Annotated in this window: 381 protein-coding genes, 1 tRNA gene, 4 pseudogenes, 2 riboswitches and 1 other annotated feature (2 of these 389 running past the window's edge); of the genes and pseudogenes, 87 read left to right on the top strand and 299 right to left on the bottom strand. The window is 44.4% G+C overall.

Annotated features, from left to right (window positions below; genetic code table 11):
* The 5 genes in view from NSQ66_RS07740 to NSQ66_RS07720 are tightly spaced (at most 51 nt apart) and all read right to left on the bottom strand, a layout consistent with a single transcriptional unit that may run on beyond the window.
* On the bottom strand, positions 1-2,333 hold the 5' portion of the coding sequence (locus NSQ66_RS07740; protein WP_339279646.1) for a hypothetical protein. It extends 295 nt beyond the left edge of the window; the window shows 2,333 of its 2,628 coding nt (coding positions 1-2,333); it begins with the start codon at positions 2,331-2,333; its stop codon lies off the left edge, out of view.
* A gap of 37 nt (positions 2,334-2,370) precedes the next feature.
* Positions 2,371-4,785: a helix-turn-helix domain-containing protein gene (locus NSQ66_RS07735; RefSeq protein WP_081389379.1), complete on the bottom strand. Its 2,415-nt coding sequence runs from the start codon at positions 4,783-4,785 to the stop codon at positions 2,371-2,373.
* Positions 4,786-4,836: 51 nt separating this feature from the next.
* Entirely contained in the window at positions 4,837-6,423 is a 1,587-nt protein-coding gene (locus NSQ66_RS07730; protein ID WP_339211656.1) for an extracellular solute-binding protein, read from the bottom strand.
* Between the two features lie 34 nt (positions 6,424-6,457).
* The gene (locus tag NSQ66_RS07725; protein WP_036675671.1) at positions 6,458-7,342 is read right to left on the bottom strand and encodes a carbohydrate ABC transporter permease; all 885 of its coding nucleotides are present in this window, start codon (positions 7,340-7,342) and stop codon (positions 6,458-6,460) included.
* Positions 7,343-7,359: 17 nt separating this feature from the next.
* Positions 7,360-8,331: a sugar ABC transporter permease gene (locus NSQ66_RS07720; protein ID WP_036675672.1), complete on the bottom strand. Its 972-nt coding sequence runs from the start codon at positions 8,329-8,331 to the stop codon at positions 7,360-7,362.
* 264 nt (positions 8,332-8,595) lie between these two features.
* Here NSQ66_RS07720 and NSQ66_RS07715 point away from each other — a divergent pair, with 264 nt between their 5' ends.
* The gene (locus NSQ66_RS07715; protein ID WP_339211653.1) at positions 8,596-10,587 is read left to right on the top strand and encodes a beta-galactosidase; all 1,992 of its coding nucleotides are present in this window, start codon (positions 8,596-8,598) and stop codon (positions 10,585-10,587) included.
* A 75-nt stretch (positions 10,588-10,662) separates the two neighbouring features.
* On the opposite strand, the gene fucU is transcribed toward NSQ66_RS07715, so the two are convergent.
* Genes fucU through NSQ66_RS07695 form a run of 4 tightly spaced genes read right to left on the bottom strand, consistent with a single transcriptional unit; the run spans position 10,663 to position 15,015 of the window.
* Complete coding sequence (fucU, locus tag NSQ66_RS07710; RefSeq protein WP_036675675.1) at positions 10,663-11,091, bottom strand: L-fucose mutarotase; 429 nt, start codon at positions 11,089-11,091, stop codon at positions 10,663-10,665.
* Positions 11,092-11,102: 11 nt separating this feature from the next.
* A complete protein-coding gene (locus NSQ66_RS07705) occupies positions 11,103-11,753 on the bottom strand; it encodes a class II aldolase/adducin family protein (RefSeq protein WP_038569477.1) in 651 nt (216 codons plus the stop codon).
* A gap of 20 nt (positions 11,754-11,773) precedes the next feature.
* Entirely contained in the window at positions 11,774-13,219 is a 1,446-nt protein-coding gene (locus tag NSQ66_RS07700) for a rhamnulokinase family protein (protein WP_036675679.1), read from the bottom strand.
* Positions 13,220-13,248: 29 nt separating this feature from the next.
* Positions 13,249-15,015, bottom strand: a complete 1,767-nt coding sequence (locus tag NSQ66_RS07695) for an L-fucose isomerase (protein WP_076215876.1) — start codon at positions 15,013-15,015, stop codon at positions 13,249-13,251.
* Between the two features lie 241 nt (positions 15,016-15,256).
* Here NSQ66_RS07695 and NSQ66_RS07690 point away from each other — a divergent pair, with 241 nt between their 5' ends.
* The gene (locus tag NSQ66_RS07690) at positions 15,257-16,027 is read left to right on the top strand and encodes a DeoR/GlpR family DNA-binding transcription regulator (protein WP_036675683.1); all 771 of its coding nucleotides are present in this window, start codon (positions 15,257-15,259) and stop codon (positions 16,025-16,027) included.
* 41 nt (positions 16,028-16,068) lie between these two features.
* On the opposite strand, the gene NSQ66_RS07685 is transcribed toward NSQ66_RS07690, so the two are convergent.
* The gene (locus NSQ66_RS07685) at positions 16,069-16,776 is read right to left on the bottom strand and encodes an SGNH/GDSL hydrolase family protein (RefSeq protein ID WP_051490864.1); all 708 of its coding nucleotides are present in this window, start codon (positions 16,774-16,776) and stop codon (positions 16,069-16,071) included.
* 66 nt (positions 16,777-16,842) lie between these two features.
* Between NSQ66_RS07685 and NSQ66_RS07680 the strand changes: the two genes are divergently transcribed.
* On the top strand, positions 16,843-17,817 hold the full coding sequence (locus NSQ66_RS07680; protein ID WP_339211650.1) for an aldo/keto reductase family protein: 975 nt from the start codon (positions 16,843-16,845) through the stop codon (positions 17,815-17,817).
* Positions 17,818-17,899: 82 nt separating this feature from the next.
* Here NSQ66_RS07680 and NSQ66_RS07675 read toward each other — a convergent pair whose 3' ends face one another.
* Positions 17,900-20,575 carry a YhgE/Pip domain-containing protein gene (locus tag NSQ66_RS07675; protein ID WP_339211648.1) on the bottom strand — a complete coding sequence of 892 codons (2,676 nt, stop codon included), beginning with the start codon at positions 20,573-20,575 and terminating at the stop codon, positions 17,900-17,902.
* 236 nt (positions 20,576-20,811) lie between these two features.
* On the opposite strand from NSQ66_RS07675, the gene NSQ66_RS07670 reads away from it, so the two are divergent.
* Positions 20,812-21,339: a hypothetical protein gene (locus NSQ66_RS07670; RefSeq protein WP_036675687.1), complete on the top strand. Its 528-nt coding sequence runs from the start codon at positions 20,812-20,814 to the stop codon at positions 21,337-21,339.
* An 80-nt stretch (positions 21,340-21,419) separates the two neighbouring features.
* On the opposite strand, the gene NSQ66_RS07665 is transcribed toward NSQ66_RS07670, so the two are convergent.
* The 5 genes from NSQ66_RS07665 to NSQ66_RS07645 are packed head-to-tail and all read right to left on the bottom strand — an operon-like array spanning position 21,420 to position 26,826.
* A complete protein-coding gene (locus tag NSQ66_RS07665) occupies positions 21,420-22,385 on the bottom strand; it encodes a family 43 glycosylhydrolase (RefSeq protein WP_036675689.1) in 966 nt (321 codons plus the stop codon).
* A gap of 12 nt (positions 22,386-22,397) precedes the next feature.
* Positions 22,398-23,675 carry a glycoside hydrolase family 27 protein gene (locus tag NSQ66_RS07660; RefSeq protein WP_076101288.1) on the bottom strand — a complete coding sequence of 426 codons (1,278 nt, stop codon included), beginning with the start codon at positions 23,673-23,675 and terminating at the stop codon, positions 22,398-22,400.
* Positions 23,676-23,706: 31 nt separating this feature from the next.
* A complete protein-coding gene (locus NSQ66_RS07655) occupies positions 23,707-23,979 on the bottom strand; it encodes a DUF6171 family protein (protein WP_076101283.1) in 273 nt (90 codons plus the stop codon).
* A gap of 4 nt (positions 23,980-23,983) precedes the next feature.
* Positions 23,984-25,459, bottom strand: a complete 1,476-nt coding sequence (locus tag NSQ66_RS07650) for an alpha-N-arabinofuranosidase (protein ID WP_076101285.1) — start codon at positions 25,457-25,459, stop codon at positions 23,984-23,986.
* Positions 25,456-26,826 (bottom strand): arabinan endo-1,5-alpha-L-arabinosidase, encoded by a 1,371-nt coding sequence (locus NSQ66_RS07645; protein ID WP_076215851.1) that lies wholly within the window; start codon positions 26,824-26,826, stop codon positions 25,456-25,458. Before NSQ66_RS07645 ends, NSQ66_RS07650 begins: the two co-directional genes overlap by 4 nt.
* Positions 26,827-27,202: 376 nt before the next feature.
* Between NSQ66_RS07645 and NSQ66_RS07640 the strand changes: the two genes are divergently transcribed.
* Entirely contained in the window at positions 27,203-28,159 is a 957-nt protein-coding gene (locus NSQ66_RS07640) for a winged helix-turn-helix transcriptional regulator (protein WP_036675692.1), read from the top strand.
* A 133-nt stretch (positions 28,160-28,292) separates the two neighbouring features.
* Complete coding sequence (locus NSQ66_RS07635; protein WP_036675694.1) at positions 28,293-28,451, top strand: hypothetical protein; 159 nt, start codon at positions 28,293-28,295, stop codon at positions 28,449-28,451.
* A 737-nt stretch (positions 28,452-29,188) separates the two neighbouring features.
* Here NSQ66_RS07635 and NSQ66_RS07630 read toward each other — a convergent pair.
* The 16 genes from NSQ66_RS07630 to NSQ66_RS07555 all read right to left on the bottom strand — a co-directional run bounded on the left by NSQ66_RS07630 (position 29,189) and on the right by NSQ66_RS07555 (position 42,259).
* Complete coding sequence (locus NSQ66_RS07630) at positions 29,189-29,959, bottom strand: class I SAM-dependent methyltransferase (RefSeq protein WP_038569469.1); 771 nt, start codon at positions 29,957-29,959, stop codon at positions 29,189-29,191.
* 56 nt (positions 29,960-30,015) lie between these two features.
* Positions 30,016-30,939, bottom strand: a complete 924-nt coding sequence (locus tag NSQ66_RS07625; protein WP_036675697.1) for a S1-like domain-containing RNA-binding protein — start codon at positions 30,937-30,939, stop codon at positions 30,016-30,018.
* Positions 30,936-31,283: a ribosome silencing factor gene (gene rsfS / locus NSQ66_RS07620; protein ID WP_076213395.1), complete on the bottom strand. Its 348-nt coding sequence runs from the start codon at positions 31,281-31,283 to the stop codon at positions 30,936-30,938. The genes NSQ66_RS07625 and rsfS overlap by 4 nt, the downstream gene beginning before the upstream one ends.
* Positions 31,280-31,858 (bottom strand): bis(5'-nucleosyl)-tetraphosphatase (symmetrical) YqeK, encoded by a 579-nt coding sequence (yqeK, locus tag NSQ66_RS07615; protein WP_076144513.1) that lies wholly within the window; start codon positions 31,856-31,858, stop codon positions 31,280-31,282. Before yqeK ends, rsfS begins: the two co-directional genes overlap by 4 nt.
* Entirely contained in the window at positions 31,830-32,432 is a 603-nt protein-coding gene (locus NSQ66_RS07610) for a nicotinate-nucleotide adenylyltransferase (protein ID WP_036675702.1), read from the bottom strand. Before NSQ66_RS07610 ends, yqeK begins: the two co-directional genes overlap by 29 nt.
* A gap of 36 nt (positions 32,433-32,468) precedes the next feature.
* Entirely contained in the window at positions 32,469-32,762 is a 294-nt protein-coding gene (yhbY, locus tag NSQ66_RS07605) for a ribosome assembly RNA-binding protein YhbY (RefSeq protein ID WP_036675703.1), read from the bottom strand.
* 67 nt (positions 32,763-32,829) lie between these two features.
* A complete protein-coding gene (gene aroE, locus NSQ66_RS07600) occupies positions 32,830-33,702 on the bottom strand; it encodes a shikimate dehydrogenase (RefSeq protein ID WP_339279645.1) in 873 nt (290 codons plus the stop codon).
* 17 nt (positions 33,703-33,719) lie between these two features.
* Entirely contained in the window at positions 33,720-34,847 is a 1,128-nt protein-coding gene (gene yqeH, locus NSQ66_RS07595) for a ribosome biogenesis GTPase YqeH (RefSeq protein WP_326047456.1), read from the bottom strand.
* A 2-nt stretch (positions 34,848-34,849) separates the two neighbouring features.
* Complete coding sequence (locus tag NSQ66_RS07590; protein ID WP_076213420.1) at positions 34,850-35,371, bottom strand: YqeG family HAD IIIA-type phosphatase; 522 nt, start codon at positions 35,369-35,371, stop codon at positions 34,850-34,852.
* A gap of 87 nt (positions 35,372-35,458) precedes the next feature.
* A complete protein-coding gene (locus NSQ66_RS07585; protein WP_076141202.1) occupies positions 35,459-37,699 on the bottom strand; it encodes a transglutaminase domain-containing protein in 2,241 nt (746 codons plus the stop codon).
* Between the two features lies 1 nt (position 37,700).
* On the bottom strand, positions 37,701-38,945 hold the full coding sequence (locus tag NSQ66_RS07580) for a DUF58 domain-containing protein (protein WP_076141201.1): 1,245 nt from the start codon (positions 38,943-38,945) through the stop codon (positions 37,701-37,703).
* Between the two features lies 1 nt (position 38,946).
* Positions 38,947-39,903, bottom strand: coding sequence for a MoxR family ATPase (locus NSQ66_RS07575; RefSeq protein ID WP_036675712.1), 957 nt, complete (start codon positions 39,901-39,903; stop codon positions 38,947-38,949).
* Between the two features lie 155 nt (positions 39,904-40,058).
* Positions 40,059-40,409 carry a stage V sporulation protein AE gene (spoVAE, locus tag NSQ66_RS07570; RefSeq protein WP_036675923.1) on the bottom strand — a complete coding sequence of 117 codons (351 nt, stop codon included), beginning with the start codon at positions 40,407-40,409 and terminating at the stop codon, positions 40,059-40,061.
* A gap of 2 nt (positions 40,410-40,411) precedes the next feature.
* Positions 40,412-41,443, bottom strand: a complete 1,032-nt coding sequence (gene spoVAD, locus NSQ66_RS07565; protein ID WP_036675714.1) for a stage V sporulation protein AD — start codon at positions 41,441-41,443, stop codon at positions 40,412-40,414.
* Positions 41,440-41,943 (bottom strand): stage V sporulation protein AC, encoded by a 504-nt coding sequence (gene spoVAC, locus NSQ66_RS07560; protein WP_036675716.1) that lies wholly within the window; start codon positions 41,941-41,943, stop codon positions 41,440-41,442. The genes spoVAD and spoVAC overlap by 4 nt, the downstream gene beginning before the upstream one ends.
* Positions 41,944-42,082: 139 nt before the next feature.
* Positions 42,083-42,259 carry a hypothetical protein gene (locus tag NSQ66_RS07555; protein WP_155288103.1) on the bottom strand — a complete coding sequence of 59 codons (177 nt, stop codon included), beginning with the start codon at positions 42,257-42,259 and terminating at the stop codon, positions 42,083-42,085.
* Positions 42,260-42,506: 247 nt separating this feature from the next.
* On the opposite strand from NSQ66_RS07555, the gene NSQ66_RS07550 reads away from it, so the two are divergent.
* A complete protein-coding gene (locus tag NSQ66_RS07550; protein WP_076141200.1) occupies positions 42,507-43,580 on the top strand; it encodes a M42 family metallopeptidase in 1,074 nt (357 codons plus the stop codon).
* Between the two features lie 684 nt (positions 43,581-44,264).
* On the opposite strand, the gene NSQ66_RS07545 is transcribed toward NSQ66_RS07550, so the two are convergent.
* The 3 genes from NSQ66_RS07545 to NSQ66_RS07535 form a co-directional block, all read right to left on the bottom strand.
* Positions 44,265-45,164, bottom strand: a complete 900-nt coding sequence (locus NSQ66_RS07545; protein WP_076098851.1) for an aldo/keto reductase — start codon at positions 45,162-45,164, stop codon at positions 44,265-44,267.
* A gap of 135 nt (positions 45,165-45,299) precedes the next feature.
* On the bottom strand, positions 45,300-45,614 hold the full coding sequence (locus tag NSQ66_RS07540) for a multidrug efflux SMR transporter (protein WP_076125196.1): 315 nt from the start codon (positions 45,612-45,614) through the stop codon (positions 45,300-45,302).
* Positions 45,615-45,977, bottom strand: a complete 363-nt coding sequence (locus NSQ66_RS07535) for a multidrug efflux SMR transporter (protein WP_076141199.1) — start codon at positions 45,975-45,977, stop codon at positions 45,615-45,617.
* Positions 45,978-46,061: 84 nt separating this feature from the next.
* Positions 46,062-46,169: riboswitch (guanidine-I (ykkC/yxkD leader) on the bottom strand.
* 148 nt (positions 46,170-46,317) lie between these two features.
* On the opposite strand from NSQ66_RS07535, the gene NSQ66_RS07530 reads away from it, so the two are divergent.
* Positions 46,318-47,256, top strand: a complete 939-nt coding sequence (locus NSQ66_RS07530) for an MBL fold metallo-hydrolase (RefSeq protein ID WP_076141198.1) — start codon at positions 46,318-46,320, stop codon at positions 47,254-47,256.
* 28 nt (positions 47,257-47,284) lie between these two features.
* The gene (locus NSQ66_RS07525; RefSeq protein WP_076141197.1) at positions 47,285-47,623 is read left to right on the top strand and encodes a hypothetical protein; all 339 of its coding nucleotides are present in this window, start codon (positions 47,285-47,287) and stop codon (positions 47,621-47,623) included.
* 130 nt (positions 47,624-47,753) lie between these two features.
* Here NSQ66_RS07525 and NSQ66_RS07520 read toward each other — a convergent pair whose 3' ends face one another.
* Positions 47,754-50,585, bottom strand: a complete 2,832-nt coding sequence (locus NSQ66_RS07520) for a glycoside hydrolase family 3 protein (RefSeq protein WP_076141196.1) — start codon at positions 50,583-50,585, stop codon at positions 47,754-47,756.
* Positions 50,586-50,772: 187 nt separating this feature from the next.
* Between NSQ66_RS07520 and NSQ66_RS07515 the strand changes: the two genes are divergently transcribed.
* On the top strand, positions 50,773-51,513 hold the full coding sequence (locus NSQ66_RS07515; protein WP_339192786.1) for a hypothetical protein: 741 nt from the start codon (positions 50,773-50,775) through the stop codon (positions 51,511-51,513).
* Here the strand turns inward: NSQ66_RS07515 and NSQ66_RS07510 are convergent.
* The 3 genes from NSQ66_RS07510 to NSQ66_RS07500 form a co-directional block, all read right to left on the bottom strand.
* The gene (locus NSQ66_RS07510; protein ID WP_036675732.1) at positions 51,487-52,164 is read right to left on the bottom strand and encodes a winged helix-turn-helix domain-containing protein; all 678 of its coding nucleotides are present in this window, start codon (positions 52,162-52,164) and stop codon (positions 51,487-51,489) included. The two genes, NSQ66_RS07515 and NSQ66_RS07510, sit on opposite strands and share 27 nt — an antisense overlap.
* A 1,209-nt stretch (positions 52,165-53,373) precedes the next feature.
* Positions 53,374-53,793, bottom strand: coding sequence for a rhodanese-like domain-containing protein (locus NSQ66_RS07505; RefSeq protein WP_076141195.1), 420 nt, complete (start codon positions 53,791-53,793; stop codon positions 53,374-53,376).
* Positions 53,794-53,797: 4 nt separating this feature from the next.
* Entirely contained in the window at positions 53,798-54,118 is a 321-nt protein-coding gene (locus NSQ66_RS07500) for a rhodanese-like domain-containing protein (RefSeq protein ID WP_076141194.1), read from the bottom strand.
* Between the two features lie 101 nt (positions 54,119-54,219).
* Here NSQ66_RS07500 and NSQ66_RS07495 point away from each other — a divergent pair, with 101 nt between their 5' ends.
* The 6 genes from NSQ66_RS07495 (at position 54,220) to NSQ66_RS07470 (ending at position 60,705) form a co-directional block, all read left to right on the top strand.
* Positions 54,220-54,504 carry a metalloregulator ArsR/SmtB family transcription factor gene (locus NSQ66_RS07495; RefSeq protein WP_036675735.1) on the top strand — a complete coding sequence of 95 codons (285 nt, stop codon included), beginning with the start codon at positions 54,220-54,222 and terminating at the stop codon, positions 54,502-54,504.
* A 6-nt stretch (positions 54,505-54,510) separates the two neighbouring features.
* Positions 54,511-57,096, top strand: a complete 2,586-nt coding sequence (locus NSQ66_RS07490; protein WP_076141193.1) for an FAD-dependent oxidoreductase — start codon at positions 54,511-54,513, stop codon at positions 57,094-57,096.
* 209 nt (positions 57,097-57,305) lie between these two features.
* Positions 57,306-57,998, top strand: a complete 693-nt coding sequence (locus NSQ66_RS07485; protein ID WP_076141192.1) for a response regulator transcription factor — start codon at positions 57,306-57,308, stop codon at positions 57,996-57,998.
* 82 nt (positions 57,999-58,080) lie between these two features.
* Positions 58,081-59,004, top strand: coding sequence for an ABC transporter ATP-binding protein (locus tag NSQ66_RS07480; protein ID WP_076141191.1), 924 nt, complete (start codon positions 58,081-58,083; stop codon positions 59,002-59,004).
* Positions 58,997-59,758 carry an ABC transporter permease gene (locus NSQ66_RS07475; RefSeq protein ID WP_076141190.1) on the top strand — a complete coding sequence of 254 codons (762 nt, stop codon included), beginning with the start codon at positions 58,997-58,999 and terminating at the stop codon, positions 59,756-59,758. The genes NSQ66_RS07480 and NSQ66_RS07475 overlap by 8 nt, the downstream gene beginning before the upstream one ends.
* 20 nt (positions 59,759-59,778) lie before the next feature.
* Positions 59,779-60,705: a HAMP domain-containing sensor histidine kinase gene (locus tag NSQ66_RS07470; protein ID WP_249267682.1), complete on the top strand. Its 927-nt coding sequence runs from the start codon at positions 59,779-59,781 to the stop codon at positions 60,703-60,705.
* A 6-nt stretch (positions 60,706-60,711) separates the two neighbouring features.
* On the opposite strand, the gene NSQ66_RS07465 is transcribed toward NSQ66_RS07470, so the two are convergent.
* The 4 genes from NSQ66_RS07465 to NSQ66_RS07450 form a co-directional block, all read right to left on the bottom strand.
* Complete coding sequence (locus NSQ66_RS07465) at positions 60,712-61,512, bottom strand: histidinol-phosphatase HisJ family protein (protein ID WP_036675745.1); 801 nt, start codon at positions 61,510-61,512, stop codon at positions 60,712-60,714.
* Positions 61,513-61,550: 38 nt separating this feature from the next.
* Positions 61,551-62,405: a carbohydrate ABC transporter permease gene (locus tag NSQ66_RS07460; protein ID WP_036675746.1), complete on the bottom strand. Its 855-nt coding sequence runs from the start codon at positions 62,403-62,405 to the stop codon at positions 61,551-61,553.
* A 14-nt stretch (positions 62,406-62,419) separates the two neighbouring features.
* Positions 62,420-63,322, bottom strand: coding sequence for a sugar ABC transporter permease (locus tag NSQ66_RS07455; protein ID WP_036675748.1), 903 nt, complete (start codon positions 63,320-63,322; stop codon positions 62,420-62,422).
* Positions 63,323-63,386: 64 nt separating this feature from the next.
* The gene (locus NSQ66_RS07450; protein ID WP_036675749.1) at positions 63,387-64,766 is read right to left on the bottom strand and encodes a sugar ABC transporter substrate-binding protein; all 1,380 of its coding nucleotides are present in this window, start codon (positions 64,764-64,766) and stop codon (positions 63,387-63,389) included.
* Positions 64,767-65,035: 269 nt separating this feature from the next.
* Between NSQ66_RS07450 and NSQ66_RS07445 the strand changes: the two genes are divergently transcribed.
* Positions 65,036-65,884: an AraC family transcriptional regulator gene (locus NSQ66_RS07445; RefSeq protein ID WP_036675751.1), complete on the top strand. Its 849-nt coding sequence runs from the start codon at positions 65,036-65,038 to the stop codon at positions 65,882-65,884.
* 123 nt (positions 65,885-66,007) lie between these two features.
* Here NSQ66_RS07445 and NSQ66_RS07440 read toward each other — a convergent pair whose 3' ends face one another.
* Entirely contained in the window at positions 66,008-66,466 is a 459-nt protein-coding gene (locus NSQ66_RS07440; RefSeq protein WP_036675753.1) for an Lrp/AsnC family transcriptional regulator, read from the bottom strand.
* 172 nt (positions 66,467-66,638) lie between these two features.
* Here NSQ66_RS07440 and NSQ66_RS07435 point away from each other — a divergent pair, with 172 nt between their 5' ends.
* Entirely contained in the window at positions 66,639-67,814 is a 1,176-nt protein-coding gene (locus NSQ66_RS07435) for a serine hydrolase domain-containing protein (protein WP_339279643.1), read from the top strand.
* A 118-nt stretch (positions 67,815-67,932) separates the two neighbouring features.
* Entirely contained in the window at positions 67,933-69,141 is a 1,209-nt protein-coding gene (locus NSQ66_RS07430) for an MFS transporter (RefSeq protein WP_076104732.1), read from the top strand.
* 182 nt (positions 69,142-69,323) lie between these two features.
* Here the strand turns inward: NSQ66_RS07430 and NSQ66_RS07425 are convergent, their stop codons facing one another.
* The 4 genes from NSQ66_RS07425 to NSQ66_RS07410 form a co-directional block, all read right to left on the bottom strand.
* On the bottom strand, positions 69,324-70,484 hold the full coding sequence (locus tag NSQ66_RS07425; RefSeq protein WP_076098874.1) for a serine hydrolase domain-containing protein: 1,161 nt from the start codon (positions 70,482-70,484) through the stop codon (positions 69,324-69,326).
* A gap of 150 nt (positions 70,485-70,634) precedes the next feature.
* Positions 70,635-71,468, bottom strand: a complete 834-nt coding sequence (locus NSQ66_RS07420; RefSeq protein ID WP_076098875.1) for a metallophosphoesterase — start codon at positions 71,466-71,468, stop codon at positions 70,635-70,637.
* 304 nt (positions 71,469-71,772) lie between these two features.
* Entirely contained in the window at positions 71,773-72,471 is a 699-nt protein-coding gene (locus NSQ66_RS07415) for an SDR family oxidoreductase (protein ID WP_036675756.1), read from the bottom strand.
* A complete protein-coding gene (locus NSQ66_RS07410; RefSeq protein WP_076144491.1) occupies positions 72,471-72,941 on the bottom strand; it encodes a VOC family protein in 471 nt (156 codons plus the stop codon). The genes NSQ66_RS07415 and NSQ66_RS07410 overlap by 1 nt, the downstream gene beginning before the upstream one ends.
* A gap of 263 nt (positions 72,942-73,204) precedes the next feature.
* On the opposite strand from NSQ66_RS07410, the gene NSQ66_RS07405 reads away from it, so the two are divergent.
* The 3 genes from NSQ66_RS07405 to NSQ66_RS07395 are packed head-to-tail and all read left to right on the top strand — an operon-like array spanning position 73,205 to position 76,229.
* Positions 73,205-74,086 carry a sugar ABC transporter permease gene (locus NSQ66_RS07405; RefSeq protein WP_076125253.1) on the top strand — a complete coding sequence of 294 codons (882 nt, stop codon included), beginning with the start codon at positions 73,205-73,207 and terminating at the stop codon, positions 74,084-74,086.
* A complete protein-coding gene (locus NSQ66_RS07400) occupies positions 74,086-74,925 on the top strand; it encodes a carbohydrate ABC transporter permease (RefSeq protein ID WP_076141188.1) in 840 nt (279 codons plus the stop codon). The genes NSQ66_RS07405 and NSQ66_RS07400 overlap by 1 nt, the downstream gene beginning before the upstream one ends.
* 38 nt (positions 74,926-74,963) lie before the next feature.
* Complete coding sequence (locus NSQ66_RS07395) at positions 74,964-76,229, top strand: ABC transporter substrate-binding protein (protein ID WP_076141187.1); 1,266 nt, start codon at positions 74,964-74,966, stop codon at positions 76,227-76,229.
* 98 nt (positions 76,230-76,327) lie between these two features.
* On the opposite strand, the gene NSQ66_RS07390 is transcribed toward NSQ66_RS07395, so the two are convergent.
* Positions 76,328-76,909: a TetR/AcrR family transcriptional regulator gene (locus NSQ66_RS07390; RefSeq protein ID WP_036675766.1), complete on the bottom strand. Its 582-nt coding sequence runs from the start codon at positions 76,907-76,909 to the stop codon at positions 76,328-76,330.
* Positions 76,910-77,203: 294 nt separating this feature from the next.
* Here NSQ66_RS07390 and NSQ66_RS07385 point away from each other — a divergent pair, with 294 nt between their 5' ends.
* Positions 77,204-78,646 carry a DHA2 family efflux MFS transporter permease subunit gene (locus NSQ66_RS07385; RefSeq protein ID WP_249267685.1) on the top strand — a complete coding sequence of 481 codons (1,443 nt, stop codon included), beginning with the start codon at positions 77,204-77,206 and terminating at the stop codon, positions 78,644-78,646.
* 130 nt (positions 78,647-78,776) lie between these two features.
* On the opposite strand, the gene NSQ66_RS07380 is transcribed toward NSQ66_RS07385, so the two are convergent.
* The 7 genes from NSQ66_RS07380 to NSQ66_RS07350 all read right to left on the bottom strand — a co-directional run bounded on the left by NSQ66_RS07380 (position 78,777) and on the right by NSQ66_RS07350 (position 88,327).
* On the bottom strand, positions 78,777-79,790 hold the full coding sequence (locus NSQ66_RS07380) for a stalk domain-containing protein (protein WP_051490872.1): 1,014 nt from the start codon (positions 79,788-79,790) through the stop codon (positions 78,777-78,779).
* Positions 79,791-80,049: 259 nt separating this feature from the next.
* Positions 80,050-80,922, bottom strand: coding sequence for a hypothetical protein (locus tag NSQ66_RS07375; RefSeq protein WP_036675769.1), 873 nt, complete (start codon positions 80,920-80,922; stop codon positions 80,050-80,052).
* Positions 80,923-81,003: 81 nt separating this feature from the next.
* Positions 81,004-82,137, bottom strand: coding sequence for a hypothetical protein (locus tag NSQ66_RS07370; RefSeq protein ID WP_076141185.1), 1,134 nt, complete (start codon positions 82,135-82,137; stop codon positions 81,004-81,006).
* The gene (locus NSQ66_RS07365; protein ID WP_036675772.1) at positions 82,119-82,676 is read right to left on the bottom strand and encodes an RNA polymerase sigma factor; all 558 of its coding nucleotides are present in this window, start codon (positions 82,674-82,676) and stop codon (positions 82,119-82,121) included. The genes NSQ66_RS07370 and NSQ66_RS07365 overlap by 19 nt, the downstream gene beginning before the upstream one ends.
* A gap of 243 nt (positions 82,677-82,919) precedes the next feature.
* Positions 82,920-83,627: an S-layer homology domain-containing protein gene (locus tag NSQ66_RS07360; protein ID WP_339279640.1), complete on the bottom strand. Its 708-nt coding sequence runs from the start codon at positions 83,625-83,627 to the stop codon at positions 82,920-82,922.
* Between the two features lie 17 nt (positions 83,628-83,644).
* Positions 83,645-87,034: an endo-1,4-beta-xylanase gene (locus NSQ66_RS07355; RefSeq protein WP_339279638.1), complete on the bottom strand. Its 3,390-nt coding sequence runs from the start codon at positions 87,032-87,034 to the stop codon at positions 83,645-83,647.
* A 405-nt stretch (positions 87,035-87,439) separates the two neighbouring features.
* On the bottom strand, positions 87,440-88,327 hold the full coding sequence (locus NSQ66_RS07350; RefSeq protein ID WP_076141183.1) for a LysR family transcriptional regulator: 888 nt from the start codon (positions 88,325-88,327) through the stop codon (positions 87,440-87,442).
* A gap of 111 nt (positions 88,328-88,438) precedes the next feature.
* On the opposite strand from NSQ66_RS07350, the gene NSQ66_RS07345 reads away from it, so the two are divergent.
* Positions 88,439-89,845, top strand: coding sequence for an MFS transporter (locus NSQ66_RS07345; RefSeq protein ID WP_036675777.1), 1,407 nt, complete (start codon positions 88,439-88,441; stop codon positions 89,843-89,845).
* Between the two features lie 60 nt (positions 89,846-89,905).
* Here the strand turns inward: NSQ66_RS07345 and NSQ66_RS07340 are convergent, their stop codons facing one another.
* From NSQ66_RS07340 to NSQ66_RS07330, 3 genes are all read right to left on the bottom strand, one after another.
* A complete protein-coding gene (locus NSQ66_RS07340; protein WP_036675779.1) occupies positions 89,906-90,424 on the bottom strand; it encodes a DUF6622 family protein in 519 nt (172 codons plus the stop codon).
* A 231-nt stretch (positions 90,425-90,655) separates the two neighbouring features.
* Positions 90,656-91,324, bottom strand: a complete 669-nt coding sequence (locus tag NSQ66_RS07335) for a response regulator transcription factor (RefSeq protein ID WP_076098888.1) — start codon at positions 91,322-91,324, stop codon at positions 90,656-90,658.
* A gap of 5 nt (positions 91,325-91,329) precedes the next feature.
* Positions 91,330-92,511, bottom strand: a complete 1,182-nt coding sequence (locus NSQ66_RS07330; RefSeq protein ID WP_076141182.1) for a sensor histidine kinase — start codon at positions 92,509-92,511, stop codon at positions 91,330-91,332.
* 223 nt (positions 92,512-92,734) lie between these two features.
* Between NSQ66_RS07330 and NSQ66_RS07325 the strand changes: the two genes are divergently transcribed.
* Positions 92,735-95,407 carry a cation-translocating P-type ATPase gene (locus NSQ66_RS07325; protein ID WP_038569401.1) on the top strand — a complete coding sequence of 891 codons (2,673 nt, stop codon included), beginning with the start codon at positions 92,735-92,737 and terminating at the stop codon, positions 95,405-95,407.
* Between the two features lie 102 nt (positions 95,408-95,509).
* Here the strand turns inward: NSQ66_RS07325 and NSQ66_RS07320 are convergent, their stop codons facing one another.
* The 8 genes from NSQ66_RS07320 to NSQ66_RS07285 form a co-directional block, all read right to left on the bottom strand.
* The gene (locus NSQ66_RS07320; RefSeq protein WP_036675786.1) at positions 95,510-95,719 is read right to left on the bottom strand and encodes a helix-turn-helix transcriptional regulator; all 210 of its coding nucleotides are present in this window, start codon (positions 95,717-95,719) and stop codon (positions 95,510-95,512) included.
* Position 95,720: 1 nt separating this feature from the next.
* Positions 95,721-96,047 (bottom strand): DUF6442 family protein, encoded by a 327-nt coding sequence (locus NSQ66_RS07315; protein ID WP_036675787.1) that lies wholly within the window; start codon positions 96,045-96,047, stop codon positions 95,721-95,723.
* A gap of 129 nt (positions 96,048-96,176) precedes the next feature.
* The gene (locus NSQ66_RS07310) at positions 96,177-97,265 is read right to left on the bottom strand and encodes a nucleotidyltransferase domain-containing protein (protein ID WP_249267681.1); all 1,089 of its coding nucleotides are present in this window, start codon (positions 97,263-97,265) and stop codon (positions 96,177-96,179) included.
* A gap of 168 nt (positions 97,266-97,433) precedes the next feature.
* The gene (locus tag NSQ66_RS07305; protein WP_036675789.1) at positions 97,434-98,306 is read right to left on the bottom strand and encodes a YitT family protein; all 873 of its coding nucleotides are present in this window, start codon (positions 98,304-98,306) and stop codon (positions 97,434-97,436) included.
* 28 nt (positions 98,307-98,334) lie between these two features.
* Positions 98,335-99,639, bottom strand: coding sequence for an ectonucleotide pyrophosphatase/phosphodiesterase (locus NSQ66_RS07300; RefSeq protein ID WP_076141181.1), 1,305 nt, complete (start codon positions 99,637-99,639; stop codon positions 98,335-98,337).
* Positions 99,636-100,895, bottom strand: a complete 1,260-nt coding sequence (locus NSQ66_RS07295) for an MFS transporter (RefSeq protein WP_076141180.1) — start codon at positions 100,893-100,895, stop codon at positions 99,636-99,638. The genes NSQ66_RS07300 and NSQ66_RS07295 overlap by 4 nt, the downstream gene beginning before the upstream one ends.
* A 149-nt stretch (positions 100,896-101,044) precedes the next feature.
* Positions 101,045-101,491, bottom strand: a complete 447-nt coding sequence (locus NSQ66_RS07290; protein WP_036675792.1) for a V4R domain-containing protein — start codon at positions 101,489-101,491, stop codon at positions 101,045-101,047.
* A 183-nt stretch (positions 101,492-101,674) separates the two neighbouring features.
* A complete protein-coding gene (locus tag NSQ66_RS07285) occupies positions 101,675-102,856 on the bottom strand; it encodes an ATP-binding protein (RefSeq protein WP_076098893.1) in 1,182 nt (393 codons plus the stop codon).
* A gap of 284 nt (positions 102,857-103,140) precedes the next feature.
* On the opposite strand from NSQ66_RS07285, the gene NSQ66_RS07280 reads away from it, so the two are divergent.
* Entirely contained in the window at positions 103,141-105,072 is a 1,932-nt protein-coding gene (locus NSQ66_RS07280; RefSeq protein ID WP_249267680.1) for an ATP-dependent DNA helicase, read from the top strand.
* 66 nt (positions 105,073-105,138) lie between these two features.
* Here the strand turns inward: NSQ66_RS07280 and NSQ66_RS07275 are convergent, their stop codons facing one another.
* The 18 genes from NSQ66_RS07275 to NSQ66_RS07190 form a co-directional block, all read right to left on the bottom strand.
* Positions 105,139-105,909 (bottom strand): ABC transporter permease, encoded by a 771-nt coding sequence (locus NSQ66_RS07275; RefSeq protein ID WP_076141178.1) that lies wholly within the window; start codon positions 105,907-105,909, stop codon positions 105,139-105,141.
* On the bottom strand, positions 105,910-106,668 hold the full coding sequence (locus NSQ66_RS07270; protein WP_036675796.1) for an ATP-binding cassette domain-containing protein: 759 nt from the start codon (positions 106,666-106,668) through the stop codon (positions 105,910-105,912).
* Positions 106,669-106,744: 76 nt separating this feature from the next.
* A complete protein-coding gene (locus tag NSQ66_RS07265) occupies positions 106,745-107,611 on the bottom strand; it encodes a pentapeptide repeat-containing protein (protein WP_038569394.1) in 867 nt (288 codons plus the stop codon).
* A 14-nt stretch (positions 107,612-107,625) separates the two neighbouring features.
* Entirely contained in the window at positions 107,626-107,955 is a 330-nt protein-coding gene (locus tag NSQ66_RS07260) for a PadR family transcriptional regulator (RefSeq protein ID WP_036675798.1), read from the bottom strand.
* A gap of 166 nt (positions 107,956-108,121) precedes the next feature.
* A complete protein-coding gene (locus NSQ66_RS07255) occupies positions 108,122-109,405 on the bottom strand; it encodes a DUF1963 domain-containing protein (protein ID WP_076141177.1) in 1,284 nt (427 codons plus the stop codon).
* Between the two features lie 265 nt (positions 109,406-109,670).
* Positions 109,671-111,404, bottom strand: coding sequence for a family 10 glycosylhydrolase (locus NSQ66_RS07250; protein ID WP_076141176.1), 1,734 nt, complete (start codon positions 111,402-111,404; stop codon positions 109,671-109,673).
* Between the two features lie 38 nt (positions 111,405-111,442).
* Entirely contained in the window at positions 111,443-113,089 is a 1,647-nt protein-coding gene (locus tag NSQ66_RS07245; RefSeq protein ID WP_076141175.1) for an extracellular solute-binding protein, read from the bottom strand.
* 33 nt (positions 113,090-113,122) lie between these two features.
* Positions 113,123-114,013 carry a carbohydrate ABC transporter permease gene (locus tag NSQ66_RS07240; RefSeq protein WP_036675805.1) on the bottom strand — a complete coding sequence of 297 codons (891 nt, stop codon included), beginning with the start codon at positions 114,011-114,013 and terminating at the stop codon, positions 113,123-113,125.
* A 59-nt stretch (positions 114,014-114,072) separates the two neighbouring features.
* Entirely contained in the window at positions 114,073-114,999 is a 927-nt protein-coding gene (locus tag NSQ66_RS07235; protein ID WP_036675807.1) for an ABC transporter permease subunit, read from the bottom strand.
* Between the two features lie 24 nt (positions 115,000-115,023).
* Complete coding sequence (locus tag NSQ66_RS07230) at positions 115,024-116,322, bottom strand: 6-phospho-beta-glucosidase (RefSeq protein ID WP_036675809.1); 1,299 nt, start codon at positions 116,320-116,322, stop codon at positions 115,024-115,026.
* A 43-nt stretch (positions 116,323-116,365) separates the two neighbouring features.
* Positions 116,366-117,346 (bottom strand): BadF/BadG/BcrA/BcrD ATPase family protein, encoded by a 981-nt coding sequence (locus tag NSQ66_RS07225; protein ID WP_076141174.1) that lies wholly within the window; start codon positions 117,344-117,346, stop codon positions 116,366-116,368.
* Between the two features lie 21 nt (positions 117,347-117,367).
* Positions 117,368-118,357, bottom strand: a complete 990-nt coding sequence (locus tag NSQ66_RS07220) for a LacI family DNA-binding transcriptional regulator (RefSeq protein WP_244886434.1) — start codon at positions 118,355-118,357, stop codon at positions 117,368-117,370.
* A 309-nt stretch (positions 118,358-118,666) separates the two neighbouring features.
* Positions 118,667-122,470: a GH32 C-terminal domain-containing protein gene (locus tag NSQ66_RS07215; RefSeq protein ID WP_076141210.1), complete on the bottom strand. Its 3,804-nt coding sequence runs from the start codon at positions 122,468-122,470 to the stop codon at positions 118,667-118,669.
* An 86-nt stretch (positions 122,471-122,556) separates the two neighbouring features.
* Positions 122,557-123,450, bottom strand: coding sequence for an ROK family protein (locus tag NSQ66_RS07210; RefSeq protein WP_076141173.1), 894 nt, complete (start codon positions 123,448-123,450; stop codon positions 122,557-122,559).
* Between the two features lie 21 nt (positions 123,451-123,471).
* Positions 123,472-124,953 carry a glycoside hydrolase family 32 protein gene (locus NSQ66_RS07205; RefSeq protein WP_076141172.1) on the bottom strand — a complete coding sequence of 494 codons (1,482 nt, stop codon included), beginning with the start codon at positions 124,951-124,953 and terminating at the stop codon, positions 123,472-123,474.
* A gap of 57 nt (positions 124,954-125,010) precedes the next feature.
* Positions 125,011-126,624 carry an ABC transporter substrate-binding protein gene (locus NSQ66_RS07200; protein ID WP_051490876.1) on the bottom strand — a complete coding sequence of 538 codons (1,614 nt, stop codon included), beginning with the start codon at positions 126,622-126,624 and terminating at the stop codon, positions 125,011-125,013.
* Positions 126,625-126,688: 64 nt separating this feature from the next.
* Positions 126,689-127,570 (bottom strand): carbohydrate ABC transporter permease, encoded by an 882-nt coding sequence (locus NSQ66_RS07195; protein ID WP_036675818.1) that lies wholly within the window; start codon positions 127,568-127,570, stop codon positions 126,689-126,691.
* Positions 127,571-127,587: 17 nt separating this feature from the next.
* Positions 127,588-128,508 carry an ABC transporter permease subunit gene (locus NSQ66_RS07190; protein WP_051490892.1) on the bottom strand — a complete coding sequence of 307 codons (921 nt, stop codon included), beginning with the start codon at positions 128,506-128,508 and terminating at the stop codon, positions 127,588-127,590.
* Between the two features lie 465 nt (positions 128,509-128,973).
* Here NSQ66_RS07190 and NSQ66_RS07185 point away from each other — a divergent pair, with 465 nt between their 5' ends.
* The gene (locus NSQ66_RS07185; RefSeq protein ID WP_036675820.1) at positions 128,974-130,011 is read left to right on the top strand and encodes a LacI family DNA-binding transcriptional regulator; all 1,038 of its coding nucleotides are present in this window, start codon (positions 128,974-128,976) and stop codon (positions 130,009-130,011) included.
* Positions 130,012-130,115: 104 nt separating this feature from the next.
* On the opposite strand, the gene NSQ66_RS07180 is transcribed toward NSQ66_RS07185, so the two are convergent.
* The 6 genes from NSQ66_RS07180 to NSQ66_RS07155 form a co-directional block, all read right to left on the bottom strand.
* A complete protein-coding gene (locus tag NSQ66_RS07180) occupies positions 130,116-130,922 on the bottom strand; it encodes an ATP-binding protein (RefSeq protein ID WP_170914189.1) in 807 nt (268 codons plus the stop codon).
* A gap of 322 nt (positions 130,923-131,244) precedes the next feature.
* The gene (locus NSQ66_RS07175; RefSeq protein ID WP_038569377.1) at positions 131,245-132,642 is read right to left on the bottom strand and encodes an MATE family efflux transporter; all 1,398 of its coding nucleotides are present in this window, start codon (positions 132,640-132,642) and stop codon (positions 131,245-131,247) included.
* A 281-nt stretch (positions 132,643-132,923) separates the two neighbouring features.
* Positions 132,924-133,793 (bottom strand): carbohydrate ABC transporter permease, encoded by an 870-nt coding sequence (locus tag NSQ66_RS07170; protein WP_036675824.1) that lies wholly within the window; start codon positions 133,791-133,793, stop codon positions 132,924-132,926.
* A complete protein-coding gene (locus NSQ66_RS07165; protein ID WP_036675826.1) occupies positions 133,790-134,713 on the bottom strand; it encodes a sugar ABC transporter permease in 924 nt (307 codons plus the stop codon). The genes NSQ66_RS07170 and NSQ66_RS07165 overlap by 4 nt, the downstream gene beginning before the upstream one ends.
* A gap of 78 nt (positions 134,714-134,791) precedes the next feature.
* The gene (locus tag NSQ66_RS07160) at positions 134,792-136,192 is read right to left on the bottom strand and encodes a sugar ABC transporter substrate-binding protein (RefSeq protein WP_076098906.1); all 1,401 of its coding nucleotides are present in this window, start codon (positions 136,190-136,192) and stop codon (positions 134,792-134,794) included.
* A gap of 567 nt (positions 136,193-136,759) precedes the next feature.
* Positions 136,760-137,809, bottom strand: coding sequence for an NAD(P)-dependent alcohol dehydrogenase (locus tag NSQ66_RS07155; RefSeq protein WP_076141170.1), 1,050 nt, complete (start codon positions 137,807-137,809; stop codon positions 136,760-136,762).
* Between the two features lie 120 nt (positions 137,810-137,929).
* Here NSQ66_RS07155 and NSQ66_RS07150 point away from each other — a divergent pair, with 120 nt between their 5' ends.
* On the top strand, positions 137,930-138,346 hold the full coding sequence (locus NSQ66_RS07150) for a MerR family transcriptional regulator (protein WP_036675831.1): 417 nt from the start codon (positions 137,930-137,932) through the stop codon (positions 138,344-138,346).
* Positions 138,347-138,401: 55 nt separating this feature from the next.
* On the opposite strand, the gene NSQ66_RS07145 is transcribed toward NSQ66_RS07150, so the two are convergent.
* The 12 genes and pseudogenes from NSQ66_RS07145 to NSQ66_RS07090 form a co-directional block, all read right to left on the bottom strand.
* On the bottom strand, positions 138,402-139,061 hold the full coding sequence (locus tag NSQ66_RS07145) for a hypothetical protein (protein WP_249267679.1): 660 nt from the start codon (positions 139,059-139,061) through the stop codon (positions 138,402-138,404).
* A 278-nt stretch (positions 139,062-139,339) separates the two neighbouring features.
* Positions 139,340-139,816, bottom strand: a complete 477-nt coding sequence (locus tag NSQ66_RS07140; protein WP_076141168.1) for a hypothetical protein — start codon at positions 139,814-139,816, stop codon at positions 139,340-139,342.
* A gap of 439 nt (positions 139,817-140,255) precedes the next feature.
* Positions 140,256-140,906: an ABC transporter ATP-binding protein gene (locus NSQ66_RS07135; protein WP_076141167.1), complete on the bottom strand. Its 651-nt coding sequence runs from the start codon at positions 140,904-140,906 to the stop codon at positions 140,256-140,258.
* Positions 140,907-140,918: 12 nt separating this feature from the next.
* Positions 140,919-141,896, bottom strand: coding sequence for a hypothetical protein (locus tag NSQ66_RS07130; protein WP_076141166.1), 978 nt, complete (start codon positions 141,894-141,896; stop codon positions 140,919-140,921).
* Positions 141,871-142,464 (bottom strand): RNA polymerase sigma factor, encoded by a 594-nt coding sequence (locus NSQ66_RS07125; protein WP_076125358.1) that lies wholly within the window; start codon positions 142,462-142,464, stop codon positions 141,871-141,873. Before NSQ66_RS07125 ends, NSQ66_RS07130 begins: the two co-directional genes overlap by 26 nt.
* Positions 142,465-142,490: 26 nt before the next feature.
* On the bottom strand, positions 142,491-143,183 hold the full coding sequence (locus NSQ66_RS07120; RefSeq protein ID WP_076141165.1) for a hypothetical protein: 693 nt from the start codon (positions 143,181-143,183) through the stop codon (positions 142,491-142,493).
* The gene (locus tag NSQ66_RS07115) at positions 143,180-145,639 is read right to left on the bottom strand and encodes a hypothetical protein (RefSeq protein ID WP_076141164.1); all 2,460 of its coding nucleotides are present in this window, start codon (positions 145,637-145,639) and stop codon (positions 143,180-143,182) included. The genes NSQ66_RS07120 and NSQ66_RS07115 overlap by 4 nt, the downstream gene beginning before the upstream one ends.
* Complete coding sequence (locus NSQ66_RS07110) at positions 145,636-146,514, bottom strand: ABC transporter ATP-binding protein (protein WP_249267678.1); 879 nt, start codon at positions 146,512-146,514, stop codon at positions 145,636-145,638. Before NSQ66_RS07110 ends, NSQ66_RS07115 begins: the two co-directional genes overlap by 4 nt.
* A gap of 224 nt (positions 146,515-146,738) precedes the next feature.
* Complete coding sequence (locus tag NSQ66_RS07105) at positions 146,739-147,371, bottom strand: carbohydrate-binding family 9-like protein (RefSeq protein WP_076098916.1); 633 nt, start codon at positions 147,369-147,371, stop codon at positions 146,739-146,741.
* A gap of 501 nt (positions 147,372-147,872) precedes the next feature.
* A complete protein-coding gene (locus NSQ66_RS07100; protein WP_249267684.1) occupies positions 147,873-148,487 on the bottom strand; it encodes a Gfo/Idh/MocA family oxidoreductase in 615 nt (204 codons plus the stop codon).
* Between the two features lie 256 nt (positions 148,488-148,743).
* Complete coding sequence (locus tag NSQ66_RS07095; protein WP_248547758.1) at positions 148,744-148,902, bottom strand: hypothetical protein; 159 nt, start codon at positions 148,900-148,902, stop codon at positions 148,744-148,746.
* Between the two features lie 504 nt (positions 148,903-149,406).
* Positions 149,407-149,666, bottom strand: a pseudogene (locus NSQ66_RS07090) (sigma factor); the annotation flags it as partial.
* A 303-nt stretch (positions 149,667-149,969) separates the two neighbouring features.
* Here NSQ66_RS07090 and NSQ66_RS07085 point away from each other — a divergent pair.
* Positions 149,970-150,935 (top strand): nitronate monooxygenase, encoded by a 966-nt coding sequence (locus NSQ66_RS07085; RefSeq protein WP_076098918.1) that lies wholly within the window; start codon positions 149,970-149,972, stop codon positions 150,933-150,935.
* A gap of 392 nt (positions 150,936-151,327) precedes the next feature.
* On the opposite strand, the pseudogene NSQ66_RS07080 reads toward NSQ66_RS07085, so the two are convergent.
* From NSQ66_RS07080 to NSQ66_RS06960, 25 genes and pseudogenes are all read right to left on the bottom strand, one after another.
* Positions 151,328-151,711, bottom strand: a pseudogene (locus NSQ66_RS07080) (sigma-70 family RNA polymerase sigma factor); the annotation flags it as partial.
* Between the two features lie 27 nt (positions 151,712-151,738).
* Positions 151,739-153,244: a recombinase family protein gene (locus NSQ66_RS07075; RefSeq protein ID WP_081388048.1), complete on the bottom strand. Its 1,506-nt coding sequence runs from the start codon at positions 153,242-153,244 to the stop codon at positions 151,739-151,741.
* Positions 153,245-153,663: 419 nt separating this feature from the next.
* Positions 153,664-156,852, bottom strand: a complete 3,189-nt coding sequence (locus NSQ66_RS07070) for an ATP-binding protein (protein ID WP_076141163.1) — start codon at positions 156,850-156,852, stop codon at positions 153,664-153,666.
* 1 nt (position 156,853) lies between these two features.
* The gene (locus NSQ66_RS07065) at positions 156,854-159,037 is read right to left on the bottom strand and encodes a DEAD/DEAH box helicase (protein ID WP_076141162.1); all 2,184 of its coding nucleotides are present in this window, start codon (positions 159,035-159,037) and stop codon (positions 156,854-156,856) included.
* A gap of 81 nt (positions 159,038-159,118) precedes the next feature.
* On the bottom strand, positions 159,119-160,495 hold the full coding sequence (locus tag NSQ66_RS07060) for a hypothetical protein (RefSeq protein WP_076141161.1): 1,377 nt from the start codon (positions 160,493-160,495) through the stop codon (positions 159,119-159,121).
* The gene (locus tag NSQ66_RS07055; protein ID WP_076141160.1) at positions 160,492-162,285 is read right to left on the bottom strand and encodes an AAA family ATPase; all 1,794 of its coding nucleotides are present in this window, start codon (positions 162,283-162,285) and stop codon (positions 160,492-160,494) included. The genes NSQ66_RS07060 and NSQ66_RS07055 overlap by 4 nt, the downstream gene beginning before the upstream one ends.
* A gap of 93 nt (positions 162,286-162,378) precedes the next feature.
* On the bottom strand, positions 162,379-165,138 hold the full coding sequence (locus tag NSQ66_RS07050; protein ID WP_076141159.1) for a DEAD/DEAH box helicase: 2,760 nt from the start codon (positions 165,136-165,138) through the stop codon (positions 162,379-162,381).
* Between the two features lie 3 nt (positions 165,139-165,141).
* Positions 165,142-167,694 carry a DEAD/DEAH box helicase gene (locus NSQ66_RS07045; protein ID WP_339279636.1) on the bottom strand — a complete coding sequence of 851 codons (2,553 nt, stop codon included), beginning with the start codon at positions 167,692-167,694 and terminating at the stop codon, positions 165,142-165,144.
* Between the two features lie 358 nt (positions 167,695-168,052).
* Entirely contained in the window at positions 168,053-170,539 is a 2,487-nt protein-coding gene (locus tag NSQ66_RS07040) for a DUF3962 domain-containing protein (RefSeq protein WP_076141157.1), read from the bottom strand.
* Positions 170,536-173,619, bottom strand: coding sequence for a hypothetical protein (locus NSQ66_RS07035; RefSeq protein ID WP_081388051.1), 3,084 nt, complete (start codon positions 173,617-173,619; stop codon positions 170,536-170,538). Before NSQ66_RS07035 ends, NSQ66_RS07040 begins: the two co-directional genes overlap by 4 nt.
* Entirely contained in the window at positions 173,616-174,677 is a 1,062-nt protein-coding gene (locus NSQ66_RS07030; RefSeq protein WP_076141155.1) for a hypothetical protein, read from the bottom strand. The genes NSQ66_RS07035 and NSQ66_RS07030 overlap by 4 nt, the downstream gene beginning before the upstream one ends.
* A gap of 117 nt (positions 174,678-174,794) precedes the next feature.
* Entirely contained in the window at positions 174,795-175,175 is a 381-nt protein-coding gene (locus NSQ66_RS07025; protein WP_141118467.1) for a hypothetical protein, read from the bottom strand.
* A gap of 108 nt (positions 175,176-175,283) precedes the next feature.
* Positions 175,284-176,756, bottom strand: a complete 1,473-nt coding sequence (locus NSQ66_RS07020) for a DUF2357 domain-containing protein (protein ID WP_076141153.1) — start codon at positions 176,754-176,756, stop codon at positions 175,284-175,286.
* Positions 176,731-178,980 (bottom strand): hypothetical protein, encoded by a 2,250-nt coding sequence (locus NSQ66_RS07015; RefSeq protein WP_076141152.1) that lies wholly within the window; start codon positions 178,978-178,980, stop codon positions 176,731-176,733. Before NSQ66_RS07015 ends, NSQ66_RS07020 begins: the two co-directional genes overlap by 26 nt.
* 48 nt (positions 178,981-179,028) lie before the next feature.
* Positions 179,029-179,409 carry a hypothetical protein gene (locus tag NSQ66_RS07010; RefSeq protein WP_076141151.1) on the bottom strand — a complete coding sequence of 127 codons (381 nt, stop codon included), beginning with the start codon at positions 179,407-179,409 and terminating at the stop codon, positions 179,029-179,031.
* Positions 179,410-179,617: 208 nt separating this feature from the next.
* The gene (locus NSQ66_RS07005) at positions 179,618-184,663 is read right to left on the bottom strand and encodes an AAA domain-containing protein (RefSeq protein WP_076141150.1); all 5,046 of its coding nucleotides are present in this window, start codon (positions 184,661-184,663) and stop codon (positions 179,618-179,620) included.
* Positions 184,664-185,027: 364 nt separating this feature from the next.
* The gene (locus NSQ66_RS07000; RefSeq protein WP_076141149.1) at positions 185,028-188,120 is read right to left on the bottom strand and encodes an SMC family ATPase; all 3,093 of its coding nucleotides are present in this window, start codon (positions 188,118-188,120) and stop codon (positions 185,028-185,030) included.
* The gene (locus NSQ66_RS06995; protein ID WP_076141148.1) at positions 188,077-189,273 is read right to left on the bottom strand and encodes an exonuclease SbcCD subunit D; all 1,197 of its coding nucleotides are present in this window, start codon (positions 189,271-189,273) and stop codon (positions 188,077-188,079) included. The genes NSQ66_RS07000 and NSQ66_RS06995 overlap by 44 nt, the downstream gene beginning before the upstream one ends.
* A gap of 109 nt (positions 189,274-189,382) precedes the next feature.
* The gene (locus tag NSQ66_RS06990; protein WP_076141147.1) at positions 189,383-192,532 is read right to left on the bottom strand and encodes a type I restriction endonuclease subunit R; all 3,150 of its coding nucleotides are present in this window, start codon (positions 192,530-192,532) and stop codon (positions 189,383-189,385) included.
* Complete coding sequence (locus NSQ66_RS06985; protein ID WP_076141146.1) at positions 192,529-193,785, bottom strand: restriction endonuclease subunit S; 1,257 nt, start codon at positions 193,783-193,785, stop codon at positions 192,529-192,531. The genes NSQ66_RS06990 and NSQ66_RS06985 overlap by 4 nt, the downstream gene beginning before the upstream one ends.
* Positions 193,769-195,340, bottom strand: coding sequence for a class I SAM-dependent DNA methyltransferase (locus NSQ66_RS06980; RefSeq protein ID WP_076141145.1), 1,572 nt, complete (start codon positions 195,338-195,340; stop codon positions 193,769-193,771). Before NSQ66_RS06980 ends, NSQ66_RS06985 begins: the two co-directional genes overlap by 17 nt.
* 149 nt (positions 195,341-195,489) lie before the next feature.
* Positions 195,490-196,005, bottom strand: a complete 516-nt coding sequence (locus tag NSQ66_RS06975) for a hypothetical protein (RefSeq protein WP_076141144.1) — start codon at positions 196,003-196,005, stop codon at positions 195,490-195,492.
* Between the two features lie 72 nt (positions 196,006-196,077).
* Positions 196,078-199,320: a UvrD-helicase domain-containing protein gene (locus tag NSQ66_RS06970; protein ID WP_076141143.1), complete on the bottom strand. Its 3,243-nt coding sequence runs from the start codon at positions 199,318-199,320 to the stop codon at positions 196,078-196,080.
* Entirely contained in the window at positions 199,313-202,222 is a 2,910-nt protein-coding gene (locus tag NSQ66_RS06965; protein ID WP_076141142.1) for a PD-(D/E)XK nuclease family protein, read from the bottom strand. Before NSQ66_RS06965 ends, NSQ66_RS06970 begins: the two co-directional genes overlap by 8 nt.
* 60 nt (positions 202,223-202,282) lie before the next feature.
* Entirely contained in the window at positions 202,283-203,233 is a 951-nt protein-coding gene (locus NSQ66_RS06960) for a WYL domain-containing transcriptional regulator (protein WP_076141141.1), read from the bottom strand.
* Between the two features lie 226 nt (positions 203,234-203,459).
* Between NSQ66_RS06960 and NSQ66_RS06955 the strand changes: the two genes are divergently transcribed.
* A complete protein-coding gene (locus NSQ66_RS06955; RefSeq protein WP_076141140.1) occupies positions 203,460-204,089 on the top strand; it encodes a hypothetical protein in 630 nt (209 codons plus the stop codon).
* A gap of 103 nt (positions 204,090-204,192) precedes the next feature.
* Here NSQ66_RS06955 and NSQ66_RS06950 read toward each other — a convergent pair whose 3' ends face one another.
* From NSQ66_RS06950 to NSQ66_RS06940, 3 genes are all read right to left on the bottom strand, one after another.
* Positions 204,193-204,450, bottom strand: a complete 258-nt coding sequence (locus tag NSQ66_RS06950; RefSeq protein WP_076141139.1) for a hypothetical protein — start codon at positions 204,448-204,450, stop codon at positions 204,193-204,195.
* Between the two features lie 251 nt (positions 204,451-204,701).
* Positions 204,702-204,839: a hypothetical protein gene (locus NSQ66_RS06945; protein WP_170914186.1), complete on the bottom strand. Its 138-nt coding sequence runs from the start codon at positions 204,837-204,839 to the stop codon at positions 204,702-204,704.
* A gap of 120 nt (positions 204,840-204,959) precedes the next feature.
* A complete protein-coding gene (locus NSQ66_RS06940) occupies positions 204,960-205,817 on the bottom strand; it encodes a hypothetical protein (RefSeq protein ID WP_141118466.1) in 858 nt (285 codons plus the stop codon).
* A 269-nt stretch (positions 205,818-206,086) separates the two neighbouring features.
* Here NSQ66_RS06940 and NSQ66_RS06935 point away from each other — a divergent pair, with 269 nt between their 5' ends.
* The 3 genes from NSQ66_RS06935 to NSQ66_RS06925 all read left to right on the top strand — a co-directional run bounded on the left by NSQ66_RS06935 (position 206,087) and on the right by NSQ66_RS06925 (position 209,876).
* Entirely contained in the window at positions 206,087-207,613 is a 1,527-nt protein-coding gene (locus tag NSQ66_RS06935; protein ID WP_076141137.1) for a site-specific integrase, read from the top strand.
* A 249-nt stretch (positions 207,614-207,862) separates the two neighbouring features.
* Positions 207,863-208,984 (top strand): tyrosine-type recombinase/integrase, encoded by a 1,122-nt coding sequence (locus NSQ66_RS06930; protein WP_076141136.1) that lies wholly within the window; start codon positions 207,863-207,865, stop codon positions 208,982-208,984.
* Positions 208,968-209,876 (top strand): site-specific integrase, encoded by a 909-nt coding sequence (locus NSQ66_RS06925; RefSeq protein WP_076141135.1) that lies wholly within the window; start codon positions 208,968-208,970, stop codon positions 209,874-209,876. Before NSQ66_RS06930 ends, NSQ66_RS06925 begins: the two co-directional genes overlap by 17 nt.
* Positions 209,877-210,294: 418 nt before the next feature.
* Here NSQ66_RS06925 and NSQ66_RS06920 read toward each other — a convergent pair whose 3' ends face one another.
* From NSQ66_RS06920 to NSQ66_RS06885, 8 genes and pseudogenes are all read right to left on the bottom strand, one after another.
* Positions 210,295-210,630: a hypothetical protein gene (locus NSQ66_RS06920; protein ID WP_141118465.1), complete on the bottom strand. Its 336-nt coding sequence runs from the start codon at positions 210,628-210,630 to the stop codon at positions 210,295-210,297.
* Entirely contained in the window at positions 210,614-211,084 is a 471-nt protein-coding gene (locus NSQ66_RS06915) for a hypothetical protein (RefSeq protein ID WP_076141133.1), read from the bottom strand. The genes NSQ66_RS06920 and NSQ66_RS06915 overlap by 17 nt, the downstream gene beginning before the upstream one ends.
* Positions 211,077-212,903, bottom strand: coding sequence for a dynamin family protein (locus NSQ66_RS06910; protein WP_081388053.1), 1,827 nt, complete (start codon positions 212,901-212,903; stop codon positions 211,077-211,079). Before NSQ66_RS06910 ends, NSQ66_RS06915 begins: the two co-directional genes overlap by 8 nt.
* A complete protein-coding gene (locus tag NSQ66_RS06905) occupies positions 212,900-214,750 on the bottom strand; it encodes a dynamin family protein (protein ID WP_076141131.1) in 1,851 nt (616 codons plus the stop codon). Before NSQ66_RS06905 ends, NSQ66_RS06910 begins: the two co-directional genes overlap by 4 nt.
* Positions 214,751-214,753: 3 nt before the next feature.
* Positions 214,754-215,218 carry a hypothetical protein gene (locus NSQ66_RS06900; protein ID WP_076141130.1) on the bottom strand — a complete coding sequence of 155 codons (465 nt, stop codon included), beginning with the start codon at positions 215,216-215,218 and terminating at the stop codon, positions 214,754-214,756.
* 12 nt (positions 215,219-215,230) lie between these two features.
* On the bottom strand, positions 215,231-217,792 hold the full coding sequence (locus tag NSQ66_RS06895; RefSeq protein ID WP_076141129.1) for a dynamin family protein: 2,562 nt from the start codon (positions 217,790-217,792) through the stop codon (positions 215,231-215,233).
* A 571-nt stretch (positions 217,793-218,363) separates the two neighbouring features.
* Positions 218,364-218,510: pseudogene (locus NSQ66_RS06890) on the bottom strand (sigma factor); the annotation flags it as partial.
* Positions 218,511-218,553: 43 nt separating this feature from the next.
* A complete protein-coding gene (locus NSQ66_RS06885; protein WP_076287131.1) occupies positions 218,554-218,811 on the bottom strand; it encodes a hypothetical protein in 258 nt (85 codons plus the stop codon).
* Positions 218,812-219,413: 602 nt separating this feature from the next.
* Here NSQ66_RS06885 and NSQ66_RS06880 point away from each other — a divergent pair.
* Positions 219,414-222,572, top strand: coding sequence for an amidase family protein (locus NSQ66_RS06880; RefSeq protein ID WP_081388055.1), 3,159 nt, complete (start codon positions 219,414-219,416; stop codon positions 222,570-222,572).
* 218 nt (positions 222,573-222,790) lie between these two features.
* On the opposite strand, the gene sigK is transcribed toward NSQ66_RS06880, so the two are convergent.
* From sigK to NSQ66_RS06855, 5 genes are all read right to left on the bottom strand, one after another.
* Positions 222,791-223,492, bottom strand: coding sequence for an RNA polymerase sporulation sigma factor SigK (gene sigK, locus NSQ66_RS06875; RefSeq protein ID WP_036675850.1), 702 nt, complete (start codon positions 223,490-223,492; stop codon positions 222,791-222,793).
* Between the two features lie 206 nt (positions 223,493-223,698).
* On the bottom strand, positions 223,699-225,558 hold the full coding sequence (locus NSQ66_RS06870; RefSeq protein WP_076141128.1) for a DUF2264 domain-containing protein: 1,860 nt from the start codon (positions 225,556-225,558) through the stop codon (positions 223,699-223,701).
* Between the two features lie 10 nt (positions 225,559-225,568).
* On the bottom strand, positions 225,569-226,705 hold the full coding sequence (locus NSQ66_RS06865) for a glycoside hydrolase family 88 protein (RefSeq protein ID WP_076141127.1): 1,137 nt from the start codon (positions 226,703-226,705) through the stop codon (positions 225,569-225,571).
* A gap of 72 nt (positions 226,706-226,777) precedes the next feature.
* Positions 226,778-228,589 carry a heparinase II/III family protein gene (locus NSQ66_RS06860; protein WP_076141126.1) on the bottom strand — a complete coding sequence of 604 codons (1,812 nt, stop codon included), beginning with the start codon at positions 228,587-228,589 and terminating at the stop codon, positions 226,778-226,780.
* 73 nt (positions 228,590-228,662) lie between these two features.
* Positions 228,663-229,805, bottom strand: a complete 1,143-nt coding sequence (locus NSQ66_RS06855) for a DUF2264 domain-containing protein (protein ID WP_076141125.1) — start codon at positions 229,803-229,805, stop codon at positions 228,663-228,665.
* A gap of 180 nt (positions 229,806-229,985) precedes the next feature.
* Between NSQ66_RS06855 and NSQ66_RS06850 the strand changes: the two genes are divergently transcribed.
* A complete protein-coding gene (locus NSQ66_RS06850) occupies positions 229,986-230,828 on the top strand; it encodes an AraC family transcriptional regulator (protein ID WP_038569280.1) in 843 nt (280 codons plus the stop codon).
* Positions 230,829-230,988: 160 nt separating this feature from the next.
* Here the strand turns inward: NSQ66_RS06850 and NSQ66_RS06845 are convergent, their stop codons facing one another.
* The 4 genes from NSQ66_RS06845 to NSQ66_RS06830 form a co-directional block, all read right to left on the bottom strand.
* Positions 230,989-237,681 carry an S-layer homology domain-containing protein gene (locus NSQ66_RS06845; RefSeq protein WP_141118461.1) on the bottom strand — a complete coding sequence of 2,231 codons (6,693 nt, stop codon included), beginning with the start codon at positions 237,679-237,681 and terminating at the stop codon, positions 230,989-230,991.
* Positions 237,682-237,831: 150 nt separating this feature from the next.
* On the bottom strand, positions 237,832-238,671 hold the full coding sequence (locus tag NSQ66_RS06840; RefSeq protein WP_080742424.1) for a carbohydrate ABC transporter permease: 840 nt from the start codon (positions 238,669-238,671) through the stop codon (positions 237,832-237,834).
* Between the two features lie 15 nt (positions 238,672-238,686).
* Positions 238,687-239,625, bottom strand: coding sequence for a sugar ABC transporter permease (locus NSQ66_RS06835; RefSeq protein ID WP_036675858.1), 939 nt, complete (start codon positions 239,623-239,625; stop codon positions 238,687-238,689).
* A 98-nt stretch (positions 239,626-239,723) separates the two neighbouring features.
* Positions 239,724-241,067, bottom strand: coding sequence for a sugar ABC transporter substrate-binding protein (locus NSQ66_RS06830; RefSeq protein ID WP_038569278.1), 1,344 nt, complete (start codon positions 241,065-241,067; stop codon positions 239,724-239,726).
* Positions 241,068-241,390: 323 nt separating this feature from the next.
* Here NSQ66_RS06830 and NSQ66_RS06825 point away from each other — a divergent pair, with 323 nt between their 5' ends.
* The 5 genes from NSQ66_RS06825 to nrdF all read left to right on the top strand — a co-directional run bounded on the left by NSQ66_RS06825 (position 241,391) and on the right by nrdF (position 248,632).
* Positions 241,391-243,118, top strand: a complete 1,728-nt coding sequence (locus NSQ66_RS06825) for a sensor histidine kinase (RefSeq protein ID WP_244886431.1) — start codon at positions 241,391-241,393, stop codon at positions 243,116-243,118.
* Positions 243,119-243,148: 30 nt separating this feature from the next.
* Entirely contained in the window at positions 243,149-244,798 is a 1,650-nt protein-coding gene (locus tag NSQ66_RS06820) for a helix-turn-helix domain-containing protein (RefSeq protein ID WP_076141124.1), read from the top strand.
* 404 nt (positions 244,799-245,202) lie between these two features.
* Positions 245,203-245,562: a class Ib ribonucleoside-diphosphate reductase assembly flavoprotein NrdI gene (nrdI, locus tag NSQ66_RS06815; protein WP_036675861.1), complete on the top strand. Its 360-nt coding sequence runs from the start codon at positions 245,203-245,205 to the stop codon at positions 245,560-245,562.
* Positions 245,549-247,633, top strand: a complete 2,085-nt coding sequence (gene nrdE, locus NSQ66_RS06810) for a class 1b ribonucleoside-diphosphate reductase subunit alpha (protein ID WP_076099523.1) — start codon at positions 245,549-245,551, stop codon at positions 247,631-247,633. The genes nrdI and nrdE overlap by 14 nt, the downstream gene beginning before the upstream one ends.
* Before the next feature lie 39 nt (positions 247,634-247,672).
* Positions 247,673-248,632 (top strand): class 1b ribonucleoside-diphosphate reductase subunit beta, encoded by a 960-nt coding sequence (nrdF, locus tag NSQ66_RS06805; RefSeq protein ID WP_036675865.1) that lies wholly within the window; start codon positions 247,673-247,675, stop codon positions 248,630-248,632.
* Positions 248,633-248,756: 124 nt separating this feature from the next.
* Here nrdF and NSQ66_RS06800 read toward each other — a convergent pair whose 3' ends face one another.
* The 18 genes from NSQ66_RS06800 to NSQ66_RS06715 all read right to left on the bottom strand — a co-directional run bounded on the left by NSQ66_RS06800 (position 248,757) and on the right by NSQ66_RS06715 (position 269,169).
* Positions 248,757-249,353, bottom strand: a complete 597-nt coding sequence (locus NSQ66_RS06800; protein ID WP_076141123.1) for a zeta toxin family protein — start codon at positions 249,351-249,353, stop codon at positions 248,757-248,759.
* Entirely contained in the window at positions 249,346-249,522 is a 177-nt protein-coding gene (locus tag NSQ66_RS06795; RefSeq protein ID WP_170914185.1) for a hypothetical protein, read from the bottom strand. The genes NSQ66_RS06800 and NSQ66_RS06795 overlap by 8 nt, the downstream gene beginning before the upstream one ends.
* A gap of 218 nt (positions 249,523-249,740) precedes the next feature.
* Complete coding sequence (locus NSQ66_RS06790; protein ID WP_036675871.1) at positions 249,741-250,100, bottom strand: hypothetical protein; 360 nt, start codon at positions 250,098-250,100, stop codon at positions 249,741-249,743.
* A gap of 499 nt (positions 250,101-250,599) precedes the next feature.
* Positions 250,600-251,373 carry an SDR family NAD(P)-dependent oxidoreductase gene (locus NSQ66_RS06785; protein ID WP_036675873.1) on the bottom strand — a complete coding sequence of 258 codons (774 nt, stop codon included), beginning with the start codon at positions 251,371-251,373 and terminating at the stop codon, positions 250,600-250,602.
* 289 nt (positions 251,374-251,662) lie between these two features.
* Complete coding sequence (locus NSQ66_RS06780; RefSeq protein ID WP_339279633.1) at positions 251,663-252,913, bottom strand: HAMP domain-containing sensor histidine kinase; 1,251 nt, start codon at positions 252,911-252,913, stop codon at positions 251,663-251,665.
* A 113-nt stretch (positions 252,914-253,026) separates the two neighbouring features.
* Positions 253,027-253,686: a response regulator transcription factor gene (locus NSQ66_RS06775; RefSeq protein WP_036675961.1), complete on the bottom strand. Its 660-nt coding sequence runs from the start codon at positions 253,684-253,686 to the stop codon at positions 253,027-253,029.
* 15 nt (positions 253,687-253,701) lie between these two features.
* Positions 253,702-254,463, bottom strand: a complete 762-nt coding sequence (locus tag NSQ66_RS06770; RefSeq protein ID WP_036675876.1) for a lantibiotic immunity ABC transporter MutG family permease subunit — start codon at positions 254,461-254,463, stop codon at positions 253,702-253,704.
* A 2-nt stretch (positions 254,464-254,465) separates the two neighbouring features.
* A complete protein-coding gene (locus tag NSQ66_RS06765) occupies positions 254,466-255,212 on the bottom strand; it encodes a lantibiotic immunity ABC transporter MutE/EpiE family permease subunit (RefSeq protein ID WP_036675878.1) in 747 nt (248 codons plus the stop codon).
* Entirely contained in the window at positions 255,209-255,919 is a 711-nt protein-coding gene (locus NSQ66_RS06760) for a lantibiotic protection ABC transporter ATP-binding protein (protein WP_076141121.1), read from the bottom strand. The genes NSQ66_RS06765 and NSQ66_RS06760 overlap by 4 nt, the downstream gene beginning before the upstream one ends.
* 187 nt (positions 255,920-256,106) lie before the next feature.
* On the bottom strand, positions 256,107-259,178 hold the full coding sequence (locus tag NSQ66_RS06755) for a glycoside hydrolase family 2 TIM barrel-domain containing protein (protein WP_076141120.1): 3,072 nt from the start codon (positions 259,176-259,178) through the stop codon (positions 256,107-256,109).
* 37 nt (positions 259,179-259,215) lie between these two features.
* Entirely contained in the window at positions 259,216-260,037 is an 822-nt protein-coding gene (locus NSQ66_RS06750; protein WP_076141119.1) for a carbohydrate ABC transporter permease, read from the bottom strand.
* Positions 260,037-260,849: a sugar ABC transporter permease gene (locus NSQ66_RS06745; RefSeq protein WP_235219373.1), complete on the bottom strand. Its 813-nt coding sequence runs from the start codon at positions 260,847-260,849 to the stop codon at positions 260,037-260,039. Before NSQ66_RS06745 ends, NSQ66_RS06750 begins: the two co-directional genes overlap by 1 nt.
* A gap of 228 nt (positions 260,850-261,077) precedes the next feature.
* Positions 261,078-262,379: an extracellular solute-binding protein gene (locus tag NSQ66_RS06740; RefSeq protein ID WP_036675885.1), complete on the bottom strand. Its 1,302-nt coding sequence runs from the start codon at positions 262,377-262,379 to the stop codon at positions 261,078-261,080.
* 184 nt (positions 262,380-262,563) lie between these two features.
* A complete protein-coding gene (locus NSQ66_RS06735) occupies positions 262,564-264,354 on the bottom strand; it encodes a sensor histidine kinase (protein WP_076141118.1) in 1,791 nt (596 codons plus the stop codon).
* Positions 264,351-265,910, bottom strand: a complete 1,560-nt coding sequence (locus NSQ66_RS06730; RefSeq protein ID WP_076141117.1) for a response regulator — start codon at positions 265,908-265,910, stop codon at positions 264,351-264,353. The genes NSQ66_RS06735 and NSQ66_RS06730 overlap by 4 nt, the downstream gene beginning before the upstream one ends.
* A 287-nt stretch (positions 265,911-266,197) precedes the next feature.
* Positions 266,198-266,428 carry a hypothetical protein gene (locus NSQ66_RS06725; RefSeq protein ID WP_036675888.1) on the bottom strand — a complete coding sequence of 77 codons (231 nt, stop codon included), beginning with the start codon at positions 266,426-266,428 and terminating at the stop codon, positions 266,198-266,200.
* 6 nt (positions 266,429-266,434) lie between these two features.
* Positions 266,435-267,658, bottom strand: coding sequence for a Ger(x)C family spore germination protein (locus NSQ66_RS06720; RefSeq protein WP_038569271.1), 1,224 nt, complete (start codon positions 267,656-267,658; stop codon positions 266,435-266,437).
* Complete coding sequence (locus tag NSQ66_RS06715) at positions 267,655-269,169, bottom strand: spore germination protein (protein WP_076141116.1); 1,515 nt, start codon at positions 269,167-269,169, stop codon at positions 267,655-267,657. Before NSQ66_RS06715 ends, NSQ66_RS06720 begins: the two co-directional genes overlap by 4 nt.
* A 145-nt stretch (positions 269,170-269,314) precedes the next feature.
* Here NSQ66_RS06715 and NSQ66_RS06710 point away from each other — a divergent pair, with 145 nt between their 5' ends.
* The gene (locus tag NSQ66_RS06710) at positions 269,315-270,418 is read left to right on the top strand and encodes an endospore germination permease (RefSeq protein ID WP_038569268.1); all 1,104 of its coding nucleotides are present in this window, start codon (positions 269,315-269,317) and stop codon (positions 270,416-270,418) included.
* Positions 270,419-270,975: 557 nt separating this feature from the next.
* On the opposite strand, the gene NSQ66_RS06705 is transcribed toward NSQ66_RS06710, so the two are convergent.
* Positions 270,976-271,389 carry a zinc ribbon domain-containing protein gene (locus NSQ66_RS06705; protein ID WP_036679993.1) on the bottom strand — a complete coding sequence of 138 codons (414 nt, stop codon included), beginning with the start codon at positions 271,387-271,389 and terminating at the stop codon, positions 270,976-270,978.
* Between the two features lie 286 nt (positions 271,390-271,675).
* Between NSQ66_RS06705 and NSQ66_RS06700 the strand changes: the two genes are divergently transcribed.
* Together NSQ66_RS06700 and NSQ66_RS06695 are read left to right on the top strand one after the other, a co-directional pair.
* Entirely contained in the window at positions 271,676-271,894 is a 219-nt protein-coding gene (locus tag NSQ66_RS06700) for a PspC domain-containing protein (protein WP_038569266.1), read from the top strand.
* Positions 271,895-271,953: 59 nt separating this feature from the next.
* Complete coding sequence (locus NSQ66_RS06695) at positions 271,954-272,646, top strand: PspA/IM30 family protein (RefSeq protein ID WP_076099515.1); 693 nt, start codon at positions 271,954-271,956, stop codon at positions 272,644-272,646.
* A 28-nt stretch (positions 272,647-272,674) separates the two neighbouring features.
* On the opposite strand, the gene NSQ66_RS06690 is transcribed toward NSQ66_RS06695, so the two are convergent.
* The 4 genes and pseudogenes from NSQ66_RS06690 to NSQ66_RS06675 form a co-directional block, all read right to left on the bottom strand.
* The gene (locus NSQ66_RS06690; protein ID WP_036679998.1) at positions 272,675-273,385 is read right to left on the bottom strand and encodes a DNA alkylation repair protein; all 711 of its coding nucleotides are present in this window, start codon (positions 273,383-273,385) and stop codon (positions 272,675-272,677) included.
* A 22-nt stretch (positions 273,386-273,407) separates the two neighbouring features.
* Positions 273,408-274,025, bottom strand: coding sequence for a DNA-3-methyladenine glycosylase (locus tag NSQ66_RS06685; RefSeq protein ID WP_038569263.1), 618 nt, complete (start codon positions 274,023-274,025; stop codon positions 273,408-273,410).
* A gap of 183 nt (positions 274,026-274,208) precedes the next feature.
* The gene (locus NSQ66_RS06680; RefSeq protein WP_036680121.1) at positions 274,209-274,880 is read right to left on the bottom strand and encodes a VWA domain-containing protein; all 672 of its coding nucleotides are present in this window, start codon (positions 274,878-274,880) and stop codon (positions 274,209-274,211) included.
* 111 nt (positions 274,881-274,991) lie between these two features.
* Positions 274,992-275,507: pseudogene (locus NSQ66_RS06675) on the bottom strand (TerD family protein); the annotation flags it as partial.
* A gap of 111 nt (positions 275,508-275,618) precedes the next feature.
* Between NSQ66_RS06675 and NSQ66_RS06670 the strand changes: the two are divergent.
* The gene (locus tag NSQ66_RS06670) at positions 275,619-276,275 is read left to right on the top strand and encodes a 3'-5' exonuclease (RefSeq protein ID WP_036680002.1); all 657 of its coding nucleotides are present in this window, start codon (positions 275,619-275,621) and stop codon (positions 276,273-276,275) included.
* A gap of 70 nt (positions 276,276-276,345) precedes the next feature.
* Here NSQ66_RS06670 and NSQ66_RS06665 read toward each other — a convergent pair whose 3' ends face one another.
* Both NSQ66_RS06665 and NSQ66_RS06660 read right to left on the bottom strand, forming a co-directional pair.
* Positions 276,346-277,302, bottom strand: a complete 957-nt coding sequence (locus NSQ66_RS06665; protein WP_036680004.1) for an HD domain-containing protein — start codon at positions 277,300-277,302, stop codon at positions 276,346-276,348.
* A gap of 197 nt (positions 277,303-277,499) precedes the next feature.
* Complete coding sequence (locus tag NSQ66_RS06660) at positions 277,500-279,725, bottom strand: FMN-binding protein (RefSeq protein WP_339279631.1); 2,226 nt, start codon at positions 279,723-279,725, stop codon at positions 277,500-277,502.
* Positions 279,726-280,178: 453 nt separating this feature from the next.
* On the opposite strand from NSQ66_RS06660, the gene hemH reads away from it, so the two are divergent.
* Positions 280,179-281,192, top strand: a complete 1,014-nt coding sequence (hemH, locus tag NSQ66_RS06655; protein ID WP_170914182.1) for a ferrochelatase — start codon at positions 280,179-280,181, stop codon at positions 281,190-281,192.
* 91 nt (positions 281,193-281,283) lie between these two features.
* On the opposite strand, the gene NSQ66_RS06650 is transcribed toward hemH, so the two are convergent.
* The 22 genes from NSQ66_RS06650 to NSQ66_RS06545 form a co-directional block, all read right to left on the bottom strand.
* The gene (locus tag NSQ66_RS06650) at positions 281,284-281,736 is read right to left on the bottom strand and encodes an IDEAL domain-containing protein (RefSeq protein WP_036680123.1); all 453 of its coding nucleotides are present in this window, start codon (positions 281,734-281,736) and stop codon (positions 281,284-281,286) included.
* Positions 281,737-282,094: 358 nt separating this feature from the next.
* Positions 282,095-283,912, bottom strand: coding sequence for an adenine deaminase C-terminal domain-containing protein (locus NSQ66_RS06645; protein ID WP_038574201.1), 1,818 nt, complete (start codon positions 283,910-283,912; stop codon positions 282,095-282,097).
* A 234-nt stretch (positions 283,913-284,146) separates the two neighbouring features.
* Entirely contained in the window at positions 284,147-285,379 is a 1,233-nt protein-coding gene (locus tag NSQ66_RS06640) for an alanine--glyoxylate aminotransferase family protein (RefSeq protein WP_036680013.1), read from the bottom strand.
* 34 nt (positions 285,380-285,413) lie between these two features.
* Positions 285,414-286,670: a Zn-dependent hydrolase gene (locus tag NSQ66_RS06635; protein WP_036680016.1), complete on the bottom strand. Its 1,257-nt coding sequence runs from the start codon at positions 286,668-286,670 to the stop codon at positions 285,414-285,416.
* Positions 286,667-288,061, bottom strand: coding sequence for an allantoinase (locus tag NSQ66_RS06630; protein WP_036680019.1), 1,395 nt, complete (start codon positions 288,059-288,061; stop codon positions 286,667-286,669). The genes NSQ66_RS06635 and NSQ66_RS06630 overlap by 4 nt, the downstream gene beginning before the upstream one ends.
* A 33-nt stretch (positions 288,062-288,094) precedes the next feature.
* The gene (gene uraH / locus NSQ66_RS06625) at positions 288,095-288,499 is read right to left on the bottom strand and encodes a hydroxyisourate hydrolase (RefSeq protein ID WP_036680022.1); all 405 of its coding nucleotides are present in this window, start codon (positions 288,497-288,499) and stop codon (positions 288,095-288,097) included.
* On the bottom strand, positions 288,499-289,449 hold the full coding sequence (gene pucL / locus NSQ66_RS06620; RefSeq protein WP_036680024.1) for a factor-independent urate hydroxylase: 951 nt from the start codon (positions 289,447-289,449) through the stop codon (positions 288,499-288,501). The genes uraH and pucL overlap by 1 nt, the downstream gene beginning before the upstream one ends.
* Before the next feature lie 39 nt (positions 289,450-289,488).
* Positions 289,489-290,001, bottom strand: a complete 513-nt coding sequence (uraD, locus tag NSQ66_RS06615) for a 2-oxo-4-hydroxy-4-carboxy-5-ureidoimidazoline decarboxylase (RefSeq protein ID WP_036680026.1) — start codon at positions 289,999-290,001, stop codon at positions 289,489-289,491.
* A 4-nt stretch (positions 290,002-290,005) separates the two neighbouring features.
* The gene (locus NSQ66_RS06610; protein ID WP_081382493.1) at positions 290,006-290,542 is read right to left on the bottom strand and encodes a (2Fe-2S)-binding protein; all 537 of its coding nucleotides are present in this window, start codon (positions 290,540-290,542) and stop codon (positions 290,006-290,008) included.
* Complete coding sequence (gene pucD, locus NSQ66_RS06605; RefSeq protein WP_036680028.1) at positions 290,529-292,823, bottom strand: xanthine dehydrogenase subunit D; 2,295 nt, start codon at positions 292,821-292,823, stop codon at positions 290,529-290,531. Before pucD ends, NSQ66_RS06610 begins: the two co-directional genes overlap by 14 nt.
* On the bottom strand, positions 292,810-293,757 hold the full coding sequence (locus NSQ66_RS06600; RefSeq protein WP_076144444.1) for an FAD binding domain-containing protein: 948 nt from the start codon (positions 293,755-293,757) through the stop codon (positions 292,810-292,812). The genes pucD and NSQ66_RS06600 overlap by 14 nt, the downstream gene beginning before the upstream one ends.
* Before the next feature lie 58 nt (positions 293,758-293,815).
* On the bottom strand, positions 293,816-294,745 hold the full coding sequence (locus NSQ66_RS06595) for an ABC transporter permease (protein WP_076144442.1): 930 nt from the start codon (positions 294,743-294,745) through the stop codon (positions 293,816-293,818).
* 3 nt (positions 294,746-294,748) lie between these two features.
* A complete protein-coding gene (locus NSQ66_RS06590) occupies positions 294,749-295,891 on the bottom strand; it encodes an ABC transporter permease (protein ID WP_076179195.1) in 1,143 nt (380 codons plus the stop codon).
* Positions 295,888-297,420 carry an ABC transporter ATP-binding protein gene (locus NSQ66_RS06585; protein ID WP_076215016.1) on the bottom strand — a complete coding sequence of 511 codons (1,533 nt, stop codon included), beginning with the start codon at positions 297,418-297,420 and terminating at the stop codon, positions 295,888-295,890. The genes NSQ66_RS06590 and NSQ66_RS06585 overlap by 4 nt, the downstream gene beginning before the upstream one ends.
* 109 nt (positions 297,421-297,529) lie before the next feature.
* Positions 297,530-298,690 carry a BMP family ABC transporter substrate-binding protein gene (locus tag NSQ66_RS06580; RefSeq protein WP_036680038.1) on the bottom strand — a complete coding sequence of 387 codons (1,161 nt, stop codon included), beginning with the start codon at positions 298,688-298,690 and terminating at the stop codon, positions 297,530-297,532.
* A gap of 242 nt (positions 298,691-298,932) precedes the next feature.
* On the bottom strand, positions 298,933-299,505 hold the full coding sequence (locus NSQ66_RS06575) for an NTP transferase domain-containing protein (protein ID WP_162164265.1): 573 nt from the start codon (positions 299,503-299,505) through the stop codon (positions 298,933-298,935).
* Complete coding sequence (locus tag NSQ66_RS06570) at positions 299,447-300,571, bottom strand: XdhC family protein (protein ID WP_051491103.1); 1,125 nt, start codon at positions 300,569-300,571, stop codon at positions 299,447-299,449. Before NSQ66_RS06570 ends, NSQ66_RS06575 begins: the two co-directional genes overlap by 59 nt.
* Before the next feature lie 102 nt (positions 300,572-300,673).
* Positions 300,674-302,248: a PucR family transcriptional regulator gene (locus NSQ66_RS06565; RefSeq protein ID WP_036680042.1), complete on the bottom strand. Its 1,575-nt coding sequence runs from the start codon at positions 302,246-302,248 to the stop codon at positions 300,674-300,676.
* A gap of 945 nt (positions 302,249-303,193) precedes the next feature.
* Positions 303,194-303,466 carry a hypothetical protein gene (locus tag NSQ66_RS06560; RefSeq protein WP_076141109.1) on the bottom strand — a complete coding sequence of 91 codons (273 nt, stop codon included), beginning with the start codon at positions 303,464-303,466 and terminating at the stop codon, positions 303,194-303,196.
* A 714-nt stretch (positions 303,467-304,180) separates the two neighbouring features.
* Complete coding sequence (locus NSQ66_RS06555; RefSeq protein WP_256721506.1) at positions 304,181-305,617, bottom strand: amidase family protein; 1,437 nt, start codon at positions 305,615-305,617, stop codon at positions 304,181-304,183.
* 318 nt (positions 305,618-305,935) lie between these two features.
* Complete coding sequence (ggt, locus tag NSQ66_RS06550) at positions 305,936-307,513, bottom strand: gamma-glutamyltransferase (protein ID WP_076141108.1); 1,578 nt, start codon at positions 307,511-307,513, stop codon at positions 305,936-305,938.
* 631 nt (positions 307,514-308,144) lie between these two features.
* Positions 308,145-308,522 carry a PH domain-containing protein gene (locus tag NSQ66_RS06545; RefSeq protein ID WP_036680049.1) on the bottom strand — a complete coding sequence of 126 codons (378 nt, stop codon included), beginning with the start codon at positions 308,520-308,522 and terminating at the stop codon, positions 308,145-308,147.
* Positions 308,523-308,700: 178 nt separating this feature from the next.
* Between NSQ66_RS06545 and NSQ66_RS06540 the strand changes: the two genes are divergently transcribed.
* The 3 genes from NSQ66_RS06540 to NSQ66_RS06530 all read left to right on the top strand — a co-directional run bounded on the left by NSQ66_RS06540 (position 308,701) and on the right by NSQ66_RS06530 (position 311,447).
* The gene (locus tag NSQ66_RS06540) at positions 308,701-308,868 is read left to right on the top strand and encodes a hypothetical protein (protein WP_162636617.1); all 168 of its coding nucleotides are present in this window, start codon (positions 308,701-308,703) and stop codon (positions 308,866-308,868) included.
* Positions 308,869-308,988: 120 nt separating this feature from the next.
* A complete protein-coding gene (locus tag NSQ66_RS06535; protein WP_339279629.1) occupies positions 308,989-310,950 on the top strand; it encodes an ABC-F family ATP-binding cassette domain-containing protein in 1,962 nt (653 codons plus the stop codon).
* Positions 310,951-310,979: 29 nt separating this feature from the next.
* Positions 310,980-311,447 carry an ASCH domain-containing protein gene (locus NSQ66_RS06530; protein ID WP_038569238.1) on the top strand — a complete coding sequence of 156 codons (468 nt, stop codon included), beginning with the start codon at positions 310,980-310,982 and terminating at the stop codon, positions 311,445-311,447.
* A 101-nt stretch (positions 311,448-311,548) separates the two neighbouring features.
* Here NSQ66_RS06530 and NSQ66_RS06525 read toward each other — a convergent pair whose 3' ends face one another.
* The 4 genes from NSQ66_RS06525 to NSQ66_RS06510 form a co-directional block, all read right to left on the bottom strand.
* A complete protein-coding gene (locus tag NSQ66_RS06525; protein ID WP_155288093.1) occupies positions 311,549-311,701 on the bottom strand; it encodes a hypothetical protein in 153 nt (50 codons plus the stop codon).
* Between the two features lie 202 nt (positions 311,702-311,903).
* Positions 311,904-312,521, bottom strand: a complete 618-nt coding sequence (locus tag NSQ66_RS06520; RefSeq protein ID WP_036680055.1) for an NUDIX hydrolase — start codon at positions 312,519-312,521, stop codon at positions 311,904-311,906.
* 33 nt (positions 312,522-312,554) lie between these two features.
* Entirely contained in the window at positions 312,555-313,433 is an 879-nt protein-coding gene (locus NSQ66_RS06515) for an RNA methyltransferase (RefSeq protein WP_081382596.1), read from the bottom strand.
* Between the two features lie 117 nt (positions 313,434-313,550).
* Positions 313,551-313,946, bottom strand: a complete 396-nt coding sequence (locus NSQ66_RS06510; RefSeq protein WP_244886429.1) for a helix-turn-helix domain-containing protein — start codon at positions 313,944-313,946, stop codon at positions 313,551-313,553.
* Between the two features lie 115 nt (positions 313,947-314,061).
* On the opposite strand from NSQ66_RS06510, the gene NSQ66_RS06505 reads away from it, so the two are divergent.
* A complete protein-coding gene (locus tag NSQ66_RS06505) occupies positions 314,062-314,745 on the top strand; it encodes an SDR family NAD(P)-dependent oxidoreductase (RefSeq protein ID WP_076215025.1) in 684 nt (227 codons plus the stop codon).
* Between the two features lie 158 nt (positions 314,746-314,903).
* Complete coding sequence (locus NSQ66_RS06500; protein ID WP_339279628.1) at positions 314,904-316,259, top strand: dipeptidase; 1,356 nt, start codon at positions 314,904-314,906, stop codon at positions 316,257-316,259.
* 302 nt (positions 316,260-316,561) lie between these two features.
* On the opposite strand, the gene NSQ66_RS06495 is transcribed toward NSQ66_RS06500, so the two are convergent.
* The 4 genes from NSQ66_RS06495 to NSQ66_RS06480 all read right to left on the bottom strand — a co-directional run bounded on the left by NSQ66_RS06495 (position 316,562) and on the right by NSQ66_RS06480 (position 321,069).
* Complete coding sequence (locus tag NSQ66_RS06495; protein ID WP_339279729.1) at positions 316,562-317,452, bottom strand: cation diffusion facilitator family transporter; 891 nt, start codon at positions 317,450-317,452, stop codon at positions 316,562-316,564.
* Between the two features lie 148 nt (positions 317,453-317,600).
* A tRNA-Gly gene (locus NSQ66_RS06490) sits at positions 317,601-317,674 on the bottom strand.
* A 64-nt stretch (positions 317,675-317,738) separates the two neighbouring features.
* A complete protein-coding gene (locus tag NSQ66_RS06485; RefSeq protein WP_339279626.1) occupies positions 317,739-319,865 on the bottom strand; it encodes an EAL domain-containing protein in 2,127 nt (708 codons plus the stop codon).
* A gap of 244 nt (positions 319,866-320,109) precedes the next feature.
* The gene (locus NSQ66_RS06480; RefSeq protein ID WP_170914180.1) at positions 320,110-321,069 is read right to left on the bottom strand and encodes an aldolase catalytic domain-containing protein; all 960 of its coding nucleotides are present in this window, start codon (positions 321,067-321,069) and stop codon (positions 320,110-320,112) included.
* Between the two features lie 238 nt (positions 321,070-321,307).
* On the opposite strand from NSQ66_RS06480, the gene NSQ66_RS06475 reads away from it, so the two are divergent.
* The 4 genes from NSQ66_RS06475 to NSQ66_RS06460 all read left to right on the top strand — a co-directional run bounded on the left by NSQ66_RS06475 (position 321,308) and on the right by NSQ66_RS06460 (position 324,033).
* The gene (locus tag NSQ66_RS06475; RefSeq protein ID WP_036680093.1) at positions 321,308-321,550 is read left to right on the top strand and encodes a FeoA family protein; all 243 of its coding nucleotides are present in this window, start codon (positions 321,308-321,310) and stop codon (positions 321,548-321,550) included.
* On the top strand, positions 321,547-323,559 hold the full coding sequence (feoB, locus tag NSQ66_RS06470) for a ferrous iron transport protein B (protein ID WP_036680095.1): 2,013 nt from the start codon (positions 321,547-321,549) through the stop codon (positions 323,557-323,559). The genes NSQ66_RS06475 and feoB overlap by 4 nt, the downstream gene beginning before the upstream one ends.
* A gap of 44 nt (positions 323,560-323,603) precedes the next feature.
* Positions 323,604-323,783, top strand: a complete 180-nt coding sequence (locus tag NSQ66_RS06465) for a FeoB-associated Cys-rich membrane protein (RefSeq protein ID WP_038569228.1) — start codon at positions 323,604-323,606, stop codon at positions 323,781-323,783.
* Positions 323,784-323,886: 103 nt separating this feature from the next.
* The gene (locus NSQ66_RS06460; protein WP_172628785.1) at positions 323,887-324,033 is read left to right on the top strand and encodes a hypothetical protein; all 147 of its coding nucleotides are present in this window, start codon (positions 323,887-323,889) and stop codon (positions 324,031-324,033) included.
* Between the two features lie 98 nt (positions 324,034-324,131).
* Here NSQ66_RS06460 and NSQ66_RS06455 read toward each other — a convergent pair whose 3' ends face one another.
* From NSQ66_RS06455 to leuB, 5 genes are all read right to left on the bottom strand, one after another.
* Positions 324,132-325,637 (bottom strand): leucyl aminopeptidase, encoded by a 1,506-nt coding sequence (locus NSQ66_RS06455; protein WP_339211567.1) that lies wholly within the window; start codon positions 325,635-325,637, stop codon positions 324,132-324,134.
* A gap of 106 nt (positions 325,638-325,743) precedes the next feature.
* Positions 325,744-326,847: an ATP-binding protein gene (locus tag NSQ66_RS06450; protein ID WP_036680098.1), complete on the bottom strand. Its 1,104-nt coding sequence runs from the start codon at positions 326,845-326,847 to the stop codon at positions 325,744-325,746.
* Positions 326,848-327,236: 389 nt separating this feature from the next.
* On the bottom strand, positions 327,237-327,644 hold the full coding sequence (locus NSQ66_RS06445; protein ID WP_036680100.1) for a hypothetical protein: 408 nt from the start codon (positions 327,642-327,644) through the stop codon (positions 327,237-327,239).
* 225 nt (positions 327,645-327,869) lie between these two features.
* The gene (locus NSQ66_RS06440; RefSeq protein WP_036680102.1) at positions 327,870-328,409 is read right to left on the bottom strand and encodes a peroxiredoxin; all 540 of its coding nucleotides are present in this window, start codon (positions 328,407-328,409) and stop codon (positions 327,870-327,872) included.
* Between the two features lie 171 nt (positions 328,410-328,580).
* Positions 328,581-329,663, bottom strand: a complete 1,083-nt coding sequence (gene leuB, locus NSQ66_RS06435) for a 3-isopropylmalate dehydrogenase (protein ID WP_036680106.1) — start codon at positions 329,661-329,663, stop codon at positions 328,581-328,583.
* A 226-nt stretch (positions 329,664-329,889) separates the two neighbouring features.
* Between leuB and NSQ66_RS06430 the strand changes: the two genes are divergently transcribed.
* Positions 329,890-330,870 (top strand): aldo/keto reductase, encoded by a 981-nt coding sequence (locus NSQ66_RS06430; RefSeq protein WP_036680109.1) that lies wholly within the window; start codon positions 329,890-329,892, stop codon positions 330,868-330,870.
* A gap of 74 nt (positions 330,871-330,944) precedes the next feature.
* On the opposite strand, the gene NSQ66_RS06425 is transcribed toward NSQ66_RS06430, so the two are convergent.
* From NSQ66_RS06425 to NSQ66_RS06410, 4 genes are all read right to left on the bottom strand, one after another.
* Positions 330,945-332,036, bottom strand: coding sequence for a DUF5668 domain-containing protein (locus tag NSQ66_RS06425; protein WP_339279624.1), 1,092 nt, complete (start codon positions 332,034-332,036; stop codon positions 330,945-330,947).
* 17 nt (positions 332,037-332,053) lie between these two features.
* Positions 332,054-332,551, bottom strand: coding sequence for a hypothetical protein (locus NSQ66_RS06420; RefSeq protein WP_036680114.1), 498 nt, complete (start codon positions 332,549-332,551; stop codon positions 332,054-332,056).
* A 75-nt stretch (positions 332,552-332,626) separates the two neighbouring features.
* Entirely contained in the window at positions 332,627-333,079 is a 453-nt protein-coding gene (locus NSQ66_RS06415; protein ID WP_038569222.1) for a zf-HC2 domain-containing protein, read from the bottom strand.
* On the bottom strand, positions 333,076-333,636 hold the full coding sequence (locus NSQ66_RS06410) for an RNA polymerase sigma factor (protein WP_170914178.1): 561 nt from the start codon (positions 333,634-333,636) through the stop codon (positions 333,076-333,078). Before NSQ66_RS06410 ends, NSQ66_RS06415 begins: the two co-directional genes overlap by 4 nt.
* Before the next feature lie 124 nt (positions 333,637-333,760).
* Between NSQ66_RS06410 and NSQ66_RS06405 the strand changes: the two genes are divergently transcribed.
* Positions 333,761-336,865: an ATP-binding protein gene (locus NSQ66_RS06405; protein WP_076141103.1), complete on the top strand. Its 3,105-nt coding sequence runs from the start codon at positions 333,761-333,763 to the stop codon at positions 336,863-336,865.
* An 84-nt stretch (positions 336,866-336,949) separates the two neighbouring features.
* Entirely contained in the window at positions 336,950-338,095 is a 1,146-nt protein-coding gene (locus NSQ66_RS06400; protein WP_051491105.1) for a response regulator, read from the top strand.
* A gap of 67 nt (positions 338,096-338,162) precedes the next feature.
* Here NSQ66_RS06400 and NSQ66_RS06395 read toward each other — a convergent pair whose 3' ends face one another.
* The 5 genes from NSQ66_RS06395 to ilvB all read right to left on the bottom strand — a co-directional run bounded on the left by NSQ66_RS06395 (position 338,163) and on the right by ilvB (position 347,345).
* Positions 338,163-342,017: a collagen binding domain-containing protein gene (locus NSQ66_RS06395; protein WP_076141102.1), complete on the bottom strand. Its 3,855-nt coding sequence runs from the start codon at positions 342,015-342,017 to the stop codon at positions 338,163-338,165.
* Between the two features lie 286 nt (positions 342,018-342,303).
* On the bottom strand, positions 342,304-343,845 hold the full coding sequence (locus tag NSQ66_RS06390; protein WP_036679482.1) for a 2-isopropylmalate synthase: 1,542 nt from the start codon (positions 343,843-343,845) through the stop codon (positions 342,304-342,306).
* 102 nt (positions 343,846-343,947) lie between these two features.
* The gene (gene ilvC / locus NSQ66_RS06385; RefSeq protein WP_036679485.1) at positions 343,948-344,940 is read right to left on the bottom strand and encodes a ketol-acid reductoisomerase; all 993 of its coding nucleotides are present in this window, start codon (positions 344,938-344,940) and stop codon (positions 343,948-343,950) included.
* 177 nt (positions 344,941-345,117) lie between these two features.
* A complete protein-coding gene (ilvN, locus tag NSQ66_RS06380; protein WP_170914191.1) occupies positions 345,118-345,606 on the bottom strand; it encodes an acetolactate synthase small subunit in 489 nt (162 codons plus the stop codon).
* Positions 345,603-347,345 carry a biosynthetic-type acetolactate synthase large subunit gene (gene ilvB / locus NSQ66_RS06375; RefSeq protein ID WP_036679490.1) on the bottom strand — a complete coding sequence of 581 codons (1,743 nt, stop codon included), beginning with the start codon at positions 347,343-347,345 and terminating at the stop codon, positions 345,603-345,605. The genes ilvN and ilvB overlap by 4 nt, the downstream gene beginning before the upstream one ends.
* Positions 347,346-347,936: 591 nt before the next feature.
* Here ilvB and NSQ66_RS06370 point away from each other — a divergent pair.
* Positions 347,937-348,383, top strand: a complete 447-nt coding sequence (locus NSQ66_RS06370; protein WP_036679492.1) for a GNAT family N-acetyltransferase — start codon at positions 347,937-347,939, stop codon at positions 348,381-348,383.
* 21 nt (positions 348,384-348,404) lie between these two features.
* On the opposite strand, the gene NSQ66_RS06365 is transcribed toward NSQ66_RS06370, so the two are convergent.
* The 5 genes from NSQ66_RS06365 to NSQ66_RS06345 form a co-directional block, all read right to left on the bottom strand.
* Positions 348,405-348,734: a hypothetical protein gene (locus NSQ66_RS06365; protein WP_036679494.1), complete on the bottom strand. Its 330-nt coding sequence runs from the start codon at positions 348,732-348,734 to the stop codon at positions 348,405-348,407.
* Positions 348,735-348,918: 184 nt separating this feature from the next.
* Positions 348,919-349,875 carry an ABC transporter permease gene (locus NSQ66_RS06360; RefSeq protein WP_036679496.1) on the bottom strand — a complete coding sequence of 319 codons (957 nt, stop codon included), beginning with the start codon at positions 349,873-349,875 and terminating at the stop codon, positions 348,919-348,921.
* Entirely contained in the window at positions 349,876-350,949 is a 1,074-nt protein-coding gene (locus NSQ66_RS06355) for an ABC transporter permease (RefSeq protein WP_036679498.1), read from the bottom strand.
* Entirely contained in the window at positions 350,942-352,480 is a 1,539-nt protein-coding gene (locus NSQ66_RS06350; protein ID WP_036679500.1) for an ABC transporter ATP-binding protein, read from the bottom strand. The genes NSQ66_RS06355 and NSQ66_RS06350 overlap by 8 nt, the downstream gene beginning before the upstream one ends.
* A gap of 179 nt (positions 352,481-352,659) precedes the next feature.
* Complete coding sequence (locus NSQ66_RS06345; RefSeq protein ID WP_036679503.1) at positions 352,660-353,709, bottom strand: BMP family ABC transporter substrate-binding protein; 1,050 nt, start codon at positions 353,707-353,709, stop codon at positions 352,660-352,662.
* A 309-nt stretch (positions 353,710-354,018) separates the two neighbouring features.
* Between NSQ66_RS06345 and NSQ66_RS06340 the strand changes: the two genes are divergently transcribed.
* Positions 354,019-354,561: an acyl-CoA thioesterase gene (locus tag NSQ66_RS06340; RefSeq protein ID WP_051491073.1), complete on the top strand. Its 543-nt coding sequence runs from the start codon at positions 354,019-354,021 to the stop codon at positions 354,559-354,561.
* Between the two features lie 129 nt (positions 354,562-354,690).
* Here NSQ66_RS06340 and rplT read toward each other — a convergent pair whose 3' ends face one another.
* The 4 genes from rplT to NSQ66_RS06320 form a co-directional block, all read right to left on the bottom strand.
* Positions 354,691-355,050, bottom strand: coding sequence for a 50S ribosomal protein L20 (gene rplT, locus NSQ66_RS06335; RefSeq protein ID WP_036679505.1), 360 nt, complete (start codon positions 355,048-355,050; stop codon positions 354,691-354,693).
* Positions 355,051-355,081: 31 nt separating this feature from the next.
* Complete coding sequence (gene rpmI / locus NSQ66_RS06330; protein ID WP_036679507.1) at positions 355,082-355,282, bottom strand: 50S ribosomal protein L35; 201 nt, start codon at positions 355,280-355,282, stop codon at positions 355,082-355,084.
* 60 nt (positions 355,283-355,342) lie between these two features.
* Positions 355,343-355,840 carry a translation initiation factor IF-3 gene (gene infC, locus NSQ66_RS06325; protein ID WP_036679510.1) on the bottom strand — a complete coding sequence of 166 codons (498 nt, stop codon included), beginning with the start codon at positions 355,838-355,840 and terminating at the stop codon, positions 355,343-355,345.
* A gap of 57 nt (positions 355,841-355,897) precedes the next feature.
* Positions 355,898-356,042, bottom strand: a sequence feature (ribosomal protein L20 leader region).
* Between the two features lie 78 nt (positions 356,043-356,120).
* Complete coding sequence (locus tag NSQ66_RS06320; RefSeq protein WP_036679513.1) at positions 356,121-357,359, bottom strand: glycosyltransferase family 2 protein; 1,239 nt, start codon at positions 357,357-357,359, stop codon at positions 356,121-356,123.
* A gap of 405 nt (positions 357,360-357,764) precedes the next feature.
* Here NSQ66_RS06320 and NSQ66_RS06315 point away from each other — a divergent pair, with 405 nt between their 5' ends.
* Positions 357,765-358,292 carry a phosphatase PAP2 family protein gene (locus NSQ66_RS06315; RefSeq protein ID WP_076141101.1) on the top strand — a complete coding sequence of 176 codons (528 nt, stop codon included), beginning with the start codon at positions 357,765-357,767 and terminating at the stop codon, positions 358,290-358,292.
* 51 nt (positions 358,293-358,343) lie between these two features.
* Positions 358,344-359,459, top strand: a complete 1,116-nt coding sequence (locus tag NSQ66_RS06310) for a UDP-N-acetylglucosamine--LPS N-acetylglucosamine transferase (RefSeq protein ID WP_036679519.1) — start codon at positions 358,344-358,346, stop codon at positions 359,457-359,459.
* An 86-nt stretch (positions 359,460-359,545) separates the two neighbouring features.
* Here NSQ66_RS06310 and trmB read toward each other — a convergent pair whose 3' ends face one another.
* Both trmB and NSQ66_RS06300 read right to left on the bottom strand, forming a co-directional pair.
* On the bottom strand, positions 359,546-360,262 hold the full coding sequence (gene trmB / locus NSQ66_RS06305; RefSeq protein WP_036679523.1) for a tRNA (guanosine(46)-N7)-methyltransferase TrmB: 717 nt from the start codon (positions 360,260-360,262) through the stop codon (positions 359,546-359,548).
* A 196-nt stretch (positions 360,263-360,458) separates the two neighbouring features.
* The gene (locus tag NSQ66_RS06300) at positions 360,459-360,638 is read right to left on the bottom strand and encodes a hypothetical protein (RefSeq protein ID WP_036679526.1); all 180 of its coding nucleotides are present in this window, start codon (positions 360,636-360,638) and stop codon (positions 360,459-360,461) included.
* Positions 360,639-360,962: 324 nt separating this feature from the next.
* Between NSQ66_RS06300 and NSQ66_RS06295 the strand changes: the two genes are divergently transcribed.
* Genes NSQ66_RS06295 through NSQ66_RS06280 form a run of 4 tightly spaced genes read left to right on the top strand, consistent with a single transcriptional unit; the run spans position 360,963 to position 364,516 of the window.
* Positions 360,963-361,919 (top strand): TIGR01212 family radical SAM protein, encoded by a 957-nt coding sequence (locus NSQ66_RS06295; RefSeq protein WP_036679529.1) that lies wholly within the window; start codon positions 360,963-360,965, stop codon positions 361,917-361,919.
* Positions 361,919-362,521 carry a class I SAM-dependent methyltransferase gene (locus tag NSQ66_RS06290; RefSeq protein WP_036679532.1) on the top strand — a complete coding sequence of 201 codons (603 nt, stop codon included), beginning with the start codon at positions 361,919-361,921 and terminating at the stop codon, positions 362,519-362,521. The genes NSQ66_RS06295 and NSQ66_RS06290 overlap by 1 nt, the downstream gene beginning before the upstream one ends.
* Positions 362,522-362,569: 48 nt before the next feature.
* A complete protein-coding gene (locus tag NSQ66_RS06285) occupies positions 362,570-363,538 on the top strand; it encodes a type I phosphomannose isomerase catalytic subunit (protein ID WP_038569207.1) in 969 nt (322 codons plus the stop codon).
* Positions 363,539-363,565: 27 nt separating this feature from the next.
* A complete protein-coding gene (locus tag NSQ66_RS06280) occupies positions 363,566-364,516 on the top strand; it encodes an alpha/beta hydrolase (protein ID WP_036679539.1) in 951 nt (316 codons plus the stop codon).
* Between the two features lie 1,438 nt (positions 364,517-365,954).
* Here the strand turns inward: NSQ66_RS06280 and NSQ66_RS06275 are convergent.
* Positions 365,955-367,862 carry a B12-binding domain-containing radical SAM protein gene (locus tag NSQ66_RS06275; protein ID WP_076142564.1) on the bottom strand — a complete coding sequence of 636 codons (1,908 nt, stop codon included), beginning with the start codon at positions 367,860-367,862 and terminating at the stop codon, positions 365,955-365,957.
* A 15-nt stretch (positions 367,863-367,877) separates the two neighbouring features.
* Positions 367,878-369,713 carry a DNA helicase RecQ gene (gene recQ / locus NSQ66_RS06270; protein ID WP_036681455.1) on the bottom strand — a complete coding sequence of 612 codons (1,836 nt, stop codon included), beginning with the start codon at positions 369,711-369,713 and terminating at the stop codon, positions 367,878-367,880.
* A gap of 169 nt (positions 369,714-369,882) precedes the next feature.
* Between recQ and NSQ66_RS06265 the strand changes: the two genes are divergently transcribed.
* The 9 genes from NSQ66_RS06265 (at position 369,883) to NSQ66_RS06225 (ending at position 378,536) form a co-directional block, all read left to right on the top strand.
* Positions 369,883-371,541 (top strand): spore germination protein, encoded by a 1,659-nt coding sequence (locus NSQ66_RS06265; RefSeq protein WP_076099009.1) that lies wholly within the window; start codon positions 369,883-369,885, stop codon positions 371,539-371,541.
* On the top strand, positions 371,489-372,592 hold the full coding sequence (locus tag NSQ66_RS06260) for an endospore germination permease (RefSeq protein ID WP_036681452.1): 1,104 nt from the start codon (positions 371,489-371,491) through the stop codon (positions 372,590-372,592). Before NSQ66_RS06265 ends, NSQ66_RS06260 begins: the two co-directional genes overlap by 53 nt.
* Complete coding sequence (locus NSQ66_RS06255; RefSeq protein ID WP_038569201.1) at positions 372,585-373,808, top strand: Ger(x)C family spore germination protein; 1,224 nt, start codon at positions 372,585-372,587, stop codon at positions 373,806-373,808. Before NSQ66_RS06260 ends, NSQ66_RS06255 begins: the two co-directional genes overlap by 8 nt.
* 18 nt (positions 373,809-373,826) lie before the next feature.
* Positions 373,827-374,015, top strand: a complete 189-nt coding sequence (locus tag NSQ66_RS06250; RefSeq protein WP_038569199.1) for a CLC_0170 family protein — start codon at positions 373,827-373,829, stop codon at positions 374,013-374,015.
* A gap of 95 nt (positions 374,016-374,110) precedes the next feature.
* The gene (locus tag NSQ66_RS06245) at positions 374,111-375,091 is read left to right on the top strand and encodes an RluA family pseudouridine synthase (protein ID WP_076099010.1); all 981 of its coding nucleotides are present in this window, start codon (positions 374,111-374,113) and stop codon (positions 375,089-375,091) included.
* A 153-nt stretch (positions 375,092-375,244) separates the two neighbouring features.
* On the top strand, positions 375,245-375,766 hold the full coding sequence (locus NSQ66_RS06240) for a hypothetical protein (protein ID WP_036681441.1): 522 nt from the start codon (positions 375,245-375,247) through the stop codon (positions 375,764-375,766).
* Between the two features lie 47 nt (positions 375,767-375,813).
* Complete coding sequence (locus tag NSQ66_RS06235) at positions 375,814-376,209, top strand: hypothetical protein (RefSeq protein WP_076099011.1); 396 nt, start codon at positions 375,814-375,816, stop codon at positions 376,207-376,209.
* A 19-nt stretch (positions 376,210-376,228) separates the two neighbouring features.
* On the top strand, positions 376,229-376,798 hold the full coding sequence (locus NSQ66_RS06230) for a TetR/AcrR family transcriptional regulator (RefSeq protein WP_036681438.1): 570 nt from the start codon (positions 376,229-376,231) through the stop codon (positions 376,796-376,798).
* A 157-nt stretch (positions 376,799-376,955) separates the two neighbouring features.
* The gene (locus NSQ66_RS06225; RefSeq protein ID WP_076142566.1) at positions 376,956-378,536 is read left to right on the top strand and encodes an oleate hydratase; all 1,581 of its coding nucleotides are present in this window, start codon (positions 376,956-376,958) and stop codon (positions 378,534-378,536) included.
* A 155-nt stretch (positions 378,537-378,691) separates the two neighbouring features.
* Here NSQ66_RS06225 and ltrA read toward each other — a convergent pair whose 3' ends face one another.
* Positions 378,692-379,954: a group II intron reverse transcriptase/maturase gene (gene ltrA / locus NSQ66_RS06220; protein WP_076317345.1), complete on the bottom strand. Its 1,263-nt coding sequence runs from the start codon at positions 379,952-379,954 to the stop codon at positions 378,692-378,694.
* A 364-nt stretch (positions 379,955-380,318) separates the two neighbouring features.
* On the opposite strand from ltrA, the gene NSQ66_RS06215 reads away from it, so the two are divergent.
* The gene (locus NSQ66_RS06215; RefSeq protein ID WP_256720279.1) at positions 380,319-380,453 is read left to right on the top strand and encodes a hypothetical protein; all 135 of its coding nucleotides are present in this window, start codon (positions 380,319-380,321) and stop codon (positions 380,451-380,453) included.
* A gap of 118 nt (positions 380,454-380,571) precedes the next feature.
* On the opposite strand, the gene NSQ66_RS06210 is transcribed toward NSQ66_RS06215, so the two are convergent.
* Entirely contained in the window at positions 380,572-381,294 is a 723-nt protein-coding gene (locus NSQ66_RS06210; protein WP_076142179.1) for a DsbA family oxidoreductase, read from the bottom strand.
* Positions 381,295-381,530: 236 nt separating this feature from the next.
* Here NSQ66_RS06210 and NSQ66_RS06205 point away from each other — a divergent pair, with 236 nt between their 5' ends.
* Both NSQ66_RS06205 and NSQ66_RS06200 read left to right on the top strand, forming a co-directional pair.
* A complete protein-coding gene (locus tag NSQ66_RS06205) occupies positions 381,531-382,463 on the top strand; it encodes a glycosyltransferase family 2 protein (protein WP_036681860.1) in 933 nt (310 codons plus the stop codon).
* Positions 382,464-382,636: 173 nt separating this feature from the next.
* Positions 382,637-383,743 (top strand): FAD:protein FMN transferase, encoded by a 1,107-nt coding sequence (locus NSQ66_RS06200; protein ID WP_076142177.1) that lies wholly within the window; start codon positions 382,637-382,639, stop codon positions 383,741-383,743.
* A gap of 271 nt (positions 383,744-384,014) precedes the next feature.
* On the opposite strand, the gene NSQ66_RS06195 is transcribed toward NSQ66_RS06200, so the two are convergent.
* From NSQ66_RS06195 to NSQ66_RS06150, 10 genes are all read right to left on the bottom strand, one after another.
* Positions 384,015-384,737, bottom strand: a complete 723-nt coding sequence (locus NSQ66_RS06195) for an HAD family hydrolase (protein ID WP_076142176.1) — start codon at positions 384,735-384,737, stop codon at positions 384,015-384,017.
* A 33-nt stretch (positions 384,738-384,770) separates the two neighbouring features.
* Positions 384,771-385,232, bottom strand: coding sequence for a GNAT family N-acetyltransferase (locus NSQ66_RS06190; protein WP_076142175.1), 462 nt, complete (start codon positions 385,230-385,232; stop codon positions 384,771-384,773).
* 102 nt (positions 385,233-385,334) lie between these two features.
* A complete protein-coding gene (locus NSQ66_RS06185) occupies positions 385,335-385,841 on the bottom strand; it encodes a metallophosphoesterase (protein ID WP_076142174.1) in 507 nt (168 codons plus the stop codon).
* Positions 385,842-386,043: 202 nt separating this feature from the next.
* Positions 386,044-387,237 carry an anti-sigma factor gene (locus NSQ66_RS06180; RefSeq protein ID WP_076142173.1) on the bottom strand — a complete coding sequence of 398 codons (1,194 nt, stop codon included), beginning with the start codon at positions 387,235-387,237 and terminating at the stop codon, positions 386,044-386,046.
* On the bottom strand, positions 387,230-387,733 hold the full coding sequence (locus NSQ66_RS06175) for a sigma-70 family RNA polymerase sigma factor (protein WP_036681849.1): 504 nt from the start codon (positions 387,731-387,733) through the stop codon (positions 387,230-387,232). The genes NSQ66_RS06180 and NSQ66_RS06175 overlap by 8 nt, the downstream gene beginning before the upstream one ends.
* Positions 387,734-387,900: 167 nt before the next feature.
* Positions 387,901-388,905, bottom strand: a complete 1,005-nt coding sequence (locus NSQ66_RS06170) for a siderophore ABC transporter substrate-binding protein (protein ID WP_282579687.1) — start codon at positions 388,903-388,905, stop codon at positions 387,901-387,903.
* Between the two features lie 122 nt (positions 388,906-389,027).
* Entirely contained in the window at positions 389,028-389,783 is a 756-nt protein-coding gene (locus tag NSQ66_RS06165) for an ABC transporter ATP-binding protein (RefSeq protein WP_036681845.1), read from the bottom strand.
* The gene (locus NSQ66_RS06160; RefSeq protein ID WP_076142172.1) at positions 389,777-390,721 is read right to left on the bottom strand and encodes an iron chelate uptake ABC transporter family permease subunit; all 945 of its coding nucleotides are present in this window, start codon (positions 390,719-390,721) and stop codon (positions 389,777-389,779) included. Before NSQ66_RS06160 ends, NSQ66_RS06165 begins: the two co-directional genes overlap by 7 nt.
* A 2-nt stretch (positions 390,722-390,723) precedes the next feature.
* Positions 390,724-391,671: an ABC transporter permease gene (locus NSQ66_RS06155; protein ID WP_076142171.1), complete on the bottom strand. Its 948-nt coding sequence runs from the start codon at positions 391,669-391,671 to the stop codon at positions 390,724-390,726.
* A gap of 228 nt (positions 391,672-391,899) precedes the next feature.
* Entirely contained in the window at positions 391,900-392,160 is a 261-nt protein-coding gene (locus tag NSQ66_RS06150; RefSeq protein ID WP_076142170.1) for a YqkE family protein, read from the bottom strand.
* Between the two features lie 91 nt (positions 392,161-392,251).
* Here NSQ66_RS06150 and NSQ66_RS06145 point away from each other — a divergent pair, with 91 nt between their 5' ends.
* On the top strand, positions 392,252-392,596 hold the full coding sequence (locus NSQ66_RS06145; RefSeq protein ID WP_076128100.1) for a helix-turn-helix domain-containing protein: 345 nt from the start codon (positions 392,252-392,254) through the stop codon (positions 392,594-392,596).
* 17 nt (positions 392,597-392,613) lie between these two features.
* On the opposite strand, the gene NSQ66_RS06140 is transcribed toward NSQ66_RS06145, so the two are convergent.
* Together NSQ66_RS06140 and NSQ66_RS06135 are read right to left on the bottom strand one after the other, a co-directional pair.
* Positions 392,614-393,117 carry a GNAT family N-acetyltransferase gene (locus tag NSQ66_RS06140; protein ID WP_076142169.1) on the bottom strand — a complete coding sequence of 168 codons (504 nt, stop codon included), beginning with the start codon at positions 393,115-393,117 and terminating at the stop codon, positions 392,614-392,616.
* A 25-nt stretch (positions 393,118-393,142) separates the two neighbouring features.
* Positions 393,143-393,985, bottom strand: a complete 843-nt coding sequence (locus NSQ66_RS06135) for an SDR family oxidoreductase (RefSeq protein ID WP_076142168.1) — start codon at positions 393,983-393,985, stop codon at positions 393,143-393,145.
* A gap of 225 nt (positions 393,986-394,210) precedes the next feature.
* On the opposite strand from NSQ66_RS06135, the gene NSQ66_RS06130 reads away from it, so the two are divergent.
* Positions 394,211-395,305, top strand: a complete 1,095-nt coding sequence (locus NSQ66_RS06130) for a Xaa-Pro peptidase family protein (protein WP_076128106.1) — start codon at positions 394,211-394,213, stop codon at positions 395,303-395,305.
* Between the two features lie 84 nt (positions 395,306-395,389).
* Here the strand turns inward: NSQ66_RS06130 and NSQ66_RS06125 are convergent, their stop codons facing one another.
* The 10 genes from NSQ66_RS06125 to NSQ66_RS06080 form a co-directional block, all read right to left on the bottom strand.
* A complete protein-coding gene (locus NSQ66_RS06125; protein WP_076142180.1) occupies positions 395,390-396,355 on the bottom strand; it encodes a nitronate monooxygenase family protein in 966 nt (321 codons plus the stop codon).
* A 6-nt stretch (positions 396,356-396,361) separates the two neighbouring features.
* Complete coding sequence (locus tag NSQ66_RS06120) at positions 396,362-397,165, bottom strand: energy-coupling factor transporter transmembrane component T (RefSeq protein ID WP_076142167.1); 804 nt, start codon at positions 397,163-397,165, stop codon at positions 396,362-396,364.
* Positions 397,158-398,015 carry an ATP-binding cassette domain-containing protein gene (locus NSQ66_RS06115; protein WP_076142166.1) on the bottom strand — a complete coding sequence of 286 codons (858 nt, stop codon included), beginning with the start codon at positions 398,013-398,015 and terminating at the stop codon, positions 397,158-397,160. Before NSQ66_RS06115 ends, NSQ66_RS06120 begins: the two co-directional genes overlap by 8 nt.
* Positions 398,000-398,800: an energy-coupling factor transporter ATPase gene (locus NSQ66_RS06110; RefSeq protein ID WP_076142165.1), complete on the bottom strand. Its 801-nt coding sequence runs from the start codon at positions 398,798-398,800 to the stop codon at positions 398,000-398,002. The genes NSQ66_RS06115 and NSQ66_RS06110 overlap by 16 nt, the downstream gene beginning before the upstream one ends.
* The gene (locus NSQ66_RS06105; RefSeq protein ID WP_076142164.1) at positions 398,801-399,622 is read right to left on the bottom strand and encodes an SDR family NAD(P)-dependent oxidoreductase; all 822 of its coding nucleotides are present in this window, start codon (positions 399,620-399,622) and stop codon (positions 398,801-398,803) included.
* A gap of 2 nt (positions 399,623-399,624) precedes the next feature.
* The gene (locus tag NSQ66_RS06100) at positions 399,625-399,966 is read right to left on the bottom strand and encodes a MaoC family dehydratase (protein WP_076142163.1); all 342 of its coding nucleotides are present in this window, start codon (positions 399,964-399,966) and stop codon (positions 399,625-399,627) included.
* The gene (locus tag NSQ66_RS06095; RefSeq protein ID WP_076128119.1) at positions 399,941-400,342 is read right to left on the bottom strand and encodes a MaoC family dehydratase N-terminal domain-containing protein; all 402 of its coding nucleotides are present in this window, start codon (positions 400,340-400,342) and stop codon (positions 399,941-399,943) included. Before NSQ66_RS06095 ends, NSQ66_RS06100 begins: the two co-directional genes overlap by 26 nt.
* Complete coding sequence (locus NSQ66_RS06090; protein ID WP_076142162.1) at positions 400,339-401,490, bottom strand: thiolase family protein; 1,152 nt, start codon at positions 401,488-401,490, stop codon at positions 400,339-400,341. Before NSQ66_RS06090 ends, NSQ66_RS06095 begins: the two co-directional genes overlap by 4 nt.
* Positions 401,487-402,968, bottom strand: a complete 1,482-nt coding sequence (locus tag NSQ66_RS06085; protein ID WP_076142161.1) for an AMP-binding protein — start codon at positions 402,966-402,968, stop codon at positions 401,487-401,489. Before NSQ66_RS06085 ends, NSQ66_RS06090 begins: the two co-directional genes overlap by 4 nt.
* Positions 402,969-403,245: 277 nt before the next feature.
* Positions 403,246-403,959 (bottom strand): queuosine precursor transporter, encoded by a 714-nt coding sequence (locus NSQ66_RS06080; RefSeq protein WP_076128125.1) that lies wholly within the window; start codon positions 403,957-403,959, stop codon positions 403,246-403,248.
* A gap of 10 nt (positions 403,960-403,969) precedes the next feature.
* Positions 403,970-404,015, bottom strand: a riboswitch (PreQ1 riboswitch).
* 365 nt (positions 404,016-404,380) lie between these two features.
* Here NSQ66_RS06080 and NSQ66_RS06075 point away from each other — a divergent pair.
* A complete protein-coding gene (locus NSQ66_RS06075) occupies positions 404,381-406,069 on the top strand; it encodes a methyl-accepting chemotaxis protein (RefSeq protein ID WP_076128127.1) in 1,689 nt (562 codons plus the stop codon).
* An 867-nt stretch (positions 406,070-406,936) separates the two neighbouring features.
* Here NSQ66_RS06075 and NSQ66_RS06070 read toward each other — a convergent pair.
* From NSQ66_RS06070 to NSQ66_RS06035, 8 genes are all read right to left on the bottom strand, one after another.
* Positions 406,937-407,263 carry a YnfA family protein gene (locus NSQ66_RS06070; protein WP_036681801.1) on the bottom strand — a complete coding sequence of 109 codons (327 nt, stop codon included), beginning with the start codon at positions 407,261-407,263 and terminating at the stop codon, positions 406,937-406,939.
* Between the two features lie 294 nt (positions 407,264-407,557).
* Positions 407,558-408,373, bottom strand: coding sequence for an adenosylcobinamide-GDP ribazoletransferase (gene cobS / locus NSQ66_RS06065; protein WP_076099025.1), 816 nt, complete (start codon positions 408,371-408,373; stop codon positions 407,558-407,560).
* Positions 408,370-408,918: a bifunctional adenosylcobinamide kinase/adenosylcobinamide-phosphate guanylyltransferase gene (gene cobU, locus NSQ66_RS06060; RefSeq protein WP_036681798.1), complete on the bottom strand. Its 549-nt coding sequence runs from the start codon at positions 408,916-408,918 to the stop codon at positions 408,370-408,372. The genes cobS and cobU overlap by 4 nt, the downstream gene beginning before the upstream one ends.
* Entirely contained in the window at positions 408,915-409,976 is a 1,062-nt protein-coding gene (gene cobT / locus NSQ66_RS06055) for a nicotinate-nucleotide--dimethylbenzimidazole phosphoribosyltransferase (RefSeq protein ID WP_036681796.1), read from the bottom strand. The genes cobU and cobT overlap by 4 nt, the downstream gene beginning before the upstream one ends.
* 95 nt (positions 409,977-410,071) lie before the next feature.
* Entirely contained in the window at positions 410,072-411,235 is a 1,164-nt protein-coding gene (locus tag NSQ66_RS06050; protein ID WP_038569166.1) for an aminotransferase class I/II-fold pyridoxal phosphate-dependent enzyme, read from the bottom strand.
* Positions 411,228-412,160, bottom strand: coding sequence for a D-alanine--D-alanine ligase (locus NSQ66_RS06045; protein ID WP_036681791.1), 933 nt, complete (start codon positions 412,158-412,160; stop codon positions 411,228-411,230). The genes NSQ66_RS06050 and NSQ66_RS06045 overlap by 8 nt, the downstream gene beginning before the upstream one ends.
* A 13-nt stretch (positions 412,161-412,173) precedes the next feature.
* Complete coding sequence (locus NSQ66_RS06040; protein WP_038569164.1) at positions 412,174-413,625, bottom strand: PLP-dependent aminotransferase family protein; 1,452 nt, start codon at positions 413,623-413,625, stop codon at positions 412,174-412,176.
* A 124-nt stretch (positions 413,626-413,749) separates the two neighbouring features.
* Positions 413,750-414,286, bottom strand: coding sequence for an ATP-binding protein (locus NSQ66_RS06035; protein WP_036681786.1), 537 nt, complete (start codon positions 414,284-414,286; stop codon positions 413,750-413,752).
* Positions 414,287-414,428: 142 nt separating this feature from the next.
* On the opposite strand from NSQ66_RS06035, the gene catA reads away from it, so the two are divergent.
* Positions 414,429-415,088: a type A chloramphenicol O-acetyltransferase gene (gene catA, locus NSQ66_RS06030; protein ID WP_038569162.1), complete on the top strand. Its 660-nt coding sequence runs from the start codon at positions 414,429-414,431 to the stop codon at positions 415,086-415,088.
* Between the two features lie 99 nt (positions 415,089-415,187).
* On the opposite strand, the gene NSQ66_RS06025 is transcribed toward catA, so the two are convergent.
* Genes NSQ66_RS06025 through NSQ66_RS06005 form a run of 5 tightly spaced genes read right to left on the bottom strand, consistent with a single transcriptional unit; the run spans position 415,188 to position 418,836 of the window.
* Positions 415,188-415,868, bottom strand: coding sequence for a histidine phosphatase family protein (locus NSQ66_RS06025; protein ID WP_052096836.1), 681 nt, complete (start codon positions 415,866-415,868; stop codon positions 415,188-415,190).
* An 8-nt stretch (positions 415,869-415,876) separates the two neighbouring features.
* The gene (gene cbiB / locus NSQ66_RS06020) at positions 415,877-416,836 is read right to left on the bottom strand and encodes an adenosylcobinamide-phosphate synthase CbiB (RefSeq protein ID WP_038569160.1); all 960 of its coding nucleotides are present in this window, start codon (positions 416,834-416,836) and stop codon (positions 415,877-415,879) included.
* A gap of 49 nt (positions 416,837-416,885) precedes the next feature.
* The gene (locus NSQ66_RS06015; protein WP_038569158.1) at positions 416,886-417,623 is read right to left on the bottom strand and encodes an adenosylcobinamide amidohydrolase; all 738 of its coding nucleotides are present in this window, start codon (positions 417,621-417,623) and stop codon (positions 416,886-416,888) included.
* The gene (locus NSQ66_RS06010) at positions 417,598-417,744 is read right to left on the bottom strand and encodes a hypothetical protein (protein ID WP_170914296.1); all 147 of its coding nucleotides are present in this window, start codon (positions 417,742-417,744) and stop codon (positions 417,598-417,600) included. The genes NSQ66_RS06015 and NSQ66_RS06010 overlap by 26 nt, the downstream gene beginning before the upstream one ends.
* A 3-nt stretch (positions 417,745-417,747) precedes the next feature.
* On the bottom strand, positions 417,748-418,836 hold the full coding sequence (locus NSQ66_RS06005) for a threonine-phosphate decarboxylase (RefSeq protein WP_038569156.1): 1,089 nt from the start codon (positions 418,834-418,836) through the stop codon (positions 417,748-417,750).
* A 227-nt stretch (positions 418,837-419,063) separates the two neighbouring features.
* Here NSQ66_RS06005 and NSQ66_RS06000 point away from each other — a divergent pair, with 227 nt between their 5' ends.
* Complete coding sequence (locus tag NSQ66_RS06000; protein ID WP_036681778.1) at positions 419,064-420,065, top strand: lipoate--protein ligase; 1,002 nt, start codon at positions 419,064-419,066, stop codon at positions 420,063-420,065.
* Positions 420,066-420,155: 90 nt separating this feature from the next.
* Here the strand turns inward: NSQ66_RS06000 and NSQ66_RS05995 are convergent, their stop codons facing one another.
* The 6 genes from NSQ66_RS05995 to NSQ66_RS05970 all read right to left on the bottom strand — a co-directional run bounded on the left by NSQ66_RS05995 (position 420,156) and on the right by NSQ66_RS05970 (position 427,294).
* Positions 420,156-420,983, bottom strand: coding sequence for a carbohydrate ABC transporter permease (locus NSQ66_RS05995; protein WP_036681776.1), 828 nt, complete (start codon positions 420,981-420,983; stop codon positions 420,156-420,158).
* Positions 420,984-421,013: 30 nt separating this feature from the next.
* The gene (locus NSQ66_RS05990) at positions 421,014-421,889 is read right to left on the bottom strand and encodes a sugar ABC transporter permease (RefSeq protein WP_076099026.1); all 876 of its coding nucleotides are present in this window, start codon (positions 421,887-421,889) and stop codon (positions 421,014-421,016) included.
* Between the two features lie 107 nt (positions 421,890-421,996).
* Positions 421,997-423,328, bottom strand: coding sequence for an extracellular solute-binding protein (locus NSQ66_RS05985; protein WP_076142159.1), 1,332 nt, complete (start codon positions 423,326-423,328; stop codon positions 421,997-421,999).
* A 189-nt stretch (positions 423,329-423,517) separates the two neighbouring features.
* A complete protein-coding gene (locus NSQ66_RS05980) occupies positions 423,518-424,717 on the bottom strand; it encodes a response regulator (protein WP_051491207.1) in 1,200 nt (399 codons plus the stop codon).
* Complete coding sequence (locus NSQ66_RS05975; protein WP_076104832.1) at positions 424,710-426,521, bottom strand: sensor histidine kinase; 1,812 nt, start codon at positions 426,519-426,521, stop codon at positions 424,710-424,712. The genes NSQ66_RS05980 and NSQ66_RS05975 overlap by 8 nt, the downstream gene beginning before the upstream one ends.
* A gap of 59 nt (positions 426,522-426,580) precedes the next feature.
* On the bottom strand, positions 426,581-427,294 hold the full coding sequence (locus NSQ66_RS05970) for a metal-dependent hydrolase (protein WP_038569151.1): 714 nt from the start codon (positions 427,292-427,294) through the stop codon (positions 426,581-426,583).
* A 228-nt stretch (positions 427,295-427,522) separates the two neighbouring features.
* On the opposite strand from NSQ66_RS05970, the gene NSQ66_RS05965 reads away from it, so the two are divergent.
* Both NSQ66_RS05965 and NSQ66_RS05960 read left to right on the top strand, forming a co-directional pair.
* On the top strand, positions 427,523-428,470 hold the full coding sequence (locus tag NSQ66_RS05965) for a DMT family transporter (protein ID WP_076142158.1): 948 nt from the start codon (positions 427,523-427,525) through the stop codon (positions 428,468-428,470).
* A gap of 12 nt (positions 428,471-428,482) precedes the next feature.
* Positions 428,483-429,286 (top strand): Cof-type HAD-IIB family hydrolase, encoded by an 804-nt coding sequence (locus NSQ66_RS05960; protein WP_038569149.1) that lies wholly within the window; start codon positions 428,483-428,485, stop codon positions 429,284-429,286.
* A 71-nt stretch (positions 429,287-429,357) separates the two neighbouring features.
* On the opposite strand, the gene NSQ66_RS05955 is transcribed toward NSQ66_RS05960, so the two are convergent.
* The 7 genes from NSQ66_RS05955 to cysT form a co-directional block, all read right to left on the bottom strand.
* The gene (locus tag NSQ66_RS05955) at positions 429,358-431,142 is read right to left on the bottom strand and encodes an ABC transporter ATP-binding protein (RefSeq protein ID WP_076142157.1); all 1,785 of its coding nucleotides are present in this window, start codon (positions 431,140-431,142) and stop codon (positions 429,358-429,360) included.
* Between the two features lie 17 nt (positions 431,143-431,159).
* The gene (locus NSQ66_RS05950; protein ID WP_076142156.1) at positions 431,160-431,741 is read right to left on the bottom strand and encodes a GNAT family N-acetyltransferase; all 582 of its coding nucleotides are present in this window, start codon (positions 431,739-431,741) and stop codon (positions 431,160-431,162) included.
* Between the two features lie 309 nt (positions 431,742-432,050).
* Positions 432,051-432,836 (bottom strand): MBL fold metallo-hydrolase, encoded by a 786-nt coding sequence (locus NSQ66_RS05945; protein WP_036681762.1) that lies wholly within the window; start codon positions 432,834-432,836, stop codon positions 432,051-432,053.
* Between the two features lie 139 nt (positions 432,837-432,975).
* Positions 432,976-434,043, bottom strand: coding sequence for a sulfate ABC transporter substrate-binding protein (locus tag NSQ66_RS05940; protein WP_051491203.1), 1,068 nt, complete (start codon positions 434,041-434,043; stop codon positions 432,976-432,978).
* Between the two features lie 317 nt (positions 434,044-434,360).
* Positions 434,361-435,425 (bottom strand): sulfate ABC transporter ATP-binding protein, encoded by a 1,065-nt coding sequence (gene cysA / locus NSQ66_RS05935; protein WP_036681748.1) that lies wholly within the window; start codon positions 435,423-435,425, stop codon positions 434,361-434,363.
* 1 nt (position 435,426) lies between these two features.
* Entirely contained in the window at positions 435,427-436,224 is a 798-nt protein-coding gene (locus NSQ66_RS05930; RefSeq protein ID WP_036681745.1) for a sulfate ABC transporter permease subunit, read from the bottom strand.
* Positions 436,221-437,036 carry a sulfate ABC transporter permease subunit CysT gene (cysT, locus tag NSQ66_RS05925; protein WP_076142155.1) on the bottom strand — a complete coding sequence of 272 codons (816 nt, stop codon included), beginning with the start codon at positions 437,034-437,036 and terminating at the stop codon, positions 436,221-436,223. The genes NSQ66_RS05930 and cysT overlap by 4 nt, the downstream gene beginning before the upstream one ends.
* 208 nt (positions 437,037-437,244) lie before the next feature.
* Here cysT and NSQ66_RS05920 point away from each other — a divergent pair, with 208 nt between their 5' ends.
* Positions 437,245-437,646, top strand: a complete 402-nt coding sequence (locus NSQ66_RS05920) for a secondary thiamine-phosphate synthase enzyme YjbQ (protein ID WP_038569138.1) — start codon at positions 437,245-437,247, stop codon at positions 437,644-437,646.
* A 146-nt stretch (positions 437,647-437,792) separates the two neighbouring features.
* On the opposite strand, the gene NSQ66_RS05915 is transcribed toward NSQ66_RS05920, so the two are convergent.
* The 3 genes from NSQ66_RS05915 to NSQ66_RS05905 all read right to left on the bottom strand — a co-directional run bounded on the left by NSQ66_RS05915 (position 437,793) and on the right by NSQ66_RS05905 (position 440,512).
* Entirely contained in the window at positions 437,793-438,374 is a 582-nt protein-coding gene (locus tag NSQ66_RS05915) for a TetR/AcrR family transcriptional regulator (protein ID WP_036681739.1), read from the bottom strand.
* Between the two features lie 3 nt (positions 438,375-438,377).
* Positions 438,378-439,010, bottom strand: a complete 633-nt coding sequence (locus NSQ66_RS05910) for a YigZ family protein (protein ID WP_076104841.1) — start codon at positions 439,008-439,010, stop codon at positions 438,378-438,380.
* Between the two features lie 146 nt (positions 439,011-439,156).
* Positions 439,157-440,512 carry a glucose-6-phosphate isomerase gene (locus NSQ66_RS05905; RefSeq protein ID WP_036681734.1) on the bottom strand — a complete coding sequence of 452 codons (1,356 nt, stop codon included), beginning with the start codon at positions 440,510-440,512 and terminating at the stop codon, positions 439,157-439,159.
* A gap of 235 nt (positions 440,513-440,747) precedes the next feature.
* On the opposite strand from NSQ66_RS05905, the gene NSQ66_RS05900 reads away from it, so the two are divergent.
* On the top strand, positions 440,748-441,650 hold the full coding sequence (locus NSQ66_RS05900) for an NAD(P)-dependent oxidoreductase (RefSeq protein WP_036681731.1): 903 nt from the start codon (positions 440,748-440,750) through the stop codon (positions 441,648-441,650).
* Between the two features lie 1,775 nt (positions 441,651-443,425).
* Here the strand turns inward: NSQ66_RS05900 and NSQ66_RS05895 are convergent.
* Together NSQ66_RS05895 and tkt are read right to left on the bottom strand one after the other, a co-directional pair.
* Positions 443,426-443,743: a pyrimidine/purine nucleoside phosphorylase gene (locus NSQ66_RS05895; protein WP_036681729.1), complete on the bottom strand. Its 318-nt coding sequence runs from the start codon at positions 443,741-443,743 to the stop codon at positions 443,426-443,428.
* Positions 443,744-443,776: 33 nt separating this feature from the next.
* Positions 443,777-445,819, bottom strand: coding sequence for a transketolase (gene tkt, locus NSQ66_RS05890; protein WP_036681727.1), 2,043 nt, complete (start codon positions 445,817-445,819; stop codon positions 443,777-443,779).
* A gap of 303 nt (positions 445,820-446,122) precedes the next feature.
* Between tkt and NSQ66_RS05885 the strand changes: the two genes are divergently transcribed.
* Positions 446,123-446,755, top strand: coding sequence for a hypothetical protein (locus tag NSQ66_RS05885; protein ID WP_036681725.1), 633 nt, complete (start codon positions 446,123-446,125; stop codon positions 446,753-446,755).
* Between the two features lie 87 nt (positions 446,756-446,842).
* Here NSQ66_RS05885 and NSQ66_RS05880 read toward each other — a convergent pair whose 3' ends face one another.
* The 14 genes from NSQ66_RS05880 to NSQ66_RS05815 form a co-directional block, all read right to left on the bottom strand.
* Complete coding sequence (locus NSQ66_RS05880) at positions 446,843-450,637, bottom strand: hypothetical protein (protein ID WP_036681723.1); 3,795 nt, start codon at positions 450,635-450,637, stop codon at positions 446,843-446,845.
* A gap of 12 nt (positions 450,638-450,649) precedes the next feature.
* A complete protein-coding gene (locus NSQ66_RS05875; RefSeq protein ID WP_076142346.1) occupies positions 450,650-452,908 on the bottom strand; it encodes a PKD domain-containing protein in 2,259 nt (752 codons plus the stop codon).
* 6 nt (positions 452,909-452,914) lie between these two features.
* A complete protein-coding gene (locus tag NSQ66_RS05870) occupies positions 452,915-453,571 on the bottom strand; it encodes a hypothetical protein (RefSeq protein WP_076142345.1) in 657 nt (218 codons plus the stop codon).
* A gap of 36 nt (positions 453,572-453,607) precedes the next feature.
* On the bottom strand, positions 453,608-454,105 hold the full coding sequence (locus NSQ66_RS05865; protein WP_076142344.1) for a hypothetical protein: 498 nt from the start codon (positions 454,103-454,105) through the stop codon (positions 453,608-453,610).
* A gap of 20 nt (positions 454,106-454,125) precedes the next feature.
* Positions 454,126-454,506: a hypothetical protein gene (locus NSQ66_RS05860; RefSeq protein WP_076142343.1), complete on the bottom strand. Its 381-nt coding sequence runs from the start codon at positions 454,504-454,506 to the stop codon at positions 454,126-454,128.
* A gap of 15 nt (positions 454,507-454,521) precedes the next feature.
* Positions 454,522-454,665 carry a hypothetical protein gene (locus NSQ66_RS05855; RefSeq protein WP_162636675.1) on the bottom strand — a complete coding sequence of 48 codons (144 nt, stop codon included), beginning with the start codon at positions 454,663-454,665 and terminating at the stop codon, positions 454,522-454,524.
* Between the two features lie 5 nt (positions 454,666-454,670).
* On the bottom strand, positions 454,671-454,880 hold the full coding sequence (locus NSQ66_RS05850; protein WP_076137569.1) for a hypothetical protein: 210 nt from the start codon (positions 454,878-454,880) through the stop codon (positions 454,671-454,673).
* Between the two features lie 57 nt (positions 454,881-454,937).
* Positions 454,938-455,807, bottom strand: a complete 870-nt coding sequence (locus NSQ66_RS05845; protein ID WP_036681711.1) for a hypothetical protein — start codon at positions 455,805-455,807, stop codon at positions 454,938-454,940.
* A gap of 11 nt (positions 455,808-455,818) precedes the next feature.
* Complete coding sequence (locus NSQ66_RS05840) at positions 455,819-456,868, bottom strand: hypothetical protein (RefSeq protein WP_076142342.1); 1,050 nt, start codon at positions 456,866-456,868, stop codon at positions 455,819-455,821.
* A gap of 12 nt (positions 456,869-456,880) precedes the next feature.
* Entirely contained in the window at positions 456,881-458,326 is a 1,446-nt protein-coding gene (locus NSQ66_RS05835; RefSeq protein ID WP_076142341.1) for an ATPase, T2SS/T4P/T4SS family, read from the bottom strand.
* A complete protein-coding gene (locus tag NSQ66_RS05830) occupies positions 458,323-459,387 on the bottom strand; it encodes a hypothetical protein (protein WP_076142340.1) in 1,065 nt (354 codons plus the stop codon). The genes NSQ66_RS05835 and NSQ66_RS05830 overlap by 4 nt, the downstream gene beginning before the upstream one ends.
* A 12-nt stretch (positions 459,388-459,399) precedes the next feature.
* On the bottom strand, positions 459,400-460,149 hold the full coding sequence (locus NSQ66_RS05825) for an SAF domain-containing protein (RefSeq protein WP_036681705.1): 750 nt from the start codon (positions 460,147-460,149) through the stop codon (positions 459,400-459,402).
* 175 nt (positions 460,150-460,324) lie between these two features.
* A complete protein-coding gene (gene purU / locus NSQ66_RS05820; protein ID WP_036681703.1) occupies positions 460,325-461,224 on the bottom strand; it encodes a formyltetrahydrofolate deformylase in 900 nt (299 codons plus the stop codon).
* 63 nt (positions 461,225-461,287) lie between these two features.
* A protein-coding gene (locus NSQ66_RS05815) for a deoxyribonuclease IV (RefSeq protein WP_036681702.1) crosses the window boundary here: on the bottom strand, positions 461,288-461,373 show its 3' portion. 1,024 nt of this gene lie beyond the right edge of the window; only the last 86 of its 1,110 coding nucleotides appear in the window; the start codon falls outside the window, past its right edge — the gene reads right to left on this strand; the stop codon is at positions 461,288-461,290.

Here is a 461,373-nt window from a genome sequence, read left to right as displayed (position 1 = left end):
GTAAATGCGTCCTTCTCTTCTTGTGGCAAATTATAAAATACGCCGAACTCAGCCAGCATATCATCCCAGTCCGAGTCCTCCAGCATTGCCGCCAGCTCGAACCACACCTGCGGACCTCCCATACTAATCGCTAGATGACGCCCCCAGTTATCGTCGCCCATTCCCGACAATAGGCCAGTTGCCGGATCATACCCATATGTGGGACCAGATAAAAGCCGTAAATTTGCCCTTTTGATGCAATTCATGCCTGTTATAATCTTGTCACGATAAGCGGTATCCTCGAACCGCTCCCAGCGGGTCATCCAATTAGAGCTAAAGGCCGCCCAGTCCGGACCCACCCTAACATGAGTGGGGAATTCATCCTTCGGAAAATACGCCCGCATCGGGTCCAGAGTAACTGTTGAATAATCAGCATCCTTTACACTGTCCATAATATCGCCGACCCGCTCGTCTCCGGTCAGATAATAATAGTAGCGATGCAGACCCGCCATAGCGATACGAGCCTCTTTGCAGCCGCAGCCCCAGTGGATGACATTATGCCGCGAGCCTAGTCCGGCGTATTCGCCAAAATGATATACATCTACCTCACTCGTATGCCTGGTCATAGCTTCGGCCATTCGGAACACATCCGCTCTCCCGGACCGGAGAAACGTTACCCACAACCACATATTTGGCACCAGCTCGGAATTCTGCCAGGCACAGCCACCGAGATCATAGTTCCATACATGTCTGACCGGATCGTAGCTGTGCATGAAATCTCCGTAGTCCCAAAAACCGTACCATTTGCGCTGCTCGATCTCTTCCTTGTAAAAGGAGATGATCCCGTCCAGCCGCTCTTCCAGATACACCTTGGCTGGCGTGCTCCGATCAGGCAAACTCCAGAAACCAAAAGCACCCGCTTCATGATAATAAGTTGGTTCACAAACCAGCAATGAAGGTTCTTCAGCTTCTGCCTGCATCCGCTGCAACAATTCAGGCCCGGGAGTCTGCGCCGTACACCAGAATGTTAGCTCGCTAGTATTAGCGATACCAAATGGAGTGGCCCGTAATTCTTCTGCACCTTCATACGAGGATTCCACATGTGTTTTTGTATCATAATGCCGCAAGTCCATAGCTGCCGCATCAGGTGACCAGAACCAGACAGTAAGAGCTGCCGCATCTGTGGCAGTGGAACCAATCTCCATTCCTGCCGGATGCTTACGCCAGAAATTCTTCATCCCGACGGCTAGCCCTCCACCCTCTGCTCCAATATAACCAAGCCCACCTGCCCGGCGGCCTTCTGCTGCCTTGATCCAAGCGCACCCATCCTCTGTCCGCTTCCAGATCCCATAATGCTCGGAAGAATCTTGAACCAGCCGAAAGCTGCCCCAAGTCGCGGAGTCATCCAATAAACTAAGGAAATAGGCATCCTCTTCTGGATCAAATTTCACAGTACATCCTGCTACCTGATCGACGAATAAATCACGGTACTTACCTTTGGTTCGCCGTGTATGCAACGTCTTAGGAGACTCGCTAAACAAGCCGCTATCTCCGGCAAAACGAACATGGCGGTTGTAAAGCGGTCCACGCAGCGGCACTGTGAATTCTATTCCTAATCCTTTAATAAAATCCTGCTGTGGATTACCGTCATAATGAAACGTATGAACTAATCGAATAGACTCCAGCCCAGCATAAAAATATAAACGTAACGTATAGGGAAGCCACTCACGAGCATTGTGTGAAGCTTGGTGAAGTCCCTCTAGCTTCACCACTGCGCGAACAGGTCCGTCCTGTTCAAGGATGGCACTTAACGTTCGTCCTGTGAATCGCTCCTCACGTATGCTCAGGGTGCCAGCACCCTCATCTCTCTGTTCACGTATACATACAAGCTCTCCATTACTGCATACTTCGGTTCCTTCCGTGTCCGCCGGATTTCTGCGCACAATACTGCGGATAAGACCCTTCCCCTGCTTGTTAACCGTGCAAATAATAACACCTGTATCTATAATGAAAGCTTCCTCTGTTTCCTGCACAGTTAGTCGCTCAGTCATTTCCGTAGCTGGAGCCGCTTGATTTATTGTCATTGTCGCTAAGGAATCCTGCTGAATATCCGAATTTTTGTTTACTGCCGAGTGCGTGGACCATTTGATGCTCCCGTCAGGCCAAAAAGCTGCCGGCCAGCTTTGCAGCGGCACAAGCTTTTCGTTCTTCGGCATACTTAAGCAGAGATTCTTTAACGATTCCCTGTCGAGCGCTCCTTTTTTCCAAGGAACCCCCCAGGTAACACCCACATCAATAGCGGGCTTTTTTAGCCAATGCAGGCTAATCGGCAGAGCCGTAGGCACAACAACCATCTCCTTTATACCTTCTTCGCCGCACGTCCTCTTACTTTTAAAGAGCTTCATTATTATGGCTTAGCTCTCTATAGCGGCTTGGAGTTATTCCCTCTTGTTTCTTAAAAATCCGGTTAAAATAGCTATGCTGATAACCCACCTGTTCAGCTACATCGTTAATTCGCAGCGAGGTATCACGCAGCAACTCCTTGGCTTTATCAAGCCGCAATTCGGTCAGATAATCAATGAAATTTTTCCCGGTGACCCGTTTGAATGATTTACTCAGTAAAAATGGGCTGATCCCTGTATAATCCGCACATCCATCCAGCGAAATATTATCCATATAATGCTCATTGATATACATCATGGCATGCTCAATCGTCCGTTTGATTCCGGCATCAGAACGCTCGCTCAGCTCCGTCAGATACGGTGCGACTACCTTTTCCTGAAACCAGGCAAGGATAAGCTTCGGCTCATGAATTTGCGACAGTGCCGCGTACAGATTAGCCCCTTTGAACAGTTGGTTTGGATGAATGCCTGAGACCATAATGGCGTGCTGAATACTGCCTAACAAATGAAGCATGCCCTGCTGCACATCAATCACTTTTGCCCCATTGGCACACAGTGCCTCCAGAAATTCCTCCAACAGCCGGTAAGCCTCTTCCGCTTCTCCTGTGCGCAGGGCCTGAATCATTCCGCGCTCCAAAGTGAACGAATATTGCGGTTCTGGCGTACTTTGCCCCTCACGATCCAGTAGCTCCATATTAATAATCTGGTTCTCACCACCAAACTGGCGATAACTAGCGGCTTGCTTCGCAGCCTCGAACGCTAGCGGAATACCGGATATCCTTCCAACCGGTGCACTAAACGCCACTGTTACCCTCATTTTTAACATGCGATTAATCGTTCCTGTCAGTTCTTCGCTAAAGGCTTGCACCGCTTCCAGCGATGGATTCGCAACGGGTTCGATAAGAAGTAATCCTGCCGTGAGATCATGGAAATTGATAATATCAGCCTGCTTAAAGTGCTCGGCAGACAATTCTCCGATAATATTGACGGCGGCGAATGATACAAGACTTTCATCACCGTTGCGGAACTTCCCCTCCTGGCTGGAGATGCCTGTAAGCTGAATATAAAGAATAATATAATGACAATCCTCTACTTCCCACTTAAAACGCCGCATCCGGCTTTGCAGATCCTGCTCAGAATAAGAATATAAATACCCCTGAAACAGCTGATGCAGGAAGCTTTCCTTCACATGTGGAAGCTGCTCGGAAAGAGTGTACTTCAGGGCATGGCTCTCCCCGTGCAAGTTCTGCCAATGCCGTTCAATCAGAATGAACTCATCCTCCCTACTCGCAGCCGCCGCTTGGTCAGGCAACAAAGTCTGCAGCAACCGTCCTATCGGTGAATAGATTTTACGGGAAGCAAACCAAGACAGAATCGCCGCCAGCAGCAAAGCACTAAAGCTAACTAAAAATATCAGTCTCGAAATGAAGACGACAGGTGAAGTTATGCTGGTTATCGGTGAAGCGGACACATAGAGCCAATCTGCGGAGAGTCGGGAAAACTCACCATAAGTCACTGCATATGTAGCCTTACCCCAGTCGAAGAGAAAAGAGGACTCAAGATTTGACTCATGGTTCGCGCTCCGTTTCACAATCTCATTATGCAATGCGGTAAGTAAGGGAGAATCCTCGGCACTGTCTCCAGCAGATACGTACAAATCCCCCGTCGTCTGCAGCAAAAATGTCTCGCCGCTATTATAAGGTGTCATAGTTCGTAGCATCGCAGCTACTTTCTCCGTATCCATGCGGAGCAAAAGAGCCCCGAAGGGCTTCAAGCTTCCGCCCGGAATATGATGGACAAGCGTTAATTCTTTGACATTTGGTTTATTGGGATCGAATGCCCACTGCGTCCAATAGGTGCTTTGTTCAGTATCAATCAATTTGTCATATTGACCCGATACCGCGCTGGAGTCAATCGTGCCATATTCGGGATTAAATAGTAATGGATGATCTCCTGATAGATAGAGTTCAACGTTACTCGTCATCGTGTTCGAGCCCTGCATCACTACGAGTGTCTTCGTAATATCCCAAGCCCGCTCATGATCCTGAATAAAATCAAGGCCATTCAAGCTGTAATCAAACTTGGGATCAAAGGCCCAATGTGCCAGCATCAGCTCCAGATTGGACAGTTGATCATCAATATTAGCCGCCCGCTGTTCAATCTGCCTGTTATGCATCTGCAGCAGCTCGCTCTCCAGGCGTCCCCCTGCCATCCAGTAGACAAGCGCACCAATAATAAACCCCGGAATGGATGACACCACCAGCATAATGATCAGATTTTTACGATAATATCGGCCCTTACAGCCTGACCAGCCTTTTGTATAACGCTTCCATTTCGCCACATTTCTCATCACTATGCTCTCACCAGCCGAATCAGATAAATTTGAAGTGCAATCGAACCACATTCGTTTTGCTCCTCAGATCCTTTCCAGCCGGATAAAAGCACTAGGAAGGATCTAGCGGTCAGCCTTAGCGTATAACTCGTTCATTTCCTTAACTAAATCATCTCCACCTGTTTTTCTCCATACATCAAATGCTGATTTCAATTCAGCTTCATCAATTTGTCCTACAATATATTTTATGCGTGCATCATTAATTACATTGTCGAGTTGAGCACCCTTTTGGGAATATACTGTGGAAATAAAGGCCTCTGCCGGATTAACCACGATCGAAGCTTCATTTGCTTTCTGAACTTCGATTTGTTTAAGCCGCAGCGGTGTCTGAGCTACAGTCTTGGATTTGTCCTCAGGTATAAAGGCCAGAATTTGGTTTAACCCTTCCACTTCTGACTCCAGAAGGACAGTGTCTTTGGAGCGTTCAATAAAACCATCCACCATAGTGTAGTGAGTACCTTCCAGACCAAAACCTAACATCGTTTGTAATTCCGGATTATTGATTTGATCTAGAAAAGCCAGTACCCGTTTCAGTTCTGCTTCGCTCTTCACAGATGATTTTGGAATAGCCAGCATGCCCGAGAAACCAGAGGTCGGCAATGTATGTAGCTTGCCATCCGTACCTGTTACGCCCCCGCTTACATCTACATAATGTTTATCCGGTTCGTCTTTGCCTTCTTTTTCTAGCGCAGCGTGAATTTTATCATCCACCCGGGCGCCTGTATCGACCACATCGACGATTACTCCTGCCTTATTGTTCACGATCGGATCTGTCCATTTGGCACTGTCCATCACAGCGAAGTCGGAGTTGATCAATTTCTCATCATACAGCTTCTTCATGAACTTAAGCGCTTCCAAATATTCTGGATATTCATGCTCAGGCAGTAGCTTGCCATCTTGCACGCCCCATTTATTCGGTGTTCCAAACCATAACTTAATGGTATCAAAACCGCTGGCCCACTGGCCGCTCCATTTGACCAGCACCATGCCATAAGTATCCTCTTTACCATTGCCGTCTGGATCTTTTTCCTTGAACGCTTTCAGCATATTGTAGAAATCATCTACCGTCTGCGGTGTTTGCAGCCCCACCTTCTCCAGCCAATCCTTACGGAAAACCATACCGTTACGGCCGAGTACACGCCCCCGATAGATTCCGTAATTCTTCCCATCAATAGCCGAGTTTTTCAGAATAACCGGGTTCGCTTGGCTTAAATTCGGATAATCCTTAAGATAAGGCCCTACTTCCCAGAATGCGCCCGATTTGGCAGCGTTCACAAAACTAGAAGCCTTAACATCCCCCACGTAGATAATAGTCGGCAGTTTCCCAGAAGCTAGCGTAATATTAAATTTATCTGCATAAGATGCGTTCGGGACCCACTCAAAGTGGATTTTTGTGTGGGTCTGTTTCTCCAGTTCAGCAGCAACCGGACTGCCATCCTTCGGATAATTTGTTTTGAATATCGGCAGCATGAGGGTCAGATCCAGCGGGGACTCGCTTTTCTCTTCTCCAGTATTACTACTCCCCTCACTTTTGCTGTTAGAACCTGCAGATTCATTACCTGAGCAACCTGCAACAACAGTGGTAACCATCATAGCCACAAGTAAAAGTAACAACCAGCGCTTCTTTTTTACCGAACGATTAGCTTCCATTATTATACCTCCAAATTGGAATAAGTTAAGTTTGCTATCCTTTAACAGAACCCAGCATCACCCCTTTAGCGAAATGTTTTTGCAGAAATGGGTACACACATAAAATTGGTAGAGTACCTACTACAATGACCGCCATTTTAATCGACTGCTCCGGTGGCTGCACAAAGCTCGGATCCATAGAACTCATATCGCCAGCCGCAGATTGGGACAACATTACGATCTGTCGCAGCATCACCTGCAAAGGCCATTTTGTCGGATCCGTAATGTAGAGCAGTGCCGAGAAGAAATTGTTCCAATGTCCCACAGCATAGAACAACGTAAATGTAGCAAGAACCGGTTTGGATAAAGGAAGGACTATCTTCCACAACAAGCCCAGCTCAGAACAACCATCAATACGCGCCGCTTCTTCCATTTCTATAGGCAGCTCCTGAAAAAAGTTTTTGACAATAATCAGGTTAAAGGCGCTAATTGCTCCCGGTAAAATAAGAGAATTGAGCGTATCCAGCAGATGCAGTTCCCGAATGACGAGATAGGTTGGAATCATTCCTCCACCGAACAGCATCGTAAAAATAACAAGGTTGAGTACCAAATTACGGCCCATCAGATATCGTTTTGCCATCGGATAAGCCATTGTTACCGTGAAGAATAAATTAACGACAGTTCCGATTACCGTAACATAAATAGAAACCCCTATACTGCGCATAATCGTATCTGTTGAAAAGATAAATCGGTAGGCGTCAAATGAAATCGTGGTCGGGATCAGGAATACGGCACGTTTAGTAATTTCCGCATCTGTAGCGAAGGAGCCCGAAACCACAAAGAGGAAAGGGAGAATCGCTACGATTCCGATAATCCCTAAAAATATATAATTGAATACATCAAATGCAGTTCCACCCGTACTCTTGTATTGTTTGGCCACAGCAAGCTACTCCCTTCTCAATAAAGTCCGGATTCACCAAATTTTTTGGCGATCCAATTCGTCCCGAGCACAAGCGTCACACCGATTATTGATTTGAATAATCCAACAGCTGTACTGTAGCTAAAAGCTCCCTGGGTGATTCCCAGTGCGTATACATAGGTATCGAACACCTCACCTACTTCACGATTAAGAGCATTCATCATTAAATAAATTTGTTCAAAACCGTTATCCAAAATCGTTCCCATCCGAAGAATAAGTAAAATAACGATTGTACTGCGAATAGCAGGCAACGTAATATGCCAAATCTGCCGCCACCTGTTCGCACCGTCTACTACCGCAGCCTCATATTGCTCCACATCTACACCGGCCAGCGCTGCCAGGAATATAATTGTCCCCCAACCGCACTCCTTCCAGATCGTCTGGAGAATAATCAATGGACGGAACCAGTCGGGATTAGCTAGAAAGTCTATTTTCCTGCCTGTAAACGTATACAAAAACTCATTTACAGTCCCGCCTTCCGTAGTTAGAAATACATAGCTCATACTGGCCACAATGACCATGGATATAAAGTGCGGAACATAAATCATCGTTTGTATCGTCTTTTTATAGAAGGAAAGCCGTATTTCGTTTAGAAGCAGTGCCAGAATAATCGGCGCCGGAAAAAAGAAAATCAAATTATAAAAAGATAACAATAACGTATTGCGCAGCAGCATAAAGAAATCGGGATTCTGGAAAAAAACACGAAAATGCTCAAAACCTACCCATTCACTTTTCTGAAAACCAAGAAACGGCTGGTAATTCTTAAAAGCCAACAGCACGCCCCACATCGGAACATATTTGAAAACAAGAAAATAAAGGACTCCAGGGAGCAGCAGAATATATAACCATTTATCACGTTTAAAACGTTTCCATCTTCTTACCCGGATATTTCGATAGGTCTGCGGTTTTGGCTGTTGTTCTGCAGTTCCCGGAACTGTTACGTGCTTCATCCTGTTCACCTCCATTTGTCATGTACAGCTCGCGATTACTGTAGCCATGGATTACTGCAATCACCCTTACTGCGACTCCTATTATGCTGCGAGTGATTTTTTCCAGCAATCGGACTTTTTTGAACGCTCTATATAAGCTAAAAATCCCATTTTATCTAAAAAGTCCAAACCGCGCAAAAGTTTACTATTGCCCGCAAGACCCTAACAACCTATGATTCCAAGTGATGATTTCCAGCAAATGTTTGCCTTAAAGGGGGAGCTGAATTGAAGAACAAGTTATACTATGGTGCTGCTTGGTATCCCGAGCTATGGAGTGAAGAGGTGCTTGAGCAGGACATCCTTCTAATGAAAGAAACGGGGATTAATATCGTACGAATCGGAGAATTCATTTGGTCTGCCTTGGAGCCAGAAGAAGATAAGCTTGATATCCGTCCCGTCGTGAAATATATCGAAAGGTTACATAGAAACGGAATTGACACAGTAATGTGTACGCCGACACCTACACCCCCCATTTGGCTTACCCATGGACATCCTGAGCGCTGTTATGTGGATGAGAGCGGAACGGTAATGGGACATGGAGCACGGCAGCATATCTGTACGAACAATCCTTATTTTCGTGAGCGGGCTGCCATCATTACGGAGCATATTGCCAAGGAGACCGGAGCACTTCCGGGGTTAACCGCCTGGCAGCTCGATAACGAATTCAAAGCGCATGTGGCGGAGTGCATGTGTGAAACCTGTAATGGCTTATGGCATATCTGGTTGCAGCAGCGCTACAGCTCCATTGAAAAGTTGAATGAGGCATGGGGAACAGCCGTCTGGAGCCAAACTTATCAACGTTTTGATCAGGTGCCACAGCCAGGACCCGCACCTTTCCTCCACAATTCATCTCTGCGGACGATGTACCGCTTATTTTCAATGGAAAAAATCGCTGAATTCGCCGATGAGCAGGCTGATATTATCCGCCGCCACTCCTCTGCACCAATTACCCACAACAGCAGTGTCGCTTTTCATCTAGATAATGAGCGGCTATTTCAGAATCTCGACTTTGCCGCCTACGACACTTATGCCTCACAGGAAAATATGCATGCTTATCTGCTTAACTGTGATCTATGGCGAAATTTCAAGCCGGGAAAAGATTTCTGGATAATGGAGACAGGACCCTCGTTTGCCGCATCTCTAGTAAGTTTTGGTGTGCCACATCCGAACGGATATCTGAAGGCAGAAGCGGTTGCCGCCTATGCGCTGGGTGCAGGTGCATTTTGCTATTGGCTCTGGCGCCAGCATACTTCCGGAAGTGAACAAACACATAGCTCGATCCTTAGTGCCTGGGGAGAACCCGCTCTAGGGTACGATAATGTGCTGGAGGCCAATCAAGCACGGCAAGAAATTGAACAAATTATGCTCTCCACCCGGCCCCTTCGGGCAGATGTTGCGATTACCTATTCGGACAGAACCAAAGCTTATCTCGCAACTGAACCTCATCGGAAGCTAAATTATCGTAGTCTGCTGGGCGATTTCTACAAAAGAATTCTACATATGGGTATTCACCGGGATCTGCTGCCCGAAGGCGGTGACTTAACCGGATACAAGCTGTTATTCACTCCATTCGTACATTATTTGTCCCCCGAGTATGTGGAAAGTGCGCTGGCCTTCACAGCAGCTGGCGGGATTTGGATTGTCGGTCCTCTTACCGGAGGACGAACGAAGGAGCATACCCTTCATACGAATGCCGGACTTGGGGAATTGGAGCGATTAGCAGGAGTCAAAACTAAGTTTATCTATCCGCTGGAATCAACAGGCACGATTGGACACGCTTTTGGGGTATCTGCTCCCTTGTCCATGTGGAGTTCTGTTTTTGAACCCGTTTCAGAGTCCGCTTCCAGTCTCGGAATGATTACGGAGGGGGTGACGCCGGGTTTGTCCTTTCTGACGGAGCAGCCTTACGGACAAGGTACTATTGTTATGCTGGGTTCAATGCCTGCCGGTGAAGAAGGTGACCTAATGTTATGTAAACTTATTGATCATTATGCAGAACGTACTGGTGTTACCGTACGCAGTGATGTCACTAAGGGAACCCTTGTCTGCCCTAGAAGCAATGACCAAGGTACCGAAGTGTGGACCATTGTAAATATGGATGGACACGGGGGAAGTCTCACACTCCCGCGGGACGGACATGATGTTCTCTCAGGCAAATCCGTGGCCTGCGGCCCCCTCTCCCTTGGTGCATATGAGTACAGAGTAATCCGGTTATAAATACTTATCCTTACAGCATAAAAAGCCGCTAACTCCTTGGTCACCCAAGCGGTTAGCGGCTTCATTTCCGTTATTTTAACTTTTAATAACGCCTTTTTTAAGAATAACATTCCCATACAATGCTTCTTCACCAGTAACTATAACCGCATAACTTTGCTTAGAACGGTTATAGAAATCAAAACGTTCCTCATGTTTAATCGTCGCTTCAGCATCATGCTTGGCAATGATAGTCTCGTATGTGGACCAGATGACCGGCACAGTTGGATCTCCAGCCACCACTGCCATAAAAGCCACCTGTTGCTCTGCATAATGATCCAGAGGTAACAACTCTAAGATGGCATCCAGCAGGTCAGGAATACCGATGCCATCATATCTCAGTACCCTCGGATTCAACGAATGTCCGGGATAATTAGCATCAGCCAATACAAGCTCATCCCCATGACCCATTTCCATCAGAATGCGCACCAGCTCCGGAGAGAGCAGCTTAGGAATTCCTTTTAACATAAGGCACCTCTTTACTTCCCATAAAATGATCGCAACGCTACCAGCTCATCAATCCGATGCTGCGGCAATTCTCTCTCCCCGCCAATCATCCGGGTAATGAAGGTGAGCTTGGCCGTATACTCAAGCCGTTCCATATTCAGATATGCTTCCATAACATCTTCTCCCCAAGTAAGGGCTCCGTGATTCTCGAGCAGGACCGCAGTTTTTTTGCCCAGGAAAGGCATCAGTGAATCTGGAATTTCTTCCGTCGATGGTGTTCCATATTCCGCCAACGGAATATCTCCGATCATAATCACCGACTCTGGCATCATCATCTTGTCGAGCGCCTCACCTTTTATGGCAAATGCAGTAGCATACGGGGGATGTGCATGGACCACACCCTTCATCTCTGGCAGCTCATTATAAATTCTTAGATGCATTTTCGCTTCCGTTGAGGGTCTGTAGCCTTCAGCTGCTTCAAGGACTTCACCTTGCAGATTCACTTTCACAAGCATATGAGGCTCTAAATATCCCTTACTCACCGCTCTGGGGGTAGTCAGAATTACATTCTCTGATAAGCGAGCAGAAATATTCCCATCATTAGCCGCGATAAAATCTTTATTAAACAGGTTTCTCCCGATATCACAAATCTGCAAACGTAATTTTTGTTCCAATGTATCCATAGGGTTTCTCTCCTCGCATCCTATTTTTCACAAACCTTCATCAAAGAAGGCTGATATGTCTTAAAGGCAAAAGATCTTTCCACTACCTGCTTGCCCTCGGAGATTTCCAATTCCCCTAGGGCAGCCAGTTGAATAATTATATTGCCAATTGCACTAGCTTCCACAGGCCCTGCTACAACTTTTCTCCCCGTAATATTAGCGGTAAGCTGACAGAGCAGTTCATTCTGAATCCCACCACCGACCATATGAATGATATTGATTTTTTTGCCGGTGATCTCTTCCATTTCGTTAATCGTATGGCGATAGGACTCTGCTAAGCTCTCAAGTATGACGCGAATAATCTCAGCTTTCGTGTAGGGGGCTTGCTGGCCTGTTCGTTCGCAATATTCTCTAATCCGTTGGGTCATCACACCGGGTGTACTAAACAGTTCATCATTCGGATCAATAATTGCTGGGGCATGATTTATGGTTTCAGCTAGCTCAACCATTTGGCCTTGGCTGACGTATTTTCCCGCTTCTGCCCAATTCCTTTGCAGCTCCTGCAAAATCCATAGTCCCGTTATATTTTTGAGCAAACGATTAGATTGGCCGTAACACTGCTCATTTGTGAATCCGTATTCATAGCTTTTCTCTGTAATGACAGCTTCAGGCGTCTCCATGCCCACTATCGACCATGTTCCACAGCTTATAAATGCTGCATTATCCTTAAGAGAATACGGAATGGAAGCTACTGCTGAAGCCGTATCATGAGAAGCACCCGCAATTACCTCCATTGGACCAACGCTAAGCTCCTCTTGAATTACCGGAAGGATAGGACCAATGACCGTCCCCGATTGAACCTGTTGTGGCACTAGGCTAACCGGGATACTAAGCCTGCTAAATACTTCAGTAGAGACTTCACCAGATACAGCGTCCATTAAGCCACTTGTACTCCAAATCGTGCTTTCTGCTGCCGCGATACCAGAGAACAAATAGTGGAACAGGTCTGGCATCATTAAAATAGTATCTGCGACCTCTAGCAGAGAATCATTATCCTGAAAATCAGCAAACAGCTGATAAACCGTATTAATCAAGCTCGGTTGAATACCAGTAACGCTAAATTGCTCCCTTGGCGGAAGCAGTACTTCCAACCCTTGACGATGACTTCCCATTCTCTTATCCCTATAATGATGGGGGGAATAGAGCAACATCCCTCTTTTATCAATAAAACCGTAATCGACTCCCCACGTATCCACGCTTAGAGACCTCAATTTTCCACGCGCCCTATAAGCTCTCTGGATTCCTTTTTTCATTTCGTGAAAGAGCTTCAAAACATCCCAATACAAATGCCCGCCAATATACACCGGGGTATTAGCAAACCGATGAATTTCTTCCATGCGAAGGGTGTTACCGTCATACAATCCCAACATCACTCTTCCGGAACTGGCGCCAAGATCCATAGCCAGAAGCTTAATCGTATCACCCATTTCAAGCACACCTGCTCCACAAGAAGATTTTAATATAGCGGTCCGAAATTCTGACAGGCTCTGTAATCTGCTCCTTCCAGATTCTCCGTCCCAAATAACGACCACACCCGTGGCCTGAAAATACGTGATTCCTCAACGTTATGCATACTTACTGGAATACGCAAAATCGACGCCAGCGTAATCAGATCCGCCCCGATATGGCCATAACTGATCGCCCCATGATTCGCGCCCCAATTATTCATGACATCATATACCGATTGGAATGAACCACTGTTAGTTAGCTTAGGAGCGAACCAGGTCGTCGGCCAGGTCGGATCTGTTCTTTGATCCAAAGTATGATGAACCTCTTCAGGCAGCTCTACGGTGTGACCTTCAACAAGCTGAAGAACAGGTCCAAGCCCCTTCACCAGGTTCAAGCGAGCCATAGTAACCGGCATTCCGCCTTGGGTTAAATAATCGGTAGAGAAGCCGCCTCCCCGGAAATATTCTTGAGAAGCTGGCCGGAATTGTGTATTGCTTAGACAAGCCTTAGCCTCTTCGTCTGTAATCTCCCAAAAAGGTTTGATTGCAGGCTTACCCTCTATCCTTTGCTCACCTGTGCCATCAAGCGCAGCCGAACCAGAGTTGATCAGATGCAGTATTCCGTGAGCTGCTTCTCCCTCCAATTGATGACCCGTCACTCGCTTCACAGCATCAGGACTCCAGAAGGTCCGGACATCAGCAAAGATTTGTGCTGTATTCGTAAGCAAATAATTGAACAGCATCGTTACCCCATTCAGGCTGTCATTCTCTGTCGCTACGAGATAAGGAGCACGTTTGCCGTTCCAGTCAAAAGAAGAATTCAACATCGTCTCCATGAAATCGCCGTTAGGGAAATGGTCCGTCCATTGTCTCTGGCCTTGGAAACCGCCAACAATCGCATTGTGGCCGTTAGCTTCCTCCGCAAAACCAAGCTCAGCGAGAACCGGATTGCCGATCATCAGGTCGCGGGCGATCAATGTCATTTTCACACAGGTCTCCCACTGCTTCTCTTTCTCTTCTGCACTGATTTGCAGATGCTGCGGATTATTATCGGCGCCAACTTGGCAGTTTTCTTTAGTCCACGCAAGCGCCCGCTTAAATTCCTCTTTATCATAAATCTCTTCTTCAAAGCGCCGGACATATTCAGACATATCTATATATTCATTGCGCATGCCCAGATACTCTTGGAAAAATTGTTCATTCACAATGGAACCCGCAATCCCCATCGAAACAGAACCCATAGATAAATATGATTTTCCCTTCATTTGAGCAACTGCTAAGCCTGCTCTAGCAAACTGTAGCAATTTAGACTGCACATCCGCTGGAATCTCTTCACTGCTAGACTCTTGAACCTCTTCACCATAGATACCAAACGCAGGAATTCCCTTTTGAGCATACGCAGAGAGAACAGCAGCTAGATACACAGCACCCGGCCGTTCCGTTCCGTTAAATCCCCACACGGCATGCGGAATGGATGAATCCATATCCATTGTCTCTGAGCCATAACACCAGCAAGGCGTCACGGTGATCGACACCCCTACGTTAGCCCCGGAGAATTTCTGAGCCGCAGCAGCAGCTTCTTTAACACCACCGATCGTAGAATCGGCGATGATGCACTCTACAGGACTTCCATTCGGATACCTTAAATTCGCTTCAATAAACTTAGCCACCCGCTGAGCCATGCCCATCGTTTGCTCTTCCAGTGATTCACGAACGCCTCTTCTTCTGCCATCAATGGTTGGGCGGATACCAATTTTCGGATAGTTTTCTATCAATGCCGTTCCTCCTCAAGATCATCTTAGAGTCATCGTTAATAGATCTATTTCTCCTTCATCATAAAATCTGCAAGCGCTTTAGTCAACACAAAACAACATATTACCTAAACAAAAGTGTGGTTTTATGTGATATAATTATTATATATTGTGGTTTTATGTGAATATGTAATTATTTTTAGATTTAAACAACAATGTAGTACACTAGAAAGCAGACGATTTATATATAAAGGTGAGTGAACGAATGAAAGCATTTGAACGACGGGATCTAATTATTAAAGAGCTTTACAGACAGAAGAAGGTCCATGTCGCAGAGCTAGCGCAAAAATTCAACGTCTCGGAAGAGACCATTCGGCGGGATCTAGATAAACTGGACAAAGAAGGTCTTGCCAAAAAAAATTATGGTGGGGCCATTCTCAATGCCCATACCAATGAAGATCCTTCCTATACCAGCAGGCATCAGGTCAATATTGAAGCGAAGCGAATCATAGCCGATAATGTACTGCAATTAATCAATGATGGAGACAGCTTGGTGACGGATACGAGCTCAACGGTGTTTGAAGCCTTGCGTAGAATTATTGAGGAGAAAAACAATCTGACAATTATTACGAACTCTCTGGTGGTATTATCTGAATTTCAACACTCCGGTCAAAAGCTGATTTCCACAGGTGGAATTTTAGGCCCCGAGACCAGCTCCTTTGTTGGAAATACCGCTTCACAGACAATTCGAAAATATAATGTGGATGTAGCCATATTCAGCTGTAAAGCATTGTCCATGACAGGCGGTCTAAGTGATTCAAATGAAGAAGAAAGCGAACTGAAGGTGCTTATGCAGCAGCAGGCGAATAAAGTGGTTCTGCTCGTAGATCACTCCAAATTTGACCGGACCGCGTTCATTAAGTTGTTCAGCTTTGATAGAGTGGATTATATCGTTACAGATCAGAAGCCTTCTGAGGAATGGATCGATTTCTTAAATAATTACCATGTATCTCTTATCTATGCGCCCGCTGAGTGATCAGTAGGTGCATAGATAAAGAGAGATAATGACTTTATAACTTAATTGTTTAAAAGACCACTTTCCAAAACGACCTTCAGCCATTCCCCAGCAATCAGATCATGCCCGGCAGTCGTCGGGTGAACGCCGTCCCACAGCCAATAGGCTGCCTCTGCTCTCTCTGCAGCTGCGTTGAAAGCATCCTGTAGAGGTACATAAACCGTATCAAATTGCTCAGACAGCTGCTTAACCACTCCCTGATAATGTGTAATCTTCGCTTCCCATTCTGTCCACTGTTCAGCTGGAGCTCCGGTATTTAAAATAAAAGGCTCACATAAAACCAGCTTCGTATGTGGCAGAACTTCACGTGTTTCTTCAAGTACGTGACGGTAAGCGCGTTCAAAACGGTCCGTAACTCCACTTGGTTCCCCTTTCATCATTCTCCAAATATCGTTTACCCCAATCAATATACTAATGATGTCAGGCTGCAAGCTAATTGCATCTTCATTCCAGCGTGCATATAAATCGGAGATTCGATCTCCACTCACTCCGCGGTTATAGAATACCAGATTTTCTTCTGCCCGCTCATTCCCTAGCTTGCCTCCGATGATATACGCATAGCTATGTCCAAGAATATGATTCGGGTCTTCATCACGACCTCGATTCCCATCCGTAATGGAGTCACCCTGAAATAAGATCACTTTTGATTTTTTAGTAGCTGGATTAGTCATTGAATCTTTCATCTCCTTGATTACTAGTATATTAATCATTCAACTTGAATGTCTCCTATAATACAAGTAAAGTTATCATATAGAATACAAGGAGGAAAGAGAAAAATGAAATATAGAAGACTAGGCAATTCAGGGCTCAAAATCAGTGAGATCGGACTAGGCAGTTGGCTTACATATGGAACCGCAGCAGAGCAAAAGGCAGCTGATGCTTGTATAAGCAAAGCTTTTGAATGCGGTATCAATTTCTTTGATACGGCTAATGCATATAACCGTGGCGAAGGCGAAAAAGCGATAGGTGCTGCTCTACGTTCCTATGAAAGATCATCTTATGTGCTAAGTACAAAGGTCTTTTTTCCCATGGGAGACGATGTTAATAACCGTGGCTTGTCCCGCAAGCATATTATGGAGCAATGTGAAGCCAGCCTCCGCCGCTTAGGCACCGATTATATTGATGTATATTTTTGTCATCGCTTTGATACAGAGACCCCTGTAGAGGAGACTCTACGCGCGCTGGATGATCTGACGGCTCAAGGTAAGATTCTCTACTCCGCTGTTAGCGAATGGAGCGCAGCCCAAATCTCCAATGCTGCTGGTATCAGCCGCAGACTGAATCTGCGTCCACTGATCTCCAATCAACCCATCTATAATATGTTCGAACGTTATATTGAAGACGAGGTCCTTGAAGTATCCCAGCGTGAGGGGCTGGGCCAAGTGGTCTTCTCTCCACTGGCGCAAGGAATTCTGACTGGCAAATATAAACCGGGACAACAACCTCCAGCAGGATCCCGTGCTGCGGATAATTCAGTTAATGGTGTAATCTCCAGCTACCTCCGTGATGATGTGTTGTCTGTGGTTGGACAGCTGGTTGAACTCGCTCACAGTTTAGACCTGAAGCTGTCGCAATTGGCATTGGCTTGGATCCTGCGCCAGCCTGGTGTAAGTTCAGCATTAATTGGTGCCAGTAAGCCAGAACAAGTTGCAGAAAACGCCAAAGCTGTAGATGCGGTACTCTCCGCTGATACTTTACAGCAGATCGAGGAGATTCTTAAGCCAGTAGCTGATTTTGCTCCTGCAAGATAACCTATTGCACACTTGCCATATAGTACACAAAAGAGGTTGTGCCAAAAGCCATCACCATGGCTTAGGCACATTCTCTTTTTCTTTAAGAAATCAATTTAGACTCTTCGGCTTGTTCAGAAGCCTTATGGATAAAAGGCTCCAGTGGTTTCTTGAGGAGTAATGCCAGCAAGAGTGCCAGCACACCGAAGATAATCAGATAGATCACATCACGAATCGCCACTTCTGGCAGAATTCCCCCAACCGCCTCCCGCATCAGACTAATTGCATAGGTAAACGGCATATACGGATTTAATATTTGAAAAAAACGCCCTGTCGTACTAATCGGAAATGTACCGCCGGAGCTAGAGAATTGAAGCACCATGAACACGATCGCTATTCCTTTTCCCAGGTTGCCAAATACAGCGACAAGCGTAAATACAATGGTTACGAACACGATGCTGATTAACACTCCAAAAAGTACAAACCACACCTTATTCACCACATAACAGTGCAGAATAAAAATGTTGCCAAGGACAGCCACCAGCCCCTGAAGAATTCCCACCGTAAGGAAGGTCAGCAGGCGGCCAAAATACAATTGATATCTTTTGTACGTTAGCCCACCCGTATCCACACCTGTGCGGAGAAGGGAGACAAGCAGTGTGCCTCCGACCCATAAGGAAAGTACGACATAAAAAGGAGTCATTGCCGAGCCATAATTCGGAATGGGATATAACTTATTCTCTTTTAACACTACCGGATTGGCCAAAAAATCACTTTTGCTCTTAATATCTCCTCCGAGCAGTTGTGCAATCTCCCCCAGATCAATCTCCTCTTTAATTTGGCGGATCGTGGAAGCGGCTTTTCGAATCGAGTCTTCCAGTACTGGAAGATCATTTCTCACCAAATCTGCGGCAAGCGCCACTCCTTTATCCGCACGGGGGAGTCCTGTACGAATCAACTCCGAGACCTGATGAACCCGCTCTTCTACAGTAGGCAGATCCTGACGCACGAAGTTCGCAGCTTGCTGTATCTTTTCCCCTGCAGTAGGCAAGCTACTCTCCAATAGCGGAAGTGTATCTCGGATGAAGGCACCAAAGCCCTGGGTCTGATCGGCAACCCCACTGGCTGCTGTGTGGATCGCTTCGCGTATAGCTGGCAAATCCTGCTGCAGACTAGCTAAGCTTGTCTGCCCAAACTCAATCGCCGACATTGTCTCTTCCAGCAGGGTACCCAGCGCGGGTAAGCGATCTGGCACCTGCTGCAATGCGGTGGCTGTGACATCTGCCGCCGAAGTTATTTGCTCCAGTGTATTTTTTATGGCAGGGATTGTCGACGAATCATACCCTGAGATAAGCTTCGCAATCGCCAGCTTCCCAAGACCTGACTTTAGGAACAATTCGTTAATTGCACTGGAATCAGCGTCTTCCTTATTCTGAAGGTCAGTAATCATAGCATTTACCAAAGACTTCTGACTGTTCAAAACACTGTCCACACCTTTTAATGCCGCAATCTCAGCAATAGACACTGTTTCAGGCGAAAATGTGTTCAATGCATTTAATATAGAAAGTGTGTGTTCAATCACGCTGCTTCCTGCAGCCAACTGTGCTGAGAGTACCTCCAGCTGCTCACGTACAGCTTGCGGCTCGTTATCCTCTCCCTTTAACTGTTCAGCAAGCTTGAACACTGAGTTCTCCGTTTGCTGTAGGAGATTAAGATTCTGTTTGATAGCTGCTGGAACAGCTTCAAATGCAGCACTGCTCTTCTCCAAAAATTGTTGGAGCTCCAGAACAAAATCATTTCCGGCAGTGGCAATCTTTTCTGCCTCAGGCAGTGCTGTTAAGGCAGCATTAACGATTTTATGCGCTTCCGTAAGACCTTGCGAGGCCTGAGCCATGATCTGTTCAACTTCACCATAATGGTTATCAAGTTGAACGATTAGCTGTGCCGCTTCTTCAATCTTGGGCAGCTTGTCCTGTAGCCCTCCTAAATGATCTAAGGCACTCGCGATTTGCGGCCAATGCTCAGCAATTTTCTCTAAAGCCTCACCCGCTTTTTCCACCTCTGGCAGCTTATTCTCCAATGTGGAAATACGCTCTGCTGAAGCATGAATCTGCGGCCAATTTTCCTGAATTTTCAATACACGTTTACCTGCGGTTTCAATTTCTGGCAGGCTCGCCTCTAATTTAAACAATCCTTTTTCTACCTTGCGTATAATGGGCAATTCAGATTGAAATTCCTTATCGATTTGACTTAAAACAGTAAATACCGTCTCACTAATCGTTTCCGTGAAATTCTCACTGATCTGTGTGGTGATTGAAGTGGCGCCCTTATCCGTGATTTTAGGAGCAATCGCATTTATTTTCTCATTGACGGTATATTCGATCTCTGGTTTCACAATCGTTCCTTCAAGAATTCCAGTCATTCGTTTGGAGAAATTAGCAGGGATAACAATACTGGCATAGTAGTCTCCGCGTTTGACACCATTATGTGCAGTCTCTGCATCTACAAAGGTCCAGCCCAGGTTTTTATTGCTCCGAAGACTTTCCATGACCTCATTGCCGATATTAAAATCCTTCTCCTGCACCTTAGTACCTTCATCTAAGCTGGTAACAGCAATTTTAATGCCAGAAGTATTGCTATAAGGATCCCATACTGACGCAACGTTCACCCAATCATACACGGAGGGCAATACCACCAAAGCGGCAACCAGCAATACGGCCACAGGAACTCTGAATAAGTTACGCCAATCGTTCCTATAAATCCGTAGTATTCCGCCCATTCGCTGCTCCCCCTAATCTGCATGTTTTGATATTTTAATATGCCCGAGGAGATAAGCTTTTACTATTCATTTTAGGGAACTCGTGACTTCTCATTGCTTTTTAAAAAAACTTTTAAAAAAATGCAACAAAAACTGCTCATTTCACGTAAAGAGTAATATATAACCCGTTTAAGAAAAAACGGAGCGGGTAATAAGTTTTATACAACGTCTTACATATCTCAAGGGGGAGATTAATAATGTTTAAGAAAAAGTCAGCGTATGTGTTACCGGTTGTTGTTCTGTTGTTTCTTTCCCTCATTACTTCTGCAAGTACCGTTGGAACACGGGTAGATGCGCAAGATAGTGACAAGACCCAGCATCAAACAGTTTACTTTCATACTATTGAATCCGACCATGGCAAGCTCTCCGGTACGACCGATGAAATAAACTGGTATCAGGGTGCTGATGCCGATCGAATCTTTGCTGAAAGAGATCCAGAAGCTGCAGCAGAAATCGGCGGAGCTCCAGACAGTTATTATATTGTAAATGATGTTGATACTCTAACAACTTATCCGATAGCGGATAACGCCACAGTGACGTTGCAAATTTTTGATCACACTGGCAACATGGAAGACTTGGATATCAACTGGAATGAGTCCATCACCTTACAGCAATTTATGGATCAATTTAATAATACGGATGTCATCGACTTGAGCCAGTTCCCGTATCACATCACTATTCAGGACGGCGTAATTACTTCGATCGTTCAACAATATATACCTTAAGGTGCAACATAAGAAAGAGGGTTACTCAGCAGCCATCTACATGGCTTATGAGTAACCCTCTTTTTTATATACTCAACGAATTATTGTTTAGCAGCATCCTTAACGGGAACCCCAAAATTCGGCGTACCATCTTCATTCCAATGGAAGACTTGAGCACGAGTATGACGGTTCGGATCATACAACGGATCGCCAGTAATTTCTTTATAATTGCGGCAGTGGTAGATGAGTACATCTTCCCCATTTTCATTTACAGTAAAACTGTTATGACCCGGACCATATTGTCCATTCTCTTCGTGGGTCTGGAATACCGGTTCCGGCAGTTTGGTCCATGAAGCGGCGTCCAGCAGATCGCTGTCTTCATCCGCAACCAAAAGTCCCATGCAGTAATTGAAATCCGTAGCGCTAGCCGAGAAGCTGATAAAGATACGGCCGTTACGTTTAAGCACTGCAGCTCCTTCGTTTACCTTGTACCCAATAATTTCCCAGTCATATTCAGGAGTAGCAATCATCGTCTGAGGACCCGTTAGCGTCCATGGATTACTCATTTCAGAAATATACAGATTAGAATTCCCCTCAATATTCAGGTCCTTCTGTGCCCATACATAATACAATTTTCCTTTGTGCTGGAAGGTGGTTGCATCCAAAGCGAAGGATTCCCAAGCGGTTTTCACCTGGCCTTTTTCTACCCATGTTCCTTCTAAAGGATTGGCAGATTCATTCTCAAGAGCAAACATACGGTGATCGAATAATCCATCCTTCGTCTCCGTAGTACGCGCCGCTGCGAAATAAATGTACCATTTCCCGTCAATATAATGGAGCTCTGGTGCCCAAATGTTTGCACTAAGCGGACCCGTCTCATATTTACGCCAAGCTACAGCCGGTTCTGCAGCAGCCAATCCCTCGATTGTTGTTGCTCTCCGCACTTCGATCCGGTCGTATTCTGGAACAGAAGCAATAAAGTAGTAATAACCATCTGTATGTTTATATACCCATGGATCAGCACGTTGCTCCACCAATGGATTTTTATATTCTACACTCGTATTCATAATCTCTCTCCTCTATTTAAACTTTAACAATACAGAACCATGCTGTGGAAGAGTTTGAGAAATACCTTCGTTAACTACTTCCAAATCGCGGCTCTGCCATAGATCACGTATAGTATTAGGAATTGAAACATTAAGCTGCTCGAATGATACCTTAAGCGTTAATGTTTCATCGCTAAGATTAAACAAAGCTACATAATGGTTTCCTTGTTCATCCTCAGATGTCCAGATCGCATGCTCCTCATTTAGCGCTACCTGTCTGCCGCCTTTACCATAACGATGCAGATGAAGCACTTCCTTATTGGTCAATAAAGATAATGTCCAATCATCATTGTCCCGAAGTTCTCCTCCAAACATTAACGGGGAGCGGAAAATACTCCAAAGTGTCATCATGGTGACCTGCTCGTCATGAGTAAACCGCGTGAACCGGTCTCCCCCGCCATCTACAGAACGAATGCCCAGATGACCTAACGGCAGCATGTCACAATCCGGCCAATGGCCCGGCTGCACATAAGGAGCCCATTTCTCACAGCGCTCAAACATCCCGCGCAGCAAATGCCAATGATCCCAGTAATCATCGGTCATTCTCCAAAGGTTAGCGTGTCCGGCTAAGTGTTCAGCCTCTTCCACTGGAGCAGGTCCAGGCGAAAGACTGAGCACCATCTCGCGACCACTGCGGTCAATAGCCTTACGGATCATAGCAACTTCTTCTTTGTGGTATCCATAAATGCGAGAAGCGGCAATATCATCCACTTTCACATAATCCACACCCCAACTGGCATACAACTGGAACAGCGAGTCATAATACGCCTGACTGCCTTCTTTTGAAGCATCTACTCCATACATGTCCGTATTCCATGGACAAATAGAATTTGGGTGAGCCACATCGCGTGCGGTTTGCTCAGATCCTAGTATGGCACTGGCCGCATGAGCAGCCTGACGCGGAATTCCGCGCATAATGTGTATGCCGAATTTCAAACCCAATCCATGCACATATTCAGCGAGTGGCGCAAACCCTTTGCCTCCCGCTGCGGAAGGAAACCGGTTCTCAGCAGGTTGAAGTCTGGAGTACTCATCCATAACCAGCGGTACAAAGTTGCGATACTGCGAAGAATTCGCTCCAGGCTCATACCACTGAATATCCACAACTACATATTCCCAACCAAAGTCCTTCAAATGGGTAGCCATATATTCTGCGTTGCCTCTTACTTCTTCTTCATTTACACTGGCTCCGTAACAGTCCCAACTATTCCAGCCCATCGGGGGCGTAGCAGCTAACAAATTTTGTTTGATGATTTTCACGTCCTTTTCAAAAACTTAGTATTCAATCCCAGCGAGGTGCCGAGGGATAAGGGCAAGTAGAGTCCTGTAATCTTGTTCTCACCTCTACGAGGCAGCCACAATAACGGCAAGTGCTACCAAATTGCAGGCCAGAGCAATCTCGGCAATGTTCAATACGCTGCAAATATTGCTCCTCCGGCGCTAAGGGTCTTTCTCTAGTGGCTATTTCTATTAAACGCTCCAGTTTTTCTGGGCTTATTCTCATGTTCTCATCACAGCTTTTGCAGCGACGGTTTTTTTCTTGATTCTCTGACATGATATTATTCCAGAGTCAAGACTACTACAGAAGCAGGTGGAAGCTCGCAGCTCAGCTTTTCACCCGATAAAGATGCACCCTCAAAAGCTACTGGAGTAACTGTATCCGGTGCCTCAAACGTATTGTGCGCACCCAGCACGGAATGCGTTAAGATCTGACCTGTCACTTTGCTAAAGGTAACCTCTTCAATACCAATACTTAGCGATGCGCTGTCATTATGGCTCAAGTTACAGAGAGAAACATATACATTGCCATTCGTATCGCGAGAAGCAGAAACGCTAATCTGTGGAATTGTTAGCTCCCCAAACGTATAATCAGGGCTCTCAACAGTTACTTCAAGCAGTTCATTATCCTGATGCTCTTTGTACATTTCAAATACATGATAGGTAGGCGTTAGAATCATCTTGTCGCCCTCCGTCAGGATAAGAGCCTGCAGTACATTGACCACTTGAGCCAAATTCGCCATTTGCACACGACTGCTATGCTTTTGGAAAATATTCAGCGTTACCCCTGCTACCAATGCATCTCTGAGTGTATTCTGCTGATACAGGAACCCCGGATTCGTACCAGGTTCATTTAAGAACCAGGTTCCCCACTCATCTATAATCATTCCAACCCGCTTATCCGGATCATATTTATCCATTACCGCTGAATGTTTGGTAATCAGTTCATCCATATGCAAGGTTTTTTGCATAGTCTCAAACCATTCGGCTTCGTCAAAACCTAAAGCGTAACGTTTCTCTTCCCAGCTTCCAGGAATCGTATACGAATGAAGACTGAGACCATCCATAAACCGTCCAGCTTCGCGCATTAGCACTTCTGTCCAATTATAATCATCAACGTTGGCGCCACCAGCGATTCTATAGATCTGATTTTCACCATAATTACGCACATATGTCTGGTAACGTCTGTACAAATCCGCATAATATTCTGGACGCATATTGCCGCCGCAGCCCCAGTTCTCATTACCTACACCAAAATACTTCAACTTCCACGGCTCTTCACGCCCATTTTCACGACGCCAATCCGCCATCGGTGATTCGCCTTCAAAGGTCATATATTCAACCCACTCCGACATCTCCTGAACAGTGCCACTGCCAACATTCCCGCAGATATATGGTTCACAATCCAGCAACTCACATAATTCAAAAAATTCATGAGTCCCAAAATGATTATTCTCGACGACACCGCCCCAGTGCGTATTCACCATCCGCTTACGGGTTTCTTTTGGACCGACGCCATCCTTCCAATGATACTCATCGGCAAAACAGCCCCCCGGCCAACGAAGGACAGGAATATTAACTTTTTTGAGTGCTGCTAGGATGTCGTTGCGAAAGCCCTTGGTGTTCGGAATCGGCGAATCTTCCCCCACATAGATCCCATCATAGATACATCTGCCCAAATGCTCGGCAAAATGACCATATAGATACTTGCTAATCTTATTAATTCCTTTACCTGCATGTAGCTTGATAGTAGTCATCTATTCTCTTCTCCATTCTTTTGCTTACCCCAGATGGAAATTCCATTTTCATTTAATCCAGTAAATACAAGGGTCTGAGTTTCTTTCTCCCAATCCCATGACGGAAGCAAATGCACCTTCTCTATCCGGCCTTTACCCTCGATAACGTCATTCCAGACCAAGGTCAGGACTCTGCGTCCATCAAAAGACCAGCTTCCTTTTCCATTCGCACCTTCCAGCTTAAAGTCAGAGGATAGACTTATGAGGGCAGACTGAATCTGGCCATCCACTGAGGGGTCCATTACAATCCATTCCCACTGTCCTGCGATTAGCTGTTCTGGAATATCCTGTTCCACTTCACCCGCATACCGTTCTGGAGATACAACAGGCCAGCCATCCTCTGTCCACAGAATTCGACGAATCTGTAGATAGGACCAATGTTTATCGATTTCACCACGTGCATGATGAACTATATAATAGCTGCCATCCTCATGAAGAACTGAGTTATGGCCGGGAGCAATCCAACCTGGATCTTGTCCAAAGCGATAGCCACCCAGTATTTTATTGCCGACCTCATATCGTGGTTGATGCGCACTATCACTCATATCTCGTCCGTTATAATCCACATATGGGCCGGTAATAGTATCTGCACGAGCGACACGAACGTTATAATCCTCAAACAGGGAGTCATAGGAGACGAACAAATAGTATTTTTTGAATTGCTCGTTATACACTATGTACGGTCCTTCAACTGCTCCATCTTTAATGGTGTTATCCCGTTTAGCGATCAGCGTACCAAAACCTTCTTGCTTCGGTTTGCCCGTTTCCGCATTCAGCTCAATGATATGAATTCCACCAAAAAAAGAACCATACACCATCCACATCCGTCCATCTGCATCCGTAAGCACATTTGCATCAATCGCATTCAGTGAATCTTCAGCACGCGTCTGAATCACCACACCTTCATCGGTCCAAGGTCCCTCAATAGAAGATGAAGTTTGAAGTCCGATTAGCGATTGTCTACTTCCAAAAGATGAGGCCGAGTAATACATTCGATACTGATCACCGTATTTCACCACATCTGGTGCCCATAAATTAGTAGCCCCTGCCCATTCCTTCGCAACTCGGGGAATTCCCGGCAGCGCATAATGAACCCATTCCCAATGGATAAGATCCTGTGATTTTCGAACCATTACGCCTGGTCGTAATTCTCCTCCGACTCTTATGTCGGTAGAAAAAACATAGTAACCCTCATCTGTTTTAATAATGCCTGGATCATGTGTGTTGTGAAGCGTCCATAAAGACTCAATATCAATCACTGATAGATCATACATTGGCATGTTCCCTGGGGAACTTGGAAAGACAAGATCTGTTGTTTTTTTTACCATTAAATTATCACCTCAGAAATAGCAACAGATTGAGCAGCAATAAATATTAAATTTAAAATGAAAAAATATGTATTCGCTTACAATATAAAATAACATATATAAAAAGCCTTGTAAATATATTTCTATAAACCTTTTCATATTTATATGAAATTAAACTCGAAATAAATGAATTATGGCGAAATAATCGTCTTTTTCTTTAGTTTAATCCTTTGTTTGTTTAAATTTTACTAAATTAAAAGAAAATCATGCCAAAAATCCCTCTTATATTTGACCATTCTACAAAATAAGGAAGTATACTTTATTTATATGCCTTATTAGTTTATAATTTTATAAAATAGTATAATTTATGACGTAATCGGAAGAAGGTATTGATAAAATGATCTATATTAAAGATTTAATGAGTGGATTAGAAATTTTCAAGGCACTAAGCTCAGAAATCAGAATCCTCATTTTAGAGCTCCTTGCCACCAATCAAGCCTTGAACCTGAATGAAATTGCCAAAAAACTGAACCTCAGCAACGGCGCCATTACCATGCATATTAAAAAGTTAGAAGAAAGCGGTCTCATTGAGATAAACACATCAGTGGGCAAACACGGTATTCAAAAGGTCTGCTATTTAAATAAGGACAAGCTTATTGTTGACCTTCGCAGCAAGGATGTTGATAATCTTTACGAAGTAGAAATTCAAGTAGGTCATTACAGCAACTATCAGGCTGTTCCAACTTGTGGACTGGCTACCAAAGATAGCATCATCGGGGATTTCGACGAGCCGCGTTATTTTGCAGATCCGCAGCGAATTGAATCCGAAATTATTTGGATGGCTGAAGGGTTCCTCGAATATAGAATTCCAAACTACCTTAAAGCCAACCAAACGTTCCGCGAAATTCAGTTCTCGATGGAGATCGGCTCTGAAGCTCCTGGGTCTAACGATAACTATCCGTCCGACCTTTATTTCTATTTAAATGGAATTGAAATCGGATTCTGGACTAGCCCTGGCGATTTCGGAGATACCCGGGGAACGTTTAACCCCGATTGGTGGCCTCCGCACCTAAACCAATACGGCATGCTGAAGCTGATCCGTATCAATAATGAAGGCAGCTTCATTGATGGCTGTCGGATTTCTGATGTGACCCTTGATGATATTCAATTGGATTACAAAAGTGAACTCACATTCCGTATCGCAGTAACCGACAAGCCTACAAACAAACGTGGACTCACGATTTACGGAAAACATTTCGGCAATTATAGCCAGGACCTACTGGCACGTGTGTTGTATGATGTACATGAAGTTGGAGAGGGCCTCCCTCGTAACGCTGTTATAATAGCAGAGTAACCAACCCTAATCTAAATAAAAAGACCCTAAATTCAGCTAACGCTGATTTAGGGTCTTTTTGAGCTTCGTATATTTTTTCGATATTGAACCATAATAACTTTGTCTCCCAAACCACCGAGAAGGAGTGTTTCGAATGCGTGAAGGTCTAATTCCCGCTGTTCTTGGAACCGTCGTAACCGCTTCTAGCGCCGCTTTTCTTGGAAGCAAGTATAAGATGGCAGCAACAGGCGTACTTGGATTTGGTCTGGCTCATGTCGTATTGGGTGCCATTGATCTGTTTGAGCATCGGTAAGGATTGGAAGATGCCGGGTGGTATGAACACTGCCCGGTTTATTTTGTATTTATTATGTTGGCGCAATTACAAGCTGCTCCAACGAATGAAGTCATAAAAACAGCGATTCTCCTGATATCGGAGAATCGCTGTTTATGTTTGGGTCGCTGGCTGGTTACTCCAACCTTGTCTCCATCATCTCACATGTATCTCACGTGGCTCACGGACCCAAATGACGTTATTTGCATATTTTTAGCCCTTGGAGCATGTTTTCGGACTCCAGTGACGCTATCCCTTGGAAAATGACCAATATTGGACGTTTTTCAAGCCAATAGCTGCAATGGAGTCCGATAGCACCCAAAATATTAGCAAATGCTGCGTATAAGGTCCGCTGTGTCCGATAGCTACTACTAATACGTATATCTGATGGTAGTTGTGCATGTATGTGTGTTGGATAGTGAAAACCTACACGCATCCGAAAAGGGCGATGCATGAGCATTCGAGAGCGAGAACTTACACGCTTCCGCAAAGCGGCAATATATGAGCTTTCGAGAGCGAGAACCCACACGCTCACGTCAGCGGTAATGCATGAGCATTCGATAGCGGAAACACACTTGTTTCCGGCAGCGTCAACCTAGGTGCTTCCAACAGCAGTATTCCACTCGCTTCCGCCAGCAATCAGCTAAGGTCAAAAAAGGGGCTGTCCCAGCAGCTATTTTCATAGCTTATGGGACAGCCCCTCTTAGCATTTTGAATATTTATTTTATAGCTACATAAAATAATCGTTCAGCATCATCTTCTGCCTCTACCCACTCGAAATCGGCATAGATCTTCACATCACTAAACCCAGCCTTAAGCAGCTCTTCCTTCATCCAGTTAGGATCGTAGGCACGCTGAATATGGGTCTCTTCGAATCGGCGATAGCGATCGCTGTGTCCGTCTTCACGGGCAAAAATGGACAGATGATGTTCAATTTCGCGGCGTGGAACATCCATCTCACAAGTCCAAATATAAGACACAGATGGCTCGTCCAGAATAAAGGGCTGTTCTTCTTCATAACGAATTAGTGTGTTTGGATGATGCACATCGAACAGAAAGGTTCCGCCTTGCTTTAACCCTGCATAGGTACTGGCAAAAACAGCGCTGATGTCATCCTCTTCCAACACATAATTCAGACAATCACAAAAGGAAATCACAGAATCCACCAGCTCCGGAAGCTCCCATTCCTTCATGTTTTGTCTAATCCAACGAACACTGCCTTCACGCAAAAAGCGCCGTCCCTGGGGATGCTCCTCCATTTTGCGCTGTGCCACTGAGAGCATGTCAGAAGATAAATCGATTCCGGTCATATGATATCCTGAACCCGCCAAAGGAATTGTAATACTCCCTGTACCACAGCCAAGCTCGGCTACAGTTAACGGCTTGCCGTATTTACTCCATGCGGCTTCAGCAAAGGATATCCAATCTGGATACGGCATATCTGCCATAAGCTCATCGTATACATAAGCAAATTTCCCATAGGAAGACACAATTACACCGCTTTCTATAACAACATTTTATAAATTACGTCTATTGAATCGTAAGCTTAATCCGTCGTTTCTTCTTGCCCTTCGGTTGTTCCTTCTTCATTATCCTTAGCAACAAGATAAGTCCAATTCTCTTTTTGAGTAATATGGCCTTCCTTCATCAGCTTCCCAAGTGCACGCTTGAAGGCGGATTTACTGATTCCGAACCGTTGTTTGATAATATCTGGCGGCGTAGCATCCGAATAAGGCATCGCTCCACCTGGACGAGCATTTAAGAACTCCAAAAGTGCGGCAGAATCTACATCCATCCCCACTTCTTTACGGAGACCCATAGAAAGGTTAACACGTCCATCCTCACGGATATGAGAGACACGTGCTTCAAACTGCTCACCAAGACGCAGCAGACGGCTCCGCTCAGATGAATGGACCATACCGATAATCCCAAAGCCTAGAACACCCGCATCCACAAGTACAAAAGTACCCATTTGCAGCGGCTTATACACTCGGGCTGTTACAGTCTGTCCCATCCAAGATTCAGGTGCAGGCAGAGCTAGTGGAGCAAGCTCCTGTTCTCCGGCCAGCTTGGCACGCAGACGCCCCTGTTTATCATGCTCCATGATCGCAAACACATAGTCTCCAACCTGCGGACGCAGCTCTGGAAGTTCTGGAAGCTCACGAATAGGCAGCAGCAGCTGGCGTCCAAGGCCCATTTCCAAAAAGCAGCCCAGACGCGGATGAATATCAGCCACTTCCAATAACGCCATCTCGCCCAGCGTCAGAAATGGTTTTTTCATCGTTGCCGCAAGACGGTCCTCGGTATCAAAGAAAATGAAAACTTCAACTTTATCACCGGCTTTTACCTTCTCTGTCAGCTCCGTATAATGCAGCATAACATCTTGGTCTCCAGCATTTAAAAAGAATCCGTATGGGGAAACTTCCCGCTCTACATGAAGTGTAACCGTAGTTCCTGCAATCAGGCTCATACAGTCTCCACAACCTTGGCATCGGACCACAGACGCTCGATATTGTAATATTCACGCTCATCGCGGTGGAATATATGAACGATAACATCGCCAAGATCCATCAGCACCCAGCGTGCTGAATCCATGCCTTCAATCCCTTTGATGATTCCGCCTGCTTCATGAACTACTTTACGGACTTCGGTAGCGATCGCCTGTACCTGAATATCCGAGTTACCGTGACATACGATAAAGTAATCACTGATTGGTGAAACATTACGTAGATCTAGTGCCACGACGTTCATTGCTTTTTTATCTTCAACAGCCTTAAGGGCCAGTTCTAACAGCTTGCTTGGTTGTACACTCATATTTTATCCTCCAATATTCTAACTAAATCATTACGCGCCAGTACCGTTAAGGGGAAAATCACCCGGCGTTTCTCCAGTAACAAACTAATCGTAGAATCGAACCCAGCGACTAATCCTTCTTCCAAACTTACTTGTGCCTTCTCGCGTATCTTATCAACCCCGGGAAAATCACGCCCAGGCTCGATGTAGTCAGCTAGGCAGACGATTTTTTCAAGTAAACTCATGTCTTCACGGCCTGAGGTATGGAAACGAATCGCATTGATAATATCAGGATCCGTAATCCCATAGTCTTTCTCAGCTACAAAGGCGCCTACTTCCGAATGCCACATCTGCTTGTCATACACCAGAAGATCCAAATTCAAATGATTTTGTTCAATGATCTCCTTCATTCGCTCAACCGGCCAATACTTGGCCACATCATGCAGAATCGCTGCTGTCTCTGCACGTTCAGGGTCAGCACCATATTGCTTCGCCAGTTGAATAGATGTCTCCATCACGCCGAGTGTATGCTTCCAGCGCTTATCAGGCATCTGTGTGGAGACCGCCTCAATCAGCGCTTCGCGGCCGTATGCCATACAATCCACTCCTTTGAACATAATCGAACACTGCCTCTGGAACCATATAACGAATAGATTTACCTGCTGCCGCCCGTTCTCTTAACATCGTTGACGAAATATCAACCAGTGGCATATCTGCAAGCAATACCTTTTTTGCTATAAAGTCTGGCAATGCATCTAGATCAAGAGGTGTTCCCGGACGACCCACACCAATAAATGTAAGCCGCTGCACCAGTTCTTCAATCTCGTTCCATTTCGGCAAATACTGGACCATATCCGCTCCAATGATGAAATAAAGATCGAAATGCGGATACTCCTCTTGCAGACGTCTTATGGTCTCATAGGTATAGGAGACGCCACCTCTGACAACTTCCCAATCTAATGTGCAAAAAGCTTCGTGATTCTTCACCGCTTCCTGCACCATTGCTAGCCGGTCTTCTCCAGATACACCTGCCTCATGTTTATGAGGCGGGATATGTGAAGGCATAAACCATACCTCTTGCAGACCATAAGTATCTCTTGCGGCTTCCGCTGCCATCATATGACCGATATGAAGAGGATCAAAGGTACCTCCCATAATTCCAACTTTCAAGAGGACGACCTCCTCGGTAAGGTATACTTACAGCTATTAACGCGGCAGCTCAATGGTTTTGTTATCACGTGATTCTTTGTATAGAACGACAGTCTTACCGATCACTTGCACAAGCTCAGAACCCGATTGTTCAGCCAGAGCAGCACCGATTTCCTTGGGATTCTCAATATTATTGCTCAGTATACTAATCTTCATAAGCTCGCGCTTCTCAATAGCTTCTTCAATATGGCGTACGAGGTGATCGTTTACTCCACCTTTGCCCACTTGAAAAATAGGATCGAGATGGTGCGCCAATGAACGAAGATACCGTGTTTGTTTACCAGTTAACATAAATGAATAACTCCTTAATTAACATATATTATTACCTATTATTACCCTAACTTAATGAATCCATTTCTTACTCATTTCCACCCAAACAATCCAGAATGGTCTGCCGCATGATTTCTGTAGGAGCAGGCTGCCCTGTCCAATACTCCAGAGCATAAGCTCCCTGATAGACAAACATACCAAGGCCTCCATGAATCGTGCAGCCCCGTTCGAGTCCTTCCAACAATAGCCGCGTGCGCAGCGGATTATAAATCAGATCGCTTACGACCATTCCTTCACGAAGCAGTTCAGGATCTATCGGTGTCTCATCCATATGAGGATACATACCTACGGAGGTAGTATTGATCAGCACGTCTACACTACTTAGCATTTCTGCTACTTCGTTCATGCTAATCCCGATGACATTCCCTTTGCTCCGGCACTGTGTCGCCAAGTCCTCTGCCTTCTCAGCGCTGCGATTAGCAATAATGATTGAAGAAGGTTTCTCTTGAAGTAGTGCGGCAACAATTCCTCTTGCTGCTCCACCGGCCCCGATAACCATAATCTTCGCACCAGACAAATCAGAAATAGCTTCCGCTTTGAGCGAACGCACATAACCGATTCCATCCGTATTATATCCGGTGAGCACTCCGTTATCATTAACAATCGTATTGACTGCACCAACGGCTACTGCACTCTCATCTAATACATCCAAATACTCCATCACCGCAACCTTATGCGGAATCGTCACATTCACTCCACGGAAACCAAGCGTACGGATCGCTTGCACCGCATCGCCCAGCTTCTCCGGGAGGATATGAAGCGGTACATAAGCACCCGGAATTCCCAGCGCTTGCAGCGCTGCTTCATGCATAATTGGAGATTTGGATTGTATAATAGGATCTCCCATTACACCGAGTAGAATATTACCGCTATTGTAGCCTTCGACTGCTGTTGTAGACAATAGATTATCCTCCCTCGTTAAATCATCGAAGGGCGGGTAAGCACCTTCACCCCACGCGGAACGTGAATGGCCACAACTGCACCTTCAGTTCCATTAACCTTAATCCAGCCCAGACCCGAAATGTATAGATCGGTTCGGCTGCCCCGATTAATCCGGAACTCATGCCGCTGCCAAGGTGGCAGCTTGTCCATCCGGTCACTTCCCGGTGGAGACAGCATTTCACCGCGATGATCCTGATAGAGGGAATCTGCGCGTTCCAGCTTCGTGCGATGGATTTTTAAAGTACCACTAATAAAGCAAGTGAAGGATTGATGCGGCCCTTGTACGAAATCAAAACGTCCCAGTCCACCGAAGAAAAGAGTCTGTCCTTCGTTCAACTGATAGACTGTTGGCTTCAAAGGATTGGCAGGCATAACTGCATCCAGATCCTGACGCTCTACTAATTCACTATAACGCCAAGGATACACAATCCCTGGAGTATCTATAATGTAGTGGCCATCATCCAATGGAATTTTGACCGTATCGAGTGTTGTGCCAGGGTAACGTGAAGTCGTTAACTCCTGCTCCAAATCGCTATAGTCCGAAATCAGACGATTAATAAGTGTGGATTTGCCCACATTGGTAGCACCCACGACATATACGTCACGTTGGCCGCGCAACTCCGTTACGGCTTCCAGCAAACGGTCAAAACCTTGATTGCGTTTCGCACTGCAAAGTACGATTTCAGCCGTCCGCAAGCCTTCCTCTTTACAGCGCTGCTGCATCCAGTTACGCAACTTGTTCCAGTTTGTAACTTTCGGCAGCAAGTCACATTTATTCACTGCAAGAATAACAGGGTTATTGCCAACAAAGCGCTGCAGGCCGGAAATCAGACTGCCTTCAAAATCGAAGATATCGACAATATGAATAACAAGCGCATTCTTCTCTCCTACTCCACTCAGCAGGCGAAGAAATTCATCCTGATTCACCGAAACAGATGAAGCCTCATTATAATTTTTAATCCGGAAACAGCGTTGGCAAATCACCGGGTCCCGTTCAAGTGCAACCTCCGGAAGGTATCCTGGTTGATCCTTATGCTCCGTCTGAAGCTTGATGCCGCAACCGCTGCACTTCTCAGGACGCCGTGTTTCGCTTTGTTCGTTCATTACTATTTTTCCTCCTCGTGCCACAATCCTTTTTTGCGAAGCCGTGTCAGAGCAACCCGCTCTACCCGGCGATTAAACCTTGTGCCGAACCCCTCATCCTTGACGGAGATTGGCAGTACCAAAACAGTATACAGGCCAAGGCGATTGCCGCCGTATACATCTGTAAGCATTTGATCTCCCACCACAATCGTTTGTTCAGGTGGCAGCTCCATCTGCTTCATCGCTTTGAGAAAAGGAGCATTACTCGGTTTACGAGCCTGGTGCACAAATTCAATATTAAGCGGTGTTGCAAAGCGTGACACCCGTTCCATGTTATTGTTAGATACGATGATGAGCTTAAAGCCCAGTTCCTTCACCTTTTCGAACCATAACAACAGCTCCGGAGTAGCCACAGGCGCTTTGGCACCGACCAGTGTGTTATCCAGATCCGTGATGATTCCGCGATATCCCTGTCTATACAGCTCGTCCAGAGCAATATCGAATACCGTATTCACCCGGAGTTTGGGAACTAACATTTCAAACAATACGTTCACCTCGATTTCATACAAAAAACTATAACATACTCCTTGCGCATCGCAAATAAATCTGTAGCTATACTTTCACGCAAAGTGTTATTTCTTGGATCTCATTTTTCTCCGCACCCACAAAGCTTCAGTATACACGCTCTGCCAGTCTTTGTCTTCAATAACCTCAGGGCTATATTTCGCCTTTTCGAACATTGCTAGTAGTGAGGATAGATGATCAGCCACTGCCGGACGTTCTCCACTCCAGCGATCTACGGCTTCACGCAAAGTTTCGTGCTCTTCTTTTAGCATTCCCTTGCGGTGCAAATACCTTACCCAACGCTCAGTTTCCGCCACTACTTTCTGATCTGGCGTTAAAGGCCGGCCATTGCGCAGCTGCTGCATGAAGAAGCGAAGCTTAAAGCGTCTATGCCAAACTATAAAAATCGTCCAGGACAGCAACACCGCTACAGCTGCCACAACAACCCAAAGACCTACATGAAACCCTTGATCTTCTTGTGCGTTATTCACAGGCGCTGGTGTAGGTTCTGCCTGTTCTTCTTGATCTTCTGACTCGACTTCAGGGGTTTGCTCATTCTGAGTTAAAAGCGGAATATTAAATCCAGGTGTAGCTTCAACTGGAATCCAACCATAATCACCAAAGTAAACCTCAGCCCAAGAGTGGGAATCCGCATTGGTAATTGTATAATTATTATTCACTGTGCCTGATTGCTGTTGTGCCGGATTCATTGGGATTTCTGGCTGTTCCCCAGGTGCGTACCCCTTAACCCATCGTGCAGGGATGTTCAGAGAGCGCGCCATAGTAACCAGTGCCGTAGAATAATAATCACAGTAACCTTCCTTTAACTCAAACAAAAACCCTTCTACAAAATCGTTGCTTGTGACACGTGATATATCTGGATTATTGGTATATGGAAAGGTTTGTTGTAAGTATTGTTGCAAAAGCGCTGTTTTTTCATACGGCGTTTTTCCTTCAGCCGTGATTTCCTCAGCCAGCTCCCTGACTCTTTTAGGAAAATCGTTAGGCAGTTGAAGAAACATTTTCTCCAAATCGTTCCCTTTATATAGCTCCTCATACGTCTTTGTTGTCAATTCTTGAACAGGAATTACAGGAACCTCAGACGTCACCTCAAAGGTAGACGGATAAGCGAGTTTCTTCCCATCCACATCCCAGATCAGCTCGCTGTCCCGGCTTCTCCAGGAGAGTCCATTTCCAGCTTTTTCCCCATTTAAAGAATCCACCGAAGATACTGAATAAGTGCCAAACAGCACAGGAAATTCATTATTATTAAGCACGGTTACTGTTTGTTTCAGTGTTCGTGTATTCACTTTAGAACCCACACTGCTCTCTAAAGATTCACCTACATCCACCGCTTCTAGAGGTCCCCGATTTAACCGATCTCTATCGACCCAGCCTCTTCCGGAATATAATCTGCGCGTTTCTCCCCGCATATAAATACGCAAATCAGAAACCACTGTCATCACCGGTGTATAATCGAAGGTAAAGCCGCCGCCTAGTTGATCATCATTCAGACTGTAACCTGACGAAGTATTGTTAGTAGGGGAGACAGAACCCATCTCAGATTTCGTGGTCCCAACTGTGCCCTTCCCAGAAGACTTCCCAATCCCATTCCATTCTTGCCAAGCGGTATAAGGATCGGTTAGGGTAGGCCTTACCCCAGGCATATTCACTCCAATTAGGATGACCAAAGAGAAGACGATGGCAATATTAATGACAATTTTCGTGGGATATTTCAGCAGATGCACCCAACCACGCGGATAATGTAGCTGGAAGCTTCTCAGATGATGGCTGACCAGCCAGCCCATCCCCGCAAATACCGTCCAGGCTACTTCCTGCCACAAAACGATAGATGTAAAGGAATCCAAGGCAGCAAAAGCCACTATGTTCATTCCTATAAACCATAAAATACGTCTTTTTGAGGATGCCCACCAAGACGACAACAGCAGCAGGGCTGAGGCCCCGAGAGCAAACCAGATATAGGGCACCATATGAACTGCAATATCCTGCAGTCTGTCCGGGAGGGTTGTTGCCCAAGGATCAGCGACGTATATACCATAATTGATAAGTATACGATAAACGATATAAATAATAGCTGCCGCTTCAATAAAGAGCCTTATTTGAACTTTAACAGGAATTATGATTTCCATAACAGTGATCGTTATTAATGCAGCCCACACAACAGCAGTTGTCTGTCTTAACCAGATAGGCTCCGTATAAGAGACCCACTGGTGGGCTATAATCAAAAGCCACAATAGACCTAAAGAACGATGCCATGAGAATTTCATCTGATTCCACCAGTTTTTCATATCAGACTTCCCCTCCTAATACTATGGGAAGCTCTTGCAGTGAATTAATGCTGTAGCCTGTAATCCCCCGAGATCTTAGAACGTCTGTCCAATCTGTGCTGCTGTTCGTTTCTGATAAATTCCCTATATGAATGTGAGACGGAGTCATCCCTCTGCTGTCAGCCCAACGTAATGCATCCAGTACAGGTTGGCCACTTTGAGGACTAATTAGCACGAAGTATGAGCCTTTAGGGAACATACGATATCCTTTTTCCAAACGGGAAATGAGTGGACCATGCCCTTCGGCGTTAAGATCGATCAAATATTGAATCATTTTCTGACGTTCAGCAGCACCTTCAACTGGTGCAAATACCTTCGTGGTCTTATCCAAGCAGCAAAGACCGATCCCTATCCGCTCTCGAATACCGAATCCAAGAAGTGAAGTTGCTACAGAGACTGCGAGTTCAAATTGATTCGAATTCATATAAGCAGAAGCAGAGCCGTCCAGAACTAGAATGGTTTTGGGAATCGACTCATGCTCGAACTCTTTGGACTTCCACGAGCCTGTCTTTGCCGTTGCATTCCAATGTATGCGTGTTAGGCGGTCGCCGTATACGTAGTCGCGTACACCGTTAATTTGGGTGGTCTCACGACGTGATTGAACAACAGAGGTCTGTGGTCCAGAAAGACGGGATTTTCTTTCATATAACTGCCAGCGCGGAACATAGATTGCACGAGGCAACACCTGAAACTGTCCTTCAGCCAGAAAAGTACCTTTATGCTCGACAAGGCCAAAAATATCTTGGCTGATGATATCCGTATCTGAAAATGTATAAGTGCCCCGTTCCAGAACCGGTGTCTGAAACCGCAGTTCCCCATGCCCTCTGAGGCTGGGAATCAGGCTTTCCTCAAATACCCATGATTCGCCATTATGCCGTTTCAGAACTTCCCTTACAACCACATAAGGTAAAGGCAAAATTCCCGGGATTGTGACCTTCAGACCTACACGAAGATACCCACCGGCAGAGAGCAAATCTCCCTTATCCTGTTCGGCATAAAAACTGCGAACACCCTTAGCCCGCCGAACGCCTCCTAAACCTCCAGCAATCAGATATGCAATAAGTACAGAGACCATAATAAACAACATAAATGCAGTTTTACCGCCCTGAAATAGTACATATAAGAGCGTAATACTCCAAATTACAAGGATGCTGGCGAATTTGGTAGGCTGAATGTGAGCTGCCACCGTAGACAAATAACGTCTCATATTATTGCCTCATCGTAACAGGCACATGAATGCTCTGCAGAAGCTTTTGAAGCAGCGAATCTACGCTAATATTATCTAGCCGCGACTCTGGACGCAGCAATATACGATGACCCAAGGCAAATGGAGTAAGCACCTTTACGTCATCCGGAAGAACATAATCCCTTCCCTGTAGGAAAGCATAAGCTTTACAAGCCAGCATAAACGATAACGAAGCACGTGGACTTGCACCTAGCAATACAAGCGGATGCTCTCTTGTCTGGCGTACAATATCTAACAAGTAATTCAGTACAGGATCACTCATATAAATCTCACGAATCTCCTCTTGAATACTAGCGATCTGCTCCATACTAGTGACAGCTGTAAGCCTGTCCACTGGTTGACCTTCTTGATGGCTCAACAATAGATTTTTTTCGGTTGCTGCATCAGGATAACCAAGACTAATTCTTAGCATAAAACGATCCAACTGAGCTTCCGGCAGCGTGTAGGTTCCCTCAAAATCTATCGGATTCTGGGTGGCGCACAACATAAATGGATGCGGAAGCGGATAGGTCTCCCCATCTACGGTTACATTACGTTCCTCCATCACTTCCAGAAGGGCGGATTGTGTCTTTGTCGTGGCTCGGTTAATTTCATCAGCCAGCAGGATATTCGTCATCACCGGACCTGGGCGGAAATGAAACATCTCGTCCCTCGGATGATACACAGATACACCGGTAATATCACTCGGAAGAATATCCGGATTACATTGTATCCGGCGATACTCCCCGGACATTGATCTGGAAAGTGCGCGAATAAGCTGGGTCTTTCCTGTTCCCGGTACATCCTCGATCAGAACATGACCACCGGCAAGCAGCGCTGTTAGCAGCAATTGTATTTCAAATGATTTTCCAAGTATGCAGGATTCTAGATTATTACGGACAGCATTCATGATGTGCATTGATTCTTGACGAACGGGCATATATGATCCTCCTAGGTCAGAATAAGCAGTAATATTTATATTTTACATGATTAGGGGACCCAAAGTACATTGTTGAAGCTTACGAAGTGTAAACAAACCAAAAACCCGCAGGACACAATGTCCCGCAGGTTCTAATCTAAAGCGCTAGAATCCCATTATCCTTTAGGCCGGACAACCAATGCAGCCAGGAAAGAGAACACAATCGCTGACGAAATCCCTGCGCTCGTGATATCAAAAATCCCTGTAACTACACCGATCCAGCCATCCCGTTCCAGCTCTGTCAATGCCCCATGGACCAAAGAGTTACCGAAGCTTGTGATTGGAATGGTTGCGCCTGCACCCGCAAATTTCACAAGTGGATCGTAGATGCCAAAAGCATCAGCAATCGCTCCGGCTACAACTAATGTACTCATCGTATGTGCAGGTGTCAGCTTCAATACATCAAACATCAGCTGGCCTATAACGCAAATGGCTCCTCCGATCAGAAAAGCCCATAAGTAAATCATCATTAAACTCCACCTCCACTTTCTATAGCAACAGCATGAGCCACACACGGAATGCTCTCTCCCTGCTGGTATGACAATGGGGATAATAAGGCTCCAGTTGCCACAATCAGCACCCGTTTAAGCTCACCTTTTTTAATACGCTTGAGTATATGACCATAAGTCACTACCGCGGAACATCCACAACCACTTCCTCCGGCGATCACATACTTCTGTTTCTCCAAATCGTAGATAAGCAAACCGCAATCATCAAAGGTTGTTTGCTCCATTGGAATCCCTTCTTTAGCTAATAAGGTTTTCGCAATGGGCAAGCCTACAGATGCAAGATCGCCTGTTACAATTAAGTCATAATGCCCGGGGGATAGTCCGGTATCCCGAAAATGCGCAGTAATCGTATCCGCTGCCGCCGGTGCCATCGCTGTTCCCATATTAAAAGGATCTGTCAAACCGAGATCCATTATTCGTCCAAGGGTAGCCGAGACCACTACCGGATTGTTGCCAGTCCCATCATTCTGACCTACTACAGCACAGCCCGAGCCTGTGACCGTATATTGCGCTGTTGGCGGCTTCTGTGAACCGTATTCGGTAGGATAACGGAATTGCTTTTCCACCGTACAGTTATGGCTGGATGTTCCCGCGAGCACGTATTTGCTCCCTCCGGAATCAACGATCATAGAGGCAATCGCCAGGCTCTCCATGGAAGTGGAGCAAGCACCAAAGACTCCAAGATAAGGCACACCTAATTTTCTTGCCGCGAAGGAGCTGCTGATAATCTGGTTCATCAAATCTCCGCCAACAAAAAACTCCAGCTTCTCCTTATCGAGGTTTGCATTAATCAGTGCCAGTAGGGAAGCTTTTTCGAAAAGAGCCCGCTCGGCCTTTTCCCATGTTTTTTCTCCCATTTCCAGGGAGTCAAATATAAAATCAAAATCTGACGTTAATGGACCCTCTCCCTCTTCAGGCCCCACTACAGCGGAAGAGCCTAAAATAACGGGACGGCTCGTGAACTCCCAAGTCTGACTGCCAAGCTGTTTCATGTATGTGCACCTCCACCTACGCCTAAAAAGAGATAGACGATACCAATTATGAAAGCAGCGACAGCACCAAATACGATGACTGAACCCGCCAGCTTGAACATATTGCCACCCACACCGAGCACAAGTCCTTCCGCACGGTGTTCCAGAGCTGCTGAACACATACTGTTCGCAAAACCAGTAACCGGAACCGCAGTTCCTGCACCGGCCCATTGGGCCATTTTGTCATAAACGCCAAAGCTGGTCAGAATTACAGAGAGTAGAATCATCGTCGCTACAGTTGGACTTGCAGCTTCTTTGGAGGTCATATCGAATATGGCCATATAAGCCTCCTGAATCCCTTGTCCAATTACACAGATTAGGCCGCCAGCAAGAAATGCTCGCACACAGTTTTTGAATACGGGCCTAGCGGGTACAAAGGGCTTGGACAATTTCTCGTAATCTTGCGGGGTCAGGGTATCAAGCTTCAGCTTGACACCCGATTTTTTCGTTTTCGCCGGCATTGAGAGCACCTCCTGAAAGTTAGGCGAAGGGGGCTGACAAGCATCATAGTAGTACTCACTTTGAGCCCCTCAAGTTGTTTCTTCGCTTAGAAGTTTTCCTTATTGTTTGCCATACCCCGCTTCGTTATGTCCCTCCAATTCAGGAAAAATACAGTAACACAACTATCAGCAGCAGGAACAGCACAAGAATAAGCACCGCTTCCTTTTCCAGAGAGTTGTGGCGCCAGTAACGTCTGCGCGCTCCGCTAACCTTTAGGTTTCTTTTGGAGTATCCTCCCTGCACCCTTCTTTTGGGTACACTACCTGCTACCCTCATTTCCTTCGCATCCTTTCTAAAGCTCCTGCCACCAGAGCCCCTATTGCATTGTATTCGCGGAGCGTTCACCGGGTGTTCATTTGTCTCTTTAGCATGGACAAGTGAGCTCACAATGTTCATACTAAGTGGCAGGAAGAAATAACGTTGTCGTCCATTTTGGATGGCAACCGTTTCTCGTAGAACTATAAGGATGATGTATAACGCAAAGCTTATACGTCCTTATATTTTAATAAAGGAGTGATTTCAAATGAATCAAGAAACATTGAATCTATTCAAAACACTTACCGAATTCCCTGCAGCCCCGGGCTTTGAGCGCGAACTCCGCGCTTACGTCAAGGATTCTATGACACCTTATACCGAAGAGTTCGTGCAGGATCGTCTCGGAAGTCTGTTCGGCGTATTGCGCGGTGAGGAAAACGGGCCAAAAATTATGGTCGCTGGACATTTTGACGAAGTGGGCTTTATGGTCACCGGAATTACTAACACCGGGATGATTCGTTTTCAACCGCTAGGCGGCTGGCTTGCTTCTGCTGTTGCTTCCCAGCGTCTCCAAATCATTACACCAAAAGGGACATTGACTGGTGTTGTTGGCAGCACCCCTATCCATCTACTAAGCGCTGAAGAACGCGGCAAGACGGGCGAAATCAGCAAAATGTATATTGATATCGGTGCAGACAGCCGTGAAGAGGCAGAAAGCTTTGGCGTCAGACCAGGTCAACAAGTACTGCCAATCTGTCCGTTCACCCCGCTTGCCAACCCTAAAAAAATCATGGCTAAAGCGTGGGATAACCGTTACGGCGTAGGTCTCGCCATTGAGCTGGTTAAATCATTACACGGCAAAAAGCTGCCTAATACTGTTTATGCTGGAGCTACCGTACAAGAGGAAGTTGGACTTCGTGGAGCACGTACAGCCGCTAATCTTCTGTCCCCAGACATCTTCTTTGGCTTGGATGCGAGCGCTGCTGCTGATATGACCGGTGATAGCCAAGCCTTTGGCCATTTGGGTAAAGGCGCTCTCCTGCGCATTTTTGATCCAACGATGGTTACACATCGCGGCCTGATCGAATATGTACAAGACACAGCGGATACTCACAAGATCAAATACCAGTATTTTGTCTCCCAAGGTGGAACAGATGCAGGTCAGGTTCATGTAAGTGGAATCGGCGTTCCTTCCGCAGTCATCGGAATATGCTCCCGCTACATTCATACCGCTTCATCAGTTATTCATAGCGATGACTACGAAGCTGCTAAAGAGCTGTTAGTTAAACTCGTAGAAGGCCTCGACCGCACTACACTGCAAACGATTATCGAGAACAGTTAGGTTCTTATTTTTAAAAGAGCAGCAATCCTTTTTGAAGGATTGCTGCTTTTTTTTGGGGGTCGTGGCTTACGGACCTGTGTCACTTGCGCCCCAGTGGTGTTTACAAACCCCGATATTACTTTTAAAAACCAATTGTGCTTATGCTTATCAATCCCATTGCTCGCTGATCCCGCTATAGGTACTACGACGGACCCATGATGCTTACGAACCCACGTTGTTTATTGTTTACGCTCCCAAGTTGCTTGCTTACGGCGACACGTTGTTTATTGTTTACGCTCCCCAAGTTGCTTGCTTACGGCGACACGTGGTTTATTGCTTACGCTCTCAAGTTGCTTGCTTACGGCGACACATTGTTTATTGCTTACGCTCTCAAGTTGCTTGCTTACGGCGACACGTTGTTTATTATTTACGCCCCCCATATTGCTTCGGACTCAGATGACGCTATTTGCTAATTTAGAGCCTTTTGAGTAAAGTTGCGGACCTCAGAGACACTATTCCAGAGAAATGGGCTCATAATCGGTGTCATTTATGCTAATAGCGACTATGGTGTCCGATATTCCTCCAAAAGTGGCATAATTCTGCGTTTAAGATCATCTGTGTCCTATAGAGACTCCCCCTATCTCTTTTCATATAAAAAAAGCCCGCCTCAACGGCGAGCTCTTTGACAATTCTCAGACAGCTATATCAACTCATATCCAGCGGCACTTTCCACGAAGGTATCGGGAAAGCCTCATCCAGCTTCCATCTTTCTTCTTCACTCAGCGTAATTAAACCTGCAGCAGCATTCTCAATTACATGCTCACGTGAAGAAGCTTTTGGAATCGTAATGATGTCCTCCTCGCGGATCGTCCAAGCTAACATAATTTGTAGTGGGGTTGCGTTATGAACACGGGCAATTTCCTGAACCGCCTCACTTTCGATAACCCCTTTGCGGAGCGCGCCTGCTTGTGCAAGCGGAGAGTACGCCATTACGGGCATGCGGTGACTTTTCTGCCATGGCAGCAATTCAGCTTCGATGCCTCTCGACCCTAAATGATACAGCACCTGATTCATAGCACAGTGAGTTCCCCCAGCTATACTAAGCAGCTCTTTCATATCGTCAACATCGAGGTTCGATACACCCCATCTTGCTATTTTACCTTGAGAGACCAGTTTCTCCATGCCTTCCACAGTCACTTCAAGCGGAATATCTCCCCGCCAGTGCAGTAAATAGAGATCCAGATGATCCGTATTCAGTCGTTGCAAGCTTTCTTCACAGCTGCGAATAAGATTCTCGTTGCCGGCATTATGTGGGTATACTTTGGATACCAGGAAAACGTCATCCCGAATACCTTTAATAGCATCACCTACTAAAAGCTCTGAGTTTCCTTCCCCATACATCTCCGCCGTATCTATCAAATCCATGCCTAATTCCACGCCTAATCTAAGAGCAGCAATTTCTTCCTCTCTACGGGAAGCATCATCACCCATATTCCAAGTTCCCTGTCCTATTCTAGGCACAGAGGTACCGTCTGGAAGCAGCATGCGGTTAGCTCGGTTCACTTTCACAATTTCAGCCAAATGCTCGATTGAATCCTTAGTCATTGTAAAAATCTCCTTACCGATAAATTGTATACTTACTTTATACGACCTTTATGACCCTTTCGAAACATCTGAATCGTGTCTAATTTATAACTTATCTTTCCTTTAGGAGAGAAAAAGCAACAAATTGGTTGCTAACTACGCTATCAACTTCAGCCCCACTGCGGCTCCCAGTATCATAAAAATACAGATAACCCGCCGCCAGTCTTTGGCCTCCCCATATAAAAGCATCCCCAAAATTGCTCCACCGGATGCACCGATCCCCGTCCATACCGCATAAGCTGTGCCCATAGGCAAACTTTTCATTGCAAATGATAGAAAAAGAAAACTTCCTCCAAAACCAAGGAAGAGCAGCAAAAACGACTGCAGATTCCGGTATTTATTCAACCTGTTGATCATAGCCACTCCGAACATTTCAAACAATCCAGCAACAACCAAAAATGCCCATGCCATTTAAGACTCCCCCTTTATTTCAGTTTCTTTGATACCTTTAGTTTCGTTAGTTACCATTTTCAGACCTATAACTCCTGCCAGCAAAATAACCACCAGTACCAGCTTCATTAGCTTGAAGGGTTCACCGAATAAAACCATGTCCGCAATGACTGTTCCTGCCGTCCCCAGCCCAACAAATACAGAATATACGGTACCCACCGGTAATTTACTGCTTGCTGAAATAATGACATAGAAACTTATGATTATGGCTACAACTGTGATCAGCCACTCCCACACGCTTGAAGCATGCTTTAAACCTATGACCCACATGACTTCGAAAATCGCAGCGCCAACCACCTTCAGCCACTCTGAATTCTTTTTCATTTCAAGCCCTCCTTCAATTCTCCATAACTTATGATTGCCCACGGACAAACAAATAAGCCCGGAAGGTCATCGCCAAATGGCGATACCTCCCGGGCTTTTATCCCTCCGTGTAGACACAAACTTAATGTTCGTGCGTTTTCCCTCGGACCAGACCAGCTGTGCACCCGCTGCGGAACCCTAGAAAACAAATAAATGATTAAGTTACATCGTATGGTAGCAAATCGGGCGTATAAAAGCAACCTTTTCTATTCCGAGCGTAATTAAATCATAGTATAAAATTCCATAAAATTATAAAATAGATATAAATTTCATTCGATTATCTAGGAAAAGAGGGTAATTCATGTTTCTTTCCAGACATTTTAACTGCGTCCCTCTAGTGGAAGGCATTTATTGCCTTGAAGCGAAGGAGCAAGGCGGAGCCATGAGTAATGCCGGTTTGATAGATATGGGTGATTACACATTAATCTTTGATACATTCAACACTCCACAAGCTGGCAAAGATCTTAGGGATGCCGCTCTGTATTATTTTAATAAACCTATCAAATACATCGTCAACAGCCATTGGCATGGAGACCACGTTAGAGGGAACCAATTCTTCTCGGATGAAGTAATCATATCCTCCAGTAGAACTAGAGAGCTCATGATAAAAACTCAACCAGACTGGCTTGCCCGAATGAAGAAACTGCTTCCTAATCTTGAAGAAGATCTTACGAAGCTTAATACATCTCTCGAGCTCGAACTGAACGATTCCAAACAACGAGAGCTCCTTTCGCAAATAGGTTATTTACAAGAAATCAAAGAGTCTATACTAACGCTTGAAGTAACCCTTCCCCAACTAACTTATGACCGCAAAATGACTATACATGGCTCGGCAAGGACCGTTGAACTCCTATCGGTGGGTACTGCCCATACGGAATGCGATTCTATTCTATTTTCTCCATCCGATTCTTTAGCTTTTGTTGGAGATATTGTCGCAGTTGATAATCATCCATTAGTAGTAGACGGTAATCCCTTATCCTGGTTGGAGGCACTTACTTATGTCGAGCGCTTAGATGTGAACATAATTGTTCCCGGTCATGGGCCCGTTACTCAAAAACATTATCTACAGCAAATAAAACGGTATATAAATGATATAATCCATATTAGCGAATCATTGATACGCGAAGACATGAATGTGAATGTGAACCATATAGAAATTCCCGAGCCTTATCTGGGCTGGAATTATGGGAGTATTTTTTACAGAAATCTTGAGTTTTTGACGAAAGCAGCTAGTAACTAATTTTTGGAGTTGAAAGGAGCGGTTCGTTATGGTTTTTGGGATACTATTTGTAGGTTTTGCTGTATTTATTATTATACAAGCCGTAATACGTAATGGCTCGAGCTCAAACAAAAGTACCTTTGATAGAAATAGGCAAAATGATGCCGCCAACATGTCTTTTATGGCTGCCAGTCATCCGGATCTGCTGGATCCAAACCACTCTAACCACTCTAATCATTCTAACCACCACCATAATCACCACGGAGATCACTCGCATCACCATTCTGGACCTGACAGCGGGGGGCATAGCTGGGGTGGAGACGGCGGACATAGTGGCGGTGGAGACTTCGGTGGGGGTGGAGATGCTGGCGGGGGCGGTTGTGATTAATTGAAAAGAAACGAAAAGGACATCCCTGATCCTTCAGGAATGCCCTTTTTTTAATGCTCATTTATGATACTGAGAATTTTAGCTTGAGTTTGGCTTAATAACTTTTCGGCACGGAGCGCTCTAGCTTATCTTATTGATTAAATTGAAAACGGCTAAGCAGTACCTCACCATTAAAGATGAGATAAACATCGGTAGTTTCAGATTCCACGGACACTTCACCAGTAAGTGTGTTCCACTGCTGCAACACGCCACCCGACGGTACAGTCACAGATCCAACCAGCTTCCCTGCTGGGCTGCCCGTTCTGATCTCAAGGGTGCCTCCTTTTGCAGAGGATACCAAGGCTTCAAAAGCACCTGCCCCTTGCTCGAACAATACATCTTTAAAAGCAATCCAAGCGCCATCTTTTACCGGATGTATGGATGCATCGCCTGCTTTGCACTCGTCCAGATATACGCCTTCGTAGTCATCGTAATTCTCTGCTTTGGTATTGATATACAGATTACGCGACGGAATAACGTCCCCTTGAACTGATAGTTGAGCGGATAATTGGATATCAGCAGATGAACGGCCGATCAGAACCATGTACTCTCCATTTTCCACGCAATATTGCTCACGGGTAACATCCCAGAATGCCAGCTCGGCAACCGGCAACGTAAACTCTATGGTTTGCGATTGACCTGCGGTTAGGTTTACTTTTTCAAAACCCTTCAACTGTTTAATCGGACGTTTCACCCGGGAATTCAGAGCTTGCACATATAGCTGCACCACTTCGTCCCCATCAACAACGCCTGTATTCTCTACTTGAATGGAAATTTTAAACGTGTCATCCGCTTGCAGCTCCTTAGCACTTAGGCTTAGGTTGCTGTAGGAAACTTGGGCATAACTTAAGCCGTGTCCAAACGCATACAGTGGCTCTCCGTCAAAGTACATATATGTTCTTTTGCCTTTGATAATATCATAATCCATCAGCTCAGGCAGCTGTTCTACAGAACGGAACCAAGTCATGTTCAGCTTACCGGAAGGACTGTAATCGCCGAAAAGAACTTCTGCCACCGCATTGCCCAGCTCTTGTCCACTGTGGGAGGTATACAATACAGCCGGGATGTTCTCGTCAATCCAAGTGGAAGTTATCGGGTAACTGCCGACAATGACTACAACTGTATTCGGGTTCGCTTCATAGACAGCCTTGACCAGTCGCTCTTGCTCCTCTGGAAGCACAATATCCGGTCTGTCGATTTCTTCTTTTCCGTTAAGGAGTGGATGGTTGCCCACAAAAACCACAGCGATTTCCGCAGCCTTGGCAGCTTCTACTGCAGCCTCTATGCCGTTAGTTACGATGTTCTTTTTGAAAAGACGTGCTTCCGCATTAGCATCCTGATCTGCCATCTGTAGCGTTCCATCTTCCGGATTCACCGAGATCATTTTATCATTCCAGGTCCGCAAAGATACCGTATCTTCGCTTTCCGGAACGATGTTAATCGATTCTTTTACAAACCAGCCGTAAATTTCATCAGCAGATGCTGTGAGAGTCTCTGCTTCGCTTAAAGTTACATACTGACCGCGACTTGTCGCCTTCAGAGTATTGCTAGTCCAGCCCCAAGCTGTATGTTGGAACAATTCTCCGTGCTCTGCTATGTCATGCTGTACAGCCAGTCTTCCGTCCTCACCTGTGATTCCGATAGCTTGGCCGTTTGCAGCTGAAGTAAGAATGATCTGATCTGCGCCACTCTCAAAAGTAACGTGTTTACCAGGCAGCTTTTTGCTAACACCCTGCAAAGGAGTCACTCCATAAGGTAATGTGCCAGAATACCAATCTCTAAAGGCTTCATCACCAAGCGGACCAATAATCGCCAATTTGCTCAGACTGCTTTTGTTCAATGGCAATGTGCCTTGTTCATTCTTCAACAATACTATAGATTGTTTCGCAGCTTCCAAGGAGAGTGCGGTATGTTTTTTGCTAAGAATAACGGAATCGTCGATTGCATCGTATGGGTTCCCCTCAGCCGGATCGAACTCTCCCAGACGGAAACGAACTCTGAAAGTGTTGGCAAGCGCACGATCCAAATCTTCCTCTGCTAAGAGGCCTTGGTCTAGCGCTTCGTGAAGAACCTTGATTGTCTCTGCGGTTTCTTCTGTTACGCTGTCAATTCCATTTTTGATAGATTCAGCCATCGATTGTGCAAAAGATTCATAATACTTGTGGTCCTTCACGATCCCAAAAAGATCGCCGGCATCGCTTACAATAAAGCCATCCATTTCCCATTCGCCTTTAACCACATCCATTACTGCCGGATGAAGAATAACAGGCACGCCATTCACCGAGTTATAAGCGGTCATCATGGACTGTGCGCCACCTTCTTGAAAAGCAGGCTTAAACGCTTCCAGATAATACTCCCGCATATTTCTCGGATCGATGCTCGCGGAGCAGTTCCCGCGTTCAATCTCATTATTGTTGCCGAGGAAATGCTTCAGCGTTGCTACCGCTTTCAAATAGACCGGGTGATCACCTTGGATTCCCTGCACTAGTGATGTGCTGAGTCGGCCGGTCAACTCTGGATCTTCACCGTAAGCTTCCTCAGTTCTTCCCCAACGTGGATCACGTTCCATATCCACCGTTGGCGCCCATAACGTCAGACCGTTCACCGTTGGATTCTTTTTATAAAAGGCTCTAGCTTCATCTCCGATGGCCGAACCAATTTCCTTCAGCAGCTCTGGATTCCAAGTACAAGCCAGTCCGCTCGGCTGAGGAAAAGAAGTCGCTTTTCCAAGCCAAGAAATCCCGTGCGCCGCTTCCGTACCATGCTTGTAGGCCCCAACACCCAAACGCTCTATGGCAGCTTGATACTGAGGCATCAGGCTTACTTTTTCATCAAGTGTTAGTCTGGAGATCAGATCCTGCACTCGCTCATTTAAAGGTAAATCAATCTGTTGAAATGGATATTTAGCTATATCTGTTCCCATCAAAATCGCTCCTTCGTCTCTTGTTGATAGCGGTTTCATTCATTCCCGAGGACAATCCTTCAAAAAAACTCCTATACGTCCTATCCATCTAATCATAGAAGATTCCCCTCCTCCGCAACACCTTAACAATCTAAATAGAAATCAGGTCATAATTAGAGATTTAGGGGGATGATGTGAGTACGTAGGTTTGCTCGTTATTCGCTCCATCTCCACAATCTACGGGATTTATACCGTTTATTTGCTCACTTCCCACTCCACGCCCACAATCTACGGGATTTATACCGTTCATTTGCTCACTTCTCGCTCCACGCCCACAATCTACGGGATTTATACCGTTCATTTGCCCACTTCCCGCTGTACGCCCACAATCTACGGGATTTATACCGTTTATTTGCCCTATTCTCGCTGCACGCCCACAATCTACGGGATTTATACCGTTTATTTGCCCTATTCTCGCGCCACGCCTCCAATCTGCGGGATTTCTACCGTACATTTGCCCTATTCTCGCTGCACGCACACAATCTACGGGATTTATACCGTTCATTTGCTCGATTTCCGCTGCACAGCTACAATCTACGGGATTTATACCGTTCATTTGCTCACTTCTCGCTCCACGCCCACAATCTACGGGATTTATACCGTTCATTTGCCCAATTCCCGCTCCATCTCCGCAATCTACGGGATTTATACCGTTCATTTGCCCAATTCCCGCTCCACGCCCACAATCTACGGGATTTATACCGTTTATTTGCTCACTTCTCGCTCCACGCCCACAATCTACGGGATTTATACCGTTTATTTGCTCACTTCTCGCTCCATCTCCGCAATCTACGGGATTTATACCGTTCATTTGCTCACTTCTCGCTCCACGCCCACAATCTACGGGATTTATACCGTTTATTCACCACAGCTGAATATCGTTAAGTGAATGTACATATTCATAGCGACAAACCCTCCCACTCACCTGGGAAACTATCGGCTTAAACTTACCTTTCTCACAAAGCGACCTCATACATTTCCTAACTGTACGCAGATCAATGCCAAGCTCCCTCACCAAATCAACAGGCCGAATGTCCCCGTTCGAACGCACCGCAATTTGCAAAATATCACGCTCCAGTCGACTAAACGCCTCCTTCTCTTCTGTCCTCAAAGCGAGGTACGGCATCAGCAATGATCTCAACAAAAAAATAGTATTCTCAGGATTGGCTTCCAGATCATCATATGGTATCGCCACTACCCGATAACCCGCGATTTGTAGATAAGTCTCTCGATTCAATTCCTGCCGATAACGCGTCCGATCTGTGTTTTGCACATGTGGGCCGTAACCTTTTACCTCAAAAGCAAACTTAACCTGCCCAGGCTTCCACGCAAAATCAACAAAATAAGGCCATCCCCGCCAATCCAACACTTCATATTCAGGATGGAGATCATCAAAATGACCCATCATCGGCCACCAAACCTTCTCCGCAAACATTCGCTCACCATGCCCATGTCCCCGCTCCAATCTCCCCCGTCTTTCTCCCGTTCTTCGACTAATATGATCTTCCACCCACTTACGATGTTCTTCCGTAAATCCCATAACGTTCCCCTCCTCCTTGGCATAAAAAAATCCCGCACCCAATTATGGATGCGGGACGTGCTTCGTCCTATTACTCAAAAGTATAGTATTCGCCTTCTTATGCTGTCAATGACACTCTACATTCAACGTTAGCATCGAGCTAAATATACTTGCCTATTAAAAAATCACATTGGTTAGAGTATGTTGCATTAAAGTAATTTCAGCTACAGTTAGATCACTACAGTGAGTTCAGCTAGAATTGGATCACTACAGTGAGTTCAGCTAAATTTAGCTACAGTTAGATCACTACAGTTCAGTTAGTATTAGCTCAGCAAGAGCAATCTCGGTTAAGTAAACTACTTTTGAGTTAGACGACTAGACTTAGCTCAATATAGTATGTTTTGTATAGTAGGTTCAGTTAAAGTAATCTCGGTTTGACTAAGTTCCCCTAGAATAATATTATTCGACCTACCTTTTTGAAATTGTCTAAAATCGTCTCCCATTCTCTACTATTCACTGGCTATCGACCTGTGATTTTTCTATTTAATTGTATTTCATGCAACTATTTAACCCTTATCCCCCTAAAAGTCCATTTAGTTGTACTTTCTACAACTAAAAAAGGAGATATAAGGTAGTTACGCGTAAATGATCAAATTTAGATGTACAAAGTGCAGTTAATTGTTACTTTTCCTAAAACTACTGAAGTTTAGCTGCACAAAATGCAATTAAAACTGAGTTCGAGTGAGGCTGGCTGGATTGCGTCTTAGTTACATCACTTAGCGCCCTAGCTACAACATCGACTTAACTACATTGATTTAGCGACCTAGCTACAACATCGACTTGGCTACATTGATTTAGCGATCTAGCCACAACATCGCGACTTAGCAACATTGACTTAGCGGCCTAGCCACAACATCGCGACTTAGCAACATTAATGTAGCAACCTACCTACAACATTGCGACTTAGCAACATTAATATTGCGACCTACCACAACATCGCGGCTTAGCATCATTAATATAGCGACCTAGCCACAACATCACAACTTAGCACCATTAATATAGCGGCTCAACTAGAGTGACATATTGCTCCTCTTCGCTGCTCTCCCTCACCTAGCAAATGTGCATGCCGAGCGCCTCACCCATAGGCATCATAAGAGATCATTCCAACGACACCCTGACTTCGACACCCTAGCTTCAATCCGAGACGGGAAATCAATGATCATAAATCCATTATCCTTCACAACAACCTTTCACAGAAATGTCGGAGAGCGTTCTTTTGTTCCCTAACAAATCACCGTTTACCGCATATAACTTACGAAATCCCTGCTTATAAAGAATTCGCGCAGCTTTATTTCTTTTGTAGTAACTTCCTGCAAGAATTAATATTGAATCGCCTGGAGATAGACAGTGCTGCCAGACATAGGGTAACCGCCCCAGCGATATATTTATCGAACCACGGATACTGTCCTTCTGGTAATCAACGGCATCCCTGACATCGAGCATTTTCATAGCCAATGATTGATCCGCTAATTCGCGAACCTCACGGACTTCTATATAAGTAAGTGAACGAACAGGCCATGCATAACGTAAAAACCTCAAAATACTAAAGACTATTACGATACTCAGTAGGATCCGTACCATCATGCTCATGCCATTACTCCCGTACCAAAAAATCATCCGTCCAAGCGCCTAATCCACCCGTCATGTTCACAACGTTATACCCCTTTTCACTCAGCAGCTCACAAGCCAGTCCACTACGGCCACCACTTAAGCACATCACAATTATCTCTCCATGAGGATCCAGTTCATCTATGCGCATCAATAGCTGTCCAAGCGGAATATGCTTAGCACCCATTACATGTCCCTCCACCCATTCGGCTGGTTCGCGTATATCCAACATGGTAGGAGTCTCGCCATTCTTCAAGCGTTCCGCAACTTGCTGTGGGGTAATTTCCTTTGAAATTTTAAAAGACATCGAGCATCTCTCCTTCACCTTTATAAAAATAACTTGATTTCCATATCACTATATCATAATATTACGATATAAGGATATTGTAAAGCGAGGTGTTCGTTACCATGGACAAAAATTTTAAAGCTTATAACCAAACCGCCGAAACCTTAAAGGCTATAGCTCATCCCGTGCGCTTATGCATCATCAAAGGACTTCTGGAAAAGGGCAGCTGCAACGTGAGCTTCATGCAGGACTGTCTCGACCTTCCCCAATCTACGGTGTCCCAGCATTTACAGAAGCTTAGATCACTAGGCATCGTTGAAACCGAACGTAATGGGCTAGAAATTAACTATTCTGTTAAAGACGAAAAAATCAAACATCTGATTCAGTTATTTTTAGGGGAGGAATAAGTCATCATGAGTAAAAAAGTATTGATTGTTGGTGGAGTTGCAGGAGGCGCATCAGCAGCAGCCCGACTTCGGAGATTAGATGAAGATGTGCATATTGTAATGTTTGAGCGTGATCCGTACATTTCTTTTGCCAATTGCGGACTTCCTTATTATATCGGGGGTTCCATTCAGGACCGCTCCAAGCTGCTAGTGCAGACACCGGAGGCGATGCATAAACGTTTTAACATCGATGTTCGAATTCAAAGTGAAGTAGTGTCTATCGACCCCGTGAACAAAAAAGTGCGAGTAGAAAGTATAGAAAAAGGCTCCTATGAAGAGAGTTATGATGCGCTTATTTTATCGCCAGGTGCTAAACCGATTCGTCCGAATTTGCCTGGTATCGAGAGTTCCAAAATACACATGTTGCGTAACATTCCCGACACTGACAAAGTCAAAGCTAAAGTCGCTGCGGAAGGCACACGTTCGGCCGTGGTGATCGGTGGTGGATTTATCGGTGTGGAAATGGCTGAGAACCTTAGAGAAGCTGGTCTGGAAGTTTCCTTAATTGAAGCAGGACCACAAATATTAGCTCCATTCGATACTGAAATGTCTTCTATTTTGGCAAAAGAACTTGACGAGCATGGTGTTAATCTTATTTTTTCCGATATGGTCCAAGGGTTTGCTGAGGTGGGAGAACAAATACAGGTGCAATTAGCAAGTGGCACTGTACTGCAAAGTGATATGGTTCTGCTGGCTATCGGCGTTTCTCCGGATACCTCTTTCCTGAAGGACAGTGGCTTAGAATTCGGTCCCCGTGGCCATATTGTAGTCAATGAGCGGATGGAGACAAATCTGGATCAAGTGTACGCTGTAGGTGACGCGGTTGAGGTGGTTGATTTCGTAAACGGAACAAAAACTGCCATTCCACTAGCTGGTCCTGCCAATAAGCAAGGGCGCATTGCTGCGGACAACGTCAGTGGTCTCGGCACAACTTACAAAGGATCACAAGGGACTTCTATTATTAAGGTTTTTGGAGTCACAGGTGCTTCTACTGGAAATAACGAAAAAACACTACAACGTTTGGGTCTGCCGTATCACGTGATTTATATACATCCAAGCTCACACGCAACCTATTATCCGGGGGCAACTCCGATATCTATGAAGCTGATTTTTGATCCAAAAGGTACGGTGCTAGGAGCACAAGCTGTGGGTTACAGCGGTGTAGATAAACGTATCGACGATATCGCTACAGTTATTCGTTTTAGAGGTACGGTCACTGATTTGACGGAGTTGGAGCTATCTTATGCCCCTCCTTATTCTTCCGCAAAAGATCCGGTGAACATGGCCGGCTTTGCCGCTGAAAATATTTTGCAAGGTTTGACTACGGTATTCGTCCCTAAGGATTTAGAGGGTCGTGACAAAAACAACACCATTTTAGTTGACGTACGTTCGGAAATCGAACATGCCAACGGTCATATTGAAGGGTCCATTAATATCCCTGTGGATGATCTGCGTGGTCGGCTAAACGAGCTTGACCCTAGTAAAGAAATTTGGGTGTATTGCCAAGTTGGACTCAGAGGCTACACCGCTTCCCGGATTTTGCAGCAAAAAGGTTACCGTGTGAAGAATCTGACCGGCGGTTATAAAACCTATCAGATGAGCCAATTTACGCCTAAAAAAAAAGATAACTTGACGCCAAACGTTGATACAGCCGTAGCCATTAAAGAAATCGCAGCAACGGGAGCAATGACGGAGCCTGAGACTGGGACTGGCACAGTTACACCAACCGTCAATGCTACAGCTTTCACTGCTAACTCCAGCACAATAGGTGCCCCTTCATCCAAAATAGAAACGGAACTAGCACCTGATTCCGTGCTTGATGCCTGCGGACTGTGCTGCCCAGGGCCGCTGATCCAAGTTAAAATGAGCATGGACCCGCTCTTGGACGGCCAAGTCCTGAAGGTAACTGCTTCCGATCCCGGATTTTATGAGGATATCAAGGCTTGGGCTCGTATGTCCAACCATACGCTTTTGCAGCTAACAAAGCTGCCTACTGGTATGATCGAAGCTTATCTGCGCAAAGGAGTTATCGAGGCTTCAGCATCAGCACCAACCGGAGCAGGCGAACAAGTAATTCAAACTAGCAACGCAAGCACAATGGTTGTTTTTAGCGGGGATTTGGATAAAGCGATCGCTTCCTTCATCATTGCCAACGGAGCAGCATCCAGCGGCAAAAAAGTCACGATGTTCTTTACCTTCTGGGGCCTCAATATTATCCGCAAGGATGAGAAGGTGCATGTGAACAAGAACTTCATCGGTAAAATGTTCGGTGCCATGATGCCACGCGGCAGCCGGAAGCTGACGCTTTCAAATATGAACATGATGGGCATGGGTTCGAAGATGATCCGCTCTCTAATGAAGAGCAAAAATATCTCTTCCTTGGAAGAATTGATTCAGATGGCTATCGACCAAGGTGTGGAAATCGTCGCCTGCCAAATGTCCATGGATCTTATGGGCATCACTCGTGAAGAACTGATTGACGGTGTCGGAATCGGCGGCGTTGGTTATTACCTCGGCCAAGCCGATCAGTCGGGTCATAATCTATTTATCTAAATACCTTAACATCGCAAAGGGACTCCTCTATTTAAATAGAAGAGTCTCTTTCTTATATAAAAATGAACTCACGAGAATCGGTGATATAGATTTGAATAACCAAAATGCAGAAATTGGCTGGATCTGGATACAGAATCTAAAACCTGCTATCCTATTTAATAGGCATTCATCCGAACAACGACCTATTTTAGGTGGAAAAAGGAGATTAAATGAATAACCCGATACATATTCTTGTTGCTGAGGACGACAGCGACATCAACCGATTGCTGTGCAGCATTATTAAGAAAAGCGGCTACATTCCCCAACCCGCTTACTCGGGAACGGAGGCACTTCTCTATCTGGAGCAACGTCAATGGAGCATGCTGCTACTGGATCTGATGCTGCCTGGCATGTCGGGAGAGGAACTACTTGAGAGGATTGCCGGGCGGGACGATATGTCGGTAATTATCATTTCCGCCAAGGGTGAGCCCCAGACCAAGGTGTCTGCCCTACGGGCGGGGGCGGATGATTTCATTACAAAACCCTTCGATGTTGAAGAAGTCTCTGCACGGATCGATTCTCATCTACGTTTGTATTCGCGGATTGCGCAATCGGCTTTGCCTAACGTGCTCCAGCATCAGGGCCTTGTACTTCATCGAGATGCGATGTCGGTTACGGCAAATGGTGTGGAACTGACGCTCACAGCTCTAGAGTTTGAAATTCTCTCGTTACTTTTGTCAGCCCCCAAAAAGGTGTTTACGAAAGCGAATTTGTATGAAAGAGTCTGGCACGAGCCATATTTCGGGGACGACAATACGGTCAATGTCCATATGAGCAATTTGCGCAGCAAGCTAACCAAGGCCGCACCAGGAAGCGAATTTATCGAGACGGTATGGGGCATAGGTTATCGGCTCAAGCCTTAAGACATTCTTAAGATTTGGCTTTAGCTCTTCTTATGTTTTCAATTCTATACTTGGTCTATCACGAAAAGGAGGCCAAGACGAGATGTACGAGTATGTATTAAAAACAAATCAGCTATCCAAAAAGTTCAAGGGCCATACAGCGCTGGACAAAGTCAATTTGTCAATCCGTAAAGGCTCTATTTATGGTTTTATTGGACAAAATGGAGCCGGAAAATCAACATTAATCCGGATTGTGACCGGACTTGCTTTTCCGACTCAGGGGACGATCGAGCTGTTCGGAGCCAGTGAAGAGCAAGCCCTGATCCAGGCTCGTAAGCGAATCGGCTCGATTATCGAGAGTCCCGCTTTATTCCCCCATATGACTGCGAGTGAAAATTTAGAAGCAAACCGGATTCTACGTGGTATTCCCGGCAAAGATTGTGTTCCTAGAATGCTAGAGCAAGTTGGACTGCAGGGCGCCGGAAAGAAGAAAGCCAAAAATTTCTCACTTGGAATGAAGCAGCGGTTAGGTCTTGCCATCGCCTTACTGGGAGATCCCGAATTTCTGATTCTGGACGAGCCAACTAATGGGTTGGATCCGATGGGTGTCGTCGAAATGCGCGAACTGCTCAAGCGACTAAACCGTGAGCTAGGCATTACGATAATGATCTCAAGTCATATTCTAAGTGAGCTGCATTTAATGGCAAGTCATTATGGCATTATTCATCACGGTCAGTTGCTTGAACAACTCACTGCGGAGGAATTAAACGAGAAATGTCAGCAGTATTTATTTATCAAAGTGGATGATCCGGGCAAGGCAACAGCCGTCATTCAGAACGAGCTGGGTACGGCCGATTTCGAAGTGATGCAGGATGGAACCATCAAGTTGTATAGCCGTATTGAGCAGCCAGGCAAAGTATCAACAGCTTTATTCAATGCCGGCCTCGAGATCGAGAAGTTTATGCCTATGGGTGAAGACTTGGAAAGTTATTTTACAAAGCGGATTGGGGGGAACCTAAATGTATAATCTGATCAGAGTGGAGTTTTTCAAGCTCCGTAAGAATAGATCATTTTGGACTTTTCTATTGGCACTTTCCGTTCTCTCGCTTGCTTACCCATTGCTATATTATTTTGATCATCGGTCCAATGGGGAACCTCAGATCACCGGCGCTGAATTTCTGACTACCTTTATTTCAAGCAATGCCTACATTATTAAATTCGGCGTAGCCATTCTGGCTGGATTCTTTATCTCTAACGAATATTCCACAGGAGTCATGAAGACGATCGCATCTTCGGGCAACACCAGAGGGCGGCTGTTCGCAGCAAAACTAATCGTATTCGCAGTTGGAGCCATGGCGATTTCGCTCGTCTTTCCTATTGTCAGCACAGTCGAAGTCACGCTGCTTTCGGGCTTCGGTCATCTGCCGGAAGGAAGCACTACACTTTTCATACCGCGAGCTCTCGGGCTAACGTTATTGTACACGGCTGGTTACGCAGCCATCGGGGCGCTGTTCACCGTAATCCTAACCGACAGCGGCAAAACTATCGGCTTCTCAATGATTTTCTTCCTTATGATCGATACGGTTTTGGCTAGTATAGGTTCGAAGATCTCTTTCTTTAGTAATTTGTACGATTATTCCATCTTCAAACGGGTGAGCGATATCGGTAAGCCCAGTATCGACAGCGGAGATTGGCCAGCGCTTCTACTCGTGCCGTTGTTGACAATAGCCGTTTCCGGGGTACTCGGTATTCTCGTATTCCACCGAAAAGAGATCAAATAACAAATGGGGGGTGCAGGAGAGTGTTGCTTATTCTGACAATCATATTGTTTGCGGCAGGAGCTCTCCTGCTTTTCCGTTTCTTAATGTTAAGGCGAGAACTAGGGCGGATAACAGAGCAATTGCATACCTACAACGAGCGAGCATCCGGTAAAAAAATTGATGTGGCTCTATTCGACCAGAAGCTTGAGGCGCTTGCGGGACAAATCAATCGTCAATCTGATTTAATCGTCGAAGCGGAAGCCCAGCGAAAACGTGTCGAACAAGAATTCCGTCAGGCTGTGGCGAATATTTCACATGATATCCGTACACCCCTCACCTCCATCTTCGGTTATATTCAACTGTTGGAGGATGAGTCAATTACCCCTGATGAAAAGCTTGAATATGTTGCCATCGTTAAAAATCGGACGAAACGGCTGCAGGCGCTGCTGAATGATTTTTTTGAGCTTTCCTTGATCGAATCGCTAGATTATCCTCTACATACGGAAAAGCTTGGGATGAGGGCTCTACTCTCGGAAATACTGGTCGGATTTTACGATTCTTTCAACGAACGCAATATTACACCGGATATACGGCTACCTGAGGAAAATGTATCCGTATACGCCGATGAATCCGCTGTGCGGAGAGTTGTCGAAAATTTACTTGTCAATACGGTCAAACATGCGACTGGGTATGTAGAAATCCATTTCGAACGACAGCAGGAAACAGCTGACTTAACAATAGTAAACGATGCGAAGGAACTAGTCGGAAGCGATATTAACCTCTTATTTGACCGATTCTATACCGCAGACCGTACCCGATCTTCTCAAGCTTCCGGGCTGGGTCTCTCCATCGCCAAAAGTCTAATGAATAAAATGGGTGGCACGCTGACAGCCGAACTGGAGGATGATCAGCTGATAATGACCTGCCGTTGGAAACTAGGTGATGCCGGCATTAGCTTGGCTACTTAATTCATTTTATATTTGGTCTAGACTAACCATTGTTCTAACCCGTTTATGGAATGTAGCCCATTCCCGATAGCCAATGGCCTGCAGGTTTTTCCGGACTTCTTCGAACTGATCTCCCACCCGTTCGGGTTCATGTGCATCTGATCCAATCGTGACCTTCACACCATGAAACAGAGCTCTTTCTAGAAAAGCCGTATCTGGGACACAGTTATCGTCAGAAGTATTAATTTCGAGAACTACGTCACTTGCTGCAACGGTTTGCAGGGTGAAATCCAGCGCTTCTGTCCACAAGCCGGAATAACCGGGAAAATACCGCTTTAAAGCATCCACATGGCCTAGTATGTCGTATAAGCCACTTTTAGCCGATTGAGAGACATAATCATAATACAGATTTTTGGTCGCAAGTTTCCCCGCCTGATCCAATCCGTCCCAGTATTCTCCATCGTAAATGCTGATTCCGCCGAAATTATGAATCGAACCAATCACATAATCAAAGGGATAACTGGCGATGACACTACGATATATATCCAGGGAATCAGGCAAAAAGTCCGCTTCAATCCCCAGCATTACATCAATCTGTCCCGCAAATTCTTTTTTTAAAGCTAGAACCTCATCCACGTATGCAGGAAATTCACTCTTCGCCATAGCTCCTCCGGGCCAGGGCAGGTCTTCCTCCAGCGCAAATGCAGGAGTATGATCTGAGATTCCAATAACCTGTAATCCCTTTTCAATGGCTGCAATTACATAATCTCTTACTGTTCCTGTTGCGTGCCCGCAACGATTATGATGTGTATGATAATCAAACTTCATAAGTTCCCTCCAGGTAATAAACTTTTTTATGATTCGCGTTAACCTTTCGATCCAGAAATAACAATTCCTTGAATAAATACTTTTTGAGCAAAAAAGAACAATAACAGCAACGGAAAGACGGTTACCACAGATGCTGCCATCAACAGATTCCATGGTGTTTGTCCATATGCGGCTGTGAAATTTGCTAATCCTAGTGAAAGAGGATATTGACTGCTTTCACTTAAATAAATAAGTGGACCAAATAAATCATTCCAACGGGACATGATTTCTAGAACAGCCGATGTAGCGAGCGCCGGTGCCGACAAGGGCAGGAGAATTCTCCAATACATGACCAGATGTCCTCCACCATCTATCTTAACTGCCTCATCCATTTCCCTAGAGATCCCAAGATAGAATTGGCGTAGCAAAAAGATAACAAATGCACTGCCTGTAAATGCCGGAACGATAAGCGGCAAATAAGAATTTGTCCAATGAATTTGATTAAATAACAAATATTGAGGAATCAAAGTCACTTGTGACGGGATCATCATTGTGCTGAGTACAAGCACAAACAGAAGCATATTTCCACGGGCACGAAGACGAGCGAACGCAAACGCAGCCATAGAGGAGGCAAGCACAGTCCCAAATACTGAGATACATGTGTAGCCTACCGAATTCAATAAATATCGCCCCATTGGAGCATCTATGAAAATTTGCTTATAATTACTCCATTGAATAGAGGATGGCAGCCATATCATCGGGACTTTATGAATGTCGCCCATGGTTTTTAGCGAGGTGACCAACATCCAGAATAACGGGAATGCGAAAAGAATAACGCCGCCATAAAGGATTAGATATAACAGTATCTTCTGAATGGGCTTCAGCTTGCCGTGTAAAAAACTTCGCTGTCTCATGATGTGAATCCCTCCTATCTTTTAGAGTCATATTCATAGTGGACAAACCGCTTCGAACTCCACATGAATACAAGAGTCAGTGTAAAAAGGATGATAAATAGAATCCAGGCCTGAGCAGAGGCATAACCCATCCGAAATTGTTTAAAGGCTGTATCAAACAAGTAGTATACATAGAAATATGAACTCCAGTCCGGTCCGCCTTTCGTAATGACGTAGGATTCAGTAAATACTTGCAGGGAAGCGATCATTGCAATAATCGTATTGAACAAAACCACCGGCGAAATGAGCGGAAGTGTAATTTTGTAGAACTTTTTCCACACACCTGCTCCTTCAATTGACGCCGCTTCATATAGATCACTCGGAAGAGATTGCAAGGAAGCTAGGAATATCACCATGGTTGAACCTGACGCCGTTAACTGCATCAGAACCATAGATGGGACGACCGTCCCCGGGCTCGTGAACCAGCCTGGACCTTCCACACCAAACCAGTCATAGAGTAAGGAATTGACTACCCCGAAGGTCGGGTTAAGCAGCCAAGACCACAGGAAAGACACCGCCACCCCGGAAATAACACTTGGCGCATAATACAGCGTACGAAGTAATGACTGTCCTCGAACCTTCTGATTCAGCAGCAGGGCAATCACCAACGAAGATACAATGGTAAAGGGTACGGACAATAAGGAATAATAGATGGTGACAGATAACGATTTGTAGAACAGCCTATCCTGAAATAACAGCCTGAAATTATCAAACCCTATAAATTCAGGAGACGAAATTACATTGTATTCGGAGAAACTTAACATCAGCGACACGATGATCGGTCCGCCAGTAAACAATATGAAACCGATAAACCACGGCATAATAAACATCCAGAAGGCGCGTTCCTCCCGCTTACTCTCAGTTGCCATTCGCTTCATGAATCATCCTCCTTACGCGGCCGGCTAGTCTGCGATTAGCGGCCGCTTATCCTTCCAGTTCTAGTTAATCCAGTTTGAGTGAACGGAGGTTCTGATCCACTTCCTTCAGTCCATCTTTCAAATCTTTACTTCCATTCCATACAGAAGACATGGTCTGGTTCATGGTTTCTAGAATCGTATTGAACTTTACGATCAGATGATTTTCAGCTTCACGTCCATACTTAATAGCACCCTCATGGACTTGTTTGAATTCCGCTTTATCCATCCCAATCTGCGAGGATATTTTTTCGTACCACAGTTCAAACAAGCTGCTGTCCGCTGGCGTTCTACCGACATCATTCATATAGCGATAGGCGCCTCCATCGGTTTTGGGATCGGCCAGATATCTGACAAATTCCCAGGCTTCATCCGGATGTTTACTTGAGTTTGAGATGCTCCATGGGTCCACAAAAAGTGTCACTTTGCGGCCATCATGGTAGGGAACAGCTGCGACACCCCAGCGAAAGTCCGCTTTTTCATAAGAACCCAATCCCCAACCTCCATTAATGTACATGGCAACTTTCCCCGTCATGAACACATCTCCAAGCTGAGCCGCGGCAGACACAGTCTGTTGGTCCGGTGCAACCTTATACTTGTTAATTAAATCGAGGTTAAATTGTAACGCTTCAATATTTTTGTCATTAAGTAGATCCGGCTCCCCCATAACCCCTGAGGTATACGCTTCTGGCTTAAAAAAATCACCGCCAAATGACCAAGCCATAGCATTCGGACTAAGGCCGCTTGCAAATCCGAATACCTGCTTGCGTACATTACCTACATCATGAGAAAGCTTTTGAGCAATTTCTAACATTTTATCGTAGTTCCATGAAGTGTCATCCCAGTCCGTTGTTGGATAAGGAATACCCTGCTGATCGAATAAATCCTTATTGTAAAACAGATACGTCGCATTGCTGACAAGCGGAATTCCGAAAAATTTATCATCAATTTTATATACATCCAGCAAATCCTTATCCATCGTATCCAGCTCTGGAGCCCCTTTTTCAATGTAAGGCGTTAAGTCCTTCAGGGCACCCATCTTCATATAAGTAGCAAAACCGCTGTCCGCCTGGTTCGGATTCCACACATCAGGAGCGTTGCCGCTTGAGATCATAGTGGTCAACTTCTGATCGAACTGATCATACGGAATATTCTCAAGATGAACTTTAATATTAGGATGAGTGGCTTCGAACGAAGCGATCGTCTCGTCTTGCCAAGCTTTTTTATCCGGATCTGCAGCCATCACCCAATTAATCTCTACTGTCTCTCCCTTATTACTCTGCACACCTGAAGGGTCGATAGTAGATTCCTTATCACCAGATCCGGCACATGCCGACAATGACATTCCGAGAACTGCAACGGGTAGAAATGTAGAAAGAAGGTTCTTTTTTAAGAATTGAGATTTCATTTTATGTCCCACCTTTTTTCATTTTTCGTTTAAAATCGTTCAAAGCATCTCTAATTTCAGCATAAGTTTACATATAGATTACACAATTCGATAATTTAGATAACATTCTAATTTTCTCTTCACACCCCCTTTGCTAAACCATTCGGAACAACTTCATCATAGCGTCTAAAAATATGATTTTCAGCACATATATTCACTAAATATATTGTTTTTCTGCATATATTCTTGTTAATATAGTTGACATATAACTGAATTGGGAGGGATAGCAAATGGAAACCAATTTTTATGAAGTACAAAAATTCGACATCAGTCGAGAGAAAAAAAGTCAATCCAGCATGCCTACACGACATTACCATAACGGTTATGAGGTTTTTTACATGGTTTCGGGGGATATTTGCTATTTCATAGAGGATAAGGCTTATCAGGTTGTCGGGGGTTCTCTATTGCTGATTGACATCAATAAAATTCATAAGCTTGTCAATTCGAGTGGGGAGACCTTTGAACGAATAACACTTGTATTTAAACGCGAGTTCCTCGAAGATCTGTTTCCGAACAATAAGACGCTTGATTTGCTGTCCACTTTTACACGAGATTGTCATCTGCTGCGATTTAATGGTTCTGAACAAAACTTTATCGAGAAATTATTCAATAAAATGGTCTCTGAATTTACGAAGCAACCTCCCGGCTATGAATTCTATCTAAAAACACTAATGTTTGAGCTGCTTATTTATATTTATCGCCACCAGGAAGCGATGCCTCCTGCAATCACTGAAGAAATCAGTGTAGTGAACAAAAAAATATTTGAAATTGTTGACTATCTCAACCGTTATTACGACCAACGTCATTCCATACGCGATATTGCCAACAGATTCTATATCAGTCCTTCCTACTTCTGCAAAACTTTTCGTGATAGTACAGGCTTCACCTTTACAGAATATTTGAATAATGTGCGGATAAAGGAAGCTCGTGCCTTGTTAATTAATACTGCCTTTAAAGTAGCCAAGATAGCTGAAAATGTTGGATTTGATAATATGACTCACTTTGGTCGGGTATTTAAGGAAATCACCGGGCTTTCTCCATTAAAATACCGCCAGACTTATAAAATAGAGAGTCCATGATGTATCTACGAAAAAGGAGCAGCTGCAATCATTTTTATTACAATATCCACACCAAAAAGACTCCTCTATTTATATAGAAGAGTCTTTTTTTGTTGCGACAGGCTAACGGATTATGTTTAAAATCTAACTCAGTAAGTTTAGGCTTGCTTCTTCAAGCGATGGTATAAGAAATTTATGATCGATTGGCGATGACATCACGATTAGAATCGTGTAGGTACCGTATTTATCACATTGATTTCCGAACTCCTCTAGGGCTCGTGTAGAGTCGGTTACTACTTTCAATAAGTAGTTGTGTTCCCCACTTATACGGTAACATTCGACGACATCAGGACTTGAGCGGCAGAAATCAAGGAATGCATTACAATCCCTAGAATGAAATAACATGTAGGCAGCAGCATGTTTCCCAATCTTTTCAGGAGAAATTATGGTGCGATATTCGCTGATGATGCCTTTTTCCTCCATACGCCTAACTCTCTCCGTAACCGCAGGTTGCGATAAACCGACACATTTCCCCAGCTCTGTCATAGAAATTCTTGCTTGATTTTGAAGATGGAAAAGAATTTGCTTATCAACATGGTCCATCAAAATCGCCTCCTTTAAATTTAAGGTGTTCTATATTAACTAGCTTGTAATTAACCGTTATAAGGCTAATTTAACTTAGTTGCCTTATGTAATCAAGATAACTCGTTATATATAATAACCCTACAATAGTAAAGTGTTCCTGGCTTTAACTATTCCGAAGGGATGAAGACAGATGAGTATATTGGATTCAAACAAAATAAATACAGAATGTTTATCAGGTCGCATCGATAGAGTAATCGATCGAACCCTCGCTGACAAGCGTTTGGTCGGTGCTGTCATTAAAGTGATGATAGATGGGGAACTGGTTTATAGCCGTGCTGCCGGTTTTGCCGACCGCGAGATAGGCCGACTTATGCGAGAAGATGCCTTATTCCGGCTAGCTTCAGTTACTAAACCTATCGTTTCAACGGCAGCCCTAGTATTAGTTGCGCAAGGTCGTCTACAGCTGGACGACCGCGTTGATCGTTGGCTTCCAGAGTTTCAGCCGCGTTTGCAGAATGGCGAGTTCGCGACCTTGACGATTCGTCATTTGATGACGCACACCGCAGGCCTGTCTTACCGATTTTTTCAAGAAGAGAAGGGTTCCTATCAGTCAGCAGGGGTATCAGATGGTATGGATCAGCCCGGCATCACGTTGGAAGAGAACCTGCGTCGTCTTGCCTCTGTCCCCCTCCTTTATACGCCAGGTACCGAGTGGAAATATTCCATCGCGACAGATGTGCTGGGAGCAGTAATTGCAAAGGTCACAGAAACACCGCTCAGTGAAGCTGTACATTCACTCGTGACAAAGCCGCTTGGCATGAGCGACACGGGTTTTATTGCAGTTGACCGAGAACGGCTGGCCACTTCCTATGCCAATGATACTCCAGAGCCACGGCCCTTACTTGAGCCCGACAGTATTGCCTTTGTGGAGGGAACGGCTGGGTTCCTGCTTGCCCCTAGCCGAGCATTTGACACTACTGCCTATCCTTCTGGAGGATCTGGCATGGTCGGCAGCGCCGGAGACTTTTTGCAACTGCTGGAAACATTACGTAAGGGCGGAGCGCCGCTGCTACCGGAGTCACTGGTTCACGATATGACGACCAACCAGATCGGTGATCTGCCAATGGCCTTCTGGCCAGGACGAGGCTTTGGCCTAGGCATTACGGTACTAAAGGATCCTGTCGCCGCAGACACTCCGGAATCCCCGGGTACTTGGCGCATGGGTGGCACTTATGGTCATTCGTGGTTCGTCGATCCGAAGCAACGCCTCAGTGCCGTGGCTTTCACTAATACTGCACTGGAAGGCATGTCGGGTCAGTTTACTGTTGACCTTTGTGATGCCATTTATGATAGACGTAATAAATAGAGCAAGAACACAAGGTGCCTGGGTCCGGAATGAACCGGCCTAGGCTCTCTGTCTAGTAGACCTATTCGTCGTGTGTATCATTGAGTTTGCTAAAATTATATAAGAGAGGGGCTTCTCTATGAGCCAAAACACATCTTCTGCCACACAAAGTGCCTCCAGCACTCCCTCTTCTGAACGTCTGCCATGGGCTGGATTACTCGCCCTAGCCATGACGGGGTTTATCTGTATTCTTACCGAAACGATTCCGGCCGGCTTGTTGCTCCAAATAGGTGAGGGGCTTGGAGTCTCCGAGGCCCTTGCAGGTCAACTTGTCACTTTGTACGCCCTGGGTTCACTGTTGGCGGCGATTCCCTTAACTACCGTGACGCGTGGATGGCGGCGGCGACCACTGCTACTAATGTGCATCCTTGGTTTTCTCATATTCAACACCGTCACCACTTTTTCTTCCAATTATATACTTACGCTGACAGCTCGGTTCTTCGCAGGCGTATCCGCTGGAGTCTTATGGGGGATGATAGCAGGTTACGCCCGGCGCATGGTTCCGGAGTCACTCAAGGGACGAGCAATGGCCGTAGCCATGGTTGGCACGCCTCTCGCTCTGGCACTCGGTGTCCCTGCGGGAACACTTCTTGGCACCCTTGTAGGCTGGCGCTCTATCTTCGGGATCATGTCGCTATTGGCTCTGATGCTAATCGCTTGGGTGTTTTGGAAGCTACCGGACTATCCAGGAGAGGCCCCTGATAAGCGACTCCCTCTCTACAAGGTTTTTGTTATTCCGGGGGTACGGCCGGTACTGTTTGTTGTTCTGGCATGGGTACTGGCACACAACATCTTGTATACCTACATTGCCCCTTATCTTACTCAGGCCGGGCTAACCCAGCGCGTTGACTTGGTACTGCTTATTTTTGGCATTACAGCGCTTGTTGGCATCTGGGTCATCGGTATTTTGATCGACCGCAAGCTGCGTCCATTGGTTCTGATCAGCCTCGCTGCTTTCGCCTTATCATCCATTGTACTAAGCATTAGTAGCAGCCAGCCCGTAGTGATCTATTTAGTGGTTGGTGTATGGGGGTTGACGTTTGGAGGAGCGGCTACTTTGCTACAGACAGCCGTTGCCGAAACCGCTGGCGAAAGTGCAGATGTGGCCCAATCGATGTTGGTGACGGCATGGAACCTAGCTATTGGCGGTGGCGGCGTGATGGGAGGGATTCTTATTGAAACACTTGGTGTCCGCTCCTTCCCGTGGGTAATGTTTATACTATTGATTCTTGCGCTGCTAGTAGCGTGGCGTGCTAAAGATTACGGATTTCCTTCAAGGAAGCGTTAAGCACACACATAAGAAATCCTGCCACAATCATCGAGTTTACAGATAACAGTAGCTGAACAAGAGATTTTTTAAAAAATAAGCCAGTGGTGCATATTAGATAGGACTAATATATGCCACTGGCTTTCTTATATTAGATTTTATAAAATCAACCCTTGATAAATTCTTGCAGATCCTTGGCCGAATTACAGATCTGTGATCGCTGCCAGAACGGTATTATTGAAATAATCAACATACATATTTTTAAATGGCTTCTGGTGATCCAGCTCTACGGATAAATGAACCGTCACCGTCTGATAAATCGGATCCACACAGAGGAATGGACCTGCCGCCCCCCAGTGTGAATAGGCATCAGGAGAGAGCAGATCTCCGCCGTCACGCTTCGTGCCATTAATCGCCCATCCGTATCCCCAGTACGCTTCAGGAAAAACTTCATCTCTATATTGTGAGGATACGCCCGGAATTTGATTGCGGGTCATTTCTTTTACTGTTACCGGACTAAGGAATCGTACTCCGTTATAAATTCCACCGTTAAGGAACATCTGGCCAAAAACAGCCAAATCCATAGCCGTTGAGTAAGCGCCGCCCCCCGCAGATACAGAATTCAAATTGTATTCGCTGTCTACCCATTCCGCGCATGCTGCCTCAGGAGCACGTCTAACTACTCTGTTCCGCACTTCCATTGGCACATGATAATATGTATTTTCCATTCCCAGCGGTTTAAAAATGGTTTCCTTTACGAATACATCATAAGCTTGTCCACTAACACGCCGTATGATTTCACCCAACAGCTCATAACCATATCCACAGTAAGACATCACAGTACCTGGCTCATGGCTAAGTGGTGCATCATAACCGCCATATAAGTAACTATGCAGTTCTGGATCTTGATTAGGTTCGTGTGGAGGATATTCCTCTTGCGCCTGTTTGGCAATTCCATTAGAACGAATCACATCAACCTCAATTCCAGAGGTATGTGTCAACAAATGATGTACGCATACCTTTGTTTTGTTTTCCCCTGTAAATTCGGGGATGTAATCAGAAACCGGCCTATTTAGACCCACTTTCCCTTGTTCCACTAACATCATAATAGCGGTTGCAGTAAATAGTTTTGTTATGGAACAGAGTGGAAATATAGCATCCGCGGTTAATTCCGCTGCGTCTGCTTCAGGGCCTGTTTTTCCATTCGCTTGATGGACCAGCAGCGTCCCCTTTCTCGCAGCAACAATAACTTGCGCAGGTGTGATATTGTCTTCAACCATTTGCGCGGCGGCTGTACGAATGCGCTCCACACCAAAGGCCGAGACACCCGCCTGTTCTAAAGAATTAAATACTAACCCTCTCATCGGTAGCCCTCCAATATGATTCATTTAATACATATATAAACTATTATACAAATATATTAAATAATCCTGCTAGCTTACTATTATCCTGTGCCTGAATTGTTGCTAAAGCTGACCCCGGCTTCTCCCGAAAATCAGCTTAGCTTTGTTTTACTAATTGACCGCTACCTTAAAAGCATCCACATTAAATGTTGTCCCGTTGATGGATAATGTGGCATTGTAATAACCCCGATCGCCATTTGTTTTGCATTTATATTCCCCGGAACATCCGCATACAAAAAATTTAGTTTTGTTGTAACCGGGATATATATTACTAAGTTTTTGGTAAAACAGATGTCCATGATGCGTAAAAATAGCTAGCACCTTATCTCTCACTTTTGTAGGAATGGATGAAAAAAACTTATTCGTCTCCGATGCGCTTAATACATGGGTTGGGTCCACCGTAATCCCGCTCACTTTGAGGGGCCAATGAAAATCTATAATATAATAAAAACTATCATCTAAATTTTTCAACAAATTTATACTACCCGGAGTGAACCGTCCAAGCGCACAATTAAGCCATACATACTTGACCTTCCCCTGAGTACCCGGGAAATTCATTTGCCCTTCATCAGCACCTAAATATTGTCTGAATAAGGACTGTGTACTTGCCTCCCAATTTCCTATAGATGCTTTATAAGGAATACTCCCGAGCGTGCTTGTTACCGTATCCTTGAAGTCCTTGTAGTAAGCATTCGCATTATTTCCATGATTAGCTCCCGCTTGCGTATTATCTCCTCCAAAAATAACAAATCTCTTATTCCCGCTATTCACAGCTTTAGGCAAAAGATTCCTAAAAATGCTTGCGCTGTTTCCATACCCCACATGACTATCACCAATAACCGCAAAGTTAATGATTTGTGCTTTTGCCTTAAGAATTAAACTACGTTTAGGCTGCAGTCTGGAGGCAGGTCTTCTTCTCCTACTAGGTTTCACCTGTCTTTTCATCTTAGATTCACCTCTTTTAAAATGGATGAAGGATCATAGTAGTATTTATATTCGCTTTACCTTAGGGACTCTTGGACCAATGGATTCATCTAGGAGATTAGTTCCTCTTATACTTTGTGGTCATTTATGCGGCTTGTCCCAAACTGGAGATTATAATTAGTCCCATAGAAATGAATAATATAATACCATTCATAGACTTATTTATTGATTAAGAAATAAATAAGCATATAGAAAAATCAAAAAGAGGTAACTCAGAAGCCACGAATGGCTATTGAGTTACCTCTTTTAGTTAGAACACTCTTACTTAAATCTTCATGTCCTTACCCGTATAATCTACAAACATGAAATGACCTTCCGGTGTTGTCCGCTTCTCGATCAAGTCCATGATGCCCTCAGCACTTTGGGTCGGATTCGTTGGCGCCTCTGCCCCGCCCATCTCCGTATGCATCCAGCCAGGATGTACGCCGAGTACTTGTACCCCGCGTTCTTTTAAATACACATGCAGCTGCTGTGAGAACATATTAAGTGCCGTTTTGGAGATGGAATATGGATAGTCTCCCGAATAAGCATTAGTAATGCTGCCTGCTTCCGACGATATATTGATAATCGAAAGTTTGGGTTCAGTGAGCAGCGGCAAGAAATGCTTAACCACCCGCATCGGTCCGTAAAGATTAATATCCATCGTGGTAAGCATATCTTGGAAATCCAGCTCTTCAATCTGTGTGTCCCTGGCGGTCAGCACCGCCGCATTATTAATAATGGCACCAAGTGTCCGGCCTTGTCCTTGCAGATTCGCAGCAAGCGCCGCGATTCCTTCTTCATCCGTCACGTCCAGCGCGGCCACAGTCAGCTTCTCGCCATAGGTCGCAGCAAGCTGGGATAGTGCTGTTTGTTCCTGATCAGGACGGCGAACCCCGGCAATGACTCCATGCCCCCGCTTCAATGCCTCAGCCGCCAGCTCATAACCCAATCCACGTCCGGCACCAGTAATTAGTATATTCACTATAAATCCTCTCCTTTATCCTTATCGTTCTCCAGCAGTTCCACAATCATCTTTAACTCCTTGAACGTGTCCAGATAAGCATAACGCCCCCCGGTATACTCACCCTTTTGCTGGAGTGGGAACCCTTTGCCTTCGAGCAGCGTAATCTTCTCCTTCATTCCTTCAACCACAAAAGCAATATGATGAGGTCCCTCACCATGCTCATTCAAATAATCACGCCACGTACTGGGCTGCTGATCTGGCTCAATCAGCTCAAGCTGCAGGGAGCCCATATCAAAAAAAGCCAGCTTAGCCCGCGCCACCGTCGCCTCGCCATTATACCGAGTCTGCGCCTTATCTTCTGTATCTGTAACGATAATTTCCGGCTTCTCCATTCCAAAAAATTCCGCATAAGCCGTGCTTACCTTTTCAACATCATTCACCAAAATTCCAATCTGCGTAACAAAATGATTCCCCAGCCATCCTGACATGTACTCTACCTCCCATTTGTCTGACAAGTCCACCATACCGATTCTTTGAAAAGGCTGTCAAGCCTGAAAATAAATCGCTCCGAGCCAGTGAAAATTATCCAGAGAAAGTCCAGCCGACTTCGGCGCTATCATAGGCATTTATACCTCTCCAGATGCCGCAACTGGTTAAGAATATTTGGTGCGTGATGTTACTTTTTGTTTCGGTTAATGACCAATTCGGTTATAGAATGAAAAGTTTAAATTAACAAAAGGGGTGAGGAACGATGGACCATAGAAAAAGATCACGCCTGATGCAGCAGTTTATTTTTGTCGGGCCAACTTCCTTGTTTTTCTTTATTATTGTGCTGATTCCTTTCTTTTTGGGACTCTATTATTCATTTACCAGCTGGAACGGAATCTCGCGGCATGTCGAGTGGACCGGACTGCGGAACTATCTACATATTTTCACCAAGGATCCTTCCTTTCTTAATTCATTCTGGTTCACGGCGAAGTTCACTTTCTTCGGTCTAGTGCTGACCAATCTGCTTGGCTTCGCACTCGCTTATGTGCTGACGCGTAAACTGTTCACACGTAATGTCCTGAGAACGGTATTTTTTGTACCGCATGTCATTGGCGGACTTTTGCTCGGGTTTATTTGGCAGTTTATTTTTGTCAGAGGATTCTCCTCTATCGGGCAGGCCACCGGCTGGTCCTTCTTTAATCTTCCCTGGCTAGGCACCGGAGGGACAGCATTCTGGGCGATTGTTATCGTATTTGTCTGGCAAAATGCGGGATATCTGATGGTGATCTACATCTCTGCTATCAACAATGTTCCCCAAAGCCTAATTGAAGCGTCCAAAGTGGATGGAGCCGGACGTTTTCAGGCCTTGCGCCATGTCACTCTTCCACTGGTCATGCCCGCTGTAACTGTTTGTCTATTTCTATCTATCTCCTGGTCCTTTAAGCTGTTTGACCTCAACCTGTCGCTGACCAAGGGTGGACCCTTTAAAGCTACCGAATCTGTAGCCTTGAATATTTACAATGAAGCCTATACCATCAGCCGGTTCGGAATGGGCTCGGCTAAAGCGATGGTTTTCTTCGTCATCGTGGCCGTGATCTCCCTACTACAGGTTAGAGCAACCAAGAAAAGAGAGGTGGAGCTGTAATGGAGACTACCGCCAAGAAATTTAATGTCCCCCTGCTTCTCATCGAAGTGATTGTAATCCTGCTGGGACTTCTATTTTTAGTGCCCTTTTACTTTTTACTGGCTAACTCAGTGAAAAGCTATAGTGAAATACTTTCTGACTCTGCTGCGCTGCCTTCAGCACTCCAGTGGAGCAACTACGCGGAAGCTTGGAAAGCTACCAATTTCCCTCGCGCCTTCCTGAACTCTTTTATCATCACGGTGATTAGTAATGTTCTGCTAGCATTCCTCTGCTCTATGTGCGCTTACAAAATGGTCCGCAACAACAGCTTGTATAACCGTGTGCTCTATATTGCATTAGTAGCCGCCATGGTTATTCCATTTCAATCTATTATGATTCCGCTGGTACAGGTCGTCAGCGGTTTGGGCGTCATGGATTCAACCGCCGGTTTGATTTTAGCATATCTTGGGTTTGGCGCCCCGATGACTGTTTTTCTATTCCACGGCTTCGTCAAATCGGTACCTCTCGATATCGAGGAGGCCTCAAGAGTAGATGGCAGCAGTCCTTATGGTACCTTTTTCCGGATTGTTCTTCCGCTTATGCAGCCGATTATCGTCACCGTCATCATACTGAACACCCTGTGGATCTGGAATGATTACTTGATGCCATCGCTTATTCTGCAGGATCCGGTGCTTCGCACCATTCCTATTGCCACTTATAGCTTTTTCGGACAATATACGAAGCAGTGGGATTTGGCGCTTCCAGGACTTGTACTGGGGATTACACCGGTGGTCATCTTTTTCCTAGTGATGCAAAAATATATTATTGAAGGCATTGCCCAAGGTTCCGTGAAGGGCTAACCATACACGTGACTTTCAGCCAGAGAGGATGAATGAATATGAGAACAAAACGTGGAATTCTCCTCGCATGCTCCCTGCTGCTGGCTGCCCTGACAGCCGGTTGCGGACGCAGCAGCGACAATGCAGATGGAGTCAAAACCGTACACATCTACCAGTTCAAGGTTGAAATATCTGAAGCGCTGGCTTCGCTCAAGACCGAATTCGAGAAAGAACATCCCGATATTAAGCTTGAGGTACAAAGCGTGGGAGGCGGGACCGATTATGGCGCCTCGCTGCGTGCCAAATTCTCTTCCGGAGATGAGCCGGATATCTTCACCATCGGCGGCAACAATGAACGTGATATGTGGCTGGAATATCTGGAGGACCTGAGCGGCGAAGCTTGGGCCAAGGATGTAAAGCCACTCGCAGCAGAACAAATGACCATCGATGGCAAACTCTATGGGATGCCGATGAATCTGGAAGGATACGGCTTCATTTATAATAAGGATCTATTTAAGAAAGCCGGAATCACCGAGAAGCCATTGACGCTAACCGCTCTGCGCGAAGCCTCCGAGAAGTTAAAAGCGGCAGACATCACACCTTTTGCGAATGGTTACCAAGAATGGTTCGTGCTTGGCAATCATAATGTAAACGTACCTTTCGCCCAGCAGCCTGATCCGGAGGCATTCATCGCCGGACTTACAGACGGTTCCAAAACCTTCGCCGGAGACCCTATTTTCTCCAAGTGGATCGATCTACTTGACCTTACTGTAGAGTACGGCAATAAGAACCCGCTCTCGACCGACTATAATACTCAAGTCACTATGCTAGCGAGCGGTGAAGCTGCGATGATGCAGCAGGGTAACTGGACTCAAGGACAGATCGACGGCATCGATCCCAATCTTAATCTGGGCCTCCTGCCCATGCCCATTGACGACACTCCCGAAGACAACGACAAGCTTTATGTAGGCGTACCCAGCAATTGGGTTATCAATAAAAACTCTCCCGTTAAGGAGGAGGCCAAGGTCTTCCTGAATTGGCTCGTCACCTCCGAGACCGGAAAAAAATATATCACCAAGGAATTCCAATTCATCCCTGCGCTCGACAACATTAAGGGAACCGAAGAAGATCTTGGAGCACTAGGTGCTGAGGTGCTGGCCTATACCGATAAAGATCAAGCGCTGACCTGGAACTGGACCCGTCTGCCGAACGGGATGCCACAGGAATTATCCAGCAGCATACAAGGGTATCTCGGCGGCAAGCTGACCAAAGAAGGGATGTTGAAGGAATTCCAAGTCAACTGGGATAATCTCAGTGTGCAGTGATTTACCTGCTCTAAATACGACAAACAGCCGCGCAACGATGCGTGGCTGTTTGTTCGTGTTCATTTAATTCCTCTCCGTTCATTAGTCGGAACCCGTTGCTAGTTCGCACGCAGCATACTAATTTGTCTGGCAAGATACACAGGCGTATAGGGCATGTCATCTCGGAGCCAAGAAATAACCGTGCCGATTAGAGCTGCTGAACCGTACCAAACGGCAATGTCCTTTTGTATCGGCGTCTTTGAATGATCAGCAGTCCCCTCCTTTTTCTCCTGGTGCGCAGAAATGATTTCCGCCATCAAATTAAACAGGCGATCTGTAAAAATCGGGCTTCGTTTGGATGTGAGTATGACTTTGTAGAATTTTGCATTTTCCGCAATATGCTTAAGCAGACTTTCTAATATCCTCAAATTCTCTTCATCAACCGACTGGTGATGGTTGTCATCGTTGTTCACCACTTGTAGAATGTCCTCCACCATCTCATCCGCCATCTTTTCCAGCATATCCGGGAGATCCCGATAGTGCAGATAAAAAGTAACCCGATTGATTTTAGCCCGCTCTGCAATACGATTTACTGATATTTTCTCAATATCCATTTCCTCAAGCAATTCAATCACAGCATCTCTAAGCAATTGACGTGTTCGAAGTACCCGGGGATCTGTACGTTGCGTTGTGTTATTCATCTTGTACTCTCCAATCTTTTACTTTCATATTGTAAGCTACATATTTTAGATAATTGTTGTTTTTTAAAAAGAAAAAACTACATTTTCAGAACGAATGTAAACTACTTTACATTTTTTCGCAAATTGTTGCTTGATTACATGAAAATTTCATTTATAATCTAATTCATGCATTGTAAACTATACAACACACTGTAAATTTAGTCCATGATCGACGAGTTGAAAGGATGGAGTGGAGTGAGTACAAAGACAGAAGTAACAAGCAGTTCCGTGAAAAAGGGCCCCATCTTATTCATTATGATTTTGGGCGCCTTTCTTGCGACACTGAATCAAACGGTAATGAGCGTTGCCGTTCCGGAGTTAATGCATGATTTTAATATCTCGGCGGCTACAGCTCAGTGGCTGACAACGGGGTATATGCTGGTTAATGGTGTTCTAATTCCAATTACAGCTTATCTAATGCAACGATTTACGACGCGAGAGCTTTTTCAAGCTTCTATGTTTATATTTTTGGCTGGAACGATCGTATCGGCCCTCGCGACAAACTTCCCTGTTCTGTTGACCGGGCGTATGATTCAGGCAGCTGGTGCCGGGATTATCATGCCACTGCTCACGAATGTCATCTTGACCCTGTTCCCTCCTGAAAAGAGAGGGGCTGCCATGGGGATGGTAGGGCTAGCCATTATTTTCGCACCTGCGATTGGACCTACTCTGGCTGGATATATTTTGGAACATTATTCTTGGGAGACTATGTTTTATGGCATGATTCCTTTGACCGTCATTGTAATCATATGCGGATTTATTTATTTAAAAAATGTATCAGAACGCATCTTTCCCAAGTTGGACATTGTTAGCGTAACTCTTTCTACCATTGGTTTTGGAACCTTGCTGTATGGCTTCAGCCTCGCTGCCAGTGCAGGCTGGTCGAGCGCAGAAGTGTTATTGTCTTTAGCAGCAGGTGTGCTTTCCCTTGGCTTATTTACTTGGAGACAGCTGGCTTCCCAAAATCCACTGCTTGATCTCCGGGCCTTTAAATACAATATGTTTTCCTTAACGACTGTCATCAGTATCGCAGTTACAATCGTGATGTATGCGGATATGATGCTGCTGCCTCTGTACCTGCAGAATGCCCGCGGTTTTACAGCGATGGAGTCCGGTTTGCTGCTGCTTCCCGGTGCACTCGTAATGGGATTGTTGATGCCGGTAACCGGAAAGCTGTTCGACCGGTTCGGAGCGAAATGGCTCGCCATCATCGGATTGTTAATTACAATTGCAACGACTCTAAGCTTTGTGAACTTAACCGACTCAACCAGTTACATGTATCTGGTATACATGTCAACAGGCCGCCGGATCGGGATGGCTCTCCTTCTCATGCCTATACAAACCTTGGGTCTAAATCAACTACCCGCCAAGCTTAGTGCGCATGGTACAGCGATTTCAAATACCATTCGACAAGTAGCTGGCGCCGTCGGGACTTCCCTGCTCGTCACCGTAATGACGAGCCGTACTACAACGCATATGAAGGATATGCTGGCCTCTGGCAGCACACAGAACGGAACACAGGAACATATGATTATGGAAGCATCCATTCAAGGGATCAATGATTCCTATCTAGTGATTGTGGGAATTGGCATCCTCGGTCTGCTGCTATCTTTCTTTATTAAACGTGTTGGGCAAGCGCCTGATCCTGAGCAAGAACCCAAATTGAAGCTAAAAAAAGTCATTGCCAAAGAAGCTTGATATATAGAAGTTATCAGCACTGTTTAAGAATCATAAAAAAGAGATCAACGATGAATGACATCGTTGATCTCTTTTTAGTTTGATCTTTATTACAACAATTAGCGACCAAACCATCTGCTAACTTGCATAACTATTTCAGTTTAAAATAGATGGACCTTTTGTCGGACTCAAGCTTGCTATCGTTTCTATAAAGAACAAGGTTGTTCTCCTTGCCTTTGATTATTGGCAGAATAACTTTACCCGAAGCTTCAAAAGAACCTGGTTTACTTGGGGTGACTTCAGGAAAATCAGCTAACAACTTTTCGATATTTTCTCCGAGAGATCCCTCAAAATAATCACTAGAGCCACCAATATAGTATTGTCCACTGGATGTTTCTACCCCCCAAATGGTAGGTGTAAAACTTGAAAGGAACTTCCGCCCTTGGTCCTGACTACCTTTTACAAGAGTGGCGTTCTTCACCTTAAGCGTTACATCAAGCAGGACATAATCTACAGCTACATCGGGATCAGTGACATGTTCCTCAAACCCAAGAGCATGTAATTGTCCGAGAGTAGTAGACGTAACCTTATTGATAGTGAAAGTATATTGAACAGATGTTGAATCACCTTTAGGGCTATAATTGTTATCAAGGTCCGTATAAGTAAAAGAAGTACCTAACTTCACTGCATCTGCAAACGAAGCGCCGCTGTTACTGGAAGTCGTAGCGGAAGATGAGGCAGCAGGCTTTGGTGTTGCCTGCGGTGTGGACTCGGTTGCAGGCGGAGTAGATACGGTTGCTGGCTTCGCAGTAGCTTGTGCAACGGTATTGTCCTTATCCGGGACAACGGATGTAGATGTTCCGCCGTTCGCCGATGTGATCACAACAGCTTGACGACTGTTATCCCATTTCACGGTTGCCCCCAGTGCTTCAGATACAGCCTTGGCGGATACATAGCTATGTCCCTCATAGATAATTGGGTACATTGTTCCTTCACTACTTGACAGGTTCACTTTCTGATTATCCACTTCAATGCTGATGGCCGCATTCTGATATGCAGAAATCTTCTTCAATGTCGTGTCTGCGTAAGCGACTGCACCCACAGCCAACAGCATTGAGCTAACTGTAATAATTGACATGACTTTTTTACTTGTTACCTTTAGCATCTTACACTCTTCTTTCATGTTTATGTATATGAATCTCGAAAATTATATCACTTTATATCGAATATTGTAAATATTGGAATGATAGGATATTCGTTCTTTATTTGTGAATACTTAAAAAAGACACATTTCCATTGCCAACGCCACATTTCGCTTTTAATCTCCTAAATAGCGTGAATACTATAGATCTTTATACTCAAACCAAAAAGCAGCCCTGGGGGCTGCCTTAATCAAATTAATTAGTAAGTGTCTTAGAATCATTCTACGCCGAAGCTTCAATGATCTGTCCTGCCAAAGCAATCAAATCCTCCTTGGTCAGGTGTCCACCGGTTTCCCGAATAATATAATTGACACGGGTCTTTGGATTCATCCATGCAACTGACTTGTACTCCATCTTATCAATAGGTGTGTATACCACCTCTTGGCCACTCACTTTTAGCTTCTGCGACTGTGCATTTGCTGGTTCGGATTCAACAGTCGTATCCTTAGGTCCTGCAGGTTCGGCAGCGATGGCAAGAACTCCTCTTTTACCATTTTTCTCTGTGGTCATATTATAGATGATGTTGATAGCTGTACGCTTCTCCTGCAATTTCTTTACATATATTTTCTTATCGGACGCCTTACCCTCGGCGATCACTTGATAGTATATCTTATCCTGTTCTTTTTTCGTCATATATGGAGAAACAATTGCCCTGAAAAAATTGTAGCCTTCCGGAGGCTCTTGCAATTGCAGTGGCATGGAGGTATTGCCGGCAGCATACTTTTCCACATATTCATTATACGTATTAAACGAAAGGGAATAATATGCACCCGCAGTGGGTGATCCCTTAGCATAGGCTTGATATTCCTTGTCATTAATATACACATATCTGATTTCTCCAGGTTTAAGCTCTTCACTTAATGCTTTCTGCTGCAGATCTTTGAGATTTTTGAATTTTTTTTGTTCCTGATCTGTTTTCGCTTTGGCAGCTTCATCGATGCCCTGAGCTATATATTTGACTTCCGCCTTAATGGCGGTTTCTTCCACAGACTGAGCAACAGTCTTCTCGGCGTAAGCTTCTCCTTTGAAGCCATAACCTAAACCGAACATTAGGGTCATACTGGTCATGGCAATGAGTGTTTTTCTATTATTCATTAAAATACCTCACCTTCCTGTATATGTAGTACTCTTACATAACACTTACGTTACCGGATTTGTGACATCAAATTTCTATACTTATTTCATCATGTCGGCAGCAATTCGGATAACCTCCTCTTTGGTTAAAGAAGAAGACTCCGGTGCAGCAGTCATATCGTATACTACATTTTGTTCTGGATCCGTCCAGACAAGTCTGTATCTATACCCCAACTTTATTTCATTGTTTGTAGTTTCCGTATAGATCAGTTGGGTTCCGTTAACAAGAATATTCTGTACGATTGTGGTGTTCGTCCTTAGTAAGCTTTCCACCGTTCCGGACTTTGCCTTGATGTGTTTGGCATTAATTCTTACCATACTCTCCCCTTTTTTGTATCTCATCGACGAATAGTCATAATTAATACTGGCCGTAGCTTCTTTTTTCCACATAACCCGGTAACCGCCTTCCAGCTTTATACCATCAGTCAGGGCAAGCAGTTCATTCTCGTTGACCTCAAAATCAGGTTGTATCCATGCTTGATCAAAAACATACCCTTCTGGCAGATACTCCGGACGTGGCAAATATGGCACCTTATACTCTTCTGCTTTGGCTAAATAACTGGAATAATCATTAAATAGCATCGCAGGAATAACTCTGCCAAGCTGAGGACGTTCATCTCCAGCACCTTCCTTTTTTAACACGTAAGAAGCGCCCTCTCCCGGTAGTAATAATTTCTCTACAACTCTATATGCCTCTAAATTTTTTTCACTCAGCAGCTCTTCTTCTTTGGTCGCCACTCTCTGAGGAATTTTTACCTTTGAAGGAACTAACGGATTCTTAGATACTTCAATCGTCCCCCCTTCCTTCGTTGCAAGAAGCGGCTCGTATGGCAGCACCTCATATTGAAATTTGGCAGCTTGCCAGGGACTCTCCTTAAACAAGGAATAGCTGCCTCCTATCAAGACAACCAGGATCAGCACCGCTGCCCATCTCCTTACAGGCCTGCTCCACATGCGCTTACGGTATCGTTTGGCATAGGTTTCTGGCTCCACTCTATGCATAATATCTGGGATGTCCCCCTCCTGCTGGTGAGGTACAGGCTTAACAGCAAGGTGACCATTACCTAGCCCGATGGCTTGCATTACAGAATCATGAACATCAACCAGCGGAAGTTTGGCAGAATTATCCCCCTCCTTCAGAAACAACTCTTCGGAAGTCAATTCGTCCTTGCGCATAGTTGTTTCTCCTTTCTTTCAATGACTTCTCTGAGCTTGCACCTTGTCCGCTCGTACCGTTTCCTAACTGTGACCGTACTTTTACCCAGAATTTCACTAATTTCTGCAAATGATTTATCTTCAAAAATGCGCAAAATCAACAGATTGCGTTCCTCCACGCTAAGCTTTTCCAGGGCAGAGGCCACGGATTCACTGAACAACTGATTTTCTACCATTTGTTCAGCGCTTTTAGTGGTTACATCCTGTCTGAGTAACTTTCGCAGCTGATTTTGAAATTTCTTCCGGCGCAGTTGATTCAGGCAATGATTATAGGAAACCCTGTAGAGCCATGAGTTAAAACTCACCTGAGACTCAAAATGGCCGATGTTCTGATAAGCCTTAATAAATATGTCCTGAACCGCATCCTCGGCTTCTTCCTTATTGTTCAACAAGCGAAAGCAGTAGAGGTAGATCCGTTGTTGGTAGAGTCTGATAATATCTGAAAAAAGGTAGACTTCCCCCGCTTGTACCCGCTTTATCTTTTCTTCAATAGAGTCCACGACTGTCTCCTTTCTACTATCAGTACAGTTATAACACTTGAGCGGTCTGTTTCGTGACATTTTTTTCCGTTTTAGCTCCGATTTAACGGAACATACACAAAAAAATCGCTGCTCCTCTCCGCAGGGAGGTGAGCAGCGATGCTTAAAACAGAAGAACGCAAGGGATGGTTATACACGTATTTCCGCTCTTCAGATTAAAAATGAACATGAGCTAATTCAGAGTTTTTTTCTCTGCTGCCGGGACTACAGCTTCCAGATACGGTACAGGATGACTGCCGCTTCAGCACGGGTAAGCGTATCGTTCGGCGCAATTCTATTATTCTTTCCGTTTACGACTCCGGATTTGATCAACAATGATGCGCTGTCTTTTGCGTAGCTGGATATACTTGCTTCATCTAGATAAGCAGCTACAGTACCGCTCGCCTTAACTTGCTTGCCGGCTGCCGCCAGCGCGCGTGCTGTCAGCACCATCATATCTTGTCTGGAGATATTGCTATTGGGTCTGAACGTATCATCTTTAAAACCTGTAGCAATTCCCAGTTCCTTCGCGATGACCAGTTCATCATAATAATAGTCCGTCTTTTGGACATCGTTGAACATTATTGCACTTTTGCCCGTTCCCTTCAGTTCAAGCGCTCTTACGAGGAGAGCAATGAAATCCGCTCGTTTGATTGAATCTGCAGGTGAAAAGTTGTTCACCGACGTTCCTTTGATGATATCGCGAGCCGCCATAACGCCTATAGCTTGTTTAGCCCATGACAGATTCTGCAGATCTCCGAAGTCTTTCTTTACGAAGGTTACTGCATAAGTGCTGAAGTGGGTTGTTTGAAAGACAACCGTTTGGGTTGCAGCATCATATCGACCGTTCGGAACCGGCATTACGTTGCCTTTGCCATCGATGTACCAAACGACGATAAGCTCTGGATGGTTAAGCTCCTCCGCTGTCGGCACGTAAGGAATGGCTATCGTTACAGGTGCGTTAGGGTTATTCCAAGGAATAACCCTAACGCACCTGCTACTAAGCTTAGACCGATAATTGGATGGTTGCCAATCATATTGCGGGTAGCTGCTTCCAAGCTGTCCGTGGTGACTTTATTTATTCGTATGGATACTTGTTCAGCACTGTCTGTTACATTGGACAACATATTGCTTGGAATTTGAATTGTGGTTTTTTCCGTCTTAAGCAATAGTTCATAGTTTTCTTTCCCCATTAGACTTTGGGTCGGTAATTGTATATCATACCCTTTCGTGTCCGTTTGCTTTGGCACTTCAATGATAATTTGTTTCTTGCCGTTTGCCGCTACACTAGCCAGTTCAAGCGCTTTTTTCATGTTGTCGCTGGAGATCGTACCTATGACATACCCATTATCGGACTTTACCTCCAGTTTAATCGTAACAATACCATCTTTGTTTGTAATGGCTCCAGGTTGTGGAGTTGATACAACATTACCGGTGCTGCTACCCGTTGGTGCATTTGTTGGCGCTGGCGTCGCTGTTTGAACAGGTGTCGGGGTTGCCGATGGTTCCGTTGGGTTTGTTGGATCCGTTGGATCTGTTGGGTCAGTTGGGTCTGTTGGATCGGTTGGGCTCGTTGGTGTCGGTGTCGGTGCTGTTGTCGGCGTTGGGGTTGGTTCCGGACCGGCAGATTTCCCCTTTAAAGTAAGCACACCATAAACGGATGTGTCCATATACCCAGTTCCACTCGTATCGTTCCAAGCCGCGACACTTTGACGTGAGCCCTCTTTAGCATCGTTGATCTGTACATCGAAACCAAGCTTTTTATCGTTGTCCGGAGTGATCCCTTGAAGTGGAATCTTCACTTCAACCGTATAGTTTGTTCCGGAAATCTGGGTTGCCGATTCGAAGCCGGCTGCGATACTTGAAGGATTAAATGAAGTCTCGTTGTCAAAATTGACTCTGTACTGGCCATCATCATCTTGATAAAACGTCGTTTTCCCATTATTTTGGTCCACGAAGATTTCAACCGAATCCTGTTCATGTGCATTCACGCTGCTCTTATCAAGCTGCGTATCACTCACCTGGACTAGGACATATAAATATTGATCATCCCAGAGTGCTTTTGCTACTCCACTCGCTCCTTGCCAAGCGGTTTGATACCGATTGACCGGAATCTCAGCGGTTTGGCTCCAGATCTCGTCAACTGTTCCGTCTATAACAGGTGCAGCGAATTTGGCAGTAGATTGATTGGCTTCTACTGATTCAGGCTCATGCTCTTCAATGAAGGTATCAGGATCGATAACGCCATAGTAAGCCGGCTTAGCTTGCAGATTTTTATCGAATAACAACGGATTGGATGAAGCTCTCCAGCTTGTGTTATCATCCATTCCCCAGAAGGTAACACGTTTGATAGAATCAGCGTGATCCCTGAAGATATTTAACAACTGTGCATACAGATAACCCTGCGCATTAGCAAGCTTTTCAGAAAGCTGATAGTTGCTTCCGGCCTGAATGTCCAGCTCAGTTATGCTTACTTCGACACCCAAGGAAATGAACTTTTCCAAGGATAGCTTCACATTCTCTGGGTTCGTATTGATGCTGTAGTGCCCCTGCATGCCAACCCCGTCGATAAGCAATTTGCCAGGGTGAGTCAGCGCGTACCTATCATTGATTTCTTTGACCATACTGTAGATGGCCTGCGCTTTATTCTGATTGTCTTCGTTATAATCGTTGTAATAGAGCTTAATATCCCAATCTGGATGCGTGTCCAGCACTTCTCTTGCCGCCAGGAAGGCTTGCTCTACGTAATCTGCTCCAATAGCACTTTTCCATGGGGCGGAACGCAGCGCAGTTTTCCAATCTGTTGGGTTGGATGGGTTATCGCTCATCGCCTCATTTACAACATCCCAGGAGATCACCTTGTCACCAAAATGCTCCATAACGGTTTGGATATGGGTCTGCAAATTCATAAGAGCTTCATCCCGTCCCAAGGGGATCGTGTTGTTAGCTGCGTCTGTTGTTGTATTCAGCCATGCAGGCGATTGTTGATGCCATACCAACACATGTCCATGCATCTGCATGCCCTCAGCCAGTACTTTATCTACAATTGTATCTGCCGCGGTAAACGTGAAGTTGCCCTTCGTAGGCTGCAACGCGTCCGGCTTCATGGCATTACCTGCCGTAGCAACATTGTGATGCATTTTCAGAAGCTCAAGTCTGACACCTTCCAGATCCTCAGCGGTTATCGCATTTCCGATCAGAAAATCACTCTGGTAAGCATCCTTAATCGGCACAAGATCTTTTTCGATATCAACCGGGCCAGAGCCTACCTTTTCAAAATTAATATCATCGATATAAAATGAGGCCGCGCTATTACTGGAGCTTTCCACATAAATGGTCAAATACTCACTGCTTACATTGTTATAACGGTAAGTTCCCTCGAACTGAATCCAGCCATCGCTTGCGCTGATGGTTTTAGGTGCGAGCTGCACATAATTGGCGCTGCTTCCATCGCCAACCTGCGTGGACAGCTGAAGCTGCGAGCTTGCTGGCTGGATCAGCTTGACCCATAACGAAATTTTATATTCGTAGCCTTTGTCCACAAACTTCTCCACACGTAATGTCGGCCCATGCCATGTACTGGTTCTGCCCTCAACCTTCAAAGCGTATGAACCACCATCTGTATGATTCGCTTCATTAGTAACCGTAAGCGTTTCAGTACCTGCTCTGCCTTCAAAACCACCTGCCGTTTGATCCTCAAAAGTAACAGTGGTAAAAGGTAAAGCTGGGTCTCTAGGTGTTTCTGGTGTTGGAGTTGGCTCTACTGTAGCCACCTTTTCTGTGACCAATACATCCCCAATGTAGAACGGAACCGTTTTCCCGTCATCGTTGGATTGAACACGCAGCGTTGTATCTTTGTCCGTATCCACGGTAAATTCTTTCGTCAAGGTGACCGCTTGGCCTGCTTCATAATTCACATTTGCCAAAAGAGCGTAGCTGCCTATCGCTTGAAGATAAGCTTGGGCACCGCTAGGTACAATCACATCAGCGTCTACATACACGGATGCAGTTACCGTGTAGGTTTTGCCGTTTTCTAGGCCCATATCGCTGAATTTAAAATCAGCCGCGTCCCAGTTATTCGCTCGGTTGCTTACATATAAAGCTGCACCGTCAGCATTGCCCGCAAAAACTTTATCGGTCACAGGTGTAAGGCTAGCACTGCCTGCTTGAGCTGCAATACCCTTGCCACTCGCAAAAGTTTCGTGATATACCGTTACCGTATCTGATGATACTGTCGTATCCTGCACCGCAGCTTCAGTAACCGGAGCGATCCAGCTTGTCGGAATAAGCAAGGCAGCTGCGAGTAAAATCGAGATTACTTGTTTAAGCATTCTACTCATTTAATGCATTCCTCCTCTAGTGATTTTCATAAAAATCAGTTAATGACCTACCTTATTAGCACCAGCCCTATATTCCCACGCTAATTTCTTTACCTGCTAAATCCTCAATTTCAACAGTGGCACAATCATTCCGAAGAGCAGTAGAACATCATCACAAATGAATCTTTTTACTTACAGACCCCCTCCTTATATGTAAACGCTTTCATGTGTACTCACACTATTTTACAGCCTCGCTGCTACGCACTACTACGCTAATATTAAAGGTGTTACCCCCCATAATTATAGGAAAACGTATGTATGATTAAAGATTCTACGTATTTAACCCAAAAGAAAACCCCACTTACGGACCGTTGAACGTAACGGAAGGTAACGGGGACTTGGTTTGTTATTTGTTCTGCGGCGTAATTAAATTGTCTGTTTGGATAACGCTCCAAAATATTCTACAACTACCTCCCGAAATTCCAAAGCAGCCTGCGAAATGTACCGGCTCCTGTGCCACAATAAAGCTATCTCCCTTTCCAATTCGTGATTCTCTACTTGGAGGTATTGGATATCTTCCCGTGAATTCCGTGCCGTGCTTGGTATGAAAGCTAAGCCAATTTCAGCTTCCACAAGAGTGCTAAGCCTTGCAGGTTCATCCCCCTCATACACATATTTAGGCACAAATCCAACCGATTTGCATACAGAGTCTATTAAATCGCGAGTACCATAACCACTCTTTACACCAACAAACCATTCATCCCTTAGCTCTGTCAAAGATACGCTGCCTCGATTAGCCAGCCGATGCCCCTTTGGAACAGCCACAAGAATCGGATCGATAAAGACGATTTGACATTCGATGTCATCCCCTTTTATTGGAGGTGAGGATAAGCAATAATCAACCTCTCCTCTATTAAGAAGTGTAACCATTTCCTGCGTGGTCAACATTTGCACATGGTATTGAATATCAGGCCGCTTTTTCCGAAACTCTCGCAGGATATTGGGTAATGTGCTTGCGGTCGTCACCGCTAATTCGAGTGTGCCATGTTCAGGACTGGATAAATCGCTAAGCTCCTGTTTTCCCTGCTCCAATTCAAATAATGCCCTTTCAGCTCGGCGAAGGAACCGGCTTCCGGACTCATTCAGTCGCAGCTTTCTTCCTACCCGATCGAATAAAGGTACCCCCAGATCCTCCTCCAAACGCTGAATCGTTTTGCTTAGTGAAGATTGAGTAACGTGTAGATTTCGTGCAGCTTCAGTCATATGTTCCAACCGAGCTACCGCGAGAAAATATTGCAGTTGCAGAAGTTCCATTTCGCACCTCCATTCATTCCCTCAAGTCAATGAGATCATAACATAAAATGCGTTGGAATGAATAATCGATTTCAAGTACGATGACATTAATAAGCTTTAGGGGGATTTAAAATGAGTGTTCGCAACAGGTGGTTAATGATTTCAGTAGGTCTGGGGATTTTATTGAACCCTTTAAATTCTTCGATGGTGTCTGTGGCTATTCCAAGGCTGCAAAATGTATTCCAGCTTGACTATACAGGTGTTTCCTGGATTATTTTTTCTTTTTACATTGCAAGCAGCATCGCTCAACCTGTCATGGGAAAGGCCAGCGATTTATTCGGCCGGAGGAAAATATTTCTTACCGGGCTTGTCGTATCCTTCATTGCAGGTTTATTAGCTCCTCTCTCCCCAAACTTTGGCTGTCTCATCGTGTTCCGTATTGTGCAAGCCATTGGAACTAGCATGATGGTTGCCGTTGGAATGGCCATTGTGCGGATTCATATTACGGAGAAACAAGCGACCGCACTGTCTGTTTTATCCATCTTCCTATCCGGCGCGGCAGCAATTGGACCCTTTATTGGCGGGGTTATTATTCACTGGTGGGACTGGCCAGCTATCTTTTTCGTCAATATTCCATTCGTGGTGGCGAGCTTTCTATTATCTTGGAGGCATATCCCCAAGGACGAACCGTCAACAACCATTACCCGGGGAATGTCCCTGCGCAAATGGTTTGATTTGATTGATGCGTCAGGAATCCTGCTCTTCACTGTGGGGCTGGTTGGCGTGCTCCTTGGATTGCTTTCAGCAAAATCATCCGGACATATCTCATTAATACATGTCATTACCTTGCTAACAGGACTCATTCTGCTGGGGGCATTCGTCCGGCATGAGCTAAAAGCGGCGTCACCCTTTATTCCTTTACGTACATTTGCCAAATATCCGGCAATGACTTGGGTTAATGTTGAATTCATGCTCGTTAATGTACTTTTTTACTCACTCTTTTTCGGGATTCCATCCTACTTGCAAATGGTACGTCATGTCAGTGAATTCCAAACTGGGATTCTCATGCTAACGCTGGGATTATGCTCGCTGGTTACTGCTCCAATAGCAGGACGCTGGATCGATAGATCAGGACCCCGGCCAGCATTGCTGGTGTCCGGGGTCCTGATGACATTGGGATCAGTGTGGCTTGTGACCTTAAATCAGACTTCACCGGTGATCAGTGTATGTGTGGCTTTAGCTGCATTTGGTATCAGCAACGGATTGAACAATGTCGGCCTGCAAGCAGCCTTGTTCCAAAGTTCTCCAAAAGAAATCATCGGTGTAGCCTCCGGATTATTTAATACATCGAGATACCTGGGAACCATTCTCTCTTCATTGTTAATAGGTATCATAATGGGAGGTAAGTTTAGCTTCGCGGGATTTCAAGTCCTTGGGGTTATCCTCACGATAATTGCATTGTCTTTGGTATTCATGAGTCGGAAGCACCGTGAATCAGGGCAATTGCAGGAGTCGGCTAATTCGGGCGCTAACAAATAGGAAAGTACAGACAAATAAGACCTGTCATCAGACAGGTCTTATTTTGTTCTTTTAACGAGATCAATTGATCCCCCTTCTGCCACTTATAGAGTTTTTAAGCTTACATTGCATATAAAAGGTATATACGATACTTCCAAAAAACAATCCAACAGTTAGCCCATTTGCTGAAGAATAAATGATATGAAATACGCTGCTATGGTAAAAAATCAACATCACATTCAGAATATATTTAACAATAAAATTCAGTAGGACAATAAATAATGGAAGATAACTTTTCTTTTTGAACACTACTGATTCTTTTCTAACAAAGGATTGGTACCTCTTATTTAAAAGATAGCCAATCAGGAAACCTGGAATGATAAAGATCATATAACTCGTCAACGTTAGACCTAATTGAGGAAAAGTAGTTGTTATTGTCCGTAATCCCCATGCCATAAAAATAAGCGGGGCAATAAACATCCGTGAAAAAATAACAGGCCGTTCCTGAGAATTTTTAATCCCCATTATGAACAAAAGAATGAATAATATCCACACCCATGATGGTGTGCTTGAAATTACTTGTGTGACTGTAATGTGCATTATATTTCCTCCTTGTATAGAGCGTTGCAGTTCCACTGTGTTGCCTTACTAATAATAAAAAATCATAGGGACTAACACATCTACACAGCGATTGATTTATAAGCAACGATACCTCTATCTAGAGATATACAATGTTTGAGCAGACCCCACAAACAAAACAAAAAAAGACCGGTTGTGGCCGGTCTTTCTAACTACATGGCTATTTTTTTTATAGAACAACTTCTCCCTCTGTTACTCTACCATCCCTGTCCGTATAGCCAATACAACAGCTTGTGTACGATCTTCGACCTCAAGCTTTTGGAGAATACGATGAATATGAGTCTTAACCGTGCCCTGTGAAATATTCAGAATTTCCGCAATTTCAGAGTTCCTGCGCCCGTATGCCATTTGTTGGAGTACATCAAGTTCACGTTCGGTCAGAGATTCAGAAAAATCATCTGATGCTTGCTCTGTTTTGTTTAGTTTAGCATCACTCGAAATGGCTGCTATAAGCGCCTTACTTGCAGTAGGTGTCCTGTAAATTGCATTACCTTGATTCGCCCAGCGTATTCCCGCAAGAACTTCTTGCATATCCGTATCCTTCAACAAGTACCCTACTGCGCCTGCACGTATCCCTTCAATAACATAGGCTTGAACATCAAAAGTGGTTAGAAGTACAATCTTAATTTCTGGACTTACACGGAGAACTTTGCGAGTTGCTTCAAGCCCCGAGGAATTAGGCATTTGAATATCCATTAACACAATATCGGGTTTAGTTTCAAGTGAAACAAGGTAAGCTTCCTCCCCATCACAGGCTTCTCCTACGCATTCCATATCAGGTTGTGAATCTATAATGTACCTTAATCCTTGCCGGACGAAAGGCTGATCGTCAGCAAGTACAATCCTAATTATTTTATCCAAGTGAACTACTCCTTCTCTTCCACAATAGGTCTACATGCAACGGGAACGACTGCCTGCAGGCGAAAGCCATGAGGTTCTATAGACGAAAAAAAACAGTAGCCCCCCGATGCTTTACACCGCTTTGTTACGCCATTTAGACCATACCCTAAATTTAAAGGTTCTTCTTTAGCAGTTACTCCATTGTCTGTGACCGTAAGGTAAATCGTATCGTTTACTTCTTCAATATCAATGCTGGCAATAGTCGCATTTGAATGACGAAGCACATTGGTTAATGACTCCTGCAGAACTCGATATAACACGATACTTGTTTCAATAGGCCACTCTGTGACTTCCGATTTTTGATTAAGTTTGAACTGTATAGAAGATCTGCTTTGAGTTTGGGCTACGAGGCCTTTTAAAGCAACTAGCCCTAAACCCATTTCGTCATTTGACCATTCCTTTACCGCAACTCGAACTTCCGCCATAGCTTGACGAGCAATAGTAATTAACTGGCTGGTGGACTCAGCTGCTCTTTTAGGATCATTTACTTGCATAATCTGAAGGGCTTGCAATTGTACTATCAGTGAAGTCAATTGATGACCCAGTCCATCATGAATTTCGCTGGCAAGCCGGGTTCTTTCTTCTAAAGCTGCATAACGTACCGAATGAACCATAGCTTCTTGAAGTTCGTTATGCGTAGTCTCCAGCTCTTTATGAGTTTTATTTAACTCTTCAAGGTGGAGCGTTGTTAAGTAGTGAGCATCTCTTCTGATTTTTATACTTCGCGCTACGAGGATTACACAAAGCAGCCCTAAAAAACTGCCTAAGGACAATGAATAAATCAGAAAAACAGCAGTAAGTGTAGTGATTCCAACAATAAAAGAAACACGGGGATAAACTCGATTCATAAATAGGATAATAAAATAAAGCGGCCATAGTAAACTTGTATTCGGTGAGCCAAAAACATAATGAAGCACTAATATAATCAAAATCATTATAAAAGTAACAGCATAATATTTCACTTCAGTCCACCAAGCGTTTTTTGCCCAAATCAACACCATATATAGCAACAACACGATCAGACCACCTAGAAGGTTAATGAATCCTTGACCGCTATAATCTTTGTAATAGGAAATTGCTAAGAGCAATGACCCAACGAAACGAACCAGATTTACATATATTTTTTCTTCCTTGAATGTAAACTTCACGAGGTTCCTCCAAATTTCTATCTAGTTCAGAACTCAATTTATTACAAGGTTCGACAGTATTAATACTATACGTCAAGCTCAATGCTCAGTCCAATTTCAAGCTCAAAAGACACATTTATAATGTAAAAACAGTTTATGCAGCTCGATATTTTGAAACTTGTCCCGGCTTGAACCGTAATTTTTAAGAACAAAGACACAGCACAGCAGAGAGGAGCTATCATTAGTGGAATATTACCGCAACAATGTAGCCGACAGTTTACAGGATGTTCAGAGTTCAGCTAACGGGCTTACTTCGGCAGAAGTCGACAATCGTCTAAAAGATTATGGTTTTAACGAATTAAAAGGAAAGAAAAAAGATCCTGTTTGGAAGCTTTTTCTTGAAAACTTCAAAGACCCTATGGTAGTCGTACTGCTTATAGCCGCCATTGTCCAGATTGTTATGGGACAAGTTATGGAGTCGCTTATTATTTTCCTCGTGTTGATTCTCAATGCAGTTATAAGTGTCATCCAGACCCGTAAAGCGGAGAGTTCACTTGATGCCTTGCAGCAGATGTCAGCACCCGAGGCCAAAGTGCTGCGTGATGGAGAATTAAAAACCGTCCCGGCAAGGGAACTTGTACGCGGTGATATCGTCTGGCTGGAAGCCGGCGATTTTGTACCCGCCGATGGCCGGATTATAGAATCGGAAAGCTTAAAAATAAATGAGGGTATGCTAACCGGAGAATCCGAAGCTGTGGAAAAGCATACAAATATCATCGCGAAAGAATCTCCGCTTGGAGACCGGCGTAATATGGCGTTCAGCGGTTCACTAGTTGTATATGGCCGCGGAACGCTAGTAGTAACGGGAACTGCACTCACTACCGAAATCGGAAAAATTGCTGAACTCATTGAAAGCGCCGAAGCCAAGCAAACACCGCTGCAGCGCAAGCTCGAAACATTCAGCAAGCAGCTGGGGGTAGCAATTATACTCCTGTCCATTGTAATCTTTGCCATCCAGGCCGGACGTGTTTGGTTATCGAATGAGACTGTGGATACAACAGAAGCTATCCTGAATGCGTTAATGTTTGCAGTCGCTGTGGCGGTTGCTGCGATTCCCGAAGCTCTTTCCTCAATAGTAACTATTGTCCTATCCGTAGGTACTAATAAGATGGCTAAGCAACATGCGATTATTCGTAAGCTACCCGCTGTCGAAGCCCTTGGGTCAACCAGTGTCATCTGTACAGATAAAACCGGTACCCTCACCCAGAATAAAATGACTGTTGTAGATTACTTTCTACCAGAAGGTGACCGTGATCAATTCAATCAAGCGCCTGAAGAATGGTCTGAAGAAGCCCGGCGGCTCCTGCATATTGCCGTGCTCTGCAACGACTCTAACATTAATGAGGATGGTAAAGAGCTGGGTGATCCTACAGAGGTAGCACTTATTGCCTTCAGCAACAGCAAGAATAAAGATTATAAGGAAATACGCGATAATTTCCCTCGCGAAGCCGAACTACCTTTTGACTCGGATCGCAAGCTGATGACGACCTTGCATACTTTTAACGGACAAAAAGCAATGATTACTAAAGGTGGACCCGATGTGCTCTTTGGTCTATGCTCGCATGTACTGTTAAGTGGAAAAGAAGTGCCGATGACACCAGAAGTTCTTGAACGCTTCTTCGAAGCCAATGAGGAGTTCTCCAGCAGAGCACTCCGTGTACTTGCCTATGCCTACAAAACCGTACCAAATACAGTTACTGAAGTCGGATTGGAGGATGAACAAAATCTAGTGCTCGTAGGTTTGACAGCTATGATTGATCCACCTCGGGAAGCTGTCTACGGCGCGATCGCAGAGTCTCAGAAGGCTGGAATCCGAACCATCATGATTACCGGTGATCATAAGACAACCGCACAAGCGATCGGCCGCGATATCGGTCTGATGACTGAGAATGAAATTGCCGTAACCGGCCAAGAACTCGATGCCATGTCTGACGAGGAACTTGATCAAAAACTTGAACAGATCGGTGTCTACGCCCGTGTCTCTCCGGAGAACAAGATCAGAATTGTCCGCGCGTGGCAGCGGAAAGGCAAAATAACAGCCATGACCGGTGATGGTGTAAATGACGCGCCTGCTTTGAAACAAGCAGATATCGGAGTTGCCATGGGCAGTGGAACCGATGTTGCCAAAGATGCGGCTGCCATGATTTTGACCGATGATAATTTTGTATCCATTGTCAATGCTGTATCTGTGGGCAGAACGGTATTTGACAATATTAAAAAAGCGATCGCCTATTTGTTCTCAGGTAACCTGGGTGCAATTATCGCCATCCTCTTTGCCCTTATTTTCAACTGGATTAATCCTTTCACAGCGATTCAGCTTCTATTCATCAATCTGGCGAATGATTCTCTGCCCGCCATAGCTCTTGGGATGGAAAAACCTGAACCTAATGTGATGAACAGAAAACCAAGAGAGCTCAAAGAAGGAATATTCGCAGGAGGAATGATGCAGGCCATTGTCACTCGTGGTCTACTCATAGGTATAGCTGTTATCATATCCCTGTATATCGGACTTCAGGATTCGCCTGATATGGGCGTAGCTATGGCATTCACAACCCTGATCTTGTCTCGTACATTGCAGACCTTTGCCGCCCGTTCGAACAGTCAAACTGCTATTGAAGCTGGCCTTTTCAGCAACAAATACGTCATCGGAGCCGTTCTGGTCTGCTTTGCCTTTTACGGCATTGCGGTTCTGCCAGGAGTTAGAGAAATCTTCTCGATTCCGGCTTCATTTGGAATGTCAGAGTGGCTGATTGCAGCAGGCTTAGCCCTCGGCTCCCTCATCCTAATGGAATTAACGAAGGTTGTTCGAAGAGCTTTTACACCCAAATCTGTTGAACAGAACCCTGTAAATTCCTGAGTAAGCTATAATCGACTGAAAAAAAAAACAGCGATCTCCAATGATGGAGTATCGCTGTTTTTCTGACATCTAGAGTTAAACCCAGAAAAGCTTCTGTTGATTTTAATCAAAATAAAATAATTCTTCGAATTTTTTATCCAACGCAATACATAAAATCAAAGCTAATTTTGCAGTAGGGTTAAACTGTCCGGTTTCAATCGAGCTTATAGTATTTCTTGAGACACCCACCATTTCTGCCAATTGTGCTTGCGATAATTTTTGTTCCGTTCTTGCTTCGCGCAGTTTATTTTTTAAAACCAAAGGTTCACTCATACTAATCACTCATCCCATAAAAGTAAATAAACAAAAACGAAACACTTATAATTAATCCTAAAATGAAATTGAGTAAATGCATCTTTTTCTTAGTTACAGAATACATCCCAAGACCTTCACAGCTCAAATATCCAAAAAACATGGCTATCAAGGCTTTTAATGCAAGATTTGTTTCCTGACTATGATTATATAAACTGAAGACACTCAGAATGCAAAATACAATCAACATTCCAATGAATCCGCTTTTTCTGCCTTTAGCAAATACAAATTCTTTTCCTTCGTCTCCTTTTTCATTTCTGCTTTTTTCTAATATTTCTTCCTTTTTCATAAAAATTTCTCCTTTCAAATTGAAAAGATGATGACAAGTTTTCTTGTCATCATTATTATAATACGCCAAGTTTTCTTGTCAAATAAAAAATAGCCCACTTCAATCCAAAGATTGGTAGTGGGCTATTTTCTATACCTTCATATATTGGTTATATAATTGCTCGAAAGTATTGTATCGTTCGACTTTCCTGCCTACCTTGTTGTATTCCTCCAGATATTCATCCATGACCTTCAGAAACTCATTTTTAAAGACTTGAAGATGGTCAGAATCAAAATACTGCATGATATCAAACTTTTTAGTTCCCTTCCATTCTGTCATTTCATCAAGAAAACCTTGTATGCCCATTGCTGCAAGATACGCATACGATCTATCACCCGATTCTACACTTGCTATAATCTTATTGCGGTAGTTGCACCATAATTCCTCATAAGTTCCGCCAAGATTATCATAACTTGGGACAGGCTGCACTACAAAATCCTTATACATTTTATTATATAAATCATTGATGTTTTTAAGGGCCTTATATGCTGCACTTCTGATTTCATCGATAGTCTTCGCCTCTATCACAGCCATATATGTCTTTTCAAAATCATCAGGAACATAACGGTACGTAGCTATTTCCTCTAAATATCTCTTAATTCCCCGTTTGAAATAAGTATTGTTCAAATGAGTTAGCGCATTTAACAAATTGTATAAAACTTCGCTTGAAGCATACCTTACTGCTCCTATATGTTCAGAAAGTAACGTATTCGCATATTCCTGTTTTGCTATGTCTATACACTTTTTCGCTCTACTGATACATTCTCTCCCTATAGGCATTGCCAGAGCATCGAGTGCTCTCTGTTTATATAAATTTAGCTTTTCCAAATATTCGGGTTTTGCACAGTATAACACCTGTAAATCCACCAGACATGAAATCATTGGACTCTCGAGATTGGCTTGATCTTCTATCCTTGTTTCCCATGGCGTACAATATAGATCGTATCCAATATCATCCAAGATAAAACACGAAGATATTCCCCAGCCTTGCTCTGTGTTATTAATTATGATTAGATCAAGATCGCTTTTTTCATGAAAATCCCCAGTACTAAAAGAACCTGTAAGCCCTATAATTGCAATATCATCAGAAAAATCTCTCTTAGCCCGTTCAATGACCATGCTAATAAGCTTTTCATTTTTGATTAAGATCTTTTCTTTATGAACAGCATCCATATCCATGTCCCCTCTCCAACCTTATTAATTCTATTGTATAAGCATATTGTTAGAGTAGGTATTCCAACTTTAATTATATTAAATCTATACCAAGCCTTTCCTCTCCTTCAAAGAAAACAAAAAAACGCGCTGGCAAGAGCATAATTAGCTTCTCTCCAACGCGATTTATAGTCATTAGTGAATATTTTTCTTTTTAAAACTGCCGCCCTTAACTTCTGCAACATCGTAGACTACTACAAAAGCATTCGGGTCAATTTCACGAATAATATCTTTTATTTTACTTTCTTCCAGACGGTTAATGACACAAGTGATTTCTTTGAATTGTTCATTTGAGTAGCCGCCATAAGCATCTGTATAAGTTGCTCCACGACCCAATCGGTCACGAATAGTCTCGACCATGATTTCCGGTTGAATAGTGATGATTTTAAACGTTTTAGAGCCACTCAAACCTTCTTCAATAATATGAATGACCTTAGAAGCAATAAAATAAGCAAGTGCTGATAGAATAGCCCCTTGTAGGCCAAATACTGTTGAAACAACAATAAAGACAAACATGTTTAGAAATAAGATTAAATCACTGGTCCCAAAAGGTAATTTTCGTGAAAGTAAGACAGCTAACATATCTATCCCATCTAATGCTCCACCATTACGTAAGGCTAACCCCATACCAAAACCGATAATAATCCCGCCAACAACGGTAATTAATAAGGTATCACCTTCTATAATCGTCGGTACATGATGCATAAGACTAGTGCCAATAGCCAGTGAAGCAATACCGATAACGGAATAAAGAGCAAAGCTTTTACCAATTTGCTTATATCCTAGCCACACAAAAGGGATATTAATTATGCCAATTAGCAGCCCTAGCGGTAAGCCAAACAGTTCAGAGCCAACGATGCTTAGACCTGTGACACCTCCATCTGAGACGTTGTTGGGTATCAATACGGATTCTAGACCATAGGCAGCTATTAGCGCCCCAATAATAATCATGAATACTTTTGAGAATATCTTGAGTTTATTTGATTTCTGTTTACGCGTTTCAATCATTGAATTTCTCCGTTTCACATTGCTTAATTTAGTCCATAAAAATTTCCTCTAAAGGTCTTCCGTCACCTGGATTAAAATCAATCCCTAAAATTTTTGCCATCGTGGGGGCTATATCTACCATTTCGATGTCCCCTATAGGATACCCATTTCTAATCTTTTCCCCGGAGACAACCAAGTTGCATCTATAGCCGTCTTTATCAGGAGAATAGCCATGCGTGGCAAATTTAACGCCTTGTTTGTCCAAATCAACAATCGTTGGTTCATCCATACTTTCGTCGAAACAATAACCTCTCTTAGCCTCAAGCATATACTTTGTGGTTTGGCCCACATGAACATAATCCAGTTCATCTCTAGCATACAATTTCTCTATACCTGAAGATTCATCTCTCATATTATCTCCAATAACAGCTAATGCTATTTGCTCAGCTTCTTCATCGCCCTGCCGGATATGCAAGTAAGCCGCTCCACCCCCACACTGAAAGTAAGCTCTCCACTTCATTTCGCCGTTCTCTTCATAGATCAGGCCCTTTTCCTGCAAAAGGTTGTTCAAATGCACTCTGTACCTAACATTAAACTGGCCATGGTCCCCCAAAATTAAAAAAATCGTATCATCCTTCATCCCCGCTTCATCCACTGCCTGCATAATATCGCCTAACCTTTTATCCATACGTGTGATTACCTGCTTCACTTCGTCACTGTCAGTTCCATAAGCATGTTTGGCATCATCCAGATCGATCAGATGCATCATTAGAAGATTAGGTTTTTTGCGCTTAATCGTGTCTATAGCACATTTGGTCGTGAAGTCATCCAGATAGGGCTGCTCAATCCCTTTGCGGATCCGGCCATATTTCAGCTCCATATCCACGCAGTATAAGGGGCTTCCGCTTTTTAATATCTTCAGTGCCTGATTTTCGTTTTTGATGGCTCTGATTTCAGGTATATTGTATTGGATGGAGGATTTACCCGATACTGGCCATAGGATTCCGGCTGTGCTCATCTTATGCTCGCGCGCAACATCGTAAATCGTTGGCACCTTGATCGCATTTCTAAACCAGAACCAATTCTGCTCCTCTTCCTTAATAAAAGGCTGAAACGGATTGTTGTGATGGATGCCATGCTTATCCGGATATACACCGGTTGCTATGGTCGTGTGCACTACATATGTGAGTGTCGGATACACACTTTTCAATTTATGGCTATGAGCTCCGTTTTTAATTAATTTACTTAAGTTTGGAAGCCGGCTGGCCAATGCCCAGTGGTCTTCTGAAAAGGCATCGTAAGAGATGACGATCAAATGCTTGGCCATAGCCGTTTGTGCTTTAATTGACTTCATAGAATAAGCCCCTTAGGTTCGTCATGTTCAGGCTGCTCTTTAGGTAAAGTTATAAATACGAATAATCCAATAATAAAAAGTGGGATAATCGCTAAAATACTAAATTTAGCATTACCTGTTAAGGTTGTTGTTAAAGACATTACAGCAGGACCAACAATGGCCGCGAACTTGCCAAAAATATTGTAAAAACCAAAGAATTCATTGGAATTCTCCTTTGGAATGATCTTCGCATAATAAGACCTGCTGAGCGCCTGAATGCCTCCCTGAGCGGAACCAATTAGCGCACCTAAAATAAATATATGCCACACTGAAGTGATAAAAAAAGCCGCGATGCAGGAAATGATATATGTAACAATCCCCACGATTATCAAAGTCCTGGCGGAGTATTTTTTGGCGAGATTACCATACAGGATTGCACAAGGAAAAGCGATGATCTGGATAACTAATAATATCCCCAGTAAGGTAAAGGTGTCAAAAGCATCCGCACCCAGAACCGATGTGGCATAGGGCACCACCATTTTAATAATCGTATCTACCCCATCAATATAAAGAAAGTACGCAATTAAGAAAACAAATACAACTTTATGCTGTCTAACATTCCTAAAGGTGTCTCCCAGTCTTTTAAAACTGTTGATTACAGGTCTTGGTTCAGGCTCAATATAATATCTCTGCTTCACATCTCTGATCATGGGTATGGTCAACAGCCCCCACCAAAGGGCAGTAATGATAAACCCAATCTGATAACCGATCGACTTATCCATCCCCATAAACAGAATCAATAGCAGGCTGATGCCAAATGGAATGACGCTGGCGATATATCCATAAGCAAAACCTTTTGTGGATACCTTATCCATCCTTTCATCAGTGGTTATATCCACAAGAAAAGAGTCATAAAAAATATTGGCTCCGGCAAAACCTATAACAGACAGGATATAAAACACAATCAATAACTGCCACTGCCCGCTCGCAGGTGCAACGAATGCCAACGAAGCCGTAGCCATCACACCTATCAAAGAGAAAAATAAGAAAAAGCGCTTTTTCTTATCCTTGTAATCTGCGATCGTGCCTAAAATCGGACTAAGGATAGCCACTAGAATACTCGCAATGGAATTAAAGTACCCTAAATCCATGCTGCTGTTAACATTTGAAAACATGCCAAATACAATAGGCAATAAAGCAGTTGTAACCGCCATCGAATAGGCCGAATTCCCACAGTCATATAAAATCCATGATTTTTCCTCTTTGCTAAGTTTCATCTAACAGCCACCTTTTCACCTATTTGTAACTGTTATATCATTTCAGCATAAGAGGCATGTTAAATGAATGTTAATTCCATCACAACTTCTTCATAAAAAAAACGACCTTTTAAAATCGAAAGGTCGCTTACTCGCATTTATATATGAATTTAATATTTGACGAGATATTCGCAATATTCATCCCCATTAACATTACATTTTATTTCCCGGACGGAAACCCGCTTTCCACGAATTTTAGTAAGTGCTCCTTCAATAATGGCCCCCTCCAGGTCACAAACCATTTTTCCTTCCATAATAGGTAACCCTTCGCAGAAACAATCGTGTACTGCAATCGTCATCCCCTTGTCATCTTCATGGGTTATTATAGGAATCCCTATCTTCAATTCTTCGAATAACTCGAATAGTTCATTAACCGAGGTAACACCAAATTCTTCCCCAATTTTTCTTCCTATAGTCAACGTTGTACCCTTACCATTCATGGGTAACGCTTGATATAAACCAATCAGTCTAATCGTTCTGAAAAGCTCTAAAGGTACGACATTACCTAAATTTTTTCTCTTTATTTTTTTCATATCTGTAAAAGTAAATTGATCCATGCCAGTAGCCTCCAATTGCTTATGTAATTTATATTTCAAATTTAATTGATATATTGAGTATAAACGTATCCAATAATTGCTTTGTGATCTTACGCACATCCTGATTTTTTGTAGAACTATAACAAAAAAAAGCAACTTCCCTATTGGCAAGTCGCTCCTTCATTCCTTAGATACAGCAGCATCTCAAATATGATAATCATAAACCCAAGGCAAAATAACCCTCACGCTAGTTCCAACCTGAACCTCTGAATCTACCTTAATATGCCCCCCATACATTTCGATTAGTTGTTTACAAATCGATAATCCAATCCCTGTCCCTTTTTGCTTGGTAGTAAAGAAAGGGTCAAATATCCGTTTTAATTTATCCTGTGGAATTCCTTCTCCATTGTCTTTAAAGAGTAGAATAATTTCGTTTGTCTCAGCAGCTGTGGTAACAGAAATATCTATTCTGCCTCTAAAAGCTGTGAAGGAATCGATACTATTTTTCAAAATATTAAGAATTACCTGCTCTAGCTGAGAGGCGCTTCCAAACGTTAGTACTTTTTCTAAAGAGCACTCTACTGAAAGTATAATATCATCACTAAGTATGAGTTGATTCACAATGTTATTAACTCTATGTATAACCTCCATAACGTTAAATACTACGCCGTTATTTTTTGTACTGTCACCTTTTCGAGCCAGTATTAGAAAGTCCGTTACTAATCCATTCAGAGCATCAATCTCTTTGATGGTGATATCCAGATATGCACGCAATTCATCCGCTTTGATCTCCGGCTCATTTAGCCTGATATTTACAAGCTGAGCAAAACCTTTAATCGAAGCTAGCGGATTTCTTATTTCATGCGCCATTCCTGCTGCCATTTGTCCCATAACAGCAATTTTTTGTTCATGTAAATTGTCAATCTGTTGATTTTTATTAGACAAATAACCTTGTGCAAAGCCAGTAAAACGGGTCCAGTTGCATTCCATTAAACGATTATAAAAAAACAATCGGATCGCGGAATCATCTACAAACTCTTCAATGATCTTAAACATAATATTCTGAGCGGTTAAATTTAAATCCTTGCTCATATCAAGTAAGATATCAAAATGATCACCGAATATTTCTGCAGTATAAACCCCTTGCTCAGCCCCCTCTTTTTCTAGCAGGTTTAAGTATTGATCGTAACCAAAAGAATCAAAAAACAAGGCTTCTACCATACTCATTAATATCGTACTGAATGATGAATCTAACAATTCCTTATGCGCCTCTACAAACCAGGAGAATTCGATGTTTTTCATAGTCATAGAATGATAATGCCTGTTTAAAATGATTGGAACTGCTAAGGTTAATGACGAACGCAATTCATTTTCTTTGTATGACATTTTCATCCTCCTTCTTTGTAGTTTGTATTCAAGATATGTGTATATTTTCCTGCTTCAAAAACACAGTAATTCACTTTGTTTTAATCACTATATTATATTCTGACACTTGACTGTTAGAGTAGCATCGAAGATAATTACAACCTCACCAAAAAAACTATAATTAGGAAGATCATTGATTTTGAAAAGGGGCGGTCGTCATTAGCTGGTTAAGTGATCTCTATAAATTACAGAAGCAGGAGCTAAAGAAGGACATCGAGCCCTCTTTAGTCAATGCTATCTTTCGAATGTATGATAAATTCCCCAGGATTGGACTTAAAGAGCGGATCGGCCAGCAGGATATGTCTCTAGATATCGCTGATGCCTATATAAATGGTCGTAACGCGATGATTGAAGCTGGAGTCGGTATCGGCAAGTCCTTTGCCTACCTCATTCCCAGCCTGCTTATTAACCAAATCTCAAGGCAACCGGTTATTATTGCGACATCCTCCATACAACTTTCAGAACAAATACATAAAGATCTGAGATTCATCGGAAGTCGTCTCGGATTTACAAGGGTACGTTCGGTAGTTGGAAAAGGCATGGGGCAGTATGCTTGCCGGTATAGGGCAGCAGATCTGTTCCAAGCGGATGATTCAAACACTCCTCTGTCTGCGCTTTCTCAACAGATTGTGAATTATGAAATTGATGAGCGGGCAGATATTAAGGGCGGGGTTAGTGATGCTGTATGGTCTAACGTTTGTGTGAATGATTGCAAATTTGAACGTTGCCATTATAAAAGTACATGTACGTTTTATGAGATGAGAGCTAAAATTAATGCCAACGCGAGCGACATGGATTTTATTATCGTAAACCAGGATCTGCTCATCCGTGATTTAATCAAGAAAAAGGAAGGAACGAAGGGGTTAATCACCGAACGGCCGGCTCTGATCGTAATTGATGAAGCGCATAATCTGGAAGCAAAGGTTAGAGATGCAAGAACGCTCGAATTTACTTACCGGGGAACCTGCCGTATTCTGGATGACGCCTTACAGATTCTCTTCAAGCAATCTGCCGATACGGAGCTTATGCCGCAATTTAAATTTATAAAAAGATGCGTTGGCCATATTTTTAAACAAGTAGAGGCAGACTTACTGCAAACAGCCAAGCAGGACAATGACCGTATAAAAATATCGCAGATCACAGGAATCCCCTTAAGACGAGCGGCACAGGTTTTAAAAGATTTTAATCTCAGCCTTTCCGTCTTAACTTCACGGCATGAACGGGAGATTGACAATATTTTTGAAGCCATGAACGGACTTATCGACCTCTTTGATGTACTCGCCGGAGTAGAGGATAACTATCTGATCTGGGCAAGTAATACCCAGCGGGAGAGTACCCTTAGTATCTGCCCTAAAGGGATAAGCCAGTTTCTGAAATATACCTTATTTAACGGGAAAACCTCAGTTATTTTAACGTCAGCAACCATGTGTCAAAGCGGAGAAACGCTGGAGGAACAATACGCTTATCTCACTGAGTCCCTCGGTTACAGGGGAGATTATATGGAGCGCCAAGCTTCACCGTTTGATTATGACAACCACACCATGCTGTATATTGCCAAGGACATCCCCTACTATAACCATCAGCGGCGGGAAGATTATCTTGAAGCGGCATACAAGGAAATGATGAGGCTCTGTAATTTAACAGACGGGCGGACATTGGTTCTTTTTTCAGCTAAAGAGGATATGAAGTATATTCATAAGAAATTAAACTCTGAGAAGCTTGCATGGGCATTACATGTTCAAAGGGAAGGTTCGTCCCAGGACGGGGTGATCGCTGACTTTCGGGGCAGTAAAGGCGTTCTACTTAGTACCGGTGTATTCTGGGAAGGTGTGAATATCGAAGGTTCCGATTTGTCACAGTTAATCATTTTCCGTCTGCCTTTCCCTGTTCCTGCCGATCCTGTCTATGAATATAAGACTTCGATGGCAAAGAATCCCTTGAAGGAGGTTTTTGTACCGGACATGCTGCTTCGGTTAAGACAAGGAACCGGGCGCCTGATCCGCAGTGAAACTGACCTTGGTGTACTCAGCATACTCGATTCCCGCCTGTCCATTGCCGCCAAAAAGGATTACCGGGATCAGGTACTGGAAGCCTTACCTTTTAAAAAGGTTACTGAGGATTTCAAGGTTCTGGAGAAGTTTGTGAAAGAAAAAGGGATACTGCTTAGTGATACGTAGAGAAATGAAAAAAAGCAACCCATCCGCAGACAAGTCGCTTCTAAATCCTGTAACGTTATCTGGCAATTAAACAACTTTATGTTTGTATACCCGCATCGCTAATAAATACGCAACTACTAGAATGGCTATGCACCATATGATGGCTCCCCAAATATCATTGCCGACAGGCTGCCCCATCAGGAGGGAGCGAACCGCCTCTACTATAGATGTAACGGGCTGGTTTTCAGCAAAGGCGCGAACGACTGGCGGCATCGATTCGGTAGGCACAAAGGCCGAGCTGATGAAAGGAAGGAAAATAATCGGATAGGAAAAAGCAGTCGCGCCGTCCACCGATTTTGCGGATAGTCCAGCAATTGCCGCGCCCCAAGTTAGAGCCAGCGTAAACAATATGAGGATGCCGGCAACCGCCAGCCATGAGAGCACTCCTGCCGATGAACGAAACCCCATAATCAATGCAACAAGAATGATGACGCTAACTGAAATCGCATTGGATATCAGGGAGGTCAGCACATGTCCCCACAGCATGGTAGAACGTGCAATCGGCATAGAATGGAATCTCTGAAAAATCCCTTTTTGCACATCGTTAAACAGGCGGTAAGCCGTATAAGTTACACCACTTGCAATAGCGATCAGTATGATCCCGGGCAACAAATAATTCACATAGTTATCCGTACCCGCCTGGATGGCCCCACCGAACACGTAAACAAACAACAGCATAAATGCAATTGGCATGATAGTTACCGTGATGATGGTATCCATACTGCGGAGAATATGGCGCATAGAGCGTCCAAGCATTACACTCATGTCACTGAAAAAGTGCTTCTTAATCATTTCCATTTACTTCCCCTCCTTTTTGCCGATGATTGCGAGGAATATTTCCTCCAGCGTCGGCTGCTTTTCAATGTACTCAACTTTTGCGGGCGGGAAACGCTTTTTTAGTTCTTCGAGTGTACCGCTCGCAATAATTTTACCTTCATGTAGAATGGCGATTTGATCAGCAAGCTGCTCTGCTTCTTCCAAATACTGCGTCGTCAAAAAGACAGTCGTACCGCCGTCGGCAAGCTCCTTAACCATCTTCCATACATCAATCCTTGCCTCAGGATCAAGTCCAGTGGTTGGTTCGTCGAGGAAAATAATCTGCGGTTTTCCAACAAGGCTCATCGCGAGATCTAATCTCCGGCGCATCCCGCCTGAATAAGTGGATACCTTGCGATCCGCGGCATCGGTCAAAGTGAAGCGTTCCAGCAGATCGTCCGCAACTTGACGCGGATGCTTCTCATGGCGGAGCCTCGCAATCATGATCAGATTTTCCCGGCCGGTCAGAATCTCATCCACGGCGGCAAATTGACCCGTCAGGCTGATGGACTGGCGTACATAATCAGGCTTTGTGGCGACATCGAATCCGTTCACTGCAGCAGTCCCACCATCTTGATTTAGCAAAGTGGTGAGGATTTTGACAATGGTGGTCTTGCCTGCGCCATTGGAGCCAAGCAGGGCAAAAACGCTGCCCTGCTCCACTTCAAAATCCACCCCCTTTAAAACTTGAAGCTGTCTGTAGGACTTTTCCAACCCAACCACTTTAATGGACTTGTTCATTGCATTCCCTCCCTAAGGTTTTGTTAGCATATCTTCATGGAATTTTCCCCGCAAAACTCACTTCGGAAGCTCAGGCTTATAGGACTGTAACCTTTGTCAAATCAGCTTCCATGCCTTTGAGCGCAGCGAAGGTCAACTTATCCATCATTGCACCGTCAAAGTTGATCGTTTTAATTGCACGATAAAACTTCTTGGATAACGAAAACCCGGAGAGGAATGACACATTTTTTAACGTCGCACCTCTAAACGAAATATCGTTCAGCGCCGACTTTTCAAACTTGACCCCGATAAAGGTCTGGCCGTCAAAACATAATCCCCGCAGATCTGAGGTTTTAAATTCCACACCGTCAAAGATACAGCTCTCAAAGATTGTTTTCGTAAGATCAGTCGTACACAGCTTGACGTCGGTCAGTCTTGCACTGATAAATTTCGCCCCTGTAAGTCCTGATGAGCTAAAGTTGGTGCGAACAAGAATAGATTTGTGAAAGCTCGCATTTGCCAGTTCAATGCCGGACAGATTGCAGTCGGTCAGATTAGCGCTGTCGAACTTGGCCTCGCCTACGTCACTGCCCGCGAAAGAACTGCCAGTCAAGTCAGCGCCTGTAAAATCCGAACCCCGCAACGCGCTCACTTTAAAATCCCCTTTATGGGCGGTAACGCCTGCAAAATCGCTCTTCGATAAGTTGCTCGCCCTAAAGCTCGTCACCACCTGCCGCTCAAGTGAACGGGAGAGATTGGCAACCTCCTGCACCGTCTGTTCAATGTCGCCGATGCTGTCTATCGTCATCTTAAACGCCGTTTCATCATCCTTGCCTTCAGCCTTGAGTTCACTGAACCGCTCCTGCAAATCGGAAAGGAGGTCACTCTTTAATTCAGCAACGCTTTTTATCCCGTCATAGGGTGCGAATACGCCATTTAAATACATGTTTAATTTCTCATTCATATTATCAAGTCTCCTTATAATAAGTTTTCAAGCACACGCTTTGCGTACTCCCAATTAGTCTTGTTATTGGCGTAAACAGCTTTCCCCTTCTCGGTAATCCGAAAATACTTCCGTCGTCCCCCCTGAGACTCATCCCCCCAATACCATTCAATGTCACCGTCTGCCTCAAGCCGCCGGACGCTGGAGTACATCGTAGCTTCTTTTAATTCATATTCGCCTCCGGAACGCTCAGCAATTAATTTGACGATTTCATATCCATAACGATCGGCTTCGGACAAGAGCCGTAATACCATCGTATCGGTATGTCCTCGCAGCAGATCGGATGTGATTTTGTTCTCACTCATTTCATCACCTCATAATCTCATTGTATATCATACTACTGTGACAGTCAAGGTACTTTGATCATCATGTTTATACAAAAATAAAAAAATGCCGTCCTTAGTTGTCTAAGGCAGCATTTTTCTCTTTTAAGTCTGAAGTTCCAATCTACGCTAACAGAAATAAGTTGATTTACGTCTGCTGGTAATTCACAGCTACCTGCAGGCAACCCTCACACAAAAATGCATAATAAATCCCCTCGCTGTCCTCGGCCTGTTCCATGTCCATTTGGGCAATAAACTTCATCGTCGTCGAACAGCAAGGGCACACAGGATATTCCGCATCCTGAATCCAAGCCGGATGTCCTCCAATCTGCGACGCAGGCGCCTCAAGCATCCAATATGAATTTTCATAGGTTCCCATCTTTCGTTCCGATAGCTGCATGACATGCCATGCTATTTCTTCCCTGTCTTCATTTGCAGGCAAAAAATCAGGAACGGTATTATATTCACTCCACGAATATTGGCCATCCAGCTCCGCTTTCATAAACACGGTGCCATAACAATTACAATGCATGCAAGCTGCAATCCTTAACCGCTGGCCGGAAAGCTTCATAAATTGAACCAGTGGATTCTGCAAATCGTAATCAAACAGCACTGTCAACTTACCGCCACACCAAGGGCAGGAATGCTCACCCGCCTGTAGCGCCGCTACCGCCGTATGATCCCGATCCATCCCATTTTTTCCGTCCCTGTTTACTTCAAAATGATAACTCTCGGGGTAAAAAAGCAGCCTTTTCCCACCATCGGGATCTAATTCCCATCCTGCTTCGTGAGCATAGGTTTCCGGAGGCACATTTAACTCCGATGTCCATCGAGGCGGATGCTGCCGCCATGTCTCGAACTGCCGAACAACCTCTTCATCGCCAATCCAGGCCAATGCAAGCAGCAAATGATTACGGTTTTCCGAGTCATGCTCCAACTGATGAATGATCTTATCACGGATCTCCTGACCCGCTTCTTTATAGAGAATACCGGGATAATACTTCCCGTTAAGAAAAAAAGCCTCCAGCCCCCGTTCAATGGAAGCACTTGAAAAACATATAAGCGACAGTAAAATAGTCTCAGCCTGGTCAAAATCATCTTCTTCCATCAATTTAATGGCGTAGGTTTCCAATCGCTCTCTTTCGCTTTCAGTCAGTTGACGATATAACTCTTGCGCGGTTTTGTGATAGGGAATTACGTGTTCAAGCGGGCTCAACCTCCGCGGTTTGTGCATGATTTTAAGAATTTCAACCGGATCATTCACACCTGCGTACAAATCAATGTCTTTTCGATTTTGTTCAATATAAGCCTTTTGCTCCAGCGTAAGCTTCCTTTGATGACAGGGCATGCAGATTCCACCTGTCTTTAAAGCAGTTGCAGGAAGTATGCTTCCCTTGCAGTCTGAGGTTTGGCAGGGTATACGCTCGCTCATCGTATCTCTCCTATTCTGTATAAGTTATTCTCAAAGACTATTATTAATAAGCTAAACTGCATTATAGAATTAGCTATATTATAAAATTAGCTGCATTAAATATACCACCGGATTTAGCAGCTTTATATTCATTTCAGATTTCAATTGGATTTATCCCCCACCATCACCTTATACCGAAATAAAAAAGGTTAACCAGATATTTCTGGTTAACCTGATAAACGAAAACTCCCCCGGATAAAGAAGAACCGGTGCCCTTGTATTAAGCTTAATCCGTAATCTTCACATTTCCAAACACAGCCTTATTCCTCGAGTCATCCCCGGGATTGCTAAGTGCTATGCCAATATACACCTTGCGGTTCATCGGAATCTGAACAGTTCCGACCGTTTGCCAGTTATTCCCGTTACTCGAAATAGCCCCTTTGAAGGTATTTCCACTTCGGGTCAGCTTTAGCCATCTTGGAGCCGAGGCAGCCGCAGTCTGATCAACCATATTGCCGGCAGTCTCTGCACGATACTGGAAGGTTGCCCCATTTTCGGGGGTAAGCATCATATCTGCATGCTTCGAATTATGACCCAGCGACTCCCGAATCATAATGCCGGCCTTGGCCCAGCCGTCCAATCGGCTAGTGGACTGCACTTTAACAATAATCTCCGCATTGCCTCGCACGGATTGGTATATATAATTCAGTTGATCTCCATTTCCCCAAATATCCGTAGAGCTGCTGCTGAGTGTAAATTGCTTATTGGAAGAATTGTAGGTAACGTTCCCCGGCATGGAACCGATATTCCGCGCCTTCCATCCTGTTGGTAATTGAGCCGGATAGTCTTGTTCTACCGGAGGCGTCCAGCCTGGCGTAGGCCAGGTTTCACGTTCTTTGATATTGGCCAGCTCATCTTCTGGCCAGGCCCCGTAAGCAAAGAACGACAGACGCTTCACACCTGGATAATTCTCGCGGATTCCCTTGTAAATCTCCTGATATTGATCATCTGTCCAGTCATTATCCAGCGTCGCAACAATTTCCACGTCACTGCCGTTAATCCGGTCGCTCGTATCCTTCAGGATGCCGTAGGAAGTGCTGTATACCCAATCACTGTTGAACTCCCAGTCATCAAAGTACGCCATTGGTGCAACAAAGTCGATATCATCCTTGAATTTCGCTACATTCTGCCCAACTTCAATGAATTCTGGCGGCAAAATATACACACCGAGCTGCACATCCGGCTTCGAGGACTGGGTGATATCCTGACGGATATCGCCCACATACTGTCCGATTTGATCGGTCCTCCATTCATTCCACTGCTCTCTCTGAGGCGAATCCGTCTCGAAGTCAATGCTGAGCGGTGAATACCCGAACTGCGCCTGATACTTCGTAACCGTGTAATCACTGACGTCCATGTTGTAATTATCGAAGCGGATCCAATCCAGCACAACGCCATCCACATCATAATTCTCGATCACTTCCTGAATGATGGAACGCTCATACTGCTGCACTTCATGGTGAATTGGATTGACGAAGTATTCGTTGCCGTTAGAACCTGTAAACGGAGTCTGAACCCCGTCAACCAGCGCCTGCATCTGCCATTCATCGTGCTCCAGGAAGGCCTGCTGATCATGGAACTGTGGAATCCAGGCATGAACCTTGATTCCTGCAGCATGGGCTGCCGTAATGACAGCCTGCAGGGCGTCGAAATTCTGGTAGCCTTGTGCAATTGGTGCGATATCACTCTGATAAAATACACTTCCAGACGGAACCTCATCATCTTCATCCTGCTTCACGTTCATGCTAATAACATCGACGCCATAGCTTGTAGACAGCGCGATGAAATTCTGGACATCCGTCATGTTCTTAAACTGGTTTACGGTCCGTACAATAACTTCCGTTTCGAAAGGGGGGTTACTCTCCTCCTCGGCCATAACAGGAACGGAACCACCGGCTATCGAAGAAACCAACACGATGCTTAACAGTGCTATAAACCTCGATCTCAACGCAAATGCCATAATCTCGCCTCCACTAGTATAAGATTTTATAAATAGTCTTATTTCGTCGCGTTGATTTTCTTAACATTTTCCTGCCATTTTTCGGTTCTGAATTCAAGCAGCTTAGCCAGCCCCGCTTTTTCGGTGTTCTTTTTAGCTGTCTCCAGCGCCGACAGCACCGCTTCATCCGACTTCGCCTGAACCATCTGGGCGTAAGCAAGGGTATAAATATCCCCGATATTCTGTGCGATGATGCCGATTTCCGTATCCGGAATCGGATCGGTATTTACAAACTCCGTGATATCCAACGCGGTTTTCCAGGTCACCGTGGACTGCGCCACGGTCTCCCAGGATTTCTGGTTCGCGGAAAGCAGCGCCTCGAGGCTCATTTTCGCCGTATCAATAAAGGTTGTATTTCCCGCCCAGTTAAAGTCCTCGAATTTCCGCATCGTTTCCGTGCGCTCGTTAGCAGGAGTCGTCTTGTATTTCTCGTTCGGGATTGGCGCTCCGTCCGCATCCTCTTCATCCCAGTACAAGCCTTTAGGACCGAAGAAAAGCACCTTCTGTCCCTCCGGACCCGTAATCCAGTCAAAATAAGCGAAGATGGCCTCTGGATCCTTGGCCTTTTTCGTAATGACATTAACGTTCCAACCCAGCGTCTCAAAGCCGCTTACAAACACTTGTGTTTTGTCTAGACCGCCTTTATGAATCGGCCATATAATCTCATAACCGCTGTCCGGATTATTCGCTGTCAGTGCCCGGTGTCCCTCGGCTCCATACGTAGTGATATTGGATTCGACCATGACTGCTACCCGGTTGGTATTGACCTTTTCTTTGACCGCATCCTGGGTTTGCTGCAGAGCATCCTGCGTAATCAGCCGTTCACGATACAGCTTATTAATATACAGCACCATCTCCTCGTAAGCGGGATCGTCCAAGATAGATGACAGCTTGTCGCCATCCGGATATCCCATGAGTGAAATGAACTTACTGGTGGAGTTCTCCTTAAAACCACCATACATAATTTCCAGACCTGCCCCCTTCTCCCCAACCTCCAGAGGTACTACATCCGGATACTTTTCTTGCACCTTAAGCAAATATTGATACAAATCATCAAAGGTCTCCAGCAACGGTCTGCCGAGTTCGTTATAAATATCTTTATTCACCATCCATCCGCCGTTGCCGAATTGCCCGGATGTATACCAGTTCGGAATTTGATAGATTTTCCCGTCTTCTGAACGGAGCAAATTCAGGGTGGATTCCTTCACATATTTCTTGAAGTTCGGATACTTCTCATAGTAATCATCCAGCGCAACGAGTTGTCCTGCCTGCACCAGCCGTTCCACTGAGGATCCCCGGTCAGTAAAAATAACATCCGGTAAATCACCGCCGACGATCATCGTGTTGAGCTTTTCTCCGGCCGCTCCTCCGGATTGTATCGGTTCAACAGTAACCTTACGGTTCTCCTGAATCCATTTTGTCGCCTCATTATCCCCCCATGGTGATGTCGTAAGCCAGTCATAGTTTCCATAGAAGCTGAAGGTGACGGGCTTGATCCCGCTGCCGTCATCTGTGGCGGCCTCAGTATTCAGATTTTTCTCGCTTGTGTTTGGTGAAGTGTTAGAATTTCCTCCTCCGCTACAGGCAGCGAGAAGAAGCACCAGTGAAGTCAGCAAAAGAGATACCCATTTCATACGATTGCGCATCTTTTCCCTTCTTTCTACATAATATGGAGACTGCTATTCTTTCATCGAACCGATCATTACGCCCTTAACAAAGTACTTTTGGAGAAAAGGATACGTCAGGATAATTGGAATGGTAGCGATCATCATCGTAGCCATAGTCAGTGACTTCGTGGTAATCGTCCGATTTCGGTTCATATGATCCAGCGCGATAGCATTCGATGAGCCTATTTGGGTCATGATGTTGGAGTTCATAATCTGGCGCAGCAGGGTCTGTATAGGAAGCAAGTGATCCTTTGTAATATAGATCGCTCCCGTAAACCAGTCATTCCAGTAACCTACTGCGGTGAATAAGGCAATCGTGGCCAGCACCGGGCCGGAGACGGGAATGACGATTCGGAAAAAAATGCCGTAGTTGCTGCTGCCGTCGATTTTGGCCGATTCCTCTAACCCCTCCGGCAGAGCGTGGAAGAAGGTGCGGATGACAATCATGTTCCAGACACTGATGATGCCGGGGATAATCAGCACCCAAAAGGTGTCCAGCATACCCAAAGAGCGAACTAGTAAATAACTAGGGATGAGCCCTCCACTGAAGAACATCGTAATCATGAAGAACACCATATATTGTTTTCGAAATAGCAATGTCTTCTTGGACATTCCGTAGGCTAACAGTGCCGTGAAAAAGACAGACAATGCCGTGCCGCATAACGTTCTAAGAATGGTGATCAGAAAAGAATTCAGCAGGCGTTGATCCTGAAACACAATATAATAATTTTCCAGAGTAAAAGCTCTCGGTAACAAGGTTACACCACCGAGCGCCGTATCGCTCCCTAGATTAAAGGAAATGACCAGCGCATTCCAAAACGGGTATAGCATGAGTAACGCCAGCAGCGTCAAAAGGATATACATACTCCGCTGCATGATTTTGTCGCCTAGGCTTAGTCTCATTGTTCACCCCTCCTAAAAGGTTTATGGAGCATCGGAAGCATTCGCTATGAGTAGTAGTACTACCAGAGACTAACATCTGCCCGGCGAGCGATTTTGTTGGCCGTCACTAGCAGAATGACACTGATCACCGCCTTGAATAGCCCTACCGCTGTCGCATAAGAGAATCTGGCATTTAAAATCCCAACACGGTACACATAGGTGTCGATAACATCGGAGTAGGGTCGCAGAATTGGATTGGTTGCCAGCAGCAAAATGTCCTCGAAGCCCGCACTGAGCAGACTGCCGATGGCAAGAATCATAAAGATGATGATAATGGGGGTAATGCTGGGGAGTGTAATCAAGTGAATTTGCTTAAACCGGCTTGCTCCATCTATAGAAGCGGCCTCATATAGGGTTGGATCAATGCCTGCAATCGCGGCCAGGTAGACAATGCTCCCGAATCCGACCTCTTTCCACACATTTACGCTTACTAGAATCGACCAGAAGTATTTGGGTAACGCCAGGAAGTTAACTGGTTCCCCTACCAGATTGAATCGCTCCAGCACATAGTTCACCGTCCCGTTGTCAACGGATAACAGCGAAAATACAAAACCGGATACTATAACCCAGGACAGGAAATAAGGTAAATAACTGACGGTCTGGATAATACGTTTAAAGCCCATATTCCCGATTTCATTCAGCATCAGCGCAAGAAGAATCGGGGCAGGAAAAGAGATAATCAATTTAAGCAAGCTGATCACAAGGGTATTTCGCATCACATTCCAGAACTCCGGCGCCTCGAAGAACATTCTGAAATGCATAAATCCAACCCAGGGGCTCTTCATAATGCCGCCAAAAATATCGTATTGCTGGAATGCCATAACCACGCCATACATCGGAATGTAGCTAAAAATGAATACAAAGATAATTCCCGGCCAAACCATGGACTGCAAATCCAATTGACTGATAAATTTCTTCCATCTACGCGGTTTCTCGGCCGTGTTCATCCGCTTTTCCTCCTCTGGACGATTCTAGTGAAACAACGGCAACAACGATTTGTTCTTCTCCAGCATTTCATCCAGCAGTTGTTCAGCTACGGTGACCGAAGGCACGAGCGGATGATGAACCATAGCCTGCAGGGCTATATCCCGGTCTCCGTGCACAGCCGCTTCGATGGTGAGGCTCTCGTATTGTTTGACTGCAGCCAGCAAGCCTTTTACGGGCTGAGGAATTATGCGCAGCGGAATCGGCAGCGGACCTTGCTTGGTGACCATACAATTCACCTCAATGGAGGCATCGTCCGGCAAGAAGTCAATAATTCCGTTATTCCTTACATTCAACGTCTGGATATCGCGGGAATCATTATAAATGGAGCGCATCAGCAGCACTGCCGCCTCCGAGTAGTAGGCTCCGCCGCGCTGTTCCAACTGCTTGGGCTTTTCCTTCAGCTCTACGTTCCGGTACAGTTCAAACAGCTCTTCCTCCACCTTCTTCACTACCTCAGCGCGCGATCCAGTCGTTGCTGCTGCTTCCTTCTGTTCCGCAAGCATCGCGTCCGTCATATAGTAATAGCTCAGGTAATAAGAGGGAATCGCTTTCAAAGCATTCAGAAACCGGTAGTCCCAGGAATCAAACGGCACATTGCTCGCCTTGTAGCTCTGCGGGTAATCAATGAGCTCCTGCAGCTTGCTTTTACCGTCAATCACGATATCGGATACCCAGTGCAGATGGTTGATGCCGACAAACTCCGCGTAGATCTTCTCCATAGGAAGTCCGAAGAACTCGGAGAGCCACTTTTGAAAACCGATCGGTGAGTTGCACAATCCTACGCTTTTTACCGATGAGTATTTGTGAACAGCTTCAGTCACCATACCGGCCGGATTCGTAAAATTCAGCAACCAGGCATCCGGAGCCAGCTCCTCAATGTCTTTGCAAATATCCAGAATGACCGGGATGGTCCGTAGGCCTTTCATCATCCCTCCGGGACCTGTCGTCTCCTGGCCGATGACATTGTATTGAAGCGGAATTAATTCGTCCCATTTGCGCGCTTCCAGCATGCCTACCCGGATTTGCGTGCATACAAAGTCCGCTCCGGCAATGGCTTCCCTGCGTTCAAACGTCTGGACCACGGTAATCGGCAGTCCGGACTCAGCGATCATGCGTTTGCTCAGTTCTGCAATCGTATGCAGCTTCTCCCTTCCCTCCTCAATATCCACCAGCCATACTTCGCGGATGGGAAGCTCTTGGTGATGCAGGATGATGCCTTCAATAAGCTCAGGCGTATACGATGATCCCGCTCCGATGACAACCAGCTTCAATGTTTCCTCCATGATAGACCCTTCCTTCATCTTTTTCATTTTGGTCTTATAAAAACTAGCCTATTGTGTTCGGTACTTTCCCCTGTGATAGATTATCTAGAACCTTCTGATCTACACGCATACCGCTGCTTTCCATAGCCAGAACGACCGATCCTACAACCGGCTCCCGGGTCAAAATCCTTAAAGTGCCATTCGGAGCCGACAACTTCACTCTTCTCTCAATGGCCCGCCGGATGATGCCTGAGCGGTCTCCCTTTGTCAGCAGGCTGCCTGCAAGTACGATGTCGAAGAAGTCCTCCTCCATGCCCAAGCGACGGATGGCCGATACCGCGGCCAAACCCAGCTCATCCCCTTGCTTGACCAGCAGCTTGGTGGCAACCTGGTCCCCTTCCTCTGCCGCTTGAAATAATAGTTCAGCAATATGGGGAGGCAGGTCTCTGAAATGATCCAGGTAATCCTCTCTTAATTCCGACACATTGGAATAGCCCAACAATTGCGTTAAGCGTTCGGTTAGGACCGTCTCCTTCTCTCTTCCCTCATCCGCCCGAAGGACGCTACGGAATACCTCAATACTTAAATCATAGCCACCGCCATAATCCCCGAACCGGTAGCCGAAACCACCACATTGGTATGTAGCACCCAACGGATTTTTACCACTACAGTTCACGCCCGATCCGCAAATCAGTACGATCCCATAGTTCTTCTCTGTACCTGACCGCAAGGCAATCCAGGTATCGCAGGAAATCTCAGTTTGGGGAAGATCAAAGCTGCTGATGACCGGTCGCAAAATCCGGAAATCAGCCTCTCTGTCCGCTCCCGCTAAGCCGAACCAGGAGTAATCCAGCTGATCCTTGGTCAGCCCTGACGCCATAATTGCTTCCGATAGGGCCTGCTGCAAACTGTTCACCGCCTGCTCACGGTTTATTTGATGATTTCCGATCCCACCCTTGCCAACTCCGATGACCTTCCCTTGTTCATCTGCAATCATTGCGTGGGTTTTACTGCCTCCTGCATCAACTCCCAAAAAATACTTCACGGATGATTTCACTCCTAAAATTCAAGGTAATCTAACAGATGCGGTGGATTCACGAATGAGTAGCTGCGGAGCGAGCTTCGTTACAGCGGGCGGCATCACCTCCCCATTGATCATTTTTAGTAGTAAATCAACGCCTATATTGCCCATTTGTGCCTCAGGTTGTCTGACCGTCGTCAACCGCGGGTAAAATTCACCTACGAACTGCTGATCATCAAATCCAACAATTGAGATATCGTGGGGTACTCGAATTCCCTCTTCCCGGAGAGCCTGAACCATTCCAAGAGCAATAAAATCGTCCCCCGAAAAAAAAGCTGTCGGCAGCTTATCTTCGCGGATCCATCTCTTGGCCACCTCATAGCCGCCGCTTACTGTAAAGCTGCAGTATTCCGTTCCGAATGGCGTTAACCCGGCATCCTCGAGCGCTTGGACATAACCTCGCTTTCGCTCCGCTACACTTAGAAATACCGAAGGGCCGCCAATATAGGCAATTTGAGTGTGCCCAAGATCGATCAAGTGCTTTGTAGCCTCATACCCGCCTTGATAGTTATCGACCACGACGCTAGGCACATCCTCATGCTGAAACTGGTTATCCAGCAATACAAACGGAATGTTTTTTCTTTTCAGTTCCTCTACATATGCCTTTTCTTCAAGTGGGGACAACAGGATAATTCCGTCAACGCGATCCTTCTGAAACAGGAAATTGTCGCCCTCATCCTCATTCTCGGCGATCGATAGGGCTAAAAAATACCCTTGCGCTGCCAGCTTCCGGTTCACCACGCGAATAACCCGGTCATAGAAAGAGTCGTTAAAGTTGGTAATCGACATCCCGATGACTCCCGTTTTGCCCCTCACAAGACTCCGCGCTGCTGAATTGGGCTGATAATTCAATTCCTCCATAGCTTTCAGCACTTTCTGTCTATTAGCTTCCCGTACAGAGGGTAAATTGTTAAGCACCCTGGATACGGTCACTACAGAGAGTCCCGACTTTTTGGCTACATCATGTATATTCATCTTAGCTTCCATACCTCCGTCACCCGAAAGTTTAAACGATTAAACTTTTTAGGTAAATAAAAAACCTTACCTTTCGTGATATTTCTATGTTCTGATTGAAAATTGCACACTGAATGTCAGCTTTGCCTTTATCAAGAACACCAAAATTCTTTACAAAAGTTTTAAGGTTTTAACTAATTTACATTCTACTTACATTTCCAATATCCGTCAATACATAAAATGCAGCCAAAACAAAAAGCAACTCATCCGCAGACAAGTTGCTTTTTAGACACGCTATTCCCCCCTTCCCTTGCTTCTATCTTCCTCAGGTTAATTGGTAATTACCCATTTTTGTCGATCAAGAGTAGGATCAAGCTCGCTTAGAGACAGTGTCGTCCCATCCGCCGATACTTCCAGCGCTTTCTTATGATGAGCAGAAATAATACTTACGGTACCATCATCATTCTTGTGAAAAATCCAACGCTGATTGTTATATCCAAGATAAGGGTATAACTGGATTTTATTTTGCCCTGTGTCGAGATCAAGCGCCTGACCGGCTGTTGTACGAATAGAATAAGAACCTGCATCGTCCCCCGTCGGCACGAATACCCACTTCTGATCCGTAGAATCATTTGCATCCTTCAGTGTAACAGCTTCACCATTTGCGAGATTTGCTGTATAAAGGGATTTCTGTAGTTCTGCATTTACTAGACTGGAAGTGGTTAAATTGGCAGGTGTTTCTCCGCTCACGTTAACGTTTTGATATGAAGCATTTCCGCCAAATACATGTAGTCCAAAGCGGCCTTCGGCAAATGTGCCGTCCTGGAGGTCGATGACTTTCTGCCCATCCACATAAACCACGATATGCGGGCCCTTCGCTTCGATTTTCACTTTATAGGTTTGACCCGGCTGAATGAACGTCGGAACTTTTGCTAGAATCTGACGCTCTTCAATACGGCCGTCGATTTTATAAAACAGACGGATGGACTTCATATTCGGATCCAGATTTAAGTAGTATCCGCTGCGTCCATCTTCGCTGGCACGGAACAACATAGAGCCTGCTCCTCCGGATTTCCCTAACATCATATCTGCTTCATAAGTAAAATCTCCTGCCTGCTTCTCTGCGATATAATTCGCGTCACTCAAGTAATTTCCACGAATCCCATTTTCACCAATGACCCAGGAGGCTGCAGATAGATCTTTAGTCCACCCACTTAAGTTCGTATGAAATTCACCCCCAGATACCTTAACTAATAAGCTAGCTGATGTCTTCCCATTTGGAGTAGAGACGGTAATGATAGACTCGCCTTCTTTTTTAGCTACAAGGGTTGCCTGGGATTTATCCACCACGTTTAGTTCAACTACATCCTTGTTACTGGAATTCCATTTAAGCGGCTGTGCCCCATTACTGGTACCATTCTCTACCATCGCCAAAAGTATGTCGCTTTGCCCCTTGCTCAGTTCGCGATCACTTGTATCCATCATTATCTTGGTAGCTGAGCCCGTCTCCTGATTCCATACAGAGCCTAACTGATTCACCTTCAGAGATACGACTTTTACGTTGCCTCCTTTGGTGTAAAAACTCAAAGCTCTGCTGGCTGGATCCGGAAAAATGACGTCAGAGAAAACAACTTTACCGTTGTTGCCAAAAACCTCAACAGAAGACTCATCTACAAGGATACGCAGCTTAACTCGCTTGTTCTCCGTTTGCATTGCCGCTTCATGTCTTTTACTAAATAGATTCGAAAAATCCGTCAAACCAGATGCAGACCGATCCACGAAAATCCGACCCTCACTAGGTTTATATCCAACAACCGTTTGCTGACTTCCCCCTACACGAACGTTAAAGCCAAATTCACTAACCTGACTACCTGCTGGAATTTCTACTTCAGCTTCAATTTCGTATGCACCAGAGGTAACCCCTTTCAATAGATTCTGAGAAGAAGGACTCACCTCTTTGTTAGCAGTAGAATACAGCTGATTACGCAGCGATTCCAACTCCTTGATCGGACTTTGAGCGAGCTGAATCCCATCTTTTGTCGTTACTAATGAGACTTCTCTTGGGATTGACAGTACGCCTTTCCAATGGGTTGTTGGAAAAGCAAACGGATAGTCCCAGTTTGTCATCCACGCCATCATTACGCTGCGATGATCTGGCATGTTCGAAAAAGACATTGAAGCGTAGAATTCTTTTCCAAAATCTGTTCGCAAAACTTTCCCTGCCGGATTAACATTAACGAATTTACCTTCCGCTGTTAAATGACCCACAAAATATTCAGCATCTGATCCGCCTGTTTTTGAATTCGCTCCTGTACTAATCATCAAAACCCATTTTTTCTGTGATGTTCCGTCTACCGAAAGCTGAAGCAAATCCGGACATTCCCATACACCGCCGCGAACATATTCCCCGTATCCCCAGCTATCTGTTAGGGTCCAATCAAGTAGATTTGTTGAAGTAAAGAAACGAATATGATCTCCACCGGATACAACCATTACCCATCTGTTATTGTCGTTATCACGAATCACTTTCGGATCACGGAAATCCCAGCCTCCGGGCTCCCCTCCATTATCGCCTGGATTTCCGATAACCATAGGACGCGTCTTGGAATATTCCCAAGTACGACCTTGGTCCTTGCTGTATGCAAGACCGATACGCTGATTCCCATTCGGGCCATCGGGATTATAGGAAGTGTAGTAGGCAATCAGCCCCTTGCCTCCTGAATCCCCGAACAAACCTGATGCATTCGTCAAATCTGCCACAGCTGATCCAGACCAGACATGCCCATGATCATTCCACGGCAGCGCAATCGGAAGGCGCTTCCAGTTCAGCATATCTTTACTGACAGAATGTGCCCATGTGCCTCCGTCCTGATGGAATAGATGATATTCTCCATCGAAGTAGACAAGTCCGTTAGGATCACTGGCAGAACCACGAATTGGCGTATAGTGGTATTGAGGACGATATTTTTCATTATAATAACTGCTGGCATCCGTCACATAGGTATCCTGGAAGTAAGCCGTTCCCTGTTTAACGACGATTCCTGTATATCCATCGGTATAGGTTTTATCTGTTAGATCGATCGCAGCCGGGGTGTATCCGTCTAGGAAGACCTGAATTCTGTTTCCCTTCGCCTTTATCTCTACATGATGTTTTGCTCCGGTCTGACTTGGATAGGTTTGCTGTGAACTTGCAATTGTTGCTCCGTTAGCTTTCGTCAAACTTACACGAACCTGATTTCCTTCCTTTGTCAGGGATGCTTCATATCCCTTTGTTCCATCAGCCGATGAACGAAATGCGAGCGCTGCAACAGAATCAGGACGAAGAGATATATTTCCTTCATATACAAAATCAGCAGCTTGTTTATTATAAATTTGCTGTGACTTCATCTGGTTTACTGCCATTCCTTTTTTGCCGTTGATATTAGGCTGCCATTGTCCTTTATTTGTAACCACAGCACCCAGATTTCCTTTCAGGTCGCTTACGATAATATTTTGGAACAAAACAGAACCATTCCATACATTGAGCCCTAGCTTACCAGTACGATACGCATGATCGTGAACCTCAATCACAGATTTATATTCGTTGTCCCAATATACTTTCAGTGATGAACCCTCTGCTTTTACCTTGAGATGATAGATCTCTCCTGCCTTAACAGTAACCTTCCGCTCCTCTTTTAATTTCCCTTCACCATCACTTGCGTCTCGTAAGCGGATCATACCTGCATTCGGAACAATTTGGAGCATGTAGGAACCCCAGCCATCTTCATTAGAACGGAACAATAAGGTCGCGTCAGCTTGCATATCCTTGATCATGACATCAGCTTCATAGATAAAATCCTCTGATACCGTTTCGGAGTTTGCCATTACATTTTCTTGTGGATCAGAAGTCAGTAAAATCCCTTCAACAGTATCCGCCAACTTACCTTTTCCTTTTATTTGCCAACCTGTCAAGTTTGTGTTTGTTTTGGTTACGCTTTCAAAAATAGAAAGCCCCTCCTTAGCTTGTTTACTTACCTCCTGATCAGCGGGCGCAGCCCACCCAGTACCGGGATTTGCTACATAAATGCCTGCTGAAGTCATAACAAATCCTGTTGCCATGAGAAAGGACAAAACAAATTTTCCTTTATTTTTCATCTTCTTCAGCCTCTTTTCTATCATTAATATTGAAAAACAAGAAGGAGGCCAATCCATTACTGCACTGACCTCCTCTCTATATTCTTTTACAATTGAGCAGAAATCTGACTTTCCAGTGCTGTGAGTCCAAGAGCCAGAGCACCACATAATCCCGCCTGTTGGCCTAGACCTGGTGGAACGATATACTCATCTATGTGTTCTAAAATAGTACTTGAGCTAACATAACCGTTCAGGTTTTGAAGCACGGCCTGCCGAATAAGTGGAAACAATTGTGATTGCTGCATAACACCACCACCCAGAATGATTTTCTGAGGAGAGTTAAGCAATATAGCACCCGTAATCGACTGCGCAATATAAAATGCTTCCATTTCCCATGCAAGGTGATCTATAGGAAGTTCATGTCCCTTCTTCCCCCACCTTGCTTCAATAGCAGGACCTGCCGCCATCCCTTCTAGGCAGTCCCCATGATAGGGACATCCCCCTGGGAATTCATCTTCAGGATGGCGTCTTGTAAGAACATGCCCCCCTTCAGGATGCACAAGACCATGAATAAGTTTGCCTTCTGAATACACTCCCACACCAACACCCGTGCCAACTGTATAGTATAAACAGCTGGATAACCCTTGGGCAGCGCCCCATTTGGCTTCACCAAATGCCGCTGCATTGACGTCCGTGTCCCAGCCAAAGGGAACCGAAAAGTATCTTTTCAAAGTGCCCAGCATATCGTAATTTCCCCAACCTGGTTTTGGTGTTGTTGTAACGTAACCATACGTCGGGCTATCTGGGCGTATATCGATTGGACCAAACGATCCAATTCCGATAGCTTCTACTGGTTTGTCTTGAAAATATTGAATAACTTTGGGCAACGTCAACTCAGGATGTTCTGTAGGGAAACTGATCTGATCTTCAATGGTCCCATTTTCATTCCCGATGCCACATATAAACTTCGTCCCGCCAGCTTCAATCGCTCCTATACGCATATACAAGACTCCTCTCGGTGACTAATTCTTGTCTTGCTCAGCAGAGAGAGTAAGCTCATAGATATCCAGGGAAATCAGCAAGTCATTCTCATTTTCTGCAAACACAGCAATACCTTTAGATTCTAGTCCAGGGAATATAAGATCCGTAATTACTGCCTGACCTCCATTACTAAACACCTCAACGGAAGAGCAATCCACATAAATACGGAGATCATTTGACTCATCAAGCGCTGCGAGTTTGGCTGAATGATGTCCTACGAAATGTTCATGGAAATCATGCTGGCCCGAAGCCTTCCGGTCTACATAAAGTTCCTCTGTGTCACCGTTGATACCGATCACTGTTTGTTCATCCGCACCAATTCTTACTTTGAAACCTACAGATTTACCCCGAGTGAACTCAGCTATAATCTCATAAGATTCCAAGCGAATCTCTTTAAGAAGAGTATTGATTTCTTGCACCGTTGCATTTTTTATAGAAAGGACTTGTACACGAGCTGATTCCAACTCTTGTACCGGCTTCTGCACAAGAAAAGTTCCCCCTTGTCTTGATTCGAGCTGAAGTTCTCTTGCAATTGTCATCGCACCACGGAATTCTTCTGCTGGCGTCTTGTTAGCATACATCCAGTTGCTCATCCAGCCGATAAATAGTCTTCTTCCATCCTCAGCCGGTATATCGGACCAGCTTACACCTGCATAGTTATCTCTTCCATAATCAAGCCAGCGAATTTTAATCGAATCTTCATCTGGCGTGAACACTTCTCCATCAAAATCCCCTGTAAAATACTGTGTTCTTGATCCTTCCACAAAAGCGGGATCCGCACCGATGCTCACTAGCATCACCCATTTCGTGTTCGAAGGATCGCCATCAATGGCCAGCGGGAACAAGTCCGGGCATTCCCATACCCCGTCATGAGAACCGATTCCTTCTCCGAATTCACTGGCAAATGTCCAGTTCATCAGATCAGGAGAATGATATAGACACACCGTTTGACCACAAGCTACAATCATCACCCATTTATTAGTATCTTTATTCCAAAATACTTTCGGGTCACGGAAATCAATGAATGTATCATGTTCAAGTACCGGATTCCCATCATATTTCGTCCAGGTTCTTCCGTTATCTTTACTATAGGCCAAGCTTTGACGCTGAATGGCTGGCTTGCCTTCCGGCATATCCAAATGGTGTGTAAAAATTGCTACTAGACCTGGTTTATCTTCAAAAAATCCAGTCGTATTGTTCCAGTCGACTACGGCACTGCCGGAAAAAATCATACCTAATTCATCTGGAGCAAGAGCGATAGGCAGCTCCTCCCATGTAACAAGATCCTTACTGACCGCATGGCCCCAGTGCATAGCGCCCATAGTCATTCCACCTGGATGGTGCTGAAAAAACAAATGATATTCATCCTCAAAATAAACCATTCCGTTTGGATCATTCATCCACTTTTCCTTAGGGGAAAAATGATACACTCCGCGGTAATTTTGTTTCGCAATCGTAGACATTATTGTTTTCTCCTTTACTCCCGAACACGGTCTTTACCGTATATTATTTATAGTTTATTATTTGCTTGCTCTGTCATAGCCGCCTTGTTTAATTTCAAGCCATTCTTGCAAGCCCAGACGGTCCAATTCTTTCAGGTATTCATCCCACTGCGCTTCAACTTTACCATTTTGGTACCATTCAGTACGCATTCTAAGCACGTAGGCAAAAAGATCCGTCTCAATTGTCGTTAGGCGATCAAGCTCTTGAATGGAGTGGAATACACTCGGCATTACGTTTTCTGCTTTCATTTTTGGCGCCATGATGTTCTTGATAATATCCATTCTGCCTTTAGCATCATCCGGCATGGTTGTGAATTTGCCATAATAGGAATCAAGGATAGCTAATGGTCCACCGACACTTGTTTTCTCACGTAGTTCTACAGGAGCTGCACCCTCCAGCGGCAAATGCTTCAGCATTTCTTTTTCTTTATCAAATTCGAAGATATTTTGCTGTTTATCGTCTCCATACGTTCCCCAGTTGTTCTGTACAGATTGAATCGGATCGTAGAGTTGATCAACCCATTTCGCTGTCGTTTCTAAGTTCTTATTGGCGCTAGTAACAACCATCTTGCCTCTGCCCAAACCAAGCGCGTTCGTTCTTGTTACGTTAACTTCACCATCTGGTCCAGCAAGCGGAGGCATAACCTCGTAAGTGTCATTTGCTCCAGTGATATTGGCTTTATCCCATGAGAAGTAAAGTCCGTATCTCTGATCCTTCCCTTTTGCAAGGTAAGTACTCCAGTCCTGTGTATAGGCTTCAATATCAATGAGTCCTTCTTTATACAGCTCGTTAATAAAAGAAACGGCTTCTTTGTAGTCATCTTGTGACGCCGTAAATATTACCTTTCCATCATTGCTCACAACCGCATGGTCAGGGTTCTCACCCAATCCGAACGAAGCAAATAGGAAAACCAGATCTTCTGCTCCAGGCTTGTTAATAAAGGACAGAGGAATTTCGTCAGCCTTACCGTTGCCATTTGGATCTTTTGTCTTGAATGCAATTAATACTTCTTTTAATTCTTCTGTTGTTGTAGGCATATCAAGGCCCAGCTTCTCAAGCCATTCCACATTGATCCAAGGCATACTGTCTACCGCCTGGATTCTTTCCTTGCCATTGCCCAGCTCTTCGATCCACGGAAAGGCATAAATATTACCGTCTGGTGCCGTAATCATACTCTTGTATTCCGGGGCTTCTTCCAGCACCTTTTTGAAGTTGGGCATATTGTTCTCGATGAGATCATTCAGCGGAATAATGGCACCGTCTTTAGCAAGCTTGAGCAGCTCATAGTCGCTATAGTCCGCATTAAAAATCGCATCAGGAAGATCACCGCTTGCCACAGCCAAGTTTCTTTTTTCAACAAATACGTCTTTCGTGAAATTCTTCCAATTAATATGAACATTCGTCTTTTCTTCAAGACGCTTATTAATCAGTTTTTCATTTGGATCAACTGGTGCAAGTGGAGAGCTTTGCGTAATAAAGTTCAAAGTTACTTTACCGCTGGCGTCCTGTTCTTTACTAGCCGCACTTCCCCCTCCTCCTCCGCCACCGCATGCAGTAAGGAACATAAACGAAGCAAGTACAGATGCAGAAGCTACTTTCGTTGATACTCTTGATTTCTTAATTCTTTTCATAGGGTATGACCTCCAAATTATTAGATATGAATGAATTAATCTTTATCTATGTGCAGCCTGTTTCCTACTTAAGGGAACCGACCATAACACCTTTTTCAAAGTACTTCTGGAAGAACGGATACATAACAATAAGTGGCAAACTGGAAACAACGATGGCAGCGTACTTGATGATTTCAGACAATCGTTTCATTTCCGCCATGGCGAGTTGATCGCTGATCATGCCCGGATCTACCTGATTCTGGATCAAGATGGAACGCAACACGAGCTGCAGTGGATGAAGATTCGGATTATCTAAATAGATCATCGCGTCAAAATAGGAATTCCATTGGCCCACAAAGGCATAAAGAGCGAGCACGAAAACAATCGGTTTGGAGAGCGGTAATACGACACTGAAGAAAATCCGCATCTCCGAAGCTCCGTCTACATTAGCGGCTTCCTTCATTTCATTCGGTACTCCTTTGAAGAAAGTTCTAGAGAGAATGATGTTCCATACATTAACTGCCCCTGGAATAATCACCGCCCAGACTGTATCAAGCAGACCAAGATTCTTAACGAGCAGATAGGTTGGTATAAGCCCACCCCCAAAGAACATGGTGATAATAAACAAGGTCATGAAGAATCCTTTTCCTTTGAGCCTGTCATCAGACAGTGCGTACCCTGCACAGATAGAGACGAGAACGGTAAGCATAGCAAATGAAACAGAGTATAAAACAGAGTTTCCAAAACCTCGGATCATGGCCGGATTAGAAAGAATTTTTATATACCCTTCTAATGACCAATCCGAAAGGTTGAATGATAATCCTTTACTGAGCAGAACTGATGGATCCATAAAAGATGCAATCACTACATAAATCAAAGGAAGTACAATGATAAGTACGGCCAGTGTCAGGAAGATCGCGTTAAGCACGACGATAAAGCGATCTAATCCGGAATGTTTAATGGGCATAGCTTGTTGCTCCTTTCTTAGTAAAGACCTTCGCCCTCATTCAGTTTCTTCACGGTGAAGTTAACGGTGATGAGCAGGACGATGTTGATGATAGAGTTAAACAATCCTACTGCGGCTGAATAGGCATAATCGCCCGACTGCAAACCAATTTTATAAACGTAAGTCGGAATGATTTCTGAGGTTGGCAAGTTCATCGCCGTTTGCATGAGATAGGCTTTTTCGAAGCCAATGGACATAATCCCACCAGCTGCAAGGATAAATACAATAGCCATAATTGGACGAATGGTTGGCAAATCGATATGGCGGATTCTTTGTAGAAGATTAGCGCCGTCAAGATTGGCTGCATTATGTAACTCAGGATCGACATTAGCAAGCGCTGCTACATAAATAATGGATGCCCAACCGGCTCCGGTCCAAATATCGGACAGAATGTAGATCGAACGGAAGTACTCCGGACGAGACATGAACATGATTGGTTCACCTGTAAGCCAGGTAAAAAACTGGTTAATCGGTCCCGTTGGGGACAAGAAGATAAACAACATCCCGACCACAACGACAACAGAAATAAAGTTAGGTGCATACAAGAACAACTGAATGTTCTTTTTGACGCCTGCACGGCGAATTTGATTTAACATCAACGCAAGCAGGATAGGAATTGGAAAACTCAGAATTAATCCGAAGAAACTTAATTTAAGCGTATTCATAAAGATAACTTCGAAGTTGGGGGATGACAGGAATTTCTCGAAGTTGTACAAGCCTACCCATTCACTTCCCATAATCCCTTTGATTGGGCTGAAATCTTTAAAGGCGATAATCGCACCATACATAGGACCGTATTTAAAAATCAGGGTCAGGATCACAGCTGGTGCGAGCAAAATATAAAGAAAGTAGTACTTCTTTAGATAGTCTAGTAAGGAGCTCTTATGTTTGGTCACCATTGTTCTGTGTTCAGCTTCTATTAGGTTTTGCAATGCCTTTACCTCCGTTCTTATCAATGTTTATATCTTGATGCAGTAAGGGCTTTCAATTGGCTTATGTCCTGCTGCTTTTACAATTTACCAAACACTTAATCGTTCGTCAATACATTTTGTAAAAATATTTATGTGCATATGACAAAGCATTATGTTCATAAATGATGCATATAATTTTACATAATTACAAATACAGCCAATTTAAATAGGATTATATACTTTAAAGTCAACATATTCTCATGAAGATGAAAAGAATAATACCTTTTTTGCACACTTATACGCCGATAAAATGTAAACTAAATTGTGCATTTGTAAATATCATATTGCTATTTTGAGTAAACTAATATACATTAAAGAGAGTTGGGATCATGCCAAATAGTACACTATTTGTGGCGAAGGTTAAGAACAAGAATATAGAGGTGAATTACATAGATGGCCAGGGAAAAAGTAACCATACAAGACATCGCGGATGCTTTAGGAATCTCCAGAAATACAGCTTCCAAAGCCTTAAATGGAACGAATGGTATACCTGATGAAACTAGAAACAAGGTTATAAAGAAAGCGATAGAGTTAAAATATAAACAATTTGCTTTTATGGACACCGAGAGTGTTCAACCAAGAAACTCTGGAAATATCGCTTTATTAACAGAAAACTTACCTAACACTTCCCACTTTGGATCGAAACTGATCAGTGGCATGGAGAAACGAATCAGTGCAGAAGGATATAATTTATCCATGCACATTATAAGAGACATTGATCAGGCGTCCCTGTCTCTTCCAAATAATTTTGATGTCGCCAATGTAGACGGAATTATTTGTATTGAGTTGTTCAATTCGGAATATAGTAAGCTGATTACAAGTCTTGGCATTCCAACTATTTTCATCGACTGTTCTGCAGATATCTGCTACCCTGAATTCCAAGCGGATGTACTTCTCATGGAAAACGAACATAGCACATATCAACTTACAAAAAAGTTAATTGATGGCGGTTACACATCACTGGGGTTCATCGGGGACTATAATCACTGTAGGAGCTTTAATGAAAGATGGGTGGGCTTTAATCGCGCATTGATAGAATCTGGCATCCAGCTTGATCTCTCACAATGTATTCTCGATGACGATCGACTATTTTTTTCGAATCCGGAGTGGGCAGATACTAGGCTGAGTCAAATCAATGAGCTTCCTTCTGCTTTCGTGTGTGCTAACGATTATATTGCGGTTACCTTTATGAAGTCACTCAAAAACATGCTTTCCATTCCTAATGACATCGTCATTTGTGGTTTTGATAATGGTCCTGAATCAAACATTGTTGAACCCCATCTCACTACTGTTCATATTTATAGTAATCAGATGGGTGTCAAAGCAGCCGAAATGCTACTTTCCCGAATTCATGATCCGAAGCAACCCTATCAGGTTTCTCATATTTATACCAAACTCATCATAAGAGACTCTACACCTAATATCAGTTGATGAATTTAAAAAGAACCCAAGCGATTAAAAATTCCGTCGCTGGGGTTCTTTTTTTTCGTTGAATTGTTCCAATTACAATATCCTGTATATATAATCGCCCACAATTAGTTTATGGAAGGATTGTATTCTTCATAGGATAGAACAATATGCTCTCGTTTTAGCAGACAATGCTCTATGATCGCCTTACGTTTCGCTTTCAGGACAATTTGTTCAATATCAGCAAAACTGCAACCGGAAAGACGTTCGCATGCCTCCTCCATCAACCCAGCTTCACTTTCAAAGTCATTAATTAACAGTTCAACATATTGACGCCTACTTGATTCATCCGGGTTGGAATAAATCATTTTTGTATCAAACCTTCGCCAAATAGCTCTATCCAGTTCATTTTCTAGGTTCGTCGCTGCTACAAAAATGCTATTGTCACCAAAATCATCGAGACATTGCAGCAGTGTATTCACCGCACGGGCCATTTCTTTAACCTCGTCATTACTCTCCCGTGTTCTTGCAATGGCATCAAACTCATCCAGGAAAAGAACACAAGGAGATGCTTTGGCATACTCAAATATTTTCCGGATATTACTTCCAGTCTCACCCAAATGGCTGTGAATAATTGCATCAAGTCTAACCAGGATAAGTGGAAGCTCCAGCATTTGCGCCATATAAAATGCCGTAAGTGTTTTCCCTGTGCCCGGTGGACCATACATAACCACTTTATTGGGAATGGGAACTTGATGTTCTTCAAATCTTCCCCTCATACCTAAGATCGTAATGAATTCTTCGACAATCTTTCGATTCATATCGGGTAGGACGAGATGTCTAACCTTTTTGGCACATTCTTTGGGCGTATAATAGGTACCCATATCAATCCCTTTTGCTCTGGGTAGACGTTGATTGTTGCTGCTTTTGTTCATTATTTATTAAAGCTCCTTTAAAATGGTTATTTTCAAGAAATCCAAAAGATCCTTTCTGAATCCAGTTCAACCTGCTCTAATTGCCGCTCGAAGTCCTCGTGAGGAACGATAGAGCCGGCTTGTGACCATTCATTATGCACAAATCAATTCAACTTCCAAATTATATTTATTCGTAATTATTACGATTTAAAATATCATACTTTCTTTTTGTTTATAATGTCAACCAGTAGCACAAAAAAGAGCCTTATAGTTCCAAGGCTCTTTCGGGGTATATCTATTAAATCGTCCATCCAGGCAAAGCAGAGGTTCCAGCATCCTGCCTTCACATATTGTAAGTCCTGGCTAGCTTGGACTTAGCTCTGAGCCGGGTGAATTCCTTAGTTACCAGGATTACCGTCCACACTACAACCACAGAATCAATCACAAGCGAACCCCAATATACTCCGGAGACGCCTAACCATCTTGGCAAAACAAGCATCACTGGCACATAAAAAACAAGTTGTCTGGTGATGCCGATAACGGCCGCCGGCTTCCCTTTATTAATCGCAGGGAAAAAGGTCATGGCCATAAAAATGAGCGACAATAACGGCAGAACCGCCATGTTCAACCGGAAATATAACATTTCGCTGGTTTTAAAGATTTGATCCGGCAGCATTAGTCCCAGAATGGAAGCCGGCGAGATCATGGAAATTATCCAGAAAGGCAAAGTCAGCAGCATGGAGACGAGTGTGAATATTTTATAGGCTTTGATGGCGCGCTCATACTGTTCTGCTCCAAAATTAATGCCGATGACTGGCTGCAAGGCGCGCATTAATCCGAATATCGGCGTCAACAGGAAGGTGAATACACGGAAAACCACACCATAAAATGCAATATCTGCTGTAGTCCCGTATCTCGACAGTGCATTAAATACTACAACAGCCTGTACCAGATTCATAAAGTTCATAATGAAAGAGGACATTCCCAGTCCAACTATGGATTTGATTGTGGCAGCATCCCGATAGATTGCAAAGACATTCGTTCGGAATGAGGCAAATCCTTTGCCAAAATAAATCCATCCCAGCAAGGTGTAGACCAGCATCCCGATATTTGTAGCCCAGGCAGCACCCTCTACTCCAAAATCCAGCCAGGCTACCAGAATATAATTGGACAATACATCAACTGCCAGTCCAATGCCCATTACCACGGCTGCCGATTTCATTTTCCCTTCGGCACGCACAATCATGTTGGCAGCCAGTCCATAAATCCAGAAAAATGAACCGATCACCGTAATTCTAAAATAGCTGTCTCCAAGAGCCAGAGTTTCCCCTTCTCCTCCCATAATTCGCACCAGCTGTGTGGAGAAAAGTAAACCTAACACCATATAGACAAGCGTTACAAGGATGGACAGATAATTAACATTCCCCATCAAACGTTTCTGCATTTCTTTGTCCTGCCTGCCGAGGGCTAAACTTAAAGCAGAACCGGCACCCACCCCGATCAAGGAGCCCAGTCCCAAGCTGATCTGGGTTAAAGGATAAGCTACCGAAACCCCAGCCAGTGCTTCCTCTCCGACAAACCTTCCCACAAATACAGCGGCAATAACCGCATTTAAGCCATAGAGAACCATTGCGATGATAGCGGGCCATGATAACTGGACCATAATATTCCATAGATTACCGTTGAGAATAAAATGCGTCTGCTTGTCTTTGCTGTTGTTTATCTGTGTTACAGTGTTCATAATGTGGATTTTCTCTCCTTCTTTTGACTGAATATGCGAAGTCCTCGTTCAAAGATTTACGGGACTCCTTACATTAACAAGTCTATAAGACAGGATGGCTAGCAACTACCGCAAAAGGGATTGTTTCTATCTCATAAAGGATTTTATCTTTAAATTTATATTTTCACAGCACAAATAAAGGGCACCTTATACCGCCAGGCTCGGAACTTAAGCCTTAGCAGAAAGGTGCCCCCATTAACACTTCAGAGCAGATTACAGTGCGCTATCTTTAGCCATTGGAGCTAATTTTTCAGTCCTGTCAACGTGATTCCTTCTACGAAATATTTTTGACCAATCAGATAAAAAATGACGCCCGGCGCAAAGGACATACACGTAGCCGCCATCGTCAGCGACCAGTCCTGCTTTAGTTGGCCTCTAAAAGCGGTTAGTCCCAAGGCTATCGTATACTTATCGCTTGAGTTTATGTAAATCATCTGTTGAAGTAGATCATTCCATAAACCGATAAAGATAAATAATGCCACAACGATCATTGCAGATTTAATGGCCGGCATAATAATGCTGAACAAAATGCGGTAATATCCAGCACCATCGATCGTTGCTGCTTGATCAAGCTCTCTTGGAATAGACATGATAAACTGCCTAATCAAAAAGATATTAAAAGCGCCACCACCACAGAAATAAGGCAAAATCAACGGCAGATAGCTGTCATGGATTCCTAAGCCTCTCGTCCACCCAATATATAGCGGAATAAGAGTAACCATGGCAGGTAGAAGCATCGAACCGACACAAAGCGCCCAAATCAATTTTTTGCCCCGAAAACGCAGTCTTGCAAAGGCATAACCGCATAAGGTCGCTGTAAAGGTTCCTGCCAAACAAGCGGGTACAATAATAATCATGGTGTTCCATAAATATTTCCAAAACTTAAATATCTCTAGTGTTTCTGCATAGTTTGAAAACAACCAATTTCCTGGAAGCAGTGAAGGCGGATATTTGTATATCTCGGCATTCGACATGAGCGACGTGCGAAATATCCACCAGATTGGAAAGAGCACGAGTATAGTAAAAAAAATGACAACGACAAACGAGATCAGGTTCATCCATTGATTATTACGTTTTTTACTCTTTAATCTTCCGTATGTGGCTACACTCATTTGTCATCGCCTCCTTCATTAAAGATCCATAGATTGGAGGTTTTGAATAATACACCAGTAAAGCCTGCAAGAATAACAAAAATAACGGCCGTTGTTGCACAAGCATACCCTAATTTATAATTTACAAAAGCTTGATCATACATCAGATAAGTTAAAAATCGTGAAGAATTACCCGGGCCGCCATTCGTTAATGAAAGAGCCGGCGTAACAATTTGGAGATTGGCAATCAAGCTCATTAGCAAATTATAAAAGATAATGGGCGACATGCACGGTAAAGTGATATGCAAGAATCGTTTCCATCCATTCGCACCATCCATTTCAGCCGCTTCATGGTAGACGACCGGAACATTTTGCAGCCCCGCTAAGAAAATAACAATTAAGTTACCTGACAGCCAAACTGAAATCAAGGATAGAGATGGAACAACATAGCTGGAATCCGCGATAAAAGAAACTTTGTTCAAACCAATCTCAGAGAGAATAAAGTTAAAAAATCCAAAATTAGCTTCGTATAACCAAGACCATCCTACATATATCGCGGCTGCCGGCAAAACGTACGGTACATAGAAAACAGCTCGGAAAAACCCTCTTGCCGGAATTTTACGATTCAGTAGCATCGCGATAAAAAGTGAATAAATCATGCCTCCAACTACCGATAAAACGGCAAAGTAGACCGTAGCTATAATAGAATCTTTAATATAAGGATCAGTGGTAAATAGATTAATATAATTCTCGAAGCCAATAAATTTGGGGTCTGAAAGTCCCGTCCAATTCGTTAAGCTGATCCCGAGCACCCCAATAAGAGGTAAATACGTTAGAAAGATCAGCCCAATGAAGGCAGGGATCAATAATATATACGCGGCTCGTGCCTCACCTGCATGAATACGTGAACGACGTTTCGGAGATCTATTAATTATTTCCATCTCTATATCCCCACCTGAAGATCATAATATGGCCGCCGCGGGTGTGAGCTTGGCAACGGCCATTCTTTGCGGATTTTACTAATTGCCTAAATGGGCTGCTTTCAACGCATCCAGATTTTTAGAAATAGCATCCTTAGCGGTCGTCTTTCCCGTCCATACATCCCCTAGAACCGACCCGAGTAAGGTGTTAAACTCCGTCGTATGATTCGTATAGAACCACGCTGCGGGCTTCACAGCAGGTGATTGCGCATAATCGACTACTGCAGATTTATATTCGTCATAAACAGGGAAGTTAGGATTTTCGACCCATTTACGGGTAAGGGTCTCATCCGTGTACCACTTCTCCAGTGTCGGCATCCAGATTCCCGAGCTAATGAGGCCCCAGTTATTTTCTTCTGAGTTGTACCATTTCAGCCATTCCATCGCTTCTTTTGGATGCTTAGTCTGGGAGAACACGACATTGGCGCCACCCGTGTTGAGGGTAACCTTATCCTTCATGTAAGGCAATACTGCAACGCCATAGTTCAGGCCTTCATTCTTAGCCGTATTGAGACTAGTTCCCACGTTCCACGCACCGTTAGTAGCCATGGCAACAGTTCCCGCGATAATGGTTCGTTGAATGCCATCATCAGTCTGTCCGACAGACAACGGAGCAACATGATCCTTCAAGTAAAGATCTGCAACCTTCTGAATTCCCTCTATACTGGCGTCTTCTCCAATTCTCACCTCAGTCCCATCACCCGAATAGAACCCCCCACCATTACCAAGCGCCCAGGTCTCAAGCTGCCATGGTAGGTTTTCAACGGATGCGCCAAACTGAACGATACTCTGCTCATTAAAGCCACTCTCATCAGGATGTTTACCATTTTTATCAAGGGTCAGCTTCTTTGCTGTTGTTACAAATTCCTCCCATGTCCACGCTTTATCCAGAGCGGCTGGGGGATAGGGTACATTGGCTTTGTCGAACATATCTTTGTTGTAATAGAGGAGTAAGATTTCATTGGCAGCCGCGTAGGCTACGGTTTTCCCTTGATATTTGTAGGCTAGGCTATCCAGTGGTTTGCTGTCGCTTCCTTCGTACATTGTATTTACATCATTCAGCATGCCTTGGGTAGACCACTGAACGACCCCATCTTCTCTGAGCATCCCTGTATCAGGTAATTGCTCTGCCGTAGCCATTGTATTCAGCTTGGTCATGTAGTTTTCCCAAGGAATTGCTTGTACTTCTACTTCAATTCTGTCTTGAGAAGCATTAAACTTATCCGCCACTCCCTGGGTTACATTTCCCTCTTCCGCACTTCCCCACATCGAATAGATAATTTTGACCTTCTCCTCAGGCTTGGAGGTGGCGTTCTCAGATGCTTTGGGTCCATCAGTTGCCTTGGTTGCTGTGTTTGTCTCATCTTTCGCGCAGCCAATGACACTTAATGCTAGTGCAGTTGAAAGAATACCTACCCCGAATGCTTTACCTACCTTCATTTCCCTCTCCCCCTTCATAATCACATAGATATGTCCAACCGTTTGACCCCCTAAGTTATTGAGTTAAACGTTTAGTACCAATTTTTTTTAATAATTCCAACCTTTGCTTGGAATCCGAAATTTCGGCCAGCCGATACGACTTTTAATATCGTAAATATTTTCAAAAAGTGGTATAGAGTCTTCATGAACTTGGGATGTTTTAATGAAGTAAGCGCTTTATTGTTATTGTGTCATGATTTTCTATTAGGGAAAATAGCATTTTTCAACCTGATTTTTAAAAATTCCAACCTTTAAAGAATCATCTTTTTTATAAAACAGCAGAATCAGCTGATCCAAAATATTCACTTGCAGTAACGACAATAAGCAGAGCCGCCCTCCTACCCCAATGGTAGAAGCACTGCTCTGCCTATTTAGCATTTATACACTACGCTGCTGTATGAAGCAACGCCGTTTTTCTATTCTCGAAACACAACTGTGTGAGTTTTCCAGCTCCTTGCGATTTCCCGCTATGTTATCGAATTTCTTGAGGTTGTGGACACGAACCGACGTCAAGAAAGAGGACGTCTCTTATTGGTTCCCCATCGTGCTGATGTCGATGACAAACCGGTAACGGACATCTGAAGCAAGCACACGCTCCCAGGCTTCATCTATCCGGTCAGCAGAAATGACCTCGATTTCAGATGCAATATTATGTTCAGCGCAGAAATTAAGCATTTCCTGCGTTTCACGGATTCCGCCAATCATCGATCCGGCAAACGAACGGCGGTGGCCGATCAGCGAGAATACGTTAACTGCCAATGGATCAGCAGGCGCACCGACATTGACTAATGTACCATCCAGCGCCAGAAGTGAAAGATAGGCATCGATATCAATCTGTGCGCTTACTGTATTCACGATTAGATCGAATGAACCGGCAAGCTGCTTAAATGTCTCCGGATCGCTTGTGGCATAATAATGATCCGCTCCTAATTGCAATCCGTCTTCCTTCTTCTTCAGTGACTGTGATAACACAGTAACCTCAGCTCCCATAGCATGAGCAATCTTCACAGCCATGTGTCCAAGCCCGCCAAGACCCACTACAGCTACTTTTTTGCCGGGAGCGGCTCCCCAATGGCGCAGCGGTGAATAGGTGGTGATTCCTGCACACAAAAGCGGTGCAGCCGCGTCAAGCGGAATAGCGTCAGGAATCCGGACCACGAAGTCTTCTGTTACAACGATGTGCGTGGAATATCCGCCCTGTGTATAGTGACCGTGCCGGTCGATAGCTCCATAGGTGCCCGTATTTCCACTCAGGCAATACTGCTCCTCACCTTTCTGGCAATTACTGCACTCTCCACAGGAGTCAACCATACAACCTACCCCTACACGATCGCCAACTGTGTACTTTGTAACTTCGGAACCGACCTGGCTGACAATACCGGCGATCTCATGCCCTGGAACAAGTGGATACTTAACCGGTCCCCACTCCCCGCGGGCTGTATGAATATCCGAGTGGCAAATGCCCGCGTATTTAATCTCTATAAGAACATCGTGCGGCTGCAGATTCCGGCGTTCGATTGTAGTTAGCTTGAACGGGCCTTCCTGACTGAATGTAGCGCGTGCATTAACTTTTATCATAGTGAAACCTCTCTTCTAGTTAATATAAAAAACTGTAATGCCGACTTTACAAAACCTATGTTATTACTTAAAGTTAACTCTAAGTCAAGCACAAAATATAATTAAGACTGGAGATAGATGATGAAGACATACTCCATAAGTGAAGTTGCAGAATACTTTAATATGACATCACATACCCTGCGTTACTATGACAAGGAGGGGCTTTTGCCTTTTATAGAAAGAACCCCCAGCGGGAAACGCGTTTTCAAAGAAACGGATATGGACGCTTTAAAAGTAATTGAATGCCTGAAGTCATCCGGGATGCCGATTAAGGAAATAAAACATTTCATTGAGTGGTGCTCTGAGGGGGACTCCACCTTGCAGCAGAGATATGACATGTTCCTGGAGCGAAAAGCTTCCGTAGAAGCACAGATGGAAGAATTAAGAAAAACGATGGAAGTCATAGAACATAAATGCTTCTACTACAAGACCGCCTTGGATAGCGGCACGGAAGATGTTCATAAAAAAAATAACATTAAGAGTGCATTTACTCATTAGAAATGAACCTTCAAATTACAGTAAAGGCGGGGCAGATTGATCTGCCCCGCCTTTCTTAATTTGGACGCTTTTTTGCCAGCAGCTTCTCCGTAAAATTCACATCAAAAAAATGAATAATGGGTCCCAGACCAAGTGCGGACACTAGAGTTCCTAAGCCTATAACGCCTCCTGCCAGGAAGCAAATCAAAGCACAAAGCGCATCCGTAAACATCCGGTGCCAAAAATAAGATATTTTCGGGAAGTTATCCCTCATAATCAGGGACAGGCTGTCGTAAGGAGCTACTCCCACAGCCGATGTCTGATACAAGGATACCCCAAAACTGCATACCACCACGCCAATCGCTACGACGACCACCCTCTGCCATAACAGCTGAGGTTCGCCCAACAGAGATAGCCAAGTACTATGAAAGAACGTAGCGATATATCCCAAAAAGATTGCGTTTACAAAAGTCCCGGCTCCAATAAACCTTCGTCCGGTTATGAATTCGATTACAAACAATACCAGGTTCAGCAAGATCAGAAAATTTGCATATGTTATACCGACGCACTCTGCAAGTGCCATTACCATGCCGCTAAAGGGATCATTCCCCATGCTGGACAGCTTAAAAATACTGATTCCCATGCCCAGAAATACATTGCCGATAACCATAATAATCAATCGTTTTTTATCAACGTTATAAAGATAACCCTTCATATTGCCCATCCTATTTTTCATATTAAAATTGCACCTTGCAACAACCACGTCATTATATCATATATTCTATTGTTTGACGGTTATCTTTATTGATAGTATTCAATGATTTGGATAAGCAGATCGGTCAGGACTATATTGTTTTGATGGGAACTGAAAAAACAAAAGCAACCCGTCCGCAGATAAGTCGCCTTTGTAAAACTTTAGTGTTAACGGATCTAACTTATGACTTTAAGCTCAGCGCTTAGCCTTTTAAAAATCATGATAAAGCTTCATAAGAGTATATTTCATTCCACCGGGTTCTATAAGTTAATTTCAGACTTCTCTACTTCATGCCATTGAAAAAGCATTAACACAGGAGGAATATAAATTGGCTGGCCCCAGCAATAAATCAAATCAGGTGTCAAATTCGCAAGCCATAGCTCCCCATTCTCATCTAGTTGCATTCTCCACTTTCCGCTGGCAACAACTTTTTCCTGCTCCATAAGGAAACGAGCCTCATCATATGAAACTTCAATTCCTTTATTGCGCTCTATGAAATCAAGGGCAGCTTGGTAATTACGTTCTTGCTCTTCTTCTTTTTCTGCAGTAAAAGCTGAATCGTATACCTCTGAGAAATCTAAGCCCTTAAGGTCATGGAGTTCCACTAGTTGTTTAAATGCGTCCGTTACAAAAAATTGAACGATAGCTGTTTCCTTTATTTTGAACAGTCTATAATCAACACTATCAATTACATTTGTGGTGTTAAGCAAAAACAACATCAAATCAGGATGAGCCAAGGGAAGTGTTTCGTCTTCTTCCGCAACAATTAGCTATCCAGGTAAATATCTCGAAAAATCATTGTACTTCCCCTTATTCTTGGTGTGCATGATTCTGGGTTCTCCTCCTTTTTTTGCTCTGTATGATTGTACTGACAATAAGGTACCAAAAAATCTCCAATCAAAGAGAAAATCACGCCATTGATTCCATCGGCTGGTTCGCCAATTATTGATATTATCCCAACACTACCCAAGCAATCTGTCACTTCTCATTATTTTATTTGTGTTCAAAACTCCCCGTTCTTTGCCAATGATAAGAGTAGAAGAGTCTCCATTGCCAGCCAGCTAGAGGCCGACTCTATCCACCCCTTCAGCAAATGGTTCAAACAAATGTCTGGCTATCCGCCAGGCAAGTTTCGCAGCCGCAGCAGGATGATTTAATATAGAAAACGGCGCTGCATCAGTGCAGCGCCGCTGTACCATTTTCAAGTTTGATCACAGCATCCAACCAACCTCCCTGTAGGCCCTCCAAAGCGCCTGAAAAGATTGCGACTGTGCCAGGTGTCATTTCGTACAACGTGTCTAGCAGCAGGAAACGAATCTCGATATCCACGCCATAGAGAGGCTCATCCAGCAGCAGAAACCATGGATCAGCAAGCATCGCCTGAGCAATCATAAGCCGTTGCTTGTTGCCGCCTGACAACCGCTGAATGGGCGTCTTCCACTCGGCAGTAAGCCCGAGCCGTTCACATAGCTCACGAGATCGTTCTTCAATGGTCGCCCGTGGCATCAGCTTCATCTCACCCACATAACGCAAGTATGCCTCGACATTCATATTGTCATAGTACGCTGCCTGCTGTGGCTTGTAGCCCAGATAAGGCTTGAAAGCATTGCCTGACAACGTCACGCCATGAAGCTGATAGGTAATCAGGCCGCGTACAGGCTGGTATAGACCAGCTATCGCTTTGAGCAATGCTGTTTTTCCACTGCCATTGGCGCCCTCCAGACCATACCAGCCTGGCGGCAATGCCAAATTCACATCCCCTAGCAGCAGGTGACCATTATCTGCAAGAAGTTCAACCGCGGTAAGTTTTAGTTCAGCTCCTCGCACCACTCTTCCCTCCTATCCATATTGCTTGTAATAATGCCGATGGCGCAGCAAAATACTTGTTATAACACCAAGCGCTATTGCCAGACTAACAGCAACAAGCTTGCTTGCAAGCCAGTGTTCGGACCCGTATTCGCTGAACAATTGAAATACGCCAAGCCTCTCGCCAGCGGAAAACTGGATGACGCCCACTGCGAGGACAACCGCGGTACCAGGCCATGTCCCGAAACGAAGCATTGCAGCCAGCGCTGCAAAAGCGCTCAGGCAGATCGGTAGTAATAGATCTGTGATCAGTAAAGTAGTGTTAGATCCGAATTCACCGCTGGTACCCGTCATAACGAGTATTCCATAAAACAACAGCGCTAGAAGGAGGTCATATAGCAGTATGGTTCCTATTCTGGCTACCATAAGCTGTACGGGTGTAACAGGAAAGGTCGCCTCAAGCTCACTCATTGGCGTATGCATGGATCGGAGTGAATAGGCCACACTGGCTACAGGAAGCAACAGAATCGTAAATAAAAATACATCCGGCTTGGCAGAGCTACTGAACCATTCACTTGCTACCAGCCCCTCAACGACTGCTCCTATGCCAATCATAAGCGCTGATGTAAGCCAAAACAGCCAATGCATCGTCCTTACCTGAGCTGCCATGCGTTGCATAAGCCTTACTGGTAAAGATATAGCGACAGTTGCTTGCCGCCCAGGCCTGTCATGTCTTGGCACTCGCCTGGAAGAGGGTACAGCAACCGCCCACTCAGGCTGTGTGGCATATGTGGCGGCAAGCGCCAGCAGAGATTCCGTCTGCTGGCCGCTGGGACCATCGACGGTATAGCGATCCAGTTGGCTGAATACGGCTCCGATCTGGTCATGCTCCCATCGATCCGCTGCTGCTTCACCCTTTTCCTCTAGTTGCCGCTGCTCTTGCAATTCCCTGTGCAGTTGACTGTCGCGACTAGCCTTATCGGCGCTACCGGCTCCGGATATGTAACTCATCCTGATCCTCCCCTTTCTGCAATGTATGGGCCAGTCGCCTGAACGCCCGATACAGCTTGGACTTGACCGTTCCAAGCGGCAGTTCCAGCAACTCGGCTATTTCATCCAGCTTGAGCTCCTCATAAAAACGCAAAATAACAATTTGCCGCTCCTCCTCAGGCAAAGCGCCAAGGGCAGCAATGACTGCTTCACGCTCATATTGCTTGTCTAAAAAAGACGCTACCGTATCCTTACCGCCATCTGCCGCATCATACACTCCGGTATCCTTAGCCGCTACTTCATAACGATAAGCTCCGGACTTCCATACATCACGGCACAGGTTCGTCGCAATTCGATAAATCCATGGTCGAAACCGTTCAGGCAACCGACCAGCTTGCAAAGCCGTGAATACTCTGACAAAACACTCTTGCACCAAATCTTCTGCGAGCTGACGCTTGCTGGTCAGTCGGTATAAATACGCATAGATGGTCTGATGATACCGATAGACGAACAACTCCAGCACGGCTGTATTCCCTTGCTTGTATTGCTCGAGCAGTTGCTCATCCGTAACAACAGCCCTGCTGTTCACTTGACTCTCTCCTTTCTCGCTCAGCACTATTGCCTGCACACGAGCCAACCTCTGCCTTTCCCCAATAGAAGCATACAGCAGAAAAGCAGTATTCCAGCTGCTGCAAATAATGCGATAGCGTTATGCGATTTATCTGTGAACCGGCTCACCGGCCAGACGGCTTGAAATAAATAGTACCGATTGAGCGGCATACTGGACATAAAATACTCCAGCAGCCACACCGTTGCCCCCACTCCTAGCCCGACAGCCATATTGCGCCCTAGCAGACTGCCCAATGCCGCCAGACCGCCAAGGAACATATTCACACTGAGGCTATGTTTAATTATGTAAGCTAGTTGTGCCGTACTTAAAACGATCGCCCAGCGGTCAATTGCCCAGAGCAACGTTGCTTCATAGATAACTAGCAATAGCGCAGCGACCGCTCCTCGCTCGGCGAACACGAGTAATTGTGAATATGGATAGCTGAAATGATGGGCAAAAGTACCCTCACTGAAATCATCGGCGAACAAGGCAGCACTCAAGGCAATCGCAAGTAAAGGCAGCACAAATATAAAAGCCACTTTGACATGATAAAAACCAGGAGAGGGCATCATCATTGGCAGCATGAGGCAACCAGCTGCTATCAGCGCCGCAATAATAGCTATAGCTAGCAAGTAGCCGCCCCATAGGATGCGCCAAGCATATTTTGTACGGGACAAAAGAATGAGGGCAACCTTCATTGTCCTCCCTCCATTTTCCTTTGCAAATAGCCTCGCAGAAGCGCTTCCATTTGTTCATCACTGTCCTCGATTAGCTGCTCTGTGCCAATACTGTCATAGACAAGCTTGATGACATCGTAGACACTTTCAATACCGTACTGGCTGTATATGGTATTCATAAGGTCATAAACCTGATTCGGTGTACCGTTCAAAAAATAGCTGCTAACAGGTTCGAACAGTCGATCTGGCAGTTCCTCTCCGACCAGCTTGAGCTCGTTATAAGCCTGAAAAAAGTTGTTCAGTGTAAATTGGGCGTTTAAATTTAACACTCTCGCATTTCTAATTTCTCTACGTTTGGCACTGTAATCAAGCCAGTATTGCCCCGTTCTCAGTTGAATGTTCCCATTCTTCCCTCGCTCAATTTCCGTCCCAAAATAACTTAACTCAGACAACTTAGACAAAAAGTGGATATCGCGAGCTTCCGGACCTCCAACTGCTGCATCTACCATGCCCAGGGTACTCATACTCACCATATTCAAACTATAATACGGATAATCGGCAAGTGCCATAGTAACCGTCTGGGGAAAGCTCGTTGCAGCTTCTCCATCCAACATTTTCAAAGTACGCGCTGCTTGGGCGTAATGCCTGGCTGCGAACTGTGCTGCTTCTTCGACAGAACGGGTAGGCAATTGACCAGATGCCAACAGACGCAACGTCTTGCCGTCTGCCGTCGCTTCTGCAAGTTGCAGATCGCCCCCAAATAATGTAAGTCCGCTTGCTTCATCCAGCTCCAGGCGCGTGATGGTCGCTCCCTTCTCTCCAGCCATCTTACTAGTAATGACAGAGGCGTTGGAGAACAGTTTCAAGCCACTTGGCCCTGTGATAGAAACTTCAAAGCCCGCCATAGGGCGCGGCAGTTGTGTGTCCAGAATATCTGTAGCGTGACGCCCCCATTCGTAGTGATCGGTAAGCAATTCCGATAGCCGGCTATTGCCGATAACAGGGTACCAGCCATAGAAAGCTGGCAGGAAAATCCTGTTATCGTCGACAACAGCGATCTGCTCCCATCTATCCCTGCTAGGAGCGACGGAATAATAATGCCGCCAATCATTTAGGGTACCTCTATATGTCATCTCGATCTCCAGATGCTCCCCTGGCATAACATCCGTTGCAGGCTTGATCCAAAGTACATCTGTAGCCTCTTCCCACTTATAGGCAGCAGCAGCACCGTTCACCTTCAGTTCCTGTACATCAAAGATATGTCGCAGCATGATTGGGAATCGCTCTAGTGTTGCCGCTTGTCCATTGCTTGCTTGCATCGTCGCCTGTATTTCTAACCCATGCCGCGGCAGTAATTCCAACTTCAGCTTGTAGCTGTTAATGTGTAGATCCTGGAACTTCATTCCGACAAGCAGATCTTTAATATGCGATACCGAGAGCGGATTGCTGGTATTCCCGTTTGTGTTAAGGGTGATCCGAGACATTTCCTCAATATCCGCCTCCGAATATTTACCCGCTGCAATTCCAGCAACGAGCAGTTGCTCCAATTCACGCTGTTGCGTGATATCATTGGCTGAAGTAAGACGTTCGCGATAGAAACGTTCATTGGCATCCGCAATATCTGCCCGTTCCTGCAGGTATCCGTACATCGCACTACCTGCCCATAACAATGCTGCACCTAGAATCAGCATCGTGGGATAGACCAGCCATGCCTTGACCCGTTCCCGCCTGCGTCTACATACTACAAGTAGAACAGTCATGACCATTCCTGCTGCTAAAGCTGCAACGATGCCGCGATGCAGCCAAAATGCCGGATCATATATAAATCCCCACATACGTGAGTAAGACTTACCAATATATTTAACTAGTGAATAATCGAACCAAATCTGCGTATGAGGGGGTAATGAAAAAGAAGGGCGATCGGTCTTAAAAAATTCCGGTAAAATAATTGCCAAGCTAAGCAACAGGACGAAGCTGATCAAGTAACTGTATCGCTTGCGGATAAGGATACCTACTAAGTAGGCAATTACAGTTGCAAATAACATCGGGATGGCAAAGGAAGCCAATACAGCAGAGGTATACCATTCACGCATTCCCCATGAGATGCCATCATTTACGACCAACCATACATAAGCCCCCATCGGCACGAGCGCAGCTGCTAACGGAAGGGTTACAGCACAGAGCAAGCGTGCAGCCTCCATTTCCCATGTTCGATACGGAAAGGTAGCCATCATGGTTGCTGTCTTCCATTCTTCATCCCGCCGTGCTATCGCTGTTGCCAGCAAAGGCAAAATAATGAGGGCTACAAGGCAATACACCTCAGAAATATCCATCACGTATACTGCACGATCCAATTTGGCATCGGCGGTCTGAAACATCAAATACAGGATGCCGACCACAGTTGCCAGCATTAGATACAAGCCTGGGCCACGCAGCAGTAGCTTGCACTCTGTTTTGTAATAGCGAACTAGGCTCATTGGCTATTCCCCGCTCTCATGACCGCGATATATCCGTCCTCAAGTCCTGCCTTTGCCTGGACTGCTCCAGGTAATGGGACAGAACTGGCAAGAACACGCGCCTCATAGCCGGCTCCTGAACGCTTTGCAGTCACGATGGCTGCAGTTTCTTTGAGCTCTGCAAGCTTCTCATCACCCACTTGGACCGTCCACACTTGTCCCTGCACACGCTGGAGCAATTGTTCTTGCGTACCGTGAAATACGATGCGCCCTCCGCTCATAATCGCCATACTCTTACAGTTATTATCAATATCGGCGACGACATGTGTAGACAGTAGCACAGTACGATCTTTACCCAGCTCAGTCAGCATATCACGAAATCGCATGCGTTCTTCGGGATCAAGCCCTGCCGTAGGCTCGTCCACAATAATGAACTGCGGATCACCTAGCAACGCCTGGGCAATACCGATGCGCTGCCGCATCCCGCCAGAATATTTGCCTATACGCACATGGCGCTTCTCCTCCAGATTGACTCGGCGCAACATTTCGGCTACTGCTTTCCTCCGGGCTTTTCCATTTGTAATGCCCTTCATGGACGCGACATAATCGAGATATTCTGCGCCTGTCAACTTGCGATATACGCCAAACTCTTGTGGCAGGTAGCCAAGCAAGCCACGAATTTCACGTTCATCCCGCCCAAGCTTGCAATGTCCAATTTGTACATCCCCTGATGTTTTCGGTATTACTGTTGCCAATATTTGCATCAATGTTGATTTTCCCGCCCCATTGGGACCGAGTAAGCCGAACATACCCGTACCCAATGTCAGGTTAATTCCGTTCAGTACTTGTTTACTGCCATATTTTTTGCACAATTGCTGGATAACTACATGCATCATTACCTGCCTCCATTCGTACTTGGCCAACTACCGTGCGCACGAGTAGATTGTCGAACAGTATAACGACACTCCCTTCTAAAAGTTTAAAAAACAGGTGATTTTTTAAAATAATAGTATCCTTGCGCTGCCAATATGACATTTGTTCGATGTGTCTACTACGACAAAAAAACCTCCAACCCCGTATATGCGGCTTCGGAAGTTATTCATTAACCTGCATTTCGCAGTTACTCTAAGTACAGAATCCCAAAATCACAGCTTCTATGAAATTCTGGTTTGTTCGAATGAACTTTGCTCCATGTTCCAAAGTGCGGATAAACCGTTTCATCGCCGCACTTGTAAAAGTTTCCTCTTATCCTTTTTCCCGGCACTGCCCGAAAATCCGAAAAATAAGATTGTACCCATGCCCATGAGATCGAAAAGCTTAATTCCCAATACGCTTCCCCTTTATCATTAATCTGATCCGTGGTGGATAGGACTTGGAAAAGTGCTGGATTGATAGTGATTGGGAAGCGATCATACCGATCCGCTCCTATCTGCAAGAGAATTGCGCCATTCGCATTAAATTCGAAATTCATATAGCGCTGGTCCGAATCCGGAGTAGGCTGAAAAAAGAACTCGATGCAGCTATCCTTATACACAGGATCATTCATGTTTCTATATGTTCGTATTGGATTCTGTTCGTAAACCTTAAACTGAAGCTTCAGATCCTCCTGACTGTAATTTAATCTTGCTGTAACGACCGGGTTATATCCTTTAAGCCATTGATACTGTTTAATGATCTGGAAATCTTCTGTAACTGAAACATCCGTCTGATTTATCAGGCGGGAAATCACTAAGGTTTCTAATTTTCTTTCCATGGTTCATTCCCTTCGGTTGGAAATCCCACTAGGCTAACACAGCAAAACAACCCTATTAATTAACTTGATTATTTAGACCCGCGACTTACCGGTTTTCCAATACGCAGTCTCGATCCCCGAAATCTCGCACGGCCGTCTGCCGTTACCTGTATTGGCGGATGATGGAACTGCACACTCTATATCCCCTCGGGCGCATCCCCCACTTCCCGATCGATGGTCAGATCCCCCCGTATCCGTTCTCCTGCAATGCGGCGAAATAGGCGTCGAAATCTACCTTCACCTCGCCGAATGGAACCTCCCGGAATATGGCTCCGGAGCTTACTAGCCCTGCAATCCGTTGATGATCCAGCGGGTGGTACCCGACGGCACCGTATACATCCCTCAGTTCGACTGACTGATGTCGGCTGCCGTACTTTGCATGGGTGTGGACAATTTATTCCTCAGCAGGTGTACACCATGCACCGGTTCATCCCCTGTTACCATCACCATGTTGGTCAACCCTTATTTCGCGCAAGGTAACGTAATTCCTTCATGGATCGCCCGGTCGGCTAAGAGAGCGATCTCCATCGCCCGGCAGGCTTCCTCCATTGCCGGTATAGGGGGCAAGTTGTTCTCCAGCATGGACAGGAAATAGTCCAGCTGGGCACCCGTAGGCTTTACGGAGAAGTCCATATTGATCTGCCGGACCGCTCCTTTCTGGTAGTCTTCGACCTCGATCAGATTCCCCAGATGCTGATCCTCTCGCGGTCGTTCGTTCTTGTATATGATGCGAATCCGGCCTGCCGGTCCGATAAATTCCTTCCGGTTATCAGTCGGAAGCCCCTTGCCCCACCCTGTCTCAAAGTAGCCGATGGAGCCGTCCGACAGACGGAGGGTCATGAGTCCGTAATTGTAAGTATACGGCGGGACTTCTTCGTAGAGACGCTGCCCGATCCCATTGACGCTTACTACGTCCGCCCCTGTAGCCCAACGCATCACATCGATATAATGGACGCCGCAATCCACGATCGGCGAGACGTCCCGGAGCAGGGATAAGTGGGAAGCCCAATTTTTGGAGGGCTTCAATTGGGATAGCCGGATGACCAAAGGGAAGCCGATGGCGCCCTCCCGGATCATCTTCATAACCGCCTGGTACGTAGTGTTATGGCGAAGGATGTGACCGATCAGCACCTTGGTTTTAGCTCCACGGGCCAGCTTCATGAATTCCTGTGTTTCCCGTGCATTGCCCGCCATCGGCTTCTCGCATAGGATATGCTTCCCTGCAGCGAGACAATCTTTTGCGATCCCCAGATGGGAGGACGGGTACGTGGCGATAATGACCAGATCCACATCATCACGCTCTATCAAGACCCGGTAATCCGTGCTCCAACACTCAGCTCCGTATTGGCTTGCCACTAAGGAGGCCCTGTCCCGGTTCCAATCCGCCACGCCGATCAACCGGACCCGCACCTGTCGTGATATCGCGTCCAAGTGGAGAGAGCCCATATAACCGCAGCCTATCACGACCGCCCCGTACCTTTTCATGATGCATCCATCCTATCCTTCTCACTCGCGGAGGTTATTTTATGTTGATCCAAGCTCCTTGTTGGGAGAAACCGAAGTCTCCTTACAACGTCTAGTCTTCTTGGGCATTGATGATTTACCATTCTTCATGCATATACTTCTCTTACATTTGTACAATACCGGGCTACTACAGAATAACCTGCATCTTGTTATGATACCTTGTCACCTTTATTATATAAGAATGATAGATATTTTTATTTAGCAAAGAAAGTTACTTTTTGCACGATTCCGTTATTCCTTCTAATTCTATGTAGGGGAAGGGCTCGGTTCATAGGTTCTTTCTTCTATCGCTTGCCGCAAGGTCTGCCATTTTTGTACGATGTATGCGGAACTTCAACCCTATAGATCGCCAATGCTGGGCACACATAAAAAAGCAACTCCCTTTTTGCAAGTCGCTTTTAAAACACTCTATAGTGAATCTTAAGTTATTATCTAATATCCTCACCGCTTCGCCTTATAAAACTCATGATACAGCTTCAGAGCCAAGGATATCGATAAGTGTAATTTCATTACCTTCCTTGTCTGTCCCAATCGGATCGTGCAGAGATACGTCTTTACGTGTTTTCTTGAGCGAACGCAGGTGCAACAGGATTTCGTTTTCAATACAACGAGCAGCAAATGTGGCTAGTTTGGTTCCTTTGTTCGGACGATAGCTCTCGATGGCTTTAATCAAGCCAATGGTTCCATGGAGATTAAGTCCTCCATGTCTTCTCCGGCATTATCGAATTTTTGAGGTTGTGGACACGATACGATGTCAAAATCCACTTTCTTGATAGAAAAGCGTTGATAGAAGTATGAAGGTCTTACCGGATGGATGGCTCTTTTTTTGTTATTCATTGTCCTTTTTTTAATAGTCACTTCGTTTTCTTAAATTTTCACTTGATATCAACAACTTAACAGTTGAAAGACATGATATTTAACATAGTTTGAGCATGTTTACAGTCACATCCGGGAAAGAATTAGCTGTGTTACGATATATCTTATTACTCTAGAGGAGTATTAATAATGTCAACAACTTGCAAAAGAGGTGTGTAATTGAAACTTCCAACAATCCAATTCGGACATATTAAATCGAGAGTTCCTGTTATTCAAGGTGGAATGGGTGTAGGCATATCCTTAAGTGGACTAGCCGCTGCTGTAGCTAATGCAGGCGGGATCGGCACCATCTCTGGTACAGGGATCACTCCTGATGAGCTGAGAATGCATATTCGCAAAACAAGAGAACTCTCTAAAGGAAATGGCTACATCGGTGTGAATGTACTATTCGCAGTGAAGGACTTTGCCGAAAAAATGAAGATTGCTTTGGAGGAAAAGGTTGACTTTATTATTTCCGGAGCCGGAATTTCTAGAGATATTTATGCTTGGGGTAAAGAATATGGTACTCCTGTCGTAACTATTGTTTCATCCGCCAAATTAGCCCGAATTTCCGAAAGACTTGGTGCCTCCGCAGTCGTTGTGGAAGGGTTCGAAGCTGGAGGCCATTTAGGTACAGACAGATCCATGTTTGATATCCTTCCTGAAGTCTTAGAGGCCGTTTCGATTCCTGTTATTGCTGCGGGTGGAATTCTAACAGGGGATGATATCGCAAAAGCCCTTCGGATCGGCGCATCTGGTGTTCAAATGGGTACCCGTTTTGTGGCTAGCCTTGAGTGTGATGCTCCCTTAGCCTTCAAGCAAAAGTACGTAGATGCTCAGCAAGGAGATACTGTCCTAATCAAGTCTACTGTGGGTCTAGAAGGTAGAGCGATTCGGAATGAATTTACGGACCGGATCAGTAATGATGCCAAATTAAAGATAGTCAAATGCTATAATTGTCTAAAGGTTTGTTCACATCGCTTCTGTACAATGGAATCCCTGCTCACTTCCCTTAGAGGAGATGTTAAGAACGGATTGGTTTTTGCTGGGTCCAGAGTTCATGAGATTAAAGAGATTTTGTCCGTACAGCAGATTATCGACAATTTAATGGATGAGTATCAAGGGGCACTGAACCCGACAACTTAAGGTTGTTATAAGATTCAAAAGCACGATTAACCACTTAAGCAAGCTTGGGATTTCCGAGCATAAGTGGTTTTTCATTTCGCTTGATACTCAAATTTAGTTATATTTAATAAGCTTTTGTGTTGTATTTAACTAAAGATTTCCGTACCTTTCTTTTTAATTGCAACAACAGCTAAATATCTTCACAGCCAAAATGCAATATGCCCAATACCCAGGATAATCGCAAAAGATGACTGGATATATGTACTCTTCAGAGCACCACTTAACAATTTGCCCTCTCCCTTTCTCATGTATTTTTATGAGTTGGTTTAATACAAAAATTCGCTGAACTATATCTTCTCTAAAAAATTCTAATATGGTCCTTGAAGCTTTCTATGTATGCCGGTTAACGGATACTACCTTGTGATTATGAGTTTACCGCTTAGCCTATAAAACTCATGATACAGCTTCATCAGCGCTCTCTTCTCTATCCTCGAAACATAACTCCGCGAGATCCCCAGCTCTTTGGCAATCTCCCGCTGTGTCCGCTCTTCTCCACCTGTATCCAATCCAAACCGCCCAACCACAACTTCTTTTTCCCGGTCATCCAGAATATCAAGGTTACGATATATCTTACTCTTTTCGATCTTCAGATCGACTTCTTTAATGACATCATCAGCTTCGGAGCCAAGGATATCGATAAGTGTAATTTCATTACCTTCTTTGTCCGTCCCAATTGGATCATGCAGGGATACGTCTTTACGTGTTTTCTTGAGCGAACGCAGGTGCATCAGAATTTCCATCTAAATGTCATTAGTGCGCATATTTTAAAACGTAAATATTTCGACTGAATCTTCGTAGACCCTGATTTCTCTAACGACTTGACGAATCAAATCACGTTTCTCTTCAAAAGTAAGTTCTGCCTGACCTTTAGATAAGTAATGTTGAACAGCTTCCATCAAGACATGAATGTTGTACTCTGTATTTTGAGCTGAATTTAACATATGGCTCAATTCAATCAATTGAGCATTTAGACCTTCTTCTTTCTGCGTAAGCTCCTTCAATTCTTGACGAATATCTTCTTCAGCAATACCATCTTCACTAACAGCAAAGAGTTTAATTAGCTTCTTTCGTGCGTTTTTGGTTTTCCCAATTTCCTTTTCAATCCTCATAATCTCAGCAGTTTCAAAAGGCTCCTTGGTCTTCTCTTCCTGCAAAGCTGCAGCGATTTCATCGGGATTGTTTAACCAGGTTGTCACTTGGTCCCAAACCTGTTCTTCTATCAGGTGAGCCTTAATTCTTCGTCCACATCCCTTTGATTTGGCTCCTGCAGTGTTCTTAATGTCTGTATATTCCGGTACTTTCTTTCCCCAATTGTTTGACAATCGTCCCGTCATGGTATTGCCGCAGTCCCCACATCTTAACAAACCGCTCAATAAATATGGGTGTTTGCTTTTTTGAGCCCATCTCCTTCTAGACTCCGATAATAATATTTGTGCATGTTCGAATTGAGCCTCGTCTATAAGTGGAGGACAAGGAAGAAGAATCCATTCGTCTTTAGGTCTCTCTTTCATAGGAATCTTTTCTTCATCGTTCCTGTGCTTATTCCCTAACATGCCTTCTGTATTCCAGCGATTTTGATAAAATTCACCGATATAGGCTCGGTTCATAATGATTTGTCTTACTACTTGGCGATGCCACATCGAAGCCCCTCTTTTTGTGGGTACTCCTTTACTGGTTAAGTATAAGGCTATACCATTCAGTCCTTGAACAATTGTATTGGGTTGTGTAAACAAATCAAATATTAGTCTGACTATAGCAGCCTCATCTTCATCAACAAGAAACTGTTCTGATTCCTTATCATAACTGTAGCCGTAAACTTGAAAATCACGCAGCACTCTTCCTTGCCTTGCTTTTTCTTTTCTCCCTCGGCTCATACGTTCTGTTATCTTTGACTTCTCAAACTCCGCTATAGCTCCACGCATAGAATAAAACAAATTTCCTTCAGGAGTTTTAGCATATTCACCATTAACAAAAACAAGTTCTATCCCTCGCCGGTCAAATTCATCAGTTATGATCAGTTGGTTCATTAACTTTCGAGACAATCTATCCGGGTCAAGACAAATAATCTTATTAATAATTCCTTCTCGAATATCATCCCGTAATTTGGTTAATGCCGGTCTATCCAAAAATTCACCTGATACCCCATCGTCCACATATTCCTTTACCTTATTCGTTCCCGCTTTCTGACGGCATTGACGAATTTGATCGTTCAGGCTGAACCCGTGCTTCGCCTGCTCCTCCGTACTCACTCTGGCATATACAGCTATCACTTTTCTCCCTCCTGAACTTCTCTAGAAGGTAATCATAACAGGCATTACGTGCTCTGTCATTGGAATCGCCTACCACAAGTTTCACATTCACCCGGCATCCCCTCCTTGTAGAAGGATATGCGTGTACTGCTTGGACACTTGTTAAATAAAAATGACCTTGAACATATGCTTGATGTTCAAGGTCACAACTACTTTTAAACCGATCTTCAACTCATTCACTTAAAGAAATAATATGAATCTTTCGACATTTCCAAGCTTCTATTCATCTTTTACTTTTTTTAGAAATCTGTCGATACTGTATTTGATTTGTTCCTTTACACTCCCTCCTAATCACATATTCCCATATAAGAATGTAGATTTGCTGCATGCATCGTTCAAGTATACTTCGCATTTAATATTTCCAGATAACCAGCTTAAGGTTATTGAAAACCCAAATATATGTTATACCAAACCGCTAACATAAATGGTGTCAGCCGAAGATGTCTAACTTCTTGCCTGAAACAATCGGGATTGCTGCTATCTTCGATAATTTCTTTTTCCTCTGTATCAATCTCTAGCGATTCGTATTTGACCTTGTAATTATAATTTATGTGAACCGAATAACAATCCGGGTCAATAACAGCTGTTTTATGAATTCTTTTCATCACATCAAATAACTCAATTCCATTAAATTCAATTTCCTTAGCATTCCAACCATCTATATCATAGTAATCATTGCAACATACAAATATAGGTAATCTCAACCCATTGTATTCCACTAATTTTATACGAAATGGTAACGCATTAAGCCCCTCATATCCACATTCTGCAGAAAAGCTGCATTTATAACCATAACCAAACAATGTGGTATTAAAGTCCTTAATAAATCGGAGTATCTGGTGGTTTAATTCGTCCTCACTCAAAGAAGCAAGATTGGACGCTTGCTCACATAAGAAACTCCACTCATCTTGTTTGATCCGAGGGAATGGCTTATAGTGATAGGGATATTGATCTAGAAGCGACACCCTTGCTTTTTGTTCCGATAATAAAGTCAATTTTCCGGCATTTTTTCCAGTAACCCAGTATTCGAGAATCGAACATATGCTTTTTTTATCTCGTTTTGAGCAAAGAACATAGAGTTCCGTAATATCATTCCCCATCAATTTCTCGATACTATTCAGTGATACTAACTGTGAAATGTTATGTTTTGTAAGTCCAATAAGACAGGATGATTCTTTCTTAACATCCACAAAATATATATTGCTAACTTTAGCGTATAAATTTTCTGGTTCAATTGGGAGTATTTTAGCAAGATCTTCCGGCATAAATAATTCAAAAGTTTCCAATGAATCTGGACGCATGTTGAGTTCGCTACAAAGTGAATTAATATCCAGCTTTTCAAGTAGTTTCGGATGTAATTTCGATAAAGAACTCAGTACATCTTTAGTATTTTCTTGACCATATAGTAACGATAAATCAACTACATGATCCCAGTCCTGGAATAACTCATGCTTTCTTAGAGATGAATAATAACTATAATTCAACTCTTTGATTTTCAATGAAAGATAGTATCCTTTTTCAACTTCAAATGAATTTGCATGTTGAATCAATTCATTTAGTCTGCGATCAAATGGTACAATGCTGTTGAAATATTGCTTAATAAAGAATTGCGAAATAAGGTAATGTGGTTCGCTCCACTTTGGGATTAACTTCATGACCTCAATTAAATCAGAAATCCCATTTTGAAAGTTGAAATTATGCAGACTATACTCTTTACTATCAACTATACATTTATTAGGTTCCTTAAATTCGAGACCCATTCTAAGGTTACCAATGATCTGCAGTAAAGTGCTGAGTTCTTGTGTTGTGTTTATCGTATCTTTCTTATTTAACTCACCAAGCGACTCTAATGCAATCCATTTTTTATATTCTGACAACTCTGAAACAGGTTGAGCATAATGTTCAAACAAGTAATAAAATGCAGTTATTTTTTCCTTATAAGTTTGTTGTCTAATGTAATAATCTTCATGGTTATTAGCTTTTTTAGAATTATAATTAATTTCAAAATTATATTTAAAAGCCTTAGGTTCCTTAATTCCACGCTCATAAAAATATATCGTATACTCATATGTTACACAACGTTGCCCATCATACGGGTTATCTACTGGTGCCCGACAATAAACTAAAAATGCATACTCCCAGTTCAATATTTCCCAATTTCTATCAAAAATACTTTTTTCGTCGAAAGACTTAATTGTTCTTATCATTCTAGTCTGAGTCTTAACGATAGGAAATGATTGGTTACCAACTCTAATTTCACTTTTACTCAATAGGTAATTAATTGACTTAGCATTTTTATCAGTGTTAAATTTATACATAAAATTAAACATAAATTGAATCAGGTATGAATATGAGTAAGGATTTTCCAATATATGATACAGTGTATTTTCATTAAAAACAGACTCATTCTGAATCATTTCTGATAAGTCTCGTACAATAAAAGACTCAATCAAACTTGGATCACGCAAACCTTTTCTATCCACACCCACGTATTTGTTAGGGACGCTTATGAAAAATGCAGAGTGCGACTCACCTTCTGTTAATTCATATGTAGAAAAGTAACGAAATTTTTCACTTTCCAAGTATTTACTTGAGTCTTTATTAATTCTTTGTGGAACAAGATATGAAATACCACTATCTAGTGAATCAAATGAGGTAAACACTAAGTATTCTTTTCCATCTACTTGGAGAGAACAACTATCTTTGGAATACGAGAATAAATAATTTTGTTTAATACCTGTATTCAATTGTACCGTTAAAGAAATTTTCTTTATGCCTCGATTCGCAGCTTTTCTCAAAGCAAAGAAGAATTCGATTATATTTACATAATCACCTTTCTTGATTAATAACATCTCGAAATCAGTATGAATTGCATTAAATAAAGTATCTTCTAGTAATTTAAGTTGTATTGTAGTCGAAGTTTTATTCTCATTTGTAGACTCCACTTTAAATCTTTCGGGATTAATTGCGAGATATGTTTCTTTTAGAGAATTGGTTTTTCGTTCAATGCAAATATCGTACTTATTGGTTCCGTTAGTGCTTTGTAATACAATTTCATCGGTATGATAAAATACACCAAACTTAGCTCCGATGCCAAATCGTCCTTCATGTAGCCCCTTCTCTTTTTGACTCTTACCTAAATACAAGTATTTCAGTAAACTATAATTGTCAAAACCTAGTTCGTTATAGGATAAAGATATGATGTTATACTGGGTTTCTTTGGAGAACGCTACTTCTATTTCTATTGTTTCATTTCCATACTTGCAGTCAAACGCATTTTGCAATAGTTCTTTTATTATAGAACGCTGACTGTATTCGCCGCGTACAGCTTGCTTCGTCGAATCAATAACGGAATAGACATCCAAAAACTCTTTACTGAATGTATCCCCATCTAGCAAGAGACTTTGGGTATAACTACTCAATTTTTCATCAAGTTCCGGCGATTCTTTCTTGTTTAAATCCAATGTATTCATCTCAAATAAATCCATTAGAAGCACCCAACTTAGACTTCCAGGATCAGGGCTTATATATTGTTTATACAAACCTTTTAATTCTTCTTGCCATGTCATATTACTCATTCCGCCTTTCATTCCAACCAGTAATAAACTCGGAAAGATTCATGCTAATATATCGATTTTTGAGTAAATGTTTATAGATATTAATCAGAGTTGCTGAAAGAAATATGCTATTATCCTCTATGTTAACTAGAAGCTCACCTAATTTTTTGAAATTCACATTATTGTTCTCGCAAATTTTTCCACATTCCAGTTGAAAGCTTTTAAGTTCATCTTGAATTTGCTTCACTTCTGAATAAAGTTTGGTCATTTCTTCATTTGGATTAGGAACAATTTTTTTTGCCAGATCCTTAAGAGTAATGGGTACTATGTTTTCTAGTTCGTCTTTATAAAAAATCGCATTATCAGTCTTAATTTTTCTTTGGAGCCCAACGGCTTCAACAAACTCTGATATTGTCATTTCATTATCTAAAAACATTTGACATAAGTTATCGTTACCTAACACCACAGCTAATGATTTTAAGTACTGATTTTGCATGTGACTCATTATTTCAACAAAGGTTACTTGTGAATCGGAATCCCTTGTTTTAATAATTTCTTGATAAAAAAGTTGGCATTGAAAAGTATAATCTTCATTGACTCCAAGAACTTCTTCAATGTAAGCGTACATCGCTTCTAGTGAAATATCCCAATCCACATTACATTTCTTCTCAATATCAAGAAATGTTTTAACGAAAGCAAATCGCAAAGCGACTACATTAATGTCATTGCTAATGATATCAATAATTGTATTCTTGGATGGAATGGTGTCCAAAATACTCCAAACTAATTTTGTCACACAAAGATTAATAAATGCACTGTCAAGCGCAGCATATTCCACATTATTAGGCTGCTCTTCACAAAAGTAAACCATATGCAAGTCATAATGATCTTGACCAGTAATACGATCAATTCTACCAAATCGTTGTTCTATATCAGCGGGCGTAAACGGTAATTCATAGTTAACAATGTGATTAAAAGTGGGTAAGTTTAGGCCCACCGTCGCTAACTTATCTATGATTACAAGAAACCTGACATATTCATATTCACCAAGATTGGTTTTCATCGTGCCAATTCTGGCGAGAACTTGCTTTCGTTCTCCAATCTCATGTGTATCCCCTGTCATGCCAAGTACTCCGTCTTTACCAAATTCCTTTCGAAGGGCAGCACAAATATATTCCACTGTAGCCTTTCGGGTACAGAATATAACTGCCTTCTCATTACTTTTCACTTTATCTTTTAGGTATATAAGACATTCACTCAACTTAGGGTCAATATCTATACTATTACGGAAAACCAATTGATGAATATTCCCGATAGCTTGGTAATAACCAAACCCATAATATCCTTTTAAGTGTTCCGTAATGGCTTTCCAATTTTCATGATTAATATTGTATGTCAGTCTATGAATGACCCTGTTTTTAAAATAATGGGCATCAGAGTCAATTTGTTCTCCTACAACATTTGCTTTACATAGACGAATTATTTCTTTAAAATTTCGAGAAAACGGATTTTGGGGATCGAGAGATAATAACTTTAAGCCAAGATATTCCTTGGAATTATCAAGCGTTGGCAAAACCCTTCCTTTCTCTTTTTCCTTTTTCAATAGAGTGGCAACAAGCTCTAACTCAGTTTCTAATTCATCTATTGCATTTTTTATAGGTGTCGCACTTAAAAAAAGAACCTTTTTTGCAGAATAGTTTTTCCTGATAGTCTGGAAACGAGAAGATGAGGTTCCTTTAAATTCGTGAGCCTCATCAATAACAATTAGATCCCACCATGAATCACTTGATTGTTCAGTCACCTCATTTTCCTGTGCTAATCTATTTAACCCTTCATTCGGCCTAGACGCTTTCGTACTTGCATCTGAACCTGTAATAAGTAGATTAGCTATACGAGGGTCACAGCTAAAAAGAGAACCCTTGATTCCCTCAACAATCTTAAAATCAAATCCAAATTTTTGTAAAAGTTCACTGTACCAATTGTATGTAATGCTTTTAGGACAAATTATCAATATTCTTGCTTTAGGGTTATCTTTAATGATGTTCCAAATAGCTAGTCCAGTTTGAATTGTTTTCCCTGAACCAACCTCATCAAATATATATGCAAAGCCGTTTCTCTCCAATCTTGTTATTACGGCATATTGCAGAGGCATTAATTCAATTTCTGATAAGGGCATAAGTGTACTTCCAGTTCGCATAAGTTCCTCCTACGCAGATAATTTCGAGTTCATTTACGTGGTGGAAGCTTAGTCACTCATTTAAAAGGTCTTCCACCACTTTTACTGAAACTCTGGTATCTTAGTTATTTTCACTCCAATTAATTCACGTATTCCCGCACAAAATTTTTCTTCAGACAGGGTCAATCCTTTAGTCGGCTCTCCCTCGCTTAGTTCTCCGTTCACCCCATAAAAATACAGATCGCTTTTCTGTTGAAAAGAACTCCAAGGATTCCCCATCTGATATTGACGAATTTTAGCTTCACTTTCATCAGGATACACTAGAACTCCTGGAACAGTATTGCCCGGACTAGAAAAGGCATCCATATACGCATGAATTTGATAAAGGTCATTTCGCTCCAAACCGGTTGGCTTGGATAGACTTGCAAACGTATGCTTATATTTAGCGTCCACGACGGCAAGTACTTGTTTTGATAAGGGATTCCTCAATAAAATATCCGGCTTCAAGGCTGCTAATTTGTGCCCATCCATGTTTTGAAACAGGTGCCCAGATGCCTCTCTCTCCCGCCCTGTATGGACAACTTCAACTCCTGCTACAGTAGTTTTTAACAAATGGTACACATATAATTCCCAAATCTCAGCCATATCTAGCAAGGTTCCTGTTATCTCTTGGGTTCCTGTCGAAGTAGCACCGATCGATTTCTGATGTAATATCTTCAACGATAATTCTACGACTGAACGATATGACTCCAGGATCGCAGTATATTTTATCTGAGGTAGTTTATTTGCCGCAGTGAAGTTCGATAAGCTGCTTGCTGATGTTTGAAGTAGAAGCCCGATAATCTCCCTTCCTTTATCAGAAAGCCAAGTGCGGTCATCACCATGACCCAGCTCTTTCTTAATTTGGCGGTAAGCTTTGCTGAGAACATTGGAAATAGTAGGATGAATGACTTTGGTTCTAGATAAACTCACGAGACGATTTGTCCCTTTCCCTACCTCAAGTGCGGTTTCCATTACTTTCATACGACCGCGCAGTGAAGGCAGTTTCAAAGTTTCCTCTATGCGGGTATAAGGTAGACCGTGCTTGCTTCCACGCATAAGCTGATCACCCCAAATTCGAGCAATCAGCTCCCACAACCACATGTTAGATCCACGATAAGATCCATTGCTCTGAATCATACGCACTCCCCAAATCTTACTGATCCAGCGATGGAATGAGCTTTCATAACGAGGTATGATTCGCAGCGTTCTCCCCTTGTAGCTGATCTCCCCCACATAACGTCCCGCATACCATTGTCCATTGCGGAATTCGATAATTGGCTCTTCATCTGCTATTTTCCCAGTAAGACGAAAGGTGAAACGTTCTTTGTCCAAATTACAGCATAAATCCTGTATCCATAGCTTCTCATCGTTATGTCTCAGCTTGATCTCAGATAAATCTTTCGCAATAATCTCTATATTTCCCTGTGAAGTTCTCATACTTGCCCTTTTAGAAATATGTCTTTCGCCTGTTGCATTAACAACTTTCTTTCGTATGCATCTGCTCCAGACAGATATTGCTCCAATAATGGAGCTAGCGAATAATTCCACAACCCAGAAATTGGTCCACGACCCTGCCCTTTTCGATTCCATAAAACCTGCTGAACTCCGGGTTGAGAATAAATGTACTTCTGTGCAAAAGAAACAACATCGCTGAAATAAGTATGACCAATGACGTAGAGTGGTCCCATGAGTTCATGATTAGCTATTAATGTATTTATCCGGACACACCGATCTGCGAGTTCTTCAAACTCCTCCTCTACTCGGCTCCATTGTCGGGGTTTACCATACTTTTGCGGCCATCGTTCCCATTTAGTTTTCACCAAGGATATTAAGTCTTCACGTTCAAACCCCCGGAAAAACCATAAAAATCTGCGGCGAAGTGCAAAATCAACTTGTTCCAACGATTGGTCAATCAGATTCATGGTCCCAATTATATAAAGATTGTCAGGTACGGCAAGCGAAAATGAGTTCCCATCCTGTCCAGCTAGCAGCACTTCACTTTCCCGATCTTCCAGCAAGGAGAAACACTCCCCCAGCACCCTACTTAAATCCGCACGGTTCATCTCATCCAGAATGAAGACAAAAGGCAGGCCTTTACCTATTCCGTTTTCCGCTGCCTTCACATCTTCAAGGACTTGCATGAATACACCATTTTTGTAAACGGTCCGATTCTGTTCAAGCTGCATTCCTCGAATGAAATCTTCATAACCATAACCGGGATGGAATTGTACACGCCGAACCCTCTGCTGCAACAGTTCATCTATGTTATTCTGATTCTTAAAAAACTTACCCGCTCCCCACTGACGCAATGTCTCCTGCCGAATAAAACGCTCTGCTAATTCTTTCGCTTCATGGGTTTTCCCGGTTCCTGGAGGCCCATATATAACAATTTGCTTTTTGATTTCTAAACCTTGAATCGGAAGCACATCTGTTTCATGATCACCATAATCCCAACACTCCATGAGAGGACTTCGATAAAAATCAAGATCCGGTTCACAGAGAATTTCACTTAATTGTTTTCTAATTGCTAGGATACGCTCATCTACATCTACAGGGATAGAATCCTCATCCAGCATATCCAAGAAAGCCTCGACTATTTGTTGTTTATGACTAGCACTCGCCATTCGCTCATACAGGTCAGGATAAAACAGATGCAAAAGAATATGGCGGGAGAGTGGATTCCCTTCTTCCTTAAGTTTATCTAACAAACCGCGAACTTTTAGATGATCTGCTGCAAGCTCTTTCCTCTCTTCTTCTGACATTTGCAGCATAGTATCAGCAAATATTGCTATGTATCGTATCTCATTATAGCGTCTTGTATTGTAGGCTATTCCCGGTCCACCGATACCATGTTCAAGAGCAGTTAGAGCATTATTCTGATCATCAAGTAATAGGTTCGCAAAAGAGGCTATTGTCTTAAGCAGTTCTTTCTTCCTGCGATAGCTTATGCTGGATGGGAAAAGCAGATACAGGTAGACCAGTTCACAAGCGAGCTGCACAACCTCTGATTTCTGGCCACTAAGTTGTCCCTTCAATTTCGTTTCGAATGCTTCTGTTGATTCATCGGTATTATCAATGAAACAAGCTCTAAATGCGTTCAAATTATCAGTAGTCCATATCTTTTCCGATGGCCAGAGCAAAGATGACCCATCCATAAGACTTTTTTCTTTCCATTCATTCGCGTAGCGATAGACATCTGAAGTATCCCATTCTTTAAATCTTGCCATGATTTTTAATCCTCTCAAATTTTGTAATTTCATTAATTCAAACCATTCATTTCAATCACACAAATGCCTTAATTCTCGATCTCTAAATAACTCTTATATAATTTCCTTAAAATGTCTCTGAAGTGACTGAATAACAACCACCCCACCGGCCTTATGCAATGGTTCATTCTGACGCTCACATTGGAAGAGCTGGACACAAGACGGGCAGCCATTAGAACATCTACAGCTTGTCATCATTAGTTCAGCCTTTTTCAACAGCACGTTAAACTTTTCAGCAACAACCTCTACGATCCCTGATCCCCCTCCGACTTGGCTATCATATATAAATAAACCTGGCATCCCGAACAAAGTTGAACTCGAGTGAAATGAGACATGTTGAAAGTCAGCAGCGCTGCATTTCACAATAGCTGGAATTGCTGCGGCTAGAGCATGTTCAGCTGCATGTATACTTCCATCGAGAAGCTCCTCGAATGTAAGATCTGATACTGTTTGTATGCCCGCTAAAAGATTTCTAAGCTGACTTTTACCTTGTTCATCCCACAGCAACCATAGTGCATCTGTTTGAAACGAAACAGGGTAGGTATTGGTTAGCTGTACCGTTTCTGATGGTTTTTCATTGTGTGTGTATATTTTCTTGTAGCCGAATGTGTTTCGTTTTACAATTATATTCCCAATGTTCGCTTTCAACTCATTACCAACTAATATGAGCTTAGTAATATCACTCACTTCGATACTATCCCGTACAATACCTCGTGTAAGATAGTCCGATCTCACCTGTTCCACTAGAACCTTCCGCTGCCTCTTATCGATCCACTTTACCTTGTAATAACTTCGGTTATCTGATCCCAAAAAGATCGCATCTACATGATAATCCCTTATCAAGGAACGAGTATCTACATTCTGAAACAATATTGTTTCGTTCCATCCACTCTTACTCACGACGGTGTATGTTTCACCCATCGCAATCAATGGCAGATACTTTGGAGACTCACCCATATACATAAGTTTTCCTTCAGCCTGTTGCCATTGCTCGTCAACCTCAGCTAATACCTTCCGAAGGACGCTGGCACGAACGTAATTAATTGCATTGTAGATCGTCCCTCCTTGCTCATGCGCTGCATAAACAAGATGTTCCCTTAATATTTTTGGATTGTTAATGTTAATAGCAGCAGATTCCGGTATCTGCTGGAAGAATTCTAGCGGATTACGGGCATAATATTGTTGTAATGGCTCCTCCTGTAACATCATCACAACTAAACCATCTCCGCCTCTGCCTACTCGACCTGCTTGTTGCCAGAAGGAGGCATGAGATCCAGGGTAACCAAGCATGATGCATAGATCCAGACAATCCACATCAATCCCTACCTCCAAGGCCTTAGTAGCGACAACGCCTAATATTTCACCTTGTTGTAGCTTCTTTATAGTTTGTTCCTTGATTTCTTGAGGTAAATTAGCATGATACGGAAGAAATAAGTCCTGACCTTCTTTCAATTCTATTGATCCGGACTCATTAAGGTGTGTTCTTAGAATCATATTGAGTTCTCTACTTAAAAGCTGAGATTTTTGACGATTACTAGAGAAAATAATACTTCTCGGCCATTGCCCATTTCTGTAAACCGTTTTTAGGATCTCATAAAGATCGGATGCAACTGCTCTTCTTTTATGCTCTATATCTATAAGACCAGGGTTCCATAGAACAATATCCTTTTTATTAATCGGTGCGTTGCTTTCCATAACTTCATGGAACCCTTGTATCCCCCTCTTACCTGTTAATTCCTCAACCAAATATTTAGGATTGGCTATAGTAGCAGAACATGCAATGAATTGAATCTCCCGATTGCCTAATCTTTCACATAACATTCTTAAGCGGCGAATGACCATAGCCACTTTTGAACCAATCATACCGGAGTAATGATGCAGCTCATCTATTACGATATAACGGAGATTCGTTAAGAATCTAATTAACTGCGAAGCCTTTCCTGTCTGTGCTCCTATGCTTTGAAGAATGGGATGCAAATAATGAACATTGGTTAGCCAATAGCGTCCCTGTTCAAATACCAAATTGGAGGCCTGGTCCTTCCTCATATGCTGAGGAATATTACGTTGACCGAAAAGAAGGCCAGCAGGCACTTCTGTTCCATGGACCTTAAGCTTAGAGAAACCAGCCATTTTGAAGTTGCTTACATTTTCTTCTTCCAAATCTGCCCACTGTTGTAAATGAGCAAATTGATCCTCGACCAAGGCCTTAAATGGCGATAAATAGAGCGCGCAAGCATTTAGATCAGCTACGAGTTTTTCCATAATTGGAATGTTATATGACAACGATTTACCAGATGCCGTCTTTGTGCAAATAACTACATTCCGTCCTTGTCTTATCGCTTCGACTGCTTCACCCTGATGCTTATAGAGCTTATTAATTCCCATTGTTTCAAGCTTACTACGCATCCAACTCTCCATTGGTATATGCTCATCGTACATGCCTTGTATCTCATCAGTTTCATGGACAAATACATCCGCTCGAAGGCGTTTGCTCAGTTCTACTAATTGTCCGGCAAGGAGACTGCTATGAAATGTCTCTTGAAGTGGTAGCCTTCTATCTAGAAGCAAATCCATTTCTTCCGTCATAAGCAAACTGCTCATTATGGGACTTCCATCTTCAATGCAAAAAATGCCTTCTTCTTGTTCGCTATCGCTCTCATATTCAGCTTCAAGGGATTGCCAATCGGTGATGTGGACACCATTCGCTCGTTGCTGAATTCCCCGACGATAGCCTCTAGGGTCAGCTTTATAGCTGATCTGTACAAAATCGCCATAGGGTTTAACTGCTCCACAAGATGAACATATCAGAGGCATTTCTTAATCGTTCCTCTCGATTAAAGATTTCAGGAGTATCTTTGCTCCAGGTTTAAATAGTTCAACATTGTACTTACCGGGGAGCTGAACACAACTTGGACATCCTTCACTACAAGGGCAGCTCTCCATAAGCTCAAGTGCCTTACGCATTACCTTAGGCGTGTTCTCATATATTGCCTCGATCGTTCCAAGCCCAGATCCATTTTCTCCATAGAACCCGATAACCGGTCGATTAGCAAAAGCAGACATTCCGCTTGCAGAGAAACCTGTAAAATCATTAGCATCACAAATGATCATATCCGGAATTACCGACGTCATAGCATGCTGGGCGGCATGAAGTGAAGCTTCTTTCAACATCTCGGTAGTTCGATGTTCACTTGCCCATTCCTGGATATTCTCTTTTAGCAGCAGCCAATCTGAATCTGTAATGGTTAGCCACGTTCCTTCTGGAGCAAATTTCGTTACAGATGGATGAGTTAGAGCCACTTGTTCTGAATCACTCTTTTGCCCAAAGAACAGTTTTCTATAGCCAAATACACTTCTCTTAATCTCTAACTCACCATAAGCCATATGAAGCTCTTCAAAATCATGTCTCTGGTACGTCTGTATAATATCGATAGTATCTCTATAAGAAGATTGAGTATGATAAGTTAGCTCCTGGATAGGCAAAAGAATAATCTCACCTTTCCGGCGATTAATAGAATCCACTCGGTATGCTCGATCCCCTGGTGTCCAGTAGATGGCTCCTTCATGAAAATCTCGCATAGCGCTCCATTCATCCAACCCATCCACAACTGCATAATTCTGCCCACGAATAGAAACACTATAACTCTGACCTGAGATTGAACGGAGACTAAACTTCTTATCTACAACCGCTTCTTCTGTTCCTTCTGCTGCAACTGCGGTCTGCAAGACGGATTGAATAAATTCCTCATGTAGGTTCGGAAACATACTTTTCAGATCTATTTCCGTTAAATCCCGCCCAAGTTCTTCTTGGAGTAAAGGTAAATGAAGCGCCAATAGCTTATAATTAGTCGGATTAATTCTTACAACTTCAGGCGCTTTATGCAGAAATTCATGCGGATTACGCATGTAATATTGCTGAAGCGGATCATCCTGCCAGATGAGTATGGCAACACCCTCACCTTTCCGCCCTACACGTCCGATCTGCTGTGAGAATGCCGCCTTCGAACCAGGATATCCAACCAAGACAGCCAGACTCAAATCACCAATATCAATCCCTACTTCAAGTGCATTCGTAGTAATAACGACGTGGATGTCGTGGGATTTCAGACGTTCGATAATTCGTTTCCGAGTCTCATTAGGCAATATTCCCGTGTAAAAGGCAGCTAGTTTTTCTCCTTCGACACGTTCCTTTGGCAAGCGAAGAGGCTGTCTTAAAACGTCTTTAATATATTTGGTAAACACCATCGTCTGACTCCGGGAGGGCTGAAAGATAATACTCTTAATTACTTTCTGATTGACTGTCATAGCTTGCTTAGCAATCGTAATTGCATCCGTTGAGGGTGCACGTCTAACCTGCTCACCAGCTGATATCCCTGGATTCCATAGAACGATCTCTTTGCGCTGATGAGCTGAACCATCCGTATCAATGAGTACAAACTCTTTAAGACCTGTTAGATCCTGAGCCAATTTCACCGGATTATCTATAGTAGCCGAACTGGTTATGATCTGAATGTTTCGGGTATTTCCTAGCTCACGGCAAACCTTAAGCAATCGGCGTAGTACAAGTGCAACATGGGACCCAAACGTACCGCGATACAAATGCATCTCGTCCAACACTATGAATTTGAGATTTCTGAGATAATTTCGGATATGCTGACCAGAAGTATATTTCAACACTTGCACCTGACCAAGGATAGAATGATGAATCATATCCGGGTTGCTCATCCATATCTGTGCTTGTTCCATGATCCGCTGCCTTGGCCCATTTTCGGTATCCCCATCCAGTCGACCTACATGAATGATACGTTCGCCCAACTTCAATGGGGTCTCAAACCAATCATCCAAGGATGGTTGAGCAGATGGGTTTATTTCGCCAAACCGTTTGAGCTGATCCAACTGATCATTAGCTAAGGCTTTGGTTGGGAACAGGTACAAAGCTTTATCTTCCGGGTGTTCATAAAGATAACTAAGAATAGGTAAGTTGTATGACAAGGTCTTTCCGGAAGAAGTAGAAGTAACTAACACCACATTAGATTTTGCATGGACCGCTTCTGCTGCTTCCCTCTGATGATCATAAAGTTGATTTATGCCCATTCGGCTCAAAGCTTCCCGTATCGGCTGCGGTGTGAAATCTGGAATTTCTGCATAAATAGCTTCTTTTGCCGGTAACGTATGTACGTAGATCTCTGCATCCTCAACATCGGCTAATGCTTTTAGCTTCTCCAGAACTTCATGAGCGGAGAACTCACTACTGCTCACACCCGGAATCCGAGAATCTTCACACAACGGAATTTCAGCTTTTTCCAGATGGACAACGGCCTGACATTCCGGGCAGTAGACTCCTTCCAGATGATTTTTATAGATTTCCATTATGGGTGACCAATCTGAACATTGGATTCCAGTGGGGGTATACTCTAATCTCCGCTGCTCTCCAACCTGACTAATTCTATGAGATATTTGAACAGCCTTAAGCATACTTGAACATACTGAACATTTCAGAAACGCCATTTCTACTCCGCCTCCATCCATTCATCTTACCGCCTGTTTCCATTAGACCATATTACCTAGACATCCACATGTCAGCGAACGTATGTTCATTTGAAAATATTCCCTTATTCGAATTAATTCGACAAAACAGGTCGGAAGTCCTTGCTAACTAAAAAAGACGACAAGTATGTCGTCTTGATTAATCTCAGCTTTATATTGCCTGTTCCTATAAGAATACACACTACACCAACTCCTCAGCCTCCTCCCAAAACTCCACTCCCTCATCAAACTCCGGATCATAATTTTTCTCTTCCCCAGTTAAATATTTCGACAGAATTTTTGTGATCCGAATACCATACGGATATATTGTGTGTTTATCGTAATTCAGACCTACTCTTCGTAGCTGATCAACTAAATTAGCCAGATCATCACGTTCCATCTCATCCAGCTCTCCCAGAGGAATGTACTCAACCGCTTTCTGCTGAAGCAATAGTTTGCTAGGAGACAGGAACTTGATATCTTCGTTTCTCACACCAGACCATGCTCTTGGCCTTCCACCAACACCATAATAAATCCCTAGTGGATCTTTGAAAATCCCCGAAGCTTTGTTGAATTTCTCTTCAGCATCATCTTCAATAATCCTATATTGTGGCACATCATCCGTCATATTGACACGTATAAACTTAAGACGGGCATCATTTACTAGTCGTTCGCTCAGATAAGGAACTTTATCGTATTGAAGGTCAGTATTTCGAATGACTGGAAGCCAGTCCTTTCTCAGTGTCGCATTGATTATTACTGTTAGCTGCTTTACATCTTGACCAAGCTCACTCTCAATAGCTCTGACCATAAAATCCAGAAAAACCTGTTTGCTTTGATTCCATTTGCCCGGATTTTCCAACGTTTTGGCCTGTTCCAGATAAAAAGGTGCCTCTCCTAAAGGTAACCATGACTCAATTCCGAATATCTTTAACATCATCTCAGTTCCGTCCATTTTCGATATGACAGGTAAATGTTTCTTGTCTGCTTTTAAAATATTAAAGGACAGGACCGGACCACATGAATCTAGCTTGGTCACATTGTTGCTTAGGAAGCCTGCATCATTAAGCAAATCAAATAATGCATTGATTATGCGAGCAGTATCCCCCTTCTCATCTCCAGTAAGAGGATGTATGAACTGAGTAAGACGTCTTGCCTTTTTCATCCCTTCCCTTATAGCTCTCTTAGGATCACCGTCTTTGCTCCAGTTTTCTTTAGGCGCAATCTCCATTAATGCCAATGTCCGCTGATCCCCGGAAGAGCGTTCTTCATTAAGCAGCTTGTTAATTTGATTCACTCGCTTGATAAAGGCAACATCAGCTTTATATGTTCCAGCTTCCAGTTCACTTACAATTTCAACAGGATTGCAGTGTACGAATTCTACGGTTACATCCTTATCGCAATTGAGCCCATAAACATTCTCTGAAATTTGACGATTAAAGATTATTGATTTATTTTCCAGTGATTTTTGTTCAGTCGTATAAACTTCTTTCATTGCAGTAAACATTGCTTCACTACTATAAACCTCAATAATTAGCTTTTCTGCTTGATGCGCGACAATGGGGAACCGAATGTCATTCATACGCTTACGAGGGATCTCCGGAATATGCAATAACGCTGTTAGATGATACTTAGCAAGTACATCTTTAAACATATTAAACAGACCACTTTTCTCCGACAACCCGAGTCCTGACTTCACAAAGTTACCTTTGCCATTGAACGAATGATGATTGACTACATAGGCAGTAACTTCACCATTTCCGTCCAAGAATACAGCAGGATTAGAGAGCAACATATCAGGTTCGAAGGATTCTCCGTACAGAACATCCCAATACAAGCCATCCAGGGCTGTTTTCCAGACTGCAAAAGGCGGTGTTCCCTGTCCACTACCAGCACGACGCTCAAACTGAAGCTGTGAGAAAGAAAGCTTCTCTTGCAACGTATACGGATTACGGACTGACACAAGAACAGAACAGGCATGATCCGCTTTTAAATAACAGGAACCTTCCTTAATTTGTGCGTTCTTCAAATACCGCCTTGTACCTACAGTTACAAGAATAAGCGGTCTATCAGCATCCCCACCACGATTCTTCAGTTCAACCTTTAGTACATAAGAAAAAGGATCGTGTTTCGGTGATTTCCTGATCGGAGTGGAGACACATTCATGCTGATTATTAAAGATCGTATGATGAAACTGGAGTTCCTCTACAATACCTTGCCCTAACTCAACCGTTCGCAGTTCTTCACAGAACTTATGAGCTGCCAAGCCAGGAAGCCATTGGTATTTATCAATAGATTCATGAAGCTCACCAAAAGTAGAAGTTTCCCATTCCATTTCAGCCTCTTTAATCTCCTCCGGTAGATTAGCTGCTGAATATCCTTTTAAATGTGCAAACCAGCCTAGAGTGAGCTTTTTAATATGAGACTTTGGAATTTCAACAGTAGAAACAATCCATGGCAAGTTTTTTTGCAATACTCTATTATTTAAATCCACATGAACAATCTCAGGGAATATACTCTTTAGCTTCTTGCAAAGAGGTTCAACCTTATATGCAAGCTTGTGGTTTTGAGGTGTCGCTTGTGTAATAAAAAAATTGCGCCAGCTGTCCGGCATATGCATGACATGAATCGTTTCATGATAGAATACCGCTTCATTCACTTCCAGTGCAAAGAGCTCCATTTTGTTCATATACTGCCTCCCATATTCATATTATGAATCGCTTCGCTAAAGGGCCCATATAAACTTTGGAAAATAGTATCCTTCTTGTTCTTGTGCATAATTGCTGCCCATACTTCAAGCATCGAATATCCTTCAAGGTTACCTGCTGGCTTAGCGTTGAACTTAGCATCACAGAAGTAGACACGGGCATCTAATCCCCCACGCAGCATACGGCCGATCATCTGCCACACCGGAACAAAAGTGTACCACCCCATAATCTCTCTTTCTTTCGGACTTAAGATCGACCAGAAATCCGGTTTCATATACATATGCTCCAGCTTACCGCTGCTAATTTGCCGTAGTTTGGTAACCGCCTTATCGTAAACAAGGTTCTTTCCTTCTATCCGACGCAAATATTCTGGCAAATACGCATGCAGGACCTGAACAAGATAATTCAGATCATTGGGTATGGGGTAAGGACGAACCAAAAAGAATACTGATCCGAAAAGGGCCTCTCCCTGACTATCTAATATGTTATATCCCCGACCAACGGACAATAGGGGTACAATCAATACCTCAGCCCGGTTCCGATAAAAGGACTCGATCAATACTCTGGAATACTGATCTTCTTGGTGACCATCATCTCTTGAGAGCGCCTTATATCTGCCCGTCCAAGTTCGATCATTTCGAAAAACACTGCAGACTGTTTCAACATCATCATAAGAGTTCACAACCAGCAATACTCTCCTGTTGTTACCTTCAGTTCTCCAGTGATTCAGTTCATATTCAATATCTGGCTTTAGATGCTGTACCATCCCACTTAAATATTGATCTCTTTGTTCTGGATCACGAATACCTGACACCGAATAAAATTCTCCACGAACCTCATCAAGCACGGGCTTATAATTCATCTGAATAACTGAGCTCTTGCGGTTTGCTCGTAGCAACCATTCTGAAGGTGTCTTCAAGTCATAATGAGCCGACTTCGGAGCATGACTGGTTCCAGAGAGAAATACAACCGCAGGACCTGCTTTCCCGTCACATTCTTGATACAGATTATACCAATCATGAAGCAGCAGACGGCCCACAGCAGTGTATTCAATCAGCTTGAACTTCCCGGTCTTTTCATTGTCAGGCAAGTCATATTTATATCCCAAGGTAATCCCGGTCATCGCTTCTTTCATAAATGCCTGATAATCCTTCTGCATAGTAAACAACGGTGAGAAATTAATCGATAGGCCAAGTTTAGCTTGAATCATAGGAAACGTAGTTAAAATGTATTTGATACTCTCCTCTGCCCTACATAAGTACAAGAAGAATTCAAGTTGCACAAAGAGCAGTTCTTTTTTCACCTTTGGTTTAAGGACCCCGCTTACTTTGGTTATAATCTGCTCCAGGAGTCTCTGCTTCTGCTCGGGGCTCTCTGCCTCTACAATCTCATCAACGATTCTTGAGAGTAATGGATCCTTGTATGGGTCTGAGGCGTATTCGCTGAAACGTTTGAATAATCTTGACTGTAATTGAGAATTGTCAGAGAGTTTTTCACTTAGTGTGCCAGCCAGTGCTGCCACCCGAATCAGATTATTCCTGATATCCTTCCTAAGCGTCTGAGACAGTTCCAGTTTGTTATAAATTCGCCAGATCATCTGATCCAGCATACGAAGCCTATCGTTCCACTCAATAAAGGCAGGATCACCAGCATACTGACCATAATATCCACTGGTTAGCTCATTAGACTCATATCTCAGCTGTTCAAAGATATCGTCAGCTGCCCCGAACACATTGTATTGTGTCAAAAAGGTCTCATCAAACTGCTTCTGCACCTGATCCGCTTCATCTACAAAAACAACATCAAGCAGGTCATACATGGCTTCGTAAGTCGTTCTCTCCAAGGGATCAATCACTGCTGATATACGTGTCTTCAGCACACTTGGCGCAGTGGCAACCCATACCTCAGCATTCTGCAAGCAAGATAGATCTTTATATACACCACAGGCATGTGCAAGCGGGCATTTCACAGATTTATCGTCTTGCTGCAACTGGATACAAGGATATCTGCTGCTCCGATCATAATCTTCAGCCAACGCTTTAATGATACAGACATCGGATAAATGAATAAGTGACTCATACTGCTGGCTTTGCCAATCACTAACCTCTTGAATGCCACTGCTATTCGCAAACAAATAGTTATTGAGATGATCTTCTCTGGAGGTTCTCCCAATAACAGGAACAGCATGTATTCCAAGCTTACGCAATTCTTTGACACGTTCAAGGGCCTGCATAACACTACCTTCAATGAAGCCTACCCTTGCACCCTCATGTTTTACCAGCCGGTAGGCTTCCATCATCATAAAAGTCGACTTCCCTGCTCCAAGCCCCCCACCAATGTGTTGATTCCCTTGATACACAAATTCTAGATCCATACCATCAAGCGATTCCAAAAGCACAGACTTGGCCCTACTTACCCACATGGCCGATGCTCCCAGAAGTTGATCCATCTCAGTTGCTAATACAGCTCCGTTATATGGGACCGAAAGCTTAAATATTCTTTTAGGCCGATACGCTGGCAGAGGTTTGACTTCATTGGAGAGCATAGATTCAGGGATTTCCCCCTGGAAGGTGATCCATTGCCCACCTCGAATCCTTCGAGAGTATGTAAACTCTTTTTCATTAGCAAAGGGTTTAGTATTCAACTGGCGTGAGATGGAGTGTTCAAGGATACTACTATAGATAGAAGAACGGTCAATTAAATAACGCGGAGCAATTCGAATAGCTCCTTCATCCTCCTTGATCTCGTATAACCGATATTCACTCCCAATTTCCCCATAGGCATTGATTCGTTTCAAGAGATTCTTCTTGGTTCGCAGTTCAGGAAATAGAATTCTCAGCCGGGTAATGATATCCGAGCGAGTTGTATGTTTCAGAATGGGTTCATTGTAACCAACTAGAACTGACCACGTCTGATGGATGGATAGCTTAGGATCGATCAAAGTACATCCTGTAATGAATAACTCCATGCTCACCAGAAGATTAATTTCGGATTTACGCAGTTTAAGTGATTCAAATTCTTTGATGATACCTTCTGAAAGCTCCCAATAAGTCTGCCTCACAGAAACACCTTCTTCAGCGTGGATTCAATTTCCTTCTCCATGATCATTTCGATATACTCCCGAGCAATTTCGTTTAGCAGATTCATACTTCGTTCACGATAAGATGCGAAGAGCTGGCTGCGATAATTCGGAACTACAATAAGGCATTTATTCTTGTACTTTTCCAGGTAGGCAGGACTCTGATGATTGAAGAAATTAGCAAGCGTCCGTGGATCTCTGAAGTCCTTGACATCAAGAAAGATCGTTTTTCCATCTTCTGATACCAAGAGATCATATTCATCCACATTGGGATAGAGCTCAACCTGATATCCCTTACGAATCAATCGTTCGGCGATTCTAAGTTCAGATATTCCAGGCAGCAATACAAACCTTTGAATTCCAGGTATAAGCCGCAATACCCTTTCCCTACCAAAATCAAAAGAACTTATGAGCTCAAAATCAGCAAGCAGATGGCAGATATCTTCTTTATTACAACGCCACCGATCATTCTTATATTCCAGGGTCCAGCCACAATGTGGGCATTTCCGAAAGTTAGCCATCATAGGTGTTATTTCTTCATAGCATTGCTTGATCAGATTCGTTAGTTGAATATCAAGGAAAGTATCAGCAAATTGGGACAATTGAAAGGAAGTAACTACGGCATTTTGTGGATTAGATAGAAACGTGCGGATGCGACCATACTCTTGCTGAAGCTGTCGGCCTTCTTCTCGGCAGTACATCAGGATCTCATACATAGTCTGTTGCTCAGCATCCTGTGGGGAAACATATCTGTTCAGGAACTCATCAGCATCCGGCGTTAAGCCAATGAACTCTTCTAACAAAGGAGCATCTTCGGGGTAATAGTCTTGGAGGTCAGGGATCCCCCATTCTTTGGATGGGCGATGAAGAATTTTCAGTAGATGATACAGATCAACCGGAGGTTGATCTGTAGAAGCAGCTGTCTGTTCTATGAATAACAGCATTCCCTTATAAAGCTCGTCCGGAATCTTGCCGTAGTTGCCTTGCCATTTGTTAATCCCTGTTATCAGGGACAAAAGAGTGTCATGCGTTTTAGCCATAGAGCACCATCCTATTAGAAGATTGATAGATATAGGATAAACTATGGTTGTGACTAAGAGTTGTCAGCGAATGTATGTTCCTAAATGGAATTTTCGAACTCTTGTGAAGTCACTATTTCAAGAAACCAATTCTGGCTCAGTAAAATATTTATTTCGATTTCCTTGAATCTCGATATGAGACTCCCAAACAAAAAATTTCCAATGTTCACCTATACCTGGTGAAAACACAATGAATTCAGGAGTTATCATTTTTCTGAATTCTTTGAAATCGATATAATATACTTTACTTCCTTCGAGTCTTACTGCTAAAACTGAAATGTCGGCATCATCTAAAATTCCAACTTGGGCCATGTTCAAATCAAACCAACCACTGCCTTTTTTATGTAATTTAGAGCCCGGAGTACATGCAACAAAGCACTTCCCATTGGTCCTACCTTCGAACATGATTTGTTTTCTTGCGATGGTTGTTAATTTACAATGGTATTTATTACTCAGCAATTCAATTATTTGATCCTTTTATGGAATCGACATATTCTGTCCTCCATTTCCTTTTCTTATATAAAGAGTTTGTGTATGAATTTTTAAACAATCAAGGTAATCATCTTCTTATACCAACAGCTTATCTATCAAATCTCTTAGAGAGCTCATGCCACCTCCCGGCATAAGCGATACAGCCCCCATATTATATTTGTCGTGAAAATCTGCCGTGAAATAACGAAGCTCATCGCTCTGAACTGGAGTCAAAATATAAACGCTCTGAACTGCACGTTCGTCGTTACGGCGTAACAAGATACCATCCTTGTACTTATGCATTTCGCCTAGTGCTGTTCCTAAATTATTTGCGACTCTATATTTAGGATCGAGAATATATAAGCGATCTTCTGCATCAATAACAATGTCAGGAACCATCCTCTGTGTAACGGTGTAAAAGTGCGGGGAATTATTTTGGAATACCCGTTGATAAGATAGTCGCATACCATTCTTTAACTGGACAACACTCTCGTTGTGCTCTGCAAAATGAAGAAAAACCCCTTCCCTTCTGGTTCGAAATAACCCACTGCTGTCTTTTAATAGGCCCTTTTCCCGAAAAAGCTTTACAAGCTGCATATAACACCATATCTCATATAGCGCAAAAGTTTCTCTCAGAGGATAATTGTAACTCATGCCAATTCGTTCTTTCCCATGCTTGTATAAGCGATCAAACCATTGATAGCACTGTCGGTATACGGGATGTTTTCGAAACACTTGGGATATTCTTCTCAGCCCTTGGTAGGGAGTAACTTGCTTGAAAAAAGGATCTCTTAGCCAATACCCTACTTTATCCGCATAGGCCTCTACCCTTATTGCATATTCTACCGGACTTGCTTTACCGTATAGTTTCAACAGATGTCTCAGCTCTACCAGTTGCTGCTTTAACAATCTATTCTCATAGCTGTTGTAGCTATCCTCACGGGCTGAAGATTTCACTGTTTCCGGTATGATTCCAACTGCGCTGCGCCCACTATTTCGCTCCAGCCAGGCCAGTGTTTGGGCATCCACCGTCTTGACACGATCCCGTCTCATATGCCGTTCGCGGGTTTGAAGCACCCTCGTCGGCTGCTCAATCACGTGACGGATCATCGTTGAAAGTGAAGCGAACGACGCTTCTATGTAGCTCCATTGTGCTAAAGAAAGCTCCCGTGAATGCTGATCCGCTTCAATTCCCGTTTTGATATCCGAATGTTCGAAACAAAGGGATGCTTCCTGCAAAATCTCACTTAACATGAGGTGATATTGGTCCTGAGTCATTTTCCGGGTATCCGGATAAATATAAGAATCGAGCTTTACCCCATTGATTTCAAAAGTGACCTGTCCGCTATAAAATGGTGTCGACAATTGTCCATAAGCTTCACCTTCACTCATCCGCAGCGGAAAGTGCTGCAGGCCGCAAAATTGAATCGAAGGCTGCTGCTCAAGATCATTCATTACGTACTTCCAGTCGTAGGTAGTAGCCTCGGTCAAGTAGGCCTCATCCAAGGTAACCCACGCTTCACCGTTTATGCGGAGCAGAAAATTATCGCCAGAACTGTGTTGCTCCATAGCGTACAAGCTCCTTCTCCATACGAATAATATGACCGTAGCTCACAGAATCTTCACTCAAATGTTCAAAAAAAGCTCTTTTTAGATCTCCAAGTAATTCTGCTATCCGATCGTCGCCTCTAAGCTTAGGTAGCACCTTTTCCGCAATAACACGATCCAGCATGGCGTTACTTGATGCTTGATGCTCAATGTCCAACAATAGATGGCCGTTCATCTTCTGAATCATCTCATTCATCGTCCGATATCCAAAATGCAGGTGAAATGGAGCCAGCAAACTGTGCAACTGCATCAAAATTTTAAATTCGTTCTGCAATCCCGCTCTTACACCATCGTCTACACGACTCCAAAATGTTTCCAAATCCACCTCACTTAACGTCATAACGAATGCACGATCTAATACCTTGTCCGAAATGCTATGGGTCGTTTCATCTACATTAATCGTACCCAAGAGGTATACGTTAGGCGGTATGCTGATCTTGGAAGGAATCAGATCCAAATCATCCCGGTTATGCAAAGGAATTTCTTTGTGCGACTCCACTCCGCTTAAGTAATCGCTTAAATAATATTCGACCCGAGCGAGGTTCATTTCGTCCAGCACAATAAAATGCGGTTTCTCTCGCTCCTCATGAGCGTGCAAGATTACCTTTAGAAACTCTGTCATGATGTAACGCTGCTCAAAGGAACTGTAATACCCAAACAGAGCAGTCGCATCCGTCCAATCAGGACGGACAGGTATAATAGACAAATACGGATTGTCAGCTTCATAGGACAAACCATATACCGCATTTGCGTAGAGTTTGGCCAACTGTGTTTTACCCGTTCCCGAGATACCGCTTAGTATAACGAAATGTTTATCGTCCAAAGCTGTTAAATTCAGATGCAGATCACGGATTAAATCTTTATCAAACGTCAGGGAGCAGTTCTGAATCGCCTCATAAATGACTGTGAAATTAAAATTGCTGTTGTATTCAACGGCGTCCGTTGAAGGATCATCGTCTGGGGAAGTGTCATCCATCGGTTCAACACTTGGAGCATCCGTTTCGAGCAATTTGAATTTACCACGACCTGCTACATGGGCAAACAACAATGCAGCACACACCAATCTCCCTTTAACTTCCCCTATTTCTTCTTCAAATTGCCGCTCAGTATTGTTATACGTTCCGATCCGATACTCATTGTGACGTACTTCAATATCATGCTGACCAAGCAAGTTCATGGCTTCTTGCTTCAAATCTTCATTATTTTGGTTAGTTGTACGAAACGCTTTCACTAACCACCATTCATTTAGACCACTACCAAGTAACATCTCAACATTCGTATAGATGTGATTATGTTTCTCTATATCAATAGCAAGCATCGGCCTAGATGAGCCAGTTCTTGTCTCATACTCTCTATAATACAAACAGCCTTGTACAATGGTTTGTCCATCCCGTTTTAGAGAAAACTCTTGTTCCCGTTGACCTGACTTCTCATTCCCCATAACGCCATATTGAATCTGATAGGGTCTACCGAACAGTGTTGCTGGATAAGTCGATTCAACGGAACCGAGCAGATTCATAATATTTGCAGCTCTTGCACATTGCTCTCTGTACTCCAACAAATACTTTCGAAATGCAGACGTCTGCTCCCAAATTTGCCTTAATATATCAATAATTACTTTTGGATCATACTCCCCCTTCAAGGGAAGCTCCAGCCCCATGTAAATCCACGGTCTAATTCTCGGCTTGATCATATCAACGATTGTTTGATCTAGAACAGTCCGCTCAATTTCGTTTCTTGTAAAGGATCCAGTTCTGGTGAACGTTCTGATCTCGGGATTCAGTTCGCTCAGCATCGCATTCAGACGCTCATTCTTTATCAACTCATTGACCAGATAGAAACTAAGTTCTATATACACATACATTCTTTGCTCAACACCATTAAACTCAAGTGTCAGCAGATTGAACTCTTTGTCCTCTATTTTACGAACGATTTGAGCAAAGTACTTTTTGCCTATACTCGTATCTTTCTTCTGTTCCGCATATTTAGGATTTAATGAGTCATGGTAGGTGGTCACTAATGTCTGACCATAGGTAGCAATTCTATAATCCTGACCAACTAACTCCGTGGCTAACTGATCTAGTTCCGATTTCCAAAACTGGTCCATGGTATCGTTAACTTTCTTGCACCGTTCCGTAGTGTTATCAATATCGAAGATTTGCTGGTATTGGGTTAAGTTGATCATAATGGGCTCCTTTGATTCTTCGAATTCTTTTCCTTAGTTTTGTTGATATTACTCAAATGGCCTACCCGTCAATTTCCGAATAGATTTACAGAACCTCTTCCATTCTTTTGGATAAGCATTACTACCATTTATGTGTAGGACTTTATCTTCAAACACGATGTCTAGACTCCAATGTGTTCCATCCAGCGCATTAGGATCGATATACTCATGCTCCCAGCCCAGAATACGGCATTTAGTCAGCTCTTCTCTGAAAATAGCAATACCTTCATTGTCCCTTTGTACAGCCAAACTTGGTTCCAAGCCCCCGTCTTCTCTTACCTCATATGTGATCTTGCCATTTACAAACTCGACTTCAACTATATAGCTCGAACCAAAATATCCCCCAATAGAAGCTGTGATCTGTTTGATATTTACGTATTCTGTTATCATGTAACCCACCCCTCGGGTACGATTTCTATGCCGCTTCCATTAATCTTTCTTCTCTTATTAGACCATAGTACTAAGGCAATAGTATGTCAGCGAACGTATGTTCATTTGTAATTTCTTCCTTATTCGTCTCCATTCGACAACCTGGGTCTGAAGTCCTTGTGAAATCAAAAAAAAGACGACCGTAATAGTCGTCTAGCTCTCATGCAACTCATTCTTCTGAACTACCCTCCCGATATCTGCTATACCAAGCAGCCCTCCAGCGAGTGTCATAGGTACCCTCTTTCAAATAGGTAAACTTTATGCCTCTTTGTCTCATCGATGACAAATGCTTGACCATCTTTAAGTCTTCTATCACCCAGAACATACCGCCTTGGTCTCTTAAATCCAGAAATTTGAGGCCTTGAGATTTCAAATATTCCGTCAAGCTGAAGCTGAAACTGGAATTCGACAGAGTCTTCTGCCCTTCAACAACACTCTGGGAATCGCTCCAGTAATGCACTTCCATCCCTGCTGCCGTCTCCAGCACCAGAAGCTCCTGCTCAAATGCCGCTTGTCTTTCTTCTTCTGCATTCCGCATTTCTTCTGTCCAATAGTAGGTCAAATTAGGCTGCTGACTGATTTCTCTAAAGAAAAATTCTTCAGCATCCTCATCTTCGGACTGAATGACATTTGATAGTTCTTCTGCGAAGTCCGCTGAAACTGAAGCAGCCGGAGCCGGCTCCTTATCGAACTCCTGCCATTCCTGTCTAATTCGCGCCGCCCTATTTACTATTGCATCTTTAAGCACAGTCGGCTCGGACTCTCCCGCCTTCATATCCTTCTCCTGCTTGTGAAGTTCACGAGGAATGTTCAGTTCCTCCAACTTTCGGAACAACGGCAGCAGTGCTCTCTCGGGATGCCGGAAGAATTCCCCGCCTCTGATCCGTACGAAGGTCCAACCGAGTCGCTCCAGTATGGATTGCCTGTCCAGATCCTCCCTAAGCTTCTCCACCGGATGCCATTTGTCCCCATCGCATTCCACAGCCAGGCGTTTGCCGCCCCCTTCAATAACCATATCAATCCGGTAGGCTCCCACCTTCCATTGGGGTAGTACTCTATATCCTTCCTGAAGTAAACGACGCATAACCTGCCGCTCGAACTCGGACTCCAATGCAGGCTCATGCTGCTTCAAGGCTTCATCCGCGGCATACGGATTCCGGACATACTCAATTAATCGTTTCCGCAGATCCCCTTCTTTAAGCTGAGTTGAGGTATCGAGCGAATGAATCAGCCATAATTGGTCACGGGCTCGGCTAACTGCTACGTTATAGCGCTTTTTAGTTCGATTTCCAGGATCTGAGATTAGACGCAGGGGTACAAATTCTTCTGATGCGTCGACCATGGATAAGAAAATAACATTGCGCTCATCGCCCTGAAACTGAGCAGAATTGCCGCAGCGTATCTTTCGCCGCTTATATTCCGTGGCTGGTATATGCTTTTGCAGATACTGGTCAATCAGAATAGCTTGCTCTTCCCCAAGCAGGGTAATCACCCCAAAGGTGGCGTCCTTATACTCTTCCTGCTCAATGGCGGAAAGAATGAGCGAAGCAACAGCCTGCGCTTCCACCTCATTCCGTTTATTATTTCTGCTTCCGTTCTCTACACGGTACTCAACAGTGTAAGGCTTGGTCGACACCCCGCTTGCATCTCTAAGAGGAAGAATGGAACCATTATAGGATAAGCTGTTGCTGAACTGAATAATCGGTTCTACACAGCGGAAATGTTCCCTGAGTTGCGTCATACCCGCGAAGGACGTTTTGGCCAGATCATAAATCGAAGTGCTCCCATCATAAAGAGCAGAGTTAGGGATACCTTCCAGGTGGGCATCCATCAGCCTTCTCGTCTCTTCTAACCGCTGCCCGATTGCTTCTGGACTCACCTGTTCATCATCACCCACAACAACAATTTGCGTACCCAAATAGAGCGCCGTCAGTGCCATAATATCTGCCTGACTGGCTTCATCCACTATAACTACATCAAAATGGTTCTCTGAAGGGTTGAAACTGTCAACCACTCTATAAGTGGGCATAATCCAGACGGGAACAGCAGTCTGACAGATCGGCATAAGCTTTCGAGCCTCAGCAAGAAGATGCGGTGCCGATTTCCCGGTCCGTTTGCCTGCTTTTTTCATTAACAGCTTCCAGCCGTGGAGAGCATTCTGCTGCTTAAGCGTAGTTTTCCCCGCGAGCGCGAGCCAAGCCTTTTTCTCGACCAGCTGCAGAGTGACCGATTTAAATTGTTTACGAATTTCCACCAGTTCTTCCTGGAGCAGCTGGGTAGAGATAGCCGCTCTTTGATCTAATTCCATATCCAATTGTTTAAGCAGCCAGATCGCTTGAGTTTCACTTGGAGCATGAAGTTCTCCGTGAACTCCACTCCTGTTCCTAACCGCCTGTGCCCAGTCGGGAGCGCCTTCTTGTAACTGCTGTAGCCATTCTTGTCTTTGACGGATCAGTGTGCTTTTCTCCCATAATTGCTGCAACGCGCGATAAGATTCTCCATACATCTGCTGATCCAGCTGCACAATGCTTTCCTGCAGGCGACTTGATATCCATGAGCGGGAATCTGCCAGAGACTGAGCGGTCTGCTCCAGTTCCTGGATACGGCGGTTGACTATCTTCCATCTCTCTGCATGAACATATGAATTTATGATGTCAGGAAGCTCTTGCTCTACCAATTCCTGCAGATGAAACCAATCTGCATGCTTGCCTAATGGGAGCGGCTTAGAGTTAACCAGTTCACTCCACAGAAGTCCTTCGTTCTCCAGGACCTCAAGCGAAGGATTGAAGCTTGATTGTCTCCAGTCCAACAGGCCACAGATTTCCTTCTGAATATTCTCCATATACTCTTCGGGCTCCGACCCAAATTCGGCAAGATCATAACCTCCTCGGTCGGTTACCTGCCGTTTCCAACGAGTCATCGACTTAGAACGCTGAGTTTGATAATCAATGACCGTCAGCAGGGCATCAAGATAGGAGACATCCAGCTCATCGATCTCCTTGCCAGACGGAACAATAAGTTCACATACCTTCTTCCACTGCCGCTTAAGCAGCAACTGTAGCGAAGTCAGTTTCCCTCCATTTTCCAGATGCCTCTTTATTTCATTCAGGATAGCAGGCAAAGGCTGCAAATCGCTTTCAGTTAAATGTTCAAATCCATATTTGTATCTGGCTGTTCTCGCTGTACGGTATAACTTAAGCCACTCCTCTACTTCTTCCAGCAATTCAAGCCAGTCATTCTTTTCATGCTCCTTGGTAAAGATCAGATCAAGCTTCCAATCCTCTAGGTTACTTATAGCCATCGTTTGACGCAATTGAATTAAGGCAGTGAAGAGTTTATCCGATGGTACTTCCATGTTAGTTGCCCAATAAGGTATATGCTTATTCTTATCCGCACTTAGCAGCTCCTGATGTTCTTGGACAAGTTCATTAAATTTATCAGGAGTGAAGAACATTTCTGCTCGAATGGATAGATATTTGAATTCATTCTCATCTTCCTGTGTAATCTCTACAGAGCTTAAATATAGGCTATCCAGTTCAGAAGGAGTAAGTGGAAAAGCCTGTCCTGCGACAATCTTCCCAGGGATTAAGTCCATCGTTTCCTGCCCGGCAGAGATCATCTTCGCCGCTCTGGAAGGGTCAAATTCAGAACCCCAGAGTACAATTGGTCGATAGTCACTCTCTCTAGAGATTCGAAGATTGCTGTTAATTTCTGTGATCTGCTCTAGAATAGATTGGCGTTTGGCTGAGAGAACGGCTATTTCCTGCTCCGTCTGTTCCAATGATATCGAACTCAAAGTCGATGTAATTGTATCAATGGAGTTCTCCAGTTGTTTCTGTCCGCTGACATCGTCCAATATGCTGACGCAAAGATTTTGAAGTGGTCCAGCCACTTTATCACGTAGAACGGCCAGTGCTCTAGAGGTATGGCTAGTTACCAGCACACTTTTTCCCTCCGCCAAAAAATGACCGAGCAGATTGGCAATGGTATGCGTCTTCCCTGTGCCCGGTGGCCCCTGTACCAGAACCGAGCCAAACCGGCCCAGCTTCAGGGCAATATCCAACTGCTCCGAATTTGCCTCTTTGGTGAAAAGAATCTCTTCGTTCTCTCCATTAACATTCAAATTGGAATATGAAAAAGCACTTTCACCCTGAGGTGCCGTTCCTGTGTCAATTCCAGTAATTCTGGCTATCGCCTGTGGAAAATCTTCTCTTTCATTCAAATCCTTAATGATTTCTTCAATCGCATGATCGAAACCAACGGAACGCTTGCGTAAAAAAATAACAGGCTCTCTCCGAATGTACACTACCTTATTCTCCTGAGTTAAAGCTGCTGTTTCGCTACCATAAGGCATAAACAGCGCTTTAGCAGACAAGTAGCTCGATACTTTTTTCAGATAATTATCCGTACCCTCATATCCCAGGGGCGAACAAGGAACCTCCAACAAATCATCAGCGCATTTCTTAAGAGATTGTGCACTAACTTCAAGCGTATCCCTGAATAAAGTACTATGGAACTCGGGCTCATCTTCAGAAGCAATCAGCATAAACTCCGGCACATCCGGATTAAAAACCAGCTGTACTTTCTGTAAGAGCACCGGATGGTGTATAATCTCCGGCTGCAACTCCCAGTGTAATATCCCATCACCAATCATTAGTTCCACAGAATCCCTTTCACGATCAATCCATGAAGAGAGCATGTACAAATCCTCGAACAGCTTAATAGTTCTGCGTACAGGCCATTCGTTTGTTTTCCACTCCTCACGTTCCTGAATCCATTCCTCCCAGATCTGCACTCTTTCTTTATCCTGATCGAAACGTTCCTGATACGCTCCATACTCCTCTAAATCCTCTTGCTCACGGTAGCTTTCCAAACTTTCAATTCTATCCGGCTGCGTCTGAATTTTCTCCCAATCCGGCTTCAACCAGCGCTTGAGCAGCAGTGGTGGTTTCGGGCAAGGGGTTGGATCTGGTCTCTTAACTGTTAGCAGGACATCAGGAATCAGATCCTCTATACGTTCAGAAGGGCTTATTCCGGCCAAAAATTCACAGATTATATTGGAATGGGCTGGTACATCCGAAAAGGATTGCGACCATAAATGACCAGAAATTCGCTTGATTACCGGCTGTTTCAGTTGATGCATAGCCTGCAGATAGGAAAACACTTGAATAAGCTTTTGTTTAGCGGTGCTGCGCTGATCCTCGCTGGTTTCCATAAAAAGTCCTTCCTTCTTCCTTTTGCGACAAAAGTCCTGTTTTTGAAACTATTATAATATAACGGCCTGTATTAAAATACCAGTATTTTCTCATTACGGTTTTAATCTTACATATAATTCAAGAAAACCCGATTCAACCGCGTGAAGTCGCAGATGAAGTCGGGTTAGGGAGTTTCAAATGATTTTGAAAAAGCTCTTTTTCACTACTGAATTGGCAGTTGGATTGATCCGTTAATTTATCTTAGAACTTGATATCTTCTATAATATATTCGCTAAAGGGTACATACAAACTTTGAGCAGAGTGTTCATGTTCAGCCTTCGGGTGTGTATTTATCCCTAGATATTATCATTCGTAATATCGCAATTAACTCACAAAAAACTCAGTATAACTATACCCTTCCCTCGTTTTCTTCACCTCCAGGATTGCCGGTATTGCGCTCTTCAGCTCCTGGACATGTGAGATCACACCAATCATTCGACCGGACTGTTGCAGGTCAATCAGAGTATCAATAGCCTTGTTCAGAGACTCTTCGTCCAGTGAACCAAAACCCTCGTCGATGAACATGGTTTCTAGTGAAACCCCACCATCATAGGCTTGAATAACATCTGCCATTCCGAGCGCTAGACACAGCGAAGCATTAAACTTTTCTCCACCGGATAATGTCTTCACATCCCTCAGTTGACCGGTATAATTGTCATACACATCAAATCCAAGGCCACTTTGCCTGCCGCGTTTCTCCATACGGTCGCTGCGGACAAGGTAGTATTGTCCTCCGGACATTTTTTGTAGCCGATGGTTTGCATTGTGAATAATTTTATCTAAAAACTCAATTTGCAGATAGCGTTCGAAGGAGATCTTACTACTATTTTCTCCACGCACAACATCATACAAATCTTTCACGACTTGGTACTCACGTTCAGCCTCTTGGCAGCAACGCTCAGCCTCAAGAATATTCGCCTTAAATTCCAAGCCTTTATCAAAGTTATTCCCGGCTTGGATAGACTCCGCGCGAACGATATCAATAGATTGTTCCAGATCATCTAGAAGCTTCTGCATGGTGGCAAGATCTTGACGTTCTTTACCTGTCAGCGTGAAACTTAATTCCTCAATTTGCTTGGTTACCGATGCCAATGAGGCATTGTGCATTTCAATCTGATTCTTCAGCTCAGCTTGAGCACTATTGCTCATCTTCGCTGCTTTATAGCTTTCTTCTGAAGCGAACCCAGCCTGTTCTAACGCTCCGAGGTAGCTTTGAAGAGCCTTGCCTTTATTGGTAGTCGCTTCACTTTTCCCATTCTCAGCATTGATTCGGCTTGCAGATGCCTTGATATTCCGTTCGTTCGCTTCCTGGTATTGACCCTGTGCTTGCTTCCACGCGCTCTCAAGTTGTCTATTGTTAACCTCTGCACTCTTGATATGCTGTTCTAATTTCCCGAGACTACGTACTTCTTCTGGCAAGCTGGATAAAGATTGATCAAATAATGCTTTCTCAGTTACATATTCTGTATTTTTGCTATTGAACAAATACAGCGTATGTTCCTTTTGTTTACGTTTCTCCTCCAATTTGCTGTCCAGTGTATCTAGTGATTGCTTGAGTGGAGCCAACATCGAATTATCTTCTTTCAGTTGCTTCTCCTCTTCAACCAGTGCCTTTCCCTCTATTTGCAGATCAGCATAAACACTCTGAATCCGTTCTAACGGATATCCCAGTTCAAGCAACTGTTGCTGTTTCTCTTTAATCTGCTGTTCAGTAGTTGTGAGCTTCGCCTTTACTTCTAGGTGTTTTTTTTCAAATAAAGATTTCTCCTTACGCATCCGTTCAAGCTCTTCTTTGGTAGGAATGTCACCGGTGGCAGCAGCTTTTTGGGGATGGTCAAGACTTCCGCAGACCGGACATAACTCACCATCATGAAGATGACTTGCAAGCAATCCTGCTTGTCCTTCAATCCAGCGTTCCTCAATTGCAGAATACGCCTGATTCGCTTGTTCAAATGACCCTTTATTCTCTCTTTCTTCTGCTTGTTCTATTGTAAGTTTGTCTAAAAGGCCGAGATATTCTTTCATAGTTACAGCCTGCTGTCTTAACTGGCTAAGCTTCTCAGTCTTTGCCGGCAAATGAAGAACCTTATCTTCCAGTTCCTTAACTTGCGCTGCTTTAGAGAGTCGATCGCTCTGCTTCTTCTCCAGCTCAACAATTGAGCCGTTCAGCTGCTTAGACAAGGTATCCACTTCTATCGTAAGCTTCGTGACTCGTTGCTGTCTCTGGTCAATCTCTTTTACTGCCGGGAGATATCCTTGAAGCCGATCCAGTTCACGTAAAGATTGATTCCGTAATTCTTCCTTTCCTTCCTCCTGCTTATAGAGAGCAATAGCCGTATTGAGGGCAGTTTCAGCCTGCAGGCATTCTGTAAGCGCAGCTTCGAGCAACTCGCTTTTACGAATTAGTTCATCCGTCATTTCAATATTATGTTGTTCATAGACCTGAAGGTGAACCGCTTGCTCTGCCAGAGACAGCTGCACTATCTGCTGTTTGATAACATCCTCTTGTGCTACTAGCTGTTGCTTTACTTCAGATTTCTGATCTAACAGATCAAATTGTACATTCACCGCTAGTGCTTGATGATAAACAGCCGTATGTTCTTGGAATTTAGCCATTTCAGCTTGCAGCAGCAGCTTCTTTTCTTTTAGTTGCACAGTATAATATTCAATCTCTTTATCCAATGCTTCAAGCACTTGATAAGTATTGTAGTTCTCCTGCTCAAAAACCTTGTATAAGTCAGAGACTTCACGCCCGCCTAGAGCACCTTTCACATTACCGATATGATATTCCAGCATCTTCGCTTGCTCCGAGCAAATTTGCTGCATGTCCTTGCGTTGTTCATTCAAATGGTCCGTTACCTGTTTATATAACCCAGTCTTAAAAATCCGGCGCAAGATCTCTTCCTTGTTCTCTGTCTCTGAGGTGAGCAGCTTGCGGAATTCACCCTGTGGCAGCATAACGATCTGACTAAACTGCTCCTTAGTGAGTCCAATAAGTCCGCGAATTTTCTCATCTACCTGAGACACGATAAAACGATCGACAATGGGGACAGCCTGTCCGCTGCTGATTTCGTAAAGTTCATAGCTGTCTCCTGTGGCGCTAATGTTCTTTGCCTTCTTATGGGCCAACTGCCGAAATACACGATACGTCCGACCTTTCAGCTCAAATTCCAAATCAACAGAAGTGTGGAACTGGTCATCGGCGAAATGGCTCCGGAGCATCTTGTTATCATTTCTGTCTTCACCACTTGCATCTCCGTACAAAGCGAAACAGATCGCGTCAAAAATCGATGTCTTTCCGGCCCCCGTATTCCCTGATACGACAAATAACCGGTGCTCTTTAAGCTCGGAGAAATCAATAACCTCTGTATCCTTATACGGCCCGAACGCCGTCATTGTCAGCTTCAACGGTCTCATAACGCTCACCTTCTTTCTCCAGGATCTCCTGCAGCGTTTCGATAAACAACTTCTCTGTATCTGGCGATAGCTCTGTTCCTCTTACGTCTTTATAAAAGGCTTTGAACAGCGACAGCCCATCCATCTTTGCTCGTCCTTCAACCACTTGGGGTTCCCCAATCAATCCTGGGATCGTCATCTTTCGTTCTACATGCATAGCGTTTGGATAGACCGAGCGTACCCGTTCCATTGGCGATGACACCAACGCTTCATCCAGCAAACGGACAAAAACATAATCCTCATTGATGACATGACGCTCAATATCTGCGATAAAACCTTCGACTGTACGCATATCACGTCGTGGGGTCAGCAATTTTCGTTCAATCGTTGTGTTTCCATGCTGATCTAGGTGGACAATTAAATATCCCTTGTTATGATGTTCTTCCGAAATCGAATACTTAAGCGGTGAGCCGGCATACCGGACTGTTTCGTTTCCAACATGATGTGCCTGGTGCAAGTGACCTAATGCCGTGTAATGGAATCTATCAAAGTATTCGGAGCTCACATGCTCTGCTCCACCGATAGACAACGGACGCTCGGAGTCGCTAGTATTATCCTGTGCTACACCACCAGGTGTTACAAAAGCATGTCCCACAAAAATATGGCGGGCGTTTGGGTCCATCGTTCTTTTAATATTCTCCGTAATCTTCTGTATGGCATCATTATGTGTTCTAATACTCTCATCACCAAGTAAATAACGTACTTTCCCAGGCTCAGCATAAGGAATGAGATGGAAGTGAATTTCACCATACTCATCATTCAATACTACGGACTCCATGGAGGTAGTAAGTTCTCCAGCGATATGTAGCCCCGAGGCTCTCATAATGCTGCTGCCGAAATCAAGGCGGCTTGGGCTATCATGATTACCCGCGACCGCCAGAACTGGAATTTTCAACTGCAGTATAATCTTCTCGAGCACCTTATCAAGCAACTGCACTGCTTCCGTCGGTGGAACCGCACGATCGTATAGATCGCCTGCGATAATGATAGCATCAGGCTGCTCTGCCTCAATATCCATGATAAACTGTTCAAGGATATATTGCTGATCCTCTGTCATATACACGCCTTGTACCAACTTGCCGAGATGCCAGTCTGCTGTGTGGAATATTTTCATGGTTTTTCGTCCTTTCGGATTGTCTTGTTTCTAAATTGCCTTGTTATTATGTATCTTTATTAAACAAAAGTTCGCTGACAGGAGGTTGTCAGCGAACTTTTGTTCCTATTTAATCAACTCTATACTTTTTAAAATTCTCCGCCTGCTCAAAAATCTCCTTGAATATCTCATCTTTTGGAACAGGGGGGTATCCATTTTCGGCAAGTGTTAAAATCAAGTCAACCTTCAACTCTGCTTTGATGTCATCACGGTGCGCCCAATCTGTATATCTAGCTTTGTCGTCAATGATCTTCTTAATCTCCTGCGAGAGCTTTATAAGTTTATCGTGTGCGTAATCAAATTTATATTTCTCCGCAATTGCTTTCAGAATATCGTAGAACGCTTTTTCTTCGAAATCAATTCCTAGATCTTTAAAAGAATTCCGCTCCTTCACAAGTTCTGCAAACAAATTTGCGAATTGGTCTGCAACATCGTCCAATACATCGCTTTGCATTGCTTGAAAGTCTTTTCTTTCATTATATAGATCAATTAATTTCTTTAATCTCTTCGAAAAATCCACACCTTGTACTCTATTAGTTTTCTTAAACTCTTCGATTGCTTTCGCCAATAATTTTTGCAACAGCTTAATTTTAGTATTTGGTAACTTAATCTTATCAATCTTCGCCATATACTCGTCGCTGAATAAATCCACATTATTCTTAGGGTCATTTTTATCAAGTGTAAATATTTCTTCAATACCTTCACTTATCAATGCTTCCTGAATCATCTGTCTTACTTTCTCATTCATCTGCGAACTGTCAGGTGCTCCTCCTACAGTTAGTTTATGAATGATAGATTTGATAGCAAAATAAAAGTGTATGTAATCTCTTTCGATTTGGGTGATGTCTTCGCTGGAACAACATAAATTGTACGCAGATCGAAGTTTTTTTACAATCGCTATGAAACGTTTTTCTAGTTCATTGGTTTGTTGAGCAAATTCAGCTGCAAGGTTTAAGCATTGAAGTTGTTGTAATGGTGTTCCCTTAAAATAAGTAGTACTATCAAATTTGTGAAAAAGCCTAGACAGCAAGTCTAACTGGTCTTTTACAATTACTACAGCTTTGTCAGTACCATCAAAATTATCACCATCTACCACACCATACTTTCTCAAAGCCATATTCATATTACTTTTAATACCAATGTAATCAACTACCAATCCCATTTCCTTGCCTTCATAAACACGGTTTACTCGGGATATTGTTTGAATTAAGGAATGTTGTTGAATAGGTTTATCTATATAAATGGTGTCTAAAAATGGTACGTCAAAACCAGTAAGCCACATATCAACAACAATGGCTATTTTGAAGTTTGATTTTTCGGCTTTATACTGTCTATCTAGTTCTTTGCGGTAATCTTTTGTGCCCAACAATTTATATAACTTTTCTTCGTCATCCTTATCCCGTGTCATTACCATTTTAATCTTCTCAATGGGTTTTATTTCCTGTCTCTCTTTTTCAGTAAGCACTACGCCCGCATCACTTTCTCTAATCTCTGCCCATTGTGGACGTAAGGCAACTATCTGTTTATATAAATCGTAAGCAATCGTCCTGCTAGAAGCCACGAACATTACTTTACCTTTTACAGTTGCACCTTCTTCAATTCGCTTCTCATAATGCTCCACAAAATCTTCTGCCACTAATTCCAAGCGTTTAGGATCTCCAAGAATAACATCCATTTGTGTTACCGCTTTTTTACTTTCTTCTATTTGAAGTTCGTTTGCCCCATCCGCTTCACATTTCTTATAATATTCTTCAATTTCTTTTAGTTTAGCCTCGTTCAAATTCACCTTGGCAGCTCTTCCTTCATACACGATCCTTACGGTAATTTCGTCATAAACCGATTCCTTCATTGTATAGGAATCTTCTACATCTCCAAAAACATCCATAGTTGCATCTATTGGGGTTCCTGTGAAACCTACATAAGTGGCATTGGGTAACGAATCATGTAAATGCTTAGCAAATCCATATTTCTTTTCCACGCCATTTTTAGTAATTTTAATTTTTTGGTCAAGATTAATCTGCGAACGATGTGCCTCGTCTGAAATACAAATCACATTTGTTCTATCGGTAAGCAAGTCGATGTCTTCATTAAACTTATGAATTGTAGTTAAGAAGACCCCACCACTTTTTCTGCTTTGTAAATAAGTTTTTAATTCAGCACGACTCTCGACACTTATTACTTGATCATCACCAATAAAGCCCTTCGCGTTAGTGAACTGCCCTGAAAGCTGGTCATCCAAATCAGTTCTGTCCGTTATAAGAACAATTGTGGGACTATGAAAGTGTACACTTCGCATTAATATTCTTGTGAGGTAAAGCATAGTGAAACTCTTTCCGCACCCTGTCGCTCCAAAATACGTACCGCCTTTCCCCGTTCCTTCTGGTTTCATATTTCGCTTAATACTATCAAACAATTTGTTGGCAGCATAATATTGCGGATAGCGAGGAATAATTTTCTCGTCTTTAGTGCTCGTATCAGGAAAATATATAAAATTACGAACTACATCGAGCAAACGTTTTTGGTTAAACAAACCTTTTACCATTGTAAAAAGTGAATCAATACCATCCTTATCCAAGGATTCGTTACCTTCAGTTTTACGCCAAGCATAAAAGAAATCATATGGAGCAAATAATGATCCAGCTTTGTTATTTACGCCATCGCTAATAACACAAAGAACGTTATATTTGAATAGCTCTGGAATATCTCTTCGATATCTCACTGTAAGCTGGGTATAGGCATTTTTAATAGTAGTGTTTTCTTTAATAGCACTCTTAAATTCTAACACTACTAAAGGCAAGCCATTTACGTAGACAATAGCATCAGGAATGCGCTTTTCATAACCCTGTATTTCTAATTGATTGACTATTTTAAATAAATTATTTTCTTTAGTTTCAAAATCAATCAATTGAATAAACAAATCCTTTTTGCTACGGTTATCCCGTTTGAAAACAAAACCATCGGAGATTTTTTTTATTATGGCTTTGTTACTATCATATAATGCTGAAGAAGGTAATACTTCCATTTCACGGATGATACTTTCGATTTCATTAATCGTAATTTCATCATCAGAATAGCGGTCACGTAAAAATGTTCTTATATCTTCACGAAGGAGCACGTCACTTATTTCCTTATGAATGTACATACCATTTTGGTGATTGTAGTCTTCAGTTTCGAATAGCTCTATTACTGCACGTTCTAGAGATTCTTCTGTGAATTTCATAGGCTATCCTCCAGTGTTGCAAGTTTAGATAAAAGTAAATTCCTTAACTCATTTAAAAATTCGTTTTCCTTTTTCTTCTCTTCCAGAAGATCCATAATTGACTGAACTTTAGACTCAAAATAAGTAACAGTGTTTTCTTTAGGCTGTAAAATTAATAATTTCTTTAACTCAGATAGTTTTATACCTAATACTGTTGTGCCTGTTGAACGTCCTTCCATTTCTCTTTTAGCTGTGGGAGTTTGTAGCCAAAAGTACAAAAAAACACCACTTGATTTTGTTTTATCAGCACGAATCGCAAATAGACGCTGACTTATAATATAATCTCTTCTTTTGGCGATATATAACAATTCCCCCATTGGCGCTTCTGAGGTCATAATCACATCACCAATTTCAAGGGGATCTTTCATCCATTCTTTAAATGTGGTTTTATCCGCATATCTAATAGTGTCATGTTTAACAATCATCCCACCATTAACGTTCATTGCCGAAATTACAGGATGGACAAATAAGTCATCTTTTAAATTCAACTCCATTAAGGATTTACTTTTTCCCCGATGAGAAATAATTAATTCAACTATTTCTTCCAGAATTCCTACTCTCCAACCTTTCGGAATATCCGTATCCAATTCCAGATTATGCTCCATTTCCCCACCGTTAGATTTGTAGGGCTTTCCATTTTCATCTGGAAATTCAAAATCAACAAACCATTGCTTGTAAATAGCCTGTGCGGTTTCTTCTAATTTTTGAATAAGCTTTTTATTTAGGTTTATTCTCTCCACCAGAACATTGTATTCCTTTACAATTTCTTTTTGCTTGGTGATAGAGAGAACGGGGAGTTGCATGTTGCAAAAATCTTTCCAATTCAACCCTCCTCTAACATCAGCATCTGTATAAAACCAAGTATTTCTATCAAATTCTTTGCGTAAAAACCACATCATTAAATACTCTGGGTCAAGGACTTCTTTATCTATAATTCCAAATACATTATATGCTGGTGAAACAATTACATCCTCAGCCTGTTCTGAAAGAGCGACAGGCAATCGTTTATCTCTGCCTACGTGCATTCTATTACAAGCAAATTGTCCGTTCTTAACTATCTTATATGCAGTCATATCTGTACCTACAACATTGGCTACTGATGGCATAAAAAACTTATCAATGTTTATACCTAACAATTTATTCACATTAAGTTCAGTATTCCGGACATTTACTTCTTTAATGTAATCCCCAAGTCGTTTATAATTTGATTTCATAGCCTAACTCCTTAAACACAGTTAGTAAATCTTTTTTTGAACTCTCCTCGGCTTTCAGCAAGTCGAAGAATTCGATTTGTAATGATGCCATTCTCTCATCAAACTCAATATTCTCATCACGATTTATAAACTCAATATATTTACTTGGTACTAACGAAAAGTCTTTTTTAGCAACCTCTTCAAGCGTCGCACTATAACAAAACTCTGCGATATTTTGATACTTTTTTTCATAATCAACTTGTTGCCATATATGATAAGTATTACTAATTTTATTAATATCATCTTCGGAAAATTGAACGAACTTTTTCTCAAACGGAATACCCAGTTCTCTCAAATCCATAAACAAAATTTCATCGATACGATTGCGATATTTTTTAAGAATTCCGTTTTGTTCAATGGTTCGATTTTTTTTGTTTCTGTTTAATATCCAAAGAGTAACGCTTATATTGGTTGTATAAAACATATTTTGTGGCAATACCATGATGGCCTCCACCAAATTATTTTCGATCAGCTTCCTACGTATTTTATACTCAGCTCCGCCTCCACTCAGCGCACCATTCGCCAACAAAAAACCAGCTACACCATTCTCAGATAATTTAGAAGCCATATTTAAAATCCATGCATAGTTTGCATTTCCTGTGGGAGGCAAATCATAACCAGCCCAACGTGGGTCATCTGTTAGTTCATCATCTGCTCTCCATTGCTTTTGGTTGAACGGAGGATTTGCCATTATAAAATCAGCTTTCAGATCCTTATGTTGGTCTTTAAAAAAAGTATTCTCAGCCATATCGCCCAGGTTAGCAGATATCCCCCTTATAGCAAGGTTCATTTTAGCCAGTTTATAAGTGGTTGCAGTGTATTCTTGTCCGTAAATAGAAATGTCTTTTTTATTTCCGTGGTGCGCTTCAATAAATTTCACGGATTGAACAAACATACCACCCGATCCACAAGCTGGATCATAGATTTTACCCTTGTATGGCTCAAGTAGCTCAGCAATAAGATTGACTATACTTTTAGGAGTGTAGAATTCACCCTTACCTTTTCCTTCTGCCAATGCAAACTTACTAAGGAAATATTCATAAACACGCCCAACAATATCTTGCTGCTTGTCTTTAAGAGTGTCAATATTATTTATTGTGTCAATTAAGGAAGCAAGTTTACTTACTTCAAGAGCCAAGCGTGAATAGTAGTTATCAGGCAAAGCACCTTTTAGTGAGGGATTGTTTTTTTCAACAGTGAAAAGTGCAGTGTCAATTTTCAAAGCAATATCTTCTTGCTTCGCATTTTCTACTAGAAAACTCCACCGAGATATTTCAGGTAAGTAAAATACATTATTCATTGTGTAGAACTCTACCATATCTATGTATTTTTCTTTTCCTTCCGATATCAATTCTTCTCTACGTTCTTCAAATTTATCACTTGCGAATTTAAGAAATATAAGACCTAATACAACGTGTTTGTATTCAGATGACTCAACTGAGCCACGTAATTTATTAGCAGAATCCCATAGGGTTTCTTCGATACTATTTTCTTTTATTTGCTTATTTGTAGCCATTCTAAACTCTCCTTTTTTTTCTTACTGAACCTTAATACTGAATAGTGAAAATCTTAAAAATCCGACTTCGATAACCATCCTGAGATCCGTCTCCAAATCATTTTATACTTAAGTCTTTACATCGATTTTTTCAGCTAGCATTCTCCTATTTAAATAGTTTCTCCTAGATTCCAACTCTCTTCATTATTAGGATTGAACCGTTGATATTTAACAGGGGTAGAATGGTTCTGCCAGTAGCGAATTCCATATTTCCCTCCTCTTCCACCCTCTTGATCAAAATAAAAGTACAAATTATCCTCAGGTCTTTCAATGCCGTCTCTTGCCAATTGTGCCCGTTTAGTAACTATAGAATAGGGAACAGAAATAAGATAACACCAATCTGGATCCCGTGTTGGGGTTCCGTATGTCCTGGCGATAATAAAATGATATTGATGTATGCCTTTCGGCATTAAAACTTTATCTTCGAAATTCATGAACTCACTCGGTTTATAATTTGCAGATGTTTTAGGCTCGTGTTTCTTCAAGCTACTATGTTCTCTCCCTGAGACAAAGATAGCATAATCCTCACCAAGAATATATCGCGATCCTTCAGATACTACTTCCTTACTTTGAGAATCAAACCAACATCGAGCAGCAGTCTTAGCAACCTTACTTTCGAATGACATATTCTATAACCTCCAATAGAGAGATAACTCTTAAAGTTACTCACAAAAAATTCCCACACCATTATTATTATACTATTTCTCTAGTAGGACGTACTCATTCCCATGCAAGAAATAAAGCCCCATTTCTTTCACCCTTAACCCAAACCTCTCCAACTCTTTCCGATAAGCCATAATCTGCGGCTTATAGAACTCCAGAAACGTCGTCTGCTGCCCTTCTTCATACACATCCGTTTTAAAATCGACAACTATCCAGCCGTCCTCTTCTTCAAAGAGGAAGTCAATAACGCCTTTCAAATACAGCGTCGTTGCTGTGGAACCTGCTGTCGAAGCTTCACTCTCCAGATCCATATCTGTCCTAACCGTACGCAGCGGCAACTCATGAATCCGCCGCTTCGCCGCTAACGCACGTATCCATAACGGATGATTTACAACATCATCCAGCATCTTATGAACATCTGGAATCAGCGCTTCATCCATACCCTCTTCTTCAGCGATCATCCTGATGTGCAGCTCCATCTGCTCGGATTTCGTGCCAGTCCCAAGTAGTTCAATGCAGCGATGAACCACGCTGCCGAACGCCATGCCTCTGCCCGCAAGCGGACGAGGTGGCTGATCGGCTCCGGACTTCGCCAGTTTCGTTACCGAAGTCGTCTGATACGTCGGCTGTGTCAGCCGACTTCGCCACTCACGGCCCGTCACTTCATCTTGCACTTCGTCGTGCAGAACTTCATAACGTGAAGGCACTTCAGACATAACCTCAGGATCCTCCAGCTCTCTATCTTCCTGAATCCCGCTATCGAAGCTGCTCCACGGATCAATCGCCGGTTTGTCAGGATATCGGCTAATGATCATAAGCTGCTTGGCGCGGGTAGCGGCGACATATAACAGCCTTTCCTTCTCCGCATTCATGTACAATCGTTCCCGCTCAGCGAGTTCTTCCCAACCTGGAGGATGAGCAATCACATCCTCTTGATATCCTCTTCGCCGCGTAATGCTGAAATATCCGCGTGCGGAATCCCCCGTCCGATCCACGTGCTCTGCGGCATCATGATCGGACTCTCCGCATGGACAAGCCAGGATAACCACAGGTGCTTCAAGCCCTTTGGCCTTATGAAGGTTCATGATGCGAACAGCATCCTGCTCACCTGCGAACAGATCTCCGCACTCCAGCTTCGCTTCTTTTACGACCCGCATTAGATACGAACTCAGTTCCGGCCAGCTTGCTGCGACCGAACTTTCCTTGTGCAGCAGATGCAGGAGCTTGATCAATGTGCCGGCACGCGCCCGGCCGGTCTGACGAAGGGCTGCGAGGGGAATCATCCCCAGATCCTCTATGATATATAACAGTGCAGATAATGCCGGCATCTTACGAATCATATCCGCATATTCAGCAAGTCGTACCAGCGCTTCATATATCGGCAGCGCTATTGTCCCGACTTCTGCCTGATTAGGTAGAATAGTATAAGTGATCGGGAATCCCTCCATTTTATAATGGAAGAGTGCATTATCGCTGACACTGAATAACATTCCCTTCAGCACAGCTAGCAGGGAAACGTGATCTCTAGGGTCGTTAAGACAAATTGCCAGCACAGCAAGAGCATCGATTTCTTCGTAAATCGCCGAACTTCCAGCCGTAACAGAGGGAACTCCATACTGCTCCAGCTTTGCGGCGTAGAGATGCAGGAAATCTTTTCGTTTCAGCAGTATCAGGAAATCACTCGGAGTTGCATCCCTTACAAGAAAACTACCGTCACTTCCCGGCTGCTTCTCCTGAATCTTCAATTTGCCGCTGCAAGCCCAGGCAATATAACGAGCGGCCCGGTCTGCATCTGCTTCGGCAATCGCCGCCTGGCCTCCAGCCATTTTCGCATGAGTCATTGTGTAGACCCCATGCTGTACACCATTCTCCGGATTAGCCGTTCGTGTATCCATATGTACAAAAGCCGCTTGATGTTCAGATTCAGCCTCTGGAAACCGGGCATTAAATTCATCATTTGTGAATTGACCAAGATGGTGGATTGAGCGAAAGTTCGCACTTAGCTGCAGGACCTCACCACAGGAACTGATCTTGTTCTTGACCCAATTATAGGTAGAAATATCCGCGCGCCGGAACCGATAGATCGACTGTTTAGGATCTCCAACAATAAATAAGGAGCCCGGTTTAGGTGTAATCCGTCTCCAATTTGATTCCGTTGGGTCATCCCCTGTTAGCAGAAACATAAGTTCTGCCTGAATAGGGTCGGTGTCCTGGAATTCATCTACGAATAGACGTGTATAACGAGCAGTAAAAAAACGCCGTACATGCTCATACTCACGGAGTAACGCTGTTGCCCGCATCAGCAGATCCTGAAAGTCCAGAACGCCTAGTTCGTTTCGCTTGCGTGCTCCATAATCAACAGCCGGACTGACAAAATCAATCAACTGCGGATATAGATGCTCGCGCCAAGCACCAAGGAAGGGACACAAGACGCGGCTTTGCCATTCCAGGAACATAACTTTATATTCCTTGGCCATAGCACTATCTGTCCATCGATTTAAGGTAACATTGATTTTTCGCTCAAACATTAGGGCAAGCTGCAAAATACGAATATCATTATCAAGTCCGTGTAGTATAAGCATTCTCTTTCCATCTCGAACCATTGTCTGTAGCGCATCCCAGCCTTGTGCTGGTTTCTGTGTAGGAATATATCGACCTGCATCTTCTATCATCTGTGGCAGAGATAAGCGTATAAGGTCAAAGTCAGGTCTAGGAGAGGCAACCGTCTCAATGTGTACATCGGTATAGCCGCATACCCGTTTATATACCTGGCGCAGATCCTCCACGTTTACTTGCAGGGACGCAAGGTCCACCATCCCACCTTCCTGACCGTTCTCGATCAAGCTCACCAGATACTCATCCCAGCATTGGTCCTGCAATAAGCTAGCTTCATCTTCTTCAATCTCACGGAACATGGGATCCAGTCTCGCCTCAATCGGTCTCTCCCTAAGCAGTCTGCCGCAAAAAGAATGAATCGTGCCAATATAGCACCGATCGATCTCCTGTAAAGCCCGCTGCAGCAGAGCCTTCTGCGGCTCGTTCGCCTTACGGATCTGCCGCTCCAGCTCCAGTCTGAACCTGCTTTTCAGCTCATCTGCTGCTTTCCGCGTGAACGTAATGGCTGCAATCTGCTCGGCCACGGCGCTCCCTGACTCAATCAGAGCAATCATTCGGCCAACGAGTGATGTCGTCTTTCCAGATCCTGCCCCTGCTTCCACCATCAATGTCCGGTCTAGTATCTCTGCAATTCGCTCTCTGGCCGTCTGATCATCAACCAAAACGCTCGACCTCCTTGATATGGTGAAGCAATGGAATATTAGATTCTAAATTCCATTTTGCCTTCGTACGTTCTGATTCATTCTTGCACACTACTCCATAATCACAATAGGAACATCGTTTCAACTCTGTAGTTGCGGTAAATGTTCCTGACTCCATCGAAGCTAATAAATGTCCCACTAACTCCGAAAGCTCAGCCGTCTTAGTTTGAACCCGGGATACCTCATCGCCTTTGCCTCGTTCCGTTGGGAAGTAATAGGCTGACTCTACAACACGCGCCTCCGTATCCATACCGGTATGCTTAAGCCACTGTTCAACCGCAACAGCATACAACGCATGCTGCAGTTGCGTCCCCTGTGAGAAATACTCATTCTCGTCATACTTCGCCGGACTGCCTGTTTTGTAATCATAAATTTTGTACAAGTGTGGCTCGATCTCATCAACCCTGTCCACAAATCCCTTCATTCTGATCACCATACCATTATCCAGCCTGACGCTCATGGGTTGTCCGCCTAATGTCAATTCGAGCTCAAAAAAACGTGGCCGTCCCTGAGCTTTCTGCTCCATCTGATAAAAAATGGCGACATCACGTCGCAGCGAATCGCATTCTTTATGAAAGATATGTGGAGTTGGCGGCGGCACCATCGCTTCATACTCACGGATGACCTGCTCTGTGATTTCCTGAAGCCTGTGTTCATCATGTTTAGGCCTATTCTCATTTATAGAACCTGCGGACATTTCTTTCAGATAGTGGTAAAAGATACTGTGAAGCAAGCTGCCTCTGCTAGCTGCATCCAGCCATTTGGAACGATCGAATTCAGCAGTCTCCTTTGCCCTGAGCTTCAGAATCTGAGAAAAGAAAAACCTCTTTGGGCATTCCGCATATCTTTCGAGTTGCGTCACACTCAGGTACGCCTCAGGATTGTTTAGATAACTAACCGTAAAGGTATCCGTAGAGAGCACTCCCTCATATTCTGACAGGGTTCCTTCGTTAATACGCATCTCTGCTTGTTCCAACTTAGCGGCGAATGGAAAGGATTGACGAAGTGATGAAAAGCCATCTTTCAGTTTCCCCTCAGTGTGGAACCGTCCAAGCCAGCGATCCGTCCCATCCAACAAATGCTCTCCATTCGGGTCAATCGACATATATCCAAACGGTCTACCCAGTACCTGTCCTAGTCCAGTCAGATCCATCTGAGAATCGCCCGTTACGATTCTAGCAGCCTGTAATAACGCAAAAGCCGGAATGATTTCCTTCTGCTCTGCTGGATCATAGCTGGAATAGCCCAGCGTAACTTGTCCTGACAACAATCCTAATCGGGTCTCACGTTCACGAATAATATGCTCAGTCCGCTCAGTAGATAAGAGTAACCCCTCCAGACTCCTGCGTTCCATATCCAGTAATACAGGATCCTGCCGGAGCTGTAAGGACCAAGCCTCATTACTCATGCCCAGGATGTACGTCTGAGTTCTTCCCGATATGCCGCCATCTTGAAGCGAAGAGATATGCAGCTTTCCGCAACATGGTCCACTTCCAAAGATATGAATACCCTTTACCATGTCTTTTACATAGCGCAGCGCTCTCTCGCTGGACAACGTACGAGGAGAGACAACCTCCAGCAGCTTCACTTGGTCAATTAGTTCAGTGATAACGAATAAGTCAGCCTCACTGGACGGAACGGTGTGCTTTTCAAGAAAATCTATCAATGCGTGCAAAATCACCATAGGAGTCCACGTCACTTGATGCGAATCAGGCACTTTTTGAAACATTCCTTTAAACGCCCGGTTTAACAACCTGATCGCTTCAGCGTGTCGTCCCTTTAACTCAGCATTATCTGCGGCCTCTAACATGGAATACCGTTGTCTTCCCCAACCAATTCCGCTTTGCTCCAAAGCAAAGATGAGATCAGCCTGATCAACGGGTTCTCCAAGTTGATGAAATGATATATAATCGTGCCGAAGAGCCTTAAGTAAGCACTCTATATCGTAGTTGCATTCCATCCATTCGAGATAAACCAGCGCAGCCTTTCCGACCTTTGTATAAGTAACGGGTAGCCCTTGGGAAAAGGTACAAGGAATATCGAGAGCTTGGCTGAGCGTATATATAGTTGAACTATAAACCTCATAATTAGAAACAACGATCTCCGCGTGATCGAAGGAAGAATCCGTATTGCAGATACGTCGGAATGCTTCCCGAACCTCAGCTAAGATTCCTGTGGCATGGTATAACTGAACAGCAACATGTTCGAAATTCTGTAGGGATGACGGGAAAGCTTCAGTTTGCGGAAGAATGAGCAGTCTATCCCCCGCAATACGCTTCAGCATTTCTTTCTCCACAGAGGAGAACCGCTCCATATCTCTATGGATGAAGAGATGGTTATCCGCTGATCTATCAACTTCTGGTATGTAATCAAGCAGTCCTGCAAAATCAGTAAAGTGATTGTGCTCCAGCCAATGTTCATATAAAGCGAGTAGCTCAGTAATATAGAGACCTTTTTGCTCATATTCAAAAACAGAAATAGAAAGCTCTGAAGAGCAAATACCCGCCCCTCGGAGTTCCACAATCGCGTGGTGAAAGCTTTGAACGATACCTGGGGTAATCATCTCGGCTGGTATATATTTTTCATGACGCGCTGCCATATCAACCATAAGATTCTGGACAACCCAGAACGTCTGTTTTTGATTTAAAAGATGAAGCCCACGTTTCACCAGTTCCGGTTTTGTCCGCTTCACAACGAGTGACCTTAACGTTTCTGTTTCCACACCTAAAAGAGGGCCGTGTTCCTTGGTTATCCGATTCAGCCACTGCTCACCTTGATCATAATGATCCACAAGGAGGACTTTTCTACGAAAGGGATCGTTATTGCATATCTCATACAAATCCGCAAACCAATTATGGTTCAATAGACCCACATCCTTCCTACCTTGTATATTTCGAGTAATTATGATCAGTTCCTGCTTGTCTTATTTATACATCTCGGTCCACTCAGCCAATTGACTCTTTATTGATTCACGCACAGATTGAGGCTCTAATATTTCAGCGGCTGGCCCATACTGCAGGATCCAGCGGATAAACTCTTTTTCGTTATTTACAGTCACCTCAAAAATCATACTCCCATCTTTGTTGTCTGTCATTCGAGGATGAACGAACAGTTCTTCCTCCCTTATGTACCTGGCAACCTCAGCATTAAACCGTACTTTAAAGGTTATATTTTTCTCACCTTGTTCAATTGACCACGTGTTCTTGAGATACTTTTTGATATTAAAATCACTCTTGTCGAACGTTTCAGCCGTAGAATCCACTTTGAGGAAGCGACTGATTCGAAACGTCCGAATGTCCTGCTTAGTATGGCAGAAACCGATTAAATAGAAGCGCTGATCACGAGGCACAAGGTAGTATGGATCAATTTTTCGCTCCGTTGTCTCATTTCGATACTGGGTATGATAAGTGGTTTCAATCGTCTTCTGCTCTAAAATCGCTTGAATAATCGGCTGCAGATAATTAGGGCTTTCTTTACGGTAGGCTGGTGTACCCATCTGAATAATATTGGTAATGTCCTCAATGATACTGTTTTGCTTGGATTTTTCTTTATGATGTGTGGACATGACTTTATCGTATGCTGTATGGAATCCCGGAGGGAGCTTGTCCTCGTCTACCATTGAAGGTAACAGAGAGAATACTAACGCTTCTTGTTCTGAAAAATTAAGAGGGTACATAAAAAAGTTGCCCATAAATCGGTAGCCAGCACCCTTGCTTGTATTTGTTATGGGAGTTATGGCATCCAGTAAGCGCAGATCCCGATATATTGTCCTTACATCTACATCGCATTTAAAGGCTAAATCCGTTGCAGAAATGCCAGGGTTCGCCTGGATCGCATTAATGATATTGAATAGACGTATAAACTTTTCGACCATGGTTAGTCTCCTCACAATAATGATCTAATGATACCCACTTCTTACCACAGCGTTCATTTTCGGCCTATTGTAAAGCTCTTTTTACACATTATACCTAATCACAAACGCCACTACTTGTCAGGGAACGTACGTTTGTTAATATATTCCTTCATTCGCATCCAATAAATAGAAACCTTCCTACAATCATTGCGTCTAATAACCATCAAGCTAAAAGGAGCGGAAAATCATGAGAATTACTTGCTTCTACGGGGACCACTCTGATATGGGATATATTTATCTTACTCCACCGATACATGAGGATAAAACCGCCTATTGGAGCAGAAACGAAATAAGCCAATATGTCAGTGAGGAAAAACTATCTATTCCTTATGTAACCGACTTAGATGTAACCCCAACACTCATTCAAATGCCTGTTAGCGAGAATACCTTCAAAGCGGATCATGGTAAATCTTATGATACAGAGTATGGTAACGATATGGATAAACTAGGCTATATTATAGGAATTGAATTAACCTTGGCTAAAAATAACTTTGTTGATCTAGTCAGCAACCAGGCCTTCAAAGTAATTCGAACAGATTGGAGCGGTCAGGAGTTCCATTTGATTACTTTTGATCATTTAGAGAATGTTCTCCATCCTGAGAATATCCTTTATAAATTGATCGACAAAGAAGATGCTTTTGTGATCATTCAACTAAAAAAGCCTGAGGATCTCGGAATTCGCTATTTTCACGAGGAGGATATTCAGCCTATTGCCTTATTCAAAGGATTACTGTCTGCCCGTGAAGACATCTATCCAGTGGAATACTTGATTAAGCCGGAATTTTTTATGTGCCAAGATTCAAGCTCATTACTTTAATCTATGAATTTACATGGATGATCTATCGATAATTCTATAGCAAGTGCCTTTGTCTATAAAAAAACCTGATTCCTCAGCGCTATGAACGCAGAATGGAATCAGGTTATGTAAGGTTCAACTGATTATGAATAGGGATGACCCAATTCGGCAAGTTGGAATGCTGCCACTTCAATCTGCCATTATGGGATTCAAGAACGATCTGTCCATCTAAAGAACTGTTATCAACAACAATTAAGTTATCGAGCAGATCTAAATGAGTAAGCAAGTTCTGTATTGAGGATTGATGCCGATGCAATATGTCCTTGTTAGTAATATAATGTCCTCCATTACGAACCCGGCTGGCGATACGTTCAATATTCAAATTTCGGTTCTCCAAGACCAACATAAAATATTGTAATCTAAAATTGCTTAAGTTTGGCTTCCTTCATGAGGTGAATTACCTATCCACCGTACAACGTCCTTTCAACTGAAAAAAACCGGTGATTGTGTATGCACTCACGAGCTAAACGAATGGCTTCTTTCCCCTTCACATGTTAAGCAACGTATGGGTATGGCATTTTTAGTTAACTTGCGCAAGAGATCTCTCCTTTTTTACAAGTATATAAATAGGGTTTATTTCTTATCAACACTTTTCAGTTTATCATGATTTTCTATTTGCCGGTCCTTCTCTTTTTTATACTTTTCTATAAGATAATTGTAGCAGGCAGCCTTTGTGTTTCTATCTGTACTAACAATTAATTTAACTTGCATAGAGGCGTCCTCCTGGTAGTAATAATACTATTGTTAATAGATGTTTTATAAGAAAAAACAAAAAAACGAAAAAGGAAGCCTCACTTTCAAACGGAGGCTTCCTTTTTCGTTTTTTATAACTCATTTTAGGTCCTTTAGACTTTTTGATAAATCAGATTTCTTCATTGCTTGATTAATTGAATACCACTTATCAGCCCAGCTAAAATCTTCATTAAGGAGTTTGTTCATCTGATTATCGTTAGCATTCCCAACAAATATCAGAAAAGACTCTTTATTATGATAAATAGTGGGAAGATGTAAATAACTCCAGTTAAACGGAGTATTTTCTGTTAAGAGATCTGAAAGAACCCTGAACAAATCTAAATCTGCATTCGCAAGATCGATTATCACGACACCATCTATAATCTCAAGACGGATGTGAAGCTGCTTTTTAGGAATATTCACAACATATCCTTTTATATGCCGTTTTTCCCCTAATGAACTCAATATGATTTGTATGAACTTTTCTTCGTCTATGGTATTGTGCTTAATCAGTTTGAAAAGCATATCATCATACTCGAGATCCACATCCTCATTTCTAACTAATTGATACGTTCCCCGTACCATAATACCAAATTCCGCTAAAATATCAGTTCCGATTTGCCTTGTATTTTGTTTTAAATTTGAAGTGCGAAGCAGATCACCCACAGTTGAGTTACCCCACCCCGTAATTCTCCTCAAATCATTGTATGTTAAGCCAACAGACTCAGCCAAAAATTTCCTGCGATTTCCCGGATGATGGGTTTTCTGAACTAACTTACTCCAATTTCCTTTATTCTTAGAAAACGGTTTTATTTCATAATATGCGTTTTCTTTGCCTTTGGCAGAATCATGTTTATTTATAAATTTTTCTTCAGTTACATCTACATGATCTTTAATAAATTTCTCAGCATAATCAGTTAGGTCTTTGAGTATGTCCAAAACAATCACCTGACTCAAAGATACTATGACTGTGCTGATGCATCATTTGAAAACCCTAAATGGTGCAGATTTGTGTGCTATTTTTGATTTTTCCTCTGTTACAACTAATATCAGGTCGATAACTACACCATTTGTGGAGCAGCATATAATGTTGGTATTTACTAGAAATAATGGTTATATAGAAACTTAAATATACGCCGATAACCCCCACCCCCTTCGCAATGGTTTTTGGTCTAGTTGTCAGAGAAAAGCTTCCGTTTGTATCAAATTATCAAGGAGCTGAGCAAATGTTTGATCATTCAAATGACAATCAAAACAAGTACCCTATAGCCCCAGCAACACAACACTTTCCAAACTTCTTCTGGAATGAATATGCGAAAGAAGTTTCATGGAAAAGCGCATCTACGAAAATATTTTCCGAAGAAAGTTTAAATCCACGAAATCAAGTTCACACTGTTACCATGCAGTTCGATGTGAAAAAAATAACGAAGGCAGGTGTGATAAATATGCTTGATGCTCTATACACGAACGGAAATCCCCTCATAAATTCAGTCTCCTATCTAGGGCCGAATCAAATAAACTTTTGGATTTTTGAAAACCGAATAAAATCAAATTTTCAAAGTGAAAAGATCACCGAATATTTTGGTTCACTACAATCATCAAAAACGCCTTTTGAGTTTTATAGAACGTATAAATGCTTCAATAACTTTTTGGAATGCTTTTCTGTAACATTCAATATTCCTGTTTCTAAAATAGACGATACGGAACTATTGAACCAGGAGCGCTTTCTTAAAGTAATTCAATCTGAAAAATTAGGCGATCCCGATGTTAAGTATCTTTCAAAACTCGTTAATCTTTATCATCCAGGGTTGGATATAGTCTTCTTTAAGAAGAGAAGAAATACACCTCATAATTGGGACCTAGAACATCCATTGATTGAGCTACATCTTGGTAATTTCAAAGGATTAAAAAAAGCATCTTTACAATTTCGTAAAAGGGCTTTTTATCAGTTCCTTACATGGCTGTGTGATACATATACTGCATTCAACTCATTTAATCTTAATGATGTCCCTCTTTGGCTTGTAACTCACGACCATTTAACTGATTTCCGACTCCATCTTGTACGCAAAATTGAGGATGCGGAAATGGAGCCAAGTTATACAAGCTCTATTTTGAATTACGTTAAGTCGCTCTTTCAAAGTTTATTTCAGCTTGGACGCCTCTTAACTGATATTACAGATGATATTCCTAGCATTTCGTATGAGCGTTATCACTATCGTGAAATTCCGTCCGACGAACAAATCGAACATCTCTTTAAAGTAATCCAAATTTACTCACCCGATCCGGATAAGTACACTTTAGCATTCGAAATGATGCTGTATCTAGGACTCAGGAAGACTGAAGTATCCCAAATCCGTTGGGAAAATATAAATTTACATACTAACATCATCACGATAACAGGAAAAGGTGACAGAACGCATTCTCTTCCAATTCCAACCAAGATACTTCAAAGTCTCAACAAACTATCGGCCTTACCTTCAGGCTATATTTTTTCACCTATGCCAGATAAAATTGCTCAGAGTCTCTATCAATATGTAAAGATGTTTTCTTTGATAGCAGGTTGGAATATTCAGACTGGGTTACATTTACTTAGGCATACGATGCTTACCAAGCTTTCGTATAGGCCAGACTGCCCGCCGCAAGTTCTGAGAGTATTAGGCAGGCAGAAAAATGCTGCAACTTCTGCCCTGTATGTTCACCGAAGTCAGGAAGAACTTCGCAAATCAGCAAATAAAATCAACATCCTATTCTAGACATGCAAAAAAGCCTTCGTGACAGGTGATGATTACTTTAGTAGATACACTAAAGCTCAAGCACCTTTCCGAAGGCGAATGTAGATAGATTTATCCCGTTGTCGGTTATTCATTCATTGTAATACTCCCTTAGCCGCGTGGCAGGAGTTAAGAGATCAAAAAAATTAATTGTACTCTATCACTATACAATGAGCTTCACGGGGTTTCAATACAAGCGACGAAAATAAAGCAAAAAGGAGTTTTCTAATTATGCCTATCGAGTTTCCCACATCACCGATGCAAAATCTTCGAAATAATATTCAACAACTTGTAGCTACATATGGAGTTGACGAATTACAGGAAATTCTCGGAGAACTTGGGTTAAGTGTTGACCCAACTAAGACGCAGAATAATATTGAAGATATTTCTGGAAAAGAAGTAGAAGAATATTTTATAAAATGTCCGCGTTTTAATAGTTTAAGCCCAAGTACTAGAACTACCTATAAATCTGAACTTTCCCAGTTTATTAAGTTTTCAATGCCAACCCCAACCTCAACCGCAACATTGAGGCAATTAGCAGAACCAAAGAATATCTTAGCATATCTTGACAAATATGAGCCGCGCTCATATACAAGAGCAAAAAAGGCGTCATTCTTACGAACATTTTTTCGTACTACCTTAAAGCATTTCTTCAACGAAAAAATTGAAGATATAAAACCATTACTTGAATTAAAAACTGATGAAAGTGATATTCCAAAAGCATTAAAAGTTGACCAGCTTCGTGAAGTTGTACACTTGGCAGCTGCTAAAGGAAACGGGTTCAGAAACTTTACAATAATTATGACTTTCCTTAGTTCCGGTATTCGATTGAATGAACTTCTGCAGTTGAAAATTGGTGATATTGATACAGAGCGCCAAATTATTCATGTAGTCGGGAAAGGAAGAAAAGGGGCAAAAACGCGACGCACAATAAATTTATTAGGTTTGAGCATACTAAGAAATTACATTAGATTTACGTTCCAAGCTCAGATTGCAACTTTTACAGAAGAACAGTTGGATGGATTGCATGTATTCTCTACTGACGGGGGTATTAGTGCGATGAGTGCTAGAACTATACAATATATTGTAAAAAATTTAATAAAAATGGCGACCTCAATACCTAAAAATATGAAGTCCCAATACTCGGTACATACTTTTAGGCATTGCTATGCGGTGTATGGTCTAGAATCTGGAATTGACATTTATACCTTATCTAAATTACTTGGACACGAAAGTATCGAGACGACGACAATATATTTAAAACTTTTTGAAGATCAGCTTAAAAAAGCCGTTGAAAAACATCCTTTCGCTAATGGATTGAATAAGGGGGATTCAAATGAGAGTTTTGCTTGATTCTCATTATTATCAATTGTGGGAAAACCATTGCAACCTTAGAGCTAAATCAAAAGAGAACTACATGTATGAGTTGCAAAAATTCGAAGCATTTTTATTAAATGAAGGATTTACAGGTGTTCTCGATTTTGATAAATTTTTTCATTATAAGGATACAGATCAATATTCACCGATAAACCAAAAATTTATTGATTCATATTTTGATTGTTTGAAGAATAAAGGTTACACGAATAGTGTCCTTTCCTCAAATGTTTCAGCGCTAAAAAACTTTTTTAAAATTCTTAAAAGCTTAAAAATGATTACACGCAATCCAGTTGTGTATTACAAGAATCCCTATCATAAAGTTAAATACCGGGATAAGTCTCTATCTGAAGAGGAATGTTCATTACTTCTCGAGGCAGCTTTAAAGTTGGATCCTTTTTACAGGCAGTATTACCTAATAGTGCTATTGCTTCTTAATACAGGCCTGCGAAATAGCGAATTGAGGGAGTTAACCATTTCACAGATCGATTTCGAAAGGCAAATTATTTATGTTGAACGCGGTACAAAAACCAAGGCGAATACAGTCACAGTAAGTCAAAAATTATGTGAAGAGCTTAAATCCTTTGTGACTCGTTCATTCCATGAAGAGTGGCAGATGACAGGGAATGAATATGTTTTTTTCGCAAGAAATAAGAAACTTACTAAAATTGGACTAAACAAGATTTTATTAAAAATCAGCAAAGAAGCAGGAATTCGGCCAATTACCTGCCATTGGTTAAGGTATACAATGGCATATCTAATGCAGCAGAGAGGTATTGATATTCCTATAATTCAAAAACAACTAAGACATCGTGACCCCAAAACTACATTACATTATCTTTCTCAATTTTGCGAAGGGTTTGATTACTAAGGCATATTCGCAATGACGCATGTTTGATTTTGCCCTAGGATTGAAAAACAAATGCCCTTCCAAGTTAATTGGACAGGGCATTCGTATCGTTGATTAGAATCAATTTATTGCAGTTATATGTCGCCACGCCATCTCAATATAAGACACTTTAAACACTTTCTTTTTGCGTTCGTTCCATGATCTAAAATGGTCAAATGCACGTTTTATATCGATCCTAGCATCCGGATGATGCTTAATAATCCAATCGGTTGTAGCCAGCAATTCAAGTCCGTATGGAGTTTGGCTTGCCGTCTATACCATAAAATTGAATTTAATAACGGCAAACAAGATGTTTGAGCTCAGGATGAAAGCATTTTTTCACGTTGACGATAAGTTGGTCATAGCTAAAAAGACTTTTGGGAACAGCCCCTCTCATCGATTACCTACGCCTGACAGCAGAGTGCTTCGCGATCTCCAGCCTGACCTTCTCCCGCTTCAGCTCTTCAATATACTCCGAGATACCGGAGATCAAGTCCTCAGGGCAGTGGCGGGAGATATCATTATAACTTATAGTAATCTTGTTGATCTGTGCATCTAATACGATGATACTCCGAACTATCTCATTGACCGTTTCGCGCAGCGAAGTAACTTCACGGCGATTCAATTTTTCGCGTTCCTGCTTCAACACTTCACGGGCTTCCTGCAGCTTGAGATTCCTAAGTAGCTCTAGGAGATCATGAACGGCTCCGCGCGCCATCTCATTCATTGCTCTCACGCTCAGTCGGCTGCAACTGATCTCGCTTGATCAGCTCTTGAATGGAGTGGTCTACCAGCCGGATGATCTCCTTCTGAACTTCGCTGCTGGCGCCGCCGTGACTGAGATGCTGGTACAAGTCCTTCAGAAGCTGCTCCACTCCCTCATATTCGGTCCGCCGAGAGTCTCTGCGCGCAATTTCCATCTTAACGAACGCAACCGCCTGCTTCTGCAAGTAATCCCCTTGCTCCCGCAGATGATCGATTTGGCCCTGGACGTTAGCTTGATCCCTCTTCATGTCAACGAAGGTTTGCGCGAGCTTCAGCAGCTCCGGGAGCGAATCCATCGCTTTCATAGTCACATCTCGCTTGAAGGTGTCTTCGGGCACCACGCCATTAGGAACCACTTCGTACACCACCTCAGGCTCGCGTCTTCTTCTAGTGGATTTGGGCAATAAATGACGTTGATCAGTCATGAGCGGATTCCTCCTCGATTTGAAGCTGTCTGAGCAGCTCATCTATTTGGGCTATTACTTCCTTCGGATCATAGGAGCGGTGAGACTCTGTCGGTTCTTCGAATCGGCAAGCTTCCTTATACTCCGTAAAATACTGCTCAAGATTGGAATCATTCAGTGCTTTCAGCTCGGAGAGATCTTGGCGGACGAGCTTCAGCGTATCCTGCTGCCATTGCTCTAGCGCCTTATGGGTCATCTTCAAGAGATCATTCTGCCAGGTTAACGAGTCGAAGAGATAAAACAATCCTTCCACAATAACCGCAGCAGCCGAAGCAATTGCTCTTGTGGAGGTAGCTCCGATCCGTTTCAATAGCTGAGCCAAGGCATTATGAGTTTCCCTGGAAAAGGTTTTGCCAAATACATTGCCCAGCTTCTTCAAGCCTACCTTCGCTGCGTTGGCTACACCCGCTCCGGCGCCGCCTGCCCCGCCGAACTGTCTGAAAAAAGCCTGCAGGCCGGCCCCCGCCGCCTTCTGTGCAACCCGATTGCTCAGATTGATCAGCAGCGGCGTATAGATCGAAGCTTTCATCTCCACTTGCGTTTCGAAGCGTGTCACCGCTGTATTAAGCATTGATTGGATCTGTTGATCCAGCCGTTCCAGTGTATCTTGAATATGGCCGGCAATCATTTTCGTCTCATTCTTAATATGCAGTGGCAACAGATGGGCTTGAACGAAGCCGACACACTCGTCCTTACTGACCCATTTGTTCGTGGCTCGAATTTCCGTCTCTAACCTCTTTGCCGTTTCTTTCTTCGCATGCTCAAACCACTTACCCAATGTGCCATCGAGCTTGCTGAACTCGGTTTCCATCATCTCGTTAATTTGCTGTTCAACGGTGAACAGCTCATCCAGTGCTTCCTGGAGGGATGTGATATCGCTTTCCGTCACTTGAGCTTGAATCAGCTCCTTCTCCGCCAGCTGCTTAAGGTCCAGGAGCAGACCTCTCTGATAAACCTTGAACGCTCTCAATAGGTTCGCCTGACGGTGATCGGCTTCAAGCAGCCGACGAACATGATCCCACAGCGCAGGGGCTTCTGGAAGTCTCGGCCCATCTTCCGTCACTAAGCTATGTACAATGAAGGGTGATAGCTTTCTATGAAGGCAATCCTCAGCGTAGCCTTTAATTTCCTCTACCCGCTTATCGGCGGAAGCAACCCCCTGTGGGGCACGGTTGATTACAAGAACAACCTCCGTATCCTTGTTGATCAACTCGCTAATATATTGCATAAAATGATGATCGTTTTCCTTAAAGCCTACGCGGTAGGAGACAACATAGATAAGAATATCGCTGTTCGGAACGAATTCCTTCAGCAGCTCCTCGTGCTGCTCGACAATACTGCCATATCCCGGCGTATCGAACAGACGCAGGTTGGTTAATTGCCTTGGGAGTTTACGGGTCACTAACCTAAGCCGCTGCAGCTCCGGATCCGGGCGGGCGGCGAGCTGCTGGAACATCGGATACGAGAGCTCTTCGAGCGTGGCGTCACGATTCACCGCGTAGAATTCAACCTCTTGCTCCCTCTGTGTATCATCCATTACCTCGATGATCGTTCCGGTTGTGGGAGCAGCACCTGTCTTAATCCATTCGCTGCCGAGCAGTCCATTGATTATTGTCGTTTTCCCACTGCTCGTCTCCCCCAGCATAACAACGAAGCTCTCCGGCTTCGCAATTCTCTCGTTCAAAAAACGTGCGAGCGCGATCATCGTGGGATCTCCAACAGTCTCAGTCAGTGAGTAGAGCTGATCCATCGTCTTCTGCATCGTTGTACTAGTCATCATGCCAGTCTCCCTTCGATGGATTTGATGAGGGCTTCATCCTTTGCAAGCAGATTCACAGCTTCATCCCTGCCCTGTCTTCGCAGCCGCATCACCTCTTCGTGTTCGGCTTTCTCATTTTGCAATTGCTCGAACTGTGTTTGCTTAAAGGCGGATAACGCTTGAGTCAGGTATTGTATACTCCCATTTGCACTATCTTCAATCTTGGCATTCAGCATTTGACGGAACTGGCGAATCGGCTCCTCGATGTCGCGCATAGTGGCCTTCTGCCGCTCCTCATTAATAAGCCCCTTTGCTTTGCCTCCGAGCCAAGAGGATACGAAAGCGATGCCAGCGCCTACGACAAAACCGGCCGCTCCACCGATAATGGTCCCGGCTGGACCGAGGCTCGTTCCTACGAGTGCTCCAACCTTCGTGCCAACCCAACCCCCGGCAGCGATGCCGCCAATCCCCCCGGCAATACCGAACCCATACGGAAGTGCCTTCTCAAATTTAAGCGCTTCCTCTTTATTGAAATTCCCGGACTTGTCGTACTCGCCGTTCAAATCTCTTATCTCTAAGCTGTCCATCCATATGGTCATTTCCTTCTGCATCTCGAACAGCTTGAGCGACAGCTCCTCGAGCGCATCGATCATAATGGAATCCCGTGTATCCCGGTATGCGGAATCCAGCAGCTCACCGTCTACGACGCCGGAGCCGATGATGCGGCGCATTTCGCTCCGCAAATTCTCGCTATGTACCTTGCTGGCTTCTGCCGCATAATCCATCAATCCAATCTTATAGTCGGACAGCTTGCCTTGAATTTGTGAAATCTTCATACTGTTGCTGCGGTACATCTGCTCGAACCGTGCTTCCTGTTCCTGGAAAAGCTTCTTCAGCTCCTCACTGGTCATGGAGAGCTCTCGTTTCCGGGCGTCGATCTGGTGACGGATTCCGGCTGACAGCTCTTTCAGATGCATCACTAGACCACTGGACAGCAGCGTTCGCCAGGAACCGGCTATCTCCTCCAGCAGGCTCCGGAACTGCTTCATGCCGGATTTCTCATAGGCGTTCCAATCCTTCTGCAGCCGTCCGTTAAGGCCCTGATAGACATTAATAACGTGTACGTTCTTAGGGGCAGAGGTTTGATATTGAGCCGCGATGTCGCTAAGTATTTTCAGATTAAGCTCCATGCCTTCTTGCACTTCCTGCTTGCTCTCGTCGTTCCATTGGTTCTGAATAAACCAGGCCGTCGTTAGCTTCGGCCAAGCATGAGTCAAGAAAATTCGCTCAGGCTTGGTAATCGGAGGCACCGTGCGAAGAAGGAACATCGCCGCGTTCAGCCGATCGATATATTTCATCGTCGTTTCCACGTTCCGCGCCGTCATACTTCCGACACCAGGCAGGTCTACGAGCACCACATTATTTTTCAGCAAATCGTCGTTCTTATAAATGACAATGTGAGATACCAGCTTCTCATTGCCCAGATTGTGCTGGTTATGGACGTACTGCTCTAACCGGCTCTTATCGGTGAAAACCTCGGTCTTCCGTCCGTTTTCGAAAATCACGTGCACCTGTCCGTCAAGCTCCGTACTATACCGAATTTCAACCGGAATACAGGTGGTTTCATCCGCATCGACCGGCAGCACCAGGTCTTCCATTAAGAGCGCATTCAGCAGGCTACTCTTGCCCGTCCCTTGAATTCCTAAGACGGGAACCAGAAATTCCGATTGCGTAATATTCCGCAGTTTGTCGGCCAGGACGGTTTTATAGGAAACCGGACCTTCCTTGGTAATGTAAGGAATATACGAATCCGCCATACGTATAAAATCAGGGTTCTGTACGATTTGTTCCAATTCGAGATGACTCATTGCTTATCGGTTTCCCCTCTTCGCAGGGAGTGTTTGTGGCGGTTCTAGCCGCTCCAGGCGCGCTTCCAGCTGGTTCATTCGCTCGTCCAGCTGCACGAAGCAGCCCTCAATCTGCTGACCCAGCCGCTGAATTCCGTCGAGCATGCTCTTATTGGTATGCTCCATAGCCTCATGAAGCTGCTTGATTTGCTCGTCCGCCCCGCTGGCGCTGGAACTCATTTTCCGCTGGAGGACGTTCAGCTCGCTTCTCAGCTCGGACATTTGATCCTGTACAGCCGCAACTTGCAGTTGTACGGTGCTTTCCGTAACCTTCTGCAGCTTGTTCACCGAAGCGACCGCGCTGAGCAAGTCATCTTTCAACTCCACTAATGCGCTGCGAGTCCCTTCGTACATTTCCTGTTGGACGGAATGCATGATCGATTTAGTAACTTCATCCACTTCAATCATGATGGATTTGGATTTTTTCATAGTCCCACTCCTCTATCGAATGTAAGGTCTAGCTAAACTTGCGCATACTTCCAATTCCTCATGACCGGCCAGCTGAGGGCAAATGCTCTTCAGCTTCTGGCTGATCTTCATCACATCCGGAAGCGTGACTTTGGATAAACCCGCAACCTCCGTCAAGAACAAGGAATAGATCGGATTGAACTCGTTAATGAGATAGGTACCCCGTGGCTGGGCAAAATGATTGGATATGTCCATCAGACTGCGAATCCCTTCCTCCGTGTTCTTTGCATGGATGAACTCTCTGAACGATTGACTGACCCAGTTCACGATCGCTCGGTCTGATCTTGTGTAGCTAAGGAGCAGGCTCTCTTTCACTTGGCGTATGGCGGCGCCTTGCTGCATCGAGTTGACGAGAAGGTATACGTTATATGGACTATGATTCATCGTCTGCTCTAGCTGCTTCTGTAGAGTCGGGTCTAATTCTACTTCATTCACCATCACATATTTGTGCCCGGCAATGGACTTGAAGATCCAGCCCGACTTGGAGAACCCTTCCAAATCCTTATCCGATACATGCGGATGCAGGAATCGATGACAGAAGTCCGTAACGGCTTGATTGTCCCAACCCCATATGACTGTCGTGTCGAACTTCATACGCTCCGCATTCTGAACTTGTACGAAGGAGAAGATCGTGGCGAAATAAGACTTTACAATAAACTCGCTCAAATAGAAAAGAGACAGCACCGACGGCTTCACTTCGATAAAGGATCTTTCGGCTTCTGAGCGGTTATTAAACGATGCGGACGAGGGACTCTTCGGACGGCGCGCAGCCCTCTTCGTCGCATTAGAATCGGATCGAACGTTCTCAAGAGTCTCCGACAGCCCGGACTGCTTCAACGCTTGATAGATTAACATCAAGATCTGATCGATATCTTTTCTTTCCGTCACCGCATTCTTCTTTGCGATCAGATCATCTTCTCGGCGCTGCAGCTCCTCTTCGAACAAAGTAAGAAACTGCAGAACCCGGGTTTCACTGGTCTTCGTGAAGTGCTGCAGAGGTTCGGTCACGAGTCGAAGATGATTCATTAAGTGCTCGCGTAAGGCATCGAAGTCAATAATTTCAACGTCATAGATACGGTAGACATACCCCCAGTTCGTATCAAAGAGACTGCCGAACCACCGCTTCGCTCCGCCTAGAAACTCATCCGACTTCTCCCGCCTGCGCTCCTGCGTGAACCGTTTCTTCAGTTTGAAGGCATTCTCTCGCTTCTTAACAGGCAACATTTCCGACTTGTAATCGTCAAGATTCAAGTTCAGCTTACGGCAGCGTTCGATCAGCAATCGATCCAGCTGGCGCATGGCTTCAATGATGCTGCGCTCACAAGCCTCGGTCTGGCCCCTGAGCTGATCCAGAACCCGCTGCGCTTGACTCACATTCTTCTTATCCAGTTGCTCGATTTCATTGATGGTGGTGCTATACATAGCTGCTATTTCTTTGATCATTTGCTGCATCTTGCTCATGGTCTGATAGTACTTGTCATTCAGAGCAGCTTCCTGAGCTTTATCCGCTTGAATTTCTTGGAACATAGAATCGAATTGATTGTCTGCTTTCGTTCCTGTTCCATTCGAGGCTCCGGAGTTCATGCCTTCCATCTGGAATAGCTCATCGAAATGATGCTTGATCTGGCGAAGACGGTTCGCACGGAACACGGGCTTTAACACATCAACCTGCTCCTGTACGGAGCGGATCAGTGTATCAAAACGGGATTGCTTATACAGCGATTCCTTCTTCTGCACCTTACCGTCCAAGGCTTGCCTCGCCGATACCTGAACGATCTGCACTTGATTAGCCAGACTCGGACTGACTTTGCTGACGATTCGCTGAACCCGCTGTCGAAGATCATCCGCCACATCTTCAGCTCGCTTCAGAGTTTCCCCCCGAACGCCCTTCTTGGACACGACCGAGTCCAGCATATTCTGAATAATGATGAGGGGCTTGCTATGCTCGTGAATCGATTTGACAATCTTATAGGTGGATTCATCGGAGTTGGTCTTTAAGGTTGTCATGTACAAGCAGCCGTCGACATGAGGAAGCAGCGTCTCCATGGTCAGCGCCTCATGCCGCTCCAATCCGTAGGCTTCGAGGCCCGGGCTGTCGATAATCTTAATGGAGCTGTCTATAGCAAAATGAGGCGATTGAAGCTCGATCGAGGACACCAGCTTTCGGTTCTCGGGGTTAAATTTCTCATCGGCGTACCCTTCCAAGTCCATCGTTAGCCGTTTCCCTGTCAGCCGCTGCGATGGCTTCCCCTCAAAGTGGACTATCGCTTTCTCTTGGTCTCCACGCACACAGGTAATTAGAATGCCCGAGCTCGGTCTCACAGCGGCAGGCAGCAGCGCTTTGCCTAATAAGGCGTTGATGAAGGTAGATTTGCCGCTGCTGGTTACGCCGATCAAGCCTAGTTGAATGTGCGACCTGCTCCAAAAAACTTTCCTCTCCTCCAGCCAGCGAATATCGGACTGGAAGTAGTTCGATGCTGCAGAAGTCAGCCTACAATAATGGATTAATTGATCTACGAGTTCCAATTCGTTCAAACCATTCGTCCTCCAGTATTTCAAATCATTAACATCATCAATATAGTATAATAACATACAAGAATATAAGCCTATACTCTTTAATGAATCTTTAGACCCAACCTATTTTATCACAGGTAGAAGTCTGTGGTCTGTCACGGAACATTCGTTTGGTTTGTTCGCAAAAAAAGAACCAATCTTCATAACTGGTTCGGGCAAATCTTATATTGTATTCAATCGTCAAACCTTCTCAGTAACTATCCCGGATACAATGGGAATTGGACCGAGAGATCCTTCACCAAACCGCAAACCTTCTCTTGGACGTCTTCGTTTTGTTATTTATGATCTACAAGGGAGCAGTTTCTTGTAGGGGCCTAGGACCCAATAGAAATGCTTTCTTCAATCTCCCCCAATGGGGCGGTTTACCTTCTTTTATGAAAATCATCGAAAAAGCAATCGGTTAAAACCCGGTTGCTCTTCTTACGTTTAAATAGTATATAATTACTCAAAATGATGGATTTTAAAATAAGCCAAATGAAAAGCCAGCATATACCGTGTGACTTCCTTATTATAATTTTTGTAACACTAATGACATTAGGATCTCGTTTTCAATACAACGTGCTGCAAATGTGGCTAGTTTGCTTCCTTTGTTTGGACGATAGCTCTCAATAGCTTTAATTTGACAGATAGTGCCGATGGAGATCAAATCCTCCATGTCTTCCACAGTATTATCGATTTCTTAAGGTTATGGACAACGATGTGAGGTCAAAAAAATAAACCAATTACGATCGATTCTGATTCGAATTGGTTTCCTTTTGCATATTATATTTAATTTGTAGTTTCCGATTGATTTCTTGTGTACATCCTGGTAATCCATTTAAATAACGCTTTACTTGATCAATCAACTCTAAGTGAGATATCAGAATATTCATACTTGTTAAATTGCGTCTAACAATATCCTCGGTTTCAATATGATAGCCACCGTTTTTCACACGTAGAGCAATACATTCAATATTTAGCCGAACATCTGCTAGTCCCATATAAAACACAATAATTTCAAAGCCTTGTTCCTTTGCATCCTCATCTGCCTTATAACGTTACCACCCGCTAAAGGGTTTCCACAATGAAATCTCACTTATTCCAGATACACTACCTGGCTATTCTTATGGCTTCTTTCCCAGCAGATACTTTACTCTTTTCAGGATGCCCATTAGTGATCTTGCGGCTATGCATCTGGAATCATCAGTGATTCTGCCTTATGCCATGCTCCGATATAGAATCTTCAATCTTCCACTTTCATGAAATGAAAAACATAATATTCTCCGTTAATTTTTAGCTATTCCTTTTCTTTTTCATTTCGTCAAATTCACATAAAGTTAAGTAAAATTCAAGGTTTTTGGTGATGCAGCTGGATGATGATACTCAATATCCTATGGATTCTCCAAAAGCTATCATAAAATGTAATATATTTAACGCAATAGTTTACATATACATTACATTATATAATTAAAAAAGCTATTTTTTTCTTTTTACAAACTTAAAATATATTAAATTCATAATATTCATTGACTGAAACAAATACTAGTGTTATATTTCCTAACATTAAATAATAAAATACATACAGGAAAAGGAGATTACGCACATGAATAAGTTCAAACGTCTACGTGAAACTAAAAGAGAGCATTCTGGTTCCACCCGATCTGAATATTCACCAGCAAAAAAAAATTGGAGTAAAAAGCAATTTATAGCTACTTCAATTGTGTTATCTGTTATTGCTACGAGTGTAATTCCGTTCCAAACAGCTGACGCTTTAACTAGAGTTACTTCAGAAAGTGGCACAGTATGGGAGATTCACGATGTCTTTGCTCCTAGCTTAGACACAGGAAGTTTACGTACAGTTGGTGCTACACAAGTACAAGGTTTCGGCAATATCTTTGTTAAAGTGTCCTCGCCTTCAGCTCCACTGATGAATGGTCAAATGATGCGTGGGTTTGACTTGAAATATGACGGCGTTAATAAGTTTACTTCGGCTCAATCTGTAAATCTAGGAAATGTAACTGTAACACGTGAGGTGTATGTGGATACTATTCATAATCGAACGAGATTCTTTGATACTATCACTAATAAAAATGATGTGGCAATAAAAGTTGATGTATCATTCGGTGGCTCTTTAGGATATGGTACAACAACAAATGCTTCAGTAGTTAAGGCAACCTATTCAGGCGATCTAAAGGTAACTACAGATGATTCATGGATTGTTGTAGATAGTAGCGCCAAAAACAATAAGCCGCTAGGCGTTGCAGTGGGATCTCCAAAGCCGTTTGATAATGGATTAACCGGTCTAGGTAATCAGCAACAGGATCCATTCACAATACCCTTAGCTGAGCATGGAAATGAAGCGAATTTCTATGGGTTCATTAATTCACTAAATATTGGGCCGGGCGAATCGAAATCCCTAGTAAATTATGTGCAAGTTGGAGAAGCTGGTGAAGAAGGGTTGAAAAATCTGGTTGCTATGCTAGATGGACTTAATAGTCTGCTGGATGTAACAGGATTAACAAACGCACAAATTCGGTCAATTAGCAACTGGGATATATCTGCTATAGAGGGACTTGATACTGGAGATCATCTGGTTATTCCAACTGCTCCTGCACCTAAAGAATTAGTAACTTCATCGCCGTATGATGTTAAGAATAAATCCATTGCAGAAATGCAGCAGGATATGATTAATGGCAAAACTACTTCTGTACAAATTACTCAAGCCTATTTAGATAGAATCAAGGTATACGATGAGGGACAATTGGGATTCCATGCATTCCTGCATGTATCTGAAACTGCGCTTAACCAAGCAAAAGCTGCTGACGATGCCCGTGCACAAGGTGTAAAAGGTGATTTATTGGGTATTCCAATTGCGATAAAAGATATTTATGATACAAAGGATATGCCTACTACCGGTGGCAGTAAAGCTCTTGAAGGCTGGCAGCCTGATTCTGATGCATTCCAAGTGAAAAAACTGCGGGAAGCTGGAGCTGTAATTATTGGTAAAGTAAACACTTCTGAGTTTGCTAACAGCGGAAGCTTTAGTGAAAGCGGCTGGCAGCAAACATGGAATGCACTCTATCCATCGAAAACATCTTTTGGCTCAAGCGGCGGGTCTGCAGTATCTGTTGCAGCTGATTTTGCAGCAGCAGCAATGGGATCGCAAACAGGGGTATCTCTATATGCACCAACTACAGGCGCTAGCTTAAAAAGCTTCCGGGGTACAGACGGTATGGCAAGTACTACAGGTGTACTGCCACTCACTTGGGGACAAGATTATGCAGGTCCCATTGCCAAAACAGTAACTGACCTAGCCATTATATTGAATGCTACAACGGGTACGGACCCACAGGATATTTTCACAGTCACTGCTGATGCAGATCATAAGCGTCCAGTGGATTGGAAGGAATCTCTGGATGCTAATGCATTGAAGGGAAAGAAAATTGGATACATTCCTGCATCCTTTGTATCTGCATATGCTGATGATGATACTGGACAGGCAGTGATGGATAAGTTCTCAGAGCTTCAAGCAGCGGGGGCGACAATGGTTGAAATGTCAGCTGTACCATCAGGCCCTAGTCGTCCTTCAGGTATTAATGGATCTACTGAAGGTTGGGCACGTTATATTGAGCTTCATAAGGACTTCCCTTATATTGATGGAGCAAGTGTACTAGCTTCAGATAAAGTGCTTATCTATAATCAAAGAGGATATAGTACCCCAACTCGTATGACTGAACAGGCTGTACAAGATTACATTAAGTATAGAACTGACTATAAGGAAGTTATCAAAGGCTGGATGGACGCGAATGGTGTTGATGCTGTTGTTTATGCAGGTTTTATTAGCGACGTATATAACAATGACGCAGCAGCTTCTCAATTAAGTTCAGACCGTAACACAGGCGTATTAACCTCTACTATGGGTCTACCTACGGTAGTTGTTCCTGTAGGAACGAATGACAGCGGATATTCTATCTCTATGCAACTGGTTGGTAGAGCATGGGACGATGCAAAAGTTTTAGGCATGAGCTACGCTCTTGAGCAACAAAGTCAAGCTAGACTACTTACAACATTTGCTCCAGCACTTCAATACGTTTCAAACTCTACTAATCCTGATCCAAACACAGATAATGGACCAACCCATCCAAATACTGGAGGAGGTACAGTGACACCTCCAGCAATAACAACGCCTATAGAAACACCGGCACCTGCAGAAACAATAACACCAGCAGATAAGCCGAAAGTTGTTAGTTTTGTAGATACAATGAATCATTGGGCAAAAGCAAGCATTGACGCACTAATTGCTAAGGGATTATTGACCGGTTATTCCGATGGAACATTTCGCCCAAATTCAGGTTTGACTCGTGCCGAAGCAATTAAAGTAATTGCAACTTACATGGGACTTGAAGGACAAGAAAGTAACTTTATAGATGTATCTCCAACTCATTGGGCGAATAAGTTTATCGGTGCAGCTGCCGGATCAGGCTTGATGAACGGATATAGTGACGGAAGCTTCCGTCCAGATGAGAAGATTAGTCGTGGTGAATTAGCGGCACTAATCACTCGAGCCTTTAAGCTAACAGGTACTGGAAACACATCATTCAAAGATGTTACAAGAAATGCATGGTATTATGATTCCATTGATGCACTCGCATCCAATAATATTATTACAGGATACGCAGACAGTACATTTAAGCCTGAAAAAGATATTACTAGAGCAGAGTTTGCAGCAATTGTTTCCAGATTACTAGAAACTACTAATTAAAAGAAATTCAATTAAAAATGACAGAGTACTCGAGTAACCACGTTTACAGGAAGGGCCATCCCGAAAGGGATGGCCTTATAACTTGCCGTTACAGATAGTGCGATGAACCGTATCATAAGTAGGGCGAACCCTATCCACACAAAAAACGACTCATCCGTAGACAAGTCGCTTTCAAGTTTTATTATTAATGGATTATTACTGTGTAATTGTCATCAGTCTCACCGCTTCGCCTTATAAAACTCATGATAAAGCTTCATGAGCGCCCTCTTCTCTATCCTCGAAACATAACTCCGCGAGATCCCCAACTCCTTAGCAATCTCCCGCTGTGTCCTCTCTTCTCCACCTGTATCCAGCCCAAACCTACCCACCACAACTTCTTTCTCCCGGTCATCCAGAATATCTAGGTTGCGATATATCTTACTCTTCTCGATCTTCAGATCTACTTCTTTAATGACATCATCAGCCTCGGAGCCAAGGATATCGATCAAAGTAATTTCATTACCTTCCTTGTCTGTCCCAATCGGATCGTGCAGAGATACATCTTTACGAGTCTTCTTCAAGGATCTTAGGTGCATCAGAATTTCGTTTTCGATACAACGGGCAGCAAAAGTGGCCAGCTTTGTGCCTTTGTTGGGGCGATAGCTCTCGATGGCTTTAATCAGGCCGATGGTGCCGATGGAGATCAGATCCTCCATGTCTTCTCCGGTGTTATCGAATTTTTTCACTATATGGGCAACGAGCCGCAAATTATGCTCAATCAACAAATTGCGGGCCTTGGCATCTCCCTCAGCCATCATCCCTAAGTATCGGCTTTCCTCCTGCTCCGAGAGCGGTTGTGGAAATGCATTATTCCTTACGTATGATACCAGCAGCGTCAGTTCTTTGATCAGCAACGCAATCGTGCTTAAGAATCCAGGCAACTTGGCGACACCTCCCGCACTTGTACAATGAAACCGATCTGTTTGCCTTACGGGTTCATGGTCATCCTTATTGTATGTGGGCGTGCGCCTAGAAGTGCCTGTACGGGGGAAATTGTACAACCACAGAAATTTATTTTTTATACGAGAAATCAGTCATACTCTACTCATTCACTTGTCTTTTAACACGATGTTGTTAGCGGTAATTCTCACTCTCTTCTGATAATAAACTCCTCTTCTCTAGACGTAAGAACCTTAATGATGTCCTTATCAAAAGTAACCTTCAAAATAGACTCTGGTAATTGTTCAAGAATACCCCCGCAAGAATCTCCCGACGGATCACCGTACACAGCCGAAGCCAGCCAGTGGATTCCAGGTTCAAGGAAAGTCGTCAGTGTAGGCAAAACAGTCCGGGGATGAAGCAGGTTTGTGTTGGCATTAGGCCAAATTAGCTCCGCCTTTTCATAGCCGATCAAACCCTTGACTCCGCTTGTTCCCCATGCTGTAGATACTGCGGCGGTTGTAAGGCCGATCTGCTGCTCCACCCCCGCTTCCTGACCAAGCGCGAAGCCGCCCTCTGCGGCGTCCAACGGTCGTCCGGTCTCGATCCGGTGTATCCGAATATGCCAGGGCAGCCCAGCAACGATCCAGGTCCGAACCTCCACATTAGTCCATGGCTTCCAGACGGAGTGCAGCACATTGTCCACAATTGTTGTCTCCATATTCCGCCGTCTGACCCGATACAAGTTGTCCCCGCTCTCACTCAGAGCGAGCATGGAATCAAATGCCCCTTGAGACAATCCCCATTCGGAGCGGGGCACACTGAATCCGAAGCCTGTTGAGTATACAAATTTCTCATACTTGGCAGACGTGTGGGTATGTTCATTCGTATATAGATGACCGCTGTTGAAGGCAGCCACATGGCCGGAAGCAGGTTCGCGGACAATGACAAGATGCGCAGGCTTCTGGACTATAACTGCAGGAATATCCGGCAGCGGCAGTTCTTCTTCCTTCCAGAATGGATGCTCCGCGCTGAGAGCCAATGGCAGGAATGTCTTTAACGCCCAATAGGGGGAACCGGGAGCATTATAATTCTCCGCCATGACCAAGTTGGGGTAGGTATAACCAATCGTCAGAACGCCTCCGGCATCAAAGATCGGCTGGCTGAACCACCAGCGCAAATTGCGCAGTACTAATCCTTTGACCACACCTACAGGGAATACTTCAACGCCTGCATAAACGAGGGCACCCCAGAAAGCAGACTGGGCAAAACGGTAGCTTAAGCTCCTTCCATAAGGAAGGGCAGATCCGTCCGGAGCGAACCAGCCCAAGAATTCGGTGGCAAAAAGCCGGGCCCGTTCTTTGAACACCTGTGAACGTTCCGGGTCCTCCTGTTCCATCAGCTTCGCGTACAGTAGCGCATAGTAATGGATGGCAAAAGGAACATAATAATCGCTATGCCCGTTAATTCCATCACTGTACCAGCCATCACCCAGATAAAAATCATCCATTCGCTTCAGATTGTTCTCCAGCTGCTCCGCGTCGTAGGGACAGCCGACTCTGCGGAATCCGACATTAACCAGCACGTTGAAGAACAGCCAGTTGCAGTCATAGCAAGGATGGGAATTAATCTGATTCAGCCAACTGTACAATTGCTCCTGTTCCTTCTGGGTAAGTGGTGACCAGATCTGTTCAGGAATGGCGGCTAAGGCGAAACCGAAGACCGCCATCTCTACCAGACGCTGGTCATAATCTTGAACTACACCCCAGTATTCTTCATGGGCAGGATCCGTGCCGTGGCGTATGCCATCCAGCACAGTATCCCAAAGCCCGCTTTCACCGCCTCCCATGAGCAGGGGCACTAAGCCCCACAATACCCGGGAGAAACCTTCCATTTCTGCAGTTGCAGCCGGATAGCTCGCTCCTGTTCCGCCGATTGCCAGCCGTGCACCGCCTCTGCTGTAGAGCGGCCGAAGCGGATCTGTAAGCTGTTCAAGAGCAGAGATCAGATCCTCCCGGGTCTTTAGCGGATTTTTAGCAATAGTCGTAAATGTCTTCTCAGTCTGCATTATGTGCCCCCTATTCCCAGTAGAACGGTCCGGCTTCTTTTAGCCGGGCTAGCGCTTCGACATAGAAGAAATCACCATAGATAAGCGGAACATCTATATTCCGATTCTCAGGATAGTTACTCGTACCATGAAGCAGCAATCCTTCTTCTTCTGCATTGTCCCAAGTTCCATAATTCCTATAAAGGGATTCTGTAATTCTTATAGCCCCGTTCTGATATACATGCGCCTCCGAGTCATCTACTTGGCTAGCTAACAACAGCAAGCCACTCGCTGCACAGGCACCAGCAGAGCTATCCCGAATCTCCCCAACTTCACCGGGAGCACGAAAATCCCAATGTGGAACATGATCTTCGGGCAGACGGGTCAAGAAAAAATGCGCAACCTGCTTGGCTGTATTGAGATAACTCTGCTTGCCCGTATGATGATAGGCCAATGACAGTCCGTAGAGTGCCCAGGCCGCCCCGCGCGACCAAGCCGACTCAGGCGCATAACCTTGCCCGCCAAGCTTCTCAACCACTTCGCCCGATTCCGGGTTGAAGTTGACGATGTGATAAACCGAACCATCCGGCCGGATGAAGTGCTCCAGCACCGTATCCATATGCGCCTCAGCGATATGTCGATAACGTGGATCCCCTGTTACTTCGGAGGCCCAAAAAAGCAGGCTGGTATTCATGCAGCAATCGATAATGGCTACCCCACTGTTATCCTCGCCTTCACTCCATGGATTCCAGGCCCGGATGTAGCTTCCTTTCAGATTGAAGCGGGCCGCCAGATAGTTGGCTGCCTTCAACGCCCGGACTCGTGATGCCTCTCTGCCCGTGAGCTTGTAGTTCGCAACACTGGTCAACAGCAACATAAAACCTAGGTCATGGTCCAGCTTCACATAACCATCCAGCACCTCGTCAAGCCGTTCCTCACACCGCTCAGCAACCGCTTTCAAATCCTCATCACCACTCTCAGCATAGAGCTGCCAGAGCATTCCCGGCCAAAAGCCGGCCGTCCACCAGTTTGGTGCTTCAAGCACGTATTTACCGCCTTGACTGGCATGGGGGAATTCTGCACCGATTCTCCGGCTGTTCGTTCTAGTCTTCTCCAAGGCTTTGCCCCAAGCCTCGTCTACCCAAGCTTGCTTTACTAATCTACTCATCTAAATCCCGCCTTTATTCGAATTAGCCTCTACCCTCTGATAGAGGACTTTTTATAAGCTCATGCCCATCTTTTATAGAAATTGAAAAGTAAATAGCAGTTTGCCCTCCGCGCCAAGCTGAAGCACATGGAAGTCCAGACTATACCAGAGCTTCTCCATGCCAAAATGATCCCGGTACACATGCACAGTAATCTCCGGCTCAACTTTCAGCGAATCGTATGTCACTTCAACGCCGCGAGCCGTAGTCCCCGGCAGCAGCAAGGTACCCGGATGAAGGAGCTTAGGCTCACGCCAGGTGACAAACCGCTCCGTCCAGCTCGCCGGAATTCCCGCATACCGGTAAGTGTCTGTCAGCTCCAGCCGAGGACGTTCCTCTTTATGCCAGACGAACGAACGGATTAAGGACTGTAGTCCTGTTACCTGATAAGCCTGTGTCAGATCCAGTGTCAGCTCATCATTCTCCTCCGCCGCCGATGCATGCAGCACTGTGGAGCTGAACTCCCGACCGGCCAGCTGATACTGGCCATCAATGATCGGCAGCGAATGACCCTGCGATCCATTGCAGTCATACTGGTAACGGCCAGCCCCAAAATAATCAGCAGTATACTCTCCGCTCCCAAGATCGGATGCGTAGATTTCTCCCCGGCCGCTCAGAATGAAATGTCCCAGATCATTATGGTTATGCGGTTCAGCATTGTGCCCGCCCTTGGCTGCGAATCCGAATGAACCCGCCTCCGACATATAACGCGAGACAAGCCAAGCGGCATCAGGGAGAAAATAGCTGGCGGCTCGCCAAGCTTCGTCCTCCTTGCCTGCCCTGGTCCAGATCAGATTGCGGAATGCCGGTGCAAAGCGGCTGCAATGATCTTCAGTGTAAGGAGCACGCAAAGCGGATGGGGGGCGTTCGACATCCGTACAGACTTCCGCCAGATAATGGGACAATCCCATATGTACTAGCACCTGAGGCACTGAATCAGAGAAATTGGCTACATGACTTCCGTCAATGAAACATTTTTGTTGGAAGCGCGCGATTTGCGCTACCTTCTCTTGCTTGAACCAGTCCAGTCTGCCTGCGCTTCTGGAACAGAGCAGATCGCTATAATAAGTGAAATAACCAAACCCATAATTCCAGTACCCAAGGCCTTCCAGACAGGCACCATCCTCACCGAACCCTTCCAGGTAATACAACATGGCGCGCTCTGTCCTCAGCAGAATATCCGCAAGCATGGCCGGGTCCTCCACAGACAGCAAGGCAGCAGCCCCGATTGATCCCGCACAGACCGCTGCCCAATTATGCCGCGCTGTCTCCCAATCATAAGGGCCATTTTCAAGAAATGGACGAAACAGTCTCCGCTCTACTTCATGGTGGATTCGGGATCTCAGAAGCTGCGAAAGTCGTTCCCCGAGCAAAAGTAAAACTTCACTTAAAGTAAATCCGGTCTCGGAAGAAAACAGATCAATATACCGGTTGATATCAGCTGCATTATGATCCGCTGGGAGGTGGGCCGGAAGACACCAGGTGTACTCATCGCATATAGCCCAGAGGATGTCCTCCAGCTTCTCCAGTACTTCCGGATGTTCCGGCTCCAGCAAAGCCAGAAATACATAAGTATTCAGCCTTCTTCTCCGTTCAAAATAGACCCGTTCATATTCCAGCCTCGAACCCGTACGCGAATAAATGGAAAATAACGTATACGACAGTTCAGGTATAGACTGCCCGTCCAGCCTTACCGCCTCCGCGCGGATCTCGCTGCTATCTGCCTGTAGTACTCCCGATGATAACGCCCGTTTCCAAAAAGCAGCCGCATCCACCTTTGAATAATACAAGCTCAGATCGACTGGCTTCATTTTATGCACTATTTCCAAAAGCATCTGTTTATTCATGCCTTACTTCCTCCTTATAAGTCAGTCAGATCCGCGAAGCATCCTATTCTTCACTAATATGGCTGGATACTTTTTATTCCAAGGCATGATCTCTCATAACATCCTCACCGGCTGCAATTTTTAGTGAAGTCCATTTCATCTCTTCCCCTGACCAGAAAGGATCGGAAGGGAGCAGCCCCAGCGGGAGGAATACGGAGGCGCATAAATAAAGACTGCCTGTATTGATATAGCTCTCCGCAAGCTCCGGCTGATAACCGTATACCCCCGGACGTAGCCATCCGGACTCATCCAGCGTATCCGGATATTCCATAATTCGCGTAATCACAGCTGTCAAAGCGCAGCGTACCTGTGCAGGGGGCAATGCTTCCTCCAAAAAATGCTGCAGCGCCGCCTGCGACAGCAGTTGAAACGCCCCAAAACGGTAAACGATCGAACGCCCGATAAAGGGATAGGTTCCATCCGGTGCAATGATCCGTTCGAGAACAGTAGCGTATCGCTGTGCCCGTTCCAGAATCAGCGGTTTCAATGCGGAATATTGCTCCGACTCCTGTTCAAAAAGTGCTACCACATCCACCAGCATCGGCTGAATAACAAAGCTGTTGTAATAATCCCAGTGAAAGTCCTTGCCATCCCCGTAAACTCCGTCGCCCTTATACCAATCCATGAACATATGGACCGCATAACCAACGCGCATCCGGTCATATTCAGGATCGCCGAGTATATACAAAGCGGCTTCCACCATTGCACTGAACAGCAGCCAGTTGCTTCCGCTTGGCGCTGTCCGGCGTGTCTGCTTCAACGCTGTTATTAAGTTCCCTTTGACCCGCGCACTCAGCTTGGCGGCAAGCTGCTTTGGTGCACGAACCAGCGCGTGTGCCAGGAATGCCGCATCAACCAGCGGTTGGCCTTCGGTCTTGAATTCCATATAATCAGGTGAATTCGGATCAACAGCGGCATCAATGGCTTCCAGCATTAGCCCTGCATAACGTGCTCTAAGCTGTTCTTCCGCACCCTCAAGTCCCTCTAGTTCAAGCCAAGGGGCCATTCCGCAAGCCAATCTCGCAAAAGCCTCCAAATGGGCAAACTGGCTCCGGTCACTATGGAACTCTGTAGGCAGCTGTTCCTTTAATTTCCGCTCAGCCAAAGCATTCAGCACAGGCCCCCCGATCAGCAGCATTGTATCCAGCCAGTATTTACGCTGTTCCTTCCCATTCATGCACAATTTCACCCTTTCAATTGCGTCTAATCAGCTACAGCTATTTCTCTTGCCTACCGCCTGAATCTTGTTATATTGCGTAATCTTCTACTATAGTTTAGTGTTGTATTATTGCAATGTCTTTGCGAATAATGATGTTTTATTGCGTATATTGTGATCAATCTGAAAGGGGCAATTCCAATGAAGCATGCCCAGTATTATGAGCCGTTCGATGGAGATATTCTGGCAGGTATCGGAAACTCGCCCATCTCACCTACCAGGGATTTTCACATCCATGATCACTATGAGATTTTCCTGTTCTTGGGCGGCAAGGTGAACGGTTTTGTAGATCAGTTTAGCTATCCCCTGCAGCGGGGCAATGTTCTGTTGTTCAACAATCACGAGATTCATAAAATCATCAATTTATCTCCAGAGCCTTATGAACGGTTGACAATCCATTTCAAAGCTCCACTTGTCTATCCCTTCTGTACCGCATCTACAAATCTGCTCGCTTGTTTCCAGAACCGCCAGCCCGGAGAACATAATCTCGCGCAAATGGATGAACCGCTGATTGCAGAGTATACAACCCTTGCTTCCCGCCTGATTGAGACATTAGAGAATCAGCAGTACGGGAGCGAAGTTCTGGCTCTGACCTACCTGGTTCAAATCCTCGTCCTCATCAATGAGCTGTACAGCCGTACCCGATCCACCGTGCCCAGCATTATTTCCTCACATATTCAATCAGCCATGAGCTATATCGACAACCACTTGCATCTAAATCTGTCACTGGAGCAAATCGCTGGAGAACTGAACGTCGATAAATATTATCTCAGCCATCTGTTCAAACAGCAGACAGGCGGAACCATCTACCGTTACGTCTTGCTCAAAAAAATAGCGTTATCCAAGCAGCTCTTGTCCGCCGGGAACTCCGTATCCGATACCTGCTATCTGTCCGGCTTTAACGATTATGCCAATTTCATCCGTACCTTCAAGAACATCACGGGCATTCCACCTGGGAAATATGGTAAAAGAGCTGAGCTATAAAACTCAAATTCAAGGATTTTTCAAAAAAAGATGCACTCGCAACTGCGGTGAATAGTTGGACTTCCGGCCGCTGTTTTCCTAAGTACTCCCTGCCTCTCCAAATCTATAAAGAACCTGGCAGCCCGCTTAATGCAGCCTGCCAGGTTCTTTGAAATGCTACTTACAAATATCCCAGCAGATTGGAGATAACTTGCGCACCTTCGGCACGGGTCATCGTCTCTTGTGGCGCGAATTGCTTATTGCCGCGTCCCTTGATCAGTCCCGCCTGTTCGGCGATATTTGCTGCGCTCTTCGCCCAGTCATGAATCCGGGAATAATCACTGAACGATCCTACAGCAGGTTCATTGGTCCCGCTTCCCTGCAAATATTCATAAGCACGAACGATCATCACAGCCATTTCCTCGCGGGTAATGCTCTGATCCGGTGCGAACGAATCTGCACTTCGTCCGAGCACGATGCCAGCTCTGCTAACAGCTGCAACGGCTTCGGCATACCAGGCCTTGGAATCCACATCACCAAATGTTGCATGGCTCCCTGCCTTAAGCCCAAGCGCACGTGCAATCATAGCAGCGAATTGTGCCCTAGTTACATCCCCTTGCGGATTAAATTCCGTACTGGAAATGCCTTCGATAATATGCTTCGCGGCCATGGTCTTAATCACATTAGTGGCCCAGCTGTCACTGCTGACATCCGTGAACAGCTTATCGTATTCCAGGACCGCATACTGGCTGAAATGCCGTATTTCAGCAGTCCACTTACCATTAGTCAACGTTCCGCCCATGAAATCAAGCGCACCATTTGCAGAAATATAGTAGCTGCCTAGCAAGCTTATATTGGCATCTGGATCTACGTTGAACGTAAGTGTCAACGGTTTATCAAAAGCAGTTACCGTTACAGCAGTGCCGTTCGCAGCAACAACCTCCAAGCTGAAGTTGATCACATCACTTGCCGCAGATAAATGTACGGAACCATTAACAGCCCGATTATTGATTAACTGTTCCACAGCATCTCTGGATACCTTCACTGCTGAGAGCTTAATTCGCGCCCCCTCCGTTTGACCTCCAATAGCTTTTTCTTGAATGCTCTTCAGCACTTCTGGGGTCAGATCGATAGCAACCTTACTCCAAGCCAGACGTAGAGTGTTCTCTCCGATGATTCCTGATAGTCCTGCTGGAAGCAGTATGGATTCTGTAGCTTCAGTGAGCTGAACCGTTATTACTCCTCCAACCGGTGCCGCAAAATCCTTTCGATCAAGAACCTTTTCGGCCTGCGGCAGCGGTGTTGGCGCCGGGGACGGGGTGACTGCTGGCGTTGGTGCTGCCGTCCACACTGGTGCTTCCGTTGGCGCCGGCGTAGATGTTGGTGCTGTTGTTGGCTCCGGTTCCGGCGTTGGTGTTGGTGTTGGTGTTGGTGTTGGTGTTGGTGTTGGTGTCACTACCGGAGGTTGCTCTGCTTCGCCCACTGTCACGGTTCTAGTCACTTCGATAGCCGCGTTGCCCGCCGCATCACTCACATTATAATGATAGGTGTAGATGCCTGCCGCCTTAGTGTCCAGTGCCAGTACATTCTCCTCATTCTTCGTAATCGTTGCTACAATGTGCTCCGTAATGTCGCCGTCACGGTCATCTACCGCTGTGGCTCCGGCATCCGTATAGCTTGCGCCATTTTCCAGTTGAATGGATGGTTCACCAAGCAGTGTAATCACCGGCTTCATTACATCCGGATCAAGTGCAACGACTACTTTTCTTGTCACTTCCGCAGCCGCATTGCCTGCAGTATCGCTGACATTATAATGGAAGGTATAAATATCAGCTTTCGCCGTATCGAGAGCAGTCAAGCCGTATACTTCACTGCTAACTGTTGTAGTTATACGGTCTGTAATATCACCATCCTTGTCATCATAAGCAGTCGCTCCTGCATCTGTATATTCAGAACCGATGTGCAAAATCACTGTCGCATCACCTAACAGAGTAATCAAAGGCTGAACAGTATCCGGCTCCGGCAGCTTGATTGTTCCGCTCGCTGAACTGTCCGCTGTAGCCTCTCCCTTACTCAGTGATACCGTAAAGCTGAAGCTGCCGTTAGTCTCATCGGTTGCTTCTTGGAAGGAAGCCAAGGTAATCTCACCGATCGCAACTCCAGTATCATTGAGACCGGGCAGAGCGCCTATCGTCTGCAGCAGCCAAGTCTGGACAGCTTCTTCGCTGTTTGCCGCTTCCTTCTGCACGCTGTATACCGCACCTTCTATGATACTCTTAGCCTCATTTACAGCCTGCTCATTAGCAACGCTGGCTTTATCTCTAGCTACAGCCACATAGCTGATCAATGCAGCCTGATTGCCTGAATACGTATTGTTTATTGAGTATTTCACAGTACCGCTCACCGGAAGCGTGAAGTCATAGTTAATCATAGCGCCATTAGGACCTGCGACGAGGCCGGTTCGGACCGGTTTGGTCACTTCTTTCCCTTCAGCGTCAATATAGCTGAGCGTAATATCCATCGTGCGGTTGGTGTTGTTCCACCAGTCCCGATGGAATGACGTAATCGTATATTTGCCTGCGTTCAAAGGGAGCAGGTATACAAGTGGATTATTTTTTGTATCCGAACCATAAACACCTGTCTGACTTTTATCAGAAGGAACTACAGCGCCACCAAGCCCCTTGAGGAGGTACTTAGTACTGGTATGCCCCCATACGCTATTGCCTGTCGAAGGCTGATCCGCCTTGTTATTAAGCAAGCTGTCACCTACAAAATCCTTGATTAACGTATACGGCGGCGTGATACCGTCCACCGATACACCAGCATCGAGGAAGTATAAGAGCCCCTCCGGCACCACTTCCACATAACAAGTTGTTTTCAGATTTCCATAAGTGCCGGTTACAGCTACCCGTTCATACGGATTATTGAAGCTGGCCGCATTTACATTCCACTTTACTGATACCAGCAATTTGGATCCGTCTGCCCGAGTGGCTTCCACCTTGTCTGGAAGATTCGGCAGTTTTCCGGCATAAGTAGCCAAATCCTGAGGAGCGACAAGCTCCCGTATATCTCCCGTAGTCAACTGGTTCTGGGCGGAGATCAGGCGTGCTTCAAGCTGAGTAACTCCTTCCTGATCCAATTTGTATAAAATAGGATTATCCAGCGCTTCCTGTGCAGCGCTCTGTGCATCTACGAAGAGCTGCCAGTCTCTGTCCGAATATTCATCCTGTTTGTTCATTTCTTTCGCGGCTGTTACCGCCGCCTGAAGAGCAGCAGTATCTACAGTACCGGTTACTTCCCCGGAAACAACCGCCACCGCATCGACAACCAAGGTGCCGCTTACCACCTTTATTTGCACATGGTGCTGGCCATATTTAAGCCCGCGGAGTGTGTACGTCTGGTACAGCTCCTTGGAAGCTAATGTATCAGCCGATAGAGTAATAACTTTTCCGTCCACCGTTACCTCAAGCTTCGCCGATCCGTTATTCGCTCCTAGAATATCCAGTCCGGTACCTTCAAACGTGTATTCCATTGCAGCGTCTACAGCCTGGCTGGTAGAAAGAGAACGCTGGTAAATGTACATGCCCGCTCCGTTTATATGGCTCCACGACCCGGTATATATCAATTTAGGGTTCGGAGCAGCAGCCAGGTCATACATTTCAAGATTGTCTAAAAGCTCTGAATAATACGGCGTGTAGCCCTCAACCTTCTCCACCTTCAAATTATCGAAGCGGACGTGATAGTAGCCGCTGGCCAGATCTACCCGGCCGGACAATTCAGGAGTAGGATCGGTATAGGAAGCCAGCTTCACCCCATCCAGATAGGCGGTCACTTTATCGCCCGCAACCTGAACGGCAATATTATGCCATGCGTCATATGCGGTATCGAATCCGTCGATCTTCACGCCGCCGGAACCGTTCGCGGCATTTCCGCTCGCAACTGCGCTATTGTTGACCAGCAGCTGCCAGCCGCCGTCGAACCAGAATTTCAGCACATACGGTGTACCGGTTATGGAGTGGGAACTGCCACCTCCTTGATAACGGGCACCTATCGCAGCATAATTGGCTCCGCCCTGAGTATTGTTTGTTTCGAACGAAACATCAACACTGGCCTTGTAGTTCATCCACCGGTTGTCGCCGATGGCCGTTACTGGATCTCCGCTGTTCCATGTGCCGCCAAGCCCCATGGTTCCCGTGTCCAGCTGCTGCCGCAGGACATAATTGTCAGACCCGTCCGGAAGATAGGACTCAAATGCCCCATTGCGGTCATGGGTATAACGCGGGGTAACGCTTTGGGAACCTCCGCGGGATTCAATATAGCTCTGGGTACCCTCATATTGGCCGCCTGCACCAATCTTCACGACAGTTTGCTTAGAATAGTCAAAATCATCAGCATACAGAATGTTGTCCCCAGTACTGTGTCCCGCTCCTGTAGTATCGGTATCCAGTACGGTACGCTCGCCTTCTACAGGCAGCGGTGTATTATATTCTTCTTTGTCCTTGTTCTTCAAAGTAGACACGGTCACGGTCGAATACGGTTTAACCTTAACGGTATACACCCCGCTGCCATCAGCAGTGATATCACCGAGATACTGCATATAATTGCTGTTGAACGCTTCTCCTGCATCAGCAGCACGGGTTTCCCATACTTCCATGGATGGATTACCCGTATAAGCCATATTGACTGTCTGCAGCTTGTAGATTTTGGAATACTCGCTGTCGTTCACGATAACCGTCGAGAAATCTTTTTTATCAGGTGCTGCAAGGGTTATATAGCTAGGGGAACCGTTGCGGCCGCTGACCGGATTGGTGCCTGCCGCACCTGTGGAGCTGGCTTGAGGAACCGCTCGCCAGATCCCAGCAGTATTATCCTCGTTCTCCCAGCCTACATTCGCAAACCAGCTATAATGCTGCAAAGTGACAAGACCCGCATCATAATGAATCCAGCCTGACCACGGATCGCGCATGCTGACCAATTCCTTGAAGGAATATTGTCCGCCTTCATAAAAGGAACCAATGGCTGGCTGGTAAATAAAGTGCGTCCGGCGGGAGTTAACAAATCCTTTAATAATCGTGTTACTCATCTCCAGCGGACTGCCGACACCACCAATGCCGGTTCCTGCCACTGTAGGATCTTTCATATTGTTGTTAGGACGGAAAGAGGAATTACTGAAGGTAGACTGCGCCTCACTGTTCCAGATCTCAATATCATATTGTTCTGCGAGTTTTTTGAAATTGCCTGCGCTGTCGTCGTCCGTGTTGTAGTGGTATCCAGCAATCGGCACAGCTTCCCGCAGAGAAGGATCACTCACCATACTGGCACCGAAGCTGCCAATCCCGACTTCATCGGAAATCACAGACTTGATCCGGTTGTACAGTTCCCGCTCTTCGGCGCTGTTGAAGCCTTCGCTGTCAGTCTTGACTCTCTCAGCGTACTGTTTGGTCCACGCCAAATCTGGAGCGTGCTCGTTGATATAAGGATTAACGTAATCGGCCATATAACCGTATTCACGATAAGCGGCCAGAATGGTTTTTTTGTACCAGGTATAGATTTTGTCGTTGTTATTTGCCCAGGCCGGAGCACTCCATCGCAGGATGCTCACTTTAAGATCAGGGTTCACTGCCTTGGCATCTGCGGCAAGCTGGAAGCCGGGATGCCGGGTAACATTTGCCTCTTCATCGGCCGTACGCATAGTCGCCGGGTCAGGTCCCGTGGAGTTATTGCGGTCATTGCCCATCTCGATTTTCACATGCGTCATGAGCGGATGTTCTCCACCGAACAAGATCTGTAGCATTTCTGCATAAGCCTCTGGATGCTCTGACTTATAGTCCAGCAAAAGCGCACTGGTGCTGTTAGCGCTTAGTACGCCAAATCCCTTAAATGTGAGGCCGTTGACATTGTCAGCTTGGATATCGTTGCCGTCAAGCAGAACCTTGACCATAGAAGCTGCGCTCTGTGTAGCTTCTTCGATCTGTTTCTTGATTCCGCCCTTGGCAACGGCGAACCAGCTCAAAATAGGTTTTTCGTCAGCAACATAGGCGTAAGTCAACGTCATTGGACTACTAACGTCAATGTCTCCAGGAATGGTGAATTCGCCTGAAATTAGCTTAGTCACATTAGTGTTGAACTGGTCAAACAAGATCGTCTTGGTTGCCCCGCTAGCATCCTTATACTCGATCTGAGGACGTATTACACGGGAGCGGCTGCCATACCAATCATGGAAACCGCTGCTGAGCGTATAGGTTCCAGCTTCAAGCGCTTTTAATTTATACACGATATGATTGCTGGCAGGGTCGGCACGAAGTCCGACAGTCCATAGGGACGGATCAGTAGCTGGATCGGTAAGTCCCCCGTCTTTGGAATTCTTAACCTTGTTTACGGAATCATCAAATCCCCAGTCCGCCGTACCGCTGATATACTTCTGGTCGGGGGACTGGTTGAGCAAATCGCTGCCGCTCAGCGTGCGAACCGCTTCGTACAGCGGCGAGGAAGTAGGCCCGTTGCCTACGGAATCGCCCCCTCTGCCGCTATCCACAAAGTAAACCAACGGATTACTTGCGGGCGGAATAACTTCCACACTGGCAACGACCGGCCCCCCGTTCGCTGTACCGCTGACGGTCACGGCATCGTATGGCACGGCAAAGGTATCTGCACCAATATTCCAGTTCACTGCTGTGCTCTGGCCTCCGATATCAATGCTGGATGGCAGAGTAGTATCTGCAATTGTTGTCGCCCCCATATGGGCGGCAGCGTAGATAGAATTTACGGTAGCAGCAGAGGCTGCAGACAGAGTGAATGCCGGAAACATCCCAACTACGAGCGCAGTAGTCATCGTTATTGAGAAAAACCTTTTACGAAAGTGCATTCTGTTCATTCTCTTCTCCTCCTTTGATTGTAAATCAATAAAAGAAAGCGTATTCATTTCGTTGTTAAACGAATAATCACTAGATTTTTACAGACCCCTTTGACTTATAAAAAAACCTGGCAGCCTATGAAAAATGCAACTGCCAGGTGAAATACGGTTCTAGCCCTTAATGCCCGATGCTGCAACACCTTGTACAAAGTACTTTTGCAGAGCCAGAAAAACAATTACAACCGGAATAATGGACACCACACTTGCGGCCATAATCAGGCCATATTCGGCGGAATATTGCGAGATGAACATTCTTAGTCCAATTTGGATGGTCTTGAGTTTCGTATCCGTCAGATAAATCATTGGCCCCAGGAAGTCATTCCAGGTGGCGACAAAGGTGAAGATCGTCAATGTAGACAATGCTGGCTTGGACAACGGCAGCATGATTCGCGCCCAAATTCCATATTCGCTCAAGCCGTCAATACGGGCAGCCTCGCATAATTCATCCGGAACACCTTGATAGAACTGGCGCATCAGAAATACTCCAAATGCCGAGAATGCCTGCAGCAGTATGATTGCCAAATGCGTGTTGTTAAGCCCCATGTAACGCATCAGGATAAATTGCGGCACCATGTAAGCCTGCCAAGGGATCGCAATTGTTGCAATATATCCAAGGAATAGAATGTTTTTTCCCCGGAAATGCAGTTTGGAAAACGCATACGCAGCAAAGCTGGAAGTCAGTAGTTGTAGAATCGTTACGATAATCGATAATTTCGCCGTATTGTAAATAAAACGGCCCAGCGGAATGCGTGTCCAGATATCCGCGAAATTCTCCCAGCGCGGATTCTGTGGAATCCACTGCATTGGGAAGGAAAACACATCTTTGTTCATCTTGAGTGAAGAAGACAACATCCATATATACGGAACCAGCATCGCCAGTACTGTCGCAAACAACAAAATATACACAAGAACCATAAGGCTGATTCTAAGTCCTTTACTTTTACCAACCATATCTTTTGAATCCTCCTATTGTCCGTATTTCTTCTCGCCGCGGAACTGGACGATGGTGATGCCAAGTACCAGCAGAAACAATACAATGGCCATGGCGCTGGCATATCCGTAATCAAGCGAGCGGAACGCCGTATTGTAGATTTGATACACCATAACCCTTGTAGAATCATTCAACTGGTTATCGGCGCCGGCAAATAGGTTGATAAAGATATCGTAGACTTTGAACGAATTGATGACTAGAATCATCAGAACAAAGAAAGAGGTAGGCGCCAGTTGAGGGACCGTCACATTGCGGAATCTTCTCCACGCGCCCGCACCATCAAGTTCAGCAGCCTCATACAATTCAGGGTTGATGCCCTGCAGACCTGCCAAGTAAATAACCATGTAATAACCCATGTTTTTCCACACTGTGAACAGTATTACTGTGAACATCGCCCAGTGTTTATCCGCCGCCCAGCGGGGAAGATCCTCCAGCGGGATACCGGTAAGGGTATGCAGGATATTGTTGATCGGACCCATCGTAGGACTGAAGATAAAGTTCCATACGGCAGCAACGGCTACCAGGGATGCTACATAAGGGAAAAAGAATACGGTTCTCATGAAATTGCGGGCCATTATCTTCTGATTAAGCAGGATCGCCAGCGCCAGCGCGACAATCATGGTAAACGGTACTACGCCAATAGTGTAAACAATGGTATTCCATAATGCTTTGTGAAATGTTGTATCTCTGATCAACCGGGTGAAATTGTCCAGCCCGATAAACTTCATTGGATTGGCCCCGTCCCATTTCACAAAAGCAAGGATAAAGGCAAAGAACATAGGTACCAGTGTAAACAGGGCAAATCCGATAAAGTTCGGCGCAATGAAGCTGTAAGCTACCAGGTTTTCCCGGACACCTTTTGACAAATGACGTTTAGGGATCTTTTTTGTACCCAATATGGTTTCGTTCTGCATTCTTTCTCCTCCAAACCTTCTAAAACTTCCCCACAAATCTATACGCTTTAATATAAAAGGCGGGCTTTCACCCGCCCTTAGAACCGGCTCTCTTAAGGTTAATTATTCAAGAGCTGCTGTACGCGAGCATTCATATCATCCAAACCTTCGTCAATCGAAGCATTTTTAGTCATAATATTGTCATGCGCTTCATTCAAAATAACTTCGATGTCCGCGCTCTTTTCATGCATAGGCATTTCCAGATAAGTCTTAACAGTAGTCAGTGCCGCTTTGCTGTTCTCATCCGCAGGGAAGCCCTCGATGGAAGTAATGGAATTGATAACTTCATCATTCTTAATCGCTGGAATGGTTCCGGTGGAAGCAATAACTTTAGCGCCTTCTTCACCAGTCACGAATTTCATGAAATCAAGTGCTGCTTCTTTATGTTTGGATTTCTGATTTACAGCCAGAGAAGTAATTGTACCCAGGGTTGTACCGGCTTCCACACCATCCGGATGAGGGTATTTCGCAATGCCCCAGTTAGCCGATTGGGACTCGCCGCTCTTCACTTTCTCAATCTGTGTAGCGATAAACCAGCTGCCCATGTTCATAGTAGCAACGGAATTATTGTAGAATACGCCAGAATAGTGCGTGCTTGAAGTCTTCAGTGTGGCGTAATCCATTACGATGCCGTCTTCCTGTTCTTTCAGGATCCGCTCATAGGTTGGCTTCAAGAAATCGTAGTTTCCGTCAACAACAGTGTTCTTGCCGTCCAGAATACCGAACAGTTGAACCGCACTACGCCAAGTATGGTAGTGAGCTCCGTACACTTTTTCAGAACCGCTGCCAGAAGTCATTTTTCTGGCCAACTCATCATATTGCTCGAATGTCATATCATTGCTTGGATATTCCACTCCTGCTTTGTCGAACAAATCTTTATTGTAGTAGAGAATCCAGAAATCGCTGCGAAAAGGAAGCGCATACACCTCATCGTTCACTTCGATTTGTTCTACAGTACCTCCATATACCGAAGGATCAATAGCGTTGCCACTCATAAAGCTTTTAAGCGGCTCCAGGTGATTCTGTTTCACAAGGTTCGAGTAGCCCGGAATATCTTTAATTGTAAGTACGTCCAGATCTGCGCCACCGGACAGTTGTGTGCTTAACATGGTCATATAGTCCGTCGACCCCAGATCGACATATTCGATCGTTACATTCGGATGCTCAGCTTTGTAGGCATCGATCAGTGGCTTGTAGTAAGCGGTAGCTTCCCAATCCCACAAGGCCCATTTCAAAGTCACAGGCTCCTGGCTCGGTTCAGCGGAAGCGTTTGCAGAATTCCCCGTTGCTGGAGCTGTCGTTGCAGCAGCACCTTCGTTGTTGTTATTACCAGAACATCCAGCCAGCAGACTCATGGAGAATACTGTGGCGAGGGTTATGCCATAGAATCTTTTCAGTTTCATTTAAATATCCCCTTTTCTTCTGATTGTGTAACTACGATCGGCTCTTCTGAGCTTAGTTCAAAGTTTATAGCTTTTTCCGCAAGAATGGCATGCATTATCAAACAAAGTTCATTCACTTTTCTGTGCTCTTCTTCCCTGCTCGGGTTCAAACCTGTAATTTTCTATCTAAAACATGTAAAATATTCAGCTTATGTACCTCCCCCTGTATCGGAACGCAGGAATATGCTATGGTATATGAAAACGCTTTATATGTTTTCACATTTTGTAGAGGAGTGTTAAATACGGTAAGAAAATCCACCATTAAAAGTCGCATTATTCTGCTCATGGCCGTATTCGCACTGCTGATAGCGTCGCTGCTTTCTTTTTTCAGCTATGAATTAATTACTTATTATCAGCGTAAAACAACCATCCAGGCGACCGAGTTCAATCTGCAGCTGGTATCTCATATTATTGAACAGGATTTGATTGATCTGTCATCCCTGGCGATGACCTGCAGCACTAACTCTTCTACTAATACCCTGATCACAGACTACTTCAGCTCACCTAAGGCTAGCTCTAAGGAAGCAGTTAATGTATTCAACTCGATGCAGCAGGACTTCCTGAACAACCGCTCCAACAGCTATGCCCGCCGTCTGATTGTTACGGATAGCAACGGCAAGTTTCTGCAGGTGGATAAAACCGGCACCTCTGTTCCGCTTACCATACACAATATCGGTCAAATTACCGGCCTTAGCAATGATGCCGAGGAGAAATGGGACCGGGTGATCAAGGACCCGCTCTCCAACACGAACGGAATTCCTTTTGTTTTTCCTATTTACGGCAAAGGAGCTTCCCGGGTTGGAACGGTGTACCTGTTAGCGAATACAACTGTTATTACCGACAAGCTGAAAGGGTACTCCCTGCCGAAGAATTCCCGGCTGCTGCTGACGCTCGGCAATCATCATTATCAGCTCATCGGCGATCAGGTCATCGCCATTGCAGAGCCGTATGAACCGGTGGCCTATACCAATGATAAACCTGTCGGTCCGCAAACCGAGCTGTCCATGGTCAAGCTGGCGGACGAGAAAGAGAGCCATATCGTGGTATCTTATCCCGTACGCAGCGGAGTCATTCTGTCACAGACTTTATCCAATGACCTGTTCGCTCCCAAGACAAATATATGGATTCTGGTTATGCTCGGCGTCTGTCTCCTGGTTATTGTCTTAAGCGCTATCATTACGCTGTATCTGACCCGTACCATCAGTCTTCCGGTGGAAAAACTGAAGAAGCGGATTGATAAGATCGCCCAGGGCAATTTCCTGCTGGACCGCAATATCGAATGGAACAGCGAGCTTGGCGATGTCGGACGGGGTATTAACCGCCTGTCCCAAGATATCGTAGCGCTTATGGACAGCCGGCTCGCTGACGAGAAACAGAAACAGGAGCTGGAATACCGGATGCTGCAGAGTCAGATCAATCCCCATTTCCTGTACAACACACTGAATTCGATCAAATGGATGGCTACAATTCAGAATGCTACCGGCATCGCAGAAATGACCACTTCACTATCTAGACTGCTGCGCAGCATCGCCAAAGACAACCGTAGACTGATGCCGCTGAAGGATGAGCTGAGCCTGCTGGATGATTATTTTCTGATTCAGAAATACCGCTATGGCAGTACGGTCTCTATGGTAAAGGAGATTGACAACGAGGAACTGCTAACCGGCCTAATTCCACGATTCACGCTCCAGCCCCTGGTCGAGAACGCCATCTTCCATGGCATTGAGCCCAAAGGCAGAGGAGAAATTCTCATTAAGGTGGCCAAAAGTGGATTCGCCGATATTCTAGTTACGATTGAAGACAACGGTGTAGGGATGAAGGAAGAAGAAATCTCCACGATTCTGTCGAATCCAGGTGACGGAAGCAAAGAAATGCCCGAGAATATTGGACTCCGCAGCGTAAATGAACGTTTGCGCCTGGCATTTGGGGATAATTACGGTCTTTCGATTGAGAGTGAGTCGGGCCAATATACCCGGATGAAGATTCTTCTGCCGTTCCTGCAAAAGGAATAGAGTAGCATACCAAGCAAGGATGTGATGGAATTGATCAAGTTGTTAATCGCTGATGACGAGGCGCTGGTCTGTATCGGCTTGCAGTCCATGCTGAAGTGGGAGCAATATAATATAGAAATTGTCGGCATTGCACACAACGGGGCTCAAGAGGAAGAAATGATTGACACCCTCCGTCCTGACATTGTAATCAGCGATATAAAAATGCCAATTAAAAGCGGCTTAGAAGTTGCCAATGCGGTACGCAAAAAACACGGCCGGCTTCCGCTGTTTATCATCTTAACAAGCTACGAGGAATTCGAATACGCACGTGGAGCGATTGAAGTGCAAGCCACAGATTATCTAGTGAAGCTGGAACTGACACCAGAGGCACTTGATGCCTCCATTCGGAAAGCAATTTCCCAATTGGAGGCTTTTCAAACCCTAGACAGCTATCCCATGCTTGCTCATAGAGGCAATCTACAAGCCCAACGCGATAAATTTTTCATCCGCCTGTTCAATAACTTATTCGCAAATAAAAACCAGTACCTTCTGCAGAGAGATGATTTAAACCTTGAGCTCAAGGAACCTGCTTATCTAGTCTGCACTTGCCGTATTTTGGGACCAGACAGTGTCCCGCCCCGCGGCGATAAAATGGTTGCTCTGTGCTCAAGTACCGTCCAAATGGCCAAAGATACGCTTACTTCCATAAGACCTTGTTATGTGACCAGTCTGGACTTGCGCAATTTTGCTGTAACCCTGCCCGTCAACGGGACGGATTCACGGCAATGGATGCCTGAGATTGAAATGCTATTGACCCATATGGCCTCCATACTCCATAACTACTTCAATGTAAGGATCATCGGCGCGATCGGCTTTGCGGTCGAGGATCCTTATTTGCTGCGGGAAAGCTACCTCGCTGCGCGAAAAGCGCTTCCTGCTGCGGTTAAAGCACAGTCGTTTGTGTTTTTTGCCGAAGGAGAGTCGCTGGAGCAGGATCATCTGTTGTTTGATTTCTCCGAATTGCGTACAGAGATCCGCCGTGCTTTTGAAGAAATGGATACCCAAGCTTTATACGCCATTATCTCCAAAATGATCGAAATCTTCGACGGCCGGGCCGACCTGCTGGTTCCCGCCACTGATGCCGCCTGCAACATTCTGTATATGGCCACTTCACTACTTGCAGACGGTGAGAATATTGTGGAGCAAATTTTCGAAAATGAACCGGAGGGCTACCGGGCTATCTACCAGATGCATACGATTGAAGAGATCGCCGGCTGGCTGATCCAGTTCAGGGACGGTTGCTCGGACATCCTCTCTACCCGCAGACAAAGCTACAAGGAGCAGCTCGTCAAAAATGTCCAAGATTATATTAAACGAAATCTCGGAACTAAGCTCTCGCTCAATCAAGTGGCGGATGTCTTCAATTTCAGTCCCAACTATCTGAGCCACCTTTTCTCCAAGGTTGCCAAGGTCAACTATGTGGAATATATCACGGAGATCAAAATCACGACAGCCAAAGAAATGATGGCACGCGGGGAAGGTCGCATCTACGAAATCTCACAGAAGCTGGGATATGAGAGTGCCTTCTATTTCAGCAAGGTCTTCAAAAAGGTAACCGGAATTTCCCCCAGAGAATACATGCAGCAACTTAAAGCAGATTCACCGCCTGACCGAAGCCTCGGAGTAAACAACCGTTCTTGAGATCAAGAGATTATTAAGAATAATCCCACTTCGCAAAAATAAAGCCAATAAATCTGCAGGGAGCAGGCTCTGTTCCTTGCAGATTTATTGGCTTGCCATCACCCTCAGACAGCAACCCTAAGTATCACCCTTTCTCCTGCAATTTTTTTATTTTTATTTTTAAACTAGCAAAATGCTAATACTCCGGTCTTTCTGCCCTAAAAGTCTACCAAAAAACCGCTTACGAGACACTTTCCCAGCTATTAAGACGGCTGTTCCCATATTGACTTTTCAACATATAGTAATTAAAATAAACAACGCACACTAAATATAGTATAGATACGATTTTTCAGTATTTAAAGCTTATCCATTCAGTTTTCATACTATTTTCAATAGTTTTTAATATTTACAGGGGGACAGACACCATGCTAGTCGCGTATGATTCAAAAACAGGAAATGTCAGACGCTTCATCAGCAAACTTAAGTTGCCGGCTGTGCAGATTGAGGAGCATATGACGATTGACGAGCCCTATGTGCTTATTACATATACCACCGGCTTTGGACAGATTCCAGAAAAGGTGTCTACTTTCTTGAAGAACAATAATGCCAATCTGAAAGGCATCGCCGCCAGCGGCAATAAGAACTGGGGCGAGCTGTTCGCGCACAGCGCGGACTTGATTGCAGATCGGTATAACGTGCCCGTTATCGGTAAATTTGAGTTATCGGGTACATTTGGCGATGTAGAACGGATTAAACAGGAGGTGAGCCGGGTTGCGGCATATTGAATTAAACAACATGTTGATGAAGAGAGACGAAAGTGGCTTCTTTCAGTTAGACAAAGATCTTGAGGCAGTAGCCGAATTTATGCGGGATGTAGAGCGCCGGAGTCTGGCTTTTGCGAATACAAAAGCCAAGGTTGATTATATGATTGAACAGGATTTCTACGAGAATTTTTACGAACAGTACAGCACGGCGGAGATTGAAGAAGTCTACCAGATTACCCACGCCTACAACTTCAGTTTTCCATCTTATATGGCAGCTTCGAAATTCTACACGGATTACGCTGTAAAAACCAATGACCGCAAACAATATCTGGAGCATTACCCGGACCGTGTGGCGGCAGTCGCCCTTCACCTGGGACGCGGCAACGCCGATACTGCCGGGGTACTTGCCCGTTCGATGATGGAACAGCGCCTGCAACCTGCGACCCCAACCTTCTTAAATGCCGGTAAGAGCCGGCGTGGTGAGCTCGTCTCCTGCTTCCTAATCGAAATGGACGACTCGCTCAATTCCATCAACTATGTGCTGAATACCTGCATGCAGTTGTCGAAGATCGGTGGCGGTGTGGCCGTCAACCTATCCAAGCTACGCTCCCGTGGTGAAACTATCAAGGGTGTTGAGGATGCTGCGAAGGGAATTATACCTGTACTTAAGCTGATGGAAGACGGCTTCTCCTATGCAGATCAGATGGGTCAGCGTAAAGGATCAGGAGCAGCCTATTACAACATTTTTGGCTGGGACGTTCTGGAATTCCTCGACAGCAAGAAGATCAATGCCGACGAAAAAACAAGACTCAAAACCCTGTCCATCGGCCTGATTATTCCGAACCGCTTCTATAAGCTGGCGAAGGACAATGAAGCACTGCATGTATTTGCTCCTTACAGTGTGTACAAAGCCTACGGAACGCATCTCGACGATATGGATCTGGATGACATGTATGATAAGCTGCTGGCCGATCCACGTGTCAAAAAGAAGAAAGCTATGAGCGCACGGGATATGCTGACCAAAATTGCCATGATCCAGCTGGAATCTGGCTATCCATATATCATGAACAAGAGCAATGCCAATGCGGCCCATGCTCTGAAAAACGTCGGACAGATCAAAATGTCCAACCTTTGTACTGAAATCTTCCAGCTGCAGGAGACCTCAGAGATTGCCGACTACGGACAGGAGAGTACAATCCGCCGCGATGTAAGCTGCAATCTGGCTTCCTTGAACATTGTTAACGTGATGGAACATGGCAAAATCCGTGAATCCGTACATGAGGGCATGATCGCCCTGACCGCTGTTAGCGATATGACCAGTATTTCCAATGCCCCAGGCGTAGCCAAAGCAAACAAGGAGATGCACTCTGTCGGTCTTGGCGTCATGAATCTGCACGGCTATCTGGCTAAGAACAACATTGCTTATGAAAGCGAGCAGGCCCGCGATTTTGCCCGGACCTTCTTTATGACCATGAATTTCCACTCGCTGGAGAAAAGCATGGAAATCGCTGCCGCGACGGGCCGATCTTTCCATGGATTTGAGGCTTCTGATTATGCTACGGGAGCTTATTTTGAGCGTTACCTGACTACCGATTACCGTCCGGTTACCCCAAGGGTACAAGAGTTATTCGGAGATATTTATATCCCATCCCCAGCTGACTGGGAACAATTGCGGGATGCGGTAAAAGCAAATGGCCTATACCATGCTTACCGTTTGGCGATTGCGCCAACGGCCAGCATTTCCTATATCCAAAACGCCACTTCAAGCGTTATGCCGATTGTTGAGCAGATTGAGACTCGGACTTATGCTAATTCAACTACTTATTATCCGATGCCGTACCTGCGGCCGGACAATGTGTTTTTCTATAAATCGGCTTACCAGATGGACCAGTTCAAGGTAATCGATCTGATCGCGGAAATTCAGCCCCATATCGACCAAGGTATCTCGACCGTTCTGCATGTTAACAGTGATGTTTCCACCAGAGAACTGGCCCGCTCCTACCTGTATGCGGCGCATAAAGGCTTGAAGTCGCTGTATTACACCCGGACCAAAAAGCTGTCTGTCGAGGAATGCCTCACCTGCTCAATCTAAAAGGAAGGCTATAGCCGCAGAAAAGGAGATTGCAATATTATGACCGCTATCCAAGCCGTTAACTGGAACCGTCCCGACGACGATTTCTCATTGATGTTCTGGAATCAGAACATTATGCAATTCTGGACGGACGATGAAATTCCATTATCCGATGATAAAATGTCCTGGCTCACGCTCAGTGAGCAAGAAAAGGACTCCTATATGAAGGTGCTGGGCGGCCTGACACTGCTGGATACGATTCAAGGCGGAGTCGGAATGCCGCAGATTATGGAGCATGTCGAAGGCCTTCAACGTAAAGCCGTACTGGGCTTCATGGGCATGATGGAACAAATTCACGCCAAATCGTACAGCAGTATTTTCACCACTTTGTCCTCTACAGAGGAGATCGACAGTGTATTCCGCTGGGTAGAAGAGAACCCCTTCCTCCAGTTCAAAGCGGAGACCATATCACAATATTACAAAAACATAGACTCACCTAAAGACCTGTACCTTGCCATGGCAGCCTCCGTCCTGCTCGAGAGCTACTTGTTCTACAGTGGTTTCTTCTATCCCCTATATCTGGCTGGGCAGGGCAAAATGACTTGCAGCGGTGAGATCATCGACCTTATTCTACGGGATGAGAGCATCCATGGGGTATATGTCGGCGTGCTGGCACAAGAGATCTTTGACGGGCTCCCAGAAGACGAGCAACGCGAACTTCACCATACGCTGGTAGAATTGCTTCGACTGCTGCATGAGAATGAAGAGCATTATACCGAGCAGATCTATGCCCCTATCGGATTGGTGGACGAGGTTAAGACTTTCCTAAGATACAATGCCAATAAAGCGATGATGAATCTGGGCCATGATCCGCTATTTGACGAGGAAGAGATCAACCCGATTGTTCAGAACGGGATCAGCACCCACACCAAGCAGCATGACTTCTTCTCGAAGAAAGGCAACGGATATGTCCGGGCGCTTAATGTGGAGCCACTGAAGGATGAAGATTTTCAATTTTAAATAAAATCATCAGAGGTTGTTGTATCTAATAGATGCCAGCTCAAGTGTATTATATTATTTACAATAAATGTTTCATGTCTAAATTAAATAACCTTAGTCCAGTAGGCTTTCGGACTAAGGTTATTTATAATGGTTCAACTTTTAAATTCTCCTTAATTTTATGGACCCAAGCTGGGAGAGGATCAACCTGATATTTTATAGAGCAATACCCTGCTTCCAAAACAATTTCTCCATCCGACTTACTGTTGTCGATAACAATCAATTGATCAATAAGGTACAAATTAGAAAGTAAGTTTTGAATTGATGTTGTATGTCTTCTAATAATATCCTCAGTTGGAATATCGTGGCCACCATTTCGAACGCGCAAAGCAACCCGTTCGATATTTAGCTGATAATCACCAAGTCCTACAAAGAACATAGTTGTCTCAAAACCGCTTTCCTTAGCACTCTGCATGAGTCGAATTACATTTCCACCGGCCAATGTTGTCTCTATTGTGAAATCACGCCTATTGTCTATACAGTTCCTAGCTAGTCTTATCGCCTCTTTACCTGCGGATATCTTCCGACGGTTTGGATCATCGGGATCAATGCGGCGAGCTAAAGCATCAGGATCGATATTCACACTAATTCCAAGTCGATCTACAATCAAATTCCTAATTGTACTTTTCCCGCTGCCATTATTCCCAGCAAATACATACATCATCGCAGAGGGCTCACTCATGAGATGTCTCCTGATTATCTATAGGTACGATCACACCATTTGGATATTCCTTAACAATCAAACCATTTTTCGTTTTATATACAATGTAAGTTCCGTTTGCTTTTGCATCCAACTTGGCTCGTTCGCCTGTAAGCTTGATTAATTTATGCAAATCTTGAACAAGATTCATAACCATTCACCTTCCATCCTGTAGGCATTCTTATCATCATTATAGCATACTCTTTTTGGATTAAACTCTAGCCGAATAAACCTCTTCAAACAAAACAAGCTTGCTCTACTGGCTATTCATATCCATAGTATCTCCACTATACAGGCATAAGTTTTCCAAAGAAAAACAAAAAGTGCGGAGAAAGCTCTCCGCACTTTTTGCTAACTCTATTTATTAGATTATTGCAATTTTTTCAGTACTGTTCTAGCTTCTTCATAGGTATCGTAAGCATCAGCAAAATCTCTGCCAAAAATACGTTTCAATTGCATTTTCCAAATTGGGTTTTTAGTTACATAAGCCCATCCTGCTTGACCAGCTGCTTTCGCCATCTCACCTGTTGGAGCCAACATTGCTGCAACTTCAGGAGAAAGTACACTTGCAGATTCAGTTACATCAGTTGTACCCGTAAATTTAGGACTAACAAGCTTCATGATATTCTCAAAATCTTTCAAGTATCCTGGAACATCCTCAGCAGAAAAATCGATAGATACTACATCGATGTGGTTTTCACTTTTGTTGTATTTAATTGTGTATGACATAATTGTATTCCTCCAAGTTTTAATAGTTATTTTTTAATAATAGAAAGTAATGTATGTAACTCCAACAGACAAAAAAATTTCTGCCCAGGCTTTTCAGTAACTTCTACTTTTGGCAACTGGGTTTGGAACAAACTGCCTTGTTTAAATGATGCCATATCGTTACAATCAATAGTAAATGACATCTATTTCCTGTATCGTTTTATTGCAACATCCTTTCTAATATATTTTAACTCATACCTATTACCTATATTATTATCGACAAATTTCTTTTTTTATTTATATTAAAATACAAATTTCTACAAATTCCAACATATCCATGGTTATATTTGCCTTAATTTCATTCACACTTGTGTAATTCCGTTATCATTTAGAAACAACTAAAAAAGGCTCTGCGTGCGCCTTCCAACTCCAGTCCATTCATCCTACAGGATTTTCGAACAGGAATACGCCGCAAAGCCTTCGATACTAGATGCTTATATAAGTAAATTAATCCGACTAATTACTTAGTTGCGGAGTAGCCCCCGTCAATCACATGTGCTGTACCTGTAATAAATGAAGCCTCATCACTTAGAAGGAAACATGCAAAAGCAGCTACTTCCTCAGGCGTACCATATCTGCCCAAAGCCGTTCCAGAAGCGATAAGAGATTGAAGCATCTCTACATCATCAGACAACAGCTTTTCGTATCTGTTCATGGTTGGTGTAGGGATAGGACCAGGGCAAATAGCATTTACTCTGATATTACGGTGACCCACTTCTTTAGCAACCGATTTAGTCATGCCCACAATGGCGTGTTTACTTGCTGAATAAGCTGCATCATTTGCCATCCCAATAAAAATACCATGCAAGGAGGAACAGTTTAGAACGGAAGCACCGGATTTCATATGTGGTAATGCATAATGCAACATGTAGAATTGGCCATTAAGATTTGTCTGAATCACCTTTTGAAACAATATCGGATCATATTCTGTAACATCCGCATTATCTCCTGTAATTGCTGAGTTATTATAAAGGCAATCAATCTTTCCATAAGCTGCTAAGGTTTGATCTACGATATTTTTGCAGTCTGCTTCAACTGAAACGTCTGACCGCACAAACAGTGCTTCTCCACCTAAAGCTTTGATTTCTTCGACTGTGTTAGCGCCAGCATCTGATCGATTGGCAACTACTACAGTACCACCCTCTCTTGCTACTCTCAATGCTGTAGCTTTTCCGATTCCGGTACCAGCACCCGTAATAATAACTACTTTGTTTTCAAATCTGTTGCTACTCATTATGCGCACCACTTTCTTATGTCTTTTTCAGGAAGAGGATTTGAACCTCATAGACCCTAATGTCACCTGATACAGTGTAGATTGGAACATTTTTGCAGAAAAATCGACAAAATTATCCTCTATATGACAACTTTATTGTATTTAATTGTATATAGCAATCAATATTTTAATCTACTTTTCCAACAATTGAGAATTTGGTTTTGATCGTCATAAAAAATACACCCCTTAGAATTTCATCAGATAAACCAGAAGTTTTATCCAATGTTATTCTAAGAGGTGTAATAAACCTCTACCTAACTCCACGAACTGGGACGTCGATTCGAACTTGACCTCCACCCGTCAGGGGAGAATTGCTAATATGCAGACTGCCCTGATGCTGCCTGACAATGGTGTCGGCAATATAAAGTCCCAATCCATAGTGACTTTTGGAGGTACGGCTACTGTCCCCTCGATAAAACTGCTTAACTGCAGATTGGAGTCCTTCACTCGTAAATCCTGATCCACTGTCTGCTACGTTTATACTCCACCAATCTTGTTTTGCCTCAACCTGCAAATAAATCACACTCTCATACGGGGAATACTCTACCGCATTAGCGAGTACATTCATCACAGCCCGATGAAGTAGTTCATTGTCTATCAACACCTCAGGGGGCAGATTATTGTCCTGGTGGAATTCTATCCGAAGATGCTTAGGGACAACCAACGCATCTAACTGCGTACGAATTTGCTGGATAAAAGCTTCCGTTCTAACCCATTTAGAGCGGGGAGAAATTTGTTTCCTCGTATTAGAAATCTCAATAAGTGTTGCCATGTATTGTTCGATTTGATCCGCATTTTTGGAAATATACCCTATATATTCTTGCTGATTCTCCGCTAAATCTGAGTCTATCAGCAAATCTGCATTTCCTTGAATAATCGTAAGAGGAGTCTTAATGTCGTGGGCAAGCGCAGAAATCTGCTCTTTTTTCATTTGTTCCAAATTCCATTGCTGTTCTAGCGACTTTTTCAATTCCTCTCTCAGCTGTTCCAAGGATGATAGCACCTCATCAATTTCACTGACCCCAGAATACACGACAGTAAAATCCAAATTCTTAGCTTCAATGTGATGTGCAGCTTCTTGCAAGGAAGCCATTTTTTGACTCAGTCTTCGAGCGAAAAATCCAGAAATCAGAATAACTTCCAGTAACATCAGAACTACAAAAAACAGCAATAACGTTAATTGCGGATTAGGCAGCGTGTTATGCAGAAAATTCGAGGTGAACTGCGGTACGATTGCATATTGCAGTACGATAACCTCATGCTCCCGCTCAATCACATCGGTGCAGTTTGTACCCATGAGATTACAACTGCTTTGATTCTTCTGCAATATATCTAGAGCGCGTTCTTTAGGAATATTTCCTGAAATATAGTTCTTTTGCTGATCCAATACCGCATGTTCCGCTCCCCAAGGTATCATTTCTTGCGTAATTTCTGGCGCACGCTGCAAAACATCCCAAGACTTTGCAATGGATTGCTCAGTATGGTTTGCTGGAACAATCATTCCATACTGCATTAAGAGAGTAAATACCCCTAAACACAGAAATGCCAATAATAGAGTACACGCACCTAATGATAATAAATATTGAATGAAGACTGTACGGAGCCGTATTCGTTTCACACCCATTTGTAACCTATCCCCCAAACGGTTTCAATCGGTGAAACCTCCCTCGCACTCAGCTTACTGCGGATATTTTTTACATGTTCTGTAATAGTTGAGCTATCGCTTTCTCTGTCATAGCCATAAACCGATTCATAAATTTGTTCTTTGGAAAAAACCTGACCTTTATTTCTAGCAAGAAATTCACATATCTGATATTCACTTTTAGTGAGATTTATTTTCTCTTTATCAATAGAAATCTCCTTTGCCGAGAGATTGAATTTCACTCCAGATGCGCTTAACATATGATTTTTCCCTCGATTCTCACGCCGCAAATGAGCGTTAACCCGAGCCTTCAACTCGCCTGCGCGAAAAGGCTTCACGATATAGTCATCTGCCCCTACACTAAGTCCAAACATAATATCTGTCTCCATTGATTTAGCTGTAAGAAACAGAATCGGACAGTCTACGATATCCCTGATTTGAGTACAGAGCTCAAAACCATCGATATCTGGCATCATCACGTCCAACAGGATTAAATCAAATGTCGAGTACTCGTTCAAAGGCATATGTCGTGCACTTGTTTTTACCGTAACCCTATGGTGATCTTTGCTAAGAATATTATTTACTAGCGCCAAAATATCAGGTTCATCATCTATTATTAAAATATTAGCCAGTGACCTCACTCCTATTTATTCATATGATTTCCTACCCTGAAAGTAATGAAACCATATCAAGCCTAACATTGCCATTATCATTGTACTAATAAGTATAGCAGGTACGGAATGAAGAAGTTGCAGCTTCAATACTTCCGTTTCAATGAACCCGTTAGGTTGTGCATAAAACAAGGGAAGTTGAATCATCCGCATCGACCAGGCCCACGGTATGTATAACCACACTTTATCTCCTACAATGGTTCCACCTACGATGGCTGTAATTAGCGTACCTGCACTACCCACCGTTAGAGAAAGTCCCAAACCTCCAGCATAACTTAAGATGAGATGAAAGATCATTAAGATTAGAGCAGTGCCTACTACCCAACAAGCTCCTTGCCAGAATATTAGATATTGTATCTGCTCTATATGCAAAATTTGTTTCATGCCCAGTATTAGAATTGATGTTGAACCGAATACGATCCATATCATCGCCAAGATTATGAACCCGAGTTTTCTTATATAACACTTCGGACGTGAAAGAGCACTTAATAGATTATAGAATCCCCCTGCCCCCTCCTCTAAACCACTCATTAAAGCAGAGAATAATCCTATCCCAACAGGCAACCCAAAGGCTATTAATGAAAAATAACCATCATAGATGTGAAACTGATCCGCACGCTGTGAAAAATACCAAAGTACCATCATCGGATATAGAACAGGAACAAGGAATATCAACCAACGAATTGCAGTGTGCTTAGTCATCAACCATTCAGCTTGTAATAGCCGGAGTATCACCATCTCTATCGCACCTCTCTTCTACTAAACCAGCAGCTAGTTAAGGTGAGGGTTACCAAAAAGAATACAAGCGACACCACAATTCCAGGTAAAATAACCGAAGAGTCTCTTAGAGCATCCTGTGCTGAAAGAGCCACACCATTTGGACGTACACCAACAATGGGACACATTAACCTTAAAGCCCAACTCCACGGAACATAAATCCATGAAGGTTGATCCGCTGCTAGTACACTCACAATCATCCCAAACAGACCTGCAAGAATAGATACTACAGACCCAAATTGTTCAGCTAAGAATAGATAGATTGGAATCATCCCCAAAGAGGTCAACCAAACAACCATAGCGGCTGTTGTAATTTCAGATAAGGGTGCTGCACCCAAAGGAAACAAAAGACCAGATAGGTACATTACTGCAATAAGGAGCAGCGAAGACAACAGCAAATAATATGACACCACAATAATTTTACTGAGCCAAAGTTTAACGATGCTAATTCCGTGACTGCTTAAGCTGCGGTATCCTCCAGCCTTACGATCCTTGTTATTCGATAGTGTAGACAACAAAGCAGATCCTATGGTCATGAATAACAGCGGCCACCAATTAAAGACCATTTCCATAAAATAGTGGTCTTCAGTTTGCAGGTTCTGTTGTGTGAAAAATGAAAATAGAAGAAAAAACAGTGGCACCACGACAATCAATTTTCGCGAAAATGTTCGTTTGAATTTAATATTTTCGGATAAAAGATAGTGGATCATCTGGTTACCTCCTGTCTGTTCCGACTCACGACTTCCATGAACAATTTCTCCAAATCATCACCAGGAAATATTGCATTCTGATACCCTAGAACACCATTACTAATGATTCCAATATGATCGGCAATTTGCTCCACCTCATGAAGAATATGACTCGATAAAATAACTGTAATCCCTTGTGCAGGAAATGAGCGTATAAGCTTACGTAATTCCTGAATTCCAATCGGGTCAAGCCCATTTGTCGGTTCATCCAGAATCAAGAGTCTAGGTTGATTTAACAAAGCGATCGCAATCCCGAGACGTTGCTTCATGCCCATAGAGAATTGTCCCGCTCTTTTTTTGCCTGTTGTTGTTAAATCAACAATTTCAAGAACTTCCCGAATCCGAGAATCCGGTAAGTTTAATATTGTCGTGTGTACCTTCAAATTTTGGACAGCAGTCAGATTCCCATAAAGTGGCGGGGACTCAATCAGCGCTCCAATGTGTAGTAAATCCTTACGTGTCCATGGATGACCGTCAAATAAAATTTGTCCTGACGTCGCTCGAAGTATTCCTGTTATCATTTTTAGAGTCGTCGATTTACCTGCGCCGTTTGGGCCTAACAGTCCATAAATCGAATTAGTTTTTACGGTTATGTTGATATCGTTAACCGCACGCTGCCCCCTGAAATTCTTGCATAAATTATTAGTTTGTAAAATATACTCTCCCATCCTTTATCATCCTCTCATTTGCTATACGTTGATCATATATAGCAAATCTAAGGACTTTATAAGGTTTTACTGAGCTCAAATTATACGGGATTATAACGAGCATAAAAAAGCTCGGTTCAAATTTAACGTTGAACCGAGCCTGGAATATTTATCATCTAATACATGAACTTCAAATATTGCAAAAAAATCATGCTCTGCGAATTGTAAATTCAAAATCCATATCTAAGGATGGATTGATTTGATATTCATCAAGAACTGGAGCTCCCCAGCTGTCATCCCCGCCTACGCCCATTTGACGTCCAGCAATGGTAACCACGGTATAGTGAACGTTCGGCAGCTCATAATGATGTGTCGCATTCTCCAGCTCCATTGCCGAGTAAGGCGAGATATTGGCTTCAACAGGGGCTGTAGCTGGTGCCGATATTATAATGCCTTGGCCATAATCGTTCTTAATCGATACTTCGCGCACACCTGTGCGGTTGCCCGATTCCTGCGGCACCAAATAGGACGACACATTGTCCACCGCATGATTCTGGAAGCGACACAATCTCGCCCCACACGCACGGTCGATATAATTTTCTTCCGGGCCATTTGCATACCAATTCAGCTGGTGATAATCCGCTGGCACCTTAAAGCTTAAAGCAAAGAGCGGAAGCTTTGGTAAACCCGCTGCTCCATGGTAGCTTGATTTCACCTGTATGCTTCCATCGGAGAACACTGTGTAAGTTACACTTACCCGTACTCCCTCTGATACACTAAGCTTATACACGTAAGTCACCGTCGCACGGTCTTTCTCCTCCACGAGCTCGAAGCTTAACGTTCTACGGGTCAAGCTTGCTGCATACCAAGGGGAAGAGTCAAAATGCATTCCCGCCCCCTTGTCATTGTCTGTCATTGCTCTCCAGAAGAGCGGTCCCGGCGGTGAAGAGATCATTTCCTGTCCTGAATATTTAACAGAAATTAATGTACCCGCCTGCTTTGAGAACATTACGGAGAAGTCACGACCATGTACACCAATATTCACATCTCCTTCAACCACGCGAAAATCATTCACGACAGATGTTATCTTAGCATCTGTCAAAGACTCCTCGGTTGACGTATTTGCCACTTGAAAAACATGCTGGCCAAAAGCGATTTCATAACCGCTATTCGCCCATAATGAATCTTCCTTCAGAACAAGAGAAACATCCAAGCTATACTCGCCAGGCTGATTCTTAATATCGGGTAGATCAACTTCTACATATTTTTCCTCGCCCGGATTAACCTGAGCGAAGACAGTTCCACGCTGGATGACCCTACCCTCATAGTTGAGAGCGTATTGTAATTCATAAGCATCCAAGCCCACAAATAAGTTTTCATTTCTGATTGTAAAACCCTGACTGTCCGGGAGCAGCTTGAAGTTCTGATACAGAAATTTCACTTCCTGCATTTTTGACGACCATCTCCGATCCGCATACACAATTCCGTTACCGGAGAAGTTGTAGTCGGTTGAACGGTCATCGAAGTCTCCTCCATAAGCCATGAAGGGCTTACCGTATCGATCATTTTTCACAATCACCTGATCCATATAATCCCAGATAAATCCACCCTGATACATTGGATACTTCTGCTCTAGCTCTGTGTATTTATGCAACCCCCCGACGGAATTGCCCATCGCATGCATGTATTCACAGCTAATATATGGTTTTAGCGGATCTTCTGTTAAATACCTTTCGATATCTGCTGCTTTCGCATACATCCGGCTCTCCATATCGCTCGAATCATCATATTCACGGTTATGGAACACCCCTTCGTAATGAACCAACCGAGTAGGGTCCTTCTCTCGAAAATAATTGGCTACGTTCAGAATTACTTCTCCTGCAAAAGATTCGTTCCCACAAGACCAAATTAGAATGGAGGGATGGTTTTTGTCTCTCTCCACCATGGAAATCGCACGATCCATCACGATATCCTGCCATTCAGGCTTATTGCCGGGGATGTTCCAAGACGGCTCAACTGCCCCCATTTTCTGCCATGATCCATGCGACTCTAAATTCATCTCGTCAATGACATAGACTCCGTATTCATCACACAACTCATACCACAGTGTCATATTCGGATAGTGCGAGGTCCGAACCGCGTTGATGTTCGCCTGCTTCAAGGTTTTTATGTCCCACAGCATATCTTCTTTTGTAATACTGCGTCCAAAGCGCGGATTAAACTCATGCCGGTTAACGCCTTTAAATACAATACGTTTGCCGTTTAAGTGCATAATCTTATCTATCATTTCGAATTTCCGAAAACCAATTTTTTGCGGCACAACTTCTACAAGATCCCCGGATGCGTTGTAAACTGATACGTAAAGGGTATACAGATTAGGAGCTTCTGCGCTCCACAGCTGCACCTTTGTTGCCGCAAGCGTAAGCGAAAGGGAATCTCCTGAAACTTCACTTTCAGTACTAGCCACAAGATTACCTGCTCTATCCTTAAGCTCAAGGAGCACTTTTGAGGCAGACTTACCTATCAATTGCATGACAGCCGTCAGCGTTCCTTGCTCAAACTTTTCATCCAAATCGGTTTGAACGTGGAGATCCCGCACATGAACATCCGGCACGGTGTATAGATACACCTCACGAAAAATTCCCGAAAAACGCCAGAAGTCCTGATCCTCCAACCAACTCCCCGTGCTGCGCTGATAGACTTCAACCGCCAGCTTATTTTCGCCTTCCGTCAAGTACGATGTTAAATCAAATTCACTCGGTGTAAAGCTATCTTCGCTATAGCCAACAAACTCCCCGTTTAACCATATATAAAAAGCCGATTCAACTCCTTGAAAAGATATATACACCGGACGTTGCTCCCAGCCCGCAGGAACTTCAAAATATTTGACATAGCTGCCTACAGGATTGTGGTCCTCAGAGATCATCGGAGGTCTAAGATGCTCATGACCGTCCCATGGATACATCGTATTCACGTACTGAGGCTGCCCATAACCCTGAAGTTGGATATGACCGGGAACTTTAATATCCTTCCAGCCTCTGCAAGACACGTCCTCCTTATAAAAATGAACCTGTCGTTCCATGGCATTTTGGGCATAACTAAATTTCCAGCTGCCGTTCAGGCTATGGCGCCAGGGCATTTCTCCAAGCGCTTCGGCTTCATTTTTCGTTTGGTAATATCGATGGTCAGAATGCGCGTGCACTCTGCCTATTGCATAAATGGACGGGTCTGATAACCATTCCAGACTTGGAGTGAGATTTCGTTCAACCTGCTGCTTCATCTATACTTCCTCCTCTATTCTTCACATGAACGCTAACTTATTTAACCGAACCCGTCATCCCAGCTACAAATTGCTTTTGCATCATGAAAAACACTAATGCTGTCGGTAAGGTCGTAATGACAATCGCTGACATGATCAGACCATAGTCAGGGGCATAACCTGAGCCTAGATTCGAGATAAGAAGGGGCACAGTCATATTTTCTGGTGATTGCAATACGATCAAAGGCCACAGATAATTGTTCCAGCTGTTTAAAAATGTGATAATCGCAGCGGCGGCGTAAGTTGATTTCATCGTTGGCATATAAATGCGGAAGAACAGACCAAATTCCGAAAGCCCATCGATGCGCCCAGCCTCCATCATATCCTTAGGAAACATTTTTGTACTTTGACGAAAGAAAAAAATTAGGAATGCTGTTGTAAATGTCGGAAGAATGACTGCCGATGCTGTATCGATACCGAGAAACGGCACTACACTAGATACTTTGGCGAACATTTGAAATAGAGGTACCATAATCGCCGCAAATGGAATCATCATTGAAGCCAGCAAAATATTGAATACGATATCTTTACTCCGGCTGCGGTACATTTCAAAACCATATCCAGCCGCCGATGCTACTAGCAGTGAAAGCACAGTAGTCACCACAGAGATTTTTGCAGAGTTCCAGAGAGCCTGCCACATATCCACTGAACTAAATAGATTGTTTATATTTTCCACTAGATGTGTACCCGGTAACAATGTCCCTTTGGTTACATCAACCGACTGGTTCGTGGCGCTTATAACCATCCAGATAAATGGAAAGATAGAGATCAGCGCAGCGATGATTAGAAACACGTAAGTAAACATGCGTTTGGTTTTCATTATCTCTTATCCCCTCCTAGTTTGTTCTGAATAAGCGTCAGAATGAGCACCATTACAACAATCGAATAGGAGACGGTTGCAGCGTATCCAAAGTTAGGTGTGTATTCAAAGGAAAGGTTATAAATATATTGGGAAATCGACATGGTTGCATTGCCGGGTCCACCTTTCGTGATGTTAACCACCTCGTCAAACAACTGAAGTGTTCCAATGGTCGATGTTATCGTCGTGAACAAGATAATCGGCTTCAATAGGGGAATTGTAATTTTGAAAAATTGTGTAAATGCACTCGCTCCATCTATATGAGCAGCCTCATATATTGATTTGTCGACATTTTGCAGTGAGGACAAATAGAAAATCATATTATAGCCAGTAAAGCGCCAAGTGATAGCGATAATGATAGTAACTTTGGCCCAGAAGGGATCGGTAATCCATTGAATCGGTTCGCTGATTAGATGCAGATTCACCAGAAATTTATTGACGATACCTTCGGCTCCAAACATGTACTTGAAAACAACGGAGTACGCTACAAGTGAAGTTACCGTTGGCAGAAATATCGCCGTTCTGAAAAATCCTTTAAATTTCAGTCTTTCGTCATTTAGCAGCACAGCGATAAAGAGCGCCAGCACCAGCATAACTGGGACCTGAATAATCAAGTAAATAAAAGTGTTTTTGACGGCTGTAAGGAAAGTGGTGTCGCTAAACAGACGAATATAGTTATCAAGGCCGGTAAACTGAAGATTGTTGCCTCTGCCTGTCTTGAAGGATAGAATTAAGGCTTGAATCATTGGATAAAAATAGAAAATACTGATCATAATGACCGGCACAAGAACGAATAACCAGCCTGTCAGATGGATTTGCCGTTGACCTTTAGTGCTCTTATGTCTTTGAGGGCTTAGCCCTGGCTTTACAGTTTCCACTCCACTCCACACCCTTCTGTCTGATAAATTAGAGATGAAAGCCCCTGCTACCCATCCTTCTGTAGAAATCCAATTTACAGGAGAAGAAGAAGCAAGGGCCTAGATTGTACAGCCTAAGTGTGATTAGCGAACTTGGGTATCTGCTTGCTTCTGGGCATCCTTCAGAACAGTATCTACATCTTTTCCACCAAGATAAGATTGCACTGCTACAACCATAATGTCCTCTATTGCGTAAGTGTTCATGCCATAGTTGACGTTAGGAATTTGTTCGGTCCAAGCCGCAAAATCGGATACGACCTTTTGACCTTTGAAAAATTCATCTGCAGCTGAATAAGCTTCTCCGCTTGCCGCAGCTTTTAAAGTGCCGATAACACCAACTTTTGTATTTAACGTCTGATACAATTCCGCATCAGAAGCAAATGTTTTTGCAAGGAACTCCGCAGCAGCTTCTTTACCATCTACATTCATTACATACCAGGAGCTGCCCCCAAGGTTGGATGCATGGACGGAGCCTGCTGTGGCTGCCAGCTTAGGAAGTGGAGCTACTGCCCACTTACCGGATTGGGAAGCTTCGGCTTTAATTGAAGGTGTAATCCAGTTACCCGTTGGCACAGTAGCCACTTCACCACTATTGAATGCGCCTACAAATTGACTCCAGTCTGAGTTAACTTTCACGATGCCGGAATCCATCATTTCTTTGTACAATACAAGCGCCTCTTTCAAAGCAGCGTTGTCTGCAATGGTCGGAGTTTGACCGTCTTCACCCGTATACCATGCACCCGCCGATTGAATCATGACCCGGATAAGTCCAAGATCATTGGGATCCAGTGTGATCATGCTTTTGCCGGTTTTTTCTTTTACAGCCTTACCGATCTCGATATATTGCTTCCAGTCGATATCCTGTAGTGCATCCAGGCTATAGCCTGCTTGCTCAAGATAGTCTGTACGTACATACATTCCAGTTACACCAGAATCAAACGGAACACCATATTGCTTGCCGTCAACACTGGTCGGGCCAATTTTGTAATCCGCAAAATCAGCAGCTTTTACAACATCCGTCAATTCATAAAAGGAATCCGGATACGCTTGCAAAAAGCTTTGCGCACGGTAATCCTCAATCAATACAATGTTAGGAAGACCCTTCGTAGATCCAGAGTTCAGTCCTGTGTTCAGCTTTTGCACGATATCAGCCTGCGCGTTCTCAACGACGTTTACCGTTACGTCTGGATTGACTTTCGCATAAGCTTCTTTAGCAACATTCATGGCTGCAATGTTAAACGCTGGGTCCCAAGCCCAAACTGTGATCTCTTGTGGCTTGCTGCTACCTTCGCTTCCGGAGTTGCTCGTTTCGTTTTTCGTTCCACCTGAGGAACATGCCGAAAGTAGAACCACACTAGCCAGCATTACGGATAATAATTTTTTCACTTCGTAACCCCCTTGATAATCTGTAAAATAATAAAGATGGAAGCGTTTTCTCTGCTACGCTTCCATCTTATCATTTTGTATTCGCTTTCTTTGGCAGTATCTTTGTTAGCTTTGGTGTTATTATTGGATTCTATTTTTACTCTAAGATCGACTCTGGTACTATTTTTAGGTTCTTGTAAAAATTTTAGCTTTTTAACAATGGAAGCGTAATTATGATCTTCGTACCTTCATTTCGTTTGCTTGTAATGTTAATACCATAGCGCTCTCCGTACAACAATTTGATTCTGTCATCAACATTCCGTATACCGATCCCGGAGAATAATTGTCGTTTGTGCTTCGAGGCTGGCAGCTGTTCTTCTTTCATCAAATTCGGATCAAGGTCCATCCCATCACCATTATCTACAACTTCGCATACAAGCTGATCTTCCTGAACGGCGATCATGATCAGAATTCTTCCCTCATCTTTAAGATTGAATGCATGAAAGAACGCGTTTTCGATAAAAGGCTGCAGAATTAGCTTTGGCATATGATAATCCAAGCTTTCAGGCTCCACAAAATAATTGACGCGAATCTTTTCACCGTACCTTACATGATTGATATACACATAATGCTTCAGCGATTCTAATTCCTGACTAACAGGTATAGTGGATTGAATATCACTGACAGTGTTTTGCAGGAGTGAGATTAGCGAATTTATTGTTCCAGCTGCTTTTTCCTTGTTGCCCTGTTGCACCAGAAATTTGATAGAAGCCAGCGTATTATATAAAAAATGTGGATTGATCTGCATTTGAAGGGCGGCCAGCTCCGCATTACGCTGCTGCTTCTGGGTCTCCATCAACCGATCAACATAATCATGTAGGGAATCAAGCATAAAATTGAAGGCATTTCCTAGCTCCTTAACTTCATAACTACTAGTGGCGACATCCACATGATTATCAAATCCCCCCTTAGGAATACTCGACATCTGTTCAACGAGTACACGCAGGGACTTCGTCATTTTCCTGGTAATTAAAAATACAATAATAAGCGAAATGGCTACGATAGCCATGATCGTCAACGACACTGCTTTAGCATTTACCATCTGACCCGTTACAGCTTTCTTATCGATCAGATTCACCAAATAAACATCAAATTCAGGCAAGTATTCCGAGAATACTACCCGTTCATTCCCCATCACATAGACAGATTCTCCATTGTCTCCTGTGCTCTGTTCATCAACTACTTCATGAAGCAGCTGTTGATCGGTCAGCCCAATCAGCTCTGTCCTGTTGCTGGATACAATTTGCCCTTTTGCATTCAGCAAAACAACATCATTACCTTCACTCGTAAAATTGGCATAGAAGGCCTTAAAATCGCTATCACGAATTGCAATGTACATAGTGCCATAGATACGGCCGGTCGAATGATCAAATAGAGCTTTAGAAGCCACTAACAGGATCTCTTTCTTTTTGGTTTGACCATCCTCTCTTTGATAAAGTTGGTACAGAATTTGCTGTGGATGGGCCACTGTCGCTTTCGTAATCGGGTGGTTCTTCAGTTCATCAGCAGTAGCAGACCAATACCAAGGATCGGTTGAATAACTTCTGCCATTCGCACCTACAATCATAATACCCACATCAAAGGCACTCAGGTTGGAGCGGACTGCACGCATGCTTTCTGTCATCTGGTAGGTTTTGATAGCAAGCGTCAATGAATCCGTCTCTCCCCCGGACAAATAGCTGCGGATGGCACCATTCTGAGCTGTCATTGTAGCACCCGTAGCTACAACGTTGTTGTAGGACTCCAAGTTTGTCTTCATCTGATTCAGTAGTTTGCCATTCGTTATGCTGAAGGTCTTTAAGAATAAATTTTCTGACATACGGATGGTAATAGACAAAGTCAGAAGGGATACGGCAACAATGCTTATGAGGGTCACAAGAAAAAGCTTGAGAAATAAGCCCTGTTTTCTAATCTTGTTGATGATTGTTCCAATCATGGTCGCTCTACGTCCCGTCTTCGGTACTGGCTCGGAGAAATGCCAGCCTGCTTCTTAAACACTTTAGTGAAATAACTCTGATCCGAATAGCCCACACTAGCGCTAATATCAGAAATTGTTTTTTCCGTTGTCACGAGTAACTCCATGGCTTTCTCCAAACGGACTTTGTTCAGATATTCATTAAATCCTTCACCATTCTGAGCTGTGAAATGGCTCGATAAATAAGAAGCGTTGAAATGAAACTGCCGCGCAACCCCAGTCAACGTGATGGGATCAGCGTAATGATCCTGAATGTATTCAAGCAAGCGGGTCATATTTGGATTGATCGTTAGGTTCGTCTCACCAATCGCACGTTCAGCTTCGCGAATAAAAGCTTCAGCAACAGCGATTGCATCTCCGGCATACATCGCTTCATCTATTTTTCGAAAGAAGTCGTATTTGGATTCCTCCAAGCCTCCGGTCTCGTACTTCATTCTTCCAAGTGTGGTCGCTACGTTAAATATAAAATTCCCCAATAACGATTTGAATTCGAAAATATCGGTCCGATAATCCATCGAACGGAGATGAACATATTCCAGAAATCCAGTGAATGCCTTCTGGTATTGCTTACGTTTCAGTTGTTCCATTAATTCGCCCATATCATATTCCTGATATGCACTCGGAAGGCTGGGCAAATGATCATTTTCAATTAAGCTTCGATCCGGCAAGTAGAAACTGTATCGTGTAAGCTTTAAATAATTGTCTCGATAAATCTCCCCCAGCTTATTAAAATCCGTAAAGCTTTGACTGATAACGAAATGTGTTTCTCTCGCCCAATGGTCCATCTCCGAGACTAGATATCGGAGCTCTATAACAAGCTCGTCCCACTGTTCCGGCTTTGCATTAAGCAAATATATAACCGAATCATTGACAAACTTCAGCCGAATAAACACTGTATCGCCCAAAGGGAGCTTACTAAGCCCTTTTTCTATTTTTTGTGTGAAAGTTAACCTATCCCCAGAATCTTTAATATGTTTCATATCCGCTCCGAAAAACGCGAATAGTGTGTGTGGAAACTTTGCATGAAGCAAAGCAGACTCAAGCCCAGACTCATATCCGGTCATAAGCTTCTCGATAACTAGCAAAACTTGCTTTTCCCCAGGATCCTTTCCTTGATCGGTCATCTCCATCCCTACCAATTTAGCAGTGGTTTTATTTAGGATGGTTAACAGATAATCAGCTTCCAACTTTGGCTTCAGAATGTAGTCCGCTACACCACTTTGAAATGTGGATCGGACATAATCATATTCACTGAAACTACTTAAGACGATTACTTCAATATGAGGGTATTTCTCCTTAACGATCTTGACCAGTTTCTCCCCGCCCATTATTGGCATAACAATATCTGTAATGATCACATGAGGATTAACCTCATCCATCATATTTAGTGCTTCAAGACCGTTAGCAGCCTCACCAACAATTCGATACCCTTCATTTTCCCAATCCAAAAGATGTTTGATTCCTTGTCTTACAAGCATCTCATCATCAACAATCATAATTTTGAATATTGGTTTCATTTCTTCCCCCTTGCAGCCCTGAGAATGATTATGCCTTTTTCCTTGAATTGAAAATCTCTTTGTAACCGTTTTCTTTTTATTCGTTAGTATACAATACATCCAACAAGGAGCAAGCTCCTATACAAGTAAAGCCGTAAGCTTACTTAAAAATTGTTCATTCCAAATAATATGCCCCACCGACAAATATGGTCAACCTCTCATTTTCATTCTATGAAATATTCTTAAGTTAAGGACAAGAACTTCTACATGATAAAACAAAAAAAGCCGCGATAATTGCAGCTTCATTGTTAATGAAACAATAAGCCAAATAAATTATTTATTGGCTTATAGATAAAGATAATAAGAAACAGCGGACTGGGGATGTTCAATTTTAACAACGAGCAGAAGGTCGCGCCAAGACCCAAAATCCAAAAAATAAAATATACGCTAAGATCACGCACTCGGCGCTTTCGCATTAATTTAGGCAAATCAAGTGCCATACAACCTACAGCAATCACCAAGAATAACAGTACTAGCATTTGACTTCACTCCTTGATTTTTTCAAGAAAAGAATTATCTGTGAGACCCACGCGGTTAATAACTGCTGAGGCTTTGTAATGGATGCGCAATGATTTAAGGTAATCGTCACCCTTTTGTTGCTGCAGCTTTGCCCAAGCTTTAGGGCTGGCATGGTAGATCGATTGTCCGAATCCCATAATATCAACATTGAAACGATCATTTACATGCTCCACAGTTTTTTGCATCCGCTCTATAATCCGCTCCTCTGTTTCCTTTTCCAAACGTTTTATAGTGCTTTCCGATTCCAAATTTTCTACACTTTGCACTTCTTCAATATTGCAAAGCGTCTTAACACTAAGGTAAATATGCGGCTCCCCATTAATTATTTTCACTTTGCGTTTAGTTGTAGCCTGGATCGCTTCGATTACTATGGGCTTTCCGTCTTCCCCTGCGATCGAGCCAGAATGTGCGGTTACCTTATCGTTGATATAATTGTAACCAATCGTTTCTCCCTCGTTTAGCCAACCGATCAACTTGTCTTTTTTGAACACAGCTACAGTATGGTATTCCAATCTTGCCTTAGGCATTGTTCGCTCTACATTGCTTTTGTCCTCTCCATCTTTGGGATCTCCTATAATTTTCACTCCGGTTAGCACAGGATTCTCACCTTCAGACAATAAATTCTCAATAAAATCATCCAGCGTGACAGCGACTGTTTTTGCTGAATCTTTATAAGAATTATCCAAGGAGCTAAATAATTTGTTCGCTGGTAATTTATCCATAGGTGTAAGGACATTCAAGACATTGCTGGCGGTTGTATCTCTGGCAACCATAACGTAGAAATCCATCCGGGGTTCCCGACTTCTTTTAAATACATCGAGTATCTCACCCACTCCGGTGCGGGCAAGCTCCTCCCCAATCACCAACACCCGGATATGACCGAGATAACTTGACCTAGAGCTATCCAGATTCAGCTTACGCAGCGCATCATAAAACGTAGGTACAGTAAATTTATATACAACCACTGGGACTCCACTGCCTCCCCCTCCTCCATTCGTTTGGGAGGAAATCGCAGATGGAATAACGACCTGCATCGAAACGGTGTAACCTTTTTCTGCCTTGTCAATCCCTATCCCCAAGACAAAAGCTATCTCATTCAGCTCATTTCTTTCCCAACAGCCGCTTAGCACTAACGTAAATTGGAGAGCTATCATTAATCGAAGAACGCCTCTAACTAATTTTTTATTCATTTGGTTGGTTCCTTATCACTGGATGTGCTTTGACGAAACAGGTTCTGCGTCTTATTCTCAGCAGGCCTTGTCTTTAAAAACGGCCACGGAAAGCGAAAAATAGAGTCTTTTAAATCTTTGGAATTATACGGTCCGAGCGGACTCATATAAGGCATTCCGAAAGAACGCAGACTCGACAAATGCAATACGATGATGAAAATACCGAAGAGAATTCCATATAATCCGATAAATCCGGCCAAAGCTATAAGCACAAAACGGATCATCCGCGCAGCTATAGACATTCCTGTCTCCGGAATAACAAAACTAGAAATGGCTGTTAGCGATACAATAATGACCATTGCGGATGAAATAAAACCCGCTGCTACCGCGGCTTGTCCAATCACCAACGTTCCGACAATGGAAATCGCCTGACCAATATTTTTGGGTATCCGCACCCCGGCTTCCCGCAAAATCTCATAAGTCATTTCCATGATCAGCGCCTCAACAAAAGCAGGAAAAGGAACACTCTCCCGCTGGGCAGCTAAACTGATTACAAGATTGGTCGGTATCATCTCCTGGTGATAGGTAGTAATCGCAACATACAATGAAGGGGCAAGCAAAGTAATAAAAAATGAAATAAAACGAACTAATCTCAGCAATGTTCCAATATCAGCCCTTTGGTAATAATCCTCAGCTGACTGGAAAAATGCCACAAAAAATGTGGGCACCAGCAGTACAAAAGGAGTTCCATCAACAAGAATGGCCACTTTTCCTTCCAAAATACCCGCTGCAATCGTATCCGGACGATCACTGTTGTATACGGTAGGAAAAGGTGTAACTGCCGTCTCTTGAATAAACTCCTCAATATATCCACTCTCGAGAATACTGTCCGTATCTATTTTATTCAGACGGCGCTTTACCTCTTGCACCAGTTCCTTATTCGCGATGTTACTTAGATACATAATGGATACGCTGGTTTGAGTCACCCTTCCGATCTGAACGGTTTCCAGCCATAAATGGCTATCTTTGATTTTTCGCCGAACCAGTGCCGTATTCGTCCGTAAATTCTCAGTGAATCCTTCCATTGGACCCCGAACAACCGACTGTGAGCTAGGCTCCCCTACATTACGATCTTCCCAGCCTGGTAAGCCGATCTGCAGAGCGCTGGATAACCCGTCAAGCAGCAGCATTATATTACCGGACAATAAATGATGAATAAATTGGCTGTAATCGTCAATGACGGCTATATCGCCGGCTATTAATATCTGTTTCTTAATCATCTCAAACTTCCGCTCGGGAGAAAGCCCCCTCAGCTGTTCGTAAGGAATGTGTTCCTGCAAGGAATACAAAATTGAATTATGCAGCACCTGAGTATCCACAAGACCATCTATGTAAATCAAAGAAATATGAGTGTTCTCTTCTATCTGCAACTCTTTTATCACTACATCAGAGCTTTCACCCATCAATTGGTACAAATTAGCAATATTAACTTCCAACCGGCTTGATAATGTACCAATCTCCGTATCTTTCATGATGCAGCCTCCACTTCTCCATAGATAGATGAGTATAGTTTGATGTTAATTATGATAATTATTCCTTCGGATTAAAAAATCGGGATGGCATAATTCTGGTAACTACAACCATACTAAAACTAGTCCAATAAATTTGAGGGGGTATATGAGTTTGGAGAAAGATCGAATTAGTACCAATCAAATGATTATACTCGGGCTATTCACATTTATTGGGGATATGGCGCTTGTGTATCCGGCGTTAATGATATCAGGAGCGAAACAAGATGCATGGATTGCTGCTTTGATTAGTATTCCCTTGGGTCTAGTGACCATAAAACTGTTACTCTGCTTAGCAGACCTTGAACCCAACAAGAATATTATCGAGCTTAGCCTACAAATTTTAGGGAAATGGGTCGGAACTGCTGTGGCCTTATTCTATTTAGGGTTCTTCCTGATTGCTGCCTCCACCTACATAAGAGAAATTGAAGATTTCATGTGTACACAGATTTACGAGAAAACACCCGGTGGGGTTATTCGTTTCATGGCCATTTTCCTGCTGGTATATGGGGTACGACTTGGCCTAGAAACATTGGGCCGGGCAGCTCAGCTTTTTTTCCCTTTATTTGCAGTTTTTTTGATCGGTCTGCTGCTCCTGCTGACCCCCGATGTCAAAATGGAACGTTTATACCCCATCTTGAACACACCAGTACCGGACATGCTTCATACTTTGATGTATGGTGTTTTTTATCCTTTTGGCGAATTGTGCGTGTTTCTAATGATATATCCTTATGCTCAGAAAAATAGCAAAACAAGCCGGGATATTTTCATAGCCTTGATCATCGGAGCTCTGGGCCTTAACCTCATCTTATTGTTTTCCCTTACCGTTCTAGGTGTTTACGCTTCTGAACATCAATTTTATGCCGCTTATATTCTTGCTCAAAAAATTAATATTGCTAATTCTCTGCAACGTATTGAAGCGCTTATGGCTACAGCATGGATTATCAGCACGTACTTCAAAACAGCAGTTTATTACTATGCTTTAACCTTAGGTACAGCCCAATTATTTAAACTCAAAAGCCACCGTCCTCTGATCATACCTACTGGATTTTTGTTATTCGGTATGTCACAACTGATTGCCAAAGACATCATTTTCTATGTAAAGGAGATCCCCGCCTACTGGGTAGATTGGGATTTCACCTGTGCATTTGTTCTGCCGCTTATGTTGCTAATTGTGTATCAATTTAAGAAACGCCGTGCTTCTAAGGTTTAAACGACATTAGATTATGGACAAGTGAAATTAAGATTGTAGATACGAATCCCGCTTAATGATCTAATTACGCTCCGCTAAAATAATTGGGGAATTTCTCCCTGAAATTTCTGGGATTTTCGTTCATTAGACTAATGATCAGGGAAAACCTCCCTAAATTTCAGCTGATTCGTTAGCAATTAAAGAAATTCCCCTTATTATTAGGGAGGAATTCCCTAAATTCGTTCATTTAGAGCGAATATTGGTTGTTTTCAGGGAGTTTTTCCCTAATTAGTTTTAGGCCGGCTTCGCACACTCATAAACGCAGACAACACAAACGGCCCCCGCATACTGCTTATCGCACCGTCCAATAGATATCGTCCCCAACAGGTATCACACAAAATGAATATTCCGCCGCCCAACCTAATGGCATAGAATACTTTGTGTGCGTAGCCCATAGTCTATTGGCTACAGCAAGAATCCGCTTATAGCCTTTTTACTAAAAAGAAGCTGCCTCATAAGTAGTATTCACTACTTTTGAGACAGCCTCTTTATTCATAAGTTTCTTGTATGAAGTAAATCTATTCCTTCTTATCCAAAGAAATCGAGGACGGAGTTACATCACTGACAGGTTCTTTTGCCACTTCAAAAGTGGATCCGCAGGCCGGACAAAAGCGTGCCTCGATCGCCACATTCCCACCGCATGCTTTGCAATGCTTTACATCGGACAACTCAGCAATTTGCTGAAGGTTCGTCTCAATCTCAGCCTTCAATTCGAGAATACGATTGATATTAGTCTCGATTTGCTCACTTGGCAGTGGTCCTGCACCTTGAGTTACGGCTTCAAATAACAGTTTGCCCATGACCTGATACTGCTGGTCAATATCATTTTGCTTACCGTTATTTTGCAGCTTCAACCGGTTAATCTCCACCACTGTTTTTGCTTTATTCCCAGCCTCGCTTACCCCTGCTTTTACTTTGTTAAAAAAACTCATATTCAGCCCCCAATTCCGTAGTAGTCATATATAAGCATATTTCGACACCGCCAGAAGTATTCCTTTCTTTATTGTACCTAACTTCGTCCATGGTTTGTAGCCTATAACCGATTTACTACCCCTTTCCCCGCCTTCCTGCGGGAACGAACCTCGACTCAGGTCTGGTATACAAAACCGCCTCCAGGCCGTTTTTTCGCATGCAAAAAGACATTAGAATGAGTACATAAGCAAACGGGTTGCAGGATTCAATAACAATCACACCCATACGAGAGGAAGAAAACAATAAATGAAAAAATTATATCGTTCCCAAAGTGATCAGAAGATAAGTGGTTTGTGCGGAGGTCTTGCTCGTTGGTCTGGTATTGATGCTACAGTAATCCGTCTCGTTGCTGTTGCCGCAGCATTGTTCAGCTTCGGAACAGTACTTATCTTCTACGTCATCGCTAGTATCATCGTTCCTAAAGAACCTTTTAACAGCTTTTCAGATGGACATGATTTCTATTAATAAATCGTCGTTTAATACAAACTAACCCTAATCCAACCATAAAAAAGGAGAGATAGAACATGAGTCTATTAAAAAGAATTTCCACAATTACTAAAGCAGCCCTACACGAAGGTTTAAACAAATTAGAAAACCCGGTGTTGCTGACAGGTCAGTATTTACGTGATCTTGAAAATGATATCGCTAAGGCGGAACGCAATGAGCGTGATCTGCAAGTTACAGCAAGTGTGTTGGAACGCCGTAAGCAAGAATATACTCAGTTAGTAGAGCAAAGTGAAGCCGAAGCCGTTCAAGCAGTTGAACAAGGAAATGAAGAAAGAGCTCGTCTGGCACTCATAGCCAAGTTACGGTACGTAGAACAGTTGGAAGAGTCCATAAATAGCCAAGTACAAACTAAGCAATCCCTTGCAGAGCTTGAGATCAATATCGCTAGAGCAAAAGAAGAGCGTGAACATCTCAAAGCGAAAAGAACTGAACTTATCGCTCGCGCTCAACAAGCGACAGAAACACTCAACTCTGCTCCACGTTCTTCTACGAAAGGTCTAAATGTAGGATCAGCTTCACAAGGTTTCGAACGAATGGAAGAAAAGATTTTCGAGTGGGAAGCATTGGCGGAAAACTCCAAAAATAAATTCAATACAGGCACAGGAATAAGTCCTTCCATCGATCCTAACCTGCGTAGCGCCGTTGACATCGAAATCGAGCGAATCCGCAACCGTAAAACCAACACTGAAGTAAACACTGAGAAAAAATAAATAGGACAACAAGCCTCTTACTACTCAGCTATTGTGCTGAATAAGGGGCTTGTTTTTTACTTCTTTTCATCCCGCGAATCCATTTTTTCGTTTCTGGATCCACACGATAAGACTCAGTGATTTTCTGCAAAGCTTTGTTGTAAGTGAAATCATCTAAGCTGTTGTTTCTCAAATAACTCATCGTAGGCTCTGGCAATTTCACATAACAAATCGAAAGCGCCCAAGAAACCGCCATTTTTACATAATAGCCTTCATGACTGACCTTATCGAGCAATTGTAAAATCCGGCTGATATACGCCTCTTCAATAAAGAAATTAAGCATCATTACCACAGCAAAACGGATTTCATATTCTTGATCTGACAATAGGTAAGGCATTATAAACTCCCACACCCGTTCTTTATTCTTTACGGTAAACTTCAGGCCTGTGCAAAAGCTATCGCATACGGACCAGTTATCAATTCTGGGAATAAAGTCTGCGATATAACGTAGGATTTCTTCAAGATCTGTCTTCACGTAGCCAAGCACCATACCTTGCAGCATCACTTCTTCAAAATAATCTGTCTCGGCATGCTCCAAATAGGCTCTCCAATCACCCTTTGCAATGATTTTGGCAAGCTTGCGCAGTTCTGGTAGCCTAACGCCTATAACATTATCTATCGTCGGAATTAAGGCCGCAGAAAACTTTTGGTAGTCCACCTCTGCCAAATTCAATAGCTGTTCTCTTATTGTTTTTTCCATAGTAGTACTCCTTACCCGTCCATTATTCAAATGAAATTTCCCATAAATATATAGAAGCCACAGAACCCAAAGGAGAATAGTTTAGCCGGTATTGTTCAAATTGATCTTTGGTAAGCTTATCAAGTCCATACAGCTTCATCATCCCCCGACGAATCGCAATATCTCCCCAACTGACCACATCCCGTCGTTCCATAGAATGGATTAACATCATTTCTGCCGTCCACTTGCCAATGCCCTTTAACGTCATAAGTTTTTGTATAACCTCTTGATCTGATAACCCAGGCAATTCCTCCAGCTTAAAATCACCCTGAGCGACCAAATTGGAAATCTCATGGATACATAGTGCCTTTTTCATCGTCATCCCACAGCTTTGAATCTCATCCGCCGTATGTAACGCTAACTGCTGCGGAGTGATGTCTCTGAACTGAGCCAACATTCTGTTCCAAATGGTCCGAACCGCTTTTACTGAAATAAGCTGTCCTACTATAGCATAGATAAGCGCAGTAAAAAGATCCGGTATAATTACACGTTCCACTCTGCCCATCCGTGCCATAGCTGCGCCAAGTACTGGATCCACACTTCGGAGATAATCTATGTCTTCTTGCCCATAATCAAAAAACTTAGTAATTACGCTGCTCAAAGTGTTTCCTCCCGTATCTGATAGTGATAACCCTAATCCTAATATACAATACCTATTTGGCAGTGTACGGATTGTTGAATAGAATAGCAAGATAGCGAAACTGGAAAAAGCCATAACATCCCTAAGATAGGTGGTTATGGCTTATTGTAGCGCATAGGCTTATTCATTCTGAATAATGTATTTTTATGCTCGCAGGATTCTTTTTTCTTTCGCTGCCCTTAGCCACATGGGGAATTCATTCAGTAGCTGATCATACAGATCTTCATCAGTCACCTTTTCAATTTGGTCCAGATGAATAAAATTGGCGTTATCCACCAAACGTCCCTTCATCGTATCAAGTTGCTTCAATACTTCAAAATCCGAGTTACCGATTCCGACAAACTGCCAAAAAATTGGTTGGACCGAAGCAGCCATAATCACATTTTTAGTGGATTTCACTACACCACCATCGTTAATAAATATGATAAATACCGGTGTAGAATCGGGTTCTTCCTCCGTATATTTTTTAATGATATCCTCCATTACTGGCGGTTCATTATTGCGGCCAAACTTATGAATGGTACGATTATTTAAAATATGTGTAAACACATATCTTCCTAAATCCTGCTCTGTCACAGGTGGCAGCCGGCTAAACTCCGTATCGTACACCCACACATCTAACGATTGGTTATCATCAAATTTACAGGCAACGGCTAATATACGCTCAACTACTTCTTGAACGGTTCCATTATTATAGAGATTTCTCATAGATCCTGTAATATCCAGGACAACGCCTACCCTTGCAATGACTCCTGTCAGATTCTTTTTTTCTAAGGTGATCTGAACAATTTTTTTACGTAAATCAATAGAGGACAGTACATTCTTCTCTTCATAACGGATCGTCTCTAAAGGTAAGGTTAACTCAGCTGTGGCCGCTACCTCAAGGTTTCCTTCGTCTTCTTCAATAACGAGCCCATAGTTTGTACATAAAGCAGCCAATCCTCCCTCAAGGCCACTTCCAATTGCACTGAATTTCCACTCTGAACCATAGCGATATAGCTCTCCAACCACAATAGCTGTCTCCGTCGACAGGTCAGAGCCATACTCGAAAACGAATAATTCCTCACCGCTATCAGCATCCACTAAGCGTAGATAAGGAGAGGTTACTTGCTTCATAGAGTGTCCTAATTTTTCTCCTTCATAGATCGTTAAAGTTAAAGCTATTCTAGTAATATCCTTAGGAAGTCGAGAAAGCGTAATGGCGATAGCTTCTTTATCCCCTAGTTGTAAGACAGAATGAGTTACAGCTTCGTCTATAGACAACGGATTACCATAAAAGATAAAGTTCTCATCGCGTTCGCAACGGTTCTGTTCTGACAGTAAAAAAGCAGCAGAGTCTATGCCAATTCTAATATCAGCAGTCATCCACCCAAATTTCAGCAAAAGCTTGTTCACGTTTCTCCCTTTCGTAATATCCACCTTTTGCCCCTTTATAAGCCGCACTCTACCATCTCCTTATTTTTACTGAACAGCTCATTGTGATTCACTAGATTGTATTTATCATTTTACTACTTTAATATGAAACGTATATATGATAGATAAGGAGCTTTACGAATGGACTTTATAGCAATTGACTTTGAGACCGCGAACTCCAGTCGATCCAGCGCATGTGCCTTGGGACTTGTGGAAGTTAAAGCTGGAAATATAACCGCAGAGCATTCTTGGCTAATTGACCCGCAGCAGCGGTTTGATGGCATGAACATTTCGATACACGGCATCACACCATCAATGGTAATCGGCCAACCTACTTTTCAAGAGCTATGGCCCACCGTTGAACCTTTACTACACGGACAAATCGTCGTGGCGCATAATGCTGCTTTTGATATGAGCGTCCTGCGTTATTGTCTCGATGGAATGTCCCTGAGCTACCCAAGCTTTCAATACTTATGTACCTATTTATTAGGCAAAAAAATGCTGCCCGACCTGCCCTCCCATAAACTTAATGTAGTCTCCGATTTTTTCGGCATTACGCTAAAGCACCATGATGCCTTGGATGACGCACGCGCAGCCGCTGCAATTCTAGTAAAACTTATGGAGCAGGAGGAGCACTATGATCCTCTATTGCTCTCTGCCAGTCAAGGATATACTAGCGGAACGATGTTTGCCGGCGGGTATACCCCATTTTCGACTCGCGCGAAAAAGCCTGCTAAGAAACAAGGCACTAAACATAAACCCTCCATTTATAGCAGCCGCGCCACTTTGTCCAAATAACCAAAGAACATCAAAAACCCCCAACCAGCTCCTTTCTGCTGATTGGGGGTTTGGTTTTACAGGGTATCTCTTAAATCTTCAAACGATACACAGCCTTATTCTCTAGACCTCTGATGAACGGTGTCCATTCCTCGGTCTCCGGTGTGGTATCCAAAGCATCCTCCACCATTTGCAGCTTCGCATCCATCGCATCGATATGATGCAGAGCGACTGCCTCAGCTGTCTGTGGCTGAACAGGACTACCCCATTCGCCCAGATTATGATGTGACAATACGAGATGCTGTAACGCCATAACCTTTTCCGAATTCAAATCAATATCTAAGCGGATAGCCGCTTCCGTGATCCAATTAGACGCCATCGAGATATGGCCAATTAATTTGCCCTGAACGCTGTATTCCGAGACAATCCCAAGCTGGGAGACCATCTCCTCCGGCTTCGCGATATCATGCAGAATGATCCCGGCCTTCATTAGATCTGGATTCAAGAACGGACGCTGCTTGCACAGAAAATCACCGATTTCCAGCATACGCACCATATGATAAGCAAGTCCGGCAAAATAAGCATGATGATGTGTTTTGGCTGCCGGATAATGCATCAATTTCTCTTCCACTTTACCCACACAAAAAGAGACAATTGAAGCAATTTCCGGATCCGAAATACTTGCCATAACCCCTTTAATCGTATGAATAAGGTCTACTGGACGAATTGGGGCAGAACGGATGAAATCCGTAAGTGCAACGCCATCCTCATCGTTAACCAACCTGATTTTAGTAATTTTTATTTGTAATTTCTCACGATAAGTATGAGCAATCCCGCGTACCTTCACAAGCGCCATAGGAAAAAAAGTTTCTTTATCAGTTGTGCTGGCATCCCAATATTTCGCGGATAATTGTCCAGTGGAATCCCCCAGGACGATGTCAAAATAATCTTTTGGAGGAGTGCCGTTCGTTTGTTTAATTGCCAGCTCTCTTAAAAGATAAAAGCCAACAAATTCATCTTGTGGAGCGAGCTGTTTAATTTGTGTCATGTTGGAGCCTCCTATTAATAACAGGCTTTCGGCCTGCTCTCTATATTAAACTTTAGACACTCACCTCCAAAATCCCTTTAAATCACTATACGATCTATTTTCATATTTATGTACAAGCCAAGAATATTTGAAAAAGGAGGCTACTCCCCGGCCATATTCTGGCACTGGAATATCCTCCTTTTATTATAAAACGATAATTATTTACCAGCCGATTCAAGTGCTGATTTAATAGCTTCTACCGCTTTAGCGGATATTTCCTTCTCTGCATCATTTTTTCCGAAGACTGCTGGACGGTAACCATATTTGTGCAGGCTATATCCGGTCGATGTCGACTCGATTTCACCTTTCACTGCCAGCTCCGCGTCCGTTAACTGATTGATTGTTCTTACACTTCCGTTTTTATCCAAATAATAAACGAGCATTTTGACAGGAACACCATACTCTACATTCACCATAACATTTACAAGCTTATCGGCACTTACACCAATGAAGATTCCATCGAAATAAGCCGCTTTATTAGCTTCTACAACCTCAGCTTTTCCGTATGCTCTATCCACCGCAGTCTTTAAAGCCACGCTGCTGCTAGTTGCACCGGACACAGCATCTACTTCCTGCACGCCTTCTCTAGTACCTGCTGCGAGGAAGCTAGCCGTCAACTGAGGAATTGCTTTTACCACCTCAGGGTAAGCAGCGTTCCCTCTATCTACAAGGTTCATTCCTACACGATACAATGCTACATTTACGATTTTGCCGTTACGCAGGGTAACGTCCGCTCTGTTCGTTCCTTTATCATAAGCATCACCAAATGCAGTAAAGGTTCCGTCTTTATAGGTTCCTTGGACTTTGGATGCATTGGTCAAAGCATCTGTCAGTGCTGCTTTAGCTGCTACCGACAATGCTTCTTGGCCTGTAATATCGGCCATTTGCACACCTTTTTCTAACAGCCCGGATGTGAGTGTAGCTACCCATCCTTTTTGTTCTGCACTCAGTTTATCGTCAGCAATCAGCTTGCCGTCAGCTCCAAACAGACTTACTTTAATGCCTGTTACCGCATCTGCATCAACATCAACTAGCAGCAGCACTTTAGATTGGTTATCTACTCCGGCAAATTTGCCGTCAAAATATTGACCTTCAGCAGGAACCTTCAGCGCCTTCTCAAATGCTCTTTCTACAGCTTGGTTCCAGCTGTGACTACTTTCCGTAGCTCCGGAAATTCCGTCAACCTTTTCATCATAGTTAGCGATATATAAACCATTCGCTAGCAGCTTAGCTGTCATAGGAGCATTTGCTTTTACTACTTCCGCATAAGCTGTTGCCCCTCTGTCAATCAGGTTGTTGCCAAGTCTAAACAGCTTCACATCAACCAACTTACCGTTGCGAATCACGATGTCAGCTCTTTCAACGCCAACACTTCTTGCCGTACCATAAGAGGAATAGAATCCGTCTACATAAGCAGATGTATTGTTGATTATTGCATTCTGCTCAGCATCCCAGAAAGCGTTAATCGCTGCTTTAAAGTCGGCTTCAAGACCTGCAACAGGTTGTGCCTCTGTTCCTTTGGCCAGCAAGGCTGGAGCTATAGCTGCAACCGCTGCCGCTTGCTCAGCTGTGTAAGCTTTCTCCTCAATGAAATCACCAGCGCTGTTCATAGGATACACTTTAACATCTGTGAGCTTGTTGGATTCGTAGGTCGCAAATACAGAATATTTACCTGTAGGATCTACGCCCATATGAACTCCATCAAAGTAAACGGCATTTGTATCTTTCACTGTTAGAGCTCTTTCAAACGCTCTATCTACAGACAATTTCCAGCCATTACTGGAGCGGGTAGCTCCCGAAACAGCATCAACTGCCGCTGCTCCATCTCTTGTTTTGCCAAGCAATCTATCCTTCATCAATCCATAAGCTTGCCATAAAGCACTATAATTGTTACGGGCATCTCTATCAATCAGCTTAGGACTGGTTCTCAAAAGCTCAATGCTAGTAATTTTGCCATCTTTAATTTCGATCTTGGCACCTTCCGTGCCTTTGGAGTATGCATCGCCATAAGCTACGTAAACTCCATCTTGGTATACGTTTTCATTAACTGTAACAGGCTTTGCTGTAGCCACAGGCTTAACAGTTTCCGCTGGTACTACTGTCGCTGCTGGTGCAGCGGTTGCTTTTGGGGTTGCTACTGGTGCTGCTGTAGCTTTTGGGGTTGCTGCTGGTTTGGCTGTTGCCTTTGGCGTTGCTGTTGGTTTTGCCGTTGGCTTTGGCGTTGCCGTTGGTTTTGCTGTTGGTTTTGCTGCCGGTGCATCCGCTTCTTCGGAGGCTGCCGATACTGCATCCACCTTCAAGTTTACAGCAGGCACATTAAGTGTGTAAGCAAACGGCGCTAACAATATAGCCGCGCTAACCGTTAAAGAAATTAGTTTTTTCAATGAAAATTCTCCTTTACCAAACCCCAGTGATATGTAGCTTTTTGTTAACCAAACCTTTTTCGTACGATGCGCCCCTTCTCTTCTTATGAAGCATAACTTCTCTCTTCATAAGAACTCATCCCCCCTCTCATGCTTTTGCACGCTCGATTTTCAATAAAAAAATATCTTGAATCTATTTCATTTCTTCCTTTTAACACAAAGCTGCATAAAAGGTGAAATAATTCACATAAGTTATTATAAAAACACTTACACCCGTTTTCCATCAATTTCTGGTTTGATACTACCAGACCTTTCTGCGGTTCTTCTGTATCGAAAATCACACACCCTATAAGAAACATCACTATTTGCGATTAAAATTAATTTATACACGCAAAGTGATCTCAATAACTGTGCATTCAAGGTTAGCTATGCTATTTTAGAACGATCTCTTATATGGGAAAGGAGTTCTGTGCTTTGAGCAAACAGCCACCTATTGGAGTTATACTCGCCCAAATCGGCACCCCTACTGCACCAACTGCAAAAGCTGTACGGCCTTATCTGAAACGTTTTTTATCAGATCGCCGAATCATAGATTATTCTCCTCTGCTGTGGCAGCCTTTGCTGCGAGGCGTGATTCTGCGTTCACGTCCACGCCGGTCCGCTGAGCTGTACAGTCAAATATGGACAACCGAAGGATCACCACTGCTCCTTCATTCTTCAGCTCAGCAATCTGGATTGCAAGAACTGCTGGGTCCAAGGTATCAGGTAGAGCTTGGATTGGCTTATAGCGAACCCAGCATGGAGCAAGCGATGGCGAAATTCGACACGGCCGGAGTTACCCGAATTATCATTGTGCCGCTGTTTCCGCAATATTCGTCCACGACTACCGCATCCGTATTCGATCAGGCCAGCTTTGCAGCCTTAGGTCGCCAAAGCTCCACTGGTCCTGTAACTAAACGTCTGATTCCGGCTCTAAGATTTATTGATGCCTACTATAATGAGCCCGGTTATATTTCAGCCTTGAAGTCACACCTGCTGCGTCAAATGGAGATTCTGAGCAAAGAACCTGATTATTTTGTACTGACCTTCCATGGGATTCCCAAACGGTATGCGGATACCGGTGATCCTTATCCGCAGCAATGTATGGAAACCGCGCGTCTTCTTGCTTCTGCTATGAATTGGGAGCCCGAACGCTGGCAGCTTAGTTTTCAATCACGTTTCGGGCGAGAAGAATGGGTAGGACCGTCTACAGCGGATGTTCTGGGAGAGCTTGCCGGACGAGGAATACGTAGACCTCTGATTTTTTCACCGGGTCTTGTGACCGATTGTCTGGAAACGCTGCATGAGCTAGTCATAGAAGGACGAGAACAATTCGAGGCTGGTGGAGGACAAGCAGAGGAATTTATGGCAATTCCCTGTTTGAATAACCATGAGGATTGGCTTGATTTTTTGGCTGAACATGTAGAAAAAAATGCCCAAGGGTGGTAAAACAAAAAACCGTCTTGTCCACAGATCATCTCTGTTGCAGACAAGACGGTTAGCTATATCAATTGTTAAGCATGAAGAATCGAAAGGATACTTATGCTGTAAGCTGCTTATATTTCGTAGTCAGTTCATGGAACCACTGCTTGTCCTGTAAGGTCAACGCAAAATCAATCAGCTCGGCAATCTCACTCGGCTGTAAATCTGCTGAGTCATTAAAGGATACTTCAGCCATAGCTGTAGCTGCGCCATTCCCATCCTCTGCGTAATCATAAGAAAAACATAACTTAATGTCACTTTCCAGAAATTCATTACGAAGGAAATATAATACCTCACACATTAACACAGGTCTAACATGATCATCAAAGACACATTCCATAACCTTTGCCCAATATTGCTGGTTGTTGAGGTGTAACTTATCATTAGTTAAGAGATATTTCTCACCCTGAAAATCGGTGACAAATCTCAGTTCAAGCGGCTTCATCTTAAAAATAGTAGCAATTTGCTTCATGCTAATATTCAAAATATCTTGCGTTTCTAGTCTGATCATCTCTCCATGCACCTCGTCCCTCTTAGTTGGGTTATTCGAAACCTGCCATTATCTATAATTCTTTATATGCCATTATTGTAAAATTAACTCCATTAATTCACTTTAATTTTATCTAATTTAACATTATTATCGTCACCTGACTATGCTTTATTTATATTTTTTTAGGATTTCGCTCAGAAAAATGTTTCATTCTCTAAAAATCTGTTTAATATTATTGTTCATTACAATAAGATGTATAAAGATTACGCATCATGTGAAGCTTTTACTTTCTTATATTTAAACAAAAAAAACTGTTCTGAATGGTCATTACGACCTCAGAACAGTTTTTCGCATTAGGATTATGCTTCAGTTAATTTACTTAAACAAACAGTGGCACTAACTGTATTCCCTCAGGTGAAATCCGCACGAGTCCTTTATCGGTGATACGTAACGTTGGGATAACCGCCAGAGCAAGCAGCGATAAAGTCATAAACGCGTAATTCAAAGTACAGCCGGCATCATACAACGCTTTGCTGATCGCAGCTGATTTCTCAGCAGCAATTTCAAATGGCTCTGTAGACATTAGGCCTGCAATGGCCAACGGGAATAACGTTTCTCCACTAGAAGTAATTACGGCAACCCCACCTTGAGCGTCCGCCACCGCATTCGCAGCTTTGGCCATTAACTCATTATCATTGCCGATGACGAGTACATTATGACTATCATGAGCAACAGTCATTGCGATAGCAGCCGGCTCTTTAAAACCGATGCCTTCCACAACAGCCACTGATTTATTTCCTGTTCCTTTATGCCGTTCGAGCACAGCGATTTTACACAGACCCTCCACAGCATTTACATCCAACTGCCCTGCCACTACAGGTACCGAAACTATACGTTCAATGGTCTCTACATGATTTTCTCTTACTTTAATAACTCTTGCAGTAAGTTCACCTGTTTCAATTGGAGCCGCGATAATGAAATCTTCGGCGGTAGGACGCTGTGGCAAATGAACCGAAGCCAAAACTTCCTCTGGATAAGTGAATTTAGCAAGCTCTGCCGTCATCACACCATTTTCGGCAACTACTACACCCGCGGCAATCGTAAGTACCACGTGAACATCGGCCAAATTCCCGTCCAGCAGAATAATATCCGCAAAAGAACCTGGAGTAATAGATCCGATATCCTGAGACAACCCAAAACGCTCTGCTGTATTAATAGTTGCCATTTGGAAGGCTGTTACTGGTTTCACGCCTTGAGCAATCGCATGGCGAACAACGAAATCCATATGACCTTCGTCGCGTAACGATTCCGAGCTGCGGTCGTCAGTTACCAGCATCATGCGGCGCGGATCAAGTCCACGCTCTGTATGAGCGGTGATGGTCTTGGCAACATCATGCCAAGCCGAGCCCCGGCGCATTTTGGCATACATCCCCAGTCGAACGCGCTCAATCACATCGTCTGCTGTAACACACTCATGATCACCAGTTACCCCTGCCGCAGCATACACTGGCAGTCTCCAGTCGCTGGAAGGCCATGTGAAATGACCGTCAACAAATCTGCCTGCCCGCAGCGTAGCTTGAATCTCTCCAAGCATTTTCTCATCGCCGTAAACAACGCCAGGGAAATTCATCACTTCGCCCAGAGCAATCACATCTTTGCCCCAAGTAAAAGCTTCGGCAACTTCTTCAGGACCCATTGAGGCACCCGTTGTCTCGAATTCCGCACCTGCCGCAGGCACACAAGAAGCCACCTGCATGTAAGCAGCTAACGGCGTACCCCGCATCTCATCCAGCATCAATTGAATACCCTTCAGCCCGAATACATTAGCAATCTCATGCGCATCAAAGAAACCACCTGTTGTGCCAAGCGGCAGAACAGCGCGGGAAAATTCAGTAACGGTTAGTTGGGTGCTCTCAATATGGCAGTGGCCATCGAGCAATCCCGGAGCTATATACTTGCCGTTCGCATCAATAACTTGCGTTCCTTCGCCAATCATATGTGTCACATCTTTACCAACATAAGCAATTCGTCCACCTTGAACACCAACAGACATTCCTTCTAGAATTTCACCAGAGCATACGTTGACCAGCTTTCCACCTGTAATTACCAGTGTTGCCGGTTTATCGCCTCTTGCCGTAGCCACAAGCTCAGGTACACAATCTGCTAAAGGCTTTCTTGTAAAAGTTGTCATCTTCATCTCTCCCCCGTTAGTATCCAAGTGTTGTCTTGATGTAGTGAATAGATCCGTAATCATAGAGGATTGCCTAACTATTAAGCCTAGGATAATATAGTTGCGCAGGTCTGTATTTGTAAGAAAAAACGGCTCAATCATCCCTGTAGATGATAGCCGTTTACTTATTCCCAAAGATTGTCCAAACCATCCGGACATGCCCCTGTTTTTACTCTCCCGCCATCCGCTCTATTCCAACGATTATCTTACTTTTGCCTCATATACGTCAAGTGCTGCCTGAACCCCAAACCCGCAAGGCCCCTTAAATCCATGACGCTGTAATGCGGCTTCCAGCGCTCCAAGCAGCCGCAACACGTTATTCTCACGACAGCTAAAACCCATCGTACCGATGCGCCAGATCCTTCCCTTTAACGGTCCAAAAGAACTGGCAATTTCAATTCCGAACCGCCCCAGCAGCAGCGAACGGACAGCTTCCCCATCTATCCCCTCAGGGATCAGCACACAGGTAACAACAGTAAGCTTGCAGGAAGGATCCCCGTATAGTTCTAAACCCATAGCTGTTAATCCAGCTACAAGTGCTTTTTCATGGAGGATATGTCTGGCGAATCTGGCATCCAGCCCTTCTTCAAGGGTAAGCCGCAAGCCCTCCCGCAGTGCATAAAGCATTGAGGTCATCTCTGTATGATGATTGAGACGTTGTGGACTCCAGTAATCCTGAAGCATGCCGAGATCGAAATAATTGCTGCGGACAAAAGATAAGTCACCTGGCTGGACATCACTTGTTCTAATCCCGCGTTCTACTCGTTTTCGGGTCATGAGCTTAGCTTCAGCACGATCATTATACGTTATCGGTGCCATTCCGGAAGGGACGGCCAGGCATTTCTGTGTCCCTCCAACGACGGCATCCAACATCCAAGCATCTGTCTCGACAGGAAGGCCCCCAATGGTTGCAACTGCATCAACTATGAATAAAGCATCCATCCCGCGGCAAGCTCTACCGATTTCCGCGAGTGGCTGCACACGTCCTGTAGAGGTCTCCCCATGAACCATTGCCACCACATGTGGCTTAAAAGTCTCCATAGCTGCTATCACTTCATCCGGCTCAAACACACTCCCCCATGGCTTTTCCAGCACGAACACCTCAGCGCCACATCTTTCAGCAATCTCATGCAATAGATGTCCGAAGCGGCCAAAGATCGGAATCAGCACACGCTCACCCGGCAGGATCAAACTAACCATCACGGCTTCAATTCCAGAACGGGAGGTACCATCGATAGGGTAAGCCCATGAATTACGAGTAGCGAACAGCTCCCGCAGCATTTCCATCGTTTCATTCATAATAGAGGTGAACTCTGGATCAAACTGACCCAGCACCGGAAAAGACATCGCCCGCAGTACACGCGGATCTACCTCGACCGGACCCGGAGTCATAATACAGCGTTGGGACGGCGACAAATCTTCGTAACGCTTCATGATGATCCTCCCTTAAAAGTTCGGCGAACTCTTTTTAATAAGCTAACTCATATAACATCGCAGTCAGAACCTCAAGCCCAGCCGCGAGCTGCTCAGGGGAGGTATACTCTTCCGGAGAATGGCTGATGCCAGCTCGGCTTGGCACAAATATCATCGCAGTAGGGCAACGCGGCGCCAATAGCTGGGCATCATGTCCCGCTCCACTTACCATCGTGCGGTACGTCTTCCCCTGTAGGCGGCAGATATTTTCCAGCATTGCAGATAGCTTCATATCCATAGGCGCAGGGACTGTGTGGAGCACGGATGTAGCCTCCAGAGTTACCCCACGTTTAACGGCAATTTCATTACATTCCGCAAGAAGCTTCTCACAGAAACGTTCCAATTCGTCCTCTTCACTATGGCGGATATCTAATGTAAAAAGAACCTCACCCGGGATTACATTTGGCGTATTCGGATTCACCTCAAGCTTACCCGAGGTTGCTACAAGAGGTTCACCAGCCGTTTTAGCAGAACTTTCAAGCACGTACAGCATTTCAACCGCACTAGCCAGTGCATCCTGCCGCATAAACATCGGTGTCGTGCCCGCATGATTAGCAATACCACTAACCTTGACCACATATCGTCTCTGTCCAACAATCCCCTGAACTACGCCTATCTGAGTGTCCGTCTTCTCCAGAATAATCCCCTGCTCGATGTGCAGTTCTACAAAAGCACCAATATCATTTCTAACTCCAGTCCGCTTAGAAGCTTTCTCCTCCGTTATGTCCTGTAAGAAGCTGGATTGTGCCATTGCTGCTTTTAACGTCACGCCCTCTGCATCCATACAGGTCTCGGCCTCGCTTCCGTCATACCTTTCCGTGACATGGCCCGAACCCCAATAAGCAAGCGGAAATCGGCTCCCCTCTTCTTCACAAAAAGATACGACCTCAAGCGTCCGCTGCGGCTGGCCAAAGTTCCTCTGCAAATCTTGAAGCGCAATCATAGCCGCAGCGATCCCATAGGCACCATCATATTTTCCGCCATTGACTACAGTATCGATATGCGATCCGGTTAAAATAACCTTTTGCTGCGGATCGCGTCCACTCAATCGTCCATATACATTGCCAACCTTGTCCACGGAAACTTCTAAGCCGAGCCCAGCCATTTTTTCCTGCAAAAAAATCTGCGCCCGGCTCCATTCCTCCGTATATAGCAGTCTAGTAACTCCTGGCCCAGCTGTGCTGAATGCCGCCAGCTCCTCCAGCAGGTCCAGCAGTTTCTGAGTCGATGCTTGAACTGTGGAATCATTCATAGGCTGTACTGCTCCTTCCTAATTCGCAGCCACTGTCCACCTCCCTCACTGATCACTCCTTCTTCAGAGGTATAGACCACATTCCCGCGGCAGATCGTAGCAACTACCTTGCAGGATAAAGTTCTTCCGATGTAGGGGCTGTGCTTGTGGCGATACAATAAATCCTCCGCAGTCAGCGTATAGGTTGTGCTTGGATTAAGCAGAACTAGATCGGCATCTAGACCTAGAGCTATAGCGCCTTTGCGATGCTCTATTCCAAACCGTTTTGCGGGTTGCCCTGCGAGCAGACGAGAAATTAACGTCACAGGCAATCCCCGCACATTCACGCCTTCATGGAACATAAGCTCCAGACTGCTCTGCGCACCCGAGATCCCACCCCACGCTGCAAAAAAAGACAAGTCCGGCTTCACCTTCAATTCCGTTGGACAGGGGGAATGATCCGAAGCAATCAAATCGATTTTGCCTTGGGCCAGCATCTCCCATAACTTCTCCTGCTCCACCGCACTTCGCAGCGGAGGCGCACACTTCGCCACAGGGCCTAAAGCCTTCATGTCATTTTCAGTGAGGACCAGATAATGTGGACAGGTTTCGGCCGAAACGTCCAGACCTCGTAGCTTAGCTTCATAGATTTTCTCAATGGCGGCGGCCGTGCTGATATGAACAAAATGCAACCGGCAGCCCGTACGTTCACTGTACAGCAGCGCCCTGGACACTGCCTCCAGCTCTGCTTCAGCAGGGCGGCAAGCCGCAAAATCACTTGCGCTGGTTCTGCCATTTCGCACTGCATCTGCGGTCAACACCGCCGTGATAGCCTCACTTTCTGCATGCAGCGCCAGAATCCCGCCCAGAGAAGCGATTCGCTGCATCCCTTGATAGAGTGTATCCTCATCCACTTCACGGAATCTGCCTTCGCCCTCCCCTCCAGGATTGGAGAGAAAGGCTTTAAACCCAGTGACGCCAGCGGCTGCCAAAACTTCTAAATCATCCAGATTGCCGGGAACGAGCCCACCCCACAGCACATAATCAACGGCAGAGTTTCCAGCCGCAGCATCCACCTTTTGACGAAGTGCAGCCTCGTTCACAGTAGGTGGATTGCCGTTAAGCGGCATATCTGCATAGGTTGTGCAGCCGCCAGCTGCCAACGCCGCAGAGCCGCTGCGAAAGCCTTCCCAATGTCCAAACGTTGGTTCATTAAAGTGGACATGCATATCAATCATACCGGGGAGGACATAGAACCCATCTGCGTCGATGACTTTGGTTAGCGGCGCAAGCGAAAGTTCCTCTCCAAGTGCGACAATCTTACCCTCTGATACTGCAATATCCAGCTTGAGTACCTGATCGGGCAGCACTACATTCCCGTTCTTAATCACAAGTTCATAGGATTCCTTCATGAGCTGCCACCTCCTCCGGTCGTCAACTTTCTCCTAACTTCCCCGGTACGTACTATATCCACCAGGAGCTACTAGCAAAGGTACATGGTAGTGTTGCATGGAGCTCTCTATATGAAAGCGAATAGGTATCTGTTCTAGAAAAAAGGACATCTCACGTTGAGTATCTACTGAGCTTTCTGTTACTCCTATGCCAGCTGCTGACGCTTTGGCATCAGCTCTACGGTAGTAATCGCCAACCATAAACAGCAGCTCGTAACATCCAGCCTCCAATTCGTTTCCCTCCAGCAGCGGAGCATCCAGCCTCCCGTCACTGTTCGTGACTTCTTCACACAGTAGCTTGCTCATCCCATCCGTAAGCTTCCAGAGCTGAAGCGTCAGACCTGTAGCAGGAATCCCCCGCGACAGATCCAGCACATGGGTGGTAAGACGCCCGCTCATTACGCTGTCTCTCCGGCCAGATCTGCACGGCTGACAGAAAAGCCCTGAAAACCATAGGGTGGACGAGGTTCGGTGAAGACTCCACCTTTAGTTTCTTCAGGCTCAACAATGGTTTCCCAAGTCCGGTTATTGGACTCAAATGAAACGGTAGCCAGCTGTGGAAAACGGGACAATACGCGCAGCCCAATTTGATAAATCAACGATTGGATTGATGGACTGTTCAGCTCATGAAAAGCGCTATGGGCGATATCGCGAACCTGCTCCGCAGCCACATATTGGCCTAGATCTCCATCCAGAGCATGCTCAACACCACTGTAGGTCCAGTTAATATTCAGAAAAATATAAAGCGGACGGTCAAAGCTCTCGGGCAATGTTGTGTACTCATCACGGACAAATCCATAAAACGAGCTTCCACTCACTTTTATCAGCTGTAAATCCTTCAATCGGCATTCATGAGCGATAACCTCAGTCCCATTCTCTCCACGTTTTATAGTTAACGAAGCCGAATAAGATTCATTATTGGAGTGACGCAGTACTAAATGACTCTGTTTAAGCCCCTCACCCCCGGGGACCATCACCTGTTCAAAAGGTAACCGGTCTGCGGAAACTGAAACTGCGGTGACATGATCGTATTTATCGAGAAAACGGCTGCTTAAAAGCTGCAGTAGCCCCTCCGTTGTGCTTCCAGTGTAGTCCGCGGTATTGCGCAGGATAAAATTTTTCATAGAATCGGTAGCAACAACCATGGAATTATCCCCCTCTGAAAAAGAAGGAAGAAACGCTTCGCCCGTGACCGCGAATGTAATATTATGTGCGAATATAATGTTGTCGCAGCCCGTGAAGGAAGATTCGGGAACGGGGGTAACGGCCAGCGGTTTAGCATAGGTACGATAAGTTAGCACATCACTTTTTCCATAAAACATTGTACGTCCGTTAATTGGTTCCAGCATGGCTGACACCCTCCCCGTTTATGATGAATGAATGAATAATTAAATAATTAAATCACTTAGGCGAAATCTCGTAATTGTACCGACTTCAGAAAAGGCTTGAACCCATTCCTCCTGAGGGGAACGCTCTACTCGCACTCCAATGGCGCTGATAATGTCATCTTTGTTTTTGCCACGAACAGCTAGAATAAAAGGGAAATGAAATTTGTCCGTATACTTTCGATTCAGATCATTTAATAGATTGAACTCTTCCGTTGTTAGCCGATCCAGTCCAGCTCCCTGCTGCTCTGAGGCAGACAAAGCCGTAACTTGAAGCCTAGTCGCCAAATCTGGGTGAGCTTTTAATAGTCCCTCCATTCGGCTCCGGTCAGCACTCAGTACGGTCTGCATCATTGTGCTATGCAAATGCTCTAAAGAATGGAACGGAATCTGCTTATACGCCTCCTCTGCTACCCACGGTGAATGTTCAAAAATGCCGCCTAGATGCTTCACAAAATCCGTTATACTCATGGCATTTATCTCTTCCAACGTAAACCTGCCTTCAGAAACGACCATCCACTCAACCTCCAATAGCTTTGTTAACAGCTCGTAAAATGCCACCGTACCCCGTACAGCGACAAATGTTACCCGATAAAGCTTCTTCCACTTCAGCCGGAGTAGGATGCGGGTTCTCTTCCAGCAGAGCAACCACCGAGATAACCATCCCTGGTGTACAATAACCGCATTGGAACCCCCCCTCTTCTAAAAAAGCCCGCTGAACGGGATGCAGGCCTACTTCACTAAGACCCTCAATTGTTGTAATTTCCGCACCTGAGCATTGATAGGCCATAACCAGACATGAATTCACTGGACGTCCATCCACCAGCACCATACATGCCCCGCAGCGGCCAATCTCACAAGAACGTTTTGTGCCGGTCAGCTCCAAATCTTCACGTATGACATTTAAAAGCCGACGGGAGGGTGGAATCTCCATGGATATCGCTTTCCCATTAAGATTGCAATTAAAGGTGAACCTCTCTTCTGTGAAGGCTTCCTCAGACGAAGCTGGGATTGGGTTCTCTTCATCTAGATTGTGATCTGAATTATGACTCGGCATGGATGTTCACCACCTTTTGTGGAATAAACGGTGTAGACTGCAGCCATTCGGGATCAATGGGCAGCTTGGTTACACGCTTCCCTACAGCCTGAAATATGGCTGACACGACTGCCGGAGCTAAATTGACGGAACCCACCTCTCCAATGCCGCGAGGACCGTACGTGTCATGATCCGGCAAATCCTCTATCGGCTGCACCTGAATGCTGCCATTCATGTCGGCAATGGTCGGCACCAAATAGGTGTCTAAATTTTTGGTGACATAGCTGCCGCCTGACATCACAGCATCCTCTGACAAAGTGAAGCCTACCGCCATACTGCTGCCACCTTCGATCTGCCCGAGATAACCTTGCGGATTAGCCACCGGTCCCGCCGCTACCGCATGATATTGGTCCAGTACACGGACACGTCCAGTAAGCAGATTAACTTCCACGCGGACTGCGATTGCAGAATAGGTGTATAGGAAATGTGCCCCCACTCTTTTAAAGGGTGTGGTTGGATAAGTAAACTTTGTATTACAGACAATGGGTTCTGAAATACGCTGTGCCAAGTCCTTGTAAGTCAGAAGTAGACCGCCGTCTTTTAGCCAAATGCCGCCAGGGCCGAGCTTCATTTCATAGTTATCCAGCTCTGGCTTTATCATCGCAGCTGCCTGCAGCACTCGAGCGGTGAAGTCTGGACGCAGCCGTTTCAAGGCCATCCACATCATGCTGGTTGATCGGGAAGCCGTACTAGATCCGCTATCAGGCACAACATCCGTATCGCCAATGACGATGCTTAGATCCTCTGCCGCCAAGCCAAACTGTTCAATCAGCATTTGTTCCATTGTTGCGATTAACCCCTGACCAAACTCCTCGTAACCAAACACCGCCTCAATCTTGCCCTCTAGCGTCAAAGAGAGCCTGCCACCCGCCGGATCGGGAATACCATAACCAAGTCCTGCACCATGCATAGCTATAGCAGCACCCGTTCCAGTTACGATCCAAGGTTCCACAACACCTGAATCACTGTCTGTAGATGCGGCCTCAGTCATAAGAGGCGAACCCGCCAGCGCTTCCCACACCTGAAAGGCACCATCGGTCTGAGCAATTTCCTGACCCAGTGGCCCCAGATCTCCATATTTACGCAAATTGCGGCGGCGTATTTCCCACGGATCGATCTGCAATCGCTCAGCCAACCGATCGATTTGTCCCTCCAAAGCGAAAATCGCCTGATTGCCGCCAAACCCGCGAAATTCACCAGATACACCGTTATTGGTATATACAGCAAAACCCTTCACATCCACATGATCGATGATATAGGGGCCCATCACATGTTCTGTCGCAAAGTTGAGCACCTCCGCCCCCAGTGTTGCGTAAGCTCCCGTATCCGAAATAATTCTGACCTGATGTGCCCTGATGATTCCTTCGGGGTCGCAGCCAGTCTTCATGGTGATTTTCATGGGATGGCGTTTTAGTCCTGCACGTACCGATTCAGCTCTCGAATTATGCAGTCTTACCGGACGGAGTGTCCGCAAGGCGAGCAGCGCTCCATACGGCTGTACATTCAGCTCGTCTTTTCCTCCAAAGGACCCGCCGATAGGACTCGAGATGACGCGAATATCTTCTTGAGGAATAGCCAGAATTCTGGATAGCTGCAGGCGATCCATCAACCCATGTTGTGTAGCTGAATATACGGTAAGCCGTCCGTTATCCTCTGGGATAAACAGTCCACCTTCAGTCTCCATATAGGTGTGCATTTGGCGTGGTGTATAGTAAGTCTCCTCTACCACATGACAGCAATCCGTAAATACCGTTTCCGGCTCCCCTTTCCGATATTCCGTATGATGAAGCACGTTTCCCTCGGCATGCAGCAAAATTGCGTCCTTTTTCATCGCCTCTTCCGGATTCTCCAGCAAGGGTAGAAGCTCATAATCCACTTCGATAAGAGATAAGGCGTATTCCGCAATTTCGTCCGTCTCAGCCGCAACTGCCGCAATCGCATCGCCAGTGTAACGCACACGGTCACTGCAAAATACCGGTTGATGCGGCAAAGCTATGCCAAAGCCGTTAAGTCCGGGCACATCCTCATGAGTGATTACAGCGTGTATACCAGGGACTTCAACGGCCTTCTCAATGCGTATGGACAAAATACGAGCATGTGCCTGCTCACTGCGGAGCACGCGGCCGATCAACATTCCTTCTGCCCTCATGTCGGTCAAATACTGCAGCTTACCGGATACCTTGCCCTCTCCATCAGGTCGTGTACGCCAGCGGCTACCGCTGGATTCCTTATTCAGCAGCATTTTCCCTCTCTCCTTTCGTCGGGTTATTCACCTCTAAACTCCGTATATTCATAGCCTTCCACAGCTCAGATACAACCAAATTCCCAGCAGTCTTTTTCTTGTAAAGTTCTGTTGCAAAGGAATCACTATACGTCTCAAAGCTGTTCTCAACCCCTTCATATAAAGAAGCCAACAGCTCATCTGTATACCTCACACCTTCAAGCATAACTTCAGCCCTACTTAGTCGCTGTGGCCGCCCAGAGCCCCCACCTGCGGCGATACGCACCTCACGGAAACGGTGTTCCTCATCGATTGATGCTGAGATTGCTACCGTTACAAGTGAAGGGGTGAACGCTTCCCTGCGGCCAACCTTACGAAAAATTTCTAGCCTATCCGTTAACGGACTCTCTAAGCGAGTAGGTGAGATGCGAATCTCAGCCACAAGATCCGCCGCAGGTTTTATCCCGCTCCAGTGATTGTTTAGCCACTCTATCAAAGGTAGTGCCGTCATAAATTTGCCGTCAAAGGAGATTAACTCCGCGTCATAGACCAGTAACGCAGGTAGAATATCTCCGAAGCCAGAAGCGATATTGCCCCCGAGCGTGGCAAGATTACGCACCGACGGAGCCGCTATGCAACGTGCAGCCTCTTGCAGCGCAGGAGCTACGGCCTGCAAATGCTCATTACTGCGGCACTGGGAGAGTGGAACAAGAGCGCCCAGAGATAAGTGAAATTCCGTTAAGGTAATGTCGCCGAGATTTGTAATTTGCCGAAGATCAATCAGCTGTTTGGGCATATGAGTCGTTCCATTTTCCCACCCTGTTCTCAGCAGTGTTCCCCCTGCAACATATCGGGCACTGTCTCCAAACGCCGTTTTTCTCTCCCAAGCTTCGTGCAGGCTGCGGGGTTGAATTACTTCAGGTAGCCTTCCTTCCTCTTCCCGTATAGCTCCCATACACTCCGCCTCCCTTTTTGAGTACCAGATTGCCGCTTCCCTTCTCGTATAGCCTGCCTTAAAACCTTTGTTCCCGAATATAAGGAACTCCGAGCGCCTCCGGTGTGCCGGATGGTTTGTTGCGATTGCGGTACCCCAGGTACATCAGGACCAGAATGGTCACAAGGTACGGAATCATTTTGAGAAAATAGGGCGGAACTGCACTGCCCAGCAATTGAATACGGAAGCCAAGTGAATCCAATGCCCCAAAAAAGTAGGCGCAGAACAAGGCACGCAGCGGATTCCATCTGGCGAAAATCACCAGCCCTACCGCAATCCAGCCCCGGCCGGCTGTCAGCCCTTCATTCCAGGTTGGCGCGTAGGCCAATACCATATCCGCTCCGGCCAGGCCGATGAGAGCAGCACCGGTGATCACATAGCTGTAGCGGATAAGCTGTACACGGATCCCCATCACATCTGCGGTAGCCGGACTGTCTCCGACTGCCCGCAAATGCAGGCCCCATGAAGTGCGGTGAATTAGCAGATGCAGAGCAAGCACTAGCAGCAGGCTAAACCAGGTTAGGTAGTCCATGTTGCCGAATATTTTTCCGATGAACGGTACATTTTCCAGCCAAGCCAGATGCAGCTTAGGGGAGGTTCCCGGCAAAGGAATGCCGCTGATCGGTTTACCAAGATAAGCGCTCAACCCACTGCCAAACAGGGTCATCGCAAGACCGGACATCGTATGATTCGCCCGCAAGGTCACACAGAGAAAAGAATGCAGCAAACCAAGTACAGCCGTTATAGCTACGGTAGCCAACAGAGCCAGCAGCAGGTTTCCGGAGCGAATATACACGATACAAGTGATGACCGCTCCCATCAGCATCAGACCTTCAGCCCCAAGCTGTATAATGCCGGCTCGTTCATTTAGAATGCCTCCCAGCGTAGCCAGCAGCAGCGGGGTCCCTGCGGAAATAGCGGCAATAAGTAGCTGTGTTGTAAAATCCATTGCCTATCTCCCCCCTTTCAGCTGAACCCGGCTACGGCGAATGCGGAAACGATAGATCATATCGCCAGCAATCAAGAAAAACAGGATGGAGCCCTGCAGCATTTCTGATATCGATGAGGGCAGCCCGATGGTTTGAACACTATATCCGCCAACAATTAAGCCACCGAATAAAATAGAAGTAACGATTAGACCGAGTGGATTCAATTTGGCCAGCCAAGCCACAATAATGGCGGTGTATCCATACCCCGGTGAAATGCCCTGCATCAGCTTGTGTGTAACACCGGAGACCTCCGCCATGCCAGCGATCCCGGCAAGCCCCCCACTGATCAGCATGACGATAATAATATGGCGCTTGATAGGAACCCCCGCGTATCTGGCTGCAACAGGATTGGCCCCAATCAGCCGGAGCTCGTAACCCCACTTGGTAAAACGAATCATTAAGTAATAAATCACAACGGCGATAAGTCCAAATAACAATCCAATATGCAATCTTGTACTTCCGAGAACAGGCAGCGATTGAGCCGCAGTAAACATAGGTGATCCCGGGAAATTAAATCCTTTAGGATCTTTCCAAGGTCCGAATACCACGTAATCGAGCGCCAATAGGGCAACATAATTCAGCATTAATGAAGTGATTAGCTCATTCACTCCAAAATGTGTCCGCGGAATAGCAGTCAGCAATCCCCAAAGCGCACCCGCGGCAATCCCGAACAGCAGCATTAAGCTCAGGGACCAGAATGAAGGTAAGTCAGGAAAATAAATCGTGACCGCTGTGGCCGCCATAGCCCCAACAGTTAACTGGCCTTCTGCTCCAATATTCCATACCGAAATGCGGTAAGCCACAGCAATCCCAAGCCCACATAGAAGAAGCGGGATCGCTTTAACCATCGTTTCCGTGAGCCCATACGCAGTGCCAAATGCGCCACGGAACATTTTTTCATAGACCAGCACCGGATTCATGCCATTCGCCGCAATAAATAGGGCACACAACAATAGCGCTAAAATTATAGATACAATAGGTGTCCACCAAGGAGAACGGATGCGGCTGGCATCGTATTCGAAACGTAGAGAGAATCGTTTTCCGGAGTGGGAGGGGAGGGGTTCCAGTACAGCTGCTGCGGTATTTCTTCCATTCTCCAGACTCATACGGCGCTCTCCTCTCTATTATGAATACCAGCCATTAGTAGTCCGATGCTCTCTCGATTCGCTTCCTCATGTGTACTCTCACCAATAATTGAGCCGTTATAGATCACTAGAATCCGGTCGGACAACTGAAGCAATTCATCTAAATCCTCCGAAATTAACAACACGCCACTACCTGAACCACGCAGCTCCATAAGAAGGTCGTGAACACCAGCCGTGGCACCTACATCCAGCCCTTGTGTCGGATGAACGGCGACCATCAGCTTCGGCCGATGACTGATCTCACGTGCAAAGAGCAGCTTCTGCTGATTACCACCTGACAACTGTTGTACTGGCGTCTCCAGCTCAGGTGTTTTGACATTAAAGCGCTGGACCAGCTCCTGTGACCACAAACGGTTCTTCGCGGACTTCAAGAAACCAAATTTGGAGTGCTCCTCTGAGCGGTAAGACTTAAACAAAAGATTATCCACCGATCCGAGGCGTCCAGCTAAACCGCTCTTCATCCGGTTCTCCGGCACGTGGGAGATTCCTGAATCAATCGCCCCTCTAACCGAAGCGGATTTCACCGTCTTTCCATCAAACGTGATTTCACCACTTTTCCAGCCTCTAAGACCTGTTAACACTTCAGCCAGTTCCTTTTGCCCATTGCCAGCTACCCCAGCTACGCCTACAATCTCTCCTTTACATACGTTCAAAGAGAAGTGATCCAGTGCTTTTCGCCCGTGATCGGCATATACGTCCACATCTTTCACTTCTAATAAAGAATCTCCTTCAGTGGCTTCCCGTTCTTGACGGGTGATGGTTACTTCCTTGCCCACCATCAGACGAGCCAGCTCCAGTTCATCTGTATCTGCCGTGGTCAGTGTGGTGATCATTTTCCCTTTGCGCATGACGGAAATCCGATCGGAGGACGCCATAACCTCTTTCATTTTATGAGTAGTCATAATGACCGTCTTTCCTGCTTGCTTCATGACCCGAAGCGTTTCAAATAGCTGTTCTACCTCTCCCGGGGTCAGTACAGAGGTTGGTTCATCCAGAATAATAATGTCAGCCCCGCGATACAACGTCTTAACGATTTCAACACGCTGCTGCTCACCCACGGACAACTGCCAGATCGGGCGATCCACCGGGAAATTCAGTCCAAACCGTTCCGCTAATGCCTCGATCTCCTTGTGTTTGTTCTTCATCCACTTACGGCCGCGCCAGAAAGACGACTTTTCGCCAAGCACGATATTTTCTGCTGCTGTGAGGCTTTGCACCAGCCTAAAGTTCTGAAACACCATACCTACACCCAGCTGCGCAGCATCTTTAGGAGAACGGATCTGAGCACCTTTCCCATGAATGAAGATTTCTCCTTCGTCTGCTCTATACACCCCTGACAGCATGCTCATCACCGTGCTCTTCCCGGCCCCATTCTCCCCAAGCAACGCATGAATCTCACCCGCATTTGCCGAAAAGTCGACTTGATCACTGGCGGTTACCGAGCCGAATTTTTTCACAATCCCCCGCATTTCAACTGAAGTTCCCCGCATGGCCTGAACCCCTCCTTCCTTCAAGTTGTAGTACGGGTGGGGAAGTTTCCGCTTAACGGAACCCGCCCCACCCATAGATTGTGCACATCTTATTCCCTATTTTTAAACATTATTGCGGGATAGTTCCTTCCACACCCTTTACGAGCCAGTTCATGCCCAGCACTTCCTCCAAGGTCAGCTTCTGACCCTCCTGAACCTTCACATTCCCTTGATTATCTGAGATCGGACCTGTGAAAACCTCCAGCTCACCACTGATAATTTTGGCTTTGGCGTCTTCGACAAGCTTTTTCACATCATCTGGGATCTTGTTCCCGAAAGGAGCCAGCTCCACCATACCGTCAGCCATATCACCGGAATACTGCTCGCTCTTCCAGGTTCCATCCATAACTGCCTGCACAGCTTTTACGTAATACGGCCCCCAATTCCATACCGGGTTCGTCAAATAATTGTCCGGAGCGTATTTGCTCATATCCGAGTCATTCCCCCCGGCAAAAGCCCCTCGTTCAGCAGCAGCCTGCAGTGTTGCAGGTGAATCCTGATAGGCCAAAAGCACATCCGCACCCTTATCCAGCAAGCTGATTGCCGCTTGACGTTCAGTCGTCGGGTCATACCATGTATTCGTCCATACCACATTCACCTTTACATCAGGATTGACACTTTGTGCTCCAAGGGTAAAAGCATTCAAGTTATAAATCACTTCGCTGATCGGAAAAGCGCCCACATAACCCAACTGATTGTTTTTGGTCATTTTTCCTGCCGCTATGCCGCTCAGATAGCTGGCCTGATAGTTTTTCCCGAAGTAGGTTCCCATGTTCTCTGCGGTTTTGTAACCCGAAGCATGCAGGAACTTCACGTTGGGGAATTTGCCCGCTACATTTAATGTAAAATCCATATATCCGAAGCTCGTTGTAAACACGATGTCGTGTGATTGTGCAAGCTCGGTGATGATTCGTTCGGCGTCAGCACTTTCAGGGACATTTTCTACAAAGTCAGCTTTAATCCCCAGCTCCTTCTCCATATACAGCCGTCCTTGATCATGTTGGTACGTGTAGCCGCCATCCCCTGGAGGTCCGATATAAACAAAAGCAACCGTCGGTTTCTTTGCAGCCGGTTCTGTTGTTGCAGTTGCCTCTGTTGCCGCTGTAGTTGTCGCTGGTGCCTCCGTTGCATTTGTAGAAGTATTATTATTGCTGCCACACCCCACCAAAGCCACCGTCATTAGAACCATTAATGCAAGACAAGATGTTATGAACTGACCCCTTTTTTTCATAATTCTCCTCCTCCAAATCATCTCTCATCATGGCTGCAACCATTAATGTACTTCTACTATACTTAGAGGTGGCCTTGGCGTAAATTTATATAACATACGTTTGTATATGAATATAAGAATCAGAACTTTTTTTGTGTGTAATGCACTAATTGGTTTTGGTATGGTGAGTTTCGTGTCATATTATATGACCAAAGGTGGAAAAGGAACACTGTTTCAGATTACTTTTCAGACTATTCTTTACTTCACTTTCCATTTCTCAGAATCCATTGCTCCTGGATCTCACCAAAATCCTCTTTTGTATCTGCGTCCATGAAATAATGGGCAGACTCAGATTCCAGAACAATCCCCTTATAATCAGGTGAACGCAATATCCCCGCCGCTCCTCGATCTCCATCTAATCCCTGTAGTGCTGGAAACAACGTCTTCGAGAACAAAGCCGGGGGCATAGCCGACCCATTGCTGACGCTAGCGACATAGTCCATCTCCGGAGATTGTTCAAACGTTTGTATTAGACGGTTCACTAATGCTGTAGTAATAAATGGCTGATCCGCAAGCGCCACAACTACTGCATCGGGCTGTAAAGGTAATACCGCATTAAGGCCACAGCGCAGTGAAAAAGACAATCCTAGATGTGCGGTCAAGCAAGTTTCGGTACGTCTGGATGCTTGCGGTTCAATCGCGGGTGGCAGCCATTCCAAGTTGTCATCCGCACGCACTACCACGATTAGCGGTTCTAGATTGCAACGATCCAATTCACTAAGCGCGACGCTCCCGAGTGAGACCTCCTGCGACAATTTCAGTGAAACCTTGGACACGCCCATCCGCCTGCTCTGCCCCGCTGCCAAATATATTCCTGCTACTTTCAATACTATCCGCTCCTTTGGGCAGCTCTCGTGAGCCCACCCTTCTAATTTGAATAATTTCCGCTATAATACTGACCGCAATCTCCTCCGGACCTTCTCCTCCAATCGGCAACCCTACAGGTGCATGCAAAGATGCAGGAGCCTCAAGCCCTTCCAGTAAAAGAGATATCCGCGCCTTCGAACCGATAATCCCTATATATAGAGGAGCAAGCGGAATCACACTCTCCAGGAACTGTCTATCCCGCCCAAGTTGATGACTGCAAATCAATACATAATCCTCCCGAGCTACGCCCAATCGCTGAACAACCTCCATAGGGGAACAAATTACTTGTTCAGCTCGAGGAAACTTATTGTGTAAGCTTCCTTCACGCCAATCCGCAACCGCTACCCGAAAGCCAACTCTGTCAGCAAGTTCCGCAATAGGAACCACATCACGTCCCCCGCCAAAAATCACAAGCCGCGGTTTGGGCACGAAAGACGTATGGAATGCTGTCAATTCTGCTGGAGCGGCCATAAAGCGACCTGCCGCCAGGCTTTCTTTTGCCGAGTGGGATAATTTCGGATGTTTCTTGCTCTGCGGCAGTACAATGTCTGGATCCAGCTCCAGCTTATAGATAAAACCTTTCTCCACTGCTTCGCGGAACAAAATTAGCTTCTCTCCCCTAGCCAATCTGTCACTCGCCTGCACTAAAAGCTTGTAGAGCTGACCCTGCACGGGTTCTAGCACTACTTTGATTTTGCCTCCACAGCCGATAACCTCACCCCAGGACAGATCTTCCGGAGACAGCATGTTGTATTCCACAATTTCGGGCAGCCCTCGTTCCCAGATCTCAGAAGTTCGCAGCTGCAGATCGTTTTCCAGACAACCTGGACTCAGGCTCCCAATCGTACCTCCTTCAAAAAACAACATCACCGCTCCGGCTTTGCGATACGAGTGTCCCTCCACCTCTATCAGCGTTGCCAGCACCGCAGGCGCCTGATGGGTTTGAATATGCATTGCGATCTCATGTGTATTCACGAGGTTCCCCTCCTCCATGTTTGCATTTCAACCCAGATCTTAGAACTTAGAACTTAGACCTTAGACCTTAGAACTTAGAACTTAGAACTTAGACCTTAGACCTTAGTCCCTTCCGAGCATCCTCCGAAACATGAATACTAACTTCAACCTCATTAGATCATTTATTTTTTTAAAATCGACGTCCAGCAGCTCACTAAGCTTCTCGATCCGGTAGGTAGCCGTGTTTCGATGAATAAACAGTTTCTTAGCCGTCTCATTAACATGACCATCGTTCTCTAGATAAACTTCCAGCGTCCGCAGCATCTCCCTGACATACTCCGGTTCTCGGTTAAGCAACCCTCTAAGACTTCCATTACAATATTTCTCCATAACCTCTGCCGGAATTTGCCCGAGTAGCAGGTTAAGCTCAAGCTGCCGGTAATGCACAACATTCCCTTTTACTCCCCCGCCCTGAAGCATTCCCATACAATCCTTTACCTCCGCAAAAGCCTCCTTCAGCCCCTCCGGCTTCGCTTTACAACTGCTTATCGCAGCTCGCGGATAATATCCCTTATCAAACTTCATGTTGTTAAAACAAACCTGGATTATATCCCGGAATTGTTCAGGACGCTGACGATCTCCCGGATATATAGACAAAAGTCCTTGATCTATGATCACATGAATTCCCTTTACTTCCCGTAGCCCAGGATGTTCAAGATATTCTTCTTTTAGTCTGAGCAGCTCACCTTGGCGTTCTTCCCCAGTCGCAGCTGTATCGGTCAATAAGAGAAAAAATGGTGATTGAAGCAGCTCAATCTCCAAGTCGAGAGCAGCCTGCGCCAAATCTGTGTAAGATAAATTACCGCTCAAACAACGTCTCAGCAATCCGCTAAACTCCCTGTGTTCTGCCTGTTCAAAATAATCTTCGTATCCTGAATGAATATGATATGAAATAAGTTCAGCTCCCTGAACGAACAAACTTTCTTCCATTGGGAGCAATAAAGGGTCGATGGCACAAAACAATAGATATCCGGAGCACTTCTCTCCTTGCAAAAGTGGTGTACGGTAGCCCACATGATCTCCAACACGAAAGCGCTGATTCCGTTTCTGCCACGGCCACCCCTCCAGCAGCTGTGAAGGATAGTATTCAGAGTTGTTGTAGATCACATCCCCCCGTGCGCTAACCACCACAAGTGAATGGCCAATCACTTCAGACACCGAATCAAACAACGGACGGCTGCGGACAGATCTTAGGGCGAATTGCATCAGCTTTTTCTGCTTCTCCATAATGTTCTGCAGAACGTGAGTGCTGCGGCTAAGCTCGGCGCGAAACAGACCATTCATCTGATCCGAAAAAGTAAACTCGAACGGTAGCTGGATTAGTGGGAAGTTAAGACTCTCCGCTTCTGCAACCAGTTGCTCTGGTACTTCATCCCAAAACCGCCCCAGCTTAATGCCCAAGGCCGAAGATCCCCGGCGATTCAAAGTCTGCAGCAAGGCAGAGGCTTCCTCCATATTGTCCTTTATCAAATAGGCTGTCGTCAGCAGCATCTCGCCTTCTTTGATCCAATCCGAGATATCGGGGGCGTCCATCACATTAATTGACTTCACAATTCGATGTTTCCCTTTAGACCCAGCGATAAGCTTCGCCTCGGACAAAGGATAAATGGACAACGCTTCTTCAACCGTAAGATGCATGCCACCCCTCCTTATTAGGATCAATAGAACCATTTCTGATTTATAATGTTATTTTATGTAACATTATAATTAAAATGAACCGTGTTGAATAGAGGGAAGTTAAATTTTCATGATTTATATGTTAATAAACTTAACACAAAATGAACATGGATCATGAATTATGAATTATTAATTATTAATTATTAATTATTAATTATTAATTATTAATTATTAATTATTAATTATTAATTATTAATTATGAATGATGAATGATGAATGATGAATTATGAATTATGAATTATTAATTATTAATTATTAATTATTGAAATTTAGCTCATATCGTTCATGTGAACTGTATAAGGGGATTGGAAAATAGTAGGTGGAGTTGAGGGAGGGCTTTCGAGTAAAAACAAGTTTTTACGGGTTCACGCGGGAATCTGAATAGGGAGTCGGAATAGGTGGCAGGGTATTCTCACGCTATTCGAATTGGCCATCGGATCGAAGTCGCAGGCACACCAGCGCTGCAAGACGGGGAATTGAGCGGTGTATGAGATCCGTACGAGCAGAGATAATACCACCCCACTATAGCTGTGGCGGAGGTACAAGCTATTATAGATCCACTGCTGCCGGTAGAGGTGAAAGGCACTTTTGCCCTTCTTTTTGGCTGTTTGGCCGGAATTGCCGGGATGAAGGGCCTTTTTGCCCTTCTTTTTGACTACATAGGCGTCTTCGCCACATTCTGCGGGATTTATACTGTTGTTTTTAGTTACTTATGCTACTTTCCTGGGTTCTACGGGATTTATACCGTTCTTTTCAGCTACTTGAGCCATTTCCCCGGATTCTGCGGGATTTATACCGTTCTTTTTAGTTACTTATGCCACTTTCCCAGATTCTGCGGGATTTATACCGTTCTTTTTAGCTACTTGGGCCACTTTCCCAGATTCTGCGGGATTTATACCGTTCTTTTTAGCTACTTGGGCCACTTTCCCAGATTTCTACGGGATTTATACTGTTCTTTTTAGCTACTTGGGCCACTTTCCCAGATTCTGCGGGATTTATACCGTTCTTTTTAGTTACTTGAGCCATTTCCCCAGATTCTGCGGGATTTATACTGTACTTTTTAGTTACTTGAGCCATTTCCCCAGATTCTGCGGGATTTATACCGTTCTTTTTAGCTACTTGTGCCACTTTCCTGGATTTTGCGGGATTTATACCGTTCTTTTTAGCTACTTGTGCCACTTTTCTGGATTTTGCGGGAGTTATATCGTTCTTTTTAGTTACTTAAGCACTTCCCACGATTTCTGCGGGATTTATACCGTTCTTTTTAGCTACTTGTGCCATTTCCCGGTTTCTGCGGGATTTATACCGTTCTTTTTAGCTACTTGTTCCACTTTCCTGGATTTTGCGGGATTTATACCGTTCTTTTTAGTTACTTAAGCACTTCCCCCGATTTCTGCGGGAGTTATACCGTTCTTTTCTCTCCAGCGACGTATTCACTTAATTCAACTGGTCTTACACAACACAATCGAGCGCTGAATTTATCTTTTTCACTCTACCACTCCAATATTGAGCCAACTTAAGCTACCTTAGTTTTTAAAGCAACTCCACTGGGCTCCCCGGTGTAAATAAAACTAAGAGTAGGAGGGAATGACATGTGTATTTCGTTAATTTGTGAATCAATAAGTGAGTGTGGCGTTAGAGTGTATTGCTAGAATGTAATCCTAGAGTGTAATCCTATAGTGTATTCCCAGAGTGTATTTCTAGAGTGTAATCCTAAAGCGTCTTCCTAGAATGTATTTCTAGAGTGTATTCCAAGAGAGTAATGGAGGAGTATCGGTTAACAGTAACTAGAAAAGTAACTAGAAATGTAACTAGAAAAGTGTCAAGATATGTTGTTCGTAGCTACGGTCTGTTTAGTATCGCTGCTTTTTCAAGACCACTGCACTCAGCCTCTCAAGACTGCTGCCACACTTCATTCACCCAAGAGAGTAACCGGAGATCCTGACCATGTCCGGCAATAACGGATAATCCTAGTGGCAATCCACTTGTGGAGAGCATAGGTAATGTTACCTGAGGCAAACCCGCCAACCCAGCTATGCAACTCAACATCATCGCACCACTACGATTCACCTCCAATTGGCGCAAATCCCCTCCACGCAGCGGCGCTGGTCCCGGAACTGTCGGAATCACAAGACAATTGTCCTCTCCTAGCAGCAGGCGCAAATGATTAGAAATCTCTTTTTGCTTACATTGTGCAACGCTATGATCCTCTTCCGCCAAACTGGCAGCCCACGAGAATCGCGCTGCAATATCAGGCCCAAAGACTGGTTTCTCGTTCTCAATCCAAACGCCATGAGTTTCCCAAATTTCATTCCCCTGCAATTCTCTAAAAACATCCATCCAGACCTTTAACCCCTCCAAAGCAATCTCTATCTCCATGAGATGATCTGCCCCGGATCGCAAACACCTTAATCCCTCCGATAAAATAGCTGCATTCTCCAGATTAACCAAAGCCCAGCAGTCAGTAGCAACAAATAAAGTACCCATTTTATTTTTGTCTTCCATATTCTTTTTTACCTTGTTTTCCGGGCCAATCTCTAAAATTTTCTCCGTACTCTTCTCAGTACTCTTCTCAATACGTTTCTCCAAAATCGTTTCTAAACTTTCCTTCTGGCTCTTTTCTAAATTATTTTTATCAGTCTTCACCATGTCTCCCTCTAAGTTGTTCTCTAAATTTTCCAATACATTCTTCTCTATGCTCTTCCCTACAGTTTCTTCTAGACTACTTCCTATTTTCTTCGACGTCTTTACAGATGTACTCCCAGCCACAAGTAACACTTCCCCTACCTTCTGGAGCACATCCAAGCGATCCGACACCCAGCCAACTGTATCAAAAGCCGGAGATAATGGAATAACACCTTGAAAATCCACAGCTCCATGCGTTGGCCGGAAGCCATATACTCCGCAATAAGAGGAAGGTACTCGAATTGAGCCACCGGTATCTGTTCCGAGCGCAAAATCAACACTACCAGAAGCTACCGCTACTGCCGAACCACTTGAAGATCCGCCTGGGATACGACCTACAGCACGCGGATTAATCGGCGTTCCATAATGATGGTTCTCGCCGCCCAGACTGTACATCAGCTCATCCGTATGGGCAGCACCACGAAGTGTAGCACCCGACAACAGTAAACGATGTACAGCCACCGCATGCTCCGTGGACGGATGATGGCTACGCAGCCAATCAGGATTACCTGCAGAAGAGCTGTGTCCAGCTACAGCAAATACATCTTTTACTGCAAAGGTCAGTCCATCCAATATCCCGCTTCCTAAACTCTCAACCGTAAGCTCAGGATCTATAAACGCACCATACCGATTATCCAAAACCATAATTCCCCCTCCTCCCTAGACCATTACTTTTACCCTTCCATCAGCCTTTCGGATCCCACGCTTCTCCTACGATTCCTCCAGCGTTCCTTCCAATTCCTCATCTTTCCTCCTACGACCCATCAGCAGCTTTTCCATCCATCATTCCACCTACGATTCTTCCATCAGCCTTTCGGATCCCACACCATCCCGCCTTCGATTCCTCCAGCAGTCCTTCCAATTCTCCATCTTTCCTCCTACGACCCCATCAGCAGCTTTTCCATCCATCATTCCACCTACGATTCCTTCAGAGTCCTTCCAATCCTTCCATCACACCTATACCTACCACCCAATCGCCGCACCATCGCAGCGTCGGTCCGTTCCCCCACTGCGGTATCCATTGTCATCTATCGAAATCATGTGAGCGTGACCCATAATCCCATCATAGTCATCTACTTTCCGGACAATATGACCGGCTGCGGCCAAATCTGCCAGCACCTCATCAGCTACCCTGCTCTCCACCTTTAGCTCTTGCGTAGGCTCCCCCCACGTTCTCCCCCACACAAAACGCGGCTCATTCACAGCCGTTTGTGGATTCATGCCATAATGCAGCATCCGTGTGAGCAGCAAGGTTTGAGTCTGTGGTTGACCTTCGCCACCTTGCGTCCCGTACAGAATCGCAGGTTTGCCCTCGCGGCAGGCCATCGCTGGCATCAGTGTGTGGAAGCTGCGCTTATGCGGCTCAAGCGTATTGATGTGCCCGGGGTCCAGCGAAAAAAACGAACCTCGATTCTGCAGCAGAATCCCAGTATCCCCAGCGGCCACGCCCGAACCAAATTCAAAATACAGACTCTGAATAAAAGAGACCGCATTCCCGTCCTCATCCACAACCGCAGCATAAGCTGTATCACTGCCGATAGGCTGACTTGTCAGTTGCGCAGCTTTTTGCATCGAGATAGTAGACGCTAATTGTCCTGCATAACGTTTATCCAGCAGCTGCTCCAAAGGAATAGCACTAAAATCCGGATCTGTAAGCACCCTATCCCGATCGCGGAAGCTTAGCTTCAACGCTTCAACAAGCAGGTGATAATATTCATACGAACCATGCCCGATTGCTTCAAAATTGTAATGTTCCAATAAATTAAGACTCATTAGTCCAGTGAAACCTTGAGAATTAGGCGGCACTTGATATACCGTATGCCCGTGATAATCCGTATGAATCGGCTCGACCCAATCCCCCTGATGATCCGCAAAGTCATCCCGAGTCAAATACCCGCCAGTTGCCAGCATATAGTCACAGATGTCCTCCGCAATCTTCCCCTTATAAAAAGCATCCCGCCCACCCGCCGCCAATGTCCGCAGGGTGGCCGCCAGCTGTTTTTGCTGGAATCGCGATCCAGCACAAGGAATCACGCCGCCTGGCGTGTAAATCGCTGCCGCCTCCGGCGACAGCGCAGAGCCCGCAACAGCCGTGTTATTCCGCTGATCCGGCGACAGCGGAAATCCCTCCAAAGCATAACCAATGGCAGGCTCCAGTACCTCCGCCAGCATAAAGCGGCCATACTTACTCAGTACGGCATCCCAACTGTCCGCCATCCCCGGCACCGTAATGGCGCTGCGAATCCCCCGCCGCGGGATGAAAGCTTCCCCGGCATAGCTGCTTCTGCGGACTCCGTACCCGGAGCGCCCGCTTCCGTTATAGGCCCGAACACGCGCCTCTTGCGTGTTATAGGTCAACCAAAAGGAATCTCCGCCTAGCCCCGTCATATGCGGATATACAACAGCTAGTGTCGCACTGATCGCCACCGCTGCATCAAAGGCATTCCCCCCTTTTTCCAACATACGTGCACCAGCAGCCGAGGCTAAATAATGGGGGCTAACTACCATAGTTTTTGTGCCTATTACGGGTTTCTCCGCCATGTTCCGTCCCCCTATCTTTTACGGGTTTCTCCGCTCCGCCATGCCCTTCCCTCTATGTTTTTCGGGTTTCTTCCCCATGCCATTCCTCTACGTTTTACGGGTTTCTCCCCTCCACCATGCCCATCCCCCTATGTTTTACGGGTTTTTCCGCCATGTCCCAACTCCTTATTTTTTGCGGCGGGTTTCTTCAACATATTCAATCTCCTATATTCTGCGGCGGGTTCAGCTGCGAGCTCCCTATAACTTCTGACTTAATTAGTGTCATTTAACATTACACGAAAATCCTTTGTCAATCGGTTACGCTGAAACGCAAAATAAACCTCTTCTTTTTGTGAGCTATGCACAAATAAGAGGTCATCTTTGTTTAATCTTGTAGATTCACACCTACGAATATTATAAAATCATTTTAATTACAGGGAGCCGCATACTGCCATGGCGTACTACCGTGACCTTTTGCCACCAAATGGCTACCTATCTCGGATATGTCTAGTCACCTTTTGCCGCCATATAGCTGTCTATCTCGGTTATGTCTTGTGGCTACCTATCTCAAATATGTATAGCTGCATCTAACCTTAGTAATCTTAGCCACTTTTAGAGGGGGGCTTGTGCTTTGAAACACCGAATAAACAATTTATTTTAAAATATATTGCGATAACACGGCCTGCACCTCGTAAATATTTACGGATTTATTGAAGGTCTTCTTCACCGGAAGCGTGCTGCTGGAAATGTAGATACATAGCTCCGCATCCAGGTCAAAATGCCCTGCCGTCTCCACGGAATAATGCGAGATGCTTTTGTAAGGGATCGAATGATATTCTGTTTTCTTGCCCGTCAGACCTTGTTTATCCACCAGAATAAGCCGCTTGTCCGTAAAAATGAACATATCTCTAATCAGCTTATAGGCGCGTTCGATTTTCTCCTGAGGAGCAAGAATTTGTGCGTATTCCCGCTGGACCTCCGTAAGATTTACTTGTGATGCATTGCCCATTAATCCGTCAAAAAGTGCCATATCTCTTCCTCTTTTCATCCGTTAAATTTAGCCACTTGCCCCCCACTACAGAACCATATTATTCTATTTTTCATATTCTATGCTGTGTAAAAATACTCTCTGACATCTTTTTACTTGCTTATTTTCTGATTTTTGATTACACTGTCATTAAATTTACTAAGAGAGGGGTGTGGAAGGAATGGATCACAATTGGACCAACAGTGTTATGAGTCGGCTACCTAAAGCGATAGCTGGCATTGCTCATGTAAATGGCGATAACGGGAGAAGTCTGTCCATTTGTATGAATTTAATAACACTACACAATTGTGAAATGCCTTTCCTGCCATCACCCGGACGGATCAGTTAACCGGAGAATGATAAGGCCGTGGGGAAATTTCCCTACGGTCTTTTTTTATGGTTTTTTACAGGATTTCGGAGCCATTTAGGGTACTGGCGGTGCGAAGGGCATTCTTAAAGGAGAATATATATGATCATCCAATGCCAAAATGTTCAAAAATACCACGGGGCACAACTCGTGCTGAATAGCATTACCTTCGATATCCGCCAAGGGGAAAAAATTGGCCTGATCGGCCGTAACGGCTGTGGCAAAACGACACTATTCCACCTGCTGAACGGGGAGGAACGCCCCGATGAAGGGCAAATCTCAATACGCAAAGGCAGCGTAGTAGGTCTGTTAGCTCAAATTCAAGAAGTTAACGAAAAAGAAACCGTATATGATGTTCTGCAGCGCAGCTTTGCCGAACCTTTGCAATGGCAGCACCGCCTGCGGGAGCTTGAGCTGGAAATGTCCAGCTTTAACAGCGGAACGGATGAAATCCTCTGGAATCGGCTGCTGAAAGAATATGGCAGCTTGCAGGATAAGTTCGAGGCCGCCGGAGGTTACGAGATCGAATCCTCTATTCAGCGCGTAGCCTCGGGTCTCGGGATTGGAACCGGACAATACAGCCGATTGTTCGCCTCTCTTTCAGGAGGAGAAAAAACAAAAGTCGGACTTGCGGAGCTGCTGCTGCGCCGTCCAGACATCCTTCTATTGGATGAACCAACCAATCATCTCGATATGAACGCCATTGAATGGTTGGAGCAATTTTTACAGAGTTATGATGGAACAGTGCTTGCGATCTCCCATGACCGTTACTTTCTGGACGCTGTAGTCAAGAAAGTGATCGAGATTGAGGATGGCGAGGCCTTTACCTTCCATACCAACTACAGCGGCTACCAAGTGGAGAAGGAAACACGACTTCTTCAACAATTTGCCGATTATCAAGAGCAGCAGAAAAAAATAAAACAAATGCAGGTAAGCATCAAACGTCTCATTGAATTTGGCAATCGCGGGACACCTCCTAACCCTTCCTTTTACCGGAGAGCAGCATCCATGCAAAAAGCACTGGATCGTATGGTGAAGGTTAAACGTCCTATTCTGGAGCGTAAATCAATGGATTTGCAGCTACAGCAAAATGACCGTTCCGGTAATCAGGTTGTCATTTTGGAGGATATCGGAAAAGCATATGGTCAGCGAAGCCTTTTCGCAGAGGCAAACGAAGTACTTCGCTACGGAGAGACTACGGCACTCATCGGCGGTAACGGGGCAGGTAAAAGTACACTTTTAAGAATTATTTTAGGGCAGGAAACCCCGGACAGCGGAAGCTGTACACTCGGCTCAAGAACTGTGGTCGGCTACCTCGCACAAGAGGCTGTTCCTGAAAATAACAAACAGTCTGTACTCCGCTACTTCCGCGAAGAAGCTGGACTTGAAGAAGGTGAAGCACGCGGGCAGCTTGCACGTTTCCTATTTTATGGTCCCGATGTATTCAAAGACATTACGAATCTGTCCGGTGGTGAATGGACCCGCCTGCGTTTCGCTGTACTAATGCATCGCAAGCCAAATCTGCTGATTCTGGATGAGCCGACCAATCATCTGGACATAGATTCTCGTGAAGCACTCGAAGAAGCATTAGAGGAATTTCCAGGCACGGTTCTGGCGGTATCTCATGACCGTTATTTCATCAATCGCCTATTTCACAAACTATGGTCCATTGAAGACGGGCGGTTTGGAGTGTTCAACGGAAACTATGAATATTACAAGGAAAAACAAGCTGAAAAAGCATTACTAGCTCCCTCTTTTGCGGATCAAGCTAAACCTGTCTCTGCAGAACGAACAAGTTCACGCCCTGATAAGCCTCAATCTAACGATTCAGGGAAAGAAACCAACGCTAAATCCACCAGTTCCCGTAGGAAAAACGCCACCTTCGACTGGGAAACGGCCATTGCAGAGGTAGAGGAACGCCTTGGCGTGATCGATGCTAAGATGTTAGATCCCCTGATCAGCAGCGATGCAGCTGAACTTGCTGAGCTGCAACAAGAACGTGATGCGATACAGGAACAGTTGGATGAGCTCTATACAGGATGGATGGAGACAACTGGTCTATAGAATAGATTGATCTATAAGGAGATGAGCATATGAGCAACAAAGAGAAGATTAAGTTATTGTGGAAAGAATACACCCAGCTTCATCCACAAGCAGCGGATAACTATGACGCCTGGGCCTTTGGTGACAGTCCCCAGATGGCCGATGAGCTGCTCGATCTGGTGATTCGTGGGATCAAGACAGGAACTGCTTCGAATTATGATATATTTGAAACTTGTGACGAGACGTTTCCGCAAGTTGGCGGTCACAGTATCGTGCTGGATGGATCTGGTGATCCGCGGGCAATAATTGTTACTACAGATGTACAAATTATACCTTTTGATGAGGTTAGCGCTGAGTTTGCCTATACTGAAGGAGAAGGTGACCGGACGCTTAAGTCATGGCGTCATGATCATGAGCAGTTCTTCACCAGAGAATCCTTAAAATTCTTAAACAAACCCTTTGATCCAAAGATGAAAGTTGTTTGTGAGAACTTTAGAGTGGTATATACAAAAGACTAAGATCTTCAGAAAACGCAAAAGGCTGTCTCTTCCACAAGGAAGGGACAGCCTTTTGTGTATACTATAAAATCAACAGAATTAGATCCTCATTAATTTATGGTTTAGTGCCAAAATCCCAAAATCCAGCCAATAACAGAGATCCATAACGGAATGCTGATTAAAATACCCCAAACCAGCCCAGTGGCAATATTGCCTTCTGCAGGACGCACCACATTTTCCTGTTTCAATGGAATGCTCAATTCTTCTTGTTCCATGCGATCCCCTCCTAAAATATCTTATCGTCACAGTAGAGGAAAAAATGTAGACCGCTCGACCCAAAAAATTAAAATTTTGAATTTTGGTAGATATAAAGGCTCAGCGGCCAAACCGTTGTAAGTGCTTACATATTAGTTATTAACCAAATTTTGAATAATTAAAAACTTAAATTTGCGGAAGTCATACAGTATATGCAGATTCTTAGTCCAATATTACTACTTTTTCCGGATTTCGTAAATATTCAAACATCGTCCGAATCTGTGCCTCTGTATTCCGCTCTGCTGAAAGCTCAGGCAGCTTATCTTCAGCAAAAAACGAAACTTCGCTTGTCTCTACCCCTTCCATTGCCTCTCCGCCCACGATGCGGCATAAAATAAAGAACTTGTACACGTGATAAGGCTCCGGCGGATGGCTATGAAATTTCTTATCCAGTACAGCCAGTAAGCGAACTGCTTCTGCCTCAAAACCCGATTCCTCTTTGATTTCTTTCACAACAACTTCGCTCGGCGACAGTCCAATGTCCCCCCAGCCACCAGGAAGCGCCCAATTCCCGTCCAACTTCTCGCGAACAAGTAGAATTTTATCCTCCCGGAATACAACACCACGGACATCAACTTTTGGGGTAGCATAACCCCCTTCACCCGCAAAGGAGAGTCTAATTCTCTCCTTGCTTTCGAAGGTATAATTAGCGAGGATATCTACACTGAGCTCCCGCAAAGCTTGATACCGTTCTATATCATAAACATCCTTAGCATAAGTTAATCCAGTCTGTGCGATGGCCTGAATTTCTTTGGCCCACGTTAACCATTTCTGCTCCATTGCTGCACCCCTTTTTCGGTACCTTGATTAGGATTACTGGCAAAGCATTAAATGACGCGAGAAGGCTCCTTTTTTAGCTTCACAACGGTCTATGATTGTAAATCCAGCTTCAGTGATCATCTCGTCCATCGGTTCAATCGCAACGATAACCACCCGATCTGCAATCCGGCGCGTATTCACTAGAATCGCGAACTGCTCCTCAGGTGTAATACTAGAATATAGATTATATGGCATATCTACAATGGCTACATCGTAATGATCAGTGATATCCGCAATATCCCCGAGCGTAACCTCACTGGTGAATCCAAAATGGGCAATATTTGTTCTCGCACCGATAGCAATCATAGGGTTAATATCACGTCCAACCATATCGATTCCCATTGACAAGGCTTCTACCATTACAGTTCCAATACCGCAGCAAGGATCTATAGCACGTATACCTTCAGGATTCGGAATAGCCATATTAACCGCGGCACGGGCAACACGTGTACTAAGCGCGATAGAATAGCTGCGTGGCTTCTTCATTTGGCGGAACCAAGTTGCCTTGTTTTTATGATAAGATCCGAAGTACCAGCGTCCACCCAGCGTAACAATGCCGTATACCAGCTCCGGATGGTTAACATCCGCTTCTCCTTCAATCCGCAACCCAATTTCCCGCTCGATCACTCTGCGCTCATCATACTCTATTTTGTCTGCAGGGCCCAGATCGTTGGTCTTCACAAAAATAACTTTAAACGTCTTGCCGCCAAGCTCCACCTGCTCCGTTTGATCATAAATCTCAGGCAGACTGTCCCCTTCATACATTACATCTATCCGCTCTTTAATGAAGGGACTGCGGCTGACATCCACCTCAACCTCACTCTTAAAAAGAACAGTCGGCACCTGCTCACCAAAAAGACATCGCAGCTCCATCTGACACAGCGATAACTCGTCCTCTGAACAGGTGTAAGTATAAATAAATGTGTTTGTTCCACTTTCCTTATGCAATATAATCCATCCTCTATCCCAGTGAATTGTTCTGCTGTCTTGTTACTCCTGTGTGTCGTGCTGGTGGTCATAATCTATACGCGCTTTGGCGATCTTCCCATTGTTTTTGTTGACCCAGTCCACAAGCGAGGTTAAAGGTCCCAACAATGATTCTCCTATGCTCGTCAGACCGTATTCCACAGTCAATGGGACTGTAGGCGTCGCTTTACGCCAAACTAATCCATCCCGTTCCAAATGGCGCAGGGTCTGGGTCAGCATCCGTTGTGATATCCCTCCAGAGCGCCTTTGCAACTCTTTGAACCGCAATGCTTCAGCACCTAAATTGACTATGATCAGTACACTCCATTTATCTCCGACCCTGTCCAGAATCTGGCGGGTAATGGAGCAATCCTCCAGCATCGGCATGAACCGGGTGGGTTCTTCCTTTGAATGTTCCAACTGTGGTTACCTCCATGTAACTTAAGCATGTAATAGTGCCTTCTTGTCCCTCAAGCCTATTCAGCTTATCATGGTTACTGTTAGTAATCAACAACCGGAAAGGAACTAATAAATCATGAAAAAGACCATTGCCATCATAGGTGCTGGACCCGGCTTAGGACTCTCAATCGCCAAAAAATTCGGAGCCAACGGATTTCAAGTGGCATTAATCTCTCGAAATGAAGAGAAGCTGAACACCCTTGTTCAGGAACTGCAAGCACTGAATATCGAGGCTGCTGCTTTTCCTGCCGACGTATACAATAAAGAACAAGTAGCCACAGCCTTCGATAATATCAAGAAAAAATACGGCTTTATCGATGTGCTCGAATTCAGCCCGACAAGTGGAAATTACCCTCCTACTCCTGCTTCACAAGTAACAGAAGAAAATGCACAGGATGCCTTTCAGGCACTGGTTGTAGCCGCTATCCGCAGCGTAGCACAGGTCTTGCCTGAGATGCTGGAGAAACGCAGCGGCGCACTGCTGTTCACAACCGGATTGTCCTCCATCTATCCCATGCAGATGATGGGTAATGTAGGCATTGCGCTTAGCGGATTAAGAAACTACGCACTTAACCTGCAAGCAGATTTGGCTCCACAAGGAATCTATGTAGGTCATTTAGCACTTGGTGTATTCATTAAACCCGGCACCGCTACAGATCCAGGACTCATCGCTGATGTTTGGTATGAGATGTATATGAACAAAAGCAAAGCTGAGGATACTTTTCCCCAAGGTGTGACACCGGCTACAATCATCTGGTGAGAGGTTTGCCCCATCGCTTTTGATCCATAGTGAGTTCTCCAGTATAATGGTTCCTATAGAATGCTAAACAAGACGGTCACGCATGGCCAATAAGCTTATGCCCAGGCGCTTACAAAGCCGGTTTTGCGCAGCAAAACTTAAGGAGGTACATACTCACTATGTCATACGAAACGTATTTTTCAACCCACCGGGATGAACATCTCGAAGAACTAAAACAATGGCTCAGAATTCCAAGTATTTCTGCCTTATCTGAACATAAGGACGATGTACTGAAGGCAGCCCATTGGCTGACAGACACCCTGAAAAAAGCCGGACTTGAGAACATTGAGTTGCATCCGACAGCGGGACATCCCGTTATATATGCCGATTATCTTCATGCTCCAGGCAAACCAACTATTCTCGTGTATGGTCACTACGATGTACAACCAGTAGATCCATTAAACCTATGGACCTCACCTCCATTTGAACCAGAGATTCGTGATGGCAAGCTTTATGCACGCGGAGCAACAGATGACAAAGGACAAGTATTCGTTCACCTCAAAGCCATTGAGGCGATCCTGAAACAAGAAGGTACTCTTCCTGTGAATCTCAAGCTTTGCATCGAAGGTGAAGAAGAAATCGGCAGTGTGAATCTGCCTCCGTTCCTTGAAGCCAATAAAGAAAAGCTCGCTGCGGATGCGGTGTTAGTCTCCGATACATCCCTATTGGAACGCGGTCGTCCTGCCATCTGCACTGGGCTACGTGGTCTAGCTTCCCTTGAAGTTAATGTAACTACCGCTTTGACAGACCTGCACTCTGGTTCTTACGGCGGTGGCGTTCCGAATGCATTGCATGCCCTAGTATCTTTGCTAAGCTCGCTTCATGACGACAAAGGACGCGTATCTGTAGACGGATTCTATGATGGCGTTCCTGAACTTTCCCCAATGCTGCGGGAAGAATTCGTGAAGCAAGGTGTGAATGAAGATAAAATCCGCGAAGGTCTTGGATTGGAATCGTTATACGGCGAAGAAGGTTATTCCTTTGTAGAACGGATTGGCGCTCGTCCTACGCTTGAGCTTAACGGCGTATACGGCGGTTTCCAAGGGGAAGGCAGTAAGACGGTTATCCCTAAAGAAGCACATGCGAAGATTACCTGCCGCTTAGTTGGCGATCAGGATCCACAGCATATCCTCGATGCCGTTGAAGCACATCTGAAGGCTAATATTCAGACCGGAGCGAAAGTGCATGTTAAGCAAATGGAGAAGGCACGTGCCTTTAACATCGATCCGTCGAATCCTATTCTGCAAACTGCAGCAGACGCATATGGCAAAGTATATGGAACCCGTGCCCTCTTCACCAAAGACGGCGGCTCCATTCCGATCATGGAGAGCTTCTCCCGTGTGCTGGAAGCACCTGTCGTTCTGATGGGCTTTGGTCTCGATGATGAGAACCTGCATGCACCGGATGAGCATTTCAACCTGGAGAACTTCGACAAGGGATTACTCACCATTGTTGAGTTCCTAAAGACTGTTTAAGCTACACAAGCTACAAACAAATAAAGCCAGGTTCCCTAAGTTGGGAGCCTGGCTTTTTAGTATGCGGCCAAACAAAAGAGCATCATTGCTTAGTCCATTTATAAAACCACCATACCATTGCTATCACCATTATTATTAAAAGAAAAATCAGGCTTTTAACTGAGCTACTTATTATTAAAGGTCTTAAATAAGCGATCATTATCCGTCCCCCATATAGAATGAATATAAAAGAGATATAATCACCATATCACTTAATACAAAATATTGAAATAGCAGAGAAACTCTGTGAGTAATCACCATTATTACCCTTCATGTAATACCGGTTTGTTAGCCAACTGTTCATGTTCGGGTTCAATGTGAATCAACACCTGGGCACGTTCAAATATGCCTTGAATGGCTAGTTCAATTTCGTCGCATAATTGATGCGCAGTAGCAACACTCATTTTAGAAGGAATCACAAGGTGAAAGTCGACATACTCTTCTGGACCAGATCGGCGGGTACGAAAATCATGAAATTCAATATATCGCCCTTGAAATAACTTTATGACATGTAATATTTCATTTTCTTCTGCCTCAGTTAATCGTGCATCCAACAGCGGAGGAAATGACTCCTTTAGAAGCTTATAGGCTTCACCCATAATATACAGAGCCAACACAATCCCAATGACAGGGTCGAGTATCGTCCATCCAGTGAGGGTGACCAATAATAAACTGAATGCAACCCCCAAAGAGGTGAAAACATCCGTAAGCAAATGCAGAGCATTCGATTTCATAGCCACAGAGTGAAGTTCGTCTGCCTTCTTTTTAACCTTGCGTGAAACCATATAATTGATCCCCGCTCCGACCACCATCACAATAATGCCCAAAAAGGGAAGTTCGATCGCGGTTGGATTCATTATTTTATGAACACACTCATTTATAATCCAGAATCCAGCTACAAAAATAAGCAACGTTTCAATCGTCCCTGAGATATTCTCCACTTTGCCATGACCATAAGGATGAGTTTTATCCGCAGAACGACTTGACCATCGGACCGAGAAAAAAGCAATCAACGAAGCAACTAAATCTAAGGAGGAGTGGATCGCTTCCGAGATAATTGCTACTGAACCTGTAAGTACTCCGACTATAAGCTTTAAAGAAACGATAAATGTATTGCTAAGTACAGATAGGAACGCAATCTTTGCACCATTCAAAAGTTTCACAACCCTTTCTTAAAGGTAACCCTATATTAAAGTTTTTCCATTTGGCAAATAGTATAAACAAAAAAAATCCCACCAACCAATATAGGCTGATGGGATATAAAAAAACCCTTGCATCGCAAGGATTTGGAAGTTTGAATTATGGAGCGGGTGATGGGAATCGAACCCACGCTATCAGCTTGGAAGGCTGAAGTTCTACCATTGAACTACACCCGCACTAGAAAGTGAATACAAGAGTTATTGTATCATCTCTACAAGTAAAAATCAACATTTTTTTAGTTTACAGGGAAGCGCCGAGGGGTGCCTTTTTTAAAAATATCGCCTCAAACTCTGCTGGTTGAATAGGTTTGCTGAACAGAAATCCTTGAGCTTCATGACAATGCTGCTCCCGCAGAAATTGCAGCTGCTCCTTGTTCTCCACACCCTCAGCCGTAACCTTCAGCTTCAAATGATGCGCCATAGAAGTGATTGTAGAGACTATAGCAGCATTGTTGCTGTCCTCCATAACCTCTGATACGAACGACCTGTCGATTTTCAATCTGTCGATCGGCATGTTCTTTAGATAATGCAGGGAGCTGTAGCCTGTACCAAAATCATCAATACTGATGAAGACACCAAGCTCTTTCAGACGTTTCAGCTGATCAAAGGCCGTTTCTTTATCCAAGGTCATACTCTCAGTAATCTCAAGGTCGACATAACACGGATCTAATCCAATGTCGGTTAAGATGGTATGAATCCTCCCTGCTAGATTGGGCTGAAGGAATTGCCGCATAGATAGGTTGATGGAGACGCAAATCGGCATATAGCCGGCCAGCTGCCATTTTTTATTCTGCAGACAAGCTGTTTTGAGTACCCATTCCCCAATCGGAACAATGAGTCCACTCTCTTCAGCTAACGGGATAAATTCCGCAGGAGAGACCAGACCACGCTTCGGATGATTCCAGCGGAGCAGAGCTTCCATTCCTACGATCTCTTCCGTCTCCAGCAAAACCTTTGGCTGATACACCAGAAAGAATTCATTGCGTTCAAGCGCTCTGCGGAGGTCATTTTCCAGCTTTAGACGTTCCTTTGCTTTCATCTGCATGGCTGGGATATACCTGCGAATCTCTACTCCCTGTTCCTTGGCATTATGTACAGCCGTATCAGCATTCTGAATTAGATGTTCCGCAGTTTCACCGTCACCGGGATAAATACTTAACCCCATACTAAGCGAAATATGGTACTCCCCCGACTCTAAGGCAATAGGTACCTCAAACAATCGATGCAGCTCCGTAGCTCGAACCAAACATTCTCCAAGACTTGCTCTCTCCATCATAAGAAAAGCGAACTCATCCGCCCCCATACTATAAAGCTCTTCAGTAGATTTAGCCTCATTCACAAGGCGCTCAGACACCAGCTTCAGTAAATGGTCTCCGGCAAAATGGCCCAGGGAGTCATTTATATTCTTGAAATGATTAATATTCATAATAGCTAACGCTGAGAATTTATCGCTCGTTTTCTTCTCTCCAGCAATAATCATCTCTTCTACACGCTGCGTCAGACGACGTCTATTGGGAAGTCCCGTTAAATCATCATGATAGGCTAAATAATTGATCCGTTCCTCAGCCAACTGCTTTTCGTAAAAGGGTTCTTCAATCGTCAGACGATATACTCCAGTAAGAAGCAAATAGTATGCAACACCGCTACACACCATTCCAAAAAGATCATCTATATTGCCACTACTGAACGGACTCATAAAAAAGGCTTGGCCCAAAGAGAAAAAGATAAGTGCTCGAATAATAATAAGCAGGGAGGCTGACTTTTCACTTTTTTCAGGAAATACAATAACTGCAACACCTGCCAAGTAAACAAAAAGAACTGCCAAATCAGCAATCTGCTTCAAAGGATTCATCCAAGGTTTATTTAAAAACTGAGGCAACGCCGAGTGGCTGAATATAAACAAAACAATGGAAAGCACAATCAGCATGAAGGCTATTCTAAACAACTTTCTTTTTTCAGAGACAGACACGGGCTTATCTTCCCTGCTAAAAATAAACAACATTCCTAAACCGCTGATTAGTCGTGAGAGGGTTCGCAGCCACAACGATTCTTCAAAAGTTATGAATGATGAAATCAACGGGATGCCCACAAAACCCAGTGTATGCAAAAAATCAATAATACATATTCCACCAAAAAGAGCAGCGGCATATAATCTTCCTTTAGATAATCTGCTAGAGAAGAATAACCAGCCCTGTGCAAATATTGCAAATCCAAAAGCAACATTACAGCAGCCGACAATGAGATAGAGAGAAGAAATAATATCCCAATCGTCCAATCGGTTAAGCGATGTATGGAAAATTTGAATTAAAAGGAACAGCAAGGCGCCTACAGCAGCTGCTTGAATTGTCTTTTTCTCTTCTTGTCTCATAAGTCCCTCGCGTCTGAAAATAATATCTATTAATTAACATTCAAGTATAGTTATGTCCTAAGTATAAATATCGGCGGGATAGGACTTTTAAGTTACATTTCTTTTATCGGCATTCAAATGGAAGGCGCGTTTATAAGTTATATATTCATAAATCTTGCATAAATATAAACCATTTTCTGCTAGCAGGCAACCAAAAAAGCACTTCCCCCTACGAAAGGGTTCAGTGCTTCTAAGAAACTCAGGTTTATTTGTCACCAAAGGTTACTTCTGGTGTTGTAAGCTTATCAAAAAAATCAACGGATTTATCCTTGTCTGCAGATGCACGAAGTGCCATTGCTGAACGTGGATGCTCATCAAGTGTACCTGTGATCATATAAGGAATGATATAGCCCCACTCCTCTTTCTCACGCAAAGGAATCATCAGGCGTTCAATAATATCAAGCACAGGGCGCAAGGAGTAACGTGTATTCTTCAAATGAGTTACTAACAGCTCTGTAGGGCAATTTCCTGCAGCTCGTCCCATCCCATAACAAGAAGCATCCAGTAATTCTACACCATTCTCAGCAGCAATCAACGTGTTGGAGAACGCCAACTGAAGATTATTGTGAGTATGTACGCCTAGACGTTTGTTTGGCAGATGTGTCTTGAACTTCTCAACCAGATAATTCATGTCATTGTGATCCAAGCTGCCGTATGAATCTACAATATATACCACATCAACAACGCTCTCACGGATCATTTCAAAAGCTTCCAACAATTCATTCTCCATAACATTAGACAAAGCCATAATGTTGATCGTTGTCTCATAGCCTAGATCATGGAAAGTTTGTACCAATTGGAGGGCTTTCTCTACATCTTTGCTGTAGCATGCCACACGAATCAAATCCAGCATACTTTCGCTGCGGGGCAAAATATCATTCTCATCCACGCGGCCGATATCAACCAAAGCAGATAGCTTAGTGTGACCTTTTTGCGGAATCACTTTACGCAGGAAATCATCGTCCAGAAAACGCCATGGTCCGGCACCCTCTGCTCCTTTGAGCAATTTTGGTGAATTTTTATAACCGATTTCCATATAATCAACACCAGCTTCATTCAAGCCGGCATATAAGTTTTGTACAAATTCCACACTAAAATCCCAGTTGTTCACTAGGCCCCCATCTCGGATGGTGCAGTCAACAATCTTACATTGATTAGTCTTCATAATTATCTCCCTTCAACTATTGCAATCATTATAACCGCGAATATAGCTTTACTATGCAATTTATATCGTATAATCATACTTTAATGAAGAATAAAATGTAAAGGAATTTCATCTTCTTCTCCTTAATGCTATTACCACATCGTGTCAGCGACAATGATCACAGTAAATAAGCCCTAAAAATGCTACATTACAAGAAAATCATTGAGATTGATTATCAGTCTCTTTTGGAGGGATAAAAATGGCTTCTACCTCTTGCTCATTGCTGCGACTACAACCGGGTTCGACCGGATATATTCATAAAATAGAAGGAATCAATCCTATCCTACGCCGTCGTCTGGCTGATCTTGGAGTGTCCGAGGGTGTGAGCATTCGCCTGAAAGGAAAAGGACCTTTTTTAGGACCTATTACCTTAGAGTGCAATGGACAACTGTTCGCCATCCGCCGGAAGGAAGCTTCATTGATTGAGGTGAACGTGTCTTGAGTTCAATAGCTCTTGTAGGTAACCCCAATACAGGTAAAACCTCTCTTTTCAATACGTTAACCTCCTCATACGAATATGTTGGTAACTGGTCAGGGGTAACTGTAGAAAAGAAGATCGGCAGCCTGAAGAACGGCGCTGGCAAGCTCATTGATTTGCCGGGCATCTATTCCTTGCACCCACTCTCACGCGATGAGGGGGTTGCTGCCCAGTATCTAATAGAAGAATCTCCAGAAGCCTTAATTAATATCGTGGATGCTTCACAGCTGGAACGAAATCTGCTGCTCACGCTTCAATTACTTGAGTATGGCAAACCTACCTTACTCGGACTGAATATGATTGACGTCGCTAATGCACGTGGAATTCGCATCAATCATGAAGTCTTACAATCACGACTGGGTATAACTGTCCTCCCGCTTGTTGCAAGAACGGGAAAAGGCTGCGCACAAGTCCTCAGTATTTTAGAGAAATCCTCTGCGATTCCCGCTGTAAAGTTCAAGTTGAACTACGGTGAGATTGTAGAGCATGCGATATCTTCTATAGAAAAGGAATTACTTCCTATCAAGGACTTACCAAATCACCGCTGGATTGCTCTACAGCTTATGGAGCAGAATCCGGTTATTCTTCATTTTCTGAAGACACGTATGGACACCACCCGCCTGCTAAACATCTGTGAATCCTGTCAGAGTGAGCTACAGATCAAAAAGCTGGCCCTGACGCTCCCCCAATGGATTCGCTCACAGCGGATGGATTATATCCACTCCATTTGTGAGGTTGTACTTGATACAACAACGCAGAAACCTCATAACTTAACAGAAAGATTAGATTCCATATTGACGCATCGTTTTCTAGGACTGCCCTTATTTATCTTCTTTATGTATGCTCTCTTTAAGACCACATTTGACTGGGTCGGCGGACCTCTATCAGATCTCCTCGATGGCCTGATCTCCGGACCGATTAGTGATGGAGCCAATTCCCTGCTTCAGACGCTTGGAGCATCCAGCTTCACGCATGCCCTGATTGTCGATGGATTAATTAGCGGTGTAGGGGGCGTCCTCGTCTTTGTCCCGCAAATCTTCATTCTCTTCCTGATCATTTCCTTCTTGGAGGATTCAGGATACATGGCTCGGGTTTGCTTATTAATGGACAGCACCATGGAACGTATGGGACTAAACGGAAAAGCATTTATTCCATTCATCATTGGCTTCGGCTGCAATGTACCTGCCATAATGGCGGCGCGCAGCATCGAACAGCCCAAAGACCGCATGCTGACCACCTTGCTAATGCCGCTGATGTCCTGTTCTGCGAGACTGCCTGTTTACGCTTTATTCGCAGCTGTGTTTTTTCCGGCGCAAGAGGCCGTAGCAGTTCTGTCCATGTATGTGATGGGTATTGTGTTTGCTCTGATTCTTTGTAAGGTATTCTCTAAATATTTATTCAAAAATGAATCCTCAGTTTTCATGATCGAGCTTCCACCTTATCGTATGCCGCAGATCAAGACCTTATCGCGCAGCACTTGGGAAAAGGGCAAGGGTTTCCTGCGAAAAGCTGGAACTATTATTCTTGCAGGCTCAGCAATTATTTGGTTTATGTCTTATGCCGGTCCTGGCGGGTTTGATGTGGACATGGATCACAGCTTCCTGGCTAAGTTTGGGGGTATGATCGCACCGCTACTGGCACCGCTTGGTTTCGGAACATGGCAGGCTGGCTCTACGTTGGTTCCGGGATTTTTGGCAAAAGAGGTAGTAGTCTCTACCATGAATATCATCTATCATGCACCAGATGCTGCTGGTTTAGAAAATCAAATTTCTCAAGTCTTCACACCATTGAGTTCGATCAGCTTTATGGCCTTTATCCTGCTATATATTCCTTGTTTGGCTACTGTAGGGGTAATCAAAAAAGAAACAGCGTCTTGGAAATGGACCTTCTTCTCCATGGGGTATTCTCTCGTTCTGGCGTATATCGTATCTTTAATTATTTTTCAAGGCGGACGGTTATTAGGATGGTCGTAAACTTGTAAATTATAAGATTCTCATGATGAAAGTGGGGTACCATTATGATAAATGTTGTGATTGTCGCCTTAATTTTCGGTTATTCTGGCTGGACCATCTATCGACATGTGCAAAAGGGAAAGCAGGGCGCTTGTGCAGGCTGTGATAAAGGAAAAAGCTGCTCGGCAGCATCGATGGATTCCCCTCTTTCTTGTTGTTCAACACCGGTTAACAACAAGAAGTAGGCTTGTAAAATGGGCAATAAATAGTGATTTATCGTTTAGCCTCCTTAACTAACGGGTATGTTTGTTATAAGCAACTACAGACAATACCAAGGAGGTAATTCCTATGAATACCAAAAAGACATTATTTACAACGGTCGCATTGGGAGCAGTATATTTACTGAAGAATAAGGGAACTCGCGATAAAATTATGAACGGCATTCAATCTTACACTTCCCAATCGAAGGCCAAAAAATCCAGTGGTACTGTTTAAGCTTCTGCTCTTGGATTTCAATAAAGGGGTGTTCCCTAAACCAGACTCTGGTTTAGGGAACACCCCTTGTTGTTTAGAACGGACAGCTCCCCGGATGTTTAGATCTCGCTTTCGCTCAGCAGCCACTGAATGATAGAACGAACCATGACACCTGTTGCTCCCTTAGGATTAACTCCACGTTCTTTAGATACATATGCAGTGCCAGCAATATCTAGATGAATCCATGGCAAGCCCTCAGCAAACTCACCTACAAATAATCCGCCTGTAGTGGCTCCACCATATCTTCCAGCAGTGTTACGGATATCGGCAACCTCGCTCTTTAGCATCTCACGAAATTCCGGGTATGCCGGAAGCTGCCAGACCTTTTCCCCTGAATAGCTTGAAGCGGCCAGAAATCGCTCCAGAAACGCTTCATCATTAGTTACAGCACCTGTTGCTAAATCTCCCAAAGTGGACAACACAGCGCCTGTCAGTGTAGCTACATCGATAATACGTTTCGCTCCCCATTCCCGAGCATAAGTCAGCGCATCTCCCAGGACAATTCTGCCTTCAGCGTCGGTATTCAACACTTCTATCGTTCGTCCGCTCATGGAGGTAATAACATCTCCAGGCTTAAAAGCATTGGCCGATGGCATATTCTCCGCAGATGGAATAACCATAACGACATTAATTCGTGGACGTAAGCGGCCAAGCGCCTCCATTACTCCGAGTACAGCCGCTGCCCCGCCCATATCACTAATCAGCTCTTCCATACCTGGTGCTCTTTTTAAGGAGATCCCGCCGGTGTCAAAGGTAACTCCCTTCCCTACAAGCCCCACTACGTTATCCCAATTCCCTGTCCCCTGATAACGGATGACGATCATTCGCGGAGGGTTTACACTTCCTTTTCCGACTGCGAGCAATCCGCCCATTCCTTTTTGCTCAATTTCCCGTTCATCCAGCACCTCAGAAGGAAAGCCATATCGCTCAGCAACCTCTATAGCGGCCACAGCAAGGTCTGAGGGGGTCAATAGATTACCAGGCATGTTGGTCAAGCTCCGCGCCAAATTCGTGGCCTCACCGAAAGCTAGCCCCTTCTGAATGCCTTGAGTCCAATCCCGTCCGGCATTACCCTCTAATTTCTCTTTTATAGTGAAAACAACTGCTGTTGGGCCTGTATAAAAAGACTGCACCTGCTTATAGGTAGCCCGACGATAGGAACCTAGCATTAGCCCCTCCGTCAGCGCATAAGCAATAGAAGTCACATCCTTCTCTACGGTAAGCTCCTGTAAGGTGTCCGGTACTTCAAATACCAGCTTGAGCGCCTTCAAACGAAGCGCTGCACGGGCTGTCTGAGCCCCCATTTGCCTTAGATCCTCAGTCGTGAGAAGTTGGTCCCCCCTGCCAACTAAAATAACAACAGGACAACCAGATGAATTCTCAGCAGGTAGTACATAAGTCTGATTAAGCTTGCCTTTAAATAGACCTGCCTTTCCCAATAGGCGAATTCTGTCATCCCAGCCCTCGGAAAAGCCTCCATTCTCGACCTCAGACTCAGAAATAATAAGGATAAGGGCATCACCCTGCACATTGTTGGCAACACCACTGTTGTATTCTATATTCATTGTGATTACCTCCATTTGTTTCCCAAAACCAACACCCATTGTAACATAACAAAGGCTGATCTCCGCATCTGTATTATCCGCAGGGATCAGCCTCTTATTACTTATTCTAATGGATTAATGGCAAAGAGATCACAAAATGAGTACCCTCGTTAACTCTGCTGCTAACAGAAATGCATCCGCCATGATTTTTGATGATGCGGTCACTTACGGAAAGACCCAATCCTGTACCATTCTCTTTGGTAGTAAAGAAAGGATTAAATAACCTGTCCAGTGTACGAATATCCATTCCTTTACCGTTGTCAGATATGAACATACGGACCTCAGAGCCTTCTCTGCGGGCACCAACCTCGATTTTCCCCATCGAATCATCTTCTCGATCCGCTACAGCCTCCATTGCATTTCTAATCATATTAAGCACGACTTGCTTCATCTGTTTGACATCGCCAGAAATCACCATGTCCTCTTGAAGAGGATGAAGATTGATCTGGCAGCCTTTCATTAAAGCTTCGCTCTCTGTAAGGAGAACAACCTCCTTGAGCAATGCCGACACGGGTATCATCCCCACCTGCGGAACTGACGGCTTAGAGGAGGACAGAAATTCATGGATTATATCGTTCGCACGATCGATCTCGGCCAATATAATCTTGGCATATTCCTCTTTCCCCAGTTGGTGCAAGTATGGATGAAGCAGTTGAATAAATCCCCGGATCGCGGTCAACGGATTCCGGATTTCATGGGCAATAGATGCGGATAATTTGCCTAGCATAGCTAAGCTATCGTTCTGGTAAGCCGTTTGTTCGATTAACTTATAATCCGAGATTTCCTTGACAGTGAACAAATAACAGCCTTTCATTTGCTCTCCGCAGCATAAAGTAACCTTCCAGTAACGGCCATACTCGTCTAGAAACTCATAATTTGATTTTCCTTTGTATACCATCTCTCTGTAGCTCTGCAGTACTTGTTTTTTCTTGGAACGGCTCAGTCGAACATTAGACAGCAGATGGGAAAATGTGCAGCCCACAAGAGAGTGACGGGTAAGCTCGAGCATCCCGTACATTTGCTTATTTACAAAACTTATAACTCCCTCTTCATCAAAAAGCATGATTCCGCTGTCAATATTCTCTAGAACATCCTCGTATGTAGTATCCACAGGTCCAGTTTGATAGGTTCTTCCCGGTAATAGAAGACTTTCTTGATATTGGCTAATCACGATACGAAGTTCCCCCTTTTACTGCATTTGACGAAGACGCTTAAGCGACATCAAATTACTATGTATTTGAGTGTATGACGAAGCCGCCAGAACATTCGGTAATCGTTGCACTTTTTCCAACCGGTTCAATTATATTCCAATCATATCCAAGAGAACTAGACAACGCAATCGGAGAAACTGTCGAATGGTAAAAAAATTCATAAAATGATTCCAAAGACATATGAAACATCACATCAAATTATATTTATCGCTATTTATTCGCCTAAATGATTTAAAAAAATCTAAAAAGGATCACGAAAAACTAAAAAGGATTATAAAAAGCTAAAAAGCCCCCGCGATTGCGGAGGCTTACATGGAAATGGGGCATGCCCAAAAAATTAGTAATAAACTTATGCCTTTTGTTGCAGGCGTAGACGGCGCTGACTCATCACAGCTAACCTTTTTTTCAATTCCCGTTCCCACTTGGTATCCTCAATCTGTTTGGCTACAGCTAGCAGATCAAGCGCCATATCGATTTGATTGCGTACAACGGCTAGAGGATCTTCACTCTCGACGTTAATGACGTTCTCGAAAATTGCAGTTTCGTCTTCCATGACATAGTCCTGAAAGTCCACGTCGGTAACACCATCTCCATGTGCATATTCCGCTAAGATCTCATATTCATTCTCGACCTTGTAGTGAACCTCCACACGATGACATACCGGACAAAAAAGCAGGGGAACATTATGGACTTGCGTGCGATAATGTTTTAGGGTCCCCTTTGTTCCTACCATACTCGCTCCACAGCAAAAGCTCATATTTGTTCGCCCTCCTTAGAAATAACCCTTTGATTGTTTATTATTGTATTACATTACCCCAATGGAGATTCCTCCACTCGAGGACATAATATAACTTTTCGCGCCTATTTTCAAATCTATTTAGATATACAAGATCTTTTGGTGCAAAAAACCCCCTTACAGAAAATTTTCTGCAAGGAGGTAGAAATCAGAATATCAAAGATCACTATGATAACGGTCTAAAATTTACAGATTCTTATCGCCCGGCTTCCAGTTCATTGGGCATAAACCACCAGATTGCAAGGCTTGCAGAACACGAAGAGTTTCTTCCACACTGCGGCCTACATCATTGTGGTTAACGACTTGATATTTCAATTCGCCTTCAGGATCGATAATGAACAAGCCACGCAATGCGATACCTTCTTCTTCAATCAGAATGCCATAGTCTTTAGAGACTTGTTTCGTAATATCAGCTGCAAGCGGGAAATTCAAACGACCCAGGCCGTTGGAATCCTTAGGGGTATTAATCCAAGCTTTGTGGCTGTGGATCGAATCGATGCTTGCACCGAGAATCGCTGTATCAAGTGCTTCAAACTGTGCTGCTGCGTCACTGAGAGCTGTGATTTCAGTTGGACATACAAATGTGAAATCAAGCGGATAGAAGAAGAATACAAGCCATTTGCCACGATAATCAGACAAGCTTACTTTACCAAAATCCTTACCATCACCTGATACGGTTTCCATAGTAAAATCGGGAGCCGGTCTACCTACTAAACGTTCCGCCATTGCTAGAATCCTCCCTCTGATTATGTAAGAAAAAATACCATTTGTATCTCTCAATATACTGAAAAATGCTGAAATAGATAATATCTTGTCTACTTAACAAATGGTATCATCGCACAAAATCAAAGTCAAGATTAGATCAATTATTTATTTATAATTATTATAAATAAAGTATTAGGCTTTGCGGATTGCTGCAACAATCAGGTCGCCCATTTCAGTTGTACTGATCGCTTTGCTCTTATCCACGGCGATATCACTTGTACGGTGTCCTGCATCCAATACTGCAGCAACTGCCGCTTCGATTGCAGCAGCAGCATCCTCATAACCAAAGGTTAAGCGGAACATCAGGGCCAGCGACAAGATTGTTGCGATCGGGTTCGCAAGCCCTTGTCCGGCAATATCAGGAGCAGAGCCGTGAACGGGCTCGTAGAGACCATAGTTGCCGTCACCCATCGAAGCTGAAGCAAGCATACCGATAGATCCTGTCAGCATAGCAGCCTCGTCGCTCAAGATATCACCAAACATGTTCTCAGTAACGATAACGTCAAAGCTAGATGGACGGCGCAGCAGCTGCATTGCGCAGTTATCAACCAGTACATGCTCTACCTCTACCTCCGGATATTCTGGAGCAATCTTATTCACAACCTCACGCCACAAACGTGAAGTTTCAAGTACATTCGCTTTATCAACACTCGCCAGTTTATTACGGCGCTTGCCGGCAATCTCAAAAGCTTGGCGGACAATTCGTTCTACTTCCATTACGTTATATACACAGGTGTCCACAGCTTCTTCACCATGTTCTCCTTGACGGCGCAATTTATCTCCGAAGTAAATCCCGCCAGTCAGTTCGCGAACTACCATAAGATCTGTGCCTTCCAGGACTTCAGGCTTCAAAGTCGAAGCATCCTTAAGACAGTCAAATACGACAGCTGGACGCAGGTTGGAGAACAACCCCAGTGCTTTGCGAATTCCAAGTAGTCCGGTTTCGGGACGAAGCTCCTTTGGATTATTATCCCATTTTGGTCCACCAACAGCACCCAATAACACAGCATCTGCGCTACGACAGATTTCAAGTGTATCTTCCGGCAGCGGAGTGCCCTTCTCGTCTATTGCGATACCGCCAAATAATGCGTGCTCTGTTTCAAAAGCATAACCGAATACTTCTTCTGTTACTTTTAATACTTTTTCCGCTTCTGCTACAACTTCTGGTCCAATACCGTCCCCTGCGATTACGGCGATTTTTTTAACTTCACTCATCTCAGTCACTCCTCAAGTTTTCTGCTCTAACAGACATAGTTCTTCTTTATATTGTTGTATCATACCCAGTCGTAAAGGACAAAGATATAGATTCTATTGAGCTGATAGGTGTAGCCTATAAATAGAGAGGATCAGACCACTACCGTCAATGCTGAGCATATTTGCTCTTAGTTCTGAAGATGTTTACAATTAATATGAAGTCATCTATCAAAGGAGTGAATGCGAAGTGCAATATGCAAAGCTTGGCAAATCCGGCATGAAGGTCAGTCGCCTATGTCTAGGAACGATGAATTTTGGCCCGCAGACGGATGAAAAAGAAGCCTTCCGCATCATGGACGCTGCACTGGATGCAGGTGTTAATTTTTTTGATACCGCTAACATTTACGGCTGGGGCGAAAATTCTGGCCTGACTGAAACCATTATCGGACGCTGGTTTAAACAAGGCGGCGGACGGCGGGAAAAGGTTGTACTAGCCACCAAAGTTTATGGAGCCATGAATGATAACCTTGATGGTCCTAATGATGAAGAAGGATTATCCTCATATATCATTCGCCGCCATCTTGAAGGGTCCCTGCAGCGTCTTCAGACCGATCATATTGAATTGTACCAGATGCATCATATAGACCGCAGTACGTCCTGGGAAGAGCTCTGGGGGGCTTTCGAGCTGGCTGTGAGTCAAGGCAAGATTGGTTATGTCGGTTCCAGTAACTTTGCAGGCTGGGATATCGCCATAGCTCAACAAGAAGCAAAGGCTCGTGGTTTTCTTGGACTAGTCTCAGAGCAGCATAAATACAGCCTGACCTGTCGGCTTCCTGAACTTGAAGTTTTGCCAGCCGCTCGCCATCTGGGGCTAGGTATTATTCCTTGGAGCCCACTCGATGGAGGTCTGCTCGGAAGAAATGCACTCAAAAAAATAGAGGGCAGCCGGAGTGGCGGAAATGCAGATCGTGTAGAGCAGCACAAGAGCCAGCTTGAGGCTTTTGCCAGCTTATGTATGGAGCTGGGAGAACCACAGGATAATGTCGCTCTTGCTTGGTTACTGGCTAATCCTGCTGTAACTGCTCCAATTATCGGCCCCCGCACCCTGGAGCAATTTGAGAGTGCGCTGCGCAGTCTTGAGATTGTGCTAGATGAAGCTGTGCTTAAACGACTAGATGAAATATTCCCTGGACCCGGCGGTGAAGCCCCTAAAGCGTATGCTTGGTAGGTAAGTTCTATCACAAAGGAGCTGAGGCCTCAGCAGAATCAATACGCTGAAGCCCAGCTCCCTTTTATTCATTCTTATTCAGCTGTGTCCACGGTCACACTTCCATTACTCGTGCTTAAGTCCACAGTATAAGTGGCTTTACCAAGCACAGCGGTACCATAGCTATCGCCGTCCCGATCCCAGGGTACATTCCCCTTCAGCGAGCCATTGCTTGTATCTGCAATAATCTTCGCATCCGACACGGCCGGCAAGCCCACTATAACCTTCCCGTTACTGGATGTACATTTCCAGTTTCCGGTCACTGCTGAGTTTATAGTAATTTTGCCGTTGCTGCTCTTGGCTGACAACGTCCCATCAATGTTATCCAATACTATGGCTCCATTAGAGCTCACGAGTTCAACTTCACCTTGGATATTCTGTACGGATAGTGACCCATTGCTGGTATGCGCATCCACTTCGCCGACTATATCATGAATATTTAATGCACCATTACTTGTCTCAACCTCTATACCTGACTTTAGATTCCAGGCTTCTATAGAGCCATCACTTGTCTCAACCTCAACAGCAAGGTTATTGGGTGCACTTACATTTAGATAAGGACTTTTGGTATTGAATCCAAACTGAATGTTAGAGAACCAATTATGATCGGAATCAAGCTCCATAATCAGTGTATCTCCTTCAGTACTAACCTTCCATTTCTTTTCCAGTGCACTTTCAGCATCACTTTGCGATTTTCCAGGCAGCAGTAAACTCCCCTCATAATCCAAAGAGCTTCCAGCTACACCCTCAACCTTTACTTTTCCACTTGGAAGTACGATTTTGAGCGTCGTAATATTCTCTTTCACTTCCACATTCCCACTAAGCGGAGTTAGATGTGTATTACCGATCAGATTGCTGAGTGAACCTCCCGCCATTACTGTCTGAGCACCACTTGCTCCGATCAGTACAATAATTAACAGGATGGCCCAGCCGCTTACACGGCTTTTGACATCGGATTTGATAAAAAGTCTAATCAACATCTCAAGTCCGAATAAGACCAACAACGCCGGCCATAAAAAACCAAGCACCTCATAGCTGATCATATCATACTGAGCCATCACGATAATGACACCAAGGGCAATGCAGCCCAAGGCTGCTGTGAAACTTCCTATTTTCCATCTCCCCATAGTTAAATCCCCGTTTCTTATGCTCTCGTATTGTTCCTTAACATCTTCAGTCCGTACGCAATCAGACCCACTGATAATAGGATCGTGCCGATGTTGATCTCAGTCAGCATATCCCAAAGGGTAGGGAAAGCTGTGATTACCAACATGAGGAATCCAGCAACAACACAGCCGATTCCCACCCAAGCTGGATTGATCTCTTCATGCGGATATCCAGGCATAGAGGACATCCCCATGGTCCAAGGGGCTCCGAAGCTGTCTGGATGAAACATCATTCGTTCGTGTTCAGCAGCAGTTATTTTCATCCAAGCCGCCTTCTGCAGGGCATCAAACAATTGATAAAACCACAGCGCCGCCAGGGCAAACGGGAAGATCAAGGGCTCGGACGGAATAAACATTATACATAAGGACGCCCCGATCATAAACTGTAAACCCTGCTTTTTAAAGCCTAAGTACAAATGACCTACTCCAGGTACCATAGCCAGCATAAAAGTGAGCCAACGTCTCTTCTTAATCATAATACATCCTCCTAAAATTTGGGTAGCAAAACTTTAGCCAATTTAAACATCTATTAATGATCAATTATTTTATTTCTATCTCCCAAAGCCACCAAACCACTGGGTTACTGAATTCGACATATGGCCGTTTATTTCGGTAATGCCATAGGCCAAATTCTCAAATACCCCAAACTGCAACAATAACAAACTGAGGCAAGCAGCCACTCCATAATGAATCCATGAGGTTTTTGGGGCAGAACGACGTCTTACATTTGTCGCCTTAGTCGCTCGTGATCTGCGCCCTGTTTCGAGCTGCTCAATATGTGTCATAACATCTGCTGCGAGATCCGGGAAGTCCATCTGCGCCTGCAGCTGTTCTCTGTCAGCATCCATTTCCGACCACAGCTCCGACATTGCTTTGGCTTCCTCCAGCCACTCTGCGCAATCAGGACATGACTCTATGTGCAATCGGATACTCAGCTCCATCTCTGGAGACAGTAGGCCGTCTATATAATGTGGCATCCATTCCTTCACTATTGCACAATTCATCGCCATTCCTCCCTTTGTTTACGCATCATCTGTCTGGCTCGATAAAGCTGCGATTCGATTGTTTTCACGGAAACTCCCTTTTGCTCTGCAATCTCTTGGTAGGAATTCCGCTGAAAATAGTACAGCTGGACGACCGACCGGTACGGTTCCGCCAGACTGTTCACATTCTCTCCTAATTCAGCTGATGTTTCCTGCTCAAGTACCTCATGCTCCGGAGTTTGAGACGTTACCCAATCATTTTCTGTGTAATCAGCTGCACTTCGGTACTTCCACTCCCTATCGTTGGCCCGTTTCCAGTCCAGACAGGTGCGGTAGGCAATCCGATACAGCCATGTCGAGAAGGAGGACTGTCCTCTGAAAGAGGGGAGCGCTTTATATGCTTTTATAAAAACCTCCTGAGCCATATCTTTGGCCGATTCGGCTTCCCCTGTGATTTTGACGCATACTCTGTATACCATGCCTTGGTAACGTGTCACCAAATGCCCAAAGGCTTGATGTTGACCGTTCAGCACAGCAGCAATCCATTCTGCCTCTTCCAGCTTTCTCCCCTCCTTCACCTTCAAAACGTTAGACGCCAGACAATCCTTCCCCCCTGCAACCTATGCATAAATTTTTTTGAATTTTTTGAAATAGGCCGAAGAGAGGAATATATAGTTTGTTGTCGAATAATGTTTAACTATTATGACTAAAAGAAAACTCTTCTTAATTATCGCATTGTTTCTTATTATACTCACTGGATTTCGTATCCTATGGGTAATGATTTCTCCACACACCACACAACCAACATTGATCAATGGGGTGTTGGATTTACGGGATCAAAATATGAATCCGGACAAACTTCTTATTTTAGATGGGCAGTGGGAGTTCTACCCGGGTATGCTGCTTCCTTCATTCAACGAACAATCTCTAACCTCTGCTCCTACAAAATATATACAAGTCCCGGGGAACTGGAAAGATGCACTTAGCGATAGCGATAGTGATAAATCTGCTTATGGCTACGGCTCCTATCGACTACGTGTGCTTACAGATAATAATAAGAAGCAATCTTATAGTCTTCTCATTTCCGGAGCTCGCTCTTCTTCAGAAGTGTATATCAATGGTGAACGGCTGGGCAGCTCTGGCACTCCTGCTGAGAATAAAGAGCACTATATCCCATACATACTGCCTTATTCAGTATCCTTTACAACCGATAAAAGTGAGATTGAAATTGTGATCCATGTAGCCAACTATTCCTTCTCCCAAACGGGGGGAATTTCTAAAACGATTGTATTTGGCAGCGAAAAAGCTTTAACACAGGAAAGACTGCTATCTATTAGCCTACAGTTGCTATTATGTGTTGTTCTACTGCTGCACGCTGTATATGCTGTTATTTTATATATAATTGGGCTGCGGCAAAAGATGTTGATCTATTTTTTTCTGCTGGTAATATCCGCTATAACTACTGTACTTATAGATGATGACAGGCTTTTATTGCACGTACTTCCCTTGAACTATCAATGGAATTTCAAACTATTTTTTATCTCTTATATTGCTGTATTTATTTTTATCCTGCAGACAAGCAAACATCTTTTGTTCGCGGATTTAAAAATAAAAAGTATTCGTATCCTAACCATCCTGTCCATAGTAGACATCCTGTTCATATTATTTGGACCCGTTGTTCACTATTATGAATTTCACACACTGATTTTCGGCATAAATTTATTAGTTTTAGCATTAGGTGTCGTAATTCTTTTTCTGAGATCTATTGTTAAAAATTACGAAGGCTCTATTTTCCTGTTGTTATCCATGCTTGCCATCGTTAACAGCACACTTTGGGGAATGTTCAAGAATTATAACTGGGTCAACGTTACCTATTATCCTTTTGATCTAATTATCGCCTTTTTGTGCTTTGCGACTTTTGGATTTAAGCGATATCACTGGAATACTAAGGAGACAGAAAAACTGGCGCACAGCCTGCAGAGAAGTGTTACGCAAAAGGATGTTTTTTTGGCTAACACCTCACATGAATTAAAAAATCCGCTGTACAGTATCATTAACATTGCCGAAACTGTTCTGGACAGCGAGCGTGACACTGTAACGCATCAAAATGCTGAGAATTTAAAACTGCTCATTACCGTTGGAAGACGTATGTCCCTTCTGGTAGACGATCTGCTGGATCAATCCCAGCTCCGTGAAAGCAATATACAATTGCAGCTCAGAGAACTTAAGATTCAATCCTTCGCAGTGGGTGTGCTTGATATGTTCAAATTCTTAACAGAAGGGAAATCTTTAACCTTAATCTCAGAAATACCAGATTCATTCCCTTCTATTGTGGCTGATGAAAAAAGACTCATTCAGATCTTGTTCAATCTGCTTCAAAATGCTGTTAAATATACGACTGTAGGCACGATAAGAATCCATGCAGATATTCATAAAAAATCGGCGCAGATTCATATTACGGATACTGGTCTTGGCATGAACGAGGAGACGTTGCTCAGAGCTTTCCAGCCCTATGAACAGGGCGACTCCAGCATGAACGAAGTTAGCGGTGGCATCGGGCTTGGATTAAGCACCAGCAAGCAGTTAGTTGAACTTCACGGCGGGAAAATAAGTGTAGTCTCTACACTTGGAGAAGGTACTACCTTCACATTCACAATGCCGTTATACGATTCAACCAGCCGGGTATTGAATTCAGAACTGCCCTCTATGACTGAATTCTCGGACACGCCATCTATGATCACTTTATCCAAATTAACCGCGCCGGGTATCGTTTCATCAGCCCATGGCAGGAGACCCAAGCTTCTGGCTGTAGATGATGATCCGGTTAATCTAAAAATACTTACCAACGTACTTTCCATCAAGGACTATGAAATCGTTACGGTGACCAGCGGAAACGATGCTTTACTATTGCTGGATACCGCTCAGTGGGATTTAATTATTACAGATGTAATGATGCCACAAATGTCCGGGTATGAACTGGCGCATAGAATTCGTGAACGTTACACCATTGCTGAGCTTCCCATTTTGCTTCTGACGGCACGAAACCAACCAGAAGATATTTATACCGGATTCATTTCAGGTGCAAATGACTATGTAATGAAGCCTATGAATGCAATAGAGCTGAAGGCCCGTGTACGCTCCTTAACAGATCTAAAACAGTCCGTAAACGAACGGCTTCGTGTGGAAGCTGCCTATCTTCAAGCGCAAATACAACCACATTTCTTGTTCAACACATTAAATTCAATATCCGCGCTGGCCTCTTTTGATATTAATAGAATGAGTCACCTTGTGGATGCCTTCAGCTCTTATTTGCGTTTAAGCTTCAATTTCCTGAATGCTGAGCCTATGATACCGATTGAACGAGAGCTTGAGCTTGTTCATGCCTACCTCTACATAGAGAAGGAGCGCTTTGAAGATAGGATGACCATTCATTGGGATTATGAGGAAAGCTTGCATTTTCAGCTGCCGCCTCTGACTATACAGCCACTGGTTGAAAATGCTGTCCGGCACGGTATTTTGAGTCGCTCCCAAGGAGGAACGGTGTCCATAACCATCAAGGAACAAGCTGGCGATATTGAAATCACGATATCAGACAATGGCCAAGGCATGAAAAACGAACAACTCCAGCAGTTGCTCAGCAATCCGTCTAATGATGTACGAGGAATCGGATTTTTAAATACACATAAACGGCTGTTGCGGGTCTACGGAAAAGGGCTGCAGATTAAAAGCTCCGAAGGGAAAGGAACTTCTGTGAGTTTTATTATTCCTTCTGACAAAAAAAATCCGATTCGAAAACTTTCTGATTAACAGACAAACTATTGTGAACCCAAATATCAAGTAAGGATTCGACGTATTTTTGGCTAAAATACTATATCTGAGTGGTGATTAATAATGATTCAGGCAATATTAGTTGACGATGAACGGCTTGCCCTTGTGAAATTAGAGTTTATGTTAAAAAAAATACCATCCATACATATAGCCGCTTCCTATACGGACCCCTCGCAGGCCATTCAAGAGGCTCCGTCTTATCATCCTGACGTTATTTTTATTGATATTGAAATGCCTGAAATTAATGGTCTTCAAGCTGCCGAGATGCTCCAAGAGACCTGTCCAAACGCAAATATTATCTTTGTTACCGCGTATAACCATTATGCTGTGGAAGCCTTTGAGATCAATGCGCTCGATTATATTTTGAAGCCTGTGCGAAATGACCGACTACTGAAGGCCGTCCAACGGTTAGAAGAAAGATTGTCACTTGCCCCAAAACTCATCATTGCAACAGAAGAGGTAACCATTCGTTGTCTTCAATCGCTTCGTTTTGAACGAGGTGGACAATCTCTGAATAATCTGCGTTGGAGAACCTCTAAGGCCCAAGAGTTATTTGCTTTTTTGCTCCATAATCGCAACCGCTTTGTAAGTAAAGACATGCTGATTGAACTGCTGTGGCCTGACTTTAATCTGAAAAAGGCTTCTACCCATCTCTATACAACAATTTATCAAGTCCGGCAATGCTTAAAGCAGAATGAAGTCGACCTGCATATCAGCAACCTTAGCGGGGGGGAAGGCTATACCCTTGAAACCGGATCAATGTTGATCGATGTAGATAAGTGGGAACAGGGGATTCTGGCTCTGGAAACCATTAGTGAAGTTAATTGTGCGGAGCATCAAGTTTTATTCGAGCTTTATTCTGGAGATTACTTTGACGATTATGATTATTTATGGGCCGAAAGTGAGCGGCAACGCCTTCGTACCATTTGGCTGCACCATGCAATGGGCATTGCCCAATTTTATATAGAAAGCAACAGAATTGCCGAAGCCGTTACTGTCTATCAACGAGTAGTGCAGCTGCAGCCTTATTTTGAACAAGGGCATTTAGGATTAATGAAGGTCTACGACAGTATTGGAGAACGTTCCGCTGTGGAAGAGCAGTACAAGCTGCTCAAGGATTTGTTCCAAAAGGAACTTAACCTTGGCCTTCCAGCCAGCGTTGAGCACTGGTACGAGCAATGGGAACAGTTTAACCATAGAGTGCGATGAGCTAAATACCCTATCAAGACATAATAAAGACACCCGGATAAAACCGGGTGTCTTTATTATTACCTTCCTAGTTATTACGTTTGAATCGTCTTGTTAATACAAACCCTAGTAGTACCAGACTTCCACCTACCAAGTAGATCGGAAATGCGCTGTCTTCTCCCGTTTTCGGAAGCTGAGTCGGTTTATTGCTGTTATTTCCTGGCTTAGTGACTGTACCCTTTGGTACTTCCTCCACATCAATCTCTATGAGGATTTCTTCTTCATTTCCATTCTCATCTGTAACAATAATGGTGAACTTATCTTTACCAATATAGCCCGGATCAGGTGTGTAGACCCATTTGCCATCCTTAGTAATAATTACTTTACCATGTCCCGGCTCATCTCCCAGGCTTGGCACTCCCCCAAGTGGAATTTCACCTTCAATAGGAACATCTTCATTGGTAATCTCTTTCTGCACAGGTGGAGTTACCTGCGGAACAACAGGCGTACTAGTTGCCACAGGCTGGCTTGGAGTAGCTGTTGGCGTAACCGTTGGCGTTGCTGTCGACACTGGCGTTACCATCGGTGTTGGTGAAGGTGTTGCCACCACAACTGGTGTTGGTGTTGGCGTAGAAGTAACGACTACTTCCGGAGTCGGTGATGGTGTCCAGATAGGACCTGTCGGTTCCTCTGGCGTCGACGTTGGTGTTGCTGTTGGCGTCGACGTTGGTGTTGCTGTTGGCGTCGACGTTGGTGTTACTATCGGCGTCGACGTTGGTGTTGCTGTCGGCGTCGACGTTGGTGTTGCTGTTGGCGTCGACGTTGGTGTTGCTGTTGGTGTCGACGTTGGCGTTGCTGTCGGCGTCGACGTTGGTGTTGCTGTTGGCGCTGGCGTTGGTGTTACCGTTGGTGCTGGCGTTACGGTCGGTATAGGCGTTGCTGTTGGTGTCGGAACTTTGTTTTTAACCTGAAGGCTTATCCCTGTCGTCGAAGAAATAGTCACTTCATGTGGTGTTTGATCAAGAACATAACCAGCAGGTGCTGTTTTCTCAATTAATACATATTTCCCACCTGTCAGTTTGGTAAATTCAAGTATCCCGTTTGTATCCGTCGTGCCTTCCTTAATCCAGATCTTATCGGCATCAACTACGCGATACAGATCAAAAACGGCCCCACTTAACACCTTGCTGGTATTCCCGTCTTCTACTTTGGTAATCGTCAACGGTCCTCTTACGCCGCTTCCTGTACCGGAGCCGCTAGAGAGCTTAACGATAATTTCCTCGGTGCTTACACCTGGAACTACCTTGATGTTTTTACCATCAAAACTAACCTGATTGGTTACCTTATCATTGTTTTGTGCTGTGATCAGGGAATCATATTTTAAAATATAAGCTTCGGAAATATCCTTCAGGAAACTAAGCTTAAAGCTTTCTTTTCCGTCATTATCCGTTGTGATTTCCAGCTTATAATCTGTACCACTCACCAATTCTTGGTTGGTGGATGTTACATCCCCATTGCTTGCAACTTTCGTTTTGTAGACATGGAATGTATTGGACAGCAAGATTTGATTGTCGCTTGGAATATCCGTAATTACCGCTTCTTTTACAAAAGATTGGTTACGGTTGATGTAAACCGTCCAATGTATTTTATTGCCATCCTGCGCACCTTCTTTGTTAACATATTCCCCGCCCTGAGGGATATTAACAGAAGCTTGCAGTTTAGCGGACTCTACTTTCGTACCATCATATAACGTAGCTGTATTTTTAATTTCATTTGAATCAATCGCTTGATCCGCGAACGTTGTTTTGAAAGTGACGTAGAACGCATAATTAATCGTTTTATTAAATGTCACCTTCAGCTCACTGCCATCCAGCTCCACTTTATAATCAGCGGAATTCACACTAGCTTGAGGAGAAGGATTTCCATCCTTTCCATACTCCCATTTATTCACTTTCACAGAATCCATATTTACAACTTGGCCAGCTGAAATGGTATCAACCAGTTGAGCTTGGCTTAACGTTTTCTGATTATAATTAGCCCCAATGTTCCAAGTGATTTCCTTAGTTACAGCATTGTAGGAACCACTCTTCTTCCCATTGTTTTTAACCTCATCTCTTGGATTAAAGGTTACGGTCGCTTCTTTGTGCTTAGACTCCTGCACCCCATTAACCGTTTCTTTCCAATCGAGTGCACCTGTATTAGTGAATTGAGTTTTGCCCGGAGCCAGCCAATCATAGTTAAAGCTTGTTGTATAAGTAATTGTGTAAGGCTCATTTATCGGCGCATTAAAAGTAATCACAAATCCATCGTTTACTGCAACCGGATCATGCGCATTGTAAACAACACTATGGACGGTAGCAGTTCCACCTTTAGTTGGTTGAACCTTTAATGTACCCGGGACAAGCTTTAATCCGGCATTGCCAAAAGTATCTGTCACCACTAAATTTTCCATAGTCTTGCTGTCATCGTTAATTTGGATAGTCCAATCGAGGGTCTTAGTCGCATAATTAACGTTGCTATAATTTTTATGGAGAATTTGCTGCTTGATATCACTGTAACCCGTTTCTGTTTTTCCATCATAAGTAATCTTGTTCGTAATCTTGCCATCATCAAATACTCTGCCATTTGCCTTTGTCTGATATTCAATACGGTAGGCAGAATTAATATCATTGTTAAATTTCAGATCAAAACCATTTAATCCCGTTGCAGTTGTTGGAGTTATTGTATATTCGCTTGAAGCGATTTCCGCGCTTTTAACCCCGTTGCCATTACTGTCGATCGTTACAGGATAAACTTTAACCGAGCTGAGAATCAGATCTTGGGTGTTATTGAATGTATCCTTCAAAATAGCATTTGCCGCTAAAATTGTTTTTTCATTGTAATTGAAATTAACAGCCCAGGAAATCACCTGATTCGCTGCATCGTATTTAGTGGACTCTTTCGATAGTGGTTTGCCACGTCCTACTGTAACTGTAGTGCTAGCCTTTTTAGAAAATCCGTTATCTCCTGTTAAGACTGCCTCATTCAAAAAGGTTTTCGCATCTACACCAGTACCAGTAATATCCGTAGAAAAGCCAATCCGGTAGGCCTTAGTAAGCGGGTTATCCGCAAATTTCAGCTTTAACTCTCCCAAAGTGGATCCTGTCACATCATACTTGCTGCTGTCCACTATATTGCCAAGACTCACAGTCCCATCGACCTTCACATCAAGCTCATAAACAGCAATAGATACCGTATTCAGTGATAATCCCGCAGGGAGTGTGTCTGTGACAACTGCATTTTTTACGCTTTCCAGTGCCTTATTCACATCAACCGTCCAAGCGATGCTTGTTGGGTTATAATACTGCGGCTTAGGCGAACCGTCTTTTTCTATAGTAGAGCTAACCTTCGGCTTAAAATTAAGCTCAATGGTCTGAGTACCGCCTTGTATCGGGAAAATCAGGGTTTGCTTCGTGGAGCCAGTAATCTTCTTGGAGCTCAAAAGCGACCTTACGGAGAAAGTCCCTCCCACTTTATCGTGGGTTTCGATATAAGCATTAAATGTAAATACAACGCGGTTAGTATTTTTGTCGACGGTATAAGTCCCTACAGGTTCATCGTCAAAAATAAGATCACCATTCAGATCGTTATAAAGTTCAAACTGTGTTGGAAGATCAAAGGTATAGGTGGACCCATCCTTATATCCATGCCCATCTGGAAGTGACCATGTATAGTTCAATTCCGAATAGGAATCAAGTTCATATACGCTTTCTGTAACCGTATTTGTGTATTTATCATCGGTGTATACAGCAAGCGTAACACTAGTAATGAGGTCATCTCCAATTACAGTACCGTTGCCACTCGCATATGCCTGCGAATTGACTCCAAAGCCAAAGCTGTAAGCCCATTGCGTCACAAGCAAGAATACTACGAGCAATGCGCTAATTTTCTTTTTTGATAACATTATTAAAAATGCCTCCTTTGTCACTCCGTTTATCGTGCTTTTCCTAAGCTTTATCCTTTGAATCCCGTACTCTACTCCCCGCATTAACCTCCTTGACCCTTTCTCATGATATAAATTTGCAACCTAACAACTATTGTAAATAGTCCATCTATACATAATCTGAACAGCGTCCTATTGCAGTCTTAGAGATCTTTTTATTGCAAAAAAAAACAGGGATATGCGCAATAACTCGCATATCCCTGTCTTATTTACTACTTAATGGAAAGTAAAAATAACATTGTACATTTTATAGACTAGCGTGATCACGTTTGGTGTAAGTCTTGCGTTTCTCCAGAAGCTTGTTAAGCGCATCAATATAAGCGCGGGCACTTGCTTCCAGAATATCGGTGCTAAGTCCACGACCTTGTGCAGCTACTTCTCCCTGCGACAGTACTACATGAACCTCACCTTGCGCATCTTTACCACGGGAGACCGATTTAATCGAATAATCTCCAAGGGTAACTTCCTCATTCGTGGCTTTATCAATAGCATTGTAGATGGCATCTACTGAACCATTACCTTCTGCCTCAGCTACAATCGGCTGGTCTTCCGGACCCGCAATAATAACCTTGGCGGTTGGAACAGCTTCATTACCATAAGTAACGAACATCGTTTGCAGCTTAAAGACTTCTGGCGTATCAATTAATTTCTCTTCAATCAAAGCCAAAATGTCTTCATCTGATACTTCTTTTTTCTTATCTGCCAAATCCTTAAATCTAGAAAAAGCGGTGTTCAGCTCTTCTTCGGACACATCATACCCTAGATCACTCAACTTATCGCGGAAAGCGTGACGTCCAGAGTGTTTGCCGAGTACCAGCTTGCTCTCTTTAAGTCCAATAGTCTCCGGTGTCATGATCTCGTAGGTAGTTTTCTCTTTCAGCATCCCGTCCTGGTGAATACCCGATTCATGAGCAAATGCGTTAGCTCCTACAATCGCTTTATTCCCTGGAACCACCATACCTGTCAGCTTGCTGACCAGACGGCTTGTGCGAGAGATCTCGGATAACGTAAGCGATGTTTTTGCGCCAAAAAATTCAGCCCGTGTCTCAAGCGCTAGCGCAACTTCTTCAATCGCTGTGTTCCCGGCACGTTCACCGATACCGTTGATCGTTCCTTCGATCTGATCTGCACCATTCTGAATCGCAGCCAGCGTATTTGCTGTAGCCATACCAAGATCGTTATGACAATGGGCACTAAGCTGTACGCGTTCAATATCAGGCACATTCTCTTTTAGATATTTAAAGATAGCTCCGTACTCCGAAGGATTCAAATAACCTACAGTATCCGGGATATTAACAACATTAGCGCCTTCCCGGATAGCCATGCCGACCATTTCAGCCATGAAATCATACTCCGTACGGCCCGCGTCTTCTAATGAAAACTCGAGCTTAGGGAAATATTTTTTAGCGTATCGGATAGCAGACTGTGCAGTTTCCAACACCTGAGCCTTATCCATCCGTAGCTTATGCTGGCGGTGAATAGGAGATGTAGCTAGAAAAATATGAATACAAGGGTCCTGCGCTCCCTGTAGTGCTTCTTTTACAGCATCAATATCTGTCTCTCTAGAACGAGAAAGGCCGATTACCGTGACGTTCTTCACAGCTCTTGCCACCGCATTAACAGAAGCTAGATCACCTGGAGAAGCTGCAGGAAAACCCGCTTCCATGCGATCAATTCCCAGCTTCTCTAACTGGTAAGCGATCTCCACTTTCTCACGCGTGTTGAGGTTCACACCTGGTGACTGCTCTCCATCTCGCAGTGTCGTATCGAACACATAAATTTTCCGCATGCTAAGCACCTCCCAAAAATTGTGCTGAAACTCTCAAATGCGGCTCGCAAAGTCACGGCCGCATTTGAAGGTAATACTATTTAATCATAAGTATGATTATGATTATTTCTTAATCCAGTGCATCATTTCACGCAATTGGCTACCTACAACTTCTACTGGGTGAGCAGCTTCGTTGCGGCGAGTAGCGGTAAGGAAAGCACGTCCGGATTGGTTTTCAAGGATAAAGTCACGAGCGAATTTACCTTCTTGAATATCTGTCAGAACAGCTTTCATAGCTTTTTTAGTATCTTCAGTTACAATGCGTGGTCCAGTTACATAGTCACCGTACTCAGCAGTGTTACTGATGGAATCGCGCATGCTGGACAATCCGCCTTCGTATACCATGTCAACGATCAGCTTCAATTCGTGCAGACATTCGAAGTAAGCCATTTCAGGAGCATATCCTGCTTCAGTCAATGTTTCGAAGCCAGCTTTGATCAGTGCGGATACACCACCGCAAAGTACAGCTTGTTCACCGAACAAGTCAGTTTCGGTTTCTTCACGGAAAGAAGTTTCGATAACCCCTGCACGTGTACAGCCGATACCTTTTGCATAAGCAAGACCGATTTCTTTAGCTTTTCCAGTTGCATCTTGTTCGATAGCAATCAAGCCAGGAACGCCAAAGCCTTCAACATAAGTACGACGAACCATGTGACCTGGAGATTTTGGTGCTACAAGCAGCACGTCTGCATCTTTAGGAGCAACGATTTGTCCAAAGTGTACGTTAAAGCCGTGGGAGAACATCAAAGCTGCGCCTTTTTTGAGGTTTGGTTCTACTTCATTTTTATATACCGAAGCCTGTGTTTCATCTGGCATTAGGATTTGCACAACATCTGCACGGGATACTGCTTCAGCAACTGGCAATACTTCAAAACCGTCATTTTTCGCAGTTTCAAAAGATTTACCTTCACGAAGACCGATGACAACTTGAAGACCACTGTCACGCAGGTTTTGTGCTTGGGCATGTCCTTGGCTACCGTACCCGATTACCGCAATTGTCTTTCCTTTTAATACACTAAGTTCTGCATCCTGTTCATAGTACGTTGTAACTGCCATTGTCAATATCCTCCTTTAATTTGAGACCCATCATAAAGAGCGGGTGCTTCAAGAGAACTGGATTCATAGAAGATCTAGCTGCTCCTCAAGCTCCCGCTCTTTAGCGGGAAGTTCATTCATATCATATCAGATTAATGCAATCAAGCAGTAATCCGTTAAAGTCGCAAAATAAAATATTTAAGAGTTACCGCGTACCATAGCCGTAATACCCGTGCGAGACAGCTCTCTGATTCCATAAGGTTTCAAAAGCTCGATCATCGCATCAATCTTCACTGTATCTCCAACTACCTGTACTAACAATGTAGTGCTGCCAATATCAACAACTGAAGCCCGGAAGGTTTCTACAACGCCCATAATTTCCGGACGCTCACTTGGATCAGCATTCACTTTAATCAGAGCCAGCTCACGAGCAACCATTGGCTTAGATCCAAGATCAACGACTTTAATTACATCAATTAACTTGTAGAGCTGCTTCTCGATTTGTTCAAGCGTATGCTGGTCTCCAAGAGTAACGATAACCATCCGGGACAATCCAACCTCTTCAGACTGGCCAACCGTAATACTCTCAATATTAAATCCGCGGCGACCGAACAAACCCGACACCCGTTGAAGCACACCCGGCTGGTCATTTACGAGTACAGAAATCGTATGTCTTGTCACTGTTATTCATCCCCCATCAGCATATGATCGATGGTTGAACCTTGAGTTACCATCGGGTAGACATTCTCGTCTTTTGGAACAACGAATTCTACCAATACTGGACCCGGTGTTTCCAGTGCCTTCTGCCATGCATCACGTGCTTCTTCCTTATTCGTCGCCCGTAGACCTTTTACGCCATAGGCCTCAGCCAGCTTAACGAAGTCCGGACTGCCTGCGAGATCTGTAAAGCTGTAACGTTTATCATAGATAAGATTCTGCCATTGGCGAACCATGCCAAGCACCTGATTGTTAATTACTACAATTTTGACTGGTATATTGTTAATCGCACATATTGCTAGCTCTTGGGAACACATTTGCATGCCGCCATCACCATTAATCGATACTACCAACCGTTCAGGATGTGCCATCTGTGCACCGATAGCTGACGGGAATCCGAAGCCCATCGTTCCAAGACCGCCTGAAGTAATCCATGAACGCGGATGATTGAACTTATAGTATTGTGCAGCCCACATTTGATGCTGACCAACATCCGTTGTGACAATCGCTTCACCTTTAGTGGTGTCATTGATCATTTCAATCACCCATTGTGGTTTAAGCTCTGTTTCTGAATCCTTATACCGAAGCGGCTGATCTAGCTTCCACTGAGCAATCTGTGTTCTCCAAGCATCAGCATTAGATGCGCGGCCAACCTCAGGATTCAGCATTTCCAATACAGTTTTCACATCGCCTACAATCGGAATATCAGGCGATACATTTTTCCCGATTTCTGCAGGGTCTATATCGATATGCACGATTTTGGCTTTTGGCGCGAAGCCGTCCAGTCTGCCAGTAACACGATCATCAAAACGTGCACCGATATTAATGAGCAAATCGCACTGTTGAATCGCATTATTCGCGGTATACGTACCATGCATACCCGGCATTCCCATCCAAAGTTCTTCTGCACTAGGGAAAGCTCCGAGACCCAGCAAGGTTGTAGTAATTGGAATCTCTGTCCGTTTCACGAATTCGAACATAGCTTCATGTGCTCCGGAGTAAATAACTCCACCACCTGCAATGATAATCGGACGTTCAGCAACCGCAATCGCACGAACCAATTTATCAAGCTGCAGTTTGTTTGGAACTGTACAAGGATTGTAGCCCCTAAGATTCACTGTTTTCACTGGTGTGAACAACGTCTTCGCTGCTGACACGTCTTTCGGAATATCGATCAACACTGGACCTTTACGACCGGTATTCGCCACATGGAAAGCTTCATGTATAACACGCGGGAGATCCTCAACATCTCTTACAAAGTAGCTATGCTTAGTAATTGGCATCGTTATCCCGGTAATGTCTGCTTCCTGGAAAGCATCTGTACCGATCAGGCTGGAGAATACGTTACCTGTGATTACAACCAATGGAGTGGAGTCCATATATGCTGTAGCAATACCTGTTACAAGATTCGTTGCTCCGGGACCCGAGGTAGCAATACATACCCCTGGTTTGCCACTTGCTCTAGCGTAACCGTCAGCTGCATGAATAGCACCTTGCTCATGACGTGTTAACACGTGATTGAAATCCGTAAAACCGTACAATGCATCATAGATGTACAATACAGCTCCACCCGGATATCCGAATACAGTGTCTACACCTTCTAATACAAGGCTGCGGAGTAATATCTCGGAACCGGAAATGACCTCCGGCTCCATCCATTTTTCTTTTAACTGCTCAGTAGACCGTAATTCCGGTATTTGCGCGCTCATCAGTATTCCTCCTCCGATATTTAACATTCATTATGCAAATGACGGACCGTCCTTTATACATCAGCAAATGGTTCCTTATAAAACAAAAAAACCTTTCGCCTCCCACGCACAGTATTAGCGCGTGAGGGACGAAAGGTTGATCTTCCGTGGTACCACCCATGTTTGCATTACATCTCGCGATGCAACGCCTTATCAGGTATACAAAAATCCATCGATGTAGGCAAGGGCCCTAATCTCTGTAACCTGAAGTCCCTAACGCGGACTAAACGATTTCCCCTAATAATTCCACCACTCTAGCCAGTGGACCTTTCAGGAAAACAGCTCCGAGGTGAGCTCGTATATAAGGGATTTCGGTGGAGGTTGCAGCAGATCCTCACACTCTCTGAGCAAAAGAGCCCTTAAAACTTCGTCCTCATCATTGCCGATACATGTATGTTCGATAAAATGTTTAGACACATTATATGATTCCTAACATGGATAAGTCAATACCCTTATTTTTAATATTGTCACAACTCCTACTTCTACGTGCTGGGAACCCCCACCCCGCTCCCGACATATGATGTACGACAATGCGTAGAAAGGGGGCGCTCTATGATCCGTTATCGTCGACCCAAGCAGGATGACGTCATTATCCTTGATTTAATCGAGCGACAGCTTGTACCATTATCTCATTTGCCAAAGACTGAAATTGCCAAAATCAAAAAAGATATCCCCCGTCGTCTGGGACACGGTATCACCTTAGTCGCCTGTCCCGACTATGAGAGTGATCCAATGGGGTTTGTCCATTTCCTGCTGCATGGTGATTTACTTTATATCGATATGTTAGCCATAGCACCCGCAGCACGGCGCAAACACTTGGGGAATATGCTCATGGATCGAGCAGAACGATTTGCACTATCACGCGGATGTCATCGGGCTAAGGTATCCGTCGATTTAGGAAATACAGCAGCTCTTGCCTTTTATCAAAAATTGGGCTACAGCGTAGCCCGTTATCAATCCCTAAGCTTCTGTTACGAACTGGAAAAAAGGTTCATCTAATTAAATCAAACTCAACTGAACTTAAAAGAATCCGAAAGGTGGATAGGGTGTGCCTCCGTACCCATAGCCTCCATAAGGATTGCCATAGCCAGGACCTCCACCATAAGGCACTCCACCGCCATAGCCACCACCAAAAGCATAAGGTGCTGTACCAATGGCAAGCAAATCAAACAACACTAAAGGAATGATTGCTTTGGTTTGTACTTTTTTACCACTTACGCGTTGTAATATCAGACGATTTCCGGATACACGCAGCAGTTTACCTGTCACCTGAGTACCGTCTTTTTTTACTGCAATGATCTGCTTACCTACGAGTCTCATAACTTGCTTCTTCGTAACTGGCTTAGTCATATGATCCCCTCCTAAATGTTTTGTACGCCTCTCATTCGCATCATCTACAAAACAGTCTATTCGTTGGAAAGGACCTTCGCCTGTACACTTGCCCTCCTACCTCAATGTTTATCCTTGCTGATCCTAATAAAAAAGCCGTATTTCCGGGAAAAGACCGGAAATACGGCTTTGAAAAGTTACATTTCTATCGCTTACCAGGATCGTATGGCTGTCCTAATGCCTTAGGAGCAGAGGAACGGCCTACAGCCCCTACCAGTACGATGATAGTCAGTACATAAGGGATCATAAAGATAAACTCTTGAGGAATATTTTGTGACCACTCATACAATTGAACATAGTTGCGAATCGCTTGGGAGAATCCGAAGAATACCGCTGCACCAAAGGCACCAAGTGGATTCCATTTCCCAAAGATCATCGCTGCAATGGCGATAAAACCTTGACCAGAGATTGTATTATGTCCAAAGGTTCCGGTCGTTGTTAAAGTGATTGTAGCCCCACCAATACCCGCCATCAATCCACTCAACATTACACCGATATATCTCATCCGATTAACTTTTACACCTAGTGTATCTGCAGCACTTGGATGCTCACCTACAGCACGCAAACGCAATCCAAATGGCGTCTTAAACAGAACCAAATAAATAACGATGACCAGTATTATGGCCAGATAAGTTGTAGGATAGGAATTAAAAATCCCTTCACCAATCACTGGGATTTTGGAGAGCCCAGGAATTGCAACCTTGCTGAATCCGTCAATGATCGGAGTTTCAGCAGATCCATCAAACAGGAGCTTTACCATGTAGAGCGTGCTGCCTGCAGCTAAAAAGTTAATAACCGTACCACTAATCGTCTGATCAGATTTAAAGGTTATAGATGCAACCGCATGAATTAGTGAGCCTAGCACACCAACAGCTATAGCACAGAGTACACCAACCCAAGGAGCCCATTCGCCCATTCCAGCGTCCTGAGCATAATAACCGCCTACTGCTGCCGCAAAGGCACCAAACATCATCAAACCTTCAAGTCCAATGTTTACGACACCGGAACGTTCAGAGAAGATGCCGCCAAGTGAGGCAAAAATGAGCGCTGTGGAAAAAACAAGCGTTGTATTAAGCAGTTGACCTAACGTCTGCAGATCCATCTATAACACCTTCTCTTTCTTGCGCTTGAAGTAAAAGGGCTTAAGCACCCAGCGCACAATCCCTTGTGCCGCAATAAAGAATATGATTGAACCAATAACGATACGAATAAGCTCCGGTGGAACATCTGCAGCAAAACTCATACCCGCAGAACCATAAGTCAGCGTACCGTAGAGAATCGCAGCCAGAATAACACCAAGTGGATGTGTTAAACCAAGAAGAGCAACGGCGATACCATCAAATCCATATCCTGGCGATGCCGCGAAAATAGCTTGATAATGGAATACACCAAGCACCTCTCCTGCTCCGGCCAGACCGGCGAATACACCACTTATGAACATTGCCTTCATAACGTTACGTCCAACATTCATCCCTGCATATTCGGCAGCATGTGGATTGTAACCAACTGCACGCATTTCGTAGCCCTGCTTGGTCTTCCATAAGTACACATAGAAGAATACCGCTGCAGCAAGAGCAATAGCTGTACCCCAGTGTAGACGTGCATTATCAAATATCGAATTCAAAAAGGTCATGGAAAGTGAAGCCGGAATATCCTCGGAACGATTTTGTCCTGGAAGCAACAAAAAGTTTCTAACGATATAATTCGACAGGTAAAGAGCGATCCAGTTTAACATGATTGTGGTAATAACTTCATTAATCCCACGTTTTGCTTTCAAATAACCGGCAATCCCTGCCCATAAACCACCGCAGAGACCCGCAATAATTACAGCAAGCGGGACAAGCAGGAAGGACGGCAGACCTGCCATCTTAATACCCACCACTGTTGCCGCTGTCATACCAATCATTACTTGGCCATCTGCCCCGATATTAAACATCCCTGAACGGAATGCGAAAGCTACGGCTAGCCCTGTAAGCATTAATGGTGTCATTTCGCGCACAGCTTCACCAAAGTTATACAAATTACCAAACACCCGTTTGAACAGTGCGGAGTAAGCAGTTATCGGATCATAACCGCCCAGAAGCATAACTATTGCTCCCACAAGAAAACCAAGCACGATGGCAACCAGAGGAACGATGTAGCTGTCAGTTGTGAAGATTTTTTTGAACTTATTCAACTGCCTTACCTCCCCGCTGCAAGCTGCCTGCCATCATAAGACCCAGTTCCTGATCATTCGTATCTTGCGGGAACACTTCACCGACAATTTTCCCTTCATAGATAACAGCGATTCTGTCAGAGACGTTCATAATCTCGTCCAATTCAAAGGAAATAAGTAGAACAGCCTTTCCTTGATCACGCTGAGCTATGAGTTGCTTCTGAACAAATTCGATAGCCCCAACATCTAGACCGCGTGTAGGTTGTGCGGCAATTAACAATGTCGGATTTTTATCTATTTCCCGCGCAATAATCGCTTTCTGTTGATTTCCGCCGGATAAAGAACGGGCTTTGGTCTCTATTGAAGGTGTACGTACATCAAATTGCTCTATAAGCTTCGCTGCGTACTTATCAATGACATCATTTTGCAAAAAGCCATTTTTGTTGTAAGGACTCTTATAATAGGTTTCCAAAACCATATTCTCACTCATGGTGAAATCAAGCACTAACCCATGCTTGTGGCGGTCCTCAGGAATATGAGAGACATTCATCTCTGAAACCTTCCGCGGTGATAAATTAGCAATTTCATTGCCAGACACGGTAATCGAACCCGAATCAATTTTGCGCAGACCTGTAATGGCCTGGATCAACTCACTTTGTCCATTGCCATCTACGCCAGCAATCCCGAGAATTTCCCCTGCTTTAACTTCAAAGCTAAGACCATCCAGTACGGAAACCCCGTCTTTACTCTTACTGCTGACATCCTTCAGTTTGAGTACAGATTGGCCAACCTCAGGAGCTTTCTTGTCCACTTTGAAAGTTACGCCACGCCCAACCATTTTTTCAGCTAGCTCATTAGGGTTAGTCTCTGCGGTATTCACAGTATCAATTACTTTCCCACGTCTAATAATGGTGACCCGATCAGATATTTGCATGATTTCTTTAAGCTTATGCGTGATCAAAATAATGGATTTTCCCTCTGCAACAAGCCGCTTCATAATCGCCATGAGTTCCGTAATTTCTTGAGGCGTAAGTACTGCGGTCGGCTCATCAAATATGAGAATATCCGCTCCACGGTACAGGGTCTTCATAATCTCTACCCTTTGCTGCATACCTACCGAAATGTCATGAATAACGGCATTTGGATTCACTTGCAGGCCATATTGCTCCGATAGCTTCCGAACCTGTTCCGCAGCGGATTTATAGTCAATTTTAAGACCTTTTTTCGGCTCCATCCCAAGAACAATATTCTCGGTCACCGTAAAAGGCTCCACAAGCTTGAAATGCTGATGAACCATACCAATACCAAGCTCAATAGCTTTATTGGGGTTATCAATAATAACCGGTTTCCCGTCGATTTCAATACTGCCTTCATCCGGTTGATACAATCCAAATACAATATTCATTAAAGTGGACTTGCCTGCACCATTCTCACCAAGCAATGCAAGAATTTCACCCTTTTTAAGCGTCAAGCTAATGGAATCGTTAGCAACAATACCGGGAAAGCGTTTTGTGATTTGCTTCAACTCTACGACAGGAGCCGCAGCACTCATGGAATCACCCTCATCACAGAATATATAACTACCTTATAGACACGGATGTACCGCCCTTTGTAAGGCGGTATATCTATGTTCCTCATATCATAACCAGTGCTTTAACAAGGAATAAGGCCAGCACAACACCGGCCTTATTCTTTGATCCTTATTGTAATGCAATAAATGGAGACTAACTATTACTCGGAAGGAACAGTGATTGTTCCATCAATGATTTGTTTTTTGTATTCTTCAACTTTAGCCAGGATCTCTTCAGAAACGTTGTCCTTAGTATCAGAAATACCTACACCATTATCTTTCAGACCAAGAACGGTTGTAGTACCACCCTTGAACGTACCGTCAATTACTTCTTTAGAAACTTTAAGAACAGCTTCGTCTACACGTTTGATCATGGAAGTCAAAGTAACGTCAGTACCAAACTCGATGGATTGGTCTTTATCTACACCAATAACCCATACTTTAGAACCGCCTGCTTTGTTACGAGCTTTAGCTTCGTTGAATACGCCATTTCCTGTTTGTCCAGCAGCAGGGAAGATAATGTCGTTTCCGTCGTTATACAATGTAGCTGCAAGAGATTTACCAACGTCTGGTTTGTCATAACCACCAGCATAAGTAGGTGTTACTTTAGCTGAAGGGTTAACTGCTGCTACACCAGCTTTAAAGCCAGCTTCAAAACGTTTGATTACAGGGCTTTCCAGACCACCGATGAATGCAACTTTGTTAGTTTTTGTAGTCAGACCAGCAACCACCCCAACCAAGAAAGAACCTTCATTTTCGGAGAAAGTAACGGAAGCTACGTTAGGAGCTTCAACTACGCTATCAATGATAGCCAAGTTAGCATTTGGGTTCTCAGTAGCTACTTTTTTAATTGCGTCGCCAAGATCAAAACCAATACCCCAAGTCAAGTTGTATCCATCTTTAACGAAGGAGTTAAGGTTTGGCTCATAGTCAGCATTTGATTTACTTTGCAAGTACTTAACGCCACTACCTGTTTCTTTTTCAAGAGCTTGCAATGCTTCCCATGCGGATTGGTTAAACGATTTATCGTTTACGCCACCAATGTCAGTAACCATACCAAATTTGAAATCGGATTTAGGTGCGTTTGTTCCTGCATTGGTTCCTGCATTAGTTTCACCTTTAGCGGCGTTGTTATTGTTGTTTCCACAGCCTGTCAAAACGACTGTAAGAGACAGCAACATTGCAAGAGATAGCTTTAAACCTTTTTTCATTGAATGTAATCCCCCTTAAAATATTGGATGTCTTCTGTGTTCTGCTTGGACATTCCATTAGTTCAAATTATAACTGCAATAAAATCTAAAATCCAGTGCATAAATGACCTCAGGTCAATAATAATTTGCACTTTTTAGCAAGTAACCGCTTTCCATGACATAGCATGTTATAGTTATGTCTGGTTAATGTCAGAAACCCTGATTTTACTCTGTATAGTATTCCAACACATTACAAATATTATTGCACACTTAAGTGTTTTCTATTATTATGATTCCTTAGTAATTGCACTGAAAGGAAGTTATCAGATCATGACCGAAGAAATAAATCCACAAACAACACCGGCCTTCAAATATTGCCGTGAATCCCGTGTCTTCAAAACCGGACGCGTTTTCCCTAATGATGTCAATAATCACAAAACATTATTCGGCGGCAAGCTTATGAGCGGCATCGATGAAGTAGCCTCCATTTCAGCTATGCGCCATTGTCGAACTAACGTCGTCACAGCCTCTACAGACTCTGTAGACTTCTTGAGACCCATTCGGCCTACTGACTCCGTATGTTTTGAATCCTTCGTCTCCTGGACTGGACGGACAAGCATAGAGGTGTTTGTAAAGATCATTTCAGAAAATCTATATACTGGAGAGCGCGCTGTCGCTGCCACTTCATTTCTAACCTTTGTCGCAGTCGAAGAGGATGGCACACCTACTCCGGTTCCAGCTATTATCCCAGAGACAGACGAAGAGAAGCTGATCAATGAATCCGCTAATGAACGTTCCGAGCTGCGAAAAGTACGCCGCAACATCAGCAAAAAGCTCGCTGCTCAATTAAATACCATAAAGTATTGGGAATAGTTCTGCATCCGCAGAGCTTTTTCTTTTATGTAGGGAAACCCAATGCTGCTTCCTACCTATCTTACCGCACAAAAAAGCACCGCTGCATGGGCAACCCGCAGGCGGTGCTTTTCGGTTATATTACAACACTTACGCGTTGATTTTCTCTTTAGCAATACCAGCCAAGGAGTTGAATGCGTTAAGATCATTCACAGCCAGATCAGCCAGCATCTTACGGTTAACTTCTACACCAGCCAATTTCAGGCCGTATACAAGCTTGCTGTAAGAAAGACCGTTCAAACGAGCTGCTGCATTAATACGAACGATCCACAGTCTGCGGAAGTTACGTTTAGTTTGACGACGGTCGCGGTAAGCGTAAACCATCGATTTCATTACTTGTTCTTTAGCTGTTTTAAAAATACGGTGTTTAGAACCGAAATAACCTTTTGCCAATTTCAACACTTTTTTATGTTTACGACGAACTACAAATCCGCCCTTAACTCTTGCCATATTAATAAACCTCCCAAAAATGTGTAATAAACTATTTCAAGTTAGCCAATCCTTGTTTCAAACGTCTTACATCCCCAGGGGCCATTACTGGATTTCCGTTCAGAACGCGCTTAGCGCGTTTAGATTTGTGGGACAGCAAGTGGTTTTTGTGAGCTTTGTAACGTGTTACTTTACCAGTTCCGGTAATTTTGAAGCGGCCTTTCAGGCTGCTGTGTGTTTTCATCTTAGGCATGGTGTTTCCTCCTTGAATATTATGCGGCGCCAAATTGCAGATAAGCAAGTGACTCCAGATTTATTGAGCTTTAGGAGCCAAAATCATAATCATGCTGCGGCCTTCCAGCTTTGGCTGGCGCTCAACAACAGATATATCAGCCACTTCGTTCTTCACTCGTTCGAGGATTTTTTGGCCGATATTCGCGTGTGTAATCTCACGTCCGCGGAAACGTACGGAGCACTTCACTTTATCGCCCTCACCCAAGAACTTGATCACATTGCGGAACTTAGTTTGATAATCATGTTCCTCAATGTTAGCACGGAACCAGACTTCCTTGATATCAACGACCTTCTGGTTTTTACGCGCTTCCTTCTCTTTCTTCTGCGTTTCATAACGGAACTTGCCGTAATCCATGATGCGGCATACCGGCGGCTTAGCCTGTGGTGCTACATTGACTAGATCCAGATTAAGATCGATCGCCATTTGCAGCGCTTCGCGGATCGGTTTAATCCCGATTTGCTCACCTTCCGCACCAACCAACCGTACCTCTTTGGCCCGAATTTCATCATTGATCATATGTTCCTTACTGATAACTCTCCACCTCCGGATCTTTTTAACAACTATTCTCACGTAACTCCATAAAAAAGGGGTGCCGGTAACACCCGACACCCCGTGTTTGATCAACGTTCATGAACATTAACATTCATAAAGCATTGAGATCAAAACCAGCCGGCGAATATGCCAGTCAGGTGAGAAGCAGGTGCTTCTTCTTGCAATCCCTATGATTTGCGTACTTGAATACTATACACCACACTATTTGGGGTGTCAATCCTTTTATGCAGAAATTTCGTGAACTTTATACCTGCTTACTTTGTACCTCTTCAAGTCGTACTACGCGAGTATGCTTGGTATGGCTCCATTGCTTATTGTTCTGCGTGAAGAACGCATAGAACGTAATCGGATACCACGAGATCAAGTAGATCGGGAAGAATACAAGATAAGCATACACTTTCTTAAACGTAACCTTCTCTAATGCCATCGCAATACCAAAAGTCACCAGATTGGCGCCAATAGCTAGGAAGCTGAGCCAGATCGGCAAGCTGCCGTAAATGTTAGCGATATTCGGTCCGTTAAAGAACGCCATATCCACCCACATTACCGCCGTCATTAAAAAAGTGAGCAATACAATATATACATTCGCTCCATAAAGCGCGAGGTCAAACTTCGTTAAGCTGCGTTCTTTAATACTTTGCCAAAGCAATGGAAAAAAATAACGGCGAGCAACAGTGAAGTGCCCCTGCATCCAACGCAGACGCTGTCTTGAGGAGGCCTTGAAGGTTAACGGCTTCTCATCAAATACCTTTGCATCATAATTGAACTTAGGATATACACCATGTGCTGCACTACGCATCGTAAACTCCAAGTCCTCGACCAAACTTGTAGCTCCCCAGCCCATTTCTTTAAGAAGTGTGGTCTCAAAACACATTCCGGTTCCGCCAAGGAAGTTAGCCATATTTAAATTATGGCGTGAAAGTTGCCACAAACGGTTAATATACCAGTACGAAATACCATAAGCAGCTGTAATCCAGGAATCCTCTGGATTCTTGGTATCGATATAACCTTGGATTACCCGTGCACCTGAACAAAGATCATTATTCATCTCCATCAGGAACTCAGTATGCGCCAAGTTATCGGCATCGAACATGACAACAGCATCATATTGCCGCGGCATAGCCCACAGCTCTTTAAGCATCCATTCTATTGCGTAGCCTTTACCTCTCAGATTTGCATTGGTGCGGACACAAGCGTTCATGCCGTGTTCTCTAACGATGCGAGCTGTACCGTCTGTACAATTGTCACAAATTACAAATACATCGTACAGTTCTGATGGATAATTAAGCTGCTTCAGATTCTCCATTAATGCGCCGACAACTTCTTCCTCGTTATGTGCGGCAACAAGTACGGCAAAAGATTTTTCCGGCTTATACTGCGTCTTTTTCTTTTTCCTGTGCAGCCCGAATAATGAAAACGTAAACTGATAGACTGCGATTGCTGCCAAGATCACTTGGAGCGTAACAAACAGTGCGTCTGTCATGACCTTTTGATGCCCCCTTTTTTCACTCTTGGTGTTCTTTTTTTTCTCTCTAGCTTGCTTGACGTTCTTTCTGACCCTTTTGTTGCATCCCTTAACAATAGACCAAGAGTATTCTTATTCTCGGCAGACTTCACAATTTTTATATATGCTGTTTAAAAGAATTCTATGGATTCCTTTTTTTGAATCCTTATTTATCTCTTACCCTTTTAAACAGGTTTAGTCTGCTTGAATCATTGTAAAGCGTAATAGTGCTCTAAGTCAAAACTGGCAAATTTCGAGTAAACCTGAGCTTTTCCTTGAAATGAACTACCTTTAAAAAGTATGATTAAGACAGATCTAAGCTATAGAACGGATTACTGCATTAACATCTGTTAACGGTAGCCGGACTAGCGGAGGGAATTAGATATGAGACATTTATTCATGAAACTACATCTCTGGGAGCGGCATCTTTTTAAGTGGATCAACGGACGAATGCATAATCGTTTTTTGAACTTTTGGCTCTTTTACCTTACTCATTTGGGTGGAGCTACAAGCACGATTGTTATCAATATACTGATATGGGTATTAGCTCCTGAGCCTTGGAGAACTACAGGTTTACAAGCCTTGACAGCACTAGCTGTCAGCCATATACCCGTAGCTATCGCCAAAAAGCTGTACCCGCGAATGCGTCCTTATCTGGCGTTACCGGAAACCAATACTTTTCGTAATCCATTAAAGGATCATTCTTTTCCATCTGGTCATACTACAGCTATCTTTGCTTCTACGATCCCTTATATGCTGGCGTTTCCTGCTATGACCGTTATTCTGCTGCCGCTAGCTTGTATTGTCGGATTTTCTCGTATTTATCTTGGATTGCATTATCCATCAGATGTTATAGCTGGCGCAGTGATCGGTTCCTGCGTAGCAGCTGGTACTATAGCCTTATGGATGTGAAGCATTTATTGTTAATAACCGGGAAAACCCTTGAGAATAGGTGAATCAACATTGCGTAAAAAAAGAATCTTAATACTCTCGGAAGGTTTTGGCGCCGGACATACACAAGCAGCTTATGCGTTGTCGAGCAGTCTGCGCCAATTATCGCCTAATTTACAAACGAAGGTGCTAGAACTTGGAAATTTTCTAAACCCCAAGATGGCACCTATTATTCTGTCTGCTTACCGAAAGACGGTAACGACACAGCCAAAATTAATGGGTTATGTCTACCGTCACCAGAAATCATTTAATCGTCTTACCACGCTTGCCTTGCATCGTATATTTTATACGCATGCCAAAAATATTGTGAGACAACTGAAACCTGACGTAATTGTCTGCACTCATTTTATTCCAGGTGCTGTAGTATCCCGCCTAAAGAGACTAGATCCTACCTTAAAAGTGCCGCTCGTCACCGTTATAACAGATTATGATGCGCATGCTACCTGGATTAGCCCAGAGGTAGACCTTTATCTGGTTTCAACACCTGAGGTTAAATCCAAATTGCGCAGCCGAAATATTCCTGCCACGAAAATTCAGGTAACAGGCATACCGATACACCCTAATTTTTGGAAGCATCCCGGAAAGCAGGAGATTCGAGAGCAATTCAATCTGCGGGAGATGCCAACCGTTCTAGTCATGGGCGGCGGCTGGGGAATCATGAACGACCAAGTCGTAAATGCTTGTCTGGCGGAATGGCGTGACAAGATTCAAATTGTTTTCTGTCTCGGCAAAAATGAGCAGCTGCTAAAGGAAATGAAAGAAGACCCGCATTATAATCATCCTAATATTTCCTTAATCGGCTTTACGCGTGAAATCCACAAGCTGATGGAGGTCTCCGATCTGCTGGTTACAAAACCGGGTGGAATGACTTGCAGTGAAGGGCTGGCAAAGGGTATTCCCATGCTCTTCCATCACCCTCTTCCCGGTCAGGAGGAGGAGAATTGCCGCTACTTTACTGCAGCCGGCTTCGGAGAACCCATCGAATCTTTAGAGGTTGTCGAAATGTGGATGGAGCGCCTCTTGAACAACTATGAGGATGTGCAAAACAAGCGCAAACTCCACCTTGAAGAAATCGCTCGCTATCACCCGTTACAATGTGCTCAGAGTATCATCGAATTATTGGAATAGTTAATAAAAAAAGCGGCAGCCTCCAAACCACATGGAGACTTGCCGCTTTTTTATTGAAGCATGCCTTATGGAGCAGTGCTTTGTAACTACAACCGATATTTATCCAATCGGGTAGCCTGATACTGTTTGAGTGCTTCTGCGCCTACAATTGCCTCGCAACGATGGATATTCACGCCACGTCCGACAAATTTCGTCTCATATTCTGTCATGATATGATCCTCGTTGATGATGCCATCTGCATGTAGGTCCAAAGAAATATTTTTCATCTGCAAGCCAAAGTCCGCAAAGGCATTTAATGAGAACTCAAAAAGACTGCGGGAATCTGTTTTCAGATGAATTTCACCTAGATCGCTAAGCAAACCGCGATATTTGTCAAGAAAACGCGGATGTGTCAAACGACGCCGGGCATGCTTGCTTTTAGGCCATGGATCGCTGAAATTAAGATAAATCCGTTCAAGCTCTCCCGGAGCAAATACTTCCTCAGCATAATCAATATTTGCAAGTGCCAATTTCAGGTTAGGCGGTGTTTCATGTCCTGCCGGCTCCCATACTGCTCTAGCCTTATCTCCAGCACGGCGGATCAGCTCATCATACATATCCACTCCGATAAAGTTAATATCAGGATATTTAAAGCTCATTTGGCTGATAAACTGTCCTTTGCCCATTCCGAACTCCACATGGATCGGATGATCGTTACCGAACAGCTTGGACCACTCACCTTTATAACTCCGAGGATCTAGAATGACTAAATCCGTCTGTTCTTCCAAACTTTCACGTATTCCTTTTCTTCCGCGTAAACGCATAGGTATTCCTCCGATTATCTCTTATACGATAACTGTCACTTGCAATATTGTGCCGAAATTGTCCCAAAAAGTAAAGGGATTGCGGTAAAAAAGAAAAAGGAATTCTCTGGTTCAGCTCTTAAATGAGCTGTTCAGAGGAATTCCTTCGTTGTTGTATATTGGAAATAAATTTCGTTCTTGTCTGGCAGATCAGGATTTACTTTGTGTTTGTGGCAAATGTCTTTTTTTCGAATGCGCTACGAATTTTACGCTGCGCATCTGTCTTGATCTTAGGGTTGCCGTTAAATTCCACGCCCGTTAGTGCAAGGGCTTCATCTGGCGTTAAATGGACTTCAATCGAATCTTTACCCTCAGCATATACCGTTTGAGAATTCATTGCTATCACCTCACGGTTATTATTATGGATCGGACGACACGAAATTATGAACTCCTGGATGAATTTCTTTATGCCACAGTAGCTTTTCACACTCTGAATATAACATACTATGTAAGCATTTTCAAGCCGAAAGCGCCTTATTTCCTGCCTATTTTTCATGCCGTTATGGGGAGTCAATGTTACGCCGAGCTCGGTTTTTTGATACAATGTATTGGATTATAAGAAACGGCTGTGCGTTCTCTGGGATAAGGACGCCATCTGTCTCAGAAAAATATAAGGATAAGGGAACTTATCCATAATTATATTTTCAGAAAGGGGCTTCTCGTGTCTAATCTTCAATACACTTCTCCTCCGCAACTTTGGGGAGATAAACGTTTTCATACTTGGAATTACGAAATGCGTGAACACATGAACACCAAGGTATTCAAAGTTATGCTTGATGCAGGCTTTACCTGTCCCAATCGTGACGGCTCCATTGCTAAGGGAGGCTGCACATTTTGCAGTGCCAGAGGTTCTGGTGATTTTGCCGGAAGCCGCCGAGATGACCTAGTCACACAATTCAATAACGTCCGTGACAGACAGCATCTGAAATGGCCAAATGCTAAATATATCGGTTACTTCCAAGCCTATACTAATACGTACGCTCCGGTCGAAGAGCTGAGAGAATATTTCGAAGTTATTTTGCAGCAGCCTGGTGTCGTTGGATTGTCTATTGCTACCCGCCCTGACTGTCTGCCCGATGATGTAATCGAATATTTAGCAGAGCTCAACAAGCGTACGTATCTTTGGGTAGAGATGGGTCTTCAGACTATACATGACTCCACTTCTGAGCTTATTAATCGGGCGCATGATACGCAGTGTTATGTGGAGGCTGTGGAGAAGCTGCGCCGTCACAATATTCGAATCTGTACCCATATCATTCACGGTCTCCCACAGGAGACGCACGAAATGATGCTTGAAACGGTATCTGCTGTAGCTCGCATGGATGTGCAGGGAATTAAGATTCACCTTCTGCATCTCATGCGCAAAACACCAATGGTGAAGCAGTATGAAGCAGGATTGCTCCGATTCATGGAACAGGACGAGTATGTGAAGCTGATTGCTGATTCACTTGAAATTCTGCCCCCTGAGATGATTGTTCATCGCTTGACTGGAGATGCCCCACGGGATCTCTTAGTTGGACCGATGTGGAGTCTCAAGAAATGGGAAGTGCTAAATGCCATTGACGATGAGCTTGTTGCTCGTGATACTTGGCAGGGTAAGTATTGGAGGAAGGGCTAATGGGCTTTATGTCCGTTCTAAGCTTTGCTCATAAATTAATCTCTGAGCGGCTGACTTTAGGTGACCGTGCGATTGATGCAACTGTAGGTACTGGTGCTGACACGCTTTTTCTAGCCAAAACAACTGGAGCTCGTGGCGAAGTCTACGGCTTTGACATTCAAGCTGCGGCGCTGAAGCTGGCAGAAGAACGTCTCCGGCTTGCGCGGGAGGAAACTTCTTCACTCTCTGGCGTTACCTTACTGGAACGCAGCCATGCCGAAATGGCAGAAGCCGTCCCGGCTAACTGGCCAGGCACCGTTGGTGCTGTAATGTTCAATCTTGGCTATCTGCCTTCAGGCGATGCCGACAAGAATATCATTACTGAGCCGGACAGCTCTATTGCGGCCCTGGAAGCTTCACTCCAGCTGCTGCGTCCGGGGGGAATTATTACGGCTGTACTGTATCCTGGCCATGCAGGCGGAGATCTCGAAGCCGCCGCTGTTGAAGCTTGGGCAACGACTGTTTCCCCTAAGGTAGCGCAGAGCATTGTATATCGCCAGCTGCAGCGCACGGACGCACCGTATGTAATTGCCCTCGAGAAGAAAAAAGGTTCCCCATCTTAAGCTTTGTAAACAATCAAACAATCTTGTAATTGGGAAGGAAGATTACGAATGACACAACCATATCCTTTAAAATTTCAACCGGAGTTTAAAGAACGTGTCTGGGGTGGCCGCGCGCTGGAGAAATTCGGCCTGAATCTACCAGAAGGTCATATTGGTGAAGGCTGGATGATTGCCGATCATGCGAATGGAACATCTTCGGTGGTTAATGGAGAATTAGCTGGACAAGGTCTGGATCAAATTCGTGAGCAATTTGGTCATGAGTGGTTCGGAAGCAAGGGAATATCAGAAGCTGGCGGAAGATTTCCACTCTTGATCAAATTGTTGGATTGCAACGACAACCTTTCCGTTCAAGTCCACCCTACGGATGATTATGTAGGATTGCCTAAAGGTGAACTGGGCAAAACAGAGATGTGGTACGTATTAGACGCTAAGCCAGATGCAAAAATCATCTACGGCCTTAAAGAAGGCGTAGACCGTGAAACATTACGCGAAGCACTGGAAAACGGCACGGTTATGGATAGCCTTCAAGAGGTATCTGTCTCCGCTGGCGATTCCTTCTACATCCCTGCCGGAACGGTACATGCTCTATGCGCTGGTGTCGTTGTAGCGGAAATTCAACAGAATTCCGACACTACATACCGTATTTATGACTACGACCGTCCAGGTCTAGATGGAAAACCACGCGAGCTTCATATCGAGGATTCTCTGAATGTTACAGCTTATGAAGGCGCCGGCGCTACTTCGATGAAGACCGATCATGCAGTGCCTGGAGAGTGGCTGCAGCTTGCCGCTTCACCTTATTTTATTGTCGAAAAAGGGATCGTAAATGGTTCATGGGATCTCACCACTTCAGAAGACAGCTTCACTATTCTGGTTATCTGCGAAGGCAGCGGACATCTGACTTGGGAAGGCGGCTCCCAGCCTTATGCCGCAGGGGAATGTTATCTGATTCCTTCCAACCTAGGCCGTTATACTATCGAGGGTCATTCTACTGTGCTTCGCTCTTATTTACCATAAGTCGAGAACCTTTAGGAGGAATGGACCATGAAGGAAAACAGCTTTACTCTAACGGATCCCATAGGTGTAACCATCCATGTCTATGAATGGTTACCTGAGTCCGATGTGCCAGTTAGAGGAATCGTGCAAATTTCACACGGGATGTGTGAAACTGCTGCCCGCTACGCTCGTTTTGCGGAAGCTTTAACCGGGGTTGGTTATGCAGTATATGCCAATGACCACCGGGGACATGGTAGAACCGCTGGTCAAGTCAATCTGCTTGGTGATGTTGGGGAGGACGGATTTTATTGGATGCGGCGCAATCTTCTGCAGGTAGGTGCCGCAGCACTCTCCAAGCATGAAGGAAAGCCCATCATTTTATTCGCTCACAGTATGGGTTCCTTTCTGGGTCAAAAACTCATGTGCGAAGAAGGCAACGAAATCTATTCAGGGTTTATCCTCAGCGGGACAAATGGTCCACGCAGTATGCTGCGTATTGGAGAATCTCTGGCTAGCGCACAGCTTAAGCTAAAGGGGGAGCATCATCGCAGTGTATTGCTGAACAGTCTGGTATTCGGCAGCTATAACCGTGCTTTTTCCCCGGTCAGAACAACATTTGACTGGCTGAGCAGCGATACTGCGGAAGTAGATAAGTACATTTCCGATCCATTCTGCGGAGCTATTTGTACAACCCGCTTTTTCCGTGGTTTCTTCCACCTCCTAAGAGAGATTCATACTGAGGAATCACTTAGCACATTATGTACAGGTAAGCCCATTTATATATTTGGTGGGGATAAGGACCCTGTCGGGATGAACGGTCAAGGCATTCCCCGTCTTGCGGAGTTGTATAAGAAACGAGGAGTATCAGACGTTGAGTACCGACTCTATCCAGAAGGCAGACACGAAATGCTAAATGAAGTAAATCGAGATCAAGTCACAGCCGATGTACTCAACTGGTTAGAGAGCCACCTTCCTTCAGAGGTTTCTACGATAAGTTAAGAAAAAAACGCGGTTGTTAGTGAATTTATGAGACAATATAGAAGCGATGCCCCCGTTATTTGGGGGGTCGCTTCTTTGCGGTTTGCGGTTTGCGGTTTGCGGTTTGCGGTTTGCGGTTTGGGTAGCTTATCTCAGCAGACTTCTCAATCTAACAATCTCCAGTTCCTCCGCGCATCTGAACTTTAGTAAATAAACTTCCGCCACCGCTAATGGACTCAGTTGACGCTGTCTTCAGCTCATCGCTCTCCCACACCACGTACAAACTCGGTTGTCACTAGCTACACATCATTACTTTCCCACGCCGCTTGCGGACTCAGTTGACACTAACTACATATCATTACTCTCCCCGCTACTTCCGGACTCAGTTGACACTAACCACACATCATTACTCTCCCCGCTACTTCCGGACTCAGTTGACACTAACCACACATCATTACTCTCCCCGCTACTTCCGGACTCAGATGACGCTATTTGCTAATTTATAGCCTTTCGAGCTAGGTTTCGGACTCCAGTGCAGCTATTCATGCGAAACAGGTCCATATTGGGTGTTTTTCATGCCAATAGCGACTATGCGGTCCGTTAGCATCCAAAAAACAGGATAATTCCACGTATAAGGTCCGCTGGGTCCGCCTGCGATGGGTTACTCACCGCTTACGGACTCATTTGACACTAGCTACACATCTTTACTCTCCCCAGCTACTTTCGGACTCAGTGGACGCTATTTGCTAATTTCCAGGCATTTGAGCTAGGTTTCGGACTCCAGTGCAGCTATTCATGCGAAACAGGTCCATATTGGGTGTTTTTCATGCCAATAGCGACTATGCGGTCCGTTAGCATCCAAAAAACAGGATATTTCCACGTATAAGGTCCCCTGGGTCCGCCTACGACGGGTTACTCATCACTTCCGGACTCATTTGACACTAGCTACACATCTTTACTCTCCCCAGCTACTTTCGGACTCAGTGGACGCTATTTGCTAATTTATAGCCTTTCGAGCTAGGTTTCGGACTCCAGTGCAGCTATTCATGCGAAACAGGTCTATATTGGGTGTTTTTCATGCCAATAGCGACTATGCGGTCCGTTAGCATCCAAAAAACAGGATAATTCCACGTATAAGGTCCGCTGGGTCCGCCTGCGCCGAGTCATTACACTAATTACATTCTCCGCTACTTTCAGACTCAACTAACGCTAACTACACATCACTTTCTCCCGCTACTTTCAGACTCAACTAACGCTAACTACACATCACTTTCTCCCGCTACTTTCAGACTCAGCTAACGCTAACTACACATCACTTTCTCCCGCCACTTCCGGACCCAGATGACGCTAACTACACATCATCACTTCCCACGCCGCTTCCGGACTCAGATGCGCTAGCGCACAAGGCAAAAGAAATAGACCGTCCCATTAAGGAACGGTCTATCCTTCCACCCGCCTATCACAAAGGCAGTGTGTAGTACTGAGCGCGTTGGCTCTCGTTCTGCTGATACATTACGATTAGTAGCGTGCGCCCTTCCCTAATGGAAGCGGGCTCCGCTACTGCTACAGCCGAGCTTGCTGCTTGGGCAGTCTCTTCTAAACTACTATCTGCTGCTTCCTGTAATGGCGAGTCTGCCGAAGGCAACGCCTCCAGATTAGCCATATCAGCTTCACCATCCTCAAGGCCCTCATCGGCACGCATGCCGCTGATGGAATCCAACACCGCTTCCAGCGAGAATGGCAACACTTCCAGCACAGTATACTTTTGCAGTTCTCTTTCGTTAAGTCCTGCTTCAGCCAATTGGGCAGAAATTTGACCCGGATTAGCCGCGATATCTTTCAAATAACTCGACCAATCCGACTTATCCAGCACGAAATCCCACCAGATTTTGCGCGGCTTGTACTTGTGTCCAAGAAAATAATCCAGCTTCATCAAGCCAGTTATAACATCCATAGACGGCGTCCCGCGATCTATCAGGAAGGACTGCAAGCGGGTGAAGAGATCTTCCAGCTGATGGCCGATCTTTTGCCAGCCTCGCTCCTCCCAGTAGTCACCGAACTCCTGAAAGAAATCGAATGGCGAATCAAATACATGACGGATCAAGTACTTAGCCGTATGGTCCATCCGGTGGCTGTTCCAGTATTTCTCCAGCACATCCTCAAGCCGCTTCAAACGAATAATGTCTGAGAAAGGCATCATATGACTGCTAAGGATTTCATAAGGTGCGTGTTCCATATACGTGTACTCATATTTAGACGCCTGCGCCCGCAGCCCCGTTCCCCGCAGCATTTTGAGGAATCCAAGCTGTAGCTCTTCCGGCTCCATAACGAATACATCATTAAACGTTTTACGGAAGGTGCTGTAATCCTCCATAGGTAGTCCGGCAATCAAATCCAGATGCTGATCGATATTGCCGCTTGCCTTAATCTTCATTACGGTACGGGACAGCTTTTTGAAATTCTGGCGGCGTTTAACAAGCTCATTCGTCTCATCGTTGGTAGATTGCACCCCAATCTCAAATCTAAAAATACCCGGAGGCGCATTCTTAGATAGGAAATCCAGAACTTCCGGCCGCATGATATCTGCGGTAATTTCGAACTGAAATACGCAGCCTTGATGATTATCGATCAGGAATTGAAACATTTCCATCGCATAGTTGCGGTTGATATTAAAAGTACGGTCCAGAAATTTAATAATTTTGGCGCCATTCTGTATTAAATAAAGCAGATCAGATTTCACTCGTTCAATATCATAATAACGTACGCCTACTTCAATACTGGATAAACAGAACTGGCAGTTAAATGGGCATCCGCGGCTCGTCTCAAAATAAACAATACGTTTACTCAAATCTGGAATATCCTCAGGAAAACGATGCGGCGTAGGCAGCGTATTCAGATCGCTTTTGGGACGTGGTGGATTGACAATGATCTCTTCTCCCTTGCGATAAGCGGCTCCATACACAAAGTGAAACTTCCGATCATCCCTTAGCTCCTGCAGCAGATGGTGGAACGTCTCTTCCCCATCTCCGTTAACTATAAAATCAATGCCAGCTTCTCTTTTCATCCAATGAAGCGGCTCATACGAAACTTCAGGTCCCCCGAGAACAATCGTAACTTCAGGCATCACTTGCTTAAGAATACCAATCAGCTTCAGCGTCTCTTCGATGTTCCAGATATAACAGGAGAAGCCAATCACATCTGGCCGTTTCTGAAACAAGTCGGACACGATATTCATCACGGGATCTTTGATGGTGTACTCTGCCAAATGAATATCCTTAAATTCATGCTCACTGTACGCTTTTAGCAAGCGGATTGCGAGTGAGGTATGAATATATTTGGCGTTTAACGTGGTCAGGACGATTTTCATGCTACACGACCTTTTCTACATTTCATTTTGAAAAAACTCTAAGAATGCCTTACCGTACTTCCGGTATTTCACTTCCCCAACACCCTTTACCCTCAGCATTTCCGCTTCGGTCTGCGGGCAAACCACACTCATCTCACGCAGCGTGGCATCATTAAAAATAATGTACGATGGCACATGCTCGCGTCCTGCCAATTCACGCCGGATAAGACGCAGCTGCTCAAAGACAGTCTCATTGACGGCTGATGGCGACAGGTCATGTCCCCGACTACGAACTCTCGTACCGGATGTTGTGCCTGCCCGCGAAGGCCGCGCCACACGCTGCATCACCTCACGCTGTCCGCGCAGGACCTCGGCAGCTAGAGGCTGGAGCCGTACTACAGGGTACTGGCCTTCCGACAAGGCAAGATACCCTTCTGAGATAAGCACATTGATACTCTCTGAGATTTCCTTCTCCGTCCGGCTCGACATCGCCCCATGTGTGGGCAGCTTATCGAAGCCGTACTGCATCACCTTTTGATTGCGAGAGCCTTTCAGCACAGATGCTACCAACGCTACACCATAACGCTCCCGCATGCGGTGAATGCAGGAGAAGATCTTTTGCGCATCGACGGTCATATCCACTAGCTCTCGTTCATCCGTACATGAGCTGCAGATACCACATGGCTTGTCCCCATGTTCTTCCCCGAAATAATCCAGCTGGGCACTGCGCAAGCAGCGAGTAGTATAGCAATAATCAATCATTTGCTGAAGCTTGCGATATTCGTTAGCTTTACGGTCAGTATCCTGTGGATTCTGCTCGATCAGGAACTTTTGCGTCATAATATCCTGCGCACTAAACAGCAAAATACATTCACTCGGCTCCCCGTCACGTCCAGCACGACCCGCTTCCTGAACATAAGCTTCCATATTTTTGGGCATATTGTAGTGAATTACGTATCGGACATTGGATTTATCAATCCCCATCCCAAAGGCATTCGTAGCCACCATAACCCGGATATCGTCATAGAGGAACCCTTCCTGGCTATCTGCCCGCTCCTGATCATTCATACCCGCATGATAGCGACCTGCTGCTATACCAGAGGCCTGCAACCTCTGATACAGATCATCCACTTCTTTGCGGGTTGCCGCATATACAATCCCCGGCTGGTGGGAATGCGTAGCCGCATAATCCATAACGAACTCCCGCTTGTTCTCTCCCCGCAGCACGGACATTGCCAGATTATCTCTTCCTAGCCCCGTCATGAAAATACCCGGCTCACGCAAGCGCAGCAGCCGGACCATATCCTCCATAACCTCCGGCGTCGCCGTGGCGGTAAATGCTGCCAGGATCGGACGTTCAGGCAGCTCATCTACAAATGGAGATACCGACAGATAACTTGTCCGAAAATCATGTCCCCACTGGGATACACAGTGCGCTTCATCAACAGCCACGCAGGAAATAGACAGCTCAGCCATTTCCAGACGGAACCAGTCCAGCTCAAGTCTTTCGGGCGCAACATAGAGCAGCTTCAAATCGCCCCGCCGGGCAGCCCGAATCCGCTCATTCACTTCTTTTCCGCTTAACGTGCTATTAATAAAGGCTGCCGGAATACCCGCAGTAGTTAACGCATCCACCTGGTCTTTCATCAACGAGATCAGTGGTGATATCACCAAAGTCAGCCCTGGCAGGAGCAGTGCAGGAACCTGATAACAGATCGATTTCCCGCCACCCGTAGGGAGGATTCCCAGTGTGTCGCGTCCTTCCAGCAAGTTCTGAACAATCTTTTTCTGGCCATCCCGAAAGTCTGGATAACCGTAATATTTTTGCAGCTCAGCCTGCGCCTGTTCAATAGTAGGTGCTTGCATCTTCATATCTCTCATAACTCCTTAGGCGTTTCTATCTTTAGTTTAGCGGTCAATGGTGTAATGAGCAACACTCTAGAAGTCCTTCTTTCGTTTCTCCTTTTGGAAAAATTACATAAAAGGAGCGCTTTTGAGCCAAGCTTTAAAAATCATCATTCTTTAGGAAAGGGGAATAGCCGTGCAAAACTGGAAGCAAAACTATAGTTCTTTTAAGCAAAAAAAAACGCACGAAGATCCCACCATTCCTGATCAGCGTTCGGAAAAGCCACTAGATCCCGACCTAAAAAATAATATTAAAGCCATTAGCCAAATTTTTGGAGAAGATGCAGATCTCGTTGTGCGTAATTTTCGGGTATACGGTTTATATGATGCGGTAATTATCTTTTTTTCATCTTTGGTGGACCAAAATCAAATTCATGAGCATGTGCTTAAACCGTTAATGAGCCCTCCCGCTGATCTCTCGACAATTCCTGAAGAGCGCAAGGATCTGCCTGATTTCATCTGGAATACGACCATACAAATAGCGGCTGGGAACCGAACGAAGGACTTAAATTCTCTGCCACTCGCTCTATTAGAAGGGAGCGTTGTACTCCTTATAGATGGTATGGATCAAGCACTTCACTTCAATTTGCGTAAAATCGAACATCGCAGCATTGAACAGCCACAGACCGAGCAGGTAATTCGTGGCTCACGCGAAGGTTTTATAGAAAACTTGGAGGCAAACCTTTCCTTACTCCGTTATCGGCTGCAAACGCCAGATTTCCGGGTTATTACTGCTCCGCTTGGTGTGCGGACACGCTCACAGGTTGCTGTGTGCTATATAGAAGGGATAGTAGATCCTGAATTGGTTGAAAAAGTGATGAAGAGATTATCCATGATAAACACAGATAGCATCCTTGATGCAGGGTACATCGAGCAATTCATTGAGGATAACCCATTATCTCCTTTTCCTCAGGTTCAACCAACAGAACGTCCGGATAAATCAGCGGCAGCCTTATTGGAAGGAAGAGTCATCATTCTGGTAGATGGCTCCCCATTCTCGCTCATCGTCCCTGCATTGTTCAATCAATTTTTTCAGACCATAGACGACTATTCGGAACGTTTTATTGTAGGCAGCCTAATCCGGGGGATTCGACTAATTGCCCTGTTGTTCTCTCTTTTTTTCCCTGCTCTATATGTATCCGTCATCTCCTTCAACCCGGAGCTTATGCCTACCGAATTTGCCGTAGCGATTTCAGGGGGTAGAGCAGGCGTTCCTTTTCCAGCGGTCTTGGAAGTTCTGATTATGGAGGTCTTCATGGAGGTGCTCCGCGAAGCAACTATTCGTCTACCACAAATGATTGGGGGCGCCCTTTCTATTGTAGGTGTTCTTGTTATTGGTCAGGCTGCTGTTTCAGCAGGCCTAGCAAGTCCGACAACCGTTGTTATTGTCGCTATAACCACTATCGGTTCTTTTGCCACCCCTGCCTATAATGCCGCTATCTCATCCAGAATGCTAAGATTTCCACTGATTATTCTAGCCGGTTGTTTTGGTCTTTACGGAGTCATGTTAGGTACCATCGTTATCGTGAATCACTTATTATTCTTGGAATCCTTTGGCGTTCCTTACATGACACCATATGTGCCCACGAAATGGAGAGATCTGAAGGACAGTCTGATTCGTGTCCCCTTATGGTGGATGAGAAGACGTCCGAGCTTCTTGAACACTCAAGACCTTACTCGTCTCGCTCATGAGTTACCAACGACGTATTCAGATCAGATTTTTAAGGAGAAGGGTGAACTCGATGAACAACAACCGCCCCATAACAACGATCCAAGTCGTCGCAGTAGTCGTTAGTACGATTATTGGAATAGGTATCTTGAGTATTCCCCGTTATATGGCTGAAGCCGGAGACAGCGGGGCGCCGCTGGTTTCGGCTTCAGGCATCCCTGTTGCATTTCTAGGCTGCTGGTTTACAGCCGCTGTATGTCGGAAATTCCCCAATGAAACTCTGTTTGTATTCAGCCGCCGGTTAGTCGGGAGAAGCATCGCGGATATTTTCAATGTACTTATCTCTTTGTTTTTTGCTTTCTCTGCCGGGATTACCATGCGTCAATTCGGAGAGGTATGTGTTGCGGTCGTGTTTAAAAAAACACCTATCGAAGCGGTCATTCTATTAATGCTTATTTTGGCTGCTTTATCTATCCGCAGAAACATTGTGAAATTCACCTATGTACATATTTTTTATTTGCCTTTCATCTTGTTAACCGTTCTCAGCATTATATTAGTAGCCATGAAAAATGTAGATGCTTTAAACTTACTTCCACTCACTGGAAATTACATCACCTTTTCAAGCTTTTCCAAAGGGACTGTCACTTCAGCTGCCCTTTATCAGGGCACATTTGTCATCACACTGCTGGTTCCTTTAATGAAAAAACCTCAGCAAGTGCTTAAAGCAGGAGCTGCTGCCCTTTTTATTATTGGCTTCATCTATGTAATGATTGTTGCGGCCACTTTAGGAATGTTCGGAGCGCAAGAAACCAAATTACTCGCTTATCCAACCTTAGAAACCGCCCGCTCCATTTCTATTGGTGCAGGACTACTAGAACGATTCGATGCGCTGTTTATTACTGTTTGGGTAATATCTATATTTACTACCATTTTTACGAACTACTACTTAGCAGCATATTCACTTCAGCAAGTATTTCGGTACAAAGATCACCGCCTTGTATCAAGCTTCTCACTTCCACTTATCTTCGTCTTTTCACTTTTGCCAAGAAATATTTACCAGGTTTATACCTTTTCTTCCGTCACAGCGATTATCGGGTTAATTTTTTTGACTCTCTACCCTCTTCTTTTATGGTTAATAGCTCTGATTCGGCAAAAAGGAGGGCTATCGAATGAATAAAGTAATTAACAAGCGTATTAGTCTTCTCCTCCTTCTCTCTCTGGTATTTGTATTCCTTACGGGCTGCTGGGACCAGCTCGAAATTGAAGATCGTGCATTAGTGCTGGGATTGTCTATAGATTCAGTGCCGGCAAATAGTAAAACCGAAGATGATCAAACGACACATCTAAAAAGCGCAAATATTAATTTGCCCAAAATCCGTGTGACCGCCCAAATTGCAGTTCCAGGGAGAGTTCCGTTAGGTCCTAGCAGCGGGGGAGAAGGTAGCGGGGGGAATCAAAATCCGGTTTGGGTTGTACAAGTTTACGGTTACTCACTAGATGATGCCTTAAACAATTTGCAACAACAGATCTCTGACCCACGTTACCTCATCCATCTTCGGGTGATTATCATCAGCGAGGATTTTGCACGCAAAAACCTGTCGGATTTAAATGATTATTTACGCCGCAACCCTGAAGTCCGTCGCCGTACCTGGTTATTAGTGTCCGAAGGCGAGGCTTCTAAATTTATGAATATTAATCCACCACTTCAGCGAGTTCCAACCCTCTATATCCTATCCACCATGGAAAAAGCCGTGAGATCCGGAAAGTTCCCAGCTAACTATATAGGCGTATTCTGGTCAGCTGAATCTAAATGGGGAGAGAGCGGTTATCTGCCTTATGTGTCTTTACATCAAAAAGACAATATGTTGATAAAAGGTCTTGCTTACTTTAGCGGAGGCGTTATGGTCGGTTCGACTACTCCCATTGAGATTGGCGCATATATGTCCATGAAAGGTCTTGATCCTGGGGGCTATTCCGTCATGTTCAATTCAGAGGACTTTGGCCCACTGACTCTTAAAGTTAACGACCGATTTACAAGGTCTAAAGTTAAAATCAAAGACGGCAAACCCCATATCACTATAAATATTTATTTAGAAGCAGCGCTAGATGAGCACCTAGGTAATAATATTCGTATTGATTCCAGCCAGGATTTAAAAAAACTTGAGGCCAACTTTCAAAAAGGAGTCCTCACCATCTTCGACCATCTGATTAAACAGACGCAACAGGCTCACTCGGATATCTTTGGCATGGGTGAATATGTTCGTGCATATGCTCCTTCCTACTGGAAAGCTAATGTTCGTGACAAACATGACTGGGAGCAACAGTATTCTGATCTCTCTATAGAACTTAATGTGAAGACGAATATTGAAAGAGTCGGTCTTAAAGAAGACTAGATATGGGGATGTGTTCAAATGATCTATCATCAACTAACTTATTTAACTCTCGTGCTCCTGCTCTCCGGACTATTCCTGCTTACTGTGGATACCAAGATCTATGCTGTAAGCGCCATGCCCCGGGAAAAGAAATATGCCCGCAGGTTAGGCTGGGTATATCTCGGTTTATTCCTGCTTCTTGGATTAGCACAGCTGTTCTATCTTTGAGCAGCAGCAAACCAGTACGCCTGCCTCTCCATAGTATTTCTTAACAGCCCATGGTATATTGAGGAGTACAATATTAAAGGACGGAGAATGCATCCATGAACTCAAGAAGAAATCCTAAAGAAACAGCCAAAAGAGGTACTCGTTCTCACAGCAAGCCTACTGGCAAGCTTAATCATAAAACTAAAGCACCCGCAGCACCCAAAACATTTACTGTAAACGAACCTTCTGAACTATTGCCCTTCTTACTCACCCACGTCACGGGTCGCGGACGAAATGCGATTAAATCCATCCTATCGCGTGGACAAGTGTCGGTGAATAATAAGGTAGTTACACAGCATAATTTCCAACTGCATCCGGGTCAAAACGTTACTATTGATCAAGAGAAGCCTGTACAAACAGCAGAGATGATCGGACTTAAAATCGTTCATGAGGATGAAGACCTGATTATTGTTCAAAAGGATGCTGGACTGCTATCTATCGCCACTGCGGAAGAAAATGAATTGACGGCTTACCGCCAGCTCATGGAGCATGTCCGTGTTAGCAATCCACAAAATCGGATTTTTGTCGTACATCGTTTGGACAGAGATACATCAGGTGTAATGATGTTTGCCAAAAGCGAACGGATTCAGCAAGCGCTACAAACTACTTGGAAAGATACCGTGAAGGAACGTTCTTACGTAGCGCTCGTGGAAGGCGCGGTTAAAAGACCTGAAGGCAAGATAAGCTCGTGGCTCAAAGAAACCTCAACCCTTAAAATGTATTCCAGTCCTCATGAAGGCGATGGACTACATGCAATTACACATTATAAACTCATTCAGGCTAACCGCCATTTTTCCTTGCTAGAGGTTAAGCTCGAAACCGGACGAAAAAATCAGATTCGGGTGCACATGGCAGATATCGGCCACCCTATCGCAGGTGACAAGAAATATGGTGCAGAGACCAAAACGGTAGGAAGACTTGGCCTACATGCTCGAGTGCTCTCTTTTATTCATCCAACCACTGGAGAACTGATGACCTTTGAGAGCCCGATTCCGAAGACGTTCCTGAAATATACTGCGCCTGCGCCTACAAACTAAGAAGTGAACGTATACCCACAACCGAGGAGTATTCCCTCTTATGGGAAGCCGTAACTTCTACACAAGATGCCCGGTCCATTTGGTCCTGGGCGTCTTTTTTTAACTTCCTATCACATCATGTTACAATATAAATAAACAAAGAAGGTGCTCTTATTGTTCCACCCTACAGTTTTCGATAATATTAAGATCGCCTTTGAGAACCAGATTTATGACTACGATAATTTAGACGGAATATTGGTGGTTACGGATCGCTCCGACCTTCTGAATATGGCGCTGATGTCCAGAGAGTTCAGTCTCTCCTTCCAATTAACTGCAGGCAGGAAAGTAACCGCCGAAATCCTGCTCACTTCGTCCACGAAAGATCTCAGCGATGAAATCTTGGAGGTTCCTAATACGGATCCCGGCTGTAATCTTTCACTTCGTTTTTATATGGAAGTCGAAGATATTCCTAGCGAATGTCAGGCGATAGACAGTATTCTAAAAGCGATCTGGGGACCTGATTTCCAGCCTGTGCAATCTTTAAGCTTCATATATGGCCAGGAAAGTGAAACTTACAATAACTGCATCGAGCTGCAATTCAAAAGACAACTCACAGAAGAGCAAATGGAGGACATTCCAAACCTGCTAAGCCACCTGCTGCAAAGTGCGGAAGAACTAGAATCCTTCACGGTATAATCCCTACTTTTTAACGTTCGTACTATGGGAAAAGAGGTGTGCATGAAATGAAATTCCTGCCTGCTGCCAAAAGTAAAAGTTGGTTTCTCTGGATGACCGTTTATGCCATTCTTCTATGGCTTCTCTTCCCTCTACACCGATTCGTGATGCTGGCCCAGGAAATGGATGCCACACTCTTACTGCGCTTTGCTCTTTTTTCCGTTGTAGTGGCTGGGATCGTCAACACATTAGGCTGGCTCGGAGCGCGTCTGCTCTGGGTATTTAGCACGGCGGGAATAATCATAGGTGCGGCATTTATGCTGGGCTACACCTACCAAGAGATGTCCGGTTGGGAGGATCTCGCAGGCTTCCTCGCGTTTTCCTTATTTTCATGCGCCGGATTTGCACTGGGTTTATTAGCCGAAGGTATTCGTCTGCTGTATAAGCGAGCATCGAAGTCTTGAATGGAAGAGGTGAACGCTGTTGTCCAATTCTTTTCTAACCAAAAATGCATTGTCGCATTCTTTAAAAGAGCTAATGGAGCATACACCGCTCAATAAAATTACTGTTAAACAACTAGTGGACCATTGCGGACTAAACAGACAAACGTTTTATTATCATTTCCAGGATATATTTGATTTGCTAGGTTGGATCTATAAGACTGAGGCTGTCGAAAGCCTCGCCCAGTATCGCAGCTACAGCACTTGGACGGACGGTTTTTATAGAATCTTCTGCTATATTGAGCGGAATAAATCCTTTTGCTGTAACACGCTAAATTCACTAGGCAGAAATCACCTGGATGCATATCTGTACGAGGTGACAAACGATCTCATCATGGGGGTTATAAACGAGCTGTCCTCCGGGATGGAGGTTTGCGAAGAAGACAAGCATTTTATAGCCAATTTCTATACGCTAGCCTTCACAGGCCTAATCATTCAGTGGATGAGAGAAGGCATGAAGGAACAACCGCACCATATGATTGAGAAGCTAAGTGATCTAATTGAAGGAAATTTTCTGAAAGCTTTACACAAATATGAGAACCATCCGTTGTAACCTTTGGTTGCAGCGGTTTTTTTTGTCTAAAAACTAGACAGATCACCCATAATGACAAAAATCCAGACACTCTAAAGAGTTTGATTATACCTTCAAAATAGGAGTTGGTTTACATTAAGAGTGTGATTATTTAAACAACTACTTGGAGGCGACCATTGTGAAAAAAGAGTACGGTAATAGACAGGTTTATTTTGTCGGTGGCGGAATTGCATCCCTAGCGGGCGCTGCTTACCTGGTCAGAGACTGTGATTTTCCGGGACAAAACATTCACATTATTGAAGAGATGAAGATTCTTGGTGGTAGCAATGACGGCGCAGGTGACGCTGAACATGGTTACGTTGTCCGCGGCGGCCGTATGCTCAACGATGAAGCTTATGAAAATCTCTGGGAACTATTAACAACGATTCCTTCTGTCGACCGTCCGGGGTTGTCTGTGCGGGATGAAATTATTGCTTTTGATACCGCTAATCCAACACACTCAAACGCCAGACTAGTAAATAAAGACGGCAAAGTAGAAGATGTATTGTCCATGGGTTTTGATATGGCTGATCGTCTCGCTATGGGCAAGCTGATTATTACACCAGAAGATAAAATGGGGAAAGCGCGTATCAACGACTGGTTCGCCCCTCACTTTTTCACAACTAACTTCTGGTATATGTGGGCTACTACTTTTGCATTTCAACCTTGGCACAGCGCTGTAGAGTTTAAAAGATATATGCTCCGTTTCTTCCATGAATTCCCAAGAATTCAAACACTGGAAGGCGTAACCCGCACTCCTTATAACCAATATGATTCCATCATTCTGCCTTTGCACAAATATCTTGAACCATTCGGTGTCGATTTCACACTGAAATGTACAGTGACTGATCTGCAGTTCAAAAAAGGTGACGGAATTACCGTAACCCAAATGAATGTAGTGCGCGAAGGTGTCAAAGATGTGATTGATGTAAAAGAAGATGATCTCGTGATTATCACAAACGGTTCTATGACCGAAGGCTCCAGCCTTGGTTCTATGACTTCTGCTCCACGCCTTAACGGCAAGGGAAGCTCGTGGAAATTATGGGAAAACATCGCTTCCAAGAAATCAAGTCTTGGCAATCCTTCTTCGTTCGATGATCATGTAGACGGTTCGAAATGGGAGTCCTTTACTGTAACGTTCCATGACTCCAAATTCTTCGATCTGATGGAAAATTTCACACGTAACCGTGCCGGCACAGGCGCTTTGGTCACATTCAAGGATTCGAGCTGGTTTATGTCCGTTGTACTGGCCTACCAACCGCATTTCCGCAATCAACCTGAGCATGTTAAAGTGTTCTGGGGTTACGGACTGTATCCAGACAAAGTTGGGGATTTCGTGAAAAAGAGAATGTGTGATTGTACCGGCGAAGAAATCATGCAAGAATTGATCGGTCATCTTCACTTTGAAGAACATAAGGACGAGATCATGGCTACCGCCAACTGTATTCCTTGCATGATGCCTTATATCACTTCTCAGTTCATGCCTAGACTCAATAGTGACCGACCAAAAGTTGTCCCTGAGGGTTCCACGAACCTGGCCTTTATTGGACAATTCTGTGAAATTCCAGATGACGTTGTATTCACTGAAGAATACTCCGTGAGAGCAGCGAGAATTGCGGTATATACTCTACTTGGTATCGAACGGCCTATCGAGCCAATCAACCAATATCAATACGATGTACGTACACTATTCTCAAGCTTTGTTACATCTTTCAGATAAAACAACAATCAGCAGCGAGCGCTTCCGGATATCGGGAGCGCTTGTTTTTGAGTGTGGGAAGCAACAAAAGAACAGTTTTATCGAAATCGAGTAGGAGGGGGCGGCTAGCCCCCGACCTCTCACACCACCGTACGTACCGTTCGATATACGGCGGTTCATGAAATATTCCGTAAGGAGTTGTATCTGTCCAATACACTCTTTAATCCATTGGCTTCCCAATATTGGTTATTCAATACATGTTGTAGAATTGGACTCCCTGCAATTCGCCAATACCCTTTTCGGGTATTTCCCCACTCATAGGCTTTATCCTTAGGTACCCCTAAGGATATAAGTCTTTTGACTTTGGTTCTAGGGGTCTTCCACTGCTTCCAGAGGCACATTCGTAGCCTTCTTCGTATCCATTTATCCATATCTCGAAAGGTACTTGGGGTATCCGCCAGCGAGAAATAACCGCACCATCCCATGAGGTAGTGGTTTAGTTCCTTGATTCGCTCTTCCATCTTCATCGATCTCTTTCGAGAGGATATCTCCTGTATTCGAACCTTGACTCTCTGTAAGGATTGCTTCGCAATTCTCACCTTTGGTTCTTTGTCCACACTAAAACTAAATCCTAGAAACTTTCGTTTCCAGGGACGGTCTACCGCGCTCTTTACTTGGTTCACCTTCAGCTTTAGCCTCGTCTCGATGAATCGGGTGACCGTTGTCTTGACTCTCTCTCCTGCTCTTAGCGTTTTCACGTAAATATTGCAATCATCCGCATAACGAACGAAGCGGTGCCCACGTTTCTCGAGTTCTTTGTCGAGCTCATCCAAGACAATGTTAGATAATAACGGACTCAGTGGACCGCCTTGCGGGGCACCTTCCGTTGTCGGGGTTACTAACCCGTTCTCCATCACACCTGACTGAAGATATTTGCGGATAAGCAGGAGAACTTTCTTGTCCTCCACTTTCTCCGAAATCTTCATCATCAGTCGGTCATGGTTGACGCGATCAAAGAATTTCTCCAAGTCTAGGTCGACTACGAATCGATAGCCTTCTTTCATAAAGGTTCGAGCTTTCCTCACCGCATCATGCCCTCGTCTTTTCGGACGGAATCCATAGCTATGGTCGGAAAACTCTGGATCAAACAATGGAGTTAACACCTGCGCGATTGCTTGTTGGATCATTCGATCTGTCACGGTAGGTATTCCTAGTAACCTAACACCTCCGCCACCGGGTTTCGGGATTTCGACTCGGCGCACGGGGCTCGGTTCATAGGTTCCTTCTTCTATGGCATGCCGCAAGGTCTGCCAGTTTTGTACGATGTGTTCTCGTAAGGATTTTACGGACATCCCATCTACGCCATGACTTCCTTTATTCGCTTCAACACGCTTTAAGGCTTGCAGAAGATTTTCCCGTGATAGCAGTTGCTCCAACATTTTTTTTTAACCTCTCTTTACGTGATTTATACCTTCCATTTGTGCCAAAGATGAACTCCGCCCTGCTGAAGTCCCCCACGGGATTCACCGTTTCCTTCTTCAGTCAGGTCCTTTCGGATTTTTTTTTCTGCATTCATCGCTCATCTTGAACGCCTGGATGTATAAATCCTATTCCATGTTCAGCCCTTCCGCAGCTGTTGCAACAGCTTGCGTACTATGGCGTCTGCTGACTTCTGTGCACTCAGCCTACTCTCACAAGTAGGGTTACGAAGTATACTCGCCTATCACACAGATCTCCCCAGGTAAGAACGCTATCTTCCCCTCCATCTATCTGCTTCATTTACTCTCGTACGCCTTTGGCAGTATGGACTTTGGTTTGTTGTGCAACCTCATCCAGCCTACGTTAGCCTTGTATGAAGTTCGTATTCCTCAGACCGGAGATTTGCCGCTGGCTTCCTTCAGATTCCACCTCGCGGTGGACACCCTTGCCTTAAGCTAATGGCTACTACTGCCTTCGCCATTCGGGACTTCAACCCTATAGATAGCGCCCATGCTGGGCGCACACAAAAAAGAGCTGAGGGCTCCCTCAGCTCTTTTGTTTTACTCGAATCTAAACTTTAAATATTGCAAGATCCATCTGCGCAGCCATCATCGGTGGATACTTCAGAATTCCCCTTACCAACCACTTGTAATGTTGGCCCTGCTTGTTCCTCCGCCCACACAGTATCCAGTACCTCTGTAAATACAGGACCTGGTTGTGCACCAGATAAAGCATATTTATTGTTGAATACAAAGAAAGGTACACCGGTAATATTAAGACGGCTTCCTTCTTCAATATCGCCATTAACCTCATTCGCAAAAGCATCCGTTTCCAGCATTGCCGCAGCTTCTGCTTGATCCAGACCTACTTCAGCAGCGAGTGAAGCCAGTACACTGCGATCTCCAAGATTTAATGAATCCGTAAAGTAGGCGCGCAGCAGACGTTCGGACATTTCTGCACCTTTTCCCTTTGTGCTTGCAAAATGACTCAGTCGGTGACTGTCAAAAGTGTTGGTATGCTTCACTGTATCAAAATTAAATTCCAAGCCCACATCTTTAGCTTGCTCCGCTAGTTGTGCGTTCATTGCTTTTGCCTTTTCGACGGTCATCCCGTATTTGGTAGCCAGCAGCTCATGAATACTCTTGTCTGTACTTACCTCTGCATGTGGATCCAGTTGAAAGCTACGGAATACTACCTCCACTTGATCACGGTTCGGGAATTGGCTTAGCGCATTCTCCAACCGTCTTTTGCCAATATAACAAAAAGGACATGCATAATCGGACCAGATATCTATTCTCACGAAAAAACCTCCTAATATTATTGATAATTTGTAGCTGCTATATAAGAGTAATAACTAAATATACGTCACTTACTATTATATAGTTAAAAACTCAAAATTACAAACTTAACTTTTATTAAAATAACATTTATAGACGTGAATGTTAAAGCAAAAAGTAAACGAAAGTGGTATATACGCTCCCCTTCAGGGCAGATAGAATAAAGTTAACACCAGAAATTCCGAAGGGAGATCCCCATATGCATGATGTATCTATAGTGATACCTACCCGTAACCGTATAAACGACCTTACAGTGTGCATAGAGTCTATTAGCAAGCAGACACAGCTAGAGAATGTCTCCATCGAGCTCTGGATTGTGGATGACGGTGAGATTCCTGAAGAAAGATTAACCTATTATCGTAACATACTGAACAAATTGCCACAGGCTGAGTTTCGATATCATCGTAAGACTAATCCGGGACTCTGGCTTTCCCGTTATGAGTCACTTGGATTAGTAAATGCTGAAATTGTGCTTCATTTAGACGATGATGCAGAATTAGATGATTCCTTATATATTCGACGATTACTTGATACTTATGCAGCGGACGATTCAATTGTCGGTGTAGGCGGTGTGGCAAAAGGCATGCGCAGCAGCAAACCGGGCCGGCTGTTTGGCATGCTGACCGGACAAATGTCCGGATCCCCGGGCAGATTATCCCCAAGCATGTTTGCAGGCTCCCTATTCCTGTGGGGAGAGAAGGAGCAGGTTTTTGAGACAGATTTTTTTCACGGCTGCAATATGTCATTCCGGCGCTCAGCATTACAAGATATGAAACCCTATCCCTGGATGACAAGTTACTCCATTGCCGAAGATATTTACTTGTCCCATTTGGCTAGCCGTTATGGCAAGCTTGTCATTAACCCAGCTATGAAAATCATTCATCATGAGTCGCCGGGTTCTCGGGATAAGGCGGGCGTTGTTGCAAGAGCTACTGCCATCAATCATTATTATCTGCTCAACTTACGTAAAGCACCTCCTATGAATTATGCCGCATTGATCTGGACGTTAACCTGTCTGACAGGCAAAGAAACTCTCAAACGAAATTTTAAAGCTGTTAGCGGTTATGCCAAGGGAATCCTTTTCGTAATGAATCCTCGTAAAAACAAATACCGTGAATACATGCTAGATTAGCTTAATAGCTACCTCTATATCCACAGCGTTGCTCCGAATCAGATTGCGGGGCTTTTTTTTCGTGCAGACGGAGTTGTACCTAAATATGCCATGAAATTAATTTCCATCAACTTCTGATCTAGGGTATGATAGTGATAATGTGTTTTAGAAACTAACTTTATGGATGGTGGAATATGTTTAAGAACAAAAAAACGACGTTGATCCTCGTTGTTATCCTCATCGTCGTCATAGCTGTCGGCGCTTGGCTAATTACTATAAATAAGGATGACAAAGCGACGGAAACACCGGGTGGCGCAACAGCTTCAGGAAAAGGCGAAGCCAAGTCACTCTCACAGACCTTTTATATCTATGACACGGTCGTGAATATCAAAGTGTTCGGAGAAAATGTAGCCAAAAAAAATATGGATGATATCCAGCAAATGCTGGAGCGAATGGATATGGAGCTTAGCCGTACAAAAGAAGGCGGCGAGGTTTACGCAGTCAATCAAGCAGCAGGAAAAGAAGCGGTTGTCGTTTCGGACGAGACCTTAGATGTTGTAAAACAATCGGTGCAATATGCAAAAGAAATGGACGGGCTATTCGATCCCACGATTGGTCCGCTGATCGACCTCTGGAACATCGGTAGTGGCGGGGATAAAGTCCCTGATCCAGCAGCTATCGATGCAGCCAAGAGCCTAACCAATTACAGGGACGTTGAAATTGACGAAGCTGCTAAGACCGTGAAGCTATTGAAGGAAAATATGGTACTGGATCTTGGAGGTATCGGCAAAGGGTATGCTGCTGACCGTATCGCTGATTATTTAAAAGAGCAAGGCCTTAACAGTGCAATGATCAACCTCGGTGGCAGCAGTATTATTGCGTTAGGTACGAAACCAAACGGAACGGATTGGAATATTGGTCTGCAAGACCCTGACCAAAGCCGCGGCACACAGCTAGGAACGATTAAAATCGCAGATGAGGTCATCGATGCTTCTGGTGTTTACGAACGTTATTTTATGCAAGACAATGTTCGTTACCACCATATTCTTGATCCACGCACAGGTTACCCTTCTCAGAACGGTCTCAAAAGCTTGACCATTATGAGCCCTAATGCAACAGATGCGGACGCTTTGTCCACTGGGGTATTCTTGATGGGGATCGAAGAAGGCATGAAATATCTGGAGTCGTTACCTGAAGATGTAGAAGCTTTCTTTATTACCGATAACAACAAAATCTACGCCACACCAGGCATTAAAGAAAGAATGAATCTGACTGACCCTACGTACAGCTTCGCTGATTAAATGAAATAGAGCTTGCCCCCATAAAGCCATTATTGGCTTTGGGAGGCAAGCTCTTTTGTTGTGGATAAAGGTTCTTTGGCGTGGCTGAGGGATATTCATCGCCCATTCATCGCCCAGCAGCCTGATAATTAGGGAATTCCTCCCTAAAAATCACCCGAATATGGCTATAACCGTGCTTATTTAGGTTTTATTAGGGAGGAAATCCCCAATAACCTCAATTTCGCGCTCTAACCGGTTAATTTCAGGGAGTTTTTCCCTAATTAATTCCTGATCAAGATTTTTGCAGCACCAAAGGCAATTCGCTAAATTCCTTATAATTCGTGAAAATATAACTAGGCTTATGATCCGTAGCCGGCTGTCTGCCTCTCGGATTATACCAGCAGACCTTCCAGCCAGCCGCAAGCGCTCCTACTACATCGTTAGCCCAGGTATCACCTATATAAAGTGAATGGTCTGGTGAAGTGCCAGACTTCTGATTCACATGCAAAAAGAGTTGCGGATCTGGTTTGGCCAGACCTACAGCGTCAGAAATAAAAATCATCTCCTCGGGGATCATCTGATCCAGACCTAATCCGCGAATCTTTTTCATTTGATGATCTTTGGGTCCATTCGTAATGATGCCTACTTTATGACCAGCAGTAATGAACCTTTCCAATTGCTCCCGGACTCCATCTATCATTTGAATGGTGTACTGACGGCCAATGTAAGCCGCTTGTACCGCCGTGGCTTGATCACGATCGAGCTGTAAACCATACTCTGCAAAAGCAAGCTCCAATCGGCGTACCCTAGTCTCCTCCAGCGGAATTTCTCCACGTAAATACATAGGCCATAATACATCACTATGATGTCTTACTTTATAAAATAATTCCGCAAAGTCCAGACTGCTCTCATCCGGTTTAAGTACTTGACGCACCGCTTCTTTAAAAGGAATCAAATGATCATATAAGGTATCATCAAGGTCAAAAAAGATTGCCAGCTTATTACTTGTATCCACTTTAACGCTCCTTACTCGTCTTTCTCTCTAGCTTTAGAAAAAAAGGTTATAGGTATAAAAATCATCATCCCGAATGTAGCCATGCGCTTCATATAAACGCTGTGCCCCCACATTCGCCGTCATTGTTGTCAGGGACAAGCCCTTCGTATTCGTAGCGAGCGCATGAGCTCTGGCACTTTCCAGCAGCTTGGAGCCGAGCCCATGACCTCGCAGTTCCGTAGTTACATATAGATCATTCAATATCCAGAGACGCTCCATAGAGACCGATGAAAAAGAGGGATAGAGCTGAGTGAAGCCCCACGCTCGTTTCTCCTCGCCTTCTCCCCCCACCGCAATAAAGATTACCGATTCGTTCAGCTTCAATCGATCTGATAAAAAAGCACGTGCACCATCCAGATCAGAGACTGCCCCATAAAATACCCGATACTCATCAAACAATGGGATAAGTCGTTCCAAATCATCATAGATCACACGTTCAATACGATAGTTGTTCATCCTCAACGCTCACTTTCCGGCTTGGGCCGTTTTAACGTTATTGTATATTTCAGCCGTACCGTGCACCATGGAGCGAACGCCAGATCATTTGGACAATTATTCTTATTCTTTGGAATCGTAGAACACATGCCGGGCACTGACTTTACCCTCTTCGATATCCAAAATTCCGATGGAATACAGTTTCTCACGTCGTTTATCCGTTGGCGATCCTGGATTAAAGAGCAGAATCCCATTCTCTTCCCGCAATAAAGGCTGATGCGAATGACCGAATAAAATACAATCCACCTTATCGTTCGCAAAAGCAAGCAGCGCATTCCCGTCCGTTCCTTTGCGGGAATGTGGCGTATGACCATGGACCATTCCGATCCGGACTCCCTCAAGCGTTAGCAGCTTACGCTCCCCGAAACGCTCGATGATCTCTATTCCATCGTTATTCCCAGCAATCCCTTCCACTGGAGCCAATTCAGCCAACAAATCGTAGACTCCCATACTCACCCAATCTCCAAGATGCAGAATCAAGTCTACATTCCGGAATTCAGCAACAAGTGCTTTGGGCAGAGACTTAGCCATTCTTGTCATATGTGTATCTGATACCACGCCTACTTTCATATAACTCAGCTCCTAATCTATCATACTCATCTCATATTCAAATAATTGTACGATTTGCTTAAACGAGAAGCAAGTTCTGTGACTTCTCCCACACAGAAAAGCCGGGTACACCCCACTAACACAGGGCATATCCGGCTGCCATTAAGTAATTCCAAAGAAATCATTTATGCTTACTACCTTCTACAGTATTTAGCATCCCAACTCAGTTCTCTCTATCCTGCCAATTCCATAATCTTACTTCTTCAACATGAATATTACTGACCCATTTTTCTTCCTTTAACTTGAGCAGTTCTTTAACCGGACCGGTTACGACAGCTCCATACAGCCTAACTCCGTTCTTCTCCAGATAACTAATGGAGTCATCCAGATCAATAAACGGAATTACCTTGTTGGCGATCGATTTATGCTCCTGCATTAAGTGCAGTGTCTTAAGGAAGTTCGCATTACGAAGTTCACCATCCCCATATGAGTCAACAGATGGAGAAACACTCGTGCGGCTAGTCCCCCCTCCAAACCAACCCCACTTTTTCTTTGACTCTTGTGTCACCTTCATATCATCGGCATGCCAGATGGGCGTACTTGGAAATCCTAAAGGATCATTTATTACTGGCTCTTGTGTCCTTGGACCTGTATCTGCTGCGAACCATAAAAGTTCAAGATTTTTATGCTGAAACTTCTTCAATAGCTCATCTGTCGTAAAAAATTGTTCAAAAGACAAATAGGCTTCTCCTACCGTACCTTCAGGGAGCTTTTCTAGTTTTTCCCACTCACTGCTGTCATCCATCCTATTTTCTGCAGACTGGTTCTCAGTGGGATAGATAAAGTAATTACCTGTCCCACTGCGTTCATATGTCCATGAATAACTATATATTCTGGGCCAGCCTAATAGAAACTTCATCGAATAATCTCCAACATTAATCCGCGCATCACCAATTTGTTTTATTATTTCACCCTGCAGATTCATACTAAAAAACGGTCCGGAATCGCTACTCAAATGGACGATTGTATTCGGCTGTGAAACAGCAATTGCGGAAGAAACGACATCACGGTAAGTCTCCCCTCTTCCTCCAGTGCTATAAAATACCGCTGTGATGATACTGCTGACGATCAAAAAAATCAAAAATGCAGAAATCACCGTCAAAGTATTCGATATACGTGCTTTCCACTTGCCACGGCGGATGATCTTTTTTTCTTTGCCGGGTCTGTTTCTTTTACCCTTTCCGAATTTTATGCTCTTCTCCTCATCTGAAGCCGGCTTTTCTTCGCCCATCAGTTCATCCAGATAGGCCTGGTAAGCTTCCATCTTCTCTAGCTCACGTTCAACCTCATCCCTATCCTCATCAGCAAGAGTGCCTTCGCCATACCTTCTTAACTTCTCCTTAAACTCTTCACTCATGTTCATTTCTCCTCCGCTCTGCCTCACGCAGCTTCTGTCTGGCCCGAAAGATCAATATCTTATATTGGGACAAGCCCACATCCATAATGTCCGATGCTTCCCGATAACTCAGCCCATGAAAATCATGCAGCAGCAGTGCATTTCTCTGATTGTCCGGTAGCTCACCTACTGCTATCCTCATCTCTTCCCAACGTTCCTGATGAAGCAGTGTGCTTTCTGTGGTATCTGGATGAGCAAGCTTTTTGAAATAATCCTCACTCTGAACTGTGCTGCGGCCTTCCTTTCGCTTGTAATCTACGAAGGCGTTATAAGCGACACGGAACAACCATGGCTTAATCTTCTCTTCTTTACAATCCTCCAAATGTAGATAAGCGCGATAAAAGGTTTCTTGCATCAAATCTTCAGCCGCATAATGATCACCACAAAGGGAGCGCAAATAGCGGTAAATATCCATCACATACATCTGATATATTTCATCCAATGACTTTCGCTTCATGCACTCCCCCCTTAACCTAACCACGTATCCCAGCCTGAAAAGTTACAGATAAATTTAGCAACTAGTATGAATATACCAGTAATTCCATGGAAAAAAGCGAAAAAAAGCCTGCTGGCAAGGAGTATTACTCCTGCCAACAGGCTTTTTAATTCACCAAGCTACTCTGCTTACAGAACAACTTCAACTTCTTTGAGCATTTCGCTAACGGATATTAAACCGCCACCGGACAAATACCAGTAGTTAGGATCCAAGTAAATGATTTTACCGTTTTTAAAGGCATTTGTGTTCTTCACTAGATCGTTTTCAACTGCTTTTTTAGCTGAGCCGGCTTCGCCGCCATCACTCTTCACAGCCGCATCTCTGTCCACTACAAACAGATAATCCGGATTCTTATCCGCTACATATTCGTAGGATACGCTTTGTCCGTGAGTGGATACTTCAATTTTATCATCAGCCTGTGCAAATCCGAACACATCATGGATAATCCCAAAACGGGAACCTGCACCGTAAGCACTGATTTTTCCTTCATTCGCAAGAATAACAAGTGCTTTTTTGCCATCAGCTGTTGCCTTCGTATTCAAAGCTTTGATGGAATCATTGATAGTCGCAAGCTCAGTTTCTACTTCTGCTTCTTTTCCAAAAATTTGACCCAGCATTTTCACGTTATTCGTAAAAGATTCCATGTAGTTTGCATTATCTACAGCCACATACAGAGTAGGTGCAATTTTGCTGAATTCTTCATAAGAATCCTGTTGTCTGCCGGAAATGATGATCAGGTCCGGAGAAAGACTGTTTATTTTTTCGAAGTCAGGCTCTTTCAAACCCCCAACATTCTCATATTTAGCATCGTTATATTTAGAGAGATAAGCCGGTACATTACTTTGAGGCACTCCAGTCACCTCTACACCCAGTTTATCCAGCGTATCCAGTGTACCGAAGTCAAAAACAACCACTTTTTGCGGATTGCTTTTGATAGTTGTTTCGCCAAGCGCATGCTTGAAAGTAAGCTCTGTCGGTGCTGTAGTAGCTTCCGTTGTTGGTGCAGTAGTAGCCTCCGAATTGCCTGCCGCTGCTGTGTTGTTATTTGAAGTTGCTGCATTATTGGAGCCGCAAGCCGCCAAGATTACCGCAAGAAATACTGTCATAATCAGTAAAGATAAGTTCTTCTTCAATGTATTCACCCCTAATTTTTATAGTGAAGCTATTTGAATTATTCGCGTATGCGTTAAGAAGCTGGCGCCTTTCACTTCTTACGTTACGTCATAATAATATCCACATAGTAATAGTTACCTTTTTAGAAATAGACACCGATTTTTCGGCCTCCTATAGTTTCAATAGGAATGTCCATGTCATATACCTCTTTAAGAACTGCAGAATCTATAATTTCATCCGCTGTACCCGAGGAAGCTACTCTTCCATTTTTAAGCGCAACAATGTAGTCAGAGTAACAAGATGCAAAGTTAATATCGTGGATAACGAGCACAATCGTCTTCCCCTTCTCGTCCACCAAGCGGCGAAGCACCTTCATAATTTGGACGGAATGCTTCATATCAAGGTTGTTGAGCGGTTCATCGAGCAGAATGTACTCTGTATCCTGAGCCATAACCATGGCAATATATGCCCGCTGGCGTTGTCCTCCACTGAGCTGATCAATATATTTATCCTGCATCTCTTGGAGATCCATGTAAGCAATCGCTTCGTCAACGAACGCCCGATCCTCCGGACTCAGCTTCCCCTGTGAATACGGGAATCTCCCAAAAGAAACGAGCTCCTTCACAGTGAGGCGTACGCTAATATGATTGGACTGCTTTAACACCGATATTTTACGAGCAAGCTCATTACTTTTGCAGGTACCGATTTCCTTACCTTCGATCAGCACCTCTCCCGCGTCTTTGGAGATAAGTCTGCTGATCATGGAGAGCAGTGTACTTTTACCCGCACCATTTGGTCCGATAAACGAGGTGATTGCGCCTTTTTTGATGGACAAGGACACATCATCAACGACGGTTACTCCGCCATAACGTTTGGTTAAATTTTTAACTTCTACCACGACTTATTCTCCTTTAACAGCAGATAGACGAAGTAGACGCCGCCTGCAAAATTGATAATCACACTAACCGTAGTATTGAATCCAAAAACACGTTCGACCAGGAACTGCCCGCCGACAAGCGCAACAATGCTCAGCAGAATCGTTCCAGGAATCAGATAGGCATGCTTATAGGTACGGAACAGCTGGTGTCCCACATTAGCTACCAACAAACCTAAGAAAGTGATTGGCCCCACTAGAGCCGTCGAGATCGAAACGTAGATAGATACAATAACTAGCAGCCTTTTGACCACATAGTCATAATTGATCCCCAGATTAATGGCTTCATCTTTTCCAAGCGAAATAACATCCAAATACTTAACAAATCGCAAGAGATACAACGTAGTTAGCGTCAGAACAATGGTGGAAAGAATCAATAGGTCACTGCTGACATTGTTGAAGCTAGCGAACATTTTCCCCTGTAGAATCAGGAATTCGTTCGGATCAATAAGCACTTCCATAAAAGAAGACGCGCTCTGGAACATCGTCCCCATGATCAGCCCTACCAGCAGCAGGAAATAAATATTTTGTCCTTCCCTACGGAACATTAGCTTATACAATACGCCTGAAAACAGGACCATGAGACACGCAGAGAACAAGAAGTTGATGTTTTTATTCATAAAGGTCATATTCGATGAACCTAAGGCATATACACCGAACGTCTGGATTAACATGTACAGGGAATCGAGCCCGAGAATACTTGGTGTCAAAATACGATTGTTCGTGATGCTCTGAAAAACTACGGTAGAGACAGCTATCACAGCTCCGGTAATCAGAATGGCCGCCAGCTTTCTTCCCCGGCTGGGCAGAACGTAGTCCCAATTTCCCAAAGCATGATACGTCATAAACAAGACGATGAGGGCGACAGCACTTATAGATAATATAGTTAGTTTTGTCTTCATCTCTAGTTCGCCTTTCTTCTCATCAGCAAGTAGATAAACAGACCACTACCGATGACGCCTACCGTGAGACTGATTGATATTTCATATGGATAGATAATGAGCCTGCCCAGAATATCGCAGAACAGGAGGAACACCGCTCCGAGAATGGCTGTATGCGCCAGACTTTTTTTGAGGTTATCTCCTATGTACAACGTTACAATGTTAGGTACTACCAGACCCAGAAATGGAATCGTACCTACGGTTAAAATGACAACAGAAGAGATTAACGCTACAATTACCAATCCCACGTTGACAACCGCTTTGTAATTCATGCCAAGATTAACGGAGAAATCCTCGCCCATACCGGCTACCGTAAATTTATTAGCGAAGAGATACGCCAGAATGACAAGTGGAATGCTGATATAAATTAATTCGTATTGGCCTTTGATAATCGTTGAGAAATCTCCAAGCATCCAAGACGAGATATTCTGAATCAAATCATTTTTATACGCAAAAAATGTTGTAATCGAGCCTACAATGTTGCCGAACATGAGTCCGACCAGCGGGATAAAAATACTATCCTTGAACTTGATCCGATCCAAGATTCTCATAAAAATAAAGGTGCCCAATAGTGCAAAAACAAAAGCAACCAGCAATTTCTGCATTGGCGTTGCGCCTGTGAATAACATGAGGGATACGAGAATACCAAATTTCGCGGAATCCATCGTCCCTGCCGTAGTCGGGGAGACGAATTTATTGCGTGACAGCTGTTGCATAATTAATCCGGCAATACTCATGCTGACTCCAGCGATAATCAATGCGGCTAACCGGGGAATCCGGCTTACCAGCAAGGTCTGTACTTGAGATTCCGTAAGATGAAAGAGATCTAATGGGGATATATCTTTAACGCCTATAAACAAAGATATAAATGAAAATACTATTAGAAGTAGGGACAAATATTTTAGTTTCATGAGTTGTTCCTTATCTGTTTAATAGTTTACACATGCGATTTTATGATAATGATTTTCATTCGCAATTTTTTAAATTATACCTAAGCCCACTTTGAGGGTCAACCCTTTCATATACTTAAATTTAAAATAATTAAGACTTAGGCTTATCTGCTTAAGTTACATAAAAAAAGACACCCTAACGGGTGCCTCTTTAATCTCTGCCATATTTTTAGCGCTAAGCTATAGGATTTATTTATATTTCTTCCAATCCTGATTACTGTTCTCCAGCAGATGTGCAAAATCATTATCCAACCGCTTCTGCTCAGCCTTGCGCTGATCTTCCACTGCCTTACGGGCAGCTTCTTTACGGTCATTTTCCTCCGCTTTCAACGCATCAGATTGCGCCTTCAACTTTCCTAGAACATCACTGCTTAGCAGATCTTTTAACGTAGCAGGGCCATCATTCGTAGCGGCTCTTGGTGTGGTAGGCATTTTCTTTTTTTTAGACACTGTCCATCATCCTTTCTAGTACTGAATTAAATTGGAATTTGTTTAAGTTATTGGTCTTTTCGTTTATAATGTTTACTAAGAGGTGAGCCCTATGAAGTCCAATGATTTATGTCCCCGGCTACAAAAAAGTATGGATATTATCGGCAGGCGTTGGACTGGTTTAATTATCTACCAGCTCCTTCAAGGACCCCAACGTTTCAATGTAATTGAAGCGGCATTACCCATCAGTGGAAGACTGCTCTCCGAACGGCTCAAAGAGCTGGAACAGGAAGGGATCGTTCTTCGAGAAGTGTTCCCAGAGACCCCCGTGCGGATCCAATATTCTTTGACGGATAAAGGTCTTGCCCTGGAATCAGTCATCCGAGACTTACAGAGTTGGTCCAAAGAATGGGTCGATTGTGACACCGATAATCTAAATTCAACTCTCAAAATGTAAGCGTTTTATATGAGGCATTAGATTTTAAGGCCGACAATGACTAAATCACGCTCTATACCGTCAAGTTCAGCCACACCAGGCAGCATTCCCCACTCTTCAAAACCAAACTTTTTCAACAAACCAAGGCTTGGATCATTATGTCCAAACACAAAGCCGACTAGATTCTTAATTCCGAGACTAGGGGCTTTCTCAATGGCCTCTGTCAGAAGAATTCTGCCCGCACCACCACCACGGAACTTTTCATTCACGTATACACTGATTTCTGCTGTTGCATTATACGCTGGACGACCATAGAAGGATTGAAAACTGAACCATGCAGCAATTTCATCTCCTTGCTTCAGTACCCATAAGGGACGGTGATGGCTATTATGCTCAAGAAACCATTTCTCCCGGTCTGCAACAGTAACGGGTTCCAGATCTGCAGTTACCACCCTCCCAGCAATCGTTGAGTTATAAATATCTACAATAGCTGCTAAGTCTGCAGATGTTGCATCTTCAATTCTGCTGTTCTCCCAATTCATCCCTTAATTCCTCCAAATGTGTTAATTAACTCAGGCCGACCTGCTCCTGGCTCCATTGCCACAGCCGTTCGGCTTCTATTGTATTCTGCGCTCTGGGAGACAGTTGTTTAATCTTTCTTCGATAATAATATTGACCGGTTACCTCTCCAAGATCGGGATCTGTAGCCAAATAAATCGCTGTATCGGCACCTTGTTCAGGTGTTAAGAAAAAGTATGAGAGTAACTTAAGTACCGACTTGCCGAAACCAGTCTCCCGGTTTACACCTATATTCGTCCCCACTGCTCCCGGATGCAGGCAATTCACCGTCACCCTTGTTCCGTGAAGACGCGAAGCCAGCTCCCGCGTGAACAGAATATTGGCTAGCTTGGATCGGGCATAGGCTTTTGCAGGATTAAAACGGCGAGCGAGGGTTGGATCTTCATAATGGAGCGCACCTATCTTGTAAGCACCGGAGGCAACCACAATGATACGGCCTTGCTCTGCTGCCTGCAACGACTCAAGTAACAGATTGGTAAGTAGAAAATGCCCCAAATGATTTACGCCAAGATCCATCTCAAAGCCGTCCTTCGTAAGCTGACGCTTAATCGTGACTACCCCGGCGTTATTGATAAGTATGTCTAGCATAGGATATTTCATAGTGAATTCCTCAGCAAAGCTGCGAATGCTCTCAAGTGAAGCCAGATCACACAACATGAGCTCGATATCCTCGGAGTGGCTCTTTTGTTTGGCGGCAGCAAGTGCTTCTTCTCCCCGCTGGCGATTACGGCAAACCATAATAACTTTAGCTCCCTTGCGAGCCAGTTCAACTGTTGTGGCCAGCCCCATACCGGAATTCGCTCCGGTAACAAGTGCGATTGTTCCTCTCATTGCAAGAATCACTCCTCTCTCAACAACCGTACCCGAATAAGCTTCAGCCTAACCTTAGGAGAAGTATATTTAAAGATATGTTACACCAACTAGTAGGGTTAAGAAAAGCTTCATGTCATGATTAGCCAACGATAGTTATAGTTCGTCAGGTGCGTCTGGTCTATTTTTGATCTATAATAGGAATATTGCAGTTCTAATCGTGAAGTTGAAAGGGGAACACCAACTATGAATAATGCTCTGACAAGCCTAGAGCAGCAAATGGCGGGCGAAGGTCTGGATGCCCTGCTCGTAACAGATCCCAAGCATGTCTACTACTTAACCGGCTTCGCCAGCGATCCGCATGAACGTTTTCTGGGTCTGCTGCTGATACGCGGAGAAGAGCCTATGCTCATTCTGCCTGCATTGGATGCAGAAGCAGCTCAAGCAGCCTCTTCGGTCACCAAAATCCTAACTCACACTGACACTGATAATCCCTATAACCTGCTAAAAGATTGTTTCGGCAGCAGTAAGCTAGGTACTCTCGGCATAGAAAAAGAACATTTCTCAGTAGCCCGTTTTGAGCACCTAACCGCTGCTGTTCCAGCTGAAAGGTTTAGTGATATTGGTCCATTGCTGCGCAGCATGCGCTCCAAAAAGACCCCGGATGAAGTTAAGCGCATGAAACATGCCGCTGAGCTAGTTGAGGAAGCCTTGCGCCGCGTTCTTACCCACGTAAAAACAGGCGTTACAGAAAACGATCTAGTAGCGGAGCTAGAATATCTAATGAAAAAGGTTGGCGCTTCCGGCCCTTCCTTCGACACTATGGTGCTTTCTGGTCCGAAAACTGCCCTGCCTCACGGTGTTCCGGGCAACCGGGTCATTCAACCCGGCGACTTCCTGATGTTTGATATCGGGGTGTATGCCGATGGTTATGCTTCTGATATTACACGTACCTTTGCTATTGAATCCGTGGACGACAAGCTAGTCACTATCTATAACACTGTGCTGGCTGCCAACGAAGCTGGGATCGCTGCCTCCAATCCTGGAGCACCTTTCGGCTCAGTCGACAAAGCTGCACGTGATGTGATTGAAGAAGCTGGATTCGGAGAATATTTCTTACACCGTGTCGGACACGGACTGGGCATGGATGTTCATGAATATCCATCACTTCACGGACAGAACGACGACATTATCGAAATCGGCAATGTGTTCACCGTTGAGCCAGGAATTTATGTGCCTGGACTAGCGGGTGTACGTATCGAAGATGATCTGATTATTACAGCTGAAGGTGCAGAGACCTTAACAAGCTTCCCTAAGGAACTGACTATTCTTCATTTATAGAAAAGAATTACAAGCCACAGCCAAAAACACAGAGCAGCGATTCCTCAAATAATGAGAGAATCGCCGCTCTGTGTTTTTTTAAATTCAAACCTGTGTTCCCCACATCCCGCGAACCAACTTAGCCTCTTTCACCATCCTGCCGATCAGCTCCGCGACTGTAGGAATATCTTGGATCATTCCTGTCACTTGACCTGCCCAGCCGATGCCCTCTTCTTTGATATCATCATAGATCCAGCGCTTGTTGGCTGCACCACTGATATATTCTTTTAATGCTTCATAGGTCGGAGTCACGCGCTCGATTTCAAGAATTTGATCAATGTAATCACTACGTAACACTCGTGCGGGTGCTCCAATAGAACGTTTGATTACAACCGTATCCGACTCTGAGCTTTCTACTAAAGCTTTTTTATAAGACGCGGCCGCATGAACACATTCCACTGTAGCAACGAAACGAGTGCCCATTTCGATTCCTTCAGCCCCAAGTGCATGAGCAGCCATCCATCCACGGCCATCTCCGATCCCTCCGGAAGCAATCACAGGAATATTAACCGCATCAACCACTTGCGGAACGAGCACCATGGTTCCAACATCGTCACGCCCTAAGTGGCCCCCTCCCTCATGCCCAACAACAATAACCGCAGAAGCCCCTAATTGTTCAGCTTTTTGGGCTTGTCTGCGTGAGGAGACGAGCACGAGTGTTTTAATATCGGTGGGCTGTAACATTTCCAGTATAGGGGCTGGATTCCCTCCAGTGAGGCTCACCACGGGAACCTGCTCTTCGATGGCGACCTGCACCCGATCTTCATAACCAATCCCATGCATGCCGATAGCAAAATTAACACCAAATGGTTTGTCCGTTAGTGTTCGTACCCGACGTATTTCTGCACGTAAGGCCTCCGCATCCGGAAGACTCATTGCTGTGACCTGACCCAGTCCACCGATATTTGAAACCGCAGCCGCAAGGTCTGCATAACCTAAATAAGCAAGTCCTCCTTGAATAATAGGATATTCTATGTGCAATAACTCCGTAATACGGGTGTTCCATTTCATCTTCATCTACACCTTTCCTATCTTTAAGCAAAGCAGAATCACGGCAATTAAAAGGGCAGCTCCCCCTACCAGATAATCTATTTGCTGAAATTGCAGTCTTTTAAAAGAAGTCCTTCCTTTACCATTCCCATAAGCACGCGCATCAATTGCATAGCTCAGCTGTTCAGCACGTTGAATCGTTGTGAAGAGCAGAGGAATAATGATCGGAATGTACGCATATATCCGTTTAGGCAGTGATAATACTGTGAGATCATAACCTCTAGCCTTTTGTGCGAGAAGGATACGATCAAGCTCCTCCTTGATGGTAGGAATAAAACGGATCGCAATCACTATCATTAAAGAGAACTGCTCTACGGGTACCCCCAATTTGGACAGAGGGGCAAGCAGCTTCTCCAGACCATAAGCTAAGTCTAGCGGTTTAGTAGTTAATGTCAGAATTGAGGCCAACAAGATGAGCAATATAATCCGCCATACAAAACGTAATCCTATCCGCAATCCCTCTTCAGTCACCTCGATAAAAAACCATGACCAGAGAATCGTCCCCTTGGTGAACACGGCATTGTAAACAAAAGTAAATAATAAAATAAATAATACCGGCCGTAGCCCTCGCCAAAAAAAATGCACAGGAACTTTAGACAGTAATAACATTCCCAATACAAAAAAGGTTGCAACAACATAACTAAGCCCCGTACCAAGCATCATAAAGCTAAGCATGAGCATCACGATACTTACAAGCTTTGTACGAGGATCTAAACGATGAAAAATCGAATGTGTCTCCACATATTGACCGACTAATACGGAATCAGCCATGCCCTTGCCCCCTCGAATGCCAAATCGGCAAAATCGCTTCGAAGATATCCTGCTCTTTACAGCTGGCAACTTCAATCTTCTGACCAGATAATTCCTCCACTAGCTTCAAGAGCTGTACGGGTTCAGGCAAGGATAGTCCAAGTTCCAGCAGTAATTCTTCCTTTTCCAGAAACAATGTTCTGGTATCATGATGCCCTTTTAACTGACCTTCATGAAAAACCATGACCTCATCTGAGAATTCGGCAACATCACCCATCTGATGCGAAACGAAGAGGATGGTGCGATTGTCTTGTTGCTGCCATTCCTTTAGTAGCCTCAGCAAAGACACTTGGCTAGCTGGATCGAGACCCGCTGTCGGTTCATCCAATATCAGCAGCTTCGGATTTGTCATCAGTACAGAGGCAATAGCTACACGGCGCTTTTCACCACCACTTAGCTGGAATGGATTTAAGGGGAGAATCCCCTCTGGCAAACCCACTTGCGGCAAGATCATTTCAATCGCCTCTGTAATTTGCTGACGTGAAGCACCCTGCTGATTCAGAGCAAAAGCAAGCTCCTTATGCACCGTTGTTTCGAATAGCTGATGCTCCGGATATTGAAAAACGAAACCCAACTCGGGGACAACCTTTAAGCGTCCTTTAGCATCTCTGCTGGCAGGCTGCTGGTTAATCCAATAGTCTCCTTTTACGGTGGGAATCAAGCCCTTCAGCACTTTGACAAAGGTAGACTTTCCTGCGCCTGTTGGACCGATAATCGAAATCCATTTGCCTTCAGGAATAGTGCAGTTTATATTGCGCAAAGCCACATGATCGGCATAGTTCACACTTAGATTTTTTAATTGGTAGACCATTGTGATCGAATTATCCCCTTCCAATCGGCTGTTAGCGGTGCTGCTGAATGGAGCAATGTATGTACACGCACTGCGAAGGGCAGTTGTAATTGATAGTCCGCAACAGGCATGGATTCAAAAAAAGTCAGTGGATCGCCGTCAAACTCAAGTCGTCCTTGGTGCAGGAGCAATACGCGTTCTGCTGCAAGCACTTCCTCCATATGGTGGGTGATATGAATTAGGGTCAGGCCTTGACGATGCAGCTCTTGCATGATAGAAAGAACCTGCTGTCTTCCCTGGGGATCAAGCATTGAGGTAGCCTCGTCAAAAATAATGACTTGCGGGCGCATCGCCAATATAGCTGCGATAGCGACACGTTGCTTTTGACCTCCAGATAGCTGATGTGGCATAGCCTCCAGATAATCCTCCATATGAACGGCCTGTAAGGCATGATCCAATCGGCTGCGCATTTCCTCCCTCGGCACACGGATATTCTCCAAACCAAAAAGCACCTCATCCATAACGGTTGTGGTGATAAATTGATCCTCTGGATTCTGAAAAACAAAACCGATTTGCTGATGAATCTCCGCAAGATCTGTTGGTTTTGCTGTGTCCAAGCTCTTAAATTGTACAGTCCCTTTTCGCGGCAGCAGCAGTCCGTCCATGAGCTTTGCAATAGTGGATTTGCCAGAACCATTCGCCCCGACTATCGCCACAAACTCCCCTGCGTCTATCGTAAAGCTAATATCCTCCAGGAGAGGTTGTCCCTTTTTATAATAAAAACAAACTTGATCGAAGGTAAGCATTTATTCAGTCCCCTTTTGACGGTGCCAAGCAGCAAAAAATGCCTCAATGCTATTCTCGGAAAATGCAGGTGCAGGCTTCTCCCATTTTGTCACTTTTGATCCATTCACAGCAAAGATTTCACCGGTTAAATCCGCGTCGGACTCATTCAATAATGCAGTCACGAAGGAAGCAATAGCCTCCGGGTCACCTATTCTCCAAAAGTCAGGCAAAGGTTCATTACGACTGAAATATTTTTCCTTCAAATGGTCAATTATAGGTCTGGTCATATCCGTTAATGCCGCTGGAGAAATCGCATTGACCCTAATCTGGTCACGTTTCAGCTCTGCTGCGAGCGTCCACATCATGCCCAGTATTCCAGCCTTGGCTGCACTGTAATTCACCTGACCCACGGAACCTGCTAGTCCAGCAGCAGAGGTCATCAACAGGATATCCCCACCTGTTTCACGCATATGTGGTAATACTCGTTGAATGCAATAATAAGTGCCATTTAAATGCACATCCAGAACATTCTTCCACTGTTCATCCGTCATACGTTGACATTTCTGATCCTGCACAATTCCCGCGTTAGCTATCAACACCTCGATACGACCGTATCGGGCAATGACCTCACCTACCATGGCAGTGACTGCGGCGGAATCGGCTACATTAGCAGCGTACCCTAGTGCCTCTCCGCCTGCCTGGCGGATCTCGCGAACAACCTCATCAATTAAGACTTGTTTCGTACCATTTACAACCACTATATAACCTGACTTGCCAAGTTGCATGGCGATACTACGTCCGATCCCTCTTGTTGCTCCAGTAATTAAGGCTACTCTAGTCATCACTACACCTCTTTCACTGCAAAAGCTCCCGCAGCAATAACATCGCCAGCTTCTGTTGTAAGGATCACTTTCACAAAGCAATCGTCCGCTGCAAAATCAAAAATCACGACACTATCGACCTCTATTGGCTTATGAAATTTCATATCATATTGAGTGATCCACTGTGTAGGGTGCTCAGCAATATACAAAGATTGGGCTAATCCCATAAGATACATCCCATGTGCGATGGGTCGCTCCAAACCAGCCTTGGCTGCGGCCTCTGCATCTAGATGTATAGGCGCCAAATCTTGGGAAGCAGTTGCATATTGCCGGATAGCCTCAGCTGTTATGCACTTTTTTATCATGATCATCACCTACCCGAATTAACACCGTTTCTGCGGTGACTATTAGCTTACCCTCACACCTACAAACCAGCGTATGTGTGTAAAAAGTCAGTTTACCCTGTCTGCCTTCTTTTTGCACCTCGCCCGTTAACGCTAATTCACAATCCAAAATCATCCCCGCCGTAATCGGAGCCTGATATGAAAATTTCTGAGTGCCGTGAAGCAAGGGTTCACCAATGATTAACCAAGGAATATCGAAGTCTTGCCAGAAAATAATAGGCATCGTCGCAGGAGCGATCAGCTTTCCATTTATCGTCTGCACGGGTGCTTCAATACTCTGTGCATAGTCCGAAATCCATTCAGCAGTCATATGGATCTGATGTCGGACACTGTTCATTCTATAACCTCCACGAGTGTTGCCAGACCTATCCCACCGCCGATTCCCAGAGTAGCAAGCCCTCGTTGGTAAGGGGCATGTTGCATTTCAGCACATAAGCGAGTCATTAACATAGCCCCGGAAGCTCCGTATGGATGGCCTATTGCTAATGCCCCCCCGCCAAGATTGACCTTTTCCTGTGGAATTTGAAGCTCGTTCAGTGATGCCAATACTTGTGAAGCAAAAGCTTCGTTAAACTCTACGATATCTAAATCGGCAACGGTAAGCTTTTGGCGTTTTAACACCTTTTGCACAGCTGGTACAGGCCCCATACCCAAATAGTTCGGATCTACACCCGCAGCTTGCGCATCCACGACCCGCAAAATAGGGGTAAGCTTAAGCTGCTGGCACTTCTCACGAGACATCATTAATAGAAGCGCTGCGCCATCATTAATAGGACAGGCATTTCCAGCAGTGACGGTACCCTTTTCTTCAAAAATTGGCGGCAGCTTTTGCAGCTTGTCCAGACTCGTATTTGCCCGAGGACATTCGTCGGTGCTCACCCACTGCCCCTCTACCTGAAGAGGTACTATCTCCTGCTGAAACCGGTCACTTTGCTGAGCATGAACCGCCTTTTGATGGCTTTTTAAGGCATATTGATCCTGCTCTTCTCGAGAAATCCCGTATTTCCTAGCTACATTCTCTGCAGCAATTCCCATATCCGGATCGCCGTAAGAGCTAGGCGTAAAATGTGCACGGGTATACAGCTGTGGAACCCCCATTAACGTCTGTGGTTTAGCCATTTTCCATGGAGCACGGCTCGTACTTTCGACACCACCTGCTAAATAAATCTCACCAGCGCCGCTTTGAATCAGTCTTGCTGCTATATTAATTGCCTCTAGCCCAGATCCGCACTGACGATCCACGGTGACACCCGGAACCGAAACAGGCAGCCCCGCTTCAAGCGCAGCTACCCGGGCAATATTACCTCCTGGGCCCACAACATTCCCAATAATGACATCATCAATCAGTTCTTTAGGCAAGTTCGTTTCGGCTACAATATGCTGAATAAGCGGCGCCAGTAATGCCTCCGGCTCAAGTGTACTTAATAAGCCACCCATTCTGCCAACCGGTGTACGTTTTGCCATGACAATTACTGCTTCTATCATATCATCGCTCTTTTCACATAGTCTTTCATCGCTTGCCGGGCAATTTTCCCGCTACTTGTATAGATAAATTCATCCACGGTTAGCAGCTGCTTCGGCGCTTTGTAGCTCGCTAAATACTGGCGGCAATAATTCTTAATTTCTTCGACAGATAAATGCTGTTCTCCGCTCCACTTCACGAGGGCTATCAGCTGTTCTCCCCAGTAATCGTCAGGCACGCCAAGCACCATCACTTCATCTATTTCCGGAAGAAACTCCAGCACCCTCTCTATTTCTTCCGGATAAACGTTCAGCCCTCCGGATATGATTTTATTCTTCAAACGTCCCGCCATATATAAATAACCAGCTTCATCCTGATAAACATAGTCTTCTAAAACAAGCCATCCCTCTCTAAAAGCTGCTGCTGTCTCATTCGGCAATTGATGGTAGCCTAAAAATATCATATCACTACGCACATATAGCTGCCCAATCTCCCCAGGAGGGACTTCCCGGAACTGGTCATCACGAATGGAAATTTGCACCCCGGGATAAGGTTTGCCTACAGAGGTCGGATTATGCTCGGTCAGAACATTCAAATAACTAATATAGCTCGCTTCTGAAGAACCGTAGGATTCATAAAGCCGCGCTCCACCAAACACTTCCATGCCCCTTTTCTTGGACAACTCCGACCACTTTGCACCTGAGCTAATCATCGCATCAATCTGTATCTGCCCAGGTACAGCCTGCTGCATCATGGATTCGATCATTGTTGGTACGACGAACAGCACCACGCCCGGAATTTGCTGACACAACTCTAACACCTGCGTGGCACTAAATTTTTGTGTGATATGAAAGGTTGCTCCACCATATAGACTCTGCATTACGGCGAATAAGGATAGGGAATGCACAAATGGACCTGGTGCCAAAACATCCTTCATAGCGTCCAATTCAAAAGCAATATTCGAAACCTCAAAGCTTTTTAACCATGATAAATGGGTACGCATATAACCTTTGGGCAATCCGGTTGTGCCTGACGTAAAGCCAATAAATAATAATTCATTCGTCTCATCCAACTCAGCCTCCGGCTTCAGGGCAGCCAACCACTGATCATAGGAACCTGTTCGTTCATTTGAGAAGGTCAATGTTTGGATTACTTGATCCTTGAAAACCAGATTCTTTGCGGCTTCCGGCTCGGCAAAAATCATTGTCGGCTGGCACTGCTCTATAATAACCTGCAGTTCATTAGCACTCCATTTGGGATCTAAGGGAATGGGAACACAGCCCGCATAAATCGCCCCCAAAAAAACCTCAACAAATTCAATACGATTCGTAGATAAAATCGCGATTTTGTCATGCCTCAGACCCTTTTGCTGTAAGCCATTCGCGATTCTCCGCATCGTTTTTACTAATGTGGCATAGGTATGACTTGCTTGGTCATGGGTTAAGGCAATGCTGTCGGGCTGCTGTGCTGCATGACGCAGTATAGGAACTACTAGATTCATCCTGATCACACCTGTTCGTAATTTCTGTGACTACCGATTATATACATTCTCTTCAATCGGACTGCCCCGCAAGTCCAGCCCAAACTAAAGGATATGTGATAAGCGCCATCGCAGGCGCTCCTGTTAAACTAACCCGCTAGAATTGCTACGATAGCTTATTTTAGCTTTATATTATTTTTATGTACACATCTTTCATGTAACGATTAAGTCCATCTTACAACGAAAAAACAGCCAGCACGCATCGATTATGATCGGTACGCGCTGGCTGTATTGTTGTTTAGTCCTTCTTTTGAACGGATGATGGTGAACCCTCTTCAGCAAAAGTAAAGGTTCGGGCGATATATAAGATAGGTGTGCTTACTGCGGTTAGTAAGAACTTCGCTAGATAAGTCGTAAGCAAAATTTCAAGCCATACATTCCAGTCATACAAGCCCGCAAACGCAATGGTACAGAAAATAAGTGTATCCACAAAGGAGCTAATCATCGTACTACCGTTGGAACGAATCCACAGCTGACTTGAGGTGCTGTAATATTTACGAATCCAAGAGTACAACCGAACATCTAGGAACTGACTAATGAAGTAAGCAGTAAGACTACCCAAAGCTAGTCGAGGCATCAGCCCAAAAATCGTCTCCAAAGAAGACTGAGCGATATCGGTCTCCTGCGGCTTAAATACTAATACCATCTGCATAATGACAGTAGTCATAAGCAAGGTGAAGAAACCAAACCAGACCGCTTTACGTGCTTCCGCTCTTCCGTACTTCTCATTAAGTAAATCGCTGGTCATATATAAAGTGACATACATCGTATTTCCGAGTGTCATCACAATATCAAATGGCATAGCAATCGTCTTAGCTACCTGAATGTTAGCAATTACAGTAGCAATACCTACCCAGGCATACATTCCACTTTTCCCGAACAAGCGGTAACAGAGTAGAAAAAAAGCAAAATTGACAATAACAAATAAAACTCCCCACAGCAAATTAAACATATTACTGAAATTCCTCCTAGTTTTGTTTACGCGGGATGGTTACGAACCGCGGCTTACAATATTAAATTTTCGGAACAAAACATTAATACTCTATCACAATAGCGCTTAACAATCCATAAAAATAATATTCTTATATGAAATTGGTAGTTCCATTTCTTTTTTTTCGCCAATTATCTAAAATAGTCAGCAATAATTCATTTTTTTCAGAAAAAAATGCTCTATAGGACAAAACTTTCACTATTCATCCAGAGGTTAATTCTATAGAATAGTATCAAACACCTTATTCCCGATCCATTTAGTAGAAATATGACATAACTATGGAATATATCTCGGGTCGCCAATTTCCAGCAGTTGGCATGGAGTATCTAGTGAAGACCAAAAAGAAATGACCTCACCGTCCATAAAAAAAGGAGAGAACGATATGTTTCGTATCAAGCATTCGATCAGTCGCAAATTTACGCGTTTATTATTTGTTGTTCTGTTGCTCACGTCTCTTTTGTTAAGCACCAGCTTCTATTTTATCTCTATCAGTATCTTCAACAGCTATGTTATGCCGCAGATTAACAAAATCCTTACTGCCGCTGCTCAGGACGTATATAAGAATCTCAACGTAATGCACGCCCAGCAAACCCTAAATAAGAACGATCAGTCTGCCACCAATCTCGAGTTCTATTTTCAGGAAAAGAGGAAACAACATGGAGTGGAAACCATTTTTCTGGTCAATCTGAAGGGAAAAGAAGCTGAGATTCTATCCGCAGATCACGATGCAAAATTGCAACGGGCAGAAAGTGTCACCGTATCCTCTGCAATGCAACAAGCCTCTAAAGGAAAAACTGGACTAAGCGATACATATAGCGACGCACATGGTATACATAAAACAGCTTATATCGGTATTCCCGGAAGTACGATGGTTATCGGTGTAAGCAGTGACGTAAGCTTCATTCAAGAAAAAACAGACAGTATTCTATGGACAAGTGCCGGAATCACACTTCTGACGTTGATCATCGGCCTAACTGGTGCATGGTTCATGAGTGTGCGTATAACACGTCCAATCTCAAAACTGGCAGCTTATAGTGCCCGGCTCGCAGAGGGAGATTTCACCGAAGAATTATCAGTTAAAGGAAATGACGAAGTTGCACAGTTGTCCGTAAGCTTCCAAGCGATGACCCAACGCCTGAAAGAAATGATTGGACATGTACTGGTAACCTCTAATACTGTCGTTGCGGATTCCAACTCTTTAAAAGAACGTGTTGAGGTTCTCAATGATATGGCGGAACACTCCAGCTCATCGGTAGTAGAAATCGGCAAAGGTAGTACGACTATCGCTAGCAGTGCATCAGATAACTCGAGAGCAATGGAAGAAATCAATTTAGGCATTCAAAGTATTGCCTCAGCAGCGAATGAAGTCACGGAGCAAATCAGTGAGGCTTCCACTGAAGCAAGTGGCGGTAATGAAATTGCTCAAAGCGCTGTGCTGCAAATGCGCCAGGTTGAACGTGCTTCCCTACAGTCGCTGGATCAGTTACAAATCATGAATGAGCGTTCAGTAATGATCGGAGAAGTCGTTCACAGTATTACTGAAATTACGAAACAGATCCAAATGCTGTCGCTAAATGCTTCAATTGAAGCTGCACGCGCAGGAGAGCATGGACGCGGCTTTGCTGTTGTTGCGGGAGAAGTACGCAAGCTGTCTGAACAATCCCGTAACGCAAACGAACAGATCCGTGACTTCCTACTTGGGCTTCAAGAAGATATGAGTCGCTCCGTTACCGAGATGAACCACGTGAATTCTGAGGTTGCCTCTGGAGTCGGCAAAGTAGCAGAAGCAGGTGATGCCTTTAATCACCTCCTGATTCTTATCCAAAGCATCAATCACAGCATCCAATCCGTATCTGCGGCTACACAGCAAATCTCAGCAAGTACAGAAGAAGTCAGTGCTTCCGTCGAAGAAACTGCACAAATTACATCAAGATCGCAAGAAAGTGCGGACACACTCGCTGCTAACTCAGAGCGGCAGCGCGTCGAACTGGAAGGTCATGCAGAAACTGTTAAACATCTGTATGAGCAAGCCAAGAAACTCCAAGAAGCTGTGCAGCAATTTAAGATTTAACGCTTGTAAATTAAAACCCCCGTTCACACGAAAGTGTTGAACGGGGGTTTTTAGTTTGCGATGGCTCGCTTAGACTTGGGGGCATACGCTAGGCTTGCGCGAAGCTCTCGCTTAGAATCGGTGCGTCATGTGCTGCTGGCTTGCGCGATACTCTCGTTTAGACTCGGCACGCCATTTGCTGCTGGCTTGCGGACTCAGATGCCGCTATTACTCGAAAAGCTGCCATTTGGAGACTTTTTCGGACTCGAGAGACGCTATGGCCTCATAATCAACCCAGACTCAGCCTATTTTGTTCAAATAGCGCCTCTGGTGTCCGAAAAAGCTCCAAAATAACCCTTTTTTCGCAAATAAGGTCCCCTGAGTCCGGAGCCAAGTTACTCACAGCGAATTACTTAAAGTTCATCCGTGGTGCTACCTACTGCAAATTACTCTAAGTTCCTCCGTGGATGCTACCTACTGCAAATTACTCTAAGTTCCTCCGTGGATGCTACCTACTGCAAGTTACTCAAAGTTCCTCCGTGGATGCTACCTACAGCAATAGAATCAGCTACATGCACTAGCTTGCGCGAAGCTCTCACTTAGACCTCAGCACGCTATTTGCTGCTGGCTTGCGGACTCAGATGCCGCTATTACTCGAAAAACTGCCATTTGAAGGCTTTTTCGGACTCGAGAGACGCTATGGCCTCATAATCAACCCAGACTCAGCCTATTTCGCTCAAATAGCGCCTCTGATGTCCGAAAACGCTCCAAAATAACCCTTTTTTCGCAAATAAGGTCCCCTGAGTCCGAAGCCAAGTTACTCACTCAGTAAAAACTAGGTTACTCAGCTTTCATTCAGCTTTTATGGCTAAGCAAACATCACTCAACTTAGTGTCGCGGTGCCCAGAGGATGACCGATACACCGATCACACAAATACCTGCTCCGACCCAGTCATATACGTCTGGTGTCTTCTTGTCTACAAGCCATCCCCATAAGACCGCGAGCACGATAAACACCCCGCCGTAAGCCGCATACACTCTGCCGAAGGAAGGGAATTTCTGCAACGTAGGGATAATCCCATACGCTATCAGAATCAAGGACCCCACTAAGCCGTACCAAAGTGGCCTTGATTCTCTCAACCATAACCACACTAAATATCCGCCACCGATCTCAGCAAGGCCAGCAATTATAAATAGCAGAATGGCAAATAACATGTCATCCCTCTTCCCTGTCAATCTCCTAAAAACGCAAAGGTTACTCATAACAAATTGTACTCAAGGTTCATCCGTGGGGCTACCTACAGCAAACTACTCAAGGTTCACCCGTAGAGCTACCTACAGCAAACTACTCAAGGTTCACCCGTGGAGCTGCTTACAGTAAATTACTCAAGGTTCATCCGTAGACAGCAAACTACTCAAGGCTCACCCGTAGTGCTACCTTCAGCAAACTACTCAAGGTTCATCCGTAGAGCTACCTAAAGCAAACTACTCAAGGTTCATCCGTGGAGCTTACATTAAATTGTGCTGGAGCAGCAATAACACTAGCAGCAGCACAACCTCCAGCAGCTCGTTCAGCGCGCCGTACACGTCGCCGGTGAGCCCGCCGAGCCGGCTGCTGATCCGCCGCGCAGCTGCGGTGCCGCAGGCCAAGGCCGCGACCGGCAGCAGCAGAGCTGCCGCCAGATGCAGCGGCCACGCGGCTAAGCCAGCGCCGAGCGCCAGAGGCGCAGCGGCGGCGGCCAGCGAGAGCAGCGCGGCGACTGCCAGCGCGCGCCGCTCATGCGAGGAAGCTAGGCCGGCGAAGTTCGCGGCCAGCCCCTCGTCTCCACGGGCAATGGGATAACGCACCATTGCCCGCACCATATACCAGCGGCTCCAGACCGCTGGTACCAAGAGCAGCGGCAGCTCGTAGTAGGCGTAGCCTTCGATTAGAGCTGCCAGCAAAGAAGCTTTAAACAGCAGGAGCAGCACGCAGGCGAGTACGCCCATCGCACCCACACGGCTGTCCTTCATAATCTCCAGGGCACGCTCCCGTGGCCGATAGCTGAGCAGACCATCTGCGCTGTCCATCCAGCCATCAAGATGCAACCCGCCTGTGAGGCTTACCCACAGAATCAGAGTGATCACTGCTGCTGGCCAAGCAGGTAAAAGCAATCCCGTCAGGGCTGCTCCAGCAGCTACGCACAGCCCAATTGCTGCGCCTACAATGGGATAGAAGATCACACTGCGGCGCAGCAGTTCAGGAGAGAACCCCGGATCACCTTTTACAGGAAATCGGGATAAGAACTGAAAGGCAGCTACGGCCGCATCCCTACGCTCCCTCATAAACGATACTCCCTGCTCTTCAGCTCAATCGGAATCCCAACAGTTACTAGAAAGACCTGTTCGCATTGCCGAGCGATCAGCGCGTTCATTCGTCCCGCCAGATCACGATACAATCGGCCAAGCGCATACTCTGGAACAATCCCGTCGCCAACCTCATTAGTGACCAGAATAAGCGTCCCTTGGAAAGAACGCACACTGTCTTCAAGTCTTGTTATCTCACTCTCAACAAGCTCTTGCCTATTTTCAAAACCTTCCACGGCCAATAATGCATTGGATAACCATAAGGTTAAACAATCTACGAGCACCGCTTTTTCACCCGATAATCGCTTTAGCAGATCTGGTAAATCATACGGTTCCTCAAGCGTCTCCCAAGCGTAACCACTTTCCATTCGTTGATGCTGATGCAGAGCAATCCGTTCCTTCATTTCGTCGTCAAAAGCCTGTCCGGTTGCTACATAGAAGGCCTGATCTGCCAGTGAATGCATCAATTTTTCTGCAAAACCACTTTTACCGCTACGTGCGCCTCCCGTTACAAGAATGCTCATCGTTGACCAGCTCCAGAGATGCCTGCACTTTCAAAGGTTGCCATTTCGCTCAAAATGCGGCAGATCGCCTCGATTAAATGAAGGCATAATACTCCCCCTGTTCCCTCACCCAATCGCAGACCGAGATTAAGCAGCGGTTCAAGTCCAAGCTGCTCTAGCATTAGCTTATGACCCCGTTCTCCTGATACATGAGAGGCTATCATATAAGCGATGGATTCAGGTGCAAGGGCTTTTGCCACAAGCGCTGCCGCCCCCGAAATAAAACCATCCAAAATGATAGGTGTCCGATTAGCAGCCGCACCAAGAATCAGTCCCGCCAAGCCAGCGATTTCCAGTCCGCCAACTTTAGATAATACATCCAACGGATCTGCTGAATTCGGCTGATTTACCTTTAAGGCGCGTTCCACCACTGCAATTTTATGTAGTAAACGTTCATCATCAATTCCCGTTCCTCGTCCCACAGCTACTTCAGGGGCTATTCCTTTGAGAGCACATAGAATGGCAGCACTAGCCGTAGTATTCCCAATGCCCATTTCGCCTGTTATAAAAATCTCCGTTCCGTCTTTAATCGCTTCCTGCGCAACTCTTATCCCAACAAGAAGAGCATTCATGGCATCCTCACGACTCATCGCAGGTCCCACAGCCATGTTATCCGTTCCCCGGCGCACTTTACGATCAATCAGATCAACATGACCGAGATCGCCGTTTATGCCGATATCAACAAACTGTACCTCTGCCCCAGCTTGACGTGCCAATACATTTACAGCCGCTCCACCGCTGAGAAAGTTATGGGCCATCTGCAGCGTGACTTCCTGTGGAAATGCGCTAACCCCTTCGCAGCATACCCCGTGGTCAGCAGCCATCACAACAACTGTTCGTTTGGTGAAACTAGGCTGCTCCGTACCCGAAATTCCAGCGAGCTTAACAGCTAGAGGTTCCAATTGTCCCAAACTGCCCGGAGGTTTGGTCAGAATGTTCAGCCGATGCTCCGCCTTGAGGATGGACTGATCATCAGCCGGAATGATTTGTTTAATTACGTCTTGAATATCTGAAAGCATATAATTACGACCTCCTATTAAATGTATCCGTATAACCTATTCTATCTCATATTCGCAGAAAAGCCCCCATCTATGATAGAGGGGGACTTCTAGAATTACAACTTCACTTTCATAAAATCTTCGATTCTCTCCAGCGCCTCTGTCAATTTTTGTAAGGAAGCGGCATAGGAGCAGCGAATATAACCCTCTCCGCCTGCTCCAAAAACATGACCCGGAACCGCAGCGACACCGACCTCCCTGAGCAGCTGCAAAGCGAAGTCTTCTGATTTCATTCCGGTATGAGCGATGGAAGGAAAGGCATAAAAAGCGCCCGCCGGTTCGTGGCAAGGTAGTCCGATGGATCGAAATCCACTAACCAGCAGCTTTCTCCGCTCATCGAAGCATTGCTTCATGTGTTCCTTATGCTGCATTCCGTTGCGCAATGATTCAATCGCAGCAATTTGACCGAGCACGGGGGCACACATCGCAGTGTATTGATGGATTTTTAGCATCGCAGCAATTAATTCTCGATCGCCACAAGCATAACCAACTCTCCAGCCAGTCATTGCAAAAGCTTTGGAGAAGCCGCTAATCACAATCGTCCTTTCCAGCATCCCGGGAAGAGAGGCGATGCTGACATGCTGACTGTCATACGTAAGCTCGGCATAAATTTCATCTGAAATGACCAGTAGGTTATTCTCTTTTACAATCTGTGCAATAGGCAGCCAATCCTCATAAGTCATTACTGCACCTGTAGGATTAGTCGGAAAATTCACCATAAGAAGCTTCGAACGCGGGGTAATCACCTTCCGTAACGCTTCAGCAGTAAGCTTAAACCCCTGCTCGGCCGATGATTCTACCTCCACCGTAACCCCCCCGTTCAAATGGGTAATCGGCGAATATGCGATATAGCTCGGAGAAGGGACGATAATCTCATCCCCAGGTGTAATGAAAGCTCGTAATGCCAAGTCCACAGCCTCGCTGCTTCCCACCGTAACCATAATCTCATCGTTTGGCTCATAGCGAAGCTTGAAACTTGTGTGCAGATAAGAAGCGATCTCATCTCTAAGCTCCAGTAAACCGGAATTTGGCGTATACATCGTTTCCCCATTGTTCAAGGCACGAATACAGGCAGCTCTTACATGCTCCGGTGTAACGAAATCTGGTTCCCCTACACCCAGCGATATAATATCCTGATTCCCCGTACTTAGGTCAAAAAAAGCCCGAATCCCCGATGGCGCAATCTCCCGCACTCGTGGAGCAATCCATTCATTATGCATGGCTGTACACCTCTTCTTTTGCACTCTTTTCCGTTAGGGAAAGGGAGATGATTTCGTCCAGTAGTCCGCTGAAGGTGTAGCCTGCCGCTTGCGCGCTTTTGGGTAAAAGACTGGCCTTCGTCATGCCTGGTAACGTATTCACCTCCAGCACATAAGGAATACCCTCTTTAAGCAGCATATCAACCCGTGCATACACGCTACATTTTAGTGCTTTATAACAGCTCAAGGCAGCCTCGCGTACCCGCTCATGCACTTCAGTAGGCAATTCAATGACCCGTTCATCTGCTCCGCCTTCTTCATACTTAGCACTGTAATCGAACCACTCGGCATTTGCTGAGGTAATTCCCAGAATAGGCAGCAGCTCTCCGTTTAGAATAGAACAGGTAATTTCTTGGCCTTGAATGTAGCTTTCAATCAAAATCGACTGATCACAGGCAAAAGCCTTCTGCACTGCGCACAACAGCTCCTCGCTGCTGCTCACTTTTTCCATTCCGATACTCGAGCCGCCTGAACATGGCTTCACCATAACCGGATATCCGAGCCGTTCCACCACTTCAGCCGAATAATCCTTCATACTGTCCCAGCATAGCCAATCTGCTGTATTGACGCCTGCGCAGCGCATAAGCTTTTTGGAGAGATCTTTATCCATGCAAATGCTGCTAGACAAAACCCCGCTGCCCGTATACGGAATCCCCATCGTCTCCAGCGTCCCCTGAACCGTACCATCCTCGCCGTAAGCTCCATGAAGTGCAAGCAGTGCGATATCGATCCCTTTTGCCTGCTCAATAAGCTCCTCACGCTTGGTGATCACAATTGGAATAATTTCATATTTATTGGGGTCTAGATTCTTCAATATTTCTCTACCGCTATTCATGGATACCTCATACTCTGAGGATACCCCGCCCATAATTACGCCTACCTTCATCTCAAGCACCTCTTTATCCCATTAGTTGTCGAGCTGTTCTGCCAATAATCTCGATCCCCTTGCGGATATCCTCATCCGTCACTCTGGAGAAACCGATCCGTATCGTATTTTGACCCTTACCGTCCGTGAAGAATATATCTCCTGCTGTAAAAATAACCCCTTGCTCATGACAGGCCGCCAACAGCGTCCTTGTATTAAAGCCCTCCGCGAAGGATACAAAAAGATGCAGGCCACCGTCCCCTGACAGCGCCGTATAAGGAATAAAATCCTTGCAGCATTGCAGGGTTAATTCATACTTTCGTTTGTATTCCGCTCTGGCTTTTTTCAAATATTTCTCTAAATGGCCACCCAATAAATACTGATATAAAATGGATTGATCCAGCGTCGAGGTATGAATGGTACGGGCGCGCTTGACGCTTTCGAGGGAATTAATCAACTCCTGATCCGCCAGCACCCAACCTACACGTAGTCCCGGAAATAATACCTTGGAGAAGCTGCCGAGATAAATCACGCTGTTGCCGCTGCCTGCTGCTGCGATAAGTGGAGCCACATGTGAGCCCGAATATCGTAATTCCTCGTTAAAACCATCCTCAATCACCGGGACTTGGTAGCGATTCATCAGCTTCATTAGCCGCTGTCTTTTCTCTGGAGACATTACAATTCCGGTCGGATTATGGTAAGAAGGGACGAAGTATGCACAGTCAAAAGCTTGCTGTTGCAATGCTTTCTCCAGCTCCGCCAAATCAATCCCATCACGCTCCATCGAAATCCCGGTGATCTCAAAACCGTTCAGCTTCAAATTTTTGATCGCTGTATGATGCGTCGGATTCTCACAAATGACCGAACCATTTTTTTTACTCAGAGCAGACAATACAATATCGAACCCCTCTGTAAAACCATTGGTGATCAATATATCCTTGCCCCTCATTTCAACGCCCTTGTGCTCCATATACTGCTTCAAATAGTCTATTAAAGGCTTATACCCTTTGGCATAGCCGTAATTTAGCAGAACGTTGCCTTCTACCGACATCCGATCCATAAAGGACCGCTTCACATTATCCAGATCAAAAAGACTCTCATCAGGCGCTATGCTGGTGAAGGAGATCGTCCCCTTCTCCGCTCGAATCCCGCGCTTCATGATATCCAGTTCCTCCGCCAGCACCGCGCGATCATTGAGACGTGACTTCCAGTCCATCGTCCAGGAAGAGATCGTTTCACTGCCGGGCGGCGTAGCTGCAACATAACTTCCTTGCCCTTGCACGGCATAAGCAAAGCCATCATCCTCAAGCCCTGCATAAGCAGAGATTACGGAGTTGCGGCTAACCTTAAGCAATGTGCTGAGCTCTCGTGTGGAGGGCAGCTTTTGATTGCCTTGCAGACCGCCTTTTATGATTAAGTGCTTCATATAGTCTTTAATTTGTATATACACCGGCCGTCCGGCTATGAGCTTAAAATCCTTAAACATCTCTCAATCGCCCCCATGACTATCATGGCACAATCACTCGCTTAAAAAAAGAACCACAGCCATGGGATTTTAATCCGGCTGTGGTTCTATGAGGGGACAAATGCCCAAAAATCAAGTTACAGATCTATGCTTCGATCACAAGCTCCCCTTCTCCAGCAGGGATCTCAAAACCATTTAAAAACCGGGTTAATATGTCCTCAGTAATCGGAAATGCGGCATTGGCGTCAAAACGTTCACTCCGGATAAGCAGTCTCTGACGTAATTCATCCGGCTGAACCTTTAAGTGAATCAGTTCCCACACGCCAGCATAATCCTCAATAAGTTGCTTGTAATCGTTCCGTCTCTGACGTTGCCAGAAGCTGAAATCGATGACAACATGATGTTTTGCCTGAAGCAGATTCACCAGCTCCCCCCGCAGTTTTATCTCCGACTCTTCTTTATAGAACTCATAATTCTGCTCTGGATAATCCACCCCGAAACGGCCGTGCGTGGCCCAAATATCTTCATCTATCGAAAGTCTGGCGAATCCCTCTTTCTCCAGCTTTTTAGCAAAAGTTGTTTTACCCGACCCCGCTACACCGCACATCATCACTACGATGGAAGCAACACTCGTACGCTTTTGCTGAAGCAATTTTTCAATAACTAACTTTTCGCTCAGCATTATAAATGCATCTCCCTTCCAATTGATGGTATACTCATCGTTACAAAATACTTTCTCAAGGGATAGTGATAAGGATATGGTGAAATCAGTCCAGCAGACCTCCTAAAATGAAAAACGAAATAATTTTAGGAGGTCATAATAAATGATTTTTAACCCGATTGTCATTGATAACTGGAGTAGAAAACCCTATTTTGAACATTATTTAAACAATGTCAGATGCACCTATAGCATGACCGTAAATATTGATATCACCCTTCTACTGTCAGAGCTTAAGCATAAGGGAATTAAGCTGTACCCAGCACTAATCCACATGATAACTACGGTGGTGAACCGTCATAGTGAATTCCGCACATGTTTTGATTCTGAAGGTAGATTAGGTTATTGGGATAGCTTGTCACCTAGTTTTACAATTTTCCATGATGATGATAAAACTTTCTCAAGCATCTGGACTTCGTACGGTGAACAGTTTAATGATTTCTATAACCGTTATCTCGATGATATGAAAATGTACGGAAGTGTGAAACAATTTATCGCTAAAGCAAACGAACCATCGAACACCTTCCCTATTTCCAGCATTCCGTGGGTCAGCTTCACGAGCTTTAACCTGAACGTGTATAACGAGGGAACCTACCTACTTCCCATCTTTACGATAGGGAAATATTTTCAGCAAGACAAAAAAATACTATTACCCATCTCGGGGCAATTCCACCATGCTGTGTGCGACGGTTACCATGCCAGCATGCTGTATAATGAATTACAATCACGTGCAGATACCTATACGGAATGGTTACCTAACCTCTAATTAACCACGTTATTCTGCTGACAGCAAACGATAGTTCAAACATAAAGGGTTCCACCTATTAGGTTTTCCTAATGATGTGGAGCCCTTATTTTCATGTAATCATCCTTTTTCCACAATATCAGCTTTATCAGCTGACCATTGTCCATGCTGCCAGAGTATTTTTAGTACCATTACATTCCCTGGAGAAGGAGCCACTGCACTGTAGAATGTGAGGTCAGGAACTAACTGTGCAAGTAAATTCCTGATTACCCCCCCATGCGTCACTACCATTACTCTATTCGATGTAACCTCACTTTTTTTCTCCTTGATAGCACAGCATCCAAATGCAGCCATAGCAGCTTGACCTAGATCTAACAGGAAACTACGCAACCGTGCATCGAATTCTGTCCACGATTCTCCTTCTGGCGGTGTAACCTTTGAAGGATCATCAATCCAATGTCTATATAGAGAGTTATCTTTCAACTGCTCATAGGTGCAGCCTTCCCAAGCTCCGAAGTTCATTTCACGAAGCCGCTGATCGTAAATAGCGTCCTGCTCTAGTGAAGGTGCTACGAAAGCCAAGGTCTCCTGACATCTTAGCAAATCGCTACAGAACACACGCCAAAAACCACCTGATAACTCAGCCTGCATGCAGATCTGCTGCTGAAGTTGGGATAGCCGCTCACTTGCGTCAGGAAGCAATGGAAGATCCGTATGTCCCAGGTAACGATGCTCAACATTCCATTTCGTCTGCCCGTGTCGGATAAGCACTAGCTCAAGCTCTATAGAGGGAATTGCCATACCGACGCTCAGCCTCCAATCCATATCCATGCCGCAACCGCGCATAGACCTACAAATATTGAAGAGCAGAGCATCATCATCCGCGAGGTCTGGATAATATCATTTGGTTCCATCGTACGTACCGGATCACCCATATAAGCCCGAAAAGAAGCGACGCCATGATACACATTTTCGCCTCCGAGTCGGATGCCAAGTGCGCCAGCCACAGCTGATTCTGGATAACCGCTGTTAGGGCTTGGATGTAGATGTGCATCCCGCTTCACCATTTGCAGGCAACTACGCCAATCCAGACGAAGCATCCCTGCACATAGAGCCAAAAGTAATGCCGTAATCCGTGCCGGGATGAAGTTAGCAACATCATCGAGCCGGGCAGATGCCCAGCCGAGATCACGGTATTTATCGTTCTTATAACCAACCATTGAATCGAGTGTATTGACCGCCCGATAAGCCATAGCAAGCGGCGCACCGCCAATCAGCGCGTAGAAAAGTGGAGAAATAATCGCATCGACAATATTCTCTGCTACGGTCTCCACCGTTCCACGGACAATTTCAGGGGCGTCTAGCGAAGTCGTATCACGTCCCACGATCATCCCCAAAGCCTTGCGGGCAGCAGGGAGATCGCCCTTCTGCAATTCCACGTACACCGCCATTCCTGCATCTTTTAGTCCCTTGGAGGCAATCGTGGTTGAAATCAACCAAACCTCGGCTATCCAGACGAGCCAAGGTGAGATATATGACAGCAGCCATAGCAGGATGGCTGTCAGTGCCCAAGCACCGCCCGCCACACATAGCGGAAGTAACACCCCAGCTCTGCGCAGGCTTTGCGGGCGGGACCATAAACGACGGATCGCCCACTCCAGAGCCGTAATTGCTTTGCCCATACCAATTACGGGATGAGGCAGGTTACGCGGATCACCTACGATCCGGTCAATCACATAAGCCGCAAGCAACACCAAAGCGATTGTCACAGGCAATCACCTCTGAACAATCTTCTACTTCTCCAGCTATCCATTGTCATTAGCTGTCCTTCCTTGCCTGCACCGACAGCAGGCTGCCCGTCACAGCGCTATATATAAGCCGGCCGATAGCGCCTCCGAGATCGGTTGCTGTTCCGGCGTAGACATGCTCGGCGCTGTATCTCCCGCTTTGGCTCACAGCGAGTACAATAGCATCCGTAGTTGTGCCGGTTGCGATTAGGCCATTCTCCGGATCGGTAATCCCGAGATCTGCCAGCGCAGCAGCTTTGGCTTCGACAGCTGTCTGCACAGCATTGACCATGGCCGCCGGTGTCAGGCGGCCATCAATGCAGAGCATGATGTTAATCGTACCCGGCCGATACACAGCCAATACATTGCGTTCCACGCCTGAGCGCGCAGCATTTCCTGCGGCGGCTGTAACGCAAACAAAAATCCCCGCTGAACCCGTGTCCTCTTCAGCTACCGCTGCATGCTCTAGCGGTACAGCCGTCATCAGACCGGCACAGCCGGATAAAGGATAACCCCAATCGCGCAGCTTATTCTCCATATCCTGGACAGGATCACTACATTCGTAATTGCGATCTACATATAAATTAACCGCCCGCTGCAGCCGGTTCATTCCTCCGCCGTAGAACGCGCTCGATAAACCATCCGCTGCTGCTGGCAGCTCCAGCAGCAGATGCTTATCCTTCCACTGCAGAGCAAGCCCTGGCCAGACGGCCGGATGATACTCCCTGATTCCCCCTGCAAGATTAAATGGAATCTTCACTTCCACCATAGCCGATCCCGCTCCTTTCACCGCTCATTTCTTTCATTGAATACTTACAACCATCCTCGAAAGGATGCCCCGCCAATAGCGCTGTCAGCTCCCTCCGCACATCATTAAGGAATACGTGCACCTGTCACTTAGTCGCTAGAATCTCCGCCATCTGCAGCAAAAGGCGGGCATTATCCTCATGTCCCTTAACAGCAACTCGAATATGCCCTGAACCTAACCCTGCATACATAGCGCAGCTGCGCACAAGTATACCTACGCGGCCAAGCCTAGTCTGCAGCTCAGCCGCACTCCACGGTGACGGCAAGCCACAGAGCAGAAAATTGGCTTCTCCCGGTGGGACATCGCAGCCCAACTGCACTAGACCCTGCCGCAGCGTTTCGCGTTCTGCTGCAATAAGCTCACGCGTGCGCTGTTCATAGTCACGTCCGCTTGTAAGGCAGGCTTCCCCTGCCAGCAGCGCCAAGCCGTTCACACTCCAGGTGACCTGCTTTCCGCTCATCGCCTTCGCCAGCTTCGGATGCGAAATCGCAAACCCGAGACGCAGTCCGGGAATCGCATAAAACTTCGTCATCGACCGCACCAGAACCGTATGCGGAAACTGCTCCAGCTCCGGCAGGAGTGTATTTCGCTCTGACTCCGGGATAAAGTCAATAAAAGCTTCATCCACAGCCAAATAAGTCCCGCAGCTTTCAGCCTTCTGCGCTAACAAGCGCAGTTCCTCCACAGCATACTGAACTCCATTGGGATTATTCGGCTGTCCGAGAAATAACAGCTCCACCTGTTCCAGCAGCCCGGCAATCTCCTCCACTCCAGCGCGAAAATGCTGTTCCCTAGTCCCCTGGACCGACAATACTTCAGCACCAAATTGCCCGGAAAGCTGCCTATACTCAGAGAAACAAGGTTCCACGATGCCAACCTTTTGCGGAGCTATCGCCAACAGCAGCAAAGCCATAGATTCCGCTGCTCCGTTACCCACGGTTAACCAGCCACTATCTACGCCAAGATTTTCCGCCAGTAGTTGTTTAAAGCGTCGGTGTCCAGGGTCCGGATATGTAACCACCGTTGACAGTGCTGTTCTAAGCAGCTCCAAAACTTCCGGTGGAGGACCGAGTGGATTGATGTTGGCACTATAGTCGAGAAATGTGCCCCCAGCTTCTCCATAGAGCTCCGCTGCCGTCAGCAAATCACCGCCATGTCCATATTTTTCAAGCATAATTACACTCCCTCTATCTACTTTCTCTAGCACGATATGTATGTCATTGCCACCATTATTGACTCTTTGCCGGAAGAACGTCAATGCTTTCGCAGAAGGAACCAGCTAAATCCCCTGCTTCCCCCAAACCGACATGAATCTCAAAGATGTGATCTCTTTTGTTAAAAAACCGCTTTTGGTTTAAAATGAAGGTTGTAATCAATTTTGCTGCGACGGAGGAATTCACTATGCTTTTTATTGATAACACAGGGATTACTGACGCATCCATCAATTTGGCGATTGAGGAATATGCGCTGAAGCACTTGCCGATGGACGAGAGTTACCTGCTTTTTTATATCAACAGCCCATCCATCATCATCGGGAAACATCAGAATACTATCGAAGAAATTAACCAAGAGTATGTAAAAGATAATAATATTCAGGTCGTACGTCGTCTATCCGGCGGTGGAGCTGTTTATCACGATCTTGGAAATTTGAACTTCAGCTTTATTACCAAGGATGACGGCCAATCCTTTCATAACTTTTTGAAATTCACCCAACCGGTCATCGATTACCTGCAAAGCATGGGCGTTAACGCCGAGCTAAGCGGAAGGAATGATCTGCAAGTTGGTGAGCAAAAGATTTCCGGTAACGCTCAGTTCTCCACACGCGGACGTATGTTCAGCCATGGTACCTTGATGTTCAATCTTAATTTAGATGATGTACAAGCCTCTCTAAAAGTGAATCCAGAGAAGTTTAAATCAAAGAGCACCAAATCCGTACGCAGTCGTGTAGCGAATATCAAAGAGCTGCTGGGTACAGATATGACGATCGAGGAGTTCCGCGCCGGCCTGCTGCGTTCGATCTTTGGCATGGATTCTTCTGAGGTTCCTCAGTACAAGCTGCAACAAGCCGACTGGGACAAAATTAACGAGATCTCCAAGGAGCACTACCAGAACTGGGACTGGAACTACGGTCTGTCACCAAAAAGCAACGTTAAGCACACGCGCAAATTCCCTGCCGGAATTATTGATATTCGGATGGATATTGAAGATTCCCTCATTAAAGACATCAAAATCTATGGTGACTTCTTCGGAGTCGGTGACGTAGTAGATGTTGAAAATGCACTTCGTGGCAAACGTTATGACGAGGCTGAGGTTAGAGAAGCATTAGCTGATCTCGATTTGAAGCATTATTTCGGTCGTATTGAGCCGGAGGATTTTATCGGATTGGTCTTCCTAGAGGAATAGGATGAATTCACTGGTCATGATTTGAATCAAAAAGAGGACTCCTGCGCATTCGCCAGAAGTCCTCTTTTGCATGAATTAATACTCTTCGCTTTATCCTTTTACAGCAGATCCAACTGTCATTGCCCGTTCCACCTGCTCACTAAAGAACAAATAGACAATAACCATTGGCAGACTCGCCATCGTCATAACCGCCCCCATGCCACCCCAGTCTGTGCTGTATTGGCCTTGGAAGAACAATAGACCCAGCGGCAGTGTTTTCATCCCCTCATCAGAGATCAGAATATAAGCCAGCAAAAATTCATTCCAGTTGTTCAGAAATTGAAAAATGGCTACTGTTGCGACAGCTGGCGTTACAACCGGCACAATAATCTGCAGAAACATCCGGTATACATTCGCGCCGTCCATACAAGCGGATTCCTCCAGCTCCCCAGGGATACCCTTCATAAAGCCGTAGAATACCAGACAAGAGAACGGCAATCCAATGGCGACATAAGGAACAATAAGCCCACCGTAGGTATTAGTCAGATGTAAATCCCGTACGAGTATGGCAAGTGGAATCATAATTACCTGCAGCGGCATGAACATTCCGATCGTCATATACAATCTGACCCCTTCACGGAATCTCCACCGCAGCCGGGAAATTGCGAATGAGAACATCAGCGATAATATGATAATAAGTAGCGTTGAAATCGTAGAGACTACCAAGCTATTCGTAAAATATCGCGGTATATTGAACTGTGACCAAGCGGCCACATAGTTTTCAATCCGGAAATTAGTCGGAAATCCGAAAGGGTTGGTGACAAAAATCTCATCGTTATTTTTCAGAGAATAAGAAATCATCCATAATAGCGGATAGATGGAAATGATAAAATAAATCCATAAGGGAAGCTGTATGAGCAATGCTCTCACTTTTTTCATAACGTTCCTTTTCCTTTCCGGCGTACTGCCTTATGCTTCATTTCGGTCAAATGTCTTGTTGATAATAATGGTGGCCAGAAGCGACAGAAGGACAAGCACAACCGATACCGCACAGGCATAGCCGTAGTTGCTTTCCAAGAATGCATAACGATAAATCATAAAGGTAAGCGTATAGTTACTCGTTCCCGGTCCGCCGTTAGTCATAATCAACATTTGTACAAAAGCACCGATTCCTGAAGTGATGGCAATGATCAGACAGAATTTGAACGTCTCCTTCATCATTGGAATTGTCACCTTACGATGCGCCATCCATTTGGAGCAACCGTCAATCGTGGCAGCTTCCATGTACTGCTCAGGAACAGATTTAACCCCCGCATATAAAAGACTGAACTGGTAACCCATGAACTGCCAGGCATTAACAAAGGCAATCGCAATTATGGATGTGGTTGGAGAAGTAAGCCAGTTTTGTTGATAAGGAATATGCATAATTTCAAAAAGCCTATTGATCAATCCGTTATTCGGATCGTAGATGGCAATCCATAGCTGACAAACAACCGTAACCGACAGAACTACGGGAATAAAATAAGCTGTTTTCAACAACTTACGCCCTTTGATTCGCGGATCGGCACAGGCAAGCGCAAGAATGGTTCCCAATCCGATCTGAAATACAGCGAGTACCAGTGCAAAAATAAGGCCGTTACGAAGGGATGTCAAAAGCAATGGATCATCAAACATCTCTACATAGTTGGACAATCCGTTAAAAGTAGCCGTACTGAGCCCGTCCCACTCGAAAAAGCTACGATAAAAGGATTGAAGCACTGGATAGATAATCACTACGCTATAAATCAACAGAGCGGGAAGCAGAAACAGCATTATGGCTTTCTTATTACCTAAGTATTTATGCATGCGGTAAGATTCCACTCCTTCCTTGCCAAGCTGCTCACCCGATATAAGGGCTCGATCCGGGTGAGCTGCAGGGCATGGACCCATTTTTATTTATTTTATTTCTCTAATTATTTATTTTCTTTGTTCAGCACTCGGTTCATGTTATCCGTGAACTGCTTAGCCGAGAATCCTTCGATCAACATATTTTGTGTATTGTCGTCCAGTGCATTTTTAATTTGAACACTGCTTACCGCATTGGCGTACCCCTTCACGTTTGGCAGCACTTCTTCAGCGATTCTTTTCATCATGGCAGGCACTTTACCGGTCATTTCTTTATCCACTTTAGTCGCTACGATCGGGCTACCCAGCTGTGTATATTTGTATTCGCTATATTTTTGTGCGATGAAACTAGCTACTTTCACTGCAGTCTCTACATTCTTGCTGCTTGGAGAAACGGCAAAGCCACCAGGACCTCCTGCACCGTTAATGTACATTTTGTTGTTCTCATAAGTCGCTTCGTCCTTAGCTGGCCAGTACATCCAATCCACTTTATCCCCAAGCTTCTCAGCACTGCTGTAGATTTCCCACTGACCGTTGACGAACATGCCAGCTTTTCCTTGGTAGAACAAAGATGAAGCTTGATCATAATTGGTATTCGTAGCATTGACGTCGAACAAGCCTGCTTCTTCCAGCTTCTTCATTTGTTCTGCTGCTGTTACATAAGGCGAAGGCAATGTTGTCGTTCCCTTCGTTTCGAGTGGGCCAAACCCTTTCGTCTCCTCACGAGTCACAAGTCCGCTATAAAAAGAAGTAGTGATCCATTTCTCCTTCGCGAAAATTGAGAGCGGTGTATACCCTGCTGTAGAAAGCTTCTTAGCCGCTTCAGCCAGCTGATCGATCGTCTTGATCGGCATCTCGATGCCTACCTCTTTAAAGATATCCTTGTTGTAAAACAACATTTGGAATTCAATTCCCGTATATGGGAATGCGTATACATGACCGTCTGGGGCAATTAGACGGGACTCATTCCCTGTGTTTAGATTCGCTTTGAAATCTTTGGTGGCTTGGTATTCATCAAGCAGCTCGACATTTTTAGATTTGGCGAAGGTTTGCAGCGTAGGCCAGTCTGTTTCATAAATATCCGGCATGTTCCCAGTCGCGGCATATGTTTTCAGCTTCTGGTAGCCATCTTGAACAGCCTCATCCAGTACAATCTCCACCTCCGGCATTTCCTTTTTTAATTCCTCTACGGCATAATCAAATGGCTTTGAAGTATCTTCGTCAAAATGCTGTGCATAAATTTTTATTTGAATTTTCTTATCGGTATTCCCAGCGGTCGTATTGGAACCTTCAGAGGTTGAACCACCGTTTCCGGCATTGTTACCACCACAGGCTGTAAGTGAGAAAGCTAAGGATAAAACGGTTGCAACCCCCAGTGTTCTGAATAGCTTGTTGCTCATAATGAATCCCCTTTCTGATGCTCTATTTAGTGGAGCTAGTTGAATCCGCTATTTGTTAGCGTTTTCATCGTCCTGTTTCTATTATATTTGAGCCTTGAAGACCCAAAAAGAGCCATATCGGGCACAATCGGTAATAAACAGGACAAAATGAAAGCGGCCTCACCAGAGAGCCGCCACCAAATATGTTTATTAAATTTCATTATTAACGCCAATATGGCGGGAACGGGCAGCCAGCTGCTCAAATTCAGACGGCGGCATGCCATAGTGTTTTTTAAAGCATTTACTGAAATAATTCGGGTCATTATAGCCCACTTTACCGGCGATTTCAGACAGTCTCACATTTCCTCCAGCAAGCAGTTCCTTGGCCTGCTTCATACGAGTATAGGTAATGAAATCAAGTACAGAGATTCCACCTTCTTTTCGAAAAACCTTCCGTAAATAGCTGGTATCTACATAAACGCCATTCGCCACCTGGTCAACTGTCAGCTCACAATCGGAATAATGCTCCCGGATGTACTCTTTGGCGGCAATGAATAAATTGTACGACTTAGAGGGGCGGTGCTCACGACCTTGATCAATGACTTTACTGTACAAGCCTTTTATCCAGCTTTCAGTCTCATCCCAGTTATCCATCTCCCGTAGCCGCTGCTCCGGTGAACCTGCTGGTTTCCAGAGACTTTCCGGATTGATCCCTCTTTCTCCAGCATAGGCAAGGCAAAGGGATACTATACTCATTAATAGAGTAAAGGAATAGCTGCCTCCCCCTCTCTGGCGTCGTAGAATCTCAATTAATTTGCTTATGTCCTTCGCCGCTGCATCGCCATCCCCCATCTTTAACGCCATCAGCATGGCATCCTGAATTCCAAGATGAGTGATTTCTTTGGATGGAAAGGAGAACTCCTCTATCCCTTCAGAGGAATTCTGCTCGTCCATTTGGAGTGGAAAGAGCTTATTGGAAGCCGTTCCTTCTGCAATTATTTCCGGCTTCCCAGCTTTGCGTGCACCTATTTTATGTGACTGAAGGCGCTGCTTCACCTTGATCATCATCTCGTTAAACTCTTGCTGGTTAAACGGTTTCAATAAATAATCTTGTACACCTAAGCGAATCGCTTTTTGCGCATAATCAAATTCATTGTGCCCTGTTACAAAAACAATAAGCATATCAGGAGCATTGGCCTGTAACCGGGTAACCAGCTCCATACCGTCCATATAGGGCATACTAATGTCCACTAAAGCCAAATCTGGTTTCGTCCGTTCCGCTTCTTCCAGCGCTTCTCTGCCATTTGACGCTTCACCACAGACACTGAAATCATATTTACTCCAATCCAGCTTGGTCCGCATATAATAACGAAACAGCGGCTCGTCATCTACAACCATCACTTTATACATCTACGCTGCCCCCCTGCGCTTCCGTACCGGGAATCGTCATTTTCATAACAGTACCTTTTCCCAGTTTACTTTCTACCGATAGGCCATATGGTTCTCCAAAATACAGCTTAATCCGTTCATGAACGCTGTAAATGCCAATGGATGCCGGTTTTCCTTCTCGTGAGCGGTATTCTACAATCCGCGACACCTGCTCCCCGGACATGCCAACACCGTTATCCTCCACGGTAATGATAACTTCTCTTCCGTGTGTATAAGCCTCTATTGAGATTAGCCCCTGACTGCCCTTTGTTTTTAATCCATGGTAGATTGCATTCTCGATGAGCGGCTGCAGGGACAATTTGGGTACCTTGACTCCTTCGAGAAATTTCGGGATATTAATCTCGTAACGTAATACGTCGGGGTTGCGAACCTGCATAATAGCCAAATAATCAGCTGCATTTGATACTTCCTCGGACAGTGGAATAACCTCGTTCCCTTTGCTAAGAACAACCCGATAGAAATCTGCCAGTGCCTTGGTCGTATCCCGAGCTGCTTCATTAAGCTCCAAATCGTTGAGTACATAAATCGTATCCAGTGTGTTGTACAGAAAATGGGGTTTAATCTGGGCATGGATCAGAGCTAGTTCATATTCACGTTTCCGGACTTGTTCGTTTGTAATCGTCCGCATCAGCTCCTGAATACGACCAACCATGGAATTGAATACGGTGGAGATTAGCCCAGTCTCATCCTCTGTAGTCACTGGTGAGGTGACATTCAGATCGCCTTCCCTTACTTTACGCATCGCCTTCGTCACTTGAAGAAGCGGATTTACGATAATCTGTGACAGCTTTCCTGCAAGCAGCAGAGACAGTAACAGGCATCCTATTCCCACGAATATAGTTAACGTTATATTACGGTGAATATCCGCAGTTAACTTCTGCAGCGAAATCGTATTCACAAGCTTCCAATTCAGCTTATCATAATACGTCACAGTGACCAGCTCTCGCCCGCTCCCCTTGCCGATAATTTCCGAGACAGAGCTTCCCGTCTTCCTAAGACTGCCGTTCAGTCTGTCCTCAGGCTTCAGTAGAAGCTTTGATTTATCAGGGGTGGACACGGTCCTTTGCGTTCCGTCTACTATAAAATATTTCTTGTCCGAAGAGGTTTCTCTAGCGGTTTCCAGAAAAGCAGAGAGAGCATCTTCTTTTACGTTCACAAATAATGTACCTATTAGGTTGCCCGTTTTAAGATTGTACACGACTTTACTCAGTGTGAGCACCGGAACTGCCGGATCACTAACCAGATAATCTCTCTGTTCCATGGGAAGCCAACGGTTGACACCGTAGCTGCCTTTTTCTTTAGCCTTCTCCAGCATATCGCTGGTAAATACCTTCTGCTCGTTAGGATTACCGTAGGCGTAAGAGGAATAAATCTGGCCTTCCGTATCCACAAATACAGCAGAATCGACATCCGGAAAAATAATCAGATCGATAGAAAGCTGGCTCTGCATTAAATTGCGAAACCGCGTCTGCTCCACTGTCGAGGATAACAACGGACGTTCAGCATACATCCGATGGATGTCGGTAGTTATAATGTTGGCACTGCTCTCCGTATTTTTTACAATCGTATCTATTTGCTGCATGATGAGCTTGGATTCATCTTTAAAATTGTACTTAGCCTTTTCGATCATCGAACGGCTGAACATCTGCCCTGAGAGCAAGCCTAAAGCAAGCAATGGAAAAATGATCAACGGTATAAAAATAAGGATTATTTTATTACGAATCTGCAATCTTCCAAACCACTTCACTAAGGAATCCCCCCGCATAACAGCCGCCTCCTGTGTGTTCTAGCGGTAATTCATTATGTGCTTCATATCCGTAAATCTCAAGGAGAAAGTATAAATACATATACAACTAGGGCGAGTGTGAGCAAGATAAAAACATTCTCTACAGCTCCACCTTTTTTCGTGCCTGTACTCATTAGCTTTAGACGCAGCTTAAATGGAATGGGCGGCAGGGGCGTAATTCCCCTTTGGGTGAGAGAGTCGGCCAATAGATGAAGCGCATAAGACATGCCGCCTGCTATCCATAGACTACCACCATCCTGTATACCCGATGAAGCAAAATACAATAAAGTGCTCCAGCCTGCAACAGCATATAAGGTATGAGTCAATCCACGATGCGGGACAAGTGATGTAACTACGAGTATACAAGCTACTATGTAGTTCCAAGGATCATACGCCCCTCCGTATGCAAATACCGCAGTAGCGATTAGTACCATCACCAGATGCCGCAGCTTTCTTCCCGGCAGGAAAGTTACACTCCCCACAAGTAGGGCCAGTACAATATTCCAAGGGCTTTCAACGATTCCTGCAAAATAAAGATAAATCGCTGCTCCTATCAAAGCAACCTGTAGTATCCTGAGCAGAAAGTCAGGAATCGCCTTGCGTACCAGTAACGAATTCGGTTCATCAATGTCTGGCAGGAGCGAACTTAATGCCGCGACGGCAATAACCGGGATTGTAATCTCATGGGCCATCAAACTCATAACAGATAGGGTAACCCCGGTGCTGATAATTAAATGGGATCTGCCCATCATAGTGAAACCGCTCCTTTCTAAGATGCAAAAACAAGAACAAATGTGCGGTTATCGAAGTATATCAAGACCCGGATTTTTTGTCTACATAAAACGCTGAAATCGCTTAGTATATAAGCCTTTACGCGATTTCTATCTTGTCCTCTCCATGAATATACGATACAATTTGGACAACTTGACCTTGTCGTCTACATAGAGGCGACAGCTGCTGAAGAAAGGATGACCTAAGTAGTGAAGCGTTCCCGTATAGCCGATTTTAGCCTGCTATTAGTGGCGATGATGTGGGGATGTACCTTTCTGATTGTACAAAATGCTGTCAAGGTGCTGCCACCGCTCGCGTTTAATAGCATCCGCTTTATGGGCGCTGCCCTGTTGCTGGCTCTAATCACAGTTATTTCTTACCGCAAGGATTGGAAACAGCTAAGTTTCCGCATGGTACGCGATTCTCTGCTGCTTGGCCTTTTTTTGTTTTTGGGCTATGGCTTTCAGACTATGGGACTTCTATATACAACAACCTCTAATACCGGCTTTATTACCGGGCTATCAGTTGTCCTAGTACCCTTTCTGTCTCTAGCCTTATTGAAGCATGCGATTTCACGATACACTTGGTTCAGTGCGGCACTCGCCGCAATCGGGCTTTATCTGTTGACCTTCACGGGCTCTGCATTATCCTTGAATAAAGGCGATGCCTTGATTCTTCTATGTGCCATAGCTTTTGCGTTACAGGTAGCCTATACTGGCGTTTATGCACCTCATTATCCGGCGTTGCCGCTAGCTACTCTGCAGCTTGCTTTCGTTGGGCTGTTCAGTATTGCTGCCTCGCTTATTTTTGAAGGGGCAACACCGCTCGCCCACAGCGGGGAGCTGATTAAGGACCCAGATGTGCTTTGGGCTCTGCTGATCTCCATTGGGCCAACCAGCGCTTTTGCCTTCTGGATTCAAACCGCCTGTCAGAAATATACTACCCCATCGCGGGTAGCCATTATTTATGCCACAGAACCGGTATTTGCCGTTCTGACGGGTTTAGCCTTTGGCGGGGAAACACTCGGGTTGTCCGCTCTGCTCGGTTGTGGTTGTATTCTGGGGGCTATGCTTATGGCAGAGCTGAGCCCGGAACCGGGTCAGAATCAACATAAGAAGAGTTATTTTTCCAAATTACATTTATTTAGAAAGAGATAAGGAGAGAGACAAATGTACAAATTGATCGCGATTGATATTGATGACACTCTGATTAATGATGACAAGGAAGTAACACCCGCTACCCAAACTGCGCTTGAAGAGGCAGTTGCCGCAGGTGTTGTTGTAACCCTTGCTACAGGCCGTGCTTACGCTTCCGCTCAAGCCATTGCCCGTCAAACTGGACTAAACGTACCTATCATTACTTACCAGGGTGCACTCGTTAAGAACTTGCTCGATGAAAAAGTACTGTATGAGCGTTACGTCCCGCAAGATGCAGTCCGCAAGCTGTTCACTTACTGCGTGGAGCATAATCTGCATCTGCAAACTTACATTGACGACAAGCTATATGCCCGTGAAGACAACCAAAAGATCAAAGACTATACGGACTTGAATAAAACGCAATATTTTATTGAGCCTGACTGGGAAAAGCTTGTCCCGCAAAAAACACCAAAAATGCTAATTATCGATGATCCTGATTTCTTGGATGAACTGGCTCCAATCCTGCATGAATTGCTTGGTGATTCCGTGCATATTACCAAATCCAAACCACACTTCCTGGAAATCATGCATCATGAAGGAACCAAGGGCATTGCACTTGAATTCCTAGCCAAACATTACGGCTGTGAGCTTTCCGAGACTATCGCTGTAGGTGATTCTTGGAACGACCATGAGATGCTGGAAGCTGCCGGACTTGGCGTCGCTATGGAGAATGCTATTCCTGCTCTGAAAGAAATTGCTGATTTTGTGACCTTAAGCAACAATGACGATGGCGTGAAATATGCGATTGATAAATTCATTCTTAATAAAGTGAACTAAACTTCCTTAAGCAAAAGGGTGCAGCAACGCCATATTTTATGACGTTGCTGCACCCTTTTTTATTCCAACACTCAAACACCTGTAGAAGCTAATTCCACTTTCTCGGGTCCCATTCCACTCTCTTCTTCCTGCTCTAGCTGAGAATAATACAAATCATTATATCTTCCTTCAGCAGCAAGCAGTACATCATGCGTTCCACTCTCCACAATTTCACCATTCTCCATCACGAGAATGATATCAGCGTTCTGAATCGTAGATAAACGGTGCGCGATAACGAGTGTAGTTTTGTCTCCCATTAGTTTACGAATGGCCTGCTGCACCAGTTTTTCTGATTCATTGTCAAGTGCAGCAGTAGCTTCATCCAACAGCAGAATAGGAGCGTTTCTCAGAATTGCTCTTGCAATGGAAAGCCGCTGACGTTGTCCCCCGGACAGTCGTGAGCCTTCCTCACCAATATCAGTATCCAGTCCCTCAGGCAATTCCATTACAAAATCATAGGCATTCGCTTTTCGCAAAGCTTCCAGAATTTCTTGCTCATCCGCCTCTGGATTTCCATTCCGGATATTATCACGAATGCTTCCCGTATAAAGACCTGCCTCTTGCGGCACATAGGAAAAATAACTTCTAAGCTTAGCCAGACTCATCTCGTTGATCCGCTGCCCATTGATTATTACTTCGCCTTCATCGGGTTCATACAATCCCAGCAATAGTTTGAAAAGCGTAGATTTACCTCCACCACTCGGTCCCACAACCGCCATCTGTGTTCCTTTTTGAAGCTCTAAGCTGATCTTGTTTATACTTTGTCTCTCTGCTCCCGGATACGAGAAAGAGATCGACGACATAACCATACTCTCAAATTCTGGTTGCTTTGTCTCCACTTCTGGAAGGGTCTCAACCTCCACCGGGCTATCCAACACCTCAAAGATCCGTCCCGCCGCCCCAAGTGATTGCTGCATCGAATTGATCAGTCCCGGCAATGACGAGAACGGCATCACTAAATAATTCATGAGCTGGATGAAAGCAATCATCGCACCGACCTCAAGTGATCCTTTTGCCACAAAATAACCAGCCACGACCAGCGCCAGAAGAAACGTAAAGTTTCCCAAAAAAGAGGAGAATGAGCCAGTAGCTCCCTCAATTCTTCCCCGTTTTAATTCTTCAGAAGTAATATTCTCACTATGCTCCTGATATTGCTTCATTAGTCTGCGTTCAATACTAAAGGATTTAAACACCATACTACTGCCTAGAATGTCATGTAAAAAGGAAGTAATCTTGCTCATATTAGTCTGAATCTTCACACTGTTCTCACGCATCGCTGAACCGAAGATTTTTCCCGTAAGGAACATCAAAGGCCCCATTGCAAAACAGATCAATGCCAGTAACCAGTTAATATAGAGCAAATAACCAAAAGCCGCGAGGGCTAGTAAAGGGTTACGGATTAGATCAATCATTACCTCGCCTGCAGCATTACCAACAGATTGATTATCATTAGTAAAGCGGGACAATAAATCCCCGGAATGATTACGGTCAAAATAAGACTGAGGAAGAGCTAAAGCATGCCGCATCATATCCAACCGCAGCTCATTTCTGATCTTGGCAGAGATTTTATTTTTGAGATATCGATCGATGAAACCATTAATTGCACTCACTAATAAGTAGATTAATCCGAAAATAACCAGCCCTTTAAAAGCTTTCACATCGAGTCTAACCGCAGCATCCGTAATTACTGAGAGCAGCCAAGCAATCGTTAAATCCAGAACAATCCCAAATAAAGTCGTAAATAATAAAATCGTATACAAAAGCTTGTGCCTTAACATATATGTACTTAATCTTGAAAATACGCCTTTCTGCTTCAAAGAACCAGCCCTCTCACTTAAAATTCTATACCTCTAACCTTAGCGAACACCTTATTATCATGCCGTTCCCCGTCATACCCAAGACTCGCACTGCGCAGGATCCCTTCCAGTGTAAAACCCGCACGTTCGGCTACCGCGGCACTTTTGGTGTTTCGTGCACTACAAAAGATTTCGAGACGATTCACCCCTAGTTCCCGTATGGCAAAATTGGTGATTCCATTTACGGCTTCTGTCATATATCCTTTGCCTGCACAGGCGCTCCGGATCCAATAACCAATCTCAAAATTGCGGAGTTCCCAGTTTAGATGATGCAGGCTAATGCAGCCGATAAAACCCTCCGTATCCCTTCTAAAAATACGCATATGTAGCTTATACCTTTTTAGAAACTCCAGTCTGCCTTCTCTAGTAACTTTCTCTGATTCTTCTAATGTGGGTATTACTTGAGCAAAAGCCATCCAAGGTCTCAATTCATCTATACTTTCACGGATAGCCTCATTCATGCTAACTCCATCTCCCCATAAAGGGGCACGAATGAGCAGCCTCTCTGTTTCAAAACTCTCGGGAAAATCAAGCAGGATTGGATCCTTGGAGTCAGCCACTTCGTACTCCTCCTCTGGCGATGATAATTATTCTAAATATGTAAAAATAATACGATATGCTTTTTGATTATATAGTATATATCGGGATCTGAATACTGAATGCAATAGAAATCACAAAAGGAACATCAACAGGCTGAAGTTGCCCTAATGATGTCCCTTTTTGATTTAGTGAATATTTCAACTAAAGCAGAGCACTCCGTTTATTGGCTTGAAGAGTTAATTAAACGGATTCAACAAGGCGGAATATAACAGGTTTAAATAAGATCAAGAAAACTCCCTTCCAGCAAATGAAGGGAGTTTTCTTTTTACCTAAATTTCATCTGAAGATCCTAAGGGTATTCTCATCCCCGTTTCGGCCAGCGTAACATTTTCCGGTAAAATATATGATTTTCTCATATCCACATCATGCGACATATGGGTATAGATTGCCTTTTGAGGCTTCACAGTTTGCAGCAGCTCCGCTGCTTCCGTCATATCGTATACAGAACGAGTCGATAACTCCGCTGCTTCGTAATAGAAGCTTGTACCTAAGACCAGCAAGTCAGCTCCATGCATCAGGCGTGTCTCTTCAGCTCCAAGAGAAATGGAATCTGGACAATACACCCATACATAGCCCTCCTTCTCCAGACGAAAAGCATACGAGTATCCATTCTTGCCATGGTTCACTTTCCAGATATCTATTGTCCAGCCGTCTAGCTCTATGCCTTCATCACAAGGAATCATCTCGATCTGATTGCGCAGCCATGGATATTGCCGCTCAATAATCGGAATCACTTCTGCTGGGGCATAGAGCTGGCCTTTATATCCCATCCAGCGGCAGGCATCCGCCCATTCCGGCAGCCCACCAATATGGTCAAAATGAGCGTGCGTCACCAGCAGTCTGCGCATATTTCGTACTCCCTGCGCTTCCATCTGACGCCGCCAGTCAGGCCCACAATCGATCACTAAAAAGTCACTGCCATTATCTATAAGTACAGAAGAGCGCAGGCGAATATTTTCCCCCTGTTCCCTTGCCTCTGTACAGGTCTCACAGCTGCAATATACCCGAGGAACCCCCATGGCATCCCCTGTACCCAAAAACACCAACGTATCCATCCGCTATCTCTCCTTCAGGTTCTCTTCAACGAAGTCTTAAATCTAAATTACCCTTTCTCTATTTTAAAGAGACCCACCAAAAAAAGCCATCCCCACCACAGAAGAACTGCTGGGATGACTCTTTTGTTATACCTCTACCTTATATTCCGGCAAGTACCTGATACCAAATTCCACGCTTGGAATAAAGTGAGCTTCGCACCTCATCCCAGCCTCCTAAATAGTTAATATCAAAGAGGCCCGCCGGATCAGGGTAATCGCTTTTGTGCTCAGCATAGACTTTTTTATCCACGGGACGAAAGCCATATTTTGCAAAGATCTCTTGTGCCTGTGGGGTTATCAAAAAATCAACCAGTGCTTCTGATGCTATGCGTGTCCCATGCTCATCCGCATATTTCTCTACAACAGCCGCCGGATTCTCAATCAGAATTGTATTTTTAGGAATAATAACTTCGTATTTGACTCCCTGAGCAATCCGCGCCAGCAGTTCGTTCTCATAGGTGACAATTACATCCCCCACTCCATACTCGAAGGCTGCCATAGAAGCGCGGCCACTTTTATCCAAAGACTCTACATTGGCATGGATACTTTCCAAAAAAGCTTTGGCTGCTGCTGGATCCTTTGCGCCCTCCTGCTCCTCTGACAGCTTAAGACCAGCCCCATAGATCGCGTTGATATCCCATTGCGCACCACCAGAGGTCTTAGGGTTGGGATATAACACTTTAATCCCCGGCTTGGCTAAGTCCGCAAAATCGCGAATGCCTTTGGGATTTCCCTCGCGGGTACCAAGAGCAACTACTGAACGTGTCACCATACCTTGTTCACCCTGCTCTTTCCATGTTGACGCTACGAGTCCAGCCTTAACTAGCTTCTCGACATCACCTTCCATGGCTAGCAGCGTCACATCCGCTTCAAATCCACCTACAATCGCTCGTGCCTGTGTCCCTGAAGCCTCATAAGACTCCTGAAAACTAATATCCTGACCCGTATCCGCTTTCCACTTCGCAGCAAATAACGGCAAAATATCCTGCATTGCATCCTTAGCCACACTGTATGCGCCAATTACCAGCGTAACATCCCCTTGCTTCGAAGGCTCTGCCATCGTCGTAACTGCCTTCTCATCCCCGCAACCGACTGCTGTCAGCGTGAGTATGGCCAGCATTAGGGCAGCAAAACATCCGTGCAGTTGTCTGCTCCTTTTGAAATTCATTGCGGCCCACATCCTTCGAGGTAATGATTTTTAATATTTCCTTGAAAGTAGCTCAATGGCTGAAACTTAAAATTCAAGTAACCAACGTTCGTTATTTGCCGTAATTACGTGGAATGTTTGGACTTTCGGCCGCTGTTGTTCCCAGATTTATTGATTTTATATTCTCAGCGGATTAAATCCGGAAACAAAGGCGGTCACTCCGCTCCTACAGTTCCAAACTTCCACTTCATTACTTCTTACCTTCACATCAGTTCCTCTAATCCTAGCTCATCACATTCGCTACTATCAAAAAAAATTGAAAATCATTTTATTTATTTTTAAATAAAAATCGGCATTGGATCTTCTTTCAGGTTGTTCTCCTGGATCCAGCTGCGCTCATCATTAAATAAATAAGCCCGATGTACCAGTACTGAAATTTCCTGACCCGGCTGCAAGGTTTCTTTCTCCAACGAACGGTAGGTGACCAGCTTGTGGCCATTTACTTCAACCTCAACGAGCCATTCGCTTCCACGGAAATGCAGATGTTTCACAACACCTTTTCCCGTGGCAGAAGCCATCTTGAACTCATGCAGGTTACCCACTTCAATATATTCAGGACGAATCAGTGCTTTGGTAGGCTTGCCGTCCCCCGCACCTGTAAAGCCTTTAACCTCAGAAGCGTTCTCAATCAGCGTAGATTCACCGATAAATGTTGCCACGAACGGTGTTTTAGGCTCCTTGTAAATATCCCACGGGGTACCCTTTTGTTCCAAGCGTCCTTGATTAATAATCATGATTTCATCCGCTACTTCAATCGCTTCATCTTGGTCATGGGTTACGAAAATAGAGGTGATACCTACACGTTCAATCAGTTCACGCAGCCAAGCGCGCAGCTCCTGGCGGATCTTCGCATCAATAGCGGCAAAAGGTTCATCTAAAAGCAGCAGCTGTGGTTCAGGCGCAAGCGCACGTGCAAAAGCCACACGCTGACGTTGTCCCCCTGATAGCTGATGCGGATAACGTTTCTCGAACCCTTTTAACCCTGTAAGCTCCACAAGTTCCATAACACGATCGCGGATGGCTGTTTTGTTAGCCTTTTTAACCTTTAGACCAAAAGCGATATTATCAAATACAGTCATATGTTTGAAGAGTGCATAGTTCTGGAAGACGAAGCCGATCCCACGTTCTTGAGGAGGAAGATTGTTCACCGTTTGACCATGAAAAATAATCTCTCCGGTATCCGGTGACTCCAGTCCCGCCAGCATACGTAGAATTGAGGTTTTCCCGCCTCCACTTGGGCCGAGCAATCCAATCAGGTGACCTTTTGTAATGGTGAAATTGACGTCCTTGACCGCATGAAAATCTCCAAAATGCTTGTTTAACCCCCGCACTTCTACATGCATATTACTGCACTTCCTTTCTTCTCTTGGTCCATTCCATCAACAGCAGCAGACCTGCGGAAAATGCAGCCAGAACTAGCGCTATTCCTCCAGCAGCCGTTACATTAAAATTCTCAACATCCTGATAGACTAAAGTTGTCGCCGTCTGGGTTTTATTCATAATGTTCCCCGAGACCACGAGCACCGCACCGAACTCTCCAAGTGAACGTGCCACCGTAAGAATGACACCATACACAACCGCCCAACGAATCGAAGGCCAAGTTACCTTCCAAAAAATAGTCCAGCTACGAGCGCCCAATGTCGAAGCCGCTTCCTCCTGCTGTGAACCAATCTCCTGAAGCACCGGCATCACCTCGCGCACCATTAAAGGAAAGGTAACAAATAAAGTGGCAATGATCATTCCGGGAATCGCATAAACGATCTTTAGTCCAATCCCCTCAAAAATCGCCCCCAAGGTACTATCGGGACCCAGCAACAGGACAATCATCAATCCTCCAATTACAGGGGATACTGCGTAAGGCAAATCTACAATACTGTTCAATAATCCTTTTAGACGCTTGCCGATCCAGTTCGCCCGAACAAGATACAGTGCCATCATAATACCGAACAATGTATTTAATAACGTAACTACTATCACAACAAGCCCAGTCATCATAAGCGCATGCAGCGCTTCGGGCCTAGTCAGAGCATTCCAGAAACCACCAAATCCTTCACTAAAAGCACCCATAGCCATTTTTCCTAATGGAGCAGCAATCAGCAGAAAAAACACTAAATAAGTAAGAGCAATCCATAATTTCCTCATGAGCGTCTCCCCCGCATCTGCAGCATATTAATCAGCCAAAGAATGAGAAAGGATAAAGTCAAGAGAATAACAGAAACCGCAGCGGCGGAGACCGGATTATCACTTTCAACTTCACCAAAAATAAAAACAGAAGATACAAGCGTACGGCCCGGAATATTACCTGCGACGAGTACCACTGCACCAAATTCCGCAAGCGCTCTTGAAAATGCGAGCATCCCACCACTGATCATCCCAGGCGCCATAGATGGAAGAATAACTTGCCAGAATACCCTTGCCCCCTTGGCACCCATTGTATATGCTGCTTCCTCTTCGGAAGGATCCAACTCCTCCAGCAAGGGCTGAACCGCTCGAATCACGAATGGAAACGTCACGAACACCATAGCAATTACGATAGCCGGTTGATGAAAAACAATTTCAAATCCAAGCGCCTCAGCTGCTTTGCCGATAAGACTACCTGGTCCAAGCAGCAGTAGAATCATCAAACCTCCGACAGCTGTTGGAAGTGCAAAAGGTAAATCGACCAGACTGTTTAGCAGCGCTTTACCAGCAAATTGATAACGAATAAGGACCCAAGCAATCATAGTTCCTAAGAAGACATTAATTAAAGTAGCGATAATCGCCAGCTTTAAGGTTAACAGCACCGACTTCCAAGCAATTGGATCGCTGACGCTTTCCACAAAATTGCCAAAACCAAGAGAAAAAGAGTTGTAATAGACCCCGAGTATGGGCAACACGATCAATACTACAAAATAGAGCAAAATTGTAGTTCGGAAACCCCAAGTCCAGCCTTTGTGTCTAAGCAGCGAATTCAATGATTTTTGCCCTCCCACCTCCGGATAACCGGTCGGTATACTAACCAAAATCCTCATTAATTATTCCTATTTATATACTTGGTTTTATATTATTACTACTTTACCAAATCCTTCTCACCGCCGTCAATTACTTTCAAGTGAATTTGGGTTAAAATATATGTATCAAAGGTACACTAAAAAATGGCACCTCACAGGAAGGGGAATGATTATGTTGCATACTCTGGAGATCACTACTACAAAGCGGGATGAATTGCGTGATATTACTCGGGAAGTCATTTCTTATGTAAAAAAAAGTGGAGTTCAAGACGGATTGATTGTAGTTTATTGTCCTCATACCACTGCTGGTATTGCTATTAATGAAAATGCGGATCCTGATGTGAAGCATGATGTTCTGATGCGTCTGGATGAGGTCTACCCTTGGGAGCATCCGAAGTATCGGCATGCGGAAGGCAATACTGCTTCTCATCTTAAATCTATTACTACCGGGCCTTCCCAGACCCTGATTATCCACGAAGGTGAATTAGTTCTCGGTCGTTGGCAAGGTATTTATTTCTGTGAGTTCGATGGACCTAGACGCCGGCAATGTTTCTTAAAAATAGTAGAGGGATAATAAACATACAAATGGCCGCTTCCGTTATCGCTACGGAGCGGCCATTTAGACTATAACTAGAGTCTAGTAATACTTTCATCAAGCAGAGAAGCAGTGTTATACCAATGCACAGCTTTAAAGTGAAGATCTATAAAAAAAACAGCATGTTAAAGGCTGCGACATAAAACCTTTATATGAGCTAACGCTGCCTCTTTCACATCGTCAAACGATACTTTATCCTGGATATAATAAGAAATAAATCCGTGTGCAGACAAGAACATTGTTAACGGCACATTCTGCCAGTCCTCAGACACATATCCCTCTTCCTTCATATGACGGCGTACAATACTTGAGAATAAATCAAAACATCGTCCCTGTTCTGCTCTACAATAAGCTAGCAATTCCTCATCGCGAATCATGAACATAATTTCATATTGATAGGGATGATCTATTCCAAATCTAATAAATTCCATAATCAGCTGTTCTACCCTTGTCATTCCTTCTTCAGGCGGTTTATTCATTACTTGGCTGAGTAAAGCAGCCACATGATTAAAATCCTCTACAACAATAGCGTAGAACAACTCCGCCTTTTCCTTGAAATGATAATAGAGAGAGCCGTGGCTATATCCCAAATGCTGACCAATACTTCGCATTGAAATTGCCCGATACCCTTTGGTTATAAATAGATGCCTAGCGGCCTCTAGAATCCTTTCCCTCGACAACTCCTGCTCCACTGCTCTCCTTGCCATATACTAATCCCCTTCGCTGTAGTAAATCCGCCGCCCTTCTGTTATCAGGGCTTGCCCTTGGGTTAGATCTGTTATCCATGCCATAAAAGTCTCACCCTCATCATTTCGCGGCAAACATAACAACGTTACTTTGTCGGTGAACAAAGTCTCGCCAGTCTGAATCCCTCTTCCTCGAAGTTCGTTCTCAACCTTGCCCAGCCAAGTGTACTCGATCTCTACGAATACCTCTCGTCTCAGTACACGGGTGATTACTTCTCCTGCTTCAAGCGCAAGCACTGCTCCATCCGTATAAGCTCTAATCAGCCCACCGGCACCCAGCATAATGCCTCCGAAATAACGGGTAACTACGATTGCGACATTTTTAACTCCCTGATTGCGGATTACTTCCAAAATCGGTTTGCCGGCTGTACCGCTCGGCTCCCCGTCGTCCGATTGCCTCTGGATTTCGTCTCTCTCCCCAATCACATAAGCAGAACAGTTATGCGTTGCGTTCCAATGTTTCTTCTTGATGTCCTCGATAAACAACAAAGCTTCTTCTTCATTCTCCACTGGCATAACATGACCAATGAAGCGGGATTTGCGGATCACAACTTCCTTTGAGCCGGAAGAGCGGACCGTTCGATAGTGTTCTAACATAATTATTCCAGTCCTTATTTACATATGATGTCTTCATATAATGTCAGGAGCAGTCCCGGTATTGGATTACCTATGGACTGCTCCTGGTGACTTACATTAGTATGAATGTTCTGTGATAACTAGCTATTGTAAAACCTACTGCAATACTATTCAGTAAGTCTTGCTTCTAGCTCTGCTTTTTCTTTTTCGTAACCTGGTTTGCCAAGCAATGCGAACATGTTTTTCTTGTATGCTTCTACGCCTGGTTGGTCAAATGGGTTAACACCGAGCAAGTATCCGCTGATACCGCAGGCTTTTTCAAAGAAGTACACCAAATATCCAAAGGTGTATGGTGTTTGATCAGGAATAGTAACGATAAGGTTAGGTACTTGACCATCTGTATGTGCAAGCATTGTACCTTGGAAAGCTTTCTTATTCACAAAATCCATAGTCTTTCCTGTTAAGAAGTTCAAGCCGTCCAGATCATCCGGATCATTCTCAATCGTAACATGATGAGCTACTTGATCTACTTGGATAACCGTTTCAAAAATGTTGCGGTTACCTTCTTGGATAAATTGACCCATGGAGTGTAGATCTGTGGAGAAATCAACGGAAGAAGGATAAATTCCTTTGAAGTCCTTACCTTCACTTTCGCCAAACAATTGTTTCCACCACTCAGATACAAAGTGTAAGGAAGGCTCATAGTTGACGAGGATTTCAGTTGTTTTACCTTTACGGTATAAAGCGTTACGAACTGCAGCATATTGATAAGCTTGGTTAGTAGCTACATCTGGATTGTTGAACTCATCCGCAGCGGCAGCAGCACCTTGCATCATTTCTTCAATGTTAATGCCAGCTACAGCAATCGGCAGCAAGCCTACAGGTGTCAATACGGAGTAACGTCCGCCTACATCGTCTGGAATGATGAAGGATTCATAACCTTCTTCAGTTGCCAATTTCTTAAGGGCACCTTTTTCCTTGTCTGTAGTAGCGTAAATGCGTTTACGAGCTTCTTCCTTGCCGTATTTCTTCTCCAGCGCAGCGCGGAAAATGCGGAAAGCAATTGCTGGCTCAGTAGTAGTTCCTGATTTGGAGATTACGTTCACGGAGAAGTCTTTGCCTTCTACTAGATCAAGCAGATGCGTGATGTATGTAGAGCTAATGTTATTACCAGCGAAATAAACTTCTGGAGTTTTGCGTTTATCTTTAGAAAGGTTATTGTAGAAAGAATGCGATAGCGCCTCAATAGCTGCGCGTGCTCCCAGATAAGAACCTCCGATACCAATTACAATCAGCACCTCGGAATCGCTTTGGATCTTCTTAGCAGCTTGTTGAATGCGAGCAAATTCTTCCTTATCATATGCTGTCGGCAGATCGATCCATCCAAGGTAGTCAGAACCTACACCAGTCTTGTTATGCAACTGTTCGTGTGCTAGCTTAACTGGGGCGGCAAGGTTGTCGATTTCTTGTTGGTTAAAAAACGAAAGAGCTTTTGTGTAGTCAAAATTAATCTTCTTAGACATCGGTAATGGTAACCTCCTGTTTTATCTCTTTAAATTTAAAACCGTTTGTTACAACTTTATAATTAGGATACTTTAATTTGCCTTGACTGGCAAGGTCTTAGGGCACATAGAGGGCATTAGAACCAAGTTTTTCAAAGTTCCTTGGAAGCGTTTCCTGTATCAAAAGACATAGGTGTGCTGTGGTGCTGGACAAAGTGCCGTGATAGAATAAAGAAAACGGAAGGTGGCTATATAAATGAAACAAATCGGTTTTATCGGACTCGGAACAATGGGTGCGCCTATGGCCTCCAATTTACTACGTGGCGGCTTTCAGGTTACGGTATACAACCGTACGGCAGCCAAATGTAAACCTCTTGAAGCAGAAGGTGCCCAGACTGCTCTCACGCCCCGCGAAGCGGCTGAGGGTAAGGATGTTATTATTACCATGATCAGCAATGATGATTCGGTTCGTGAAGTGTTTTATGATCAAGATGGTATTCTTGATGCTGTGAAGCCTGGTGGACTAATTATTGATTCCAGCACAATTTCACCGGGACTGGTTCGCGAAATTGCCGCCGCTGTAGAAGCTCGTGGTGGACATTTCCTAGACGCTCCAGTAACTGGAAGCAAACCAGCAGCGATTGAAGGAACCTTAGTGTTCATGGTCGGCGGTAGTGCTGAGGTCATAGAACAACATCGTGATATCTTTGATACTTTGGGTAAGAAGCTGCTACATATGGGTGAAAACGGCAGCGGTGCTGTAGCTAAGCTGGCTCACAATGCTATGGTCGGCATTCATAATGTTGCCCTAGCCGAAGGGTTCGCCATTGCCGTTAAATCAGGCGTACCAGCAGACAAGTTCCTGGAACTGGTACAACTTGGTTCAGCGGGCAGCAAACAAGCTGAGCTTAAAGGACGTAAAATCATAGAAGATGATTTCAGCAATCAATTCTCCCTCGCTCTAATGCTTAAGGATTTGAAGCTTGCCTCTGCCCACAGCGATTCAACAGGCGTTCCTTCTCCTATGCTGGGCTTGGCTAAAAGCATGTTCCAAGCTGGATTCACCCAAGGTTATGGTGAAGAAGATCTCTCTGCTGTAGTGAAATGTTACGAAGAGTGGATCGGCCAAAAGATGGGTGCAAATGTATCCGATAAATAAATTCAAGAACTCAATACCTACTTCATAAGAACATTTACGACCGCCCCGCACATGATATTGCGATGCGGTCTTTTCTTTATGGAGAATTCCATTGTTAAACCAAATATACGAACGTTTGTTTGTATATTTATAATACCAAATTAACTGTTTTAGTGCAAGAAAATATTGGTTGCTGTGGAGTTACTCATAACGTTGTGGCGGTGTTGGTGGGATAGTTACTAAGAAGGTCGCGAAGTACTGGTTAGTCGCAAAAAGTTACTGAATTAGTGGTGAAATGCTGGATAGTTGCAGGTGGAGTTACTGATGAGTTGCTAAATAGTCACAAAAAAGTTACTGAGGGAGTGCTGAAATGTTGGGTAGATACTGGAGAAGTTACTGGATAGTTGTTAGATAATTTCAGAAGAGTTACTGAAGGAGCGCTGAATTGTTGGATAGATACTGGAGAAGTTGTTGGATAGTCACTGGATGAGCTGCTGGTTAGTTGCTGCTTAGTTACTGGAGGAGTCACTGGGTGAGCTGCTGTTTAGTTGCAAATTGGTTACCAAGATGATCGCTTGATGACTACGGTATATCCCGTATTTTCTGGAACCTCTCCCTCGCTCCAAACCTCAAGCTCCTTTAACTAAGTAACCTCTGCGGTACACAGCTATCTCTATCGGACTCAGCTGACCTTATTCGCAGTATAATCTCACATTTGGCATGCTATCGGACTCCCTAGTCACTATTGGCATAAAAAGCGCCAATTATGAGGCTATTTCCATGGAATAGTTGCACTGGTGTCCGAAAACTTGCTCAAAAGACTATAAATTTGCTAATAGCGTCATCTGGGTCCTTAAGCGGTAGGATTGGGGTTGACCCGGTACTAAATTGGTGATGATCCAGCGTTAACGTCATCTGGGTCCGTACGCAGTGGGTTGGTGTGGACCCGGCGCCTAAAGTTGGTGATGACACTGCGCCATCGGACTCAGCTGACCTTATTCGCAGTGTAATCTCACATTTGGTATGCTATCGGACTCCATAGTCGCTATTGGCATAAAAAGCGCCAATTATGGGCCTATTTCCATGGAATAGTTGCACTGGTGTCCGAAAACTTGCTCAAAAGACTATAAATTTGCTAATAGCGTCATCTGGGTCCTTAAGTGGTAGGAATGGTGCTGACCCAGTGCTACATTGGTGATGATCCAGTGTTAACGTCATCTAGGTCCGTACGCATTGGGTTGGTGCGGACCCGGTGCCTAAAGTCAGTGATGTCACAGTGCCATCGGACTCAGCTGACCTTATTCGTAGTATAATCTCACATTTGGCATGCTATCGGACTCTATAGTCGTTATTGGCATAAAAAATGCCAATTATGAGGCTGTTTCTATGGAATAGCTGCACTGGAGTCCGAAAGCTTGCTCCAAAGGCTATAAATTTGCTAATAGCGTCATCTGGGTCCTTAAGTGGTAGGAATGGTGCTGACCCAGTGTTAAATTAGTGTTGCTCCAGCGCTAACGTCGTCTGGGTCCGTACGCGGTGGGGATGGTTATGACTCAGTGCTAATTTAGTGATTATCCGATTCAGCTCTAACGTCATTTGAGTCCTTAAGCCTCAAAATAGAATGATGAATACATAATTGAACATCAAGCAATCACCAGCCACAACAAAAAGCAGCGATCCTCCAATAACGGGAGAACCGCTGCTTTGCTGACTTCTACGATTTTTAAAGTGTATCCGGGTCGTCTCACTCAATGAAAAAAGCTACTTATAGGACAGCCCTTAGAAAAGTCTGTTTTCTATAGAACCGGGTAAGAACAGCAATAATCAGTTACTTCAAATACTTCCAACGCAAATTTAGAGTTGCCAGGAACATTGAACGTTGACGCTCCCTTAATCTCCTGCCATACCTCAGTGCCGGGAAGCAGCACTTTAAGATCGCCGGACAGAATCTCCATAATTTCAGGACCATCTGTACCAAATTCATACACACCCGGCAGCATGATGCCTAGTGTCACCTTAGATCCATCTTGCAAAATTACCGTACGGCTGGTTACTTGTCCGCCATAATATACATTGGCTGCTTTTTCGATCGTTGCGTTGTTAAACTGACTCATTACTTGTTCTCCCCCTAATGATTATTCAGTTAATTACAGAAGTGCTTTCACACGGCTAACTACGTTCTCTACAGTAAAGCCGTATTCTTTCATAACTCTATCGCCAGGGGCGGAAGCTCCGAAAGTAGTGATGCCTAGGATATCGCCTTGGTCACCAGTGTAACGTTCCCAGCCGAAGGTTTGTGCCATTTCGATAGCAAGACGAGCTTTGACTCCTGGAAGAATTACGGAATCGCGATATTCTTTGTCTTGTTTTTCGAACAGATCCCAGCTTGGCAAGCTGATTACACGAACATCGATGCCTTCTTCTGCCAAAGCAGCTTGCGCTTTAACTGCCAACTGTACTTCAGAACCAGTTGCGATAAGTTGTGCTTGTGGAGTGCCATTTTTGGAATCAGAGACAACATAACCACCACGTTTGATGTTTTCACGAACGCCATCTACGGTTCCAGCAAGAATTGGCAAGTTTTGACGGGTCAGAACCAAAGCAACCGGATTCTCTTTGTTTTCCATAGCATAAGCCCATGCTGCAGAAGTTTCGTTAGCATCAGCCGGACGAATAACAGTTAGACCTGGGATGATACGCAGGGAAGCCAATTGTTCGATTGGTTCATGCGTAGGACCATCTTCACCAACTGCAATACTGTCATGTGTCAGTACATAGGTTACTGGCAATTTCATGATCGATGCCAAACGAATTGCTGGACGCAGGTAGTCAGTGAATACGAAGAAAGTTCCTCCGAATACTTTAAGACCAGTGTGCAGAGCAATACCGTTCATTGCAGCAGCCATACCAAACTCACGTACGCCGAAATAAATGTTGCGGCCATCATAAGATTCTGGTGTGAAAGATGTCAAACCATTCAAATGCGTCATAGTGGAGCTTTCCAAGTCAGCGGAACCACCCACTAGCTGAGGAACGCCAGCAGTCAGACCGTTAAGCGCACTACCGGAAGCGACACGAGTCGATACTGCTTTATCTTCAGTAGTGTAAGTTGGAAGGTTAGCATCCCAGCCTTCTGGAAGATCGCCATTGATTACTGTTTCGAATTGTGCAGCCAGCTCTGGATATGCTTTTTTGTAAGCTGCAAATTTATCGTCCCAAGCTTTGTTAGCTGCGATTCCGTTTTTCTTCACTTCTGCAAAATGTGCACGAACTTCGTCAGGCACATAGAAATCTTCTTCGTATACCCATTTGTAGAAATCTTTGGTCAGCTTAGCTTCTTCTGCTCCAAGTGGAGAACCGTGAGTACCGCCATGGCCGCCTTTACCTTGTTTGTTAGGGCTACCATAACCAATAACTGTTTTCACTTCGATCAAAGTCGGTTTGCTAGTCTCAGCTTGCGCCTCAGCAATAGCTTTTTCAATAGCCGGAAGGTCATTTCCGTCTTCTACACGCAGAACTTGCCAACCATAAGCATCAAAACGTTGAGCTACATTTTCGGAGAAAGAAAGATTCAATTTACCATCAAGGGAAATATCATTTGAATCATACAATACAACCAATTTTCCGAGTTTCAAATGACCCGCAAGAGAAGCGGACTCAGAAGAGATCCCTTCCATAAGGTCACCATCACCACAAATAGCATAAGTATAGTGGTCAACTACGTTATGTCCTTCTTTGTTGTAGGTTGCGCCCAATTGAGCTTCGGCCATAGCCATACCAACGGCCATACCAATACCTTGTCCAAGCGGACCTGTAGTTGCATCAACACCAGCTGTGTGACCAACTTCCGGGTGACCAGGAGTCAAGCTACCCCATTGACGGAATTGTTTCAATTCTTCCATAGGAAGATCATAGCCGCTAAGGTGCAGCAAGCTGTACAGAAGCATGGAACCATGTCCAGCGGACAATACAAAACGATCACGGTTTACCCATGTTGGATGATCAGGGTTATGATTCATTGTTTTTGCAAACAGTTGGTAGCCCATTGGTGCAGAACCCATTGGCATACCTGGATGGCCGGAATTCGCTTTTTCGATAGCATCAATAGCCAACGTACGAATTGTTGTGATAGACAGGTTATCTACTGTTGAGTTTTCTTCCTTCTGGATCGCTTGTTCTTGTTCACTCATTTAATAGTTCCTCCTCTGAAATCTCAAGAATGTCATTTTGACTCTTATTGTATCACTAGTGTGGAAGCAATTCCAATTGTTTTTAAAAACTCTTTGTTTGACAGCTTATGTTTTGCAATATCTACGCATTTATATACGCAAAAGTAACTATGTCATGAGACGGGTTTTTACTTAGCCTATGGTCTAGTTTTCTATTGCGACTAAAGTTTGTTTTACAATGCTCGAATATAAAGTAAGATGGAGTTACTCAAGTAAAATTTTCATTCATTATCCAATATCTCCAAGTGGAAAGGAATTCTGAACATGACTTCGAAAAAGGATGTTTATATTGTGCTTACCGGTACAGGTACAGCCTTCAGTGGTTTCATTAAGTGGTTTACAAAAGCTGATCTGAACCATGCTTCGATCGCCTTTGATAGTGAACTACGTGAGGTGTACAGCTTCGGAAGAAAAAAAATGCACAATCCATTCGTCGCGGGTCTGATTCAAGAAAATTTCATTCACCCTTTTTATAGCAGCGCAAATTGCTCTATTTATCAGTTACGTGTTAGTGCCACGGAATACGATGCCATGTACAATCATGTCCAAGGGATGATGAAAAATCAGGAACGTTATAAATACCATCTTTTAGGCCTGATCGGCGTACTTCTAAATGTTAAAATAGATCGAGAGAACGCTTATTTCTGCTCTCATTTTGTTGCTTCCTTATTTGAAAATACCGCAGTTCAGCCTGTGAATAAGCCTTCCTGCTTTGTTACCCCGGAGGATTTCGCTCTTTCACTCTGTTCCCATAAAATATTCAGCGGCAAGTTATCCTATTATGTGCGTAGAGCTCAAAGAGCCTCTGCGCGTTCGACGAATATACCTTTACATACACCTTCCGTTGCGACAAGAATGATGAGAATGAATGAAGAACGGACTGAAGGAGTTATATAAGTTGTTGCTCGTAAAAAAGGGCTATGCGGATCGTATTTCCGCGTAGCCCTTTTTAGATGAAAAAAGGATAAAGTCGTAGATGTATCATTACTTCACACGATGGTTCCGAAAATATTCGGACCAATCGCCAGCGATCACAACAGTAACTGTATCTATTTTGGTATTGTACTCATTCTTAGCTGTGAAGGTAAATTTCACTGGACCATCGGGAAGTTTCACAAATGCTGGATCATATAATTCGCCTGTCCACAAGGTTTTGTCACTGTTCGTTGGATTTAGTTGCGTAGAATAACCTCCCGTCATCGTTACCTCAACAGTATCAGGTAGACCGGTTGCTATCCCTTGCAATATAAATCGCTCACCTGCCCAAAACACATTGTAGCCTCTTGGACTCTCCTCATTACCGCTCTTGTTCAAATTGTAGCCTTTACGGTTGTTATTCCATTCCTCTGTGTGCTGGACCCCACCTTTAATACTCAGCAGATTAACCATGAAATATTTACGCGCTGAGATATTACTCCAGTTATAACCATCAAAAGCTTCCACTTCCACGGCATATTTTTCGTTCTCAACCAATATTCCCGCGGGCACTTGCCACTGTTTGGCACTTGAATTTTGTTCGCCAGATTGAACCTTAACCATCCCTGTCGCCATGTTGATAATTTGTACCTTATACCGCTGTTGTTCATCTCCATCCTCATCTTGATAATCCCACTTGATGATTGGTGTAAGCGTACTTGCGATCATGGGCTTACTTGAGTCAGTACTTGTTGGGTACGTTATCGTTACGGTCGGTTTACGGTTGGCTACAGTGATACTCAGAGATAGCTCTCGATACAGTCCTAGAGAATCCGTAACGGTTTGTTTCAAGGTAAAGACGCCATTTGAGGTGAATTTCTTCGTAAATTCAGCTTGAGTACTAGCCAATCCTTCCGTCCCGTTAGATGATTTCAAATCATACTTATGGCTGATCGTATCTCCTTTTGGAAGGTCTGGATCCGTCGCTTTGCTCTTGATATTTAGAAGATCCGTGCGATAAATCGGCTCTTTGGCAGCATCTCTGCCTGTATCCGTGATAAGTGTGAATCCGGGCTGCGGCGGATTGTCGATGATAAACGTTTTTTCGTTAGATATTTCTGACCAGCTTAATTTGGAATAAGCCCGCCCATATACGGTGAAGTATTCAAATCGATTAAATGTATGGTTAGGGAGTTGATACTGCCGCAGCTGACCTGTGGTGTCAAGGTTTTCAACTGTCTTAACTAAGAGTCCGTCTTTCGAAAAAAATTCTAAACGGTACTTCTCCTGCGGATCACTCTCTGGGTCTGTATAATTCCATTTAATTAATGGATCTCCTTGTATTTCGGCATCTATAACGGATGGATTGGTTACGGTTCCCGCCGGGGTTATCAATGTCATTGAGGGCGCTAGATTTTTAGTAACACTCACCTTCAACGTAGCTATATTAGACTTATCACCGATCTGATCGATAACCCAGTGTTCCAATGTATAGATACCGGACTCAGGAAAATTAACATCAATACTAGGAGTTCGAAGCCATTGCGTAATGCCATCACTATCCGTTACTTTCCAGAAGTATTGCAGACTAGCGATGTCGGAGGGATCTCCATCCTCATCAAAAGATGTATATTGTCGGGTATCATATTGGAATACTGCCGATGGACCATTAATAGCAGCTGTTGGAACATGATTTTTAACAGTAAATACGCGTGTTGCATTGGAACTTAAAGCTCCAATACTTGAGGGATTAGGTACATCTGTTGCCTTAAGGCGCATTTCCCATCCTTCTGATATAGCCTGCTGCGGTGAAATTCCGTTTCCAGCAATAAGATCTCGTATCGTCAAAGATTGGTTGCGGTTACTGCCAGCATAATAATAAGGACTATTGCTGAGTTTGGCGTACCATAAATAAGCAAGCGAATCTCCATCTTCATCAGGCTCTGGTGTTAGATTATCCATTGTAATTACAGTGTCTCGATATACTTCAGCTTGCATGTTAAATGCTGCTGCGGGTGGGTGATTAATCACTTGGACATTTTGGCGATACCAATCTGACCATAAACCTCGGTTGTCATGCACTTGTAAACTAATTTGATAATTACCGATCCCAAAAGCTGCGATATTAGGTGGCGTTGTAGCTCCACCCCAATGCTCCCAAACTTTGTTCCAACCGTCTTTGATAACCGTCCAGTAATACACATCTAATGGATCATTATCCGGATCAAACGATTTGTCTGTTATGGTAGTAGCTTTACGATAGGAAACAATATTAGGATCAACACTAAATAACGCTACGGGAGGTAGATTACCTGCAGCCCCCACCGTCCTTACACACCAGTCGCTCCAGACCCCCAACCCATTTTCGCCATCGACATCACGTACTCTAAGGCGTATGTCATATTGTACAGAACTCGGTAATTGAGCTGGCGGTTGACCATCTGTCCATATTTCAGAATCAGTTTTTTTATACTGCCATTGCCAAGCTATAAGTCCCTTATTAACAGCCGTGATGTGGTCCAAATCGTAGGAACTATCTGTTAGCAGAAGAGATCCCCACGCCAGTTTGGCAGCAAACAATGCAATTGGCTTTCGATGAACATGATAGGTCATTGAAGATAAATTATCTCGGCTCCATAAACGATAGACATCGAATCTGTCATCGTTTTTAGGATTATCTCGTGCTTGAAAGGTTGCGTTATAGAGTCCGCTATATGGAAAGGAGGTATACCTTTCTGAACGCCATAACCCACTATCCGAAATGATACCCATCGAATTATCGAAGAAATACGGGTTATGGTCGTATCTATAGCGTTCTTGATATTTAGAATCTCCTTCATAGTCCTTGTATGTGGTTGATAAGTCTATAGGAGTGTTAATCAATATAAAGGATTTATTCCTAAGCCTATAGGATACATTAACGACCAACGATTTCTCATCCTTATAATTATAGGGATCCACAACCTTGATAATGATATTGTGTCGTCCGGGAGGAATTCCGTCTGCCAAAACATCTATTGGGATGGAAAACCATTTATTATTCAGTGCCTGTTGGACATTGACTTGTTTATAGAACACATTAGGAATTTCAGCACTAACGACTAGATCATTATTGTCCACATCTCGAACATATCCTTCGATATTCATACCACTGAATCCTGGCTCATTCAGTAGCTGCTGCTCGCTTGGTGTAGTCACTGTGAGCGTAGGTGCTGAATTTATTACTAGAGGTATGTTATCCCAATCATAATATACGTTGTTATGCCAACCATTCATCCATTCGTTAGGTTGGTGTTGCGCATCACTTGCTCTTAGTGCGACTTTAAGGGCTTTTGGAATGCCATACTTCGCTGGATAAGCATAACTTTCATAAAAAGCGGTTGTATTTCTATCAAGGTTAAACTGAAGACTATCCGAACTTTTCACAGGTGGCATTTCTTCAATTCTCCATGAGGCATCAGTAGCATAATCAGTATTACCACTTCCATCTGTCCTGTACATATAACTGTAAATATTAAGAAATCTAGTACGCTGCGTATCATAGTACCAATTAATATCCCCTGATGTTAAAACTACAGGCGCATCAGGTACATAATCGTAGCGCAGTATTCTTGTTGTTAGATCAAAAGTAATATTGGTTAGGGTCATAGCAGGCATATTCAAACTTAAAGATCCTATATTCCCCATAGCTGGCTCCCAAGGAGTTGTTTTATTAAATCCTTCAAGACGGATATCCATAAAATTGATGATATTTGGGTCACCTGTCGCCTCTACCTTTGCACTCCCCGAATAAAATTCAGGGAATGAAAGAAGTAGTAATACAAGGGCCATAAACGTTGAAATTGTTTTTTTTAATTTCTGCATCTCTAATCCTCTCTACCATGACCAATCGACATCAGGTGCCTGATTTTTAACCGTGAAGATCCGTTCGATCACATTTTGTGTAACTTCTGAATCTATGGATTGCCGATCAGCCTGCGTCACAAACTCCTCGATGGTCGGCTGGCCAAACTCTTCAAATACAGTTAGTCTTACTTCGTATTTTCCGACTTCCTTTACCTTGAGATTCAAACGATCTAAATTCTGATTATTAAAAATAACCCATGGTTCACCCGAAAAATTTCCGTTGTTATCAGAATCGTAGCGGTATTCCCAAAGCCTTCGAGCCACCATATCTTGGTCTGGTGAGTACGACATATCATCTATTGATAGGGTCGCTTGATTACCATCTGAAGGATTGCGATACACTGTTCCAGCCATCGTAAAGTATGCAAAAGGCTTCTGGTCTGGAGCTATGTCAAAAGTTGTTTCGTTTCTCGCAGTTAGCCCTAATGTATTCTCCACATAAATGGTTGCTTTATATTTCCCTGGCTTCTTGAATAGCACATCTTTGCTATATACTCCGTTCAGCGATCCGCTATATTTAATATCAGAATTCGTTCCACCTGATACGGCTGTGATCGTGAATTTAGTCTTAGCATCTATTAATGGGTAGTGGGTCGGGCTACTAACGTAACTTTGTATGATAACCTTTCGATTTTGCTTTAATGTACCATCTACCCTGATAGATGCATCTGGTTTTGGCTCAATGACATTAACCTCAGTACTAGTACTTCCAGTCATTTTGTCGTCGTCCATTACAGTCAAAGCAAGTGTTTGTTCCCCCAAATGGTCTTTATCATACCAAAGCGTTCCCCTTGGCAAAGTGCTCAATTCTCCCTTAGCATTAGGCGTATCCCAAAAGTAATCCGTAATATAACCATCGGGGTCATACGACCCTGCTGCACTGGCTACAAACTCTTGTCCTGCTTTTACAGTTTTGGGTGCATTTATAAGAGCTACTGGAGGTTTTAACTCTCTTGGTAGTTCTGGCGGTGATGTCGGACCTGGAAAACCTCCTCCCGGAGGATCTGAAGTTGTATACACTCCTGCTTTGACTGTAAAAGATTCTTTTAACAAGTCGAACTTACTTCTTTTGGTCACGACTTCATTCTTAAATCTCACTACTATACTTAGTTCGTACTCTTGACTATAGTTACTTTTACCTGCCACTTTCTCCTTCGGAATTTCAAACTTGAAAGTTTCGTTTGCCGTTAGAGTTTTGCTATACACCTTTTTTGTCTGGAGTGAACTGTCATTACCTTTCTCTTTGGCATAAAAAATCCATTCTGAAATGTTCGAAGTATCTTTATAGGATAGAAGTTCACCTTTCAAAGCGATTTTAACTGGTACATTCTTATTATCAAACTTAATTGGGTTTGGATTAGGTTGTTCTAGAATTGCAGAACCTGTGAGTGTAGCTTCATCTGGGAGACCATATTCAAAGCTGACTGTTCCCCCGTAGCTGTAGGTGGTGACTTTAGCGTCTGCGGTGTAATAATATTCTGTAAATGCCTTATATCTTCGTCCCTCTGCTTTTCCAGTTAAACCCGTATTATCTTCAGGATCCCAAGGTACTCCTGCAGGAATCGTATAGTTCAAAATAATTCTTCCATTTTTAAATTTTGGATCTTGAGCATATGAAGATTTTTCGGTTACTTTAGGTTTAATAGTAGACTCAATGATATTTTGAGAATCGATGACCTCAGTTTTCGATCCGTTGTACCATTTTAGGTATTCTTTATCTTGATAAGGTCCTGCAGTTACTAATGTTGTTGGTGGATTTTTTGAAGGATAGCCATCCGTTGCAGCTTTATCATCTGTCACCATACTATCTTTTTTTTCATCATACTGATTTATTTGCCATCTTCTTCCGTCAGAGTATAACCATATTGAATTATAAATTTCAGTCTTATAACGTTCTTGAAAAGAGGCTCTGTAACCCTGTACTTCTTTAATATGTTTTTGATTAGAGACTCCTTTTAATGTAATCTTAATTTTCCCGTTCTCAAGAGAGAGGTTGGTTTTTTCATTAGATCCACTATATTTTAAAGTATTAGTCTTAACTGAAGAACTAGATACTCCACTAGGAAGCTCCAAATAAAAATCTTTAGCAGCATTATTCGATCCTAGTAAACCAGTAGTAATAGGTACAGCAACCGAGGTTAATTTGGTCTCGGCTGCTTGCACTGAAATAGGTGTCATAAGCTGAATGAGCAATAAAAAACATAGACATGAGATGATTATTTTTTTCATTTTTACTTACTCCGGAGAATTGACTACAAATTTTTCATCAAATCCACCGTCATGAAACAAACGAACCACAAAATATTTAAAGTCTTTATCATATAAATAAGCTTGGTAAGTAGTTAATTGTTCTCCTTGCTTAAGGGTATAATAATAAAATGCTTCATTATTATTCAACTTTTTCACGTTCATCTTTGGCCAAATTTGATCTATTCTCCCACCATCTTGTAAACTTAAACTCCATTTTTCTTTTTGATCATTTAAAGATCTTTTAACAATTTTATTGCTGTTATTCTTAATCGTAATCTTTGTCCAGATGAAATATTTAGGATTGCTAACCATTACTCCAAAAGAATCATAATCATATTGTTTCACTAGATTTTGTGCATCTTTTGACTTGAAATCATAAATCATAAACTTCTCCAGCGTATAACTAAGCCCACCCGCCGTAACCGTAACTGGCAACTCCAAATCCTTTTTCAAACCATATTTACTTAAGTTATCCCTCATAATAGGTACTGGTGTAGCAGTAGATTTTACTGTAGTTGTAGTTGTTGGTGTAGCTGCGGCTATTGGTGTAACCGCTGCTGCGTTAGTAATCACGTTCTGCCCCAATACCATGCTAAATAACATTGTCGTAGTCAAAACTGCCCTTACAATGGTCTTCTTCATCACTGAATCTCTCCCTTTTCTTCAATTGGCATTTTATTACTTATTGAACTTATACTCCTGAACTGCTGGCACCCTGATGGGCTGTTGTGTTTTGGATCTTGAGATCAGAACCGGGTGTTCCGTCTCAATGACGGCAATAACCGAAGGACCTGCGATGTATTTGGTTATGCCATATTCGCTATCCGCGTATAAAAGTGGAAACGTCACACCATCGGAATCATCAATAATATCGAATTTCACAATCTTTACTTGTGTCTTAAAACGACTGCTCCCTTGGGGGAAAAGGCCGCTATCAAGGCCTAGATTGTTCTGCAGGGTTTGCTGAAAAGTATCGTACGCTTCTGTAGGATCTATAATCAGACGACCACGAGTCAATTCGGTCTCATCTAATTCCTGTGCGGCATCGTGAACAGCGATATTATTTGCGTCTTTTAACATGCTGCGCAGCTGGTCCCACTCCTGATTCTGGATCTGAAAGAACCAGGAGTAGATAAAGATCAGTAGGACAAATGCCAGCTTAATAATGTAATCCATAAATTACTCTCATCCCTTAGTCAATCGAGATACTCACTCATAATTGATCCATGCCCATAATATCGAGTTGGCTGCGAAACCGTAGAAAAATTATAAGGAAACAGATTTATCCGCGGCGCGGTTACATACACATCAATTCGTTGCTTTCGCTCTTGAACGGTGTCTGTACTGCTAGTAATTTCTATCGAAGCTTCAAAAAATCCAATCGCCTTCAGATTTGAAATTACTTCATTCCGCATAGAAGCTGTAACCATCCCCTCTGTTGCTGCTTTTTGTGTGATATAGGACGTATTAGCTTTGACCTGTAAATCTAGCAGATAATCTATGTAGGAGAAGATAGGCTGCAGGATAATAAACAGGACTAGCCACATGAACAATGCCCGGAGGACGGTCTCCTTCATTAGACACGCCTCCTTCTAATACTGTTCCACTTGCTTAGTATGTGAGATGATATCGTCCTGACTGCTGCCGATCATATGCGTAGCTACCGTGACAAACATCCCCGCAATTACAAAGCCAATGGCCAAAAACATAGCGACGGAAATAGAGTCTTTTTTCATCTGACTTATACCGAAACGTGAGTCATGGACATAGTTAGTGCAGTCTGGCTGGAATCCAGCGGTTGAGTTAGAGATACCCCCGGGATCGTCGGTCTATTATCATCGGCAGCATTAATCACGTCACGCACCAGAGGAATCAAAATGGCAATTACGATGGCCACACACAAAAAACCGATAGCGATAAACAAACCTGTAGAAATAGCGTCTTTTTTCATTGTTAATTTCTCCCTTTTTATTTTAGGTTTTAAAAATAAGGTTGAATATACAATTTTTCACTGGAACATGCCGACTCCATTAAAATTTCCTTTGATTAGCAAAATGTACTGCATCGCCATGGCAACGATCATCAAAAAAGTAGCAATCGATGGAATAACATTAATAATCGTCGATAGATCACCGATGAAAGACCATTTTTTTAAATACTGATCGCTGGAGATTTTGGAGATAATCTTGCCTTGTTCACGCAAATAGTTTGCAGCTTCCGTGTCATCATCCATACCTTCTGTAGCCAGTAAAATGGACCGGATGTCATTAATAAAGTGATGGTTATCCGGAAATTTGGCACAAAACCATTCAATCGCCCCCTCCACACCCTCATCTACTGCCCGTTCTGACAGCTCATACAAGTCCTGACGTATATATTGAAAATGTCCCGCTGTACTCCCACAAAAAGCACCAAACTGCACATATCCGCGCTTACGTAGGCGATTATTCTCATAGAGACGAATGAAGGAGATCAACTCGCCATCTTTTTGAATATTCGTCTTTTGGTGAAGCCACGCCAACACCCAACCAAGCGGAAGATAACGCATCGGACTGCTGATTACGAGAATAAGTAGAGCAATTAGAGGGTCATAGAATGAAAAAGGAACAGATCGGATGAAATCGCTGACGACTTGGCTAAATAAATAGATGATTGCCGCTGAATAACGAAATAGCGTAACTTTTCGAGCCGAAATTGATAAACCGCATTCATTCAACAATTGCTGAAATCTATCACTCTGCACGTGTTCACCCAGCGAATTCCACCGGATGCCCAGTCGGACAAGATATCGTTCCTGCTTACTGCTGCTGCTCACAAACACAAGTAATGCGACATACACGATTCCGATCACTGTAATTAGTAGTAATAATCTATCCATAGTTCATCACCTTAGTGGTAGTCCAGTTTGGGCCTGGCAAGAATAGTACTGATCACAAAAGAGATAAAAAGACCGGAGACGATCACCATCAAAAAGGAAAGGCCTACCGTAGTTTCGAACTGTAGTTGGAAATAGACATCGGGCTTCAGCATATACATAAAGGTTCCAACCGTAGATACCAGCACCAGAAGATTCCCATATAAGCCAAGGCTGATCGCATCTCTGCTTCCTGCTTTTACAGTTAAAATCGTCTCTCTCTGCTGCTCCATAGAACGATTCAACAGCATTAGCGAGCTTTTTAAATAACGGGTTCCCTCCTTCTCGGCATAGAGCAAATCTGATATAAACTCTAAAGCGAAGGTGGTGCCAATCGCACTGGAGAATCTCCCTGCCTCCTCAACAAGCTCCTTCTCATTACTGTAATTAGAAAATGCGGCACCAAGCAGCTTCAGAGGACTCTTTAGTACATTTTTATCTGTTAGAAAATCCGCTGTACGATCAAGAATCGAATCTACCGACAAATGAGTGAATTTGGTGGAGATTTTGACTACATCGAGGAGATCGTAGCTTCCATGTACCTTCCGCTGTGCATAGATGTATCTCATACGAAAATAAGGAATCGTCGCAGATATTACAGCTATAAAAAGCGGAAATCTCCACGCCCCCTGAATCGGCTGTCCTTCATTAAAAGTAATCCCCTCCAAAAAGGGATTGTTAAAACTCAACCTTCCAGGGAGCTCACTAAGTGTCAGTAGTCCTGATAAGAAAACCGCAATAAATAAAATAGCTGTACGCATAACAAAACGCATTACGCTAATGCCCGGCTCATACTTTCGGTGTACGAAATAGAGAAGCTTGTCCAGATGGCGGTAGAGCCACAGCCTTTTTTTAACCGAACTAACTCTTTTGCCAAAAATACTCATCTTATGTTTAATTCGAAAATCGACTTTCTGGAATACCTGCCGTAAATGCCTTTCGATGAGCAGTTTGGTGAGTAACCACAGTCCCCACGCAATCCATAAATGAAGGACAAAACGAAAAATATACAATAGTAAATCCATAGCAGCACCTCCTCACTCATTAAGTACTATCTTAGATTTCAAGCTTTCTTTAAGCGGCTGATCCATCGGCTTTGTTGAAGCAAGTCGTCCCAGCTCTTTTTGGACAATCTGCGTAGCCTGCGCATTTTTCTTAGTCATTTTCAGCATCAGATTTTTCGTCAGCTTGTCATTGTAAGACCAACACATTTCCTGCGGCTCCCAGCGCATAAGATCATTAGCAAACACTGAATTTCTATCCTCTTCGTAAAAGATTTCTGATATTCGCGCCAGCCGCTTCTTCCCGTTCGGAACACTCTCCAAAATAAACACCAGCTCGCATGATTTCAGCGCAGAGATTAAATGCCCCTTTAGACTGCCGCCAATTCTTGTGGATACAGCAAATGCACCTTGATAAGGAATGTCCTCCGAATCCACAGTGTGGAAGGTTCCGGTAATCCCGTCGTATCCTTTTTCCCCACTCCACAAATAAAATTCCCACTCGTTATAACGCATCTCTGTCATATACAAAATATTCGGGTCATGCCGCAGCGATTCTACTCCCACCTCCATCAGTTCCTCATTCGCAGCTTGAATTGGAATAATCCGATGGCCTTTAATTTGATACGGTAAAATGGATTCCGGATGTTTCTCAATCATCACTACTCCCATACAGAAGGAAGAGCCAAGCAGTTGCTCACCAACGATCGTATTGGCAAAGGTTGTTTTTCCTGACCCTACAGCACCCGCAATAATGGTATTGCGAAACGTGGACGATAACGCCCGAATAAACTCAACCGCCTCGGCAGGAATACATTCCGTACCCGCTTGATCTTCCAAATCCAGAAATTCCACAACCTGTCGCCGCAGTGATATCGTAGTAAAACCCTCCCAGACCCTAGGTGATACCCAAATCGCAAGCCGAATAAATCTACCTGGCCAAAGCGGATCATCCATTTTGAACTCCACCGAAGGATTATCCTTGTTCAGCTTTTTATTGGGATCACTTTTTAGCAAGGAACGCTTCAGCTGCTCCACCCGATCCAGTGAAGGCATCTCATACGGGTAAGCTATAAACTCACCTTTATGGTTATAAAAAATTTGCTTCCCAATCATTTGTAATCCGGTTGACTCGCTGTATGCACGATCAGTAAACCAACGATACGCTGGTCCAAAACCCTTCCACTCGTGATACAGGGCCTCTGCCGCCGTTCGGTACGCTTCTGGAACCTTTCCAGTAAAAGGTGTTTTTCGTAAGTACTTCTCAATCTCATTCATAAAAAAGCTAACTGCCTGCGGATCGCCAATTAATGCCTTTGCATTTAGCTCGAAGTAAGCGTCATCCTCACGTTCTAACCCTTCGTTCATCTCGGTTTTCATTTTTTGTAAAAAAGCATAAAAATCTTCCTTGCCCGGTTTGCTAGTGCGCAGCACGCTTTGTTTTAGAGAAAAGAGTGGACGACTCGCGAGAGTTTCAATCATAGAAATATCCCTTTCTTTTTGGCCTCTGGCGCTAATCCCATCGACACCAATAGAGAATGTACCTTATCATCCACATGCTGTAGCTCTTTTTTGCCTAGAGGCAAGCTTTCCTGCAAGGGTTGGTAATACGGTAGCTCCAGCAAGATTTCAGTGCCAAATCTAAGGGCCATATTTTTGGACGAAGATATTTCCTCCACATTACTGCGGTTAATGATCAGCTGGAAATCATGCGGACGCAGATCTATATGCCCCGCAAGCTCGAATAGAGGTTCTAATCTGTATTCATGTTTAGGATGAGTGACAATCATACGTAACGACGACTTTTGCATACCGACATACCACGCAGCACTCTCGGGAATTGAACCGAAATCAGCAATAACCACATCCGCATTTGCTCCAGCTCTAGCCAAGAAATATTCGATCTCCTCCTCCAGATAATCCTGGACACTTAAGTAGTCGTAATTCCCCGGTAGATACAAATAGCCATCCTGCCTAATCAATTGCTCGAAATCTTCATCATGAATCATCTTCCCTGTAAGCTTGGGGCGCAGTTTGTCTAGACTTATCGTCGCTTTGCGGTCATACCCGGGGTCATATAAATCCAAACCAAGTACAAGAACACGTAGACCTGCCGCAGCAATTCGTCTTGCGAACAGCTTCGCCACACTCGTGCAGCCAATGCCTGGACCTGAGCCAAAAAAGCCAACCAAATTGCTCCGTTCCTCGACATCCTCTTCCAGGATAAAACGAATCTTCTCTATCACTGCTGACGAGGTAGAACGAGGAGGAATAAAATATAAACCTAAGCTTTCACATAACATATGCACAGCTTGATAGCCGCGAATTCCCTTTTGCAGATATAAATACAGGATCATAGAGCTTGGATATTTGTGTCGCAGCTCGCTAAGCGCTTGAACAGGTACCTGGTCACTAGTAACCATTAACATATGACCTTCGGTATGCGCCGGATCGGGATACACGTTTTGTGTAACTACATTAAATCCCGCGTTTTTGATATCATTAATCGTTAACTGATCTATGCCCAGACTAAATATTTTCAAGGCAATCTCCCCCTACTCTACCCGTACGATCCACAGCTTTTTGCCCTGCTCCAAAAATTGCCCTAGCCGTTGACCCTCACTTTTCTTCAGCTTCAATTCTGGTGTCGCTACCTTGCCAGTAGAAGTGAATCGGTTATTGTTGTTGCCTTTCTCAGAATCCTGCACATCATTATTGTCTTCTGTTCGCACATAGTTCACGGTAACTCCAGATAAAAAGATCTCTTTAGCAGGATCGCTAAGCAAGCTTTGTTCTTTCACCTGTTCCTCGTTTTCTTTTTTAACTGTATTTGAACCAAGCGCCTCTCGCTGCTTCTCTCGCTCACCTTCTACAAGATAAATGTCTACCTTATCCCGGCTTCGCAACGAACCATTGATGGCATAAATAGCCTCCTTCGGAATAGGAAATATACCTTCATCCTGCAAAGGCTCTAAATCATTAACATCCACCAGTGATGCTGTCAAAATACTACCGTTAGTCAGATTCACATTCGTAATTTTGTACTCCACTTGTGCGATTTCCGTAATTACACCAGAGGGTATGTCCTTGGTCTGAACAGAATCCAGATATAAATCACTTGCTTTCAGCTCATAATTTTTAGGTAGAGACTCCCCAGCTCGCACCTTAACTTTGACCACGGTTTGGGAAAGCACGTAGGGCTTGAAATAGAGATCATAACCTAGCAATCCCCCGAATCCAGTAATCAAAATGAGACTTGCGAAAAAATAATTACGTTTTAACAAACGTCCCCGCTGTAACGCCAAACCTTCCACCTCCTTAACTACATGATTTTTGAGAACGACAAAAAGCACCTTGGCATAAATAGCCAAGCTGCTGGTAAAATGCTTTTTTACCTGATAGAGATTTAGTGAACTATTAAATTAAAGGATTCCGGTGAAAGCCCTCGGGCATAACCGTTGCTTTCACCGGAGAATACCTTTATTTAAATACTACAGTTTTATTCTGATGGACGAGAATCCGGTCCTCGATATGCCATTTCACCGCACGAGCCAGAACAACACGTTCAATGGTACGTCCAATCCGTTTCAGCTCAATAACATCATCACTGTGGCTTACCCGCTGCACATCCTGTTCAATAATCGGTCCACCATCTAGTTCTTCAGTAACATAGTGAGCGGTTGCCCCGATTATTTTCACCCCACGTTGATACGCTTGGGCGTATGGATTGCCGCCAATAAAGGCAGGCAGGAAAGAGTGGTGAATATTAATAATCTGATGGCGATAATGCTCAATAAAGGACGGCGAGATAATCTGCATATACCGTGCCAATATAATCACATCGATATCGTCTCCGATGACCTCTAACTGGCGTTTTTCTGCTTCAGCCTTAGTATCCGCTGTGACTGGAATATGATGAAATGGAATGCCAAACGACTCGACATAAGATTTCATATCCAAATGGTTACTAACGACGAGGGCAATATCGGCATCGAGATCGCCCGCTTGCCACTGCCAGAGCAGTTCAACAAGACAATGGTCTTCTTTAGAGACGAATATGGCAAGTTTCTTCTTATGACGAACATTAAAGATCTTCCAGTCCATCTTAAAACGCTCCGCCACTCCGCCAAATTGAGAGCGAATCTCTTCCAGACGATCGCCTAATTCAGGTAGGTCAAACTCGACTCTCATAAAGAACATTCCACCATCTGGATCCATCGTATACTGATCCGACTGCACAATATTTGCGCCATGCTGATACAGAAAGTGTGATACAGCCGCCACAATTCCCGGTCCGTCAGGGCAGGAAATAAGCATACGTGCCCGGTTGGAATAATGCTCGACACCCGACGAATTGTTTCTTTTTACGTGTAATTCCATGACCCTCTTCCCATCCTCTCATCTACATACGCAATCTGAAGTATAGCTTAAGCGTTCACGAGCTTAATTGCCTGCTAACCAAGCAATTAAACGATGATTAATAGCTTCCTCGCTTAGTTGCGGGAACAGCTGGGCAGCGACAACTTCAT

Source organism: Paenibacillus sp. FSL H3-0329 (genome assembly GCF_037963285.1).
Lineage (GTDB): Bacteria > Bacillota > Bacilli > Paenibacillales > Paenibacillaceae > Paenibacillus_AQ > Paenibacillus_AQ odorifer.
This window is presented reverse-complemented; position numbering and strand designations above follow the sequence as displayed.

Excerpts from the sequence above, each read along its gene's own strand:
- NSQ66_RS07250 (WP_076141176.1), bottom strand. The coding sequence starts at position 111,404 with ATGGCATTTGCGTTGAGATCGAGGTTTATAGCACTGTTAAGCATCGTG.
- NSQ66_RS06755 (WP_076141120.1), bottom strand. The coding sequence starts at position 259,178 with ATGAAGCAGCAGGTTGAACGAAATCTCACTCCAAGTCTGGAATGGTTA.
- NSQ66_RS06725 (WP_036675888.1), bottom strand. The coding sequence starts at position 266,428 with ATGCTAGTACTGTTATTCTTGGTGATTGCTGTAGGTTGTATGGCACTT.
- NSQ66_RS06540 (WP_162636617.1), top strand. The coding sequence starts at position 308,701 with ATGGATCACAATTGGACCAACAGTGTTATGAGTCGGCTACCTAAAGCG.
- NSQ66_RS06595 (WP_076144442.1), bottom strand. The coding sequence starts at position 294,745 with ATGGATTTTACAACACAGCTACTTATTGCCGCTATTTCCGCAGGGACC.
- cobS (WP_076099025.1), bottom strand. The coding sequence starts at position 408,373 with ATGAGGGAGCGTAGGGATGCGGCCGTAGCTGCCTTTCAGTTCTTATCC.
- uraH (WP_036680022.1), bottom strand. The coding sequence starts at position 288,499 with ATGAGCGGGCGTCTTACCACCCATGTGCTGGATCTGTCGCGGGGGATT.
- infC (WP_036679510.1), bottom strand. The coding sequence starts at position 355,840 with ATGATCAATGATGAAATTCGGGCCAAAGAGGTACGGTTGGTTGGTGCG.
- NSQ66_RS05855 (WP_162636675.1), bottom strand. The coding sequence starts at position 454,665 with ATGAAAAAAGACTCTATTTCCGTCGCTATGTTTTTGGCCATTGGCTTT.
- NSQ66_RS07295 (WP_076141180.1), bottom strand. The coding sequence starts at position 100,895 with ATGAAACTTAGCAAAGAGGAAAAATCATGGATTTTATATGACTGTGGG.
- NSQ66_RS07255 (WP_076141177.1), bottom strand. The coding sequence starts at position 109,405 with ATGAGCGAGCGTATACCCTGCCAAACCTCAGACTGCAAGGGAAGCATA.
- NSQ66_RS06825 (WP_244886431.1), top strand. The coding sequence starts at position 241,391 with ATGGCCGTATTCGCACTGCTGATAGCGTCGCTGCTTTCTTTTTTCAGC.
- NSQ66_RS07130 (WP_076141166.1), bottom strand. The coding sequence starts at position 141,896 with ATGAGTTACATATCCGGAGCCGGTAGCGCCGATAAGGCTAGTCGCGAC.
- NSQ66_RS07315 (WP_036675787.1), bottom strand. The coding sequence starts at position 96,047 with ATGAAAAAGGAAGAAATATTAGAAAAAAGCAGAAATGAAAAAGGAGAC.
- NSQ66_RS07195 (WP_036675818.1), bottom strand. The coding sequence starts at position 127,570 with ATGCCCATTAAACATTCCGGATTAGATCGCTTTATCGTCGTGCTTAAC.
- NSQ66_RS06105 (WP_076142164.1), bottom strand. The coding sequence starts at position 399,622 with ATGACTAGAGTAGCCTTAATTACTGGAGCAACAAGAGGGATCGGACGT.
- ilvB (WP_036679490.1), bottom strand. The coding sequence starts at position 347,345 with ATGAGCGCGCAAATACCGGAATTACGGTCTACTGAGCAGTTAAAAGAA.
- NSQ66_RS06235 (WP_076099011.1), top strand. The coding sequence starts at position 375,814 with ATGAAATTCCTGCCTGCTGCCAAAAGTAAAAGTTGGTTTCTCTGGATG.
- NSQ66_RS06975 (WP_076141144.1), bottom strand. The coding sequence starts at position 196,005 with ATGTCATTCGAAAGTAAGGTTGCTAAGACTGCTGCTCGATGTTGGTTT.
- yqeH (WP_326047456.1), bottom strand. The coding sequence starts at position 34,847 with ATGAACGAACAAAGCGAAACACGGCGTCCTGAGAAGTGCAGCGGTTGC.
- NSQ66_RS07540 (WP_076125196.1), bottom strand. The coding sequence starts at position 45,614 with ATGGCATGGGCATTTTTGGTTGTTGCTGGATTGTTTGAAATGTTCGGA.
- NSQ66_RS07320 (WP_036675786.1), bottom strand. The coding sequence starts at position 95,719 with ATGAGTGAACCTTTGGTTTTAAAAAATAAACTGCGCGAAGCAAGAACG.
- NSQ66_RS06045 (WP_036681791.1), bottom strand. The coding sequence starts at position 412,160 with ATGAAGGTAGGCGTAATTATGGGCGGGGTATCCTCAGAGTATGAGGTA.
- NSQ66_RS07355 (WP_339279638.1), bottom strand. The coding sequence starts at position 87,034 with ATGAGTAGAATGCTTAAACAAGTAATCTCGATTTTACTCGCAGCTGCC.
- NSQ66_RS07230 (WP_036675809.1), bottom strand. The coding sequence starts at position 116,322 with ATGGAGGAAACATTGAAGCTGGTTGTCATCGGAGCGGGATCATCGTAT.
- NSQ66_RS07500 (WP_076141194.1), bottom strand. The coding sequence starts at position 54,118 with ATGTCTTTTAAAATTTCAAAGGAAATTACCCCACAGCAAGTTGCGGAA.
- NSQ66_RS07460 (WP_036675746.1), bottom strand. The coding sequence starts at position 62,405 with ATGAGACAGCGAAGTTTTTTACACGGCAAGCTGAAGCCCATTCAGAAG.
- NSQ66_RS07650 (WP_076101285.1), bottom strand. The coding sequence starts at position 25,459 with ATGACTACTATCAAGCTACATGCAGGTAAAGGAATTAATAAGATTAGC.
- NSQ66_RS05895 (WP_036681729.1), bottom strand. The coding sequence starts at position 443,743 with ATGAGTCAGTTTAACAACGCAACGATCGAAAAAGCAGCCAATGTATAT.
- NSQ66_RS07435 (WP_339279643.1), top strand. The coding sequence starts at position 66,639 with ATGAGTATATTGGATTCAAACAAAATAAATACAGAATGTTTATCAGGT.
- NSQ66_RS06860 (WP_076141126.1), bottom strand. The coding sequence starts at position 228,589 with ATGAATAAACAGATGCTTTTGGAAATAGTGCATAAAATGAAGCCAGTC.
- NSQ66_RS06115 (WP_076142166.1), bottom strand. The coding sequence starts at position 398,015 with ATGGTCTACCAATTAAAAAATCTAAGTGTGAACTATGCCGATCATGTG.
- NSQ66_RS06275 (WP_076142564.1), bottom strand. The coding sequence starts at position 367,862 with ATGAAAATCGTCCTGACCACGTTAAACGCCAAATATATTCATACCTCA.
- NSQ66_RS05880 (WP_036681723.1), bottom strand. The coding sequence starts at position 450,637 with ATGCAGAAATTAAAAAAAACAATTTCAACGTTTATGGCCCTTGTATTA.
- NSQ66_RS06070 (WP_036681801.1), bottom strand. The coding sequence starts at position 407,263 with ATGTTATTTGCCATTCTGCTATTTATAATTGCTGGCCTTGCTGAGATC.
- NSQ66_RS07385 (WP_249267685.1), top strand. The coding sequence starts at position 77,204 with ATGATTTTGGGCGCCTTTCTTGCGACACTGAATCAAACGGTAATGAGC.
- NSQ66_RS05870 (WP_076142345.1), bottom strand. The coding sequence starts at position 453,571 with ATGAAGAAGACCATTGTAAGGGCAGTTTTGACTACGACAATGTTATTT.
- catA (WP_038569162.1), top strand. The coding sequence starts at position 414,429 with ATGATTTTTAACCCGATTGTCATTGATAACTGGAGTAGAAAACCCTAT.
- rsfS (WP_076213395.1), bottom strand. The coding sequence starts at position 31,283 with ATGAGTGTACAACCAAGCAAGCTGTTAGAACTGGCCCTTAAGGCTGTT.
- NSQ66_RS06465 (WP_038569228.1), top strand. The coding sequence starts at position 323,604 with ATGATAAATGTTGTGATTGTCGCCTTAATTTTCGGTTATTCTGGCTGG.
- NSQ66_RS05980 (WP_051491207.1), bottom strand. The coding sequence starts at position 424,717 with ATGTATAAAGTGATGGTTGTAGATGACGAGCCGCTGTTTCGTTATTAT.
- NSQ66_RS07495 (WP_036675735.1), top strand. The coding sequence starts at position 54,220 with ATGGACAAAAATTTTAAAGCTTATAACCAAACCGCCGAAACCTTAAAG.
- NSQ66_RS05995 (WP_036681776.1), bottom strand. The coding sequence starts at position 420,983 with ATGAAAAAAGTGAGAGCATTGCTCATACAGCTTCCCTTATGGATTTAT.
- NSQ66_RS07060 (WP_076141161.1), bottom strand. The coding sequence starts at position 160,495 with ATGAGAACTTCACAGGGAAATATAGAGATTATTGCGAAAGATTTATCT.
- NSQ66_RS06695 (WP_076099515.1), top strand. The coding sequence starts at position 271,954 with ATGAGTCTATTAAAAAGAATTTCCACAATTACTAAAGCAGCCCTACAC.
- NSQ66_RS06840 (WP_080742424.1), bottom strand. The coding sequence starts at position 238,671 with ATGGTTGGTAAAAGTAAAGGACTTAGAATCAGCCTTATGGTTCTTGTG.
- NSQ66_RS05990 (WP_076099026.1), bottom strand. The coding sequence starts at position 421,889 with ATGCATAAATACTTAGGTAATAAGAAAGCCATAATGCTGTTTCTGCTT.
- NSQ66_RS06935 (WP_076141137.1), top strand. The coding sequence starts at position 206,087 with ATGTTTGATCATTCAAATGACAATCAAAACAAGTACCCTATAGCCCCA.
- NSQ66_RS06345 (WP_036679503.1), bottom strand. The coding sequence starts at position 353,709 with ATGAAAAAAGGTTTAAAGCTATCTCTTGCAATGTTGCTGTCTCTTACA.
- NSQ66_RS05865 (WP_076142344.1), bottom strand. The coding sequence starts at position 454,105 with ATGGATTACATTATTAAGCTGGCATTTGTCCTACTGATCTTTATCTAC.
- NSQ66_RS06200 (WP_076142177.1), top strand. The coding sequence starts at position 382,637 with ATGTTTAAGAACAAAAAAACGACGTTGATCCTCGTTGTTATCCTCATC.
- NSQ66_RS06090 (WP_076142162.1), bottom strand. The coding sequence starts at position 401,490 with ATGATAGAAGCAGTAATTGTCATGGCAAAACGTACACCGGTTGGCAGA.
- NSQ66_RS06100 (WP_076142163.1), bottom strand. The coding sequence starts at position 399,966 with ATGATAAAAAAGTGCATAACAGCTGAGGCTATCCGGCAATATGCAACT.
- spoVAD (WP_036675714.1), bottom strand. The coding sequence starts at position 41,443 with ATGAAACAGCTTGGCAGTCAGACTTGGGAGTTCACGAGCCGTCCCGTT.
- NSQ66_RS06180 (WP_076142173.1), bottom strand. The coding sequence starts at position 387,237 with ATGAGTGAAGAGTTTAAGGAGAAGTTAAGAAGGTATGGCGAAGGCACT.
- NSQ66_RS06800 (WP_076141123.1), bottom strand. The coding sequence starts at position 249,353 with ATGAGTGAGCCCTCTGCGATGATGTATGTATTTGCTGGGAATAATGGC.
- NSQ66_RS07105 (WP_076098916.1), bottom strand. The coding sequence starts at position 147,371 with ATGGAAAGAAAATTAGAAACCTTAGTGATTTCCCGCCTGATAAATCAG.
- NSQ66_RS06885 (WP_076287131.1), bottom strand. The coding sequence starts at position 218,811 with ATGGGACTAGCAGATGTTCGGCTAAATATTGAATGTATTGCTCTACGT.
- NSQ66_RS07215 (WP_076141210.1), bottom strand. The coding sequence starts at position 122,470 with ATGAAAAATAAAGGAAAATTTGTTTTGTCCTTTCTCATGGCAACAGGA.
- NSQ66_RS06515 (WP_081382596.1), bottom strand. The coding sequence starts at position 313,433 with ATGGAGCTGCGATGTCTTTTTGGTGAGCAGGTGCCGACTGTTCTTTTT.
- NSQ66_RS06565 (WP_036680042.1), bottom strand. The coding sequence starts at position 302,248 with ATGCATCTTACGGTTGAAGAAGCGTTGTCCATTTATCCTTTGTCCGAG.
- nrdF (WP_036675865.1), top strand. The coding sequence starts at position 247,673 with ATGACCGCTATCCAAGCCGTTAACTGGAACCGTCCCGACGACGATTTC.
- NSQ66_RS06245 (WP_076099010.1), top strand. The coding sequence starts at position 374,111 with ATGAACTCAAGAAGAAATCCTAAAGAAACAGCCAAAAGAGGTACTCGT.
- NSQ66_RS05900 (WP_036681731.1), top strand. The coding sequence starts at position 440,748 with ATGAAACAAATCGGTTTTATCGGACTCGGAACAATGGGTGCGCCTATG.
- NSQ66_RS06455 (WP_339211567.1), bottom strand. The coding sequence starts at position 325,637 with ATGAATATAGAATACAACAGTGGTGTTGCCAACAATGTGCAGGGTGAT.
- NSQ66_RS07205 (WP_076141172.1), bottom strand. The coding sequence starts at position 124,953 with ATGTCTACGATTGCGAAACAAAATTACCGCGGAGTGTATCATTTTTCC.
- ilvC (WP_036679485.1), bottom strand. The coding sequence starts at position 344,940 with ATGGCAGTTACAACGTACTATGAACAGGATGCAGAACTTAGTGTATTA.
- NSQ66_RS06485 (WP_339279626.1), bottom strand. The coding sequence starts at position 319,865 with ATGAGACAAGAAGAGAAAAAGACAATTCAAGCAGCTGCTGTAGGCGCC.
- NSQ66_RS06395 (WP_076141102.1), bottom strand. The coding sequence starts at position 342,017 with ATGTTATCAAAAAAGAAAATTAGCGCATTGCTCGTAGTATTCTTGCTT.
- NSQ66_RS07180 (WP_170914189.1), bottom strand. The coding sequence starts at position 130,922 with ATGAACAAAAGCAGCAACAATCAACGTCTACCCAGAGCAAAAGGGATT.
- NSQ66_RS07245 (WP_076141175.1), bottom strand. The coding sequence starts at position 113,089 with ATGCGCAATCGTATGAAATGGGTATCTCTTTTGCTGACTTCACTGGTG.
- yhbY (WP_036675703.1), bottom strand. The coding sequence starts at position 32,762 with ATGTTAACTGGTAAACAAACACGGTATCTTCGTTCATTGGCGCACCAT.
- NSQ66_RS06135 (WP_076142168.1), bottom strand. The coding sequence starts at position 393,985 with ATGAGAGGAACAATCGCACTTGTTACCGGAGCGAATTCCGGTATGGGG.
- NSQ66_RS05920 (WP_038569138.1), top strand. The coding sequence starts at position 437,245 with ATGTTGCATACTCTGGAGATCACTACTACAAAGCGGGATGAATTGCGT.
- NSQ66_RS07095 (WP_248547758.1), bottom strand. The coding sequence starts at position 148,902 with ATGCATCATGAAAAGGTACGGGGCGGTCGTGATAGGCTGCGGTTATAT.
- pucL (WP_036680024.1), bottom strand. The coding sequence starts at position 289,449 with ATGCTGGAACCAATTAACGGACGTACAATGTTTTATGGAAAAAGTGAT.
- spoVAE (WP_036675923.1), bottom strand. The coding sequence starts at position 40,409 with ATGATTTACTTATGGGCTTTTCTGATCGGAGGAGCCATTTGCGTTATA.
- NSQ66_RS07450 (WP_036675749.1), bottom strand. The coding sequence starts at position 64,766 with ATGAAATCTCAATTCTTAAAAAAGAACCTTCTTTCTACATTTCTACCC.
- cobT (WP_036681796.1), bottom strand. The coding sequence starts at position 409,976 with ATGCTTTCAGATATTCAAGACGTAATTAAACAAATCATTCCGGCTGAT.
- NSQ66_RS07275 (WP_076141178.1), bottom strand. The coding sequence starts at position 105,909 with ATGGAAATGATTAAGAAGCACTTTTTCAGTGACATGAGTGTAATGCTT.
- NSQ66_RS06370 (WP_036679492.1), top strand. The coding sequence starts at position 347,937 with ATGATCCGTTATCGTCGACCCAAGCAGGATGACGTCATTATCCTTGAT.
- NSQ66_RS06445 (WP_036680100.1), bottom strand. The coding sequence starts at position 327,644 with ATGAGCTTTTGCTGTGGAGCGAGTATGGTAGGAACAAAGGGGACCCTA.
- NSQ66_RS07680 (WP_339211650.1), top strand. The coding sequence starts at position 16,843 with ATGAAATATAGAAGACTAGGCAATTCAGGGCTCAAAATCAGTGAGATC.
- ltrA (WP_076317345.1), bottom strand. The coding sequence starts at position 379,954 with ATGTTGGAGCAACTGCTATCACGGGAAAATCTTCTGCAAGCCTTAAAG.
- NSQ66_RS05835 (WP_076142341.1), bottom strand. The coding sequence starts at position 458,326 with ATGATTGAAACTCTCGCGAGTCGTCCACTCTTTTCTCTAAAACAAAGC.
- NSQ66_RS07530 (WP_076141198.1), top strand. The coding sequence starts at position 46,318 with ATGTTTCTTTCCAGACATTTTAACTGCGTCCCTCTAGTGGAAGGCATT.
- NSQ66_RS05945 (WP_036681762.1), bottom strand. The coding sequence starts at position 432,836 with ATGGATACGTTGGTGTTTTTGGGTACAGGGGATGCCATGGGGGTTCCT.
- NSQ66_RS05985 (WP_076142159.1), bottom strand. The coding sequence starts at position 423,328 with ATGAGCAACAAGCTATTCAGAACACTGGGGGTTGCAACCGTTTTATCC.
- NSQ66_RS07390 (WP_036675766.1), bottom strand. The coding sequence starts at position 76,909 with ATGAATAACACAACGCAACGTACAGATCCCCGGGTACTTCGAACACGT.
- NSQ66_RS06770 (WP_036675876.1), bottom strand. The coding sequence starts at position 254,463 with ATGGTGATACTCCGGCTATTACAAGCTGAATGGTTGATGACTAAGCAC.
- NSQ66_RS06760 (WP_076141121.1), bottom strand. The coding sequence starts at position 255,919 with ATGGGAGAGTATATTTTACAAACTAATAATTTATGCAAGAATTTCAGG.
- NSQ66_RS06555 (WP_256721506.1), bottom strand. The coding sequence starts at position 305,617 with ATGGTTTTGGATAATCGGTATGGTGCGTTTATAGATCCTGAGCTTACG.
- NSQ66_RS07420 (WP_076098875.1), bottom strand. The coding sequence starts at position 71,468 with ATGAAAAGACAGGTGAAACCTAGTAGGAGAAGAAGACCTGCCTCCAGA.
- NSQ66_RS07270 (WP_036675796.1), bottom strand. The coding sequence starts at position 106,668 with ATGAACAAGTCCATTAAAGTGGTTGGGTTGGAAAAGTCCTACAGACAG.
- NSQ66_RS06780 (WP_339279633.1), bottom strand. The coding sequence starts at position 252,913 with ATGATTGTTCCAGCAAACCATACTGAGCAATCCATTGCAAAGTCTTGG.
- NSQ66_RS06730 (WP_076141117.1), bottom strand. The coding sequence starts at position 265,910 with ATGAAACCAATATTCAAAATTATGATTGTTGATGATGAGATGCTTGTA.
- NSQ66_RS06700 (WP_038569266.1), top strand. The coding sequence starts at position 271,676 with ATGAAAAAATTATATCGTTCCCAAAGTGATCAGAAGATAAGTGGTTTG.
- NSQ66_RS06705 (WP_036679993.1), bottom strand. The coding sequence starts at position 271,389 with ATGAGTTTTTTTAACAAAGTAAAAGCAGGGGTAAGCGAGGCTGGGAAT.
- NSQ66_RS07655 (WP_076101283.1), bottom strand. The coding sequence starts at position 23,979 with ATGTCAGAGAATCAAGAAAAAAACCGTCGCTGCAAAAGCTGTGATGAG.
- NSQ66_RS07040 (WP_076141157.1), bottom strand. The coding sequence starts at position 170,539 with ATGAACAAAATGGAGCTCTTTGCACTGGAAGTGAATGAAGCGGTATTC.
- NSQ66_RS07405 (WP_076125253.1), top strand. The coding sequence starts at position 73,205 with ATGGACCATAGAAAAAGATCACGCCTGATGCAGCAGTTTATTTTTGTC.
- NSQ66_RS07730 (WP_339211656.1), bottom strand. The coding sequence starts at position 6,423 with ATGGAAGCTAATCGTTCGGTAAAAAAGAAGCGCTGGTTGTTACTTTTA.
- NSQ66_RS07055 (WP_076141160.1), bottom strand. The coding sequence starts at position 162,285 with ATGGCAAGATTTAAAGAATGGGATACTTCAGATGTCTATCGCTACGCG.
- NSQ66_RS07175 (WP_038569377.1), bottom strand. The coding sequence starts at position 132,642 with ATGAACACTGTAACACAGATAAACAACAGCAAAGACAAGCAGACGCAT.
- NSQ66_RS05915 (WP_036681739.1), bottom strand. The coding sequence starts at position 438,374 with ATGGCAAGGAGAGCAGTGGAGCAGGAGTTGTCGAGGGAAAGGATTCTA.
- NSQ66_RS06650 (WP_036680123.1), bottom strand. The coding sequence starts at position 281,736 with ATGATCAGACTAGAAACGCAAGATATTTTGAATATTAGCATGAAGCAA.
- NSQ66_RS06025 (WP_052096836.1), bottom strand. The coding sequence starts at position 415,868 with ATGGCAATTCCCTCTATAGAGCTTGAGCTAGTGCTTATCCGACACGGG.
- NSQ66_RS05905 (WP_036681734.1), bottom strand. The coding sequence starts at position 440,512 with ATGTCTAAGAAGATTAATTTTGACTACACAAAAGCTCTTTCGTTTTTT.
- NSQ66_RS06835 (WP_036675858.1), bottom strand. The coding sequence starts at position 239,625 with ATGCAGAACGAAACCATATTGGGTACAAAAAAGATCCCTAAACGTCAT.
- NSQ66_RS06320 (WP_036679513.1), bottom strand. The coding sequence starts at position 357,359 with ATGACAGACGCACTGTTTGTTACGCTCCAAGTGATCTTGGCAGCAATC.
- NSQ66_RS06635 (WP_036680016.1), bottom strand. The coding sequence starts at position 286,670 with ATGAATGATTCCACAGTTCAAGCATCGACTCAGAAACTGCTGGACCTG.
- NSQ66_RS07380 (WP_051490872.1), bottom strand. The coding sequence starts at position 79,790 with ATGCTAAAGGTAACAAGTAAAAAAGTCATGTCAATTATTACAGTTAGC.
- NSQ66_RS07400 (WP_076141188.1), top strand. The coding sequence starts at position 74,086 with ATGGAGACTACCGCCAAGAAATTTAATGTCCCCCTGCTTCTCATCGAA.
- NSQ66_RS06995 (WP_076141148.1), bottom strand. The coding sequence starts at position 189,273 with ATGAAAATATTCCACACAGCAGACTGGCATCTCGGCAAGTTGGTACAA.
- NSQ66_RS06745 (WP_235219373.1), bottom strand. The coding sequence starts at position 260,849 with ATGATCAGTATTTTCTATTTTTATCCAATGATTCAAGCCTTAATTCTA.
- NSQ66_RS07430 (WP_076104732.1), top strand. The coding sequence starts at position 67,933 with ATGAGCCAAAACACATCTTCTGCCACACAAAGTGCCTCCAGCACTCCC.
- NSQ66_RS07285 (WP_076098893.1), bottom strand. The coding sequence starts at position 102,856 with ATGTCATACAAAGAAAATGAATTGCGTTCGTCATTAACCTTAGCAGTT.
- NSQ66_RS06645 (WP_038574201.1), bottom strand. The coding sequence starts at position 283,912 with ATGAAGATGACAACTTTTACAAGAAAGCCTTTAGCAGATTGTGTACCT.
- NSQ66_RS06250 (WP_038569199.1), top strand. The coding sequence starts at position 373,827 with ATGATCTATCATCAACTAACTTATTTAACTCTCGTGCTCCTGCTCTCC.
- NSQ66_RS06955 (WP_076141140.1), top strand. The coding sequence starts at position 203,460 with ATGAGAATTACTTGCTTCTACGGGGACCACTCTGATATGGGATATATT.
- NSQ66_RS06870 (WP_076141128.1), bottom strand. The coding sequence starts at position 225,558 with ATGCAGACTGAGAAGACATTTACGACTATTGCTAAAAATCCGCTAAAG.
- NSQ66_RS06630 (WP_036680019.1), bottom strand. The coding sequence starts at position 288,061 with ATGAAGGAATCCTATGAACTTGTGATTAAGAACGGGAATGTAGTGCTG.
- NSQ66_RS07410 (WP_076144491.1), bottom strand. The coding sequence starts at position 72,941 with ATGTCAGGATGGCTGGGGAATCATTTTGTTACGCAGATTGGAATTTTG.
- NSQ66_RS07190 (WP_051490892.1), bottom strand. The coding sequence starts at position 128,508 with ATGGTGACCAAACATAAGAGCTCCTTACTAGACTATCTAAAGAAGTAC.
- NSQ66_RS06125 (WP_076142180.1), bottom strand. The coding sequence starts at position 396,355 with ATGAAATGGAACACCCGTATTACGGAGTTATTGCACATAGAATATCCT.
- NSQ66_RS06015 (WP_038569158.1), bottom strand. The coding sequence starts at position 417,623 with ATGGTGGAAGTGAAGATTCCATTTAATCTTGCAGGGGGAATCAGGGAG.
- leuB (WP_036680106.1), bottom strand. The coding sequence starts at position 329,663 with ATGAGTGAAGTTAAAAAAATCGCCGTAATCGCAGGGGACGGTATTGGA.
- NSQ66_RS07665 (WP_036675689.1), bottom strand. The coding sequence starts at position 22,385 with ATGAATACGAGTGTAGAATATAAAAATCCATTGGTGGAGCAACGTGCT.
- NSQ66_RS05930 (WP_036681745.1), bottom strand. The coding sequence starts at position 436,224 with ATGAGGAAATTATGGATTGCTCTTACTTATTTAGTGTTTTTTCTGCTG.
- NSQ66_RS06640 (WP_036680013.1), bottom strand. The coding sequence starts at position 285,379 with ATGAAGCGTTACGAAGATTTGTCGCCGTCCCAACGCTGTATTATGACT.
- nrdI (WP_036675861.1), top strand. The coding sequence starts at position 245,203 with ATGCTAGTCGCGTATGATTCAAAAACAGGAAATGTCAGACGCTTCATC.
- cysA (WP_036681748.1), bottom strand. The coding sequence starts at position 435,425 with ATGCATGTAGAAGTGCGGGGGTTAAACAAGCATTTTGGAGATTTTCAT.
- NSQ66_RS07350 (WP_076141183.1), bottom strand. The coding sequence starts at position 88,327 with ATGGAACTTCTGCAACTGCAATATTTTCTCGCGGTAGCTCGGTTGGAA.
- NSQ66_RS06790 (WP_036675871.1), bottom strand. The coding sequence starts at position 250,100 with ATGTCATACACAATTAAATACAACAAAAGTGAAAACCACATCGATGTA.
- ggt (WP_076141108.1), bottom strand. The coding sequence starts at position 307,513 with ATGGCGGAGAAACCCGTAATAGGCACAAAAACTATGGTAGTTAGCCCC.
- NSQ66_RS06155 (WP_076142171.1), bottom strand. The coding sequence starts at position 391,671 with ATGAAACTAAAATATTTGTCCCTACTTCTAATAGTATTTTCATTTATA.
- NSQ66_RS06285 (WP_038569207.1), top strand. The coding sequence starts at position 362,570 with ATGACACAACCATATCCTTTAAAATTTCAACCGGAGTTTAAAGAACGT.
- NSQ66_RS06365 (WP_036679494.1), bottom strand. The coding sequence starts at position 348,734 with ATGACTAAGCCAGTTACGAAGAAGCAAGTTATGAGACTCGTAGGTAAG.
- NSQ66_RS05840 (WP_076142342.1), bottom strand. The coding sequence starts at position 456,868 with ATGGATTTACTATTGTATATTTTTCGTTTTGTCCTTCATTTATGGATT.
- NSQ66_RS07300 (WP_076141181.1), bottom strand. The coding sequence starts at position 99,639 with ATGAAGTCAATTAAAGCACAAACGGCTATGGCCAAGCATTTGATCGTC.
- NSQ66_RS06315 (WP_076141101.1), top strand. The coding sequence starts at position 357,765 with ATGAGACATTTATTCATGAAACTACATCTCTGGGAGCGGCATCTTTTT.
- NSQ66_RS06715 (WP_076141116.1), bottom strand. The coding sequence starts at position 269,169 with ATGAAAGATACGGAGATTGGTACATTATCAAGCCGGTTGGAAGTTAAT.
- NSQ66_RS07115 (WP_076141164.1), bottom strand. The coding sequence starts at position 145,639 with ATGAGCCTAGTTCGCTATTACAAAACAGAGTGCAAGCTACTGCTGCGT.
- NSQ66_RS06390 (WP_036679482.1), bottom strand. The coding sequence starts at position 343,845 with ATGCGGAAAATTTATGTGTTCGATACGACACTGCGAGATGGAGAGCAG.
- NSQ66_RS07280 (WP_249267680.1), top strand. The coding sequence starts at position 103,141 with ATGTATGATAAATTCCCCAGGATTGGACTTAAAGAGCGGATCGGCCAG.
- NSQ66_RS06865 (WP_076141127.1), bottom strand. The coding sequence starts at position 226,705 with ATGAGTAGATTAGTAAAGCAAGCTTGGGTAGACGAGGCTTGGGGCAAA.
- NSQ66_RS07065 (WP_076141162.1), bottom strand. The coding sequence starts at position 159,037 with ATGCGAACTGGAAGTACACTTATGCCCTTATCAGAAATTGAATTAATG.
- NSQ66_RS07555 (WP_155288103.1), bottom strand. The coding sequence starts at position 42,259 with ATGAGGGTAGCAGGTAGTGTACCCAAAAGAAGGGTGCAGGGAGGATAC.
- NSQ66_RS06205 (WP_036681860.1), top strand. The coding sequence starts at position 381,531 with ATGCATGATGTATCTATAGTGATACCTACCCGTAACCGTATAAACGAC.
- NSQ66_RS06850 (WP_038569280.1), top strand. The coding sequence starts at position 229,986 with ATGAAGCATGCCCAGTATTATGAGCCGTTCGATGGAGATATTCTGGCA.
- NSQ66_RS07345 (WP_036675777.1), top strand. The coding sequence starts at position 88,439 with ATGAGTGTTCGCAACAGGTGGTTAATGATTTCAGTAGGTCTGGGGATT.
- NSQ66_RS07395 (WP_076141187.1), top strand. The coding sequence starts at position 74,964 with ATGAGAACAAAACGTGGAATTCTCCTCGCATGCTCCCTGCTGCTGGCT.
- NSQ66_RS06915 (WP_076141133.1), bottom strand. The coding sequence starts at position 211,084 with ATGACTGATCAACGTCATTTATTGCCCAAATCCACTAGAAGAAGACGC.
- NSQ66_RS06580 (WP_036680038.1), bottom strand. The coding sequence starts at position 298,690 with ATGAAAAAAAGGGGTCAGTTCATAACATCTTGTCTTGCATTAATGGTT.
- NSQ66_RS07045 (WP_339279636.1), bottom strand. The coding sequence starts at position 167,694 with ATGGAAATCTATAAAAATCATCTGGAAGGAGTCTACTGCCCGGAATGT.
- NSQ66_RS07690 (WP_036675683.1), top strand. The coding sequence starts at position 15,257 with ATGAAAGCATTTGAACGACGGGATCTAATTATTAAAGAGCTTTACAGA.
- NSQ66_RS07510 (WP_036675732.1), bottom strand. The coding sequence starts at position 52,164 with ATGGGATTTACGGAAGAACATCGTAAGTGGGTGGAAGATCATATTAGT.
- NSQ66_RS07475 (WP_076141190.1), top strand. The coding sequence starts at position 58,997 with ATGTATAATCTGATCAGAGTGGAGTTTTTCAAGCTCCGTAAGAATAGA.
- NSQ66_RS06735 (WP_076141118.1), bottom strand. The coding sequence starts at position 264,354 with ATGATTGGAACAATCATCAACAAGATTAGAAAACAGGGCTTATTTCTC.
- NSQ66_RS07100 (WP_249267684.1), bottom strand. The coding sequence starts at position 148,487 with ATGATCCGGGAGGGCGCCATCGGCTTCCCTTTGGTCATCCGGCTATCC.
- NSQ66_RS07235 (WP_036675807.1), bottom strand. The coding sequence starts at position 114,999 with ATGAACACGGCCGAGAAACCGCGTAGATGGAAGAAATTTATCAGTCAA.
- NSQ66_RS06670 (WP_036680002.1), top strand. The coding sequence starts at position 275,619 with ATGGACTTTATAGCAATTGACTTTGAGACCGCGAACTCCAGTCGATCC.
- NSQ66_RS06290 (WP_036679532.1), top strand. The coding sequence starts at position 361,919 with ATGGGCTTTATGTCCGTTCTAAGCTTTGCTCATAAATTAATCTCTGAG.
- NSQ66_RS06545 (WP_036680049.1), bottom strand. The coding sequence starts at position 308,522 with ATGGCACTTTTTGACGGATTAATGGGCAATGCATCACAAGTAAATCTT.
- NSQ66_RS07150 (WP_036675831.1), top strand. The coding sequence starts at position 137,930 with ATGAAGACATACTCCATAAGTGAAGTTGCAGAATACTTTAATATGACA.
- NSQ66_RS07480 (WP_076141191.1), top strand. The coding sequence starts at position 58,081 with ATGTACGAGTATGTATTAAAAACAAATCAGCTATCCAAAAAGTTCAAG.
- NSQ66_RS07160 (WP_076098906.1), bottom strand. The coding sequence starts at position 136,192 with ATGAAGGTAGGTAAAGCATTCGGGGTAGGTATTCTTTCAACTGCACTA.
- recQ (WP_036681455.1), bottom strand. The coding sequence starts at position 369,713 with ATGAAGATGCAAGCACCTACTATTGAACAGGCGCAGGCTGAGCTGCAA.
- NSQ66_RS06505 (WP_076215025.1), top strand. The coding sequence starts at position 314,062 with ATGAAAAAGACCATTGCCATCATAGGTGCTGGACCCGGCTTAGGACTC.
- NSQ66_RS07000 (WP_076141149.1), bottom strand. The coding sequence starts at position 188,120 with ATGAGACCGTTGAAGCTGACAATGACGGCGTTCGGGCCGTATAAGGAT.
- NSQ66_RS06960 (WP_076141141.1), bottom strand. The coding sequence starts at position 203,233 with ATGGTCGAAAAGTTTATACGTCTATTCAATATCATTAATGCGATCCAG.
- NSQ66_RS07110 (WP_249267678.1), bottom strand. The coding sequence starts at position 146,514 with ATGATGCATGTAGTTATCCAGCAATTGTGCAAAAAATATGGCAGTAAA.
- trmB (WP_036679523.1), bottom strand. The coding sequence starts at position 360,262 with ATGCGTTTACGCGGAAGAAAAGGAATACGTGAAAGTTTGGAAGAACAG.
- rplT (WP_036679505.1), bottom strand. The coding sequence starts at position 355,050 with ATGGCAAGAGTTAAGGGCGGATTTGTAGTTCGTCGTAAACATAAAAAA.
- NSQ66_RS05875 (WP_076142346.1), bottom strand. The coding sequence starts at position 452,908 with ATGAAAAAAATAATCATCTCATGTCTATGTTTTTTATTGCTCATTCAG.
- NSQ66_RS06985 (WP_076141146.1), bottom strand. The coding sequence starts at position 193,785 with ATGAAATCAAATTATAAACGACTTGGGGATTACATTAAAGAAGTAAAT.
- NSQ66_RS07210 (WP_076141173.1), bottom strand. The coding sequence starts at position 123,450 with ATGCGTATAGGAGCGATTGAAGCTGGCGGGACGAAGTTTATATGTGGC.
- NSQ66_RS06785 (WP_036675873.1), bottom strand. The coding sequence starts at position 251,373 with ATGAGTAGCAACAGATTTGAAAACAAAGTAGTTATTATTACGGGTGCT.
- NSQ66_RS06910 (WP_081388053.1), bottom strand. The coding sequence starts at position 212,903 with ATGATGACTAGTACAACGATGCAGAAGACGATGGATCAGCTCTACTCA.
- NSQ66_RS07635 (WP_036675694.1), top strand. The coding sequence starts at position 28,293 with ATGCGTGAAGGTCTAATTCCCGCTGTTCTTGGAACCGTCGTAACCGCT.
- NSQ66_RS06005 (WP_038569156.1), bottom strand. The coding sequence starts at position 418,836 with ATGCTTGAAAAATATGGACATGGCGGTGATTTGCTGACGGCAGCGGAG.
- NSQ66_RS06185 (WP_076142174.1), bottom strand. The coding sequence starts at position 385,841 with ATGAAAGTAGGCGTGGTATCAGATACACATATGACAAGAATGGCTAAG.
- NSQ66_RS07265 (WP_038569394.1), bottom strand. The coding sequence starts at position 107,611 with ATGAATGAGAAATTAAACATGTATTTAAATGGCGTATTCGCACCCTAT.
- NSQ66_RS05975 (WP_076104832.1), bottom strand. The coding sequence starts at position 426,521 with ATGCGGGGGGATTCCTTAGTGAAGTGGTTTGGAAGATTGCAGATTCGT.
- NSQ66_RS07705 (WP_038569477.1), bottom strand. The coding sequence starts at position 11,753 with ATGGATACATTGGAACAAAAATTACGTTTGCAGATTTGTGATATCGGG.
- NSQ66_RS06415 (WP_038569222.1), bottom strand. The coding sequence starts at position 333,079 with ATGAATTGTGCAATAGTGAAGGAATGGATGCCACATTATATAGACGGC.
- NSQ66_RS06420 (WP_036680114.1), bottom strand. The coding sequence starts at position 332,551 with ATGATTAAGAAGAGACGTTGGCTCACTTTTATGCTGGCTATGGTACCT.
- NSQ66_RS07310 (WP_249267681.1), bottom strand. The coding sequence starts at position 97,265 with ATGGATATGGATGCTGTTCATAAAGAAAAGATCTTAATCAAAAATGAA.
- NSQ66_RS06525 (WP_155288093.1), bottom strand. The coding sequence starts at position 311,701 with ATGGAACAAGAAGAATTGAGCATTCCATTGAAACAGGAAAATGTGGTG.
- NSQ66_RS06845 (WP_141118461.1), bottom strand. The coding sequence starts at position 237,681 with ATGAACAGAATGCACTTTCGTAAAAGGTTTTTCTCAATAACGATGACT.
- NSQ66_RS06000 (WP_036681778.1), top strand. The coding sequence starts at position 419,064 with ATGCTTTTTATTGATAACACAGGGATTACTGACGCATCCATCAATTTG.
- NSQ66_RS07425 (WP_076098874.1), bottom strand. The coding sequence starts at position 70,484 with ATGAGAGGGTTAGTATTTAATTCTTTAGAACAGGCGGGTGTCTCGGCC.
- NSQ66_RS06145 (WP_076128100.1), top strand. The coding sequence starts at position 392,252 with ATGAAGTCCAATGATTTATGTCCCCGGCTACAAAAAAGTATGGATATT.
- NSQ66_RS07260 (WP_036675798.1), bottom strand. The coding sequence starts at position 107,955 with ATGAGTGAGAACAAAATCACATCCGATCTGCTGCGAGGACATACCGAT.
- purU (WP_036681703.1), bottom strand. The coding sequence starts at position 461,224 with ATGGAATTACACGTAAAAAGAAACAATTCGTCGGGTGTCGAGCATTAT.
- NSQ66_RS06140 (WP_076142169.1), bottom strand. The coding sequence starts at position 393,117 with ATGAATTGGGAGAACAGCAGAATTGAAGATGCAACATCTGCAGACTTA.
- NSQ66_RS07535 (WP_076141199.1), bottom strand. The coding sequence starts at position 45,977 with ATGAAAAAGAATTCAGAGTGGCTGAAGGTGGTTGGCGCTGCGATTTTC.
- NSQ66_RS06440 (WP_036680102.1), bottom strand. The coding sequence starts at position 328,409 with ATGGCGGAACGTTTAGTAGGTAGACCGGCTCCCGATTTTACTATGGAA.
- NSQ66_RS06990 (WP_076141147.1), bottom strand. The coding sequence starts at position 192,532 with ATGAAATTCACAGAAGAATCTCTAGAACGTGCAGTAATAGAGCTATTC.
- NSQ66_RS07145 (WP_249267679.1), bottom strand. The coding sequence starts at position 139,061 with ATGAAAAATAGGATGGGCAATATGAAGGGTTATCTTTATAACGTTGAT.
- uraD (WP_036680026.1), bottom strand. The coding sequence starts at position 290,001 with ATGGTCGTTTCTGAAGGCAGGTTTACGTTGGAAGAGATAAATGCCATG.
- NSQ66_RS06350 (WP_036679500.1), bottom strand. The coding sequence starts at position 352,480 with ATGAGTGCTGCGGCTCCTGTCGTAGAGTTGAAGCAAATCACAAAACGC.
- NSQ66_RS06340 (WP_051491073.1), top strand. The coding sequence starts at position 354,019 with ATGACCGAAGAAATAAATCCACAAACAACACCGGCCTTCAAATATTGC.
- NSQ66_RS06830 (WP_038569278.1), bottom strand. The coding sequence starts at position 241,067 with ATGAAACTGAAAAGATTCTATGGCATAACCCTCGCCACAGTATTCTCC.
- NSQ66_RS06500 (WP_339279628.1), top strand. The coding sequence starts at position 314,904 with ATGTCATACGAAACGTATTTTTCAACCCACCGGGATGAACATCTCGAA.
- NSQ66_RS06160 (WP_076142172.1), bottom strand. The coding sequence starts at position 390,721 with ATGAAGACAAAACTAACTATATTATCTATAAGTGCTGTCGCCCTCATC.
- NSQ66_RS07670 (WP_036675687.1), top strand. The coding sequence starts at position 20,812 with ATGTTTAAGAAAAAGTCAGCGTATGTGTTACCGGTTGTTGTTCTGTTG.
- NSQ66_RS07640 (WP_036675692.1), top strand. The coding sequence starts at position 27,203 with ATGATCTATATTAAAGATTTAATGAGTGGATTAGAAATTTTCAAGGCA.
- NSQ66_RS07050 (WP_076141159.1), bottom strand. The coding sequence starts at position 165,138 with ATGCCTCTGATATGTTCATCTTGTGGAGCAGTTAAACCCTATGGCGAT.
- NSQ66_RS06280 (WP_036679539.1), top strand. The coding sequence starts at position 363,566 with ATGAAGGAAAACAGCTTTACTCTAACGGATCCCATAGGTGTAACCATC.
- NSQ66_RS06765 (WP_036675878.1), bottom strand. The coding sequence starts at position 255,212 with ATGATCCACTATCTTTTATCCGAAAATATTAAATTCAAACGAACATTT.
- NSQ66_RS06880 (WP_081388055.1), top strand. The coding sequence starts at position 219,414 with ATGAATAAGTTCAAACGTCTACGTGAAACTAAAAGAGAGCATTCTGGT.
- NSQ66_RS06530 (WP_038569238.1), top strand. The coding sequence starts at position 310,980 with ATGAGCAACAAAGAGAAGATTAAGTTATTGTGGAAAGAATACACCCAG.
- NSQ66_RS05960 (WP_038569149.1), top strand. The coding sequence starts at position 428,483 with ATGTACAAATTGATCGCGATTGATATTGATGACACTCTGATTAATGAT.
- spoVAC (WP_036675716.1), bottom strand. The coding sequence starts at position 41,943 with ATGCCGGCGAAAACGAAAAAATCGGGTGTCAAGCTGAAGCTTGATACC.
- NSQ66_RS06610 (WP_081382493.1), bottom strand. The coding sequence starts at position 290,542 with ATGCCGAGTCATAATTCAGATCACAATCTAGATGAAGAGAACCCAATC.
- NSQ66_RS07490 (WP_076141193.1), top strand. The coding sequence starts at position 54,511 with ATGAGTAAAAAAGTATTGATTGTTGGTGGAGTTGCAGGAGGCGCATCA.
- NSQ66_RS06925 (WP_076141135.1), top strand. The coding sequence starts at position 208,968 with ATGAGAGTTTTGCTTGATTCTCATTATTATCAATTGTGGGAAAACCAT.
- NSQ66_RS06300 (WP_036679526.1), bottom strand. The coding sequence starts at position 360,638 with ATGAATTCTCAAACGGTATATGCTGAGGGTAAAGATTCGATTGAAGTC.
- NSQ66_RS07525 (WP_076141197.1), top strand. The coding sequence starts at position 47,285 with ATGGTTTTTGGGATACTATTTGTAGGTTTTGCTGTATTTATTATTATA.
- NSQ66_RS06255 (WP_038569201.1), top strand. The coding sequence starts at position 372,585 with ATGAATAAAGTAATTAACAAGCGTATTAGTCTTCTCCTCCTTCTCTCT.
- NSQ66_RS06930 (WP_076141136.1), top strand. The coding sequence starts at position 207,863 with ATGCCTATCGAGTTTCCCACATCACCGATGCAAAATCTTCGAAATAAT.
- NSQ66_RS06905 (WP_076141131.1), bottom strand. The coding sequence starts at position 214,750 with ATGAGTCATCTCGAATTGGAACAAATCGTACAGAACCCTGATTTTATA.
- NSQ66_RS06130 (WP_076128106.1), top strand. The coding sequence starts at position 394,211 with ATGAATAATGCTCTGACAAGCCTAGAGCAGCAAATGGCGGGCGAAGGT.
- NSQ66_RS06585 (WP_076215016.1), bottom strand. The coding sequence starts at position 297,420 with ATGCGGGGAACTTCAGTTGAAATGCGGGGGATTGTGAAAAAATTCGGC.
- NSQ66_RS05885 (WP_036681725.1), top strand. The coding sequence starts at position 446,123 with ATGACTTCGAAAAAGGATGTTTATATTGTGCTTACCGGTACAGGTACA.
- NSQ66_RS07185 (WP_036675820.1), top strand. The coding sequence starts at position 128,974 with ATGGCCAGGGAAAAAGTAACCATACAAGACATCGCGGATGCTTTAGGA.
- NSQ66_RS07625 (WP_036675697.1), bottom strand. The coding sequence starts at position 30,939 with ATGAGCCTGATTGCAGGAACTACGGTTACACTTCATGTAGAGCGGGAA.
- NSQ66_RS06795 (WP_170914185.1), bottom strand. The coding sequence starts at position 249,522 with ATGAATCTTGTTCAAGATTTGCATAAATTAATCAAGCTTACAGGCGAA.
- fucU (WP_036675675.1), bottom strand. The coding sequence starts at position 11,091 with ATGTTAAAAGGAATTCCTAAGCTGCTCTCTCCGGAGCTGGTGCGCATT.
- NSQ66_RS06750 (WP_076141119.1), bottom strand. The coding sequence starts at position 260,037 with ATGAAAACCAAACGCATGTTTACTTACGTGTTTCTAATCATCGCTGCG.
- NSQ66_RS06590 (WP_076179195.1), bottom strand. The coding sequence starts at position 295,891 with ATGAGTCTGGAGAATGGAAGAAATACCGCAGCAGCTGTACTGGAACCC.
- NSQ66_RS05850 (WP_076137569.1), bottom strand. The coding sequence starts at position 454,880 with ATGAAAAAAGACGCTATTTCTACAGGTTTGTTTATCGCTATCGGTTTT.
- NSQ66_RS07290 (WP_036675792.1), bottom strand. The coding sequence starts at position 101,491 with ATGGATCAATTTACTTTTACAGATATGAAAAAAATAAAGAGAAAAAAT.
- NSQ66_RS07200 (WP_051490876.1), bottom strand. The coding sequence starts at position 126,624 with ATGAAAAGAATTAAGAAATCAAGAGTATCAACGAAAGTAGCTTCTGCA.
- NSQ66_RS07735 (WP_081389379.1), bottom strand. The coding sequence starts at position 4,785 with ATGTGGTTCGATTGCACTTCAAATTTATCTGATTCGGCTGGTGAGAGC.
- NSQ66_RS06535 (WP_339279629.1), top strand. The coding sequence starts at position 308,989 with ATGATCATCCAATGCCAAAATGTTCAAAAATACCACGGGGCACAACTC.
- NSQ66_RS06095 (WP_076128119.1), bottom strand. The coding sequence starts at position 400,342 with ATGAACAGTGTCCGACATCAGATCCATATGACTGCTGAATGGATTTCG.
- NSQ66_RS06520 (WP_036680055.1), bottom strand. The coding sequence starts at position 312,521 with ATGGAGCAGAAATGGTTAACGTGGGCCAAAGAAATTCAGGCCATCGCA.
- NSQ66_RS07165 (WP_036675826.1), bottom strand. The coding sequence starts at position 134,713 with ATGGAAATAATTAATAGATCTCCGAAACGTCGTTCACGTATTCATGCA.
- NSQ66_RS07375 (WP_036675769.1), bottom strand. The coding sequence starts at position 80,922 with ATGAATAATAGAAAAACACTCATTGCCATGACCAGTATGACCCTAATG.
- NSQ66_RS06360 (WP_036679496.1), bottom strand. The coding sequence starts at position 349,875 with ATGGATCTGCAGACGTTAGGTCAACTGCTTAATACAACGCTTGTTTTT.
- NSQ66_RS07550 (WP_076141200.1), top strand. The coding sequence starts at position 42,507 with ATGAATCAAGAAACATTGAATCTATTCAAAACACTTACCGAATTCCCT.
- NSQ66_RS07465 (WP_036675745.1), bottom strand. The coding sequence starts at position 61,512 with ATGAAGTTTGATTATCATACACATCATAATCGTTGCGGGCACGCAACA.
- NSQ66_RS06260 (WP_036681452.1), top strand. The coding sequence starts at position 371,489 with ATGAACAACAACCGCCCCATAACAACGATCCAAGTCGTCGCAGTAGTC.
- NSQ66_RS06400 (WP_051491105.1), top strand. The coding sequence starts at position 336,950 with ATGATTCAGGCAATATTAGTTGACGATGAACGGCTTGCCCTTGTGAAA.
- NSQ66_RS05845 (WP_036681711.1), bottom strand. The coding sequence starts at position 455,807 with ATGGATAGATTATTACTACTAATTACAGTGATCGGAATCGTGTATGTC.
- NSQ66_RS07645 (WP_076215851.1), bottom strand. The coding sequence starts at position 26,826 with ATGGTAAAAAAAACAACAGATCTTGTCTTTCCAAGTTCCCCAGGGAAC.
- NSQ66_RS06720 (WP_038569271.1), bottom strand. The coding sequence starts at position 267,658 with ATGAATAAAAAATTAGTTAGAGGCGTTCTTCGATTAATGATAGCTCTC.
- NSQ66_RS07370 (WP_076141185.1), bottom strand. The coding sequence starts at position 82,137 with ATGCGCAAGGACGAATTGACTTCCGAAGAGTTGTTTCTGAAGGAGGGG.
- NSQ66_RS06945 (WP_170914186.1), bottom strand. The coding sequence starts at position 204,839 with ATGCAAGTTAAATTAATTGTTAGTACAGATAGAAACACAAAGGCTGCC.
- NSQ66_RS06040 (WP_038569164.1), bottom strand. The coding sequence starts at position 413,625 with ATGTTTAAGGATTTTAAGCTCATAGCCGGACGGCCGGTGTATATACAA.
- NSQ66_RS06190 (WP_076142175.1), bottom strand. The coding sequence starts at position 385,232 with ATGAACAACTATCGTATTGAACGTGTGATCTATGATGATTTGGAACGA.
- NSQ66_RS07120 (WP_076141165.1), bottom strand. The coding sequence starts at position 143,183 with ATGAAGGTTGCCCTCATTCTTTTGTCCCGTACAAAATATGCTTGGCGC.
- NSQ66_RS07340 (WP_036675779.1), bottom strand. The coding sequence starts at position 90,424 with ATGCACATTACAGTCACACAAGTAATTTCAAGCACACCATCATGGGTG.
- NSQ66_RS06035 (WP_036681786.1), bottom strand. The coding sequence starts at position 414,286 with ATGCTGAGCGAAAAGTTAGTTATTGAAAAATTGCTTCAGCAAAAGCGT.
- NSQ66_RS06175 (WP_036681849.1), bottom strand. The coding sequence starts at position 387,733 with ATGAAGCGAAAGTCATTGGATGAAATATATCAGATGTATGTGATGGAT.
- NSQ66_RS07170 (WP_036675824.1), bottom strand. The coding sequence starts at position 133,793 with ATGAGTGTAGCCACATACGGAAGATTAAAGAGTAAAAAACGTAATAAT.
- NSQ66_RS06460 (WP_172628785.1), top strand. The coding sequence starts at position 323,887 with ATGAATACCAAAAAGACATTATTTACAACGGTCGCATTGGGAGCAGTA.
- NSQ66_RS06665 (WP_036680004.1), bottom strand. The coding sequence starts at position 277,302 with ATGACACAAATTAAACAGCTCGCTCCACAAGATGAATTTGTTGGCTTT.
- NSQ66_RS06080 (WP_076128125.1), bottom strand. The coding sequence starts at position 403,959 with ATGTTTAATTTGCTGTGGGGAGTTTTATTTGTTATTGTCAATTTTGCT.
- NSQ66_RS07685 (WP_051490864.1), bottom strand. The coding sequence starts at position 16,776 with ATGATTAATATACTAGTAATCAAGGAGATGAAAGATTCAATGACTAAT.
- NSQ66_RS07240 (WP_036675805.1), bottom strand. The coding sequence starts at position 114,013 with ATGAGACTAAGCCTAGGCGACAAAATCATGCAGCGGAGTATGTATATC.
- NSQ66_RS06690 (WP_036679998.1), bottom strand. The coding sequence starts at position 273,385 with ATGGAAAAAACAATAAGAGAACAGCTATTGAATTTGGCAGAGGTGGAC.
- NSQ66_RS07505 (WP_076141195.1), bottom strand. The coding sequence starts at position 53,793 with ATGAGCATGATGGTACGGATCCTACTGAGTATCGTAATAGTCTTTAGT.
- NSQ66_RS06425 (WP_339279624.1), bottom strand. The coding sequence starts at position 332,036 with ATGGGGAGATGGAAAATAGGAAGTTTCACAGCAGCCTTGGGCTGCATT.
- NSQ66_RS07455 (WP_036675748.1), bottom strand. The coding sequence starts at position 63,322 with ATGAAGCGAATGGCAACTGAGAGTAAGCGGGAGGAACGCGCCTTCTGG.
- NSQ66_RS06085 (WP_076142161.1), bottom strand. The coding sequence starts at position 402,968 with ATGAATCTAGTAGTTCCTATACTGCGTCATGCAGCACAGCAGCCCGAC.
- NSQ66_RS05860 (WP_076142343.1), bottom strand. The coding sequence starts at position 454,506 with ATGAAGGAGACCGTCCTCCGGGCATTGTTCATGTGGCTAGTCCTGTTT.
- NSQ66_RS06855 (WP_076141125.1), bottom strand. The coding sequence starts at position 229,805 with ATGAATGGGAAGGAACAGCGTAAATACTGGCTGGATACAATGCTGCTG.
- NSQ66_RS07445 (WP_036675751.1), top strand. The coding sequence starts at position 65,036 with ATGGAAACCAATTTTTATGAAGTACAAAAATTCGACATCAGTCGAGAG.
- NSQ66_RS06405 (WP_076141103.1), top strand. The coding sequence starts at position 333,761 with ATGACTAAAAGAAAACTCTTCTTAATTATCGCATTGTTTCTTATTATA.
- NSQ66_RS06475 (WP_036680093.1), top strand. The coding sequence starts at position 321,308 with ATGGCTTCTACCTCTTGCTCATTGCTGCGACTACAACCGGGTTCGACC.
- NSQ66_RS06110 (WP_076142165.1), bottom strand. The coding sequence starts at position 398,800 with ATGCTTACCTTCGATCAAGTTTGTTTTTATTATAAAAAGGGACAACCT.
- NSQ66_RS07305 (WP_036675789.1), bottom strand. The coding sequence starts at position 98,306 with ATGATTGAAACGCGTAAACAGAAATCAAATAAACTCAAGATATTCTCA.
- NSQ66_RS07575 (WP_036675712.1), bottom strand. The coding sequence starts at position 39,903 with ATGCCCGTTCGTCAAGAATCAATGCACATCATGAATGCTGTCCGTAAT.
- NSQ66_RS07030 (WP_076141155.1), bottom strand. The coding sequence starts at position 174,677 with ATGGCTAAAACGCATGACACTCTTTTGTCCCTGATAACAGGGATTAAC.
- NSQ66_RS06980 (WP_076141145.1), bottom strand. The coding sequence starts at position 195,340 with ATGGCTACAAATAAGCAAATAAAAGAAAATAGTATCGAAGAAACCCTA.
- NSQ66_RS07580 (WP_076141201.1), bottom strand. The coding sequence starts at position 38,945 with ATGAGACGTTATTTGTCTACGGTGGCAGCTCACATTCAGCCTACCAAA.
- NSQ66_RS07585 (WP_076141202.1), bottom strand. The coding sequence starts at position 37,699 with ATGAAAAACTGGTGGAATCAGATGAAATTCTCATGGCATCGTTCTTTA.
- cobU (WP_036681798.1), bottom strand. The coding sequence starts at position 408,918 with ATGAGCATTCTTGTAACGGGAGGCGCACGTAGCGGTAAAAGTGGTTTT.
- NSQ66_RS06900 (WP_076141130.1), bottom strand. The coding sequence starts at position 215,218 with ATGAAAAAATCCAAATCCATCATGATTGAAGTGGATGAAGTTACTAAA.
- NSQ66_RS06120 (WP_076142167.1), bottom strand. The coding sequence starts at position 397,165 with ATGGCTGATTCCGTATTAGTCGGTCAATATGTGGAGACACATTCGATT.
- yqeK (WP_076144513.1), bottom strand. The coding sequence starts at position 31,858 with ATGGCATACGGCCGCGAAGCGCTGATTGAGGCGGTCTCCACACAGATG.
- NSQ66_RS06050 (WP_038569166.1), bottom strand. The coding sequence starts at position 411,235 with ATGCATAATGAATGGATTGCTCCACGAGTGCGGGAGATTGCGCCATCG.
- NSQ66_RS05910 (WP_076104841.1), bottom strand. The coding sequence starts at position 439,010 with ATGTTAGAACACTATCGAACGGTCCGCTCTTCCGGCTCAAAGGAAGTT.
- tkt (WP_036681727.1), bottom strand. The coding sequence starts at position 445,819 with ATGAGTGAACAAGAACAAGCGATCCAGAAGGAAGAAAACTCAACAGTA.
- NSQ66_RS07020 (WP_076141153.1), bottom strand. The coding sequence starts at position 176,756 with ATGGAGCAACACAGTTCTGGCGATAATTTTCTGCTCCGCATAAACGGT.
- NSQ66_RS07675 (WP_339211648.1), bottom strand. The coding sequence starts at position 20,575 with ATGGGCGGAATACTACGGATTTATAGGAACGATTGGCGTAACTTATTC.
- rpmI (WP_036679507.1), bottom strand. The coding sequence starts at position 355,282 with ATGCCTAAGATGAAAACACACAGCAGCCTGAAAGGCCGCTTCAAAATT.
- NSQ66_RS06215 (WP_256720279.1), top strand. The coding sequence starts at position 380,319 with ATGGACTTTGGTTTGTTGTGCAACCTCATCCAGCCTACGTTAGCCTTG.
- NSQ66_RS07700 (WP_036675679.1), bottom strand. The coding sequence starts at position 13,219 with ATGGGTGATACGATTAAGCTTCTGGCTATGGATCTTGGCGCCAGTTCC.
- NSQ66_RS07545 (WP_076098851.1), bottom strand. The coding sequence starts at position 45,164 with ATGACTAAGGATTCAATCGAGCATTTGGCTGAAATTGTGAAAGTGAAC.
- NSQ66_RS07440 (WP_036675753.1), bottom strand. The coding sequence starts at position 66,466 with ATGGACCATGTTGATAAGCAAATTCTTTTCCATCTTCAAAATCAAGCA.
- NSQ66_RS07485 (WP_076141192.1), top strand. The coding sequence starts at position 57,306 with ATGAATAACCCGATACATATTCTTGTTGCTGAGGACGACAGCGACATC.
- NSQ66_RS07720 (WP_036675672.1), bottom strand. The coding sequence starts at position 8,331 with ATGAAGCACGTAACAGTTCCGGGAACTGCAGAACAACAGCCAAAACCG.
- NSQ66_RS07005 (WP_076141150.1), bottom strand. The coding sequence starts at position 184,663 with ATGGAAACCAGCGAGGATCAGCGCAGCACCGCTAAACAAAAGCTTATT.
- NSQ66_RS07520 (WP_076141196.1), bottom strand. The coding sequence starts at position 50,585 with ATGGGAACAGATATAGCTAAATATCCATTTCAACAGATTGATTTACCT.
- NSQ66_RS07155 (WP_076141170.1), bottom strand. The coding sequence starts at position 137,809 with ATGATAAAAGTTAATGCACGCGCTACATTCAGTCAGGAAGGCCCGTTC.
- NSQ66_RS05940 (WP_051491203.1), bottom strand. The coding sequence starts at position 434,043 with ATGAATTTCAAAAGGAGCAGACAACTGCACGGATGTTTTGCTGCCCTA.
- NSQ66_RS06710 (WP_038569268.1), top strand. The coding sequence starts at position 269,315 with ATGAGTTTGGAGAAAGATCGAATTAGTACCAATCAAATGATTATACTC.
- NSQ66_RS07070 (WP_076141163.1), bottom strand. The coding sequence starts at position 156,852 with ATGACATGGCAAGAAGAATTAAAAGGTTTGTATAAACAATATATAAGC.
- NSQ66_RS05970 (WP_038569151.1), bottom strand. The coding sequence starts at position 427,294 with ATGATGGGCAGATCCCATTTAATTATCAGCACCGGGGTTACCCTATCT.
- pucD (WP_036680028.1), bottom strand. The coding sequence starts at position 292,823 with ATGCTGCTGAATAAGGAATCCAGCGGTAGCCGCTGGCGTACACGACCT.
- NSQ66_RS07010 (WP_076141151.1), bottom strand. The coding sequence starts at position 179,409 with ATGATAACAGAATACGTAAATATCAAACAGATCACAGCTTCTATTGGG.
- NSQ66_RS07015 (WP_076141152.1), bottom strand. The coding sequence starts at position 178,980 with ATGATCAACTTAACCCAATACCAGCAAATCTTCGATATTGATAACACT.
- NSQ66_RS06480 (WP_170914180.1), bottom strand. The coding sequence starts at position 321,069 with ATGAAGACTAATCAATGTAAGATTGTTGACTGCACCATCCGAGATGGG.
- NSQ66_RS07220 (WP_244886434.1), bottom strand. The coding sequence starts at position 118,357 with ATGAATATACATGATGTAGCCAAAAAGTCGGGACTCTCTGTAGTGACC.
- NSQ66_RS06600 (WP_076144444.1), bottom strand. The coding sequence starts at position 293,757 with ATGGGAGCTATACGGGAAGAGGAAGGAAGGCTACCTGAAGTAATTCAA.
- NSQ66_RS06075 (WP_076128127.1), top strand. The coding sequence starts at position 404,381 with ATGTTTCGTATCAAGCATTCGATCAGTCGCAAATTTACGCGTTTATTA.